Origin of the sequence: Eubacterium maltosivorans (genome assembly GCF_002441855.2) — a bacterium.
GTDB classification, from domain to species: domain Bacteria; phylum Bacillota; class Clostridia; order Eubacteriales; family Eubacteriaceae; genus Eubacterium; species Eubacterium maltosivorans.
In genome coordinates, this window is sequence record NZ_CP029487.1 from 3,682,072 (window position 1) to 4,143,444 (window position 461,373).

General features: G+C 48.0%; 424 protein-coding genes, 23 tRNA genes, 3 rRNA genes, 1 other RNA gene, 3 riboswitches and 1 other annotated feature (2 of these 455 cut by a window edge). Of the genes, 362 read left to right on the forward strand and 89 right to left on the reverse strand.

The features are described from left to right. The 39 genes from CPZ25_RS17010 to CPZ25_RS17200 form a co-directional block, all read left to right on the forward strand. A protein-coding gene (locus tag CPZ25_RS17010) for a [Fe-Fe] hydrogenase large subunit C-terminal domain-containing protein (RefSeq protein WP_058695696.1) crosses the window boundary here: on the forward strand, positions 1-1,187 show its 3' portion. The gene continues 172 nt to the left of window position 1, outside the view; 1,187 of the gene's 1,359 nt are visible here — the last part of the coding sequence; the start codon falls outside the window, past its left edge; the stop codon is at positions 1,185-1,187. Further along, the gene (locus tag CPZ25_RS17015; RefSeq protein WP_074617654.1) at positions 1,184-1,516 is read left to right on the forward strand and encodes a DRTGG domain-containing protein; all 333 of its coding nucleotides are present in this window, start codon (positions 1,184-1,186) and stop codon (positions 1,514-1,516) included. Before CPZ25_RS17010 ends, CPZ25_RS17015 begins: the two co-directional genes overlap by 4 nt. A 1-nt stretch (position 1,517) precedes the next feature. Beyond that, positions 1,518-2,240 carry a PHP domain-containing protein gene (locus tag CPZ25_RS17020; protein WP_096920094.1) on the forward strand — a complete coding sequence of 241 codons (723 nt, stop codon included), beginning with the start codon at positions 1,518-1,520 and terminating at the stop codon, positions 2,238-2,240. Positions 2,241-2,489: 249 nt separating this feature from the next. Next, positions 2,490-2,960, forward strand: coding sequence for an NADH-quinone oxidoreductase subunit NuoE (gene nuoE, locus CPZ25_RS17025; protein WP_058695693.1), 471 nt, complete (start codon positions 2,490-2,492; stop codon positions 2,958-2,960). A 13-nt stretch (positions 2,961-2,973) separates the two neighbouring features. Continuing rightward, positions 2,974-3,522 (forward strand): ATP-binding protein, encoded by a 549-nt coding sequence (locus tag CPZ25_RS17030; RefSeq protein ID WP_058695692.1) that lies wholly within the window; start codon positions 2,974-2,976, stop codon positions 3,520-3,522. A 1-nt stretch (position 3,523) separates the two neighbouring features. Beyond that, a complete protein-coding gene (locus CPZ25_RS17035) occupies positions 3,524-3,922 on the forward strand; it encodes a (2Fe-2S) ferredoxin domain-containing protein (protein ID WP_038352188.1) in 399 nt (132 codons plus the stop codon). Between the two features lie 12 nt (positions 3,923-3,934). Beyond that, positions 3,935-5,734 carry an NADH-ubiquinone oxidoreductase-F iron-sulfur binding region domain-containing protein gene (locus CPZ25_RS17040; RefSeq protein ID WP_074617656.1) on the forward strand — a complete coding sequence of 600 codons (1,800 nt, stop codon included), beginning with the start codon at positions 3,935-3,937 and terminating at the stop codon, positions 5,732-5,734. Positions 5,735-5,751: 17 nt separating this feature from the next. Next, positions 5,752-7,497: an NADH-dependent [FeFe] hydrogenase, group A6 gene (locus CPZ25_RS17045; protein WP_423245032.1), complete on the forward strand. Its 1,746-nt coding sequence runs from the start codon at positions 5,752-5,754 to the stop codon at positions 7,495-7,497. 190 nt (positions 7,498-7,687) lie between these two features. Further along, positions 7,688-8,386 carry an HAD family hydrolase gene (locus CPZ25_RS17050; RefSeq protein ID WP_096920092.1) on the forward strand — a complete coding sequence of 233 codons (699 nt, stop codon included), beginning with the start codon at positions 7,688-7,690 and terminating at the stop codon, positions 8,384-8,386. A gap of 20 nt (positions 8,387-8,406) precedes the next feature. Further along, the gene (locus tag CPZ25_RS17055) at positions 8,407-10,716 is read left to right on the forward strand and encodes a bifunctional metallophosphatase/5'-nucleotidase (RefSeq protein ID WP_096920091.1); all 2,310 of its coding nucleotides are present in this window, start codon (positions 8,407-8,409) and stop codon (positions 10,714-10,716) included. A gap of 221 nt (positions 10,717-10,937) precedes the next feature. Continuing rightward, positions 10,938-11,135: a sulfur carrier protein ThiS gene (gene thiS, locus CPZ25_RS17060; protein WP_096920090.1), complete on the forward strand. Its 198-nt coding sequence runs from the start codon at positions 10,938-10,940 to the stop codon at positions 11,133-11,135. Position 11,136: 1 nt separating this feature from the next. Beyond that, positions 11,137-11,946 (forward strand): sulfur carrier protein ThiS adenylyltransferase ThiF, encoded by an 810-nt coding sequence (gene thiF, locus CPZ25_RS17065; RefSeq protein WP_096920335.1) that lies wholly within the window; start codon positions 11,137-11,139, stop codon positions 11,944-11,946. Between the two features lie 14 nt (positions 11,947-11,960). Beyond that, positions 11,961-12,734, forward strand: coding sequence for a thiazole synthase (locus CPZ25_RS17070; protein ID WP_096920089.1), 774 nt, complete (start codon positions 11,961-11,963; stop codon positions 12,732-12,734). 9 nt (positions 12,735-12,743) lie between these two features. Beyond that, a complete protein-coding gene (gene thiH, locus CPZ25_RS17075) occupies positions 12,744-13,895 on the forward strand; it encodes a 2-iminoacetate synthase ThiH (protein WP_058695684.1) in 1,152 nt (383 codons plus the stop codon). After that, positions 13,888-14,493 carry a thiamine phosphate synthase gene (locus tag CPZ25_RS17080; RefSeq protein WP_096920088.1) on the forward strand — a complete coding sequence of 202 codons (606 nt, stop codon included), beginning with the start codon at positions 13,888-13,890 and terminating at the stop codon, positions 14,491-14,493. Before thiH ends, CPZ25_RS17080 begins: the two co-directional genes overlap by 8 nt. A gap of 93 nt (positions 14,494-14,586) precedes the next feature. Further along, a complete protein-coding gene (locus CPZ25_RS17085) occupies positions 14,587-15,969 on the forward strand; it encodes an MATE family efflux transporter (RefSeq protein ID WP_058695682.1) in 1,383 nt (460 codons plus the stop codon). Positions 15,970-16,055: 86 nt separating this feature from the next. Then, on the forward strand, positions 16,056-16,685 hold the full coding sequence (locus CPZ25_RS17090) for an HD domain-containing protein (protein WP_058695681.1): 630 nt from the start codon (positions 16,056-16,058) through the stop codon (positions 16,683-16,685). Between the two features lie 326 nt (positions 16,686-17,011). Beyond that, positions 17,012-18,523: an FGGY family carbohydrate kinase gene (locus CPZ25_RS17095; RefSeq protein ID WP_058695680.1), complete on the forward strand. Its 1,512-nt coding sequence runs from the start codon at positions 17,012-17,014 to the stop codon at positions 18,521-18,523. A 26-nt stretch (positions 18,524-18,549) separates the two neighbouring features. Further along, positions 18,550-20,313 (forward strand): FAD-dependent oxidoreductase, encoded by a 1,764-nt coding sequence (locus CPZ25_RS17100; RefSeq protein ID WP_096920087.1) that lies wholly within the window; start codon positions 18,550-18,552, stop codon positions 20,311-20,313. Continuing rightward, positions 20,310-21,557, forward strand: a complete 1,248-nt coding sequence (locus tag CPZ25_RS17105) for an NAD(P)/FAD-dependent oxidoreductase (protein WP_096920086.1) — start codon at positions 20,310-20,312, stop codon at positions 21,555-21,557. The genes CPZ25_RS17100 and CPZ25_RS17105 overlap by 4 nt, the downstream gene beginning before the upstream one ends. A gap of 2 nt (positions 21,558-21,559) precedes the next feature. Then, complete coding sequence (locus CPZ25_RS17110; protein WP_038352176.1) at positions 21,560-21,925, forward strand: DUF1667 domain-containing protein; 366 nt, start codon at positions 21,560-21,562, stop codon at positions 21,923-21,925. A gap of 3 nt (positions 21,926-21,928) precedes the next feature. Further along, the gene (locus CPZ25_RS17115; RefSeq protein WP_096920085.1) at positions 21,929-23,359 is read left to right on the forward strand and encodes an FAD-binding oxidoreductase; all 1,431 of its coding nucleotides are present in this window, start codon (positions 21,929-21,931) and stop codon (positions 23,357-23,359) included. A gap of 151 nt (positions 23,360-23,510) precedes the next feature. Then, positions 23,511-24,275, forward strand: coding sequence for an electron transfer flavoprotein subunit beta/FixA family protein (locus CPZ25_RS17120; RefSeq protein WP_133067086.1), 765 nt, complete (start codon positions 23,511-23,513; stop codon positions 24,273-24,275). Further along, entirely contained in the window at positions 24,272-25,237 is a 966-nt protein-coding gene (locus tag CPZ25_RS17125) for an electron transfer flavoprotein subunit alpha/FixB family protein (protein ID WP_096920083.1), read from the forward strand. Before CPZ25_RS17120 ends, CPZ25_RS17125 begins: the two co-directional genes overlap by 4 nt. Further along, on the forward strand, positions 25,227-26,663 hold the full coding sequence (locus CPZ25_RS17130) for an FAD-binding oxidoreductase (RefSeq protein ID WP_096920082.1): 1,437 nt from the start codon (positions 25,227-25,229) through the stop codon (positions 26,661-26,663). Before CPZ25_RS17125 ends, CPZ25_RS17130 begins: the two co-directional genes overlap by 11 nt. Continuing rightward, complete coding sequence (locus tag CPZ25_RS17135; protein WP_096920081.1) at positions 26,660-27,451, forward strand: electron transfer flavoprotein subunit beta/FixA family protein; 792 nt, start codon at positions 26,660-26,662, stop codon at positions 27,449-27,451. Before CPZ25_RS17130 ends, CPZ25_RS17135 begins: the two co-directional genes overlap by 4 nt. Continuing rightward, the gene (locus CPZ25_RS17140) at positions 27,448-28,404 is read left to right on the forward strand and encodes an electron transfer flavoprotein subunit alpha/FixB family protein (protein ID WP_096920080.1); all 957 of its coding nucleotides are present in this window, start codon (positions 27,448-27,450) and stop codon (positions 28,402-28,404) included. Before CPZ25_RS17135 ends, CPZ25_RS17140 begins: the two co-directional genes overlap by 4 nt. Positions 28,405-28,460: 56 nt before the next feature. Beyond that, on the forward strand, positions 28,461-29,390 hold the full coding sequence (locus CPZ25_RS17145) for a YhfZ family protein (protein ID WP_058695671.1): 930 nt from the start codon (positions 28,461-28,463) through the stop codon (positions 29,388-29,390). A 139-nt stretch (positions 29,391-29,529) separates the two neighbouring features. Then, a complete protein-coding gene (locus tag CPZ25_RS17150) occupies positions 29,530-29,853 on the forward strand; it encodes a PadR family transcriptional regulator (RefSeq protein WP_058695670.1) in 324 nt (107 codons plus the stop codon). Then, positions 29,843-30,415 (forward strand): DUF1700 domain-containing protein, encoded by a 573-nt coding sequence (locus tag CPZ25_RS17155; RefSeq protein ID WP_058695669.1) that lies wholly within the window; start codon positions 29,843-29,845, stop codon positions 30,413-30,415. Before CPZ25_RS17150 ends, CPZ25_RS17155 begins: the two co-directional genes overlap by 11 nt. Beyond that, positions 30,412-31,449 (forward strand): DUF4097 family beta strand repeat-containing protein, encoded by a 1,038-nt coding sequence (locus CPZ25_RS17160; RefSeq protein ID WP_167495263.1) that lies wholly within the window; start codon positions 30,412-30,414, stop codon positions 31,447-31,449. Before CPZ25_RS17155 ends, CPZ25_RS17160 begins: the two co-directional genes overlap by 4 nt. A 195-nt stretch (positions 31,450-31,644) precedes the next feature. Next, entirely contained in the window at positions 31,645-32,262 is a 618-nt protein-coding gene (locus CPZ25_RS17165) for a TatD family nuclease-associated radical SAM protein (protein ID WP_096920078.1), read from the forward strand. 125 nt (positions 32,263-32,387) lie between these two features. Continuing rightward, the gene (locus CPZ25_RS17170) at positions 32,388-33,908 is read left to right on the forward strand and encodes a histidine kinase (RefSeq protein WP_096920077.1); all 1,521 of its coding nucleotides are present in this window, start codon (positions 32,388-32,390) and stop codon (positions 33,906-33,908) included. Beyond that, complete coding sequence (locus CPZ25_RS17175; protein ID WP_058695665.1) at positions 33,901-34,590, forward strand: response regulator transcription factor; 690 nt, start codon at positions 33,901-33,903, stop codon at positions 34,588-34,590. The genes CPZ25_RS17170 and CPZ25_RS17175 overlap by 8 nt, the downstream gene beginning before the upstream one ends. Before the next feature lie 159 nt (positions 34,591-34,749). After that, complete coding sequence (locus CPZ25_RS17180; protein ID WP_058695664.1) at positions 34,750-36,006, forward strand: serine hydroxymethyltransferase; 1,257 nt, start codon at positions 34,750-34,752, stop codon at positions 36,004-36,006. Between the two features lie 72 nt (positions 36,007-36,078). Then, a complete protein-coding gene (locus CPZ25_RS17185) occupies positions 36,079-37,590 on the forward strand; it encodes an alanine/glycine:cation symporter family protein (protein WP_096920076.1) in 1,512 nt (503 codons plus the stop codon). Positions 37,591-37,896: 306 nt separating this feature from the next. Continuing rightward, positions 37,897-38,418: a hypothetical protein gene (locus CPZ25_RS17190; RefSeq protein ID WP_096920075.1), complete on the forward strand. Its 522-nt coding sequence runs from the start codon at positions 37,897-37,899 to the stop codon at positions 38,416-38,418. A 260-nt stretch (positions 38,419-38,678) separates the two neighbouring features. Next, positions 38,679-40,454, forward strand: coding sequence for a bifunctional diguanylate cyclase/phosphodiesterase (locus tag CPZ25_RS17195; protein ID WP_096920074.1), 1,776 nt, complete (start codon positions 38,679-38,681; stop codon positions 40,452-40,454). Positions 40,455-40,564: 110 nt separating this feature from the next. Beyond that, positions 40,565-41,227 carry a TetR/AcrR family transcriptional regulator gene (locus CPZ25_RS17200; protein ID WP_058695660.1) on the forward strand — a complete coding sequence of 221 codons (663 nt, stop codon included), beginning with the start codon at positions 40,565-40,567 and terminating at the stop codon, positions 41,225-41,227. 41 nt (positions 41,228-41,268) lie between these two features. Here CPZ25_RS17200 and CPZ25_RS17205 read toward each other — a convergent pair whose 3' ends face one another. Genes CPZ25_RS17205 through CPZ25_RS17210 form a run of 3 tightly spaced genes read right to left on the reverse strand, consistent with a single transcriptional unit; the run spans position 41,269 to position 43,977 of the window. Next, positions 41,269-42,642, reverse strand: a complete 1,374-nt coding sequence (locus CPZ25_RS17205; protein ID WP_096920073.1) for a uroporphyrinogen decarboxylase/cobalamine-independent methonine synthase family protein — start codon at positions 42,640-42,642, stop codon at positions 41,269-41,271. Between the two features lie 17 nt (positions 42,643-42,659). Beyond that, entirely contained in the window at positions 42,660-42,800 is a 141-nt protein-coding gene (locus CPZ25_RS20575) for a hypothetical protein (RefSeq protein ID WP_167495264.1), read from the reverse strand. A 16-nt stretch (positions 42,801-42,816) separates the two neighbouring features. Then, positions 42,817-43,977 carry a uroporphyrinogen decarboxylase family protein gene (locus tag CPZ25_RS17210; protein ID WP_096920072.1) on the reverse strand — a complete coding sequence of 387 codons (1,161 nt, stop codon included), beginning with the start codon at positions 43,975-43,977 and terminating at the stop codon, positions 42,817-42,819. A 305-nt stretch (positions 43,978-44,282) separates the two neighbouring features. Here CPZ25_RS17210 and CPZ25_RS17215 point away from each other — a divergent pair, with 305 nt between their 5' ends. The 10 genes from CPZ25_RS17215 (at position 44,283) to CPZ25_RS17260 (ending at position 51,513) form a co-directional block, all read left to right on the forward strand. Next, positions 44,283-45,482 carry an MFS transporter gene (locus CPZ25_RS17215; protein WP_058695657.1) on the forward strand — a complete coding sequence of 400 codons (1,200 nt, stop codon included), beginning with the start codon at positions 44,283-44,285 and terminating at the stop codon, positions 45,480-45,482. Positions 45,483-45,518: 36 nt separating this feature from the next. Further along, positions 45,519-46,991, forward strand: coding sequence for a sodium:solute symporter family protein (locus CPZ25_RS17220; RefSeq protein ID WP_096920071.1), 1,473 nt, complete (start codon positions 45,519-45,521; stop codon positions 46,989-46,991). 503 nt (positions 46,992-47,494) lie between these two features. Further along, positions 47,495-48,358 (forward strand): phage antirepressor KilAC domain-containing protein, encoded by an 864-nt coding sequence (locus CPZ25_RS17225; protein WP_096920069.1) that lies wholly within the window; start codon positions 47,495-47,497, stop codon positions 48,356-48,358. Next, positions 48,355-48,963 carry a restriction endonuclease subunit S gene (locus CPZ25_RS17230; protein WP_096920068.1) on the forward strand — a complete coding sequence of 203 codons (609 nt, stop codon included), beginning with the start codon at positions 48,355-48,357 and terminating at the stop codon, positions 48,961-48,963. The genes CPZ25_RS17225 and CPZ25_RS17230 overlap by 4 nt, the downstream gene beginning before the upstream one ends. Then, positions 48,960-49,157: a hypothetical protein gene (locus tag CPZ25_RS17235; protein ID WP_058695652.1), complete on the forward strand. Its 198-nt coding sequence runs from the start codon at positions 48,960-48,962 to the stop codon at positions 49,155-49,157. The genes CPZ25_RS17230 and CPZ25_RS17235 overlap by 4 nt, the downstream gene beginning before the upstream one ends. Before the next feature lie 14 nt (positions 49,158-49,171). Continuing rightward, positions 49,172-49,780, forward strand: coding sequence for an RNA polymerase sigma factor (locus CPZ25_RS17240; protein WP_096920067.1), 609 nt, complete (start codon positions 49,172-49,174; stop codon positions 49,778-49,780). A 76-nt stretch (positions 49,781-49,856) separates the two neighbouring features. Beyond that, positions 49,857-50,081 carry a DUF1659 domain-containing protein gene (locus CPZ25_RS17245; protein WP_038352148.1) on the forward strand — a complete coding sequence of 75 codons (225 nt, stop codon included), beginning with the start codon at positions 49,857-49,859 and terminating at the stop codon, positions 50,079-50,081. 32 nt (positions 50,082-50,113) lie between these two features. Continuing rightward, a complete protein-coding gene (locus tag CPZ25_RS17250; protein ID WP_058695649.1) occupies positions 50,114-50,350 on the forward strand; it encodes a DUF2922 domain-containing protein in 237 nt (78 codons plus the stop codon). A gap of 77 nt (positions 50,351-50,427) precedes the next feature. After that, complete coding sequence (locus tag CPZ25_RS17255) at positions 50,428-50,976, forward strand: YcbK family protein (RefSeq protein WP_096920066.1); 549 nt, start codon at positions 50,428-50,430, stop codon at positions 50,974-50,976. Positions 50,977-51,033: 57 nt separating this feature from the next. Further along, complete coding sequence (locus CPZ25_RS17260) at positions 51,034-51,513, forward strand: hypothetical protein (RefSeq protein WP_096920065.1); 480 nt, start codon at positions 51,034-51,036, stop codon at positions 51,511-51,513. Positions 51,514-51,579: 66 nt separating this feature from the next. Here CPZ25_RS17260 and CPZ25_RS17265 read toward each other — a convergent pair whose 3' ends face one another. The 4 genes from CPZ25_RS17265 to CPZ25_RS17280 form a co-directional block, all read right to left on the reverse strand. Next, positions 51,580-52,815 carry an S-methyl-5-thioribose kinase gene (locus tag CPZ25_RS17265; protein ID WP_096920064.1) on the reverse strand — a complete coding sequence of 412 codons (1,236 nt, stop codon included), beginning with the start codon at positions 52,813-52,815 and terminating at the stop codon, positions 51,580-51,582. 2 nt (positions 52,816-52,817) lie between these two features. Beyond that, positions 52,818-54,119 (reverse strand): S-methyl-5-thioribose kinase, encoded by a 1,302-nt coding sequence (locus tag CPZ25_RS17270; protein ID WP_058695645.1) that lies wholly within the window; start codon positions 54,117-54,119, stop codon positions 52,818-52,820. A gap of 76 nt (positions 54,120-54,195) precedes the next feature. Further along, positions 54,196-54,666: a EutP/PduV family microcompartment system protein gene (locus tag CPZ25_RS17275; RefSeq protein ID WP_074617682.1), complete on the reverse strand. Its 471-nt coding sequence runs from the start codon at positions 54,664-54,666 to the stop codon at positions 54,196-54,198. A gap of 3 nt (positions 54,667-54,669) precedes the next feature. After that, the gene (locus CPZ25_RS17280) at positions 54,670-55,023 is read right to left on the reverse strand and encodes a BMC domain-containing protein (protein ID WP_013379239.1); all 354 of its coding nucleotides are present in this window, start codon (positions 55,021-55,023) and stop codon (positions 54,670-54,672) included. A gap of 267 nt (positions 55,024-55,290) precedes the next feature. Here CPZ25_RS17280 and prmA point away from each other — a divergent pair, with 267 nt between their 5' ends. From prmA to CPZ25_RS17485, 41 genes are all read left to right on the forward strand, one after another. Beyond that, a complete protein-coding gene (gene prmA / locus CPZ25_RS17285) occupies positions 55,291-56,235 on the forward strand; it encodes a 50S ribosomal protein L11 methyltransferase (RefSeq protein WP_058695643.1) in 945 nt (314 codons plus the stop codon). A gap of 14 nt (positions 56,236-56,249) precedes the next feature. Further along, complete coding sequence (locus tag CPZ25_RS17290) at positions 56,250-56,987, forward strand: 16S rRNA (uracil(1498)-N(3))-methyltransferase (RefSeq protein ID WP_096920063.1); 738 nt, start codon at positions 56,250-56,252, stop codon at positions 56,985-56,987. A gap of 39 nt (positions 56,988-57,026) precedes the next feature. Next, positions 57,027-58,334 (forward strand): tRNA (N(6)-L-threonylcarbamoyladenosine(37)-C(2))-methylthiotransferase MtaB, encoded by a 1,308-nt coding sequence (gene mtaB, locus CPZ25_RS17295; protein ID WP_096920062.1) that lies wholly within the window; start codon positions 57,027-57,029, stop codon positions 58,332-58,334. Between the two features lie 14 nt (positions 58,335-58,348). Next, positions 58,349-58,693 (forward strand): histidine triad nucleotide-binding protein, encoded by a 345-nt coding sequence (locus CPZ25_RS17300; protein ID WP_058695641.1) that lies wholly within the window; start codon positions 58,349-58,351, stop codon positions 58,691-58,693. A gap of 233 nt (positions 58,694-58,926) precedes the next feature. Further along, complete coding sequence (locus CPZ25_RS17305; protein ID WP_058695640.1) at positions 58,927-59,475, forward strand: glutathione peroxidase; 549 nt, start codon at positions 58,927-58,929, stop codon at positions 59,473-59,475. Positions 59,476-59,656: 181 nt separating this feature from the next. After that, complete coding sequence (gene rpsU / locus CPZ25_RS17310) at positions 59,657-59,839, forward strand: 30S ribosomal protein S21 (RefSeq protein ID WP_013379247.1); 183 nt, start codon at positions 59,657-59,659, stop codon at positions 59,837-59,839. A gap of 13 nt (positions 59,840-59,852) precedes the next feature. Further along, positions 59,853-60,296, forward strand: a complete 444-nt coding sequence (locus CPZ25_RS17315; RefSeq protein ID WP_013379248.1) for a GatB/YqeY domain-containing protein — start codon at positions 59,853-59,855, stop codon at positions 60,294-60,296. Positions 60,297-60,422: 126 nt separating this feature from the next. Then, positions 60,423-62,810, forward strand: coding sequence for a cation-translocating P-type ATPase (locus CPZ25_RS17320; RefSeq protein WP_074617685.1), 2,388 nt, complete (start codon positions 60,423-60,425; stop codon positions 62,808-62,810). A 208-nt stretch (positions 62,811-63,018) separates the two neighbouring features. Then, positions 63,019-63,095, forward strand: a tRNA-Pro gene (locus tag CPZ25_RS17325). 23 nt (positions 63,096-63,118) lie between these two features. Further along, positions 63,119-63,195 (forward strand) — tRNA-Ile (locus CPZ25_RS17330). 18 nt (positions 63,196-63,213) lie between these two features. Further along, positions 63,214-63,289: transfer RNA gene (locus CPZ25_RS17335), tRNA-Phe, on the forward strand. Positions 63,290-63,444: 155 nt separating this feature from the next. Next, complete coding sequence (locus tag CPZ25_RS17340; RefSeq protein ID WP_058695638.1) at positions 63,445-64,116, forward strand: cobalamin B12-binding domain-containing protein; 672 nt, start codon at positions 63,445-63,447, stop codon at positions 64,114-64,116. Next, the gene (locus CPZ25_RS17345; protein WP_058695637.1) at positions 64,116-64,817 is read left to right on the forward strand and encodes a GntR family transcriptional regulator; all 702 of its coding nucleotides are present in this window, start codon (positions 64,116-64,118) and stop codon (positions 64,815-64,817) included. The genes CPZ25_RS17340 and CPZ25_RS17345 overlap by 1 nt, the downstream gene beginning before the upstream one ends. Beyond that, positions 64,817-65,503 (forward strand): GntR family transcriptional regulator, encoded by a 687-nt coding sequence (locus CPZ25_RS17350; protein WP_058695636.1) that lies wholly within the window; start codon positions 64,817-64,819, stop codon positions 65,501-65,503. Before CPZ25_RS17345 ends, CPZ25_RS17350 begins: the two co-directional genes overlap by 1 nt. A gap of 118 nt (positions 65,504-65,621) precedes the next feature. Beyond that, positions 65,622-66,629, forward strand: coding sequence for a DMT family transporter (locus CPZ25_RS17355; protein WP_058695635.1), 1,008 nt, complete (start codon positions 65,622-65,624; stop codon positions 66,627-66,629). Positions 66,630-66,640: 11 nt separating this feature from the next. Then, positions 66,641-66,925, forward strand: coding sequence for a hypothetical protein (locus CPZ25_RS17360; RefSeq protein WP_096920061.1), 285 nt, complete (start codon positions 66,641-66,643; stop codon positions 66,923-66,925). 10 nt (positions 66,926-66,935) lie between these two features. Continuing rightward, positions 66,936-68,345 (forward strand): trimethylamine methyltransferase family protein, encoded by a 1,410-nt coding sequence (locus CPZ25_RS17365; RefSeq protein WP_167495265.1) that lies wholly within the window; start codon positions 66,936-66,938, stop codon positions 68,343-68,345. 168 nt (positions 68,346-68,513) lie between these two features. Then, positions 68,514-70,112: a sensor domain-containing diguanylate cyclase gene (locus tag CPZ25_RS17370; protein WP_096920059.1), complete on the forward strand. Its 1,599-nt coding sequence runs from the start codon at positions 68,514-68,516 to the stop codon at positions 70,110-70,112. 143 nt (positions 70,113-70,255) lie between these two features. Beyond that, positions 70,256-71,209: a helix-turn-helix domain-containing protein gene (locus CPZ25_RS17375; RefSeq protein WP_083337128.1), complete on the forward strand. Its 954-nt coding sequence runs from the start codon at positions 70,256-70,258 to the stop codon at positions 71,207-71,209. Positions 71,210-71,314: 105 nt separating this feature from the next. Further along, the gene (locus CPZ25_RS17380) at positions 71,315-73,102 is read left to right on the forward strand and encodes an ABC transporter ATP-binding protein (RefSeq protein WP_207670830.1); all 1,788 of its coding nucleotides are present in this window, start codon (positions 71,315-71,317) and stop codon (positions 73,100-73,102) included. Next, positions 73,102-74,844, forward strand: a complete 1,743-nt coding sequence (locus CPZ25_RS17385) for an ABC transporter ATP-binding protein (protein ID WP_096920057.1) — start codon at positions 73,102-73,104, stop codon at positions 74,842-74,844. Before CPZ25_RS17380 ends, CPZ25_RS17385 begins: the two co-directional genes overlap by 1 nt. Before the next feature lie 445 nt (positions 74,845-75,289). Continuing rightward, on the forward strand, positions 75,290-77,947 hold the full coding sequence (gene polA, locus CPZ25_RS17390; RefSeq protein WP_096920056.1) for a DNA polymerase I: 2,658 nt from the start codon (positions 75,290-75,292) through the stop codon (positions 77,945-77,947). Positions 77,948-78,008: 61 nt separating this feature from the next. After that, on the forward strand, positions 78,009-78,623 hold the full coding sequence (coaE, locus tag CPZ25_RS17395; RefSeq protein WP_074618250.1) for a dephospho-CoA kinase: 615 nt from the start codon (positions 78,009-78,011) through the stop codon (positions 78,621-78,623). Between the two features lie 55 nt (positions 78,624-78,678). Further along, positions 78,679-78,768: transfer RNA gene (locus CPZ25_RS17400), tRNA-Leu, on the forward strand. Positions 78,769-79,031: 263 nt separating this feature from the next. After that, positions 79,032-81,137 carry a hypothetical protein gene (locus tag CPZ25_RS17405; protein WP_058695626.1) on the forward strand — a complete coding sequence of 702 codons (2,106 nt, stop codon included), beginning with the start codon at positions 79,032-79,034 and terminating at the stop codon, positions 81,135-81,137. A gap of 2 nt (positions 81,138-81,139) precedes the next feature. Next, on the forward strand, positions 81,140-81,823 hold the full coding sequence (locus CPZ25_RS17410) for a response regulator transcription factor (RefSeq protein ID WP_096920054.1): 684 nt from the start codon (positions 81,140-81,142) through the stop codon (positions 81,821-81,823). Continuing rightward, positions 81,810-83,153, forward strand: a complete 1,344-nt coding sequence (locus tag CPZ25_RS17415) for a sensor histidine kinase (protein WP_096920053.1) — start codon at positions 81,810-81,812, stop codon at positions 83,151-83,153. Before CPZ25_RS17410 ends, CPZ25_RS17415 begins: the two co-directional genes overlap by 14 nt. Beyond that, a complete protein-coding gene (locus CPZ25_RS17420) occupies positions 83,150-84,289 on the forward strand; it encodes an iron-containing alcohol dehydrogenase (RefSeq protein ID WP_096920052.1) in 1,140 nt (379 codons plus the stop codon). The genes CPZ25_RS17415 and CPZ25_RS17420 overlap by 4 nt, the downstream gene beginning before the upstream one ends. A 20-nt stretch (positions 84,290-84,309) precedes the next feature. After that, a complete protein-coding gene (gene pcrA / locus CPZ25_RS17425; protein WP_058695622.1) occupies positions 84,310-86,514 on the forward strand; it encodes a DNA helicase PcrA in 2,205 nt (734 codons plus the stop codon). A 30-nt stretch (positions 86,515-86,544) separates the two neighbouring features. Beyond that, positions 86,545-88,545: an NAD-dependent DNA ligase LigA gene (gene ligA / locus CPZ25_RS17430; RefSeq protein WP_096920051.1), complete on the forward strand. Its 2,001-nt coding sequence runs from the start codon at positions 86,545-86,547 to the stop codon at positions 88,543-88,545. A gap of 413 nt (positions 88,546-88,958) precedes the next feature. Next, entirely contained in the window at positions 88,959-89,246 is a 288-nt protein-coding gene (gene gatC, locus CPZ25_RS17435) for an Asp-tRNA(Asn)/Glu-tRNA(Gln) amidotransferase subunit GatC (RefSeq protein ID WP_013379276.1), read from the forward strand. A 10-nt stretch (positions 89,247-89,256) separates the two neighbouring features. Further along, a complete protein-coding gene (gatA, locus tag CPZ25_RS17440) occupies positions 89,257-90,720 on the forward strand; it encodes an Asp-tRNA(Asn)/Glu-tRNA(Gln) amidotransferase subunit GatA (protein ID WP_096920050.1) in 1,464 nt (487 codons plus the stop codon). Positions 90,721-90,737: 17 nt separating this feature from the next. After that, the gene (gatB, locus tag CPZ25_RS17445) at positions 90,738-92,177 is read left to right on the forward strand and encodes an Asp-tRNA(Asn)/Glu-tRNA(Gln) amidotransferase subunit GatB (RefSeq protein WP_096920049.1); all 1,440 of its coding nucleotides are present in this window, start codon (positions 90,738-90,740) and stop codon (positions 92,175-92,177) included. A 68-nt stretch (positions 92,178-92,245) separates the two neighbouring features. Then, positions 92,246-92,968 carry a ribonuclease PH gene (gene rph / locus CPZ25_RS17450; RefSeq protein WP_058695618.1) on the forward strand — a complete coding sequence of 241 codons (723 nt, stop codon included), beginning with the start codon at positions 92,246-92,248 and terminating at the stop codon, positions 92,966-92,968. A 20-nt stretch (positions 92,969-92,988) separates the two neighbouring features. After that, positions 92,989-93,588, forward strand: coding sequence for an XTP/dITP diphosphatase (locus CPZ25_RS17455; RefSeq protein WP_096920334.1), 600 nt, complete (start codon positions 92,989-92,991; stop codon positions 93,586-93,588). Positions 93,589-93,606: 18 nt separating this feature from the next. Further along, the gene (locus tag CPZ25_RS17460; RefSeq protein ID WP_058695616.1) at positions 93,607-94,092 is read left to right on the forward strand and encodes a metallophosphoesterase family protein; all 486 of its coding nucleotides are present in this window, start codon (positions 93,607-93,609) and stop codon (positions 94,090-94,092) included. Positions 94,093-94,262: 170 nt separating this feature from the next. Next, positions 94,263-94,336 (forward strand) — tRNA-Gly (locus CPZ25_RS17465). 13 nt (positions 94,337-94,349) lie between these two features. Beyond that, positions 94,350-94,426: transfer RNA gene (locus CPZ25_RS17470), tRNA-Arg, on the forward strand. Between the two features lie 20 nt (positions 94,427-94,446). Next, a tRNA-His gene (locus CPZ25_RS17475) sits at positions 94,447-94,522 on the forward strand. A gap of 9 nt (positions 94,523-94,531) precedes the next feature. Then, positions 94,532-94,607: transfer RNA gene (locus tag CPZ25_RS17480), tRNA-Gln, on the forward strand. Positions 94,608-94,653: 46 nt separating this feature from the next. Beyond that, positions 94,654-94,729: transfer RNA gene (locus CPZ25_RS17485), tRNA-Lys, on the forward strand. Positions 94,730-94,854: 125 nt separating this feature from the next. On the opposite strand, the gene CPZ25_RS17490 is transcribed toward CPZ25_RS17485, so the two are convergent. Further along, the gene (locus tag CPZ25_RS17490; protein WP_096920048.1) at positions 94,855-95,568 is read right to left on the reverse strand and encodes an ATP-binding protein; all 714 of its coding nucleotides are present in this window, start codon (positions 95,566-95,568) and stop codon (positions 94,855-94,857) included. 81 nt (positions 95,569-95,649) lie between these two features. After that, positions 95,650-96,249, reverse strand: a complete 600-nt coding sequence (locus CPZ25_RS17495; RefSeq protein WP_058695614.1) for a nitroreductase family protein — start codon at positions 96,247-96,249, stop codon at positions 95,650-95,652. Between the two features lie 169 nt (positions 96,250-96,418). Here CPZ25_RS17495 and CPZ25_RS17500 point away from each other — a divergent pair, with 169 nt between their 5' ends. Then, positions 96,419-96,859, forward strand: coding sequence for a hypothetical protein (locus CPZ25_RS17500; protein ID WP_058695613.1), 441 nt, complete (start codon positions 96,419-96,421; stop codon positions 96,857-96,859). A gap of 51 nt (positions 96,860-96,910) precedes the next feature. Here CPZ25_RS17500 and CPZ25_RS17505 read toward each other — a convergent pair whose 3' ends face one another. The 3 genes from CPZ25_RS17505 to CPZ25_RS17515 all read right to left on the reverse strand — a co-directional run bounded on the left by CPZ25_RS17505 (position 96,911) and on the right by CPZ25_RS17515 (position 99,404). Further along, the gene (locus CPZ25_RS17505) at positions 96,911-97,411 is read right to left on the reverse strand and encodes a hypothetical protein (protein ID WP_013379285.1); all 501 of its coding nucleotides are present in this window, start codon (positions 97,409-97,411) and stop codon (positions 96,911-96,913) included. A 166-nt stretch (positions 97,412-97,577) separates the two neighbouring features. Next, the gene (pyrE, locus tag CPZ25_RS17510; RefSeq protein ID WP_058695611.1) at positions 97,578-98,243 is read right to left on the reverse strand and encodes an orotate phosphoribosyltransferase; all 666 of its coding nucleotides are present in this window, start codon (positions 98,241-98,243) and stop codon (positions 97,578-97,580) included. A gap of 66 nt (positions 98,244-98,309) precedes the next feature. Then, the gene (locus CPZ25_RS17515) at positions 98,310-99,404 is read right to left on the reverse strand and encodes a putative NPN-dependent ornithine cyclodeaminase (RefSeq protein WP_058695610.1); all 1,095 of its coding nucleotides are present in this window, start codon (positions 99,402-99,404) and stop codon (positions 98,310-98,312) included. 335 nt (positions 99,405-99,739) lie between these two features. On the opposite strand from CPZ25_RS17515, the gene CPZ25_RS17520 reads away from it, so the two are divergent. The 8 genes from CPZ25_RS17520 to CPZ25_RS17555 all read left to right on the forward strand — a co-directional run bounded on the left by CPZ25_RS17520 (position 99,740) and on the right by CPZ25_RS17555 (position 106,357). Then, a complete protein-coding gene (locus CPZ25_RS17520; protein WP_058695609.1) occupies positions 99,740-100,774 on the forward strand; it encodes a methionine ABC transporter ATP-binding protein in 1,035 nt (344 codons plus the stop codon). Then, a complete protein-coding gene (locus CPZ25_RS17525) occupies positions 100,764-101,423 on the forward strand; it encodes a methionine ABC transporter permease (protein WP_058695608.1) in 660 nt (219 codons plus the stop codon). The genes CPZ25_RS17520 and CPZ25_RS17525 overlap by 11 nt, the downstream gene beginning before the upstream one ends. Positions 101,424-101,443: 20 nt before the next feature. Further along, complete coding sequence (locus CPZ25_RS17530) at positions 101,444-102,277, forward strand: MetQ/NlpA family ABC transporter substrate-binding protein (protein ID WP_058695607.1); 834 nt, start codon at positions 101,444-101,446, stop codon at positions 102,275-102,277. 167 nt (positions 102,278-102,444) lie between these two features. Further along, positions 102,445-103,299, forward strand: coding sequence for a shikimate dehydrogenase (locus CPZ25_RS17535; RefSeq protein WP_096920047.1), 855 nt, complete (start codon positions 102,445-102,447; stop codon positions 103,297-103,299). Between the two features lie 13 nt (positions 103,300-103,312). Further along, on the forward strand, positions 103,313-103,894 hold the full coding sequence (locus CPZ25_RS17540; RefSeq protein WP_058695605.1) for an HDIG domain-containing metalloprotein: 582 nt from the start codon (positions 103,313-103,315) through the stop codon (positions 103,892-103,894). A gap of 91 nt (positions 103,895-103,985) precedes the next feature. Further along, positions 103,986-105,038, forward strand: coding sequence for a nicotinate-nucleotide--dimethylbenzimidazole phosphoribosyltransferase (cobT, locus tag CPZ25_RS17545; RefSeq protein WP_096920046.1), 1,053 nt, complete (start codon positions 103,986-103,988; stop codon positions 105,036-105,038). Positions 105,039-105,068: 30 nt separating this feature from the next. After that, the gene (locus CPZ25_RS17550; protein WP_096920045.1) at positions 105,069-105,506 is read left to right on the forward strand and encodes an ACT domain-containing protein; all 438 of its coding nucleotides are present in this window, start codon (positions 105,069-105,071) and stop codon (positions 105,504-105,506) included. Between the two features lie 197 nt (positions 105,507-105,703). Further along, positions 105,704-106,357, forward strand: a complete 654-nt coding sequence (locus CPZ25_RS17555) for a TetR/AcrR family transcriptional regulator (RefSeq protein ID WP_058695602.1) — start codon at positions 105,704-105,706, stop codon at positions 106,355-106,357. 61 nt (positions 106,358-106,418) lie between these two features. On the opposite strand, the gene nudC is transcribed toward CPZ25_RS17555, so the two are convergent. From nudC to CPZ25_RS17575, 4 genes are all read right to left on the reverse strand, one after another. Further along, positions 106,419-107,246: an NAD(+) diphosphatase gene (gene nudC, locus CPZ25_RS17560; RefSeq protein WP_096920044.1), complete on the reverse strand. Its 828-nt coding sequence runs from the start codon at positions 107,244-107,246 to the stop codon at positions 106,419-106,421. Between the two features lie 217 nt (positions 107,247-107,463). Beyond that, positions 107,464-108,882, reverse strand: a complete 1,419-nt coding sequence (gad, locus tag CPZ25_RS17565; RefSeq protein WP_058695600.1) for a glutamate decarboxylase — start codon at positions 108,880-108,882, stop codon at positions 107,464-107,466. Between the two features lie 79 nt (positions 108,883-108,961). Next, positions 108,962-110,599, reverse strand: coding sequence for a glutamate/gamma-aminobutyrate antiporter (gene gadC, locus CPZ25_RS17570; protein ID WP_058695599.1), 1,638 nt, complete (start codon positions 110,597-110,599; stop codon positions 108,962-108,964). 192 nt (positions 110,600-110,791) lie between these two features. Continuing rightward, a complete protein-coding gene (locus CPZ25_RS17575) occupies positions 110,792-112,330 on the reverse strand; it encodes a sensor domain-containing diguanylate cyclase (protein WP_058695598.1) in 1,539 nt (512 codons plus the stop codon). 414 nt (positions 112,331-112,744) lie between these two features. Here CPZ25_RS17575 and CPZ25_RS17580 point away from each other — a divergent pair, with 414 nt between their 5' ends. The 16 genes from CPZ25_RS17580 (at position 112,745) to CPZ25_RS17655 (ending at position 121,148) form a co-directional block, all read left to right on the forward strand. Then, on the forward strand, positions 112,745-113,677 hold the full coding sequence (locus tag CPZ25_RS17580) for a magnesium transporter CorA family protein (RefSeq protein WP_058695597.1): 933 nt from the start codon (positions 112,745-112,747) through the stop codon (positions 113,675-113,677). A gap of 71 nt (positions 113,678-113,748) precedes the next feature. After that, positions 113,749-113,879, forward strand: a riboswitch (FMN riboswitch). 88 nt (positions 113,880-113,967) lie between these two features. After that, positions 113,968-114,531 (forward strand): ECF transporter S component, encoded by a 564-nt coding sequence (locus CPZ25_RS17585; RefSeq protein WP_096920043.1) that lies wholly within the window; start codon positions 113,968-113,970, stop codon positions 114,529-114,531. Positions 114,532-114,948: 417 nt separating this feature from the next. After that, positions 114,949-116,472, forward strand: a 16S ribosomal RNA gene (locus CPZ25_RS17590). 70 nt (positions 116,473-116,542) lie between these two features. Further along, positions 116,543-116,618, forward strand: a tRNA-Ala gene (locus CPZ25_RS17595). Positions 116,619-116,640: 22 nt separating this feature from the next. Then, positions 116,641-116,716: transfer RNA gene (locus tag CPZ25_RS17600), tRNA-Ala, on the forward strand. Positions 116,717-116,735: 19 nt separating this feature from the next. Continuing rightward, positions 116,736-116,812, forward strand: a tRNA-Ile gene (locus tag CPZ25_RS17605). Positions 116,813-116,976: 164 nt separating this feature from the next. Then, a 23S ribosomal RNA gene (locus CPZ25_RS17610) occupies positions 116,977-119,839 on the forward strand. A 212-nt stretch (positions 119,840-120,051) separates the two neighbouring features. Further along, positions 120,052-120,168: ribosomal RNA gene (rrf, locus tag CPZ25_RS17615) — 5S ribosomal RNA — on the forward strand. Together the 16S, 23S and 5S rRNA genes with 11 tRNA genes alongside form the textbook arrangement of a ribosomal RNA operon. Before the next feature lie 9 nt (positions 120,169-120,177). Continuing rightward, positions 120,178-120,252 (forward strand) — tRNA-Asn (locus tag CPZ25_RS17620). 67 nt (positions 120,253-120,319) lie between these two features. Beyond that, positions 120,320-120,394 (forward strand) — tRNA-Glu (locus CPZ25_RS17625). A gap of 36 nt (positions 120,395-120,430) precedes the next feature. Further along, a tRNA-Asp gene (locus CPZ25_RS17630) sits at positions 120,431-120,507 on the forward strand. A gap of 31 nt (positions 120,508-120,538) precedes the next feature. Continuing rightward, positions 120,539-120,614, forward strand: a tRNA-Thr gene (locus CPZ25_RS17635). A 10-nt stretch (positions 120,615-120,624) separates the two neighbouring features. After that, positions 120,625-120,709 (forward strand) — tRNA-Tyr (locus CPZ25_RS17640). A gap of 8 nt (positions 120,710-120,717) precedes the next feature. Beyond that, a tRNA-Lys gene (locus CPZ25_RS17645) sits at positions 120,718-120,793 on the forward strand. A gap of 184 nt (positions 120,794-120,977) precedes the next feature. Then, a tRNA-Thr gene (locus CPZ25_RS17650) sits at positions 120,978-121,053 on the forward strand. A gap of 10 nt (positions 121,054-121,063) precedes the next feature. After that, a tRNA-Tyr gene (locus CPZ25_RS17655) sits at positions 121,064-121,148 on the forward strand. A 113-nt stretch (positions 121,149-121,261) separates the two neighbouring features. On the opposite strand, the gene CPZ25_RS17660 is transcribed toward CPZ25_RS17655, so the two are convergent. Beyond that, positions 121,262-121,531: a hypothetical protein gene (locus CPZ25_RS17660; RefSeq protein ID WP_096919042.1), complete on the reverse strand. Its 270-nt coding sequence runs from the start codon at positions 121,529-121,531 to the stop codon at positions 121,262-121,264. A gap of 291 nt (positions 121,532-121,822) precedes the next feature. On the opposite strand from CPZ25_RS17660, the gene fdhF reads away from it, so the two are divergent. From fdhF to CPZ25_RS17685, 5 genes are all read left to right on the forward strand, one after another. Beyond that, complete coding sequence (fdhF, locus tag CPZ25_RS17665; RefSeq protein ID WP_096919041.1) at positions 121,823-124,510, forward strand: formate dehydrogenase subunit alpha; 2,688 nt, start codon at positions 121,823-121,825, stop codon at positions 124,508-124,510. 64 nt (positions 124,511-124,574) lie between these two features. Next, positions 124,575-125,240 (forward strand): molybdenum cofactor guanylyltransferase, encoded by a 666-nt coding sequence (locus CPZ25_RS17670; RefSeq protein ID WP_058695593.1) that lies wholly within the window; start codon positions 124,575-124,577, stop codon positions 125,238-125,240. Next, a complete protein-coding gene (gene fdhD / locus CPZ25_RS17675) occupies positions 125,179-125,946 on the forward strand; it encodes a formate dehydrogenase accessory sulfurtransferase FdhD (RefSeq protein ID WP_096919040.1) in 768 nt (255 codons plus the stop codon). The genes CPZ25_RS17670 and fdhD overlap by 62 nt, the downstream gene beginning before the upstream one ends. Before the next feature lie 117 nt (positions 125,947-126,063). Then, positions 126,064-126,148 (forward strand) — tRNA-Leu (locus CPZ25_RS17680). Positions 126,149-126,265: 117 nt separating this feature from the next. After that, positions 126,266-126,340 (forward strand) — tRNA-Gly (locus CPZ25_RS17685). Between the two features lie 67 nt (positions 126,341-126,407). Here the strand turns inward: CPZ25_RS17685 and CPZ25_RS17690 are convergent. The 3 genes from CPZ25_RS17690 to CPZ25_RS17700 form a co-directional block, all read right to left on the reverse strand. Further along, positions 126,408-127,259 (reverse strand): Mbeg1-like protein, encoded by an 852-nt coding sequence (locus tag CPZ25_RS17690; RefSeq protein WP_096919039.1) that lies wholly within the window; start codon positions 127,257-127,259, stop codon positions 126,408-126,410. Between the two features lie 46 nt (positions 127,260-127,305). Further along, the gene (locus CPZ25_RS17695) at positions 127,306-129,495 is read right to left on the reverse strand and encodes a DNA topoisomerase III (protein ID WP_096919038.1); all 2,190 of its coding nucleotides are present in this window, start codon (positions 129,493-129,495) and stop codon (positions 127,306-127,308) included. Positions 129,496-129,578: 83 nt separating this feature from the next. Next, positions 129,579-130,457, reverse strand: coding sequence for a putative ABC transporter permease (locus CPZ25_RS17700; protein WP_058695589.1), 879 nt, complete (start codon positions 130,455-130,457; stop codon positions 129,579-129,581). Positions 130,458-130,613: 156 nt separating this feature from the next. On the opposite strand from CPZ25_RS17700, the gene CPZ25_RS17705 reads away from it, so the two are divergent. After that, positions 130,614-131,507 carry a ribokinase gene (locus tag CPZ25_RS17705; protein ID WP_058695588.1) on the forward strand — a complete coding sequence of 298 codons (894 nt, stop codon included), beginning with the start codon at positions 130,614-130,616 and terminating at the stop codon, positions 131,505-131,507. A 52-nt stretch (positions 131,508-131,559) separates the two neighbouring features. On the opposite strand, the gene CPZ25_RS17710 is transcribed toward CPZ25_RS17705, so the two are convergent. The 3 genes from CPZ25_RS17710 to CPZ25_RS17720 are packed head-to-tail and all read right to left on the reverse strand — an operon-like array spanning position 131,560 to position 133,629. Continuing rightward, positions 131,560-131,838, reverse strand: a complete 279-nt coding sequence (locus tag CPZ25_RS17710; protein WP_058695587.1) for a hypothetical protein — start codon at positions 131,836-131,838, stop codon at positions 131,560-131,562. A gap of 17 nt (positions 131,839-131,855) precedes the next feature. Then, on the reverse strand, positions 131,856-132,944 hold the full coding sequence (locus CPZ25_RS17715; protein ID WP_096919037.1) for a 3'-5' exonuclease: 1,089 nt from the start codon (positions 132,942-132,944) through the stop codon (positions 131,856-131,858). Positions 132,945-132,978: 34 nt separating this feature from the next. Next, entirely contained in the window at positions 132,979-133,629 is a 651-nt protein-coding gene (locus tag CPZ25_RS17720; protein WP_096919036.1) for a TetR/AcrR family transcriptional regulator, read from the reverse strand. 196 nt (positions 133,630-133,825) lie between these two features. Here CPZ25_RS17720 and CPZ25_RS17725 point away from each other — a divergent pair, with 196 nt between their 5' ends. Genes CPZ25_RS17725 through CPZ25_RS20585 form a run of 5 tightly spaced genes read left to right on the forward strand, consistent with a single transcriptional unit; the run spans position 133,826 to position 137,887 of the window. After that, on the forward strand, positions 133,826-134,983 hold the full coding sequence (locus CPZ25_RS17725) for a uroporphyrinogen decarboxylase family protein (RefSeq protein WP_096919035.1): 1,158 nt from the start codon (positions 133,826-133,828) through the stop codon (positions 134,981-134,983). 10 nt (positions 134,984-134,993) lie between these two features. Continuing rightward, on the forward strand, positions 134,994-135,140 hold the full coding sequence (locus CPZ25_RS20580; protein ID WP_187368452.1) for a hypothetical protein: 147 nt from the start codon (positions 134,994-134,996) through the stop codon (positions 135,138-135,140). 31 nt (positions 135,141-135,171) lie between these two features. Beyond that, positions 135,172-136,548 (forward strand): MFS transporter, encoded by a 1,377-nt coding sequence (locus CPZ25_RS17730; protein ID WP_096919034.1) that lies wholly within the window; start codon positions 135,172-135,174, stop codon positions 136,546-136,548. Positions 136,549-136,573: 25 nt separating this feature from the next. Continuing rightward, a complete protein-coding gene (locus CPZ25_RS17735; RefSeq protein ID WP_096919033.1) occupies positions 136,574-137,731 on the forward strand; it encodes a uroporphyrinogen decarboxylase family protein in 1,158 nt (385 codons plus the stop codon). A 9-nt stretch (positions 137,732-137,740) separates the two neighbouring features. Continuing rightward, positions 137,741-137,887: a hypothetical protein gene (locus tag CPZ25_RS20585; protein WP_167495267.1), complete on the forward strand. Its 147-nt coding sequence runs from the start codon at positions 137,741-137,743 to the stop codon at positions 137,885-137,887. Between the two features lie 35 nt (positions 137,888-137,922). On the opposite strand, the gene CPZ25_RS17740 is transcribed toward CPZ25_RS20585, so the two are convergent. From CPZ25_RS17740 to CPZ25_RS17755, 4 genes are read right to left on the reverse strand one after another with little or no spacing between them, the layout of a single operon-like run. Continuing rightward, on the reverse strand, positions 137,923-138,537 hold the full coding sequence (locus CPZ25_RS17740) for a response regulator transcription factor (protein WP_096919032.1): 615 nt from the start codon (positions 138,535-138,537) through the stop codon (positions 137,923-137,925). Beyond that, the gene (locus tag CPZ25_RS17745; protein WP_096919031.1) at positions 138,515-140,077 is read right to left on the reverse strand and encodes a sensor histidine kinase; all 1,563 of its coding nucleotides are present in this window, start codon (positions 140,075-140,077) and stop codon (positions 138,515-138,517) included. Before CPZ25_RS17745 ends, CPZ25_RS17740 begins: the two co-directional genes overlap by 23 nt. A gap of 39 nt (positions 140,078-140,116) precedes the next feature. Next, positions 140,117-142,078 carry an ABC transporter permease gene (locus CPZ25_RS17750; RefSeq protein ID WP_096919030.1) on the reverse strand — a complete coding sequence of 654 codons (1,962 nt, stop codon included), beginning with the start codon at positions 142,076-142,078 and terminating at the stop codon, positions 140,117-140,119. A 9-nt stretch (positions 142,079-142,087) separates the two neighbouring features. Then, positions 142,088-142,831, reverse strand: a complete 744-nt coding sequence (locus CPZ25_RS17755) for an ABC transporter ATP-binding protein (RefSeq protein ID WP_096919029.1) — start codon at positions 142,829-142,831, stop codon at positions 142,088-142,090. A 180-nt stretch (positions 142,832-143,011) separates the two neighbouring features. On the opposite strand from CPZ25_RS17755, the gene proC reads away from it, so the two are divergent. From proC to CPZ25_RS17800, 9 genes are all read left to right on the forward strand, one after another. Then, positions 143,012-143,821, forward strand: a complete 810-nt coding sequence (gene proC, locus CPZ25_RS17760) for a pyrroline-5-carboxylate reductase (protein WP_058695577.1) — start codon at positions 143,012-143,014, stop codon at positions 143,819-143,821. Positions 143,822-143,840: 19 nt separating this feature from the next. Then, complete coding sequence (locus CPZ25_RS17765; protein ID WP_096919028.1) at positions 143,841-146,462, forward strand: glycoside hydrolase family 3 C-terminal domain-containing protein; 2,622 nt, start codon at positions 143,841-143,843, stop codon at positions 146,460-146,462. 83 nt (positions 146,463-146,545) lie between these two features. Beyond that, positions 146,546-146,932, forward strand: coding sequence for a MerR family transcriptional regulator (locus CPZ25_RS17770; protein WP_074616539.1), 387 nt, complete (start codon positions 146,546-146,548; stop codon positions 146,930-146,932). Between the two features lie 130 nt (positions 146,933-147,062). Next, on the forward strand, positions 147,063-147,755 hold the full coding sequence (tsaB, locus tag CPZ25_RS17775) for a tRNA (adenosine(37)-N6)-threonylcarbamoyltransferase complex dimerization subunit type 1 TsaB (protein WP_096919027.1): 693 nt from the start codon (positions 147,063-147,065) through the stop codon (positions 147,753-147,755). Further along, positions 147,756-148,199, forward strand: a complete 444-nt coding sequence (rimI, locus tag CPZ25_RS17780; RefSeq protein WP_096919026.1) for a ribosomal protein S18-alanine N-acetyltransferase — start codon at positions 147,756-147,758, stop codon at positions 148,197-148,199. It begins immediately after the preceding gene. Next, a complete protein-coding gene (locus CPZ25_RS17785; protein ID WP_167495268.1) occupies positions 148,192-148,899 on the forward strand; it encodes a TIGR01906 family membrane protein in 708 nt (235 codons plus the stop codon). Before rimI ends, CPZ25_RS17785 begins: the two co-directional genes overlap by 8 nt. Positions 148,900-148,911: 12 nt before the next feature. After that, positions 148,912-149,922, forward strand: coding sequence for a tRNA (adenosine(37)-N6)-threonylcarbamoyltransferase complex transferase subunit TsaD (tsaD, locus tag CPZ25_RS17790; protein ID WP_074616542.1), 1,011 nt, complete (start codon positions 148,912-148,914; stop codon positions 149,920-149,922). Positions 149,923-150,034: 112 nt separating this feature from the next. Continuing rightward, positions 150,035-151,294, forward strand: a complete 1,260-nt coding sequence (locus CPZ25_RS17795) for an Nramp family divalent metal transporter (RefSeq protein ID WP_096919024.1) — start codon at positions 150,035-150,037, stop codon at positions 151,292-151,294. A 162-nt stretch (positions 151,295-151,456) separates the two neighbouring features. Beyond that, positions 151,457-152,881, forward strand: a complete 1,425-nt coding sequence (locus CPZ25_RS17800; RefSeq protein ID WP_074616544.1) for a sigma-54 interaction domain-containing protein — start codon at positions 151,457-151,459, stop codon at positions 152,879-152,881. Between the two features lie 27 nt (positions 152,882-152,908). Here CPZ25_RS17800 and CPZ25_RS17805 read toward each other — a convergent pair whose 3' ends face one another. Both CPZ25_RS17805 and CPZ25_RS17810 read right to left on the reverse strand, forming a co-directional pair. Beyond that, complete coding sequence (locus CPZ25_RS17805; protein WP_096919023.1) at positions 152,909-154,150, reverse strand: MFS transporter; 1,242 nt, start codon at positions 154,148-154,150, stop codon at positions 152,909-152,911. A 59-nt stretch (positions 154,151-154,209) separates the two neighbouring features. Continuing rightward, complete coding sequence (locus CPZ25_RS17810) at positions 154,210-155,643, reverse strand: trimethylamine methyltransferase family protein (protein WP_058695567.1); 1,434 nt, start codon at positions 155,641-155,643, stop codon at positions 154,210-154,212. Between the two features lie 373 nt (positions 155,644-156,016). Between CPZ25_RS17810 and CPZ25_RS17815 the strand changes: the two genes are divergently transcribed. The 4 genes from CPZ25_RS17815 (at position 156,017) to CPZ25_RS17830 (ending at position 159,813) form a co-directional block, all read left to right on the forward strand. Then, positions 156,017-156,706 (forward strand): type 1 glutamine amidotransferase domain-containing protein, encoded by a 690-nt coding sequence (locus tag CPZ25_RS17815; RefSeq protein WP_058695566.1) that lies wholly within the window; start codon positions 156,017-156,019, stop codon positions 156,704-156,706. Positions 156,707-157,017: 311 nt separating this feature from the next. After that, positions 157,018-157,302, forward strand: a complete 285-nt coding sequence (gene groES, locus CPZ25_RS17820) for a co-chaperone GroES (protein ID WP_013379350.1) — start codon at positions 157,018-157,020, stop codon at positions 157,300-157,302. Positions 157,303-157,352: 50 nt separating this feature from the next. Continuing rightward, entirely contained in the window at positions 157,353-158,981 is a 1,629-nt protein-coding gene (gene groL, locus CPZ25_RS17825) for a chaperonin GroEL (protein WP_058695565.1), read from the forward strand. 142 nt (positions 158,982-159,123) lie between these two features. Further along, entirely contained in the window at positions 159,124-159,813 is a 690-nt protein-coding gene (locus tag CPZ25_RS17830) for a response regulator transcription factor (RefSeq protein WP_058695564.1), read from the forward strand. A gap of 24 nt (positions 159,814-159,837) precedes the next feature. Here CPZ25_RS17830 and CPZ25_RS17835 read toward each other — a convergent pair whose 3' ends face one another. Beyond that, positions 159,838-161,562, reverse strand: coding sequence for a hypothetical protein (locus CPZ25_RS17835; RefSeq protein ID WP_096919022.1), 1,725 nt, complete (start codon positions 161,560-161,562; stop codon positions 159,838-159,840). Positions 161,563-161,600: 38 nt separating this feature from the next. On the opposite strand from CPZ25_RS17835, the gene CPZ25_RS17840 reads away from it, so the two are divergent. From CPZ25_RS17840 to CPZ25_RS17855, 4 genes are all read left to right on the forward strand, one after another. Then, positions 161,601-163,613, forward strand: coding sequence for a sensor histidine kinase (locus tag CPZ25_RS17840; RefSeq protein WP_096919021.1), 2,013 nt, complete (start codon positions 161,601-161,603; stop codon positions 163,611-163,613). A 147-nt stretch (positions 163,614-163,760) separates the two neighbouring features. Next, positions 163,761-164,663: a hypothetical protein gene (locus CPZ25_RS17845; RefSeq protein ID WP_096919020.1), complete on the forward strand. Its 903-nt coding sequence runs from the start codon at positions 163,761-163,763 to the stop codon at positions 164,661-164,663. 162 nt (positions 164,664-164,825) lie between these two features. Beyond that, the gene (locus CPZ25_RS17850) at positions 164,826-166,076 is read left to right on the forward strand and encodes a Glu/Leu/Phe/Val family dehydrogenase (protein ID WP_058695560.1); all 1,251 of its coding nucleotides are present in this window, start codon (positions 164,826-164,828) and stop codon (positions 166,074-166,076) included. A 314-nt stretch (positions 166,077-166,390) separates the two neighbouring features. Next, entirely contained in the window at positions 166,391-166,678 is a 288-nt protein-coding gene (locus CPZ25_RS17855) for an arsenic metallochaperone ArsD family protein (protein WP_058695559.1), read from the forward strand. Between the two features lie 50 nt (positions 166,679-166,728). On the opposite strand, the gene CPZ25_RS17860 is transcribed toward CPZ25_RS17855, so the two are convergent. Further along, positions 166,729-166,959, reverse strand: coding sequence for a hypothetical protein (locus tag CPZ25_RS17860; protein WP_038354041.1), 231 nt, complete (start codon positions 166,957-166,959; stop codon positions 166,729-166,731). Positions 166,960-167,047: 88 nt separating this feature from the next. Then, positions 167,048-168,985 (reverse strand): ABC-F family ATP-binding cassette domain-containing protein, encoded by a 1,938-nt coding sequence (locus CPZ25_RS17865; RefSeq protein ID WP_096919018.1) that lies wholly within the window; start codon positions 168,983-168,985, stop codon positions 167,048-167,050. Positions 168,986-169,152: 167 nt separating this feature from the next. On the opposite strand from CPZ25_RS17865, the gene CPZ25_RS17870 reads away from it, so the two are divergent. The 5 genes from CPZ25_RS17870 to CPZ25_RS17890 all read left to right on the forward strand — a co-directional run bounded on the left by CPZ25_RS17870 (position 169,153) and on the right by CPZ25_RS17890 (position 174,157). Beyond that, positions 169,153-169,845 (forward strand): DUF1538 domain-containing protein, encoded by a 693-nt coding sequence (locus tag CPZ25_RS17870; protein WP_096919017.1) that lies wholly within the window; start codon positions 169,153-169,155, stop codon positions 169,843-169,845. Beyond that, positions 169,842-170,606: a DUF1538 domain-containing protein gene (locus tag CPZ25_RS17875; RefSeq protein WP_074616552.1), complete on the forward strand. Its 765-nt coding sequence runs from the start codon at positions 169,842-169,844 to the stop codon at positions 170,604-170,606. Before CPZ25_RS17870 ends, CPZ25_RS17875 begins: the two co-directional genes overlap by 4 nt. 67 nt (positions 170,607-170,673) lie before the next feature. After that, the gene (locus tag CPZ25_RS17880) at positions 170,674-171,024 is read left to right on the forward strand and encodes a P-II family nitrogen regulator (RefSeq protein WP_074616553.1); all 351 of its coding nucleotides are present in this window, start codon (positions 170,674-170,676) and stop codon (positions 171,022-171,024) included. A 159-nt stretch (positions 171,025-171,183) separates the two neighbouring features. Further along, positions 171,184-171,828 (forward strand): redox-sensing transcriptional repressor Rex, encoded by a 645-nt coding sequence (locus CPZ25_RS17885; protein WP_058695554.1) that lies wholly within the window; start codon positions 171,184-171,186, stop codon positions 171,826-171,828. A 98-nt stretch (positions 171,829-171,926) separates the two neighbouring features. Beyond that, positions 171,927-172,010: riboswitch (cyclic di-GMP riboswitch) on the forward strand. 23 nt (positions 172,011-172,033) lie between these two features. Continuing rightward, a complete protein-coding gene (locus tag CPZ25_RS17890; RefSeq protein WP_058695553.1) occupies positions 172,034-174,157 on the forward strand; it encodes a sensor domain-containing protein in 2,124 nt (707 codons plus the stop codon). A gap of 40 nt (positions 174,158-174,197) precedes the next feature. On the opposite strand, the gene CPZ25_RS17895 is transcribed toward CPZ25_RS17890, so the two are convergent. The 6 genes from CPZ25_RS17895 to CPZ25_RS17920 all read right to left on the reverse strand — a co-directional run bounded on the left by CPZ25_RS17895 (position 174,198) and on the right by CPZ25_RS17920 (position 181,206). Further along, positions 174,198-176,081, reverse strand: a complete 1,884-nt coding sequence (locus tag CPZ25_RS17895; RefSeq protein ID WP_096919016.1) for a carbohydrate-binding domain-containing protein — start codon at positions 176,079-176,081, stop codon at positions 174,198-174,200. Between the two features lie 10 nt (positions 176,082-176,091). Next, positions 176,092-176,769 (reverse strand): DUF4956 domain-containing protein, encoded by a 678-nt coding sequence (locus CPZ25_RS17900; protein ID WP_096919015.1) that lies wholly within the window; start codon positions 176,767-176,769, stop codon positions 176,092-176,094. Then, a complete protein-coding gene (locus CPZ25_RS17905; RefSeq protein ID WP_096919014.1) occupies positions 176,751-177,485 on the reverse strand; it encodes a polyphosphate polymerase domain-containing protein in 735 nt (244 codons plus the stop codon). Before CPZ25_RS17905 ends, CPZ25_RS17900 begins: the two co-directional genes overlap by 19 nt. A gap of 207 nt (positions 177,486-177,692) precedes the next feature. Continuing rightward, the gene (locus tag CPZ25_RS17910; RefSeq protein ID WP_074616558.1) at positions 177,693-178,667 is read right to left on the reverse strand and encodes an EamA family transporter; all 975 of its coding nucleotides are present in this window, start codon (positions 178,665-178,667) and stop codon (positions 177,693-177,695) included. 29 nt (positions 178,668-178,696) lie between these two features. After that, on the reverse strand, positions 178,697-179,722 hold the full coding sequence (locus CPZ25_RS17915) for an EamA family transporter (RefSeq protein WP_096919013.1): 1,026 nt from the start codon (positions 179,720-179,722) through the stop codon (positions 178,697-178,699). A gap of 74 nt (positions 179,723-179,796) precedes the next feature. Continuing rightward, positions 179,797-181,206 carry a trimethylamine methyltransferase family protein gene (locus CPZ25_RS17920; protein ID WP_096919012.1) on the reverse strand — a complete coding sequence of 470 codons (1,410 nt, stop codon included), beginning with the start codon at positions 181,204-181,206 and terminating at the stop codon, positions 179,797-179,799. A 282-nt stretch (positions 181,207-181,488) separates the two neighbouring features. Here CPZ25_RS17920 and CPZ25_RS17925 point away from each other — a divergent pair, with 282 nt between their 5' ends. The 4 genes from CPZ25_RS17925 (at position 181,489) to CPZ25_RS17940 (ending at position 184,628) form a co-directional block, all read left to right on the forward strand. After that, a complete protein-coding gene (locus CPZ25_RS17925) occupies positions 181,489-182,418 on the forward strand; it encodes an EamA family transporter (RefSeq protein ID WP_096919011.1) in 930 nt (309 codons plus the stop codon). A gap of 133 nt (positions 182,419-182,551) precedes the next feature. Next, complete coding sequence (locus CPZ25_RS17930) at positions 182,552-183,217, forward strand: cobalamin B12-binding domain-containing protein (protein WP_058695546.1); 666 nt, start codon at positions 182,552-182,554, stop codon at positions 183,215-183,217. Next, positions 183,214-183,918: a GntR family transcriptional regulator gene (locus CPZ25_RS17935; protein WP_058695545.1), complete on the forward strand. Its 705-nt coding sequence runs from the start codon at positions 183,214-183,216 to the stop codon at positions 183,916-183,918. Before CPZ25_RS17930 ends, CPZ25_RS17935 begins: the two co-directional genes overlap by 4 nt. 11 nt (positions 183,919-183,929) lie before the next feature. After that, on the forward strand, positions 183,930-184,628 hold the full coding sequence (locus tag CPZ25_RS17940) for a GntR family transcriptional regulator (RefSeq protein ID WP_058695544.1): 699 nt from the start codon (positions 183,930-183,932) through the stop codon (positions 184,626-184,628). A gap of 8 nt (positions 184,629-184,636) precedes the next feature. Here CPZ25_RS17940 and CPZ25_RS17945 read toward each other — a convergent pair whose 3' ends face one another. The 6 genes from CPZ25_RS17945 to CPZ25_RS17970 all read right to left on the reverse strand — a co-directional run bounded on the left by CPZ25_RS17945 (position 184,637) and on the right by CPZ25_RS17970 (position 192,992). After that, positions 184,637-186,169, reverse strand: a complete 1,533-nt coding sequence (locus CPZ25_RS17945) for a BCCT family transporter (protein ID WP_096919010.1) — start codon at positions 186,167-186,169, stop codon at positions 184,637-184,639. Positions 186,170-186,278: 109 nt separating this feature from the next. Then, positions 186,279-187,721, reverse strand: coding sequence for a trimethylamine methyltransferase family protein (locus CPZ25_RS17950; protein WP_096919009.1), 1,443 nt, complete (start codon positions 187,719-187,721; stop codon positions 186,279-186,281). Then, positions 187,718-189,007, reverse strand: a complete 1,290-nt coding sequence (locus CPZ25_RS17955; protein ID WP_096919008.1) for an MFS transporter — start codon at positions 189,005-189,007, stop codon at positions 187,718-187,720. The genes CPZ25_RS17950 and CPZ25_RS17955 overlap by 4 nt, the downstream gene beginning before the upstream one ends. A gap of 361 nt (positions 189,008-189,368) precedes the next feature. Then, complete coding sequence (locus CPZ25_RS17960; RefSeq protein ID WP_096919007.1) at positions 189,369-190,826, reverse strand: sigma-54 interaction domain-containing protein; 1,458 nt, start codon at positions 190,824-190,826, stop codon at positions 189,369-189,371. Between the two features lie 329 nt (positions 190,827-191,155). Beyond that, a complete protein-coding gene (locus tag CPZ25_RS17965; protein WP_096919006.1) occupies positions 191,156-191,884 on the reverse strand; it encodes a hypothetical protein in 729 nt (242 codons plus the stop codon). Further along, the gene (locus CPZ25_RS17970; protein WP_243129319.1) at positions 191,877-192,992 is read right to left on the reverse strand and encodes an ATP-binding protein; all 1,116 of its coding nucleotides are present in this window, start codon (positions 192,990-192,992) and stop codon (positions 191,877-191,879) included. The genes CPZ25_RS17965 and CPZ25_RS17970 overlap by 8 nt, the downstream gene beginning before the upstream one ends. Positions 192,993-193,344: 352 nt before the next feature. Between CPZ25_RS17970 and CPZ25_RS17975 the strand changes: the two genes are divergently transcribed. The 15 genes from CPZ25_RS17975 (at position 193,345) to CPZ25_RS18045 (ending at position 212,607) form a co-directional block, all read left to right on the forward strand. Further along, positions 193,345-194,580, forward strand: coding sequence for a tyrosine-type recombinase/integrase (locus CPZ25_RS17975; RefSeq protein WP_096919005.1), 1,236 nt, complete (start codon positions 193,345-193,347; stop codon positions 194,578-194,580). Between the two features lie 344 nt (positions 194,581-194,924). Next, the gene (locus CPZ25_RS17980) at positions 194,925-203,366 is read left to right on the forward strand and encodes an InlB B-repeat-containing protein (protein ID WP_096919004.1); all 8,442 of its coding nucleotides are present in this window, start codon (positions 194,925-194,927) and stop codon (positions 203,364-203,366) included. Positions 203,367-203,629: 263 nt separating this feature from the next. Continuing rightward, positions 203,630-204,499: a hypothetical protein gene (locus CPZ25_RS17985; protein WP_096919003.1), complete on the forward strand. Its 870-nt coding sequence runs from the start codon at positions 203,630-203,632 to the stop codon at positions 204,497-204,499. A 16-nt stretch (positions 204,500-204,515) separates the two neighbouring features. After that, a complete protein-coding gene (locus CPZ25_RS17990; RefSeq protein WP_096919002.1) occupies positions 204,516-204,782 on the forward strand; it encodes a PqqD family protein in 267 nt (88 codons plus the stop codon). After that, a complete protein-coding gene (locus CPZ25_RS17995; protein WP_096919001.1) occupies positions 204,775-205,251 on the forward strand; it encodes a S24/S26 family peptidase in 477 nt (158 codons plus the stop codon). The genes CPZ25_RS17990 and CPZ25_RS17995 overlap by 8 nt, the downstream gene beginning before the upstream one ends. A gap of 271 nt (positions 205,252-205,522) precedes the next feature. Continuing rightward, positions 205,523-207,247 (forward strand): ABC transporter ATP-binding protein, encoded by a 1,725-nt coding sequence (locus CPZ25_RS18000; RefSeq protein WP_096919000.1) that lies wholly within the window; start codon positions 205,523-205,525, stop codon positions 207,245-207,247. Next, complete coding sequence (locus CPZ25_RS18005; RefSeq protein WP_096918999.1) at positions 207,244-208,455, forward strand: nucleotidyltransferase domain-containing protein; 1,212 nt, start codon at positions 207,244-207,246, stop codon at positions 208,453-208,455. Before CPZ25_RS18000 ends, CPZ25_RS18005 begins: the two co-directional genes overlap by 4 nt. Beyond that, positions 208,433-208,618, forward strand: coding sequence for a hypothetical protein (locus CPZ25_RS18010; RefSeq protein WP_096918998.1), 186 nt, complete (start codon positions 208,433-208,435; stop codon positions 208,616-208,618). Before CPZ25_RS18005 ends, CPZ25_RS18010 begins: the two co-directional genes overlap by 23 nt. 112 nt (positions 208,619-208,730) lie before the next feature. Beyond that, the gene (locus tag CPZ25_RS18015; protein ID WP_096918997.1) at positions 208,731-209,285 is read left to right on the forward strand and encodes a hypothetical protein; all 555 of its coding nucleotides are present in this window, start codon (positions 208,731-208,733) and stop codon (positions 209,283-209,285) included. Between the two features lie 585 nt (positions 209,286-209,870). Beyond that, positions 209,871-210,638, forward strand: a complete 768-nt coding sequence (locus CPZ25_RS18020; RefSeq protein WP_074616572.1) for a phage antirepressor KilAC domain-containing protein — start codon at positions 209,871-209,873, stop codon at positions 210,636-210,638. 8 nt (positions 210,639-210,646) lie between these two features. Beyond that, the gene (locus CPZ25_RS18025; protein ID WP_096918995.1) at positions 210,647-211,051 is read left to right on the forward strand and encodes a hypothetical protein; all 405 of its coding nucleotides are present in this window, start codon (positions 210,647-210,649) and stop codon (positions 211,049-211,051) included. A 158-nt stretch (positions 211,052-211,209) separates the two neighbouring features. After that, complete coding sequence (locus tag CPZ25_RS18030; RefSeq protein ID WP_096918994.1) at positions 211,210-211,416, forward strand: hypothetical protein; 207 nt, start codon at positions 211,210-211,212, stop codon at positions 211,414-211,416. Further along, positions 211,413-212,033, forward strand: a complete 621-nt coding sequence (locus tag CPZ25_RS18035) for an RNA polymerase sigma factor (RefSeq protein ID WP_167495269.1) — start codon at positions 211,413-211,415, stop codon at positions 212,031-212,033. The genes CPZ25_RS18030 and CPZ25_RS18035 overlap by 4 nt, the downstream gene beginning before the upstream one ends. Before the next feature lie 96 nt (positions 212,034-212,129). Continuing rightward, positions 212,130-212,357 (forward strand): DUF1659 domain-containing protein, encoded by a 228-nt coding sequence (locus tag CPZ25_RS18040; RefSeq protein ID WP_058695529.1) that lies wholly within the window; start codon positions 212,130-212,132, stop codon positions 212,355-212,357. Between the two features lie 13 nt (positions 212,358-212,370). Beyond that, on the forward strand, positions 212,371-212,607 hold the full coding sequence (locus CPZ25_RS18045) for a DUF2922 domain-containing protein (protein WP_058695528.1): 237 nt from the start codon (positions 212,371-212,373) through the stop codon (positions 212,605-212,607). A gap of 231 nt (positions 212,608-212,838) precedes the next feature. Here CPZ25_RS18045 and CPZ25_RS18050 read toward each other — a convergent pair whose 3' ends face one another. Continuing rightward, entirely contained in the window at positions 212,839-213,711 is an 873-nt protein-coding gene (locus CPZ25_RS18050; protein ID WP_096918991.1) for a DMT family transporter, read from the reverse strand. 147 nt (positions 213,712-213,858) lie between these two features. Between CPZ25_RS18050 and CPZ25_RS18055 the strand changes: the two genes are divergently transcribed. From CPZ25_RS18055 to CPZ25_RS18070, 4 genes are all read left to right on the forward strand, one after another. Next, positions 213,859-214,422, forward strand: coding sequence for a YcbK family protein (locus CPZ25_RS18055; RefSeq protein ID WP_243129320.1), 564 nt, complete (start codon positions 213,859-213,861; stop codon positions 214,420-214,422). Positions 214,423-214,550: 128 nt separating this feature from the next. Further along, a complete protein-coding gene (locus CPZ25_RS20720; RefSeq protein ID WP_207670831.1) occupies positions 214,551-214,958 on the forward strand; it encodes a hypothetical protein in 408 nt (135 codons plus the stop codon). A gap of 131 nt (positions 214,959-215,089) precedes the next feature. Continuing rightward, complete coding sequence (locus CPZ25_RS18065) at positions 215,090-215,479, forward strand: winged helix-turn-helix domain-containing protein (RefSeq protein ID WP_096918990.1); 390 nt, start codon at positions 215,090-215,092, stop codon at positions 215,477-215,479. A gap of 79 nt (positions 215,480-215,558) precedes the next feature. Then, positions 215,559-218,834: a response regulator gene (locus CPZ25_RS18070; protein ID WP_096918989.1), complete on the forward strand. Its 3,276-nt coding sequence runs from the start codon at positions 215,559-215,561 to the stop codon at positions 218,832-218,834. Between the two features lie 39 nt (positions 218,835-218,873). Here the strand turns inward: CPZ25_RS18070 and CPZ25_RS18075 are convergent, their stop codons facing one another. Continuing rightward, the gene (locus tag CPZ25_RS18075; RefSeq protein ID WP_058695522.1) at positions 218,874-220,031 is read right to left on the reverse strand and encodes an MGDG synthase family glycosyltransferase; all 1,158 of its coding nucleotides are present in this window, start codon (positions 220,029-220,031) and stop codon (positions 218,874-218,876) included. Positions 220,032-220,163: 132 nt separating this feature from the next. Further along, a complete protein-coding gene (locus CPZ25_RS18080) occupies positions 220,164-220,940 on the reverse strand; it encodes a PP2C family protein-serine/threonine phosphatase (RefSeq protein ID WP_207741489.1) in 777 nt (258 codons plus the stop codon). A gap of 271 nt (positions 220,941-221,211) precedes the next feature. On the opposite strand from CPZ25_RS18080, the gene CPZ25_RS18085 reads away from it, so the two are divergent. The 13 genes from CPZ25_RS18085 to CPZ25_RS18145 all read left to right on the forward strand — a co-directional run bounded on the left by CPZ25_RS18085 (position 221,212) and on the right by CPZ25_RS18145 (position 238,796). After that, complete coding sequence (locus CPZ25_RS18085; protein WP_096918988.1) at positions 221,212-224,694, forward strand: S8 family serine peptidase; 3,483 nt, start codon at positions 221,212-221,214, stop codon at positions 224,692-224,694. Between the two features lie 271 nt (positions 224,695-224,965). After that, the gene (locus CPZ25_RS18090) at positions 224,966-225,376 is read left to right on the forward strand and encodes a hypothetical protein (RefSeq protein ID WP_013381967.1); all 411 of its coding nucleotides are present in this window, start codon (positions 224,966-224,968) and stop codon (positions 225,374-225,376) included. 82 nt (positions 225,377-225,458) lie between these two features. Continuing rightward, the gene (gene mnmL / locus CPZ25_RS18095; protein ID WP_096918987.1) at positions 225,459-226,427 is read left to right on the forward strand and encodes a tRNA modification radical SAM protein MnmL/YtqA; all 969 of its coding nucleotides are present in this window, start codon (positions 225,459-225,461) and stop codon (positions 226,425-226,427) included. A gap of 80 nt (positions 226,428-226,507) precedes the next feature. Then, positions 226,508-227,347 carry a GTP pyrophosphokinase gene (locus CPZ25_RS18100; protein ID WP_074616585.1) on the forward strand — a complete coding sequence of 280 codons (840 nt, stop codon included), beginning with the start codon at positions 226,508-226,510 and terminating at the stop codon, positions 227,345-227,347. 336 nt (positions 227,348-227,683) lie between these two features. Next, positions 227,684-228,223, forward strand: a complete 540-nt coding sequence (locus CPZ25_RS18105; protein ID WP_058695517.1) for a Uma2 family endonuclease — start codon at positions 227,684-227,686, stop codon at positions 228,221-228,223. Positions 228,224-228,339: 116 nt separating this feature from the next. Continuing rightward, entirely contained in the window at positions 228,340-229,353 is a 1,014-nt protein-coding gene (locus tag CPZ25_RS18110; protein WP_058695516.1) for a tetratricopeptide repeat protein, read from the forward strand. 146 nt (positions 229,354-229,499) lie between these two features. Continuing rightward, positions 229,500-229,946, forward strand: coding sequence for a hypothetical protein (locus tag CPZ25_RS18115; protein WP_058695515.1), 447 nt, complete (start codon positions 229,500-229,502; stop codon positions 229,944-229,946). Continuing rightward, complete coding sequence (locus tag CPZ25_RS18120) at positions 229,943-231,655, forward strand: bifunctional lysylphosphatidylglycerol flippase/synthetase MprF (RefSeq protein ID WP_096918986.1); 1,713 nt, start codon at positions 229,943-229,945, stop codon at positions 231,653-231,655. The genes CPZ25_RS18115 and CPZ25_RS18120 overlap by 4 nt, the downstream gene beginning before the upstream one ends. Further along, positions 231,645-232,367, forward strand: a complete 723-nt coding sequence (locus tag CPZ25_RS18125; RefSeq protein WP_096918985.1) for an alpha/beta fold hydrolase — start codon at positions 231,645-231,647, stop codon at positions 232,365-232,367. The genes CPZ25_RS18120 and CPZ25_RS18125 overlap by 11 nt, the downstream gene beginning before the upstream one ends. Before the next feature lie 19 nt (positions 232,368-232,386). Next, complete coding sequence (locus CPZ25_RS18130) at positions 232,387-233,451, forward strand: alpha/beta fold hydrolase (protein WP_242867546.1); 1,065 nt, start codon at positions 232,387-232,389, stop codon at positions 233,449-233,451. A gap of 288 nt (positions 233,452-233,739) precedes the next feature. Next, positions 233,740-236,199 carry a SpaA isopeptide-forming pilin-related protein gene (locus tag CPZ25_RS18135; protein ID WP_096918984.1) on the forward strand — a complete coding sequence of 820 codons (2,460 nt, stop codon included), beginning with the start codon at positions 233,740-233,742 and terminating at the stop codon, positions 236,197-236,199. Positions 236,200-236,275: 76 nt separating this feature from the next. Further along, on the forward strand, positions 236,276-237,907 hold the full coding sequence (locus CPZ25_RS18140) for a SpaH/EbpB family LPXTG-anchored major pilin (RefSeq protein ID WP_096918983.1): 1,632 nt from the start codon (positions 236,276-236,278) through the stop codon (positions 237,905-237,907). 73 nt (positions 237,908-237,980) lie between these two features. Continuing rightward, positions 237,981-238,796 (forward strand): class C sortase, encoded by an 816-nt coding sequence (locus tag CPZ25_RS18145; RefSeq protein WP_096919240.1) that lies wholly within the window; start codon positions 237,981-237,983, stop codon positions 238,794-238,796. Between the two features lie 52 nt (positions 238,797-238,848). On the opposite strand, the gene CPZ25_RS18150 is transcribed toward CPZ25_RS18145, so the two are convergent. The 4 genes from CPZ25_RS18150 to CPZ25_RS18165 all read right to left on the reverse strand — a co-directional run bounded on the left by CPZ25_RS18150 (position 238,849) and on the right by CPZ25_RS18165 (position 244,203). Further along, positions 238,849-240,294, reverse strand: a complete 1,446-nt coding sequence (locus CPZ25_RS18150) for a sigma-54 interaction domain-containing protein (protein WP_096918982.1) — start codon at positions 240,292-240,294, stop codon at positions 238,849-238,851. Between the two features lie 120 nt (positions 240,295-240,414). After that, positions 240,415-241,830: a trimethylamine methyltransferase family protein gene (locus CPZ25_RS18155; protein ID WP_096918981.1), complete on the reverse strand. Its 1,416-nt coding sequence runs from the start codon at positions 241,828-241,830 to the stop codon at positions 240,415-240,417. A gap of 27 nt (positions 241,831-241,857) precedes the next feature. Further along, positions 241,858-243,288, reverse strand: a complete 1,431-nt coding sequence (locus CPZ25_RS18160) for a trimethylamine methyltransferase family protein (protein ID WP_243129321.1) — start codon at positions 243,286-243,288, stop codon at positions 241,858-241,860. 135 nt (positions 243,289-243,423) lie between these two features. Next, positions 243,424-244,203 carry an aspartate/glutamate racemase family protein gene (locus CPZ25_RS18165; RefSeq protein ID WP_058695508.1) on the reverse strand — a complete coding sequence of 260 codons (780 nt, stop codon included), beginning with the start codon at positions 244,201-244,203 and terminating at the stop codon, positions 243,424-243,426. Between the two features lie 610 nt (positions 244,204-244,813). Between CPZ25_RS18165 and CPZ25_RS18170 the strand changes: the two genes are divergently transcribed. Then, complete coding sequence (locus CPZ25_RS18170; protein WP_096918979.1) at positions 244,814-246,463, forward strand: BCCT family transporter; 1,650 nt, start codon at positions 244,814-244,816, stop codon at positions 246,461-246,463. A 109-nt stretch (positions 246,464-246,572) separates the two neighbouring features. Here CPZ25_RS18170 and CPZ25_RS18175 read toward each other — a convergent pair whose 3' ends face one another. After that, a complete protein-coding gene (locus CPZ25_RS18175) occupies positions 246,573-248,027 on the reverse strand; it encodes a sigma-54 interaction domain-containing protein (RefSeq protein WP_074616593.1) in 1,455 nt (484 codons plus the stop codon). Positions 248,028-248,354: 327 nt separating this feature from the next. Here CPZ25_RS18175 and CPZ25_RS18180 point away from each other — a divergent pair, with 327 nt between their 5' ends. Both CPZ25_RS18180 and CPZ25_RS18185 read left to right on the forward strand, forming a co-directional pair. Then, positions 248,355-250,001 carry a BCCT family transporter gene (locus CPZ25_RS18180; RefSeq protein WP_058695505.1) on the forward strand — a complete coding sequence of 549 codons (1,647 nt, stop codon included), beginning with the start codon at positions 248,355-248,357 and terminating at the stop codon, positions 249,999-250,001. 17 nt (positions 250,002-250,018) lie between these two features. Beyond that, on the forward strand, positions 250,019-251,422 hold the full coding sequence (locus tag CPZ25_RS18185; protein ID WP_096918978.1) for a trimethylamine methyltransferase family protein: 1,404 nt from the start codon (positions 250,019-250,021) through the stop codon (positions 251,420-251,422). Between the two features lie 178 nt (positions 251,423-251,600). Here the strand turns inward: CPZ25_RS18185 and CPZ25_RS18190 are convergent, their stop codons facing one another. Further along, positions 251,601-251,996: a 4Fe-4S binding protein gene (locus CPZ25_RS18190; protein WP_013381949.1), complete on the reverse strand. Its 396-nt coding sequence runs from the start codon at positions 251,994-251,996 to the stop codon at positions 251,601-251,603. Between the two features lie 635 nt (positions 251,997-252,631). Between CPZ25_RS18190 and CPZ25_RS18195 the strand changes: the two genes are divergently transcribed. The 8 genes from CPZ25_RS18195 (at position 252,632) to CPZ25_RS18230 (ending at position 259,724) form a co-directional block, all read left to right on the forward strand. Further along, entirely contained in the window at positions 252,632-253,846 is a 1,215-nt protein-coding gene (locus CPZ25_RS18195) for an NAD/NADP octopine/nopaline dehydrogenase family protein (RefSeq protein WP_058696424.1), read from the forward strand. 169 nt (positions 253,847-254,015) lie between these two features. Further along, on the forward strand, positions 254,016-254,867 hold the full coding sequence (gene panB / locus CPZ25_RS18200) for a 3-methyl-2-oxobutanoate hydroxymethyltransferase (protein ID WP_038352949.1): 852 nt from the start codon (positions 254,016-254,018) through the stop codon (positions 254,865-254,867). A 38-nt stretch (positions 254,868-254,905) separates the two neighbouring features. Beyond that, positions 254,906-255,532 (forward strand): cobalamin B12-binding domain-containing protein, encoded by a 627-nt coding sequence (locus CPZ25_RS18205; protein ID WP_058695503.1) that lies wholly within the window; start codon positions 254,906-254,908, stop codon positions 255,530-255,532. 133 nt (positions 255,533-255,665) lie between these two features. Beyond that, entirely contained in the window at positions 255,666-256,958 is a 1,293-nt protein-coding gene (locus tag CPZ25_RS18210) for an aconitase X (protein WP_096919239.1), read from the forward strand. Continuing rightward, positions 256,943-257,371 carry an aconitase X swivel domain-containing protein gene (locus CPZ25_RS18215; protein ID WP_074616596.1) on the forward strand — a complete coding sequence of 143 codons (429 nt, stop codon included), beginning with the start codon at positions 256,943-256,945 and terminating at the stop codon, positions 257,369-257,371. The genes CPZ25_RS18210 and CPZ25_RS18215 overlap by 16 nt, the downstream gene beginning before the upstream one ends. Beyond that, a complete protein-coding gene (locus CPZ25_RS18220) occupies positions 257,364-258,152 on the forward strand; it encodes an aspartate/glutamate racemase family protein (RefSeq protein ID WP_058695500.1) in 789 nt (262 codons plus the stop codon). Before CPZ25_RS18215 ends, CPZ25_RS18220 begins: the two co-directional genes overlap by 8 nt. A gap of 20 nt (positions 258,153-258,172) precedes the next feature. After that, positions 258,173-259,057: a DMT family transporter gene (locus tag CPZ25_RS18225; protein ID WP_096918977.1), complete on the forward strand. Its 885-nt coding sequence runs from the start codon at positions 258,173-258,175 to the stop codon at positions 259,055-259,057. Positions 259,058-259,085: 28 nt separating this feature from the next. Beyond that, positions 259,086-259,724, forward strand: a complete 639-nt coding sequence (locus CPZ25_RS18230) for a 5-methyltetrahydrofolate--homocysteine methyltransferase (protein WP_058695498.1) — start codon at positions 259,086-259,088, stop codon at positions 259,722-259,724. A gap of 119 nt (positions 259,725-259,843) precedes the next feature. Here the strand turns inward: CPZ25_RS18230 and CPZ25_RS18235 are convergent, their stop codons facing one another. Continuing rightward, positions 259,844-260,461, reverse strand: coding sequence for a vWA domain-containing protein (locus CPZ25_RS18235; RefSeq protein WP_096918976.1), 618 nt, complete (start codon positions 260,459-260,461; stop codon positions 259,844-259,846). Positions 260,462-260,547: 86 nt separating this feature from the next. Between CPZ25_RS18235 and CPZ25_RS18240 the strand changes: the two genes are divergently transcribed. Next, positions 260,548-261,135, forward strand: coding sequence for a hypothetical protein (locus CPZ25_RS18240; protein WP_096918975.1), 588 nt, complete (start codon positions 260,548-260,550; stop codon positions 261,133-261,135). 12 nt (positions 261,136-261,147) lie between these two features. Here the strand turns inward: CPZ25_RS18240 and CPZ25_RS18245 are convergent, their stop codons facing one another. The 4 genes from CPZ25_RS18245 to CPZ25_RS18260 form a co-directional block, all read right to left on the reverse strand. Continuing rightward, positions 261,148-262,410, reverse strand: coding sequence for a helix-turn-helix domain-containing protein (locus CPZ25_RS18245; RefSeq protein ID WP_058695495.1), 1,263 nt, complete (start codon positions 262,408-262,410; stop codon positions 261,148-261,150). A 303-nt stretch (positions 262,411-262,713) separates the two neighbouring features. Then, complete coding sequence (gene mtpB / locus CPZ25_RS18250) at positions 262,714-264,171, reverse strand: proline betaine:corrinoid methyltransferase (protein ID WP_096918974.1); 1,458 nt, start codon at positions 264,169-264,171, stop codon at positions 262,714-262,716. Between the two features lie 156 nt (positions 264,172-264,327). Further along, positions 264,328-264,948: a corrinoid protein gene (locus CPZ25_RS18255; RefSeq protein WP_058695493.1), complete on the reverse strand. Its 621-nt coding sequence runs from the start codon at positions 264,946-264,948 to the stop codon at positions 264,328-264,330. A gap of 42 nt (positions 264,949-264,990) precedes the next feature. Next, positions 264,991-266,034 (reverse strand): ornithine cyclodeaminase family protein, encoded by a 1,044-nt coding sequence (locus CPZ25_RS18260; RefSeq protein WP_074616602.1) that lies wholly within the window; start codon positions 266,032-266,034, stop codon positions 264,991-264,993. 558 nt (positions 266,035-266,592) lie between these two features. Between CPZ25_RS18260 and CPZ25_RS18265 the strand changes: the two genes are divergently transcribed. The 30 genes from CPZ25_RS18265 (at position 266,593) to CPZ25_RS18405 (ending at position 299,882) form a co-directional block, all read left to right on the forward strand. Continuing rightward, positions 266,593-268,083 carry a trimethylamine methyltransferase family protein gene (locus CPZ25_RS18265; RefSeq protein ID WP_224168738.1) on the forward strand — a complete coding sequence of 497 codons (1,491 nt, stop codon included), beginning with the start codon at positions 266,593-266,595 and terminating at the stop codon, positions 268,081-268,083. 98 nt (positions 268,084-268,181) lie between these two features. Next, entirely contained in the window at positions 268,182-269,843 is a 1,662-nt protein-coding gene (locus CPZ25_RS18270; RefSeq protein WP_058695490.1) for a BCCT family transporter, read from the forward strand. Positions 269,844-269,949: 106 nt separating this feature from the next. Then, positions 269,950-271,707, forward strand: coding sequence for a sigma-54 interaction domain-containing protein (locus CPZ25_RS18275; RefSeq protein ID WP_096918973.1), 1,758 nt, complete (start codon positions 269,950-269,952; stop codon positions 271,705-271,707). Positions 271,708-271,745: 38 nt separating this feature from the next. Further along, positions 271,746-272,645 carry a DMT family transporter gene (locus CPZ25_RS18280; protein WP_074616604.1) on the forward strand — a complete coding sequence of 300 codons (900 nt, stop codon included), beginning with the start codon at positions 271,746-271,748 and terminating at the stop codon, positions 272,643-272,645. Then, complete coding sequence (locus CPZ25_RS18285) at positions 272,635-273,126, forward strand: prolyl-tRNA synthetase associated domain-containing protein (RefSeq protein ID WP_058695488.1); 492 nt, start codon at positions 272,635-272,637, stop codon at positions 273,124-273,126. The genes CPZ25_RS18280 and CPZ25_RS18285 overlap by 11 nt, the downstream gene beginning before the upstream one ends. A gap of 20 nt (positions 273,127-273,146) precedes the next feature. Further along, entirely contained in the window at positions 273,147-273,800 is a 654-nt protein-coding gene (locus CPZ25_RS18290; RefSeq protein ID WP_096918972.1) for a 5-methyltetrahydrofolate--homocysteine methyltransferase, read from the forward strand. Between the two features lie 240 nt (positions 273,801-274,040). Beyond that, positions 274,041-275,120, forward strand: a complete 1,080-nt coding sequence (locus CPZ25_RS18295; protein WP_096918971.1) for a GTP-binding protein — start codon at positions 274,041-274,043, stop codon at positions 275,118-275,120. Between the two features lie 198 nt (positions 275,121-275,318). Further along, entirely contained in the window at positions 275,319-276,668 is a 1,350-nt protein-coding gene (locus CPZ25_RS18300; RefSeq protein ID WP_096918970.1) for a uroporphyrinogen decarboxylase family protein, read from the forward strand. A 58-nt stretch (positions 276,669-276,726) separates the two neighbouring features. Then, positions 276,727-277,647, forward strand: a complete 921-nt coding sequence (locus CPZ25_RS18305) for a CobW family GTP-binding protein (protein WP_083337035.1) — start codon at positions 276,727-276,729, stop codon at positions 277,645-277,647. A 9-nt stretch (positions 277,648-277,656) separates the two neighbouring features. After that, positions 277,657-278,298, forward strand: coding sequence for an acetolactate decarboxylase (locus tag CPZ25_RS18310; protein WP_058695483.1), 642 nt, complete (start codon positions 277,657-277,659; stop codon positions 278,296-278,298). Positions 278,299-278,518: 220 nt separating this feature from the next. Beyond that, a complete protein-coding gene (locus tag CPZ25_RS18315) occupies positions 278,519-279,568 on the forward strand; it encodes a PTS sugar transporter subunit IIC (RefSeq protein WP_074616609.1) in 1,050 nt (349 codons plus the stop codon). 68 nt (positions 279,569-279,636) lie between these two features. Further along, positions 279,637-280,122, forward strand: a complete 486-nt coding sequence (locus tag CPZ25_RS18320) for a VanZ family protein (RefSeq protein ID WP_096918969.1) — start codon at positions 279,637-279,639, stop codon at positions 280,120-280,122. A gap of 10 nt (positions 280,123-280,132) precedes the next feature. Further along, positions 280,133-281,494, forward strand: coding sequence for a DNA repair protein RadA (gene radA, locus CPZ25_RS18325; RefSeq protein WP_096918968.1), 1,362 nt, complete (start codon positions 280,133-280,135; stop codon positions 281,492-281,494). 119 nt (positions 281,495-281,613) lie between these two features. After that, positions 281,614-281,792: non-coding RNA, 6S RNA (gene ssrS, locus CPZ25_RS18330), on the forward strand. Between the two features lie 103 nt (positions 281,793-281,895). Then, entirely contained in the window at positions 281,896-282,507 is a 612-nt protein-coding gene (gene ruvA, locus CPZ25_RS18335) for a Holliday junction branch migration protein RuvA (RefSeq protein ID WP_074616611.1), read from the forward strand. A gap of 10 nt (positions 282,508-282,517) precedes the next feature. Then, positions 282,518-283,555 (forward strand): Holliday junction branch migration DNA helicase RuvB, encoded by a 1,038-nt coding sequence (gene ruvB / locus CPZ25_RS18340; protein WP_058695478.1) that lies wholly within the window; start codon positions 282,518-282,520, stop codon positions 283,553-283,555. Positions 283,556-283,557: 2 nt separating this feature from the next. Further along, positions 283,558-284,592 (forward strand): tRNA preQ1(34) S-adenosylmethionine ribosyltransferase-isomerase QueA, encoded by a 1,035-nt coding sequence (gene queA, locus CPZ25_RS18345; protein WP_199678127.1) that lies wholly within the window; start codon positions 283,558-283,560, stop codon positions 284,590-284,592. A gap of 12 nt (positions 284,593-284,604) precedes the next feature. After that, on the forward strand, positions 284,605-285,714 hold the full coding sequence (gene tgt / locus CPZ25_RS18350; protein ID WP_058695476.1) for a tRNA guanosine(34) transglycosylase Tgt: 1,110 nt from the start codon (positions 284,605-284,607) through the stop codon (positions 285,712-285,714). 19 nt (positions 285,715-285,733) lie between these two features. Beyond that, positions 285,734-286,180, forward strand: coding sequence for a preprotein translocase subunit YajC (gene yajC / locus CPZ25_RS18355; RefSeq protein WP_058695475.1), 447 nt, complete (start codon positions 285,734-285,736; stop codon positions 286,178-286,180). Between the two features lie 26 nt (positions 286,181-286,206). Next, positions 286,207-286,347, forward strand: coding sequence for a six-cysteine ranthipeptide SCIFF (scfA, locus tag CPZ25_RS18360; RefSeq protein ID WP_013381915.1), 141 nt, complete (start codon positions 286,207-286,209; stop codon positions 286,345-286,347). 89 nt (positions 286,348-286,436) lie between these two features. Next, positions 286,437-287,786, forward strand: coding sequence for a thioether cross-link-forming SCIFF peptide maturase (gene scfB, locus CPZ25_RS18365; protein ID WP_096918967.1), 1,350 nt, complete (start codon positions 286,437-286,439; stop codon positions 287,784-287,786). Positions 287,787-288,014: 228 nt separating this feature from the next. Continuing rightward, positions 288,015-288,182, forward strand: a complete 168-nt coding sequence (locus tag CPZ25_RS20590; protein WP_158501375.1) for a hypothetical protein — start codon at positions 288,015-288,017, stop codon at positions 288,180-288,182. Positions 288,183-288,646: 464 nt separating this feature from the next. Next, complete coding sequence (gene hpf, locus CPZ25_RS18370) at positions 288,647-289,180, forward strand: ribosome hibernation-promoting factor, HPF/YfiA family (protein ID WP_013381912.1); 534 nt, start codon at positions 288,647-288,649, stop codon at positions 289,178-289,180. A gap of 148 nt (positions 289,181-289,328) precedes the next feature. After that, complete coding sequence (locus CPZ25_RS18375) at positions 289,329-291,044, forward strand: DUF5317 family protein (protein ID WP_096918966.1); 1,716 nt, start codon at positions 289,329-289,331, stop codon at positions 291,042-291,044. 147 nt (positions 291,045-291,191) lie between these two features. Beyond that, positions 291,192-293,747, forward strand: coding sequence for a preprotein translocase subunit SecA (gene secA / locus CPZ25_RS18380; RefSeq protein WP_058695472.1), 2,556 nt, complete (start codon positions 291,192-291,194; stop codon positions 293,745-293,747). Positions 293,748-293,765: 18 nt separating this feature from the next. Then, a protein-coding gene (gene prfB, locus CPZ25_RS18385) for a peptide chain release factor 2 (RefSeq protein WP_417089264.1) occupies positions 293,766-294,867 on the forward strand; the annotation gives its coding sequence in 2 pieces (ribosomal slippage) (positions 293,766-293,828 and positions 293,830-294,867; 1,101 coding nt in all). A gap of 186 nt (positions 294,868-295,053) precedes the next feature. Continuing rightward, positions 295,054-295,157: riboswitch (SAM riboswitch) on the forward strand. Between the two features lie 61 nt (positions 295,158-295,218). After that, a complete protein-coding gene (locus CPZ25_RS18390; protein WP_096918964.1) occupies positions 295,219-296,379 on the forward strand; it encodes a homocysteine biosynthesis protein in 1,161 nt (386 codons plus the stop codon). Then, positions 296,379-296,780: an NIL domain-containing protein gene (locus CPZ25_RS18395; RefSeq protein ID WP_096918963.1), complete on the forward strand. Its 402-nt coding sequence runs from the start codon at positions 296,379-296,381 to the stop codon at positions 296,778-296,780. The genes CPZ25_RS18390 and CPZ25_RS18395 overlap by 1 nt, the downstream gene beginning before the upstream one ends. Before the next feature lie 2 nt (positions 296,781-296,782). Then, complete coding sequence (locus tag CPZ25_RS18400; RefSeq protein ID WP_096918962.1) at positions 296,783-297,496, forward strand: UPF0280 family protein; 714 nt, start codon at positions 296,783-296,785, stop codon at positions 297,494-297,496. Positions 297,497-297,506: 10 nt separating this feature from the next. Further along, positions 297,507-299,882: a homocysteine S-methyltransferase family protein gene (locus CPZ25_RS18405; RefSeq protein ID WP_096918961.1), complete on the forward strand. Its 2,376-nt coding sequence runs from the start codon at positions 297,507-297,509 to the stop codon at positions 299,880-299,882. A gap of 322 nt (positions 299,883-300,204) precedes the next feature. Here the strand turns inward: CPZ25_RS18405 and CPZ25_RS18410 are convergent, their stop codons facing one another. The 5 genes from CPZ25_RS18410 to CPZ25_RS18430 form a co-directional block, all read right to left on the reverse strand. Next, entirely contained in the window at positions 300,205-300,576 is a 372-nt protein-coding gene (locus CPZ25_RS18410) for a helix-turn-helix domain-containing protein (protein WP_013381903.1), read from the reverse strand. A 140-nt stretch (positions 300,577-300,716) separates the two neighbouring features. Continuing rightward, positions 300,717-301,517 carry a hypothetical protein gene (locus CPZ25_RS18415; RefSeq protein ID WP_096918960.1) on the reverse strand — a complete coding sequence of 267 codons (801 nt, stop codon included), beginning with the start codon at positions 301,515-301,517 and terminating at the stop codon, positions 300,717-300,719. 104 nt (positions 301,518-301,621) lie between these two features. Further along, positions 301,622-303,244 (reverse strand): putative manganese-dependent inorganic diphosphatase, encoded by a 1,623-nt coding sequence (locus CPZ25_RS18420; protein WP_074616622.1) that lies wholly within the window; start codon positions 303,242-303,244, stop codon positions 301,622-301,624. A gap of 188 nt (positions 303,245-303,432) precedes the next feature. Continuing rightward, positions 303,433-304,608 (reverse strand): MalY/PatB family protein, encoded by a 1,176-nt coding sequence (locus CPZ25_RS18425; protein ID WP_096918959.1) that lies wholly within the window; start codon positions 304,606-304,608, stop codon positions 303,433-303,435. Positions 304,609-304,617: 9 nt separating this feature from the next. After that, entirely contained in the window at positions 304,618-305,751 is a 1,134-nt protein-coding gene (locus CPZ25_RS18430) for a trans-sulfuration enzyme family protein (protein ID WP_096918958.1), read from the reverse strand. Positions 305,752-305,977: 226 nt separating this feature from the next. On the opposite strand from CPZ25_RS18430, the gene cysK reads away from it, so the two are divergent. Next, entirely contained in the window at positions 305,978-306,910 is a 933-nt protein-coding gene (cysK, locus tag CPZ25_RS18435) for a cysteine synthase A (protein WP_096918957.1), read from the forward strand. Between the two features lie 45 nt (positions 306,911-306,955). Here cysK and nrdG read toward each other — a convergent pair whose 3' ends face one another. The 6 genes from nrdG to malQ form a co-directional block, all read right to left on the reverse strand. Continuing rightward, positions 306,956-307,420, reverse strand: a complete 465-nt coding sequence (nrdG, locus tag CPZ25_RS18440; protein WP_058695462.1) for an anaerobic ribonucleoside-triphosphate reductase activating protein — start codon at positions 307,418-307,420, stop codon at positions 306,956-306,958. Further along, positions 307,398-309,722: an anaerobic ribonucleoside triphosphate reductase gene (locus CPZ25_RS18445; protein ID WP_096918956.1), complete on the reverse strand. Its 2,325-nt coding sequence runs from the start codon at positions 309,720-309,722 to the stop codon at positions 307,398-307,400. The genes nrdG and CPZ25_RS18445 overlap by 23 nt, the downstream gene beginning before the upstream one ends. Before the next feature lie 319 nt (positions 309,723-310,041). Then, positions 310,042-311,673 carry a hypothetical protein gene (locus CPZ25_RS18450; protein ID WP_096918955.1) on the reverse strand — a complete coding sequence of 544 codons (1,632 nt, stop codon included), beginning with the start codon at positions 311,671-311,673 and terminating at the stop codon, positions 310,042-310,044. 180 nt (positions 311,674-311,853) lie between these two features. Continuing rightward, positions 311,854-313,128, reverse strand: coding sequence for a nickel-dependent lactate racemase (gene larA / locus CPZ25_RS18455; protein WP_096918954.1), 1,275 nt, complete (start codon positions 313,126-313,128; stop codon positions 311,854-311,856). Positions 313,129-313,355: 227 nt separating this feature from the next. Beyond that, positions 313,356-314,933, reverse strand: coding sequence for an ABC transporter substrate-binding protein (locus CPZ25_RS18460; protein WP_058695458.1), 1,578 nt, complete (start codon positions 314,931-314,933; stop codon positions 313,356-313,358). A 115-nt stretch (positions 314,934-315,048) separates the two neighbouring features. Then, entirely contained in the window at positions 315,049-316,572 is a 1,524-nt protein-coding gene (malQ, locus tag CPZ25_RS18465; RefSeq protein ID WP_096918953.1) for a 4-alpha-glucanotransferase, read from the reverse strand. A gap of 336 nt (positions 316,573-316,908) precedes the next feature. Here malQ and fsa point away from each other — a divergent pair, with 336 nt between their 5' ends. Continuing rightward, positions 316,909-317,562, forward strand: coding sequence for a fructose-6-phosphate aldolase (gene fsa / locus CPZ25_RS18470; protein WP_096918952.1), 654 nt, complete (start codon positions 316,909-316,911; stop codon positions 317,560-317,562). A gap of 88 nt (positions 317,563-317,650) precedes the next feature. On the opposite strand, the gene CPZ25_RS18475 is transcribed toward fsa, so the two are convergent. The 3 genes from CPZ25_RS18475 to CPZ25_RS18485 all read right to left on the reverse strand — a co-directional run bounded on the left by CPZ25_RS18475 (position 317,651) and on the right by CPZ25_RS18485 (position 319,860). Further along, positions 317,651-318,715, reverse strand: a complete 1,065-nt coding sequence (locus CPZ25_RS18475; protein WP_096918951.1) for a DUF2776 domain-containing protein — start codon at positions 318,713-318,715, stop codon at positions 317,651-317,653. A 92-nt stretch (positions 318,716-318,807) separates the two neighbouring features. Further along, on the reverse strand, positions 318,808-319,464 hold the full coding sequence (locus CPZ25_RS18480) for an HAD hydrolase-like protein (RefSeq protein ID WP_074616641.1): 657 nt from the start codon (positions 319,462-319,464) through the stop codon (positions 318,808-318,810). A gap of 141 nt (positions 319,465-319,605) precedes the next feature. After that, positions 319,606-319,860, reverse strand: a complete 255-nt coding sequence (locus CPZ25_RS18485) for a hypothetical protein (protein ID WP_013381885.1) — start codon at positions 319,858-319,860, stop codon at positions 319,606-319,608. 125 nt (positions 319,861-319,985) lie between these two features. On the opposite strand from CPZ25_RS18485, the gene uvrC reads away from it, so the two are divergent. The 8 genes from uvrC (at position 319,986) to CPZ25_RS18520 (ending at position 327,725) form a co-directional block, all read left to right on the forward strand. After that, positions 319,986-321,884, forward strand: coding sequence for an excinuclease ABC subunit UvrC (gene uvrC / locus CPZ25_RS18490; RefSeq protein ID WP_096918950.1), 1,899 nt, complete (start codon positions 319,986-319,988; stop codon positions 321,882-321,884). Next, positions 321,881-322,876, forward strand: coding sequence for an HPr(Ser) kinase/phosphatase (gene hprK, locus CPZ25_RS18495; protein ID WP_082669356.1), 996 nt, complete (start codon positions 321,881-321,883; stop codon positions 322,874-322,876). The genes uvrC and hprK overlap by 4 nt, the downstream gene beginning before the upstream one ends. Continuing rightward, complete coding sequence (locus CPZ25_RS18500) at positions 322,873-323,628, forward strand: phosphatase (protein WP_096918949.1); 756 nt, start codon at positions 322,873-322,875, stop codon at positions 323,626-323,628. The genes hprK and CPZ25_RS18500 overlap by 4 nt, the downstream gene beginning before the upstream one ends. Before the next feature lie 140 nt (positions 323,629-323,768). Beyond that, positions 323,769-324,629 carry a DegV family protein gene (locus tag CPZ25_RS18505; protein WP_096918948.1) on the forward strand — a complete coding sequence of 287 codons (861 nt, stop codon included), beginning with the start codon at positions 323,769-323,771 and terminating at the stop codon, positions 324,627-324,629. Between the two features lie 29 nt (positions 324,630-324,658). Then, positions 324,659-325,732: a peptide chain release factor 1 gene (prfA, locus tag CPZ25_RS18510; RefSeq protein ID WP_074616645.1), complete on the forward strand. Its 1,074-nt coding sequence runs from the start codon at positions 324,659-324,661 to the stop codon at positions 325,730-325,732. 67 nt (positions 325,733-325,799) lie between these two features. Beyond that, positions 325,800-327,017 (forward strand): peptidase T, encoded by a 1,218-nt coding sequence (pepT, locus tag CPZ25_RS18515; RefSeq protein WP_096918947.1) that lies wholly within the window; start codon positions 325,800-325,802, stop codon positions 327,015-327,017. A 200-nt stretch (positions 327,018-327,217) separates the two neighbouring features. Beyond that, positions 327,218-327,346, forward strand: a complete 129-nt coding sequence (locus CPZ25_RS20890) for a cation:dicarboxylate symporter family transporter (protein ID WP_243129323.1) — start codon at positions 327,218-327,220, stop codon at positions 327,344-327,346. Continuing rightward, entirely contained in the window at positions 327,330-327,725 is a 396-nt protein-coding gene (locus CPZ25_RS18520; protein ID WP_074616648.1) for a dicarboxylate/amino acid:cation symporter, read from the forward strand. The genes CPZ25_RS20890 and CPZ25_RS18520 overlap by 17 nt, the downstream gene beginning before the upstream one ends. A gap of 41 nt (positions 327,726-327,766) precedes the next feature. Here the strand turns inward: CPZ25_RS18520 and cls are convergent, their stop codons facing one another. After that, on the reverse strand, positions 327,767-329,245 hold the full coding sequence (gene cls, locus CPZ25_RS18525) for a cardiolipin synthase (protein ID WP_096918946.1): 1,479 nt from the start codon (positions 329,243-329,245) through the stop codon (positions 327,767-327,769). A gap of 351 nt (positions 329,246-329,596) precedes the next feature. Here cls and CPZ25_RS18530 point away from each other — a divergent pair, with 351 nt between their 5' ends. The 56 genes from CPZ25_RS18530 (at position 329,597) to CPZ25_RS18805 (ending at position 370,625) form a co-directional block, all read left to right on the forward strand. After that, complete coding sequence (locus CPZ25_RS18530) at positions 329,597-330,367, forward strand: ATP-binding protein (protein WP_058695447.1); 771 nt, start codon at positions 329,597-329,599, stop codon at positions 330,365-330,367. 127 nt (positions 330,368-330,494) lie between these two features. Beyond that, on the forward strand, positions 330,495-332,420 hold the full coding sequence (gene acsV / locus CPZ25_RS18535; RefSeq protein WP_058695446.1) for a corrinoid activation/regeneration protein AcsV: 1,926 nt from the start codon (positions 330,495-330,497) through the stop codon (positions 332,418-332,420). A 13-nt stretch (positions 332,421-332,433) separates the two neighbouring features. Continuing rightward, the gene (locus CPZ25_RS18540) at positions 332,434-333,081 is read left to right on the forward strand and encodes a DUF3786 domain-containing protein (RefSeq protein WP_058695445.1); all 648 of its coding nucleotides are present in this window, start codon (positions 332,434-332,436) and stop codon (positions 333,079-333,081) included. Between the two features lie 320 nt (positions 333,082-333,401). After that, positions 333,402-334,337, forward strand: coding sequence for an acetyl-CoA decarbonylase/synthase complex subunit delta (gene acsD / locus CPZ25_RS18545; RefSeq protein ID WP_013381871.1), 936 nt, complete (start codon positions 333,402-333,404; stop codon positions 334,335-334,337). 19 nt (positions 334,338-334,356) lie between these two features. Then, on the forward strand, positions 334,357-335,703 hold the full coding sequence (acsC, locus tag CPZ25_RS18550) for an acetyl-CoA decarbonylase/synthase complex subunit gamma (RefSeq protein WP_096918945.1): 1,347 nt from the start codon (positions 334,357-334,359) through the stop codon (positions 335,701-335,703). 122 nt (positions 335,704-335,825) lie between these two features. Continuing rightward, on the forward strand, positions 335,826-336,611 hold the full coding sequence (gene acsE / locus CPZ25_RS18555) for a carbon monoxide dehydrogenase/acetyl-CoA synthase methytransferase subunit (RefSeq protein WP_013381869.1): 786 nt from the start codon (positions 335,826-335,828) through the stop codon (positions 336,609-336,611). Positions 336,612-336,816: 205 nt separating this feature from the next. Beyond that, positions 336,817-338,712, forward strand: a complete 1,896-nt coding sequence (gene cooS, locus CPZ25_RS18560; RefSeq protein ID WP_058695443.1) for an anaerobic carbon-monoxide dehydrogenase catalytic subunit — start codon at positions 336,817-336,819, stop codon at positions 338,710-338,712. Positions 338,713-338,751: 39 nt separating this feature from the next. Then, positions 338,752-339,534 carry an ATP-binding protein gene (locus CPZ25_RS18565; RefSeq protein ID WP_013381867.1) on the forward strand — a complete coding sequence of 261 codons (783 nt, stop codon included), beginning with the start codon at positions 338,752-338,754 and terminating at the stop codon, positions 339,532-339,534. A gap of 63 nt (positions 339,535-339,597) precedes the next feature. After that, positions 339,598-341,745 (forward strand): acetyl-CoA decarbonylase/synthase complex subunit alpha/beta, encoded by a 2,148-nt coding sequence (acsB, locus tag CPZ25_RS18570; protein WP_058695441.1) that lies wholly within the window; start codon positions 339,598-339,600, stop codon positions 341,743-341,745. Between the two features lie 129 nt (positions 341,746-341,874). Further along, positions 341,875-342,264: a DUF8180 domain-containing protein gene (locus CPZ25_RS21060; RefSeq protein ID WP_263422102.1), complete on the forward strand. Its 390-nt coding sequence runs from the start codon at positions 341,875-341,877 to the stop codon at positions 342,262-342,264. 160 nt (positions 342,265-342,424) lie between these two features. Then, positions 342,425-342,625 (forward strand): CooT family nickel-binding protein, encoded by a 201-nt coding sequence (locus CPZ25_RS18580; RefSeq protein WP_013381863.1) that lies wholly within the window; start codon positions 342,425-342,427, stop codon positions 342,623-342,625. A 1-nt stretch (position 342,626) separates the two neighbouring features. Beyond that, the gene (locus tag CPZ25_RS18585) at positions 342,627-343,040 is read left to right on the forward strand and encodes a DUF3842 family protein (protein ID WP_013381862.1); all 414 of its coding nucleotides are present in this window, start codon (positions 342,627-342,629) and stop codon (positions 343,038-343,040) included. Positions 343,041-343,065: 25 nt separating this feature from the next. Further along, complete coding sequence (locus tag CPZ25_RS18590; RefSeq protein WP_058695440.1) at positions 343,066-343,284, forward strand: DUF8180 domain-containing protein; 219 nt, start codon at positions 343,066-343,068, stop codon at positions 343,282-343,284. Between the two features lie 179 nt (positions 343,285-343,463). Further along, positions 343,464-344,252, forward strand: coding sequence for a M15 family metallopeptidase (locus tag CPZ25_RS18595; RefSeq protein ID WP_096918944.1), 789 nt, complete (start codon positions 343,464-343,466; stop codon positions 344,250-344,252). A gap of 46 nt (positions 344,253-344,298) precedes the next feature. Then, the gene (locus tag CPZ25_RS18600) at positions 344,299-345,054 is read left to right on the forward strand and encodes an AIR synthase related protein (protein ID WP_096918943.1); all 756 of its coding nucleotides are present in this window, start codon (positions 344,299-344,301) and stop codon (positions 345,052-345,054) included. A gap of 52 nt (positions 345,055-345,106) precedes the next feature. Continuing rightward, positions 345,107-345,183, forward strand: a tRNA-Arg gene (locus CPZ25_RS18605). 82 nt (positions 345,184-345,265) lie between these two features. Beyond that, positions 345,266-346,126 carry an NAD(P)-dependent oxidoreductase gene (locus CPZ25_RS18610; protein WP_058695437.1) on the forward strand — a complete coding sequence of 287 codons (861 nt, stop codon included), beginning with the start codon at positions 345,266-345,268 and terminating at the stop codon, positions 346,124-346,126. 23 nt (positions 346,127-346,149) lie between these two features. After that, positions 346,150-346,695: a hypothetical protein gene (locus tag CPZ25_RS18615; RefSeq protein ID WP_096918942.1), complete on the forward strand. Its 546-nt coding sequence runs from the start codon at positions 346,150-346,152 to the stop codon at positions 346,693-346,695. A gap of 89 nt (positions 346,696-346,784) precedes the next feature. After that, the gene (locus CPZ25_RS18620) at positions 346,785-346,970 is read left to right on the forward strand and encodes a hypothetical protein (RefSeq protein ID WP_058695435.1); all 186 of its coding nucleotides are present in this window, start codon (positions 346,785-346,787) and stop codon (positions 346,968-346,970) included. A gap of 11 nt (positions 346,971-346,981) precedes the next feature. Next, complete coding sequence (locus CPZ25_RS18625) at positions 346,982-347,506, forward strand: GNAT family N-acetyltransferase (protein WP_058695434.1); 525 nt, start codon at positions 346,982-346,984, stop codon at positions 347,504-347,506. A gap of 203 nt (positions 347,507-347,709) precedes the next feature. Next, complete coding sequence (gene rpmG, locus CPZ25_RS18630) at positions 347,710-347,859, forward strand: 50S ribosomal protein L33 (protein WP_013381854.1); 150 nt, start codon at positions 347,710-347,712, stop codon at positions 347,857-347,859. A 22-nt stretch (positions 347,860-347,881) separates the two neighbouring features. Beyond that, positions 347,882-348,256: a preprotein translocase subunit SecE gene (gene secE / locus CPZ25_RS18635; RefSeq protein WP_013381853.1), complete on the forward strand. Its 375-nt coding sequence runs from the start codon at positions 347,882-347,884 to the stop codon at positions 348,254-348,256. 15 nt (positions 348,257-348,271) lie between these two features. Beyond that, the gene (nusG, locus tag CPZ25_RS18640) at positions 348,272-348,811 is read left to right on the forward strand and encodes a transcription termination/antitermination protein NusG (protein WP_058695433.1); all 540 of its coding nucleotides are present in this window, start codon (positions 348,272-348,274) and stop codon (positions 348,809-348,811) included. Between the two features lie 45 nt (positions 348,812-348,856). Continuing rightward, entirely contained in the window at positions 348,857-349,282 is a 426-nt protein-coding gene (gene rplK / locus CPZ25_RS18645; protein ID WP_038352880.1) for a 50S ribosomal protein L11, read from the forward strand. A 62-nt stretch (positions 349,283-349,344) separates the two neighbouring features. Continuing rightward, on the forward strand, positions 349,345-350,034 hold the full coding sequence (rplA, locus tag CPZ25_RS18650; protein ID WP_058695432.1) for a 50S ribosomal protein L1: 690 nt from the start codon (positions 349,345-349,347) through the stop codon (positions 350,032-350,034). 46 nt (positions 350,035-350,080) lie between these two features. Next, positions 350,081-350,217, forward strand: a sequence feature (ribosomal protein L10 leader region). Between the two features lie 32 nt (positions 350,218-350,249). After that, a complete protein-coding gene (gene rplJ / locus CPZ25_RS18655) occupies positions 350,250-350,777 on the forward strand; it encodes a 50S ribosomal protein L10 (protein WP_058695431.1) in 528 nt (175 codons plus the stop codon). Positions 350,778-350,836: 59 nt separating this feature from the next. Then, positions 350,837-351,217: a 50S ribosomal protein L7/L12 gene (gene rplL, locus CPZ25_RS18660; protein WP_013381848.1), complete on the forward strand. Its 381-nt coding sequence runs from the start codon at positions 350,837-350,839 to the stop codon at positions 351,215-351,217. Between the two features lie 136 nt (positions 351,218-351,353). After that, positions 351,354-352,805 (forward strand): proline--tRNA ligase, encoded by a 1,452-nt coding sequence (gene proS / locus CPZ25_RS18665; protein WP_058695430.1) that lies wholly within the window; start codon positions 351,354-351,356, stop codon positions 352,803-352,805. Position 352,806: 1 nt separating this feature from the next. After that, positions 352,807-353,391 (forward strand): hypothetical protein, encoded by a 585-nt coding sequence (locus CPZ25_RS18670; protein WP_058695429.1) that lies wholly within the window; start codon positions 352,807-352,809, stop codon positions 353,389-353,391. A 2-nt stretch (positions 353,392-353,393) separates the two neighbouring features. After that, positions 353,394-354,725 carry a condensation domain-containing protein gene (locus CPZ25_RS18675; protein WP_096918940.1) on the forward strand — a complete coding sequence of 444 codons (1,332 nt, stop codon included), beginning with the start codon at positions 353,394-353,396 and terminating at the stop codon, positions 354,723-354,725. Continuing rightward, positions 354,725-355,441 carry a zinc ribbon domain-containing protein gene (locus CPZ25_RS18680; RefSeq protein WP_058695427.1) on the forward strand — a complete coding sequence of 239 codons (717 nt, stop codon included), beginning with the start codon at positions 354,725-354,727 and terminating at the stop codon, positions 355,439-355,441. The genes CPZ25_RS18675 and CPZ25_RS18680 overlap by 1 nt, the downstream gene beginning before the upstream one ends. 12 nt (positions 355,442-355,453) lie before the next feature. After that, positions 355,454-355,993, forward strand: coding sequence for a DUF2284 domain-containing protein (locus CPZ25_RS18685; RefSeq protein ID WP_058695426.1), 540 nt, complete (start codon positions 355,454-355,456; stop codon positions 355,991-355,993). A 77-nt stretch (positions 355,994-356,070) separates the two neighbouring features. After that, the gene (locus tag CPZ25_RS18690) at positions 356,071-356,604 is read left to right on the forward strand and encodes a hypothetical protein (protein WP_096918939.1); all 534 of its coding nucleotides are present in this window, start codon (positions 356,071-356,073) and stop codon (positions 356,602-356,604) included. A 263-nt stretch (positions 356,605-356,867) separates the two neighbouring features. Continuing rightward, a complete protein-coding gene (locus tag CPZ25_RS18695) occupies positions 356,868-357,239 on the forward strand; it encodes a hypothetical protein (protein WP_096918938.1) in 372 nt (123 codons plus the stop codon). After that, positions 357,236-357,499, forward strand: a complete 264-nt coding sequence (locus CPZ25_RS18700; protein ID WP_096918937.1) for a hypothetical protein — start codon at positions 357,236-357,238, stop codon at positions 357,497-357,499. Before CPZ25_RS18695 ends, CPZ25_RS18700 begins: the two co-directional genes overlap by 4 nt. Positions 357,500-357,559: 60 nt before the next feature. Next, a complete protein-coding gene (locus CPZ25_RS18705; protein ID WP_058695422.1) occupies positions 357,560-357,805 on the forward strand; it encodes a hypothetical protein in 246 nt (81 codons plus the stop codon). A 38-nt stretch (positions 357,806-357,843) separates the two neighbouring features. Then, the gene (locus tag CPZ25_RS18710; protein WP_058695421.1) at positions 357,844-358,257 is read left to right on the forward strand and encodes a hypothetical protein; all 414 of its coding nucleotides are present in this window, start codon (positions 357,844-357,846) and stop codon (positions 358,255-358,257) included. 25 nt (positions 358,258-358,282) lie between these two features. Further along, entirely contained in the window at positions 358,283-358,801 is a 519-nt protein-coding gene (locus tag CPZ25_RS18715; protein ID WP_074616656.1) for a hypothetical protein, read from the forward strand. A 27-nt stretch (positions 358,802-358,828) separates the two neighbouring features. Next, positions 358,829-359,095, forward strand: coding sequence for a hypothetical protein (locus tag CPZ25_RS18720; RefSeq protein ID WP_096918936.1), 267 nt, complete (start codon positions 358,829-358,831; stop codon positions 359,093-359,095). Positions 359,096-359,384: 289 nt separating this feature from the next. Next, the gene (locus CPZ25_RS18725; protein WP_058695418.1) at positions 359,385-359,888 is read left to right on the forward strand and encodes a hypothetical protein; all 504 of its coding nucleotides are present in this window, start codon (positions 359,385-359,387) and stop codon (positions 359,886-359,888) included. 160 nt (positions 359,889-360,048) lie between these two features. After that, positions 360,049-360,765, forward strand: a complete 717-nt coding sequence (locus tag CPZ25_RS18730; RefSeq protein ID WP_096918934.1) for a LytR/AlgR family response regulator transcription factor — start codon at positions 360,049-360,051, stop codon at positions 360,763-360,765. Position 360,766: 1 nt separating this feature from the next. Next, on the forward strand, positions 360,767-362,074 hold the full coding sequence (locus CPZ25_RS18735) for a sensor histidine kinase (protein ID WP_096918933.1): 1,308 nt from the start codon (positions 360,767-360,769) through the stop codon (positions 362,072-362,074). 121 nt (positions 362,075-362,195) lie between these two features. Beyond that, positions 362,196-362,366, forward strand: coding sequence for a cyclic lactone autoinducer peptide (locus CPZ25_RS18740; protein ID WP_074616659.1), 171 nt, complete (start codon positions 362,196-362,198; stop codon positions 362,364-362,366). Positions 362,367-362,410: 44 nt separating this feature from the next. Beyond that, on the forward strand, positions 362,411-362,821 hold the full coding sequence (locus CPZ25_RS18745) for a hypothetical protein (RefSeq protein WP_074616660.1): 411 nt from the start codon (positions 362,411-362,413) through the stop codon (positions 362,819-362,821). 96 nt (positions 362,822-362,917) lie between these two features. Next, positions 362,918-363,736, forward strand: a complete 819-nt coding sequence (locus tag CPZ25_RS18750) for a hypothetical protein (RefSeq protein WP_074616661.1) — start codon at positions 362,918-362,920, stop codon at positions 363,734-363,736. 697 nt (positions 363,737-364,433) lie between these two features. Next, the gene (locus CPZ25_RS18755; RefSeq protein WP_133067059.1) at positions 364,434-365,048 is read left to right on the forward strand and encodes a hypothetical protein; all 615 of its coding nucleotides are present in this window, start codon (positions 364,434-364,436) and stop codon (positions 365,046-365,048) included. A gap of 12 nt (positions 365,049-365,060) precedes the next feature. Next, a complete protein-coding gene (locus tag CPZ25_RS18760) occupies positions 365,061-365,705 on the forward strand; it encodes an ATP-binding cassette domain-containing protein (RefSeq protein WP_074616664.1) in 645 nt (214 codons plus the stop codon). Positions 365,706-365,755: 50 nt separating this feature from the next. After that, positions 365,756-366,340 (forward strand): accessory gene regulator ArgB-like protein, encoded by a 585-nt coding sequence (locus CPZ25_RS18765; protein ID WP_167495270.1) that lies wholly within the window; start codon positions 365,756-365,758, stop codon positions 366,338-366,340. 107 nt (positions 366,341-366,447) lie between these two features. Further along, positions 366,448-366,792 carry a hypothetical protein gene (locus CPZ25_RS18770; protein WP_096918931.1) on the forward strand — a complete coding sequence of 115 codons (345 nt, stop codon included), beginning with the start codon at positions 366,448-366,450 and terminating at the stop codon, positions 366,790-366,792. A 210-nt stretch (positions 366,793-367,002) separates the two neighbouring features. Continuing rightward, the gene (locus CPZ25_RS18775) at positions 367,003-367,266 is read left to right on the forward strand and encodes a type II toxin-antitoxin system Phd/YefM family antitoxin (RefSeq protein WP_058695411.1); all 264 of its coding nucleotides are present in this window, start codon (positions 367,003-367,005) and stop codon (positions 367,264-367,266) included. Beyond that, positions 367,259-367,561 (forward strand): type II toxin-antitoxin system RelE/ParE family toxin, encoded by a 303-nt coding sequence (locus CPZ25_RS18780; RefSeq protein WP_096918930.1) that lies wholly within the window; start codon positions 367,259-367,261, stop codon positions 367,559-367,561. The genes CPZ25_RS18775 and CPZ25_RS18780 overlap by 8 nt, the downstream gene beginning before the upstream one ends. Before the next feature lie 368 nt (positions 367,562-367,929). Next, on the forward strand, positions 367,930-368,418 hold the full coding sequence (locus CPZ25_RS18785; protein ID WP_074616668.1) for a hypothetical protein: 489 nt from the start codon (positions 367,930-367,932) through the stop codon (positions 368,416-368,418). Further along, positions 368,411-368,941, forward strand: a complete 531-nt coding sequence (locus CPZ25_RS18790; RefSeq protein WP_096918929.1) for a hypothetical protein — start codon at positions 368,411-368,413, stop codon at positions 368,939-368,941. Before CPZ25_RS18785 ends, CPZ25_RS18790 begins: the two co-directional genes overlap by 8 nt. After that, the gene (locus tag CPZ25_RS18795) at positions 368,931-369,413 is read left to right on the forward strand and encodes a hypothetical protein (RefSeq protein WP_096918928.1); all 483 of its coding nucleotides are present in this window, start codon (positions 368,931-368,933) and stop codon (positions 369,411-369,413) included. The genes CPZ25_RS18790 and CPZ25_RS18795 overlap by 11 nt, the downstream gene beginning before the upstream one ends. Beyond that, positions 369,410-369,982, forward strand: a complete 573-nt coding sequence (locus tag CPZ25_RS18800) for a replicative helicase loader/inhibitor (RefSeq protein WP_058695406.1) — start codon at positions 369,410-369,412, stop codon at positions 369,980-369,982. The genes CPZ25_RS18795 and CPZ25_RS18800 overlap by 4 nt, the downstream gene beginning before the upstream one ends. Further along, a complete protein-coding gene (locus CPZ25_RS18805; RefSeq protein WP_096918927.1) occupies positions 369,966-370,625 on the forward strand; it encodes an RNA polymerase sigma factor in 660 nt (219 codons plus the stop codon). The genes CPZ25_RS18800 and CPZ25_RS18805 overlap by 17 nt, the downstream gene beginning before the upstream one ends. A gap of 12 nt (positions 370,626-370,637) precedes the next feature. Here the strand turns inward: CPZ25_RS18805 and CPZ25_RS18810 are convergent, their stop codons facing one another. Together CPZ25_RS18810 and CPZ25_RS18815 are read right to left on the reverse strand one after the other, a co-directional pair. After that, positions 370,638-371,531, reverse strand: coding sequence for a helix-turn-helix transcriptional regulator (locus CPZ25_RS18810; RefSeq protein WP_096918926.1), 894 nt, complete (start codon positions 371,529-371,531; stop codon positions 370,638-370,640). Positions 371,532-371,582: 51 nt separating this feature from the next. Further along, positions 371,583-372,551 (reverse strand): tyrosine-protein phosphatase, encoded by a 969-nt coding sequence (locus tag CPZ25_RS18815; protein WP_096918925.1) that lies wholly within the window; start codon positions 372,549-372,551, stop codon positions 371,583-371,585. A 119-nt stretch (positions 372,552-372,670) separates the two neighbouring features. Here CPZ25_RS18815 and hemW point away from each other — a divergent pair, with 119 nt between their 5' ends. The 6 genes from hemW to dhaS all read left to right on the forward strand — a co-directional run bounded on the left by hemW (position 372,671) and on the right by dhaS (position 379,700). Continuing rightward, positions 372,671-373,810 carry a radical SAM family heme chaperone HemW gene (gene hemW / locus CPZ25_RS18820; protein ID WP_096918924.1) on the forward strand — a complete coding sequence of 380 codons (1,140 nt, stop codon included), beginning with the start codon at positions 372,671-372,673 and terminating at the stop codon, positions 373,808-373,810. 289 nt (positions 373,811-374,099) lie between these two features. Then, on the forward strand, positions 374,100-375,134 hold the full coding sequence (gene hrcA, locus CPZ25_RS18825) for a heat-inducible transcriptional repressor HrcA (protein ID WP_058695401.1): 1,035 nt from the start codon (positions 374,100-374,102) through the stop codon (positions 375,132-375,134). Between the two features lie 8 nt (positions 375,135-375,142). Further along, positions 375,143-375,709: a nucleotide exchange factor GrpE gene (gene grpE, locus CPZ25_RS18830; RefSeq protein WP_058695400.1), complete on the forward strand. Its 567-nt coding sequence runs from the start codon at positions 375,143-375,145 to the stop codon at positions 375,707-375,709. A 225-nt stretch (positions 375,710-375,934) separates the two neighbouring features. Further along, positions 375,935-377,770: a molecular chaperone DnaK gene (gene dnaK / locus CPZ25_RS18835; protein WP_058695399.1), complete on the forward strand. Its 1,836-nt coding sequence runs from the start codon at positions 375,935-375,937 to the stop codon at positions 377,768-377,770. A 130-nt stretch (positions 377,771-377,900) separates the two neighbouring features. Further along, complete coding sequence (gene dnaJ / locus CPZ25_RS18840; protein WP_058695398.1) at positions 377,901-379,067, forward strand: molecular chaperone DnaJ; 1,167 nt, start codon at positions 377,901-377,903, stop codon at positions 379,065-379,067. Positions 379,068-379,133: 66 nt separating this feature from the next. Beyond that, positions 379,134-379,700, forward strand: a complete 567-nt coding sequence (gene dhaS / locus CPZ25_RS18845) for a dihydroxyacetone kinase transcriptional activator DhaS (RefSeq protein ID WP_058695397.1) — start codon at positions 379,134-379,136, stop codon at positions 379,698-379,700. Here the strand turns inward: dhaS and CPZ25_RS18850 are convergent. Next, positions 379,697-379,945 carry a hypothetical protein gene (locus CPZ25_RS18850; RefSeq protein ID WP_058695396.1) on the reverse strand — a complete coding sequence of 83 codons (249 nt, stop codon included), beginning with the start codon at positions 379,943-379,945 and terminating at the stop codon, positions 379,697-379,699. The two genes, dhaS and CPZ25_RS18850, sit on opposite strands and share 4 nt — an antisense overlap. A 247-nt stretch (positions 379,946-380,192) precedes the next feature. On the opposite strand from CPZ25_RS18850, the gene CPZ25_RS18855 reads away from it, so the two are divergent. The 36 genes from CPZ25_RS18855 (at position 380,193) to CPZ25_RS19030 (ending at position 418,208) form a co-directional block, all read left to right on the forward strand. After that, a complete protein-coding gene (locus CPZ25_RS18855; protein WP_096918923.1) occupies positions 380,193-382,703 on the forward strand; it encodes a YhgE/Pip domain-containing protein in 2,511 nt (836 codons plus the stop codon). A gap of 108 nt (positions 382,704-382,811) precedes the next feature. Next, a complete protein-coding gene (locus tag CPZ25_RS18860) occupies positions 382,812-383,282 on the forward strand; it encodes a MarR family winged helix-turn-helix transcriptional regulator (RefSeq protein WP_013381804.1) in 471 nt (156 codons plus the stop codon). Positions 383,283-383,422: 140 nt separating this feature from the next. Next, complete coding sequence (gene radC / locus CPZ25_RS18865; protein ID WP_096918922.1) at positions 383,423-384,127, forward strand: RadC family protein; 705 nt, start codon at positions 383,423-383,425, stop codon at positions 384,125-384,127. A 118-nt stretch (positions 384,128-384,245) separates the two neighbouring features. Then, a complete protein-coding gene (locus CPZ25_RS18870; RefSeq protein WP_058695392.1) occupies positions 384,246-385,160 on the forward strand; it encodes an RluA family pseudouridine synthase in 915 nt (304 codons plus the stop codon). A 15-nt stretch (positions 385,161-385,175) separates the two neighbouring features. Beyond that, the gene (locus CPZ25_RS18875; RefSeq protein ID WP_096918921.1) at positions 385,176-387,347 is read left to right on the forward strand and encodes a transglycosylase domain-containing protein; all 2,172 of its coding nucleotides are present in this window, start codon (positions 385,176-385,178) and stop codon (positions 387,345-387,347) included. 20 nt (positions 387,348-387,367) lie between these two features. Beyond that, on the forward strand, positions 387,368-387,730 hold the full coding sequence (locus tag CPZ25_RS18880; protein ID WP_243129324.1) for a cupin domain-containing protein: 363 nt from the start codon (positions 387,368-387,370) through the stop codon (positions 387,728-387,730). Continuing rightward, positions 387,723-388,364 (forward strand): endonuclease III, encoded by a 642-nt coding sequence (gene nth, locus CPZ25_RS18885; RefSeq protein ID WP_058695389.1) that lies wholly within the window; start codon positions 387,723-387,725, stop codon positions 388,362-388,364. Before CPZ25_RS18880 ends, nth begins: the two co-directional genes overlap by 8 nt. A 98-nt stretch (positions 388,365-388,462) precedes the next feature. After that, positions 388,463-389,629, forward strand: a complete 1,167-nt coding sequence (locus CPZ25_RS18890) for an ABC transporter substrate-binding protein (RefSeq protein ID WP_058695388.1) — start codon at positions 388,463-388,465, stop codon at positions 389,627-389,629. A gap of 109 nt (positions 389,630-389,738) precedes the next feature. Then, positions 389,739-390,614, forward strand: a complete 876-nt coding sequence (locus tag CPZ25_RS18895) for a branched-chain amino acid ABC transporter permease (RefSeq protein WP_038352836.1) — start codon at positions 389,739-389,741, stop codon at positions 390,612-390,614. 3 nt (positions 390,615-390,617) lie between these two features. Then, positions 390,618-391,625 carry a branched-chain amino acid ABC transporter permease gene (locus tag CPZ25_RS18900; RefSeq protein WP_058695387.1) on the forward strand — a complete coding sequence of 336 codons (1,008 nt, stop codon included), beginning with the start codon at positions 390,618-390,620 and terminating at the stop codon, positions 391,623-391,625. After that, positions 391,625-392,383, forward strand: coding sequence for an ABC transporter ATP-binding protein (locus CPZ25_RS18905; protein WP_058695386.1), 759 nt, complete (start codon positions 391,625-391,627; stop codon positions 392,381-392,383). The genes CPZ25_RS18900 and CPZ25_RS18905 overlap by 1 nt, the downstream gene beginning before the upstream one ends. A 10-nt stretch (positions 392,384-392,393) precedes the next feature. Beyond that, on the forward strand, positions 392,394-393,098 hold the full coding sequence (locus tag CPZ25_RS18910) for an ABC transporter ATP-binding protein (RefSeq protein ID WP_096918920.1): 705 nt from the start codon (positions 392,394-392,396) through the stop codon (positions 393,096-393,098). 257 nt (positions 393,099-393,355) lie between these two features. After that, on the forward strand, positions 393,356-394,642 hold the full coding sequence (gene tig / locus CPZ25_RS18915) for a trigger factor (protein ID WP_096918919.1): 1,287 nt from the start codon (positions 393,356-393,358) through the stop codon (positions 394,640-394,642). Between the two features lie 19 nt (positions 394,643-394,661). Beyond that, the gene (clpP, locus tag CPZ25_RS18920; RefSeq protein ID WP_058696418.1) at positions 394,662-395,243 is read left to right on the forward strand and encodes an ATP-dependent Clp endopeptidase proteolytic subunit ClpP; all 582 of its coding nucleotides are present in this window, start codon (positions 394,662-394,664) and stop codon (positions 395,241-395,243) included. Positions 395,244-395,254: 11 nt separating this feature from the next. After that, a complete protein-coding gene (gene clpX / locus CPZ25_RS18925; RefSeq protein ID WP_058695384.1) occupies positions 395,255-396,520 on the forward strand; it encodes an ATP-dependent Clp protease ATP-binding subunit ClpX in 1,266 nt (421 codons plus the stop codon). An 86-nt stretch (positions 396,521-396,606) separates the two neighbouring features. After that, on the forward strand, positions 396,607-398,991 hold the full coding sequence (gene lon / locus CPZ25_RS18930) for an endopeptidase La (RefSeq protein ID WP_207670833.1): 2,385 nt from the start codon (positions 396,607-396,609) through the stop codon (positions 398,989-398,991). Then, entirely contained in the window at positions 398,988-399,569 is a 582-nt protein-coding gene (yihA, locus tag CPZ25_RS18935; protein ID WP_074616682.1) for a ribosome biogenesis GTP-binding protein YihA/YsxC, read from the forward strand. Before lon ends, yihA begins: the two co-directional genes overlap by 4 nt. 66 nt (positions 399,570-399,635) lie before the next feature. After that, complete coding sequence (queG, locus tag CPZ25_RS18940; protein WP_074616683.1) at positions 399,636-400,583, forward strand: tRNA epoxyqueuosine(34) reductase QueG; 948 nt, start codon at positions 399,636-399,638, stop codon at positions 400,581-400,583. A 68-nt stretch (positions 400,584-400,651) separates the two neighbouring features. Then, positions 400,652-402,136, forward strand: a complete 1,485-nt coding sequence (gltX, locus tag CPZ25_RS18945; protein WP_096918918.1) for a glutamate--tRNA ligase — start codon at positions 400,652-400,654, stop codon at positions 402,134-402,136. 34 nt (positions 402,137-402,170) lie between these two features. Next, on the forward strand, positions 402,171-403,430 hold the full coding sequence (gene secD / locus CPZ25_RS18950) for a protein translocase subunit SecD (protein ID WP_058695380.1): 1,260 nt from the start codon (positions 402,171-402,173) through the stop codon (positions 403,428-403,430). A 14-nt stretch (positions 403,431-403,444) separates the two neighbouring features. Continuing rightward, positions 403,445-404,389 (forward strand): protein translocase subunit SecF, encoded by a 945-nt coding sequence (gene secF, locus CPZ25_RS18955; protein WP_058695379.1) that lies wholly within the window; start codon positions 403,445-403,447, stop codon positions 404,387-404,389. Positions 404,390-404,452: 63 nt separating this feature from the next. Then, positions 404,453-406,525 (forward strand): single-stranded-DNA-specific exonuclease RecJ, encoded by a 2,073-nt coding sequence (gene recJ / locus CPZ25_RS18960; protein ID WP_096918917.1) that lies wholly within the window; start codon positions 404,453-404,455, stop codon positions 406,523-406,525. Positions 406,526-406,551: 26 nt separating this feature from the next. Further along, positions 406,552-407,070 carry an adenine phosphoribosyltransferase gene (locus tag CPZ25_RS18965; RefSeq protein ID WP_058695377.1) on the forward strand — a complete coding sequence of 173 codons (519 nt, stop codon included), beginning with the start codon at positions 406,552-406,554 and terminating at the stop codon, positions 407,068-407,070. 84 nt (positions 407,071-407,154) lie between these two features. Continuing rightward, positions 407,155-409,332: a RelA/SpoT family protein gene (locus tag CPZ25_RS18970; protein ID WP_096918916.1), complete on the forward strand. Its 2,178-nt coding sequence runs from the start codon at positions 407,155-407,157 to the stop codon at positions 409,330-409,332. Positions 409,333-409,340: 8 nt separating this feature from the next. After that, positions 409,341-409,793, forward strand: a complete 453-nt coding sequence (gene dtd, locus CPZ25_RS18975) for a D-aminoacyl-tRNA deacylase (RefSeq protein WP_074616688.1) — start codon at positions 409,341-409,343, stop codon at positions 409,791-409,793. Positions 409,794-409,804: 11 nt separating this feature from the next. Further along, the gene (locus CPZ25_RS18980; protein ID WP_083337039.1) at positions 409,805-410,434 is read left to right on the forward strand and encodes an MBL fold metallo-hydrolase; all 630 of its coding nucleotides are present in this window, start codon (positions 409,805-409,807) and stop codon (positions 410,432-410,434) included. A gap of 3 nt (positions 410,435-410,437) precedes the next feature. Continuing rightward, positions 410,438-411,883: a coproporphyrinogen dehydrogenase HemZ gene (hemZ, locus tag CPZ25_RS18985; RefSeq protein WP_096918915.1), complete on the forward strand. Its 1,446-nt coding sequence runs from the start codon at positions 410,438-410,440 to the stop codon at positions 411,881-411,883. A gap of 26 nt (positions 411,884-411,909) precedes the next feature. Then, a complete protein-coding gene (locus tag CPZ25_RS18990; RefSeq protein WP_167495271.1) occupies positions 411,910-412,350 on the forward strand; it encodes a GNAT family N-acetyltransferase in 441 nt (146 codons plus the stop codon). A 124-nt stretch (positions 412,351-412,474) separates the two neighbouring features. Then, on the forward strand, positions 412,475-413,074 hold the full coding sequence (locus tag CPZ25_RS18995) for a TetR/AcrR family transcriptional regulator (protein WP_074616690.1): 600 nt from the start codon (positions 412,475-412,477) through the stop codon (positions 413,072-413,074). Beyond that, positions 413,071-413,916 carry an ABC transporter ATP-binding protein gene (locus tag CPZ25_RS19000; protein ID WP_096918913.1) on the forward strand — a complete coding sequence of 282 codons (846 nt, stop codon included), beginning with the start codon at positions 413,071-413,073 and terminating at the stop codon, positions 413,914-413,916. The genes CPZ25_RS18995 and CPZ25_RS19000 overlap by 4 nt, the downstream gene beginning before the upstream one ends. After that, positions 413,913-414,587, forward strand: a complete 675-nt coding sequence (locus CPZ25_RS19005) for an ABC transporter permease family protein (protein WP_096918912.1) — start codon at positions 413,913-413,915, stop codon at positions 414,585-414,587. Before CPZ25_RS19000 ends, CPZ25_RS19005 begins: the two co-directional genes overlap by 4 nt. Continuing rightward, positions 414,584-415,291 carry a hypothetical protein gene (locus CPZ25_RS19010; protein WP_096918911.1) on the forward strand — a complete coding sequence of 236 codons (708 nt, stop codon included), beginning with the start codon at positions 414,584-414,586 and terminating at the stop codon, positions 415,289-415,291. The genes CPZ25_RS19005 and CPZ25_RS19010 overlap by 4 nt, the downstream gene beginning before the upstream one ends. Before the next feature lie 100 nt (positions 415,292-415,391). After that, positions 415,392-416,210, forward strand: coding sequence for a nitroreductase family protein (locus tag CPZ25_RS19015; protein ID WP_096918910.1), 819 nt, complete (start codon positions 415,392-415,394; stop codon positions 416,208-416,210). 2 nt (positions 416,211-416,212) lie between these two features. Beyond that, a complete protein-coding gene (locus CPZ25_RS19020; RefSeq protein WP_096918909.1) occupies positions 416,213-416,464 on the forward strand; it encodes a TfoX/Sxy family protein in 252 nt (83 codons plus the stop codon). A 101-nt stretch (positions 416,465-416,565) separates the two neighbouring features. Continuing rightward, positions 416,566-417,246, forward strand: a complete 681-nt coding sequence (locus tag CPZ25_RS19025) for a helix-turn-helix domain-containing protein (protein WP_138721013.1) — start codon at positions 416,566-416,568, stop codon at positions 417,244-417,246. Then, the gene (locus CPZ25_RS19030) at positions 417,243-418,208 is read left to right on the forward strand and encodes an IS3 family transposase (protein WP_138721014.1); all 966 of its coding nucleotides are present in this window, start codon (positions 417,243-417,245) and stop codon (positions 418,206-418,208) included. Before CPZ25_RS19025 ends, CPZ25_RS19030 begins: the two co-directional genes overlap by 4 nt. 118 nt (positions 418,209-418,326) lie before the next feature. Here the strand turns inward: CPZ25_RS19030 and CPZ25_RS19035 are convergent, their stop codons facing one another. Continuing rightward, positions 418,327-419,706, reverse strand: coding sequence for a uroporphyrinogen decarboxylase family protein (locus CPZ25_RS19035; RefSeq protein ID WP_096920786.1), 1,380 nt, complete (start codon positions 419,704-419,706; stop codon positions 418,327-418,329). A gap of 157 nt (positions 419,707-419,863) precedes the next feature. Beyond that, positions 419,864-420,520 carry a Crp/Fnr family transcriptional regulator gene (locus CPZ25_RS19040; protein WP_013381770.1) on the reverse strand — a complete coding sequence of 219 codons (657 nt, stop codon included), beginning with the start codon at positions 420,518-420,520 and terminating at the stop codon, positions 419,864-419,866. Positions 420,521-420,728: 208 nt separating this feature from the next. On the opposite strand from CPZ25_RS19040, the gene aspS reads away from it, so the two are divergent. Together aspS and CPZ25_RS19050 are read left to right on the forward strand one after the other, a co-directional pair. Further along, positions 420,729-422,504, forward strand: a complete 1,776-nt coding sequence (gene aspS, locus CPZ25_RS19045) for an aspartate--tRNA ligase (RefSeq protein ID WP_013381769.1) — start codon at positions 420,729-420,731, stop codon at positions 422,502-422,504. A gap of 63 nt (positions 422,505-422,567) precedes the next feature. Next, a complete protein-coding gene (locus CPZ25_RS19050) occupies positions 422,568-423,017 on the forward strand; it encodes a SoxR reducing system RseC family protein (protein WP_096920785.1) in 450 nt (149 codons plus the stop codon). A 47-nt stretch (positions 423,018-423,064) separates the two neighbouring features. Here CPZ25_RS19050 and CPZ25_RS19055 read toward each other — a convergent pair whose 3' ends face one another. The 3 genes from CPZ25_RS19055 to CPZ25_RS19065 all read right to left on the reverse strand — a co-directional run bounded on the left by CPZ25_RS19055 (position 423,065) and on the right by CPZ25_RS19065 (position 426,130). Further along, positions 423,065-423,841: a class II glutamine amidotransferase gene (locus CPZ25_RS19055; RefSeq protein WP_096920784.1), complete on the reverse strand. Its 777-nt coding sequence runs from the start codon at positions 423,839-423,841 to the stop codon at positions 423,065-423,067. A gap of 127 nt (positions 423,842-423,968) precedes the next feature. Then, a complete protein-coding gene (locus tag CPZ25_RS19060) occupies positions 423,969-424,898 on the reverse strand; it encodes an alpha/beta hydrolase (protein WP_096920783.1) in 930 nt (309 codons plus the stop codon). Further along, entirely contained in the window at positions 424,895-426,130 is a 1,236-nt protein-coding gene (locus CPZ25_RS19065) for a patatin-like phospholipase family protein (RefSeq protein ID WP_096920782.1), read from the reverse strand. The genes CPZ25_RS19060 and CPZ25_RS19065 overlap by 4 nt, the downstream gene beginning before the upstream one ends. Before the next feature lie 146 nt (positions 426,131-426,276). Here CPZ25_RS19065 and CPZ25_RS19070 point away from each other — a divergent pair, with 146 nt between their 5' ends. From CPZ25_RS19070 to holA, 3 genes are read left to right on the forward strand one after another with little or no spacing between them, the layout of a single operon-like run. Further along, positions 426,277-426,987 (forward strand): MBL fold metallo-hydrolase, encoded by a 711-nt coding sequence (locus tag CPZ25_RS19070; protein ID WP_096920781.1) that lies wholly within the window; start codon positions 426,277-426,279, stop codon positions 426,985-426,987. Positions 426,988-427,033: 46 nt separating this feature from the next. Beyond that, the gene (locus CPZ25_RS19075; protein ID WP_096920780.1) at positions 427,034-429,349 is read left to right on the forward strand and encodes a DNA internalization-related competence protein ComEC/Rec2; all 2,316 of its coding nucleotides are present in this window, start codon (positions 427,034-427,036) and stop codon (positions 429,347-429,349) included. 21 nt (positions 429,350-429,370) lie between these two features. Next, entirely contained in the window at positions 429,371-430,384 is a 1,014-nt protein-coding gene (gene holA, locus CPZ25_RS19080) for a DNA polymerase III subunit delta (protein WP_096920779.1), read from the forward strand. Between the two features lie 133 nt (positions 430,385-430,517). On the opposite strand, the gene rpsT is transcribed toward holA, so the two are convergent. Further along, complete coding sequence (gene rpsT, locus CPZ25_RS19085; protein ID WP_013381760.1) at positions 430,518-430,784, reverse strand: 30S ribosomal protein S20; 267 nt, start codon at positions 430,782-430,784, stop codon at positions 430,518-430,520. A gap of 169 nt (positions 430,785-430,953) precedes the next feature. On the opposite strand from rpsT, the gene lepA reads away from it, so the two are divergent. From lepA to CPZ25_RS19145, 12 genes are all read left to right on the forward strand, one after another. Continuing rightward, the gene (lepA, locus tag CPZ25_RS19090) at positions 430,954-432,759 is read left to right on the forward strand and encodes a translation elongation factor 4 (protein ID WP_096920778.1); all 1,806 of its coding nucleotides are present in this window, start codon (positions 430,954-430,956) and stop codon (positions 432,757-432,759) included. A 182-nt stretch (positions 432,760-432,941) separates the two neighbouring features. Beyond that, positions 432,942-434,795, forward strand: a complete 1,854-nt coding sequence (rho, locus tag CPZ25_RS19095) for a transcription termination factor Rho (protein ID WP_013381758.1) — start codon at positions 432,942-432,944, stop codon at positions 434,793-434,795. Positions 434,796-434,899: 104 nt separating this feature from the next. Continuing rightward, complete coding sequence (gene rpmE, locus CPZ25_RS19100; RefSeq protein ID WP_013381757.1) at positions 434,900-435,106, forward strand: 50S ribosomal protein L31; 207 nt, start codon at positions 434,900-434,902, stop codon at positions 435,104-435,106. After that, positions 435,106-436,020 carry a peptide chain release factor N(5)-glutamine methyltransferase gene (gene prmC, locus CPZ25_RS19105; RefSeq protein ID WP_090413324.1) on the forward strand — a complete coding sequence of 305 codons (915 nt, stop codon included), beginning with the start codon at positions 435,106-435,108 and terminating at the stop codon, positions 436,018-436,020. The genes rpmE and prmC overlap by 1 nt, the downstream gene beginning before the upstream one ends. A 105-nt stretch (positions 436,021-436,125) precedes the next feature. Further along, positions 436,126-436,683 carry an elongation factor P gene (gene efp, locus CPZ25_RS19110; RefSeq protein WP_013381755.1) on the forward strand — a complete coding sequence of 186 codons (558 nt, stop codon included), beginning with the start codon at positions 436,126-436,128 and terminating at the stop codon, positions 436,681-436,683. Further along, entirely contained in the window at positions 436,683-437,144 is a 462-nt protein-coding gene (locus tag CPZ25_RS19115; protein WP_013381754.1) for a CD1247 N-terminal domain-containing protein, read from the forward strand. The genes efp and CPZ25_RS19115 overlap by 1 nt, the downstream gene beginning before the upstream one ends. Before the next feature lie 12 nt (positions 437,145-437,156). Continuing rightward, positions 437,157-437,501: an Asp23/Gls24 family envelope stress response protein gene (locus CPZ25_RS19120; RefSeq protein ID WP_013381753.1), complete on the forward strand. Its 345-nt coding sequence runs from the start codon at positions 437,157-437,159 to the stop codon at positions 437,499-437,501. A gap of 76 nt (positions 437,502-437,577) precedes the next feature. Beyond that, entirely contained in the window at positions 437,578-438,024 is a 447-nt protein-coding gene (nusB, locus tag CPZ25_RS19125) for a transcription antitermination factor NusB (RefSeq protein WP_167495272.1), read from the forward strand. 6 nt (positions 438,025-438,030) lie between these two features. Further along, complete coding sequence (locus CPZ25_RS19130) at positions 438,031-438,990, forward strand: Kae1-like domain-containing protein (protein WP_096920777.1); 960 nt, start codon at positions 438,031-438,033, stop codon at positions 438,988-438,990. An 11-nt stretch (positions 438,991-439,001) separates the two neighbouring features. After that, positions 439,002-440,222: an exodeoxyribonuclease VII large subunit gene (xseA, locus tag CPZ25_RS19135; RefSeq protein WP_096920776.1), complete on the forward strand. Its 1,221-nt coding sequence runs from the start codon at positions 439,002-439,004 to the stop codon at positions 440,220-440,222. Further along, on the forward strand, positions 440,204-440,425 hold the full coding sequence (gene xseB, locus CPZ25_RS19140; protein ID WP_013381749.1) for an exodeoxyribonuclease VII small subunit: 222 nt from the start codon (positions 440,204-440,206) through the stop codon (positions 440,423-440,425). Before xseA ends, xseB begins: the two co-directional genes overlap by 19 nt. Continuing rightward, positions 440,422-441,315: a polyprenyl synthetase family protein gene (locus CPZ25_RS19145; protein WP_013381748.1), complete on the forward strand. Its 894-nt coding sequence runs from the start codon at positions 440,422-440,424 to the stop codon at positions 441,313-441,315. Before xseB ends, CPZ25_RS19145 begins: the two co-directional genes overlap by 4 nt. A 44-nt stretch (positions 441,316-441,359) precedes the next feature. On the opposite strand, the gene CPZ25_RS19150 is transcribed toward CPZ25_RS19145, so the two are convergent. The 4 genes from CPZ25_RS19150 to CPZ25_RS19165 all read right to left on the reverse strand — a co-directional run bounded on the left by CPZ25_RS19150 (position 441,360) and on the right by CPZ25_RS19165 (position 445,932). After that, complete coding sequence (locus tag CPZ25_RS19150; RefSeq protein ID WP_167495273.1) at positions 441,360-443,375, reverse strand: FtsX-like permease family protein; 2,016 nt, start codon at positions 443,373-443,375, stop codon at positions 441,360-441,362. Continuing rightward, positions 443,365-444,141, reverse strand: a complete 777-nt coding sequence (locus tag CPZ25_RS19155) for an ABC transporter ATP-binding protein (RefSeq protein ID WP_013381746.1) — start codon at positions 444,139-444,141, stop codon at positions 443,365-443,367. The genes CPZ25_RS19150 and CPZ25_RS19155 overlap by 11 nt, the downstream gene beginning before the upstream one ends. A 108-nt stretch (positions 444,142-444,249) precedes the next feature. Then, positions 444,250-445,266: a sensor histidine kinase gene (locus CPZ25_RS19160; protein ID WP_013381745.1), complete on the reverse strand. Its 1,017-nt coding sequence runs from the start codon at positions 445,264-445,266 to the stop codon at positions 444,250-444,252. A gap of 3 nt (positions 445,267-445,269) precedes the next feature. Continuing rightward, complete coding sequence (locus CPZ25_RS19165) at positions 445,270-445,932, reverse strand: response regulator transcription factor (protein ID WP_090413338.1); 663 nt, start codon at positions 445,930-445,932, stop codon at positions 445,270-445,272. A gap of 253 nt (positions 445,933-446,185) precedes the next feature. On the opposite strand from CPZ25_RS19165, the gene CPZ25_RS19170 reads away from it, so the two are divergent. Continuing rightward, a complete protein-coding gene (locus CPZ25_RS19170) occupies positions 446,186-447,868 on the forward strand; it encodes an FAD-dependent oxidoreductase (protein ID WP_096920774.1) in 1,683 nt (560 codons plus the stop codon). Positions 447,869-447,908: 40 nt separating this feature from the next. Then, positions 447,909-448,187 carry a TfoX/Sxy family DNA transformation protein gene (locus CPZ25_RS19175; RefSeq protein ID WP_013381742.1) on the forward strand — a complete coding sequence of 93 codons (279 nt, stop codon included), beginning with the start codon at positions 447,909-447,911 and terminating at the stop codon, positions 448,185-448,187. Between the two features lie 40 nt (positions 448,188-448,227). Here CPZ25_RS19175 and CPZ25_RS19180 read toward each other — a convergent pair whose 3' ends face one another. Next, complete coding sequence (locus CPZ25_RS19180) at positions 448,228-449,613, reverse strand: glycine--tRNA ligase (RefSeq protein WP_013381741.1); 1,386 nt, start codon at positions 449,611-449,613, stop codon at positions 448,228-448,230. A 187-nt stretch (positions 449,614-449,800) separates the two neighbouring features. Here CPZ25_RS19180 and CPZ25_RS19185 point away from each other — a divergent pair, with 187 nt between their 5' ends. The 6 genes from CPZ25_RS19185 (at position 449,801) to CPZ25_RS19210 (ending at position 457,866) form a co-directional block, all read left to right on the forward strand. Further along, a complete protein-coding gene (locus tag CPZ25_RS19185; RefSeq protein WP_013381740.1) occupies positions 449,801-451,516 on the forward strand; it encodes a Na/Pi cotransporter family protein in 1,716 nt (571 codons plus the stop codon). Further along, entirely contained in the window at positions 451,516-452,448 is a 933-nt protein-coding gene (gene trxB, locus CPZ25_RS19190) for a thioredoxin-disulfide reductase (protein ID WP_013381739.1), read from the forward strand. The genes CPZ25_RS19185 and trxB overlap by 1 nt, the downstream gene beginning before the upstream one ends. After that, entirely contained in the window at positions 452,445-453,491 is a 1,047-nt protein-coding gene (locus tag CPZ25_RS19195; RefSeq protein ID WP_013381738.1) for a BMP family lipoprotein, read from the forward strand. The genes trxB and CPZ25_RS19195 overlap by 4 nt, the downstream gene beginning before the upstream one ends. A 119-nt stretch (positions 453,492-453,610) precedes the next feature. Continuing rightward, a complete protein-coding gene (locus CPZ25_RS19200) occupies positions 453,611-455,518 on the forward strand; it encodes a bifunctional metallophosphatase/5'-nucleotidase (RefSeq protein ID WP_096920773.1) in 1,908 nt (635 codons plus the stop codon). 188 nt (positions 455,519-455,706) lie between these two features. Then, a complete protein-coding gene (locus tag CPZ25_RS19205) occupies positions 455,707-456,801 on the forward strand; it encodes a glycerol dehydrogenase (protein ID WP_013381736.1) in 1,095 nt (364 codons plus the stop codon). A gap of 177 nt (positions 456,802-456,978) precedes the next feature. Beyond that, on the forward strand, positions 456,979-457,866 hold the full coding sequence (locus CPZ25_RS19210; RefSeq protein ID WP_096920772.1) for a fructose bisphosphate aldolase: 888 nt from the start codon (positions 456,979-456,981) through the stop codon (positions 457,864-457,866). A gap of 78 nt (positions 457,867-457,944) precedes the next feature. Here CPZ25_RS19210 and CPZ25_RS20595 read toward each other — a convergent pair whose 3' ends face one another. After that, positions 457,945-458,091 carry a hypothetical protein gene (locus CPZ25_RS20595; protein ID WP_167495274.1) on the reverse strand — a complete coding sequence of 49 codons (147 nt, stop codon included), beginning with the start codon at positions 458,089-458,091 and terminating at the stop codon, positions 457,945-457,947. A gap of 12 nt (positions 458,092-458,103) precedes the next feature. Then, positions 458,104-459,261 carry a uroporphyrinogen decarboxylase family protein gene (locus tag CPZ25_RS19215; protein ID WP_090413347.1) on the reverse strand — a complete coding sequence of 386 codons (1,158 nt, stop codon included), beginning with the start codon at positions 459,259-459,261 and terminating at the stop codon, positions 458,104-458,106. A 197-nt stretch (positions 459,262-459,458) separates the two neighbouring features. Here CPZ25_RS19215 and CPZ25_RS19220 point away from each other — a divergent pair, with 197 nt between their 5' ends. From CPZ25_RS19220 to CPZ25_RS19230, 3 genes are all read left to right on the forward strand, one after another. Then, positions 459,459-460,160: a TetR/AcrR family transcriptional regulator gene (locus tag CPZ25_RS19220; protein ID WP_096920771.1), complete on the forward strand. Its 702-nt coding sequence runs from the start codon at positions 459,459-459,461 to the stop codon at positions 460,158-460,160. Positions 460,161-460,413: 253 nt separating this feature from the next. Continuing rightward, positions 460,414-460,911: a MarR family winged helix-turn-helix transcriptional regulator gene (locus CPZ25_RS19225; RefSeq protein WP_013381731.1), complete on the forward strand. Its 498-nt coding sequence runs from the start codon at positions 460,414-460,416 to the stop codon at positions 460,909-460,911. 33 nt (positions 460,912-460,944) lie between these two features. After that, on the forward strand, positions 460,945-461,373 hold the beginning of the coding sequence (locus CPZ25_RS19230) for an ABC transporter ATP-binding protein (protein WP_096920770.1). Its footprint extends 1,809 nt past the window's final position; the window shows 429 of its 2,238 coding nt (coding positions 1-429); its start codon is at positions 460,945-460,947; the stop codon falls past the right edge of the window.

The following is a 461,373-nucleotide window of genomic DNA, read 5'->3' on the forward strand; positions in this document are numbered from 1 at the left end:
CGAAAATGGCAAAAACCGATCCGCTCTCCAAAATCAAGGACTATAAGTACACGGTCGCCATTCCGGCGCCGACGCTGCTGGGGCAGTTTAAGATGAAATACTCCATCGACCGCATTTTATCAGCGCTCAAATCACTGGGCTTTGACGAAATTGTGGAGGTGGCCTTTGGCGCCGAGATCATCGGCCGGGCCATCAAGTATGAGTTTACAGCCAAACACTATCCGAAGCCGATGATTTCATCGGCCTGTCCGGCGGTGGCGAAGCTGATTCAGGTGCGTTTTCCGGAGCTGACAGGCAACATTAACCGGCTGAAGGCGCCCATGGGGCTGACCGCGAGGATTACGCGAAAACGTTTGATTGAGAGTAAAAAACTCAGGAGTGAGGATATCGGGATATTCTTTATAACACCCTGCGCCGCCAAGGCCACAGAGGTGAGCAACCCGCTGCCAAGCGACGATTTGTTTTCAACCATTGACGGCGCCATTGCCATCAAGGATATTTACGCGCCGCTGATGGGCGCCATGAAAACTGTCGAGGTGGAGGATGGGATTCATAATTCATCGGCTGAGGGCTTCAGCTGGGCAGTGTCCGGCGGGGAGAGCAGCTATCTGAAAAACAAAAAAGTGCTGCATGTGGACGGAATTTCCAATGTCATCAAGGTCCTTGAGGAGATTGAAAATGGCAAGCTTGACAACATCGATTTTTTTGAGGGGCTCGCCTGTCTGGGCGGCTGCGTTGGCGGCTGTCTGACCGTAGAGAATAATTTTGTGGCCAAAATGTATATTGAGGAGAGAGCTAAGCTGGAGCGCATGGATTCCCATAAGCATCTGGAGGAGGCCTATATCAAAAACCTGTACAATACCGGCATGATGCATCAGAAGGAAAAGCTGATGCCGCGCGGCCCCAAGCCTCTGGATGAGGATATGGGAGAGGCCATCAAAAAAATGCATGCCATCGAGGAACTGGAAGCCAAACTTCCGGGGCTGGACTGCGGCTCCTGCGGCGCGCCGGGCTGCCGGGCGCTGGCCGAGGACATCGTTATGGGCAATGCCCGTGAGATTGACTGTGTCTTCGTTTTGAAGGACCGTGTTCTGGAGCTTTCAAAGCTCACAAGTGAACTGCTTCAAGTGGGGCATCCCATGAAGAATAAAAATGAAAATAATGAGGAAACCGAGGAGGAAAAATGAACGTAAAAGAACTGCTGGCGGACGAACGCTTTGTCTGCGCCAACGATACTGTATCCCTGGACCGTGAGATCGAGAGCGGCTACGTGGGCGACCTGCTGAGCTGGGTGATGGCCAATGCGGATAATAACTGCGCGTGGGTGACGATCCAGACGCACATGAATATCATCGCTGTGGCGACACTTTTAGAGATGGCCTGCATTATTATTCCTGAGGGCGCGGAAATTGAAGAAGACACCCTGGCCAAGGCTACGGAGGAAAATATTCCGATCATTACCACTGAAATGAACGCTTATCAGGTTTGTACCTTCCTGGGAGAAAAAGGCATCTGAAATGAGCACTGTCGCCATTGATCTGCACATGCACTCTGTCCTGTCACCTTGCGGCGATATGGGCATGACCCCTAACAACATCGTGGGCATGGCTCTGCTGAAGGAGGTTGACTACATTGCGCTGACCGATCATAATACCGCTAAAAACCTGCCCGCCCTTTTTGAAGTGGCAAAGGGCGAGGGCCTGTGCGTGCTGCCGGGCATCGAGGTAACCACCAAGGAGGAAGCCCATATTCTGGCATATTTTGATACCCTGGAGGGTGCGATGGCGCTGGATGCCATCTTGTATGAGCATCTGCCGGATATCCCCAATAAACCCGATTATTTTGGCCCACAGTACATTTTAGACGCTGAGGATGAGATTACCGGTGAAGTGGACAAGCTGCTGATCTCAGCGACGGATATTGGCATTGATGAGCTGGCCGAAATGGTTAAGCCGCTGGGCGGGATTATCGTACCAGCCCACATCGACAGGAAATCCTACAGTATTATGGTATCACTGGGGTTTATCCCGCCGGATCTGCCGGTAAAGACTGTGGAACTGTCCAAGGCAACGACTGTGGAAGAGGCAAAAAAGAAGTTTCGTTTTTTCAGGGAATACCAGTTTATTCACGGCTCCGACGCCCATCAGCTGGAGGACATGGCCGAACGTGAATATTTCATTGATCTGCCAGATTTAAGAAAATCCACTTTGATTGAATATTTAGGCGGAACAACAGAATAAAGGTAAAAAATTGCTATTTTGAAAGCGCCTGAAAAAAACAGTTCTGTTTTTTTAGGGTCAAAAATGGGAAAGAGTAATATTTTAACTTGTATATACTGGTATTTTCTTGTTCGAACGTGTTCTTAAGCTAATATTTAAGGTAAAAGATTACATTTAAAAATGTTAAGTAAATAACGAAGACTGTGCTATAATAGAATAGTAAAAATTGAGCAATAAATGAGGATTGCGAAAACAAGAGGAGGATTTAAGTTGGCTGAATTAGTACCTATTGACAATTTGGATGTTGTAAAGGAAATCGTTGCTGAACACCGTGACGTTCCAGGCTGTCTGATGCAGATTCTGCAGGAAACACAGGAAAAATACGGTTATCTGCCCATCGAGCTGCAGCAAACCATTGCAGATGAACTCGATATTCCTTTAACAGAAGTGTATGGGGTAGCAACATTTTACTCCCAGTTTACCTTAAAGCCAAAGGGCAAGTACAAAATTGGCGTCTGTTTGGGGACAGCGTGCTATGTAAAAGGCTCTCAGGCTATTCTGGACAAGGTTACCGATACCCTTGGTCTGGCTGTTGGCGACACCACAGAGGACGGCAAGTTCTCAGTCGACGCAACGCGTTGTGTAGGCGCCTGCGGTCTGGCTCCGGTTATGAGTATCAATGAAGATGTCTACGGACGCTTGAGTGTAAACGAAGTAAAAGACATTCTCGCAAAATACTGATTAGGGCTTAACCATGAAAGAGTTATCGCTGCATATACTGGACATTACACAGAATTCCATTCGGGCGGGCGCAAGTCTGGTAAAATTAACCATTAATGAAAACGTAGACGATAATCTGCTTGAGATTATCATTGAGGATAATGGTAAGGGAATACCAGCCGATAAGCTGCCAAATATTACCGATCCTTTTGTAACCACGCGGACCACAAGGCGTGTAGGCCTTGGTCTTTCGCTGTTTAAGGATGCGGCCGAAGGCTGTGACGGCCGGTTTGAGATCCAGTCAGAGGAAAATGTAGGAACGCGGGTTTACGCATCTTTCGCCTATGACCACATTGACCGGATGCCGCTGGGAAATATGCCCGACAGTGTTATCACCATGCTCATGTCCTTTGGGGAGGCTGAGCTTGTATATGTACAGAGGTATAACGAGCGTGAATTTGTATTTGACTCAAGAGAGATCAAGGAGATTCTCGGGGAAGACAGCCTCATGAATGATCCGGATGTTTTAAACTGGATCAGGGGCTATGTTGAAGAAGGACTCGAAGAAATTACGGAGGAGTAAAATGAAGAAATCCTTAGAAGAATTAAAAGCGATCAGAAGCAAGAAACTTGAAGAAATTAATCTGAGAAAAGGCAAAGATGGCTACCGTGTGGTTGTTGGGATGGCAACCTGTGGGATCGCCGCCGGTGCCAGACCTGTTATGGTCAAATTAATGGAAGAAGTGGAAACACAGGGCTTAAAGGACGTTACCGTTGCCCAGACTGGCTGTATTGGCGTTTGCCGTCTTGAACCCATTGTCGAAGTTTACAATCCGGAAGGTGAAAAGGTTACCTATGTCAAAATGACGCCGGAAAAAGTACAGCGCATTGTGGACGAACATCTGAAAAACGGCAAAGTAGTCGAAGAATACACCATGACCATCGTTGACGGAAAAGTCATCGAACCCGTCAAACAGGCATAAGGAGGAAGGTAAATGGCTTTTAAACGCTCGCAGATTCTGCTTTGTGGTGGGACTGGCTGTACATCTTCCGGCTCCCAGACACTGGTAAAAGAATTCAAAAAAGAACTGATCAAACATGAATTAATGGACGAAGTTGAACTTGTCATAACGGGTTGTTTTGGCCTGTGTGAGCTTGGTCCTGTTGTAATCGTATATCCTGAAGGCACTTTCTACAGCCGTGTCGAACCAAGTGATATTCCAGAACTGGTTGAAGAACATTTGGTAAAAGGCCGTCCGCTGGAAAGACTGATCTACTCCGAAAAGAAAGAAGGCGAACATCCGCTTTCAATCAATGAACTCGGTTTTTATAAAAAACAGAAACGTATTGCGCTTGCCAACTGCGGCGTTATCGACCCTGAAGACATTGAAGAATATATTGCTTTTGACGGTTATATGGCCCTCGAAAAGGTACTGTTCAAAATGACGCCTCAGGAAGTTATCGACGAAGTCAAGGCTTCCGGACTCCGCGGCCGTGGGGGCGGCGGTTTCCCAACTGGTTTAAAATGGCAGTTCGCTTACAACGCTGATTCACCGGACGGGGTAAAATTCGTAGCCTGTAACGCCGATGAAGGTGACCCTGGCGCGTTTATGGACCGTTCCGTTCTGGAAGGTGACCCGCACCGCCTTATTGAGGCCATGGCCATTGCCGCTTACGCTATCGGCGCGCAGAAAGGCTATGTCTATGTCCGTGCTGAGTACCCGATCGCTGTTAAGCGTCTCCAGATTGCCATCGACCAGGCAAAAGACTACGGCCTGCTAGGGGACAATGTCTTCGACACAGACTTCAGCTTTGATCTGGAAATCCGTCTGGGCGCCGGCGCTTTTGTCTGCGGTGAGGAAACCGCGCTCATGAACTCTGTCGAAGGTAAACGTGGCGAACCAAGACCAAGACCGCCGTTCCCGGCTAACAAGGGTCTTTTTGAACGTCCGACGGTTCTGAACAACGTTGAAACCTACGCGAATATTCCGACCATTATCTTAGAAGGTGCGGAATCCTTCGCTTCTGTTGGTACAGAAAAATCCAAAGGCACCAAGGTATTTGCCCTTGGCGGTAAAATTAACAACACCGGTCTTCTTGAAATCCCCATGGGGACAACACTCAGAGAAGTTATTTATGAAATCGGCGGCGGTATTCCCAACGGCAAGGCCTTCAAGGCAGCCCAGACAGGCGGCCCCTCCGGCGGGTGTATCCCAAGCTCCGAGCTGGATATCCCCATCGATTATGACAACCTCATCAGTATCGGCGCCATGATGGGCTCCGGCGGTCTCATCGTTATGGATGAAGACAACTGTATGGTTGACGTTGCCCGTTTCTTCCTCGATTTTACCCAGGACGAATCCTGTGGTAAGTGCCCGCCGTGCCGTATTGGTACAAAGCGTATGCTTGAAATCCTCGAACGTATCTGTGACGGCAAGGGTGAAGAAGGCGATATCGAACGTCTTGAAGAACTGGCAGAAGGTATCAAGGCTTCCGCGCTCTGCGGCCTGGGCCAGACAGCCCCGAACCCGGTATTATCCACCATCAAATATTTCAGAGATGAATATGAAGCCCACATCTACGAAAAGAGATGTCCGGCCGGCGTCTGCCGTAACCTGCTGAACTATGTCATCGACGAAGAAAAATGTAAAGGCTGCGGTATCTGTGCCAAGAAGTGTCCGGGCGACGCGATCACCGGCGAAAAGAAAAAACCGCATGTTATCGACGCAGCGAAGTGCGTGAAATGTGGCGCCTGTATTGAAGCCTGCCCGTTTAACGCGATTGCGAAAGCCTGATCGGAGGATAAATGACTATGAGCGATGTAACATTTAAAATAAATAATATGGAAATCACCGTTCCAGAAGGGATTACGGTTTTAGAAGCAGCCAGAAGACACAATATTGATATTCCGACTTTATGTAATTTAAAGGACGTTAATGAAATTGGTGCCTGCCGTATGTGCCTGGTAGAAGTGGTCGGCGCGAAAGCGCTCCAGGCGGCCTGTGTTTATCCGGTAGCGCCTGGAATCGAAGTGCTCACCAACACACCGAGAGCCAGAAAGGCAAGACGTGTGAACCTGGAGCTGATTTTATCCAACCACCACCGCGAATGTACCACCTGTATCCGCAGCGAAAACTGTGAACTGCAGAGCCTGGCGAAAGATCTGGGCATCAGCGACATTCCTTTTGAAGGCGAAAAATCCGGCCATCACATCGACGACCTGTCACCGTCCATCGTGCGTGACGAATCCAAATGCGTGCTGTGCAAGCGCTGTCTGGCCATCTGTAATAAAGTACAGAAAATCGGCGTTCTGGGCGCTGTAGGCCGCGGCTTTACCTCCCAGGTACAGCCAGTATTCAATAAATCCATCGCAGAAGTCGGCTGTATTAACTGCGGCCAGTGCATTGTCAACTGCCCGGTTGGCGCTCTGAAAGAAAAAAGCGACATCAACAGGGTATGGGACGCTCTGGGCGATCCGACCAAAACCGTTGTGGTTCAGTCTGCGCCGGCAGTAAGAGCTGCCCTCGGCGAAGAATTTGGCCTCCCCATGGGAACCAATGTTACCGGGAAACTGGCAGCAGCCCTGAGAAGACTGAATTTTGACGGTGTTTTCGACACCGATTTCGGCGCTGACGTCACCATCATGGAAGAAGGCACCGAGCTGATCAACCGTGTGAAAAACGGCGGTGTCCTGCCCATGATCACCTCCTGCTCACCAGGATGGATCAAGATGATCGAAACCTATTATCCGGAAATGATCCCGCATCTTTCCAGCTGTAAATCACCTCAGAATATGACTGGCGCGCTCTTAAAGAGCCACTATGCCGAAATGAACGGTATTGATCCCAAGGATCTGGTCGTCGTCTCAGTAATGCCGTGTACCGCGAAAAAATACGAGGTACAGCGCGACGAGCTGAGTGTGGATGGCAATCAGGATGTGGATATCTCCATCACCACCCGCGAGCTGGCCAGAATGATCAAGGAAGCCCGTCTGGATTTCCCGGCACTGCCTGACGAAGAATTTGACCCGTATTACGGTGATTACTCCGGCGCTGCTGTTATCTTCGGCGCAACCGGCGGCGTCATGGAAGCCGCGGTCCGTACAGTGGCCGACGTCTTAAATGACAAGGATATTCAGGAAATTGACTACGAAGCCGTCCGCGGCGTCGATGGTCTTAAGACCGCAGAAGTGGAAGTAACCCCTGATATGACCGTTAAAGTAGCGGTTGCCAGCGGGGGCTCCAATATCCGTAAGGTTATGGAAGGCATTAAGAGCGGTGAATTCAAGGATTATCATTTCATCGAGCTTATGGCCTGCCCAGGCGGTTGTGTCAACGGCGGCGGACAGCCCATTATCTCCGCAAAACGGAAAATGGAAGTGGATATCCGTGCCGAGAGAGCAAAGGCCCTTTACAGTGAGGATGCCGGCAAAAAATACCGGAAATCCCACCAGAACCCCTCCGTCATCCGGATTTATGACGAATTCCTTGGTGAACCGGGCGGTCACAAAGCGCACGAGCTGCTCCATACCACCTATTCGCAGAAAGCTAAAGTCTGACTGCGTCACTAACACAGGTCCCCCATTAATTTAAGATAAATAGATACAATCCTGCCGGATGCAATGTCTGACAGGTTGTATCTTTTTTTGTTTTCAAAGGGTATCGCTGCGATACCCTTTGTTTTTTGCTTTAAAGTACCGTTTGTTTGTGATAGAATAAGGCCATATTACATTAGAAAAGAGAGTGAGCATGATAAATAAAAAACCAGAGCTGGTTATTTTTGATATGGATGGCCTCATGTTTGACACGGAGCGGCTGAGCCACGAGGCATGGACCCGGACTGGGGAAGAAAATGGCTTTCGCTATACCATGGACATTACAAGGAAGAAGCTGGGACTGGGTAAAAAAGGCGTGCGTGCGCTTTTTTCCCAGTATTTTGGAGCCGGCGCGCCCATTGAGCAGTGGCACCGCCGCTCCCATGAGATCAAACGGGAGCTTGTCAACGAGCAGGGCGCCGGGATCATTAAGCCGGGGCTGGTCAGCCTGTTAAAATATTTGGCTGGGCAGGGAATTAAAACCGCCATCGCGTCCTCCAGTGACCGGGAGATGATCGACCACTACCTCAAGATCACCGAACTTCCACACCATTTTGACCACATTACATCCGGTGAGGAGGTGGAAAAGAGTAAGCCGGATCCAGAAATCTTTTTAAAAACCTGCGCGGCCCTGGGCATAGCGCCTGGGGTGGCCCTGGTGCTGGAGGACGCCTATTCCGGGTTTGCGGCGGCCCGGTCAGGCGGAATCCCGGTGTTTTTTGTGGAGGATCTTCGGGAACCGGATGCTCATATCTACGAGGGAGCTGACGGCGTTTTTAAGAATCTGAACGAAGTACAGCATTTTCTTGAAAACAGAAGGGCGCCTGAGTATAATAAAATCAAACATCTGTAAAAGCAGAGAGGAGAGGAAAAATGTTTAAGAGGAAAAGACATTGTCTGAGCCAAAGTATCACAGCCCTTGCGCTGGCGTTGATGCTTGTTATCGGAGCGATGCCCATAACGCCGGCTTTTGCTCAGGTGGCAGAAGCCACTGGAGCAGCTCAGGAAGGGACAGAAGCCCTGGAAGAAAACACAGCGCCGGCCGCGGCGGATATAGAAACGGTTATTCCCGCGGCGGAAAACGCGCCGAAAAACCTGACCGTTCTCCACACCAACGACATGCACGGCGCGCTGGTCAGCAGCGGCACCAGCACCATTGGGGCGGACGAGACCGCTGGTGTTCGGGAGGCCACCGAAAAAGCTGAAAATACCCTGCTGGTGGACGCCGGAGATGCAACTCAGGGCGGTACCCTGGCCGCGCTGAGCCAGGGCGCGGATGTCATTACTCTGATGAACGCGGCAAAATACGACGCCATGGTCCTTGGCAACCATGAATTTGATTACGGGCAGGACGTTCTGCTTGAAAATGTGAGAAACGCGGATTTTCCTGTGTTGTCCGCCAATACGGTTTATAAGGATACCGGCCGGCCTATCCTGGAGGGCATTCCCTACGCGGGCGGCACCCAGACCAACAACGGCCAGTATACCATCATTGAAAGAGACGGCGTAAAAATCGGGATTTTTGGCGTCACTACGCCTGAAACCGCCACCAAGACCAACCCGAAGGGAATTGAGGGCATTGCCTTTAACCCCGTAGAGCCTGTGGCCCGGGAGATGATTGCCACCCTGAAGGCCCAGGGCGCAGAGGTCATTATCTGTCTGGCCCATCTGGGCGTGGACCCGTCCACCAGCAAAGAAAACAGCAGCGTCGGCCTGGCCGAAGCCCTCGGCGCCGGCAGCGGGCTGGATATGATCATTGACGGCCACAGCCACACTGTCTATTCAGAAGTAGAACCCCAAAGTGGCATTTTGATCGAGCAGACTGGCAGCAGCTCCAAAAACATCGGTAAGATCAATGTGACAATGGACAACGGCACAAATACTGTTTCCGGTAAGCTCATCGACGCGGAGACCGCTTTTAAGGTTTATAATCCAGACCCTGCAGTGACTGCCCTGGCAGACCAGCTTGTGGCTGCCAATGAGGAAAAACTAAAGCCCGTCATTGGCAATACCCGCACCGCTCTGTGGGGAGGCTGGGTTGGCAGCAGTAACATCGCACGAGTCGGAGAGATCAATCTGGGCAGCCTCATCGCAGACGCTATGGCCCAGGAGGCAAGGGAGCTGCTGGCCAGCGACGCGTACAAGGACAGCCCCTATAAAAATCTGCCCATCGTAGCGCTGGAAAACGGCGGCGGTGTGCGGGCCACCATCAAGCGGGGCGCCATCACTGTGGGCGACAGTATCAACGTCCTGCCCTTTGGCAATACCCTGGCCTTTAAAGAGGTCACACCGGCCATTTTGTACGAAGCCATGGAAAACGGTGTGAGCAAGGTAGTCTCCCAGGACCCGGAAACCGGGCTGATATCCGGACAGGGAGGCTGTTTTCCCCAGATCAGCGGCATGTCCTTTACCTATGATCCCGGAAAGCCCCCGAGAGATACTCAGGCAGGCGAGGAAGGCAGCCGGGTGACCGCCATATATCTGGACGGCAGCAGTGAGCCGCTGAGCCGGGATGACACCACCACAAAAATCGTCCTCTGCTCCAACGATTACGAGATCGCCGGCGGCGACGGTTACAGTATGCTGGTGGGTCTGCCCAGTGTGGGTGAGGGCGGAAGCCTGGAGGAAGTGTTCCGCGATCACCTGACCAGGCTGACTGCAGAGGGCGGCGGCAGCTTCCTGGCACCTCCCTCACAGGGAAGAATCCAGACTGCAGGCGCTTACGAGCCCAAGCCTTACGCGGTTTCGATTAAAGTGACAGGCCCCGCCGAGATGGGCAGCCTGGCCGGAAAAACCGTCGAGTATCAGGTCGATGGCGGTGCTGTTCAGACCGGTGTTCTGGATGGAGACGGCGCGCTGGTATTTGACCTTCTTCCAGACGGCCCCCATGGCATCCGGATCGGAGATGCCGACGATGTGCTGGTCAATAATTACAGCGGCGACATTGCGGTGAATGCGGAGGTGAAGGAAAAACTGACCATCAACGAGACACCGCAGCCGCAGCCAAAACCGGAGCCAGAGCCTGTAAAGCCTGAAACGCAGGAGAAAGCAGAGGCGCTTAACCCGCATACCGGGACGGCAGCCAATGCACGTCAGGCCGGCGGCGCGGCCCTGGTCCTGGCGTTTGTGACCACTGCGGTGGCAGCCGGCGCGTGGAAACAGCGCAGACAAAAGGCCGGTTGATGCTGTGAGTCAAAATCCAACCCGTATCACGGCGATACGGGTTGGCGTTTTGGGAAGTAATAAAACGTTACGTCCCGGTTTGTATAAAACTTGACACTTAAAAAAAACTGTGCTATCTTATTAAGCAGAGTGAGCAGAAAAAGCCTCACGAAGGGGTACACCACCGCGGGTGTAGAACTTCGTGAGGCTTTTTTTGCTTTTTTAATTTAAGGAGGAAAAGGATGATCACAGTGAATGACAAAACCTGTCCCTGTACAGACGGTCTGTGCTTGAAGGCCTTTTTAGATCAGTCGGGCTATGAGCACAGCCGGGTGGCCGTAGAGCTGAACGGTGAAATTGTACCAAAGGATGCCTATGAGACCAGAACGTTAAAAGACGGAGACCGAATGGAGATCGTCTGCTTTGTGGGCGGTGGCTGAGATGTGGATAAGGCTGAATGGAAAGGGCTATGAAACAAAGGCGGAGAGCCTGTACGCGCTCTGCAGAGAGCTGGGGTTTACCAGTGAAAACCGGGTGGTGATCCTGAATGGCTACCAGAGCGGCGAAGATATCCCTTTACATAAGGGAGACGTGATAACCACCATCGAGAAAGGGAAACTGCCGCCAGAGGACTGCCTGGAGGAAATGCTCTGTGCCCGCCACACGCCTGGCGTGCATGAAAAGGTCAGGAAGGCCCGGGTGGCTGTGGCTGGCCTTGGCGGACTTGGCTCAAACATTGCCCTCGGTCTGGCGCGCACCGGTGTGGGAACCCTGCATCTGGTGGACTTTGACGTGGTGGAGCCCAGTAACCTGAACCGGCAGCAGTACCGGGTCAGCCATCTGGGTATGGCCAAGGCCGAGGCGCTGAAGCAGGAGATCGCCGAGGTCAATCCCTTTGTGCGGGTGGTGGCTGAGACACTGCGGGTAACCAGGGAGAACGCTCCAGCGCTTTTTAAAGAGGACCCCATTGTCTGCGAGGCCTTTGACAACCCCGAGGCCAAGGCAATGCTGGTGAATACCCTGCTTACGCAGTGCCCGGAAAAGGCCCTTGTGGCGGCGTCGGGCATGGCGGGATACGGGAGCGGCAACCAGATCAAAACGCGCCGTGTGATGGAAAACTTTTACCTTTGCGGGGATGGGGAAACCGCAGCCGAGCCAGGCTGCGGCCTAATGGCACCGAGGGTTGCCATCTGCGCCGGACATCAGGCCAATACAGTATTGAGATTAATTTTAGAATGCAAAACAGTATAAAGGAGACAAACAACATGGAAAACAAAGACCAGCTTATGATTGGCGGACACGCCTTTTCATCCCGTTTTATTCTGGGCTCGGGAAAATACTCCCTGGAGCTTGTAAGCGCCGCGGTGGAGAAAGCCGGGGCGGAGATCATCACTCTGGCGCTGCGCCGGGCCAATACAGGCGGAACCGACAATATCCTCGATTATATTCCGAAAGGGGTAACCCTGCTGCCCAACACCTCAGGGGCGAGAAACGCCGGAGAGGCGGTGCGGATCGCCCGGCTGGCGCGGGAGATGGGCTGCGGGGATTTTGTAAAAATTGAAGTTATCCATGACACCCGGTATCTGCTGCCAGATAATTATGAAACCGCCTGTGCCACAGAGGTCCTGGCAAAGGAAGGCTTTGTAGTTATGCCCTACATGTATCCAGACCTCAACGCCGCCCGGGATATGCAGAACGCCGGAGCCGCTGCCGTCATGCCCCTGGGTTCGCCCATCGGCTCCAATAAGGGCATCTGTACCCGCGAGTTTATTCAGATTCTCATCGACGAAATCGACCTGCCCGTTATCGTGGACGCAGGCATTGGCAGGCCCTCACAGGCCTGCGAGGCCATGGAGATGGGCGCAGCCGCCGTCATGGCCAACACAGCCATCGCCACCGCGGGCGATATTCCGGCCATGGCAGAGGCCTTTAAAAAGGCCATAGAAGCCGGCCGCGCCGCTTACCTTTCCGGCATGGGACGGGTATTGGAAACCGGCAGTGCTGCCTCATCACCCCTGACCGGATTTTTACAGGAATAGGAGGGCAAGATGAAGGAACGAATCGACCATATGACCTGCCTGCCTGGCATGGAGGATATTGGCTCTGAGCTCATGGACCAGGTGCTAGCCGCAGTGGACGCCTTTGATTATGAGGCCTTCACCGGGGAGGATGTCCGCCGGGCGCTGCAGAAGGCCACGCTGAAACCAGAGGATTTTGCGGCGCTGCTGTCACCGGCGGCCATGCCTTATTTGGAGGAAATGGCGCAGCGGGCACAGCTTGAGACCCGCAGGCACTTCGGCAATTCCATCAATCTGTTCACACCGCTTTACATTGCGAATTACTGCGAGAACTACTGCATTTATTGCGGCTTTAACTGCCATAATAAGATACACCGCGCCCGGTTGAACCCAGAAGAGATCGAGCGGGAGATGCAGACCATTGCAGCTACCGGACTGGAGGAAATCCTGCTGTTGACCGGTGAGAGCCCAAAGATGTCCAATGTGGAATACATTGGAGAGGCCTGCAGGATCGCGCGAAAATATTTTAAGGTGGTAGGTTTGGAGGTTTACCCAATGAACACAGAGGATTACAGGTATCTGCACGACTGCGGGGCAGATTTTGTCACCGTCTTTCAGGAAACCTACAACAGTGATAAATACGAGACACTGCACCTGGCGGGCCCAAAACGGATTTTTCCTTACCGGTTCAACACTCAGGAACGGGCTGTCCGCGGCGGTATCCGCGGCGTGGGATTCGCTGCCCTTCTGGGGCTTGACGACTTTCGGAAGGACGCCTTTGCCACCGGTATGCACGCCTATCTGCTCCAGCGCAGATACCCCCATGCGGAGATTGCTTTTTCCTGTCCGCGGCTCCGCCCCATCATTAACAATGACAAGATTAACCCAAAGGATGTGCATGAGCCCCAGCTTCTGCAGATCATTACCGCCTACCGCCTGTTCATGCCCTTTGCCAGTATTACCATCTCCAGCCGAGAGTGCGCCCGGTTCCGGGATAACATTATCAAAATCGCCGCGACCAAAATCTCCGCAGGGGTCGATGTGGGTATTGGCGGCCACTCTGGCGAGGCCCGGGGCGACGAACAGTTCGAAATCGACGACGGCCGGACTGTGGAGGAGATTTACAGCATGATTCTGTCTGAAAACCTTCAGCCGGTCATGAGCGAGTATATCTATGTTTGAGATTGTCGCTGTGACAAACCGGAGCTGCTGCCCGGCTGGCCGTGCGTTTGCCGCTCAGGTGGCGCGGATTGCGGCATCGGGGGTGAGCAAGGTTATACTGAGAGAAAAGGACCTGACGCCAGAAGCCTACAAAGGGCTGGCTGTGGCATTCCTGAGAGACTGCAAAGACTGCGGCGCTGAGCTTTTTCTCCACAGCTTCGCGGCAGTGGCCAGGGAGCTGAACCACGCCGAAATCCATCTTCCCCTGCCGGTTTTGGAGGCGCAGCCCAGCCTCCGGCAGGATTTTAAGACCATCGGCGTGTCCGTCCACTCCCTGGAGCAGGCCAGGATTGCGCTGCGCCTGGGCGCGGATTATCTGAGTGCCGGCCATGTGTTTGCCACGGACTGTAAAAAGGGCCTGGCGCCCAGAGGGCTGAGCTTTTTATCCGAAATCTGTGGTGAGGCGCCCGTTCCGGTTTATGCCATCGGCGGCATTTCGGCGGCAAATATCCAGAGCGTACGGGAGGCAGGCGCTGCCGGAGCCTGCGTGATGTCCGGGATTATGGAGAGCGAGTCACCAGAGGCGTACGTGGACGCGCTTCTTCAAAAAATCGGATAAACCAATAGACCTGCTGTTTATAGGAACGGCAGGTTTTTAATTTAGGCAAAGCGTTTTGGAAAATGGTATAATAGGGGAAGAAAAAACAGGGAGATGAAAAACGTGGAAGAGGACAACGCACAGCAGCAGAAATTTAAAAAGATGACAGAGACGCCTGTGGAGCCGCTGATCTGCCGGATGGCAGTTCCCACCATTATCAGTATGCTGATCACGTCGATTTATAATATGGCCGATACCTTTTTTGTGGGGCGCATTGGCACCAGTGCTACAGCGGCTGTGGGCATCGTGTTTTCACTGATGGCCATTATCCAGGCCATTGGTTTTTTCTTCGGACAGGGCTCCGGCAACTATATTTCCAGGAAGCTGGGGGCCCAGGAGGTAGAGGAGGCCTCGCGCATGGCGGCGACGGGTTTTTTCAGTGCGCTTTTGACAGGGGCGGCGGTCATGCTTCTGGGCTTCTGCTTTTCTGAGCCATTCTGCAGGCTGTTGGGAGCCACAGAGACCATTATGCCCTACGCCCAGGATTATATGCACCTGATCCTGATTGGGGCACCCTACATGACTGCGGCGCTGGTGCTTAACAATCAGCTCAGGCTTCAGGGCAACGCCTTTTATGCCATGATTGGTCTGGTCAGCGGCGGGCTTCTGAACATTGCGCTGGACCCGCTGTTTATCTTTGGCTTTGGGCTTGGTATCAGCGGGGCGGCCCTGGCAACCATTCTCAGCCAGCTCGTGAGCTTCTCGCTTCTTCTTTTGGGATGTAACCGAGCGGCGGGCAATCTTCCTATCCGCTTCCGGCATTTTTCGCCAAGCCTTGCCCGGTACCGCGCCATCGTAAACGGTGGCCTACCAAGCCTGTGCCGGCAGGGGCTCGCCAGTGTGGCGACTATCTGTCTGAACACCGCTGCCGGCCCCTTTGGCGACGCGGCCATTGCGGCCATGTCCATTGTCACGCGGCTGACCCAGTTTGCTGCCTCGGCAGTGCTGGGCTTTGGGCAGGGCTTTCAGCCTGTGTGCGGCTTTAACTATGGGGCCAGGCGTTATGACCGCGTGCGCCGGGGCTTCTGGTTCTGTGTGGTGGTGGCCTCGGTGGTGCTGGTGGTACTCTCCAGCCTTGGAGAAATTTTTGCCCCGGGCCTCATTTCACTGTTCAGGGCGGATGACGCCCAGGTCATTGCCATTGGCGCAGAGGCTCTGCGCCTGCAGTGTATTACCTTTCCGCTCCTGGGCTGGGTGACGCTGTGCAACATGCTGCTTCAGAACATTGGGAAGGTGACCCAGGCCAGTATCCTCTCAGTGGCGCGCCAGGGGGTGTTTTTTCTGCCGCTGATCCTGCTTCTGCCAATGGCGTTCGGACTGCTGGGCGTTCAGATATGCCAGCCCATTGCCGATGTTCTGACCTTTGCGATTGCCATTCCTCTGGTGCTTCCGACACTGCGTTTTCTGCGCCGGGGAGAGGCGGTAAAGGCTGAATAAAAAAGTTAAGATTTTTTAATATTTTCAGGGTATATTTAATTATAAAATATTTGTCAGGAGATCATTTAGGAAAGGAGATGAACCCCATGCTCGAAAGGCTGAAAACATTGCTTCTGTCCACTGAGGATTTTAGGGAAATTGAGTTTGATGGTGAGGATTTCAGGGAGCTGCTGGCCCTGCGGGGCATCGCACAGAATCCCAAATACCACCCTGAGGGAGACGCCTTTACTCATACCATTCTGGTAATGAACCAGGCAGCCAGGCTTCGGACGCAGGCGTGGAGCCCCTTTGCTTTTATGCTGGCAGCGCTCTGCCACGATTATGGAAAAGCGGTCTGCACAGCGAAAAAGGATGGAAAGATTGTGTCTTACGGTCATGAAAAAAGCGGAGTGCCTTTGGCACAGAGCTTTATGGAACGTTTTGGCGTCGACCAGGAGACTCGCCGTCTGGTGTTAAACCATGTGGAGTACCATATGCGCCCAAACGGCCTGTACCTGCAAAACTCATCGGAAAAGGCCACCCGACGGCTGTTTAAAAAGTCATTATGCCCGGAGGATTTGCTGCTGCTGGCAAAAGCGGACTCATCGGGACGTGGAATGGGCGGCCCAATGCGGAACTATGGGGACAACGAACAGTGGCTGAGGGAACGCCTGGAGGATTTTCACCGTTGGCAGAACGAAAATGAAATACAGAGAACGGACCAACCCGTATCGTGACGATACGGGTTGATTTTGGATGGAGACCGGCGCGCCAGAGATTTTTTGAGCAAAAGGGAAAAATTCAGGAAAAAATCTGGAGGAAAAAACGGCGTGAAATCAAGCGTTTTCAGTGAACGACAAAATTTTGGAATAAAAAAAGATTGACAACCGTAAAAAACGGGTCTATACTTAAAACCATCAAGAGTACAAAAAAATATACATTAACTCCGCTGGACTGACATAAGGGGTATGGCGTAAAATTGCGGAGAAGAGGGGAGGGTTCGTCAAATATACAAAAAAATGTACAATTGAATATCGTTGATTTATGGAGATTTGGAGAAAAAATGAACGAAATAAACTTGGGGGAAAATATGAAAAATTATATTTTGGTAATTGATGAGGGGACAACTGGGGTTCGCGCGCTGATTTACGACCGCGATATGCGCATGCTGGATTTTGTCTATGAAGCGTTGGAGCTGCTCTATCCCGGGCCGGATGAGGCTGAGGTAGACGCCAATGAGATTTACGACAAGACAGTGAAGGCCTGCCGGGCAGTGGTGGAAAAATGCGGCGTTGCGGCTGAGGACATTGCCGGTGTGGGTATTACGACTCAGCGTGCCTCCTGGACCATGTGGAACAAAGAGACAGGGGAGCCGCTGCACAACGTGGTGCTGTGGTTTGATAACCGGGGGCGGCACCAGAAACAGAAATATATGGACGACCCGGTTTTCAGCGGAAGTTTCCCCGGGCTGGCTGAGGCACTGCCGGGCTTTTACGTGCCGCTGGTTCTGGATAAAATCTGTGACGACTCGCCGGAATTTGCTGAGGAGATGGAAAAGGAGACGACCCTGTTCGGCAACATGGATACCTGGCTCATCTGGAAGCTCACAAACGGGGCAGTTCATGCCACCACGGGCAGCATGACCAGCGCCGGCATGATCTACGATAATGAGCGCTGTTGCTACAATCTGCCCTTTGTCGGCTATTTTGGCTTTCGTGAGGAGATGCTGCCGGAGGTATGTGAGGAGACAGGGTTCTTTGGCAATATGAGCGCAGATATACTGGGAGTGGAAATCCCCATCTGCGGGGCCTTTGCCGACCAGCAGTCTGCCATGTTCAGCCAGGGGTGCCTGAGTCCTAACACCATCAAGTGCACCATGGGTACCGGAACCTTTGTGGACATCAACGTGGGCAGCGAGATTAAGGCTGTGCCGGGGCTGAACAGCATGATCAGCTGGAATATCGGCGGCGAGCGGCTTTATCTGCTGGAGGGGCAGTCCTCAACAGCGGGAACCTGCCTGGAATGGGCAAAGAACAAGCTGAAATTCTTTGATGATTTTTCAGAGATGGACGCTCTGGCCGAGTCGGTGGAGGACAGCAACGGTGTTTATTTCATCCCCGCTCTGGCCGGTATGGCCTTTGCGCCCTACAATGACGAGACTGCCAAGGGCGCCTTTATGGGCATTGGGCCCGGCGCTGACAGACAGCATTTTGTGCGGGCCATGCTGGAGGGCATCGCCTTTGCAGGGGTGCTGTTTATGGAGGAGGCAGCCAAGGTGGGCGCAGGTATTGACGAGATTAAGGTGTCCGGCGGTGTGACCAAGAGCCGCTCTGTGCTCCAGACCATGGCGGACGTTACAGGGGCTAAGGTTATAAGGCCCAAATCGGTGGAAGCCACCGCTCTGGGAGCAGCTGAAGTCGCAGCCATCCAGCTGGGGTGGATGAAGCCAGCCGACGTGGAAAAATATTTGGAAATTGAACAGGTCGTCGTACCTGGTGAAAACAGTGAAAAGCTGAAAGAGACCTATCAGAACTGGAAAAAGGTTGTGGAACGGACCTTGAACTGGAACTGCTGACCGGTCGCAGCTGAAAGGAAGACAAAATGCAGGAGACAATCGAACAAGAAGTGAAAAAAGCCTTTCCGGATATCCCAGTGTCCCTGTCGGTGGACGCGCGTAAAATCGTCACCGTCACCGGCGAGTGTGACACCTGGGACCAGGTGGTGGACATCGGGCATCTGATCGCAAAGCAGGAGGGTGTTCGGAATGTGGTCAACGAGCTGAGCGTTAAGGGCATGGAGGTCCCGAAAAAGGACTATACCGCCTATCGCGAGCAGGGAGAAGCCATCGGCGTTATTGACGACGTGGATGTGCTGATCATCGGCGCGGGCATCAGTGGCTGCGGCATTGCCAGGGAGCTTTCCAAGTACCAGCTGAGTATACTGGTGGCCGAAATGTCTGATGACGTGGCTACGGGCGCGACCAAGGCCAATAACGGCAATATCCACCCCGGGCATGCGGCTAAACCGGGCAGCTTAAAAGCCAGGCTGAATGTGAAGGGAAACCGGATGTACACCAGGTGGGCAGAGGAGCTGGGCTTTGAGCTCCAGCGCTGCGGCTCCATGGGGGTTATTACAGAGGAAGTGCTGAGACCGGCGTTGAAGGCTGCCTACGATGTGGCGGTGCTCAATGGCGTAGACGGTGTGGAGCTGGTAGACGGCGCCCGTGCTCTCGAAATAGAGCCTAGGCTGGCGGACGCCGGTGTGACCGAGCCCCTTGAGGCGCTCTGGCTGCCGAGTATGGGGCTGGTGGAGCCCTATGAGGTGGCGGTCGCCCTGGCCGAAAACGCTGCGGACAACGGCGTGCGGTTCCTCTTTAACTGTACCGTGGCCGATATTCTTACCGAAAACGGCGAGACTAGAGGGGTGGTGAGCTCCAGAGGCATCATCCGTGCGCGTTACGTGATCAACTGTGCCGGGGTCTATGCGGATGAGATGTCTGCCATGGCCGGGGATAAATCCTATACCATCCACCCCAGAAAGGGCACCATCGCCATTCTGGATAAAAACAAGGCGCCCGAGTTTGACGTGATCACAGAGATTACGACCCTGGAGCGCATCCACCGCAAGAAGAACGCGGAATCCAAGGGCGGCGGCATGTGCCGGACACCGGAGTGGAATATCCTGCTGGGGCCCTCGGCCACCGAGACCCCGGACAAGGAGGATAACGCCACCACTGAAGCGGATCTGCGCTACGCCATGGGCATCAACCAGAACGAGCGCACCGGCTACGGTGATATTATCCGGATATTCGCGGGCACCCGTCCGGCGGATTATAAGGAAGATTTCGTCATTGAAATGTCCGATGTGACCCACGGCTTTATCAACGTGGGGGCCATCCAGTCACCAGGGCTGGCCTCGGCTCCGGCCATTGCGGAGCTGGTGGAAAACATCCTCCTTGAGGATATGGCCGCCTGCGGAAGCCCGGCGCAAAAAAACCAAAGGTATAACCCCAGCCATAAAAAGCGCCGGAACTTCCGCCATCTGAGCCGTGAGGAACAGGATGCCCTGATCCGTCAGGACCCGCGCTATGGCCGGATTATCTGCCGCTGTGAATCCATTACCGAGGGCGAGATTCTGGACGCCATCCACTCACCGGTCATTCCCCAGTCCATTGACGCTATCAAGCGCAGGACCCGAGCGGGAATGGGCCGCTGCCAGGGTGGCTTCTGCCAGCCAAGGGTATTGGAAATTTTAGCCAGAGAGCTGGGTCGGGAATGGATCCAGATCAATTTAAGAAACGAGGGGACCAATATTCTCGTTGACACAAGCCGTCCCGCCGCGCAGAAAGAGGGTGAAGCGTTATGAAAGAGATAAAAACAGATATTGCCGTTATCGGCGGCGGCCCCGCAGGTATGGCGGCGGCACTGGAGGCCAGGCGGCAGGGTGCCGGAAAGGTCATGATCATCGAGCGGGATATTGAGCAGGGGGGCATCCTCCAGCAGTGTATCCACGATGGCTTTGGCCTGCACCGGTTTAAGAAACGCCTGTCCGGCACCGATTACGCCCAGCGCTTTATTGACGAGGTGGAGGCCAGCGATATTGAGGTGTTTCTGGATACCATGGTGCTGGAAATCACAAAGGACAAGGTGGTTTACGCCTGTAACAACCGGGACGGTATGATGAAAATCCGCTGCGGCGCTGTGATCCTCGCCATGGGCTGCCGGGAACGGACAGCCAGCCAGGTACTGCTTTACGGCTACCGGCCAGCCGGCGTCATGACCGCCGGTTCAGTTCAGCGCTACATTAACATGGAGGGTTACCTGCCGGGCAAAGAGGCCGTTATCCTGGGCTCCGGCGACATCGGACTGATCATGGCAAGACGCATGACCCTTGAGCATATCAAGGTCAAGGGCGTTTACGAGGTAATGCAGGAGCCGGGCGGGCTGACCCGGAACATCGTCCAGTGCCTGGACGACTATGACATCCCGCTGCATCTTGCCACAACGGTCACCTGGATTCATGGAAAGGACCGCCTTGAGGGCGTGACTGTGGCAAAGGTGGACGAGAACCGGAAAGTGATCCCCGGGACAGAGGAAACCATATCCTGTGACCTGCTGGTGTTGGCCGTTGGCCTGATTCCGGAAAACGAGCTGTCCGTTAAAGCCGGCATCGAGATGGACCCCAGGACGCGGGGCCCGGTGTTGGACAACCACTTTATGACCAGTGTCCCCGGCATTTTTGCGGCGGGCAACGTGGCTGTGGTCTTTGATCTGGTAGATTATGTATCCGAATCTGGAGAGATCGCTGCGAGGGGAGCGGCCGCTTACCTGAATGGCACTCTGGACACTGAGGCTGAGGTGGTGGAAACCGTTCCGGGAGAGAATGTGAATTTCATTGTGCCCCAGCGCATGCGTGTGGGCAGCCGGGATGAAACCACCCTGTTTATGCGGGTGAAAAAGCCAGAAAAAAGCGTGCGGCTCACCTGCGAAAACGGCGGTGAGACACTGGTATCCAAAAAACTGAAAACCGTAGCGCCGCCGGAGATGGTGGCCTGCACAGTGACGCCAAAACACGACGAGCCGCTGGTGGTTGATGTAAAGGAGGCGTGAGCATGGTTAAAAAAGAATACATTTGTATTGTATGTCCGAACAGCTGCCGTCTGGAGGTCACCGATGATCATGGGAGACTGACCGTGGAGGGCGCGGGCTGTAAGCTGGGCGTTGCCCACGGTGAAAAGGAATATAAAAGTCCAGAGCGGATGCTGACCACAACAGTGAACATCGAAGGCGGCACGCACAGGCGACTGCCGGTCATCAGTGACCGCGAGCTGCCAAGGGATAAAATGGAGGACTGCCTGAAGGTGCTTTACAGCCGGACGCTTAAAGCGCCGGTGGCCTGCGGGCAGGTTATCGAACAAAATATCTGCGGGACAGGGGTCGATATCGTCGCCTCCCGATCAATGAAGGAGAGAGGTTAAATTATGAATAAAGAAGCACTTGTACAGGAACTGGGAAAAATTGTGGGAGAGGACAGAGTCTCAGACAGCGAGCAGGCTGTTCTGGACGCCGCTAAGGATTATATCGGCTACCGCCGCTATGAACGCGACGATAAAAAATACTGGGTGCCCCGCGCGGCCTGCGTGGTCCGCCCCCAGAGCACCGAACAGACCGCCGAGGTGCTGAAGTACCTGAACGATAAAAAAATCGACGTGGTGCCGAGAACCGGCGGCTCAAGCGTTACCCGCGGCATCGAGCCTCAGCAGGACGGCGTGATCCTGGACGGCTCAGACATGAATGAGATCATCGAGGTCAATGAGAAAGACATGTACGTGACTGCCAAATGCGGCACGCCTCTGGAGTACCTTGAGGGCTACCTGAATAAGATGGGCTACACCACCGGGCATTTCCCGCAGTCCCTGCCTCTGGCACAGGTGGGCGGCCTGCTGGCAACGCGCAGCATCGGCCAGTTTTCCACACTTTATGGCGGCATTGAGGATCTGGTTGTGGGCCTGGAGGCTGTGCTGGCCGACGGCAGTGTGGTCCGGATTAAAAATGTGCCGAGACGTTCAGTCGGGCCGGATCTGCGCCACCTGTTTATCGGCAGCGAGGGGCTTCTGGGCTTTATTACCGAGGCTTCTGTTAAAATCTTCAAATATATGCCTGAAAACCGCTGGATGAAGGCTTATGGCGTCAAGGGCATGAAAAACGGCCTGGCCCTGATCCGCGATATTATGGTGGCTGGCTATAAGCCTGCTGTTGTCAGACTGCACGACCCGCTGGAGGTCGCTGACCAGATGGGCGGCGTGGCGCCTGAGGGACACTGCATGCTGCTCCTGCTGGCTGAGGGCCCGGCGGGCGTCACCAAGGCTACCGGCGAGGGCATTGAGGCTCTGGCTGCAAAATATAGTCCTGTGGATATGGGCACCAAGCCTGTGGAAAACTGGCTCGTACACCGCAATGATGTCTGCGACGATATGGATAAGCCAAAATACTACGACATGGGTGTTGTGGCCGATACCTGTGAAATTTCCGGCAACTGGTCGGAGATTGGCAACATCTACGACGCAGTGCTTGAACGCCTGCCGCGGGAAATGGAAAATGTGGTTTTCCTGGGAGGCCATTCTTCCCACAGCTACATGCAGGGCACCAATATCTACTTCCAGTTCGCCTTTACCGCGGAAGGCGGGGCGGAGAGTGTGGAAAAGGATTATATGAACCTGATCCGCATCATTCTGGAGGAAACCCTGAAGCGCGGCGGCAGCATTGCCCACCATCATGGCTCCGGCAAGTACCGCACCCAGTTTATGCCTCAGGAGCACGGCTCATCCTATCAGCTCATGTACCGGCTCAAGGAAGCCATGGACCCCAACCATATTTTAAATAAAGGCGTGCTTTTAGTAGAGGAAAACTGAGCCGGAATTTGTTATAATTAAATAGAATGCATTCAGAACTGCACCCTCCTCCAACAGATGGCCAGAAAGACCCGGAGAGAGGGTGCGGTTTGATCTGGTTTTAGGGCAGGAGCCTGAAAGCAGGAATAATGACAACACCAAAGGGGACAAAATGAAAATTTGCGTATGCTTTAAAATTGTACCAGACCTCGATCAGGTTCTGGAGTCGGACTGGAAGGATATTTCCAGAGGACTGGACACCAGCTATGTAAAGAAGATGATCAATTGCTTTGATGAGACGGCACTGGAAATGGCCCTGCGGCTGAAAGAGATGGCGGCAGATACCGGTGCGGAGTGCACTGCCGTGACCGTTGGCGGGGGTCTGGCAAGCCTGATGAAGGGCCTGTACGCTGTGGGCTATGACAGGGTGGTTAATATTCCGCTTGAGCACAGAGAATTCTGCCCTGAGACTGTGGCGGCACTGCTGGCTGATTTTATAAAAAGCGGAAATTTCGACCTGGTGCTTTTCGGCAAACAGGCCGGTATGGCCGACAGCGGCATGGTGCCGCCGCTGTCGGCTGAGCTGCTGGGGCTTCCCTTTGTCGAAGACACCGTAGCGGCATTGCTTGAAAGCGGACAGCTTATGCTCGAACATGAGACCCCGGAAGGGCTGGAAGCCCTCAAGCTCAAATGTCCGGTAGCAGCTTCGGTGGGTGACGCAGAGTACGCTTACCTGAGGGTGGCGACGCTGCGGGAGAAAATGGCCGCGTCCAAGCGGGATATCGAGGAGTGGCCTGCCTTGAAGACAGAAGACACAATTCTGCCTGATTTCAGCCGCGAGAGCAGTGTGGAGGAATGTGTCATGATCGAGGGAGAGAGCGGCGCTGCAAAGGCCGGCGTGGTGTATGAAAAATGGATTGAGGGGATGATATCATGAAAGTAGTCTGTGTTTTTACAAGAGAAGATGATATCCTGAAAACAGCCGGACGCATAAATGCTTTTATCAGCGGTTTTGTGGCAAAAGGCGTTCAGAGAGAGGCCTGGTATCTGGGCGATGGGACAGAGGACGTGGCAGAGACGGCCTGCTGTGCGACGGGTATCAACCGCATGGTGCGTTGCCCGGTGGGCGGCGAGGCTCTGCCCGAAAATCTGTTGGACAGTCTGGAAGCCCTGTACCAGGAGCGAAAGCCTGAGCTCCTTTTCTTTACCGGGGAAGCTGGGGCGTTGGCAGTACGGTTGTCTCTCAGGATCGGTGGTGCTTGCCTGACCGGCTGCCGGGCCGTGGGCGAGGACGAGGATGGGTTCTGGGTCCGGCGCCAGGTTTACAATTCCCACGCCGACGCAGTTTGCCGGCCTCAGGGGCGGCCGCTTGTATTGTCGGTTTCCAAGGCCGGGCCGGTATCGGAGAGCCCTGTTGGAGAGACAGAACAAGCTGCCATTACAGAGGTGAGCCCTGTACTTAAGCACTACGGCTACTGCCTGGACCGGAAGCTCAAGGCCAGCAGGGAAAAGAACCCGCTGGAGGAGGCAAAGCTGGTGCTGGTGGGCGGCAGGGGACTTGGCTCCAGAGAAAACTATGAGCGGCTGAAGCAGCTGGCCCGGGCCTGGGGCGGCGCCTGCGGCTGCACCCGGGCAGCAGCCATCAACGGGTGGGCCGACGTGGCGGATATTATCGGCCAGTCCGGCCATGTGCTCAGGGCTGAGCTGTGCGTCACACTGGGCGTGTCGGGCGCGGCGCCCTTTATGGCAGGGGTCGAGAATGTAAAAGAACTGGTGGCGGTCAACAATGACCCTGACGCGCCGGTTTTTAAAGGCGCGAATTACGGAATTGTGGGCGATGCCCTGGAGGTTTTAGAGGCCTGGGAAAAGCAGGCAGAGGAGCAGAGACATGAAAATTGAGGCGATGACAGAAAAATATGAGCGGTGGCTGGGGGACGAATCCCGCATCCGCGGCAGAGCGGATGCGGTCTGCTTTCCCGGAAGCTTCGAGGAAGCCTGTGAGGCCGTAGACCATGCCCGGAGGAGCGGGCTGCGCGTTACGCCTCAGGGCGCCCGTACCGGGCTGACTGGGGGAGCCGTGCCAGAGGGCGGACTGATTGTGGACTGCCAGGGCCTGAAGGGACTGGAGCTGAGAGAAGGGCCGGCCTTGTATGCTGAGGCAGGCGTCACGCTGGAGCAGCTCCATGCCTTTTTAAGGAAAGAGCCTTGGGTATTCCCGCCGAATCCCACCGAGGAGAGCGCAGCGCTGGGCGGACTGTTCGGCTGTAACGCCATGGGAATCGACGGACAGAAGACAGCGCCCTGGGTCAGAAAGCTCTGGTGGCTCACAGCCGCAGGCGCGGTATGGGAAATCAGCCGCGGCAGCTATATCTTTGATGACAGTGGCTGTGCTCTGCCGGAGGGCGGCCGCCTGAGCTGTGAGACCTTTGAAAGCTCCGGCGTGCTGGGCGGACTGGTGGCTGTCAGACAGATGGATCTGATCGATTTTCTGGCAGGGAGCGAGGGGCAGCTGGGCATGGCTTTGGCCTTTGAGCTGGAGCTTGCGAAAAAACCGGACTGCGCCTGGGGCGTGCTGTATTTTCTAAGCACAGATCAGGCGGCTATGGCGCTCTGCCGGGCAGTAGCGCAGACGGAGAACAGCGGCAGCGTGACAGTGATGGAATACTATGACAGGGCGGCCCTCAGCCTGCTCTCCGCCGGTCGTCAGAGCACTGCGGCGCTGCAGGAGCTTCCGGAGTTCCCCCAGGGCGCCTGCGCTGCGGTCTATATCGAGCTGGCCGGGGACGACCCTGACGTCCTGGAGGGCGCGCTGTTTGAGCAGCTGGATATTTTTGAGGGGCTGGGCGGCAGTGAGGAACAGACCTGGGCGGCCAGCGAGCGCTATGAGATTGACCGCCTCAGGAAACTGCGGCACGTGGTGCCAGAGCTGGCCAATGGGAAGATCGATTCTCTGAGCCAGGCTGTGCCCGGGCTTACCCGCCTGTCCTCGGACCTGAAAGGGCCGGCCGAAAAGGCAGGGGAGTATCTGGAAATGTACCGCGGGGGCATTGCCCAAAGGGGGGGGCATGCTGTGATATACGGCACGGCCGCACAGAACCGTTTCCATGTCAATTTTCTGCCAGAGACACTGGAGGAAAGAGCGGAATGCGAGGCGTTGATGGCAGAATGGGCAGCCCGGGCAGCTGCGGACAGCGGCCAGATTGTCACCGAAAACGGCGCGGGCCTGCTGAAGCGGGAGCTGGCCCTGCGCTTTGTACCAGAGGCGGTAAAGCGACAGATAAAGACAGTGAAGGAAGCGCTTGACCCAGAGGGAGTTTTTAAATGAAAATAATCGTGTGTATCAAGCAGGTTCCAGCCCTCTCAGAGGCCAGCATGGACAGAGAGAAGGGGGTGCTGGTGCGGACTGGCGAGAATAAGATCAATCCCTACGACCTGCCGGCCATCGAGACAGCTCTGCGGCTGAGAGAAGCCCTGGGCGGAGAGGTGACAGCGCTGACCATGGGGCCAGAGTCCGCTGAGCAGGCGCTGCGCACCGCTCTGGCCATGACTGCGGATCACGCCTGTCTCATGAGTGACCGCGCCTTTGCGGGAGCTGATGTGCTCATGACAGCCCGGACGCTGGCCCAGGGGATTAAGGCCCTGGGCGGGGCAGACCTGATCATCTGCGGGCAGCAGACCACCGATGGCGACACGGCCCAGGTACCCTTTTCGCTGGCGGAGCAGCTGAATATCCCGGTCATTGGCTGGGTGCGCGAGATTGTGAGCGCTTCAGAGGATCGGCTGGAGGCCTGCCAGGAGCTGACCGGAAGGAGCTGCCAGGTGTCCGGTGGGCTGCCCCTGGTGCTGGCTGTCAACCCTACTATCTGTGAGGCGCGGATCCCAGGGCTGCGGGCTAAGCTGAAAGCAGGCAGGCAGGTGGTACAAAGGCTGGCTCTGAGCGATCTGGAACAGCAGGACAGTGAAACCTACGGCCTCTCAGGCTCACCCACCCGGGTGGTGCGCCTGTTTCAGCCGGAGACAACGGCCAAAAATCCGGTTCTGGAGCTGACATCCAGCCAGAGCGCAGCACTCTTGCTGGATGTGTGGAAAAGCGTGAAGGAGGCAGATGAGTGAGGACAGCACTAATCTATTTACAGGAGAGCCCCGGCGGACTGCACCCCGTATGCGCGGAGCTGGCGGCAAAGGGCTTAGAGCTGGCAGATGATACCGCTGGTGTGCTTATCTGCGGGGGATTGACGCCGGAGCTTACAGCAGCGCTGCGAAGCAGCGGCCTGGGCCGGGTTTACCTATATACGATTCCAGCAGCTGGTGTGTTTCTGCAGGAGGCGCACAAGGCAGCGGTGACAGACTGTGTGCGGCGGCTGGAGCCTGAAATCCTGCTGTTCGGCGCAACGCTTGAAGGGCGTTCCCTTGCCCCCATGATTGGGGCAGCCTTTAAGACAGGAGTGACGGCAGACTGCACAGAGCTCTCCCTCAACAGCGCGGGGCAGCTGGTTCAGACCCGTCCGGCCTTCGGCGGCCGAATCATGGCCAGTATTCTGACCAGAACCGCGCGCCCCCAGATCGCCACAGCACGCCAGGGCGTGTTCAAGGCACAGCCCAAAGCGGCCGGAGACTGTGAGATCATCCCCTGTGAGCTGCCCGGAGATATTCAGCCGCGGCTGCAGATTGAGGACGAGGGCGCCGCGCCGGCTGGGGAAAAGGGCAGGCGCCCAGTGGTGGTGGCTGTGGGCGGTGGCCTGAGGGACAAGGCTGACCTGGCGCTGTTTGAGAAGCTGGCCGAAAAGCTGGACGCGGATCTGATGTGCTCCCGGGTGCTGGTGGAGCGGGGCTTTCTGCCCCAGAGAAGACAGATCGGTCTCAGCGGCAACGCCATCTCGGCAGAACTGCTGCTGTGCTTTGGCATATCCGGCTCAGTCCAGTTTTTATCAGGCATTAAGGGCGTTAAGCGCCTCTGTGCGGTTAACGAGGACCGGGAAGCTGAGATCATGAAAAACGCGGATTATCCGCTGCTGGGCGACCTGTACGGTGTGGCCCGCGCCATGCTTGCGGCAGCGGGCGATTGACAAAAGCGGGATGCCGTGCTATTGTAAAATGATATTGAAAGCATGAGGAAAAACCAATGAAGCCAACCTTTTATAAAAAAACAGGACTCGCCACCATTAACATCGCGCGGGATTTTTACACCATGCAGCCCGGCGACCGGGTGCCGACCATCGCGGAGTACACCCAGCGCTTTGAGGTGTCCCGCGGTATTGTCCAGAAAGCCATTGCCACCCTGGAGGAAGACGCGTGTATCCAAACGCAGAAGAACGGTGTCAAGGGCACCTTCGTGACCGGAATTGACTATGAAAAGCTCTACCCTTATACCAACTGGGGATCGCTGACCGGCACCATGCCTGTGCCCATGACCATCTCCTTTTCAAGCCTGACCACAGCCATCTGTGAGGAGATGGAGAAGAGCCCCTTTCCTTTCTCCTTTGCCTATGTCACAGGCTCCGAAAAGCGTCTGGCAGCCCTTAAGGAGATGATCTATGACTTTATCATTGTGTCCAAGAGCTCGGCAGAGCGCTACCTGAGCGAAAATGATTTTCTGGAAAGGGCCATTGAGCTGACCGGCTGTATCTATTCCGAGCCATATATGCTGTACTTTCTGGATGACCAAAAAACAGAGATTGAGGACGGCATGCGCATGGCGGTGGATTGTAACAGCATTGACCAGTACACCATTTCCCAGAAGCTGTGTGAGGGAAAGGATGTGGTGTTTGTCCAGACGCCTTATACCAGTTTCAGCGAGCTGCTTGTCAAGAAAAATGTGGACTGCTTTATCTACCGGCGGGACGGCTGGTACAACAATTTTCAGCCTGACCTCAACCAGCGTGTTGTGGAGCTGCCCGGCTATCCCCTGGAGGAAGTGACCACCCCGGTTATCCTGATCAACCGGGAAAATTACGGCTTTAAAAAGCTCCTCTGCCAGTACATCACAGTGGAGAAGACCCATGAAATTCAGGAAAAAGTGATCTCCGGCGAATGTGCTGTCAAGTTTTTTTAGGAAGACCAAAAAAGAACCCGTATCGCGGCGATACGGGTTCTTTTGTTTTTTGTTTATTAAAAATTAAATAATATACTTTACAAAATGATATTATACGTTGTATAATATCATTAACGATATAAAGAAAGGAGATGCGAGGATGATTTTTCAATTAGGCTCCGCACTTCTGGACGCCTGTGTGCTGGCCGTTCTCTCAGAGGAGGACGCTTACGGCTACAGTCTGACACAGCGGGTCAAAAGTGTGCTGGATATTTCAGAATCCACCCTTTACCCGGTGCTCAGGCGTCTGCAAAAGGAAAAGTACCTGGCCACCTACGATAAGCCCTTTCAGGGACGGAATCGCCGTTATTACGCCATTACGGAAAGCGGAAGGGCCAAGCTGGCAGAATACCGTGAAGAGTGGGATATTTACAAGGAAAAAATAGATTCGCTTCTGATAGGAGGTGGCGTGAATGAATCGTGAAGAGTATATGGCAGCGCTGGAAAAGCACTTGAGAAAGCTGCCAAGGGATGAAAGGGAAAATGCCCTGGTGTATTACAATGAATATTTTGATGACGCCGGGCCGGAAAATGAGGACAGGGTTATCGGGGAGCTGGGCTCGCCGGCCAAGCTGGCCGCGCAGCTGCGCAGCGAGTACGCCCTGAAGGGAAATGAGCAAGAGAAAAAGAAAATGCCTGTGGTGTTAATTGTGATCTTATCCATCTTCGCGGCGCCCATCGCCCTGCCACTGGTCATTGTGGCCGCGGCTTTGGTATTTGTGCTGATGGTGGTGGTTTTCGCCTTCCTGTTCGCCTTTGTGGTGACAGCGGTGAGCCTAATCCTGGGCGGTTTCCTCTGGATGGTGATCGGGCTGATTTTGATCTTTCAGAGCCCGGCGGCTACGCTGTTTTACGTGGGCGGCGGGGCGCTCGCGTTGGGGCTGGGGATATTGCTGGGAGTGGGCATGTACCACCTGATCCCCTGGGTGATCAGCGGTTTTAAGCGGATGGCCGAAGCGATTTTGGAATGGAGGAAAAATGCATGAAATTTGAATCAAAAAAGCTCTTGAAAATTGGCGGGATTCTGGCAGCCGGCGGACTTCTGCTCGCCGGGGTCGGCATGCTGCTGGGCGGCATGACCTCCACCTATATTGACAGCAGGGGAATCCATGTGATGAAGTATGAGGAAAAAAGGCTGGAATACCAGAAGATACCCGGTAAAATAGAGAACCTTGATATTGATTTTTCACTGGCAGACCTGGAAATAATCCTGGCAGATGAAAACGCCATTGAGGCAGTCTACTATGAGGACTCGGCAAAGCCTGTGATCCATCAGGACGGGAACACCACTGCCATCACCAGCAGGAGCCAGGAGGAAAACCGCATGGTTCTTATGGGCGTCGGCAACATTTACGGCAACTCAAAGATCAAGGTCTACCTGGATAAAAAGGAAACGGGCCAGTCTCTGGACGCCAGGGTGGACAATGGCAAGATCCAGTTTAACGGCCCCAGGGCCTTTAAGGCGCTGTCGGTTCAGAACCATCTGGGCAGTATAAATATGACCTCCGTCAAAGCAGACAGCGTGTATATAAAGCTGGACAACGGCGATCTGGACGCGAGCGATGTTGAGACCAAGAGCTTTACAGTGGAGAACCATCTTGGAAAAATCAAGGCGGCCAATATCCGTGCCGATGAGGGAAGCATTAAAAACGACAATGGAAAGATCACCCTGACGGACAGCACCTATAACATGCTGACCGCCGAGGACCACCTGGGCGATATTGTCGGCGAGGGGTTAAGCATTAAGGGCGGACAGTTCAAAAACGACAATGGCAAGATTAACCTGAGCGGCGCCATAGAGGGAGAAATCAACGTGACAGCCCATCTGGGGGATGTGAACATCAAGACCAGTATTTCCCGGGAAACGGCCGGATACCAGCTGAGCACCAGCTTAGGCAAGGTGGTGGTTGACGGCGCCAAATATGAGGAAGTAGTCCGGGATGAAAACCAGAGCGCCACCAGCCGCTTTGTCATCAACAATAACAACGGCGATATCCGTCTGGATTTTGGAAAACAGTAAGCCGCTATATCAATTTAGTCAACCCGTATCGCCACGATACGGGTTGATTTTTGCGTTGTGTATAAAATTAAGGGTACATGCTATAGGGAGGGCCCCAAAATGTCAAAAATGATCCATATTCTGACATAATTGATCATAGGAACCTCAGCTGTAAAATGGTATAATCTTAACATCAAAGACAGGAGTGAAGCTTACATGGTCATTACCTATGAAACAGAGAGTACGGCCTATAAAGATAAAAATGCACTGTACGTCAATGCCACCAACCGCTGCAATAACCGCTGCGTGTTTTGCCACCGGTTTAACCGGGAGGAGGAGGCCAGCCGTATGGACGAGCTGTGGCTTGAGCGGGAGCCGGCAGTGGAGGAGATTTTAAACGATATCCGGGCGAGGGATATGGCGAAGTATGACGAAATCGTCTTTTGCGGCTACGGCGAGCCGACCTGCCGCCTGAAGGATATTCTGGAGATCGCGCGGGTGCTGAAGCAGGAATACGGCGTGGCAGTCCGGCTGAACACCAACGGCCTGGCCGACACCCTGTACGGTGAGGATGTCACCCCCTGGCTGGCCGGCCTGGTGGATGTGGTGTCCGTGAGCCTGAACGCGCCAGATGCAGAGGAATACGAGGCCCTGTGCCGCCCCCAGGCAGAGCACGCCTTTGAGCACATGCTCCGCTTCGCGGAAAACGCCGCGCGTTTTGCAAAGGTCTATATGACCATCATCGACACCATGAGCCCGGAGGGGCAGGCCGCCTGTCTTCGGATCGCAGAAGAATGCGGTGCAGCGCTTAAAGTACGCCACTACCTGCGGTGAGATGATGAGAAGATGAAAGAGGCTGCCTGCGGGCGGCTTTTTTTTGATTGGACAAATTTGTTAAGGAAAAGGACAAAAATAAGGGAGTTCAGGTATGGTATAATTTTAGCAGAGGAGGGATTGGTATGGCGGTTCAGGTAATGGAGTGGGGTTATATAGACTGGAAGCATGTCAAGACAGAAAATAACCCAAGACAGAATATGAATATTGGCATTGTGGTCATCGAGCCCGGCAGACATCTGGCAGAGCATGTGCATTACGGGCAGGAGCAGCTGTTGTATGTGCTGCAGGGCAGGGGCATTTACTACATTAACGGAGAGCGTGTCGAGCCTGAGCCAGGGCAGATCTTTTATATGGAGGCAGGAAGCTCCCATGAGGTCTATAACCCCACCGACGGGCAGATAAAAGAGCTGCTGGTCTCCAACCCGGTATACGGTGCGGAGGAGATTTCCATCGATACACTAATAAACCTGGAGGCACCGTCAGACGATATTCTTTATGCGGCTGTGGAGGGCGTGCGCCAGCAGTCCATCGACCCGCTCAAGCTGCCCCTGACCATCTACGACACTGCGGGCAAAACAGTGCTGCAGACAAACTGTTTTCCGGATTACTGCACAGAGCGCTGCAACCCGTTTGGCAGCAGCAGCTGTCCATGCCGGGGCATGGGACAGGCGAACCTGAGCGAGCCCTGGGATTACCGGCAGTTTGTCTGCCCCTACGGCCTGACCCTTTACCAGCAGCCCATCGTGCATGAAAACCGGTGCATCGGTGTGATTCAGGGCGGTTATATCCTGTTGTCCACCATGAAAAGCGAGGGCAAGACCAGCGACCGCACCGAGGAGCTGTACGATACGCCGGAGAGCACAGCCCTGAGCATCCGCATGCTGCTCAGGAGGATTGCCGAGCATATTGTGAGTTTCTGCGTGTTCAGCGACGCCCGCAGGGTGCTGGAAGCCAAGGAGAGGGACATCGACGACGCCCAGAAATACAGCAAGCGGCTGGAAAAAAACCTCAAGGCTGCCCAGAATATCGTGACCGACCTGCGCATCAACCACCATTTTCTGTTCAATACCCTGAACTGTATGGCCGGTATGGCTCTGGATAAGGATGCTTACGAGTTGTACGACGCCATCATCGACCTGTCCAAGATGTTCCGCTACACCACCAAGACCAAGGAGAACTTTGTGCCCTTCAGCCAGGAGGCCGCTTACCTTAAGACCTATCTGAAGCTCCAGAAGCTGCGCTACGAGGACAGCCTGCAGGTGGATATCAAGATTAATACTCAGCTTGACGACTGGCTGGTGCCCTTTAACTTTTTACAGCCCATCGCCGAGAACGCCTTTACCCATGGCTTTGACACCAACAACCTGAAAAAGCGGCTGTCTGTCACGGCTCAGCCAAGCGGCAGCAAGGTACTGATCTCCATCTACAATAATGGCGCGGTGATTGACTACGGCACCCTGAGCCGCATAAACGACAGCCTGCCCTCGGGCAGTGAGCATGGCCTGTCACTGATTTATGCCAAGCTGAAAATGCGCTTCGGCCCGGATTTTTCGATGAATGTGTACTCCGATGAGCGCATCGGCACATGGATTATTCTGGAATTGCCCTACTCATATCAAAAGGAAGTGGAGAACGATGATTAAAGTGGTTATCGCTGACGACGAAAAGGCCGTTTCCAAGATCATACAGCATTTTATCGCGCGCGAAAAGCTGCCGCTCCAGGTTGAGGGCGTTGCCCTGGACGGAGAGAGCGCCCTGCAGATGATCCGCCAAAAGAAGCCGGATCTGGTATTTCTGGACATCAAGATGCCCCTTATGGACGGCTTTGAGGTCATGGAAGCCCTGAAGGAGCAGGCGATTGATGTGAAGATTGTGATTATCACTGCCTACGAGTCCTTCGAGTACGCCCAGCGGGCCCTGCGCATGGGCGCCAGGGATATTATTCTCAAACCCATTGAGTATGAGCAGTTTACCCAGGCTCTGCTCCGGTCTGTGGGCTGGAATTTTACGGGTAATGACCTGGTTAACCAGGTGCTGGAGTACATTCACACCCATTTTACAGAGAAGATCGAACTCCAGCTGCTGTCGGAGCAGTTTCACGTCACAGCCAGCTACCTTTCCAAGCAGTTTAAGCGCTACGTGGACACCAACCTCATCGGCTATGTGAACAAAATCCGGATTGAGCACGCTGTCGATCTGCTGAAAAACGAACCCTACAGCATACAGGAGGTGGCTAAGCAGGTGGGCTATGAGAATGTGAATTATTTTTACAAAAAGTTCAAGGAGCAGACCGGACGTATGCCGTCAGATTATCTGAAGAAGTAAAATATATAAGCTGTCACGATATTATAGTGACAGCTATTTTTGTGTCAACTGGATAAAAATGATCATGAAATCGACAATTCTCTTCATAGATTGCGCTTTGTAATCGTGTTAGAATGAGATCATCGAAAACAAACACAGAAAACGAAGTGAGGTATTGAAATGTTAAAAACAACAAGGGTACTGGATCCGGAAGTCTATTCCATCGTAGAGGCAGAGCTTGACCGTCAGGAGCACAACATCGAAATGATCGCGTCTGAGAGCACTGCGCCCACGCCGGTCATGGAGCTGAGCGGCTGTGTATTCACCAATAAGACTGAGGAAGGGTTGCCGGGAAACCGCTTCCAGGCTGGCTCTGAACAGGCTGACGCCATTGAAAGCCTAGCCTGTCGCCGCGCGCTGGAGCTTTACGGCGCCGAGTATGTTAATTTACAGCCATACTCCGGGTCAACCGCAAACTACTGCGTGTTTAACGCGGTGCTGAACCCGGGAGATAAAATTCTGAGCATGCGTCTGGACCAGGGCGGCCATCTGACCCACGGCTCCCCGGTGAATTTCCTGAGAAAAGTTTATGAATATGACTTTTACGGGGTTGATAAGGAAACCGAGGTCATCGACTATGACGCTCTGGAGGATCAGGCCATGGCATATAAGCCAAAGCTTTTAATCACCGGCGCCAGCTCTTACCCGAGACTCATCGACTATGAGCGCATGGCCAAGATCGCCAAGAACTGCGGCGCGATTTTGATGAACGACATGGCTCACATCGCGGGCCTGGTCGGGGCCAAGGTCATCCCAAGCCCGATCCCGCACTGCGATTTTGTCTCCTCCTCCACCACCAAAACCTTCTGCGGCCCGCGCGCCGGTATGGTTTTCTGCAAGAAGGAATACGAAAAGGCTCTGAACAAATCCGTATTCCCGGGGACTCTGGGCTCCATCCATCTGAACACCATCGCCGCCAAGGCCTATTCCTTCAAATATATCGGCACACCAGAGTTCAGAGAAATCATGGAACGTGTTGTCCGCAACGCCAAAACCCTGGCTGAGGAGCTCCAGGGCTACGGCTTCCGCATCATCAGCGGAGGCACCGACAACCATATTGTCATGGTCGATTTAAGACCAAAGGGACTGACTGGAAAGAGCTTTGAACAGGCGTTGGAATATGTGGGCATTACAGTCAATAAGAATATGATCCCATTTGATATGGAAAGCCCCTTTGTGTGCAGCGGCGTAAGAATCGGCCTGACCTCTACTGCTCAGCGTGGGCTGGAGGAGGACGCCATCAGGGAAATCGCTGAGATCATGGACAAGGTCGCGAAGGACCCTGAAAATATGACGAATCTGGACGCCTGTAAGGCACAGGCCCGGGCGTTAATTTCCAGATACCCGCTGTACCCGGCCGGCTATTTTGAAGATTAATCAGTAGAGATGAGCTGTCAGCCGCTGTATAAAGAATTACAGCGGCTTTGCCAGTAAACGAGAGGGGAAATTATGTTAGAGAGTATTGTAACAAGTGTCAACGATGTGGTCTGGAGTATCCCGCTGATTATTCTGATTCTGGGCACCGGCGTCTATTTTTCGGTGCGGATGAAATTTCCGCAGCTGCGGCTCATCAAGGAGATGTTCCGGCTGCTGAACGATAACAAAGGCAAGGGTACAGATGAAGGGGTATCTGGTCTGCGTGCATTTATCATGACCGCCGCAGGGCGTGTGGGCGTCGGCAATATCGCCGGTATGGCCACGGCCATCGCTCTGGGGGGCCCGGGGGCAATCTTCTGGCTCTGGGTGGTAGCGCTGTTCGGAACAGCCATCGCCCTCATCGAGTCCACTCTGGCCCAGGCATATAAGATCACTGTCAACGGCGAGTTCAGAGGAGGTCCGGCCTACTATATCGAGCGGGGAATTGGTAAAAAATGGTATGCTAAGGCCTTTGCCCTGGTCACAATTCTGGCGCCCGGTATCCTGATGCCCGGGGTCCAGTCCTATAATATTACCTCAAGCCTGAACCAGGCCTTTGGCTGGAACACCCTCATCATTGCCATCGTGCTGGCCGCGGTGGTCGGAATCTGCATTTTCGGCGGCGTAAAGCGTATCTCAGCCGTGGCGGAAAAGGTTTCCCCCTTTATGGCCTGCGCCTATCTTCTGGTTTCCTTTATCATCATCGGAACCAACATCAGCAAGGTGCCCGGCGTGTTTATGATGATCATCCAGTCTGCTTTCAGTGTCCAGCCGGTTTTTGGCGCGCTGGCCGGCGCGGCTCTTTCCAAGGGCGTGATGCGCGGCGTGTTCGCCAATGAGGCAGGACAAGGAACCTCAGCCATCATGGCCGGCTCTGCCGATGTATCGCACCCGGTAAAGCAGGGGCTGGCCTCGTGCCTGAGCGTTTACGCAGGGACCATCCTGGTCTGTACGACCTCTGCTTTTATGATTTTGCTGACCGGCTGCTACAACGTGGTCGGACCAGCCGGCGGCTTCCTGTTCGAGGGCATGCCCGGAAAGGAATATGGCGTCGCCTATGTACATGGAGCCATCGACACCATCTTTCCCGGCTTCGGAGCGCCCTTTATCGCGGTTTCCATCCTGCTTTTCGCCTTTATTGCCCTCCTGGCTTATTACTACTATGCCGAGAGCAATCTGGTTTACGTTTTTCATGAGACAAAGGCGTGGATGAAGAGCAACAAGCCCTTCCTGTACGTGTTCCGCGGAATCTTTATTCTGGCCGCGTTCCAGGGCTGCCTGCAGGCTGTGTCTGTGGTGTGGACCATGGGCGACATTGGTTGTGGGCTGATGACCTGGCTTAACGTGATCGCAGTGCTGATTTTGAGCAACCAGGGTCTGGCAATCTTCAAGGATTACGAGCGCCAGAAAAAACTGGGGCTGGAACCCGTCTTTGATCCAGACCTTCTGGGAATCCAGAATGCTGGCAGCGTCTGGCGGGACCGTCTGGATGAGTATAAAGTCGCTCAAAAGGCCGAAGCGGAGGAAAAGGGACTTGCCGCATAAAAAAACAACCCGTATCGGGACGGTACGGGTTGTTTTTGCAGTTTGGCTAAAAGAAGAAAAGATAAATATTATTTTTATAAATAATCTTGTTGACAATACTTCGCTTATACGATATACTTGAAAAAATAGTAAAAAAATAATATTCTGCATTTTTGGTGAATAAAAAACCATTCATAAAACAAAAAACAGAAAAATCAGAAAATTTAATAGACATGCTGTCGAATGGGGAATTGCTGTCACCCACTGGAACAGAAGGCTTAAGTGCTTTCTGTTTTTTTTATTATCAAAATTTTAAGGAGAAAAATAATGAAGAAGACAAGTGAATCTGTTAACAAAGCTTTAAGAAGTAAAGATATACTCTTTATAGAGGCTGTCTACGATGATTACGGCAATAACAGCCGCGTTCATTACCTGGAGGATGGGAGAATGGTCAGCCGTCTGGCTGACGGTGTTGGTCCCCGGGATTACATCAGGAGAATGATGCGGTCGCGCTGTCTTAGCGAGGCCATATACCGCCAGTATATGGCAGCGTGGCTGGGCATGGAAAAAGATTATCCCTATCTGGCGGGGGCAGGAGCGTTGATGGTGTCGGTAAAAACACGCGTGAGCGTCAAGTTTATAAACAACCGACGAAATTATGACGACGCCTACAGTTTTTATAATTTCCATTTTTTTGATGAAGACATGGACTTGCAGACCGATAATGGCAGCATCTACCTTGCGGGTGGTTTTGTAATCGGAACATACCAGAGCGGCAGGCAGAACGAGCTGGGGTACGAACGGGCCAAAAGGGTACTTGCAGGAGTGCGGAAAATATGGGAGAGTTAGGTGGATATGGTAAAGCAACAGAATCAAAACCGCTGAGAGAGGCTGCGATTCAAGAACCCTCCAACCCGTATCACCGCAATACCCCTTGAATTGTGCAGACTTTTATTGCGAATCTTGATCACGTCTGATATAATGTATAAATGAAATTTATAAAAGTCAGGTGGGCTGGGTAATGGCCTGCGGGTGTTATATGGGAATGCCCGGCAGGCTTGGAAAACAGTTGCAGAGGCAGTACATTTTTTAGAGGGGATCAAATAATTATGGCACAGTCAGATGATTTTTTTAAAACATTTACGGTTGACCCTGCTCTTTTTTACAGCGCGATCATCAGGAGTACGGACGATTACGTCTATATTGTGGACATGAATACCGATATGGCTCTGGTTTCTCCAAACATGGAAAGGGATTTTGAACTGCCTGGCCGCCAGTTTAAGGGGCTGGTGCCCATGTGGGGAGAGCTGGTCCATGAAAAGGACCGTCCCCGTTACAACGAAAGCATTGATGAAATGCTGCGGGGTGATACGGATATTCATCATGTGGAATACCAGGTGCGCAACCGTAAGGGAGAGTATATATGGGTGCTCTGCCGGGGTGTTTTGCAAAAGGATAACCAAAACCAGCCAGCCATGTTTGCTGGGGTGGTGACTGATCTTGGAAAAATGGGCAAGATTGACTACACCACCGGCCTTTTTACCTACAGAGAATGTGAGAAGGAGATCAGCGAGCTGCTGGATAAGGAAACTGAAAAGCCCGGCGGCCTGATGCTGCTGGGACTGGATGATTTTGTGCGGATTAACGACCTTAACAGCCATCTTTTCGGCGACGGGGTGCTGCGCCAGTTTGCCCAGACAGTTCAGCAGCTGCTGCCAGCGGAAGCCAGTATGTACCGGTTTGACGGGGATGAGTTTGCTGTAGTGTGCCCCGGCGCGGGCGAGGATGAGCTGGCTGCTATTTATAAACGGCTGCACGTCTACAGCAACAGGGTACACAACCTGGACGGCCAGGAATATTTCTGCACAGTGTCTGCAGGTATCACCCTGCTGGGGCGGGACAGTCGGAACTATCCGGATCTGATTAAATGTGCGTCCAGCGCCCTTGAGGCCTCCAAGGCCAAGGGGAAAAATACTATGACAGCCTATACGCCAGCACTGATGCGTTCAAAGCTGCGGGCATTGGAGCTGACCAGCCGGCTGCAGCTGAGCGTGGTCAACGGCATGGAGGGGTTCCGGCTGGTTTATCAGCCCTTTGCCCACTCGAAGGATCTGGGCCTGGCTGGCGCCGAGGCCCTGCTGCGGTGGTCCGGTGAGCCCTTTGGCGAGGTGGCGCCGGCTGAGTTTATCCCGCTTTTGGAATCCAGCGGCCTCATTGTGCCTGTTGGCAAGCGGTGGTCCGGTGAGCCCTTTGGCGAGGTGGCGCCGGCTGAGTTTATCCCGCTTTTGGAATCCAGCGGCCTCATTGTGCCTGTTGGCAAGTGGGTGCTGGAGCAGGCAGTCAAAACCTGCAAAAAGTGGTCCGTCAGGGAATCGGATTTTATCATGAATGTCAATATCTCCTATCTCCAGATGCTGGATGAATCCTTTGCCGGGCATGTGGAAAAGACACTGGAGGAACACGGATTGGATTCCCGGCATATTGTGCTTGAACTCACAGAGAGCTGTTTTGTAACGGACATGGGCGGCCTCAAGGAAATTTTTAAGCATCTGCGTGGTATGCGCATCCAGATTGCCATGGATGATTTTGGCACAGGCTATTCCTCGCTGGGGATGCTGTCTCAGTCACCGGCAGATATTGTCAAGATCGACCGGCTGTTTATCGAGGCAATCGACAGAGATGAGAATATGTTTAATCGTTCCTTTATCGCATCGGTCATCAAGCTGTGCCATAGTGTGGGCATTACCGTATGTGTGGAGGGCGTCGAGGAGCAGGACGAGCTGAGAGCAGTCTGTGATCTGGACGCAGACAGTATTCAGGGCTATTATATTTCAAGACCCATCTCACCCGAGGCCTTTGAAGAAAAATACTGGGGCTCTGTCTAGCGGTCGGCCCGGCCCGTATCGTGACGATACGGGCCGAATTAAAAAACCCCTGCAAAATCAAAGCGGCTTATGCTAAAATAGAGTAAGAAACTGCAAAAGGGGAAAAATCTGTGGCGAATTATAAAACAGGCTTAGAGACAAAGGAAAAAATATATGCGACCGCCAGAAAGCTTTTTTATGAAAATGGCTTTGTGAAGACCACACTGGCGGAGATCGCCAGGGAATCCGGTGCTAACAAGGCCATGGTTTCCTACTATTTTGGCAACAAAAACAATCTGGCCCTTGAGGTCTATAATGAGTACATGGTGGCTATGAAGGTAAAAACTCAGAATATCATTGCCAGCCAGTTTCCGGACAGCGATCTGCTTTTGCGCACAGCCATCGAATACCGTCTCCAGAACAGGAACTGTAACCGCAATAAAGGACTTAACCGTTTTTACCATGAGCTGTGCGATTCCAACATTTTTATGAAAACAGAAAGCGCATCTGTGGGCTTTATTGAAAACATCAACAAAACTCACAAGCTGGGCTTGAGCAGGGTGGATGTCAAGGCCCTGGCCCTGGCAAACCTGTCAGTTGTGCACGGTCTGCATGTGGCCAGAAACGAGGGCTTTCTGGACTGCTCATCTGAGTATCTGGCGGAAACAGAAATCCGTCTGCTGCTCCAGAGCCTGAAGATCGACAATGAACTGATTGAGAACTATATCGAGCGGTCGCGGGAGATCGTGGACAAGATTGAAATTTCAGTCGGGAAAAATTTTAAAGTCCTGTAAACAAAAAAGCAGAGCGGCTGAAACCGTCTCTGCTTTTTTTATCAGCACATCATCATAAGCATGTGGAAGAGCATGTCTTCGTACTGCTGCATTTTCTGGCCGACCACATCGTCCAGATCGGCTCTGGGAGCGGGGTGGTCCTGTTTAAAGGTGTCATAGGGTGTGTAGTATTTGCTTTTGAACTCAGGTATGTCTGCCAGCACATGGTCGATGGTAGATTCTTTTGGCTTATCCCAGACCTGCTGCCCGGCGTTTTCGTAGGTGCCGTTATCGCGGACGTATTCCAGTACGGCTTTGTAGTTTTCCGGATTGATGGTATTCAGGGAGTAGGGACTTTTGTCAAAATTGAAGAAGTAGTTGCCGCCTGGCGCCAGAATGTCAATGAGCTCTTTGGCTTTGTCGATGCACTGCTCCTTGGTGGCTGTCTTAAGGTAAGTAATGGGGTAGAAGCCCGAGATAATATGTTTCTTGCCAAGCTTTTCCTTAACGAGCTTGGGATCGCCGTATTCAAAATAGAAGCGGGTGCCCTGGGGAAGCTCATAGAGGTAATCCAAGTAGCGCATCCAGTTGTCCTCGCAGAAGATGAGGCAGGTCTGTCCCTTTTCGGCCAGGCCGTGGACCAGCTTGTAGAAGGTGGGCCAGTAATATTTTTCAAAATCCTTGGTACGCAGGTAGGTAGCCATGTGCAGGGCGATGAAGTTGGCGCCAAGCGGAGACGGCTTGACGGGCGTGCCTTTTTTGATGGACAGGGGCAGAATGGCGTCGCAGGCTGCCAGGATTTTTTCGGGACAGCGTTTGATGTCCATGGTAATGCCTTTAAAGCCTCTGAGAATGTCGGACAGAAGGTCGAAGGGGGTGGTGCCGCCGCTGCCGGAGCCGGCAGGCGGTGCAAAAAAGCCGTATTTGTCAATGAGCTGTGCGTCGAGCCCTGCGTAAAAATCGGCGTATTCAAAATAGGCCTTTGTGGCTTTGGCAAGGGCCAGAGAGCGGCTGACCGGGTCAGTATCCAGCACAGGATAGATGCGCGGGAAGATTTTTTCCATCAGACAGTCGTAGGGGTTGGCGATAAAATCGTCATAATCTTCAGGCTGCATGGCAGAGACTTCGGGATGCTGGATAATGCCCTTGGAGCCCATCATAAAGGATCTGGAGCCCAGCAGGTGGTGGTGGGCCGGGTAGGTAGCAAAGCTGGAGGGGTAAGCGTCGCTGGCGGTCAGCTCAAAGGATTTTTCATAGATGCCGAGCATGTCCTCCCGGGTCCATTGGGTGCGGCCCAGATCCTTGCCAGCGTACTCGATCCGCAGCTCGAGGGGCAGGGCAGCGCTGATGGGAATCCTTTTGGGGATGGTGCCTGTGTATAAATCCGTAAACAGCTGGGTTCGTTCTTCCTGTAGTTTTTTCATTGCTTCACTCATGTTTATTTCTCCTTTTCTTAAATCAACAGGCCGATGATAAACTTGTACAGGCCTTCCTCGTAGGCCTGCATGATATCGGCGTGGTAGTTTTCGTTGGCGACTTCGGGATGTTCCTTGACGTAGTCCTCCCAGGTGGTGTAGTAAGCTTGTGATTCCATAATTTCCTCCTGATTTTTAGTAGGCGCCATGCTCACGGACGTATTCCTGCACGGCGATGAGGTTGTCAATGTTGGCGCTGCTCATGGACAGGATATCCTTGTCCAGGTCAAAGATAAAACCACCGCCAGGCGCGCAGATGTCCAGCAGCTCCTTGGCCTTATCAATACATTTTTCTTTGCTTTCGGTCTTTAAAAGGCCGATGGGGTAGAGGCCGGCGATGATGTGCCGGTCTCCGAGCTTTTCCTTAATTTGTTTGGGATCGCCGAATTCAAAGCGCATAACAATGCGACCGGGAAGCTCCCTCAGAAAGTCCAGATAGCGCATCCAGTCCTGCTCAACGAAGAGATCTACGCCCATGCCAGCATCGGTGAGGGCTTCGATTGTTTTCTTAAAGGTAGGCCAGTAGAATTTTTCAAACTGTTTCATATTCAGAAACGGCGCCATGTGCAGAGGCAGGAAGCAGCGGGCGTCAACGGTGCGCACTGGCCCCAGCCCCTGGTTGATCATAATGGGGGTAACGGCCTCGCAGGCTGCCAGGAGCTCTCTTGGGTGTCTTCGGATATCCTTGGAGGTACCACTGAAGGAGCGGATAAAATCTGCCATAAAATCATAGGGCGCTTCAGTAAAGCCGCCGGGAGGGGCAGTGGCAAAGCCGAATTCCTCATTGACCTGAGCGGCCTGGGCAATTCCCTGGGCGGCCTGGTCGTTGTGCATCTTATAGGCCTTGGCAAGGTTCAGCGCATTTTGCACTGGGGACTGGTTCAGGCCGTCGTACAGCCTGGGCAGAATGGTTTCCAGCATACATTTGTAAGGGTCCTCGATAAACTGAGGGTATTGTTCGGGTTCGAGACCGTGGATCTCGGGATGCTGCGCATAGCCCTCCGCGTTCATGACAATGGTCTTGCCGCCCAGCAGCTGATATTTGTAAGGATTGCGCAGGGTGTGGGGCCGTACTGGCGCCACATCGGCGGGAATCCGTTCGGCTGCGTAGCGCATCACGTCGATCATTTTTTCGGAGTGCCATTGCACCTCTTTGATATCCATGCCTGCATATTCGATGGCGGCCTCGGTGGTCAGTCCGCCCCGGATAGGGACGCGTTTGGGGATTTTTCCCCGGTACAGGTCTGCAAACAGCCCGGTACGCTCTTCCTGTAATTTCTTAATGGCTTCAGTCATATTTTCTCCTCACTTTCAAAAATTAAACGCGGTTGATTTATTAAAAAGTATAATCGCTTTTGAGGGGTTTGTCAACGGTTTTCAAAAAAATATTTTTTTATTTACGAAATAAAAGTTTTTAAAATGGCTAAAATTGGCAAAATTAAGTAAAATTATAAAAAATTTACTAAAGAAAAAGAAAATAAAAGTTGACAGATTTACGAAAACAATATATCATTAAAATAAATTTAAACGCGGTTATTATTAAACACGGATAATTAAAATCTATCCGGAAATTAAAAAGAAATGAATTGAGGAGACTTAAAATGAGTGAAAAAAATTATGGTGTCGGCGTACAAATAGCCGCCCTGTCTGTCGCCCTGCTGATGTACACCACCAGCATGACCACCCCGGCTCTGGCCGAGATTGCCAAAGCTTTTCCGACGGCCGCGCCGGAAACGGTCAAGCTGCTGTCCACCATACCGTCTTTAATGATGGTAATCTTTGCCCTGGTGGCCGGTAAACTGACTCAGGTGATGAGTATTAAGAAGATCATTACTATTTCCATGCTTCTGATTTTTGTGGGCGGGATTCCTTCTGCTTTTGTGGGCGATCTGAATTTTATGATTGCCATGCGTGTGGTCTTTGGCGCAGGCTATGGAATGGTATTTCCCATGGCCTCTGCGGTTATCACCGATCTATTTACGGGTACGCAGGCCAATAAGCTCATGGGCTTTAAGAGCGCTGTCGGCGCTGCCGCTGGAGTGGTGTTTCAGTCCCTCGGCGGGTTTTTGGCGGCTTACAACTGGCGTTTTTCCTTTTTCGGTTTTTTCCTGGTTATCCCCATCGCGGTTTTAATCTGGTTTAAGCTGCCGGATACGGGGGTTAAGAAAGCGGAGAAGGCGGCTGATGGTTCAACCGTCCGGGAAAAGAAGCTGACCACCATGACCTATATACTGGCACTGCTCTGTGCACTGCTGAATATTATGCAGTTCAGCTTTATGACCAATGTGGCTATGGTCATGAGCGCGGACAAACTCGGTGACGCCGGGCAGGCCTCCTTTGTGCTCAGCACCTTTACAGCAGGCTCCTTTGTCATCGGAATGCTTTATGGTTCCATGTCCAAATTCCTGAAGCAGTATGCCGCATCCTTTGGCGCACTGTGTGTGGGCATCGCCTTTGTGATCCTGATCATGGCGCCCAGCTACCCGGTAATGCTGGTGGCCGCGGTGATCTTCGGCATTGGCTTCGGAACCTTTAACCCAGCTGTTACCATGGCGGTTGCCGGATCGGCAGCCAGTCCCAAATACGCGGCCCTGGCCATTTCGGTTTATACCTGCGGCACAGGTATCGGCCAGTTCCTGTCACCCTATATCCTGAAGTTTATCCGCGGGATTTTCGGAATGACCTCGGCCCGGGCCGACTGGCAGATTGCGGCCGTCTGTCTGATTGCCGGCAGTATTATCTCAGCCATTGTTATTTTTGCCGCCAGCAAGAAGAAATCGGACGCACCGCAGCTTCAATAGAAGTGATTTATACGGCTCATATGCATAGAGGAGGGCATGATGAATATTTCCTTTGCGATCATTATCGTTTATATGGCCCTGCTGATTGGAATTTCCCTGCTGTCCGGCAGATTGTCGTCGGCCAGGGGTGGTTCCAGCAGCTTTCTGCTGGCAGGCAACCGCCTGCCAACCCTTTTGGTGGCTGCCATGGTGGCCGGTACCGCCATCGGCGGCACCGGTACCATCGGTATCGCCGAGAGCGCTTATACCAATGGCCTTTCAGCCGTCTGGTACAATATTGCCTGGACCATTGGAATTCTGGCTTTTGCCTTTCTCATGTGTAAAAAGCTGCGCCGCACTGGCGTCAGCACCACCAGTCAGATATTCATCCGCCTGTTCAACCGCTTTGACGGTATTGTATCCAGCGTCATTCAGGTGGTGGTAGCTTTTGGCATCAACGCCCTCCAGGCCATCGCAGGCGGCGCGATTCTGACGGCGCTGCTGCCCCAGTACTTTAATATGACGAACGGGGTCATCATCTCGGCCCTGGTATTTACAGCCATTGCCCTGTTTGGGGGCTATATGGGTGCAACGCTGACCAATGTTATCAATGTGGCCATGATTTATCTGGGAGTGATCGCAGGCTTTATTGCGGCCCTGAACAATGGCGGCGGCTGGGAGCATATTACCCTGAGCCTGCCCCAGGGCGGCCAGTGGTTCAGCATGTTTGAGGGCGTCGGCCCGGTGATTATCGTGGGATGGGTTGTTTCGATGGTTATCCAGTCCCCGCCTAACCAGGGCCTGATCCAGGCCACAGCAGCAGGCAGAAGTGAAAAGGCCGCCAGGTATGGAACCATCATCGCAGCTGTCCTGATCGTCCCCATTGGTTTCCTGTGCGCCTTTATCGGGATCATGGCTGCGGCTACACTCCCGGAGCTGGAAAGCGCAAGCCTTGCTTTTCCCATGCTCATGTCTAACCTGAACCCCTGGGTCGCGGGATTTACCCTTGCCGGCCTCTGGGCTGCTGATGTTTCCACAGCTACCTCCTGCATGATGGGGCTGGCGACCGTGGCGACTAAAGACATTATTGTACGCCAGATCAGGCCAAATATGGGCGACCGCACACAGCTGCTGATGTCCAAGGCCATCATTGTGGTCTTTGGCGTGCTGGGGGCCTTTGCGGCGTTGAATATCCGCTCTATTTTGGGCTTTATGATGCAGCTTATCGTGGTCTACACGCCGTACTGCTTTATTCTCCTGTCGGCCATCTACTGTCCGAGGCTCTTGAGAAAGAGTACCTGCACAGCCACTGTGGTAGTGAACCTGTTCATTATGGTGTTGTGGCTGTTGTTTCCGGCAGTACACATTGTACCAGATATGATTTACCTGTGCCTGCCCGCCACCCTGGCCACCATGGGCCTGTGCACAGCAGTTGACAAGCGTACTGTGGATGTGGATAAGCTGTTTGCCCCCGAAAAATTGCCCGAAGCCAGTATGACTGTCCCTGTCCCGGCACCGGAGGAGATATAGAGAAGAAGCTATAAAACCCAACCCGTATCGTAGCGATACGGGTTGGGTGGTGCGGGGTTCTTTGCTATGCTCCAGGAGATATAAACTGGTTTTTTGAAAAATTCTAAGCCCCTTGAGAAAAGGCGATGGTGCTGTAGTAAAAGAAAAAAGAAACAGTGAGGTGCCCCCCATTTCCGGGGCAAGATTAACCATACCAGTGCCACAGGGGTGGCATCCCTGTTCGGCCGATAATCCATACCCGGAAGCAATGACGCCCCAGAGGCGTTTTTTTGATGCTTTCAAATCCCTGCCGCATTTGTCCGCGATTCTGAAAAAGATTAAATTAAGCTCAAAATTTTTCATTCAGGGGCTTTTTTAGCTTTTTGGAAGTTTATTTTACTTAAAAAAGCCTGTTTTTGGCATTGTCTGGCTGTTTTGCAAAAAGCAGGAATTTTTCGAATGCGGTATCATAGGGTCAAGCTTAAAAAACAAATGAACACCGGTGTTCCGAAAGGAACTTTACAATGCAGAACACAAACAAAAATCAAACCGCCGAAAGCTGCCTGATACAGAAGGTCTTTGAGAGTGAAGAGTTTGCGAGCGTGCGTACCCTTGTCCGCCCGGGAGGCGAATTGGAGCCTTCACCCACCGTCTATTTTGTGGCGAAGGACGTCTGTGAAGCCATGGACTACCAGAACCACCGCCAGGCCGTCAAGCGCCATGTGGAGCCCGAAGATGTGCTGATCCAGGAGGTTCTCGATAAATACGGACGTCGACGCAGAACCCTGGTCATTAACGAGAGCGGCCTTTTTGCCCTCATTCTGGCAAGCCGTCAGGATAAAGCCCGCCGTTTCCGCCACTATGTGACCAGCGTGATCCTGCCCGCCATCCTCCACTACGGTGCCTACATCGACCCCGGGCAGCTGGAGAACCTGAAAAAGGATCCCCGGTGTATCGAAATTCTGTGCGGGAACCTTGAGCGTATGTTCCGCCGCTGCGACGTCATGGAACATCAGCTGAAAACAGCCCAGGCCGATTACCAGAGAATCCTGCCCGACGCCCTGTTTGGCCAGACCATCCAGGTGGCCGGGGACTGTATCAGCGTGGGAGCCATGGCCAAGCTCGTTTTTAGGGAAAACAAAAAGAGCATGGGGCAGAACCGCCTGTACGCCTGGCTGAGGGAGCAGGGCTACCTGTGCCGCCGCGCCTGCTTCTGGAATCAGCCAACCCAGAAGGCTGTGAATCTGGGCGTGCTCGTCCTGCGGGAAAACAGTGTCCGAGACAAATACGGGCGCTGGCATCTTTACCAGAAGCCCATGGTGACCCCGAAGGGACAGCGCTATTTCGCGGAGCGGCTTTGTCCGGATGCCGGGGAGAGCGGACGATGAACTACCTGACCGAGCTTCTGGCTTTTTACAGGTGGATGGCGGAGCATCCGCTCACCCCGATCCTTCAGGCTTACTGGCATCTGCTCATGTACTATAACAACAAGGCTGCCATTCTGGCAGAGGACGGCCGCTGGTACTGGCCTGTAACCTTCCGGGCGGCCAACTCGGTGGTAGGACAGGCCCTTGGCCTCAAGGACCGTTTCAAAATCAATCACCAGCGCAGACACCTGGTTAAGCGCGGCCGCATCGACTATACCCCGCACGCTGGGCAGGAGGCAGGAGATTACCGCCTGATCCCCTTTGATCCGGGACTTGCCCAGATATGGGTGACTGCTGAAAAGAGTGGAGCCCGCACCATGGTGTGGACGCAGACCCGCACCGATGACGCACCAGAGACTGCACCATTCATAAATACTATAAATCATAAAGCGTCTTCTCTATATGGTTCTACTCAGGGCGGCGGAGACAACATCATGGGCTTCAATCTTCTGCCCCCGCTGACCGATGCGGAGAAGGCCGCTGTCCGGGCAGAATACCCTGATAACGACGTGGCCCGCTTTAACGCAGAGTGGGCTCTGAGAGAAAAGAAAGGAGGTTTGATATGAACCGTTTAGGCAGCGGCAGGGCAATCCTGCGGCGAAAACGCCCTTACACCGTCCGGGCGGACTGCGACTTGGAGCTGGAGCTCTGGGCAAGAGACGAGGAGGAGGCAGAGGATCAGTTTAATGAATACTGTGAGGCAGTCCAGTATCATCATCCCGAGCTGGTGCTTACTTTGCGCGGCGTCCGTGAGGATTGAGAAAGGAGTTGTGATTGGAGGACCAAAATTACGAGCTGATTAACACCTGGGCCGCAGAGGCTCAAAAGGGAGACAAACGGGCCGCGGAGCTGCTGCTCCAGAGCTTCCGGCCCCTTATTCTGAAAATGGCTGGCAGTTGTTTGGAAGAGGGGAGTTTTGAGGACGCTTATCAGGACGGAACAGCCGCGTTTTTGGAAGCAGTGCGGCGCTATGACCCGGAGATCAACCACCTTTTCCCAGGCTATATCCGGAGCTGTCTTGATTTTTATTTCAGAAAACGGCGTGAGGGCCGCTTTGACCGGTCGGTGAGCCCGGCGGTATCGTTGGATTCCCCGGCCGCGGAGGATGGAAGCTCTTTGGGGCAGCTGGTGCCTGACCCCATACAGCCTATCCAGGCCTACCATGAGGAGCGTGAAAGAAAAAAGCGTCTGGAAAAGCTAGCGTGGGCCTTGGGGCAATTGCCCCAAGGCCAGCGCAGGGCTATCATAGCCTATTACCTGGAAGGCCAGAGCCAGAAGGACATCGCGGTGGAATGCCAGCTCAGCACGTCAGCGGTTAAAATGCGGATACACCGGGGGCTGCGGCGGCTTAAGGCGATAATGGAGGACGAAAAAATATTTTGAAGCGTATGTGACCCGCGACTCTTTTTCCGGATATATAAGCGTACCCCAAAAGCGGGACAGAAAGTGAGGTTAGCAAATGGCAGTTGTAAAGTACACAAAAGCAGTGGCGCTGAAGGTGGTCTCCAATTATGGAGAGCAAAAGGGAAAGATCGTGAAGAAGACAAAAACCTATGGCGACGTCAAACCCGCCGCCACGGATGAGGCGCTCTACGCGACCTACAAGCATATCAAGGGATTACAGGAACCCATCGGGGAGGGCTGTATGCGGGTTACCACCGATGATCTGGTAGAAAACGCTTAAGCATTTAATTCAGGAAAGAGAGGAAGAAACAGATGTCAGCAGAAACAAGTAAGGATTTAGTATTGTATTTTGAACGCAGCGACGGCAAAAGCTACAGTGTGAGCGTTCCGGATTACCTGGAAGGCATCACCGACGAGCAGATCAAGACAGGCGCTCAGGGCATTTTGGACGAGGGCGTTTTTGAGCCCGAAGGCTTTGCCTTGGTCAAGGCCACAAACGCCGTCAAGATCGAAACCACAAAAACTGATGTCCCTCTGGAGACAGAATAGCAAAGGGAACCCCAGGTATTTTGACGGGCAGGCAGGAGACAGCCTGCCCGTTTTTGATTGAGATAAAAGGAGAGAGAATGAAATATAAAAAGACTGCCCTCTGGATTTTTTTGGCCGCCGGGAGCGCCGGCCTGGTATTTATCTTCGGCGTGATGCCGGGAGAAAGTGTTTTGCCGCCGCAGTCAGAAATCGCCCAGCCGGGCCCACAGCAGACTGCGCAAGAGCCTGAGTCTCCAGCGCAGGAGCACGGAAGCCCTGGCGCCGAATCTCTACCGGAGGTGCCAGCGCCGGAAATGGCCAGCGCCCATTTCGAGATGGCAGAATACCGATGCGATTGTGCCGGCCTCTGTGACGGCTGGCCGGCCCGGATGAACCCTGCGCTGCTCGACAGAATCGAAGTCCTGCGCCAGTACTGCGGGCGTCCTGTCATCATCACCTCCGGCGTACGGTGTGAGGGCCGAAACACGGAGGTAGGTGGTGTGGCATGGTCCTTTCACAAGCGGGGCGACGCCGCGGACCTGTACTGCCCAGGTGTGGCTGTGGGCGATCTGGCCCAGACTGCTAAAGAGCTGGGTATGAACGTCCTGCCCTATTACGCCAGCGGCTATATTCATGTAGAGGTGTAAAAAGGCAGCATAAAGGAAATTGTGATAAAGTATTCGACAAAGATCGAGGAGCAAAAAATGAAAAATAAGATTTTAATCCGAGGGCTTATGGCTGCCACAGCCGCCGCTGCGGTTCTGTTTTTATTCGCCGGCTGCCAGGCAGAAGCGCCAGCGCCCAGCGCAGGATCATTCACCCACAGTGATGTGTTGGATCAAATTTATCACGCAGAATTTGAAGGCCAGGAGGGCATGAGCCGTAGCTGGACTGAAGACGCCAAGGGAAATGAGCAGCTCATCCTCAGGGAATCCACTGATGACGAGGGACGCCTGGTGCGCCTGATGCTGGTCTATGATCGGAAGTCTCAGAACGACGCCTGCGACCTGGCGGTTCTTGAGCAGGTTACCTACGAGCAAAGAGGGGAGGAGCGCCACGCGGTGGACACATCCATCCTCGATATGTACGCTGTGGTCCGGGATACCGGGGAGGTCATCGCCTCGGGCAAAAAAGACTGGGGCGATATTGGGAGCGAAGCCTATCAGGCTGCGACAGGAGAGTAGGCGCCCGGCGAATAATGAATGATTTATAAAAAAGCAACCCGTATCGCTGCGATACGGGTTGCTTTTTTATTGCTGTTCGATGCCTGCGCAGCAGCGCAGGAACGTGTTGAATTCGTCGATGCTGTGGAAGGTATCGGTCATGAGCAGCGTGTACTCCGCGATCTCAAGGGAGCGCTTCTGAATAAAGCCGAGTTCGCGCTTTTCAATACGCTTGAGATCACAGGTCAGGGCCATATCAGAGGAGATGCGGGTAATCAGGCTGATAACCGCGTACTGCAGGGCATCCTGAAAGATGCTGTCGCAGACATCCTGACAGCTCAGAACCTTCAGCCGGTAGCTGACCTCGCGGTTTTCAGACCAGAGCTTTTCCATGGTACGGTTAAAGCTCTGGTACATGTCCGATATAAAATCCAGATCATAGGCCTGCATGGCCAGGCGCTTGTCCTCAGATACGGCCTTATAGCCCAGCCAGGACACATAGTTGATGATCATGCTGCCGGTCAGGCGGCCGATGTCAATGGCCTTTGGCCCATAGCCGGAAAATTCTGTGTCAATAATCTTGACTTTGTCTGGCCCTACCATGATGTTGGAGCTGTGGAGATCGTTGTGGATCAGACATTCGTCATTATTCAGGTATTTATAACCCAGAGACCGGACGCGTGCCTGAATTTTTTCATTGGACAGGATACGCTTCCGGGTGTCCTCGGCCTCGGGCTCCAGAGGCTTTTCGGCGCTGAGCAGGACATTGTTCACAAACAGGATATCATACAGCCGTTTGGATTCATCGTTGTAAAAAAAGTGCTTCACACCCTCAAGCTTGCGGCCGGTCATCAAAAGGTCGGAGGTGTGGAAGAACAGCAGGGCCAGAAAAATACCCATTTTTTTGCCAACATCGGGGTAGGTGACACCCGCGGTCAGCTCGAAGCGCAGCAGCTCAAGATCCATGAGGTCTTCCATGACAATGACACCTGCGGCCTCGTCAAAAAGGTAGATGTCCGGGGCGATATCCTCATAGAGGGTTCCCATAAAGGTGAGCACTGCGATCTCGGTGCGCAGGCGTTCCATGAGCACCGGATGGTCGCCGCCATCGGCCTCCTTAAAGGCGCGGATGTAGGGCAGCAGCTGCTTGACCACAACGGAGCAGTTGCTGTTCAGGTCCCTGACCGCAAAGATCAGGTTGACATAGCCTTCAATATTCTGGATCTCCTCATGGAGGTCGATAACGTTGAGAAGCGCGTTTTCAGAAAAGATTTTTTTCTGGATCAGATAATCCTTGATGGTGTCTCGGTTCAGAGGTTCCATGGTTATGCCTCCTTAAAGGCTTCGGCCGGGTGCTTTCCTGCCATTCCCCGCAGGTAGTCGGTCAGGTCGGTGATTTTTCTGTAAGCGCCGCGGTTTAAAAACAGCTCAATGGTCATGAGCAGCACCAGCTGCTCAGGGTAAATGCGGTCTGGTGTTTTCAGCCGCTCGAGATCGTAGCAGATGCCGCGGTCGCCGATGCGGGAGGCGGCGTTGAGTGCGGTGTACAGCAGCGTATCCTGAAAATGGGACAGCAGGTAGGCATCCACGTCCAGGCTGCGGAGACGGTAGCTGTCGCTCCGGTTTTTGCTGCACAATGCCCGGAATTCTTCCTCAAAGCACTGGTACATGGTGTTGATGGCATCCAGCAGGTAAGCCCTGAAAACAGCCTTCTCGCCCTCGGTATGGTCATGGTCGCCGTACCAGGAGAAGAAATTGAGACAGAAACTGGCAATGAGCCGTCCCCAGTCTTGAGCGATTGGCCCGAAGCCCGCGAACTCAGTATCGATGATCTTCATGCTTTGGTCGTTAATCATAATATTGGAGGCGTGCAGATCGGTGTGGATCAGGCACTCTTTGTCGGTCAGGAACTGGTGGCGCATCTGGCGTATCATGCCCTGAATCTTTTCGTTTTCGATGATGGCCTTGCGCAGGGGCCAGGTGGCCTCGGGCATGTACCGGTTGTCGGATACGATGGTGCAGTCGGCAAACAAAAAGAAATCGAGAGCAGTGTATTCCGGATTCTCAAAAAACTTTTCGAGCTCCTGTTTTTTGTAGCGGGTCAGGTGCAGGTCTGAGGAGTAGAAAAGGTTCCGGGCCATAAAGCGGCCGATCTTTTCCGGAAATTCGGGGTGCTCCTTCATACGGCAATGCTCATAGCGCAGCAGGCTGTGGTCGGTCAGGTCTTCCATGACGATGATGCCGCGGGGCTCGTCGAAAAGGTAGATTTTGGGGCAGATGCCCGGGTACACCGAATCCCAGAAAATCAGAACTGAGATTTCGGAGCGGAGCCGCCCGATATCCAGACTCCAGTCATGCATGTATTTGCTGTTTTTGCTGCCGGCGGCTTCGTCCATCTTGCTCCTGGGCTCGCCCACAATCTGCTTGAGCACCATGGATTTGCCGTTTTGGTCATAAATATGGTATATAAGGTTTACATATCCGTCAATGCTTTCCTTGATAGCGTGGAGATCCTCCACCACGAGCTCGGCATCCTGCGGATAAAGGTCTTTATCTTTCAGATAGGCGGCTACCTGATCCTCGGTCAGATAGTCGTCGGTCCAGTAGGGGATTGCTTCCTGGGACATATCATCACTTCCTTTTATAGAGGTAATCGAATCAAAGGGTACCGCCACGATACCCTTTGAAAGATGTTTTTCTGTTTTATTTTTTACTCCGGTGCTTGTCCATATAGCTGTGAATGGCTTCCTCAAGCGCCTCAATGCCCTCGCCGGTAATGGCGCTGACCTCATAGATTTTCTTCTTGTTCACACCGGCAAAGTCCATAAAGCGGTAGCTTCTTTTCATATCAGCGTCCTCACGGTCAATCTTGGTGATGACGCCGATGGCCGGAATGTTAAAAGTAAAAACAAAATTGGGCGGAATGGTATTCTGGGTGTCGACGCTGGAGATTACCACAATGACCAGCCCGGCGTCGCAGGACACATTGATGGCCTGCCTGCAAAAGAAGGGCATCTCAATAAATTCACCGGGTGTATCAATAAAATCCTCGGTATAGGTGACCTGCTGGGTTTTGGCGTAGTGGATTTCCTGCTGGGTAAGGCGCTGCATCAGGGTTGTTTTGCCGCAGCCGATCTTGCCGACCAGCGCCACACGGTTTCGGTTACTCGCCATTTTTTAAGAATAGGTGATTTTGGGAATATCGAAGCCCAAAACGGAATGCAGGGTGTTTAAAATTTCCTGTACGGCGGCTTTGACATCACTGACACGCCCTGTGATGACAAGGGAACCGCTGAAACGGTCAAGGAAGCCGATCTCTACCGGAGCAGCCTTGGTGCCAGCGTCGGCCGAGATAATGGCAGCCTCGCTGGGAGTAATGGTTAAAATGCCGATGGCGTCGCAGTTTTCGTCATCGAGCCCTAATTTAATATAGACATCGCTTTTTGGTTTGGCGATAATATGCGCTAAAGTGACCTGTTTGCCAGGAACGTATTCCTGTATCGATCGGGGTGTTTTTTTCTCTTCTGACATGGTCGATCTCTCCTTCTGTTGGGTATAAATAGTAATCTTATTATAGCATTAATCTGAATACCGTTACAGGTTGAAACGATATTTTACTTACAACGGGCAAAATAGTGCGGGTTTTATTGAACAGCCAGGAGGGCCTTTTGCGCCATATTCTTAAATTTTTACTTCCATTCTAAAGGAAATTCGGTTAAAATAAAATCTTATGGTAGATTCTTTGGAGGAAGCATATTATAATAATTCTTAGATAAATAAGGACTTGGGAGGTAATACATGACTTGGTTAGAAGTTCAAATCACGACGACGCTGGAAGCAGAGGAGGCAATCGTCAACCTGTTTTATGAGGTCGGCGCTAAGGGTGTTGTCATCGAATCTGGTGAAAACCTGATGATGATCCAGGAAGACCCCACCATCAACTACATTGATGAGCGTATCCTGAACATGGACCCGGATGTGTCCATTGTGCGCGGCTACTTCAATGAAAAGCTGGACTGTGACGAATGCATCCACCAGCTGCTGACCGGCATTAAAAGACTGCCTGCCTGCGGTCTGAATCCTGGTGAGTGTGAGCTTTCCATCACCGAGGTGGAGGAGGACGACTGGGCCAACTCATGGAAGAAATATTACAAGCCCACCCGTGTCGGCAAGAGCATTATCATTAAGCCCACCTGGGAGGACTATACGCCCGAGGCGGACGAGATCGTCGTCAACATGGATCCGGGCATGGCCTTCGGCACCGGCACCCATGAGACTACCCAGCTCTGTGTGACCAAGCTTGAGGAATACATCAAGCCTGACGATATGGTGCTTGACATCGGCTGCGGTACAGGCATTCTCTCAATCATCGCCGGAGAACTGGGCTGTAAGCACGTTATTGGCGTGGATTTTGACCCCGTGGCGGTTAAGGTGGCCAGGGAAAATATCGCGCTTAATAATATGGAAGATAAAATTGAAATCCGCGAGGGCAATCTTCTGGACGTCATCGCAGAGGACGAAAAGGCAGAGATCATTGTGGCGAACATCCTGGCAGAGGCTATTATTGAGCTGGCCCAGATCATTAAGCCCTATTTAAAGGAAGCGGGTGTGTTTATCTCCTCCGGCATTATAGGCGACCGGCTGGAAGCGGTTTTAAAGACCCTGAACGACGAGGACTTCGAGATTTTGAACATTGAGCAGATGGGCGAGTGGAACAGTGTTGTCGCCCGGATTAAGGCATAAAGGAGTTTTGCGGTATGCATCGTTTTTTTGTATCCCCGGGGCAGATCGAAGACGGGCAGGTCACCATTGATGGGGAGGATTTCAAGCATATTACCAGGGTGCTGCGCCTGAGAGACGATGAGGCCATCGAGGTCTGCGACGGCCGCGGCACTGACCATATCGTGACGGTGGAGACTGTGGGAAAAGACAGCCTTACCGGGCGTATTCTGGAAAGCCGCCCATCCCGCGGCGAGACGGACGGCCTGCGGGTAACCCTGTTTCAGGGCGTGCCCAAGGGGCAGAAGATGGAGTCTGTCATTCAAAAATGTGTTGAGGCCGGGGCAGCCTCCATCGTACCCTTTACTTCGGTGCGCACCGTGGTAAAGCTGGGTGATAAGGAAGAAAAAAAGACCCGCCGCTGGCAGCGCGTTGCCTACGAGGCCGCCAAGCAGTCCAAACGCGGCGTCGTCCCCCATGTGGCGGAGGCAACCACCCTGTCCGCGGTGGCGGACACGCTGGATAATTATGACCTGGTGCTCATCGCTTACGAGGGCGAGGAAAAAAACAGCCTGAAGAGCGTGATCTCCTCACTGGAGTTTGATCCGGAAAGAATCGCGGTCATCGTCGGCCCTGAGGGCGGCTTTGCCCCCGAAGAGGTTGCCATGATCGAGGAGGCCGGCGGTTATTCCGTGAGCCTTGGACGCCGGATACTGCGCACCGAGACCGCGGGCGTGGTGCTTCTGGCGCAGCTGAACTTTTTTTACGAAGACTGAAAATCACAAGTTAGAATAACGACTGGAGCTTTAACATAGATGAACAACAAGACTGTCGCTTTCCATACCCTTGGCTGTAAGGTGAATTCCTACGACACTGAGGCCATGATGGAAATTTTTGAAAAGGCGGGCTACCGCATTGTCGGGTTCGCCGAGTATGCTGACGTGTATGTGGTCAACACCTGCACCGTCACCCATCTGGGTGACCGGAAGTCCCGCAATATGATGCGCAAGGCCAGACGCATGAACCCGGACGCGGTGATCGTTGCGGTGGGCTGCTATGTACAGGTAGCCCCCGATGAGGTTCAGGCCATCGAGGAGGTGGACCTGATCATCGGTACCAAAAACCGGGCCGATATCGTGGACGACATTGAGGCCTACCGAAAGGATAAGACACAGAACAATTTTGTTTCCGATATTATGCGGGAGCGCCACTATGAGGATTTGAACATCACTGAAACTAAAGGAAAGACCCGGGCCTTTTTAAAGGTTCAGGAGGGCTGTAACCAGTTCTGCACCTACTGCATTGTCCCATTTGCCAGGGGACCGGTTCGCAGCCGTCCGGTGGACGCTGTTCTGAATGAGGTGAAGCGGGTGGTGGCGCGCGGCTACGCGGAGATCGTGCTCACCGGTATCCACATTGCCTCCTACGGCGTGGACCTGGAGGACGGTGTGGACCTTCTGAGCCTGATCCGCGCCGTCAGTGAGATTGACGGGGTGAAACGTATCCGCCTCGGTTCCCTCGAACCCCTGCTGCTCACCGAAGACTTTGTGAGGGGGCTGGCTGAAATTAAGGCCTTCTGCCCCCATTTTCACCTGTCGCTGCAGAGCGGCTGTGATACGGTTTTAAGCCGTATGGGCCGAAAATACACCACCGCCCAGTACGCGCAGATTGTAGAGCGGGTGCGCCGCGTCTTCGATTATCCGGCCATCACCACCGATATTATGGTTGGTTTCCCCGGTGAAACGGAGGAGGAATTTGAGAGGACCCTCGCCTTTGTGGAGCAGATTCATTTTTACCAGGTGCATGTCTTTAAATATTCAAGGCGCAAAGGCACAAAGGCTGAGGCCTTCCCCGGCCAGGTGCCAGAGGATATCAAGACTGAGAGAAGCCACCGCCTGACCCAGAGGGCCAGGGCCTGCGAGCAGGACTTCCTCGCGGCCAACGCGGGCAGAACCGCTCCTGTGCTCTATGAGCGCACAAAAGGGGAAGGGGTCTATGAGGGCCACACCGACAACTATATTCCTGTGGTTCTTAAAACAATCGAAAAAATTAATGGCAAAATTATTGAAACTGAGTTATTATATAAAGAGTCAGAGTTCCATATGACGGGGCTCCTGAATTAGAAGGGAGAAAGATTATGTCTGAAGATTGTATCTTTTGTAAAATCATAAACGGCGAAATCCCATCGACGGTTGTGTATGAAGATGATCAGGTCCTTGCCTTTAACGACATCGACCCCCAGGCGCCAGTGCATGTGGTCATCATTCCCAAGGAACATTACGAATCCATTTTATCCGTTCCGGCGGGGGATGACATCATCAGCCACATCCATACCGTCGCCAACCGTTTGGTGCTCAAACTGGGAATCGCGGACAGCGGTTTCAGACTGGTGAATAACTGCGGTGCAGACGGCGGACAGACCGTGCCGCATCTGCATTACCATCTGCTGGGCGGCAGAAGCATGCAGTGGCCGCCAGGTTAATACGGCTGTCAACAAAGCCCGTATTGCTGCGGTGCAGTCCTGCGCGGATCTGTAATAAGCTCCCTCATCTGCTTGGCCTTGTGGTCTTTCTCTTAGGCCGCCACAGAGGGTGAATATGAATAACAGAAATCACTTAACAGAGCTTGTTTTTGGGACAGGCTCTTTTTTTATGCCCGTATTTGGGTATATAAACAGTAAATAAGAAATATTCAGATAAAAAGGAGTGATTTTTTATGAAAAATATATATGACTTTAGTGTTGAAAAAATGGATGGCGGAAAGCAGGAACTCAAGGATTACGAGGGCAAGGTGCTGTTAGTGGTCAATACCGCCAGCAAATGTGGCTTTACCCCGCAGTTTGACGGTCTCGAAGCCCTTTATGAAAAGTATAAGGACCAGGGACTTATGATCCTGGGCTTCCCCTGCACTCAGTTCGGCAACCAGGATCCGGGCAGTAATGAAGAGATCGAAAACTTCTGCCGCCTTACCTACGGCGTATCCTTCCCGATGATGGCAAAGATCGAGGTAAACGGCGACAACGCCGAGCCGCTTTTCGTTTTTCTTAAGGAACAGCAGGGCTTCAGAGGGTTTGACCTAAACACCGAAAAGGGCAAGGCCTTTGACGAACGCCTGTCCAAGGACGATCCGGATTACGCGCAGAAGAGTGATATTAAGTGGAACTTTACCAAGTTTCTCGTCGACCGAGACGGCAATGTGGTTGCCAGGTACGAATCGATGGTAGAGCCTGCAGCGCTTGAAAAGGACATCGAAAGGCTTTTATAAAGTTTTTTACTGCCACAGGACAGCCTGGCTTTTTCTTATGAAAAAATAGATACAAAAAACCCCGATTAATCCCCACTTTTGGATTGACAATTAAAAAGTTTTTAAATATAATATAAGTTAGCTCATACCATGTCAAAAAAAGTTCCGTAAATAAAGTTATGGATTAGAGGGGGGGTTAAGAATGTCTGAAGTAAAAATCAAAGAAAATGAAACACTTGAAAGCGCATTACGCAGATTCAAAAGAAAAACTGCAATGGCAGGTGTTATGTCTGAGATTCGCAAAAGAGAACACTATGAAAAACCAAGTGTAAAAAGAAAAAGAAAATCAGAAGCTGCCAGAAAAAGAAAAATGAAAAAAAGATAGGATGTGGCATTAGTTGGCATTAAAGGAACAACTGCTAGCTGACTTAAAGGCTTCCATGAAGGCCAAGGATACGGTTAAAAAATCAACGGTAACGATGATTCGTGCCGCTATTCTTCAGGTCGAAAAGGACAATAAAGTTGAGCTGGGCGATGCTGAGATTCAGGAAATCATCGCCAAGCAAATGAAACAGCGTCGGGATGCCTTAGACGAATTTAAAAAAGCCGAACGAGATGATCTAATCGCGCAAACAGAAGCAGAGATGCGAGTCATCGAAGCTTACCTTCCTAAACAATTAACTCAAGAAGAAATTGAAGCGATTGTTGACGAAACCATCAAAGAAACCGGAGCTGAAAGTGCAAAGGACATGGGCAAAATTATGGGTGCGTTAATGCCGAAGGTCAAAGGACTGGCCGACGGAAAATTGGTTAATCAGATCGTCCGGGAAAAATTACAATAATAAAATACCGCTCAGCCTGCGAGACAGGCTCAGCGGTTTTTTATTTGCACTGGCGCTCTATAAACTGTCTTTCTTTTAAGAAAAGGGTGTTACTATTAACTTAATACAAAACAAGAGAGGTTCGCAATGGAAATGAACGCCTTTAACCCATCGTCAGCTACCGGTCTCACCGAACAGCAGGTAGCTGAGCTTCGAGAAAAGGGTCTCAATAATCAGCAGCCTGAATCCCAGACAAAAACCGTGGGCCAGATCGTAAAGGACAATACGCTGACCCTTTTTAATTTACTCAATATTGTGCTGGCGGTTCTTGTAATTGCGGTTGGGTCCTATAAAAATGCGCTGTTTATCAATATTGTGATCATCAATACCGTCATCGGTATTATCCAGGAGGTCAAGGCTAAACGCACGATTGACAAGCTCTCGCTCATTTCCCAGCCCCATGTCCGGGTACTGCGGGAGGGGAAGGAGAAGGAGATCACAGTGGAGGAGATTGTCCTCGGGGATATTCTTATCCTGAGCTCCGGAAAACAGATTCCATCGGATTCTACAGTGCTGAGCGGTGAAATTGAGGTCAATGAATCCCTGCTGACAGGCGAATCCGACGCCATTGTCAAAAAGGCGGGCGATACCCTTCTGTCCGGCAGCTTTGTGGTGGCCGGGCAGGCCTATGTGCAGGTGGATAAGGTGGGCGAAGATAACTATGCCACCAAAATTGCCGCCCAGGCCAAACAGATGCGCAAGCCCAATTCAGAAATCATGCGTGCGCTAAATCTGATCATGAAAGTTATCGGTATCACCATTGTGCCCATCGGTGTGCTGCTTCTGCTACGGCAGATTTTCGGCCTGAACTTGGGCATTAATCATGCCATTGTCACCACTGTGGCCGCCCTGATCGGTATGATTCCCGAGGGGCTTGTGCTTCTGACAAGTGTGGCCCTGGCAGTGGGCGTTATCCGCCTCGGGCATTACAAGACCTTGGTTCAGGAGCTGTACTGCATCGAGACTCTGGCCCGTGTCGATGTGCTCTGTCTGGATAAAACCGGCACCATCACCGAGGGGAGCATGGAAGTTAAATCCATCGACCTGGTCAATAACGCTAAAGACCCGGCCAAGGCCTTGCGCGCCATGGTGGCCACTTTGACCGACGATAACTCTACCTTTCAGGCCCTGAAGGACAGCTTTAACGGCGAAGCCCCCAAATGGCGCGCAGTGAAGACCGTCCCCTTTTCCTCGGCCCGCAAGTGGAGCGGCGTCAGCTTTGAGGGCCAGGGCACCTATGTTATCGGCGCCCCGGAATTTGTACTGAAAGATGGTTACAATGCCTATCGCGACAAGGTTGAGGGCTATGCCGCGGAGGGAAACCGTGTGCTGGTGCTCGTCCATTCCGAAAGCCCTTTTACAGGTGACAGCGGCCTGCCCGGTAATGTGCAGGTCATCGCGTTCCTGCTGCTCGGAGACAAAATCCGGAAGGAAGCCAAAAAAACTCTGGAATATTTTGCGGGACAGGGTGTTGCCATCAAGGTAATCTCTGGGGATAACCCCCTCACCGTGTCGGAGGTCGCCTGCCGGGCTGGCCTGATGGACGCCAAGAACTGTGTGGATGCCACCACCCTCGAGACGGACGAGGCGGTGGCGGAGGCCGCCCTCAAGTATACGGTTTTCGGGCGCGTTACCCCTGGTCAGAAGCGTGTGCTTGTCAATGCGTTAAAGGCCGCGGGGCATACAGTGGCCATGACCGGTGACGGTGTCAATGATGTGCTGGCCCTGCGCGATGCGGATTGCAGCATTGCCATGGCCGCGGGGAGCGACGCTGCCCGCCAGGTATCACAGCTGGTTTTGCTGGATTCCAATTTCTCCAGCCTGACCAAGGTGCTCATGGAAGGCCGGCGTGTCATCAACAATATCAGCCGCGCGGCATCATTGTTCCTGGTTAAGACCATTTACTCCTTCCTGCTGGCCATCGTTGTGATTGTGGCCAGTGAGGCTTATCCTTTTATTCCCATCCAGCTCACCCTTATCAGCACAGTAACCATAGGGGTCCCGTCCTTCTTCCTGGCCCTTGAGCCCAATAAAAACCGGCTCTCCGGCAATTTTCTGGAGACTGTACTCAGAAAGGCTCTGCCGGGTGCGCTGACCATCGTGGTGAATATTGTCGTGGTTATGATTATCGGGAATATACTGGATTTCAGCGTCAGCGAACTGTCCACCATGGCCTGCCTGCTGACTGGCGTCACCGGGCTCATTATCCTTTACGGTGTCTGCCAGCCCCTCAATGTCCAGCGGACCATCCTGTTTTGGGCAATGACCATCGCCTATGTGGGCGCTGTGCTGTTCTTCCCGACTTTCTTTGCAGTAATACCGTTCTACCCGACCAACTGGCAGGTGGTGCTGGTATTGCTGCCCATGCTGTTCCTTATTTATCCCATTATGCTGCTGCTCAAGACGGCCATCAATAAAACCGAACGGTGGCTTGTGGCGCATAAGCTGCTGGATTTAAAACAGACATCCCTATAGATATTTTAAGACCCGTATCGTGGCGATACGGGTCGGATTTTTTATTTTAAATTTTTGTTAAAAAAATGCTTGACGAAGGCTTAAGAATTGTGCTAGAATAAGCAAGTCGTCAAGTGAGACAGCTGCAGGCAGCACGGCTTAAAAAAACAAATTTTAAAAAGTGCTTGACATTAAGAGTTAAAGATAATATAATATAAGAGTTCTGTTTCGAGGTGTAGCGCAGTTTGGTAGCGCACATGGTTTGGGACCATGGGGCCGGAGGTTCGAATCCTCTCACCTCGACCATTTTTTTATCTGAACGATTATACGGGCCTTTAGCTCAGTTGGTCAGAGCATCCGGCTCATAACCGGCAGGTCCAGGGTTCAAGTCCCTGAGGGCCCACCAGTTTTCTTTTTAAAATAAGCCCAGATAGCTCAGTCGGTAGAGCAGAGGACTGAAAATCCTCGTGTCGGTGGTTCGATTCCGCCTCTGGGCACCACTTTTGAAATCCGGATACAAGCATGTCAGACAGCAGGTCTGGCTTTTTTTATTTTTTGAAAGAAATATTGAAGGGATGCCGCATGATGGTAAAATGGCGTTCAGAGTTGTGTTTTTAAGGACGATCAGTTATACTAGGCGTAAAGGTGATTTAAAATGAATACAGACATTTCCAGAGAAAAAATTAAAACAAACATCATAAAAAGTGTGACGGACCTGAACGAAAAAAAAACACTGCGCCTGGTGGAAAAAGCCCTCAATGCGGGGGTAACCATGGGCGATATTGCGGAATATCTTCAGCAGGGAATGGACAACGTGGGAGAGCTGTTTGAAAAAGAGGAGTACTTTATCGGCGATCTGATCATGGCCGGTATTATCTTCAAAGAGGTTATGAAGCTTGACAAACGCAGCGTGGCAGACCAAAAGGAAGCTCCCGGCAGCCGGGGAACTATCCTGATCGGCACCATCCATGGGGATCTGCATGATATCGGAAAGGATATTTTTATTGGTCTGGCCTGTGTCAATGGCTTTAACGTCATTGATCTGGGGGTGGACGTCCTCCCCGAGGTCTTTATTGAAAAAATCAGGGAGGCCCGCCCGGAAATCTTAGGCTTCAGCGGCCTGCTGACAACCGCCACAGCGGAGGTCAAAAAAACATTGAAGATGATTAATGACGCGGGCCTGCGCGATGGGCTGAAGATCATTGTCGGCGGTGGACTGATGCAGAAAGATCAGGAGACAGCCGAGGCCTACGCCGACGCTTATGTCAAAAACTCAGGAAGAGGGCTGGAATACTGCCTCGAGTGGGCGGAGAATGGTTACAGATAATGGATATACCGATTTATGAGAAAATTGCAAATGATCTAAAGGAAAAGATCAATCTGGAGCTTTTGAAGCCCAATGACCTTATTCCCTCAGAAGCGGCTCTGTGCGAAGCCTACAATGTCAGCCGCCTGACCGTCAGGAAATCACTGGAAATGCTGGTGCGCGACGGCCTGGTTTACCTGGTTCAGGGAAAGGGGCACTTTGTAAAAAAAACAAACGGCAGCAACTATACCCTGACGTTTAACGAAGTCAGCTTTAAGACCACAGATATTGACCAGATACACATTGTGGATGTCGATGTGATCGAATCGACCAAGGAGCTGGTTTATCTATTGAAAATTCATCCTAACACGCGCGTGCTCAGAATTAGGCGTGTGCTTTATGAAAAAAAGCAGCCCATTGGTTATGACATCAAGTACATTCCTTACTATCCCGGCTTCCCGCTGATTGAGGAGGAGCTGGAGGCCAGAGATTTTGTTGAGATTCTGGCAGACCGCATCTCGCCTTATTCGGTTCAGATCGATTTAAAGATTACACCGCAGAGGGCCAGGAGTGAAACGGCAGAGCAGCTTGGAATCGACGAGGGCAGCGGAATACTGACGGTGTCCCAGCTTTTAACAGATGTCGAGCTTGGCGTTGTGGGGTATTGCGAAACCTTTTATAACGCAGAATATGTAAAACTCACCGCAGAATGGAGCAGGTAATGGAAGCAAAGCTTTATAAGGGAGTACAAAACGATCTTAAAAAGAAAATTGAACGGGGAATCTATCCAGAAGGGTATAAGCTGGAAAGCGAGAACAGTCTCTGCGCCCAGTATAATGTCAGCAAGGTAACCTTGCGTAAGGCGCTCTCAAACCTTATTGAAGAAAATTATATTGAATCCAGACCACGGGTAGGGTATTTTGTAAAAGCGGCGGAACGCGGAATATATCATCTTAGCTACAGCCTGTCCAATGTGCTGAATACCTACATATCTGACGAGGAAATCTTGTCGGCGGATTTTGGCGGGAGAGAGAATGTCAATGCGTTTGAGATGTCCAAGCGTTATGCCAACGATGACGACGAGTGGATCGCCCTTGAGCGGATCCGGATTGTTTTCAGGCACACTCTGCCCGGTCAAAAAAATACGGAAAAGACGCGTGATTATTATAAAAGGCATACCGAGGATATCCTGTCCCTTGCTGAGACAAAAAAGATGACCTTGGAAGTGTCCTTTGGCGACGAGGCTGTCTGCAATGCTCTGGAAATTTTTTCGAATGAGGCATTGCTAACAATCTGTGAAGAATACTATGATGAATATGGAAAACAGTTTGCAGAAGTGAGGGCATATGTGCCGTCGGATTTTGCAGAGGTGAGGGCATCTAACAAAAGAAAGGAATCTGGTTTTTAAGGATTTTCTTTTTTGTTGACAATCTAATATTATCATGATAATATTAGATCAATCATTTGATATTATCACGATAATATCAAATTGGGAAAGCGCTTTTCAAAATAACAGGAGGAGAAAAATGGACGTTAAAGAAAAATTATATCAAAAAAACCTTTCCATTGCAAAACGGGGGCTGCTCTGGGGGCTTATGGGAGGGCTTCTGTATGGTATCAGCCCGATGTTTCAAACACTGGGGATGGGCACCGAACCTTTGAGCAGCGGCGCTGTTCTGGGCCTGTGCGCCATACCCATGATCGTGGGATGTCTTCAGGACTTTTCATCCGGGATATGGGTTTTAATTCCGAACCTGAAAAATGGGAAGGGAAAGGAGTATGTCCGCTCCGTAAAAACTAAACCCGGCCGTTTCATTCTGCTGGCCTCACTCTTCGGAGGGCTCATTGCCATGGCGGGCTTTACGCTCGGCGTTTACTTTGCAGGGCCAGTGTATCCGGTAGCCATCAGCGCGACCTTTCCTGCCATCGGAGCGGTATTATCACGGATATTTTTAAAGGAAAAAATTTCGGGCCGCGGCTGGTGCGGAATTCTGCTGTGTGTGGCCGGTGCCATCACAGTCAGCTGGGCGCCGCCGTCAGGGGACGCTTATCCGAATTTCTATCTTGGAATCGCCTGCGCAGTGCTGGCTTCTGTGGGCTGGTCCCTCGAGGGGATTATCTCCTGTGCTGGAATGGATTTTGTGGATCCTGAGATCGCCCTTGGCATCCGCCAGTTTGCATCGGGAACCATGTTCCTGTTTGTGCTGCCCTTTGTGGCCAGCGGTGTCAATCTGAAAGCCTTTGGCCTGTTGTTTTCAACACTGCCCAGCATGGCCTTTGTGTTTATCGCCATCGCGGGATTTGGAGCAGGTATCGGATATTTTTACTATTATAAGTGTAACAATGTCTGTGGCGCGTCAAGGGGGATGTCGCTGAATATTATTTATACGCTGGTTTCTGCGGTCTTATCGGTTGTTTTCCTCGGAAGCACCATCACAGCGACCTTTATCATTGGAATTATTGTTTTACTCTCCGGAGCGCTTATGGTGGTGGGAAAACCGTCAGAGCTGCTCTCGTTAAGAGATATCAGTTAGGAGGAAATAAAATGGCAGCGACAATGCCCATGCGCTTTAATATTATCAAGCAGATTATCGACAGCCCTGATGGGCTGAACCCACAGCAGGTATATGAGCGGATTTCACCTTATTACAAAGGCGAAAAACAGTGCAGCGAAAAGGAGATTGACGCTCAGCTGATGTCCCTTAAGGGGACTGGCCTGGTGGAGATTACAAATACAATAGAACGTTCCGATGGTTTTCTGGAATCGACCTATGTCATTACGGCTTATGGCAGGGAGCGCTCCCAAAAATACATTGGTGAATACTTATAAGGAGTTGAAAATGAGCCATATTCTCAAAAAAAAGGATTTAGAAACAATATATGACAAAGTTGTTGAAATATTAGAACAAATCGGCATTACCTTTGGAACTAAAAAAGCCCTGGAACTGCTTGCGAAAAACGGTGCGAAAATCGAAGGCGACAAGGCCTTTATTCCAAAGGCGCTCCTGGAAAGATGTCTGGAAAGCCTTCCCAAATATGATTATGAAAACCAAGGGCCAAAAAGAATCACAGCGACTTCTCCCTTTGGTATGGTGCCCACCATTCTGGATGATGAGACCGGCGTGTACCGGAGCGGCACAGTGGAGGATGTTGTGAAAATGTATAAACTCACCCAAACCTCAGACCTTTATGAGTGCGCCAGCCCCTGCGTTATCGACCCTGTGGACAACGACGCGGACGATCTGTACGTCGGCCAGATTGCCATGCTCCTTCGCTACAGCGATAAATGGCCTTCGGTTGGGATAAGGGCAACAGCCCAGAACTCAAAGGACGGAAACCTGTACCAGAGCGCGCGTAAATCCATCCGGCTTATCCGTGAGTTTTACGACGTGTGGGACGAACCTGTAATGGGGCAGTCTATCTGCCCCATGTCCCCCCTTGCCTACGACTGGGAATGCCTTGATAATTTAACCGCCGCCATTGAGGAAAAACAGAACATCATTCTCTGCCCCTGCAGTCTGACTGGGCTGACCGGGCCGGCGAGCCTGCTGGGGCTGGTGATCCACGATATTGCCATCTCCCTGGCCGGAATCGTTTATGCTCAGCTGCTTTCTCCAGGGATTGACGTCTCCATCTGCTCCTGCTCGGGCGCGACAGATATGCGCAGCATTCAGCCAGCCTATGGAACCGTGGAATGTGTCTATATTGAGGGGATGCTTTACGAATTCGCGAAGTATATGCAGATCGGCTGCACAATCTGCGGAGCACTGTCCGATTCCGCAAAGGTGGATTACCAGGCAGGGGCGGAGAGCATGCTGACAACACTGATGCCGTATTACGCCTCTGAAATCAATGAGGTCTGGTGCTATCCCGGCCTTATGTCTGCCTGGTACTGCGGCAGCTTTGAAAAGCTCATTCTGGATGAGGAAATGATGCGCAACGTCAATCGGGCTCTTAAAGGTGTGAATTTGAAGCTGGACCCTAAGCTGATGACGAGTTTGACAGAAGCCCAGGAAAAGAACACCTTCCTTCAGGGAAAAACGCCTTCAGCATATAGAAAAGACCATTATTTGACTAAAATTTTCAGCAAATATGGCGTTTCCCAGGATATCAGTCCAGAAAAAAACGACGTCAGATTAAAGGTGAAAATGGAGATCGAAAACCGGATTAATCAATATCAGGCGCCGGAAATTACGGAAGACCAGAAAAAGCTTTTACAGCCTTACCTTCCTTCAAAATGTTCGTTTTAAAACTTGGGAACCCGTATCGTCACGATACGGGTTCTTTTGTCATGTGTACTTAAACACAAAAAATTCAGCTTTTAAGAATATAACCTATTGTTGAATGGTATGATTTCATATATAATATAAATATATATGGATCAAGATGCCCGTCGGGACATTTGAGGAGAGGGAGCAATGGGGGAGAAAATCAGGAAAAGAAAAGCAGTTATTTTTGTGGTAACGTTTTTAGCGGTTAATCTAATAGCCCTGTCGATTATCACAGTTTGGGAGTCGGTTTCGGTCAACCAGCGGCTGACAGCTCACGCAGAGGAGATCGGGGCTGGATTTGATGAGGTCATGGACAGCTATGAGCGGTCCTTTATGATCTTTGCGCAGATGATGGGGCGGGAGATTCAGAACAATCCAAATCCGGATATTTTGTGGGATTACCTGAAAAGCATTGATGCGCCCCTGCTGGCCATTGAGGGCGAAACCTTTGACGGCTTGTATATGTACTACCAGGGGCGGTATCTCTACAGCTGGGACAAGCCCTATTCGGCCTACGAGGAGACAGGCTATGTGGCCACTGAGCGTCCCTGGTACAAGGACGCGGTAGCGGGTAAGGGAGAGATTGTTTTTACACCGCCTTATATGAGCTACGCCAACCACTATATTCTGACAACTATTTCACAGCTGCAGCCAGACGGCGAGACCGTTTTTGCCTATGACATTAAAATGGGCGACATTCAGAAGCTCGTTTCGTCCACGCTTCAATATGACAACGAGCAGATTATGATCTTTGATCAGAATGGAACAGTCATTGGAAGCACCAATACCGATTATCTGGGCGGCAGCTTCGACGCCAGTCTGGAGGACACTGCCCAGGCGTTATCACTGGCGCAGAGGGAAAAAGAAGCCCTTGACGCCACGGATGAGGCAGAGCTGGCCAAGGCTGAGGAAAAGATTCAGTCGGCCGCTGCCTTTTACAGCTTCAGGCAGGAGATAAACGACAGTTTGACCCAGGTGATGGAGACAGATCAGGAAACCATTACTGTCAAGCTGGGTGGCAGCCGCTATTACGCTTACCTGAACAGGAAAGACGGATATAGCAGCCTGGTGCTTGTTCCGGTGACGTCAATGCTGAAGGGCACCCTTGAGGTCTGGCTGGTTCCCCTGCTGATCGTGGAAATACTGCTGATCTATTTGCTGGGGCGCATTAGCAAGGAGCAGAGAAACCGCGAGCTTAGAAATGCCTATATCGAGCTGGGCCAGACCCAGCGGCGGCTCGAGATCGCCCTGTCGGCCGCCAAGAAGGCCGCGGCCATCGACGAGCTGACTGGCATGATGAACGACCGATCCTTCCAGAAGGAGGTAACCAGAACGCTGGACAGTATGGAGCCGGATGAAACCGGTATTCTGATCATGATGGATGGTGACCATTTTAAAGAGATTAACGATAATTACGGCCACAATATGGGAGATGAGGTCATAAAGCTTTCGGCCAAGATGATCATCGGCCGTATCCGGGTTGTGGATCTGGCTTCGCGGCTGCATGGCGATGAGTTTGCAATCTTCGTGTCGAATACTGAGGATTATGCAGTCGCCAGGCGGATCGTGGCCGATATAAACAACACCATCGCGCGAGAAGCCAGAAAAATGAATATTCCGTCTATCACCCTGTCGGGCGGCGCAGTTATTGCCAGACACGGTGATACCTATGTCGAGCTTTCAAAGGCTGCGGACAAGGCTTTATATAAGGCCAAGGAAAGCCACGACGGCGGTTTTTCCTGCTGAACAGGGTCTGTCGCATGAGCAAATATAAAAAACCAGGCATTTTTGCCTGGTTTTTTGCTGCTTTTTATTAACTTGCCATAAAAGCATCTGAGTGCTATAATGTATACCAATAAAGTTAGATAAACTTAACTAAGGCGGGTGATATGATGAAGCTTGAGTGCGAACAGCCATACTGTAATTATATTGAAGTCCTCCACCGGGATGATGAAAAAACCATTTACCGCATGAACTGCGGTGATGGCGACGGAATTATGGTCTGTTATCCGGTTTTTGACGGAGTGGAGCTTTATTACAATGATTTTCAGGCCTTTCGTTGCAGCGAGCCCGGCAATCGTCCTGGCACCAATTTCCTCGAAATAAACCACTGCCGTAAGGGTCGCTACGAATGCCGTTTTAAGAATCACTTTGCCTACCTCAGCGAAGGGGATTTAGCCATCATAGGCTGGGATTTTCCCTGTGACGCTTCCCGCTTCCCCCTCGGCTATTATAACGGCATTGAAATTCTTATCGACATTGCCCATGCCCAGGAGCACCTTTCCTGTGTGCTTGAGGGGATCGAAATTGACCTGGACAGGCTGAGACAAAAGCTCTCAGGCAACGGGGGGTGCTTTGTACTGCGGGCCACCAAGGAGATCGAGCACATCTTTGACGAGCTCTACCATGTGGACCCGCGGATACAAAAGGGCTATTTCAGAATCAAGGTGTTGGAGCTGCTGCTCTTTCTGAGTATTACTCCTTTTGACAGCGAAAGGGGCCGGCGGCGGTACCTTTCGGCCCGCCAGGCGCGTGTGGTGGAGCAGATACACGATGTCCTCACCCAAAATCTGGACCAGAACATCACCCTTGAGGATCTGTCAAAGCGCTTTGACATTGGCATGACCACCATGAAGAACTGCTTCCGGGCCGTGTATGGAAAACCCATCAATACCTGGCGCAGAGAGTACCGCCTGCATGTGGCGGCCCGGATGCTCAGAGAGACAGGCAAGAGCGTCCTGGAAATCGCCAACAGTGTGGGCTATGAGAATCCCAGTAAATTCTCCGACGCCTTCAGAAAACAGATGGGCGTCCTGCCCCTTGAGTACCGGAAAAATAATTGACCACATGGAGCATTCCGCCCGTCCGGGGTAGAGACAGAGACCGGTTAGGAGTAAACTGTTTCCTGTAGTTAGATATATCTAACTAAAAAGAGAAACAGAGGTGATATGATGCAACCACAAAAAGAGGCCCGGCGGGGGCTGTTTTCGTACGCGGGAAAGTATAAAGCCCTGTCCGTCTGTGCCTGTATTTTATCCGGGGTCAGCGCGGTTCTGGTCCTCATGCCCTTTATCTGCATCTGGCAGGTGGTGAGGGAAATTTTCGCGGTGCTGCCCAACGTGGGGCAGGCTCAGAATCTGAGTTACTATGGCTGGCTGGCCGTGGCCTTTGCCCTGGCAGGAATCATTACTTATTTTGCAGCCCTGATGTGTTCGCACCTGGCAGCTTTCAGAACAGCGCGCAATATGCGCAGCGAGGCGCTGCACCACATTGTCAGGCTGCCGCTGGGCTATTTTAACCAGAACAGCAGCGGCAGGCTCCGCCGTATCATAGACGAGAGCGCAGGGCAGACCGAGGCCTTTCTGGCCCACATGCTGCCCGATCTGGCGGGGGCCATTGTGACACCCTTTGCCATGCTGGCTATTCTGCTCATCTTTGACTGGCGGCTGGGCCTGGTGAGTCTGGTGCCCATGATCATTGGCTTTATTATCCTGTCACGGATGATGGGGACCAGCATGAACACATCCATGCAGCAGTACCAGAACGCCCTTGAGGACATGAACTCAGAGGCTGTGGAGTATGTGCGGGGTATTCCGGTGGTCAAGACCTTCCAGCAGAGCGTTTATTCCTTTAAGAATTTTCACGCAGCCATCAAGCGCTATAGCTCCTGGGCAGTGGATTACACCCTTAAATGCCGTTTGCCCATGTGCGGCTTTACCGTGTCGGTCAACGGCGTTTTCGCCTTTCTGATCCCGGCGGGAATCCTGCTGATTGCCAGTGCGGTGGACCACAAAACCTTTTTGCTGAATTTTATTTTCTATGTCCTGTTTACACCGGTCGTCACAGTCATGATGACAAGGATCATGTTCTCGGGGGAAAATGCCCTGATGGCCCGCGACGCGGCAAGGCGTATCGAAACGATACTCCTTGAAAAGCCTCTTGAAGAACCGGCAGTGCCTGTCAAGCCAGAGGGGGCGGGCATCGTGTTTGATCAGGTGCGCTTCACCTATTCAGGAAGCGATACCCCAGCCATCGACGGCGTCAGCTTTGAAATTCCAGAAGGCGCCACTGTGGCCATGGTCGGCCCCTCCGGCGGCGGCAAGACGACAGCGGCCAGCCTGATTCCCCGTTTCTGGGATGTGCAGGAGGGACGTGTCTGCGTCGGCGGTGTGGATGTTCGCCAGATCGCTACCAGCGATCTCATGGACCAGGTATCCTTTGTATTCCAGAACACAAGGCTTCAGAAGGCCAGCCTGCTCGAAAATATCCGCAGTGCCCGGCCCGACGCGCCGGCAGAGGCTGTGCTGGCAGCTGCCCGTGCCGCCAGATGTGAGGATATTTTTGAAAAGCTGCCCCAGGGTATCGACACCGTTGTGGGGACCAAAGGTCTTTATTTGTCTGGCGGCGAAGCCCAGCGGATCGCTCTGGCGCGCGCCATTCTGAAAGACGCGCCCATCGTGCTTCTGGATGAGGCCACTGCTTTTGCCGATCCCGAGAATGAATACCAGATCCAGAAAGCTTTTGAGGAGCTGACAAGAGGGAAAACCGTTCTGATGATCGCCCACAGGCTGACCACCGTCCGGCATGCCGACTGCATTCTGGTCATGGCAAACGGTAGGATCACAGAACAGGGAACCCATGAAGCGCTGCTTGAAAAGGGCGGTGCCTACGCCGCCATGTGGAAGGACTACCAGAGCACAGAAGCCTGGAAGATAAAAGGAAAGGAGGCAGCCTGATGACTGCTTATTTTCAGAAAAAGTTTGCCCTGAGCGAGCAGGGCGCAAGGGATCTGGTCAAGGCGGTTTTTGCCTGCACCCTGACCGATGTGATCCTCATGCTGCCCATTGGCCTTTTATACTTAGTCGCGACAGAGCTGGTTTCGCCCCTCATCGGGGGGAATGCTCCGGCGCCAAGCCTGTGGTTTTATATTGTCGGCTCGGTGATTGTCCTGGCACTGATCTTTATTTTTGAGTACATCCAGTACAACAAGACCTTTCTGGCATCCTACGCCGAGAGCGCGAACATGCGTATCCGGCTGGCAGAAAAGCTGCGGCGCCTGCCGTTATCCTTTTTCGGCAAGCGTGATCTGTCCGACTTAACCACCACCATCATGGCCGACTGCGCCGCTATGGAGACAGCTTTTTCCCATTATATCCCTGAGTTTATCGGGGCAGTAGCATCAGTCATTCTGGCCGGTGCCGGGCTGTTCGTCATGGACTGGCGCATGGCACTGGCGCTATTGTGGGTGCTGCCTGTGGTGCTTCTCATCATGGCGCTGAGCCGGGCACAGCAGAACAAGGTGGGCCGGCAGCACAACAAGGTAAAGCTGGACTGTGCCGACAATATACAGGAATGTATCGAAACTGTAAGGGAGATCAAGGCGAACAATCAGGAAAGCCGTTATCTGAAAAAACTTGACGACCTGCTGGGCAGAAATGAGAAAATCCAGATCAAGGCTGAGCTCAATACTGCCATGTTCGTAGTGACCTCCCAGATGCTGCTGCGTGTGGGCATTGCCACCGTGGTGCTTGTGGGATCAGTACTTCTGGTCAGCGGCCAGACCGACTTTCTGACCTTTCTGGTATTTTTGATTGCGGCGACCCGTGTCTTTGACCCCTTATCCGGCGCACTGGTTAACCTGGCGGCCATCTACGCGACCATGCTCACAGTGGAACGCATGAAGGAGATCGAGGAACAGCCAGTCCAGGAGGGCAGCGAGCAGGCAGACTACCAGGGCTATGACATTGTCTTTGATCAGGTGGGCTTTGCCTACAACAGTGGGAAAACCGTGCTCGAGGATGTATCCTTCACAGCTTGCCAGGGTCAGGTAACTGCTCTGGTGGGGCCTTCCGGCGGAGGTAAGAGCACCGCGGCCAAGCTGGCCGCCCGTTTCTGGGATATTCAGAAAGGGCGGATTACCGTGGGCGGTACAGACATCAGCACTGTAGAGCCTGAAACGCTGCTGAAAAATTTTTCCATTGTTTTTCAGGATGTGGTACTCTTTAACAACACCGTACTCGAAAATATCCGTATTGGACGGAGGAACGCCACCGACGAGGAAGTGCTGGCCGCGGCACGCGCCGCTCAGTGCGACGCTTTCGTCATGAAGATGCCCGACGGCTATCAGACCAAAATCGGTGAGAATGGATCGGTTCTTTCCGGCGGAGAGCGCCAGCGCATCTCCATTGCCCGGGCGCTGCTCAAGGACGCGCCGGTCATCCTCCTGGATGAGGCCACCGCCTCGCTGGATGTCGAAAATGAGTCCCAGATCCAGCGGGCCATCTCCAACCTGGTTAAAAACAAAACCGTGCTCATCATTGCCCACCGCATGCGCACCGTGGCCGGGGCTGACAAAGTTGTCGTCCTGGAAAACGGCCGGGTCGCACAGCAGGGAACGCCGGAAGCCCTCATGGAACAGGGCGGCCTGTACCGCCATATGGTCGAGCTCCAGCAGCAAAGCGAGGACTGGGCCATCTGAATATCAAAAAGAAAAGTCCATTCGACAAAGAATGGACTTTTTTAGTCCCCAATCCCTGTACATTTAAGCCGCTTTTGGTATAATGAAGCTGAGTCCAAATTTCCAAGGGAAATTTGGCAGGGCAAAGGAGCGTAAGCGGTTGCCCGGCAACGAAGCGAACGCAGAGGACGAGGAAATTTTCCTGAAGGGAAAAAAGAATTTCTGAGGAGTCTGTGCTCCAAAAAATGAGTCCAAATTTCCAAGGGAAATTTGGCAGGGCAAAGGAGCGTAAGCGGTTGCCCGGCAACGAAGCGAACGCAGAGGACGAGGAAATTTTCCTGAAGGGAAAAAAGAATTACCGAGGAATCTGTGCTCCTTGAAAAGAGTCCAAGCTTCGTCCTGCCCCTCAACCCGTATCGCCGCGATACGGGCTTATCGACCAAAAATAAATCCATGGAGGATTCACGTGAATAAAAAAAGTATCTTAATTGACGGAAACAGTCTGGTTTACCGTATGTTTTACGGCGTGCGCGAAATGTCCAATTCCAAAGGCATTCCCACAAACGCCATCTACGGCTTTGTCAACGTCTTAGTAAAAATCCAGAATGAGTACAAGCCGGATTATCTGGCAGTGGCCTTTGACCTGAGCGCCCCGACCTTCAGGCATAAGGAGTACGAGGACTATAAGGGCGGCCGTGACAAAATGCCCGAGGATCTGCAGGTGCAGATGGACCTGCTCAAGGAGCTGCTTGGCAAAATGGGGATTCCCATGATCACAAAGGAGGGCTACGAGGCCGACGATATTATCGGCACGCTCTCTAAGCAGGGAGAAGCCAGAGAGACGAAGACCCAGATTATCACAGGGGATAAGGATTCCTTCCAACTGGTGGACGACTATGTCAACGTGCTTTATACGGCAACCCGCAGCGGCACCCAGTTTGCCACTGTGGATGACGCCTACATCATGGAACGCTACGGTGTGACGCCCAAGGAGCTCATCGACGTTAAAGCCCTTATGGGTGACCCGTCCGACAATATTCCCGGTGTGGCTGGCATAGGCGAAAAGACTGCCATCAAGCTCATCAAGGAGTACCACAATATCGACACGCTGTACGAGCACATCGACGACCTCAAGGGAAAACAGAAGGAAAAGCTGGAAACCGGTAAGGAATCCGCCTTTGCCAGCCGCTTTCTGGGCACCATCTGCCTGGATGTGCCACTGGACCTGAGCCTTGAGGATCTGGCTTTCAAGCCGATCTTTACCGAGGAGAGCATCGAAATGCTCAGGGACCTGGAATTCAAGTCCATCCTCAATAAAATCCTGCCCGATGACGGCGAGGGGGACGCGCCAGTGGCGGCCAGCGATATCCAGTACACCACCATCGGCACCACCACCGAGATGATCACGGTCATGAACCGCCTGGCCAGGGAGCTGAAGCTGACGGTTTACGCCTACCGCGAGGACGACCGCGTCTGGGTGGCGGCGTACATCGGCGGTGTGTACTACTTTGTGGAAAAGCCCGCCATGGTTTCAGCCTTTTTCAGCGGCCTCGGTGAAATTCCAGAGGCCGACAGCCTGCAGACCGTCGGGCATGACCTAAAAAATCTGACACATATTTACCACAGCCAGTGCTCAGTCATCGTCAACTACACCTTTGACACCTACATCGGCGCCTATCTGTTGAATCCGTCCGACCAGCGCTATGATCTCCAGACCATTGCCATGAAATACCTTGGCGACACCATCCAGAGCGAGGAAGACTTCTTCGGCAAGGGCAAGACCCTGGTGAGCGCAGCGGACATGGACAGCGCCAGACTGGCTGCCTTTATGGTCAAAAACTGCGAGGTCATCCACCGTCTCGAAAAGCCCCTGTCAGAAAAGATCGAAGCTGACGGTATGACTGGCCTGTTCCAGAACATTGAGCTGCCCCTGCTCAAAATCATGGCTTCCATGGAGGAGCTGGGCTTTAAGGTCGATATCCACCAGCTTGAGGAGCTGTCTGTAGAATTTGAGAAAAAGATCGAGACCCTGACCTCGGAAATTTACGAGCTGGCCGAGGAGGATGATTTTAATATCAATTCCACCAAGCAGCTGGGCGCCATCCTCTTTGATAAGCTCAAGCTGCCAGTGGTCAAAAAGACCAAGACGGGTTATTCCACCAACGCTGAGGTGCTGGACCAGCTGGTGCTGTTCCACCCCATTATCCAGAAAATCATTGACTACCGCATGATCTCTAAGCTGGATTCCACCTATGGCAAGGGCCTGATAAAGCTGGTAGACCCAAAAACCCACAAGATCTACTCCACCTTTAACCAGACGGTTACAGCTACCGGGCGTCTGAGCTCCTCCGACCCTAACCTTCAGAATATTCCTGTCAAAACGGAGATGGGCCGGGAAATTCGAAAGGTATTTGTGCCATCAGCCGAGGACCGGGTACTGGTTGATGCCGACTACTCCCAGATTGAGCTGCGTGTGCTGGCCCACCTGTCTGAGGATGAAAACTTGATCGACACTTTTGTGAAAAACCAGGACATCCACACCCGCACCGCCTCCGAAATTTTTAACGTGCCCATGGACGCGGTGAGCAGAGAGCAGAGGAGCCACGCCAAGGCCATCAACTTCGGCTTGATCTATGGCAAGCAGGCCTTCAGCCTGGGCAAGGACCTTGGCATCACCCGGGGCGAAGCCCAGTCCTATATCGATCTGTATTTCTCCAGATACCCCAAGGTGCTGGAATACATGGAGAACATCAAGGCCGAGGCCAAGGAAAAGGGTTATGTGACCACCATCTGGGGGCGCAGACGCTATATCACCGAGATCAATTCCAGAAACCGGATGCTGGTGCAGGCCGGTGAGCGCATGGCGCTGAATACCCCGATCCAGGGCTCCGCCGCCGACATCATCAAAATCGCCATGATCAAGGTTTACGACCGTCTTGAACGCGAGGGGCTGAAATCCCAGCTGATCCTCCAGGTGCACGATGAGCTCATCATCGACACCCTCAAGACCGAGCAGGAAACCGTCATGAAGCTGCTGGTAGAGGAAATGGAAAATGCTGTGGATCTCAAGGTGCCTCTGACTGTGGATGCCCACGCCGGGGATTCCTGGTACGCGGTCAAATAGAAGCGGTTGCGCGAACCCGTATCGCCGCGATACGGGTCCGCTTTCTAAAAGGAGCAAGTCAATGAAAGTTATCGGATTAACCGGAGGCATCGCCTCGGGAAAATCGACAGTTTCCGCCATTTTCAGGGAGGAGTATAAGCTGCCGGTCATCGACGCCGATCTGCTTTCCAGAGAAGCTGTGCTGCCGGGCAGCCCCGGCATGCGCCAGATCGAGACCGCCTTTGGCCGTGAGGTTCTCCTGCCCGACGGCAGCCTGAACCGCAGCCGTATGGGGGAGCTCATCTGCGACGACAGCGCGGTGAGGGACCGGCTGAACGCTATCCTGCACCCGGCCATCAAGGATCTGTACTACGCGAATCTGGAAATGCTGAAACGGGACGGGAAGCCGCTTGTCATTTACGACTGTCCGCTGCTCATCGAGGCTGGCCAGCGCGATGAGGTGGACGAGGTCCTGCTGGTGGTGACCGATGCCCAGACAAGGCTTAAGCGCATTATGGAGCGGGACGGTGTGGACGAAAGCCTGGCAAAAAAGAAAATCGAGATACAGATGCCGGATGAAAAAAAGATCGAGCTGGCAGACACCATTATCTATAATAACGGTACGCTGGCCGACCTCAAAAACAGCCTTGATTTTTATATGAAAGAAAAATTAAAAAATGCTTGCATTATGAGCTAAGACCGTTTATAATAAATAAGGTCACGGACCGGTGATACAATCGGTCCGCATTTATGCGAGGATGGCGGAATTGGCAGACGCGCAGGTTTGAGGGGCCTGTTGGAACTTATCTCCAGTGAGGGTTCAAGTCCCTTTCCTCGCACCATTTTTAAAAAACAAAACCATGGAAGAACATTCCATGGTTTTTTTATTTCTGACCCGTATCGCGGCGATACCTTTTGAAAATAATTTTTCCTACCAGAGAGTGTGTTTCTCTGGTTTTTTGTGCTTTGGCCAAATCTTCCCCGCTTTTTATCTACATTATTTAAGGGTTTTATGATAAACTATAATGAATTATGCAAAGTGTTAGATGTGGATGAAGGATTTTTATAAATAGATCTATTTTATATCGAAAGGAAGGGTGTTTTAATGAAGAATTGTTGTGAAAAATGCGGAAAAGAACTGGGGTTTTTTGAGCGTTCTTTAAAAATAAACAATTCGCGGATTAACATACAATACGATGCGCTCTGCAGCGAATGCCACAAAACCATCAAGGAGGGCATCAGCCAGATCGACGAAATGTACCAGCGTGTCATGGGAAACCTCAAGGAAAATTACCGCGCCACCAACATGGCAGCCGTGGATATTGACACCTTGATCTTTCTGGCAGTCGAAGCGCTGCTGGTCATCGAACCGAATTATTTTTCTGACAAGACCAGCCTGAACCAGACCATTATCAACCGGACCGACCGGATCATTAACAAACAGAACGACATGGCCAAGATTGTCTACAAGGTGCTGCTCTATGGCTTCTTTGACAATCTTGAAAACAACGGGCTGGACAAGAGCAAGAACTTTGTCAGCTACATGATGCAGAATACTCTTTACATGGAACAGCTGTCCATGAACTGCAGCGAGGAAGTGCCGCGGACCTACGTTAACGCCTTTTTCTCCCGCAAGGGTTTTATCATGGAGCGCATTGAAAAGAAAACCCTGCTTTATGTCATGATCAAGGACGAAACCGTCATTGACTACGAAATGAAGCAGACCGAGGATTATTACCTGATCGACTTTAAAAATCTTTTCTATACCGGCGATCCGGGAAAAAATGTCCAGTGTTATGTGAACGGTGTGGAGAACGCAAAGACCATCACCAAAACCATCGATAATTTTAATACAAAGACTACCAAAAAAGAGGAGCGCCGCATACGCGACACCCTGAACATCATTAACGAGAAAGTTGTGAGAGATCTGAAGTCTCTGAAGCCTGATGAAGCCATCGACACCATTCATCTGGACTGCGTGCTGCTCTGTATCGCGAAAAATATAAGAAATGACCCCGAGGGACGTAAATCGCCCATTCAGGCCCCAGACGGCCTGACAGTGGATCTGCTCTGGAAAAAGTACACGGCCAATCTGGCGCTCATGGGCATCGACAGCAAAGAAAAGGCCGCCGAGTATATTGCCAAGAACTGCCTGTATGCAGACGGCTTCCATGTAAAATACGGCAAAAAAGATCCGGAAACAGGCTGGGCTTTCTTTACGACCAAAGGCTATATCGTCGCCTTTGACCAGAGCAAGCGGTTGTTTTTCATGTATACCGACGACTATCCCAACGACCTGTACTTCCCTTGTAACGAGATGATGTATAACGGCCGCCAGTACCTCCAGCTGCCAATGGAGGACGAGGTGCCAAACGACGACGAGCTGGACGGCATCCTGTTCTTCAGCCGTGACGTTAAGCTGATTATGGGCATTGGCCATTATTTTGAGCGCAACAATATGTTTTACCAGATGGAAAACTTCATCGAGGTTGAGGAAGCCGTCTACGGCGATCCTGAGCAGCTCATGGAGGTGAAGCGGGTGTCCGACCACCTGTTCAGGGATTTTGGCTACATGCCCTTCTGCCTGTATGACGAGTGGTATGTGATCCAGAAGGAGCTGCGGCAGGATGATATTCTCCTGAACCGGCTGATTCCCGAAAAGAGCGGCCTGCGCAAACGCTACGCCACCGGAGATGTCATCTACGCGCCCAAGATTCTCGATGCCTTTAAAAATGGAGCCAGAGAGCTCCAGGACAATCTGGAGATCATGGGTGAGAGCATAGCAAAGGGGCTGCTGTGGTGCTATTTCAAGGCCTCTCTTATCGATACACTGTCCAAGGAGTGGGTCCGCATCGGCGGCGATATCCTGGCAGCCGGTGACGACCTGGTGACCGCCTTTTTCAAATATTCCAGCCTCAAGACCATCGAACCGGAAAAGACCTACTATATCGGCTTGTTTATCTACTATCTGATGGATAAAAACATTCTGCCGGATACCGATTTTCTGGACAATTATGAGCGGGCAGTGCAGACCTTCCTCGAATGTAAACGGGAGGTAGACCGCACTCTGGCCGAGCAGCCGGCAGAGCCCATAACCCAGGAAATAAATACCGAGCCTGAAACGCCCCGGCCGCAGGCGGCACCGGCAGACGCGGCCCCCGAGCCCGAATTCAAGCCCCTGAACTGGGAAGATGACAAGCGGGGTGAATAAACATGCGCGTTTTACTGGTAGAGGACGAGGTATCCCTGGCAACCGCCCTTGGGAAAATCCTCGAAAAAAATAAAATCCTGGTTGATGTGGTCCACGACGGCATCGAGGGAAAGCTGCTCAGCGAGAACGATGTCTATGATGTTATTGTCCTTGACATTATGCTGCCAGGCATGAGCGGGCTGGACATTCTCAAATCCATCCGCGACCGCGGTAAGAACGTGCCTGTGCTGCTCCTGACCGCAAAAGACAGCACTGCTGATAAGGTAAAAGGCCTGGATATGGGCGCTGACGATTACCTCGTCAAGCCCTTTGTCACCGAAGAACTGCTGGCCCGTATCCGCGCTCTGGGCAGGCGTCCCTGGGAGGTCTACCAGGACAATGCCATTACCTTTTCCGATTTATCGCTGAATATCAACAGCGGAGAGCTGCTCATAGACGGCGCGCCCATCAAGCTGACCTCTAAGGAGGCCCAGCTGCTGGAAATGTTTATCAGAAACCCGGGTATGACGATCTCAAAGGAACAGATACTTGACCGGATCTGGGGGATTGAAAGTATGGCCATGGAGAATTCTGTCGAGATTTATGTTCATTATCTGCGGAAAAAACTGAAGAAATCCCGGACTGTTATCAAGACGATCCGTGGTCTGGGCTATGTGCTGAAGGAAGAGGACAATGCTCAGCCTTAATAAATTAAGATTGAATCTGACACTGATGAATACCGCGGTCCTGATTGGATTGTCGGTATTTGTCGCTGTTTCGCTCTATTTAACCATCAATATGGATATGGAGTCCGGCGTCAGCAATAACCTTGAGATCTACTGCTCTCAGCTGGCCAACAACGTCGAGCAGCTCCAGACACAACAGGAGGGCGGCGCGGTTGCGCCAGAGACCCAGAAGGGCTATCAGGAGTTTAAAGACACTCTGGTGCACAACAGCATCGCTTTTACGATCTGGGACGATGCGTTTAACGTGGTGGACAAGTCTGAGTCCCAGCCCTTGAATCAGGACCAGCTTTTCCGGCTTATTAACCGCTATTTCAGCGGCAACCGGGACAAGTATTTGATCAGTGACTACGAGACCGACGACAACAATCTTAAAATCTGTACCTATGTTACCGTCAGTAAGGATGGTGAAATGCGGGTGGTGCAGGCCATGAAAAATATGGATACGGAGCGTGGCGTGTTAAAGAATGCGGTCCGGATGATCCTTATCGTGGTGCTGGCCGGCGCGACCCTTTCCTTACTGTGCGGTTATTTTCTGTCCGGCAGGGCGCTGGTGCCAGTGCGAAAGAGCATGGACCAGCAGCGGGAATTCCTCGCGGATGCGTCCCATGAGCTCAGGACGCCCATTGCTGTTATCCAGACCAATCTGGAGGTGGTGAAGGCCAGCGGCGACGAAACCGTTGAAAGCCAGGCCACCTGGCTGGATAACGCCTATGACGAAACCAAGCGCATGCACCACATCGTGGAGGATTTGATGTTCCTGGCCAGAGCCGATTCCGGCGACGTGCACTTTGAGCCCATGCCGGTGGATATGAGCTACCTGATCATGGAGGTTACCGAGCGGTTTATCCCCATGGCCGCACAGAAATCCATCACGATCCTCAGCAAAGTTCCTATGGAAGAACTGAACGTGATGGGGGATGAAAAGCAGCTGACCCAGCTCATGGTTATCCTCATCGACAACGCCATCAAATACACCGAGCCGGGGGCTGACGAGCGGAATAAAACCATCGTCGTCCAGGCTGAGCGGATCGAGGAAGGTATTGAGATCTGTGTGGCCGATAAGGGCATTGGTATTTCAAAAGAGGAGCAGGAAAAAATCTTCCAGCGCTTCTACCGTGTGGATAAGGTGCGCTCCCGGGCAGAGGGCGGCACAGGCCTGGGCCTGTCCATTGCCTACTGGATCGTCCAGAAGCACAAGGGCATGATCAGGGTGGAAAGTGAAGAAAACCTGGGAACCAAAATGATGATTGTGTTCCCGGCTTATGAAGGACCAAAGGAGGCAAATGAATGAAAGAATTAAAGTTTAACGGCAGTAAGCTGGTTACAGGACCAGGCGCCATTGATTATATTAAGAATCTGGATGGACAGCGGATCTTTGTGGTTACTGGGAAGTCCGCGATGTTTAAAAACGGAACCATCGACCATATCAGAGCGGTTTTCGCGGAGCAGGGAAAAACCTGTGAAGTGTACAGCGGGATTGGCGGCAATCCGACCACAGGCGAGGTGCTCTCTGGCCTCGCGGCCATGAAGGCCTTTGATCCGGACACCGTCATGGCAGTGGGCGGCGGCTCCGCCATCGACGCTACCAAGGTCATGACCCTGATGTGCGAATATCCAGAGCTTACACTGGAGGATATCCGCGGCGGAAAAGCGCCGTCAGAGCGCAGGAAGCTTCAGTTTATCGCCGCACCGTCCACCTCTGGCACTGCCAGCGAGGTCACCCGCGCAGCGGTTATTACCTTTACAGAGGAAAACATCAAGGTGGGCCTGAAGACCACGGCGTTTATCCCCGACATCGCCATCCTCGACGGCAACCTGACCCTGTCCATGCCAAAACACGTTATGGTGGAAACCGGTATGGACGCCCTGACCCATGCGGTTGAGAGCTATATCAACAAGAACAATGACGATTTCTGCAAGTTCATGTCCAAGGGCGCGGTGGAAGGACTGTGTGCGTACCTGCCGCTTTCCTATGAAAAGGGTGACGTTGAGAACCGGCAGAAAGTACACAACTTCCAGTGCCTGGCGGGTATGGCCTTCCAGAACTCCGGCCTGGGGATGGATCACGGCATTGCCCATGCCTTTGGCGGACGCTTTGGCACCAGCCACGGCCTGCTCAACGCAGTGGCCCTGCCCTATGTGCTCAAATACAACGCCCGGGATGAGGCGGTAAGGGCAGATCTGGATGAGCTGTCAAGAGTGATCGGTGCCGATATTATCGATACCATCGAGGGCTTTAACGCCCGGTTTGGCGTCCCCAAAACCTTCAGGGAGATGGGGATCAGCGAGGAAGACTTTAACAGCCATTATGAGAGCCTTCTGGACAATTCCATGAAAGGCTCGACCGCCCGTAATCCGGTGCCGATGACCCGTGAGGAAATGGACAAGGTCTTAAAAAGCATCTACTACGGCGATATTTTGTTTTAGAGAGAACAAGCGGAGGAACAATGAGTTTATTAGACGGACTGAATGAACAGCAGAGGGAAGCGGCAGCAACGACCGAGGGGCCGGTTTTGATTCTGGCCGGTGCCGGTTCCGGGAAAACCCGGACCATTATCCACAGAATCGCATATATTATCGAGAGTAAAAAGGCCTGGCCCTCACAGATACTGGCCATCACCTTTACCAATAAAGCGGCGGGCGAAATGCGTGAGCGTATCGCGGCCATGAACGTGGAGGAAAGCGACCGTATCTGGATGTATACTTTCCATGCCATGTGCGCCCGCATCATGCGTATCCACAGCCAGTGGCTGGGCTACAGCGATAATTTTGTCATCTATGATACCGACGACCAGAAGCGCCTTTACAAAACCCTGATCAAGGAGCTGGACTTTAATGATAAAATGTTTCCGTTCCAGTATGTATCGAGTCAGATATCAACAGCCAAAAATAATTTCTGGACGCCGGAGGATTACCTGAAGAATAATCCGGGCGAGTTCAGGGCAGAGAAGGTGGCGCAGTACTACCGCCTATACCAGGACACCCTGAAAAAGAACAACGCCATGGATTTCGATGACCTCATCTATAACACCCTGGTGCTGTTTAAAGGCTTTCCCGAAATTTTGGAGCAATACCAGAACCGGTTTAAGTACATCCTGGTCGATGAATACCAGGATACGAACCACAGCCAGTACGAGCTGGTCAACCTGCTGGCAGCAGGACACCGCAACCTGTGCGTGTGCGGTGACGACGACCAGAGTATTTATATGTGGCGAGGAGCAGATATCAACAATATCCTCGACTTTGAAAAGGACTATCCTGACGCCAAGGTGGTCAAGCTGGAGGAAAATTACCGTTCCACCAGTGTGATTCTGGACTGTGCCAACAAGGTGATCGCCAACAATACTGGCCGTAAGGATAAAAACCTCTGGACCAGAAATCCCGGGGATGATAAAATCGTTGTCTCATCCTTTAACCAGGGCTATGACGAGGCCCGCTTTGTAGCCCAGGAAATCGAGAACCTCCGGGCCGATAAGGGTTATACCTATGGTGATTTTGCAGTGCTCTACCGCACCAATGCCCAGTCCCGTCTCTTTGAAGAGGCCTTCATGCGTGAGGGCATGCCTTACCAGCTCATCGGGGGTACAGGCTTCTACTCACGTATGGAAATCAAGGACATTATTTCCTATCTTCATGTACTCATCAACCCACTGGACAACATCGGCTTCATGCGCATCGTGAACGTGCCCAAGCGCGGGATCGGCACAGCCACCCTGGAAAAAATCAGGGAATTTGCCGAGTTTAAGGGCTGGAGCCTCATGGAGACCTTCTATCACTGTGAGGAAGTGCCGGAGCTCAGCTCCAGTGTGCGCAACAAGGTCCGCGAGTTTGCCATGGTTATGGAGGAGCTGCGGGACCGCTGCGAAACCGATTCAGTCAGTGAGCTCATCGACCATGTCATCAAGGATACCGGCTATCTTGAGATGCTGGAGCTTGGAAAGCTGGACCACAGCGAGAGCCGTATCGAAAACCTCGAGGAGCTGATCTCCTCCGCTGTGGAATTTGAAAAGAACAGCGATGACAAGAGCCTGACCGCCTATCTGGAAACAGTCGCCCTGACTGCCGAGACCGACAAGTATGACAGCGAGGAAGGGAAGATCCTGCTTATGACCCTGCACAATGCCAAGGGACTCGAGTTTCCTGTGGTCTTCCTGCCAGGCGTGGAGGAGGGCATCTTCCCCCACGGCCGCTCCATGGACAATCCAGAGGAAATGGAAGAGGAACGCCGTATCTGTTATGTGGGCATCACCCGCGCCAAGGAGCGGTTGTATATGTCATGGGCGGCAGAACGCACCGTTTACGGACGCCGCCAGCCCCAGATACAGTCCCGCTTCCTGAAGGAGCTGCCTCCGGAATGCCTGGAGCTGAATGTCCAGAAATACGAGCGCAACGAGATTGTCGAGGAAGCCTCGGTTGAGAAAAAGACATACAGTTTTTCCGACCATTTGCAGCATAAACCCAATGTTTATAAATCCGCAGCGCCTAAAAAGGCCAAGGAGGAAAGCTCCGGTGCCTTTAATCTCAGCGATAAGGTCAAGCATAAAAAATTCGGCATCGGCACCATTGTCGAGGTAAAACCGAACCAGGTGTCAATCGCATTCCCGGGAGTGGGTATAAAGAAACTGGACCCGTCTTATGTAACAAAAGCCTAGGTCTAAATTTTGCGTTGAGGACAATGACTTATGAATGAAGAATTAAAACAGGCTGAAGCCAAAATCAGCCAGCTTAAAAAACAAATTGAGGAAAACAACGTCCGTTATTATGATAAGGACGCGCCCGTCATTCCAGACTACGAGTACGACCGCATGATGCGGGAGCTCATCAGTCTGGAGACTGCCTATCCGCAGTTTTTGACACCTGATTCGCCGAGCCAGCGTGTGGGCGGCGCGCCGTCAGAGGCCTTTGAGAAAGTGAACTACACCACGCCTAAGCTCAGCCTCAGCAACGCTTTTAACGCCGGGGACCTGAGGGACTTTGATACCCGTATCCGCAAGGTCTACCCCGATGTGGAGTACTGTGTCGAGCATAAATTCGATGGCCTGACCGTTGTGTTAGACTACGAAAACGGACTGCTGGCCCGCGGCTCTACCCGCGGCGACGGCGTGACCGGCGAAAATGTCACCCAGAATCTGAAGACGGTCAAGACCATTCCCCTGCGCCTCACAGAGCCGGTGACCCTGGAGGTCCGGGGGGAGGTGCTGATCTATAAGGAGGACTTTGAGCAGCTGAACGCTGCGCGGGAGGAACAGGGCGAGCCCCTGTTCGCCAATCCCAGAAACGCCGCCGCAGGCTCTATCCGCCAGCTTGACCCTAAACTGGCGGCCGAAAGGCCTCTGGACATCTTTGTATTTAACCTGGAATACTGCGAGAACCGGACCTTCGAGACCCATAAGGAAAGCTTTGATTTCCTCACACACTGCGGTTTTAAAACCAGTGAGGTGAAGCTTTACAGCAGCATGGAGGACATTATCACCTACATTGAGGAGATGGAACATGGCGGAAGAGAGGCCCTGCCCTATGAGATTGACGGCATGGTCATCAAGGTCAATAATCTGGCAGAGCGGGAGCGGCTGGGGGACACCTCCAAATCACCCCGCTGGGCCATTGCTTACAAGTTCTCGCCCGAGCAGACCGTGACCACTGTGCGGGACATCACGGTGCAGGTGGGCCGTACCGGCGCTCTGACGCCTGTGGCGGAGCTTGAGCCTGTCCTGCTGGCAGGCTCCATGATCTCCCGGGCGACCCTCCATAACGAGGACTACATCATCGACAAGGATATCCGGATTGGCGACAAGGTTGTAATCCAGAAGGCCGGGGATGTTATCCCCGAAGTCGATCATTCCATTCCAGAGGAGCGCACCGGCGCCGAGGTCATTTTTACCATGCCCACCCATTGCCCGGTCTGCGGCTCCAAAACCTACCGGGTGCCCGGTGAGGCAGTAACTAAGTGCCTGAACATGGACTGTCCGGCCCAGGTATTTCGCAAGATTGTTCATTTCGCCTCCAGAGATGCCATGAATATCGACGGCATGGGTCCGGCGGTGGTAAGACAGTTGCTGGATAACGAATTGATCCACACCATTGTGGATATCTACCATGTTTCTAACCGTCGGGAAGACCTGACCGGGCTCGAAAAAATGGGCGAAAAATCTGTGGATAACCTCATAAACGCCATAGAGGATTCCAAAAGCAGGCCGCTCTCCAAGGTGGTTTTTGCCCTGGGAATTCCGCTGGTAGGAGCCAATGGGGCCAAAATACTGGCCTCCCACTTTGGCAGCATGGACGCCCTTATGGAGGCTTCCGAAGAGGAGCTGACAGAAATTTATGACATCGGCGGCAAAATGGCTGTGGAAATTGTGGATTTTTTCAAGACCGATGCAAACCGACGTATTGTGGACGGCCTGCGGGAGGCTGGTGTCAACATGACGGAAAATACCGCCAGGGCCACTGCAGAACTCGCAGGGAAAACCTTTGTCCTGACCGGCACACTGCCCACCATGGGACGCCGTGAGGCCAAGGAGATCCTGGAGAGCCACGGCGCCAAGGTGTCCGGCTCGGTCAGCAAAAAAACTGATTATGTGCTGGCCGGAGAAAACCCCGGCTCCAAGGCCGAGAAAGCCATGAGCCTGGACGTGCCCGTTATTGACGAGGAAGCCTTTAAAAAAATGGTCGGCCTGGAATAAAAATAAAACCAAGGGGTATCGTGGCGATACCCTTTCAGGGTGTAGATAAACTTTATCATGAAGATTTGAAGCGTTAAAGAGAGGCGGTTCTTGCCAATGTCCGGCTATTCTTATTATGCGGCACGATTCCTGGCCGTTATCCGCAGCGCCTGGACCTTTTTGGTTATCTGGATAAAAGGCGCAGTCTTGGGCTGCGCCACTTTTTGACAGCCTGATGCGGCAGAATACCGCATTTTCAATCCGGTCATGAACCTTCCACTTTCAACGTTCCACCGTCCACCTTTGTTCAGCCCGTATCGCCGCGATACGGGCTGAATTTCTGCGGGTTGAATTTTACTGAAAATAATTTACATTTAAAGGGTTTTGAATTATAATGATATAATGAGAAAAATTTACCCGAAAGGAATGAAATCATGAGTATTACCAGAGAAGAAGTTACCTATGTTGCGGATCTGGCCCGCCTTGAATTCACCGAAACGGAAACGGACCGTCTGGCGGATGAGCTGGGCGCAGTCCTTGATTATGCGGCGACTTTGAATAAATTAGATACATCAGACGTAAAACCCACAGAACATATTCTGCCGGTTCAGAACGTTTTTAGAAAAGATGAAGTGAAGCCTTCACTGCCAATTGAAAAAGTCCTGGCCAACGCGCCGGAATCAGAAGCCGGCTGCTTTAAAGTGCCGAGAGTTCTGGAATAGGAGGATCGAATTGGAATTATCACAATTGACTGTCCATGAGATCAATGGGCTTATTGAAAAGAAAGAAGTTTCCGTCAAAGAGGTCACCCAGGCAGCGGTCGATCGTATCGACGCAGTAGAGGATAAAATTGACGGCTATCTCTGCCTGACAACCGAGACAGCCATGAAAGAGGCTGAGGAGCTGGACGCGCTTATCGCAGAAGAAGGAAAGAAGGATGTGCTCGAGGGCATTCCCTACGCCTTAAAGGACAATATGTGTACCGACGGTATCCAGACCACCTGTGCGTCCAAAATTCTGGACGATTTTGTGCCGCCCTACAACGCAGAGGTCTATGACCGCCTGCTGGCCCAGAAGGGGATTTTGCTCGGAAAGGCCAATATGGATGAGTTTGCCATGGGCTCCTCCACAGAAAATTCCGCCTTCAAGGTAACCAAAAACCCCTGGGATCTCACACGCGTGCCCGGCGGCTCCAGCGGCGGCTCTGCAGTGGTGGTGGCCTCCGATATGGCTTACTACTCACTGGGCTCCGATACCGGTGGTTCGATCCGCCAGCCAGCGGCCTTCTGCGGCGTGGTTGGCATGAAACCGACCTACGGCCTGGTTTCCCGCTATGGCCTGGTGGCTTTCGCGTCTTCCTTAGACCAGATCGGTCCCTTTACCAAGGATGTTGAGGACTGCGCCATCGTGTTAAGTGCCATTGCAGGCCATGACCCCAAGGATTCAACCTCCCTTAAGGTTGATAAAAAGGACTATACACAGAACCTGAAGAATGGCGCCAAAGGCATGAAGATTGGCGTGGCACAGGCATTTATGGGCGAAGGCCTTCAGCCAGAGGTGCGCACAGCCATCGAAAGCGCCATTGACACCTACCGTGCCATGGGCGCAGAAATCGTGGATGTCTCCTTTGAGTATCTGGATTACGCTCTGTCCGCCTATTACCTGATCTCCTCCGCGGAAGCCAGCTCCAATCTGGCCCGCTACGACGGTATCCGTTATGGTGTCCGCGCCGAGGAATACGCAGACCTGGTAGACATGTACCGCAAAACCAGAACCCAGGGCTTTGGCGATGAGGTCAAACGCCGCATCATGCTGGGAACCTACGCCTTAAGCTCCGGTTATTACGACGCTTATTATAAAAAAGCCATGCAGGTTCGTACCCTGATCATGGATGACTTCAAAAATGTTTTTGATTCCTGTGATGTCCTGCTGACGCCAACCACGGCCAAGACCGCCTTTGGCATCGGCGAAAAGACCGGTAATCCGCTGGAAATGTACCTGACCGATATTTATACCGTTCCGGTGAACATCGCCGGAATTCCGGGAATTTCAATCCCCTGCGGCTTTGACAGTGACGGCATGCCTATCGGTATGCAGCTGCTGGGACCGGTACTGAGCGAAGAAAAGATTCTGCAGACAGCTTACGCCTTTGAACGTGAAACCGCGTTTAAAGACCAGAAGCCAAAGCTTGTATAGGCAAAGGAGGAATAAAGATGGAATATGATATTGTCATCGGGATGGAAATCCATGCTGAGTTAGCAACAAAATCTAAAATTTTCTGCTCCTGCTCTACCAAGTTCGGTGCAGATGAAAATACACATGCCTGCCCGGTGTGCCTTGGGATGCCCGGCGTACTGCCGGTACTCAATGAAAAGGTCGTTGAGTATGCCACGAGAGCCGGACTGGCCCTGAACTGCCATATTGCGAATTTCAGCAAAATGGACCGTAAAAATTACTTTTACCCTGACCTGCCAAAGGCCTATCAGACCTCTCAGTTTGATCTGCCCATCTGTACCGGCGGGGTTGTGGATATTGAAGTGGAAGGCGAAAAAAAGGAAATCGGCATTACCCGTATCCATATCGAGGAGGACGCCGGTAAGCTGCTCCATGAATCCGCAGATGGCACCCTGGTCGATGTTAACCGCTGTGGCGTGCCGCTCATCGAGATTGTTACTGAGCCGGATATCCGCGGTGCCGAGGAAGCTCGGGTTTTTGCGGAAAAAATCCGTAATATTTTGGAATATGTGGGCGTTTCCGACTGTAAAATGGAAGAAGGCTCCATTCGTTTCGACGTTAACCTTTCTGTCAAGGAAAAGGGCAGTGATGTGCTGGGAACCCGTACAGAGATGAAGAATCTGAACTCTTTCAGGGCTTTAGTGCGCGCAGTCCAGTACGAGAGCAAACGCCAGATTATCGAGCTTAAAAAAGGACACCGCATTATCCAGGAAACCCGCAAGTGGGACGACGTCAAGGGCGTCAGCTCCTCCATGAGAAGCAAGGAAGAAGCCCACGACTACCGCTATTTCCCGGAACCAGACCTGGTGCCCATTGTTATTACCGATGAGACCATTGAGCAGATCAAGTCTGAGCTGCCAGAGCTGCCGGAAGCCAAACGTGCCCGCTATGTGGCAGAGTACAAGCTGCCGGACTACGACGCCGGTGTCCTGACTGCCTCCAAGGTGACTGCGAAATTTTTTGAGGAAACCGTTGCGCTGTACGACGAACCCAAGCAGATTTCCAACTGGCTGATGGTGGATATTCCAGCTATGCTCAAGGAAAAAGAGCTGTCGATGGAAAACATTCCCTTTACCCCGGCACAGCTGGCTGAGTTGTTAAAGCTCATCAAGGACGGTACCATCAGCGGTACTATCGGCAAAAAGGTTCTGGTGAAGATGTTTGAAGAAGACAAAAACCCCAAGGCCATTGTGGAAGAAAATAACTGGGCTCAGATGAGTGATACCAGCGAGCTGGAAAGCATTATCGCCCAGATTATCGAAGACAACCCGAAATCCATCGAGGATATCGGAGCCGGGAATCAGAAGGCCTACGGATTCCTGACCGGCCAGGTCATGAAGGCAACCAAGGGACAAGCAAACCCACAGGTCGCCAACAAGATTATCCGCGAGCTGGTCGCCAGGAAACTGGAAAGCTGAATAATATGACAGAATACAACGGGCGGTCCTCAGATCGTCCGTTGTTGCGATTAACAAAGGAGAGAATTTTGAATCGAATTGACGGAAGAAGTAACGACGGCCTGAGGCCGGTGAGCATCACCCGGCATTTTACCAGAAACGCCCAGGGCGCGGTACTCATCGAGGTGGGAAATACCAAGGTTATCTGTACTGCCATGGTGGAGGATAAGGTACCGCCCTTTTTAAGAGGTGAAAAAAAAGGATGGGTCACCGCCGAATATGAAATGCTCCCAAGCTCCACAGGTTCTCGTAAGGGAAGAGACCGCAGCCGCGGCAAAATTGACGGCAGAACCGTTGAAATCCAGCGCTTAATTGGCAGAAGCCTGCGTTCTGTGATTGATATGGAGAAGCTTGGGGAACGGACAATATGGATTGATTGTGATGTGATCCAGGCCGACGGCGGCACCCGTACCGCGTCCATTACCGGTGCCTTTGTGGCTCTGTATGACGCAGTCACATGGCTCATGGAGGAAGAGGTCATTGATGAGTGGCCAATTAACGGATATGTGGCCGCCACCAGTGTCGGTATCAACCAGAACGAGCCCATTATGGATCTCTGCTATGAGGAGGATTCTACTGCAGAGGTCGATATGAACATTGTCATGACTGATAAAGGCGAGATCGTGGAGATCCAGGGAACTGGGGAGGAACGCCCCTTTACCCGGGATGAATTCCAGAAGCTCATGGCATTGGGAGAAGACGGCGTGTATAAACTGATTAACATTCAAAAAGAGGCGCTGGGAACACTTTAAGCGCCCGGAAAGGGACTATGATGAAAACCATCGTGCTTGCAACCGGAAATAAAGACAAGGCCCGGGAAATCAAGGCCATGCTGGATCATAAATTTGAAGTAAAGACCATGAAGGACATGGGCATTGACATTGAGATCATTGAGGACGGCGACACCTTTGAGGACAATGCCCTGATTAAGGTGAGGGCTATTCAGCCTTTTGTGAAGGATTCTGAAATGATCATTATGGGGGATGACTCTGGTCTGTCGGTGGACGCATTGGACGGCGCACCAGGAATCTATTCCGCCCGCTACGCAGGGGAGGATGTGACCTACCGCGATAACAATGAAAAGCTTTTAAAGGCCATGAAGGATGTGCCTGAGGAAAAACGCGGTGCCGAATTTGTCAGTGCGATCGCCATGATTTTACCGGACGGCCAGGAGCTGACCGTCAGAGGGACCGTTAGAGGCAGGATCGCCTTTGATTTTATGGGTGAAGAGGGCTTTGGTTACGACCCGCTTTTTATCGTGGAAGAGACAGGCAAAAGCTACGCGCAGATGGCACCAGAGGAAAAGAATGATATCAGCCACCGTGCCAGAGCTGTGGCGCGCGCAAAACAGATTTTAGAGAAATACCAGTAGCAGAAAGGAGAAGGGAACATGCGGATCGGATTAGTCAGTGACAGCCACGGCAATCTGGGCGACCTGGAACGCGCGGTCAGCCAGATGGGCAAGGTGGAGGCGATTTTTCATATGGGCGATTATGTGGACGACGCCCTGCAGATCAAACATTGGACATCGGTGCCGGTGTTTGCAGCCAAGGGCAATATGGATGTCTATTCCCAGAAGGGACATCTTTTTATCAAGACCGAGCTGGGCGGCAAGGTGATCCTGGCCTGTCACGGCCACACGCTCCATGTCAAAAATGAGTACAGCACCCTGCGCTATAAAGCACTGGAGGAAAACGCGGATATTGTGCTTTTCGGCCACACACATATCCCGATGATCGACCAGGACGACTGCCTTTTAATGATAAATCCCGGCAGTGTAGCCCTTCCTCATTTTGGCGGAGAAAAAACCTTTGGTATTTTGACCATTGAAGATGGAGGTGCAGACGGCGAGATTATTCCACTTATGCCAGAGTGAAATAGAGCGCTGTAAAAAATCATATGTTTTCATGCATTTTTGTGAAAAAAGTGTTGACATTCGTCTTTTTTTGCAGTATACTAACACTTGTCCTCAGCGAGAAAGTGCTGTGAGCAAGGCGATATCAACACTTTTTAACCAATGCGGACAACAATAAATTTTAGCAGTATGCGGGTGTAGCTCAGTGGTAGAGCCCTGGCCTTCCAAGCCAGTCGCGAGGGTCCGATTCCCTTCACCCGCTCCATTTATGCAAAATTGCGCCAATAGCTCAGTTGGATAGAGCAACGGCCTTCTAAGCCGTGTGCCCGGGGTTCGAATCCCTGTTGGCGCGCCATATCTTTTCCTTTAAACTTGGTGGACGTAGTTCAGTTGGTAGAGCGCCAGATTGTGGTTCTGGTTGTCGAGGGTTCGAGTCCCTTCGTCCACCCCATTTTTTTACAGGGGTATAGCCAAGTCGGTAAGGCACCAGACTTTGACTCTGGCATGCGTAGGTTCGAGTCCTGCTACCCCTGCCACTTTGTTATAGCAAGATGGAAAAGCCGTTAATGAAGGATAATACATGACCCATTAGCTCAGTTGGTAGAGCATCTGACTTTTAATCAGGGTGTCGGGCGTTCAAGTCGCCCATGGGTCACCATTTTAGAAAGTATAGCAGCTGTGAAACAGTTGCTTTTTTTATTTAAAGAACAAGCCAGGCGGCTTGAACGTTAAGAATGAAATCTGGCCCGTATCGTAGCGATACGGGCCAGATTATTTTTTATGTTAAATATTTAAAATTTTACCATCGGTCGATACCGTTGTGACCGACCAGGGAATAATCTTCCCGCTGCTTTTTAAAGCGGCTTTAACAGCATTGACAATGCCTCCGCAGCAGGGCACTTCCATTCTTACAACTGTCAGCGAACGGATATCGTTATTCGCCAGAATATCGGTCAGCTTATCTGCATAGTCCACATCGTCAAGCTTTGGACAGCCGATAAGGGTGATCCGGTTTTTAATGAATTCATTGTGAAAATCACCATAGGCGTAGGCTGTGCAGTCGGCAGCGATGAGCAGATCTGCATTGTCAAAATATGGAGCCTTTGGTGGCGCCAGCTTAATTTGCACAGGCCACTGGTTTAAGCGGGACTGGGCAGGGGTGGTACTGTGGTTTCCAGGCTCTGATTTTGCGTGGCGATCAATTTTACGCGAGGTCGTTCCCGGACAGCCGCAGGCCAGCGTTTTGGGCTGGACCTTTTCAGTTTCCATTTTAGCCTGTACAGCAGCTTCATCATAAGCGACCGCCTCCCGCTCCTCAAAGTGGATAGCGTCCTCAGGACACACTGGCAGGCAATCTCCTAGACCGTCGCAGTAATCGTCCCTTAACAGCGTGGCGACACCGTCGACCAGACCGATGGCCCCTTCGTGACAGGCGTCGACACACAGACCGCAGCCGTTACATTTTTCTTTATCAATTTTAATGATTTTACGTATCACAGTTATTCCTCCAGTTCAGGTGTTGACTATAGTATAGCATATTCACCGGAGGAATTCTGTTGCATCAGCAACAAATGTGATTTAATAGAAAACTTTTAAGCGTTCAGACAGAGGTTGGAAGTCCTTATCGCCAGGCATGGCAGTGGGTTCGCCAAAAGGCATCTGTGCTCTTAAACGCCAGGCGTCCGGAAGCTTCCATTCTTTTTTGACAGCTTCGTCGATGAGCGGATTATAGTGCTGAAGGTTTGCGCCGAGGCCTTCAATTTCCAGGGAATTCCATACTGAGAACTGAAGCATGCCGTTGGCCTGTTCTGCCCATACTGGGAAGTTATCTGCATATAGTGGGAATTGTTCGACCAGGCTGTCTGTAACGGTATCGTCAATAAAGTACAGGACGGTTCCGTGGCCGGCTTTAAAGCTGTTTACCTTGTCTTCGGTCGGCTGGAATTTGTTTGCCGGCACCTTCTTGCGCAGTGTCTCCATTACGATATCCCAGAGTTTGTCATGTTGCTCGCCAAAGAGTAAAACGACCTTTGAGCTCTGGCTGTTAAAAGCAGAGGGGGTATGCTTGATGGCATGGCCGATCACTTCCTCGATTTTATTGTCGGAGATGGGGCTTTTTTTGCTGATGGCATAGAAACTGCGGCGGTTTAAAATCGCGCTGTAAAAATCTTTTGACATAATATACGCTCCTTTTAATTTAAATTTATATACAAAATAATATTTTAGAATAATTATTATTTAAAAATATACCCGGTTTATAAAAAAAATAACATTTGGAGGAAAAAATATAATGTGATTTTAAAAAAATTGTGCTACAATTGGTCAGGAAAAATATGGAGGTGCAGCTATGGAAGCAGCAGGAAGAAAAGTTTTAAAGGTCGGCGGGATTTTAATGGCCATTATAGGCGTTTTTGGCGCTGTTATTGCCGTTTCCGGTATTATTGGCTACAATAATATGGATCCGTCCATGGCAGCGGATATGGAGAAAATCATGGGCGTTAGCATCAGAGACCTTTCGGTAAACCTGATGGTGAGTACAGTCGTCTGTGTTTTTGAGCTTGTGGTTGGAATTTTGGGCGTTGCTTTTTCTAAAAAAGCAGAAAAAGGTGCATTGTGCTTTATTCTCGGCATCATCATTATTATATTCCAGGTAGGCTCTGTCATTTACGGCAGCCTGCGAACCGGATTTACAGCGGATATGATCCTTACCCTGATAGCGGGGCTGATCATTCCTGGAGTTTATACCTTTGGTGCCTGGAAAAATATGCGGTCAGCACAGCAGGCATAAAAAAACGTCCCCAAAGGGACGTTTTTTTAAATAGAAATTGAACGGCTTGGTCTATGCCAGGTATTCTTCTTCCTGGTTATTGCGCATGGAGAACAGGAAGAACGGCTGAGTAATCGCAAAAATAATGCTGAGCACCAGGAATAAAACAGCGTTTTCTGGTTTATACATGCGGTACAGACGGTATAATGCGCCGTAATAATAAACGGCATAGGCGATCGGGAAGAGCCATCCAATGAATGGAATCATGGAAAGCAGCCCGCTCGCAAATGGCAGAAGCGGCAGGAACACATGGGCGTATGGAATCACCCATGAGCCAAAGGCGACCTTTTCGTTGATGATTTTACCCATCAGGTAAGTCTTAGCAATGGGAATCCATGCCAGCCAGGGGCTGTCGATACCACGGTTTTTAGCCATCTGGTATAAGCTGAGTGAATTGAAAACATAGCAGACGATACCAATGACTAAAATAATAACAAAGTAAGCAGCCAGAAAAGATAAAATAATAGCGGCAACACCCGCGTCTGTTGAAGAGTAATAAATACTGTCGGACATGTTGTCTCTCCTTTCATATATTTTAGAATACATCTAATTAAGTCCATTGTAGCACCTTATGTGAATGAAAGCAATATGATTTTAAAAAGAGTGACTCCTCTGGGATTTAACGTGACTTTAATGAACGGTATAATAAAAGCTCCGGAGGTTTCCGGAGCTTTTATTGTTAAATACCGTTTTTATCAAGATGATCTTCCATGCGTCTTTTCATTTCGTCATCAATCACGATTTTTCCGTCAATTTCGTAGTTGTAAAGATGAGCGATAATATCGCGTACAGTTACAATGGGGTAAGTGGTGATACCAAACGCTTCCTTGACTTCCTGGATTGCGCTCTTGTCATTGTTGCCCTTTTCCATCCGGTCAACGGAAATGATGAGCGCGGTTATGTCGACATCGGCAAGGCCCTTGAGCAGCGGTACACTCTCGCGGACTGAGGAGCCGGCAGTGATGACATCCTCGATGATGATGGCCTTATCGCCGTCCTGGGGCTTGTAGCCGATAATGCTGCCGCCTTCGCCGTGGTCCTTGGCTTCCTTGCGGTTAAAGCAGTAGGGAATGTTGACGCCGTGGTCTCTGTAAAGGGAAACGGCGGAAGTAATGACGAGCGGAATACCCTTGTAGGCAGGACCGTACATAAAATCCATTTCCCCGATGTTTTCCCCGATGCAGGCCGCGTAGTATTCGCCCAGCTTTGAAATCTGTTCAGCTGTTTTATAGTTGCCGGTATTGATGAAATAAGGTGTTTTACGGCCGCTTTTGGTCACGAAATCGCCAAAGGTCAAGACGCCGGAGCGCACCATAAAATCGATAAAGTCTTCTTTGTAACCCATAGTATCCTCCAGATAATTGTTTTCTAAATAAAATTATATACGATATCCGCTCAGGTGGCAAACAGTTTATCCGTTGCCAAGCAGATGACGTTCCAGATTCACGACAAAATCCTGGATATTGGTAATAAAGGATTCGCTGCTCAGGCTGCCGCGGTCCTTAAGCTTGTTCACGACAAATTCAGAGATGTCAACCGTGTAGAAGTAGACGGGCCGGACCACGCCGCCCACCAGCTGGTAGGAAGGGGTCATATTACCGGTTGCGATGGTGTGAAGCTGGGTCGCGAGGCAGATGACAGTGGTCGCTCTGCGCGTGTAGGCACGCATGGCGTCCTGAGCCTGATAGACGTCGGAATAGACGCCCGGCAGAGGGCCATCGTCGCGGATCGAGCCAGCCAGCACCATGGGAACGTCTTTTTTCAGACAAGCTTGGACAATGCCGTCGCGGATATTATAGTCACGGACCAGATTTTTAAGCGAGCCGGAGGAGCGGGCACGGTTAATGGTTTCGATATGATGGTAATGGCCATTTTTACAGCTGCATTTTGAATAAATATCCTGCCCCAGGGCTGTATGGAAAAAGCTTGCCTCCAGATCATGGGTTGCCAGGGCATTGCCGGCAAAAAGAGCGTCGACATAGCCGGATTTTATGAGTGACGACATGGCGTTGCGGGAATCGTAGTCGAAGGCAGCTGCCGGTCCCAGCACCCAGACCACGTAGCCATGGTCCTTTTCATAGCGAAGCAGGTCGTAAAGCCGGTCATAATCGCTGGAAAAGGCTGTTTCTCTGGAATTGTTCATTCGAAAGGCAAAGTTGTCTGTATTGTCCTGGAAGTTCCGGTTAAAAGCGTTTTGGTGAACATAAACGCCAGTTTCGCCGTTGTCGCTGCGGCCGATGACAACCGCGTCGCCTTTTTTGACGTTGCGGAATTCGACCGCGTGGGGAAGGCCGTCCTCGATGACGACAACACAGTCCATCCGGCTTTCACGGATCAGAATCCAGTGACCGTCGATCTTAAAATATTCAGGAAAAATGGAGGTTGCGTAAAAATTTTCAGGGACGACGCCGTCCTTGGGGGCTGGTTCGGTATGAACGTCTGGAGAGCCGGCGAAATGCTCAGTGTGAAAGTCAGGTGGGATATACTCAGGTAATTTAAACATAATTCTAATTCACTCCTAATTGATAGCCATAAAATAGTTTTCCTTTTAAAATCCATTATAGCACTTTAAAATCAGGGATTCAACGCAGGACAAAAGGCGCGGGCGAATATTTTTTGAAAAGTGTTGACAAAAGTAGAGAGGTACTTTATAATATAAAAGCATATAAAACATATATGAATAAATAAAAAATGAATTTTACAGGTTTTGCAGTTGAACGCTGTATACCTTGACAAAGGCTTTAAATCTAGAATATAATTGTAAAAGTGTATCCTTTCAATACCATATGAAAGAGTACGGAATTATATTTGAGAAATCAAGCTTTTTGAGAGGAGGTAGAAATGGAAACACCAATAAACGAACAGGCGCAGCCCATCATTGAGATCCGGTCTTTGGGAAAAACCTTCCATACAAAAAGTGGCGATGTGAAGGCTCTGGATGATATTAATATCACCATTCATAAAGGCGATATTTTTGGAATCATCGGTATGAGCGGCGCTGGAAAAAGCACGCTTGTGCGCTGTATGAACCTGCTGGAAAAACCAACGGAGGGCAGCGTTTTAGTCGACGGTGAGGATATTTCGGAAATATCGGAAAAGGATCTTCGGAAAGTACGTTATTCCATGGGGATGATCTTTCAGCAGTTCAACCTTTTGGAACAGCGGACTGCCGAAAAAAATATTTTATTTGCGCTTGAAATCGCGGGGTATGACAAGTCCAAGGCCAAAGGGCGCGCGGCGGAGCTTTTAGAGCTCGTCGGCCTCAGCGACCGGGCGCAGTCCTATCCTTCCCAGCTGTCTGGCGGGCAGAAGCAGCGTGTCGCTATCGCGCGTGCGCTGGCCAACAACCCGAAGGTACTGCTGTGTGACGAAGCCACCTCAGCCCTTGATCCCACCACCACACGGTCGATTCTTACGCTTCTAAAGGATATCAACAAACGTCTGGGCATTACCATTGTGGTGATCACCCATGAGATGAGCGTGGTGGAGGAAATATGCAGCCATGTGGCCATTATTGATAAGAGCCATATTGCTGAACAGGGAAGTGTGGAGGAGATTTTCACCAATCCCAAAACAGCCATTGCGAGAAGAATGATCTTTCCGGATGGCGAAAACCTCACTGGCCACGTCGGTCAAAATTGCTGCCGTATTGTTTTTGACGGAAGCTCCTCCTACGACCCGGTAGTGGCTAGGATGATTCTGGAATGTAAGGCGCTGGTCAACATTATGTATGCGGATATGAAAAATATCGACGGCATTGCCCGCGGGCAGATGGTCATTCAGCTGCCTGAGGACAGCACAACTGCCAGCAAGGTGCTAAACTATCTGAGATCCAATGGATTGACTGTGGAGGAGGTGCCGGACTATGTGGGATAGCACAATGATCAGTATGATCTGGTGGGGGCTGCTTCAGACCCTGTATATGACCCTGGCGTCAACCTTGATTTCTTATGTGCTGGGAATCCCGATGGGGGTTATTCTGGTGGCCTGTGACAAGGACGGTGTCAAGCCGCTGCCCATTGTTCATAAAATTTTAGACATTATCGTTAATATTACCCGTTCCATTCCGTTTTTAATCCTGCTGATCGCGGTTATCCCGATCACGCGCTTTATTACCGGTACCACCATCGGCTCCAACGCGACCATTGTGCCGCTGGTTATGGCGGCCGCGCCGTTTATCGCGCGTATGGTGGAATCCTCACTCCGTGAGGTGGATAAGGGATTGATTGAGGCATCGCTTTCGATGGGAGCCAGCCCCTTTCAGGTGATCTGCAAAGTGCTTCTGCCGGAAGCCAAGCCTTCGCTGATTGTGGGCGCGGCTATTTCAACCACCACCATTCTGGGCTACTCAGCCATGGCTGGTATTGTGGGCGGCGGCGGCCTCGGTGATATCGCCATTCGTTACGGGTATTACCGCTACGAAAACGGCGTGATGATTGTGACTGTTGTACTGCTGGTTCTGGTGGTTCAGGTATTCCAGGAAATTGGAATGAAGATCGCTGAAAAGCAGGATAAGAGAAAATAATTTCCAGGAGGAAAAGAAGGATGAAATTAAAAAAAGTATTATCTGTACTGGTAGCGTTAGGCCTTGTGACGGTTATGGCCGCAGGCTGCAGTTCTTCCGGCGGAGGATCAGCCTCTGGCTCGGATGATAAAACCATCGTGGTGGGCGCATCGCCGACCCCTCATGCTGAAATTTTAAAAGCAGCTGAAAATGTTCTGAAGGAAAAGGGCTATACCCTTGAAATCAAGGAATTTACCGATTACGTACAACCGAATATGACCCTTGAAAATAAAGAGCTGGATGCCAATTACTTCCAGCACAAGCCGTATCTGGATGATTTTAATCAGAAAAACAACACAAAGCTGGTATCAGCAGGAGCCATTCATTATGAACCATTGGGATTATATGCAGGCAAAACCAAAGCGCTTGCAGACCTGAAAGATGGTGCCACCATTGCAGTTCCAAATGATACAACCAATGAAGCGCGTGCTTTATTGCTGCTTGAAACCAATGGGTTAATCAAATTGAACCCGGATGCCGGCTTAGCCGCCACGCCAAAAGACATCACTGAAAATCCGAAGAACCTGAACATTCAGGAACTCGAAGCCGCACAGTTGGGCCGCTCCTTACAGGATGTCGATATGGCTGTCATCAACGGTAACTATGCATTGCAGGCAGATCTGAAGGTCTCTGATGCGCTGGCAAAAGAAGAAAAAGATTCTGTTGCCGCCCAGACCTACGCCAATGTTGTGGCAGTCCGCGAAGGCGATGAAAACTCTGACAAAACCAAAGCCTTAATGGAAGCCTTAAAGAGCGACGATGTGAAAAAATTCATCGAAGATACTTACCAGGGTTCTGTTGTATCAATTTTTTAAAGACCGAATCGAAACAGGAGACACGCCAAGTGCGGTCTCCTGTTTTTTATACGTTTTATTCAAAGAGTATCGCCGCGATACCCTTTGAACTTTATATAGTCCATCCTGTTTAGAAAATTTGTGCTATAATAGCAATAACGATTTTATAAAAGTGAGGAATAAGCGTGATGATAGAGATTACAGGAACAACACAATTGATTTGTCTGCTGGGAAGCCCTGTGGCCCACAGCGTGTCGCCGGCAATGCACAATATGGCCTTTTCACTTTTGGGGTTGGATTATGCCTACCTTGCCTTTGAGGCTGGCGAGACGCAGCTGGCAGAAGCTGTAAAGGGGCTGAAGCTTCTAAAAGCAAGGGGCTGGAACCTGACCATGCCAAACAAGACAAAAATGTGTGAGCTGGTCGATGAGCTCTCGCCGGCTTCACAGCTCATGGAGGCTGTAAACACTGTCGTCAACGACGAGGGCGTTTTAAAAGGCTATACAACCGACGGCAGTGGCTATATGCGGATGCTGCGTGAATATGATGTGGATGTTATCCATAAAAAGATGGTGCTCGCCGGAGCCGGCGGCGCGGCCCGGGCCATTGCCATACAGGCGGCGCTGGACGGTGTGGCAGAAATTGTGATCTTCAACCGAAGTCTGGATAAGGCAGTTAAAATTGCTGATGATATCAACAGTCATACAGACTGTTCGGCCTCGGCCTACAGTATTGCCGATACAGCCCAGCTTAGCAGAGCGCTAGAGGACGCCGCCTTATTTACCAATGCTACCCAGATTGGCATGGAGCCAAATCCTGGCCAGTCGGTAATTGAGGACAAAGGCCTGCTGCGCCCTGGTCTTGTGGTATCAGACATTGTTTACAACCCGAGAAAAACAAAGCTTTTAAAAATGGCTGAGGAACAGGGCTGTAAGACGGTTGGAGGCCTGGGTATGCTGCTCTGGCAGGGAGCAGATGCCTTTAAACTGTGGACCGGTCACGAAATGCCGGTATATGACGTCCAAAATAAATATTTTAAATAACAGGAGGCAGAAAATGTCAAAATCTTTAACCCGCGATGAAGCCCTGGAGCTTCTGAAGGAATACAATGAGAGCGATGCTCTGGTAAAGCATGGCCTGGCTGTGGAAGGTGTTATGCGTCATTTCGCCCGTAAATACGGTGAGGACGAAGAAAAATGGGGAATCGTTGGACTCCTGCATGACCTGGATTATGAAAAGTATCCGGATCAGCACTGTGTAAAGGTTCAGGAAATTATGCAGGAGCGCGACATCGACCCTGAAATCATCCGTGCAGTGGCCAGCCATGGTTATGGGATCTGTGTGGATATTGAGCCCCAGTCCCAGATGGAGAAGGTTCTCTACACCATTGATGAGCTGACGGGTCTGGTCAATGCTACCGCCATTATGCGGCCATCTAAAAGCGTGCTGGATCTGGAGACCAAGTCAGTTAAAAAGAAATTTAAGAGCAAAGGATTTGCCGCTGGTGTAGACCGTGAGATCATTAAAAAGGGCTGCGAACGCCTGGAGATGGATTTGGGAGATGTCATTGAGGAAGTTATCCTTGGGATGCGTGAGGTCTGCGATGCCATTGATCTCAGAGGCGATGTCGAAATTTAACCCGAATTTGCATGAAATCATCTTTTATCGCACAAGCGGTAATGCTATAATATTATAGTAGAAAAAGAAATTAACTTGAGAGGGAAATAAAATGAGTTTATTACAGGAAACCTTGGATAAAATCCAGAAAATTGATGAAACGGCCAAAAAGAAGTCAAGAGAACGCATCGACATTCTTTTAAAACCAGTGGGAAGTCTGGGTGTGCTGGAAAATATTGCTGAACAGCTCTCTGCCATTACCGGAGAAGTAATCCCGGATATTGAGAAAAAGGCAGTACTCTGCTTTGCAGGCGACCATGGCGTGTGTGACGAAGGTGTGTCGGCCGCTCCGCAGGTGTTTACAGAACTGATGACCCCGATGATCGCGGCTTACAGAACAGGCGTCGGCGTGCTCAGCCGCCTGGCGGGTGCCGATGTTTTTGTCTATGATGTCGGCATGATTCCAGACCTTCCGGCAGACTGTGATGCTGTGGATAAGAAAATCCGCCGCGGCACCGCCAACATGCGCAAGGAACCCGCAATGACCCGTGAAGAAGCGGTTAAGGCGCTGGAAATTGGTATTGAGGCCGCTAATGAAGCCATCGAAAAAGGCTATAAGGTCCTGGGAACAGGCGAAATGGGCATTGGAAACACAACTCCAAGCACCGCGATTTTTGCTGTTTTAGGCGATGTTGATCCAGAGAAAATTACCGGTGTCGGCGCTAACCTTTCAGAAGACCTGACAAAGAACAAAGCACAGGTTATCCGCGACGCCATCGCTTTAAACCAACCGGACAAAAACGACCCTGTCGATATCTTATCAAAGGTCGGCGGCCTGGAAATCGCGGCCATGACAGGCGTCATGCTCGCAGGCGCAGCCAATCATGTGCCGGTTGTGGTCGACGGCTATATTTCGACTGCATCCGCAGCCATCGCTATTGCTCTGAAACCAGAGGTCAAGGATTATCTGATCTGTTCACACGCTTCTGATGAAAAAGGCGCAAAATTTGGTTCGGAGTTATTGAATTTCGCACCGTTTTTACATATGGATATGCGCTTGGGCGAAGGCAGTGGGGCTGCGCTGGCCTTTTATCTGTTGGATGCCGCAGTTGCCATGAACCGTGATATGGCCACCTATGCAGATGTCAATATGGACGTTGTTTGAAAAGAAGAACAGAGACACAGGAGGTAGAATATGATCAGACAGGTATCTGTATTTATACAAAACAGAGAAGGCCGCCTGAGCGAAATGCTCAAGGTATTAAAGGCAGAAGATGTAAATATCCGTTCCTTAACCATAGCGGAAACCGCCGATTACGGCGTTGTCCGCCTAATTTTACAGAATACGGATAAAGGGTTGGACGCACTTAGAGAAGCGCATATTATGGCGAATGAAACAAATGTTATGGCGGTTGAGATTCCAGACCGTCCAGGCGGAATGAGCGATATGGTCGAGCTGCTGACAGAATGCGGCATTAATATCGAATATGCTTATTCCTTCCTGCCGCAGAACACCTCTAACGCCATCATTATTTTTAAAATTGATGAGGATGACGTTGAAAAGGTACGGGAAGCCTTTGACAGGGAACTCCATGCCAATCTTTTGGAGAGCGATGAACTGCTCATGAAATAAAAATAAAAACAGTGTTGCCTTCTTGGAGTCAACACTGTTTTTTATTAAGATAAAATCTCGTAAAATCAAAGCTTTCTTATTTTTTTATGGACTTTTTTTCAAAAAATAGATATAATAAAACCAATATCCAATTTTAATAGTGAATAAATAATTTTTACAGTAAACTCCACCCCAAATTAAAGAGAAAGGAACTGTTAATGGTAGCTAAATCAAAAAAAGGGACGCTCACCAAACAGAACATTATTAATGCAGCCAAGCAGCTTTTTTATGAAAATGGCTATAATAAAACAGGTATCCAGGATATAGCGGATTACGCTAATGTAAAGCTGGGAACAATCACATATTACTTTAAGAAAAAAGATGATATGATTTCTGATATTTACAATACCTTTTTTATGGCGCTCTATGATTATGTTTCTGAAGCGTCAGAAAAGGACTTGAACCTTTACACCAAGTATTGCTTTACACTGGTGCTGTATTACAATGCGATTCTATCCGACCCCCACAATACTTTGCTGTATTACGAGGTGCTGGTTAAAAACGTGGATAATGGCGGACGCCTGTCCATCACAAAAACGCTTAACCGCTCATGCCTTGATTTTTTAAACAAATCCTATACAGACGAGGACCTGGATGTTATTGCAATGGCTGAGTTTGGTTCCCGTAAAGAACTGTTCATCAATTACTATGAACGTGAGATTGAATTTGGAAAAGACCAGATGTGTTTTTATTTTGTAAAAACACTTTTCAGACTGATGGATCTGGACGGAGATATGATCCAGAACACCATCAATCAGGCCTTTGAGTTTCTAAGAAGTAAAAATCCGGAGCACATCCGGTTTCTGGTGTAAACAAAAACCAACCCGTATCGCTACGATACGGGTTGGTTTTTTATGATGACGGGCCGAGACTCTAGTAAAGGCCGTTTTTAAACTGGATCATCATTTCATTGGTGAGGCTGAAGCCATCAGCCTCGACCGGCATTGCATCACGCGTAAACCATTCGGCAACAGCCAGTTCGTTTTCATCCAAGGTGATGGTGTCGTCACCATCCAGGTCTGCAAAAAAGCCGAAAAGAAGAGAATCTGAAAAGGGCCATGGCTGGCTTTTGTAATAACGGAGGTTCTTCACCCTAAGGCCGACCTCCTCCATGACTTCGCGTTTGACGGTTTCCTCAATGGTCTCGCCAATCTCGGCAAAGCCGGCGAGCAGTGCGTATTTTTTAAAAGCCCGCCCGGCGTATTTGGACATGAGGATGCGGTCGCCGTTGGTCACCGCGACGATGACCGCAGGAGAAATTTTGGGGTATTCCAGATTGCCGCATTCCGGACAGTAGAGCATGCGCTCGTTGGCGGCGGGCTTCATGGGTTTGCCGCAGCGGCCGCAGAAACGGCGGTTTCGATACCAGTTATACAGCTGGTAGCCCACCAGCCCGGCATAGGTGAGGTAACGCGGGCGTGTGCGGCGCAGAGTCTGCATGTTTTCAAGGTAAAAATCCTCGTTAAAAGCGGCTTCAGGCGCTTCTGAAAGGTAGAAGGTATCTTCGCCGACAGAAAAAAGATAGGCATAGCGCCCGGCCATGTCCGGTGAAATATCCGAAAAGCGGGGAAAGGAAATGGCCTCACTGCTGTGCCTGAGAAGGATGTAATCATCCTTATACCATAAAATATAAGCATCCCCTTCCGGCGGGGCTGGTTCGTATTCATTTGCCAGCCGGTAAGGTTCAATGTCCTGTATCATGATCTTACTCCTTTGATGCTGTAAAATGGCGTAGGGCTGAGCCGCTGCGTCTGCTACTAACTATACCATAACAGCGCATGAACAACAATGCAGAAAGCCATTAAAAAACAACCCGTATCGTTACGATACGGGTTGCTGTGGATTACAGAAGTGGATAGGAGACACTTCTGTGCTATTGGTTAGGAGAGAAAAACATCAACAGATTTTGATGTTCTTATTAATGGGTAAAACCATATACACCCTTGTTGTTAACCTGGTCGCCGCCGTGTGGAAGAATGTGTGCTTCGTCCAGTTCCTTGATCGCGCGGTTCATGTCTTCCATGAGCAGAACGCCAAGCTGTTCGCTTAAGTCAGCACGGACAACGACTCTCTGGATAATATCGTCCTGTAAGTTTTCCGGCAGTGGATAAGCAGGTACCTGCCAGCCCTTCATACGGATACGGTCAGCAAGGTCATATAAGTTCCATTCTTTATTCGCGTCTTTTTTCATCTTCCAGCAGACGATTGGCAAGTTGGAGCCATCATTGTAGATTTCAAACAAACCGGTTTTTTCCAGTTCCTTAGAGATATACATGGCAACATCTCTGGTTCTTTCATGAATTTTCTTGTAGCCTTCATAGCCGTAGCGTAAGAAGTTGTAATACTGTCCAATGATCTGGCTTGCGGAACGTGAGAAGTTAATGGCCATTGTCGGCAGGCTGCCGCCTAAGTAGCTGACGCTGAAGATCAGTTCCTTCGGTAACCATTTTTCATCTCTCCATAATACCCAGCCAATACCAGGATATACCAAGCCGTATTTATGGCCGGAAGTATTGATGGAAACAACATTTTTGAGGCGGAAATCCCATTCCAGGTCTGGTTCAATAAATGGTGCAAACATGCCGCCGGAAGCACCATCGACATGGATGTAGATTGGGAATTTAGGGTTTTTCTGGTTGTAGTCTTCGACTAAAGCATCCAGAGCCTTGATATCGTCAAATTTACCAGTGTAGGTAATGCCCATGATACCGACGATACCAATGGTGTATTCATCAACAAAGTCCATAACAGTATCCATGTTCATACTCATATGCTGTTCATCCAGTGGTACGAGACGCATTTCAATGTCCCAGTACACACAGAATTTTTCCCAGCATACCTGATAACCAGAGGAGATAACCAAGTTTGGTTTTTTGGCTTTTACATCTAAGCCTTGCTTAATCGCGTTATTGCGCCATCTGAATTTCATCGCCATACCACCGAGCATACAAGCTTCGGAAGAACCTACGGTAGAGGTGCCTAAGAATTTTTCATCATCCGGTGCATGCCACAGATCAGCGATCATATTGACACAACGGTTTTCAAGTTCAGTTGTCTGAGGGTATTCAGATTTATCAATCGCATTTTTTTCAAGGGTTTCAGCCATGATCTTTGTAGCTTCTGGTTCCATGTAGGTCTGGCAGAAAGTAGAAAGGTTCAGCCTGGCACTTCCTTCGTCAAGTAAGTCATCTTTAATTAAGCGATATGCAACTTCCGGTTCAACAGGATCCTTGCGAAGTTTGTATTTTGGTAAGGGTTCATCACTTGCTTCTGTACCAAAAATTGGGGTTAAGTAACGGTCCTTTAATTTGTCCTGATCATCTTTTGAATATAACATTTTGATTACCTCCTAAAATGTTTGAATTAAATTTATTTATGTCAAGCCAATGATAATTGACGACACAGCGTGAAATAAGTTATTTTTTAGTGGACAGCTTGTCCGGTTTGTTTGTGTGATCGGTTTGCGCTGCGGCTGCGGCCTCCTGAGCTGGATCTGCAACGGGCGCCGTATCCTGATTCATGTAGTCTTCGGGATCAGGATTAATATGATGTTCACCACGGCCTCTCAAGCTGATAAAATTGAAGTGGCCTGGACGGTCTGCCATGGTAACATGCTGTGGTTCTTTAATCTTCTTACCCTTCTTATCATGCAGTGCGTAAATGATGAATGGAACAATAACAGCCAAGATGAAGCTGATCATCAGAACCGTTTCATATTTTCCATCGTTTGTCGCTGCAAGCTGAGATGGTGGGAAGAAAGAAATAATAAATGTAGCAACAGACATAATCAAGCCGATGCCTGCCAGAATGGTTTTACCGACTGTGCCGCCAGGTACCTGGTAAGCACGTTTAAGATCTTTGTGTTTGTAGACCAGAACGAAGTAGCCGATAAAGAAGAGAATATAACCAACCAGATAAAGCACAACGGTCAGTGAGATTGCAGTTAAGAATGAAATGTTTGCACCGCCGCCGCCAAAGGTCAGCACTGCTGCCCAGATTGTAACGATGGCACCTTGTACCATAATCAGTGGGACGGGAACATTGTGTTTGTTGACTTTTTTGAAAACACCAGGTAAGATACCCTTTTGTGCGGTTGTGTAGAGCCCTCTTGAGGGGCCGACGACCCAGGCGCTTACTTCGCCCATAACACCGACAGCGATCATGCAGGCAATAATTTTGACCAGCCATCCAAGATGTGGATTAACATGATTCATCAAAGCGGCGAAGGCTTGGACAACACCGGAGTTCATGCTTAATTCGCTTGCCGGAACAGAAGCTGCAACAGCCATACCACCGATGGTGTTTAATATAATGGCCATAATAACCAGCATAAACATGGCCAACGGATAGTTCTTGTTGGCATTTTGGAGCTCATTGACATGTGAAGCGGAGGCTTCAACACCCATAAAGGCCAGAACGAAAGAAGCGAAAATTACCAGCGTATTGATCTTAGAAAAATCAGGAATAAATGCTTTTGCGCTGATTTCGACATTCAGCGGACCGCCGGTTGTAAAATAAGCAATCGCCAGACCGAAGAGAATAATGGCCGGAATAATGATCCCGACAATCAGGCCGACTTTAGAAATAATCGCGGTGTACTTGGTCCCGCCGAGCTGAGAGAAGGTCAAAGCCCAGAAGACGACTAACACGCCAATAAACTGTATGGTTGGATTACTGCTGAGTGCAGGGAAGTCAAACACATACGAAAATGCGCCGAGGATGAAATAAATCATGGTGACAAAACCGACGGTTATTTGGAACCATTGAAAAAAGATTGCGGCAAAACCCCATCGTTCACCAAGTGTATTTCCGACCCAGGCAAAAATACCACCGTCCTGCCAGCCGTCGACCGTCGCCATTTCAGCGGCGCAGAGAGCAACAGGAATGAACCATAAAAATCCACCAAGTAATAAGAAAAATACAAGTTGGAAACCAGATGATGCAAAGGTTGGATATTCATAGACCGTCATAACCATTGAAGCAGTGATGGCAAAGAAGCCAAACAAGGTTAAGGTCTTTTTAGGTCCAGTGCTTTGCGAATTTGGTTTATTCATGTGAGAAACACCTCCTAAAAAATGTTCTTTTGGTTTACGGTTAATTACTTACCCGGCAAAATTTTGATTTAAACAAAAAAGAAGAAAAAAGTAAAAATAAAAATTTTTGTTTTAAGAATGACTGAAAAACGACAAAGATCCTTAAAAATCGCATTCAAGGCGATTTTTAAGGATCTTTTTGGGTAATTCGTCTCAATCTTCATGAAACAAATCAGATTCTTTTTCATAGATGGCATAAGCGGAGGTCTCATCATGCTTGGCGTCATACATGGCCTCGTCTGCCTGACGTATCCATTGGCTTCGGTTGATAGTATCGTCCTTGAGAAAGGTGATCCCCAAACTGGCAGAGAGGTTGACAGGGTGTTCCCTCAGATTTTTAATATTTTCAATATTGCGGAGAATGCTTTCCGCTAAATCCACAACGTCCTTTGGATTCGAATAGTTATTGATAAATACCAGAAATTCATCACCGCCCAGACGGGCTGGGAAAACATTATCGCTGGCAATGCCCTTTAAAATCTTGGCGACAGCATTGAGCGCGGCGTCGCCCATATGATGTCCAAAGGTATCGTTAATGGTTTTAAAACCATTGAGGTCAAAAAGAAAAAGAGCCTGATTATTGTATTTTCTAAAAAGTGTATCCATTGTGTGATAAATCGATTTGCGGTTCGGAATGTTGGTCAGTCCGTCAATATAGGCCGATTTCTTTAAAAGCTCATTAGTTTTTACCAGCTCATGCTTGCTGATTTCAAGAGTTTCAGTCATCTGATTAATATTGTCGGCTAACTCATGGAATTCATCGTCCCCTGGAATTTCACAGCGTACAGAAAAGTTTTCATGCTGAATCTGCTTAATCTTTTCATTCAGATAGGTAAGAGGGTTCGTAATGGTTTTTGCAAGCTGAACGCCAATAAACAGAGCGACCAGCGTGATTGTCAGCGTTGTGAGCAGCAACATGGTCTGTAGGGTATTAGCTTCTTTAAACACTTCCGTTTGTGTCATGCAGACAACGACAACCCAGCCTGAGGTAGGAATCTTTTCGTAATTGGCAATAACAGGAGTGCCGTCATAGTTATAGGTGAAAAATCCTGTGTTGCTCTTTAAGCGGTTGTTTTCAACATCGGAGATGAACTTCTTCAGGTCAGCGTCATTGTTAAGGGCGTTTTTCTGGCTGTCCTCAGAGGAGAGACCTTCTTCCATAATCGTAGAAAGCTGCTTTGCCTTGGAGTCCAGAATATAGACATAGCCGCTGTCACCCACCTTGCGTTGGCTGATCTGCTGGTTAATACTCCCAATACTGACATTGCGGTTTAAAATCCCGATGGGTCTTTGAGAAGCATCATAAATTTTTATCGCCAATGAAAGGCATTTGTTGCCATTCGATGGCGTGTCCACAACTTCGTTGTAAGAATCCTTGTTTTGTTCAATCAATGTCTTGAACATGTTAGAATCCCTTACGTTTGTCCCTTGATAGTTAGGGTCCGATGAAGCAATAACATTCCCGGTCAGGTCGATGATTGAATTACGATTGACAACGCTGTTGGTTTTGGTACTGATGTTTAGGAGCTGCTGCGCCGGCTCCAGGAGCTCAGGATCTGAAGGGTTACTCAAACTCTGGGCGAAAGCAGGGATCTGCGCTGTGAACGCCAGATCATCCATTTGTGTTTTGTAAAACTCTTCCAGATAGTTGGCGATGGATTCAGAAACATCCGACAGGGCTTGCTTTCGCATTTCCAAAGAACTTCTTGACATATAAATGCTTATAATGGAAGATAATATTAAAAGCGGTATCACCACTAACAGAATCATTAAAAGGGGGAGCTTTCTCTTTACTTTCAAAATATGTGTCACCTCCAGGAGATTTCTACCCAACTCTACTTTATTTTAACACAAGTTTAATGATAGTAAAAATAAAAAAAGATTGACATTATTCTCCCAAACACGTATAGTAGGTAGAGAGCACAATCCTAAAGAGTACCTTCATGCTTTATATGGAGGTTTTTTCTTTGCGATAAACCCTTAAGATATAAAAAGGAGTGATATTATGGACGCGGACCCTGGAGAGAAGCGCTTATTAAAATTGAATAATCAAGCGGTCATAATATCAATACATATTTTGGCCGCTTTCTAACGAAGGAGGTCAAAATGATCAATATTTACAAAACGATTGATGGAAAAATTGTAGAAATTGATGAAATTGAAAAGCATGCCTGGATTAACATGGTAAATCCCACAGAGGAAGAGCTTTTGTCAATTTCAGATCAATTAAATGTAGAAGAAGATTTTCTTCGTGCCGCACTGGATGAAGAAGAAATCTCACGTGTCGAGCTTGATGAAGATATGAATCAGGCTTTAATAACCATCGATGTACCCATAGTGGATAAAACTTCGCAGATGGTTTTATACAGCACTATACCAGTTGGGATTATCGAAACCCATGAGAACATCATAACAGTCTGCCTGCAAAGCAATACCATTATTGACGATTTTGCAAAAGGCAGAGTGAAGCACGTCTTTACAAATTTGAAAACCCGGTTTATTTTTCAGATGCTTTACCGTGTTGCAACCCGATTCCTGGTTTACCTGAGACATATTAATCGTATGAGTACCGAAATCGAGAAGGAACTGCACCGTTCAATGAAAAATAAAGAGCTTATTCAGCTATTGGATCTGGAAAAGAGTCTGGTATTTTTCTCCACTTCTTTAAAAGCGAACCAGTCTGTACTTGAAAAGCTTCAGAGAGGACGAGTCATTAAGCTTTATGAAGATGACCGTGAGCTGTTAGAGGATGTTCTTATTGAAGTAGAGCAGGCCATCGAGATGTCCAACATTTATAGTAATATTTTAAGTGGCACGATGGATGCCTTTGCGTCAATCATTTCAAATAACTTGAATATTGTAATGAAGGTTCTTACCTCTATTACTATATTGATGGCAATACCAACAATGGTTTCAAGCTTTTACGGAATGAATGTTTCAGGCCTGCCGTTTGCTAATTTTGGAGCAGTTGTGATCATCGTTGTGATACTGACCGCTTTGGTAGCAATAATATTATTCAGAAAAAACATGTTTTCATAGCAATAAATTGTTCAAGTAGCTTGACAATATAGGTGAATGGCGCTATAATGTATACAGAAAATTAAATGATATGTCTGTTTCAGGGCGAGGTGTAATTCCTCACTGGTAGTGATGTGCGTTAAAGCAACAAGTCTACGAGCCGAAAGGCCGATCTGGTTAGAATCCAGAACCAACGGTATAGTCCGGATGAAAGAAATTAGCACAGTTGATGCGCTTAGTGTTGAGCCCTTAGGTACACAGACCTAAGGGCTTTTTTAATGCAACCTGACAGACCCACAGGAGGTATCATCATGAACGTCAAAACGAAGACGATCACCCAAATGGCGGTATTGGCAGCGATGTCCATACTATTGGTCTACTTAATTCACTTTCCAGTTTTCCCGGCAGCTCCCTTTTTAGAGTATGATCCGGCGGATATCCCCATTTTGATTGGTACATTTATGTTTGGGCCGTTAGGTGGCCTGGTTTTAACTGCCGTTGTTTCTATTTTACAGGGACTGACAGTAAGCTCAGCCAGCGGCATTATTGGCATTATGATGCATTTCTTCGCGACGGGAAGCTTTGTTCTGGTGGCTGGCAATATTTATAAGAAGCATCGTACACGGAAGGGTGCGGTTGTTGGATTGTTCTTTGGAGCCTTGGCAATGACGATCACAATGGTTATCTGGAATCTGATTTTCACACCGCTGTTTATGGGAACGCCGATCGAAGCAGTTATAGCAATGCTCATTCCAGTCATTATACCATTTAATTTAATAAAAACAGGTGTCAATGCGCTCATTACATTTATTGTCTACAAGTCAGTATCAAAGGTGTTAGGCATGGAAATCAAAGAAACAAAGCTGGCTGAATAAGCCTGAATAAGCCATTAAGAAGCGAAATCTTCACGGATTTCGCTTTTTTTATAAAAAATTTCAAATAAGCTATTGACAGTTCATAAAAAAGCTGATAAACTATGTCAAGTCGTCAGCGATAAGGCGTGGCTGATTTTGAATAAAAATCTTTAAAAAAGATTTTGAAAAAAGTTAAAAAGCGCTTGACAACAACTCGCAAGATGTTGTATCATATATAAGCTGTCAACGACGGCAGATGAATCTCTTCATTAAATATAGATAAAGAGGTTCGGGTCATAGAAAAGAGAATAGTACCATAAAACCTGAAATTCCAGCTGATGAAAATCAGCAAAGGATAAAAAACGCAAGTGCGATGAACACTTCAAAAAATCATCACATGAACCAGATCAAGAAGCCGAAAGGCAAAACGATAAACTAATTATTGAGAGTTTGATCCTGGCTCAGGACGAACGCTGGCGGTATGCTTAACACATGCAAGTCGAACGAGAAGATCAGTTAAGAACCTTCGGGGGAATAAGTGATTGGAAAGTGGCGAACGGGTGAGTAACGCGTGGGTAACCTGCCCTATGGAAAGGAATAGCCTCGGGAAACTGGGAGTAAAGCCTTATATTATGATTGTGTCGCATGGCATGATCATGAAAACTCCGGTGCCATAGGATGGACCCGCGTCCCATTAGCTAGTTGGTGAGATAACAGCCCACCAAGGCGACGATGGGTAACCGGTCTGAGAGGGCGAACGGTCACACTGGAACTGAGACACGGTCCAGACTCCTACGGGAGGCAGCAGTGGGGAATATTGCGCAATGGGGGCAACCCTGACGCAGCAATACCGCGTGAGTGAAGAAGGTTTTCGGATCGTAAAGCTCTGTTATTGGGGAAGAAAACATGACGGTACCCAATGAGGAAGTCCCGGCTAACTACGTGCCAGCAGCCGCGGTAATACGTAGGGGACAAGCGTTGTCCGGAATGACTGGGCGTAAAGGGCGCGTAGGCGGTCTGATAAGTCAGATGTGAAAGGTACCGGCTCAACCGGTGACGTGCATTTGAAACTGTCAGACTTGAGTATTGGAGAGGCAAGTGGAATTCCTAGTGTAGCGGTGAAATGCGTAGATATTAGGAGGAACACCAGTGGCGAAGGCGGCTTGCTGGACAAATACTGACGCTGAGGTGCGAAAGCGTGGGGAGCGAACAGGATTAGATACCCTGGTAGTCCACGCCGTAAACGATGAATGCTAGGTGTTGGGGAAACTCAGTGCCGCAGTTAACACAATAAGCATTCCGCCTGGGGAGTACGACCGCAAGGTTGAAACTCAAAGGAATTGACGGGGACCCGCACAAGCAGCGGAGCATGTGGTTTAATTCGAAGCAACGCGAAGAACCTTACCAGGTCTTGACATCCTCTGACAATCCCAGAGATGGGACGTTTCCTTCGGGAACAGAGAGACAGGTGGTGCATGGTTGTCGTCAGCTCGTGTCGTGAGATGTTGGGTTAAGTCCCGCAACGAGCGCAACCCCTGCCTTTAGTTGCCAGCATTGAGTTGGGCACTCTAGAGGGACTGCCGTAGACAATACGGAGGAAGGTGGGGATGACGTCAAATCATCATGCCCCTTATGACCTGGGCTACACACGTGCTACAATGGTCTGAACAGAGGGCCGCGAAACCGCGAGGTGAAGCAAATCCCTTAAAACAGATCCCAGTTCGGATTGCAGGCTGCAACTCGCCTGCATGAAGTTGGAGTTGCTAGTAATCGCGGATCAGAATGCCGCGGTGAATGCGTTCCCGGGTCTTGTACACACCGCCCGTCACACCACGAGAGTTGGCAACACCCGAAGCCCGTGAGAGAACCGTAAGGACTCAGCGGTCGAAGGTGGGGCTAGTAATTGGGGTGAAGTCGTAACAAGGTAGCCGTATCGGAAGGTGCGGCTGGATCACCTCCTTTCTAGGGAACAGGAAGTCATGGTACTATTTTCTTTTGTATGACCCAAAGTCATACAGCACAATGATGATACGGGGGTGTAGCTCAGTTGGGAGAGCACCTGCCTTGCAAGCAGGGGGTCAGGAGTTCGAATCTCCTCATCTCCACCATATTATCATCAAAACCAATTGCGGGGGCGTGGCTCAGTTGGGAGAGCGTCTGCTTCGCATGCAGAAGGTCAGGAGTTCGAGTCTCCTCGTCTCCACCATATTTAAAAAAATAAATATGGGCTTGTAGCTCAGGTGGTTAGAGCGCACGCCTGATAAGCGTGAGGTCGGAGGTTCAAGTCCTCCCAAGCCCACCATGATAAAACATCATATTGGTCATTGAAAACAACATAAAGAAAAAAGAGTAAAGAGCAAATATTAAACAAAGTAAAACTTCTTAATAAATGCAATTTCAAAAACAACATTCTTTTGAGCTCAGAAAGAGAACAAAAGAAAAACGAAATGCGAAAGCATTCGTGGAGATCAAGAAACAAAGAGCACAGGGCGAATGCCTTGGCACTGGGAGCCGAAGAAGGACGCGACAAGCTGCGAAAAGCCACGTTTAGGAGCACATATCCGACGAGACGTGGATGTCCGAATGGGGAAACCCGGCGGTTAGAAGAACCGTCACCGTTAAGTGAATCCATAGCATAACGGAGGGAACCCGGGGAACTGAAACATCTTAGTACCCGGAGGAAAAGAAAGAAACATCGATTCCTTAAGTAGCGGCGAGCGAACGAGGAAAAGCCCAGAATCCAACAATCATTTCCGTTTAGCAGAAGGGCATGGGAAGGCCCCGCAAAGAGCGTAAGACGCGCGTAAGCGAAAAGCCGAAATGAGGAGATTCAACGAGTACCACGGGACACGTGAAACCCTGTGGGAAGATGGGGGGCCCACCCCCCAAGGCTAAATACTACCCAGTGACCGATAGCGGAAAGTACCGTGAGGGAAAGGTGAAAAGAACCCCGGGAGGGGAGTGAAATAGAAACTGAAACCCTGTGCTTACAAGCAGCTGGAGCGCAAGTGACAGTGTGCTTTTTGTAGAACGGGCCAACGAGTTACGGTATGTAGCGAGGTTAAGCACTTCAGGTGCGGAGCCGAAGCGAAAGCGAGTCTTAAGAGGGCGACGAGTTGCATGCTGTAGACCCGAAACCGTGTGATCTATCCATGACCAGGGTGAAGCTTGGGTAAAACCAAGTGGAGGCCCGAACCAGTGTCTGTTGAAAAAGGCTTGGATGAGTTGTGGATAGGGGTGAAATTCCAATCGAACACGGAGATAGCTGGTTCTCCCCGAAATAGCTTTAGGGCTAGCGTTCTGTGATGAATGACGGAGGTAGAGCACTGAATTGGGTAGGGGGCGTCAAGCTTACCGAACCATATCAAACTCCGAATGCCGTCCATTTTAACAGGGCAGTCAGACAGTGGGAGATAAGTTTCATTGTCAAAAGGGAAACAGCCCAGACCATCCGCTAAGGTCCCCAAGTACTGATTAAGTGGGAAAGGATGTGTCACTGCACAAACAACCAGGATGTTGGCTTAGAAGCAGCCATACATTTAAAGAGTGCGTAATAGCTCACTGGTCGAGTGGTGGTGCGCCGAAAATGAACGGGGCTAAAATCAGGCACCGAAGCGATGGATTGTGCCGTAAGGTACAGTGGTAGGGGAGCAATCTCTTAGGGGCGAAGCTTAATCGAAAGGTTCAGTGGACTTAAGAGAAGAGAGAATGTTGGCATGAGTAGCGAAAGTGAAGTGAGAATCTTCACCATCGAAAGCCCAAGGTTTCCTGAGGAAGGCTCGTCCGCTCAGGGTTAGTCGGGGCCTAAGCCGAGGTCGAACGACGTAGGCGATGGACAACTGGTTGAAATTCCAGTACTACCTCAATGCGTTTGAGAGATGGAGTGACACAGAAGGATAAGCGAACCCGGCCATTGGAAGAGCCGGGGCAAGCAGTGAGACTGGAAAGAGAGGCAAATCCCTTTTTCCCCAAGGTCAAGCTGTGATGCGGAACGAAAAATAAGTAGGGAAGTCGCCGATTTCACGCTGTCAAGAAAAGCTTCTATCGAGCAAAGAGGTACCCGTACCGTAAACCGACACAGGTAGGCGAGGAGAGAATCCTAAGATGAGCGGGAGAAGTGTTGTTAAGGAACTCGGCAAAATGACTCCGTAACTTCGGGAGAAGGAGTGCCCCCTCGGGGGCCGCAGAGAAGAGGCTCAAGCGACTGTTTAGCAAAAACACAGGTCTCTGCTAAATCGAAAGATGACGTATAGGGGCTGACGCCTGCCCGGTGCTGGAAGGTTAAGGGGAGTGCTTAGCGCAAGCGAAGGTGCGAACTTAAGCCCCAGTAAACGGCGGCCGTAACTATAACGGTCCTAAGGTAGCGAAATTCCTTGTCAGGTAAGTTCTGACCCGCACGAAAGGCGTAACGATTTGAGCGCTGTCTCGACAACACACCCGGTGAAATTGTAGTACTCGTGAAGATGCGAGTTACCCGCGACAGGACGGAAAGACCCCGTAGAGCTTTACTGTAGTCTGGCATTGAGTTTTGATATAACATGTACAGGATAGGTGGGAGGCAGAGAAGCATGCACGCCAGTGTGTGCCGAGCCATTGTTGGGATACCACTCTTGTTATATTGGAATTCTAACGCGTTGCCGTCAACCGGCAAGCGGACAGTGTCAGATGGGCAGTTTGACTGGGGCGGTCGCCTCCTAAAAAGTATCGGAGGCGCCCAAAGTTACCCTCAGGATGGTTGGAAACCATCTGTAAGAGTGCAAAGGCAGAAGGGTGATTGACTGCGAGAGAGACATCTCGAGCAGAGACGAAAGTCGGGCTTAGTGATCCGGTGGTTCCGAGTGGAAGGGCCATCGCTCAACGGATAAAAGCTACCTCGGGGATAACAGGCTTATCTCCCCCAAGAGTCCACATCGACGGGGAGGTTTGGCACCTCGATGTCGGCTCGTCTCATCCTGGGGCTGAAGCAGGTCCCAAGGGTTGGGCTGTTCGCCCATTAAAGAGGCACGCGAGCTGGGTTCAGAACGTCGTGAGACAGTTCGGTCCCTATCCGTCGTGGGCGTAAGATATTTGAAAGGAGCTGTTCCTAGTACGAGAGGACCGGAATGGACAAACCGCTGGTGCACCAGTTGTTCCGCCAGGAGCATCGCTGGGTAGCTAAGTTTGGAAGGGATAAGTGCTGAAGGCATCTAAGCACGAAGCCCCCCTTAAGATAAGATATCTCATTCGAAAGAAGTAAGGCCTCTGGAAGACGACCAGGTAGATAGGCTGGAGGTGGAAGTGCAGCAATGTATGGAGCTGACCAGTACTAATCGGCCGAGGTCTTGATCCCATCAAGACATTTTGAAAAACTCTTTTCCTTTATGTTGTTTTGAGTGACCAACACTTTTGTCCAAAGCATGAAAGGCTTTGGTATGCAGCTGAGCGCAAGCGAAGCAAAGGTACAAAAGCGAACGCATTTTTCAAAGAAAAGCATCTTGAACAGATAGGAAGCTTTGCTTTGAAAAATACGATCCTTATAATTGAATAAAAACACAAGATTGATCTCGTGATGATGGCGAAGGGGAAACACCTGTTAACATACCGAACACAGAAGTAAAGTCCTTCAGCGCTGAAAGTACTTGGTGGGCAACTGCCTGGGAGGATAGGACATCGCGGGGTCTTAAATAATCCTCAGTAGCTCAACGGTGGAGCACTCGGCTGTTAACCGATAGGCTGTAGGTTCGAATCCTACCTGGGGAGCCATTTGAAGACAAACGGATATGGAGAAGCAGGAATTTTCCATATCCGTCTTTTTAAGCCAAAGCAATTTGGCCCCTTGGTCAAGCGGTTAAGACACCGCCCTTTCACGGCGGTTACGGGGGTTCGAATCCCCCAGGGGTCACCATTTTTAGTTTTAAAGTTCCTATTTTTAACACCATGCGGCCTGGTAGTTCAGTTGGTTAGAATGCCAGCCTGTCACGCTGGAGGTCGAGAGTTCGAGTCTCTTCCAGGTCGCCATTTTTTTATCTTAATATTTGATATTATTTAAGCTGATGTGGCTCAATTGGCAGAGCAGCTGATTTGTAATCAGCAGGTTGTAGGTTCAAGTCCTATCATCAGCTCCATTTTTATTTTGGGGAGATGCCCGAGTGGCTAAAGGGGGCGGACTGTAAATCCGTTGACTGAGTCTACGATGGTTCGAATCCATCTCTCCCCACCATTTTTTATGACCCATTAGCTCAGTTGGTAGAGCATCTGACTTTTAATCAGGGTGTCGGGCGTTCAAGTCGCCCATGGGTCACCATTTTTTTATTTGTTTTAAAGTTTTATTAATTCAAACTGAAGTTAAATATATAATTTTTAAGCTGATGTGGTTCAATTGGCATAAGCAGAGAACCCAAATCTTTGATTTGGTGTGAATCGCTTAGTTAGGCAGATGGGAAAGGGCCGCAGAAGTCCGAAATAAAGTTAAATATGTAATTATTTAAGCTGATGTGGCTCAATTGGCAGAGCAGCTGATTTGTAATCAGCAGGTTGTAGGTTCAAGTCCTATCATCAGCTCCATTTTTATTTTGGGGAGATGCCCGAGTGGCTAAAGGGGGCGGACTGTAAATCCGTTGACTGAGTCTACGATGGTTCGAATCCATCTCTCCCCACCATTATGACGATCACAGGATCGTTTTTTTATTGCAAAAATCAACCCGTATCGCCATGATACGGGTTGATTATAAAAAGACCTCTCAATTGAGAGAGGCCAAAGCTCAAAATTTAATTATTTGCCTCCGCAGGCTGTCCGGTTTGGATGTCTTGTAACAAAACCATTAATATCTTCTTTTGGATTGTAAACGGAAAGAATCATCGTTCCTTCGTTCAGGTCTAATTTGTGTTCAGAATAATCGGGTAATTTTTCGATTTCCAAAACAGCCGCTTTTGCTTCATCAACATTTGTAAATTCTTCTAATGAAATGGTAGCGATGCCATCATCTGAATAATTTGCAGATTCCATTTTTTTCAGTAAAGTTTTTGAAATATCATTTAACATAGTAACCACCTTTAATCCTTTCATCGATTACATGACCTATTTTGATTATACGATAACTTTAAGGTCTTGTCCACAAGATGTCAAAAATTTACTATTAATCAAAATAGGTGGCTTAAATAAAGCCTATACTTTATCTTTATATGAAATTATACCCGAAGATTTAAGAAAATAACAAAATCTAGGAAATACAAGTAAATTTCCCCTCGGGTGATTGACAAAAATGTGAAAAATGAGATACTATAATAAGGATTACAACGTAATTTTGGTAGATTATTTTAGGAGATGTTTGAAATGGTAAATTTAACAATTGACAATCAGAAAGTGAGCGTTCCCGAGGGCACGACAATCCTCAACGCCGCTAAAGAAGCAGGGATTGATATCCCGACTTTGTGCTATTTTAAAGGCTTTGATCCTGAAGGAAGCTGTAGGATGTGCCTTGTTGAAGTAGTGGGAGCCAGAAGACTGGAAACAGCTTGTTCAACACCGGTAGGCGAAGGGATGGTCGTCTATACGAATAATGCGGTCGTCCGTAAAGCGCGCCGTTTTGTCTTGAAAATGCTTTTTTCAGATCATACATTTGATTGCTTTACCTGTTACAAATTTGGCACCTGCCGTTTTGTTGAGTTGAATGGGAATTGTATCGAGTATGATGAAATAAAAAGTTTTGGTCAATCTTTGGAAAAGGGCAAACCAATCGATGATTCAAGTCCTTTTTATACATACGATCCCAATAAATGTATTTTGTGTAATCGTTGTGTCAAAGTCTGCGAACACCTTCAGTGCAATCATGTACTGGCAAAATGTGACCGCGGTTACGAGACAAATATTAATCCAGTTTTCAATATGCTGCGCGGCGATAAAAACTCAAACTGTGTAAACTGTGGGAATTGTATTGCTGAATGCCCCACGGGAGCACTAGCACCGAAAAAGTTTATGCCGCTTCCGTATACTGAAACGGTCGAAACAATTTGTCCTTATTGTGGCGTGGGCTGTACTTTGAAATTAAAGGTTCGGGATAACAAAATTACAGATGTGATGAGTGTTCCGGGCAATGTTAATAATAACCTTCTCTGTGTCAAAGGACGTTTTGCTCATGATTTTGTATCCAGTGAAGACCGCCTGAAAACACCGCTTATTCGAAAAAATGGCGTTTTGGAAGAAGCGACATGGGATGAAGCCTATGATCTGATTATTCAGAAGCTTAAAGAAGCTGTTGCGGAAGGCCCGCAGGCTGTCGCAGGCTTTTCGTCGGCCCGGTGTACTAATGAAGAAAACTATTTATTCCAGAAATTTATCCGATCGGTAGGTAAGACCAATAACGTTGACCATTGTGCGCGTCTTTGTCATGCTTCTACTGTTGCAGGTCTGGCTAAATCTTTTGGCAGCGGTGCTATGACAAACAGCATCGAAGAAGTCGACGTGATGGATGTTATTCTCGTCAGCGGGTCAAACACCACTGAGACACATCCGGTCATTGGCGCTAAGATCAAGCAGCGAGTGCAAAAAGGCGCAGCGTTGATCGTGGCAGAACCGCGAAAAATTGAGCTGGCAAAATATGCCGATGTTTACCTTCAGATCAAGCCAGGCACCAATGTTGCCCTGTTTAATGGCCTGATGAAAGCAATTTTAGATGAACACCTGGAGGACCGTGATTTTATTAACGAGCGGACAGAAAATTTTGATGCGTTTGAAGCGTACTTAAATACAATTACAGTGGAAGAATGTGCTGAAATATGTGGTGTAGATCCAGAAGATATGCGCAAGGCAGCTCGTTTATATGCAACCAGGGATAAAGGCGGCATCTTCTATTCAATGGGCGTGACTCAGCACGCTACCGGAACCGATGGTGTTATGAGCACCGCTAATCTGGCAATGATGACGGGCAAAATCGGTCGTGAAGGCTGTGGGGTCAATCCGCTTCGTGGTCAGAATAATGTCCAGGGAGCCTGCGATATGGGGGCTCTTCCAGGCGATTTCACAGGTTATCAGAAGACAAATAACCCAGATGTTCTTGCCAAATTTGAGCAGGCCTGGGGAACAGAGCTGCCGACCAATGCAGGTCACACCATTACGGAAATTGTTGATGATGTCGATAAAAACATCGTGAAGTTTTTATATATCATGGGCGAGAACCCACTGGTTTCTGATCCAAATACAAACCATGTGAAGGAGGCCTTTGAGAAGGCAAACTTTATTGTACTCCAGGATATTTTCCTGACAGAAACATCAGAATATGCGGATGTTGTTCTGCCGGCAATGGTCTATGCCGAAAAAGACGGCACATTTACCAATACCGAACGTCGTGTACAGCTGCTTAGAAAAGCGGTAAAGGCGCCTGGCGTTGCCAAAGAGGACTGGAGGATTATCTGTGAACTTGCGCAGCGTATGGGTGCTGAGGGCTTTAATTTTAACAGCTCTGCCGAAATTATGGATGAAATCGCGTCGGTTACCCCGAGCTATGCAGGCGTGTCGCATGAGCGCCTGGAACGCGGCGACCGTATCCAGTGGCCATGCCCTGACAAGGAATCAGAAGGTACGAAATTCCTGCATAAAGGACAGTTTACGCGTGGAAAGGGAATGTTCAATGTTGCGCACTACATTGCGCCGGAAGATCAGCCAGATGATACCTATCCGATGATTTTGATGACTGGGCGTATTCTGCAGCATTATCACACCCGTACAATGACGAAAAGAACCGCAGGTATCCAGCAGATTGTAGGAGATCCTTTCTTTGAAATTAATCCCAAAACAGCGGAAGAGCATGGTTTCTCAGAAGGAGAGCTTATTCAGGTAACATCGCCGAGAGGCTCTGTAACCGCCAAAGCTGTCTATAATCAAGGCATCCAGGAAAACACCCTGTTTATGCCGTTCCATTATGGGGACAAAGGCGCCAATTGTCTGACAGGCGGTAAAGTTGACCCGATCGCTAAGATTCCGCCATTCAAAGTTTGTAAAGTCTTTTTAGAAGAAGCAAAATAAATGTGTACTCCCTTCATCATGGTTGGTGGTGGAGGGAGCGTTTTCATATCCTGGGAGAAAGACAATGAAAAAGTATAAGACAGCTGCCATTCTGGTTGGCGGGAAGAGCACCAGAATGGGAAAGGATAAAAAAAATCTGGTTATTTCAGGTAAGGCGCTGCTGCAATCCATTGTAGACCAGCTGGCCGTCTTGTTTGATGAAATAATCATTGTCGGCTGTAGTGAAGAGGAGATTGTTGGTATCCACGGAATTGCAGGTGTATATCCGGATATTTTAAATATTTCGGCCTCCTTGACAGGAATTTATACCGCTTTGCTATACGGCCAGTCAGAATATGTTTATGTCACAGCCTGTGATATGCCCAATTATGACCTGACGTTTATCCGGTATATGATGACACTTTTAGAAAAAAATCCTGATAAGACAGGCTGTGTCACACGTTATAAAGAATGGATTGAGCCTTTCAATGCCTTCTATTCAAGGGAATTGCTGCCATCGGCAAAGCGTTTTTTAAAAAGCGGGAGGAAGAGCGTTTTCCATTATTTAAGCCGGGAAAATATTTTTTATATAGCAGAGAAGGATGCCCGGATTTACACGCCGGATTGGCATCTTTTTTGTAATTTAAACACCCCTGGAGATTTAACAAAGCACTTAAAAGGAGTCGGCGATGTCAGTGAAATTGGAAGAAATTGTGAGAATTACACCAAAAGGCGCCAAAAGGGTTTTTGACCCAATGGTTGAGGAGTACCCTGTTGCGTTATACCTTAACGGAAAAAAAATGATCTCATTGATGAGTACCCCACAGAATCTAAAAGAGCTGGGCGTTGGTTTTTTTTATCTGAAAGGTCTTATAAAAGATATCCGGCAGGTATATAATGTAGAAATTAAGCAAAGCGGCGCAGAGACAGGTGCGGTTGTCTATATTGACAGTCATGAGAGGACAGCAAAATTAAAAGATTTTTTTGAATTGTCTGAGGAGAGTATTCTCTCAAGGAATGAAGAAAAACAAGCCTGCCCTTTTAAATCGGATTTTCAAACAGTATTGAAACGATACGGGTTGACAGAGAAAGGCCTTTTTGAAATGATGGAAGGCTTCAGCAAAAAATCGGAGCTTTTTGTAAAAACTGGCGGTGTGCACAGTATAGGGCTCTACGAAAAGGGTGAGGCTGTGCTGTTTTACGATGACGTCAGCCGTTATAATACTTATAACAAGCTGTTTGGCGGTATTTTGCTGAAGCGAATCACTCCTGAAAACAAAATGCTTTTAACAACCGGCAGGATTCCAAGCGAGGTAATGACCTGGATCATCCAAAATGGTATCCGCTGCGTTTTATCCATTTCTGCGCCCACAAACGGAAGCGTTCAGCTGGCCCGAAAACATGGAGTGACATTGATGGGATTTGTAAGAGGAGAGCGTCTGAACTTATACGCGTGAAAGTAAAAAAACAGGAGAAAAAGGTTAAAAAAATCTTGACACCAATGGCGTCATTTGTTATTATAATTGAGCACGTTACATACAGATGCTTTGCTCGTCTGAGTAACGCTGCATTGTGCGGATGTGGCGGAATTGGCAGACGCGCTAGACTTAGGATCTAGTATCGAATGATGTGGGGGTTCGACTCCCTTCATCCGCACCACTTCTCATATAAACAAACACATTTATTACAAAAAAGTTTAAAAAATGCTTGACAAAATAAAGGGAAGCGATTATAATAATATATGTTCGCTGATGAAAATTATTCAAGCGAAGCTAAGCGGAAGTGGCTCAGTGGTAGAGCATCGCCTTGCCAAGGCGAGGGTCGCGAGTTCAAATCTCGTCTTCCGCTCCATTTTATTTTTTGAAACTTTTAACAGCTTCGGCTGTTTTTTTTATTAGGGCAATAAAAAAATCCTGCTTTACACAGGATTTTTTTTGTTTTTACGCTTTAAAGTTCTTTTGGCCTGAAATATGGCAAAGGTCATGGCAACAGTCATGTTTTGAATGCTGCTGTAGAGGGGATGCCGCTTTCCTGGAAGGCCGATATGTCCAAGCGCATCGAGGATATGATTAGGCTTGTGATTGTTTTTAGGCGTTTTTGAGCCGGTTTCAATGACCAGCCGCTTTCCGGCAATGCTGGTCAGCAATATATTGACGATATCATAAGCGCCTTCGTAGGCGGTGATTTTATCCCTGTTTTTCTGGATTTGAAGATAGTATTTACCGATAAAATCAGCTGAAAAACCAGGGCTGTTAAAACTGACACACTGATTAATGTGTTCGCCGCATAGAATGGTAATATACTGTGCGTCATTGCCGCCTTTAGAATGGCCTGCTAAATCAAAATTTGAAAAACTGAATTGCTCCCTGCAGCGTTCATAGAAGCGCAGAGCATTTTTCTGCTGCTCTGTTTCCGCGGAAAAAGCGCCTTTATAGTTATCGATCCATCCTCCGAGGCCAACCGTCCCCCTAAAGGTGATAATGCCTGTTTCGGGCGAATCTGAGCTGAAACAGAGACCATAAAGCCCATTTCGTGGTTCATCTGTCTGGCTGAGAATCTGAAGCGACATTAAAGCGTCATCCTCCTGAATAAGCTCCAGAGAATGGCGCCATTCTTTAGAGGTCATGGCCGCGTCACCGGCCAGTTTTGGATAGTGACGGCGGTGAACGGCCACCATTTCGGAAACGGGGAGGGGCAGATCCTTGGGATGGACTGGCAAGGGAAGGGCTGTTATCTGGCTTAACAGATTTAACTGGCTGTGACAAAGCATTGGAGGAGCCTCCTTTCTGATAAACGTGCTCTGGGAAGCTCAGAAACTATTCCGATTCCTTAAGCTTTGCCAAGGCTTCTGCAAAAGGATTGTTGACAGCTTCCTGATTTTCCTTTTTTATTTTGCGCATATAATTTTGAGCTTCGCGTTTACTGTTTTTTCGATTGCCGTCAAAATGTTTTTTGTTAAAGCTGGAGACCTTTTCTCTGAATCCACAGCGTTTGCAGAAATAAATAGCACCGTCGCCTTTACCGCGTATTTCCAGTTTAACATGACATTCGGGACAGCGGACATTCGTATTTTTACTGACATTTTCACGATAACCGCAGGCCCTGTCCTGACACACGAGCATCATACCGTATTTCCCCTTGACTTCAAGCAGGTTTTTTCCACATTCCGGACATTTTTGTCCGCTTTTATTGTCATGAACAAATTTTTCATTGCTGTTTTTAACATCATTGACCAGCTCGGTGGTGTAGGTTTTAATGTCTGAGATAAAAGACTCGGGATCACTCTTTCCTTTGCTGATCAATTCCAGCTGCCGTTCCCATTTGGCGGTCATGAGCGGCGATTTTAAATCAGGAGGAACCAGATCAATGAGCTGTTTTCCTTTTGAGGTAGGGTAGAGGGAATTCCCCTTTTTCTCAATAACAAACATTTTATAGAGCTTTTCAATGATGTCTGCTCTTGTGGCCACTGTTCCGATCCCGCCGGTCTCACCAAGTGTTTTGGCGGCTTTCGCATCTACCTTTACTACTTTTTGAGGATTTTCCATGGCAGACAGCAGTGTGGCTTCTGTAAAACGTGCCGGTGGTTTTGTTTCGAGCTCTTTTAGAGAAATCTGAGAGGCGGGAAGAGAGTCTCCCTTTTTCAGTGACGGCAATTTCTGGTCTTCGGTGTCCTCATCACCCTCTTCTTCGATTTGATTTTCATAGACTTTTTTATAGCCAAGTGTTACAATTTCACGCCCTTTTGCGGTCAGAGTTTCGCCAGCAATATCGGCTGTAACAGTTGTCTGCAGATATTCATAGGGGGGCAGAAAAACGCTGAGAAAGCGCTTGATGACCAGGTCATAAATTTTTCGTTCATCAGTACTGAGGTTTGTCAGTATAACGCGCTGTTCCGTGGGAATAATCGCATGGTGATCGGAGACTTTGCTGTCATCGACAAAGCTTTTGTTTGCATGGATGCCGAGCTTTAAAATCTCACTGACAGCCGATTTATAAGGCCCGATGGAAATGGTTTTGAGCCGTTCTGGCAGCGTTGGCACAATATCCTGTGTCAGGTATTTTGAATCGGTGCGGGGATAGGTTAAAATTTTATGGTTTTCATATAAGCGCTGCATGATATTCAGGGTTTCTTTGGGGCTCAATCCAAAAAGACGGTTGGCATCTCTCTGAAGCTCTGTCAAATCATAGAGCCCTGGGGAATAGCTTTTCTTTGGCTTTTTGCTGATATCCTTGATAACGGCAGATTTGCCTTTCATTTTTTGAAGAATTTTTTCTGCGGTTTCTTTTGAGCTGATGTTTTTTCCATGCGGCCCCTGCCAGGTGAGCACAAATTGCGGCGTCTTTACCTGAAGGTTGTAATAGGGCCTGGGCTTGAAGTTTTTGATTGTTTCTTCGCGTTCGACGATCATGTTAAGCGTTGCGGACTGAACACGGCCGGCAGAGAGCTGGGCGTTGTATTTGACCGTCAGCGCTCTTGTGATATTAAGCCCGACCAGCCAGTCCCCCTCAGCACGGCATTGTGCAGCACGATAGAGGTTGTTGAATTCGGTGCCCGGTTTTAAATGTTTAAAGCCCTCTGAGATGGCTTTGTCCGTTACAGAGGATATCCAGAGGCGCTTAATTGGCTTTCGGCAGTGTGCTTTATCCAGAATCCATCGGGCGACAAGCTCGCCTTCTCGTCCGGCATCTGTTGCGATGACGATGTCCTTTACGTCGGGACGGCCAAGAAGGGAGGAAACGATTTTGTATTGCTTTCCGCTGCCTTTTAGAACCGTTAATTTCATGTGATCAGGCAGCATGGGGAGTGACTCCATATTCCAGTTTTGATATTTTTCACCGTAAGCCTCAGGATCAGCCAGGGATACCAGATGGCCAAGCGCCCAGGTGACAATGTAGCGTTCGTTTTCGAGATAACCGTTTTGTCCATTTTTGCATTTCAGGACGCGTGCAATATCTTTTCCAACAGAAGGTTTTTCTGCAAGAACAAGGGTTTTATTTTGTGACATAAAAAGTCCTTTCTGTATTAATAAGTGTGTAAAATGATAAAAACGGACCGAACAGGTCCGCTTTTATTATAGCATTGTTCAAATTATTTTTCCTGAGACTTTTTAGCCTGCTTTTTCGCTTTTTTGTGCAGTTTGCGGATTTTTTTCGTGTGGAGCATTGCTTCGCGGTATAGATTCAGGGAATCGGGATCATCCTTGGAAATCATATTTGGGAAAGCATTGATGATACGGCTGTGCGAATAGCGGCGGAAGGCGGCCTTTTCAGATAGACGGCCGGTAAACTCTTCAACATGCTTCTGAACATCGTCTTTGGCTGTTTCGAGAAGCTCATGCTGCGCAGACCGGACATCTGCAATCTTTTGGGTGAGCTGTCCCTTTGTTTCCACGCCCTTTTCCTTAAGGTCGTCGGTCACACTGGTCGCCAGCTCAGATACGCGGTTAAGCTTGTTCTTGAAGTTGAGGGTTTCCAGCGTAGAGCTAACCAGATCCGCAATCATAAGTACCGCGAGAGAGGTAGCCACGACTTCAAGCCAAAAGGGAGAAAAGCGCGATATGATACGCTCCACAAATGGGTGGACAAGGTACATCAGGGCAAGCGCCATAACACCGAATAGCAGTGAATTCCTGAGACAGACGCGGCCATTGATATTAAACTTGCGATTTGAGTAGTCCCACCATTTGGCATGGAAAAGCTTTTCCATCGCCCAGCTCGTAATGTATTCCAGCACAGAGGTCGAGACGACACCCACGAAAAATACGCTGACAGGGTCGTTGATATAGGGGCCTAAAATAGAAACGATGATGATTGCGCCAACCCCGTATATAGGGCAGTACGGACCGTTTAAAAAACCTCTGTTAATAAACTTTTTCTTTGGGATAGAGCAGAATACGACTTCACAGCACCATCCGATAACAGCATAAAGAAAAAAGTATGTAAAAAGCAGGCATAAATTATAGTACATTCGGTTTTCCTTTCTATAAAAGTTTTTCCCTAGTATTATACCATAATTTTATAATTGCTAACACCAGCAGTTTTTCAAGATTTACTCAAGAATAAAATACTGGGAATTTTAAGTGAGACCAGCTATAATGAAGAAAAGGAAAAGGAGATGAAAAAGATGATCGTAAATTTTGGCTCTTTAAATATTGACTATGTCTATTCGATGGAAAAAATTGTAAGCCCGGGTGAGACGCTATCCTCAAAGGAACGCTCGGTTTTTCCAGGAGGAAAGGGGCTTAACCAGTCTGTCGCTTTGTCCCGCGCCGGCGCTGAAGTACGGCATGCCGGATTCGCCGGGACCGAGGATGCCCAGTTTCTGGTCGATATTATGGAATCGAGCGGTGTAGAGATCGGGTTACTTCAGAGAGTTCCAGAGACAAACGGACACGCGGTTATTCAGGTGGATGAGCATGGCGAGAACTGCATTATCCTGTACCGGGGAACCAACGGTATGCCGGACAGCGTTTATGTGGAAAAGGTCGGAAAAACACTTCACGAAGGCGATCTGGTCCTCTTTCAAAACGAGACAAGTGCCATTGCGGAAATGATGCGAGCCGCTAAAGAGAAGGGAGCCAGAATTGTCTTGAATCCGTCTCCGATGGATAATAACTGCCTGAATTTGCCCCTTGGGCTGGTAGATATTTTTCTGCTCAATGAGATTGAGGGAGCGGCGCTGACGGGAGAAGAGGACCCGGATAAAATCCTCATGGGGCTTTGCAAGCGCTTTCCAAAAGCAAAAATTGTTTTAACGCTGGGAAGTGAAGGAGCGATGTTTGCCGATGCAGATAAAAATTTTTTCCAGCCTGTGGTAGCGTGCGAAAAAGTAGTGGATACTACCGGCGCGGGAGATACGTTTACTGGCTATTATCTGGCCGGCATCGAAGCGGGATTGAGTGATGAAGAAGCAATTTACAGAGCAGCGACAGCCTCATCCATTTGTATTGCCCGGATGGGTGCGGCACCGTCAATCCCTTTAAAAGAAGAAGTCGATGCAAAAGCAGGTATACGCTGAAACGACGTATACCGATTATAAGCTAACAAAAAGACCCCTGATGGGGTCTTTTTTAGGCTTCAATAATTTCAATCCACAGCCCCTTCTGATCAGGGGTCAGATTCAGGTTTTCCAAGGTGGTGGGTTCAGGAAGTGGCTTTTCCAGGATAAAACACTCGTTTATCCATCTTCCAAGAACCTCAGCTGCAATATCGAAAGCCCTTGGGAGGTCGGCCGCTTTTATGGGAATATCCTCAACGCCGAGATCTGGAAAACCAAAGGTAATATTATCTTCACTTTTAAGTGTAAAAACGGCGGGGTAGGCATAGGTCAGCTTTTCTGTGTTATCCATGAATCGATTCCTTTCTTTCAGGTAGTGGCGGCAAGCGGCTCTGAGCGCGGGATAAAAATCGTGTTGCTGCTGTTGTCGGCAGACGTGCGCTGTTTGAATCCGGCAGACTTATTGTCAATCATTTCGATATCTTTTCTGAGCACATCCAGCACGAGTTTGCAGTCATCCAGAGCGCGATGGTTCTGCATATCACAGTCTGCGGCCCTTTGGAGGGCAATCTGATTGATATCCTCCACCAGCCCCATATGAATTTTCTGTGCACAGCAGAATTTGCAGTCCAGATCGATACCTGTGGAGTCAATAGACTTTTTCAGCAATACAGAATCATAGTCAATGCCCCAGGACATAAGTGTTTTTCCGGCGATCAAATCGCGCAGGTCACCCATGACCTGATGAATAGAGGGCTTGTCCATCACCATCTGATTGGTAATGCCGGTAAGTGAGCTGATGCGCCAGTTGATTTTATGGCTGGGTTTTACCAGACTGTTATATACAGTGCGCCCCTTACAGTCGATGACGGCGATCTCGATAAGCTCATCCGGGCACTGAACCGCTTCTGTATCAAAAATAAAATACTCGGAAGGCCCTTTCAGATCTTCGCGGATACGTTTGAGATGGGTCCTGGCATAGCGCTTGTTTTCTGCAATACGGCGCCTGCGCATTTCCTCATGCATTCGCTGGCGTTCTTCATAGGCCAGAATAATGGGGGTCAGTTCATTTTTGCTGGCATTTAACTCTTTCGCGATGGCTTCGTTGCTGAGGCCTTGGCGTCTGAGCGTGTTGTACCATTTTTTCAGGAAGGAATTAAGCTTGTCATAGGGATAATGCATTTCTTTTGCGATTTGCTTATTCGAATATTTTCTTTGGCGGAGCTCCTTGTACTTTAAAAGCTCAAGCTCCTGTTTTTCCTGACGTTTTCTTTTGATTTCGGCATCGCGCCTTTTTTTGAGCTCTTTAAAAACCGGATGAACGGGAGTGATGTTTCCCTGATTAATCCACATTTCAAAAAGTTCAAAAAGCTTTTTTTCACTGATGTTCATGACTTTGAGAATATGAGGAAGAGGTTTTGTCTGAACTTTTTTAAATTGGCATAGCATAGATTTCATGATAAATGTCCTTAAATATCAATTAGCAGTCTTTTTAGATTAAAAAGCAGATATCAGAGGTATCGATAAGATTGAGAAGTCTGTCCGCTTTTTTTAAATTCTTTTCAATAATATTTGTGTCAACACCTGCGAGCCGTACGGTTATGGTGGCCAGGAAATTGATAAAATCCTTTGATTTTACAGGGTCCAGCGTTTCAAAGCAGTCCTTCAGAAGATATTTTCTTGCACCGTACTCAGCGATCATCAGTTTTTGGAAAACTTCTTTCTGGATGTGCAGGTCAAACTCTGAAATAACAGCCATCATGGATTCACGCACAAACTGGTGTGTTTTTTTTAAAACCAGATCCTTATTGAGAAGGAGCTCATAGAGGCTTTTATTGGCTGGATCTTCAAAAATTTTGATATAAAAAATATGATTGAATAAAATATGCTTTTGGAGATGGTTTTCCAGCTGCTCTGAAAGCTGCTCCTCAAGCATTTCATTGATCGCGAGGATAAATTCATGGTAAATACTGCCGACCAAAGCCTCTTTTTTATAATAATAATTAACCAGTCCAACTGGAATTTCTGCTTTTTCCGCGATCATCGCGATAGTCGTCTGCCGGTAACCGTGTTTATAAAAAAGCCCCTTTGCAGTCTGTAAAATTTTTTTCTTTGTTTCAATACCATTTTTATATTGTGCCATAATATCCTCGATTTTAAACTATTTTAATTATTATAACATAATTGTTTACAAACCGCACGATTTAAAGGATGAAAATGTTATTTTGTAAAAAAAATAAATTTAAGATAAAATGCTTGACAAAATGAAGGATGCGAGATATTATATTGAATATAAAATTGAATATATTATTTTATATTCAAAAATATGGAGGGGAATTATGAGTGATGCGAACGTTATGAAGCTGTATGAAGAAAGAGAAAAACGCTATATTCAGGCAGTGAAGCTTGAGCAGCCAGACAGGGTGCCCCATGAGACAAGGTTCGGGGAATACTGGGCCATTGACTATGCTGGTTACCCGATTAAGGGCTCGACGGTTGATCCGAAAATCATGGGTGAAGCCATGGAAAAGCTGGCCCGGGATTTTGCCACAGATACTGCGCCTTTTTTGTTTTCAAGAAATCCTTTATTTTACAAATCATTACAATCACAGAGCTTTAATGAAGGGAAAACAGGCATTATGCAGCATCCGGAGGTATGCTGTATGAAAACGGAGGAATACGACGAATTGATTGCCAATCCTTTTAAATGTATTGTCGATAAAATACTGCCAAGAGTTTACAAGGCCTTAGATCCAGAAAAAGGCAGCAGCGGCATTTCACTGGTGCGGGCCATGAATATACAGAATGATATGAATACGCCGATTTTGATGGAGGCAGCCCGGGTGAGCCAGAAATATGGCCTGCCCCTGACAGGCGGAGGACTTGTTGAGGCGCCCATGGATTATATTGCCGATATGATCCGAGGTTTTTCTGCCATCACCATGGATATCCGGAGATACCCTGAAAAGGTGGCAGCGGCTGCGGACGCAGTGATGCCTTTGATGGACCGTCTGGCAGCCCAGCTCCCGGCGGCACCGGGCAAGCTGGTGAGCATGCCGCTCCATATGCCAGTATTTATGCGGGAAAAGGATTTTGCGAAGCTGTGGTGGCCAAGCTTTAAGGAGCTGGTGGAACGAATGGCGGCAAGAGGGCAGTATATGCGCATTTATTTTGAAGGGGACTGGACGCGCTACTACGACTATCTGCAGGATTTGCCAAAGGGGCGTATTCTCGGTGTATTTGAATACATGGACCATCAGCTGGCCAAGGACAAGCTTGGAAAGGTAATGTGTATTACCGGCGGTTACGATGTATCGCTTTTGCAGTATGGAACAAAGCAGGCAGTTATCGACGAGGCCAAAAAGCAGATGGATATCCTGGCCCCGGGCGGAGGTTATATTTTTACGGTTTCCAAGGGTATCACCTACCCCAATGACGGAACCCCTGAAAATGTTAAGGCATTGTACGAATTTGTGGAAGAATACGGAAAATATTAGGAGGTAAATGATGAATCAGGAAGTAAATTATCTGGCGAGCTGGGAAGCGTACTGTGAAGCCAACGGTCTGAATTATGAGGAAAACGCTTATCTGGAGCCATACTGGCAGGCGGCGCAGGAAAAACTGTTTGGTTTTATCATCAAGCTTTTGATATGAAAAGATATGAGAGAGAGGGAGAGAAAAAATAATGAATGGTACAAGAGGAAAACTGGGTAATTTTGTAAAATTTTCCTATGGCTTTGCAGATGTTGGATTCCAGATGATGGTAACCCTGTCAAATTCCTATCTGCTGATCTTTTTTACGGATGTAGCGGGGATCTCGGCAGTAACGGCAGGGATTATTATGACTGTAGGGCGGATTATCGATACCATCAGTGTGCCGATTCTGGGACCATTTATCGAAAAAAGTCATTTGCCCTGGGGAAAATACCGGTCGTGGCTGTTTATCGGCGCGATTTGTATATTTATCACCAACGCGATTTTATTTGTCAACCTGAGCTTCTTGCCACAGGTGGCGCTGATTGCAGTAGGAGCCATTGTTTATGCTGTCTTCTGTATTTCAACGAATGTGGCTTACATTGGCTATACCTCCATGAATTCATCCTTAACCGATGATCCCAAGGAAAAGGTACAGCTTTCTACCTTCCGCGGCCAGGGCGCTGCCATCGGAAAAATTATTGCTGGCTGGACACTGATTCCGATGATTTATTTCTTCGGCGGCGCAGACGCCTATACAGAGCAGGGCTTTCTGCTGACTGCTGTTTTAGTGGGGTTGATGATTGTCTTTACCTATCTGACTCTTTTCTTTGCAACCAAGGACCGCAGGGTAATGAGCAGTAAGGAAGAAATTAAGGACGCCCAAAACAATGGGCCTTCCGTAAAGGATATGCTCAGACAGATTGTGACAACGCGGCCGCTGCTGCTGCTTTTCCTGACGGACGTTACCCGGATTCTGGCCAGCCTTCTGGTCTTTTCAATGTTTCCGTATTTCTTTAAATATGTGGTCAATGATCCGGCCAAGGTTGCTGTATTTTTTGGTTCTGTGAATATTCTTTTGTTCATCGGGGCAACGCTGGTTCCATTTATTACCAAAAAGCTCAGCAAGAGAACGACCTATATGTGCGGCAACGCTGTGATGGCAGTATGTTTTGTATTGATGTTTTTAAACAGTGGGAACCCAACGCTGGTGACGGTTCTGGCATCCATCGGATACCTTGGATATTCTCTTGGAAATGTTGTGAATACAGCTATGTATGCAGATATTGTTGACTTTGGCGAATACAGAACCGGTAAGAATGCCAGAGCGGCAATTTTTAGTGTATTCCAGCTTTCCATTAAGGTTGCGGCTGTCTTTTCAACCAGTATCGCGGCTTTTGGGCTGGCGTCAACCGGATTTCAGGCCGGGGTTGAACCAACGGCTCAGGTCGTGAGCGGTATTAACATGATCTCCATGCTGCTGCCGGCAGGTCTGCTCCTCATTGGATTTGCGCTTTTGTTTTTCTACAATATCGATGAAAAAGAACTGCCAGAAATGCGTGAAGCGGTCATGAACCGGAAAAACTAAGCTGGGATGGAACAGAGGGAGACAAATGGAGAATAATTTACAGAAAATGACAGAAGAACGAAATCAACTTTACATAGATGTGCGCGCGGGCAAAATACCAAAGCGTGTGCCCGTCAATCTGAATATGGACGGCGCGGCGGCCTTGGAATACGCTGGTTATGATCTTAAGACACAACAGTATGATATAAAATATCTGATCAGCGCCATGGAAAAAACAGCGCAGGATTTTGAGAGTGATAACCTCGGCGTAACAGCAGTCCGATTTGCTCATTTTTACAAAATATTAGGTGCAAAGCATTTTGTTATGGGGACAGATGGTTTTTTGCAGCACCCAGAGATTGCAGCGATGGAACCCATAGAATACGATACGCTGATCGCTGAGCCCTATAAATTTTTGTGGGACAGTGTCATCCCAAGACTTTATACTGAGCTGGACAGGCCATGGCCTTTGTCTTCGGCAGCGCTGGCAAAGGGTTTTCATACCTTTTACAGCACCATGGGGCAGGTTGGCGCGGCAAAAAATGAGCTGTGTCTGAAATATGGAAAATCAAATCTGGGAGGCGCCTTTGCCCAGACCGACGCCCCCTTTGACTTTATCGCCGATCTGCTGAGATCTTTTACGGGTATGATGATGGATATCCGGCGTGTGCCGGACAAGGTGGAGGCGGCCTGCGAAGCGATTCTGCCATTGATGGTTAAGGCCGGCGCCAAGAGTACGCCGGAAAAGGCGGGCGGCTGTATGATTCCGCTGCACATGGCGCCCTATATGAAGGAAAAGGATTTTGAACGCTTTTACTGGCCGACCTTTAAAAGGCTTGTGGAAGAACTGGTAAGGACAAATACAAATGTCTCGATTTTCCTCGAGTATGATTTTACGCGCTTTCTGGATTATATTCGTGAGCTGCCCGCAGGGTGCCAGCTGATGGCTGAATTCGGAGATCCCAAGGTCTTTAAGGAAAAGCTTGGAGACAAGTTCATATTGACGGGCTTCTATCCGCTGGCAATGCTGAAAACAGGAACGCTGGATGAAATTCAGGATAAGGCGAAAGAAATCATTGACGTTCTGGCGCCAGGCGGGCGTTATATCTTCAGTCTGGACAAGTCCATTCTCAGAGTCAGCGATGTGGAAATTGGAAAATATCAGGCGCTGCTGCGTTTTGTGAAAGAATACGCGGTTTATTAGGAGGCAGGAATGGATATTAAATCAGAGTATTATAATCATTTAGACGAAAATATGGAAAAATATGGCATTGCGGCAGAGGATGTTCCCATGGCTGAGGATACCTTTCAGGGTTTGGAAGAGCAGATGTTCAGCTTTGCAATGTTTATGCTGATGTAGAATGAAAATAAGCCTGACCCCATTGTGGGCCGGGCTTATTTTTTATGGTAGGAAGGGCGGATGTAGCCTAATTTTATGCTCTTTGTCACGGCCTCAAGCGAGGAGGAGACATCCAGCTTGTCAAAAATATGCTGGATATGGTTCGAAATAGTGCGTTCACTGGAAGAAAGCATTTGAGCGATGGCTTTGCGCTTGTATCCCTCTGATAAAAGCTGTAGGATTTTTGCTTCTGTTTCGGTGAGCTCTTCGATGGTTTCATCTGCCCTGGAAAAAAGAGGGATGCCTCTGTTAATCTGAATCAGGCTTTCGAGCAGTTTTCCGGGATCAAGATTTTTATTTAGAAAACCACAAGCCCCCAGCTTTTCAGCGGCATGGCGGTAAACGGGAAGGTCATAGCCGGTTAAAAATACAAGCTTCAGTCTGGGAAATTCTTTCTTAAGCCTGGAGGCAAGCGCGATGCCGTCCTCGTCACTGATGGTGTCGAGGTTGATGTCGAGAAGAAGAATATCCGGATGAAGCAGGCGGATCTGTGGGGCAGCCTCTGATGGGTTCTGGAGTGTGGTGAAGCGGTCGATTTCGGGGGCGTCCTCCAAAACAATTTCCAGACTTTTGGCAAAAAGGGCATGGTCATCGATCAATAAAATGTTCATAAGAATGATCTCCTTTCACGGGAAGAGTGGCAAAGGCGCAGAGACCGGACGGGCGATTGGGTCGGATATCCAGCCTGCCGCCAGCCGCTGTAAGAGTTTCTGAAACAGAAGCAAGGCCTTTGTGCTTGAAAAGATCGGAGGGCAGAGCCGTGAGGCCGGTTCCGTTGTCAAGGACAGACAGGTGAAGATAATGCTTTTCCACAGACAGTCGGACTGTGATTTCTGACGCATCGGAATGCTTAAAGGCATTGTTCACCAGCTCTTTTATTAAGCGGAAAACAATGCGGTTATAGGGCTCGATGAGGAAAAGATCCTCGGAGCAGTCCAGACAAAGCCGCACTTTTCTTAAAGGATAGGTCTCCGCAACGCTTTCAAGCAGCTTTTTTAAATTTTCCTTCAGCGTTATTGAACTTAGAAGCGCTGGCGAATACGCCTGCATTTCATTGCGGATCGAGTCGTTCAGCTCATTTAAAGTGCTGATGATCAGGGCTTTGATCTCAGGCTGGTCTGCTTTGGCAGCCAGGTTTTTGACGGAGAGAAGATCCTGCAGAACCGCATCGTGCAGGTAGTCTGAAAACTCTTTTTTCAGGACTTCCTCACGGTTAAGCCAGGTGAGTGGGTCCATATAATGGGCAGTGCCTTTGTTGACCGAAGGCCGAAGCGCCTGATACGCGGCACCGAAATAGTAAAGCAGGATAAACCAGAGCGCTGTGTGCAACAAAATAAAAACCGCAATGACAGGCAGGGAAAGGAACCAGCCAAGCGTAGATAAGACCACTACCCCGAAAAAGGTGATCGGCGATAAAAGGAAAGAGGGCGCTGGCTGGCTGTTTTCAGAAGCGCTTTGCCGGCTGTTCTTTAAGACGCTGTGAACACTGATAAGCGGCAGGCCGATAAGAATATAGAGACCAGTGTTGGACAGAAAGACAGGGCTGTACCGGAAGGCAAAGCTGTAGAGAACAGCAGGAAGGAGAATCAGCAGCAGAGAAACCAGCAGGCTGCGACCCTCCTGTCTGAAAAAGTACTGGCTTCTTTTCTTATTCGCCAGGAGAATGACGCCAAAAAATACAATGCTTACCAGCCACTGAACTGCCAGAAGCAGATTAAACAGGCTGGGATTTGGAAAGCTCACCAGCGTCAGCAGCGTGAGGATCACCTGAAGGAACAAAATCGGTTTTTTGCCTGAGTAGACAGAAGCCTGAAAAATAAAACTCAGGAAAAAATGAAAGAGAACCAGGGGCAGGAGGGCATAGAGCAGGAGGCCGAGACCTGAGAAAACCGGGAGCTCCAGTCTCAGGAGGAGCATGCACCAGGACACAAAGACCAGCACCAGGGCGTAATGTCTTAAAAAAGGATTGGAATGGTAATTTTGAAGCTGAATGTAGACTGCTCCAAAGTCTGTCAGTAAAATGACAGCCAGGGACATCACCGCTTCGGCGCCGAAATCCAGATGGAGGTAAAACTCGCAGCACAAAAAGGCAGTCAGTAACAATTGATGAATGATTAGCAGCAGCTGCGCGTGAAGATATTGGCTTTTCATGGCGTTCTCCTTTTTGGTATTGGTTTTATTATAGCACAATCAGGCGTTGTCGGCGATTCGGCAGCAGGCGTGCTGTGTGATAATGTAGTACAGCGCAAAAACGGCCAGATATAGGGCATAGGACAGCATAAAAGGCGGCAGGAGAGCGGCGCTGCTGATGATTTGAGGCATGAGGGCGTTATAGCATTGTAGAGCGAAGAAGCTGTGTAAGCCGCCCAGAACGCATGGAATGCTGAAAAGAATCAGGTTTTGTTTTCCGACAATGCGGTGCAGGACTTTATTCTGGTAGCCCAGTTTTTTTAGAATCTCAAAATCTTTTATGTCATAGCAGGTATCAGAGAGGCTTTTAAAATAGAGGATACAGCCCATGGCAATAAAAAATATGAGTGTGCCGAAGGCTGTCAAAAGCAGATTTGGACTGCTGGCCACCATAAATTCATCTCTTTTTAGGCAGGCGCTGGCAAAACGGTAGTCACCCTCGAAAAGGGGCGAGAGCGCTTTGGCTGTGGCAGCGTCCTCTGACAGGCTGTCCCCAAAAATACTGACGACAGAGGTGGTTTCGAGGCCTGATTGGGCTAAAGCAGTGTACAGATTGTCAGAAACAACCAGCGTGCCGACGCCTTCGTTGGCAAAGCCGGTAGCGTTATCCAGAGTCGTTTCCGTGATATGGACACGCTGACATGTTCCGTCTGGCAATGCGAGGTCGCAGGCGTCCCCGGCGGACTGGCTGCTGCCGCTCATATAACGCGTGAGGATAGCTTCATTTTGTGTGAGGGACGGTGCGGCCGCCTTTTTCATGTCTGACATCCGTTTGTTGTAATCGGTCAGGCTGATAATAGCAAAATGCGGACCATTGTTTTTTTTGGCGTACTCAAATTCTGGAAGCCCGGGCGAATCGGAGACCGCGATCAGCAGACAGCTTTCAATGATCTGATAATCCTCGGCGGGGTGATGTCGCCGGATAAGGCTGAGGGCCTCCTTTGTTTTTTCTGAATCGTCGCCTGGAAATTCAAGGGCGGCGGGCGTGATTCTGGAAAGTCCCTGCGCTGAAAAGGAATAGGTGCAGAGTGTAGAACCGAGGATCCCAAGGGTGGCGGTAGAGAGGAGCGTGAGCAGGATAAGCATCCGCGCGTTGCTGCGGATGCGGTGGACAAACTTTGGCAGAACCACGATAGTATCGGGTCTGTAAAACAGTTTTTTACGTCTGCAGATCATCTGGATACCAGAAGGCAAAAAGGAGCGGATAAAGAAAACTGTTCCAGCAGTTACCAAAAGAAAGGTCAGCCCGGCCATGGGCAGAAATCCGATGGTGACCCAGAGAGATCGGATGCCGGCGGTGATGTTAAAAGCAAGGCAGTAGCCTGAAGCCAGTAAAGCCAGCCCCAGAACAGCCAAAACAGGGCGCAGTCTCAGGGGTTTTTCACTTTTCTTTTGAAGCCTTACCATGGATAAAACGCTTAATTTTTTTAAAAAGACACCATTGAACAGGAAAAGCAGAATCAGAGCGGCAGCGACAAACAGGATGGTTTGAAACAGGGCGTCCGGATTAAAAAGTGGAACCTCGGAGAGATTAACTTTTAAATCCAGAAGAACAGTCAGCAGGAGGACTACGCTTTTATGAAAAAAGCTGCCGACGATCAGGCCTGAAAGCAGGGCAGCGGAAATGATCAGGAGGTTTTCGAAAAAGAGAAGTCCCATAATTTTTGTTTTTTGAAAGCCCAGCAGGGCGTAAATGCCCAGTTCGCCCATACGCCGTTTTGTAAAAAAGCTGTTGGAGTAGGCCATATAGAACAGGACAAAGGCCATGAGGATCACAGATACCACACCGGTCATTGCCTCGACCCGTCCGTCCTCCGATATTTTTTTCATGATTAAAGTATTCATGGAAAATGCCTTAAAGCAGCTGTAAATTGCGAGAACGAGGGTGACAGAAAGAAAATACAGCAGATAGAAACGGTAATTTTTCTTAAGATTCTTGTAAGCCAGGTCAATGAGTTTCATAAATGCCTCCTATTGGTCTAGGCTTGAGACAGCGCTGAGAATCTGACTATAAAAATGGGAAGGAGACTGCCCTTCCCGGTGTAGGGCTTTTATAATGCGTCCATCCTTAAAGATGAGGATACGGCTTGCAAAGCTTGCGGCATAGGCGTCGTGGGTTACCATGAGGATGGTGGTTTTCAGCTCTGCGTTGATCTCGCTGAGTTTTTTCAGAAGGGCTGTACCAGCGGCGGAATCCAGGGCGCCGGTAGGCTCGTCGGCAAAGAGGATGGACGGATTTTTCGCTAAGGCTCTTGCCGCAGCGGTTCTCTGGCGCTGCCCGCCGGAAAGCTGCGCAGGGTATTTGTCTAAAAAAGAAGCGATGCCAAAGCGCTCTGCCAGTTTTGTAACCATTGTGTCAATTTTGTAAACCGGGGCGCCGATGAGCGTAAGCGGCACGGCGATGTTCTCCTGCACCGTCAGGCTGTCGAGCAGGAAATATTCCTGAAAGATAAAGCCAAGACGGTCACGCCGGAAATCCGCAGCGGCGTTGTCATTGAGACCTTGTATATCGATCCCGCCAAGGGTGATGCGCCCTTCGGTGGGCGTATCAATCGTGGACAGGACATTGAGCAGGGTGGTTTTTCCAGAGCCGGACGCGCCCATAATGCCTACAAATTCGCCGGAAGCGACTTTGAACGAGACGCTCTCCAGAGCCGGCCGCTGGTTTTTATCATAATATTTGGTCAGATTTTGCACATTCAGTAAAAGGGACATGATTTTGTTCTCCTTGTTTTTATTAAGCTTGTCTTTAGTATACAGAAAGACGGAAAATAATGAATGAGTAAAAAGCGCATAATTTTTATTTGTATAAAGGGCCAAAGAGGTTTAAAATAAAGGTGTAATTGAGTTTTTTGGTTTACAATCTAGAAATAATTAAACTGACGGAGGGTTAGAATGAAAGATACAATTGGTTTTATTGGATGCGGCAATATGGCTCAGGCTATGATTGGCGGTGTGGTAAACAGCGGACTCTTTACCGGAGAGCATATTATCGCTTACGATCCATCGGATGCACAGCGCCGGAAGGTGACTGAAAAATTTGGAATCCGGACTGCCGAATCAAACACCGGCGTTGCCGCTGAAGCGGATTACCTGGTGCTGGCGGTTAAGCCCTTTGTCTACGCCGATGTTCTGCGCGAGATTGCCGGCCACACAAAAGAAGATGCGATTGTGATTGTCATCGCGGTGGGCGTGGAATTCAGTGATGTTAAGGATATTTTGGGTAAGGATACTAAGGTGATCCGGACTCAGCCAAGCACGCCTGCCTTTGTCGGTGAATCGGACTCGACGATTTGTCCGGATGAGCTGATGACAGAGCAGGATATTGAAGAGGTTATGAGCATTTTCAAAAGCTTTGGCCGGGTTGAGATCATAAACGAAAAGCTGATGAACGTTGTACCTTCCATCGCGAGCTCAGCACCAGCCTACACCATGCTTTTAATTGAAGCCATGGCTGATGGCGGTGTGCTGCACGGCTTCCCCAGAGATCAGGCCTACCGTCTGGCAGCCCAGTCGGTATACGGTGCGGCAAAGCTGGTACTGGAAACAGGGGAGCATCCGGCGGTTTTAAAGGATCAGATCTGCACGCCTGGCGGTACGACCATCGAGGCAGTGCGGGCACTGGAGGCCTCGGGCTTCCGTGACGCAGTGATCTCAGCCGTTGACGCGTGCGCGCTTAAATCCATCAGCTTACTGAAGAAATAAACGAAAAGAGGTTTTGAGCATGGATTCTTCTTTAATTACCAAATTGAGAAGAAAACTGAATCTGGAGCAGATGGCATCCCTCTGTTCCGGCGAAAATAACTGGGAGACCAAGTCCTACGACGAGCTTGGAATTCCCAAGGTAGTGATGTCAGACGGCCCTCACGGCCTGCGGGTTGAGGCGAAAAAAGAGGAAGGGAAAATCGGCGTGGGCGGCAGCCTTCCCGCGACCTGTTTTCCTCCGGCAACTCTTGCGGCCTGCAGTTTTGACGAAAGGCTGGTCCGGGAGATGGCCGCCGCCATCGCCAGAGAAGCCCACGCGGCCGGTGTGGATCTGATTCTGGGGCCAGGGCTGAATATCAAGCGTTCGCCTTTGTGCGGCCGGAATTTTGAATATTATTCCGAGGACCCGTACCTGTCCGGCCATCTGGCGAAGGCCTTTGTCGAGGGCGCCCAGGGGGAACACACCGGAGCGACCTTAAAGCATTTCCTGGGGAATAATCAGGAAACACACCGAATGACAGTCAATGCGCTCATTGATGAACGCGCCTTACGCGAAATCTATTTAAAGGGCTTTGAAATCGCGGTAAAGGAGGCTGGGCCAATGGCGGTTATGTGCTCCTACAACAGTATAAACGGTGAGTTTTTATCTCAGAATAAGCGATTCCTGACAGAAATTTTGAGAAATGAGTGGGGCTTCGACGGTGTTGTGATGACCGACTGGGGCGCTGTTTATGACCGCGTAAAGGGTGTGAAGGCCGGACTTGACCTGGAGATGCCGGGAAGCGGCGGCGTCAATGACCGCAAAATATTTGACGCCATCAGAGAAGGAAAGCTTAAAAAGACAAAGCTCAATGAGATGGCGGAGCGGCTCATCGCATTTGCCCTTGAGGCAGAGGAGAACCGCCAGGCAGCGGGGACGCCAGAGCCGGTTGATATTAACAAGCAGCACCTGCTGGCGCGGCGCATTGCGGCTGAGAGCATGGTTCTGCTCAAAAATAAAGACAGTCTGCTGCCCCTTGACAAAGAAAAACTGGAGAGCATTGCCGTGATCGGAAAAATGGCATTTGATCCCAGGTATCAGGGCTCAGGGAGCTCGAAGATTAATCCTTACCGGATCGAGGCCCCTTATGAAGCCATTGCAGATGAAACTGGGGACAAGGTAAGGCTGCTGACAGCTCAGGGCTATTCGGACAGCTCTGAGGAAAAGCACAGAAGGATTGTGGCAGAGGCGGCGGAGACAGCTGGAAAAGCCGATGTGGCAGTAGTGTTCGCCGGATTACCGGATAAACTGGAGTCCGAGGGTTATGACCGCACCTCTCTTAAGCTGCCTGAAAACCAGCTTGAAATGATCCAGCGTGTGTGTGAAGAACAGCCCGATACCATTGTCGTATTATTTAATGGCGGCGTGGTTGATCTGGCATTTGAAGACCAGCCGAAAGCTGTCCTGGAAGCCTGGCTTGGCGGCCAGGCCGTAGGTGCTGCGGTTTCGGATATTTTGTTTGGCTGTGTCAACCCATCTGGGCGGCTGGCGGAGACGATTCCCATGCGTCTGGAGGATACGCCTGCTTATATCAATTTTCCTGGAACAGAGGATAGTGTCAATTATGGTGAGAGTATTTTTGTAGGATACCGCTATTATGACTATGTGAATCGGCCAGTGCGTTATCCCTTTGGTTTTGGCCTCAGCTATACCACCTTTGAATACAGCAATATAAAGGTTTCAGCGGCCGATGACGGCACCGTGATGGCCAGCTGCTGTGTCAAAAATACTGGAAAACGCGCGGGAAAAGAAGTGGTTCAGCTGTATACTGGAAAGCCGGACGGAAAGGTCCAGCGGCCAATCCGGGAGCTGAGAGGCTTTACAAAAATTGATCTGGAACCCGGAGAGGAAAAGGTGGTTGCTTTTGAACTCTCTAAAGATGACTTCACTTATTTTAATCCGACTGTTGGCGCCTGGACCCAGGAGGAAGGACCACACCGGGTTTCCATTGGCGCGTCGAGCCGTGATATTCGTCTTGAAGCCGAGGTTGCGCTGCCTGCCCCGCCGCTTCCAAAGCTTACGCGATACTCCTATATGGATGATTTCATGGCAAATCCGAGGGGGCGTCAGGTGATCGAGGTGATCATGTCCCAGTTCCAGAGCGTAACAGGGCAGACCATTGACACCGAGGATGCTTTTTTCATGACAATGCTGCACGGCACCCCGGTTTCAAAAATTGTGACCTTTACCAACGGGCTGCTGAGCGATAAAAGTGTGGATCGGATTCTGGAATTTGTCAACGGTGAGGATGACAGCGAAAACTTTGACATCCGCTGCCTTTTTGAGGATAAGGAAGAAAAGAAGAACTGGTTCCAATCCATGTTGGAGGGCGTTTTTGGTAAAAAAGAGGACAATGCTTTTTATACCGTCGACTGTCCGGTCCGCGACCTGATGGCGAATCCTGAAACAAGAGCTGTGCTGGCGAAATACTGCCCGGACGAGTACATGAACGGCGAAATTATGGATATGATCATCAGCATGGGGGTCACCATGCGCAAGGTACAGAAGCTGATCCCGGATGAGTACTATCCCTACAGCCTGCTCACCACCATTGATGAAGAGTTGAGGCAGATCGAAAAAGATAAAAAAGAAGAAATATAAATTTTGCTTGACTTGAAGTGGACTCCAGGTGTTATGCTGTACAAAAAGAAGCAAAAGGGATTTTAGTTTGGAGGGAGAAAGGCATGACCATTTCGGAAGTGGCAAAAAAATACAATCTTTCTGCGGATACAATCCGCTATTATGAACGGATCGGGCTGATCCCCAGAGTAAACCGGAACGCCAGCGGGATTCGTGATTTTACAGAAAATGACTGCGGCTGGGTGGAGTTTATCAAATGTATGCGCGGGGCAGGGCTGCCCATTGAGGCTCTGATCGACTATGTCGCCCTTTTTCAGCAGGGGGACATAACCGTCCAGGCCCGCAAATCCATTTTGGTTGAACAGCGGGACGTGCTGGTAGAGCGCATGAAAGAAATGCAGAGTACGCTGGAGCGTCTGAACCAGAAGATTGAGCATTATGAGGAGGGGCTCCATGTCGCAGAGAAGCGCCTTCAAAAAAGAGAAGCCTAGTGCAGAGTAAGTTAAGACAGGCGTGTGCCAAAGGGCATGCGCCTGTTTTTGCAGTTTAGGCTTTTTTTGTTTTATTTTCAGATCATTTGGGCTATAATAAAAGGTAAAAGAAAGATAAAGAAGGTTAACCATGAAAGTTTTGACAGTTGATACTGCCACGATCGTCGCCACCGCGGCGGTGGTGGACGAAAATAAATTGATTTGCGAGACCATCGTCAATTTTCAGAAAAAGCATTCTGAAAAGCTGATGCCTGCCATCGACCATATGCTGAAGGACGCCGGCCTGACCATTCAGGATATGGACGCCTTTGGCATTGTTAACGGTCCAGGCTCCTTTACGGGACTGCGCATTGGCATGGCGACCGTCAAGGGCTTCGCCCAGGCGCTCGATAAGCCGGTGATCCCTGTTTCTACCCTGGAAGCACTGGCTTATAACCTGTCCTATGCAGACGGCGTAGTCTGCCCGATTCTTGATGCCCAACGTTCACAGGTCTATACGGGCCTGTTTCGCTTTAACGAGGAGGAAGGTCTGGTAGCCGAGCTTGAGGATTCCGTCATGGATATCGAAGCTCTTATCGGAATTTTGCAGAATTATGCCGATGGCCCGATTTATCTGCTGGGAGACGGCGTTCCGCGTTTTTATGAAACGATGGCAGAGGCCCTGCCGGGGATCATTAAGGTGAAGCAGCATTTATCCATGAACCGCGCTTCATCGGCGGGTACGCTGGCGGTTGAGCGCGCGCTCAAAAAGCAGTGGCAGGATTATAAAAGCGTCGAGCCGGTTTATATTCGTCCTTCCTATGCCGAAGAGCAGAAAAAGTAGATGACAGCGAAAATACGTGAGATGCAGGAGCAGGACGCTCCCCGCTTATATGAAATTGGACAGGCATGCGGCTTGGGTTCATGGTCGCTCGAGTCCTACATCAATGAATACAACAATCCCATTGCCAGATATCTGGTAGTGGAGGCTGAGGGCCTGGCAGTTGGTTTTGCGGGTATCTGGTGTGTGGTGGATGAGGCGCAGGTTATGAATGTTGGAATTTTAGGGAGATACCGGCAAAAGGGCCTAGGTACCCTGCTTATGGAGGCTTTGATCAATACCGCCAGAGCCCAGGGGTGCAGCTCTATGACTCTGGAGGTCAAGGAAACCAACACGGCCGCGATTTGCCTTTATAAAAAAATGGGTTTCTCGGCCACCAGTATTCGTGAGAACTATTACCCAGACCACGTGAACGGCCTTATGATGAGGAGGGGTGATCTTGGATAAAAAATCTTTAGCAACAGCGATCATTGTGGGGATTGTTTTCCCTGTTTTTGTGCTTATAACTTCGATGGAGTTTGCGGTGTTTAACCGCGGCTTTTTTCTGGATCAGCTAGATAAAAATAACGTATCTCAGACAACAGGCATTGCGCCCAAAGAGCTGCCGGCTGTGACAGACCAGATCTTTGCTTTCCTGAAGGGGGAGCGGGAGGATTTTAATATTTATGCCGAGAAGGAAAATGATCTGTACGTGCCGCTTTTTAATCAGGAGGAGCTGATCCACATGGAGGATGTGCGCGGCCTTTTAAAGGCGGCAGTCATTGTTCAGACCGTGTGCGGCGTTCTGCTTCTGGCAGGGCTTATTCTGCTTTTTTTCTGGGATCGGACGGCGATTGCGAAAGCTGTTTTTGGTGGCGCTGTTTTCGGACTGATACTGCTTCTGGCATCCGGCCTTGCAGCTGTCTTTGACTTCACATCTGTTTTTCAGGCGGCGCACCGGCTGGTTTTCACCAATGATTACTGGTATCTGGACCCGAGTGAGAGTGTTTTGATCAACATTGTGCCTGAGCCATATTTTATTGCTCTTGGCCTGAGAATCGTCACGATTGCAGCAGTGGTCTGCCTGATCTGCGCAGTGGGCGGCGGTTTTTTGAGCCGGCGTCTTGCCAGACGAAAGTTTATGAAAAATTCAAAAAGAAAATTTTAGAAAGTGAGTTCTATGAAGATATTAAGTATTGAGACATCCTGTGATGAAACCTCGGTCGCAGTGGTTGAGGACGGAAGAAAAGTTCTGACCAACCGGATTTACTCACAGATCGATATTCATAAAAAATATGGTGGTGTGGTACCTGAGATCGCATCCAGAAATCATGTGATGAAGCTGCCCTATATTATTGAGGAGGCCCTTGAGGAAAGTGGGCTCGGGTTTTCAGACCTCGACGCTATTGCGGTGACAAACGGCCCGGGGCTGGTAGGCGCGCTTTTGATCGGCGTTTCCGAGGCTAAGGCTCTAGCTTACAGTCTGGGGCTGCCTTTAATCGGCGTCAATCACATTGAAGGGCATATCGCTGCGAATTTTCTCCAGTATCCGGACCTGGAACCGCCATTTTTAACCTTGGTGGTATCCGGCGGCCACAGCCATCTGGTGATGGTGCGTGATTACCAGACTTTTGAGATCATCGGGAAAACAAGAGATGACGCGGCCGGAGAAGCCTACGATAAGATTTCAAGGGTCTTAGGCCTGGGATACCCCGGAGGTCCTGCCATCGACAGATCGGCCAGGAAGGGAAATCCTCATGCGGTTGAGTTTCCAAGAGTATTTTTGGAAAAGGAGAGCTATGATTTCAGCTTTAGTGGCTTAAAATCCGCAGTGTTGAATTATCTTAACGGCAAAAAGATGAAGGAAGAAGCCATTGTCGTGGAAGACGTGGCAGCTTCTTTTCAGCTGGCAGTCATTGAGGTGCTGGTTGAAAAGACCATTCACTGCGCCCTTGCCCAAAAGGCAGATAAAATCTGTATGGCCGGCGGCGTTTCAGCCAACAGCCTGCTGCGGGGAATGATGCAGGAAAAGGCAGAGGAAAACGGCCTTGAGCTTTATTATCCAGCACCCATATTGTGTACAGACAATGCGGCGATGATCGGCTCCATGGCTTATTACAACTATATTAATGATGTGAAAAGCGACTTGTATTTAAACGCTGTGCCGGGGCTGAAGATCGGCAGCAGATAAACACTATGTAGATCTTTGTATGGGTTTTATCAAAAAAACTACAATATATAGCGGTATACGTCAAAACAGCGTATACCGGTTTTTAATATAACTGAAAAGAGGTGCGTTCGATTTGAATCGAATCAGGCAATGGCTTCAGGGCGGTTCTCATAGTGAGCACAAAGGCGGCCTTGAAATATTAAAATACATTGGTCCGGGATTGCTGGTGACCGTGGGCTTTATCGACCCAGGCAACTGGGCTTCTAATGTAGCGGCCGGCGCGGAATATGGCTATTCGCTGTTGTGGATGGTAACGCTATCGACCATTATGCTCATTATTTTACAGCATAACGCTGCCCATCTGGGCATTGCGACCGGCTACTGTATGTCGGAGGCGGCCAGCCAGTATCTGCCTAAATGGCTCAGTGTGCCTGTTCTGTCGACCGCGGTTTTGGCCACCATTGCCACTGTCATGGCAGAGGTGCTGGGAGGTGCCATTGCGTTGGAAATGCTTTTTTCGATCCCCATAAAAATCGGCTCGATCCTGGTAACGGCTCTGGCGCTCTTTTTGCTTTTAAGCAATTCCTATAAAAAACTGGAACGCTGGATTATCGGTTTTGTGTCGCTGATCGGTGTTTCTTTCTTAATCGAAATACTTATGGTTCATGTCGACTGGGGCGCTGCCGCTGTTTCCTGGGTTAAGCCCTCAACGCCGCCGGGTTCCATGCTGGTCATCATGAGTGTGCTGGGCGCGGTGGTAATGCCGCATAACCTCTTTCTGCACTCTGAAATTATCCAGAGCCGTCAGTGGAATACGAAGGAAGAATCCGTTATTAAAAATCAGCTGAAGTTTGAGTTTACGGATACGCTGGTTTCCATGATTATCGGATGGGCGATCAACAGCGCCATGATCTTGATGGCCGCAGCCACCTTTTATAAAGCGGGATTCCAGGTCACAGAGCTCTCTCAGGCCGCGGACATGCTCAAGCCGCTGGTGGGCCCGGGTGCATCGCTCCTCTTTGCTTTCGCCCTTCTGCTGGCAGGAATCAGCTCGTCCGTCACCGCGGGAATGGCGGGGGGCACTATTGTTGCGGGGATGTTCAAGGAGCCTTACGATATTCATGACCGTCACAGCCAGCTTGGGATCATTGGCATCTTTCTGGCATCGCTGATTATTATCTTCTTTGTAACCGACCCGTTTATGGGTCTGGTCTACAGCCAGATGCTTCTGTCCATCCAGCTGCCCATCACGATTTTCCTGCAGATTTACCTGACCACCTCCAGGAAAATTATGGGGAAATTTGCCAATGGCAGGATTGACTTTACGATTCTGCTGGTCGTCGGACTGCTGGTAACAGCGCTTAACATCATGCTGCTGGTGAGCAGCTTTTAGTGGGATATGAACTTTTTAATATAATAAACCACAATATATAGCGGTATACGTCGTTTCGACGTATACCGTTTTTTGAAATGAGATTAAAATAAGTACGTAAAAACAGGATTTTATGGTATACTATTTTTGGTTGAAAACCATTAACTTTTGAGAGGTATTAATATGAAGGATGCTATAAACATTAGCCTTGACGAGCTGTCACAGATAGAAGATTATTGCCTGTCCGCTGTTAATCGTTGTGGAGAGTTTGTCTGTTATTCGAAAGGCTGTGAATTAATTGAAGGTTATGACCATGGGGAGGTTCTTGGTAAAAAACCAAATGATTTGTACCATAAAGCGAAGACGCGAAAAGAGGAAAAGTCGAAATCGCTTATTATGGAAACACTGAGAACAGGAAAATCGCTTAAAAATGTAATCAATGTTTATGAGACGAATCATCATCAGAAAATAACGTCGGTTTGCAGCACCTATCCTTTATTTGACCAAGAGCAAAAACTTCGTCTGGTGTTGTGTGTGTACAGGGAAATTTCTGATTATTTAAACATGGTTTCCGTCATAAACAAACAAAAGATTGAGCTGAAAAGCAGTGAAGATTTTGAATATCACAATGGTACAAAATATGTTTTTGAAAGTATTGTTGGAGAAAGCCCAAAAATAAAAAAGTGTATCGAACAGGCAAAAATTGCGTCGAAAACACTGGAGCCTATTCTGATATATGGTGAAACCGGGACTGGAAAAGAGCTGTTTGCGCAGAGTATTCATAACGCCAGTGTGTATTACAAGAAAAATTTTGTAGCAGTAAACTGTGCCGCCATTCCGGAAAATTTACTGGAGTCCACTCTTTTTGGCACGCGTAAAGGCTCTTTTACAGGGGCTTTGGACACAAAGGGCCTCTTGTATGAAGCGGAAGGCAGCACCTTGTTCTTAGATGAGCTCAACTCGATGGATATACGAATGCAGTCTAAACTTTTGCGTGTTCTGGAAACGGGTAAATACCGGAGAGTCGGCGAAACAGAGGAGAGAAGCTGCAGCGTGCGAATTATCAGCGCAGTCAACAGGGAGCCGCAAAAATTAATTCAGGAGGGTAAATTAAGAGCGGATTTATACTATCGCTTGGCAGTCTTTGATATTAATCTTCCAGCTTTAAGAGAACGAGTTCAGGATATAAAAATACTAACGGCCTTTTTTCTGGAAACACTGGGACCAGTGTTGGGTAAAAAGGTGACAAGCATTTCACCAGAAGTGGGAAAAAAGTTTTCAGAGTACTCCTGGCCGGGTAATGTAAGAGAACTCAGACACGTGCTGCATCAGAGTATTTGTATGATGAAAAACAATGATCTGGTTTTGGATGAGGAACATTTGCCTGAATATATACAATCGTTTGAAAGTAGTTACCATTTTTCTGAAAAAATGGTTATACATGAAAATATGGACTTGAAAAATACATTGGATCAATATGAAAAAGATTTGATCGAAGCGGCATTAGAAAAAAATAACTTCAATATTACAAGAACGGCAGAGACGCTTAATATAACCAGGCAGTCACTGCATCATAAAATCAACAAATATGAACTAAAGGCTCTCTAGATTTTTTAGAGAGCCTTTTTGTAATGCTCACCTGTTTTTTCTTCCTTTTCGATAAATAATAAAGGCAAATACAGCGGCAATAATGGACCAGGCAACCATCCATATAAATATTTTGTTAAAGCCGCTGACTGGGTCGGCGTCAATCCAGGAGCCCATGAGCGAAGTCATGAATGCGTCAGGAATAAACGCAATAAAGGATATAATGCCTGTTGCGATGCCGGTTAATTCCAGTGGAATCCCACCTTCACCCATAACTGAAAAGTATATGGATTTTACACTATAGTATAAAAAGGCTAATATCATTGAGACGGCAATAGAAAGTATTGCCACAGATGTCAGGAAAGGACTGATTCCAGAGCAGATTACGATTCCACAGAGCAGGTAAATAATAAAAATCAATTTTGATTTTGCTTTATCGGCTAAAATACCGCCAAGTATACCGGCCAGCACCACGACAATATAGTTTCTGAAAATAGCGAGTCCTGCCGAAAGTTCCTCAGAAATTCCTAAAATTTGGGTGGCATATGTTCCCAGATAGTTTACACCAGACATGATGACACAATAGCAGCTGAACATGAAAATGGAAAGCAGCCAGGTTCCAGGAAGTTTGAGCACTCTGCTGATTTTACAGAGTATACCGGATTCCTTCGCAGCGTCCTCAGTATCCGTTGACAATTCGTTCTGCTTTTTTTCGGTTTTTGGAAGAAAGATGATGCTTAAAACACCGAAAAGGCCATAGATAACGCCAAATGACAGCAAAATCATACGCATACCTGAGATTTGGCTGGTAAAAAGGCTCAGCAGTCCCAGAAAGATAAAGCCGGCAATGGCGCTGATAATGCCGCGTAAAGCCTCGCTTGTTCCAAAGATTTTACCCTGTTCGTTCTCATTTCCGAGGCTTCGCAGCAGTTTAATATAAGCGGCCCACATGGTACCGGCGTTAAAAACTGCAAAGAGTGCGCTGATAATGACCAGGGAAGTATAATCAGGAAATGAAGCTTCCCAGAAAGTCAGAGCCATACTGGCAAAGAAGGAAGCCGCCAGCATTACACGAGAGCTGAATTTATCAGCCAGGACGCCGCCGACCGGGTAACAGAAAAGTGAAACCAGCCCATAGATTGATCCTAAATTACCAAACTCAAAGTTTGTCAGCTGAAAAGCAGCGACAAACTGATCATAAAAAGAAAAGCGAATATAGGGAATAAAATAGATTAGCCCGACCATTATACTGATTAATCCGACTAAAAAGTTACGTTTTATCTTAGACATGATAAACTCCTTAGTGCAGCCACAGAGAACAGCCGTCAGTCTCTGCGGCAAAATATATTTTATAACCCATTACGATATTCGATCGGAATATATTGATTTAACAGTTTTTCCTGTTCTTTTGTGACAGGCGCAGGTTTGAAGGAATCAATACGTTTTTTCACTTCTCCCTGCATTTTTTCTTTCAGAGAAAGTGAGCCGTGATTTTGCCATTCATTAGGATCGAGTTTGTTCAGATATTTTGTAACGTAGAATTCTTCACGAAACATTTTGGGGGTGCGCCCGGTAAGAAAATTGCCGCGAGGCCCTGTTTTTTCGACAATGTCCATACAGAATTTTTCTTCTGAGGCATCGATACCAGAATTGAGACGTTCAGTGAAATTATAAATTTCCTCGTCCAGAATAAATTTTTCAAAGCAAGTAACATTGTATGTCCCCATTGTGCCCAAAGCGTGAAAAACCATATCTGGTTTTACCTCAGAAGTTGTCCGAATGGATAACATGGCTTCCATACCTGCCTGATAATCCAGTTCCTTTGCGTCGCTGAACGCGCCTCCGGTTCTGAAAGGGATACCATAATAGTCCGCGATGCCGGCAGTGGCGTAAAAAATAAGCGCAGCCTCGGGATTTCCCATACAAAGCTGTACAGAACGCAAATCCGTTGAACCTGAAACATTGGCATATATAATGGGTGTGCCAGGCTGAATTAATTGAGATAAAACAATACCAGCGAGAAGCTCGGCATTGGCCACGGTCAGCAGACTGATGACAGAAAATGGGGCGGTGAGCACAGGCATCGCGCAGGTGGCAAACCAAACGCCCTGTCTTTCCTCACAGACTGCAAACATCCTTTCAAGCGGATCATGGTCATAGCACAGAGGTGTAATAGGGTTAAAACCGTGTGAGCCGACAACCTTGTCGTAAATACCTTCATAATCCTGAACAAGGCGGATTCCTCTTCTGTAGGCCTCGCGGAGCCGGCCTTTTGCAGCCGTCGCGGTATTTGGGTTTGCAAAAGGGACTGGCTTATTGGCATATTTTAAAAGTAAAGCCAAAAACCCAAGCTCAGTCTCATTTTGTGTGAATTTTTTGGAGGTAAAACAGGGATTCGTCATCACACAATCCAGAACAGGACTGGTATCCGAAAGCTTAACCCAGTCAATAATATCTTTGTTTGTAAAAGCTCTTATTCGGCTGCCATCCTGTAAATAAGCAGAACCGGACACCGGAAGCTTTACATAACTGTGGCCGCCGATGTGAACGTTGCCCTTTGACGAATAGATTGTAAACTTCTTTGGCACGGTTTCTAAAGCTTCCTCAAGCATTTTTTCTTCGATATAAACCTTATCGCCTTCAATTCTTGCTCCATGCGCTTTAAAAACAGATAAAGCCTCTTCGTGTTCAAATTTTACGCCTACCTTTTTTAAAATAGTGAGCGTATGCGCGTGTATTTTTTCAATATCTGCCTTAGAAATATATTTTTCGTATGCTTTCATCGATATTCTCCTCAATAATTTTGTATGGCGCCATTTACTTTATGGTTATATAAAGCAAGGAATATGCCAAAAATAATATGAAAATTTGGATTATTTGGTCTGTTTTAAAGCGTTCCCAGGCGTAAAAAGAATAAAAAGCGTAAAGGTAATTGTCAGTGACAAAAAAATATACAGTTTATGTCTTCCAGATAAGCCATGTTTTGAAGAAAAGTGTAAAATAATTTGTCTATTTTGCGTAAAAAAGAAAATATTACTAAATCTAAAAAGTGATCTGGTGGTCTGCAGGCGGATGGATTAATGGTTAGATTTTATCTGAAACGGTATATAAGTTATAGTGATCAATTAGAACTTTTGATATGAAATGGAGATAAAAATGAAAAAAATATTAGTGGTTTTGACCAATACTGCGAAATATGGAACGAAAAATGAGGCGACAGGTCTCTGGCTGTCAGAAGCGACTGAGTTTGTGAAAGAATTGATACAGGCTGGTTATGAAATTGATTATGTCAGCCCGAGGGGCGGCTATGTGCCAATCGACCCTCGCAGTCTGAAAAACGCTTATGTCAATGAGAACGTGTTTGCTTTTTATAACTCAGAGGATTTCCAGAACAGAGCATTGGCAGACTCCCTTAAACCATCGGATATCAATGCTTCCGATTATTTGGCAATCTATTATACAGGCGGCCACGGCGTGGTCTGGGATTTTCCGGACAATAAAGATTTGCAGGCAATCAGCCGAGAGATTTATGAGCAGGGAGGTTATGTGACATCGGTCTGCCACGGATTAGCAGGGCTTTTGAATATAAAAACATCAGATGGAAGCTATCTTATATCTGGTAAAACACTCACAGGCTTTACAGAAACAGAAGAAATTCTAAGCGGAAAAAACCGCTTAGTGCCCTTTGGTACTGAGAAAGAAGCCAGGAAGCGGGGAGCGAAATTTGTGAAAAAACGCGCTTTTAGTTCTTTTGCAGTACAGGATGGGCATTTGATAACAGGGCAGAATCCCATGTCTGGACAGGCCGTGGCAAAATGCTTGCTGAAAAACTTAAGCAGTTATTAAAGACAAAAGGCGGATTGTGAAAAAAAGCGGCGTATGCAGCTAAATTTGCTTGTTGGGTAAAAATAAGAAAATACCGCTTGCAGAAACAGGTAATATAAAAAATAACGAAGCCTGAAAGGCGCATAACCGGAGAGCTTTCACAAAAAATATTAAGCAATCCTGAAATCCTGAAAAAAGTCATTAAATTTATTAAAAAGGTCTTGCAAATTTTGAGAGAATGGTTTAATATAATGTTAGCACTCGGAGGTAATGAGTGCTAACAAGAAGAAAATAATAAAAATCATAAATCATTAAAAATGGAGGAATCAAAAATGAGTTTAAAACCATTGGGAGACAAGGTTGTAATCAAAGTTAAAGAAGAAGAAGTAACGACTTCTAGCGGTATCGTATTACCGGGTTCTGCACAGGAAAAACCACAGCAGGGAACCGTTGTCGCTGTTGGCTCCGGCGAAATTGTTGATGGTAAAAAAGTGCCGCTGGATGTAAAGGAAGGCGATGAAGTTATCTATTCTAAATACGCTGGCTCCGAAGTAAAAGTTGGCGAAGAAGAATTCTTGATTTTGAAACAGTCTGACATCTTAGCAATTGTTGAATAATTCAGAAAACCACATTTAATAGATTATAAATTTTCAGGAGGAAGATTAAAATGGCAAAAGATATTAAATTCAGTGCAGACGCCAGAGAATCACTGATTGCTGGCGTAGATAAATTGGCAGACGCTGTCAAAGTAACCTTAGGACCAAAAGGAAGAAACGTTATCTTAGCAAAGAGCTACGGTGCTCCAACCATTACAAACGATGGTGTTACCATTGCTAAAGAAATTGAACTGGAAGACGCTTTTGAAAACATGGGCGCTCAGCTGGTCAAAGAAGTTGCTACCAAAACAAACGATGTAGCTGGTGATGGTACTACTACCGCTACCTTATTAGCTCAGGCTATTGTAAGAGAAGGTAACAGAAACGTTGTAGCCGGTGCGAATCCGATGGTTCTGAAAAAAGGGATCGAAAAGGCTGTGGAAGTTGTTGTTGACGAACTGAAAGCTAACAGCAAACCAGTAGAAACCAGAGAAGCAAAAGCTCAGGTAGCTTCCATTTCCGCCGCTGATACCGAAATTGGTGATTTAATTGCAGAAGCCATGACTAAAGTCGGCGACGACGGTGTTATCACTGTTGAAGAAGGCAAGGGCATGGGTACAGAACTGGAATTTACCGAAGGTATGCAGTTTGACAGAGGATATTTATCTGGTTACATGGTAACCGATACTGAAAAAATGGTTGCAGAATTAGACAACCCATATATCTTAATCACAGACAAGAAAATCACAAATATCCAGGAATTACTTCCAGTGCTGGAACAGATTGTACAGCAGGGCGCTAAGCTCTTAATCATTGCTGAAGATGTTGAAGGCGAAGCTTTAACAACCTTAGTACTGAACAAATTAAGAGGAACCTTCAACTGTGTCGCTGTTAAAGCTCCTGGCTTCGGTGACAGAAGAAAAGCCATGTTACAGGATATCGCTGCTTTAACAGGTGGTCAGGTAATCTCTGAAGAAGTTGGTCTGGAACTGAAAAACGCCGATATGTCTATGTTAGGACGCGCGCGTCAGGTTAAGGTTGACAAGGACAACACCATCATCGTTGATGGACAGGGAGACCGTGCGATCGTTGAAGAAAGAGTCGCTCAGATCAAGGCTCAGATTCCTGAAACCACATCGGATTATGACAAAGAAAAATTACAGGAACGTCTGGCTAAACTGGCTGGCGGCGTAGCAGTTATCCAGGTTGGTGCCGCTACCGAAGTTGAATTGAAAGAACGCAAATACCGCATCGAAGACGCATTGAACGCGACAAGAGCTGGTGTCGAAGAAGGTATGGTACCTGGTGGTGGATCTGCGTTCATCGAAACCTTAGACAAGGTAGATGCTTTAATCGATACCTTGGAAGGCGATGAAAAAATCGGCGCTGCTATCATCCGCCGCGCGATTGAAGAACCCGTTCGTCAGATTGCTGAAAATGCTGGTCTTGAAGGCTCTGTCATTGTCAACGAACTGCGCAAGAAAGAAAACGGCATCGGCTTCAACGCTGCTACCGGCGAATTTGTCAACATGATTGAAGCAGGTATCATCGACCCGACCAAGGTAACCCGTACAGCTATCCAGAACGCTGCAAGCATCTGCGCGATGTTCTTAACCACCGAAGTTGCCGTTGCTGATTTACCAGAAGAAGCAGCTCCTGCAATGCCTCCAATGGGTGGCGGCGGAATGCCAATGATGTAATAAAAGCTAATATAAATAAAATGATATGATTTTATAACAGGCAGGATATTAAGTGAAAGCTTAATATCCTGCTTTTTTAGTTTTCAAAAGAAGCATTTTTATGTATAATGATTTCATTGGAGCTTAGGTAGGAGAGAGCAAAATGTATAATTTATTGATTGTAGACGACGATGCTTCGATACTGGAAGTAACGCGGATTTATTTTACAGGCCGCGGTTATAAGGTTTACACGGCCCAGAACGGAAAGGAATGCCTCAAAACAGCGGCCCATATGCCTCTGGACTGCATTGTGCTGGATGTGGCGCTGCCGGATATGGACGGCTTTGAGGTTTGTGAAGCGGTTAAAAAGAATAACAATGTCCCCATTCTTTTTGTGTCAAATTACGCTGAGGAGGACAAGCGGATCAATGGTTTTGTTTCAGGCGGCGATGACTATGTTATCAAGCCTTTTAGTCTGCGAGAGCTTGAACTGCGCATCTGCGCGCGCATACGTCAGCAGGAAGGAAAGGCCAGCCGTGGCGAGGCGCTGAACTTTGGAAGGCTGAGTATCAATGAAGCAGCAAGAAGTGTCGCTTATGAAGATAAGACCATATCCTTAACTGCGGCAGAATTTGATATTCTGTTTTTTTTGGCGAACCATGAAAATCAGGTATTTTCCCAGAAGGATATTTTTGAAAGGGTGTGGAAGCTGCCGGATTTGGGTAACGCGCATACGGTTCAGGTACACGTGGCGCAGATCAGGAGAAAGCTCAATTCTTTTTCTGAGGAACATCAGTATATCCAGACGGTTTGGGGAAAAGGCTATAAATTTGTTGCGGATCAAAAAAGCTGAGGCATCTACGCCTCAGCTTTAAAGCTATTTTTTGAAAAAACGGGAGCGGAGGGCCGGATTCAGCCAGAGGACCGCGCCGGCAAAAAACAGGAAAATGAACAGCAGACCTAAGGCAGGCCAGATGGTGTGAGCCGCGGCACCCGACGGGGGAGTGTCTTGTCCTTCGTGAGAATCGCCTGCGCCACCCTCAGAGGAGGGCGTGTTTTTTTGAAGCTTGTCAGCGGCATTTTTGGCGAGCGGAGAGTCATTTTTATTGTCCAGGGCCAGAAAAAATTCCGCCGCATTAACGGCAGGGTTATTGAACGGAAGATATCCGAGCATATTCTCAAAGATATTGCCGCCGGGATCCCGGCTCACTTCATTTCTTCCGCCGCCACCCCGGCTGCCGTCAATATCCTCATATTTCTCGCCGGTGAGGGGCAGAGATTCAAAGGAGCTGGCGACTGTGTTGGAGTAGCCCGCGTAAGCAGAGCCTGTAATCTTTAACCGATACAGGGCTGTGCCAGACTCTTTCAGGATATCCTCGTAAACGGCATTACCCGCGTCATTCAGGCTGTAGGCCTTGGTGATATCCTGGCTGATCCAGCTGCTGCCGCCATCAACCGACTTTTGCAGCTTTACAGAGGAGGCGCCAGCGGGCGGGGTAAAGCTAAAGGTGAGCCTGCACATCTTGACATCGGGCGTGTCAGTGACACTCAGGTCGTCGATGGGCGTGGCTGTTTTAAAGGAAATGGCCGCTGCAGGCGTCGGGGCGCCGTCGGTGAGGATATCCCCACGGACTTCCAAGGTGCCGGTGAGCGTAAAGGGCTCGTTTTTTTCAAGACCAGCGTCGTAGGCGGCTCGATCCCAGGTGACAGCCAGCGAGACATAGCAGGTATCGTCTGGATCCTTACTGTTCGCGATATTTACGGTCATGTAGTCCGGCAGCCCGCTCTCCTCATAGTCAGTGAAGGGCGGAAGAACAAAATGCAGCTCGTCGATTCCGGTGATGATCCATTGAGTCTCGTCGTACGAAAACTGAGGCGCCTCAGGAGTGAGCCGGCACAGTGTTCCCGTAACCCTGCCATTTTGTGAAGTGACAGAAACGGCGCCTGAGCCTTTGGCTGTGACCCTGCAATTCGTCATGGAAATATCCGAAACCGACGAAATACCAATGCTGTGGGCACCGTCAGCGGTGATGAACAGGTTGACCAATTCCAGTGGATCGGGCTGTTCGCAGACAATGCCGCGCGCGTTTTCGCCGTAAGCGGCAATGGTGGCCGGTGCACTCAGCGTGCCGCCGATATTAATGGACCAGCTTGTGGGATCACCGCCCTCATAAAAGAGCGCGGTGCCACTTTCGGCTGTAATGCTGCACGCTTCAAGGATGAGGACGCCCATGGGCGATGTGCGGATCAGTCCTTCTGCGCCGCCCTCTCCTGTAATGGTGATATTGGAGCCGATGAGCTCAAGCAGAGCGGTATCCTTAACGTAAATGTGGTAGGGTCCGGCGTCGATGGCGATGGGCGCCCCGGGCCTATAGATGCTCAGGGAGCGCGTAATGACAAGATCTTCTGTCAGGATATAAGTACCGCCGGTATCCTGGTTTTCATCCACCCATACCTGGAAAGCTTCGCAGCTGGGCGATTCCTCCGCGGGCGCTGTGGCAGGGCCTGTGATCATTGCGCTGGCCCTGGCCGGCATGGCTGCTGAAACCAGAAGAAGGATCATAAACAAAAATAAGTATTTTATTGAACAAATCGCTGACATACGGTTCTCCTTACAAATAATCGAAATGGAATGATGAAATGGAAAAGAAGATAAGTGCTATTACAATTGGGCTGGTTATTTTAATCCTTTTCGCTGCGCTGTGTCTGGCGCTGATACAGTGGCTTTACCAGGTGGATAATAAATATACCCAGACAGCGCCGCAGGCGGAAAATGGCATTCTGACACTGACAGCAGATGCTTTTTCTAAAGATAAGCTTTTCTGCCTGGTGGACGGATGGGCCTTTTACAAGGGAAAACACCTGAATCCAGAGGACTTTGCCGGTGATGGGTCTGATGAGCCTGAGCCGTCGGAATACGTTTATATTGGGCAGCATCCTGATTTTTCCATGGGTGTACGTGGGAGCTCTCCTTATGGAACCTGTGCCTACCGCCTGAAAATAATAAATGAGGGCGAACCTGTTATTTTGAGTATGGCCCTTCAGGAGATCTTTTCGAGTGCGGATATCTGGGTGAATGGCGAGAAGGTAGAAGCCCTGGGAAATACAGATCCCCAGCAGTATGAGCCCTATATTAAAAACACAGTTATCAGCTTTGAGGCAGGGGCAGAGACCGACATTCTCATCAACACTGCCAATTTCAGCCATTATTACAGTGGAATCTACTATCCGCCAGTATTGGGAGAGGCGCCGGAAATCAGCCATCTGATTTTTGTGAATCAGCTGTTCTATGCGCTTTTGTGTATTGCCAGCCTGGTCATCGCCATTTTTACACTGGTGGTCTGGATGTCTCCGGGAAAGGACAGGATTTTTTTCTACTATGGTCTTATGACGCTGTCCTTTGGACTGCATATGGCCTATCAGCCGCTGCGCTGGCTGGGGATTCCCTTGACCGAATCGCTTTATGCGCTGGAGGACTGCACCAGTTATATCATGCTTTTATGCGTCATTGCTATCAGCAGTATTATATCACAGGTGAACCAGAAAAGCATCTATCGGGCGTTCATTTTGCCGCTGGCTGCCACGATGTGCGTGGTTTCGGTGGTGGTGCCGCTTCTGGTGCTGCCGGGTGCGCCCTGGCTCATCCATGCCTATGGCGGCTTCCTGGATTTTTATCAGCTTCTGGCTTTTGTTTACCTGATGACTGCTGCGGTTCTGGCGCTTAAAAGGAGAGAGGTCAAGGCTTATTTTCTCATGGCCGCCAATGCGGTGTTTGGCATCAGCCTGCTGGTACAGGTTACCAGCAGCAATGCCTTTGAGCCCATTTACACTGGCTGGCAGAGCGAGTACTGCAGCTTTATCCTGGTGTTGATCTTCGGCGGAATGATGGTGTTTTATTACCGGCAGGTTTTAAGTGAAAACAAACGGCTCACGGCGCATCTTGAGGAGGAGGTGGCCGTGCGTACCAGGGAGCTGACAACTCTGATGAACGAGCGTAAAAAATTTCTCTCTGATCTGGCCCACGATCTCAAAGCTCCGATAACGGCCATTCAGGGTTTCATTGAGCTGGTGAAGTATGGCAATGTGCAGGTGGACGACGAGGTCCAGCGCTATCTGGAGATCATTAATCAAAAATCAAACGAGGTACAGACAAAGGTGCGAAGTCTTCAGGAGTTTACCAGCCAGGACGAGGCGGTTATGAAAAAGGAGAAAATGGATCTTGGCAGACTGCTGGATGATTTTTATGAAAACAACCGGCCAGACGCAGAGGCAAGCGGCATAAGCTTCAGCATGATTAAGCCTGGAAAGCCCATTGAAATAATGGGAAACCCAGAGCTTATCTACCGTGTGTTTGAGAACCTGTTCTACAACGCAATGGGCTTCACGCCCATAAATGGCAGGATCGTGGTCGAGGTCAAACAGGAGGCAGATTGGGTGGTGATCCGGTTTTCCGATAACGGCGCAGGTATACCGCCGGATGTTCTGCCAAAAATCTTCGACCGGTTTTACACCACACGCGGCGGGAACAGCGATTCACAGGGGCTTGGGCTTTTCATCGTCCGCTATACCATCAAGGCCCACGGCGGCACCATCGACGCTGCGTCAGAGATGGGGGCAGGAACTGTTTTTACGATCCGGCTTAAAACCCTTTAAACATGAGTGTGCTCATAAAATGTGTCAGTAAGACCGAAAATGTTAAAAAATATGTGAAACAGGGGAGAGTCTTAAACGACTTTTCAAAAAAACAGGCTTGTGGTATAATGACTAAGAATTTTAAAAAGGAAAAAGATAGGAGGAGCAATGAACAGTATTAAGAAGATGTTATTTGTCTTGACTGGCTTACTGGTATTCGTTTGCCTCCCTGTTTTGGCAGAAGAGACGACGCCAAAGCAAACGACCTTGACAACAGAGCCGTCGACGACGGTTGAATCTCAGACGACACCCTCTGCAAAGGAACCGCTGGCAACGCCGGACGAGGCCGTGACAGTGAGCCCGGAGACAGAGGTGCAGGAGGAAAATACCGAAGCGGTGACACCTGAGCAGGCAGAGGATGAAACGCCAGCGCCAGAAACCACGCCACGGCAGCCAGAGGGCGAAGCAGCAGACCCGGAAATACCAGAAAATCTGGCGGAAGTCTTTGTGGATTCCAACGCCCTGAACAGCACTATCAGCATTGAGCTGGACGGTGAGATTGTCAGCGGCCCTGGCAATAAGGTGCTGGCAGTGATACCGGCAGGCGCGCGCTTCCGCGTGATCACAGAGCCAGCAGAGGGCAGCGAGCGTATGGCAGTCAACATGATGGTCAAAACCAAGGATGGCACGGTAGCGCCCATCGAACCTTTAAACGATGAGGACAACGCCCAGGACTACCAGATGCCCGAGAACGCTGAAGGCGTTTCAGGCGCTGTTTTCTTTGGCAACAGCGAAGAAAACACCAGCGATGAGGCCCAGAGCTTTACCGCGTCGGCCGCATCCGATAATGTCAACAAGCAGACCATTGTAAACAGTGAGGAAAAGCTGGAAACTGCGGCAGATACCGCTCAGACAGCGGATAATGAGACCGGAGAAGCACAGCCGGAGATCTCGGAGATTTCTGAAGCACCGTCCACCGGCATCGAGGATCATATTGATTTCATCCCGCTGTTTTTATGCACATTGATGATTGCAGGCGTGACCCTGTGGTCCAGAAGTGCTTTAAATTAAAAATTCTTAAGGCCGAATCCATCCGGGATTCGGCCTTTTGCTTTAGTGTATTAAAAAAAAACCAAGGATTATCAAAAAAATATTGTCTAATGTATACATTAATATTATAATATTTACCAAGGAAGCAACAACTTAATATAATACGTAGGAGGAACACGTAAAATGATGAGTGAATTTGAAATGTACCGACAGCAGTTGCGCAACGCGATTGATGAAATGGAACTGGATAATAAGGAAGCCGTATACGATCTTTTGAGCGAGGTTAACCGCTTTTATGAAGTATCTTTCCCAGTCCAGATGGACGATGGGACCAAGAAAGTTTTCAAGGGCTACCGTTCACAGCATAATTCCGCACTTGGACCAACAAAAGGTGGCTTAAGATTCCATCCAGGCGTGGACGAAGGCGAAGTAAAGGCATTATCTGCATGGATGTCAATGAAGTGTGCTGTAGCCGGTATCCCTTATGGCGGCGGTAAAGGCGGTATCACCGTTGATCCTAAAAAGCTCTCTGAACGTGAGCTCGAAAACCTGACAAGAGGCTTTGTGAAAGCGATGCATCCGGCATTTGGTGAAAAGTTTGATATTCCGGCTCCGGACGTTAACACAAACGGCCAGATCATGTCCTGGATGATTGATGAATACAACGCCATTACCAGAAGCCAGAACATCGGCGTATTCACTGGCAAACCACTGGAGCTGGGCGGCTCTCTGGGCAGAACTGAAGCCACCGGCTACGGCGTAGGCTTTACCGTACGTGAGGCGGCTGCTAAAATTGGTCTGGACCTGAAAGGTGCGCGTGTTGTGCTTCAGGGCTTTGGCAATGTCGGAAGCTTTGCGGCAGAATGGCTTTATAAACAAGGATGCAAGATCATCGCCATTGCCAATAGCCGTAATGGTCTTTACGACGCAGAAGGCATGAACATTCCGGCCTTAATGAAATACTATGAAGAAAATGGCAATGACCTGGCCGGATATCCGGATGCAAAGCCATTTGATAAAGACGAAATTTTCTCAATCGAATGTGATATCCTCTTGCCATGTGGTCTGGGCGGAGCCATCACCAAAGACAACGCAAATAAAATCAACACAAAGATCATCAGCGAAGGCGCCAACGGACCGTTAACACCAGAAGCCGATGAGATTTTAATTAAAAAAGGCGTATTTATTGTGCCAGATATCCTGGCAAACAGCGGCGGGGTTACCGTATCTTACTTTGAATGGGTTCAGAACCTTCAGGGCTATTACTGGAGCAAGGAAGAAGTTTTTGAAAAAGAAGAAGACTTGATCGTTAAAGCCTTTAACGGCGTATACGATGTGTTTGTCAATGAAAAAGCCTCCAATATGCGTACAGCAGCGTTCAATTACGCGATAAAGAAGATTGCAAAGGCTATGAAGCTTAAGGGCTGGTACTAATTCTGGCGTCAAAAACGCCCGGACTGCTGTGTTGCCGTGTATTCTGAGCTCGGTCACATATTAGAAATATGTTCCCTCGCGCAGAACGCACAGCGCCTTGCATTTCGGGCGTTTTTTTAGCCAGAACGGAAAGATACTATATGTAGTGCCTGAACACTAAAAAAATGGAATAAAACAACAAGACAATGTGGTATACGCCGTTTCGGCGTATACCGTTTTTTCTATTTTTTTCTATTGAAGGACAGATATTGCCATTAACTGGAGTGAACGGACTGTGGTATAATAATAAAAACGAGAGAAAGCAGGTTTTGGGGATGGCAGAAATTAATATTTATGAAACGACACTCAATCATAACGGTGAGCAGGGAATCATTGATTTTGATGTGCTTCTGAAGGCTTTCCAAAATGCCGGGATCACCATTAATGTGTTTAATATCTGGGATAATCCGAGCTTGATGACAGAAATCCGTCCGGTGGAGCAGGTACTGCTGCAGGAGGGCGTTGAGGCAATGCCCATTACCGTCGTTGGCGGCGAGATCTGGAAAAAGGGCGCCTATCCGGATTATAATGAGCTCATGATGTGGAGCGCTAAAACAGAGTAATAAAAAAGCTGTATGACCTGTGTTTAAGAGGCCATGCAGCTTTTTCTTTTCTAAACCTCGTAGGGAATGCCAGCGAATACCTCCTGCATTTCCTCGGGTTCTGCGTTATAGATTTTTAGGATGAGCCCGTTGACCAGTGTGATGATTTCCTGAGAATCCACAGTGCCGTCGTTGGCAGGCTTGGCGGCGTAAAGCGCGCAGAGCATCTCGTTTCGGGTCGTTCCTGTAATGCCGCTGAACAGACTGTTCAGGACTCTTTTTTCCTGTTCGTTTAATTTCATATTTTTATCCCCTTGATTTCTGGTTTTAGACTATTATAACAATTATCCCGCGACAATCAAGAGATTATCTGGCGGGATAAGAAGAATATTATTGCGCCTCCCACTCCTCGGTTTCGAGCAGCAGCTCCTCCCAGCGGTTCGTCAGGCTGGCCACAGCTTCTTTGGCGGTGTTATAGGCGGCTGTGACCGTGTTTACATTGTCCAGGTCGTCATAAAAATCGTTCTGGCACATCTGTGCTTCGTAATCTGCGATTTCGTTTTCCAGGCGCTCGATATCCGTTTCCACGGTTTTCAGCTCCTTCTTTTTACCGCGGAATGCGGCCTCCTGCTCCTTCTGTCTTTTGCGGTCTGCCTTCTGCTTTGTCTTGGTGACCACGGTCCGGTTTTTTTCTGCCTCCAGGGCTTCCAGCAGGGCGGCCTCATCCTTGTAATGGAGATAGTCGTCATAATTGCCAAGGGTGACCTCAATACCCGTGGGGGTGAAGTTATAGATTTTGGTCGCCACCCGGTTGAGGAAATAACGGTCGTGGGAGATGAACAAGAGCGTCCCCTGATAGGCGATCAGGGCGTTTTCGAGGATCTCCTTTGTGCGCATATCAATGTGGTTGGTGGGCTCGTCCATAAGCAGGAAGTTGGACTGGGACAGCATGAGGCGCGCCAGAAGAAGCCGGGCCTTTTCGCCGCCGGAGAGAGAGCTCACAGCCTTGAACACATCATCGCCAGTAAACAGGAAAGCGGCCAGAATACTCCGCAGCTCGCCCTCGGTAAAGTGCATGTCGATATCCCAGAGGGCCTCCAGAAGGTTTTCGTCATAAAACTGCTTTAAGTCGTTATTTTCCTGGTCATAATAGCCGACATGAACCTTATGGCCGTATTCGATGACGCCGCTGTCCCGCGACACCTTATCCTGGATGATGCGGAACAGGGTGGTTTTGCCGATACCGTTGGCCCCGATGATGCCCACCTTGTCGCCGCGGTGGATATCAAAGGAAATATTCTCGAAAAGGGGCTGTCCGTCAAAGGATTTTGATACGTCGCGGACAGTCAGGACATCCTTGCCGCTCTGGATGCGGGGCTTGAAGTTAAAATGGGCGTCGGATTCGGTCTGCACCTTTTCGACCACCTCCATTTTTGCCAGAGCCTTTTCACGGCTGGCAGCGCGCTTGGAGCTGTGGACAGAGTTATAACGGCGGAACCGGGCAATCATTTCCTGCTGGCGCTTGATTTCGCGCATCTGCTGGGCATACTGATGGTCCAGATCCATGAGCAGCTTTTCTTTCTTTTCCACATAGGTGGTATAGTTGCCGGTGTAGCTGTCCAGGGAGTGGCGTGAGACTTCCAGAATACGGCCGCAGACTTTGTCGAGAAAGTAGCGGTCATGGGAGATGATGACAAAGGCGCCGTCGTAGGCCTTCAGAAACTGCTCCAGCCATTGGAGGGAGTCGATATCCAGGTAGTTGGTGGGCTCATCGAGGAGCAGAAGCTCTGGTTCCTGAAGCAGGTTGCGCCCCAGGGCCGCCCGTGTTTTTTCGCCGCCTGACAAAACGCCAAAGGGCTTTGCCATATCCTCGTCGGTAAAGCCAAGGCCCCTGGCAATGCCGCGGATGCGGCTGGGGTATTCATAGCCCTTTTGCTCTGCAAAGAGGTCCTGAAGCTCGCCGTAGGTTTTCATGAGCTTTTCCTGCTCTGCACCGTCGGTTTCACCAATCTGGTGCTCCAGCTCTCGCAGCCGCTCCTCCATTTTGATGAGCGCGTCAAAGACAGAGAGAAAAAGGGTGTCTAGCGTGGTGTCCGCTTTAAAATCAGCTTCCTGGGCCAGATAGCCAATGGTAAGGTTGGATTTTTTGCTGATGACGCCGCTGTCGGGGGTAAGTCTGCCGGCCAGCAGCTTGAGAAAGGTGGACTTGCCTGAGCCGTTGCGCCCCACCAAGCCGATCATTTCCTTTTCCTGTATGGAGAGGCTCAGTTTGTTAAAAATTTCATTGATGCCGTAACTAAAACTAAGATTTTCAATATTTATAAGCATAGGGTTTTCTGCCTGTTCTTTCCATAGTATTCCTTATATATGATACCAAAAAAGAGGGGGTGTGTCGACTGCGGACAGAGTCAGGGAAAAGAAATTTGCGAAATGATGAATATTTTGCATCTAAATGGGTATAAAAAGAATGTATTCCAAAATGAGGAGGAGGTTTGATGAGAAAACTGCTTAATAGCTTTAAAGAAGTCCTTGTATCAATTTTACCGATGACGGTTTTGATTTTGATCATCAGTGGTATCTGGGCGCCCTTCACGCCTGAGATGCTCGCGTCCTTTATTGGCGGAGCCATCATGATGATGATCGGCATGGCGCTTTTTTTGTTTGGCGCGGACATCTCCATGATGGAGGTTGGTGAGCGTGTGGGAAATTTTCTGGTTTCCCGGAGAAGCTTGAAAATTCTGATTATCGCCGGCTTTTTTGTGGGCATGTTTGTGACCATTGCCGAGCCGGATGTGCAGGTGCTGGCTGGCCAGGTGGCAGCAGTCTCGGAGGGGAGCATCAACCGGACGATGCTCATCGCTGTGGTCGGCGTTGGGGTCGGTATTTTTCTGGTTATCGCGCTGCTGCGCTTTGTTTTTCAGATGAAGCTGTACCATATCCTGATCATTGGGTATATCGCTGTTTTTGCCCTGTCCTTTTTTACGAACCCTGAGATGGCGCCAGTAGCCTTTGATTCCGGCGGCGTCACTACTGGTCCCATCACAGTGCCCTTTATACTGAGTCTGGGCAGCGGGATCACCAGCGGCGTAAGAACCAGCAGGGAAGGAACAGACAGCTTTGGGATGGTTGCCCTGTCCTCGCTGGGACCGGTGCTGGCCGTCATGATTTTGGGGGTGATCTTCAGATGAGCCTGATCAGTCATTTATTTCACGGTATGCCGGAGGTGGCATGGGAGGTTTTTCTGGCCATCCTGCCCATTGTTTTGATTTTTCTGTTTTTGAACGCCATTGCGCTGCGGCTGCGGGCTCCTATTATCAAGCGGATTATAGGCGGCTTTGTGGTGACTTACCTGGGGCTGGTGCTGTTTCTCCAGGGCGTAAACATTGCCTTTGTACCGGCCGGCGAATTTTTGGGCACAGCCCTTGCAGAGCTTGAGTACAGCTGGATTCTCATTCCGCTGGGCTTTGCCATCGGTTTTCTGGTCGCCTTTGCCGAGCCAGCCGTCCAGGTCATGGTAAAGCAGGTTGAGGAAATGACCAGCGGCGCCATCAAAGCACGCGTTATGCTGCTTGCGATCTCGCTGGGCGTGGCGTTAGCGGTTATGACGGCCATGATCCGGCTGCTGGCCGGTATTTCGCTCTGGTGGATTTTGATTCCGGGCTATATACTGGCCTTTATTCTCGGCCGCTTTGTGGAGCCGAATTTTCTGGCTATGGCCTTTGATAACGGCGGCGTAGCCACTGGCCCCATGTGCTCGACCTTTATTCTGTCTCTTTCAGTGGCTGTGGCGGGCGCGACGCCAGGACGAAATCCGCTGCTGGACGGCTTTGGCGTGGTAGCGCTGATTGCCCTTGCGCCGATTCTGACAACCCTGCTTCTGGGCTTCTTTTATAAGCAGAAGGAGGCCTACAGGAAAAGGCAGTGTGAAAAGCAGCCGCGTGATTCTTAACCGGTATTGACAGAAGATTTTAATCATATATAATATGTAGATTACTTAGCGAATGATGGAGGAAAAAATGGAAGACAGAAATAAGATTAAGACCGAACTGATTGTGGTGATTGTGGAAAAGGATATGTCCGGCGAGGTCATTGACGCGGCCAAACAGGGCGGCGCTGACGGAGCGACCGTTATGTATGGCCGTGGATCCGGCATCCATGAGAACGCCCGGTTTTTCGGCATCACCATTGAGCCTGAAAAGGAGATCGTTCTGATTCTGGTGGACGCGTCCATAAGGAACGCGGTGCTCTGCTCGATCCAGAAGAAAATCGAAATCGACAGGCCGGGCATGGGCATTGCTTTTGTGCTGGATGTGGCCAAGGTGATTGGCAGCCCGCACCTTAACCTGATGTCGGACATCACCGATTAATTGCTTTTAAAGACACCCCGAAGGCGCTTGTTTGCCCGGTTTCTGAAGGAATTAAAAAACTTTGACACTTTTTTAATTAATTCGACCATAAAAATTGACGTTTTTTTAACAACTTGATATAATAAAAAGGATAAGTACGACGCAGGAGGGGAGTGCAGAATGCAAACTTTTTCAAAAAGGGTATCGATGACAGTTGTTAAGCGTCTGCCCAAGTATTACCAGTATTTAACCGATTTACAGGATCAACATATTGAAAAAATCTCGTCTAAGGAGCTGGCGGCTATGATGGGGCTGACCGCCTCGCAGATCCGGCAGGACCTGAATTCCTTTGGCGCTTACGGACAGCAGGGCTACGGCTACAAGGTAAAAGAGCTGAAGGAGGCCATTCGCAAAATTCTGGGGCTTGATCTCCAGTATAACTGCATTATCATCGGTTCTGGGAACCTGGGACATGCCATTGTCAATTACGAGCGCTTTAAGGAAGAGGGCATTCACTTCAAGGCCATGTTCGACGTGGATCCGGATCAGATTGGCAAAAAGGTCGGAGACGTGACTGTGTACCACATGGACGATCTCGACGCCTTTGTGGCGCACCATAAGATTGATATCTGTATCCTGAGTGTACCGCAGAAGGTCGGGCAGGAAACCACAGACCGTGTCGTAGAGCTCGGGATCAAAGCGATCCTGAACTTCGTGCCTCTGGACCTGACGGTGCCGGACGACGTGGTGGTAGAGAGTGTGAACATCACCGACAGTCTGTTTACCTTAACCTACCTGATTAACGAAGAGGAAGAGAACGAATAACCAGAAATACCAGCAGGCTTAAGCCTGCTTTTTTGGTGGAAAATAGGAGTTGTGTTTCAAAAAAATCTATTATATAATAGAGTAAAATATAAACGAGATTAATACTAGGGCAAATCTGCTGAAAGACAGAGACGCAAAGCTACAGGGCCTAAACATACATTGTAGGGTAGCCAGCTGCAGTTAAACCCATAACAGGAGCTGTAAAATGGCAGGAAAAAAGACAAACGAAACCATTGAAAATAATGTTTATAACGTAGCTTTGCGTAATATTTACGACGAGCTCTATGAACTGAACATTACCAAAAATCATTATCGGATCATCTACCATGTAGAGGGTAAATATGTGACGCCGCCAGAAGACGGCGCTTTGACAGACGGTATTGCCGATGTGGCAGCGCACATGATTCACCCGGAGGATTCGAGACGTTTTTTGGATTTTTTTGATATTGATAAAATACACGCGGCACTGGCTTCCGGAAAGACCAGCGTCATTGGAGAGTTCCGTAAGCTTTGGGAGGACGGCGCCTATCACTGGGCCTCGCTGACCGTTTTTCCAGCGGATATTGAAGGCGAGGAGGATGAGATCCTGCTCTGCTTTATCATGGATATTGATTATAAAAAACAGCTGGAAGCCGTTGAGAAGGAAAACCAAAGCCTTCAGAAAAAGCAGATGGATGACGAGCGTTACCGTCTGGTGATTGGGCAGACAAACACCCTGGTATTTGAGTGGAACCCAGAGACCGGAGAGCGCTATTATGCGCCCCGGTTTTCGGAAAATTTTATGGGCAGCTATGACGGCCGGGACATCAAGGAAATCTGGCTTGACGATGGGGTCGTCCACCCCGGCGATATTGAAATATTAAAGCAGAAAATGAGCATGGACGCCATCAGCAACGGGCAGGTAGAGCTGGAAATCCGGCTCTGCAATAAGAAAGGCCGCTATATCTGGTGTAAAATTGTATTTAATGTGCTTTACAATGAGGATGGCGGCATCAGCCGGGTGATCGGTACCCTGAACGACATCGACGAATCCAAGCGCGCGCACGAAACCCTGAAATACCGGGCAGAGTTTGATATGTTAACCGGTATCTATAACATCAATACCTTTTATTCCCGGGCAGAAAAGCTGCTCAGGGAGCATCCGGAGCAGAAATATGCCGTGGTGCGCCTGGATGTCAACCGCTTTAAGTTTATCAATGATCTGTATGGACGGGAGGAGGGAAACCGGCTGCTCCGCTTTATGGCAACTGTTATTTCGGGCCATATGGGGCCGATGGACGCTTTTGGGCGCATGAACAGCGATGTGTTCTGTCTCTGTATGTCCTATGGTTCGGGTGAGCCACTGCTCAGGCGTATTCAGAAAATACTGGCGGAGATTAACCAGTATTCAGAAACCTACCAGGTTATGCCCTCCTGCGGTATCTGCATTGTGAGGGACCGGAATGTCCAGATCAGTATCCTATGCGACTGGGCAAACCTGGCCCAGAAGACCATTAAAGGGAGCCTCATCAAGCAGTGGGCCTTTTACGATAAAAAGCTGAGAGCCAAACAGATTGAGGAGCAGCGGATCGAAAACGAGATGGACGACGCGCTGAAAAAGCACCAGTTCAAGGTGTATCTCCAGCCCAAGCACAATGTGCAGACAGGCAGCGTGATCGGCGCGGAGGCGCTGGTGCGCTGGGATCATCCTGAAAGAGGGTTCCTGACGCCCTACCGTTTCATCCCGCTTTTTGAGCGCAACGGCTTCATCATCAAGCTGGACGAATACGTCTGGGAGGAAACCTGCCGGATCATTAAATCCTGGCTGGACAGGGGGATGGAAGCAGTTCCGGTGTCGGTTAATGTGTCCAGAGTGCAGGTATATAACCCGAATTTTTATAAAAAGCTGCTGCATATTATAAGACGCTACGATATTCCCAAGGCGCTTTTAGAAGTCGAGCTGACTGAGAGCAGCTTTGTAGAGAACACGGTGGATTTGTACCGCGGCATGGAGCGGTTGAGAGAGGAAGGAATCTCCTTTTCAATGGACGATTTTGGATCAGGCTATTCCTCGCTCAATATGCTCAAAAATGTACCGGTCAACACCATTAAGCTGGACCGTGAGTTCTTTAACGAGAGCGTGGCGACCCAGAAAGGTAAAACCATCATTGAGCATACCATCGGCATGATCAACGACCTGGAGCTTCAGGTCATTGCCGAGGGCGTAGAAACGGGCGATCAGGCAGGCTTCCTGAATGCCTGCGGCTGCCAGGCTGCCCAGGGCTACTATTATTCCAGACCCATGCCGGTCGAGGAGTTTGAGAAACGGTTTTTAAAAGAGAGTATTTAAAAAAAGAGCTGCGCGCCAGGTGCAGCTCTTTTTTTAATCCTTATTGTCCCGGCCCGCCCTGCATATCCTGCGGAGTGCTGCTGCCGGGCCGGTTCCCGCCTGGGCCGCCCATGTTGCCGGGACCACCGCCCATACCGCCGCTGTGGGTGCTTCCGTCCTCGCCAATGCTTGTGACGGAGGAAGAAGGGGTGACAGTGGTCAGGTCTGCGCCGCCCTTTGTCAGTGTGTAGGTGACGCCGGTCCGGATATCCGGCGTGCTGATGATAATATTCTGGAATGTCTTAGACGGGGTGTAGCCTGCGATTTCCTCCCCGTTCGCGTCCTTCAGGCTGATGGTGGTGCCGGCCGCCTGAGAAGCGTTAAAGGTCAGAGAGATGCTGTTCTGGGCAGAGTCTGACGACGGCGTCTGGAGCATACCGGAGCTGCCCGCCGCGATCAGAGTGCCGCCGGCCAGGTTATAGGCGCCGTCGTAGTCCAGAGCGCCGTTGCCGCCATCGGTGGGCCCATCGATGGTAACCGTGCCGCTGGTCTGGTTGATGGAGGCGTTGGAATCGAGCCCGTCGCCGCCGGCGTTGATATACCATTCGCCGCCGTTAATGTTCAGCACAATGGAACCGTCGTCCACACTGGCGCTTTCCATGGGGTTCTGCCCAGGCCGGCCGTTTTGTGAGGAGCCGTCGCCGCCCGCGGCGTTGATGCCGTCGTCGCTTGACACAATACTGCCCTTGCCGCCGTTCAGCGTGATGCTCATGCTCTCCAGGCCTTCATAGGACTTGGTAATGTCAAAGATACCACCGTCGATGGTCAGGGAGGTGTCGGCATGGATGCCGTCATCGCCGGAGCTCAGGGTAAAGGTGCCGTCTTTAATGTCGATGGTGCCATTAGAGTGAATTGAGTCGTCAGACGAGTCAATGTGATAGGTACCGGCGTTGATGACAATGGCGTTTCCGGCCTTCAGCGCCTTGGCGCTCTGGGCCATGTCGTTGGCGTCATCGGAGGCAGTCTGGGGCGTCGGCTGCCAGCTTCCCCAGGTGCTGCCGGGGGTTCCTGCCTTATCGCTGTTGTTGGCGCTTCCGCCGCCTGTGACCAGGCTGAAGGTGCCGCCGCCCACCGTAAGAGTGTTTTCGGCCTGGATGCCGTCAGCTCCTGCGGTAATGTCAAAGGTACCGCCGTCGATCTGGATGGTGCCCTTGGCAGTATCCTCATCATTGGTGGCCTTGATGCCGTCGCCGGCAGCGTTGATGGTGATGGCGCCGCCCGCGATTTTGGTGGCGTCGCGTCCCACAATGCCGTCATCCGCCGAGGAGGGAATGGTGATGGTGCCAGACATGATTTTCAGGTCGTCCTTTGAGGTAATGGCGTCGTTGTAGCTGCCAGTCACCGACAATGCGCCGTCGCCGTTGATGGTCAGGTCATCCTGCACATAGAGCGCCGCGCTTGGAGCATCTGTGTCCGCACTGTCCCGTGACGCGCTGTCGGTCAGGCTGTTCTGGGTGCCGGCCTCCAGGGTAACGAGGGTTTTGCCGGCCTGCCTGCTGTAGATGGCCGCGCCACTGCCCGAGGTGATATGGGCGTCCTTGAGCACAAGGCGGACCGTGGCGTTTTTGTCAGTGTCTATGACAATGCTGCCGTCATTCAGGGTACCGGAGAGCACATAAGCGCCGGCCCCTGTGATGGTGAGGGTGCTGCTGTTTACGGTGGCGCCGTCGCCGGAAAAATCAATGCTGTTTTCCTTCAGCGTAACGCTCTGGGGATTTTCATCACTATAGTCTGTGTCATAGTCCTCCGCGTCATAACCGGCCGCTGTGGCCGTGGTGTCTGCGCCGGAGGAGGTTCCGGCCTTTGCGCTGCAGCCGGCTGTGAGAACCGGCAGGAGGATAAAGAGCGGAATAAAGGCTAAAAATAAAAGGCTTGTTTTTTTCATGTTTTTTCTCCTAAAGGGCCTCAGAAACCGTCTGGGGCCGGCCGCAGATCACCGTGAGGTTGCCGTTGCGGCAGCGAATGGCGTCGATGAGGGCTTTCTCATCCTCATCCCGCTTCAGGACAATGTGGTATGAGAGTTCATACATGCTGCCGAGGTTGGTGGTTTTAACGCGTTCCAGAGACACCTTTTTTGTGTAGGTACTGAAAATATCATCAAAAATTTCAGAATAGTCCAGGTTTTCGGGAATGGTGACGCGCAGCTCCTTGTCAAGCGGCTTGCGCTCGCCAAAGGGAGAGCGGCAGAGAATGAGCATGACCAGGCTGATAACAATGGTGATGACTGCGGCGAACACCACGTAGCCAGTGCCGGTGGCCAGCCCCACCGCCATGGAAAAGAAGATGCTGCTGATCTCCCGGGAGCTGCCCGGAACCGAGCGGAAGCGGATTAGGCTGAAGGCGCCGAGCACGGCCACGCTGGTGCCAAGATTGCCATTGACCAGCATGATGACAATCTGCACCATGGCAGGCAGAAGAGCCAGCGTGATGACAAAATTTTTGGAATAGGTACCGTGCGCCATGTAAACCACTGCGATGACAAGCCCCAGAATAAGGGATACAAAGGTACAGATCAGTGCAGTGCTGATGGTCATCTGGCCGGTGGTGGCTGTGTCTATGATTGTTGTGAACAAGCGGGGTTCCTCCCTTCTGTTATAAGCTTGCGCTTGTAGACGCTGCCGTATTTGGAAAAGGACATAGGGTAGATCTCGAGCTCTGAGAGCATGCCGCTCAGCCAGAGGGGCATGGCGTCGGGAATCTTGATCTCCATGAGAACCGCCTTCGAGTCGAGCAGTGCTGTGCCGCTATCCCCGCGGGCAAGGCTCATGTTTGATTCCCGGCTGCGGATATTGGCGTCAAAGGTAATGCGGATATTGTTGTTTTCAATACCGTAGCAGGCAATGCGGTCATAGGCCAGAAAAAGCTTGGGAACCGGCCTGTAAAAAGACAGAAAATAGTCGATCTCCCGGAGAATCTGATTGTCGAGGTCCGGGCGCAGGCCGCGGTTGAGCCAGGCCTCGGCCTGGTTCAGGGATATGGCGGCCCGGCGCTTGTAAACAGTGCGTTGCCATTTTTTCTTGATCTCAATATAGACGGTGTCCTGGGGCCCGGGTACGCCGTAGCTGCGCAGGCGCAGCTTCTCCTTGTAGGGCGGCTTCTCGATGGAATGCCGGATCAGGTCGTAGTGGGGGGTGTCGTAGTAAATATTACAGATGGTGTGGCGCCCGTATTCGTCCATCTGCATATAGGGCTTTAGAGCCTGTATGAGCGGCCAGTACTTTTCGCCGGACAGATGATATTTTTTCTCGATCCTTTGAAAAACATTGTTGCTCTGAGTGGGTGTGTTCATAAGTATTTCCTTTCATTTCAAACTTTACAAAAATTTTACATGACGAATGTGATGAATTTATGATGTTTTTAAGAATTCTGGGTGAAGAAAGGAAAGAACCGCGACCGGTATAGACGTTTTTGAGAAGCTTTATAAAAAAAGTAAAAAAATGGCAGCCTGTACCCCAATCGGTACGGCTGCCATTTTTTCTTTTCATTTCCAGATTTATCACTCGTTTTGAACCACTTTTTTCTTTTCATTCTCTTTTGCCTGAACCTCATCCGCCTTGTCGCCGGTATACTGCATATAAACAATGGCAGCCACAGCAATGATCATCCCGACAATTTGGAGGGAGCCGAGATGCTGGCTCAGGACCATAAAGCCCAGAAGCGCGGCCGTGGTGGGTTCAAGGACAAAGGTCAGGGAAGCCGTCGAAGCTTCGATATAATTGTAGGAAACGGCGATGGTTCCATAGGAGATAACCAGAACGGCAAAGTAGCCGAGCAGCATGAGCCACATGGTCAGGCCGCCTGAAGGGGCAGCGGCCGCAAATTCCCGGAACACCTCGGCAGGCGTGGTTTTAAAGGAAAAAACAATGAGCCCCATGGCGTTGGAATAGACCAGGTACGCCAGATAGGAAACGCCGTTTGAAATATGATAATAATCAAAAAGGTAGGCGAAAGCTAAGCTGAAACAGTTGGCCAGCCCCCAGAAAATACCAATGGTTGTAATATCGCTGACATGCGTGTTAAAAAGATTAAGCACCAGCACCATGCCGAAAACAGCGATGACACAGGCGATAAGCTTTTCCTTGGTGATCTTTGATTTAAAAAAGATGCGCATCAGAAAAACCAGAACAATGGCGTTTGAGAAATCCAACAGCGAGGCGACAGCGATGGGCAGTGAGTTGAAAGACCGGATCGAAGTATAGATGTAAATAGGCGACGCGATCATTCCGCTGCACACAATGAGGGTAAAGTAGAACAGCTTCCTGGGCAGCTTGAGAACCTTTGGCTGTGTGATCAGGGTATAGATCAGGTAAAAGGCAAGGACAGCTAACGGCGTAAAAGTCGACATGGCGTTTTCGGAAATGCCAAGGCTGTCAAAATAGTTCAGAAACACGCCAAAGGTACCGGTAGCCACCGCGGAGGAAGCAGCCAGCAGGACGCCGTAGGCAGCGCCCTTATGTCTGAGAAAAGGCATTATCTTTCACACTCCTTTGGGCATAAAGGCTATTCGACGTCAACTTCAGGATTTGCATTTGCAGAATCCTGGGTGAGATCGGATGACTTGGCCTGGGCGGCAAGCTCAGCCTTTTCGCGTTTGCCTTCGGAGTATTGCATATAGACAATGGCGCAAACCGCAATGGCGATCCCCAGCATCTGGAGCGGCGTCAGGGTTTCGTGCAGGATGATAAAGCCAAGAATGGCTGCGACACTGGGCTCCAGAACAAAGGTGAGCGCGCCGTAGGAGGCATCGATATAATTGTAGCAGGCCGTAATGGAATAGTAAGACCACATGAGCACCGCGCAGTAGATAAGCGCCACTACAATGACGATAGCACCGTTTGCGGAAACAGATTCCATGATGTTCTGGCCGACCGCCGCCGGGTTAGAGGTGAGCAGCAGAATGATGGAGCTACACAGGCAGGCATAAATCTGAGTGGTGATAACCGGCACATCATGGCTGATGTGAAAATAGTCGATTGAGTACACAAAAGCCAGAGCGCAGGCAACCGCAACACCCCAGAAAATCCCCATGCTGGTGATCGGGACACTGTCGTCCGGAGCCACCGCGCCAAAGGTGATAATCTGAAGTACCAGCATGATGCCCACAATGGCCAGCACACAGCAGATGAGCTTTTCTTTGGTGATCTTCTGCTTAAACAAAATCCGCATCAGAAATACCAGAACGATGGAATTTGAAAAGTGAAACAGCGATGCGATGGCCATGGGCAGGTTTGCGAATACGCGGACATAGGTAAAATTATAAAGCGGATAAAGCACAAAACCGCTGACTGCGATCATTGTAAAATAATAGAGCTTTTTCGGTGCGAGGAGCAGTCTGCGGTCCTTAATCAGCGCGATGAGTAAAAAAGCAAAAAACATGAATACCGGGCCGATCAGCGTGACGGTGTCGTCGCTGAGTCCAAAGGCAGCCAGGTAATGCAGAAAAATACCGAAGGTACCGGTAGCGACAGCGGAGCTGCAGGCCAGAAAGATACCAAACCCTACACCTCTTTTTTTCGTTGCGTCCATTTTTCTCTCCTTAATATAGAATTCATTTAATCAGGCAGGGAAGGGAGTCCTGTGCACAGAACCCCCGAAAATCATTAATGCAGGTATTTGTCAAAGATTTCTTTCATCTTGACTTTTTTGTCTTCCGGAATTTCAGGCGCAACGTAGGCGTCCATCCGTTTTTTCAGCTGATCGTCGATGCGCTGTGTGATATCCTTGTTTTCGATAACGTATTCTTCGTAGGTGCTGCGGACACCGAAATCCGGGAAGCTGTGTTCCTTGCGGTAGTTGCGCAGGGTGTTTTTATGTTTGACATAGGTGCCGTGCTGCCCAACCTCGGTGATCAGGTCAACCGTTTTGTCAATATTCATATCCTTGGCCGGCTTGATATAGGCCTGAACATGCTTGATGATTTCTTCATCCAGAATGAATTTACGGTAGTTGGCGCTGTTGAAGCTGTCGAGGCTGCCCAGCATAAACATGGCGATATCCAGCTTGGCGGCAAAGGCGTTCATGATGGCAGCTGTCGATTCGAGCGCAGCCTGTACGTCGCAGTTTTTGGCGTCAGTGCTGCCGGACGGCATATCAAAGGGCACTTCATAGTAGCCGGCCATCTGGCGTGCCATGGCGCACATTTTAATGCTTTCAGAAGCGCCGGTGCAGAGCTGAAGGGTACGCATGTCTGTGATGCAGGTATAGGTGGAGTAAACCACTGGCAGGCCTGGATTAATGAGCTGGATCAGTGTGAACATGGCCACGTTTTCCGCGTTGGTCAGGACCACGTTGTCAATGCCGGTGATCGGGCCGGTCAGGCCGGCTGCGGAACAGGGAGTAACCTCCATGACCTGATTCTTTTCAGCCGCGTAGAACAGGCCATCCAGCAGCTCTTCGTCAAAGCGGAGCGGCGAAATCGGAGACAGAGACGCGAACAGGGGATAACCGCCTTCCTTTTCTGTGAGCAGGTGCATGATTTCCATGGTCATGTCGATGGTGTTGCGGTCGACAGAGCACAGATTCATGGGCTTGTCCATGTGCAGGAAGTATTCATAGATGGCGGTGATAACACCCTCCTTGTAGGTACAGTTGTCTGTTGGGAATACGATCAGCTGCCCGCCAATATCGACACAGTTGCTGCTCTGAGACAGCTTGAAGAAATTGCGCATGTCATCAAAATTAACCTTGCGGCGTTTGAACTCTTCATCGATGATAAAGGGGGAGGTAGCATTCGGAGCGATGAGAGGACGGTCGGTCGCGCCGATGTTGACAGAGCGGTCCGGGTTGGCCGCGTCCAGTATGAAGGATCTCGGAGCAAGCTTCATACAGTCTTCGACAACCTTTGGTGGAATCTTGATAATATTGCCTTCAACCGTGGCGCCGTGTTTTTTAAAAATTTCATGGGCGCGTTCGTCGCACATTTCAACGCCGCATTTTTCCAGTACATCCAGGGTAGCCTGATGGACATCTTCGATCTGTTTTTTAGTCAGGGGTTCATAAGTAAAGTTCATTTTTCTTTCCTCCTAATTTTGTGCATATTGTGTTATACACTGTACCTGTATTCTAATACGTTCCGGTACCTTTGTCAAGAAAAATCTTAAAAAAAATCTATTTACAAATAAAAACCTTAGAAAACCTTTAAATTATGCGGTTTAAACCTGAAAAAAACTTTTTGTTGTGGTATGAACTAAAAACGTGTTATAATAAACAAAATTTGAAAAAGCAGAATTTACAAAAAATACATTTTGAACATATAATATTATGCACAGAAGCGGTGCGGATAAGGTGAGCAAATGGAGCTTTTTAAAAACAGAAAACCGATGGCAGGGATTCTCTTAGGCTGCGCCGGCGCGGTTACGACCGGCATCTTTGGAATCTTCTTTAATTATTTTGATTTCATTGGTCTGAGTGAAAGCGGCCGGACAATTTTAACGCCCTTCTTTGTTTTTATATGCTTTTTCTCAGTGGCGCTGATCAAAAATCCTAAAAGCCTGATCTTAAAAAATAAGCTTTTGTACCTGACCACCATCTTTGTGAGCGGGGGCATCCTGTACGCCACCTACAATTATACTTATGTAAGGGCAATCGAGAGCCTGCCTCTGGCCATCACCTCACTGTTTAATTTCTCCAACGCCGTCGTGCTGGTGCTTCTGATGCGTTTGTTTTTTAACGAAAAAATTACAGTTAAAAAGGTAGTCTGCTGCCTGATCAGCCTGGTCGGAATCCTCTTTGTCCTGGAAATATTCTCAGGCGGAGACGGCGATGTCACGGCAGCCGGCATTTTCTGGGGCGTCTCAGTAACTGTAAGCCTGGCCTTTGCCTATACCATCGACTATTTTCATATACAAAAAGAGATCCCCTTTTATGTGATCCAGACCTACACCTGTCTGGGCGCCATGATCGTTTACTCCTTTAATTATTCGATTCCGGATCTTTTTAGGGAGCTGGGGAGTATGACCGTCCAGCACGGCGCTGCACTGTGGCTTGTGCTGCTGCTGTACTTTATCAATGTCGCCATTTCATACGGCGCCACCACGGCGGCTTATAACTTTATCGACGCATCCTACACCTCCATGACCTATGTCCTGGAGCCGACTGTCGCGGCGGCCGCGGGGTTCTTTCTCTATGGACAGAGGCTCTCCGCCGTTCAGATCATCGGGATGGTCATATCCGTCAGCGCCATTGTCTATATGCAGTATATCGAGAGCAAAGGCAAAGGGTAAAAATGGAAAATGACAAAGCAGAGGTGGCAGAAAAGGCTTTGCGGTGTCAATGAATTCTAAATTATGATATAATCAGTAAAAATAAAGAACAAATTTGAGCATATAAATAATATGATATACAGGAGGCAAGCGAATGAACTTAGCAGCATTGACCGAAAAAGTCGTAGAGCTGGAAGATGAAATGGTGACCCGCATTGTGGAGCGGGCGCTGGATCTCGGGGCTGCCCCTATGGAAATTGTCAACGCCGTCAATGACGGCCTGGACAAAGTGGGACTGCTTTACGAACGCGGGGAATACAGCATCTCGGACCTGATGATGGCCGGCGTTATTTTTGAGGATATTTTAAACATGGAGGGAATGCAGTTTCCGGCAAACCAGCAGGAGGAGGTTTTTGCCGACACCATCCTGCTGGGAACCATCGAAGGCGATATCCATGATATCGGAAAAACGATCTTCCACTCCCTGGCCGTTTCAGTCGGTTTTAACGTCATCGACCTGGGGGTAGATGTGCCGGCCGGGCGTTTTGTGGAGGAGGCAAAACGCTGCCATCCCAGCATTATCGGCATCAGCGCAGTACTGACCAACACCGTTGGCGCCATTCAGCGGGCCATCGATTTGCTCAAGGGCGACCCCGAGACAAAGGACATCACCACCATTATCGGCGGCGCCATGGTCAATATCGACATCGCGGCCATCTCCGGCGCCGACGCCTTTGCCAAGACCGCCAAGGATGGCGTGACCGAGTGTATCCGCCTGAAAAAGCTGTTTAACGAAAAAAGACAGGGTAAGAAGCAATGAGCAATTCTAAATTTAAGTACGAAGAAATCATTGAGAGCATCAAGCATAAAATATCCACCAATGTTTACAAGGATAACGACCCGCTGCCCTCAGAGACTGCCCTCTGCGCCGAGTATGGCGCCAGCCGGATAACCGTCCGAAAGGCGATTTCAGTCTTACTCTCGGAAGGGCATCTTTACTCCATTCAGGGGAAGGGCAACTACATCAAAAATGTTAAGAAAAATAAGTTTTCCATGCGCTACAGCTGTAAAACCATTTTCAACAATGGCTATGACGAGGCCAAGCTGATCTCCTCAAGTCTTGTAACGCCAGACGTTTACATGGTCTATAACCTGAATATCGCCCCCAATGAAAGAGTCGTAGCCTTGAAGTGGCTGATCTATGAGGATGGGCTGCCCATCGCCTATGATGAAAAATATCTGCCCTACTTTGCAGGGATCAATATTTCAGAAAAAAGTCTGAAATATAAGGATTTTTCAGATCTGGTTAAGAACAAGATTTCTGTCTATGAGATGTACCAGGACCTGAGGATTAAAGGTGTCAACGCCGACGCAGATGTGGCCGAAAAACTGCGCATTCCAGTGGGCAGTATCCTGATGCTTGTCGAGCTTAACGTCTACGACCAGAGCGGTCTGCCCTTTGGATGGGGCAAGCTTTATATCCTGCCGGATAAAACACGGTTTTTTGCCAGGACAGAGTAGGAGGGACCCTTGTGAAAGAGTACGAAAACATCGTAGAGGACATAAAAAACAAGATCATCAATAACAATCTGGTGGCAGGAGATAAGCTGCCCTCCATCAAGGAAATGACCAAAATATACAACGTGAGCAGCATCACCGTGCGCAACAGCCTGTCGATCCTGTCCAACGAAGGCTATATCGAAACCCGGGAGCGCTCCGGCTGCTATGTGAAGGAAAGCGAAAACGACCTGTTTCATATGTTTTTTAACGAGATCACCAATATTAAGGAAACCATTCTGGACACCAAGATCCTGAGTATTTCCCAGATTTTTGATTTTAACGGCCTGGAGGAATTTGACAGCCAGAGCAGCGAGCAGATCCAGACCATTAAAATCCGCCGGACCTTCAATTCTTATCTCGACGCGCCGGTGTCCTATGATATTAAATATCTCCTGCATCACTTCAGCGGTGACACCAAGAAAATGTTTTATTACGACAACCTGCGCCGGATCGACTATTTTCTGGAAAAGGAAATCAACAAAACCCTCGAGATCCGCATGATCCGCCCAACCCAGGACATTATCAACGCCCTGAGTATCTCAGAGAGCACACCCGTGTTCTATTTCAAGCAAAAATATTATGATAAATACGACCAGCTGGTGGCCGTTGGCCAGACTTACACCATTGCCGACAGCATACAGGTGGTGGCTACTAGCCGGAATGGGGTGTGAGGAAAGGCTTAATCATGGTCAATATGGTTATATTTTTGGGGAGAGAGGGCGATTCTAACAGCACAGATAATGACCAGAATAATTAAAAACATTGCAGGAAGACCGCCGATATTTGAAAGCATTTTTATACCAGTGATCCCCTCGCTGACCGACATCATAATCCACGTTACAATACCGACAACAGCCACCCATATTATAATAAGAAACTTAGGCGGTTCAGGTGATTCTGGGGAAATACCCTTACTGCAGAGACTGGAGATGGCAAGAGTCGTAGAGTCCGACGCTGTGACAAGAGAGATAAGAACAGCAATCAGATAGAGAGGAACAAGAAAGGACTCAAGCTGCAAATTGTTAAAAAGTTGATAAATCACATTCTCGTAACCAGTGTTAAAGGCTTCGATCAGTCCAGAGGAGGGATTGTTCATCAAGCTGTTAATCGTAGCGCCTGAGATAATTGTAAACCATATAATGCCAAAGAAAGAAGTGACAAGAAGATTCATGAGAATAATTTCTTTTACCTTTCGGCCATAGCAGATTCGTCCTAAAAAAACAGCGGTAATGGGCGTCCAGGCCATCCAATTAGCGAAATAGTAAATGGTCCAGCTTTTTGACCATGGGTCGTTTGCCGCCGCGCCTGTAAATAAAGAGCCTTTAAAAAATGTGGTGATAAAATCTCCAAGGCTTTCAGTTGCAAAGCTAAAAATAAAGGTGCTCCCTCCAAAAAGTAAAATAAGCGCTAAGATAATAAAAAAGATATAAACGTTAATATTTGAAAGATATTTAATGCCTTTATTAATCCCGGAAACGGCACTTGCGAGCGTTATACAGCTGATAACAGTGATAATAATTCCCCAGATAAAGATATTCGAATCGATCCCGAAAATTTTACTGATCCCGCCATTGATACTCAAAACGGCAGCATACAGGGATGCGGCTAAGCCGGACACTAAAGAAAATACACAGATAAAATCAATGATATTCCCGGCTGATTTCTGATGCTTTTCTGGAACAATCGGTGAGATAACCGATCCTAAAGAGAATGGCTTTTTCATATTATAATAAACAAAGGCAAAGACAACCGTCATAAGAGTATAGAGTCCATATGGAAGCAGTGTCCAGTGGCGAAAAATCGCAGACATCGCAAAGACTGCTGAATCAGGGGACAGTGCTTCAATACCAGAAGACGCCGGAGGATAGAGCATGTGCTGAACAGGCTCGGCAGCACCCCAAAACACTATGCCGGAGCCGACCGTGGTGCATAGCGTGATTGAAAACCAGTTCCAAATCGAAAGGGTGGGTTTTGCCGCTTTACCACCGATGACGATATGACCAAGCGGCGAAAAATACAGAGCAATGCACATAATGAATACGGCCAAAGTTGTTAAGATAAATAACCAGCCAAATTGATCGAGAATCCAGGCGTAAAAGCTGCTGGTTAACATAACAAAAACATCATTGTTAGAAAAAGCTAAAAAAATACAACTGCAAAACAACATTATTGCCGGCAGAAAAACGATTAAATTTATTTTTTTATTTTTCATTTTGGCCTCGCTTAATACTTAATAATAGAATATTAAAGATTACCTCCTGCAGCTAAAATCCGCATGATCTGATTTACAGGAGGTAATATAATGAATTAATCGAATTTAATTAAATACTATCCCGATACTGCGGAGGCAGATACGGCATAAGGAGTTTATTTTGTTCTTCAGTAATACCGGGGGCTTCATAAGCCGAAATTCTATGTTTAACCTCCTTTCGGGCGGTTTCCAGAACCGAAACAGAACCTTCATTCTGCCAGGTGCTGACATCCTCCTTGTTAAGATATTTTGCCATATAAAATTCTTCCCGGTACATCTTTGGCGTTCGCCCTTTTAAGAAAGACCCTCTTGGACCCGTTTCGTGTAAGATATCCATACATAATTTTTCATCAGAGCAATCAATGCCATCGACCATTCTTCGTGCAAAGGCGACCGCTTCTTCATCTAAAATAAATTTTTCATAGCTGAACAGATTCATGCTTCCCATCATACCGGTCGCATGGAAAATTAAATCAGTACCCGCCTCCATTGTTGACTGTATCATAAACATTGACTCGAGGCCTGCCTGATAATCGACATCTTTAGCGTCCGCTTGTCCGCCGCCGGTTCGACAGGGGATGTTATAATAATCAGCCATCGCGTTTGAAGCGTAGATCATCAGCATGGTTTCAGGAGCGCCGAAAGTTAAAAGTAAAGTTTTCAGGTTCGTGCCGGTGGAGGTGTTGCCGTAAATGCAGGGAAGACCAGGCTGTATGAGCTGAGCAAGAACAATACCGGCAAGAATCTCGGCATTCGCGAGGATCATCGTGGAGATAACGCTGTAAGGCGCGGTCAATACAGGCATGGCACAGGGTGAAAACCATAGCGGCTGATTCGATTCCGCATAAGCAAAAACGCGTTCTAACGGGTCGTGGTCATAGCATAAAGGTGAGAGTGAGTTTACACAAAAGGTATTAATATATTTAGTTTTGTCCGTTATGCCTTCATAACGCCGAATGATCTCAATATCATCTAACGTGTGCTGATAGATTTCATTTTTGCCAAGGTTAAAAGTATTGACAAGCATAAAAGAGGTAAGCGTACTGTATTTTAAACTCATAGCAGTATGATAGTGAATGAGTTGTTTCTTATCCAGCCCCTTTGTATCCGGCAGATACTCCAGTCTGTTGTATTTTAATTCATTGCTGGTGCAGCAGATTTTAAAAATGTTGATGATATCCTCATTGGTCGTTTTCCGCACCCTGCCTTGATCGGAAATATAAACAGGACCGCCGCCGGGCATGGTAATTCGGCTGGCGTCGCCGATTCTGAGATTTCCCTTACTTGAAGTTAATTCAAAGCTTTCGGGCAGCTGCCGTAATAGCGGCTCGATTTTTTTTCGGTCAAAGAAAACTTTTTCACCTTCAATTCGAAAGCCGTTTTGGCGGAACAGAGCAAGCGCACGTTCATTTTCGAACAGAACGCCGACTTCTTCTAACAAAATCAAAGAATTTTCGTGAATTTTCTCAACGGTTTCCTGCGATACGTAGTGACTGTATTTTTTAGTATTCATAAGATATCTCCTTGCTTTTGTAAGACATTTTCAGATTTTAACGCTCTGTTTTTGCCGCGTTTATAGATTATAATGGCAAAAACAATCGCAACAATTGCCCAAATGACCATCCAACCAAATATCATATTAAAGCCCATAACAGGGTCTTTATCAAGCCAGGAGCCCATAATGGTCGTCATAAAAGCATCCGGCGACAGCGCAATAAACGAGATAATGCCAGAAGCCATTCCGGTCAGAGCCATTGGGATACCGGCGTCGCCTAAAACTGAGAAATAGACAGACTTAATACCATAATAGAATAACGGAAGAACCATACTGATTAACAGACAAAGTGTGACCATTCCACTTGACAGAGGCGTCGCGACAGCAAGAATGATAACGCCGATTAAAAGATAAACAATGAAAAGGAGCCTCGATTTTGCTTTATCGGCTAAGACGCCGCCAAGCAGCCCGGCGATAACGAGAATACCATAATTACGGACAATCCCGAGACCGCTTGAAATTTCAGCTGAAATCCCTAAAATTTGAGTTGTATAGGTTCCTAAGTAATTAACGCCAGCCATAAAAGTGCAGTAGCAGGCAAACATAAAGATTGATAAAATCCAAGTTTCCGGCAGCCGGATCGTTGCGATAAAATTTTTCCAGGTAGAAGGTTTGTCTTTACCCTTTTCAGAGGCATTCTTTTTTTCGGCCGGGCTTGTTTTTGGCAGAAAAATAAGGCTCAGAACAGCAAAAACAATATACGACACACCAAGTGTAATAATAATTGTCTGCACACCAACTTTGATTTCTGTGAACTGAACGACCAGCGCTAACAGGCCAAGGCCCGCGCCGCAGCCGAGAACACCTCTCAGCGCTTCGCTCGTTCCATACAAGCGGCTCTGTTCATCATCATTTCCAAGGCCGCGTAAAAATTTGATATAGGCAGGCCACATCGTAGCAGAATTAAAGAAAGCAAACAAAGAATAAATAAGAATCAACGAAGTGTAAGAGGGATACATCGCCTCCCAGAAAGCAAGTCCGGCACAGACCGTAAAAGAAAGCGTCATCAGGCTTCGGATACTAAAGCGGTCAGCGAAAAAACCTCCGATAAAATAACTGAACAACGCGACCAGCCCATAGATAGACCCAAGATTTCCGAGTTGAAGGTTCGTCAGCTCATATGCGGCGACATATTGGTCGTAAAAATAAAACCGTATATAAGGAACAATATAGATTAATTGACACATAATACTGATTAAAAAAACTAAAAAGTTTCTTTTTCCTTTTGACATCGAAGTCGTCATTTTAGTTCTCCTTTTTCTTATATTTTTTCGATATATTTTTGCGGTACATTTCTTCGTCAGTAAGAAATTTTTTGAAGCTTACAATGTTAAAGCTTCCAATAATACCACAGGCATGGATATAAGCCTCCTTAGTTGTTATTCAATGCGCAAAGAATATATGATTATCAAATGCAAGTTGTATGCCAAAAATAAAACATAAAAAAAGGATTATTAACGAAAAAAAGCCGGATTCGACAACTTTTTTAAGGAATTCTGTCAAAAAAACCGACACTGTCAGCTTTTTTGACAGGATAAATAGAAGGTTAAGAGAAGAAATAACGTGAAATAGTCAGAATATTTTACAATATGCGGACAGAAAGAACTAATTATTCGAAAATTCTGCATTTTTCGTAACGATTAAATGTTTTTTTATTTTTCCATGGAGGGATTGACGCGTAATATTTAAGTATTCAGCCGTTTTTGTGATATTATAATCATTTTTTTCAAGCGCCTGCCGGATCAAATTTTTTTCATAAGCGTTAATATTTTTGGTTAAATCGCTCTCAGATAAAGATGAAACAGAAATAAGGGAATCTCCTTTTACAGGATGAGACAGGATGTTTTCAAAAGAATGATTTTGTAAATGTTTAGGTTCTATGAGCCGATCGTTTTCTTTGGCCGAATAAATACTTTGCAAAATAACGTGTTTAAGCTCCCGCACATTTCCCTGCCATGCGTAATTTTCAAATAATTTCGACGTTTTTTGAGAGAGTCCCGATATTTTCTTGCCTGACGGCGGCGCAAGTGTTTTTATAAAATAATTAGATAAAAAGAGAATATCCTCTTTGCGCTCTCTTAGCGGGGGAATCGATAAGGAAAAAACAGCAATGCGGTAATAAAGATCAAGACGGATCTTCTTGTCAGAGATCGCCTTCTGTGGAGACTGGTTCATGGCGCAGATAAAGCGGATATCACAGCTCTGTTCCTGGTTACTCCCGACTTTTCGGTATCGCTTAGTTTCCAGGACACGAAGCAGTTTTGCCTGAAGGCCAATGTCCATAGAATTTATTTCATCAAGAAACAGCGTGCTGCCATTGGCCTCCTCCAGCAGTCCCTTTTGGTTGAGCGCGCCTGTAAAGGCGCCCTTGCAAGTGCCAAACAGAGTGCTTTCCATAAGATTTTCGGGCAGAGCGCTGCAGTTAAGGGCGATAAAACGATGGTCATTCCGCTTGCTGGCATTGTGAATGCTTTGAGCAAAAAGCTCCTTGCCAGTTCCGGTTTCCCCCACGATTAAAACAGATTCATCACTATTGGCAATGCGTTTTGCCTGTTCGATAACATCTAAAAAATTGGGGCTGGCGCCGATAAGATGGTCAAACGTATATTGCGTATCATTGTTCAAATTTGGGTTTTGTAAGTTTAGTTCAGCATTGAGGCGGTTGACCAGGCTAATAAGGTTTAAGTAATCAGAAATATCCCTGAAAACGCAGATAACCGATTTAATATGATCATTGTTATCATAAAGTAGATAAGTATCACAGAGAACATTGATGATTCGATCACTATTCTTTGTAGTGTAAGAAACAAAAACATCCTTCTGCGGCGTTTCCGTTTCAAAAGTATCGACAATAACAGAACGACTTGAATTGCTCTTTAATTCCGGCCTTTGGTTATAAAGCGAATTCATATCTTTCCCAAGAACATCTTTCCTTTTATAACCTTCAATTAACTCACAACCCTTTGAATAGCAGATAACCTTGCGATGGATATCGACTATTTGAATGCCCATAGTAGTAACTTCTTCTAGTTCGCGGTAAAGCAAAGAATTATTTTTAGACATAATCGAGTTCCTCCAGCGATTTTGGAAACAGCATATTGAATGAAAATCCTTTGATATATTATATCAAAGCGACAGAAACAGGGCAATACGACAAAAATATAGGGATAGTGGATAGAGGGCGCGCGCCGGAATGAGGCGTGAGAGATACTATATATAGAAAATAAATATGAAAAAATTAATAAAAGCATAAGATATAGCGGTATACGCCAAAACAGCGTATACCGCTTTTTTTATTGATGACCAGAGTTAAATAAGAAACAATAAGAACACTTAATTCAATGATAAAGAACGATTAAACAGTTTGGCCGCGTTAGGGTGCGGTAAATAAATTAAAGGATTAGTTTTGGATTGTATTCAGGAATAAAAAAAGAGCATGTATTAAGAACGGCAACTTTTTGCTCATTCAGAATGGTCGATAATTGAGCAGCCAGTATTTCCATTTGAGAAGGAAGGCTGTTCGAGTGTTCAGTGCAGCGGATAAGCTGCCATGCTTTATCCAAGTTTTGTGTAATCACTGTGTTACATTCAGCCTTGTCAGTAGCGAATTTTCGATAATCATGATTTCGATTTTCCCGATTTACACGCGCTTTATATTTTCCGGCCAGTAATTCATCGAGTGTTGCAAAATAAAAATTATAATCAGGATCCGGAATATCAGCCATATGATAGAAAGATTCGATCATGGGGTAATTGATGTACAACTTTCCCATATCAGATGATTCCACAAAGTATTTGGCCATCTGCTCTATTTTTTCTGGAGAAAACAAAGCATCTTGAGGATCGAGGTCGAAAATTAAAAGAATATCTGAATAAGCAATATTGAACAAGCTTCTTATAGATGGATTGCTTTCCCGTGATTTCAGCAGCTGGAGCAAATCCATTTCTTCAGGATCGTTGTTTTCAAACATTTCGTGATAGAGCGTGTAAATATTTGTACAATAAGATACAATCTCATAGTGAATATCCATTTGATAAATCGATATTAAATGTTTCATTAGTACAACATCCGTTTTAGCACCCTCAACCAATAGAAGAATCTTTTGCTTATCCTCACCCATTGAACTCACCGCTCATATACAGTTTTTCGAGATTATGGCCTTCACGCAGTTCGCGGTTAGTGGCGTTGGCAAATGAAGTGAGTTTTTCGCCAGTTAAAATAAAATAACAATCTGGACGCATGATACGGTTCGAGAGCAGGTTCGTATTATGAGAAGTAAAGATTGCCTGAAAACCAGGCATGTGCTCCAGAAGCTCAACGATTGTTTCAGCTAGCTCATAGTGGTAAAACGCATCGAATTCATCAATAAACATCAAAGAAACATCAGACGCAGTCTTGTACCAGTAAAAAAAGGTGTACAGCGCCTTTGTACCGCTGGACGCCACCTTGAAAAATGGCAAGGGTCTTTTGGCGTCAAAATACAAACGGTTTATGCCGTCAGCATCCCTTATGGTAATCAGACTTTCCGGAATCCCAGCCTTATGTAAAAAAGACTCAAACTCATCGAGCATATTTTCTTCAAAGATAAAATCATAGTAATCCTTGCTGTTTGCCTTGTAGCCAATATAACGGTTTTCATCCAAACTGCGAAACCACAGCATATGAGACACAAAGCGCTGCATCTGGTAAAGGGGGTGGTCATCTGAAAGCGCAGAGTTCGCAATCGCGTATTTCAGGATCGAGTCATCTCCCCGAAAAGAAAGATTCAGCGTTGTAGTCAATGCTTCAAGGCCAGATAAATCCCCGGCATTGCGGATATAATCGTAAGAAAAAAGAAGGTCTCCATTAATGGAAACAGTTTCGCAGACAAGTGACTGCTTGTCATTTTTACGATACCAATAGTCGACCTCATCATGATTAAAAACAAACACATAATGAAATTCTGCATAATCGTTAGTGTTATCGACATTCAGATAATAATCATATAATCCGGGCGTCACATTATTTGTGGTTAAATGAGAAACAATGTCAAAAAATGCAAGGCCAAGATTCGATTTTCCGACAGAATTTTTCCCATAAACAATGATTTTGCCGAGCAGGCCATCCGTAATACAGGAATGATTAAATTTGTAGTCACGTACGTCAGAAAAATCAATCCCTATTTTATTTTTAAAATTCTTAAAACCTGTAACTTCAAACAATTTTAGCATCGCGCCACCTTCTTTCACAATCATTATACCCATGATAAAAAATCAAGTCAACATCTCCCGTAAAAAAATTACGGAAACAATCATTGTTGTTTGATAATAACGCTTCATTTTCAAGGTAAAAACTTGTGCAAAAAAGAAAAAACTCGTGAAATAGTACCATTTCACGAGTGCAATATATTCCAAATTTTGATAAAAAAACTATTAAAATAACTAGATGGGGATATTATATCATCTTTGAAAAATAAATGCACGCACTTTTTTACGCGCAAAATAAAAAAAATACCATATAAATCCATTTCTTACCCTTTATTTTAGATATAATTGACCATAGTATGGTCAAAAAGATGGTCGTACAAGGGAGGAAAACAGTATGAAGAGCTACCGTAAAAATGTAAGAAAAAGAGCGGACGGGCGTTATGAAGCGCGGTGTATTGTGGGCTATAAAAATATTTATGGTAAGGCGGTCTATCGGTATTTGTATGCGAAAACTTATCAAAAGGTAGTTGAAAAATTAGAATGTTGCGAAAAAGAAAATTTTGAAGAAGTTGAACTGCAAAGGGTCTTAAGAAAAAACAGAAAGCGTAAAAATTCCGGCGGTGTCATCACTGAAAAATTCAAAGAAAAGGAAATTATAAACGTTGAGGAGCATTCTTTGTTTTTGCGGGAATGGCTGGTAGAGTGGCTCGAAGTTGGCAAGAAACCAGAAATTAAAAAATCCTCTTATGCACAATATGACAGTGTTATAAAGAACCATCTGATTCCCGCAATGGGGGATTACAGGCTGCACGAATTGACGAATGAAGTCATTCAGGATTATGTCAAAACCAAATTAAATCAACACCGAATGACACTGTCGAGCGCAACGGTCAGGCGCCATATCTCGATATTATCCTCTGCACTCAAACAGGCTGTGAAATCAGGGATGATCACAGCCAATCCCTGTAAGGAGGTAAGTATTCCCGCGACAAGAAAAAGAAAAACGGATGTTTTTAACAAGGATGAATATCTGAAGCTTGAGAAAGCTCTGTTCTATGATCAGGATAAGGTAAAGGCGACGGCTGTTCTGCTGACGTTAAAAACAGGAATACGGCTTGGAGAACTGGCCGCGCTTCGGTGGTGCGATCTTGATTTTGAGGAAAAAACACTGATGGTGCGCGACGCGGTGCATCGCGTTAACGCCTCTGGAGAGAACGGCAGGAAAACAGAAATGGTTTTTGAAGGGACAAAATCCTATTGCTCTGAGAGGACCATACCGATGAATCAAGAGATTTATTCTTTGCTGAAGGACTATGAGAGCAACCTTTCTGTGAAGGGAGAGTTTGTTTTTTCGAGTAAAAAAGGATCTTTTATTGATCCAAGAGTTTATCAAGCTTATTTTGCAGGTATCTTAAAAAATGCGGGCATCAAAAAAAGAAATTTTCATATTTTAAGACACACCTTTGCCACAAGGGCCGCCAGTAAAAACATGCAGCTGTCTGTGCTGAGCAGACTGCTGGGGCACTCCAATATTGCGATTACACTAAAACGCTATATCCATCCTCTGACAGAACAAGACCGTATCGAAATGAATAAAATATCAGAAAATCCAATAGATAAAGAAAAATAAAAGTGGTCAAAAAAATGGTCGGAATCTATCAGAATGGTTTAGATAAGGGACTTAGCGCTTGAAACTCGTGAAATGGTACTATTTCACGAGTAAGTTCACGACTTCTTAGCTTACGCAGCATAACACTTTTATTCTGGTATTCAGAGATGGCAACTCTAGAATATATTTATAACTTTTTGTAATCGCGGAGGAACGCCTATTCCTCCGCCCATTTCTTAGCCCAAATCGTACATAGTGTACGATATTAAAATTAAATTTACGTTAAGATAAAGAAAGAGGTGAAGCCTGCAACAAAAATGTGTGAAAGTATATGGGATTAAGGATTCAAACAGGAGGTAAAGAAAGTGAGAAAGTCTAAATTAAAACGGACCATGTCAATGCTGCTCACAGTATTGATGGTATTCATGTCCATGAATTTCTCAGTGTTTGCGGAAGAACTAACCGCTCCGGCCGGCGAGACGACAAATGTCGTCGAAGCCCCGGCAGAACAGTCCGCAGACGAACCAGAACCGGCCGTCGTGGCGCCGACACCGGTGGATGAGGAAACAGGGACGACAGAAGAAAATGCGACAGACAATTCGTTAAGGCAGGAGTGGCCGGCGTTATTGCAGGCGCCAGTACCGAATGGAACAGGGATTGCAAAAATTGATGATCAGGAATATACGGATCAAGCAACATTTCTGACAGTTTTTAACGCAATGACGGGATCGCATACGGTTCAGCTGCTGGAGGATATTGATCTGGGCAACATTGCGACAAATAATGCCGCAGGCCACGCCACAGCCAATGATATTTTTACAGTGCAAAAAGATGCCGACATTACCCTTGACTTAAATGGGCATAAGATCACCGGTGCGCTGAAAAGCAATGGCTCCAATTATGGGCAGGAATACATTATTGGTAATTTCGGAACCCTGACCATTCAGGACGCCAGCTCGGCTAAAACCGGCGTTATCGAAAATACAACCAATACCCAGGAATGCCTCGCAACATTAAGAAACCAGTATGATGCCAATTTGACTATTGAAGGCGGTACTATTAAAGCGACGATTGGAAATGCCATCAGTAATTATGGGAAAGCGATTGTTTATAGTGGCACGATTCAAACAACTGCTGAGAAGGCCGGTGGTTGGGAAAATGGTTCTGCTGCAATACATAATCGTGGGAGTCTGACAATTGCCAAAAAAGATAGCTTACCAGAACCTATTGTGTCAACAAGTAATGGTATTCCAGTATGGGTGAGCAGTACCTCAGATGGAAGAAGTATAGGTAACGCAAAAATTTCGGCGGGCACATATACAACGAAAACAAGTGATGTTGACGTAAAAATTGAGAGCGGTGCAGCTGACGCATCCATTGTTATAGAGGGTGGAATCTGGGATAAAGATCCATCTGCTTATGTTGGTGCACCTTATGTGGTAGAAAAAAAGGATAGTAAGTATAGCGTTCGTTATGGTTATGACGGAGAAAAAAATGTATCGAGCTATAGTGAACTGGAAAATGCTTTAAAATCAGTGGGCAGTAACTGGGTTGATATTAAATTGAGTGAAAATATTACAGTTACTGGCGATATAACTATTCCTGAAAAAGCAAAGGTAATAATCCCAGAAGGTAAAAAACTAATTCTTTCTAAGGATAGAAAACTTGAACTTAAGGGAAAACTTGAAAACAATGGTATATTAGACATTAGCCAGATTGGTAATGGATGGGTCAACGATATCAGCCATTTATTTGGCAGTGGTACGATTGAAGGTTTACCAGTAAGCGAAGCAGGTGTCTATAAAATTTCAACTATAAATCAGTTTCAGTTTATGCATTATGTTTTAATGAATGGTAAGGGGAGTTTTACAGGTACAATTGAACTGCAAAAGGATATCGACGCAGCAAATTACAATTTTGTTGCCTTAGGTGATTATACTAACAACTTTGCAGGAAACTTTAATGGAAACAATAAAGTACTTAAAAACCTGACTATCAATAGCGTAAGCGGAAATGGTTCTATTTTTAACGGAGTGGAAAACGCCAGCTTTTTAAATTTAAACATCGAGAACTGCAATATCCAGACAACGAATGGGATGCTTGGTCTTTTGGCGGCAGCGACAGAAGGAAATATTATCGTTAAGGACGTGATAATTTCAGGTAGTATGAGAAATGCGACATCATATTATTCTGGAGGTCTTATTGGTACACTGGGCAATGGTACGTATACCTTTGAAAACTGTAATCTTAGATTATCGATCAATGGTTTTCAAAATGTTGGTACTTTTTGGGGATCTGCTCAAAATAGAACAGCCACGGTTAATATTATTAACTGCAGTAATAGTGGAGATATATCATCTACAGGCTCTTACGGGACAATCGGTGGATTTGGATATGGGCCTGTAACCGTAAATGTTTTTGGTTATAACTATACAGGAGTAATCACAGTAAAGGGTCAAAAAATAGATACCCCGAAATTATGCACCAAAAGTGAGAGTGATCAGTTTATCATTGCAGCAGCAAGAGAAAAAACGGAAGATAAACAATATAAATATTACGAGACCATCGAAGAAGCTGTTGCAAATGCAGCCGACAATGCTGTCATTGAAATTGCGCCGGGTACCTACAATCTGTCCTCAACGCTGCGCGTTAACAAACCGTTGACCTTAAAAGGTTTGGGGGACGTCATCATCACCCGCGGCGATGCGTGGACCCCTGAAGATGAGCAGGCGACGGACAGCGAGACAGGATCGCTGATTTTAATCGAAAAAACAAACGACGTGACCTTAGAAAACTTAACCGTTCAGGGTGCAAGAAAAATAACAGGAAGTGTCACTGCCAACGGACACGGCATCAACATCGTCCAGTCCACCGGTGTGGCTTTAAACAACGTCACCTCCAAAGACAACGCTGCGGCAGGCATCGTGGTCAACGGCTCTACCGTAACCGCAGGCGGCCTGTACACCAGCGGCAATGGCTGGTACGGCGTGAACGTGGACCAGGGAAGCGGTATCACCAATGATACAAGCTTCACACTGGATACTGCACAGCCGTACAAGCTGAGTGAAAGGCTGCAGATTGTTTCAGACAAATTCGCAACCAGTGAAAACATCTATGTTAATGCCGATGGCTTTGCCCAGCGAAGCTACATGGATGGTGAACATGAGGTTGTATACTGGGTCGATGAAGCAAGCCTGATTAAGAATACAACAAAAAATATAACCTATACAACCATTAAGGAAGCCATCGACGGCGCGACCAGAGGAAACACCATTGAAATCCCTGCCGGCACCTACAGCGATACCTTAGACATTAACAAGAGTGGCTTAACCCTGAAAAAGGCAGCAGGCGATGGCGACTGCGTGCTGGATGGCGCGATCACCATCAGCAGTAAAAATGTTAACATTCAAGACATTAAGGCAGGCGATAACGCCAAGGTTGCAGTCAAAAAAGATGCAAGCCTGATCTTAAAGAACGCCACAGGCTTCGACACCGATAAAAAAATCACCGTCGAAAAGCTCTTTGGGGAAGCGTATGACACAGGCATGGTCAAGCTGGACGGCACCGACGTTGCAAAAGACAAGCTGGACTTCACCTATCTGGGCGAAGAAATCAAATCAGATATCAACCTTTTCAAAGCAAACGAAGTATCTTATACAGTTAAAACGCCAGCCCAGTTCTATTGGCTGTCACAGCAGATTAACGAAGGGAAAATCAATACTTCAAATGTGACCATCAAATTGGGGAACGATTTAGATTTCCACAATGACGAGTGGATGCCTGTAGGTGTAGCCAACCATGATTATATCGGTAAGTTTGATGGACAAAGTCATAAAATTTCTAATTTATTGGTTAATATGCCTGGAAAAAAATATATCGGATTATTTGGAAAGGCATGGGGCGCTAAAGAATTAGGAAATGTTGATTTCGAAAATGTGAATATTATTGGAGGGCAATACGCTGGAACACTGGCTGGTCAATTAGGATCAGCAACAGTAAAAAATGTTAATGTTAATAATTTTGTATTCAAAACAGGGAAATTCACAGGCGGTATTGTAGGCTCCGGGTACTCGAATATCTCAAACTGTAAAGTTCAAAGTGGATCGATTGCTACAGAAGATCAAAATGTCGGTGGTATTCTGGGATTTTTAGGAGAAGGGAATTTTACAATCCAAAATTGTCATAGCGATCAAATAACTATTTCAGAGCCTTCTTGGGATGCAGGAGGTTTAATTGGCGCAACGGTTTATGGCAATGTAAAAGTCTATAATTGTAGTGTTAAAAACAGCACGGTTACCATTACAGCTTCAGGATGGTTTGAGAGCTATGATTCATATCGCGGGGAACTCATTGGGGAAATGCGCGGAAGCAAAACATATGAGGCTAACCTGTATCTCTACAACTGCAATTCCGTAGATACCACAGCCATTAATAAAAATGTACCTGGAGATCAGAGTCAGCTTGTCGGTGGTAATCAAGATTATATCAAGACACTTACCGTTTACAATGTGAATAACCAGACACCATACGCGACGATCAGCGAAGCAGTTGAAAAAGCCACAGCCGGCGATACCATCACCATCGGTGCAGGCACCTATGACGAAACCGTAACGCTGGACAAGGCCGTGAATCTGGTTGGGCCGTACGCAAAAACTGATATTAAAGCAGCAGATGTGACCGCAGAAAACAGGCCAGAAGCAACAGAAGCCGTGATCACCGGCGGTATCAACATTACGCGTACAACGAAGGATGCTAACGGCATCAGTATTAAAGGCCTGAAATTTACAAAAAGCGGAATCTATTCAGTTGGTTGGGGGAATGACCCTAATTTAGATAGTATCACGATTGAAAACAATGTGTTTGAAAATATTGCGAACGAGTTAAACAATAAAGAAAAAAGTGTATCAGCTATTCACTTTAATTTAGCAGATAGCCAGCCAGTTCAAAATTGCACCATCAAAAACAATCGTATTTCCGGTGTTGCCAATGGAGACTCCAGCGGGATTAATGTTTTCGTCGTCAGTGGTGAAACAGAAATTACTGGCAACTATATCGAAAATACCAATCATAGCGCACTGCAGATCCCAGGGACAGCCAAAGGAAATGTCACGATTACAGGTAACACCTTTAAAAACTGGGATCAGGATATAGCGAACGGCGGACGCGCCATGCGCTTTGGAGACTTCTCCGGTGTTGAATCGTTGACTGTAACAGGCAACAAGATGGTACGCGATTCCAGTTTAGCAGCTGGTAAACACAAAGAACAGATGGTAGCTTTTACAAAGGTTCCAGATGCTTCCAAAACCCTTGACCTTTCGCTCAACTACTGGAACGGCAAGCTGCCCGTGACCACCTATGGAACGGCAGCAGAGGATACCGTTATCTGGGCAGAAGAAGGCACAGCGAAAATCAACGCCGTACCATACTATACCGATGAAGCCATGACAACCATACGCGTCCCGGCAACCGTCTACGACACTGACGGCACGACCGTAAAAGGCCAGTACCTGACCATTCAGGAAGCCGTTAATGCGGCCGGAGCTGGCGAAACTGTTCAGCTGGCTGATGGCGTGTATACCGAAACAGTAACGCTTAAAGATCAAGTTACATTAAAAGGTGCGGATTCCGGTAATACCGTGATTCAATGTACCATTGAACCTAAAACATCACCAAACGGAAATGGGGAGAATGCAGCAGTATTGTTGATTCAAAATGATATTACAGCTAAAGTAGAAAATGTAGCATTTGACATCACTAAGACCGGACAATCTCCAATTAGCTTTAATACCACAGGAAGCTTGACAATTGAAGGCTGTCGCTTTACGGGGAGAGAAAGTGCTGAATATGGTACAAATGCTATCTATGGCGGCGGTAATAAAGATGCGACAGTTATCTTTAAGAATAATACATTTGAAGTTCCTTATCGAATGGCGATCACCTCGATTGGCAAAAACAGTGAGGTTACTGGTAATACTTTCAATATCGGAACAGATAAAGTTGGTGAAAATCAACGAACCAGTGTCCTAACGGTTGTCGCACAAGAAGGTACTGTTAATATCAGCAATAACATCTTTGCTGGAGCAAACCGTGCCATTGGCGTAGATCACTCGAGCTTAAGCGCAGATAAACTGACCATCAAAAACAACCAGTTTATCGACGTCCGCTACGGCTTCGAACTGGGATCTGAAAAAAATAAAACTTGCGGTACCTATGATTTAAGCAAAAACTATTACGCCCAAACGGATGCAGAAGGCACAGAAACCGTCAGCGCAATGCTGGTTGAAGATGCCGATAAATCAGGAAGTCATTTTGACGATTCGTCGCTTTATACAGGTAATCAGGTTAAAGTATATCCGTATTATATTGATAGAGAGATGACAAAAATCTATGCTCCGGTAGAAGTACAGCATAAAGGAACAGCTACAGCAAGCGAATACTTCGGCACCATTGCAGACGCCTATGCGGCAGAGACGACCCTTGAAGGTGATACCATCATCGTCAGTCAAAATGCAGACGGTACCCCGGTAACAATCACGGAAGATATTGATATGGGATTAAAAAATGTAAATCTGGAGCTTGTAGGTGACACAACCTTTAACGGAAGTTTTGCAGGCTCAACCCGTGCAAATTTGGTAGTACAAAACGGTTCTGCCATTACCTTTACAAAGGCAGAAAAAGAAGCGATTCAGTATTATACCACCGTTGACGTCAAGAACTTTGACGCGACCAACCCGACAACCATTGTGGCTCCGGCAGCCAGTACCTCACAGAACTCCTTCATCGCCAAAGGCGGCTTGATGGCGTTCAGTACAGATGGCACAACTAACACATGGATTTATGGCAGCCCAAGCGACCGTTTTAACGGCGGCGACGGCACAGCCGAAAAACCATGGCAGATTAATACACCAGAACAGCTGAAACTATTACAGACACCAGCGTTTGAAACAAAAGGTAAATACTTCAAGCTAACCAACGACATCACCGTCGACAACTGGACAGCCTTAGCTAGCTTTGCAGGTAACTTCGACGGCAATGGCTACACCATCACCGGCAATAACGTTAATTTTATTAAAGAATTAGCCGAAGGTGCAAAAGTCGGAAAACTCCGCTTCGAAGGCTTTAGCAATCTGGTAAACACCAATAACGGCACAGTTGAAAACTGCTGGACCGTTGGCGAAAAGACAACCGCCATTGTCAATACTATGGGCAACGCAGGCAAGCTCACCGACAGCTTTACCGCTGGAACGGTGGCTGTACAAACCAATGAAGCACAAGGCACAGTATTACGTGTTTACCGCTGTGGCGAAGCAGGCGGCATCGGTAAAGCCATGACCAAAGCCGATATGCAGAAAGCACGCTTTGCCAATAGCTTAAACGGTGAAAAAGAAGGAATCTGGGATTACAACGCAGATATTGAAGCGCCATCGGCTTATCCGTTTGTGATGAAGGATGGCAAGACAACAACCATCCAGAAATTAGGTGAAGTTAATGTTAATTGTGATGCAAGTATTGGAAAAGTATCAATCGTACAACCAGACGATGGAATCTACGCAAAAGATACAATAACCTTAAAAGCTGAAATCACAAATTCAGATTATGATTTCTTGTCTTGGACAAATGCAAGCGGCGAAATTATTGGAACAAATAGGACCTGTGATTATACGGTGCGCACAAAAGATGATGTTGGGACAATAACAGCAAACTTTACGCGTAAACCAACAATTACAGTAAGTGCATTGAATTTCAATGCAAGTGCAGGCAGTATTAGCGTAAATGGCACCGAAAATTCAAATGCTGTGAATGCTGAGATCAATGTTGGTACTATGGCAATATTAAAGGCAACACCAAAAGCTGGCTATAAATTTGTTAAATGGACGACTCTCCAGGACATGAACACTGCGGTTTCAGTGGAAGATACGTTCACGATTTATACCGGAACCAGCAATTTACAGTATCTTGCCCATTTTGAAGAAATTCAGGCTGATAAAGTAACTGTAAGTTTTAAAAATTCTGTAACCGGCACGATCATTGGACAGCCCCAGACCATTGATAAAAATGGTGAAGTGACTGTACCAGAAGCACCAGTTTATTTGGATAGAGAATTTGACGGTTGGTATGACGGTAATGTAAAAGCAAGCATTGTTGATGGCAAGATTCAAAATATAAAGAAAGACACAACCTATGAAGCCCGTTATACACAGAAAAAAATACAGTATACTGTAACAGTTATCAATGGAAATATCGATGGTGAAACAGAAACAAGCGTGAAAAAAGATGCTAACAGCCGCGTAACTGTTATTGCAAATACGCCGGAACAAGGCAAACAATTTGCAGGATGGAAATACACAAATGGTGATTCCATTATCAGTTACGACGCAACCTATACTTTTACGTTAAAAGCAGATACATCAATCGAAGCGACATATTCAGAACTTCCGGTAGAAAAACAGCCGACTGTTTCTATTGATCCGAATCCTGTTCAAATTGATCAGAGTGAAGGCCTGTATAAGCTACGCTTTATTGTAAGGTCAGAAGTTCCAGATGATGGTGGTTATACGCCGATTAAATGTGGGATTGTGGCAAAAAAAGCAGATGTAACAAACCCAGAAGAATTAGCCTTAGGTGCAGCTGATGTAATCACAGGTGGAAAAACAAATATCGGAAATCAATATACCTACACAGTAAACTTGGGAAATTTGGCGGTTAGTACGACTGTTTCCGCGAGAGGATACCTGACTTATATGAAAAATGGTGAAACATATACTATCTACACCGACATGGTCAAGGGAACTGTAGTAGCGAATTAAAACATGAACGCCATGGCAGAGGGCTTCATACTCTGCTATAAAAAACTTAAGTGGAGGTGAAAAATTTGAAAGACTATCTAAAACCGGGATTCGATATTCAGGAATTTGAAGTAGAAGATATTATGTTGGATAGCAGTGGTGAGGAAGATTTAACAACCTAGTGAATACTATATGGATTCTTCACTGAGCAACAAGTAAATTTGAATAGGAAACTTTATCGTAGAATAGAGTTTCCTATGTCAATATTTAAGGTAAGTAAAATAATGAATAGATACATAATAGCTGAACTTAATATCAAAATGGCAATTTTTGGAAAAATACTGAAAGATCAGTCCAGAGCATATCAATCATTGATTAGTCCAGAGAAATATAAGTTTGAATTTAGAAGTGATCAAGATAACATACGGATCGAAGGAAATATTATTCAAAAAACTAAAGAAAAAATTATCTCAGAAACCATTGATAAATGGATATTTTATCGCAAAGAGGACAGTATCCTGAAAACAGAAAAAATCTATTTTAAAAACAATAATAATGCTGAATTCTATTACCAGGAACCTTTAAAAAAATATCCACTTCCCAGTCTCGACAACTACGAATACATCGAAACCGGCTTTGCCTTCTCAAGAGCACTGCTCGATTACAACGGCTTTTGTCTCCACTCCTCAGCGGTAGCGTTGGATAATAAAGCCGTTTTATTTTCTGCGCCCTGCGGTACTGGAAAATCAACCCATACCGGATTGTGGCGAAAGTACTTTGGGGAAGATAAAGCCATCATCATCAATGACGATAAGCCGGCTATCCGCTTGATGGGCGATACCTTTTATGTGTATGGTACGCCGTGGAGTGGTAAATCGGACTTAAACACCAATGTTAAAGTGCCGTTGCAGGCCATTGTGTTTTTGGAGCAGGCACCAGAAAACCGTATCGAACGGTTGAATAATAAAGAGGCCGTCAGATGGCTATATTATCAGAGCTTGCGACCGACAGGCCCTCGAAGTGAAGAAAAAACAAGTAACTTACTTAATCTTTTGGATAAAATAGTATGCCAGATACCCATCTATAAAATGGGATGTACCATCAGCGAGGAAGCCGTAGAGCTCTCATATAATACAACAATACTTGGCAAATAGGATAGGAGAATCTTTTATGAAAATAAAAAATGGATATATATTGCGAGAAGTTGCCGGAGAGGCTGTTGTCGTACCTTCGGGTGAAGTTTCCCTCAATTTTCAGGGCATCATCTCCCTCAACGAAACCGGCGCTCTTTTGTGGAAACAGCTGGAACAAGGTTGTGAGCAGAAAGATTTGGTTCAAGCGCTTTTAGAGGAGTATGAGGTTGACGCCGAAACAGCCGAAAAGGATGTGGAAGAGTTTCTCAAGCTGGCAGGCGATGCTGGCCTGATTGATGGCTGATATAGGCAGTCGTCGGGTTGATCTGGAACAGATGCACCCCCTCATCACCGAAAAACTAACTGCTGGGGGCGAAGTCATCTTCACCTCCGCCGGTACCAGCATGCTGCCCACACTGCGTGACCGCAGGGATCAGGTCTGCATTGTGGCGCCGCCCGCGCGGCTGAAAAAGCATGACCTGCCCTTTTACCAGAGAGACAGCGGCCAATATGTGCTGCACCGGATTGTAAAAGTAAATTCAGACGGCACCTATACTCTGAGGGGAGATCATCAGTTTGTGAACGAGCGCGGCATCCGCCCCGACCAGATCATCGGCATCGTCAAAGGCTTCTGGCGCGGCGGCCGCTACATCTCCTGCGATAGCCCGCTGTACCGTCTGTACTGCCGGGTCTGGTGGCTTTTGTACCCGGCGCGGTACGTGGTGCTGCGGGGGCGCGGGGCGGTTTCCCGGCTGCTGCGCGCCTTTCATTAACAGCCCCGGCCCTGTGCGCCCACACCGTCCCGATCCTGATGATTCCGTTCTTTCAGGGATGGCGAGGGTGTACAGGATTGGGGCTTAAATGGGTTCGTCAAGGTCGTTCGTGGGATGTGAAAGGGAAGGATTGAGGCAAATAAATGGAGAATGTCGGAACGCTTTCGCCGGGCTCAAGCGACGATTCCTTTCAATACGCGTCTGCGTTTTGTTCTTCTAATTCTCCATTCTCAATTTTCCATTTGCAATTAAATTTACGAAAGGGTTTACCATGTCAACAAAAGGAGCACCGGCGCAGCCCAGGCGTACCTACACCGATAAAGAAGTTTTTTCCTGGCTCTACCAGAATGCCAGAGGGCAGATTCTGGCCTGTGTGCTGCTGGTTTTTGCCAATATTGGGCTGGCCTGCATGGGGGTGGCCTTCGCGCTGGCGTCTAAGAGCGTCATCGACGGGGCCACGGCAGGGGGCATGGAGGCGCTTGTCTGGCGCAGCGCGGTTTTTTTAGGCATTATCGCGCTTCAGGCGCTTCTGCAGGCCACCTGCCGCCATGCCCAGGCCAGCATACAGGGCCGGCTGGAAATGGGCTTTAAATCCCGTTTTCTGTCGGCTGTTTTAAAAAAAGATTACCAGGCCGTCATGGCCTACCACAGCGGCGACCTGCTCAACCGCCTCACCAGCGACGTGCAGGCAATCGCCACTGGCGTCACCTCGCTGCTGCCCACCTTTTCCGGGCTTGTCACCAAGATCGTTTCGGCCTTCTGGGTGCTCTGCGTGCTGGACTGGCGATTCTCGCTCATCTTTGCCCTGGCCGGGGCGGCCATGTTTGTGGTCGCCCGCTTTTTCAGAAAGCGGCTCAAGGCTCTGCACAAGCGGGTTCAGGAGACGGACGGGCGGGTGCGCGCCTTTTTGCAGGAGCTGCTCGCAAGCTTTCTGGTCATCCGCACCTTTCAGGTGGAGGGGGCCATGGAGGACAAGGGCAGGCGGCTTCAGCAGGACAATTACAGAGAGAAAATCCGCAAGAACACCATCAGCGTGGCGGCCAACACGGGCATCAGCTTTATTTTTAACCTGGGCTACCTGTACGCCCTGGTGTGGAGCTGCCGCGGGCTGATCGCGGGCACGGTGAGCTTCGGGACGCTGACGGCGGTGCTGCAGCTGGTCAATCAGGTGCAGGCGCCCTTTGTCGGCCTGTCGGGCATGCTGCCCCAATACTATGGCGTCCTGGCCTCGGCTGAGCGGATGATGGATATCGAGGCTCTTCCCGACGAGCCGGCAGTGGACGGCACGCCCCATGACGCCGGCGCGCTGTACGCCCATATGCTGGGCATTGAGCTGCGACAGGTGAGCTTTCACTATGACCGGGACCCGGTGCTTAACCAGGCGGATCTGTACCTTGAAAAGGGCAGCTTTGCGGTGATTTCGGGATTGTCGGGCATTGGCAAGAGCACCCTGCTCAAGCTGCTGCTGGGTGTTTTCACGCCGGATTCAGGGCATATCGGGCTGAGAATGGACGACGGATTCCGCATCGCGGCGGACCGGCAGACCCGGGGGCTTTTTGCCTATGTGCCCCAGGGCAATTTTCTGCTCTCGGGCACCATCCGGGAGAACATTGCCTTTATCCGGCCGGAAGCCACGGAGGAAGAGATCACGCAGGCGGCTGAGCTCAGCTGCGCCATGGATTTTATCGACGCTCTGCCAATGGGCATGGATACCCTTATTGGCGAAAAGGGGATGGGCCTGTCCGAGGGGCAGGTTCAGCGTCTGGCCATTGCCCGGGCGGTGCTGGGCGGCGCGCCGGTGCTGCTGCTGGACGAGGTGACCTCGGCCCTGGACGCCCAGACCGAAAAGCGGGTGCTTGAGAACATCCAGGGCCTCAGAAACCGCACCTGTCTCATCGTTACCCACAAGGCGGCTGCTCTTACGGTCTGCGATGTGGTGCTGCGGATTGTGGATGGAAAAATACTCATAGAAAAAAGATTGAGAGAAGCAAAATGATAAAAGACGAAAAAGATTATGTGGTGGAGCTGCTGGCAGCCGTCTTAAAGGACCAGCGGCCCGAGCCGCCAGCGCCCGGCTGCGACTGGGGCGCGGTGTACAAAACAGCCCGGCGGCATTCGGTGGCGGGGATGGCCGACTACGGGTTGGAAAGGCTTGCGGAGGAGGAGCAGCCTCCCCAGGAAGTAAGACAGGCCTTCAGACAGGCCAGGCTTACGGGCATCGCCAAGGAGGCCACCCAGCACGTTACCGTGACTGAGCTGTTGAAAACCCTTGACGGGCGGGGCATCCGCGCCCTGCCCTTGAAGGGCTTTGTGCTCAAATACGCCTATCCGCGGCCGGATATGCGGCTCATGGCCGATGTGGATATTCTGGTGGACGACGCGAACACAAGGGCGGTGGGGAAAATTCTGACAGACAGGGGCTTTTCCTGCGAGCACACGGGTGGCAATCACGACGTCTACCACCGCAGGCCCTACATGAATCTTGAGATACACCGTAATATCCTGCCGGAGCAATACGCCTTCGGGGGCTATTTTGACCATATCTTTGACCGGGCGGTTTTAAAGGAGGGAACCCAGTGTATTTATGCCATGACTCCGGAGGATTTCTACCTCTACATGGTGGCGCACCTGACCAAGCACTATGCCCAGGGCGGCACTGGTATCCGCTCCATCATGGACCTGTGGGTGTTCCGGCGCTTTTACCAGGACACAGCGGACTGGGCGGCCATCGGCGCGGGGCTTGAGGCCATGGGCCTGAAGGCCTTTGGGGATAACCTCATGCGCCTGGCCGGGGTCTGGTTTGACGGGCGGCCGGGCGATGAGCTCACCGATGAGATGGGCCGCTTTATTCTGGGCAACGGCACCTATGGCACCACGCAGAATATGGAGCTTTCCGCCTTTTCAAAGGTCTACGACGCCCAGGAGGATTTCACCTCTGTCCAGCGCCGCTATCTGTGGCGCACGCTGTTCCCGGCCATGGACCACATGCGCCAGGTCTTTCCCTGGGTGGAAGGCAGGCCTGCGCTGCTGCCAGCCGCCTGGGTGATGCGGGGCGTGCGCGCCATGGTCAAAAGGCCAAAGCGCACCCTGCACCGTGTGCGGGCAGTGCAAAACACCTCTGAGGAGGAAGTAGCCAGGGCCAGAGGCTTTTACGAGCGGTCTGGGCTACAGGAGCTTGAACATGAGAAAAAAAGTCATTTATAAAGAGGACGCGGCTGTCGAGGAGCTGATCGAGGCGCTGGAGAGCGTGCAGGCCGTCAAAAATAAATTGTATGAGCACGAGGCGCAGATAAAAGAAAGCCGGTTTTCAGACCCTGTCCGAAAATCGGCCCGCATCGAGCTTTTTATGGAAGAGACAGCTGAATAGAGGGGCCTGTGTCCCCCGACAGGATTAATTGCACTGACACCTGAAGAACAGTAGGGCTATTTTCTGCCCTGCTGTTCTTTTTTGTGTAAATTTTTTTAGAAGGAGTAGTAAGATGAAAAAGTTTATGGCGCTCATCGAAGAAGAGCGCGCTGAGGTGATGGATTTAGAGGCTTTTGACAGGGCGCTGACCGATTATGTGGTGTCTTTTATGAATCCCCTTTATCAGGAGGAGTACGGTGATGTGACGGCAGTGGCCTTTTTAGGGCGCGACCCCGCCATGGTGCCCGCTTCCTACCGGGATGTGGTGCTTCCGGCCTATCTGGCCCATTTCTGCATGACCCGGGAGCTGGCTGTGGAAAAGACAAAAAAGCTTTTGTGCCTTGAGAAGGGCGGGCACCTTCCCTTTTATGTCCAGGCAACAGAGGATGTGATGGTCGAGACCAAATGCCGGACCGATAAGGTGGGCCGGGACACCGCCTACGGCTGCTACAACGCTACCCTGTACGAGAAGTGCAGCGGCGTGCAGAATGACGAGGGACTGGAGTACTGCGGCTTTTTCTTCCCCAAAAAGCGGGACAGCCACCCCGAGCGCTTTAAAAAGCTCATGAGTCTCAGTAAAAAGCTTTTCGAAAAGGCGAAAGCACATTTCTGGTATAAAAAGGATTAAATGAAAGATAAAAATACAAGATATAGCGGTATACGCCAAAACAGCGTATACCGCCTGAGCGGTAGATAAAGAATGCCAGCAAGAGATGAAGGGTTAAAAAGAGGATTTTTAAGTTGAGAGTTGAAAGTTGAAAGTTGAAAGTTCAGGAGCAAATCAGCCCTTGGCCGATTTGATTGAATGCGGCCTGCGGCCGCTGTTCCAGTCGTTTTTGCGTCAGCGAAAACGTTCCATAACTATCCACTATCCACTATCAACTATCAATTTTCAACTCAAACGGCTTCAAGCTTTTTCTTTGCATCCCTCGACCGATTTTATCAACACACCATAGCGGTATACGCCAAAACAGCGTATACCGCTTTTGATGCTGAAAGGGTTTTTAAAATCTCAGGTAAGAATGGCGGAAAAACTTTTAAAAGTCCTGTTTTTACAGGAAATCACGATAAAAAAGCGTGAAAACCGGGCGCAGCCACGGGCTTAAAGGCAGTAAAACGCCATTTTTGCGTCTGCAAAAGAGCGTAAGATGCTCTATACTAGGAATCACTTAAGTACAGAAGCGCGCTTCGAAATTTATTTTTGGAGGAAACAATGAATACACAATTACAGGAATTTATGAGTGATGAATTTGGCATGATCCGCCTGATCGACGAGAAGGGGCGCGTGCTCGTAAGCGGCAGCGACGCGGCCAGCGCTCTGGGCTATGCCCGGCCCGCCGAGGCGGTGCGCCGCCACTGCCGCCACGCCCACAAGCGGCTGGTCGTCCACCCCCAGAGTCCCAACCGGCTGCTGGAAATGCTCTTTATTCCCGAGGGCGATCTCTACCGCCTGGTGGCGTCCAGCAAGCTTCCAGCCGCCAGACGCTTCGAGGCCTGGATCTACGACGAGCTGCTGCCCGCCGTGCGCGTGAACAGCGCCGGACAGCTGCGTGAAAACCGGCTGATCGAGGCCCTCATACTCCAGACCCAGAACTTCGTCGCGCTGCAGAAAACCCTGGACGGGCAGAACGATCTGGCCCGGTTCGCCCAGGGCATCATGGTGTCCGGGGACAGCATCTCCATGAAAAAGCTTACCACACTGGTCCAGAATATAAGTCTGAAGGACGGAAAAAAGATTAGGACAGGGCGGAACCGGCTCATGGGCTGGCTGCGGAAAAACGGCTACCTGTGCTACAGCGACCGGGAGAGCAATATCCCCACCCAGCGGGCCATGGAGATGGGCCTGTTCGAGGTGCGGGAGAGCAGCTTTGAGGCCGGGCCGGGGCAGGTGTTTTTAGACCACACCACCTATGTGACGCCAAAGGGCCAGGCGTATTTTGTCCGCCTCTTTGCAGAAAAAGGTCTTGAAGAAATCCGGTAGGCGGGCCAGTGGATTACTTTAAGGAGCTGGACGCCTGGCTCGAGTGGCTCATGGATCACAGGCTAAGCCAGGGGGCAAGGAACCTGTGGCAGTTTCTGCTGTACCGGTGCAGCCGCTGCGCCTATCTGGCCGCCAACGGCGAGTGGCTCTGGCGCGTCCAGTTTTTTGTGCGGCCAGAGCTTTTGGAAAGACAGCTGGACAACACCTACCGCAACATCGCCCGCCACCGCAGGGAGCTGGAGGACGCGGGCCTTATCCGCTATCAGAAAGCTGTAAAGGGCAAGTCCCAGGGGCTTTACACCCTCATCCCCTTTGCAGACAACGTGGCTCCGGCAGTCCGCACCACGGTGGCGGGCCAGTCTCTGGAGGTCTATGTGATTGTCGACAGGGTTGTGGATAATGGCTGTGGATAATGTGGATAACTGTGGATAATTTTTCGTGCCGGACAGGGCAGACACCTAAAACGCCAAAAAGGCTAAAATGGGTGCGCCCTGGCTGTCACAGATGTCCACCATAAATACTTTATTAACAATACCTATATTATTCTTTTATAAATCAGGAGGACACATCAATGCAAAATCGATATGGTACGGGACGGCCTGTGCGCCGACGAAAAATGCGCTACATTCTCGAGGGAACCTGTGATTTTGAGGCAGAGGTCTGGGCAGGCAGCCGCGAGGAGGCAGAAGATTACTTTAACGATCATTTTAAAAGCGTTCTGGAATGCTTTCCGGAGATCGCTGTGGACTGCAGGGGCATACGAGAGGTGTGGATGTGAATGAAAGCGACGGGCAGTACGCCCTCATCAATGCTCTGGTGCTGTCGGCCAGGGCGGGTGTCGCCGAGGCCCAGACCCAGCTGCTCATCGCCTATACGCCGTTAGTCAAGAGCATGGTGAAGCGTTATGTCTACGATACCGGCAGCTATGAGGACGCCCTGCAGGAGGGGTTTCTGGTGCTTTTGACCGCCATCCGCGACTACGCGCCGGAAAGAGGCGTTTACTTTTCGGCCTATATAAAGCGCCAGCTCTTTTACCATTTTGTGCAGAAGCCCAAAATGGTCGAAAAGCAGCCCGAGCGAAACGCCCTGCGGCTGGACGAGGAGGCCGGCGGCGAGGCTTTGCCCCTGGGTGAGCTGCTGGCAGCGCCAGAAAGCGCGGTGGAGGAAGTGATCGAGCGCCGGGAAGCCGCGGACACCCGCGCCCGCCAGGCCGCCGGTCTCGGACAAATGGTTAAAAAGCTGGCGCCACGCCAGCAGGCTGCCATCCGCGCCCACTACCTTGAGGGCCGCCGGGTCAGGGATATGGCGGCAGAATGGGAGATGAGCGAGAACGCCGTGAGCCAGCTGATTCACCGCGGGCTTCGGCGTCTGGCCAGCCTTATAAAGGAAATTTAAAAAAACGCCAAAACCGCCGTAAGATTTCGCGCAGGCTGCCATTATACAACCATGAGCCGCAGAGAGCGGTCAAAAAAATAAAGGAGGCCAGCGAATATGGCAATTGAAAAAACAGTACGGGCGGTGGATATGAAAACCATCCTGAACTTTGGAGAGGAAGGCGGAAAAATTGTGAAGAAAACCAAGACCTATGGTGATCTGAGGACAGACGTCACCGACGAGGCCTTTGTGTCAACCGCGGAGGCCATCGCCAAGCTGCAGGAGCCCATCATGGAGAAAAAGGAAAAAGTTGTCGCCGAAGAGCTGACACGCACACAGGAATAAGGAGGAGTAGAAAATGGCAGAAAAAACCAGTAAAGAATTAGTAGTAAGCTATGAACGCACAGACGGCAAGAATTTTAATCTCACCATTCCGGATTTGAGAGAGGGCATCACCGACGCCGAAATCAACACCGGCGCCAAGGCGATTCTGGCGCAGGATGCCTTTGCGCCGGAGGGCATCGGCCTGGCGGCAGTGACCAGCGCCAAAAAGGTCGAGACCAAAACCACCGATGTCGCCATCGAGGGAGCTTAGAAAAAAAGAAAAGAGCGGGAAACCGCTCTTTTTTGGTTGTCGGAAAACTTGACAGTAAGCGGTAAAGCGTTAAAAAGATGCTTTTTAAGTTGAAAATAGTGGAAGGTGGAAAGCTCAGGTGCAAATCTGCCACAGGCAGATTTGATTGGATTCGGCCTATGGATGCTGTCTCTCAGCAGTTTGGCAACCTCGAAAAAATCGTTTCCCTCAGCACCTTTTTTCACTTCTTCCTTAATACTTCGCATTACGCATGCCCACCAGCTCGTTTATCAGGGTTGCGCCCAATATGAGCACAGCCCCTGCGGACTGCACCAGGGTCATGGGCTCGGCGAGGAAGAGGCTTGACAGCAAAATGGCGGAGATGGGGTCGATATAGCTAAAGGTAGCGATGGTGCGGTTATCCAGCCGGGGCAGGGAGGAAAAGTACAGAAGGTAGCTGAAGCCTGTGTGCACCACGCCCACCAGAAACAGCAGCAGGACGCCGCCTGCCGAAGCCCCGGCGAGGGAGACGCCATCTGTCAGCAGAACATAGGGCAGAAGGGCCAGAGCTGCGACAAACAGCTGAGTAAAGGCGCTTTCAAAATCGGATATATCCTTTAAAAACTTGTTGGTCAGGACAATGGCCGCGTAAAAGACAGCACCGCCAAAGCCATAGGCGATGCCGATCAGGTTCTGGCGGTCGAGTGCGCCGCCCGCGCCGGATATGCAGACCATACCGGCCATAGCTGCGAAGATACAGAGGACGTTGGTACGGGTCAGGGGTTCCTTAAAAACCACGGGCGTCAGCAGCATGACAATGACCGGCGCACAGTAATAGCTGACCGTAGCGTTGGCGATGCTGGTGTATCGGTAGGCCTGGAAGAGCAGGATCCAGTTGAAGCCGAGCATGATCCCCAGCGGGAGCAGAACCTTCAGGTTGTTTCGGATACGCCTGAGCGAGAGCCCCTTTTTAAGGATGAAGCTGGACACAAAAAGAAAAGCGCTCCCGATAAGCCCCCGGGCCAGGGCGATCTGGCTTGAGGTAAAGGGCAGGGTGCGGACAAAGAGGCCGATGCTCCCAAAAATAAGCATGGCCAGGGCAAAGAGCAGCTTTTGTTTGTTCATGGGGCCTCCTCTGGTATCTGGCAGGAAATTAACGGGTCGTTCTGACCATTGTATCGGCGGCCCGCGCTTTTGTCAATCCCAAACCGTAAGAAAACGCTCTTCGTGCCACTATAAAGACGTAGTGAGTCATAAAAGGAGGTTTACAGAATGCAGAAATTTTACAGGCGGATTTTGATTGTTATGGGGCTGACCGCATGCCTGCTCGTCGGGGCTGCCGCGGTTCAGGTGCGCTGTCTGGAGGGGCCTGCGGCAGACGCCCGGGAGGAGACCGAAGCGAGGGTGGCAAAGCCAGCACTGACCGGTGAGCCGGCAGTACCAGAGCCAGAGGAGACGCTCCAGGAGGAGGCTGTAACGGCGGAGCCAGAGACGCCCATGGCCTCAGAGCACTTTGGACTGTGGGAGTATGCCTGCGACTGCGCGGGCTACTGTTCCGGCTTTCCGGTGATGCCTGATCCTGAGCTTACCGTCCGGGTGGAGGCCCTGCGCTGCGCCTGTGGGCGGCCGGTGATCCTGACCTCGGGGGTGCGCTGCGGGCCCAGGAATGAGGAGGTCGGCGGGGTTTCATGGTCCTTTCACAAGCGCGGCCGGGCCGCGGACCTTTACTGTCCCGGTGTGGGTGTCGGCGATCTGGCCGCCCTGGCCAAGGGAGTGGGGCTTAACGTGCTGCCCTACTACAGCAGTGGCTACGTGCACGTGGAGCTGGTGGAATAAAGCGCCGGGGATGCAAAATACTGCGTCCCCGGTTTTTTATGGAATTTCTGGTATAATAGGCATAACGATTACAAGGCAGGGAGTGCGAATTCTGCGAATATGTGCGGTCCTGCAGCGGCGAGGCGTGCATGGCCTCCTACCAGCAGGCCTGCCAGGAGGCGCTGCTCTGCGCCGAGACCATGCAGCTTGGCTTAAAGCACCTGAAGCCGCAGCTCCAGGCCGGTGATGTGGCCACTCTGGGCAAGATTGTCATCGGTACTGTAGAAGGCGATCCGCACGACATCGGCTATGAGAAAACCGTTGTCCTGAACTATCAGGCCATGGTGGGCGCGGTAACGACCCTGCCCTTCCTGTTCCTGTATCCGGTAGCTCTGGGTGACCTGATAAACCCGGAGGTTGTCATGAACCTGGTGATCCTCGGCGGCGTGATCATCATCGCGTCGGTTCTCATCCTTAATCAGGATCAGAAAAATCTGGATTCGGGCGCCGGCGAAATGCGGGTAGAGACAGATTTGAAGGAAGTGGACGTGGAATAAAACATAAAGCTTCTGACACACTGAAAATTTCAGTGTGTCTTTTTTTGTGATAAATCCCAAGCTTTTGACAAAAATGCACAAAATCATGATATAATAAAAGAATAAACCTTTTTATCATTGGAGGATAAGGAATGAATCGGGAAGTACAATCAGCGGGTTGGGAGGCGCAGGAGTTTGACGCCGCGCTGCATCCGGCGCTTAAGCTCAGGCTGGCCAGAGAACGGATTTTCTTTGGGCCGGGGCCGGCAGAGCTGCTCGTGCAGATCAGGCGGACAGATTCGGTCAGGATGGCCTGCGAGCAGATGGGCATCTCCTACAGTAAGGGCTGGAAAATGATCAACACCATGGAGGAGGAACTCGGCTACAAGGTGACAAAACGCCAGCAGGGTGGAAGAAACGGCGGCAGCGCTTGCCTGACGCCAGAGGGCGAAACGCTTCTGGCAAAGTATCAGGAGCTCGAACGCCGGAGCCGGGAGGCTGTGGAGCATATTTTTGAGGAGCTTTTTGGATCTCAGAATTAATCGATAAAATGGATTGAGGAATCAGGAAAAACGGGCAGTCTGCCGGTATGAGCGGTCTGCCGTAAGGAGAGGGAACCCTGTGACAACAGAAGAAAAAAGAGAAATTACCGCCTTTGCCGATAAAATACTCAGGCGTTATTTCTGTGAGTGTGACGTTGAGTTTTTAATATCCACCTTTGCGCCCAATATCGTATGGCTGGGCGGCGGTGAGATGCAGAAGGCAGAGGGGGCTGAGGCTGTGGCCGCCTGCTTCAGGGAGGGGCAGGGTGACCTGATCCCCTGCACCATGACAGAAGAGGAATATGTGGTGGAACAGATCTCAGAGGACTGCTACATCTGCGAGGGCGTCAGCCGGATCGAGACTGTGGAGGGCTCAGAGACCAGCATGCGGGAGCAGCAGCGCTGTACCTTTGTGTTCAAGCGTATAGATGGCGAGCTGAAGTGTATGCATATCCACAACTCTATACCGTTCTCGGCCATAGAGGATGATGAGCTGTTCCCGGTCAGGGCCGCCAGAGAGGCCTATGAAAATTTACAGGAGCTTTTGCAGGAAAAGAACCAGCAGATTGAGCTCATGATGTCCCAACTGCCGGGCGGCATGGCCATCTGCCATCTGAACGAGGGCTACAGTATCAAGTGGATCAGCGAGGGACTGTGTGAGCTCTATGGCTATGAAAGCGAAACGGAGATGATTGAAGCCATCGGCGGAAAGACGATGGCTCCGGTTGACGCCGCTGAGTACAGGCGTGTCTATGATGATATTAAGAGCTGTGTCGACCAGAATGAGACCTATTCGGTCGAGTACCCGATCAGTCGTCCGGATGGCAGCGTTATCTGGGTGCTGGATATTGGAAAGGGTGTGATCGACCGTGACGGCGAAAAGGTAATCTACTGTCTGGTGACAGATATCACACATCGCAAAAAACAGGATATGCTGATCCAGCAGGCCAGCATTGAAAATAAACGCCAGACCGATTTTCTGACCCAGCTGTACAATACAGTGCCCTGCGGCATCATCCAGTTCACCACCAGCCCTGAGCATAGAATTATCAACGCCAACCGCCGGGCATGGGAGATCTACGGCTACAGTGAGGAGGAATACTGGAAACAGGTGAGAGACCCCTTTACCGCTGTGCTCGCCAGGGAGCAGGATAAGTTCCGGCAGATTGTCAGCAGCATTTCACAGTACGGCGGCAGGGTCTCCTACGAGCGTGAGGGACGGCGTAAAAACGGCGAGCAGTGCTTTGTGAGCGTGTCCATGGAGCGGCTGAACAACTCCGACGGTGACGAGGTCATCCAGGCAGTTTTCAACGACATTACCGAGACACGCGTGCTCCAGATGGAGCGGGAGCAGGAACAGCTTATTGAGAACCGTTCGCTGCGGGCAGCGATTTGCACCGCTTATCCCTTAATTATGAGCATTAACCTGTCGCAGAACAGTTACGAATGCTTTATTCAGGAAAAAAACATTGTCAAATATGACGAAAAGGGCCGTTACGACGAGATGATGGAGCTCACCATGCGCAGAGCGTACCCCTCCTACCAGGAGGATTTTGGCCGGCAGTTCTCAAGAAAAGCGCTGATGCAGCGGTACGAGGAGGGTGAGCGCGAGCTTTATATGGAAATACAGATGCTGGGGGACGATGGTGGATACCACTGGATTTCACTCTATGTGATCCGGGTTGATAATCCTTACAGCGATGATATGCTTGCCATCGGCCTTATGAAAGTGCTGGATGAGCAGCGGGCCGAAAAGGCAAGGCAGGAAAAGCTGCTGAGGGACGCGCTGGCCTCGGCCGAAGCGGCCAACAAGGCCAAATCAGAGTTTTTATCCCGCATGAGCCACGATATCCGTACCCCCATGAACGCCATCATTGGTATGAGCACCATTGGTCAGCTCAAGGCTGGTACGCCAGGCCGTGTGCGGGATTGCTTTGAAAAGATTGATTCCTCCTCACGCTACCTCCTGACCCTGATCAATGATATTCTGGATATGTCGAAGATCGAGAGCGGAAAGATTGTTCTGGCAAAGCGGAAGTTTGATTTCACAGAGTTTATCAATGAGATTAACACCATCATCTATCCCCAGACCAGAGAACGGGACATCGATTTTGTGGTTCACCACCGCGAGCCTATGGAGCGCTTTTACATCGGCGACGAGCTCCGCCTGAACCAGATCATGATGAACCTGCTCTCCAACGCAGTGAAGTTCACGCCGCCCGGCGGCAGAATCACAGTGGATTTACAGGAACAGAAGCGTGAGAACGGGCTGGCTTACCTGAGTATTCGTGTCAGCGATACAGGGGTTGGAATGTCTGAGGAATTTATGAAAAAGATTTACCAGCCCTTTGAGCAGGAGAACCCCGGAACAGCCCGCAACCAGATCGGCACTGGCCTGGGGCTGTCCATTGTCTACAATATTGTCCAGCTCATGGGCGGCGCCATCGCGGTAACCAGCGAAAAAAACCGGGGCACTACCTTTGAACTGAGCCTGCCCCTGGAGCCAGTTTACGACACCGAGGAGGAAAAAAGGCGGCGCATGACCGAGGACGCGCTAAAGGATATCCGCGTGCTGGTCGTGGACGACGACGCCATGATCGGCGAGCAGACAGCAGCCATCATGTCGAACATCGGCATCTCGCCGGTCTGGGTCGATTCCGGCGCCCGTGCCCTCGAGGAGGTGCAGAAAATGAAAACGGCTGGCTTCACCTACGACGTGGCGCTCATCGATTGGCTGATGCCAGATATGGACGGCGTTGAAACCACCCGACAGATTCGGAAGATCGTGGGGCCGGATACGACCATTATCATCATCTCGGCCTATGACTGGAGTGATATTGAGGAGGAAGCGCGCCGGGCAGGCGCCAATAATTTTATCTCCAAACCCCTGTTCCAGTCGGTGATCTACGAGACTCTGATGCACCTCAATATCGAGCCCTATGAGCGCAGGCAGCAAAGACAGGCGGTTTCCAGCCTGGAAGGTCTTCAGGTGCTTCTGGTGGAGGATAATGAGCTGAACCTTGAAATCGCCAAAACCCTGATGGAAATGCAGGGGATGTGTGTGGATACTGCGGAGAACGGCCGGGAGGCAGTCGATAAATTTACAAGCCGGCCGATTAATTATTATTATGCTGTTTTAATGGATATTCGGATGCCGGTAATGGACGGGCTGGAGGCCACCAGGGCTATCCGGGAGCTGGACCGGAGCGACGCCAAAACCATACCGGTTATCGCCATGACGGCCAACGCCTTTGAGGAGGACCGTCGCCAGGCCATAAACGCCGGTATGAACAGCTATCTGGTCAAGCCCATTGACATCAGCAAGCTTTTTGAGGAGCTCAAAAGATTTTCATAAAAAAACGGAAGGCTGGAGCACGCTCCAGACCTTCCGTTTTTAGTTTTCTTTTAAAAGGAAAAGCGAGGTTTCCTCAAAGGGCAGCACCGGTTCGGAGAACGGCAGCTGCTCCAGAATATCACTGACAATGCGCTCGGCTGAGTGGCCGTAATACATTTTGCGCAGGGCGCTCTTCATGGCGTACTGCTTGACCTCATTGTCCTTCAGGGCCTCGATGGCCACCAGCAGCTCGGTGGTGGTGTGGGTAATGATGGCCGCACCGCATTTTTTAAACCATTCGGCGTTTTCGCCTTCCTGGCCCGGCACCGGGTTGTGCAGGATCAGCGGCATGCGGGTGGTCACCGCTTCGCTCAGGGTGATGCCGCCAGGCTTGGTCATCATAAAATCGCCGCAGCAGTAGAGCTCGTGGATGTCCGAGACAAAGCCAAAAATCTGTGTATTTTTAAAGGACACTGCGGACAACTCCCTGTAAAGCGATTTGTTTTTGCCGCAGACCACAATGGTCTGAAGGTTATGCAGGCTGTCTGCCTTTTCGCAGATGGTTTTCAGGTTTTTGACCACACCGTAGGTGCCGGCGCAGATGATCAGGGTGCGTTTGTCTGGGTCCAGATGATATTTTTCCTGGAGGTGGTGACGGTCGTAGTGGCCGTAAAAGGCCTCCCGGATCGGAATCCCGGTCTTCAGAATGCGCTCTGGGGGAATGCCGTAGGCCATCAGATGGTTTTCCACATTCTGGCAGGCAACATAAAATTTATCGGTGTCCTCATGCTGCCAGGCAGCCGGTATGCAGAAGTCTGTAACCACTGTGTAAACCGGGATGTCCGGATAATGGGCCTGCTTCAGGATGGAGGATACCGTATAAGGGTAGGTGTTAACAATGCAGTCAGGATGGATCTCGTCCACCATGTCCAACAGGGTTTTTTCGGTCAGTGTCCAGAGTCTGTATATAAATTTGCTGTGGGCGTCCTTTTCCATATCGTAGTACATTTTCTTATAGAAGCTGCTGCCAATATTATAGGAAAGAAGATAGGATTTTTCGATAATGGTATTGACAAGTCGGTTGGTCTCATTGAACAGATCACGAACAACAGCAGTGTAGCCTTTCTGTTCAAAGGCATCCTTCAGGGCTGCGGACACCATCTTGTGGCCTGATCCGTGGGAACAGGTCAGGATTAAAACTTTTTTGCTTCGATTCATCTGATTCCGCCTCCTTCTTCATAGTCTTACGTTTCGGTTAAGTCTATTCTAGCTGGCTTTTATTAGAGTTCCATTAGAAACAGCGAATCGTCATAAATTGTTAATATTTGTTCAGAATTTTGTCATAAATGCTCAGTCGTCATACTCGATGCCCAGCAGGCAGACATCGTCCATATCGTCGGTGCCCTCGGTAAACAGGTTGTACTCCCTCAGGATTTCCTGGCAGATGGTGTTGATGGGCTGGGTTCTGTGTTTTTCTACAATGCCAGTCAGACGCTCCATGGAGAAAAGCTCGTTGCTGGTATTCTGCGCGTCGATGAGGCCATCGGTAAAGATGATAAACTTATCACCGTTTTTAAATGGAACCGTAATGTCCTGATAGTTAATGCTCGACATGAGCTGGTGCAGCCCCACAAGGGGCAGGCTTGGCTTGAGCAGTGTGATGCCGTCGCCTGCCAGAATAGCCGAGGGATGGCCGGCATTTGCGTACCGCAGCGTGCCTGCGCCGGGGTCCAGAACCAGCGCGAAGGCGCTGAAATAGGTGGATGTCAGCTGCTTTTCAATGTCGCGCTCCATGCGTTCCAGGAGCATGCTGGGGTGCTCGCGCACCAGCTCGTTTTCCATAGCGTAGGAATAAATCAGCTTGACCATGCTGGTAATCATGGCCGCGTCGATGCCGTGTCCGGTAGCGTCGGCCAGAATCAGGCTGATCTTGTCATCATCCAGATTATGGAAATCGTAAAAATCGCCGCCGACTTTGCGGAAGGGCTTGAGCATCGCGTAAAGGTGATACGTATCCGATACAAATTCGCTGGGCTGCGGGATAATTTTCTTTTGGATGTTCTGGGCAAATTGCAGTTGTTTATCGAAAAGGCTCACTAGTTCACTGTACTCTTTAATGGATTCCAAATTTCTGACCTCACTTTTTATACTTCTAGATGGATTATAGCATACTTTATGAACCTTTAAAACAAAATTAACGATAAATATCCTTTGCAAAACAGAATTTCAGATTTTTAGAAATCAAAATTTATAATCGACAGGCAGCCATTCAATATTCAGAATATTTTTTAAAAAAAGTGACGAACGGTCAAAATCCGTGACGAACGGTTATAGATTGGGGCGGCCGGTGTGGTATAATAGAGCTAGATTTTTAAAATAAAAATATGAGGAGTAAAAAATGAAAAAGCTATCTGCACTTTTACTGTGCTGCCTTTTGGTTTTCACCGCCCTGCCGTCCGCGGCGCTGGCAGAAAACAGCGGCACTGCGGAGCCTCTCTCGGGAGACTATATTGAGGGCGAAGCCATCGTGTGTATGGAAACGTCTGCGGCCGGCATGCGGAGCCGGAGCGCCGTTCCGGAGCTTCTGGCAAACGCCGAAGTACTGATGACCGTGGACAGCGGCGACACAGACGAAGCCCAGCCGCAGACCTTTGGCCTGCGCAGCGCCTCCTCCCAGAGTCAGGTGCTGGCCCTGGTTAAAGGGGAAGGCAGAACCACGGCCGAGCTGATCGCCGAGCTTGAGAACTACGATCAGGTCGTCTTTGCCGAGCCCAATTACCGGGTGGAGGAATACACCGACGACGCGGCCCTGACAGAGGGTCTCGAAGAGGCTTTTTCGGCCATGGATGAAAACACTGCGCTGGAGAAAGCTCCGGAAGCCGCCGTGGCAGACCAGAGCCAGAAGGCTGAGGACGCCGCCCAGACGGCGGACGAGCCTCAAAAGCCCGCAGCCGATGAGAATACAGCCGAAGCCAAAGTAGATGAAGCCGCAGCCGAAGCACCGGCTAAGGTGATCACGAAAGATATGGTAAGCAAAGACGTCTCTAAAATGACAGACTACCAGTGGGGCTTTGACAACAGCGGCCAGTTTGGCGGCAAGAAAGACTTTGACATGAACTATGACGCCTGGAAGGCCCAGAACACCGCCGCCTCCGGTACCGATCCTGTAGTAGTGGCCGTGTTTGACAGCGGCGTGGACGCCGAAAACCCAGACCTGGCAGGCAAAATGTGGACCAAGCCCGCAGACGTAAATCTGCCCGGCGGCCCTCACGGCTACAACCCGGCAGAGGACAACGGTGATATCAACGACGATGACAACGGCCACGGCACCCACTGCGCGGGCATTATCGGCGCCGAGTGGAACGATATCGGCGTGTCCGGCATTGGCAGAGACACCCAGATCATGGCCGTCAAGCGTCCTAATGACACGGCGGGCATTTTAAAGGGCTACGACTATATGGTACAGGCCTGCGGCGCGGGCGTAAACCTGCGCGTTGTCAGCAATTCCTGGGGCATTGCCGGACAGTCACAGTCTCTGAGCCGGGCCGTGGAAACCCTGGGCACAGCAGGCGCCATCTCGGTTTTTGCTTCGGGCAACAGTGATCTGGACATTGACAACACCAGCTTTATGGCCGCCGCCCTCAAGGACAACCCCTACGCGGTGACCGTGAACGCCACCGATTATCAGGGACGCCGCTCAGGCTTCAGCTGCTACGGGCAGCGCGTGACCGACGTCATGGCCCCCGGTTCCCGGATTCTCTCCACCTTTCACCAGAACCAGAGTACCGAAACAGGCAAGGTGAGCGCCGAACAGTATTATGCCGAGTTTGACGCCAACCGTCTTTACTATGAAAACTTTGAAGACAAGGCTAATTACTGGCAGTTTGACGGCGCACAGCTTGTCGGCAACTCCGGCAGCTATTACGACGGGCAGGGCGTCCTGAAAACCGATGTGACGATGGAAACCAAGTGGATTTCGAGCGAGCCGCTGGATCTCTCCCAATTGGTGAAGGCCGATGCGTCCGGGCAGCGCTATTTCAGCGCCCGGGCGGCAGTGCTCGACAATGAAGATGTGGATATAGTGGCAATGGCGGTCAAAGTCCGCACCATCGGGGAGGACGGAACCGTACAGATGACCGCCATCGGTGATCAGGCGTCTGGCGTTAACGGCGGATGGGCCGCTTTTTCCGGAGAGCTGCCCGCCAATACAGATTACGACCATTTTACGGTTGAAATTGGCCTGAAAACAGGTAAGGTCAACGCCCATCACGGTTCTATGCAGCTCACCCTTGCCGCGGGCACCGTGGTTCTGGACAGCTTTGGCATCGGGAGCGACGCCCAGCCTTACACTTATATGGACGGCACCTCCATGGCCTGTCCGGCAGCCGCCGGAGCGGCCGCAGTCATGGCCAGCCAATATCCGGATCAGAACGCCGCAAACCTGGCGGCCCGCCTTGTGGGCAGCGTAAAACGGGACGACGCCTTTACAGCGCTCTGCGTTTCCGGCGGACAGGTAGATCTGTCCAAGGCCGGCGATCCCTACCCGGTCATCAACCGCGCCATCGAGGACGGCAACGCGGTCACCGTTGAGGGCTACTTCTTTGGCGGTACGCCTGCGGTAACCCTGGGCGGCAGCGATGCGGTAGTTAAGGAGACAAAGACGACAGCCGACAACAAGACCACTCTGACGGTCGAAAAGCCTGAGGGCTTTGCGGGCGGTATGACCCAGATCGTGGTCAAAAACGGCGATAAAACCGGACAGGGTTCCTTTGAGCTGGGCGCACGGACCGATCGTGTCTACTACGACCAGACAAACCTGCCCCTGCCCCAGGACGAAGCCTTCTACAATATGGACGGCGGCCAGCTGGTGGGCTATGACGGCAGCCTGTACTACCTGCCTGCCAGCAATGTCATAAGCAATACCACAACCGATGTGATCTGGCGGTATGATCCTGAAAAGCAGAGCTGGAGCACGGTGGCGCTGCCCGCCCCTGTCACCAACATGGTCGGAACCACCTGGAACGGCAGGCTGCTGGTGTATGGGACGGATTTGACCAGCAACAAAATTTACTTTGCACTCTACGACGGCAGCAACTGGCAGATGCTGGAATATGGTGAAGATCAGACCGCTGCGCTGAGTAAGGTTTTGCTTCCCGGCATAATTAACGACGGCAGCCGCGTGCTGCTGTTCGGCGGATATGATGGGAGTGACGCTACCTCCGTTTACGAATTTAACGTGGAAACCGGCGCGCTGAGCGAAACCGGAATCACGCTGAAAACAGGGCGGATCAGCCCTCAGGTAGCTTACCAGAACGGTGAGTACCTGGTCAGCGGCGGCTTTGCCTTGGGCTGGAACTTGGGCGCAGTGCAGGATGTTGAGCTGGTGACAGAAGACGGCAGCACCCATATCATCGAGCAGCCAGGCGTCACCCAGGAACAGCAGTATGGCTTTACCGGCGCTGCGGTTAAGGGAGGATACCAGCTGGCAGGCGGCGTCAATACACTGAACAATGCCGACACCTACACCCTGGCCTCTGGCGGCAACACTCTCGAGGTTTACGGTAAACGGGCGGCCGACAGCGCTCTGATTACGCCGGCTTCCACGGCCTACCGCGGCCACTTCTATGTGCTGGCTGGCTCCAACACAAATGAGGCGCACCGCGTGTTTGCCGCCACAGCGGCAGACACCCTGGATCAGCCCGGCGATAAAACCGGCGGCAGTGTCATCACACCGCCAGCGGACGAAAGCAGTACGACGGCCAAGGCGGGCAGCGTGAACACAGGCGTCATCGTCCAGCCGCAGTACGCCGCGCTTTTGAGCCTGGCGCTTCTGGCCCTGATTATTGGCGGCTGCGCAGTTTACAGAAAACGCGTGAATTAAAAACGGCTTTATAAAAAGCCGAGGCCCTGCAGAGTCTTCGAATTTTGCAGGGCATTTTAAATATAAGGCTTGACAGAAGAAAAAGTTTTCGGTATTATAAACATTTGCAAGCTCAGATTAAGATTAATGTGAGAAAATTAAAGTGGAGATGTGGTAAAATATTTTCTCTTATTTGTGAAAATAATATAATTAAAATATGGCGAAAAGGGATTGTATTTTATCGTTTTCACCTGTATAATGTTAATAACAACATAGAAAGTAGGTGTCTTAAATGATTGAATTTGTATATGGAGCAAAGGGAAGCGGAAAGACTAAAAAAATGATCGATATGGCCAACGCAGAGGTTGGTTCTGCAAAGGGCGATATCCTGTTCATCAACGACAGAGACAAATACAGAGTGACTGTTGATACCAAAATTCGTTTTATTAATTCCGAGGATTTTGAAATTAAAGGGGAAGATGAGCTTTACGGTTTTATCAGTGGAGTAATCGCCGGAAATTATGACGTCGATGTTGTTTATATCGATAATTTACTGAGAATTCTTGATGCAGATGGTCCGGAAGACATTTCCGGAATCCTTGAAAAACTGGATAAAATCCAGAAAAAACAGGATATCAAATTTGTGCTCAGCCTGAGCTGCGAAGAGAGCACAGTTCCAGATTGCGTGAAAAATTATCTGTAAGAAATGAAGAGGCGCTCCCAGAATTTGCTGGTAAGACTGCGGGCGTCTTTTTTTTATTTTGTCAAAAATTGGAGGAACGATCATGGAAGAGCACCCGCTTTACAGGGTTTATTCACAATGGCTCAAAGAGCGTTACGGCAGTAAGGTTTATAAGCTTCCGGTTAACGTGCCGGTTTCCTGCCCGAACCGCGACGGCGCCGCGGGAGAGGGCGGCTGTATCTACTGCGGCGCCAAGGGCGGCGGCAACGAGACCCTGTCCGACGCTTTGAGCGTAGCCGAACAGGTGAAAAAAAACCGGGCCTACATTGCAAAACGCTATAAGGCAAAATTATTCATTCCCTACTTTCAAAGCTTTACCAACACCTACTGCAGCGCACCGCAGCTTGAACGCTGGGTGCGTGAGGCAGTGGGCAGCGGCGAGGGCATTGCCGGTGTGGCCATCTCCACCAGACCGGACTGCATAAGCGATGAGCAGCTGGATTTTTTAAGCCGCTTCCAGCAGGAAAAACAGCTGGACGTGTCCATTGAGCTGGGCCTGCAGACCGCCAACTACAAGACCCTTAAAATATTGAACCGCAGGCACAGCCTGGCCGACTATATCGAGGCGGCCGCGGCGGTCAAGGGCCATGGGCTTCAGCTCTGTACCCATGTGATCCTCGACCTGCCATGGGACGACCGGGACGACGTGGTGGAAACCGCCGGCGTGGTCTCGGCGGCGGGGTCGGATTTTGTCAAATGCCACGCCCTGTATGTGGAGCGGAGCACGGCCCTTGCGGACATGTATTTAAAAGGCGAAATCAGCCTTTTTCCCAAGGAAGAATACATTGAGCGCTGTATTTTATTTCTGACGCATTTAAACCCGGATATGGTCGTTCAGCGCATTATTGGCCGGGCGCCGGAGGCGGACAGCATCATCACCAACTGGAACACCAGCTGGTGGAAGATCAAAGAAAGTCTGGAGGAGCGTATGCGCTGTGAGGGCGTGTGGCAGGGTAAAAATTTTCATGAAAAACAGGAAATAATACGTGCAAAATGGCGCCCGTTATTGTAAAATAGATTAGATAACAGACTGCCGGGAAATCCGTTTTTCCGGCAGTCTGTTATGAAGTAGTGAAACCAGAGGTGATTGTATTGAGTACACAATACTGGCAGGAGTTTCTCATTCCCTACCGGCAGGCGGTGGATGAGCTGGTCCTGAAATTTAACAGCCTGAAAAACCAATCGATGACGCTGGGAGAGAATTCACCCATTGAGTCGGTTCGAGGTAGGGTGAAAACCGTTTCAAGTATTCTTGAAAAAATCAATAAATACGGCTTTGACGTCGAAGATCTCGAGACAAATATTAAAGATATTGCCGGCATCCGCATTATCTGCCAGTTTGTGGAGGACATTTATGAGGTGGTCGATATTATCCATGAGCGCGACGGGAAGGATATGCACATTGTGGATGTCAAAAACTATATGGAGGGTGAGGACCAGTCCAGTCTGAAATCGGGCAGGGGAACGCCCAAGGAGAGCGGCTACCAGAGCTATCACCTGATCATCCGCTATCCGGTTTTCTGTGCCCTGGGTTACAGAGAAATCTATGCTGAGATTCAGGTTCGCACTCTGGCCATGAATTTCTGGTCCATCATCGAGCACTCCCTCAGCTATAAGTACAAGGAAAAACTGCCGGAAGCCCTGAAGACCCGGCTTCACAATACTGCTGATTCTGTCATCGGGCTGGATCAGGAGATGTCTGCTATCCGCGACGAGATTCAGCAGGCCCAGAAGCTGTTCAAGATGAAGTCAAGCACAGTTAACAGCATTCTCGACAATATCGACAATTTATACAAACTCGACCAGGCCGACAAGGCCGTTGCCTATGAGCGCGATTTCGAGGAGCTCTCCGAGCAGGAAGATCTGATCCAGCTCATCCTGTTGAAAAAAGAACTGGAATCCGAAATCAGCCGGATTAAGGAGGAAGCCTGAAAAATAGTTTATAATTGATAGTTGACAGTTGATAGTTTATGAACGCTTTTGCTAACGTAAAAGCGATTAGAAATCAAATCTGCCAGTGGCAGATTTGTACCATAACTATCCACTATGCACTATCAACTTTCAACTTAACAGGCCTCTTCTTAACGCTTTGTCCCTTCACGATAACATTTGTCTTCCACCTGATTGTCAGAGACAATCAGCAGATCTGTAGCATTTAATGTTAAAACCATCCATAATTTGGTATAATAGTTTGATAGAAAATGCTATAATGAATAAACCGAAATGATAATAATTCAGCAAGGTATCAATACTAAGGAGCGAATCAATATGACAAGACTATTAAGATTGGAAAAAGGTAATGAGGATGCCCTGAAGGGTGAAAACTCTGAGATCATTAACGGCGTGGCCTATGAAAAACCAGAGCTTGATGAAGCGCATAAGGATATCGTACGCTATCTGCACGCCGCTTCCAGCAGGTATGTGCTGACCCACAGGCCGCTGGACAAGCTGGCTATGCCCCACGACCCGCTCGTGATCGACGCGGAAGTGCTGCCGAACACTATTTTAAGGCCGGAGATCGCCATGCAGATTAAGGATGAGAGCTTTCCAGCTTGGGTGGTAGAGATCGCGTCCAAAGAAAACATGGAAGTCGCTTATCTTGAAAAAATGAACATTTATATGGCTGCCGGTGTAAAAGAATACTGGGTGATCGACCCGGTTAAGCAGGTGATCCTTTCCTATAATTTTGTGAAAAACCCGTGGATTCCGGTCATCTATGACAGCCCTCAGCGGATTAAGGTGACCGTTTATAAGGATTATTTTATTTCTTATTCGGAAATATTTAAGGATCGTTCCGAGGAAGAATAAAGGGCTGCTAATTCATTAATTTTTATTAAGTTTCCTGAAAACAGTATCCGTTTTTCAGAAAAATTGATATAATATAAAATAATGCGTACAGTATGGATAAATTAAGGAGTTTGCAAATGGCGGCTGAAGAAAAAAAGGATGCACTGGTCACTTATACGATGGATGAATGGGTCGAAATCTACAGTGAAGCAGTCATAGGATTATATAAAAGATTACTGGATTATGCCTGTGTGGTCTATGATCCGGAAAGTAAAAGCTACAGCTATTTCTGGCGGTTAGTCAATTCTGCCTACTATCTTGATGGTCAGGTCATCGGCCATAACCTGGATGAGATGATTGGATGCCAGTGGGACAATGAAAAAATTCTGGAGACCTTGGAAAATGACTACAAGACACTCTGCGTTATCTTTAAGGATCGTTATGTCGATGTGCTCAGAGCAAGCTTTCAGAATGAACTAAATGCAGAAGCCATTCACTATAATACCCTGCCGGACCCCAAAGACCGGGAGGGCTTTGAGAAGCTGCTTTTCAGCCATGGCGCAAAGGTGTTTAAAAATGTATCGGATTTGGCCGCGAGCGGCGATATCTCTGCCCAGGTGCTGCTTGGAAAAATGTACTTTCTGGGCTGGGGCACAAAGGTGGGTGCAGAAGAAGGCCTGTATTGGTTCAAAAAGGCGACGGAATCTGGAAACGGCGCGGCGTTCTTTTATGCCGGCATGGCCCATGAGTATATGACCTGTTCGGAAACCGGCGTCAACCTCAACGCCGAGTCCTGCGAGCTTTACCACGAAGCCATGAATGCTGGGTTTACCGAGGCCGCCTATGCGCTTTACCGTTATTACGGCCGTTATGTCAGCGGAAAAACAGGTATGTTCCGCGCCAAAAAATGGTTAAATAAGGGCATTGAGCTGGGCAGTGTTTACTGCCAGTACGAAATCTGCCAGGCGCCCGAGGATCGTTTTGCCACCAATAATGTAAAGACCGTGGTGGACTGGGTGAAGGCCGCGGCGCATTTTGGCGTTCCGGACGCCCTTGAGCTGTTGGGCGATCTCTATCTTCAGGGGCATGCGGGACTGAAGGTCGACTTTGAAAAGGCTGAATCCCTCATGGAAAAGGCTGTCAGCCAGTGATTGCAAGATATAGGGAAAATAAAATATAGTCAGTAAAAAAACACAATATATAGAGGTGTACGTCGTTTTAGCGTATACCTCTTTTTCGTAGAAAAATGGGTATAAGTATAAGCGCAGCAGAAATTTTATTTAACAGGAGTTGGAAAATGACAAAACAGAGAAGAATCAACTTTCAGAAGGTTAGCTCAGTGCTGGTGATCCTGTTTGGCGTCGTGATGGTTCTGGCAGCTTTTCTTGAGTTTGGCGGGTTTACCATCATGCGGATGGCAGTGAACGATGTGGAGCTTGGCGCGCGTCAGATTTCTGAGCTTCTGGCGACCATGGGGGTTTTCAGCCTTGTTCTGGCTGTTGCCAGTATTGTTGCCGGTATCATGGGCTTTCGAAATGCGGCCCTTGGGAAGGAGAAGTTGAGACGCTGCGGGAGGATCGGGTTTGGAATCCTTGTAGTGCTGGTCATGTATTACGCCTTTTTATTTGTGGTGGATACCTTGGACGCCTCTGATTTTGTGGTGGCTGCTCTTCCGGTGCTTTATACGATCAGTGTTGTCTTAAATGAGAAGGAGACGATCCAGGAAGGAGAAACACGGGCATGAGCATGACCTTTAATAACCGGAACCAGATGATCAATGTCGCTGTGGGTATTACCTTTGCTCTGTCACTGGTGCTGCTGGTATTCAGTTTTATCCCGAACCCGGCCCTCGAGCAGGTTGTCAGCAATGTGATCAACAGCCGCAAGCTGGTCCAGAGAGTCCTGGCTGTGGTGCTTCTGGTAACCACCTACAACCTGTACAAGAGAAAGCGGGTGGCATGGATCGTGACTGTTGCCCTGCTCGGCATTAACATGGCAGGCCACCTTTTCCGGGCACACCATGCGGTGGGGGTTCTCATCATTTTCCTTGAGGCGCTGGTGCTGGTGGTGCTGCTGATTTTTGCCAGAGATTTTAACCGGGCGTCGGACAAAAAGGCGCTGGGGGTTGGCATTATTTTCGTTCTTATGGGGCTGTACGCTATCTTTTTAAGCGCGTCCTCCATCTATTTTGACGATACCAATATCTTTGACCCGTCAGGCGGCCTGAGCTTTGGACAGTGCCTGCTCCAGACCTTTCAGGTAATCTTTGTTGCAGGCAGCGTGAAGGACGCCGGTGTGGCTACGCACCCGGAATTTAACACTTTTGTTTTCTGGTTCAGCTGGGTGTGTATCATTGTCGCGCTTGGCTTTGCGGTTAAGCCCTTTCTGGAAAAAAGAGGAACTACCAGCAGTGGGCTTGAGCACGCCAGACGGCTGGTTCAGAAGTATGGACAGAATCCGCTTTCATACCTGACGCTGGAGGATGACAAGACCCTGTATTTCGGGAAGAATGTAGACGGTGTTGTGGCCTACGGCGTTGTGGACGATGTGGTGGTCGTGGGCGGCGACCCCATCTGTGCCGACGCCGACTTTCCTGCGCTGCTTGAGGAGTTCAGAGACTTCTGTAAAAACAGTGCTTTCAGCCTGGTTTTTATGGGCATCACCGACTGCTATCTTGAGGACTATAAAAGGCTCGGCTTCGGTGCCATCAAATGCGGTGAGGAGGCTCGGTTCGACCTGACCGAATTTACCATGCAGGGCGGAAAAATTGCCAAGGTGCGGGCCAATGTGAACAAGGCCACCAAGGCAGGCGTGACCGTGCACGAGTACAGGCCCCTCGAAAAAAGGGACGAGGCCATCGAGCAGGCCATCGACGCTGTTTCGAATGACTGGCTCAAAGGCAAAAACAGCGGGGAGCTGTCCTTTACTCTGGGCGGCGTGGGCCTGGATAACCCCATGGACAAGCGCTATTTTTACGCCGAGAATGCCGAGGGAAAGCTGGTCGGCTTTATCGTTTTTGTACCCTTTGCGGGCATGGACGGCTATTACGCAGACGTCACGAGAAGGACAGAGGACGCGCCCCGGGGCGTCAATGAGATCATTATGGTCGAGGCCTTTCAGAAATTTAAGGACGAGGGAATTCACTGGGCGACCATGGGCCTGGCGCCCCTGGCCAACCTGTCCGAGGAGGGAAAGCCAGACAGCACCACCACCAGGCTGCTGGAATTTGTCTACGAAAACCTCAACGAGGTCTATGGATTCAAGGAGCTTTACCGGGCAAAGGTCAAGTACAATCCCTTCTGGGTGCCAGGCTATTTTGCCTTTATGCCCAGAATCATGACGCCTAAGATGGCCTACGCCATCATAAAAATCCAGAATCCCCAGGGCGTTATCGACTATGCCCGGTCCTTTGTCCAGGGAAAGATGAAAAAAGATAAGCCAAATGAAGGATAACAGAGGCCAGGTGTGGAACCGGGGCGCAGGCATCCATTACGAGACCGTGGGGGACGGGATGCCGCTTATCATGCTCCACGGCAACGGCGGCGACAAGGAGGATTTCAGAGGATTGATTGACTATTTTCTGCCACGTTATCAGATCGTTCTGATCGACAGCCGGGGCCACGGCCGTTCCGACACCGGCCCCTTAAGGCTGACCACGGGCCTGATGGCAGAGGATGTGCTGGCTGTGATGGATCGGCTGTGCCTGCCCTCTGCCGTTGTCCTCGGCTTCAGCGACGGTGCCAATATCGCTCTGGAGCTGGCTGTCCAGTCGCCGCACCGGGTGCGGGCTGTCATTGCAGTCAGCGGAAATGTCCATCCAAGGGGAATGCGCGCCCTGCCTTACCTGTTCATCAGGCTTCAGTACCGACTCTGGAGCTTCCTTGAAAAGCTGGGCATCCCGGTGGGGAGCCGCACGCAGCGGTACGGACTCATGGGCTGGTCACCGCGGCTTTCTGAGGAGGAGCTGAGCCGGATCGACAGCCCTGTGCTTCTGCTGGCGGGAACAAAGGACCTTATCCGCACCGGCCATACCCAGCAGATGGCAGCGTGGATTCCCGGCGCCAGTCTGGTGCTTTTTGAGGGCGCGCACCACCGTTCGCTGTTTAAGAAAACGGACAGCTACATCCGGCAGATACGCAGCTTTTTAAAGGAATATGACCTGTGAGAAGGGTGTTTTGCAGAAAATGGAAAAAAAGCGTAAAATTTTAAAAATTGTCCAGTTTACAGCGGTGGCGCTTGCCCTGCTGGCCACAGTGCTTTTGATCAGCCGCGCGATCGCCATGCGGGCGGTTTATGACCGTGCGGTTAAGAACAACGCGGTCAGCCGGCTAGAGACACTGGAACTGGACGGTGAAGAGCAGAGCGTGCTCGTCGAGGGAAAAAGGGAGGACCTGCCGGTACTCATCATGCTGCACGGCGGTCCTCAGTCCCCCATTATTTACGGCACTGGCTACCGGGGCGACACACCAGAGCTCACAGAGCACTTTCTGGTCGTGTACTGGGACTGCTGGGGCTGCGGGAAAAATTTTACAGACGATACAGAGTCGGTGACACTTGAGCGCCAGGTCGCCATGACCTGCGACCTGGTGAGGGCCATGAAAGCACAGTATCCCGGCCGCAAAATTTATCTGTTCGGCTACTCCAACGGAACGATTTTGACGGTTTCTGCCGCCCAGACCGTAGGCGGCGACCTGGCGGGAATCATTAATCTTGGGCCCATCACCAGTCTGAAGGACGCGCAGGAGATGGCTTTTCAGGCGCTAAAAACAGAGGATATGTCTTATTGGGACAGAAGAGTGCTCGAGGAGAGCTATGAACGCAACGATCTCGAGGGCTTTTCAAAGCTTGAGGAGATGGTGACCCTCAAAACCAGCCGGATGTTTTACTGGAAGGATCTGTCTGCCAACACACGGCTCATGGGCTACTTTGTACGCGTGTTCTACAGCCCGGATTTCAGCCTGGCAGATATCTACCACGCTTATTACGCGTCCATCTTCGGGGGCTCCCGCTTCACAACGCTCCGACAGCAGATCTACGAGGCCGATGAAAAGCAGGCCATGGAAAACCTGGAGGTACCCATGTTGATTTTGCAGGCCGAGGGCGATATCTACGGTCCAGCGGATTTTTTCAGACATCTGGCCGCCCAAAAGGATAACGTCACCTTCATCCAGATACCGGAAAGCGCCCACCTGCCCACCAATGCAGGATTCGAGACTGTAAACTGCGCGGTGGTCGATTTCGCGAAATAAATTTAAAACAAAATATTTATGCTGTGCGCATGGCCCAACAGGCCCAGCCCCTGTCTTTTTTATAAAGGCAGGGGCTTTTTTGATCGGAATATAAGACACATTTGTGTCACATTTTGTCCGTGAAAATGAACTTAGAGTACTTTTTCGAAAGAAACAATATCTGTATAATAATGATTACAATAAAGTCTTACGACAATGATTTAGCATAAAAAGATACTGATATTGTGATAAAAAATATCAAAAAGCATTGGCGGATCGTTGTTAAACTTTTGAAGGAGGTGATAAAGTATGGGGAATTCCCGAAAAATACCAGATGGACGGAAGAAGAATGGGGACAGAGCGGCTGGCCGTATCGCGCTCCTCACGGTTCTGATCCTGCTGGCCTTTCTGATTGCACAGACGATGTCCTTTTCCAAGGCAGCCCGCGCTGAAAGTCCTCTGAATCCCCAAAATACGTTTCAGGATACTGCATCTCCGGCTGCATCAGGCACAGAGGTTGGCATCGGCGGGCTGATGTACCGGCTGGACAGCGGCGCTCATAAGGCCGTTCTTCTTGGAAATATAAGCCTTGAAGGCGTTATAACCATTCCGGAGGAGGTGAATTACGGGGGAGACACCTACAGTGTCACCGAGATTGCCGGCAATGCTTTTTCAGATAATAACGCGGCCAATCAGAAAATCACAGGCTTTGTCTTTGAAGGTAAAAAGAATTTATTGGAAACCATCGGCGCTTCCGCTTTTTATGGGCGCAAGAACTATACAGGAGCGCTGGATGTGCCCCATTCCGTTAAAACCATTGGTATGGAGGCTTACCGGGGCGCCAGCTTTAGCAGCCTGACCCATAAAAAGGTTGCGGGCCTGCAGGATGGGATCAGTTTTCCGTCTCTCGCAGGCGCGCGCCCGGAGCTGAGGGACGAGGCGGCGTTGAGAGAGGAGGGCTATGAAAGCATCGTGGACAGCAGTGAGGGAAATATCGCGCTGCGGAAATCTGCAAAATGGACCGATGCGCACCTGACAGAGGCCGAGATTCTCATCGAATATGGTGAAAATGAGCAGATGGTCTCAAATCTTGACTTTATCTTTGTGATGGACTACAGCACTTCCATGCTCACGCCGGCAGCAGCCACAGGAATCAGCGACGGGCAGCCGTATTCCTACCCGAGATCTTTTTATATGGAAGACCTGGTGCGGGATACGGCAAGGGCGATTCTGGGAGATACAGAAACTAAGGGCAGCAACCGGGTCGGGCTGGTGGCCTTTGGCGGGGTGAACGGCGGGGCCCATGACATGGGTTCCCTTCTGTGGACCACGGGTTTTACCCATAGCCTTCAGGACATCGACAGTGCCCTGACAGCCCATCCTCTCATCGACGACAATGTCACAGATTACACCGCGGGAATGAAGGGGGCTGCCCAACTGATTGAGGAGAGAGAGCAGCAGGCCGGATCAGAGTATAAGAACAGAAAGACCGTTATATTCTTTTTGAGTGACGGAATGCCTCTGCCGGAAAGCGCCAATGGCGCTGCCGAGGCCAATCAGCTGAAGGGAATGGGTGTTGAGATTTTACCCATCGCCATGTACACATCCCAAAACAGATACCTGCAGGCACTGTCCAGCAGCGGCGTCGTCTACGAGGCCGCGGACACCGCCAAATTTGAGGAAGCAGTCAGTCAGGCCCTGTTAGAGGCCGCGGAAAATGCAGTTATCGCCAATACCGGGCTTGTGGACGTGCTCTCTGAGCATTTTGTTTTCCAGACAGGCGCCGATACCGACGCACTCGTGTCCGAAGGAGGCGGAAGTGCGGCCGTTTTATCAGACCAGGCGGTCTGGAATTTGAGCGGGTGCAGTACAGGCGCCGTACACACTCTGACGCTGAAGGTCAGGCTGGCTGACGGAACCGAGATGGATAAGTCAGGCGTACTGCCCACCAACAAAAGCCTGGGAGCAGCGGGTGGGATTGTAACAGATGCCCAGCCAGAGCTGGAGCGTTATCTGGTCAACTATCGCTTTATCAATGGCGACGACCCGCAGGCACAGCTTCCGGAGGAAGTCATGTCCCTGCTGCCGCCGACAGAAGGGGGCTGCCGGGATGGCGCGTCAGTGTCTCCCCAGGCAGTTGCCGAAAAACAGGTGGCCGCTGAAAACGGCGAAGTTTGGGTCTTTGGCGGCTGGGATCAGGATGAGGTGACGATTGATAAGGGAAATGTGCTGTATACAGGAAAGTGGACCCGGCCACAGCTCAGCTTTGAGTTTATCAAGGTGGATGGCAGCAGCGGCGGAACGCCGCTGGGCGGAGCAGGCTTTACACTTTATGAATGCAGATTTAAAAAGGATCCGGGCCACACGCACACAGAACTGGCCACAGGAGACGCCAGCGGCTGCTGGCAGGAAAAGCTGACGGACGTCAGCGATGCCGATACCGGGAGCGTCCGCTTCGACAGCCTTGACGCCGGGCAGTATTTGCTGGCGGAGACAAAGGCGGCCGAGGGCTATATGCTGCCCCACGGGCAGTGGCTGGTCACCGCGGAGGCAGACGGCACATTTGCGATTGAAGGAAAAGGAAACTCCCTGCCGCCGGCCTTTGCGCTCACATCTGATGATCAGGGGCGTACGGTCTACAAACTGCCAAACTATAAAAAAGGAGACGTCCCGCTCACAGGCGGCTTTGGCGCTGTATTGTTTACAGCGGCTGGAATTATCGTGATCGGCCTTGCCGCCGCGCAGCTGATCATGGCCCGAAGGAAATAGGATTCAGGACAGATGATGGATAACAGCGGGAACCCGCTGTTATTCAGACTATTTTAAAAGAAAGGAACAAGAACTCATGAAAAAGAAGTTTAGTTCAATTGTAGCAAGCATAGCGATCGTAACAGTGATGATGGCGTCCTTATTTGCGCCGTTTGCAAACGCCGCGCCCATGACAGGGACGCTGCATATCTTAAAGTATTCCATGGACGATGCCAGCCAGGCTGGCGAGAGCACAGAGGGGCTTCAGGAAACCGGGCAGCTGCCGGCAAACGCCGTGCCGCTCGCCGGTGTTATCTTTGAGGTGTCCGAAATGACGCCAGCGGATGGTAAAGCCTGGGACGACAGCGACCTGGTCTTCCCGAAAACCGGGCAGGAGGCAATCGACGCCGCCAATGCGGGACTGATAAAGCTCGCTCCGCTGACCACCGGCGCGAACGGAACCAACCGGTATCAAACCAACCAGAACGGACAGATTGATATCCCAGACTTAAACGGCTACTATCTGGTGCGCGAGGTGTCGAGCGTCCAGGGTGTTAAGACAGCGGTTGAGCCCTTTGTGGTTTCTGTGCCCATGATCGACCCCACCGATAATACAACCTGGCTTGAGGATGTCTATGTATACCCGAAAAACGAATTGTCCAGTGTGAAGAAAACCGTCGACGGCGGCCTGCTCTCACACGGAGAGAACCCAAACACCTGGAAAATAACCACCCATGTGCCGAATACAATCGGCCAGGCAGCCCAGAACGCGGATGCGGGCAAAGGATATTTCCATATCGTCGACCAGTTACACCCCAACTTTGTGCATGAGAGCGGCTCTGTAAAGGTCACAGGCGATAAATCCGGCGAATTGACAAGAGATTATCACTATGAGGTGATCGAGCCCTCTGTCGATAACAATAATACCATGACGGTTAAGCTTAAAAAGGAAGGGATGGAACAGCTGGCCAACGGCGACGGCGCCGGTCAGGATTCCGTGCTGTCCGTCGAATTCAGATCCAGTATGGCGGACGATTACGACCATAACACGTCCATTCACAATAACGCGCTGGTCTTCTACTCCTTTGAGGGAGACCCGGATAACCCAGATCCGCCGACAGAACCGACGGATAAGCCCTTTATCTTCGACGGTATGGTTGGATTTATGAAAGTCGCGGCCGATGAGGATGAGGCGGTCCCGGCAGGAAGTACGAATAAAAAGCCGCTGGAAGGCGCGTATTTCCAGATCGCGACAAGCGAAGCCAACGCGCTGAATGGGAATTACATTACACGCAACGGCAATGTGGTCAGGGAACAGTCCGACGCCAGCGGGGTGGTCCGGTTTAAAGGCCTGGAGCTTACGCCAGAATTTGATGTGAGCGGCAACTTTACAGGCTTTGTGCAGGACAGCTTCTGGGCCGTCGAAGTCCAGGCGCCGGATGGCTACAATCTGATAGACGGGCCGGTCAAAATTACCATTGACGCGTCCGCCTTCGGAAATAAAATCGACGATCAGGGCAGGCCGATTCCAAACACTGTTGAGCTGAAAGATGGCAAGGAATTTGCCAATGTCGAGCTGACCGTAGTCAATACACCGAGTAACTCAAGATTAGTGCTGCCGAAGACAGGGGGAATGGGAACCCTGATGTTCACAGCCGGCGGGATTGCCTTGATTGGCGTGGCAGTAGTGCTGTTAGTCGTATACCGTAAAAAGACAAGACAGAATTAAGTGAAAAATGTTGTCAAAGGGTAAAGCCGCCAGTGCTTTACCCTTTTTATGATAAGGAGATGACACTGTGAAAATGACAATCGGAATTGCGCTGACCTTTTTGGTGGGTATCTTCCTGTTCAGCTACCCCTATCTGGCCAGCTATTTAGCTGAGGTCAACGGCTCCTACACTGTAGAAAGCTACAGAGAGGCTGTTGAACAGACCGGCAGCGCCCAGATAGAGGCGGCCTGGCAGGAAGCTGTAAAGTATAATGACAGTCTCTCCGGAAGCCCCGTGCGCGATCCCTTTGTGGCGGGGAGCGGTATGGTCATGCAGGATAATTACAATGAGGTGCTGAACCTCTATGACAGCATGGGATACATTCAAATACCTAAAATCGGGGTTGAACTGCCTATCTACCACGGAACATCAGAGGCAGTGCTGCAAAAGGGCAGCGGGCATCTGGAGGGCTCCTCGCTGCCCATCGGCGGGGAGGGCACACATTCAGTGCTGACAGGACATTCGGGGCTGGTACATGCCAGAATTTTTACCGACCTGTCCGAGATGGCAGTGGGAGATATGTTCTTCATACACGTGCTGGACCGGGCTGCCGCCTACGAGGTGGATCGGATACAGGTGGTCGAGCCCAGCGATACACAGAATTTAAAAAGGACGCCCGGCGAGGACTACTGTACACTGATCACCTGTACCCCCTATGGCATCAACAGCCACAGGCTCCTCGTAAGGGGAACCCGGGTTGAGTGTGTGCCGCAGGCAGAGACAGAAGACCAAGCGCCGCCCGGGCTGACCTCTGAACAGAGACTGCTGCTGGCGGCCGCGGCCATCACAAGCGTCGTTGTTCTTACCGCCATGGCTGTAGCAGTAAGAAAAGCTAAGAAAAAGAAATAAGAGGTATACGCCGAAACAACGTATACCTCTGTTTTTAGAATAAAGACTGTTTTCAGCCGTTTTGTTTGATCTGATAGACTTTTAGCTTATACTGCAGGTTCTGCCTCGAAATGCCCAGTTCCTTGGCGCTTTTGCTGATATTAAAGTCATTGTTTGTCAGCACTTCGTTTAAAATCTGCTTTTCGATGCGGTTGAGGGTTGACTTCAGGTCGGTATCATTCTCGCGGTCGGCCAGAAATTTGTCATGCAGCTTTTTTTCGGTATGATTTTTCTTAATGTAGGACGGCAGCAGGTCGGCGGTCAGCACAGTGTCCTGATGCTGGGCCATGTAGATGGCGTGGGTGACGGTATGCTTGAGCTCGCGGATGTTTCCGGGCCAGTCGTGGCCGAGAAGCATATCGGCAGCTTCGTCGGAAACCTGGTACAGGCTCTTGCCCATGGCCACCGCCTCGGAGGAGAGAAAGGACTGCACCAGCTCCATAATATCGGAGCGCCGTTCGGTCAGGCTGGGGAGGGTGATGGAAAAAACAGCAAGGCGGTAATAAAGGTCAGAGCGAAGCCTCCCTTCATCCACGGCCTCCAGCGGGTCCTGGTTCAGGGCGCTGAGCACCCGGACGTCCATCTCCAGCTCCTTGTTGCCGCCGACCTTGCGGTAGCGTTTCGTTTCCAGTACGCGCAGCAGCTTGGACTGAAGGGTCATGTTCATGGAGTTGATTTCATCCAAGAACAGCGTGCCGCCCTTGGCGGTTTCCAGCAGGCCCTTAGCGTCCACCGCGCCGGTAAAGGAGCCCTTGACAGTCCCGAAGAGGGTGCTTTCCAGCAGATTCTCAGGAATGGCAGAGCAGTTGATCGCCACAAAAGGATTGTGGGCACGGCTGCTGTCATTGTGAATGCTTTGCGCGAAGACTTCCTTACCGGTGCCGGTGGGACCAGCAAGCAGGATAGGGGCGTTGGTCTGGGCGGCGATTTTACCCTGCCGCACGCATTCCAGCGTCGCCACGCTGGAGCCGACCACGTCCTTAAAGGTAAATTGGGTGCCGTTGTCTTTAAGCTGCTGGTTTTTTAAGTCGTTCTGCAGCTTGTCGATGGTTTTTGCCATGTGCATATAGTCCGAGATATCCCGGTAAATGCAGATGGCAGCCTCCACATTTTTCTGGCCATCGGTTGAAAATACCGGATAGGTGCTGCTGATCACATCGGCCAGCTTGCCAGAGGGAGACTCATATTTGACATGAACATCCTGAACCTTTTTTCCAGTTTTTAACACATAATCCTGCATGGACTCGTTTTCAACATAGTTATAGAGCGTATGGGTGTCCTTCCCGATAACATCCTCATGCTTCATGTTCTCGATCTTTTCACAGCCCTTGGAATAGCAGACGATTTTGCCTGTATTGTCAACGACGTGGATGCAGACATCCTCGATGCGTTCGATTGCCTTTACGGGAAGACTCTCTCGCTCCAATGCCTCTTCAATCGTGTCTTTCTTAGTTTTCAAACGCGCTTACCTCCAACGATTAACTGTTCTGTATTAAGCATAGCACACATTACAAAAAATGGGTAGAGGGCAGCCCAAAATGAGACTGCCCAAAATTCAAACATATTATTAATAAGGGGATTAGATGTATTTCTTTTCGATTTCTTCGATCTGTTTTAAGACATCTGGTTCCAGAGCGGGTACTTCATGTGTTGCCAGAATGTTGTCGATTTTTTCAGTAACCTGACTCATGATTTCAGATTCATCGGGGTTAACCATCTTGCGGTCATAGAATTCAGGATACCATACGCTTCTGAAATTTGAGAGGGTGTGCATTTCGTTGAGGTAATGTCCGCCGTGGCCGACCTGTTTGATGACGTCCATGGCCAGTGTTTCATCGTTGACTTCAACCCCCTTCGAGTAAGCGCTGAGCTGATTGATCATTTCATTGGCCAGAACCACCATTGCGGGCGCGACGCTGTTGCAGTGATCCAGAACACCGATATCGTGAACGATATTGGCTTTGCTCAGGATGGTAGAGAAGAGTTCCATCTGGATTTCAGAGACAGACTGTGGGTCAACGGTTTTAGCGTCAGAGCAGCCGGCAGTGCCGAAGAAGGGCAGCTGATAGTAGTCTGCCAGTTCGGAGGCAGCAGCGACGGACAGGTGGAATTCCGGAGCCCCATAGGAGCCGACCGTGGTTTTCATGTCAAAGACTGTGGGCATGGAGCCGTAAATCATCGGTGCGCCTTCGTTGACAGCCTGTGTGATGACAACGCCAGCAAGGATTTCAGCATTGTTCTGTGTCAGGGCGCCAGCGATGGTGATGGGGGCAGTACCGCCCATCATGCAGTAAGGCATGTAGACAACCGGAATCTTGTTGGTTGCGCTGATAAAGAGTTTTTCAGTACTTTCGATGGGGTGGGTCATGGGTGGGATGGGTTCACAATAGTTGAAGATAAATGGTTTTTCAGCCAGTTCCTTGTGACCGCCAGCGACAACAGCTGCGATATCAATGATTTCCTGTAAGGATTCGATGTCATTGGTTGAGAAGTTGATGGTTTTGTCAAAGTTTTTAACGGTTTCGATGAAAGTGACCTGGGACTGAACCGCCGGGTCAACGTCGCCGCTCATCCCAACAGACAGGACAAAGCTGATGTTTTCCAGCGCGCTGGCAAGCGTACACATGGTTTTGGTATCAGCCTTCATGAAAGTGCGGGCTTTGTTGGTCTTGTAGTCCAGGTATTCAAGCTGGTCAGAGTGTGTACCGAAATAAACGTTGTTCTTGCTGTTGATGACCATGCTCGGGCTTCCGTCGCGGTTGTATAAGGTTAATTCTTTAGGAATGGTGTTCAGTGCTTTTTCAACCACTGCTTTTGGGAATTTAACCATATTGCCGTCTACTTCACAGCCGTATGCTTTTAAGGCATCCAGGGTGCGGTCGCCAGCGACGCGCATACCGAAATCTGCGAGAAGCTCCAGGCTCTTTTCATGGATGGTCTCAATCTTTTCTTTATTTAAAACGCCAAAGTCAATATTTCTTTTTGTGGTTTCCATTTTATTCTCCTCCTGTAAAACGAAAGTTTAGATGTGATCTCTGTATTTTTCAGGGATATACGGGTTAAGCATATCTTCCTGTTCCTTGGTAATTTCCGGTGGGCAGTAGGATTCAAGACGTTCGTTAACCGCCTGTGTAAGCGTGTCGACAACCGGCTTGTTGCCATTCTGCTGCCACTGGTTCGGGTCTTCTTTATTGAAGTATTTTGGTGTGAAAAATTCTTTGCGGAACATCTTTGGTGTACGGCCCTGGAGGTAGTTGCCCCTTGGACCAACCTTTTTAATGGTGTCGAAGCAGAGTGTGTCCTCATTGACTTCAATGCCAGAAAGCAGACGTCTGTTCATACGGTAGACATCTTCGTCCATTAAGAATTTTTCAAAGCTGGTGATGTTGAAGCTGCCGAGAATACCGCAGGAATGCAGCACCAGGTCAGGGCCAGCATCTAAGGTAGAACGGATCATCATGTCGGATTCGTAGCCAGTCTGGGCGTCGAAATCCTTGGCGTCACTCAGGCCGCCGCCAGTACGGAAAGGTACATTGTAGAAATCCGCCAAGCCAGCAGTCGCGTAGGAAATCAGAGCGGTTTCCGGCGCGCCGATGGAGAGCTGGATTTCTCTTAAGTTGGTGGAGGCAGAGGTCTGTCCATAGACCACAGGAATGCCAGGGCGGGCCAGCTGTGCCATGACCATGCCAGCAACGACTTCAGCGTTGGACATTGCCAGAAGTCCGGCCACAGACGGTGGTCCGGTGAGCACTGGCATCGCGCACGGCGAGAACCACAGCGGCTGGTTCATTTCAGCCCCAACCAGGAATTTTACAAGTGGATCGTGGTCAAAACAAAGGGGGGACAAAGAATTGACATGCACGATATTATTGTAAACATCCGCGCGGCCTTCAAAGCGGTTGATCAGTTCAAGCCCTTTTTTGAAAGGCTCGCGGATATCGCCCTGGATTGGGAAAGTGTTCGGCATCAGGTGAAGCCCGGTTTTATGGGAATATTTTAAAACCATGGCAACGGGACTGTAGATCCGTTCTTCCATGGACAGCTGCTTATCTTCCAGGAAAACATTGAAGTAGTTACAGTCAATGACATCACTGGTATCGGAAATTTTAAAGAGATCAACGGTTTCATCGTTGGTCATCTTGTGGATTTTACCAGATTCCAGGCGGTAGATGCTGCCCACAGCCGGCATGAGCACGCGCGCGCCGCCGCCAAAGGTGTGGCTGCCCTTGGAATTCTCAACAGTAAAGGATGCAGGTGCGGTGGACAGGGCGTCCGTCACCAGCTTTTCATCCATATAAACGGTGTTGCCGTCCACACGGGCGCCGTGACGTTTAAACAGTTCAATAATTTCCGGATGTTCAAAGATCACACCAACTTCAGCCAGTACTTTTAACGAAGTCTCGTGAATTTTCTGAACATCATCTTTTGAAATATATTTTTCATAAGATTTCATATGTTTTCCTCTTTTCATAGCAATTAATGGTTTAAATCCGTTTAACAGAAGGCCGTAAAGACAGCAATTAATCAGATTGTGGGGAGCCCGTAGAGAACTCCCGCACAAACCATTAATTGCTGACATATATTTTAATTAAATATGTCCGTAGTAATCGCGGTGGGCAACGCAGGACCATGCATAGTCAAGCAGCGTACCCCAGGAGAATACCGGCAGGTCTACTTCGCGCTGGATCGCTCTTGCGAATGGCTGCATACCCGTGCATTCTAACATAATGGCCTTAATATCCGGGTGTTTTGCGATGAATTCCTTGGCAATGCGGATCATGTCCTTTTCGGATTCATCATAGTAGCTTTCCGGAACAGCCGGGCGTTTTTCGTGATCCCAGAGGGTATCGAACTGAGGACAGCCATATTCGTCCTGAGCGCCAGCGATGTGGAAATTACTGTTCAAGTCAATGCCGACCTTTTCGAGGTGGGTATCGGTTAAGAAACGCTTCTGGGCACAGATGATGCCAACCGCGTTTTTCGGCCCGATCAGCTGCTGGATAAACGGCACCTGAAGCAGGCTGGACATAAAGACCGGAATGTCAACCGCAGCAGCGACATCCTGCTGGAAATATGCGAAGTATCCGCATTCAGCGGCGACAGCGCGGCAGCCCATTCTTTCCAGGTTCTTGGCAGCCTGCACAATCGGTTCGCGGCAGGGGGTCTTATCCTGTTCCCATACGAGTGTGTAGTTGTCAACACCCTTGGCAATCTCATACTGAATGGGGAAACCCCAGGCGCTTGCGTTGCGGACATCCCCCGGGAATCCTGGATAAGCGTCGTCCAGTACCATAATACCAATCCCCATACCATAGCAGGTATGATTTTTCCGTGTCGTCATGTAATTGATGGCTAAATCTCTTTGCATTTTTTATTCCTCCCTGAATTTAAATGTTGATGTTTGCCTGTTTACTTGTTGCTGTTATTTAATGCAAGCTTTGTGCCAAATTTGTCTGCATTCATCATGAATTTAAAAAAGATTTTTATGCCTGTTTACGCGAAAGAACTTGCTTATTAAAAGGAAGAAATAAAAAAAATAAAAAATTTCCAGAAAAATTTAAAGTTTTTGAAGAAAAAAACGGTTCCAAAAACGCAAAAAAAGATTACACGCAAAAAATGATGACAATATTGTTCAAAACTCTTTTAAACAGAGGGTTTGAAAAGCATTGCAAAACGATGGTGCATAAAAATTTGCACTGCAGAAAGAAGCCGTTTTCACGAAAAACCCTTTAATTTAGCTTAAATAGGAGAAAAAAATAGATTTACGAATTGGCACGAACCTTGCAATATATAATTGCATAGTCATTCGCTAAATGATAGGCTTTTCCCAAAACCAGCTTATTCCCATAGTATAGGGTGCAAAACACTCGATTGTCAATGGAAGTTTAAAAGGTTACCATCAAAATAATATGGGTAATAGGCTGGTTAAAGGGTAAGGCTTGTCATATTCGAAAATCTAAAAAAGAGGGAGAAGTATTATGTTTAAGAAAGTCCGACTGATAACTGTAGGTATTCCTATTGTTTTAATGGGCGCTGTTTTGATCCTGGGTGCGACGGATCCGAACTTTACAGACACGATGACTGCATTTTTCTTGGAGCTCATGCACAGCGGTGGCTGGCTGGTAGCTCTTGGTATCCTGTTATTTTTAGGATTCTTGTTTTTCTTGTTTGTGCATCCAATTGGCAGCACGAAGTTTGGGGGACCGAATGCCAAGCCAAAATACAGCACATGGAACTGGTGGGCGATCTCACTTTGTGCCGGTATCGGTACCGGGATCGTATTCTGGGGGGCTGTTGAACCTCTGACCATTTCCTTTACACCGCCGGCATCTGCTGGTGTTGAACCGGGAAGCTATGCAGCCATTATCTGGTCTCTGGCAAAATGTTTCCAGCACTGGGCATTCCAGCCATACTCCATCTATGCAGTAGCAGCCATCTGCTGTGGCTATGCTTACTGGAACATGGGTAAAAGCTATGCCTCCAGCGCAGGTCTTGTTTACTGGAAAAACGGTAAGGACCTGAGTGACAAAGCTAATGATATTTTAGATGGGATCGTATTATTCGCCATCGTCGGTGGTGTTGCCGGCTCTTTGGGATATGGTCTGCTACAGATCGGCGCAGGTCTGGATTTTGTATTCGGCATCACACCTGGTCCAATGATCTGGACTGCCATCGCAGTTGTCATTATTGTTTCTTATACGATTTCAAGCGCCACAGGTCTCGATAAAGGGATCCAGTGGTTGTCTGACAAAAATGCGTGGATTTTTATCGCGCTGATGATTTTCATGTTTTTCTGTGGACCGGTACAGTACATCTGTAATCTTACAGTAGAATCCTTTGGTTACTACATTAACAATATCATCGCGTTAACCTCTTATACAGAACCAGTTGTAACAGCTGTCGCTGATTCTGAAATGTGGCCACAGTGGTGGGATTTATACTGGATGACTGACTGGCTGTCCTTTGGACCGATTGTTGGTTTATTCTTGGTAAAAATGTCTTATGGCCGTACGATCCGTCAGTTTATCGTCGTTAATGTTGTTTTGCCATCTATTTTTGGCGTTATCTGGTTTGGTATTTTTGGCGGATTCGCTATCAATATCCAGTTAACTGGCGTTTATGACTTAATGGAATTCTACAATGCCAGCGGTGCTGAAGCATTCATGATGAAATTATTCGAATTTGTTCCAGGTACAATGATCATACGTGTGATCATGCTTGTTCTGGTGGCCCTGTCGTTTATAACGCTGGCCGACTCCATGACATCGACCATTTCGCAGATGTCCTTGAGACAGCAGACCTCTGATATTAAAGAAGCGCCGCTTCCGATCAAGGTTTTCTGGGGTGTCTTAATCGGTGCAGTATCCATTCTGTTCGTCGTTACCGGCGGCATCAATGGCATAAAAATTGTTAAGACCATTGCGGGCTATCCGATGCTCTTTGTGGAAATAGCCATGATCATCGGTTTCCTGAGGTATTTCCTGTCTGGTAAAAACAAACAAGATGAAATTACCTACGCGGCCGATCTTGACCGTCAGATTAAAGCAGCTGAGGCGGAAGCCGCAGAAGAGGCAGAGGCCAAAAAGAATAAGAAAAAAAGATTTGGCAAAGCATCTGCTTCAGAATAACTAATTATATTTGGTAATAACCGGTGACATGACCACGCCGGAAATTACATACATCGAAAAACTTCCAAAGCAAAAATAAAACAGCCGAAAGGCTGTTTTATTTTTATGCTTATGATTTAGGATCGGCGTGGTGATAGCGGTTGTTCTGGATGCCAAGGGTCCGCATTTTGTATTGAAGGCTTTGCCGTACCATGCCAAGTGCCTCGGCACTTTTGGTGATATTATAATTGTAGGTATTTAAAACCTGCAGGATCACCTTCCGTTCAAAATCATCCGTCAGGTTTTTGAGCGAAGCGTGGCTTTTGGCAGACCATGTTTCATTGTCCAAAAGCGTGCGCCCGGTGGTGCTTTTCTTCAACTCTGCCGGCAGCTGCTCAGATGTGATAATATTGCTGTTGTAAGGAGCCAGCAGAATGGCGCGGACAATAATGTGCTTGAGCTCCCGGACATTGCCGGGCCAGTCGTAATTATAGAGTAGTGTTCTGGTTTCTTCTGAAAAATCATAGAGCTTTTTTCCCATAGAGGCAGACTCAGTACTCAGAAAAGAGAGCGCCAGCGGAATGATATCCTCGCGCCGTTCTCTGAGCGGGGGCAGGGCAATGGTGAGGGTCGCCAGCCGGTAGTACAGGTCAGAGCGGATGCGTCCCCTTTCAATGGCAGCATGCGGGTGCTCGTTCATAGCGCTGATGATCTGCGCGTTGGTGGTGAGCTCCTTTGTGCTTCCAACGCGCCTGTAGGTGCCGGTTTCCAGAATGCGTAAAATTTTGGACTGAAGCATTAAGTCCATGGAATTAATCTCATCCAGAAAAACAGTTCCGTTCTCCGCTGCTTCAAAAAGACCCTTAGTGTCGCCGGCGCCCGTGTAAGCGCCCTTCACGGTACCAAAGAGTGTGCTTTCAAGCAGCGTCTCAGGGATGGCAGAACAGTTGATAGCCACAAAAGGGGCGTTGCTCCTGCTGCTGGCATTGTGGATGCTCTGGGCAAAAACCTCTTTTCCAGTGCCCGTTTCGCCATAAATCAGCACTGGCGCTGAAATCTTGGCAGCCAGCTCGGCTTGCTGTGTGCAGTCGCGGATGCTTTCCGATACACCGGAAATATCCGAGATCTGGTAACGGGTGCCGTTGTTGTTTTTCTCCTGCTTTTTGAGTTTTGCCTCAAGTTGTTCAATTTTTTTGGAGAGGTAGATATAATCGGATTTATCTCTGTAAATGCACATGGAGCCGATAATCTCCCTTCCGGCCTTATCGAAGATAGGGTAAACACAGCTGATCGCATCGACAGTCATCCCCTTGGCATTCATATAACGGATGTTAAAGTCTTTTAAGGGTTCGCCATTTTTTAACACTCTCAATGCGGGAGAAACCTCACCATCATAAAACTGGTAGACCTCCAGCACATGCTTCCCGATAACATCCTCCCGCTTCATGCCATCCAACAGCTCGCTGCCCTGGGAAAAACAGACAAAGCGGCCGCCGTCATCAATAATATTGATGGCAATATCTTCTACCAACTCAAAAACCTTAATGGTTTCCGGGTCGAGAAAAAATTTTTTGTTTTTTTTCATAAAATCACTCCAATCATCTTCCTATATTTAATGCAATATTCATACCAAATCAAAGCAATTCGCAAAATAATTATGCTGGCAAAATTATTTTGCAGCTCTGATTTCTTTACAGATTAAGGGACTTTTAAGATATTAAAATCAAAAGAAATGCATAAAAATTATGCGTTGCGTCTGAATAAACCCTTAAAAACGGCTGTTTTAAGCCATTTTTGTTTTGGCATTGATCTTGCTTTATATAGAATTGCGATTCATTTTGCTGGAGTTTACTGCTGAAGGGGGGACACGAAGCAGTAACGCAGATGAAAATTTTGTAAGAGGAGAGAAAAAATGAACGAAAAGAAAAAAGTGAGTTGGCTGAAGCAGATTGACTGGTGGGTCGCCCTTCCAGCACTTTCCATTCTGGCAGCTCTGATGGCTTGGGCATTGATTGATCCAACAGGAATGGGCGATGCGATTAATGTTATTTTTAATTTCTTAACAGACGGTTTTGGCTGGGTTTACCTGATGCTGGGACTGCTGTTCCTGGGCTTCTGCCTCTGGCTGGCCTTTGGACCTTACCGGAATGTAAAGATTGGGAAAGATGATGAAAAACCACAGCATTCTTTCTTCTCATGGTTTGCCATGATCATTGCCTGCGGCTACGGCGTCGGCCTGGTCTTCTGGGGAGCCGCAGAACCGTTGAGCTTCTTGCAGACACCGCCGATGGGTATGGAGCCTTACACAGCAGAATCCGCTGTAAGAGCGCTGGCACAGGCGTTTTTCCACTGGGGCTGGGTTCCATGGGCCATTTACATGGTTGTTGGGGTTACCATGGGCTACTTTATGTTTAGAAAAGGAATGCCGCCGTTTTTCAGCCGTGTGCTGGAACCCATCTTTGGTGATAAGGTTAAATCAAAAGGATTCCGTATTCTTGACGGTTTTCTGGTGTACGGGGTTGTCGGTGGTGTCACCACAGCCACAGGGCTTGGTATCCTTCAGCTGGCGTCGGGGCTGTTCTCGCTTTTCGGGATTCCGGAAAACAATCTGACCTATATTATCATCGCCGTTGCATGGGCCGCGCTGTTTACCACAAGCGCTGTCAGCGGGATTGACAAGGGAATCAAGATTCTCAGTAATCTGAATATTCCGCTCTGCATTATCGTTTGTGTAGTCGTCTTTATTGTTGGTCCGACTGCTTTTATTTTAAATACCATGAGCAGCTCGCTGGGTGATATGCTTGGAAACTTCTTCCCGATGGCTTTATGGACTGACAGCATTGATAAGACTGGCTTTGCTCAGGGCTGGACTATTTTCTACTGGGCGTGGTGGATCGCTTCCGCACCGTCAACCGGCCTCTTTGTAGCGGACATCTCACGCGGGCGCACATTAAAGGAAATCGTGCTGGTTCATCTGGGCGCTGCCCCAATCGCTACCTGGCTGTGGTTTGCAACCTTTGGCGGAACAGCCATCTTCCAGGAAATGTTCCAGAACTTAGGTCTGGTTGCCTCCATGAATGACATGGGCACACAGTCTGTTGTATTTACCATGCTGTCGCATCTGCCGCTTGGCCAGATTTTGGCAGTGCTGTTCCTGATTTTAATCTTCCTGTTCCTGGCAACAACCGTAGACTCTTTCTCATATGTCTGCGCTCAGGTATCAACCAAGGAAGACCAGAATCCAACCATGCCTTCTAAACCGTTAAGAGCTGTCTGGGCGATCTCGATCGCTGCGCTGGCGATCACCATGATTCTTGTCGGAAAAGGACAGATTCAGAGCCTGCAGCTGTCCTCGGTTGTCGCCTCTATTGTCATCATGTTTGTCATGGTTCTGATGATTATTTCAATGGTTAAGTCGCTGAAGCAGGAAGAAATGGAAGGAACCATCGATTTACAAAAGATTAACAGCAGAAGATACATTATGGAAGAAAAAGCAAGCACGCTGGAAGCTAAAAAAGCAAAGCGTGCCGCTAAGAAAGAAAAAGCAGAAAATATTTGACAAGTTGGAGTGAGAAAATGAGATTAAGATTCAATTTTGCAGAAAAAGAAGAGCTCGACAAAATTCATGAGGCGACGCTGGAGGTTTTAAAAAACGTCGGTGTGAATTTTCATGAAGAAGAGGCCCTTCAGATTTTTAAAGAACATGGGGCCAGAGTCAGCGGCAACACGGTTTTTATAGAAGCCGATATGGTTGAAAAAGCCTTGTCAAGCGCGCCATCCCAGTTCGAATGGAGAGGACGTGAGAAAAGCGTTGTTATTGGCGATGGGGGCAGCGTGTCTGTTCCATGCTATGGCCCGATCTACCGCCTGAAAAATGGAAAAATTGAGGACATAGTCCCCCAGGATTTGGTGGATGTAACCAAGCTGCACGAGAGCAGCGCAGTGCTTGACGCCGGGAACCCCAATGTCATGGAGCCGGTTGCCGTACCAAGGGAAATCCGGCGCGGCTATCAGATGGCGACCGCCCTTAAATATCATACCAAGCCGGTCATGGGCATGGTTGATGGAAAAGAAGCAGCTGAGATGAGTATCCGGATGGCTCAGGATTTTTATGATATCCATGACCAGACGCCAGTGGTTGCAGGCCTGATCAATGTAATGTCGCCCTTAGGGATCAGCACCGCCATGTGTGAGGCGTTAATTGTCTATGCGAGAGCCGGACAGCCTGTGGTGGTTGCGGAAGGCGGCTTCCCGGGTGTTACCCTGCCGCCGAGTATAGCAGGAACGCTGGTATCCAACAATGCCGGTATACTGGCAGGCATTACCCTGGCACAGCTCGTGAATCCAGGAACGCCGGTTGTCTACGGTCTCCCTGCCGTAAGCGGCGATTTGAAGGTAATCTCCATGGCAATCGGGGGCGCCGAGACGCCGTTGTTTGTATACTATGCCAAGGAAATCGCCAATTACTATCATCTGCCGGTACGGGCAGGCGGCGGGCTCACAGACGCCAAGGCTGTCGATTACCAGGCTGGTAAGGAAACCGCATTAAATCTCTTTGCAACCTATGGCGCAGGCATCGATTTTATCATTCACGCCTGCGGTATCCTGGATACCTACAATACCATCAGCTTTGAAAAACTGGTATTGGATGAAGAAACCGCGTTGAGTGTTAAGCGCCAGTTTAAAGGTTTTGCAGTGGATGACAAGCATATGATGGTTGAAGAGATTGCCAAGGCCGGCCCAGGCGGAAGCTACATTAACAAACGGACACCAAAGATTTATCGAGAAGAATTTATGCTTCCTAAACTGGCGAACCGCGAAACGACACAAAACTGGCTGAAAGACGGCGCGAAAAGTGTAGAGTCTCTGGCAGCTGATATGGTAGAAGAACGAATCGGTAATTATAAACTCCCTGAATTAGCCGATTTCCAGAAAAAATTATTAGAAAAATACATTCCACAGGAGTGGAATGCCGACTAAAAAATACTTGTTTGCCTGAATGATGCTAGAAATTGCTTACTCCCTCAATTTGCTAGTATTTAAAGAAGACCGTCCCCCGCGGTCTTCTTTTTTTAGATGCCTTCATATAAAAAACGCTGCTTCAAGTAAAAGAAAACAGCGTTTTAATTGATCGAATTTGAATTTTTAGATAAAGCGCTTAGCTTTCGACAATTTCAAGGATGTCCATTGGGCATGCTTTTGCACAGATACCACAGGCGATACATTTGGATGGGCTGTCCTTGTCTTCTGCTTTGACAATCAGGCCGAATGGACAAACTTCAACGCATTTACCGCAGTTTGTACAAAGCTTTTTGTTGATCATGTAAACGCCCTTAGGATTCTGGGAGATTGCGCCGGCTTCGCAGTTTTTAGCGCATTTGCCGCACTGCACACAGACCTTGGTTTTCAAGTCGCCGTTGTCTTTTACGTCAACTTTAATACAGGATAAATCATGACCATAAGCTCTGTCTTTATAGAAAGCAGTTGAACAAGCCCATTCACAGGCAAGACAATTCATACAGAGTGACTGATCGGTTACTTTAAGTTTTTTCATAATGATGATACTCCTTCTCTCGGACCTTTGAGATTGCAGCCTACAAAGAATCCGTTCCCCAATATTTATTCTACCTTAATTCTAACGAGAATGATTTCGATTGTCAACAACAAATCATTCCATATTTTGGAGTATTTTTTTGAGGAATCGGGCAGGTGGGTCTCAAAAAGAGAGCTAAATTTTACTCTATTAAATAAAACAGAATGAAAAAACAGGAGGTCTCCGGGGTTTTTAATAAAAACAGCGCCGTTTTTAGTGCCTTTTATCGAAGAATAAGGCGCTGTTTTTTGGTCAAATTCTAAAAGATAACAGAGGGTGCAAAAAAATATGCATGTGCAAAAACCGATTACACATTTTTAAAAAGGGCTTAAAATCGCCATAGAATAACGGTTTTTTTAGAAAATAAGCGTGATTCCCTCAAAAAGAGCAAAAAAATTTGCGGTTTGAATTTTTGGTAAAAATCCTTTTGGATGATAATGAACTCCAGAAAATGGCTTAAACAGGCTTTTTACAAAAAAAGTAAGAATCTTTTCAGGCCGTTTTAAATTTGGCACGCATATTGCGTTATATAATGGCATCACACAAATTAAAAAAGTAAAAGAAAATCCAAAGGAACAAAAAGGAGAATGAAAACAATGGCAGATATGAGTTATTTAAAAGACAAACCAATCGCGGTATTGGGCGCAGGCGGTGTTGGTAAAGCAATCGCAGGGGACTGTGCTTTAGGCGGCGCAAAAGTAAGAATTTGCGACATGGAACCCTTCGCACAGAAAACATTAATGAATGTTGACAAAGTCGGGATCAAATTCTACGGCGAACAGTGTAACCTGTACGGCTTCGAACGTGAAGGCTTTGCTAAAATGGACAAGGTTACAACCGATGTAGCAGAAGCTGTTAAGGGCGCAGGTATCATCGTTGTGGCAACACCGACCTTTGGTCACAAACCTTTCTTTGAAAAATTAATCCCATGTCTGGAAGACGGACAGGTTATCCACATCTTCCCAGATAACTATGGTTCTTTAATCTTACGCAAAATGATGCGTGAAGCTGGCTGCACCGCAAAAGTTATCATCGGCGGCTGGTCTTCTTCTACATACGGCAGCCGTGTTGATATGCCGGGTGGTGTTATCACTCACAAGATCAGAGTATACTACCGTGCAATCACCCTGCGTGGCGCTGCAATGCCAGCGACCGATACAGAAGCTTTCATCGAAAGCTCCAAGTATTTACCATCTATGGACGCTGTAACCAATGGCGACGGCGCAGTAGCAGGCGACACAGTATTAGATACTGGTTTCTCAAATGTTAACCCTGTACTTCACTGCCCAGGCGCAATCCTTGGCGTATCCACAATGGAAAACTTCGGAACCATCTTTGGTGAAGACAAATATAAATTCTCAATCTACTCTCACGCATACTGCCCATCCATTTCTCAGGTACAGTACACCTTCTATGAAGAAGAATGCAGCTTAGCTGAAAAACTGGGCGTTGGCATCCAGCCATACGAAAAAGAACACTTCTTCTCACGTGAAAATGTTCTTGGCCAGGAATACATGGGACTGGATTACTTAATTCCATTCGACAAACAGGATCCAATCCAGTACGGTACCGGCCCCTTCGACATGAACAACCGTTACATCACTGAAGATATCCCGGTTGGCTGCTATGTATACCAGCAGTTAGGCGATGTTTTAGGCGTAGAAACACCTGTTGTTGACTCTATGATCAACCTGGCTAACGCAATCCACGGCAGAGACCTGACAGAAAACGGCTATACTTTAGAATACCTGGGTATTGACGGCATGTCGGTTGAAGAATTAAACACCTACTTAAGAACAGGCGAAAAATAAATTTCCGCATTATTTTTACATCATCAATAAACCTTATTTAGAATACCGGACAGCCTCGGCTGTCCGGCCCCCTCTTGTTTTTGAAATAAATAAAAAGAAATGTTATATACCGGAAAATTTTGAGAGCTTTGGGAAAGTTGTGAAACTCAAAAAGTAAAAGGAGACTATCGTGAAAAGAAGTATTATCGATTTTAGAAGAATGGCCGCTGAAGGCGAAAAAATCGTTTATCTGACAGGCTATGATTATCTGACCGCTAAATATGAAGAACGCGCAGGCGTTGACATGATTTTGGTAGGAGACTCCCTGGGGATGGTTACCCTGGGCCACGAAACCACCTACCCCGTAACCATGGATGACATGATCGCACACTGCTCAGCTGTAAGACGCGGTGCGCCGAATACCTTTATTGTTGGGGATATGCCTTACATGTCCTACCAGATTTCAGATGAAGAAGCTGTTTTCAATGCCGGCCGCTTCACCAAGGAATCACTGGTCGACGCCATCAAATTAGAAGGCGGCACCGACTCCGTCTGTGAAAGAATCAAAGCGATTGCCGACGTGGGTATTTTAGTCATGGGCCACATTGGTCTGACCCCTCAGTTCGCAGCTCAGATGGGCGGCTACAAAGCCCAGGGCAAGAGCGCAGACGCAGCCATCGAACTGGTAAAACAGGCAATGAAGATCGAAGAAGCAGGCGCAGCCTTTATCTTAGTCGAAGGTGTTCCGGCAGTTGTTGGGAAAGCCATCACCGAAAAACTAAGCATTCCAGTCCTGGGCATCGGCGCAGGTTCCTACACAGACGGCCAGCTGTTGATTTACGCAGACATGGTAGGCTACTATGATGACTTTACACCAAAATTCGTTAAGAAATACGCCGATGTAGGCGGCGAATTGTTAAAAGGCTTTACAGCATACTGCGAAGAAGTCAGAAGCGGCGCATTCCCGGACGACTCCAAACACGCCTATGTGATCGCAGATGAAGAAGCAGCTGAGCTCGAAAAATTATTAAAAGAAATCTAAATCATTGGGAAATTGATTAAGAAAAATAGGAGAAAATTATGAGTACTTTAGCAAATCTTGGGGAACTGGTTGTAGCCGGTAACGAAAGCGGCGTTGTAGAAGCAGTCAACGCCATGGTTGCTGACAAAGCAGATCCAGTTGCGATTATCAACGAAGGATTATTAAGCGGCATGAACGTTGTCGGCGAAAAATTCAAAAACGGCGAAATGTTTGTCCCAGAAGTATTAATGGCAGCACGCGCCATGAACGCTGGTATGGCCATTGTTAAACCACTGATCGCAGATACCGATCTTCCGACACTTGGAACCATTGTTATCGGAACCGTTAAGGGCGACCTCCATGACATTGGCAAAAACCTGGTTGTTATGATGTTAGAAAGCGCTGGCTTCAAAATCGTCGACCTTGGCGTCGATGCCAAACCAGACGATTTCATCGCTGCTGCAAAAGAAAACAACGCAGATATCGTCGCAATGTCCGCCATGTTAACCACCACCATGACCGTTATGGAAGAAATCATCAACGGCTGCAAGGATGCCGGCGTTGATGCCTGCTACCTGGTAGGCGGCGCTCCGTTAACCCCTGTATTCAGCGAAAAAATCGGTGCAACCTATGCTGCCGAAGCTTCCCAGGCTGTAGAAACCGCTAAACAGATGGTTACCGCTTAAAGAAAAACTGATTCGTTATATACCCTTCTAAAAATATATAGTAGCCCTTTGGATCGTTGGTCACAATCCAAGGGGCTTTTTAATAAGTAAAATAGGAAAGGCATTCTGTCATAGAATGAGGGATGGAAAAGGAATGGTCAAGCTGACCGAATATGAACAGGAAATGCTCTCGGGTGTCCACGGAGCGCTCAAGCAGCAGGCGATGAAAAAGGTCGTGGAATACGCAGGGGTACTGGGCGCGGAGGAACTGTGCGAAGTGACAATGGCCCATGTTTTCTGCGGCGCGCACGAGTATTTAAACGCTGCTGGAAGTGACGATATTGAAGAAACCGTCGCCCAGATGCAGTTTTGTACGGATGAGAAGATGCCAAAGGATGATTATGTGTGTTACTGCCAGTCCGACTGTGGACCAATGGACAGCACTCGTTATGCCGAAATGGGCGTGAGCGGTGCGGAAGGAAAAAAGAACCAGGAATATTTGGACTATTATAGAGACCGCGGCGTTAACATGGTTGGGACGTGTGTCCCGTATATGTGCGGTTTTATCCCGCTTCGGGGAGAGCACTATGTCAGCAGTGAATCCCACGCGGTAACGCTGATGAATTCATTGTGGAGCGCCTGCGGCAATTCTGACGGCCTCGAGGCAGGATTTTGGGCGGCGGCCTGTGGGCGTACGCCAAAATGGGGAAACCATATAATGGAAAACCGCAAAGGCACCCATCTTTTTAATGTGAAATGCCGGATAAAATCAAGCATGGATTGGGACCTTTTGGGCTATTCCATTGGCAGAAAGCTTCCGACACACGCGGTTCCTGTCGTTAACGGACTTCAGGACCGTCCGAATATTTTTAACATAAAATACTTTTTTGCGGCTATGGCGACCACAGCAGGCCCTGAAATGTGTCATCTTGTGGGAATTTCACCGGAAGCCGTAACGCTGGACATGGCTTTGGGCGAGAATGAACCGCAGGCAGTGATCGAAATTACCAGCGAAGATTTGAAAGAATCCTGGGCGATTTTGAATGGGTATAAAACAGGAAAGCAACCCATTGACTATATCAGTCTGGGATGCCCGCACTACAGCATCGAGGAGCTTCGCAAGATCGCAGGACTTTTAGAAAATCGGAAAATTGCGGACAATACCGTTCTGCATGTCTGGACGGCCCCGCCGATTAAGGAGACAGCTGACCGGTGCGGCTACACAAAAATCATTGAAGAATCCGGCGCCATTATGCTGACCAGCAGCTGTCCGCTGACCAGTGGAAAAATGCCTGAAGGAGCCAGAAATATCGGGTTTGACTCGGCTAAACAGGCGCACTATATTGCGCCGGGCACCGAAGCGGATGTCTTTTACGGAAGTCTTGAGGACTGTCTTGAGAGTGCAGTCAGCGGATACTGGGAGGTCAGGGAATGGGAAGAAAAATAAAAGGGCGCGGTGCTGTTGGCGGAATTACCAAAGGGTTTGCCATGGTAAGCGAGGAGACGATTCAGGGCTGGTCAGGCATTGATGAAGAAACTGGCCTGATTATGGAAATTGGACATCCCTTTGAAGGCAAAAGCATCATCGGTTCGATTTTAATCATATCTGGAGGAAAAGGTTCGAATGGCTGGTCCTGCCATTTCCATGCTGCCAAAATGAGCGGAAAGGCGCCGGCGGGAATGGTTTTTCCCAAGATTGATTCCCGCACCGGTGTGGCCGCAGTGGTTACCGGTGTACCTACTGTAACCGATCTGGAGGAAAATGTCTTTGAGCTGGTAAAAACAGGCGATTATGTATTGGTAAACGGTGATGAAGGCTACATTGAGATTTTAGAATCAGGAGAAGAAGCGAATGGATGAAATTGTACGCAATTATGGTTATCTGGGCGATAAGGAAGATCTGGATCAGCATTTTTATGTGACGAAGGGACAATGGGTTGCAGGGTATACGGTTGGAATCATGCTGCTGGATGTTCATTATCCCCTGCTTCCCGGAAATGTGGTCAACGCAAGTACCTACAGCTATCCGGTACGCCATGCGTGGGTACCGGGCGCTGACCAGAACAGAATGCACAGCGGTGATGAAAGCCTTCTGCCAGAGCTGATTAAGACAGCCAGACAGCTGGAGCTGGAAGGCTGCCGCGCCATCTGCGGCGCATGCGGCTATTTTGGGCATTTCCAGAAAAAGGTGGCCGAGGCATTGGACATTCCAGTTTACTTATCCAGTGTGATCCAGGCGTCATGGATTGCGGCAGGGCTTAAAAGCAGCCAGAAAATCGGCGTTTTATGCGCAGATGGCAAGAATCTGACAAAAGAATTATTTGCAGAATGCAATGTTTCAGAGGAAGTCTTTAAGCGGTGTGTGATTAAATCCGCAGGAAAGCTTCCAGAGTTCTCGGCCTTTATGGAACGTCGAGGCAATTTTGACAATGCTGCTGTTCGTGAAGAACTCAAAGGACTGGTCCGGGAAATTTTAGATGAAAATGAAGATGTGGGTGCCATTCTTTTGGAATGCAGCGATATGCCGCCTTATTCCGCAGCGATTCAGGCGGAGTTTAATCTGCCAGTGTTTGATTTTATCACGATGATCAATTTTGTTCATAATGCAGTTGCCCAAAGGCCTTATTACGGCTTTATGTAAAAAATGGAAGTGATATTGATATGTCTTTAGGAATAATCGCCTCGATTGCCGCGGCATTTAGCTGCGGCGGGATTCTGGTGCTGACAAAATGGATGATGAACACAGGCATGACCTCTGTGGAGGTGCTGTTTTACCGTTTTTTATTCGTATTTATCATTACAGGAATATGGTTTATCATAAAAAAACAGAATTGCCGGATTACCCTCAGACAGCTGGTGACGCTGGTGCTGCTGACCGTGGCGGGCTATGGCGGATCGACCTTTTTGCTGGCCACCTCCTTTAATTTTTTGCCCATGGGGCTGGCGACCATGCTTTATTTTACCTATCCTCTGTTTGTGCTGGTCATCATGACCATACTTTTTAAAGAAAAACTGACTAGAGTAAAGGCTGTCTCTTTGTCGCTGGCCATTCTCGGAATCTTTTGCCTGATGAATTTTAGTCTGGAGCTTTTTAATTTGGGCAGTATGCTGGCCATAGGGTCGGGTCTGGCCTACGCCATCTATCTGGTGGGGATACAGAAAAGCAGCGTCAAATCGCTGGATAATCTGGTCATTGTCTTTTACCTCTCAGGCTTCAGCTGTGTTTTCTTTTTTATACAGGGACTTCTGGCGGGCACGCCGCAGTTTCTGGCAGTTGATGTTCCGCAGCTTTTAATGGGAACCTGCATCGGGGCAGTAACGGTTTTTGTGCTGGGGGCAGTCGCTTACTCGATCAAATGTATCGGGTCGACGAAAACCTCGTTGATTATTTCCTTTGAGGCTGTAGTGTCCTTAATTCTGGGGATTTTGATTTTTGGCGATCCCTACAATATGAATACCTGGATTGGCTCAATCCTGATGACGCTGTCTGTGATTTTTATTACCCGTGAAAACACAGAAGAGGCATTGGTCGCAGCGGAAAAATGAGTTATAATAGAGAGCAGGAGGTGTGAAAATGGAAAAGGTTTATCATATTCCGATCCGCATGGAACGGGATATTGTGTTCAAACGGATGCATATTGATGAAACGCAGTCAAACTACGACGAGTTTTTAACCGCTTATAACGAGCTCGCGGAGGAGATCCCAAAACTGGTTGACGCCAGAGGAATTTATGTCCTGAAAAAGGCCGATGGCCGTGAGCCCATGCACAAGGGGCTCTGCGAAGTCAGTCACTTTGTGTATGCGATGGTCACCCTGGGTGCGGAAATCAGTGATCGCTGCACCGCCTATTTTGCCGAAAAGGATTACCTGAAGGGTCTGATGATTGACTCCATTGCGGACCAGCTGCTCTTTAATTTGTCGGATGATTTTTATCCTGTTATCCGTGAGGATGTTTTTGAGAAGCAGGGCTATGCGCTGACGGTTCGTTATCAGCCCGACGACTATATTATTCCCATTCAAAATCAGAAGGTTATTCTGGAGGAAGCAGGCGGCAGCGAACGCTTAAACGTTTCTGTCACAGAGGGTTTTATGTACAATCCTCTGAAAACCATGGGCTATGTATATGGCGCCGATAAAAATATACAGATCGCGGAAAAGGATCATGACTGCAGTCTGTGCTCAAACTACAGTTGTGAATTCCGGTCTGTTTGAAGGCCAAAGACAGCCAGTAAAGCAAAAACGGTATACGCTGTTTCAGCGTATACCGATAAAACGAATGAGAAGCCCGGAGTTCGGGCTTTTTTAATTTGGCCGAAAATTTTTGTTTGAAATCACGAATTGCTCTCAGCGTCATTTTTGCAGGATAGAGCTTCTCGGAGGGTCGAAACCATATCGCAGGCGCATGCCATCATTTTGCAGACACCTGCACTGTCGGCTTCATAGGAAAAAGCCCTGTCAGCCTGCACGCCAATGGTTTGTGCGACATTTTCCACATCGATGTTTGCGCCGAAGAACAAAAATTCCCAGCTGTATTTTTCCTGCTGCTGCCGGATCATATTTTGAATTTGTTGATGCGTGTAGGCTTTACTGGCGTTTTCGCAGCCGTCGGTGGTAATAACGACAATCACCTTGGAGGGCCGTTCGGGCTCAGGCGTTTCGGCAAGGCGCCGCCCGGTGTGGATCACAGCCTGGCCCACGGCGTCATAGAGGGCTGTACAGCCCCGGACAAAATACTGGCGCTCTGTGAGCACAGCGTTTTCGGGACAAATGCTCTGGTACAGACACTCGTATTCATGATCAAAAAGAACCGTGGTGACACGAAGCTCACCGGACTTTTGGGACTGGGTCTTTAAAAACTGGTTATAGCCGCCAATGGTGTCAGCCTCCAGCCCTGCCATTGAGCCGCTGCGGTCCAGTATAAAAATGATTTCTGTCAAATTTGGATTCATGATGACGTCTCCTTTCTTTTTATGATATGATAATAACATCTTTAAAAGAAAAAATGGTCGCCTGCAAGGCGACATCGGAGGTTATAATGCTGTCACAAAATTTTTTATCCGGGCTCAGAAAATTTGTAGAGACAAAGCAGAGGCAAGCTGTCGATGAAGCAGCCAGAAAAAAACAAAAAAGCTTCGCGGCAGTGTGTGCGCGCAGCTTGAAAGCAAAGCTGATGGATATTCCAGAAAACAATCAGGACAATATGGAAGGCGAAGGGCTCAGTACCTGCCATTCTGAGGCTTCAGCAGCCAGCCTGGACAGCTATATTGAGCGCCATAAAGGGCCGGGATTTCCCAAAAGGCTTTTCGCGATGATCGATGAAAAAGGCGTCTCAGACAGTGCGGTTTACCATCGGGCAGGTATAGACCGGCGTCTTTTTTCGAAAATTCGCAGTGCCCCGGAATATCATCCGTCAAAGGCTACGGTCATCGCTCTGGGAATTGCGCTGGAAGCCGATCTGGCCGAGCTGGAGGCCCTCTTGTCCGAGGCCGGCTATGCCCTTTCCGGCAGCGAGACCTTTGATTTGATCATCCGCTACTGTGTGGAGCAGCGCGTCTTTGACCTGGACGAAATCAATGAGGCGCTGGACAACTTTCAATTAAAGCCACTCGGAGGAGTGGCTTAGGCGTTTCCTGTTTTATTTTTTTCCTGACCGGTATTTCTTTGGCGTAATACCGGTAATTTTTTTAAAAACTTTTGTAAAATAGCTCTGATCCTCATAGCCGACAAAAAGCGCCACCTCGACGATGCTCATTTTGGTGTTCTGCAGGAGCTCCTTGCTCCGGTTGATCCGAATTTCGTTGAGATACTGCGTGAAGCTGATGCCCGTTTCTTCCTTAAACAGCTTGGACAGGTAGGAGTCTGAGACATGCAGGTAGTCTGCCAGCTTTTGAAGCGTGATTTTGTTCATATAATTAGCTCTTGTGTGCTCGATGGCCTGGTTGATCAGATAAGAGTCCCCAGAATAAATATTATTAAAAATATTTTTGGTGAAATGGTCAATAATTTTAACGGTCCATGAGCTGAGAACCTGAATGCTGTCAATTTTATTGAGCTCAGTGATCAGATCAAGATTCAGTCCGAAAATCTTTTCAAGAGAGGCGCCGCCCTCTACCGAAGCGCGGGAGAGAATGGTGACAAGCTCTAAAATCCTGGCTTTGATAACCTCAAGGTTGCCGCCCTCAATCAGCAAAATTTCATTGACTAAAAATTTGAGGGTGACCTGAGCGCCCTCGTGGTCGCCCTCCTTCACCTGCCGCACCAGCTCCTGTTCCTTCTCATAGGGATAAACCAGCGGAATGTTGTTCTTTTTATGCTCGTGAATGCGTTCCCCAATTTCGGATTGATCGTGGTATTCAGAGCTTAGCTTCTCGTAGGCTTCTGTGTTGGGGTACAGGCTCAGGATCGCCGCGTTTAAAAGCCTGGCAAGATGATTTACCTGGGAAGGGGTAAAAATTTTCATATTCCGAATAAAGAGGGTCGTGTTGTAGAGTACCTCGGGCGAGGCTTGGTGGATGGTGAACATATCGCGGATGGTGCTCTCCTCAATGGTTCCCATGGCAATGGGGCCGGCAATGACGGAGCCAGCAAACTGCTGGTCGTCCAGGATAGCGATGGCAATATTGACAAAGCCTGAAGGACAGACGAAAATATAAGGCTCTCCAAGCCGGTGCGCCCAGGTGGCGGCAAAGTGCAGTGCGTTTGGACAGAGGCTGGATTCGGTCTCGGACTGATTAAAGTACCGGCAGATTTTTTTATCCTCAAAGTAGGTGCCCAACGGCTGGGTGCTCTGGTCATACAAAGTTACCGGAACATCTGTCGCGTAATAAAATGAGGTGAGAATTTCTTCAATGGCCTCGAGGTTCAACTGGTGGTCTTCTTTAAAAATAGTTGCTTTCATAGAATTATCAGCCTTCCTGTCCTTTCTGTCTTTATTATTTACTATTATATCATATTTTGAAAATATCTACAAAAGTTTTGTTGAAAAATACCATAAAAATCCTTTAAAACACCCAAATATATCAAAAAATTTATAAAAGCAAAAAAATAATTTTATATTTATTACAAAATTGTAAACGAATTGAAAATAGAATAATTGTATCAAACTTATAAATATATTTCATAGAAATCAATAACAAAAATAAAACCGGTATGCTTTCTGGGGCGGCATACCGGTTTTGAAAAGAGGGATTTTTCTGAGGTTTTAGAATTTTTCAGATTCAGGTAAAAATTTGTTTAAAATTTGTTTCTGTGTTTGCGTTAGATCGGGCAGCGTGTAGCCTGCAACCCGTTCGTCAATTTCTTTTACCGCGCGTTCCCGAAGCTCGCCGATATTTTCGAAGATGGCGTTTGGTTCGCCGGCGGCGCGGTTAAAAAGCTTGGTCAGGTAGTGTTCCTGACGGTATTCCTTCGGGGTTCTGCCAGACAGATAGTTGCCAAGAGGACCTGCTTTTTTAATCTGTTCAAAAACTTTTTCTGCTTTAGTGTCAGAAATGTCAATGCCTTTGTTCAAGCGGAGCATAATCCGGTTGACTTCCTCATCCAGTACGAATTTTTCATAGCTGCCAAGGGCATAGGACTGAAGAATGCCTGCATGGTGCAGAATAAAGTCCGCTTTGCCGAGATAAGTAGTCATCAGGTTCATAAAGGTTTCGACACCGGCCTGGTAGTCTGGTTTCATGGCGTCGGTTCCCGCTACGCCAACGCGGACAGGAATCTGGTAATAACGTGCCAGCGCCAGAGAAGACATCTGGATCAGTTGTGCTTCGGGCGCGCCGATGGCAAGAGCCACCTCACGCATATCCGTAGCGCTCGAGACCGAGCCGTAGATAACAGGCACGCCTGGATTGATGAGCTGGGTCAAGACGATACCAGCCAGAATGGTGGCGTTGTTCTGGATCACCGTTCCGAGCAGCGCTGCTGGGGCAGTCATGTTTGTCATGGAACAGGTGATAATGGTTACAGGCTGGCCTTCTTCGCATAAGCCGATAATATTATCCAGCACCTCGTAGGAGTAACCAAGGGGCGAGAGGGCACACGCGTTGGTCAGGAGGACTGGCTTATCCCAGATATCGTAAAACTCTTTGTATAGATTTGCAATGCCGCGGGCTGCTTCTTTCAGGCTTTTGCCGCGAGTGTTCAGGCTGTTGGCCACATTGCCGTAGGTTGGTTTTTTAGAATACTTCAGGCACATGGCGACCTGAGGCAGGTAGAAATCATCCTGGCTTTTGTCCAGGTCTGGCGTATCGAAAGCCGCGTTGTTGACAAAATCAGTCACATCGCTGGTGTCCATGAGCTTCAGGAATTTAATCATGTCCGCCATCTGGGCGACACGGTAGGTATCATCCTCAAATAGAAATTTGGACGGACCGTAGCAGCCGACTGTTTTGGGGCGGAAAGGTTCACCGATTGGGGTTTCACCGCTGCATGTGTGAATGGTGAAGGTTTTGGGAACCGTTTCCAGCGCTGCGTTTAATAAGGATTCATCGAATTTAACAATGCTTCCTTCAACCGTTGCGCCGTGGTTTTTGAAAATATCCAATGCTTCTTCGCAATTGAAGGAGACACCCACTTCTTTTAAAACTTTCAGGGTGTATTCATGCAGAAGTTCAACATCGCGGGTAGAGATATAATTTTCATAAAATTTTCGATTAATATACATTTGTGGATTCCTCCAGTGTTTTTGAATTCTCGGATGCAACGGTATCCTAACGGCAGCCGCATCAATGGGCCCACCCTGTTTAGAAAGAGGAAGACAAGCAGAGTGGGCAGGATTTTTTAGTTTAAGGATTTGTCAAAATGGTATGATTTTCAGCTTTTAAACCAGTGCTTTTGCTTTTTCGGCCGCAGTTGACGCATCGGCAGTGTAGATTGCGCTGATTTTTTCAGCGTAGGCTGGCGTTACCGGCGCGCCGCCGATCATATATTTAGCGTCGATGCCTGCGTCTTTACAGGTTTTGATAATTTCGTCCATGTAGGTCATGGTGGTTGTCAGCATGGCGGACATGGCCACAATATCTGCGTCGTTTTCTTTGGCAGCTTCAACAAAGGCTTCTTTTTTAGCGTCAACACCAAGATTGACAACTTTGAAACCAGCGCTTTCAAGCATCATAACAACCAGGTTTTTGCCGATGTCGTGGAGGTCGCCTTTAACAGTGCCAATGACAACAGTGCCCAGTGATGTAACGTCGCCTTCGGCCAGAAGCGGTTTGACAATGTCCATGCCGGCGTTCATGGCGCGGGCTGCCATTAAAACCTCAGGAACAAACATTTCGCCGTTCGCAAACTTTTCACCGACAACATTCATGCCAGTCAGCAGGCCTTCATTGATAATTTCAAGAGGTGCTGCATTGCCAGATAGGGCGGCATTAACTTCATTGACAACGCCGTTTTCATTTCCATTTACAACATAATCGCTGATCATTGCATAGTTACTCATAATTTTATCCTCACTTTTTCTAAATTTTATAAAAGAATGTTTTTACAGGGCAAGCTTCTGGCCAATTCCCTTTTCAAGAGCGATATCGAAGATTGCGCGGGCAACCGTCATATCACAGACAGACATCCCGATATTGCTGCAGACAATCAATTCATCCTTGGAGGTACGGCCTTCGCTTAGGCCGGCGAGAATCTCGCCTGTCTGGCAGTAAACCTTTGGAAGACCTTTATCAGCCGGGAAGTAACCCATCTCTGCAAACAGCTCATGCTCGTCGATGCTGTCGACAATGTATTTGTCTGCCCGGTACTGCGTTTTAAGGTCAAAGAAGGTGTTCATATCGCAGGGAACAATGGTCTGTCCGGCTGAGATCCACTCGTCCTTAACAACACATAAGGGATCCTTCAGGATGATAGTGGCTGAACTCATGACTTCACATTTTTCAGCAATTTCCTGAGGCGAAGCGGCCTTGACGATTTCAACATCGATTTCAGGCTGAACAATTTTAATCAGGTTATCTGCAGCTGCTTCCACGACATCATATACATAAATTTTTTTCAGTTTTTTAAGTGTTCTGGTGACATAGCGCACATGCTCAATCCCCTGTACACCACAGCCGAACATACCAAAGCTTTCAGCGTCTGGATGAAGGGCAGCGGCGGCCAGGACTGTAACGGCCGGTGTACGCATGGCGGTAATCCAGGCACAGTCCATCACTGCAACAGGAACGCCGGAAAGCACATCGTTCAATACCAAAAGGCCAGTCGTCTGTGGAAGATTATACTTTTTGGGATTGTTTGGGTAGCATTCGATCCATTTGCATCCAATGGCTCTTTGTTCTGGCACATAGGCTGGCATTGCATGGAAAAAGACTTCTGTCCAGGGATGGACGCCGATTTTTGCAGGCATCTCAAATTCTTTTTTTCCGTGGGAAATCAGCGTTTTCTTAGTGATATCCAGAATATCATCGCGGGTGAGGCCGATATTTTCACATTCTGGTTTTGTCAGATAAATGATTTCTTTGCCAATATCCAGTTTCTTTGCAATGTTTTCTCTGTCTTGTTCAAAATAAGCGTGATCAAAATTCATATATATTCCCTCCAAAAGTTGATAGATTAAAAAAGTTTATGTTTGCTGGCTAAGAGACGCAATACTCGTGCCAACCTTTTTGCTTTTCGTAAAAAGAAAAGGTCTTAAACTTTGATTACCTAATAAATAACAACGAAAAAGTATTTTCAGAAAAGTGTTAAGAAAAAAATCAAAGAGAACGCTGAACCAAAAATGCGTATCAAAACCGGACATTTTTTTGACAAATAATAACAATTTTTACATTTTTTGACAAAACTAAAAAGATTACCACCGTTTTTTTGTTATTTTTTTAACGTTTTTGGCGAGTGTAAAAAATGTCAAAATAATTTTTACATTTTTTGACAAAGCTGACGTTTTTTATTCAAATAATTTAATACGTTTTCAATCGAAAATCTTTCTTAATAAACTGGAATAAAATTTTGTGGCAGGCAGGAAGCTTTTGTATATAAAGGTTAGAAAATCATTAATCCCGGATAAGACTACTGCTTTTTCAAAAAATTTTACGAATATGGCACGGGTCTTGCATTAACATCACTCCAAAAGGTTTATGTTAAAACGATCGCATTTGTTGATCAAAAGAAAAAGGAGAAAACGATGGATAACTTATGCAACTACACAAGTAGACAACAATTAGGTATTGAAGTTTTTAACGATGATCAATGCGCAATGATTCATCAGGCAATTTTAGAGGTGTTAAAGGAAGTCGGGGTTGATGTTTATAATGACAAGGCGCTGGAAATTCTAAAAAAAGCAGGAGCCTTCGTTGATGGCAGACGCGTTCGATTCCCTGCTGCAATGGTTGAGAGTGCTATAAAATCCGCGCCTTCTCAGGTAACTCTTTATTCCCAGGATATGGAATCCAAGATGATCCTTGGCGGCAAGCGTTTTTATTACGGACCTGGACCAACCGTTATCAATACGCTGGACCCATATACCGGAGAAAGAAAAATTCCTCATTATGAAGATACCTGCAAGGCTGTGAAGGTAATGGATGCCCTTCCGAATATTGACTATCTGATGGACTTTGGAACCATTGATGGTGTTGAAACCAGCGTTTTAGATGTCTATTGCTTTAAGGCGATGTTTGAAAACTCTCCGAAGCCAATCTTACACTGGGCATATAACCGAGACAATGTTCAGGCAATGATCGATATGGGCGCAAAAGTTCGCGGCAGTTATGAAGAGCTTGAAAAGTATCCATTCTTCTCTGTTTATTCCGAACCGATCACTCCGCTGATTCACGAAAACGAAGGCCTGGATGTTATGATGACCATGGCAGAGCACGGGCTGCCAGCTGTTTACACCTCCGCTGCTCAGGCAGGCATGACTGCACCGGTTACACTGGCGGGAACGATGGTAGTCGAGCTGGCGGAATCCCTGTCCGGTCTGGTAATCAATCAGCTGATCAAAGAAGGTGCGCCTTATATTATGGGCGGCGTCTGTACTTGTGTGGATATGTCCTCAATGCAGATTACCTACAGCTCACCAGAATTTAACCTGCTGCAGGGTGGTCTGAGCAAGATGTCTCAGTTTTATAACCTTCCGGTATTCACAACGGCCGGCTGTTCAGATTCCAAATGTCTCGACCAGCAGCATGGTATTGATCAGGCAACCAGTATCCTCATGTCTGCGCTTTACGGCGGTAATTTAATCCACGATGTCGGATATATGGAATCTGGCCTGTTAACCTCTATGGAAGCCCTTGTCATCGCGGATGAGATCATTGGACAGACCAAGCAGATCATCCGCGGTATCGAAGTGACAGACGAGTCTTTGGCTGTCAATATTATCAAGAATGTCGGACCAGGCGGAAACTTCTTAGCTGAACGCCAGACTTTTGAAAAGTTTAAAACCGAATGGTGGCTGCCACAGTTATTTAACCGAAAAGTGTACACCAACTGGGAAGCAGATGGAAAGCCAGAGCTTAAAGACCTCGCCAATGCGAAAGTCAGAGATATTCTTGAAAATCATCAGCCTAAAACAATCCCGTCAGATGTCAGCAAGGACTGCGACGATATCCTGAAAGCTTTAATCGCTAAATACAATTAAGAAGGTGTGTATCTCGAATTAAGGCAGATGACAATCTGCCTTAATTCCTCTATAATGTTCCTTGTGGCATAAAATGAATTATGAAAGTGAGGGGAAAAATGGATAAGCAGCAAACAACAGAAAAGAAGGGATTCTTTGATATTGTAAATAAATGGGTATTCTTTTCATCAGGAATCGCCCTTGTTATTTTTGTGGCTTTTGGCTGCATTGCACCGCAGACCTTTGCCAATGGTGCCAATGCGGCATTGAATTTTGTTCTGAAATATTTTTCGTGGTTTATTACACCGGCCGCTTTCTTTATGGTTATCTTCTGCCTGTGGGCCGGCTTCAGTAAATTTGGTAAAATCAAGCTGGGGGGGCCTGATGCAAAGCCCAAAATGAGCAAACCGGTTTGGTTTGCCATCGCTTTAACCTCTGGGATTGCTGTCGGCATCAATTATTATGGCGTTTATGAACCCATCAGCTTTGTTTACAATCCTCCGGCATTCCTGGGTGTAGAACCCCTGTCCTCCGGTGCGATTCTGAACGCTTTAAAATATACCTTTCTGCATTGGTGTCTGCATCCCTATGCCATCTACACGACCGCGGGACTTTGCGTGGTATTTTTAATCTACAATGCGAAAAAGCGTTACCGCGTCTGCACATCCCTGTATCCGCTTTTGGGTGAAAAAACCTATGGCGGCATCGGCAATTTTATCGATGCTGTTGCTATTTTTGCAATTATCGGCGGGATCGCCACATCTCTGGGCTTCGCGACTCTGCAGATCGCCCGCGGGCTGGATACGATTATCGGCTTTGAGAGCAATATGGTCAATTGGCTGATTATTATCGCCATCATGACGGTGTTTTACACAGCTTCCAGTATTTCTGGACTGCACAAAGGGATTACCTATATCAGTAATCTGAACACTGTTTTATACTTCTTCGTTTTAATCTTTTCATTCATTGTAGTTGATCCCATTGGCGTTACGGAGTTAACCATTACCGCCATTGGCCAGTACTTTAATGAATTTATTAATCTTTCTCTGTTTCTAGACCCAATTGCCAGAACCGGCTGGGTAGGAGCAAACAATGTATTCTTCAATACCTGGTGGATGGTCTTTGCGCCGCTGATTGGTTTATTCCTGGTCAAACTGGCTTATGGCCGGACAATTCGGGAATTTGTCACAGTTAATCTGATTGCGCCAGTGGTATTCTCCTTTGTATGGTTCGGCGTGTTTGGCGGCGGCAGCATTATTCTTGAAAAATTTTTCGGAACAAGCATTGGACAAATCGTTGAACAGGTAGGCTCAGATATGGCTCTCTACGCGTTCTTTAACCAGCTGCCCTGGAGCAAATTTATGAACGTTATTGCCCTGCTCATTGTTATCCTGTCATTTGTTACCCTTGCCGAATCAATGACTATGTCTATTTCGGCCATGACGCTTAAGGAATTTGAAGATGAAACCGGTGAAGCAAGTCCTCCGAGAATCGTCAGTATTTTCTGGGGCGCTATCATGGCTCTGGCGGCATACACCCTGCTGATTTCCGGCGGAACAGACGCTTTGCAGACTTCCGTTATTGTCTGTGGGCTGCCGCTATGTGTGATTATGGTCTTTATGATGGCGTCATTTTTCAAATCGATGAAACGGCTTGACGAATATGATATTTACAGTAAAGGCGACCTTTCTGTTTATGATACGGCTGAGAAGGAGCGGCTGGAAAGGATCGCCGCAGCTGAAGCAGAGGCCAGTGGAAATAGTGTTGAGAAAATTGAGTGATGGAATAAAGGGGTGGATTCGTTCGCCCCTTTTATCCAATTTTTAAAATTGTTATAATGATTGCAGCGACTTAGTTTTCAAACGGTTTCTAAAGGAGGTATTGATAATGACAAAAATAGACAAAAAAGTAAACGATACAATTCAGGAATTCATCGATTTTATTGATTTAAGATACAAGGGTCTGGTTATAACAGACCAGTTTAGTAAAATTGTCAAATTCAATGACCGCTTTTTAGAAATTTTTCATTTAAATGTTAGCGATACTCTGGAAATTCATCTTGAGGAGCTGTTTTTGAAGTATGGAATTGATGAGGACTCTGAATACTTCTATGATCTTGATAAAAACCAGGTGAATGTCCGGTTTAAGAGCATGAATTTTGGAGAAGAAACGAAGCTGAATATCTGGATTTTTGAGGTGGTAGGTTTGGAGAATGCCCGAATCAGCCTTTTGGAAACCATTGTGCAGTTCAGTAAGGATGGGATTCACGCCGTTAATCAGGATGGTAAGATAATCGTTTATAATGAGGCTCAGGGAAAAATCGATAACTATGAGCCTTCACAAGTTATCGGCAGGCACGCCATGGATATCTACGCGCTGGATTATGAATCCAGTCTGCTTTTAAGAGTGCTGAAAACACAAAAGCCAATCGAAAATGTGAGACAAGGCTACTATACCAAGGCAGGGACCTTCGTGGATTGTGTGACCTCAGTGATTCCGCTTTATTATCATGGAAAGATATTCGGCTCAGCTGCTATTGTCCGTGACTACAATGGGATTCTTCAGACGCTGGATGAAGAGAAAAAACAAACCAGCAAAGAGCGGATCAAAACGATCACCACTCAGCCAAACTATGAGTCAAAACAGACACGCTATACCTTCGACAGTATTATCACAGTGAATCCGGAGCTGGCGAAAAGCATCCAGTCCGCCAAACAGGCCGCCCAGACCGATTCCAATATCCTGATCATTGGCGAAACCGGGACAGGGAAGGAAATGTTTGCCCAGAGTATCCACGCCTACAGTACAAGGAGAGACAAGCCGTTTCTGGCCATTAACTGCGCGGCCATACCAGAATCGCTGCTGGAAGGCCTGCTGTTCGGGACGACAAAAGGTTCCTTTACCGGCGCGACCGACAAGCCGGGACTTTTTGAGGAAGCGGACGGCGGAACTATTTTTCTGGATGAAATCAATTCCATGTCCCTGTTTCTTCAGTCAAAGCTTTTAAGAGTTTTGGAGGAACGGACCGTCACACGCCTTGGATCAAACAAAATGATCCATGTAAGTGCGCGGATCATTTCAAGCTGTAATGAAAATCCTGCACAGGCGATTCAGGATAATAATTTCAGAAGCGACCTTTTTTACCGGCTGGCTGTTGTCTATATTGTAATCCCGTCACTGAGGATGCGCTTGGATGATGTAAGCCTGCTGACGAAATATTTTATCGAGATGTATAATAAACAGTTCGATAAAAAAATCATTGGAGTCGATTCAGAAGTTAAACAGCTTTTCGATCATTACAGCTGGCCTGGAAATGTCAGACAGCTCCGCCATCTTTTGGAATCCGCCATGAACGTTATCGATCCGGATGAGACCTATATTGGTATAAGGCATCTGCCCAAATACATTTTGGGTGAGGATAAAATCGGAAATTACGAAGGGCAGCCGGAACAGCCTGGCGAGATACGGACATCAGTCTCGATTGACAAAGGACAGAATATTTTTGAGGAATTGAAGGAAAAAGAGAAAGAGTTTATAATCGAAAGCCTGACCAAAAATGGCGGGAATATCGCGAAAACCGCCAAGCAGATGGGCATGAGCCGACAGAAGCTATACTATAAGCTTAAAAAATATAATTTAAAATAAGACTGCGGAGGTATGTTTGGAAAAGTAAGGGGAGAAAAATGTTTAAGGGAATCATTATTGCTGTGATCGGCGCTATGGCCTATGGCTTTATTTCACTTTTCACTAAGAATCTGGTCAATCTGTCAGTAACCAGCGATACCATACTGGTCAGCCGGTTTTTGATTATTTTTCTGGTGATCGGCGCTTATCTGTCAGTCAGGAAAAAGCTTGTAAAGCCCACAAAGAGTCAGGTTAAGGATTTGCTGATATACGGCGTTATCGGTTATGGTGGAGCGATTTTTCTGCTGGCCGAATCCTATATCTTCATGCCTATGAGTCAGGCCACCATGATTCACTTTTCATATCCGTTGTTTGTCGCGCTTTTTATGGTTGTTTTTTATAAGGAGAAAATGACCGGCGTAAAGGCTATTGCTCTGGTTCTGACCTGTCTGGGGATTGCATTTCTCATGGAATTTAATTTTACAGTAAACCCTGTGGGAATGCTCATCGCACTTTTATCCGGTGCGGCCTTTGGTCTTTATATGGTCAGTGTCAGTGAAAGCAGTATCAAAGAGCTGGACCCGCTTAACTTGCTTTTTTATCTGGCGCTGGTGGTGGTACTTGTGTTTGGTGCCTGGGGCATGATAAAAGGAGAACTTCACCTTGTCAGTCTCGAGTCCGCTGCTTATCTGTCAATGCTGGGGGTGGCCGTTTTGTCGATTATCGGTATTGGCTTTTCGACGGTTGCCATTCGTGCCATTGGTCCGACCTATGCGGCGATGATCTGTGTGCTTGAGCCTGTAGTGGCGCTTTTGTGCGGTGTTGTCATTTTCAGGGAGCCTCTGACAGCCTACAGTTTTCTGGGGAGCCTGATGATGTTTGCGGTTATTCTGCTTATCGCCTTTGAAGGGTATTTTAGAAAGAAAAAATCAGAAAGAGGGAATAATAATGGAAACTGAAGCGAAAAAGGTATATGATTTTTTGGACGGGCTTGGTGTAGAGTATCAGGTAATTGAGCATCCGCCTGTGTACACCTGTGATGAACTGGAGCAATATATGGATGGCGTGAAAGGGGCGCACTGTAAAAACCTTTTACTGCGCAACAAAAAAGGGAACCGGCACATCCTGGTGATTCTGGAAGAGTCAAAACAGATGAATATCAAGGAATTTGGCAAACAGATTGGAATCAGCAATCTGAGCTTTGCTTCTGAGGAACGGCTTCTCAAATATCTGGGCGTCACCACCGGAGCCGTCTCTGTTTTTGGTATTATTAATGATCAGGAGCATGAGGTAGAGGTTTATATTGACCAGGACGTCGTGGATCAGGACTTTGTGAACTTTCACCCCAATGTCAATACAGCCACAGTTCACTTTAGTGTAGAAGGTCTGAAAAAGTTTTTGGGGGCCTGCGGTAATCCGGTGCAGATTGTTCATGTTTGAAAAGAAATTGAGAGGAAAAGATGGGATGCTATAGAGGAATACCTGTACGCCTAGATCGGGAAAAGCTGTTTGAACAAATGCATATTCGCAGGGATCTCTGGAATTTTAATGAGTATGAAAAGGCATATGATGAGCTTTCAGAAGAGCTGCCGAGGCTTATCGAGACGCGTGGAATTTATAAGCTTGTTTCTAATGAAATAGGGACGCTGATCCATAAAGACCTTGCAGGCCTCAGCCATCTGGTATGCAGCATGGTTACGCTTGGGCCAGGGATCAGTGAACGCTGCACCGCTTATTTTATGGAAAAGGATTATCTGAAGGGGTTGATGATTGACAGCATCGCCGACCAGGTTCTATTTGATCTGTCAAATGATTTTTATCAGATTATCAGAGAAGATGTCTGTACACGCAGAGGATTTGGACTGACGGTCCGTTTTGCTCCAGATGATCAGCTGATCCCGATCCATTTTCAGAAGGAAATTTTAGAGATTGTGGATGGACGGCGTCAGCTGGCGGTGGATATTACAGAGGGTTATATGTACAATCCCATAAAGACCCTGGGATATGTATACGGCGCTGACCATGAAATTTGTACGGCTGAGGTGGATCACGACTGCCGCCTTTGTTCAAATACTGGCTGTGAGTTTCGAAAAACAGAAAGGCCATCGGCATAATTCGGTATACGCCAAAACGACGTATACCTCTAAAAACACTTAAAAAGCCCATTATTTGGGCTTTTTTTGTTTTTAGTAAAGATTCACAGAATATTGGGATAGACGATTTTATCAAAAATCTACCTAAATAAAGTAATAATTTACAATTCATTTTCTGAAAAAGGTTATATAATTGAATAAAACATTTAGTGTACTTAATCTAATAAATGTTCTAATCTGACAGAGGAGTAAGTGATCGATATGACAAAGCTAATGGTAATTGGTGGATTTTTAGGCGCCGGAAAGACAACGGCAATGATTGAAGTGGCTAAAACACTTAAAACACTTGGTAATACAGTCGGTCTTATTACAAATGATCAGACCGATTATCTGGTGGATACTCAGTATGTTGAGAATCACGATCTGGAGGTCACAGAGCTGACAGGAAGCTGCTTCTGCTGTAACTATCCAGGCTTCGCAGAGCGCGTGGATGAGATGCGCCAGGAGGATTTTATTCTGGCAGAGCCAGTTGGGAGCTGCACAGACCTGGTTTCAACGATCATGAAACCCTCTAAAGAGGGAAAAGCCGGCGAACTTTATGTCCTGCCCCTTTCTGTTTTGGTGGAACCCGGACGCCTGAAGGATTTTATGGAAAATAATACCGAAGCCTTCTCAGAAGGTGTGTATTACATTATGGATAAGCAGATGGAGGAAGCCGATTTTATTGTTTTAAACAAAGTCGACACACTCGACGATGGCGACAAAGAAAAACTGGTCGGCTATTTAAATGAAAAATACCCGGCGAGCCGAGTAATGGAAATTTCTGCGCGAGAAGGCAAGGGTGTTGAAACCTGGCTCTTGGCAGTCCTGTCAGCGGATATTGCCGCTTCAAACGCAAAAAAAATGGAGGTTGTCTATGAGACCTACGGCAACGCAGAGGCCGAAATGGGCTGGCTGAATGCCAAGGCTGAAATAAATGCCAAAGACACCGTAAATGGCGATGCTCTGATGAGCGCGCTCGGCGAGGCTCTGAAAGAAGCTGTAGCGAAGGAAGGCGGCGAAATCGGCCACCTTAAACTTTATTTAGATACGGACAAGGGAGCATCAAAGCTGAGCTGTGTGGGTGTCCGGCAGCCGGTGGAACTGGACCAGACCCTGGGGCAGGAAATGAAAAAAGGGCAGCTGACCATTAATCTGAGAGCAGCTGTCGATCCTGTACTGCTTGAAAAATATACCCATGAAAAGGTGAATGCGCTGGGTGAAAGCCTTGGGTTCAACGCTGAGAATCTTGTTATCGAGGCGTTTCGCCCAGGATTCCCGAATCCCACTTACCGGATGTAAAGCCTTTACAAAAAAACAAGGAAAATTTACCAAAAAAACAGGCTGATTTCGTATACATATGCGGCTTCAGTCTCTTTTTCGTGGAGATTTTTCCAAAAATACCAAGGCACCTACAATCATTTTTTTCTTCTAAGCGATATACTTAACACAAGCTAAAACAAATGAACCACTGTGAATAAAACAATTTTGGAGGAAAAAATGGGTAAAGAACTTTTATTAAAAACATTGAGACATGAACAGACAGACGGTGTGCCGTTCGTGCCGTTCAGCGGTGTGCACGCAGGTTCCTTAAAAGGCTATACAGCCAGAGAAGTGCTGACGGACGGCGATAAGTTATATGAATCATTGATGGAGGTTCATAAATTATACACACCAGATGGTATGCCGGTCATTTTCGATTTACAGATCGAAGCTGAAATTTTAGGCTGCGAGCTGCTCTGGGCAGAAGATAATCCGCCTTCTGTCATGAGCCATCCCTTTGCAGGTGATCCTAAAGTGCCGTGCAAATGCAAAATTCCAAAGAAAACCGACGGACGTATTCCAATGGTTCTGGATGTTATGCGCCGTGTAAAGGAATCTGTAGGCGACGATACCGCTTTATATGGCCTGATCTGTGGCCCGGTTACCCTGGCTTCACATATCCGTGGCAGCGAATTCTTTATGGATATTATCATGTATCCAGATTATGTTAAAGAGCTGGTCGCTTTCTGCACAGAAGTCTGTAACGCCATGACGGATTATTATGTAGAGGCAGGAATGGATGTCATTGCTCTGGTCGACCCGATTATCAGCCAGATTTCACCAAAATCCATTGAGGATCTGTTTATGGATCAGTTCAAAGCTGCTTTTGACTATATCCGCAGTAAGGGCGCTCTCGGCTGCTTCTTTGTCTGCGGCGATGCGACTATTCAGATGGATGTTATGTGCCGGACATATCCAGACGGCGTTTCTATCGATGAAAATGTTAATATTTATGAAGCCAAGAAAGTTACAGACCAGTACAATATTACAATCGGCGGGAATATCCCTCTGACAACAACTATGCTTTTCGGGACACAGCAGGACAATATGAAATATGTTGTCGATATGTTAGACAACATCGACCATCATAACCTGATCGTGAGCCCTGGTTGCGATATGCCATACAATGTGCCTATGGAAAACACCATCGCATGTGTGCAGGCTGTTAAGCACACCGATGAAGTACGCGAAATGGTTAAAAATTACGAAGCGGTCGATACCCTTGGCGACGTAGAGCTGCCGGACTATGAAAATCTGGATAAACCTTTTATCGAAGTCTTTACCCTCGATCCGGTTCAGTGCGCTGCCTGTACATATATGGAAAAAGCAGCGATGCTGGCCAGAGAAGAATTTGGCGACGCTGTCGATATTGCCGTTTATAAATACTGCATTAAAGAAGATATTGCGCGTACACAGAAAATGGGCGTACAGCATCTGCCGTCCATCTATATCAACGGACAGCTGGTGTGGTCTTCCATCATTCCAAGCCGCCAGGAAATTGTGAACGAAGTGAAAAAATATTTATAAAAAATAACACCAGGGTGGGTGCCTCAGGTTACCCACCCTGTTTTCAGTGGAGGGAAAAATGAAGCTGGTACTTTTGACTGGTTTTTTGGGATCTGGCAAAACAACTTTTTTAACAAATCTGTTAAAAAGCTTTAACGACGTAAAAATTGGGGTTTTAATGAATGAGTTTGGCGAAAAAAGTATTGATGGCGAACTCATTAAAGGCGATGATTTTGATTTGCTTGAGCTGACAGGCGGTTCCGTTTTCTGCGCCTGTTTAAAGGAAAATTATATTAAAGGACTGGCAGGCTTTCTGGATTACGATTTAGAATATGTTTTTGTGGAGTCCTCCGGTGTAGCCGATCCCTCAAACATGGGAACCATTTTAGAGACAGTGTCCTCAATCAGCGGAAAAGCCTACGATTATCTTGGGGCTATCTGTATTGTGGACGGCCTGTATTTTCTGGAGCAGTATGATCTGATTCCGGCGCTCCATAAACAGCTAATCTACAGCAACGCAGTGATTATCAATAAAACGGATTTACAGAGCGAAGAGCGGTTAAATCAAATTGAGGAAAAGATAAGGGAAGTAAACAGCAGAACGCAGATATACAGAGCCGCTTTCTGCGAGGTTTCCATGGAAGAAATCCTTGAAAAAATGAACGGTGAGCAGCCCGCTCCGGTTGAGACCACCAATACATGGGAATCGCGGCCTAAAACAAGTGTTCTGCGCTCAGATGAGCCTTTGGATTATCAGAAGTTTGGGGCCTTTCTGCATGATATCAAAAAACATGCCTACCGGATTAAGGGCTTTGTAAAAACCAATGCCGGTGATTTTGAGGTCAGCTGCGTCAATGAATTTGCAGTCATGAATCCATGGAAAACAGCGCTTGATAAAACAGAAGTTGTTATTATTTCTTCGGTAGGCATTAAAATTATCAGTGAGGTGCTCGCTGCCTGGAAAAAATTTTTAGGTGATGTGCCCATGGAATTCAGATAGGGATGAAAAATGAGTACGATTTATCAGTTTTCGACTTTTGAGACTTTTAAAAATCGTGGCTTTGACGGCTGCGGCACCGTTGAGGAGCTCCTTGAATATGGCGATATCGGCTTTGGGACCTACCATGCCCTGAATGGAGAAATGATCGTCCTGGATGGTGTGCCCTACAGGGCTGACGGCGACTGCCGCATATTGAGGGCGGACGAAAATGACAGGACACCCTTTGCCACAGTCTCAGACTTCACCCCGGACACTTATTTTGAAATGGGTGAATTTACTGGTATGGATGATCTGTGCAGACAGTTGGATGAGCAGCTGAAATCCCAAATTCATGAGCGCTGCTTGATCGGGCGTCTGGACGGGTGGTTTAAAGAAATTGAGATTCACAGCGTCTGGCCCGTTGAAAATCCCTATGAGGCGCTGGATGAAATTGTCGCGCGGCAGAAATGTGTGACGCTTAAAGCGATTAACGGAACGCTTGTCGGCGTCCGCTGCCCTGAGTGGGCAGACAAGAAAAATTTTGTCGGATGGCATTTTCATTTTTTATCAAAGGATCATGAATGGGGCGGCCATGTGAATCAGGTAAGTGGAGAGCAGCTCGCTGGAAGCTTGAAAATCTGCCATCAAATCGAGTGTATTGATCATCACTGAGCGGCTTGCAATTCTCCTCTAATTATGGTATAATAAAAAAACATAAAAAGTTTTAAATTATAAGGATACAATAATGTATTTTAGTTTATTGCTTAAAAATAAAAATATCGGGTTTCGCTCGGTATTTTTATTTTTTGTCACAGCAGACAGAATACAGATTGTATCCTTTTATTTTGTCTGTGTGAAGATAGATAAAACATAAAAATAAGTTGGAGGAAAAATGAAAAAAGAACCTAAGTATGAAAATGTGCGGGACTTTCTTAAGAAAAAGGATATTGAGTTTTCCGTCCAGCGCTATTTGATCGACGCGCTGAAGTACATGGCTTTTGGTTTGTTTGGCACACTGCTGATGGGCAGTATCCTGAACCAGGTCGGAATATTATTTCATATTCCCTTTTTAAACGAGACGCTGTGGCCCGCTGCGCAGGCGATGACAGGGCCAGCCATTGCAGTCGCTGTTGCCTTTGGCCTTAATGCGCCGCCGCTTGTCTTATTTTCCATTACAGTGGCGGGCTTTCTCGGCAACGCCCAGGGCGGGCCGGCCGGCGCTCTGATCGCTGCGGTTATCGGGGCGGAGTTTGGCAAGGCCGTTTCGGGAGAGACAAAGGTGGATATTTTAGTAACCCCCTTTGTGACCATGCTCATCGGCTCACTCGTTGCTGTGGTGGTTGGCCCGCCCATCGGTGCTTTTATGACAGCCTTGGGAAATGTGATCATGTGGGCTACAGAACAGCAGCCAGTCATCATGGGCATTGTTATCTCGGTAGTCGTAGGGGTGGTGCTCACGCTGCCGATTTCCAGCGCGGCGCTTTGCATTATGCTGAACCTTTCGGGAATAGCCGCCGGAGCGGCGACAGTGGGCTGCTGCTGCCAGATGGTCGGCTTTGCGGTTCAGAGTTATAAGGAAAACGGTATCGGCGGATTGGCGGCCCAGGGGCTGGGAACTTCCATGATTCAGGTGCCCAATATTATTAAAAACTGGCGGATATGGATACCGCCAACGGCGGCGTCGGCGGTCTTGGGGCCTCTGGCAACCACTGTTTTTCAGATGCAGAATACGCCGGTCGCCGCAGGGATGGGAACCTGTGGACTTGTCGGGCAGATTGGCACAGTTATGGCCATGACAGAGGCTGGGCAGCCAATGGTGCAGATTGTGCTTGGCATCGGCCTGCTCCAGATTATTCTGCCGGCAGTTGTGACGATGATTTTTTATAAGCTCTGCGCCAGAGTGGGCTGGATTAAAGCCGGCGATATGAAATTGGACTTATAAACCACTGGCATCATTAAGGTTTTAGGGGTATAATGAGATCCGTTAAAGACTAAGAATGGAGCGGCATAATGACAAAAGATGCGCGAAAGCGTTTTTTACTGAGGGTTGTGTTTGTGTTCTACATTGGTTTTCTGGCAATGGTCACGCTGCTGCCCACATCAAACATTGCGTACGAATCCAGCTACAACCTGCTTCCGCTTACCAATATTGATAATTATATTTATGATATTGTGCACAGCGGGATTATAAATTGGGAGTTTCTGGCCACCAAGCCGACAGATGCGGTGAGTATTCTGTACAATACCTTTACCTATTCCTTTCGGAATCTGGCGGGAAACATAGTGCTTTTTATTCCTTTGGGGCTATTGTACCCGCTTTGCAGAAAGAAACGGGTGAGTTTTCCCCATATATTGATTGTGACAGTCGGCACCACAGCCTTGATTGAATTGCTGCAATTTGCCTTTCTGTCGAGCCGCAGCGCGGATGTGGATGATCTGATACTGAATTTTATTGGCGGTATGATCGGTTACCTGATCTATAAATGGATCGAATGACGGAGGGTTTATGGCGAAAATAAAAAAGAAGTTTGTATGCCAGAACTGTGGGTACAGCACCCCTAAATGGATGGGGCGCTGTACAGAATGCGGCGAATGGAATTCCTTTGTGGAGGAGCTGGACATGCCCACCGATCAGGGAAAGAAAAATACCCTTGAACGGGCGGTATACACAAAACCGAAGCGTATTGAGGAAATCATTCCTCAGAAAGAGGATCGTTTTAAAACGAAAAACAAGGAACTCGACCGTGTCCTCGGCGGTGGTATCGTGCCCGGAGGCGTTATCCTCCTGGGCGGTGACCCTGGAATTGGAAAGTCGACGATCCTGTTGCAGACGACGGAGAATCTTGGAAGCCAAGGGCTTAAAATCTTGTATATTTCGGGTGAAGAATCTGAGCAGCAGCTCAAAATGCGGGCAGTCCGGATGAATGTAAAATCCCAGAATATCTTTTTTCTGTCTGAGATTAACGTACCCTATATCGTGGATACTATTTTGAATGAGAAACCTGATCTTGTCATTATTGACTCGATACAGACAATGTACAGTCCTACGATTACCTCGGCTCCCGGAAGCGTCAGCCAGATAAGGGAGAACGCCAACGCGTTGATGCAGATTGCCAAAAAAGATAATATTTCGATGATTCTGGTCGGGCATGTGACCAAGGAAGGCAATATTGCTGGTCCACGTGTGTTAGAACACATGGTTGATACGGTTTTATATTTTGAGGGTGAAAAGTACCATACCTACCGGATACTCAGAGGGGTCAAAAACCGTTTTGGCTCAACCAACGAGATCGGTATTTTCGAGATGGCGCAGGATGGCCTGCACGAGGTGGCAAATCCCTCTGAAATGATGTTGTCAAGCCGGCCGAAAAATACCTGCGGCTCAGTGGTAGTGCCCTGCATGGAGGGAACGCGTCCGCTTTTAATCGAGCTTCAGGGGCTCGTATCTCAGACAAGCTTCGGTAACCCAAGGCGTATGGCCACCGGAATGGACTATAACCGTATGGTGCTGCTCCTGGCTATTATGGAAAAACGGCTGGGATTACAGCTTCAGAATCTCGATGCTTATATCAATGTGGTCGGAGGTATGAAAATAGACGAACCGGCTCTCGATCTGGCCGTTGTGTCTGTGCTGTACTCAAGCTTCAGAAATTTTGAGATTCCAGAGGATATGATGATTATCGGCGAGGTTGGCCTGACTGGTGAGGTCAGAAATATACAGCACATTGAAAAGCGTCTTAAAGAGGGCGCAAAGCTTGGTTTCAAGCGTTGCATCATGCCAAAGGGCAATGCCCGGGGCCTGGAGAATACAGGGCTTGAGCTGCTGCCGGTAGACAACATCTCCAAGGCTTTAAATATATTGAAGTAAGAATGTAACAAAACAGAATGCGGATTTTGGATAATGTCAAATAGTTTTTGTAGTCTTTTTTAGCAATCCCTTAACAAAAATTTATCCTTTTCAATTCTAATAATTACAGATATAATGAAATTATCCTGAGATGTTCGTTACAACCTTATTTTTGAACCTACACTTATTTATAGGGAGTCCGGATGTTCTCTATGCAATGTTAAGCCTCCTTTGAGTGGAAAACAGACCCTTAGAGACAGGGCACCCACCTAGCATCCGCTAGGCGTCAAAAATGGTGGACGGCATATTCGGGATTTAGCACCTTCGGGTGCTTTTTTCATGTTCTGAACAAATAAAGGTTCTTGAATTCACAGGGCTGAATTGATACAATTAACCAATACGAAAAAAACAGGAGGCTTGACGTGTTTGAATATATAAAAGGCAATTATGAAGAGCAGGCGTCAGACTACATCGTTGTAGACCATCAGGGGATGGGGTACCGGATCAATGTTTCCGCAAACACGATGTCTGAGCTTCCCAAATTACACAAGGAAGTAAAGGTCTATATCCATCCGGCGTTTAAGGAAGATGATGTAACGCTCTACGGCTTTTCATCAAAAGAGGAGCGTGAGATATTCAGAACCATTATCACCATTTCCGGTATCGGGCCAAAAGCAGCGATGGGGCTGCTGTCACAGTTTACCAGGGACGAGCTGATTCGCTACATTGTCAATGAGGACGCCAAAGCGATTGCGCGCGCGCCGGGAATCGGGCAAAAGACAGCCAATCGAATTATTCTGGAGCTTAAGGACAAATATAAGAATTTTGCTTTTGCGGATTCGGCAGAGCCGGGCGCCATCGAAAATCTCAGAGAGGCAGACAATCTCTTTAACGAAGCAGTTAACGGGCTGCTGGGATTAGGCTATGGCTATGCTGAAGCATCAGATCTGGTTGAAAAAATTATTCAGCCTGGAATGAGCATTGAGGATATTCTGAAGAATGCGCTGATGTCCGCAAATCCTCTTGGACGGTAGGTGAATAAAAATGAAGGATCGTATAGTGACAAGCGGTTTTACCGAAACCGATATTGATATTGAGAGAAGCCTGAGGCCGCAGCGCCTGGAGGACTATATTGGACAGGACCGCGTTAAACGCCAGATGACCATCTTTATTCAGGCAGCCCAGAAGCGCGGTGAGCCGCTGGACCATGTTCTCCTTTATGGACCGCCAGGGCTTGGAAAGACCACTTTAGCCAATATTATTGCCCAGGAAATGGGAACGAATATAAAGACGACCTCTGGACCGGCCATTGAAAAGCCTGGAGATCTGGCCGCCATTTTAACCAGCCTTAAGGAGGGAGACGTCCTGTTTATCGACGAAATCCACAGGCTGCAGCGAAGTGTGGAGGAGGTGCTGTACCCGGCAATGGAAGACTTTGTTCTGGATATCATCCTTGGCAAGGGACCGAGCGCAAAATCCATTCGTCTGGATCTGCCCAAATTTACGTTGGTCGGCGCCACGACACGGGCTGGCCTGCTGACGGCGCCGCTGCGGGACCGTTTTGGTGTGGTTCAGCGGCTGGAGCTTTACAACCAGAGCGAGCTGGCAACTATTATCAGCCGGTCGGCGGAGATATTGTCTGTCAATCTGGATGAAAAGGGCGCGGAGGAGCTGTCGGTGCGTTCACGCGGAACGCCGCGTATTGCCAACCGTTTATTGAAAAGGGTGCGCGATTTTGCCGAAATCGAGGGAAAAGGCATTATTGATCTGGAGACAGCCAGAACAGCTTTAGAACTCTTTGAAGTGGATGCCAAAGGATTAGATGAAATTGACAGGATTATGCTGACGACCATCGTTGAAAAATTTGACGGCGGTCCTGTAGGGATCGACACACTGGCGGCTGCCATCGGCGAGGAGCGAAATACCATCGAAGAGGTTTATGAGCCTTACCTGATTCAGCTCGGTTATCTGGCCAGAACGCCAAGGGGACGCGTGATCACATCAGGCGGCTATAGGCATCTGGGCCTTGAACCGGCAGCCATGCAGGAACAGGTGAAATTGGATTTAGAAATAGAGGAATAAATTTGGAAACACTAACGACAAAGGATTTTTATTATGACCTGCCGGAAGAGCTTATTGCCCAGACGCCGGAAAAGAAAAGGGACGCGTCGAGGCTGATGGTGCTCAACCGTATGGAGGGAACCGTCCAGGACCGTCATTTTCACGATATTATTGATTATTTAACCGAGGGTGACCTGCTGGTTATGAATAATACAAAAGTACTTCCAGCGCGGATTTTTGGCAAAAAAGAGGAAACCGGGGGCAAGGTTGAGCTGCTGCTGCTCAAACGGCTGGATGATAAAACCTGGGAAACCATGGTAAAGCCGGGAAAGAAAGCAATGCCTGGCACACGTCTGGTCTTTGGAGATAAGCTCAGGGGTGAGATTAAGGATAAGGTAGAGGGCGGTCTCAGAACCATTGAATTTGAATATGACGGCATTTTTGAGGAGATTATCGGGGAGCTGGGTACCATGCCTCTGCCGCCATATATTCATGAGGTTTTAGAAGACCAGGATCGGTATCAGACGGTTTACGCCAAGTATACGGGTTCTGCCGCTGCCCCGACCGCCGGTCTGCATTTTACGGAGGAGCTGCTTAATGCGCTCCGCCAAAAGGGCGTCAGAACTGCTGAGGTTACACTGCATGTGGGCATCGGAACCTTTCGTCCGGTAAAATGTGATAATATACTGGATCATCACATGCATGAGGAAACCTATCAGGTGCCCGAAGAAACCGCAAAGCTCATCGAGGAAACCCGGAAAAAGGGTGGCAGAGTGATTGCTGTTGGCACGACGTCTGTCAGAACGCTGGAGAGCGCTGCCGCCCGCTTTGATGGTGAGGTTCAGGCGTGCGAGGGATCCACGGATATTTTTATCTATCCCGGCTACAAATGGCAGGTGGTTGATGCGCTGATCACGAATTTTCATCTGCCTGAGTCTACATTGCTGATGTTGGTCTCATCTTTTTATAATCGTGAAGCTGTTCTGGAGGCTTATCAGCACGCTATTGACGCGCGTTACCGTTTTTTCAGCTTTGGTGACGCCATGTTTATTTATTAGGAGAAAAACTGAATGTTCAGATACGAATTAATCAAAGAAGATAAGCATACCGGGGCGCGCCTTGGTAAAATTCACACCAACCATGGTGTTATCAACACACCGATTTTTATGCCGGTTGGGACACAGGCGACGGTTAAGTCCATGACCAGTGAGGATTTGAAGGAGATGGATGCCAATATTATTCTCGGTAATACCTACCACCTTTACCTGCGGCCTGGACAGGAAATTATGGAGAAGGCGGGAGGGCTTCATAAATTTATGAACTGGGACCGGCCAATCCTCACAGACAGCGGTGGATTCCAGGTTTTTTCCTTAAATGATTTAAGAAAAATTACAGAAGAAGGTGTGGAGTTTTGTTCACATTTAGATGGCTCCCGTCACTTTATGTCTCCGGAAAAATCCATCGATATGCAGAATACGATCGGCGCTGATATTATCATGTGTTTTGATGAGTGTGCTCCGGCAGATGCGGATTACGAGTACACCAAAAAATCCATGGAAATGACGACGCGCTGGGCGAAGCGTTGTAAAGACGCTCATAAGCGCCCAGACGATCAGGCACTTTTTGGCATCGTGCAGGGAGGTATGTATGAGGACCTCCGGGCAGAGAGCGTGAGAGGGCTGACTGAAATTGATTTTCCGGGCTATTCTATCGGCGGTTTGAGCGTTGGGGAGTCCAAAGATACCATGTACCGGATTCTGGACGCGACGGTCCCGCTTCTGCCGAAAGACAAGCCCCGTTACCTTATGGGGGTCGGCTCGGTGGATGCACTTTTAGAAGGCGTAATACGTGGTGTGGATATGTTTGACTGTGTGCTCCAGACCCGTATCGCGCGCAACGGAACAGCCATGACCAGCCAGGGAAAGGTGGTCGTGCGCAATGCGACCTATAAGGAAGATTTTACGCCCTTAGATCCAGAATGCGATTGTTTCGTTTGTCGAAATTATACAAGAGCTTACTTACGTCATTTGGTAAAATGCAATGAAATTTTGGGTGCAAGGTTATTGACATATCACAATTTATACTTTACACTTAAGCTTATGGAAAAAGTACGGAATGCTATTATGGAAGACAGCCTTTTAGCATTCAAGGAAAGTTTTTTTCAAAAATACGGAATATAATATTAAGGAGAATTAAAAAATGCAAGGTGGTTTAATGACATTTCTCCCGCTGATCCTGCTCGTTGTTTTCTTTTATTTCTTTATTATGCGTCCACAGAACAAGCAGAAAAAAGAAATACAGGCCATGCGGGACAACATGAAGCCAGGGGATGAAATTTTGACAATTGGTGGTTTTTATGGGATAATTTATGCAATCGATGATGAAAACATCGTCCTCGAGATGCTTCCGGATTTCCATAAGGCAATGATCGTTAAAAGTGCTGTTTCAAAGGTAATCAAACGTGAAGAAACGGAAGATGATACCGAGGAAGAAACAACCGAATCTGTTTCAGAACCTGAAACCATTGAAGAAGAATCCCAGGAAACTCAGGATTACAATGACAGCCCCGTAGAGGACGCTGAATTTGAAGATGTGACAGATGAAAATGTCGAAGTCGGCGAAGAAGTCGACGAAGACAAAAAATAAAAACTGCATAAAGGAGCGTGAATGAGATGAAACACATCACAATCGTTAAAAAAGGTACTCTAGCGGATGTTAAAAACAAAGGCTGCGGTGAATGCCAGACTTCCTGCCAGTCTGCATGCAAAACTTCCTGCACAGTAGGAAACCAGCAGTGTAAACAATCTAAATAATAATGAGTTTGCGAAAAAGCAGTAACAGTGTTTACTGCTTTTTCTTTGCATAAAATTTGTAGAAAAGAAAGATAAGAAAGAAGATAATCATGATACATAAGTTTTATTTGAATGGTCTCTATATTGTTTTGGATGTCAATAGCGGCACCGTACTGACAGTGGATGAGATGACCTATGAGGTTCTGGACCATTATAAGAAAATAAGCCGGGACCAGATCGTTGAAAAGCTGAAGCATAAATATCCAGAGGAGGAGCTGCTGGAGGTTATTCTGGAGCTTGAAATGCTCGAAGAACAGAAAATGCTTTTTACTGAAAGCGACTATGACCCGAATGTCTACAAGAACCATGATCTGATCAAAGCCCTCTGTCTCCATGTCGCCCATGACTGCAATCTGAAATGCAACTACTGCTTTGCTTCTCAGGGAGATTTTAACGGCGAAAAGCTGTTGATGCCCCTGGAAGTCGGAAAGAAAGCCATTGATTTTATTGTCGAACAGTCAAAAGACCGCCAGAACCTGGAAGTCGATTTCTTTGGCGGGGAGCCGCTCATGAATTTTGATGTGGTTAAAGAGCTGGTGGACTATGCAAGAAGCAAGGAAGAAAGCCATCACAAGAAATTTAAATTTACAATCACAACCAACGGTGTGCTTTTAGACGAAGAAAATATGGCTTATATCGACGAAAATATGGATAATGTAGTTTTAAGCCTTGATGGAAGAAAATGCGTGAATGACAATATGCGGAGAACCGTCAATGATAAGGGCTCCTTCGATATTATTATTGATAAAATTAAGAAAATGGCAGCTATGCGCGAGGGTAAGAAGGACTACTATGTCCGCGGTACCTATACCAAGCATAATCTGGACTTCGGTGAGGATGTGAATTTTCTGGCTGAGGAAGGCTTTAAGAGCATTTCTGTAGAGCCTGTCGTTGCAGAGGAGGAACACGATTATGCGATTTTGAGAGAAGATGTAGACCAGATTCTGGCAGAGTACGATAAGCTGGCTCTGGATTATCTGAACCGCCATGAAAAAGGCTTAGATTACAATTTTTTCCATTTCAATATTGACCTAAGCAACGGCCCGTGTGTCTATAAACGCCTGTCAGGCTGCGGCGCCGGCCGCGACTATGTCGCGGTAACACCTGAAGGCGATATTTATCCCTGCCATCAGTTTGTGGGCAATGAGGAATTTAAGATGGGAACAGTGGATGAAGGCATCCAGCATCCTGAAATCAAGGACGAATTCGGCAAAGCGAATCTCCTGCAAAAAGAAAAATGCCAAAACTGCTGGTGTAAGTATTTCTGCGGCGGAGGCTGCCACGCAAACGCCTATAATTTCAACCACACAGTGATGGAACCCTATGATGTTGCCTGCGAGATTGAACGCCGTCGGGTAGAAAACGCCATTATGATCAACATTCTGGAAGGAAATGTCTGACAATAAAATAGTTGAGTAACAAAAAACCTCCATTCCATTTAATGGAGGTTTTTTTATGAAGCAAGATAATATTGATGGAGAAAACTTAAGAATTCTATTTTTGAAAGCGTTAAACACTTGAAAAATAATCGGGGATGGATATAATGTGTTTCGTAAATAGGAATTGCCAATTCAATCGCTGTGGAAAAGCAGACGAAATACGAGCGAAAGCTGAAAGGAGATAATCAGATGTTGTACCGAACTGTAGTTGACCACACCATGCCTGGTATGGGAAATGATAGCGAAGCCGATGTTCGCTTGAAAATTGCGAGCACCATGATTGATCGTGATTATCCGGTTGCAGAGATAGCGAAGATCACAGGTCTGTCCATCGATGACGTTGAAGAACTGAAGTAAAAATTTTAGATAGGTTATTAAAACAGGTGCAACTTAAGCGTGCCTGTTTCTTTATTTTTTGGACGCTTGACAGTCCTTAAAGGTTTCTTTATAATGAAGTGGTCCCGTGTCTGTGGTTGAAAGTCGATGCCAGTCGCAGGCGAAGCGATCCACGTAAGGCTTTCTAAAAGCGGAAAGCTGATCATAGTGCGGCCTAGATGTAAGACCAGCCGGCGTAAAGCCGAGAGGAGGAGTTGTGATATAAACCTTGAGCTAAACTTCCAGCTGGCGAGTGTGGGGGAAAAAACCAGGTCAGACGGGAAAACGGGGAGACCTTTGGCCTCCCTGTTACATTATTGTAACAATTTGTATGTGCATTTTCGTGTGAGTTATGGTATAATATTGCCATCACCAGTACAGGATGGCGATTTTTGTTAATCGTTTTAATGTGCTGGTACAGTGACCTTTTGAAAGGAGTTATCATTATGAAATTCACAATTTACGGAAAAAACATGCATGTATCAGAAGGTTTAAAAGAAGCACTCAGGAAAAAGTTCGAAAAGTTTGATCGCTACTTTGGGCAGGAGACAGAAGTGTATGCGACATTCAGCAAGGAAAAAAATTTCCAGATGCTGGAAATAACCATACCGATGGGTAAAACAATTTTACGAGCCGAAGAAAAAAGCGAAGATATGGCTGGTTCCATTGAAGCTGTCGTCGACAAGCTGGAAGGCCAGTTAAGAAAACATAAAACAAAACTGCAAAAACGTTACGCTGAAGAAGCATTGAAATATAACCTGGACGGTCTTGAACCAATGGAAGATTACGAAGAGCATCCGCCAAAGGTCGTGCGCACAAAGAAATTTGCCGTTAAGCCGATGTCAGTCGATGAAGCAACCATGCAGATGGAGCTTTTAGGACATGATTTCTTTGTATTTTTAAATGCGGAAACCGAGGATGTTAACGTTGTTTACATGAGAAAAGACGGAAACTATGGTCTGATCGAGCCGATTTTCTAGTAAAATAACCCTTGACACCCGTTAAGAAGTAGTATTTAACGGGTGTTTTTGTTTGACATAATAAATCTTTTGATTTAAAATAGACGTAATATAATGTCATTAGAATACGTGTTTACTTTTCAGAATAAATACAGAGGGTAGGGAAGTTATGTTTGTACTAATAGCAATTATACTAGGACTAATCATTGGCTTTATCAGAGGCGGAAGCTTTAAAGGCTTCAAAGCGAAGAAAATCTCCTTGCTGCCTTTGGGAATTATCGGAATTATTTTGCAGTTTGGACTCCATCTGTATTATTATACTGGCGGTATCGAAGCGGTTGATGCATTCTTACCAGTGGTCAATTTTATCAGCTACATTTTGATTTTGGTCATGCTGGTCTTTAATCTGGATGATTTCTGGACCATTATGATGGCGGTTGGGATCACGGCGAATTTTATTGTCACTTTTATCAACGGCGGCAAGATGCCTGTGGCGTCAAAAATTGTTGAGTCGCTTCCAGCGACATCAGCGTTCGCTACGAGTATTAACGAAGGAACAAATGCGGTATATGCGGTTATGCAGCAGAGCGGACTCTGGGTGCTGGGGATTAATGTTCCCATCCCGTTTGTCGGCGGTTTTATGCAGTATATCGGCAGTATCGGCGGTTTCAGTATTGGCAGCGCAGTTGTATTTATAGGCCTTATCGGCTGGATTCAGTACGCGATGAACCGTGCTCCCGCAGATTCCGTTTTTAACAAAGACGAACCGATTGGTGAAGAAGACTATATTTTGCCGCCAGATGAAGATGACGAGGATGATTTCTTTGATGATTACGATGATGAAAACGACGATTACTACCCGGAAGAAGATTTTGAGGAAGATCCAATTGAAAACCTCGAAGGCTCTTTTGAGAGTATGACCGATGTTATTCCAAAGCTGACACCAGAGGCCATCGCTGAAATTCAGAATAATGGCGACGGAAGCATGGGGAAATCAATCCTGGACGAGTATGATCCGAGTCAGGATACAAAGGTATTCACAGCGATTAAGGATATCGGAACCTATGAGCCCGCAGAGGCGAAAGAAGATTTTTCAGAGGAAGATACGGGACCGGTTTCCGGTTTCTTTACCCAATCATTTTATGCTGAAAAGGAAAAGGGCAAGCTGGCCTTTGAAAAGGAACAGGAAGAAATTAAAACTGAAGAAAAACCGGAGGAAAAAATCCCTGAACAGCGCGTTGTTATCCAGGAGCCAGTGATCAATATCGAGCCGGTTCCCCAGCCGCAGCCAGTGGTTGTAGAGGAAAAGACGCCGTTTGTTGTTGAGGACGATAAAATTGTCAGTAATCCGGAGTATGGAGCAACTATGATTAATACAGAAAAAGAAGAACGCACAGAAGATGATATGCTCAGCATCTGGCAGCAGGTTAATCAGGAACAGGAACGTATCCGTGCCCGTAAACGCCGCCGCACCAGATATGTCGATGTAAAGGAACCCTTTAAGGCAGAACGTGAAAAGGTCGCGGCAGAAAAGGCTGTGGCGCGCGCCGCGGCTGTCGCCAAGGCTCAGGCAGTAACAGAAGCCCAGCCTGTTCACCGTCAGATTACACCGGAAGAGCTTCAGGCCCAGACCATTGCGGCCCAGCAGGCGGCTGCAGCAGTTCAAAAGCCGGCTGAACCGGTCATTACACCACCGATCGAAGAACCGACGGCGCCTGTTAATGCGGCGGCCGTTCCCCAGCAGACAGCCGTTCACAACAGCAGCGTTGAAGTGAAGGCGAGCTCATCAGATCCGGATGAAGAACGCGAAAGAGCCGGATATGAACGCGTCAAGCTGAACGTTGATGGCAAGGACGTTGTATTCTGGCGTAAGAAAAAAGATTAAAATAATCAAGACGAAGGGATTGAAGTTAAAAAATTTCAATCCCTTTTAAGTTTTTTTGGTATAATGGATAAAATATGTTATACTGTTCTGTAAGTGTGCTTAATATCGAATTAAATAATTTTTATATAACTGTAAGGAGTGAATACTTTGGGGTTTTTAGATGGAATATTTGATGTCAATAAAAAAGAGATCAAAAGATTGCAAAAAAAAGTAGATAAAATCCTGGCGTTGGATGATCAATACAGCGCCATGTCAGATGAAGAATTGAAAAATCAGACCGCTTTATTAAAGGAGCGTCTGGCAAACGGGGAGACCCTGGACGATATCCTGGTCGACGCTTTTGCCACGGTTCGTGAAGCGGCTTACCGTTCAATTGGAATGAAGCATTTCCCAGTCCAGCTGCTTGGCGGTATGGTCCTCCATGAAGGAAACATCGCGGAAATGAAAACGGGTGAAGGGAAAACCCTTGTATCCACTTTGCCGGCTTATCTGAACGCCCTTGAGGGAAAAGGCGTTTATATTGTAACTGTCAACGACTATCTGGCCAAACGTGACAGCGAGTGGATGGGGAAGGTGCATGAGTTTTTAGGCTTAAAAGTCGGACTAGTTGTCCATGGTCTGAGCTTTGATGAAAAAATTGAGGCTTACAATGCGGACATCACCTACGGGACCAATAATGAGTTTGGCTTTGACTACCTGCGTGACAATATGGCCTCACAGAAAGCGCAGCAGGTACAGCGTGTTCTCAATTACGCCATTATCGATGAAGTTGACTCCGTTCTTATTGACGAAGCCAGAACGCCATTGATTATTTCAGGCAGCGGTGACAAAAGCACCAAGCTGTATGAACAGGCGGATATGTTTGTCAAGCGCCTCAAGGAAGACACCTGGGACGGAGATGAAAAGGACGACGACCGCCCCATTGATGAAAAGGGCGACTACACCAAGGATGAAAAGGCAAAATCCGTTATGCTGACAGAAAAAGGTGTGGAAAAGGCTGAAAAATATTTTGGACTGGATAACCTGGCTGACGTGGACAATATGGAAATTTCCCACAATATCAATCAGGCACTGCACGCCAATGCCCTGATGTTTAAGGACCGCGACTATGTCGTCAAGGATGGCGAAATCATTATTGTCGATGAGTTTACAGGCCGTTTGATGCCGGGCCGCCGTTACTCTAATGGTCTGCACCAGGCCATTGAAGCCAAAGAACACGTAAAGGTTAATCGTGAATCTAAAACATTGGCGACCATTACCTTCCAGAACTATTTCCGAATGTTTAACAAGCTTTCCGGGATGACCGGTACGGCAAAGACTGAGGAAGAAGAATTCAACACCATTTATAATCTGAATGTTGTGACGATCCCGACCAATAAGCCAATGGTTCGTAACGATATGAACGACCTCGTCTACAAAAGTGAAGAGGGAAAATTCAAAGCGGTAGCCGAAGAGGTTAAGCAGCGCCATGCCACCGGGCAGCCGATTCTGATCGGGACAATTTCGATTGAAAAGTCAGAACTTTTAAGTAAATATCTTAAAAGAGAAGGCATTAAGCACAATGTTCTGAACGCAAAATATCTGGAACGTGAAGCCGAGATTGTCTCTAATGCCGGTCAGATGGACGCCGTCACCATTTCCACCAATATGGCGGGCCGTGGTACGGATATCGTCCTTGGAGAAGGGGTTCAGGAGCTGGGCGGGCTCCATATTATCGGTACAGAGCGCCACGAGAGCCGCCGTATCGACAATCAGCTGCGAGGACGTTCCGGCCGTCAGGGCGACCCGGGATCCTCTCAGTTTTTCGTTTCACTGGAAGATGACCTGATGCGTATTTTTGGTTCTGAAAAAATTCAGAGCATGGTTGAAAGCATTGGTCTTGATGAGGATACGCCCATCGAAAATAAAATGCTGACCAGGGGGATTGAAAGCGCACAGAAGCGTGTGGAAGCCCGCAACTTTGATATCCGTAAAAATGTTCTCCAGTATGATAATGTCATGAACCGCCAGAGAGAAATCATCTACGACCAGCGCCAGCAGGTTATCGACGGACAGAACATGCATGAGCAGATCTGGAAAATGACCGAGGATATGGTTGACAGCTATGTGGAAATGTACACCAACGGCGGCGACTATTACGATGACTGGGATCTTGAAGGTCTGAACAATTACTTTGAAAAGACGCTGGTGGCTGAAGGGGCAACCTTGAATCTGCCAAAAGAGCCAGAAAGCCGGGATGCGCTCAAAGAAGCGATTCTTCAGTATTGCCGGAATAACTACGAAGAAAAAGAAAAGACATTGGGCGATGCTAACATGCAGGAGCTTGAGCGCGCAATTCTTTTAAGAAGCGTCGACGCAGCGTGGATGGAACACATCGACAATATGGAACAGCTGAAACAGGGGATCGGCCTGCGCGCTTATGGACAGAACGACCCGGTTAAGGAATATACCAAAGAAGGTTTTGCCATGTTCGAGGATATGATTTTGAGAATCCAGGAGGACACAGTAAAATACCTTTATAATATTAAAATCCAGAGGGCGCCCCAGCAACAGCGGAACGTCAATATGGATGATGTTAAAACCAACGAAAGTGAAATTGAAGGCCGGCCCACAGCAGCCAGAAATAAGAAGGTTGGCCGGAATGATCCCTGCCCGTGCGGCAGTGGTAAAAAGTATAAAAAGTGCTGTGGCGCAAATTTATAAAAGTAAGGATGTGATGTCGTGATTGATCTCTATGAATGCAGACAGAGTGTCAATGAAAAGGAAAAAGAACTGACGGATTTGAGGGATTCACTTTGACTTACCAGCCGTCAGCGAAAGAATAGAAGTACTGAACACCCAGACCGAATCGCCAGATTTCTGGAGCGATCAGCAAAAGGCCCAAAAAGTTTTAAAAGAGCTGAAAATCTTACGCCAGAAAAAAGGCGAGTACGATAAGCTCAAGGATAATCTTGACGATATTCTTGTCATGTTTGAGCTGGTCGATGAGGGAGAAGAAATGGACGAGCTCCCAGATACCATTGAGGCTTTTGGGAAAGAGCTTGAGAAATTCAAGCTGGAAACCCTTCTGTCCGGTGAGTATGACAGCAATAACGCCATTATCTCACTGCACCCGGGGGCCGGCGGGACCGAGTCCCAGGACTGGGCGGAAATGCTGCTCAGAATGTATACCCGCTGGGCAGAGCGTAAGGGCTTTAAGGTTAAATCGCTCGATTTACAGCCCGGTGACGTTGCCGGTATCAAAAGCGCGACACTTCTTATCGAGGGCATTAACGCCTATGGCTATCTTAAAACAGAGAGAGGCGTCCACCGCCTGGTCCGTATCTCACCCTTTGACTCCTCAGGGCGCCGCCACACCTCTTTCGCGTCTCTGGATGTTACACCAGAGGTCGACGACAGTGTGGAAATTGAAATTAACCCGGATGATATCCGTGTGGATACTTACCGCGCAAGCGGTGCGGGCGGTCAGCACGTCAATAAAACCTCGTCGGCGATCCGGATCACCCATATCCCGACCGGTGTTGTTGTGCAGTGCCAGAATGAGCGTTCCCAGCACCAGAATAAAGAAGTGGCGATGAACATGCTCAAGGGTAAGCTGGTTGAAATCATGGAGCAGGAGCAGAAAGAAAAGCTGGATGACGTCGTAGGCGATTATAGCCAGATTGCCTGGGGATCGCAGATTCGTTCTTACGTGTTTCACCCTTATAATATGGTTAAGGATCACCGCACCAATGTGGAAGTCGGCAATATTCAGTCGGTTATGGATGGTGATTTAGACCAGTTTATGAATGCCTATCTCCAGCAGACCGCTGCACAGCAGTAAAACAACATATGGATAAAATGGAATAAAAAAAGAAATAAAACACTATATATTGCGGTATACGCCGAAACGGCGTATACCTGTATTTGTTTAAAAGGCTGTTTAAATACTGAAAAATGAATTGTAAATCGTGATTGCATTTAAATTTGTTTTTTGCTATACTAGTATACAGCGTACAATTGAATAATCGAATTATCAAGAGTGGTAGAGGGAACTGGCCCCATGAAGCCCGGCAACCTGCGAAAGTGTGGTGCCAAATCCAGCATTTCTTTTCATGAAATGAAAGATAATCTAAAGCAGACTCATTTTCATTTGGTGAAAATGAGTTTTTTTATAGAAAGAGAAGGAGTAAATATGGCAAAAACCTATCAGGAAATTAATGAGAAAATCGCCAGAGGCGAGGCCGTCATTGTCACAGCCGAAGAAGTTATTGATATTGTTAAGGAACGCGGAACAAAAGAAGCGGCAGAGTATGTGGATGTCGTCACGACAGCTACCTTTGGGCCAATGTGCTCGTCCGGCGCCTTTTTGAATTTCGGCCACGCTGATCCGCCAATCCGTATGGCAGAGATTGAGCTGAACAACGTTGAAGCTTACGGCGGGCTCGCGGCTGTTGATACCTACATTGGAGCGACACAGCCATCCTCAGATAAAGGCGCAGAATATGGCGGCGCGCATGTTATCTGTGATTTGATTGACGGCAAAGAAGTACATCTCCACGCCACCTCGCCGGGGACAGACTGTTATCCGAGAAAGGAAATTGACACCTGGGTAGGGCTGAAGGATATGAACGAAGCTTACCTATATAATCCGAGAAACTGTTATCAGAATTATAATGCGGCCATCAACACCTCAAAGAAACGTATTTACACCTATATGGGGATCTTACACCCCAATATGGGAAATATCACCTACAGCACGGCCGGAGCGCTCAGCCCGTTATTAAACGATCCGCTGTATAAAACCATTGGCATGGGCACGCGCATTTTCCTGGCCGGCGCTCAGGGGTATGTCTCGTGGATGGGCACTCAGTTTAATTCAGGCTGTGCCCGAGATGAAAAAGGCTATCCGCTCGGCGGAGCCGGAACGCTGGCCGTCATGGGTGAAATGCGTGAGATGAGCACAAAATACATCCAGCCGGCAGTCTTTGAACGCTATGGGGTATCCATGTTTGTGGGGATCGGGATTCCAATTCCAATTTTAGATGAAGAAATGATGGCCTTTGTCTCAGTAACCGACGCAGAGCTCCATACGAATATCATGGACTACAGCGATAAGGACCGTCCGGTTATTAAAAAAGTCAGCTATGCGGAGCTGCGCAGTGGATCTGTCGAAATTGACGGTAAAAAAATCCGGACCTCGCCGCTCTCCAGCCTCACAAAAGCAAGAGCTATTGCGGATGAGCTGACAGGATGGATAAAAAAAGGCGCGTTTTTCCTTCAGGAACCTGTCATGAAATTCCCGGCGGACAACACGCTTAACAGTCTGAAAATAAAAGAAGGGGGCAGCAAATAATGGTAAAGAAAATTGTTCTAAACTTCCCAAAAGAAGCAACCGGCAAACCGATCGCAAGCCAACTGATTCGGGATTACGATTTACAGCTGAACATTTTAAAGGCCTTTGTCGATGATGACGTGAACGGTACCCTGCTTTTTGAAGTTTCTGGCACAGAAGATAACATTGAGAAAGGGATCACCTTTATTAAAAAGAGCGGCGTTGACGTTAAGGATGTCGTTTCTGTCATTGAGGTAGATAAGGAGCGCTGTGTGGACTGTGGCGCCTGTACCGCAGCCTGTGTCGTCGGCGCTTTGGAAATGGATGAGAACTGGATCCTGACCTACCATCCGGAAAAATGTCTGGAGTGCGCACTCTGTATTAAAGCCTGCCCGGTCCGCGCAATCCATACCCTTATCTGACAATGTATGAAAAGCGTGTTTATCGGGATAAAATGCAGGCCGACGGCCTGGTCTATTACCGCGTTGTGGAATATGAAACAGATCTTCTGATTGCGTCTGAGACAGACCAGACTGATCTGATGCGGCGTCAGGTGCATGAAACCCGTAAAATACTGGAGAATTATGGAGAGGCCGTTCCGGAATTTTTCACTGCGCTTGAACCAATACCTGTTTTGCAGCGTGATCCGACAATGATCAAACGCATGAAAACAGCCGCTGCCGCCGTAGGCGTCGGCCCGATGGCGGCTGTGGCGGGAGCTGTCTCCGCCAGTGTCGGAGGGGCGCTTTTAAAACAGAGCAAAGAAGTCATCGTCGAAAACGGCGGCGATTTGTTTATAAAGACAGATAAAATTCGGCGCGTCGCCATTGAAGCGGGCCGTTCTGCTTTTAAAGATCTGGCGTTAAAAATAAAACCGGCGGCTCATCCTATAGGAATCTGCACCTCCTCAGGCACCGTTGGACATTCTCTCAGCTTTGGAAGGGCAGATGCCGCCACTGTCATCAGTGAGGATGTCTATCTGGCCGACGCTGCGGCCACAGCCCTTGGAAACCGGGTCAGGACACATGAAGATATGGCCGGCGCCATTGAGTGGATTAAAGGTATCGCCGGTATTAAAGGAGTTCTGATCATTGTCGATAACCGGATGGGCGCGTGGGGAGAAATTGAACTGGACTAAAGTGAGGACTATGAAATTTACAGAAGCATTAAAAACAAAACGACTTTACCTTGACGGTGCCATGGGCAGCCTGCTTCAGGAAAAGCTTCAAAATATCGGCCCTGTGCCGGAGGCTCTGACGTTAACACACCCTGAGATCATTCAGGATATCTACAGAGCCTATATTGAAGCAGGGTCCGATATTATCACGACCTGCACCTTCGGAGCAAACGGCTATAAGCTGAAGGATACGGAGTATGATCAGAAAAAGATCATTACAGCGGCAGTGAAGCTGGCGAAAGAACTGAAGCCTGGCTACGTCGCCCTGGATATCGGTCCTCTGGGCGCTTTGATCGGTTCGCTTGGGGAGATCAGCTTTGACGAAGCTTATCATTATTTTGCGCAGATGGTCGAAATCGGGGCCGAGGCAGGGGCAGATGTGCTGCTGATCGAAACTGTGACCGATATCTATGAAATGAAGGCGGCTGTTCTGGCTGCAAAAGAGCACAGTGATCTGCCGGTAATCGCTTTAATGACCTTTGAGGAAAACGGACGTACGCTCACAGGCTCCGATCCTTTGACGGTTGTAACCATACTTGAGGCATTAGGAGTAGACGCCATCGGGATTAACTGCTCTACTGGTCCTGATAAAATGATGCCGGTCATCCAGACGCTGCTCAAGTACGCGTCGGTTCCTGTGGTTATTCAGCCCAATGCGGGCCTTCCCCGGGTGGCAGATGGAAAAACCTTCTATGATATAACGTCGGACGAATTTGCCGCTTATATGGCGGAAATTGCGCAAAAAGGAGCGTCTGTGCTGGGCGGGTGCTGTGGAACCACCCCGGAATACATCCAAAAAACCATCGAGGCTACAAAGGACTCACCGTTGCCCGATTTCAGTGTTTTATCCCCCGAGCAGCAACTGACACTGGTGGCGACAGGGACCAGAACCCTTGCGCTTGGGCAGGATATCCGCATTATCGGAGAATGTATTAATCCAACGACAAACGCGGCCTTGAAGGAAGAACTGCGCCGGGGAGAGCTTTCTTTGGTTAAAAAACTGGCGATGGAACAGAAAAAAAAAGGAGCCCATGTCCTGGATATCAATCTCGGTCTGCCAGATATTGACGAAAAGGAAATGATGCTGAGAGCCGTCGAGACTGTCAGCAATCTGGTCGATCTGCCGCTGCAGATTGATTCTTCAGATCCTGAGGTCATCGAGGCAGTGCTGCGGCAGTATAATGGAAAGCCGATTATTAATTCTGTCAATGGGGAACAAGGCTCAATGGAGCGGATACTGCCCATTGCCCGAAAATATGGCGCCTGCGTTCTCGGACTGACGATGGATGAAAAGGGAATTCCCGAAAAAGCTGAGGAACGTCTTGCCATCGGGAGAGGGATCGTCCATAAAGCAGAGTCTATGGGAATCCCCAAAAAAAATCTGCTCCTTGACTGCCTGGTTCTAACCGCGTCGGCCCAGCAGGAAATGGTGAAGGAAACCATCAAATCGCTGGAGTTGATTCATTCAGAGCTGCAGCTTCCAACTGTGCTGGGAGTCAGCAATATTTCTTTTGGACTGCCAAACCGTGAGCTGATGAACCGCACCTTCCTGACCATGGCCTTTACCGCCGGCCTGAATACTCCGATCATGAACCCTTCTGATCAGGGAATGATGGATGCTGTCGCTTCATTCAGAGGGCTTTGGGGCTATGATGAAAGCTGTATCCAATATGTCACAAAATATAACAGTAAAGCGTCAGCGCCGTTAAAAAAAGATGAGTGTAAAGTGCTGCCTGATCTCAAGACAATGGTCGTTGAGGGCATGAAGGAGGAGGCCGCCGAGGCAACGGAAGCGCTATTGAAGACGTTGGATCCGATGACCGTGGTTAACGACTATCTGATACCCGGGCTTGATATTGTGGGCGAGGCGTTCGAGACAGGGGAGGCCTTTTTGCCCAACCTTATTTTCGCCGCCGAGGCCGTGCAGAAATCCTTTGAGATCATCAAAAGCCATCTTAGCGCTGAGCAGCAGATCACAAAAGGGCGGATTGTATTGGCGACCGTTTCAGGAGATGTCCATGATATCGGGAAAAATATACTGAAGGTTATCCTGGAAAATTATGGATATGAAATACTGGATCTCGGTAAGGACGTCGAGACGGCAAGGATTCTTGAGACCGTCAAAAAAGAAAAGATCCGGCTGGTCGGCCTGAGCGCTCTGATGACAACAACCGTTAAAAATATGGCAGCGACAGTGAGCCTTCTCCATGAACACTGTCCCGAAACGGCTGTGATGGTGGGCGGCGCTGTGCTCAACGCTGAATATGCGGCCGATATCGGAGCAGACTATTACGGCAAGGATGCAAAAGCCGGCGTTAACATTGCCCAGAGTATTTTTGAGAAATAGATTTGTAAAGATTGTAACAATTCGGGATTAAAATGATACAAGCGATTTCATTATGTTTACTTAATTCATAAAATTTTTAGCTTCATGGTTGTAGGCTTGATACATGTGTCGGGTATAATAGCATTAAGTTAAAAATCAGAGAAAGACAGGTGACCGTAATGAAATATGACAAATTGTTGGGTATCGGAATGATTAGCTTCTTAGGCATATTTATTTCGTTACTGGTATAAATGAATATAAAAAACCCCGCTGTGTTCACAGCGGGGTTTTTAATTAACCTTTTACTGATGACCTGGAAAGTGAGAGGTTCCCAAGCTTTGAATTATTGTTGTTTAAAACGAATATAGTCTAAAACTTCCTTTTTCAAGTCGTCTGGGAAAGAAAAATAAGCTGCAAAAGCTTCGGTTTCTTCTTCAGAGAAAACATAAGAGCTTAAAAATTCTTCACCGCTCATTGGTTTTGGATTGCTTGGCAATAATTTTTGCTGGGATGTTCTACATAACAAATAATCAACAGATACATCAAAAAAGTCAGCGATTTTAATTAATAATTGATTTTCTGGCAAATTTTTATCTTTTTCATATTTAGAAATTGAACTTTTATTAAGATAAAAAATATTTGCGAATTTCTCCTGAGTTAGATTTTTAGACAGTCTTAAAGCCTTAAGACGTGAACCAAATGTATTATTCTCCATTTTTCCACCTTCTCTAATAAATATGTTAGTTTTTGACGCAGCGATCATAACCAGTTTATTCAAGTATATATGTTTGTTGCATTTTTGTCAAGTCAAAAAGGAATTATGCCAAACCATTGGGATTTTACATTTATTCTTTTTTATACCGAACCGAAAAGCATCCTCTGATTGGCGATAATCTGAAGCAATTCATTGTATTTAGCGGCTTCCAGCGGGGTGTTGACCGGGTCGACAGTCACCGGAGCCAATGTCTGTTTTTGCATTGTTTCCTTTGTCAGCGACGCAAAATACTGCTTCATCAGCACATTTGAGGATTTAAGATTATTGTCTTTGTATTCATCATAAACTACCTGAGTGATGGCGTCATTATCAAAGGTTATCGAAAGCTTGCCTTTGTATCCCAAGGCATCCTCAGCCGGACTTTCGGCCGTATAGGTCCAGATAAAATCATTGATAACCTTAGGTGTGGTATCACCGGTTTTACAGTCGTCAAAGACAGAAGCAGCCAGGCTTTTAAAGTTTTCGGTGGTCTGAGTTGCACCGGTAACCGAGTCAACTGAAGGGTTTTGCTTTTCAATAAAACTTGTGTAAAGTTTTGAATAAATGGCGCTCAGACTCAGGTCTGTTTCAGTCCAGCCATCTTTGGGGGAAGGGACAGACAGGCGGTTAGTCCCCTGAGCGTTGGTTTCCTCATAAGTGACCTTTGTGATAATGCCTTTGTGCACGGAGGCAGTTATTTTTTGGCCATAGCCTCTGGGATCATAATACTTGGACGTGGCGGTATAGGTGCCGTCAATCAGTGCTTCAGACTTTTCTGAATCGAGAATTTCTCCGGTAATACTGTTATTGACAAGTTCCTTTTTACTGCATCCTGAAAGCAGAAGCAGACATGCAAAAATAAGAATCAGGGTAAAAATCATATTTTGTTTAATTCGTTGCATGCAGGTCTCCTTTCATCTTAATTCTTTATACCATTATAGAGTAAATATAAACAAAAGAAAAGAGAAAGAATGAAACTCCTTCTCTTTTGTTAAGGTTTATTAAATTATAACGCTGAAGCATTCATGAGCGGCGGCACCACCTGTTTTTTTCTGGAGTAAACGCCAGGAAAAAATTTACTGATGTCATCCTCTCCGATACCAAAAGCTGCCTCGGCAAGCTTTCTGGATTTGCCAGCGACCAGTATTTCACTGCCGCCCATAATAATATCCGTTACCATCAGGACAGCCAGGTCAAAACCCTCTTCGGCGCACGCTTTTTCCATTTCAGATAATACAGGTCTGAGCTGCTTGAACATACCCTTAAAGTCACCAGTGTTGATTTGAGAAACCATGACTTTATAATTACCCATGGTAAAGCGCTTGCGGTCTGCGGATAAGATTTCCCTGGGAGACATGTCCGCCAGGTTGCTGCCGGCTACCAGCATGTTTTCGCCATAGGCTTTCAGATCAACACCTGCGATATCCGCAAGCTCTTCTGCGATTTTCCGGTCAGTCTCGGTACAGGTAGGAGAATGGAAAAGCAGAGTGTCTGAAATAATGGCTGAGAGCATCAAGCCAGCAATGGGACGCGGAATTGGAATATTCCGTTCGTGGTACATCTTTGACACAATGGTACAGGTGCAGCCTACGGGCTCAATCCGCAGATACAGCGGTGTAGACGTCTGTATTTCAGCTACGCGGTGATGGTCGATAACCTCAATAATTTCAGCTTCTTCTACGCCTCGGATGGACTGCCCGCGTTCGTTGTGGTCAACGAGAATAACCTGCTTGCGGTTATAGTCCAGCAAATTACTTTTGGTAATGGAGGCGAGAACCATACCGTCTTCGGAGACAACTGGAAACCGCGTATGATTAGAGGTGAGCATATTTTCCTTGACGTCGTCGATCGTTTCGTAGGTGACAAAGTACTCCAGATTTTCTCGCTTTACGAAGTTGGTAATTGGGATTACCTGGGTTAAAAGGCGGATGACCTCAAAGGGAGAATGATTAGAGAGGAATATGAGTCCCTTATAATTTTCAGGAACCGGCGGTGTTGTACCAATCGGTGTATTGGAGATAATGATGTTTTCTGCGCCGACCTTAAAGGCCTTTTCAAGTGAGCCGTCATTAAGGGCTGTGACGACAAAATCTTCAGCGCTGAGCTTCTGGCCGGCTGTCAGCTCGGTGTTAGTGTAAAGGTTGCCGGTAACGCAGTCATATGGAATCTCCCCGATAATACGGGCGTCCAGAATTTCAATGATATTTTTATAAGGTGTTTTGGTGTCCTTAAGGATGGATTCAACATAAGGGTCTGTGTAGGCCTGTATGATATCTGGAAGCGAGATGATACCGAGAAGCTTTTTATCGGCGTCAACAACGGGCAGGGAACGGCCGGGGTTTGAAATAATTTGATTCATGGTTTTTAATACCGAATCCTGTTCTGTCGCCATAGAAAAATTATTGAAATGAAGGTCGGAAACCTGGGGCTTAACGCTTTTGATCAGCTTAGGCGGCTCCACGTTAAAATAATCCAGTACATATTTTGTTTCTTTATTGATATTACCAAGACGGCATGCCACAACGTTTTCGTTTCCGAGAGCCTGTTTCAGGTAGGCGTAGGAAAGAGAGGCGCAAATGGAATCCGTATCGGGATTTTGATGTCCAAAAACATAAATAGCTTGAGCCATATTTCGAATTCTCTCCTTTTTTTGTAATACTATCATAATAAGAAAAAAAAATCCATTAATAATCTCTGTAAAGGGTATCAGATTATAAGACGCAGGAAATTAAGCTTCTGGTAAAGTGGTTGGAATAAAAGGAATATTTAAGCTTGGCAATAAAAAACGGCAGAAGCTTCTGCTTCCACCGTTTGAGATTAAATAGTGTCAATGGCAGTCTTGAGTTGGGAAAAGGCTCTCTCCAATGTCGCTTTTGGACAGGCAATATTAAATCGTTCAAAGCCCTCGCCCTCGGGACCGAACATGGCGCCGCGGTCCAGCCAGAGTTTGGCGTTATTGACAATCATATCCTCCAGAGCATCCTCGGACAAGCCCAGTTCCCTGAAATCCAGCCATACAAGATAGGTTCCTTCTGGCTCGACAAGTTTTACCTGTGGTAAGTTTTTTTTCAGAAAATCACGGACAAAGGATAAATTGGAGGCAAGATACTGCTTTAATGCTTCCAGCCACTCTTCGCCGTGGGCATAGGCAGCCTGACAGGCAACAAGCCCCATGAGGCCAACCTGGCTGAAACCGGAACGCTCCATTTCCGCTTTAAATGTGTGGCGGAGCGTCCGGTTGGGGATAAAGATATTGGAAGCCTGAAGTCCGGCAAGATTAAAGGTTTTGCTGGGAGCAGTACAGGTAAGGCTGATGTCCGCAAAGTCTGGTTTTATGCTGGCAAAAATGGTATGAGTCTGCCCTTCATATACAAAATCAGCATGGATTTCATCTGATACAATTGTCACATTGTGGGCAAGGCAGATATCGCCCATCCGCGTCAGTTCATCTTTTGTCCAGACGCGGCCAACAGGGTTATGCGGACTGCAGAGAATAAACAACTTGACGTTATTATCGACAATTTTCTGCTCAAAATCATCAAAATCAATGGTATATCGGCCGTCTTGATAGAGCAATGGATTGTTTACCAGCTGGCGTTCGTTAACCTCAATGCAGCGTGTGAAGGGGTAATAAACCGGCCGCTGAATCAGTACAGCGTCTCCTTTTTCAGTCAGGCCCCGCACTGCTGTGGCAATGGCATAGACGACACCAGGCGTTTTGACGAGCCAGGAGGCCTCTGGCTCCCAGTTGAAGCGCCGGCTGTACCATGCTTGCAGCGTGTCGAAATAATCGTATTTTACATCTGAGTAACCATAGATACCGTGTGCGCTGGTTTTTACAAGGGCGTCGATGACGTGCTGTGGCGTCTTAAAGTCCATATCGGCTACCCAGAGGGGAAGGATATCTTCAGGCATCCCTCGTTCTGCAGCAAAATCATACTTAATGGAACCAGTATTTTTCCGGTCCACTATTTCATCAAAATTGTAAGACATAAATTCCTCCTATTTCAGTGACTGATCGAGATCGGCAATGAGATCATTAATATCCTCCAGCCCTACAGACAAACGCAGCAGACAGTCGTCAATACCGAGAGATTCCCTTATGCTTTCAGGCACATCGGCGTGAGTCTGAAGCATTGGATAGGTGATGAGGGACTCAACCCCGCCAAGACTTTCGGCGTAAAGTATAAGGGAAACACGCTCAAGCACGTTTACCGCCGTCTGAGGGCAGTCAACCTTGAATGAGATCATTGCGCCGGAGCCTCTGGCCTGTTTTTGGGAAAGCGCGTAGTCAGGATGATCTGGAAGACCAACATAAAAGACCTGTTTAATTCGAGTGTGCTGTGACAGCCACTTAGATAATTCTAACGCATTTTGCTGCTGTCTGTCCATACGTATGGCTAAAGTTTTTATACCCCGGAGAACCAGCCAGCTGTCAAATGGGGAGAGACAGGCGCCGGTGGTTCCGTAAATAAAGCGGAGACGCTCGGATAAAGCCTCGTTTTTGGTAACAAGAAAACCGGCAAGTGTGTCGTTGTGCCCGGATAAATACTTTGTGCCGCTGTGGACCACCACATCTGCACCGAGATCCAGAGGGTTTAAATAGTAAGGTGTTAAAAAAGTATTATCCACCAGCAGCAAAAGATCATGGGCCTTTGCAATTTCGGCTATTGCTTTTATATCGGTAACCTTCATCATAGGGTTGGTCGGTGTTTCGATAAAAATAGCTTTGGTGGAAGACGTGACAGCCTCCCTGACCGCCGCTGTATCTGAGGTGTTGACTGCTGTGAAATGCAGCCCATGATTGGAGGAAATAGTGTTAAACAACCGGTGTGAGCCTCCGTAAAGATCATCAGAGGTGATAATATGGTCGCCGCCTTTAAACAGCTCAAAAAGAGCGGTAACGGCCGCCATGCCAGAGGAGAAGGCCAGCGCATCGTTTCCGTGTTCCAGTCTGGCGATGGTTTCCTCGAGGTGCTCCCGGGTCGGGTTCTGAATACGCGAATAATCATAGCCTGTGCTCTGACCCACACCGGGGTGGGCAAAGGTAGCATTTTGAAAAATAGGAACAGAAATGGCTCCGGTGTCATTGCGATAAACGTTAGAACCGTGAATGCAGAGGGTATTAATGTTCATAGGAAAGTCTCCTTTTTAAATGATATAAGACATAGTCAATAGATATGTTTTTATAATCATAGTACGAAAAATACCGGAAGTCAACAATTTTTTTAAAACATATATGAAAAATATGGATTATTTTTCAAAAGAGCTTGACAGAATTGGCTCATCGGCATATAATAAAAATCATACTAATCATATATGAAAACCAAAGAATATAATATTTTGAACGGAGGAAAACAAAATGGCAAAAATTTATAAGAGTTTAACAGAATTAATTGGAAAAACACCGCTTTTGGAGCTGAGCAATTATGAAAAGAAAAATGCATTAGATGCTGCAGTGCTGGCAAAGCTTGAGTACTTTAATCCAGCGGGGAGCGTTAAGGATCGTATTGCGAAAGCCATGATTGATGACGCAGAGGCAAAGGGGCTGCTGAAGAAAGGCTCTGTTATTATTGAACCGACGAGTGGTAATACCGGCATTGGTCTGGCGAGTGTTGCTGCTGCCAGAGGCTACCGCGTGATTCTGACAATGCCTGAGACCATGAGTGTGGAACGCAGAAAGCTATTAAAGGCCTATGGGGCAGAGCTGGTTCTGACCGATGGCGCTGCTGGTATGAAGGGTGCTATCGCTAAGGCAGAGGAGCTGGCCAAGGAAACACCGAACTCATTTATTCCAGGGCAGTTTGTCAATCCTGCAAACCCGGCTGTGCACAGAGCCACAACGGGTCCGGAAATCTGGGAAGATACAGATGGAAAAGTAGATTACTTTGTAGCTGGTATTGGTACAGGCGGCACGATTACCGGCGTAGGCGAGTACCTGAAATCTAAAAATCCAGATTTAAAAGTGATTGCCGTTGAACCGACGGGTTCTCCGGTGCTGTCAGAAGGAAAAGCAGGTCCGCATAAAATTCAGGGCATTGGCGCTGGTTTTGTACCGGATACGTTGAACACCGGTGTGTACGATGAGATCATTAAAGTTGATAATGAAGACGCTTTTGCGGCAGGCCGGGAGGTTGCAAAAGAGGAAGGCCTGCTGGTCGGCATTTCTTCAGGCGCGGCGCTATGGGCGGCAACGCAGCTTGCAAAGCGTCCTGAAAATAAAGGGAAAAATATTGTGGTGCTGTTACCCGATACCGGAGAACGCTATTTATCAACTGCCTTGTTTGAGGAATAAATTAAAAAAAGGGTGTGTACGAATATCGTGTACACACCCGTTTTTTTAGTGTCGTAATTCAATAACACGTTGGTTACTGCTTCCACGAAAGGGGAGGGTCAGATCACGCTTTTCAAACTGGAATGGCCCGTCAATGAGCAGATCGGTTTCCTGAAGCAGAGCCTTGACGCCGTTATCATTCAGGGCTTTCAGTCTTTCCAGCGTGTAGCCAGTGTAGGTAACCACATCCAAACCCTTTGCATGAAGTTTATGAGCCAGGCCGGCCAAGGCGGCTGGCTGCAGAAAGGGCTCGCCGCCGCTGAATGTAACGCCTTGAAGAAGAGGATTTTCCATTATTCGAGCGAAAAGCATCTCTGTTTCCACAAAAGTGCCGCCTGTTCGCTGATGTGTCTGAGGATTATGGCAGCCGGGGCAATTGTGGGGGCAGCCCTGGGTAAAGATGACAAAGCGAAGCCCAGGGCCGTCAACTATGGATTCTTCGATACAATTATTGATTTGCAGAAACGCCATGCTTTACCCTCGCTTTCTCTTCCGCGCGCTTTGCGTTGTTCCAGCGGTCAATGGTACCTACCAGATAGCCAGTAATACGGCGGATGCGCTCAAAATCAGGGTTTCCATCACCCTCATGTCTGTGACAGTTTGGACATTCTTCACCGATAATACCGTTGTAGCCACAGACTGGGTCTCTGTCGACGGGATGGTTGATGGAACCGTAGCCGATACCGGCTTCCTTCATGCAGCGGACAATTTTTTCAAAGGCTGCGAGGTTGGCGCTGGCATTTCCGTCCAGCTCGACATAGCTGATGTGCCCCGCGTTGGTATACGCATGGTAAGGCGCTTCCAACTGAATCTTTTTATAGGCCTGTATGGGGTAGTAGACCGGAACATGGAAGGAATTCGTATAGAACTCGCGGTCGGTAACGCCGGGGACAGTCCCGAATTTTTCGCGGTCGATGGAGACAAAACGGCCGCTGAGCCCTTCAGCCGGTGTAGCGAGCAGGGTAAAGTTTAAGCCTGTCTTTTCAGATTCAGCGTCCATCAGGCGCCGCAGATGCCCAACGATCTGAAGACCCAGAGTCTGACTTTCCGCGCTTTCTCCATGGTGCTTGCCCGTAAGCGCCTTGAGAGTCTCAGCAAGCCCGATAAAGCCGACGCTGAGGGTTCCGTGCTTTAAAACGTCCTCGATCCGGTCGTCCCGGCCAAGGCCTTCCGAATCGATCCAGACGCCCTGTCCCATCAGGAAAGGATAATTACGCCCCCGTTTAGCGGCCTGGATTTTGAAACGGTGAAGCAGCTGGGTCACAACCAGAGAGACACGCTCATCCAAAAGCTTGTAAAAAGTATCAAGACTTCCCTCGGATTCAAGAGCGATCCTGGGTAAATTGATGGAAGTAAAGCTTAAATTGCCGCGCCCGCAGGTCGTTTCATTTTCAGGGTCATAATGATTGCCCATAACCCGGGTCCGGCAGCCCATGTAGGCTACTTCTGTATTATAATCGCCCTTTTTGTAATACTGTAAATTAAAAGGGGCGTCCAGAAAGCTGAAGTTCGGGAAAAGGCGTTTGGAGGAAGTTTTGATGGCCAGTTTAAAAAGATCGTAGTTGGGATCGGCCTTGTCATAGTTAATCCCCTCTTTTACCTTGAAAATCTGAACCGGAAAAATGGGCGTCTCGCCGTTGCCAAGTCCGGCCATTGTGGCTTTCAGCAGGTTTTTGATGACCATTCGTCCTTCGGCGGAGGTATCCGTACCATAGTTTACAGAGGAAAAAGGAACCTGGGCACCGGCCCGGGAGTTCATGGTATTCAGGTTATGAATAAAGGCTTCCATCGCCTGATAGGTGGCTTCCTCGGATTCGCGCAGTGCGGTCTGGCAGGCCAGCTCATGGTTTTTTTTAATCATCTGGGTATCAAAAGAAGACCCTTTAAAAAATGCGGCCAGCTTCTGACCGAAGGTTTCCTGTGTATCCATAGTAACTGGGACATTAATTTTTTCACAGGCAGAGACAACCATCTCGGTGATTGTTTCGCGTTCCTTTCCGGAACAGACACAGAGATCATTGATTAGCGCTTTGCGGTATAGCTTGCTGAAAGTCTTGACAATACCGGGCGCCATGGCATAATCAAAGTTTGGAATACTCTGGCCTCCGTGCATTTCATTTTGATTTGCCTGAATGGCGATGCAGGCAAGAGCGGAGTAGCTGCGGATGTCGTTGGGCTCACGCAGGTAGCCATGTCCTGTTGAGAAGCCGCCCTTAAAGAGTTTAAGCAGGTCAATCTGGCAACAGGTTTCAGTCAGCATATAAAAATCTTTATCGTGAATATGGATATCACCGGAGATATGTGCATCAGCAATTTCGCGCGGAAGAATGTAATTATCGATAAAATATTTTGATCCTTCAGAACCGTATTTCAGCATGGTTCCCATTGCTGTATCTGAGTCGATATTGGCGTTTTCACGTTTAAGGTCTGCGTCTTCAGCGTAACGGAAAGTGAGATCTTTATAAATTTCCATCAAATCGCTCTCAGCCTGACGTGTTTTAGCGTGCTCGGCACGGTATAGAATATAGGCTTTTGCTGTTTTGGCGTAGTCAGCTTTGATCAGCGTTTCTTCCACAATATCCTGTATCTGCTCCACCGTTGGACGGCCTAAAGGCTCAGCCGCTGAGGTGACCACATTGGTCAGAAACTCAATGTGCTTTTCTGTCATAGACTCGCCGCTCACAGAGATATTCGCCTTGTAAATGGCATTGCTGATTTTACGGGCATCAAATGGCGCTACAGTTCCGTTCCGTTTAATAATATTGTCGATCATTACATCATTCCTCCGGATGCTTAGTTATTGTCGGTTACTTCGAAAATCATACTATATATTGTGCTCTCTGTCAATTTGTGGACAACATTTTGTGAAAATGATTAAAATGAGCGTATGAGAGGGCTGAGGCCTGTGGATAAAAAATGTGCACAAAAATTTTTATTAAATAAGCGTGAAAGAGGACAATTTTTTACAGATGAAAACAGCTGACCAATATAAAAAAGCGGTGTACGCTGTTTTAACGTATACCGCTACATTTAGATAAAAATTTGTTTTTGCCAAGTATAACATACAATATATGGTTTTAGCGTCATCGCTGCTAATCGTCTTTTACATCGGATGTTTCGCTGCGGACGAGCAGCATGGTCACGGCGCAGAGTAAGGTCAGACTGAGTGCTGCCGCTGCAGGCAGTCCACCTTTTACATTATTTTTTATAACGCCTGTAATCCCAGTGTTCACATTCTCGGACACGGAGGTGGTACCGTTCAGGTAGCTGGATACTGTTTTTAAGGCATTGCCCATTTCCTGGAGATAAAGGGTCGATTCGGATTTCAGGCTTTCTCTGGTACCCGTTTTGACATTTTCACCAGGGCTTGAAACAGCAAGTGATGAGGATTCTTTTTCGACGGAGACTTTGGGGACTGCCGTGGGCACTACTTTTGTTTCGTTACTGCCGTGGTTCCTATCGCTCTGTGTAACAGTGGGGTTTCCCTCCTGATCAAGGGTAATACGGATGGCGTTGGAATCACCGCTTATGCTGCCGTTCTTAGCTTCGAGCTGGAAAACATAGCTGTGGCCGGCTTCCAGGCCGGTCAGACTGTATTGGTTGGCTGCTGTGGCTGTGAGCTTTTCAGCCGGCCAGGCCTGCCATGTGCTGCTGTCATCCTTTTCCACCCAAAGTGTTGGTGTGCCAAAGCTTTGGATTGGCTGGTGGAAACGGAGAAGCATACTGTAGCTGCCGATGCTTTCAGTCACAGGCGCGTCGTAATAAATAAATGGTTTTTTAGGATCAATGACGACGAGCCGTTGATTTTGACTTTTCAGCAAAGCAGCAGCACCGGCCGGCGTAAAAGTATCGGGGCAGAGTTCATAACTGAGCGAATAAATCCCAGCTTTTGTAATATCTGCGGTGTCTGTATTCCAGCAGACTGGCAGCGACGGGCTGTAACGGATATCGCCGGTATCCTTGTCGGTAATTTTAAAGACCATACTGCCGGGCAGACTGCCCGGGGTATTCAGTTCTGTATAGTGGTATCCTGCATTTTTGGGAACTGCAGTGGTATCTGCAATAACTGCGTTTTCTACCTCTGGAGAGACAACGCTTGTATTCAGAAGCACCTCGCCTGCGTCAACAGCAGTGGCGCCAGTTCCATCAGCGGTAATTTCACTGAAATAGGCATCAAGACTGCCCTTTGTCTGAATGGCGGTGCTGCTGCTGCCAGTGGTATGGACAGAGGTGGTATCCAAGGACAGATAGGCTGTGCCGACGGCGCTGATACCACAGGTGTTGGTACCGGCCACTTCAATTTTTGAAGCCTTTGCTGACAGGCAGCTGTTTCCGCTGATTTTAATAGCTGTGCTGTTTTCGGCTTCAGCTGTCAGAGTGGAATGGTCAAGCTGAAGGTCAGCATTGTTCTCCAGCGTGAGCAAGGTTTTCTGGCCGGTAATGGTTATGTTCTTAAAGGAAAAGCTGTTTTGGATATAGAGCGTATTTCTGCCAAGATCCAGGGTGATGCTGCTGTCCGGCTCAAAGCCTCCGATACTGCTGTCTCTTCCTAAAACAATGTCTTTTGTAACATGAATGGTACCTCCGGTTTCGTTAAGCGCACTGACTGCGGAGATTAAGGTTTCGGCGCTGTCGGCCGTATTTTCAGGTGCCTGGGCACATACCGGCATACCGGTAAAGAGCAGACACAATATTATCAATAATAAGGTTTTCCGGGTCTTCATAAGCCCTCCTTGAGCATTCGAATATTGTCAAATTGCCAATCGCATTTATTATAACACAAAATTGCCCGGGAGTGAACTGTTTATCAATGAAAAGCACCTTGTTTATTGATAAATACACGAAAAAAGCACCCTGGTGGGCGCCCTTTTCATATATTTATTTAGAGAGGTAGATAATGAGCTTTATTGTTCGACGATAACGGCAATTCCGTTTGGAATAACGGTAAAGCTGGCGTTTTCACCTTTAATTTCTTTTGCCATTTTGACAGCAGTGTCAAGATCAGGCGCGTAGGTCATTTTCATTTCTGTTACGATATCTTTCATTTCCGGACGTGTAACATATAAAACCGTATGCTTTGAGAGAATCCGCGCAAGAATCTGGTATTCCCATTGGTCGGGCTGTGTCTGATTCTGTGGGATGGTCATAATGTTTTCAAAAAGCGCTCTCGCAGATTCGCAGTCCCGCATCGCGCGGTAAAAACCGTCTCCGCCAGTACCATCCAGGCATTCTGCGCAGAGAATAATGACGCCGTCGTCTCCGGCGGATGCTTCGGCAGCGGTCATGCTCTTAACGCACTGGTACATGTTTTGGTCAAGAGGCGCTCCGCCGTTACCAGTAATGACAATATCGGCCGGAACAGCCTTGACGCGGCAGTATTGCTTTAAAAATTCGCAGCCTGCCTCATGCGCAATGAAGGGATCGCCGGCAAAGGCCATGACAACACGCTTTTCCTCGTCGATGATCACATTGACGATATATTGGAGGCCCGCCTGTTTCGCGGCAGATTTCATATCGGTGTGGATCGGGTTGTTTTCTAAAATGCCAGTGCGCGCATAAGGACTTGCGATGAATTTGCTGCAGTGATTACCTAAGACAGTCACGCGGTCAGAAACGCCTGGCAGCACACTTTTCCGTCCGCCTGAAAAGCCTGCAAAGAAATGAGGTTCAATGAATCCCTCAGAGACAAGAAGATCGGCTTCGGCGGCAAGCCGGTTTATGATCAGATCAGCGCCAGAGGGAAGGACACCGATTTTTACGTTTTCGTCAGCATTGGAAGAATCGTGTACGGCAATTTTTTCTTCATCAACAATTTTCTGTCCCAGCTTTGAAACCAGCTCGTCCGGTGTCGTACCGCGGTGAAAACCTGTGGCGACCAGCAATGTGATATCGATATCCGGGTTTCCTTCGCGCATTTCTTCAAGCATAAATGGAATAATGTGTTTGCTTGGGACGGGACGCGTATGGTCGCTGATAATAATGACCGCTGTTTTTTTATCCTTTGCCAGCTCCTTTAAGGAAGCGCTACCCAAATGTTTTGCCATTGCAGCTTTGACAATGTCATCCTCGGTCTGGTCGTTCTGCAGGTTACCGATATTGGAATTTAAAACGCCTGAGACCTGTTCATCAGGTAGCTCCAGGGTCAGTTCTGTGTTGCCATAGGGAATTTTTGAAATCATAATGATCCTCCAGTTTAAATGATTTAGCATGATGTGAGTATAAATTCGGTCGAAATTATTGGTAAGTGGTCTTACCAGTTATGTTCTTATTGTAGTACGCTTTTCAAAGAAAGTCAAGGATAAAAAAACCGTTTTCAAAAAGAATTTTTTAAATTGGAGATTTGGACAGCAAAAGTAGAACATCCAAAATAAAAAAGCTCCGCGGCCGCGGAGCTTTCTGAGCATTATTATTGAAGTTCGGCATCATAAAAATGGTAGCGGTAGATGCTGGTAACTTCGAAGTTTTTAACATTGTCGCCTAACAGGTAGAACATGGTGTCATTATACAGTGGAATAGCACCATAATCTTTGTGTGTCAGGATTTCATCGGCTTTTTCATACAATTCCTGGCGTTTGCTTTCGTCCTTTGTCTGACGCGCCTGGTTGATAAGATCGTTGAATTCCGGATTGTTGTATTTGTTGGATACCTGCTGGGTAGTTGTGGCAGACATACGCTGGTAGATCATACCATCTGGATCGACATAGTCGGTATACCAGTTGCTGACTGTCAGATTGAGGGAACCGCTCTTGTTCATATCGTTGTAGCCTGCGTGGTCAACCTGAGACAGTTCGATATTGATACCGGCTGCTTTTGCCTGATCCTGAATTGCAGTGGCCACCTTGATCAGTGTCTGGTAATTGGTTGAACCAACTACAGGAATGGTAATACCGTCTGGGTAACCGGCTTCTGCCAGTAATTTTTTTGCTTTTTCTGGATTGTATTCATATGCTGGAAGGGAGTCATTGTATCCGAGCAGGCCCTTAGGGATAAAGCTTTTGGCCGGGGTAGCGGCGCCGGATAACAATTCGTCGCACAGAGCTTCGCGGTCTACCGCGTAGGACAGTGCTTCTTTAATTCTTGAATCGGTATAAATTTCATTGTTCGGGCTTAAATAAACAAGGCCGACTGGGTTGAAGCTGTGCATTTTGTCTTTGACAGCATCGTTGCTTGTAACGGTTTCGTATTGTCCGGTATCCAGCATGACAAAATCACAGTTGCCCTTCTGGAATTCCATAACCTGAGTGTTCAGGTCGTTTACGAACTTAAAGCTGACACCGTCAAGCTTTGTTTTATCGCCGTGGTAATCGTCAAAGCGTTCCATTTCAATGCCCTGGCCTGCAGTATAGGAGGTCATTTTGAACGGACCGGTACCGTACAGGACAGTACGTCCCCAGTCTCCGCCAGCTTCTTCACAGGCTTTTTCAGGGAAGATTACAGCATATGGAGCGGATAAGGCGGCTTCGAAAGGTGCGTAGGGTTGCTGAAGAACGATATCGAAGTGCGTATCATCTTTGATTTTAAAGCCTTCAAGAGAATCGGCTGTGCCGTCTTCAAGGGCTTTAAAGCCAACGACCTGGTCAAACAGTGAGCCCATGAGACCTTTTGTGATTAAGCGTTCATAGGAATACTTAACATCAGAAGACTTCAGGGTTTCGCCGTTATGGAATTTAACACCGTCTTTAAGCTCAAAGCTGTAAGTCAGGCCGTCGTCGGAAACGGTCGGCATCTGCTTAAGCAGCTGTGGGTCCAGGGTTGTGTCGTTGTTCAGGCCGATGAGTGTTTCGCAAGCCTGGTCTGATACCATAATCAGGTACGCCTGAGTACCCATGTTGGTGTCGATTGGAACATTTGGGTCCTGCATGACAACACGCAGGGTATTGCCGCTACTGCTGCTGCTTGAAGCACCTTTGTCGCCGCAGCCAGCTACGGTAAAGACAAGCGCTAAAACCAACAGTAAAGCAGCCAGTTTTTTCATACTTTTCATATTCTCTCTCCTCTATAAAATATTGAAAACTGTTTACAGAAGGTGAAAATGCTCAATTCACACCCTGTATGATAACGATTTTACCATAAAATCTGCTCTTTGTCGAGAGAGCGAATCAGGGAATGCGTTTGTAAATTTCATTCATAGAGCGTATCCAGGAGATATCAATGGTATCCAGAGCGTCGTGGGTAATCCGGAAGCTCCAGTTGCCGTCGGCACAGCCAGGGCAGTTCATTTTTGTGTCGCCGCCAAAACCGCAGAGGTCCTGAATGGGCAGAACGGCAAGGCTGGCGCAGCTTTGCCACAGGCAGCGGATGAAATGGTGGCAGGATGGGCTTTCGGGGCCCCCTTCCTGCCATTCGTTACCGCCGCAGGGATAATTGATATATTTTAAAGCATAGTCACGTTTGTAAGGGGGGAGTTCCCACAAAAAGCCAAGCAGTGTGTTGTTGTCATGGGTTCCTGTGTAGGCAATGCTGTTTTCCACATAATTATGCGGCAGATGCTGGTTGTTGCCGTCCTCGATAAAGCCAAACTGCAGTACACGCATACCGGGGAAGCCGGTTTCCTGAAGAAGATTAAAAACGCCCTCATCCATTACGCCCAGGTCTTCGGCGATAATGCGTGGCTCCTTAAAATCGAAAGCGTTGAAAACCGCGTTGAAGAAGTCCATGCCCGGACCCTCCAGCCATTTACCGTTTCGCGCGGTTTTAGCAGTGCCGGCAACGGCCCAATAGGCGGAAAACCCTCTGAAGTGGTCGATTCTGACCGCATCATAGATCTCAAGGGAGCGGCCAATACGGTCGATCCACCATTTATAGGCCGAAGTTTTCATGGCAGTCCAGTTGTACAGGGGATTGCCCCACAGCTGTCCGTCGCAGCAGAAATAATCCGGCGGCACCCCGGCGATATGGTTTGGCCGGCCCTCTGGATCGAGATCAAAGAGATCCCGGTGCGCCCAGACATCGGAGCTTTCCAGGGAGACATAAATGGGCATATCCCCGATAATCTGGATACCGTTGTCGTTGGCGCAGCACTTTACAGCATTCCACTGCTTAGTGAACTCGTACTGAAGAAACTCATGAAACAGAATCTCTTCAGCGTAGGTCTCCCGGGCTTCCCTCAGGGCCTCGGTGTGGTGGTCTCGGAGACCGATGTCTTCCCAAAGGTACCAGTCTTTCCCGCCAAATTGTTTTTTCAGTGTCATGTAAAGAGCGTAATCTGGAAGCCAGTGTCGTTCCTTATCCTCAAATGCTTTAATGTCAGATTTTATCTGGTCATTGATGCGGCTGAAAGCTTTTCGAAAAAGACTGGGGCGGGTTTCATCCAGCCATTCATAGGCGGCGCTGTAGGGGTGGCTGTACTCACTGGCCCTCAGTTCGTCCTGAGTCAGGAGGCCTTCTTCGGCCAGTATTTCGAGGTCGATAAAAAAGGGATTACCCGCAAAGGCGGAAGGGCTTTTATATGGCGAATGGCACTCGTCTACCGGGCACAACGGCAGGGTTTGCCAGTAGGTAAAGCCCATTTTTTTTAAAAGATTGATGAAAGAGCAGGCCTCTTTGCCAAAGGTTCCGATACCGTATTTACCAGGAAGTGATGAAATGTGCATTAAGATACCGCTTGATCGTTTAAAGCTCATGATAAATCCTCTCGTTATAAAGTTATATATGTATTTAAGACTTTAATAGTTTATCATACCAGTCAACACTTGTAAATGTTTGCACACCTGTGGTATTTATCCGGAAATATAATTTTTATTTCATTATATTTACAAAAGTAAAAGTAATTTGAAAAGTGAGCGAAAATGCTTAAAGCCCTTGACATTGGTATTACATCGTTATATACTGTATGTGTAAACAGAAATGATTTCTTGTAAGTTGCGAAATATTTTTAAAAATGTAAAAATAATTTGTTTATTTAAGAAATTGTGTAGGAATCTGTTATTTTGAAATTCAAGTAAAAATGGAGGCTGAAAATGAAATTTTTCCTGGATACTGCTAATGTAGAAGATATTAAAAATGCAAATGACATGGGTGTTATCTGCGGTGTTACAACCAATCCTTCCTTAATTGCAAAAGAAGGCCGTGATTTTAATGAAGTAATCGCAGAGATTGCTTCGATTGTTGACGGACCGATCAGCGGCGAGGTGAAGGCGACTACTACCGACGCTGAGGGAATGATCACAGAGGGCCGGGAAATTGCTAAAATTCATAAAAATATGGTTGTCAAAATTCCAATGACTGCAGAAGGTCTGAAGGCTACCAAGGTATTGTCCGCCGAAGGAATCAAGGTTAATGTCACATTGATTTTTACCGCTGCGCAGGCATTATTGGCCGCGAGAGCCGGCGCGGCTTATGTTTCGCCGTTCCTTGGACGTCTGGACGATATCTCCACACCTGGCGTGGAGCTTATTGAGACCATCGCGGAAATTTTCGAGGTTCAGGGAATTGAGACTGAAATTATCTCTGCCAGCGTCCGTAACCCGATCCACGTGATCGACTGTGCGAGAGCCGGGGCAGATATTGCGACTGTGCCGTTTGGTGTTATTATGCAGATGACCAAACACCCCTTAACCGATCAGGGAATTGAAAAATTCCAGGCAGACTATAAAGCTGTCTTCGGAGAATAGTAAATTGCGACCCCATTTTAAATTTTAATATTAAACCTCATAATAAGAAAACCCCAGCTGAATATTTAGCTGGGGTTTTCTTATTATATCACTCGCTGGAACCGGAGGTGCCAGATTCCAAAATGGAAACAATCGAGTAAAGCGTAAAGCAGACGGCGCCGAGGCCGACCATCACGCGGGCCGGAACAAAGAAGGCAGAATTGAAGAGCTCTGCTTCAAACAGGAAGGCGGCCGTAAAGAGGCAGAAAAGGGTGGTTATGATCGGGATCAGCGGAATACGCTTGGCGAGGGAGAAGGTCTGACGCCAGACGGAAGCGAGGAGAATAACCTTGCTTGAAATGCTGTAGCAGATAAAACCAAGACCGATCAATACCCAGCCTGGAGCGATCCACGCCGGTGTTTTTTGAACCAGCAGTATGCCAATGCCCAGAACAACGTTGATGGAGCCTAAAATTAAAACGAAAATCGTCCATTTCCAGCGCTCTCTGTCTGTAAAAGTATTTTGTATCTGACGGACCACCGAGGCTACCAGTGCGATCAGACTGGCACAGACAAGGGAGGTGCCAAAAAGAACGTGGCCGGCCACAAAGTATTCAGAGCTCAGTCCAGCCGATATCAGTACAATGCTCCGGATCAACCCCACGAGGGCGCAGAAAGCCGGAATGGCAATGAGAATTTTGGCTGTGTTTTCACTAAAGGCGCCCTGGGGCTTGTCGCTGGGCTGTAACTTATTGGAATTGGCCGGGATAAAAAGAAAGCGGGTAGAGGATGTGGCCACAGTGGTGACACAGCATGCAATCAGGCCTACACCAAAGATAATGTTGCCAGAAACAAAGTAAGCAGTGTTGATGGTATGAAGATTCCAGTAGTAGATGCCCATGCCGACAGTAAAAAGACTGACAGCATAGCCGAGAACAGGCAGAAACCATTTAAAAAAGCTGCTGTACCGGTTGATGAGCTGGCGGATAATGGTAGCGGCTGTACAGTACAGTGCGATACAGATCGCGGTCAGTGAGATCAGCACATGGCCGGCCACCAGATAGCTGGAACCCAGAGCAGTTCCGAGGGTAGTGACATAGATGCCGTAGCTAAAACAGATTGCCCCCATTAAAAGGGGGATGAGCCTGAAAAAGATACTCATAAAATAATTCATAATAAAAACCTCCAAAGGATAAAGTTGAATGACGGTAATTTATATACCCTTTAGAGGAGCTGAGTATCTTTTTTTGGAAAAACCTTAAAGTCCTAACAATGGTCGAAAAACTGGATCAGATCATCGACAAAATAGGCGATAAAAACAGGGTTGTAGGCCTCAATTTCCTGAGCGTTTTTAAAACCAAAGCCATACTCAACGCCGATAAAATCTACACCGCTCTGCCCCGCGCCGATGGCGTCATAGGCGCTGTCACCGATCAGAACAGCCTCTTCTGGTTTGACACCGAGGTCCTCGAGAACCAGATTGACGATATCAGATTTGGTCAGAGATTCAGCCATGTCAATGCCTCTGACAGAGTCAAAACAGGAAAGCATACTGGCCGCGGCCAGTGTTGCCTCAGTAATATCCTGACGTTTGAGGGTAGCGACCCCCAGTTTATGACCGGATTCCCTCAGCATTGCGAGTAAATCAGGCATACCGTCATACGGGCGGGCTTCCTTTACGCCTTGCTCACTCTGGTATTTTCGATGGTGGACAACAGCCTTTTTGGCGGTATCATCGTCGATGTCGTAGTGCTTTTTATAAGAGAAAAGAGTGGGCGGTCCAACATACTCCGGAAGGGTGGCATCGTCGACTGGTGTAAAGTGCATCCGTTTTTCAGTGAAACGGACAGCATTGTAGATACCCTCAGAAGTATCGAGCAGCGTACCGTCCAAATCGAAAATAATCGCAGTGTATTCTTTCATAAATGAACTCCTTATCTTATGGGATGCTTAATTATACCATAGTAAAATGAACAGGCGCAATGATAATAAAAGACCGATACACCTGAGTGCAGCGGCCTGTGACGTTTTCAGATTTTAAAATTTAACCCTGTCGGGTATTGTTTAAATGGTTTGTATGTTATAATTGTTAAAGTCTACGGAATCATAGCTCTGCTTTAAAAGGGCTTTGGCTTCCCGGATGATTTCTTTTTCAGAGAGCGGCAGACGGATATCCCGAATTTCGATGATATCAAGCGGGTCATCCTTGACTGTTTTGGTTAAGGTGTAGCCGCCGTATATTTTAGGAATGATCTTAACTTCGAAGCTGCCGTTTGACAAAATGGTGTTTTGACCATCAATTATAACTGTTTCAAACATAGGAACACATCCTTTCGTGTATAAGTAACTGCATTATTTATAGATAGATTATACCAAATGGAATGGAAAATAAAAGTATTTCTTGGCAAAAAGTAGAAAAATCTTAAAAAATTTCAGGAATAGACATGTACGATCGCAATAAACTAAAAGATATACCACAAAATCCCGGCGTTTATCTGATGAAAAATGCCGCGGGGGATATAATATATGTCGGAAAGGCTATCAATCTGAGAAACCGTCTCCGGCAGTATTTCCAAAACTCTAAGAACCTGACGCCGAAGACGGTCACTCTGGTATCTCATATCTGCGATATTGAGACCATCGTGGTGGACAGTGAGCTGGAAGCGCTGATTCTGGAGTGTAACCTGATCAAGGAGCACCGGCCAAAATATAATATTCTGCTAAAGGATGATAAAAGCTATCCCTACGTCAAGGTTACACTGGAGGATGAGTACCCCAAGGTCATTATGACCAGAGAACACAAAAAGGATGGCGGCAAGTATTTCGGCCCCTTTACCAGCAGTTTTGCGGTAAAGAAAACCATCGAAGCCATTGGAAAGCTGTACCCTCTTCGGCGCTGTAACCGCAAGGTAGCCTTTGGGGAAAAGAACGGACGGCCCTGTCTCAATTATTATATCGGGCAGTGCTGCGCGCCCTGTCAGGGCGATGTGCCAAAGGAAGAATATATGGCTTACATCAGCGATATCCTGTCCATCCTCAATGGAAAGGATAAAGAGCTGGTTTCAACTCTTGAGGAAAAGATGAGTGAGGCGGCCCAAAATATGGATTATGAGCTGGCCACTAAGCTGAGAGACCAGATTTACGGCATCCAGCATATTGTAGAAAAACAGAAAATTATCGTAAGCAACCAGCAGGACCAGGACATTATCGCGTTTGCAAAGGACGAAGACCTGGCCTGTGTTCAGGTCTTTAACGTTCGTGACGGAAAAATGCTGGGCAGGGACCATACTTTCCTCGAGGGGGTGGAGGAATCCACGCCGGAGGATATTATGACAACCTTTGTCAAGCAGTATTATTCCTCAAAACCGTTTATTCCCAGGGAAATTATTCTGGGTGCGCCGCTGCTCAAGGACGAAGAAGAGACCATCGCTGAGTGGCTGGCTGAGCTGCGCGGCGCAAAGGTGGTTCTCACACGGCCTCAGAAGGGCCAGAAGTCCAAAATGACACGGATGGTGGAGGAAAATGCAGAGCTTACCCTCAAGCAGTACGAGCTTGAAAAACGTCAGAAGGAGGAAAAGAAAAAAAGCCGCCTGGACGCTTTCAAGGACCTGCTCAGAATGGACCACACGCCTGAGAAAATTGAAGCCTATGATATCTCAAATATCAGCGGTACCGACAATGTAGGCGGTATGGTTGTCTTTCAGGGGGGGAAGCCAGACAAAAAAGCTTACCGCCGGTTTAAAATAAAATCAGTGGATGGGCAGAATGACTATGCCAGTATGCAGGAAATGATTTTCAGGCGTATCGAGCGCGGCATAAAGGAACAGAATGAGGGGAAAGACCCTAAAAAAAGCAGCTTTCTGCCCTTTCCGGATGTGTTTTGCATCGATGGCGGAAAGACCCATGTCGACGCAGTCCGGAGCATTTTACAGATGTACCCGGACGTTCATATTGAGGTCTGTGGTATGGTAAAGGACGATCACCACAGGATTCGCGGGATTATCTATAAGGATGAGGAGTATCCTCTGAAAAAATCCACACCGCTATGCACCTTTTTGAGTGATATCTCGGAGGAGGTTCACCGCTACGCCCTGGGCTACCACCAGACGCTGCGGAAAAAAGGAATGCTGGAATCCCGGCTGGAAGAAATCCCGGGAATTGGAAAGAAGCGCCGTGAGCTGCTTATGCGGCACTATGGCAGCCTTAATAATTTGAAGAAGACAACATTGGATGAGCTTAAAACCCTGCCAGGCATGAGTGATAAGACCGCTCAGGCAGTTTTTGACTATTTCAATGATGATGAGCATAAAACAAAATCTGAAGAAAAGAGAGAGAATAAATGAACGAAGAATCTTTAGGATGTATGAATCTTGCGGAATTTTGTAAAGACCTGAATCTTGAGGAAATTTACAGTCCAGTCGACGAGTTTGATCTTTATGACAGCGGTCTGAACCGCCCGGGACTTCAGCTTCATGGCTATTATGAATATTTTGACGCCAAGCGTATCCAGATTATCGGGAAGGTTGAGACCTCCTATCTGCTGAGCCTCGACCCCAAGCTGCGTGAAAAACGAATTGATGACTTTTTCTCCTATGATTTTCCGTGTGTGATTATCTGCTGGGATCTGCCGGAGGCAGAGATTTTTGAGGCGGCAGCTGAAAAGCATGGGCGTATTCTGTTGAGAAGCAAAGAAAAGACATCCATTTTCTTTTACCATTTAATTGACTATATCGACCGTAAAACCGCACCGATGATCAGTATGCACGGCGTGCTGGTAGAGGTCCACGGCGTGGGCGTTCTGATTACAGGCCCAAGCGGCATTGGTAAGAGTGAGACAGCCCTGGAGCTTATTAAGCGGGGGAGCACCCTCATTGCCGACGACGTGGTAGAGGTCAGCAATCATCAGGACCGTGTGCTGAGCGGTACAGCACCTGAAATGCTGCGGTATTATATGGAAGTCCGCGGAATTGGTATTATCGACGTGAGAACCCTGTATGGCGCAAAAGCTGTTAAGCAGTCCGTGGAGGTGGATATGGTCATAAAGCTTGAAAACTGGGATGAAACCTCTCCCTATGACCGGCTTGGCCTGGATGAGGAGACACAGGATATTCTTGGAATCGAGGTGCCGCTGGTAACCATTCCGGTTTCAGGAGGACGGAACCTGGCGGTAATTATAGAGACAGCCGCGATCAACAACCGTATGAAGGCGTTGGGGTTCCGCTCAGCCCAGATCTTCTGCGACAAGGTCGCAAAGCACAACGAAGAGGTTGCGGAAGCGCGTAAAAAACAGGAAGAAAAAGAAAAGCAGAAAGCGCTTAAGGAGGAACAGAAGTGAGAAATTACGTACTGGACGGACACACACATACACTGGCCTGCGGCCATGCCTACTGCACATTGATGGAGCTGGTTGAAGCCGCGTCCAGAAGGGGGCTTGAGCTGTTCTGTCTGACAGAGCACGGTCCTGAAATTCCAGGATCTCCGGGTGAAATGTTTTTTGCCAACTACCGGATTATTCCGCCGGTGATCAATAACGTGAAGGTGCTGAAAGGCATAGAGTCTAACATCATGGATAAGGACGGCGCCATCGATGTGCCCGAGCGGATTGCGGGACGCCTTGAGATCGTCTCCGCGTCCCTGCACGAGCCCTGCATCAGGCCGGGTTCAAAGGCAGATAATACCTCCGCGGTTCTGGGCGCTATTAACAATCCGCTGGTCGATTTTATCTGTCATCTGGGCAACCCGACCTATGAGCTTGACTACGAGGCTATTCTGCAGGAAGCGAAGCGGAAGGATACCCTCATCGAGATCAATAACGGTTCCTTTTTTATAAGACATGGCTCTAAGCCAAACTGTGTGGCCATCGCAAAGCGCTGTAAGGAGCTGGATATTCCGGTTATTCTGGGAACCGACACGCATTTCTGCACCGATATCGGCTATTTCCCTTACGCTGACAGGGCGCTGGATGAGGTGGGATTTCCCGATGAGCTGATCATTAATCTGGACACCAGACGCCTGACTGATTATCTGGAGGCCAAGGGACGAAAGCTTTTTACTGATCCGAGAAAAGAAGCTGAAGAATTGTTTTAACAAAACGCTGCTTTTATGTTACAATAATAAACTGAGAAAATAATGAAAACCTGCCGCTGTCCGCAGATTAAGCACGCTGTGTCTCAAACATGTGGGCAGCGTTGGCAGTTACAGTGGAAAATAATGCAGAGAGGAAAGCAATGAGTATAAAAATATTAACCGATTCTGCCTGCGATATGCCGGCGGAAGAGCTGGAAAAGTATGATGTCGAGCTGATGCCTCTATACGTCATTGAGGGTGAAAAAACTTATCTGGACGGGATTGAGATTACCCCTGAGGTGCTTTACAGCAAAATGCGCCGGGGGGTCCATTACAAGACGTCGCAGATCCCCTATGCCGATTTTGTGAAGCGGTTTACCGAGCTGGCCGAGGCGTCAGTACCCTTTATGTACCTCAGCTTTTCGAGCGGTCTGTCAGGAACCTATCAGGCGGCCATGCTGGCCAAGCGGGACGTGCTTGAAAAATACCCCGACGCGAATATCGAAGTACTTGACACCAAAGCTGTGACGGGCGGCCTCGGCCTGATTGTGCGCGAGGTAGCCGAAGCGGCCCAGAACGGCGCCAGTATGGAAGAGCTGGTAAAGCTGAGCTGCTATTATGCTGCCCATATCCGCCACGTGTTCACCGTAACAGATCTGGAGTACCTGTACCGGGGTGGACGTCTGAATAAGGGAACGGCCATTGTCGGAAATATGCTTAAGATCAGCCCTTTGCTGGATGTAGACGAAAACGGCGAGCTCAGGCAAGTGGACAAGGCACGCGGGGAGAAAAAGCTGCTGAAAAAAATGGTGGAATACATTGAGGAAAAAGGCGATAAGCTGTGTGAACAGACCATTTATATCACCCATGCGGACAATATGCCCCTGGCTGAAAGCTTTGTGAAGATTGCCAGCAAGCATTTTAAGACAGACAACTTTAAAATCATGCCGCTTGCACCCATTATCGGCACCCACTCGGGGCCGGGAACACTGGCGGTATTTTTCTTCGATGAAGTGAAATAAGTGTAATAGAGGAGAAACAAAAGAATAGAATGTTAGAAAAGTTAGATTTTTTATCAAGTAAATATCAGGAACTCAATGAAAAAATAGCAGATCCCGATATTATTGCCGATCAGGCACAGTGGCAGAAGCTCATGAAGGAGCATGCCCATATCGAACCGATTATCAACCGTTATAACGAATATAAAAAGACCCTCGAGGGGATTGATGAAAGCAAGGAAATGCTGTCTGACAAAGGCATTGACAAGGATTTTGAAGAAATGTGCAAGGCTGAGCTGGAAGAACTGACCCAAAGAAAAGCAGCCCTTGAGGATGAACTGAAGGTTCTGCTGCTGCCGAAGGACCCTAACGACGACAAAAACGTAATTGTTGAGATCCGTGCGGGCGCAGGCGGAAGTGAGGCCGCTCTTTTTGCAGGTGATCTCTTCAGAATGTTCACCCGTTATGCGGAACGACAGGGCTGGAAATCAGAGATCATGAACTCCAATATTCCGGATATCGGTGGGATTAAGGAAATCACCTTTTCCATCGAAGGTCGCGGAGCCTACAGCCGCCTGAAATATGAAAGCGGGGTTCACCGCGTTCAGCGTATCCCGAGTACAGAATCCGGCGGACGAATTCATACATCTACCGCAACGGTTGCTGTGCTGCCGGAAGCAGAGGATGTGGAAATTGACATCAATCCGAATGATCTGAGAATCGACGTTTACCGTTCCTCCGGAAACGGCGGCCAGTGCGTAAACACCACCGACTCCGCGGTTCGGATTACTCACGAGCCCACAGGAATGGTCGTAACCTGCCAGGATGAAAAATCTCAGCTGAAAAATAAAGAAAAGGCCATGAAGGTTCTGAAGGCCCGCCTTTTTGAAATTGAAATGCAGAAACAGCAGAGTGAAATTGCTGAGAACCGTAAAAGCCAGGTGGGTACCGGTGACCGAAGTGAGCGTATCCGTACCTATAACTTTCCGCAGGGCCGTGTGACCGACCACCGTATCGGAATGACGGTTTATCAGCTGGAGGCTTTTCTGGACGGCGAAATTGACGAAATGGTCGACGCCCTGATTACCAGCGACCAGGCAGAAAAGCTGAAGCAGCAGGGAGAATAAAGACGGCGGAACACAGGCATCTCTATATGATGCCTTTTTTATTTATCATTTGTATACAGGAGGAAAAATGAAAACAGTAGTAGACCGATTTTTAAGATATGTCCAGGTGGATACAGAGTCTGTGCCAGAAGCAGACTGCTTTCCGAGCAGCGAAAAGCAGAAGAATCTGGCCGCCATACTGGTTGAGGAGCTTAAGGGAATGGGCGTGGAGGATGCGCGTATGGATGGTTATGGCTATGTTTACGCAACCATCCCGGCAACAACCGATAAGGAGCTGCCGGTCATCGGACTGATCGCCCATATGGATACCTCCAGTGCAGTGAGCGGAAAAGATGTTACCCCCCGCATTGTCGAAAATTATGACGGAGGCGATATCTTATTGAATGAAACACAAAATATCGTCCTTAAGACAGAGGATTACCCAGAAATTTTGAATTACAAAGGCCAGGATATTATTGTGACAGACGGCACCACCCTTTTGGGGGCGGATGATAAGGCCGGCGTGGCGGAGATTATGACCCTGTGTGATTACCTTATGCACAACCCGGTAGACCACGGAACCATAAAAATAGCTTTTACACCGGACGAGGAGGTCGGACGGGGCGTTAACTATTTTGATGTGGAAGGCTTTGGTGCAGAATTTGCCTACACTGTGGACGGCGGCGAGCTGGGTGAGCTGGAATATGAGAATTTTAACGCAGCCAGTTTAAAATTAACTGTCAACGGCGTCAGCACGCATCCGGGAACAGCCAAAAACAAAATGAAAAATGCCCTGCTTATGGGAATGGAATTCCAGAGGATGCTGCCAGCCTGTGAAACGCCCGAGCACACAGAGGGCTATGAAGGCTTCTATCACCTGGATCAGTTTGAGGGGACAGTGGAGAAAGCTGAGATGATCTATATTATACGTGACCACGACCGGGCGAAATTTGAAAAACGCAAGGAACGGGCAGTAAAAATCTGCGATTATCTCAATGAGCTGTACGGTGTGGGGAGTTTTGAGTATGTCCTCTCAGATTCCTATTATAATATGAAAGAAAAAATTGAGCCGCATATTCATCTTGTCCGCAATGTTGAAAAAGCCATGAAGGACGTTGGCATAGAACCGAAGGTAACGGCCATAAGAGGCGGTACCGACGGCGCGCGCCTGTCCTATATGGGGCTGCCATGTCCGAATATCTGTACCGGCGGACATAATTTTCATGGGCGTTTTGAGTATATTCCGATTCAGTCTATGGAAAAGGTGGTTGCGCTTTTAAAACGACTGGTAGAAATCTACAGTTAAGCAAAAAAGGTATACACAGATACTTAATCCGGAGGGCTATGCTCTCCGGGTTCTCTTGTTTTTTGAGCAGCAGCTGTGTTATAGTTAAGAAACAAAAAATATAAAAAGCGATAAGGAGCTGTGGCAATGTTAGAATCAGGTCATTGTTTTTGCACTGCTTATTGGGATCATTCTGGCTAAGCTTGGAGAAAAAGCAGATATTGTCTCCAATTTTTTCCCAGTTTAACGATATAATGATGGAAATGACAACAATGGTCATGAAGGTAGCGCCGATTGGCGTTTTCTGCCTGATTGCCAAAACCTTTGCGGGAAATGGGGGTATCACGTAAAATTTCATCCTTTACCATTCCGCTGGGAGCGACCATAAACATGGACGGTACAGCCATTATGCAGGGTGTAGCTGTTGTTTTCGCGGCCCAGGCCTTTGGGATTCCTCTGGGCATACCGGATTATGTGACTGTTATTGCGACAGCTACGCTTGCTTCTATCGGTACAGCAGGCGTGCCCGGGGTCGGACTGATAACCCTGTCCATGGTCTTTAATTCGGTTGGGCTTCCCATTGAGGGAATTGCCCTGATTATGGGGATCGATCGTATTCTGGATATGGCCAGAACCGCTGTTAATATCACAGGCGACGCGGTTTGCACGACCATTGTCGCGTCCCAAGACAAGGCGGTAAACCGCCAGGTGTTTTACCGCGAAAAATAAAAAGCAGGATGTACCAAACCAAACGGTACATCCTGCTTTTTTTAAAGCAGCGGCGCAAAAAGGCGCGAGATGGATTCCTTGACTTTAATGGCACGGCTGCGCTTTTCGTAAGCCATTGTGTCGTAGTAAATGGATTTTTCAATATCTCTGTAAAAGATATCGCGTAGCTTTACAGCGATTTCTGGGTCGTAGATAAAAGCATTGGTTTCAAAATTGAGGCTGAAGCTCCGGATGTCAAAATTACAGGAGCCGACAGCGGCGATCTGGTCGTCCACGACCAGCACCTTGGCGTGGAGAAAGCCATTGTCATAAATGTAAACCCTGGCCCCATATTTTATGAGTTCCCCGACATAGGAGAGGGTGGCCCAGTAAATAAAAATATGGTCGGGCTTGTTGGGAATCATGATCCGCACGTCGATACCGGACAGCAGCGCGATTTTAAGAGCCTCCATAATACTCTCGTCTGTGACAAAATAAGGGCTCTGGATTAAAATGTATTTTTCGGCATTGGTGATCATGCGGATAAAGCCCTGTTTGATAACCTGGTTGGGATCATCTGGACCGCTTGAGACGATCTGAATACCTGAGCCCTCACAGTTTTCCATATAAGGAAAATAGCGGTGAATGTTCTCGGAATTAATATTGAGCTTAGCCTTGTTGCCGCTGGTACGCCAGTCAAGAAAAAAGCGCATCTGGAGCTCGTAGGCAGCATAGCCTTCAATTTTCAGATGAGTATCCCGCCAATAGCCCATTTTTTTCTTAAGCCCCAGGTATTCGTCGCCGACGTTAAACCCGCCCACAAAACCGGTTTTACCATCGATGACGACAATTTTCCGGTGATCGCGGTAGTTCAGGCGGAGGTTGATAAAACGAAGCCGGGAGGGGAAGAAAATGCCATACTGCCCGCCGGCGGATTCCAGCTCCTTTAAAGCGCTCCTGGGAATATAGCGCCCCCCCATTTCATCGAAAAGAAGCCGCACTTCGATACCTTCGCGGGCTTTTTTAGTGAGAAGCTCCATAAATTTCTGCCCGAGGGTGTCGTATTTGATAATGTAATATTCAATATGAATGGTGGAACGGGCATTTTCAATGGCTTCAAACAGGGCGTCGAATTTTTCGTGTCCGTCGGTAAAAATATCAATACTGTTATTGTCGGTGTAGAGGGCGTGGCTGACATTGAGGTGATACTCAATATTGTAATGGTATTTTTTGGCAATGGTTTTGTTTTTGGCGATCTGCTGGCGGTCTACCAGCGCCTTTTTCTGGCGGCGAAGAAGAAGCTGATACTGCTCATTTTCGGGTGTGTTATAGCGGTAGATTTTCCGCTTAGTCAGATTTTGGGAAAAGAAGAGGTAAAAGACAAATCCCAAAACTGGAATGATCCAAAGAAACAACAGCCAGGCATAGGTGCTCTGCGGCGTTTTGCGCTCCAGAAAAATGATCGTGAAGCTGAACAGAATATTAACAATAAACACAAAAACCGAGAAAGGGCTGGCAAGGGTAAAAAAAGAAAAAGTCATATGATTCTCCCGATGGCTGTAATGATACTGAAAGTATACCATACACAGCGGTTTTTACAAGGTGTTAAAAGACGATAATAAAAGTATTTTAAATCAGGCGCTTTCATTGAGAAATGCAGGTGTTAATTTGTTCTTTTTACGGGACACCTACAGCCTTAAGCCCGGCTTTACAGGACAAAATATTACATTGTGTTATGGTTCTCAATATGTTATGATAGGCATGTTAATACCTATATATACAAGTTGAAGATTTTTTGCTTGTTAAAAAAATAACAATCCATCAGTTCACGCTTTAAAAAGCCTGTGGAACAGGCTGAGTGAAATTGAAATTTCAATAAGGAGGAGCGTATTATGGCTTTTAATATTGCAGTTGCCGGTAAGGGTGGTGTTGGAAAAACAACCTTTACGGGTATGCTGGTTTCATATCTGGTAGAACAGGGCAAGGGGCCAATTCTGGCAGTGGATGCTGATTCAAATGCAAACCTGAACGAGGTTTTGGGTGAAGAGGTTGAGCTGACCATCGGACATATCAAGGAAGAGGTCAACCATGCAGAGATGGACGGTAATCAGCTGCCGCCGGGAATGACCAAGGGTGATTTCCTGACCCTGCGTTTAAACCAGGCTGTTTCCGAAGGAAAAGGCTATGATCTTCTGGTCATGGGCCGCAGCCAGGGCGAAGGTTGCTATTGCTTTGTCAACGGCCTGTTAAAGACTCAGGTTGGCCGTTTATCTGAAAATTATAACTATGTCATCATGGATAACGAGGCAGGGATGGAGCACATTAGCCGCGGTACCATGGGAAGAATGGATATTTTACTTTTAGTCAGCGACTGCTCACGCCGTGGAATTCAGGCTGTCGCCCGAATCCGTGATCTGGCAGAGGAACTCAATTTGAGAATTCCGGTCATTAAGCTGATTGTCAACCGCGCGCCAAACGGGGAACTCAACGAGGGCACAGCGGAAGAAATTGAAAAACAGGGTCTGGACCTTCTGGGAGTTATCCCGATGGACCAGCAGGTATTCGAATATGACGCATACGGCAAGCCGCTTGTTACCCTTCCAGAGGATTCAGCAGCGCGTAAGGCTGTTCGTGAAATTATTGACAAGCTGGAAATCAAGTAGTTCTGGTTTCCTGGGTAAGTGTAAGTGCACTGGCAGAAGCCGCCAAAGAGGAGTGGCGGTTTCTGCTTTGAAAATAAAATCATGCATATGATTATTTTGCAAAGGTTAACAGAACAAGGAGGCGTGTATGCATAAAGTAGTGTTTGTCGTTAAGGGAAAACGGCAGGTAGAGTTTTTAGCGGGACAAAGAGAAAATCTCCTGGAAGCGGCGCGGAAAGCCGGAATTATGATCGACACACCGTGCAATGGTAATGGCACCTGCGGAAAATGCAAGGTTCAGATTACAAAGGGCAAGGTGGACGCCTTGTCGCTCACCCGGCTGACGGAGGAGGAAATTGCCGAAGGATGGGTGCTGGCCTGCAGCTCGGAAATCGTTGAGGATATTGAGGTGAATGTGCCTGATCTGGCCTCTGCATTCCAGAATGAAATGCAGATTACCGACCTGTCTGAAAATGAAAACAAAAATATCCGCTATGTGCGGAAAAAAATGCTGAAGATGGGAATGACAGATTCCAATCGTCTGTGCTGTGAGATCATTCAGCTGCCAGAGCCTACCAATGACGATAACCTCGCAGATGAGGATCGGTTAAAACGTTATTTCCGCCAGACACTGGGCTACTCGGACATTCAGGTAAGCCTGGATGTTCTCAGAAAATTCCCGGACGCGTTCAGGGAAAATAACTTTAAAATTAAGGTTGTCTATCTGAAGCGCGGCGACATTGCCGAAATCATGGATGTGCGTTCCTGCCTGGAATGCGCCTGTGCCCTTTATGGGGTAGCTTTGGATATTGGTACAACGTCTGTTTCTGCCTGCCTGGTGAATATGGATACCAATGAAATTGTTTCTAAGGCTTCCATGGGGAATGCTCAGGTTAAATACGGCGGCGATGTTATCAACCGTATCGTTTATACAGAAAAGCCAGGCGGTCTTAAAAAGCTGCGGGACGCGATTATAGAGGAAACCATCAATCCGCTGATCGGTCAGATGGTTCAGTCGGCAGGTATTACCACTGATGATATTTATGAAATGTGCGCGGCGGGAAATACGACCATGACCCATCTGCTGCTTGGGATCAACCCCGATCACCTGAGACGTGAGCCTTTTATACCAGGCGTCAACACGATTCCAGAAATGAAGAGCACCGAGATCGGTATCCGTATTAATCCAGAGGGCCGTGTCTATCTGGCGCCTTCGGTGGCCAGCTATGTCGGCGGCGATATCACTGCTGGCGTATTTGCTGTTCCGGTTTGGCTGCAGGAAGAGTTTACCATGCTGGTAGACCTGGGAACAAACGGCGAGATCGTTTTTGGCAACAAGGACTTTATGATGACCTGCGCCTGCTCTGCAGGACCAGCCTTTGAGGGCGGAGAAATCAGCTGCGGAACCCGAGCGGTTCCAGGCGCCATTGAAGAGGTTAAGATTGACGACGCGACGTTAAAAGCAAGCTTCTCAACCATTGGCGGAGAGATACCGGTAGGTGTCTGCGGTTCCGGAATCATTGACCTGATCTGCGAGATGAAACGGACAGGCATTATTGACGGCAAGGGCCGTATCAGCAAAGATATCGATAATCCGAGGATTGCCTTTGACGAATACGATATTGGGCGTTACTTTGTCTGTTCAAAGGAGCTGGACAGTACCGCCAAGGATATCTACATTACAGAAATCGACATCGACAGCTTCATCAAGGCAAAGGGCGCGGTGTTCTCAGCCATTCACACCCTGATGGAAAGCATGGATATGCCCATTGAAGTGCTTGAAAATGTGTATGTGGCCGGAGGAATCGGCAGCAACCTTGGCATTGAAAACGCCATTGCCCTCGGTATGCTCCCGGATATACCGGTTGATAAGTATTATTATATTGGAAACAGCTCGATGCAGGGGTGCTATCTGGCCCTTACACTGGCTGAGGGAAAAGAAAAAATCGCAGAAATCGGACAGAATATGACTTATATGGAACTTAGCGTTCATCCGTCTTATATGGATGCCTTCATATCAGCCTGCTTTATTCCGCACACGGATATGAGCCTGTTCCCGAGCCTGCAAAAATAGACAGAGGTAACCAATGCTAAATTCTGAAATAGAAGCAGCCATTGAAGAGAAGAGAAAAGACAAGCTGCCCTATGATCATTATAAAAATTTGATAAAGGATAAGGATCCTCTGGAGATGGCAGAGAAATCCACCTGTCCTTATGACTTGGAAACGCAGCTGTTCACAGTAACGCTGATGGGTGAGGAATACAAGGTAAAATACCCCGAGGGCGACGTGCTTTTAAAGGACGGAACTGCCTTTGACGATTATAAGCCCATGACCATGATCCTGCGTTATCTGCTTAACGCCCAGGGCGTGCCGCCCATGGGCACAACCATCGCATACCGGGATATCTCGGGGGGAAACCATTATTTTAAGAGCTTTGAGGGCCGCTGCCTGAAGCGCTTTGCCTTTACCTTCAACTATGATGTTGAAGGGCTGAAGCGCGCTATGGAAAAGCTGAGCGCAGAACCTAAAAAACACGGTGATCTGTCCTACCGTTTTGAGTTTATCAACAACATGTATCTGACTGTAATCCTCTGGCTGGGGGACGATGAGTTCCCGCCGGAATCACAGATTCTTTTCGACAGTAATATTACCTCAGGCTTTGATGCGGAGGATCTCGCCGTAATGGGAGATATTTTTATCCCCGCGCTGAAGCGGCTGGCAAAAGCAGACTGACACCTGTAAAATATAGTAATATTTTGCTTATTTACGGGGTCGTTTTCATGGGTTTCATGAAATCATTTAAACCTACTGAATAACTGCGAATTAAAAGCTTTAGAAAGACGGGTAAATTTTTGTTTTTGGTCGAAAAATGTTTGACAAACTTATAACAAGATAGTAGTATATGTGTATACTTATATATACAAGTCTGTGTACACCGGTTTATTTTCAATTGAAATTTTAAAGCAACCGGAATTTGTCATGTTCATAAAACGATTCCGGGCTTTGAAATATAAAAAAATACTAACAAGAACGAGTTAGGAGGTAACGAGGAAATGCCATTCAAAAAAGCAGAACAAAAGTTTAGTGGCAAGATCAATGAGTGTGTAATTGGTGTTGGAGATGCAGCAGTTACTCTCGGAGGAGAAAAAGGATTACCATTTTTAAGTGGTGAAGGAAACGCACCGGTTGTTGGTGTCGAAATTTTAGACAGTTACCCAGAAGACTGGGAAAAATGTCTGGTTGACGCTTATGGTGACGTCGTAAAGGATCCTGCAGCATGGGCAAAATATGTACAGGACAATACAGACGCACAGTTTATCGCATTAAAATTAATCAGTGCCGATCCTAACGGTGCTAACAAATCATCTGAAGAATGTGTTGAAATCGCTAAAGCTGTCGAAGCGGCAATCGATCTTCCACTGGTTGTTGCAGGCTGCAACAACGCTGAAAAAGACGGTGATTTACTGGTTAAGGTTTCTCAGGCATTGTCTGGCAAAAACGCTGTTTTATTCTCAGCTGTTGAAGATAACTACAAATCTGTCGGTGTAGCAGGTAATGCTGACGGCCACAAGGTATCTGGCCAGTCTGCTGTTGATATCAACCTTGCAAAACAGTTAAATATCCTGTTGACACAGTTAGGTGTTGACGGTGGAAACATCATCATGGATGTTGGAACCGCTGCTGTTGGCTATGGTTTCGAATATGTTGCTTCTACAATGGACCGTATCCGTTTAGCTGCTTTAGGCCAGAACGATACAGACCTTCAGATGCCAATCATGACCAATGTTGGCGACGAAGCATGGGGCGTAAAAGAAGCTGTTTTCACAGAAGAAGAAGCTCCTGAATGGGGAAATCAGGAAGAACGTGGTATCGCTATGGAAGTTTCCACTGCAGCTTCTTGCTTAATCGGCGGCTCAAACGCTGTTATTGTTAAACATCCGGAATCAGCTAAAGTGATTAAAAACTTTATCAAAGAGTTAGTAGGTTAGGAAAGGTAGGCGCAAAAAAATGGCAGTAAAAGGTTTAGATATTTTTAAACTGACTCCTAAGAAAAACTGTAAGGAATGTGGATTCCCTACATGTATGGCATTCTCAATGAAAGTAGCCGCTGGCGCTGCAGAAATTGATAAATGCCCGTATATTACAGACGAAGCTAAAGCTCAGTTATCTGAAGCTACCGCCCCTCCGATGAAAACAATCAAAATCGGAACTGGCGACACAGAATGTGCCCTGGGCGGCGAAACCGTATTATTCAGACATGAAAAAACTTATGTCAACAAAGCTTTATTCGCAGTTGAATTCTCAGACGCAGATTCTGACGATGAAATTGCTAAGAAGGTCGCTCATTTAGAAGCTGTTAAATATGACCGTATCGGCGAATTAATGTGTGTAGAAGTTGCTTCCGTACGTTATGCTGCTGACAAAGCTAAATTCTTAGACCTGATCGCTAAAGTGATCGAACTGGGCCGTGTGCCAATGGCTGTTGTTGAAGATGTTGAAGTCGCTAAGGAAGCTGCTGAAGCAATCAAAGCTGCTAAAGGTATCTTGATGGGCGCTACACCTGCAAATGCTGACGCGATGGTAGAAGTTGCCAAAGCTGCTGACGTTGTGCTGGGTGTCTCCGCTGGCTCTATCGAAGAATTACATGACACAGTTGAAAAAATCGAAGCTTCTGGTTACAAGAACCTGGTGCTGAACGTTGGCGACAGCTCTGTCAAAGAAGCTTACAATAACGCTGTAACCATCCGTACCAACACTCTGAAGGGCGATGACAGAACTTTCGGTTATCCTTCAGTTGTATTTGTTAACAAGCTTGCTTGCTGCGAACAGATGGAAGTTGCCTTAGCTTCTGCTTTTGTTCTGCGCTATGGCTCCATCATCGTAATGAGCGATATGGATTTCAAACAGGCTCTGCCATTGTTCGGTTTAAGACAAAACATCTTTACCGATCCTCAGAAGCCAATGCGTGTCGAACCGACCATCTACGAATTCAATAAAGCTGACGATAACGCACCTGTGCTGGTTACCGTTGACTTCGCTCTGTCTTACTTCGTAGTTTCCGGCGAAATCGAACGTTCTAAAGTTCCTGCTTACCTGGCTATTCCAGATGCTGGCGGTTACTCCGTTCTTACAGCATGGGCTGCCGGTAAATTCGGTGCTTCCGTTATCTCTGATTTCATCAAGGAAAGCGGCATTGCTGACAAAACTAAATGCAGAAAGCTTATCTTACCAGGTAAAGTTGCTGTATTACAAGGTGATGTTGCTGAAGCGCTTCCAGATTGGGAAGTTATTGTCGGACCGACAGAAGCTATGCAGATCCCGAAATTCTTACGTGATTTAATGGGTATTGCCTAAGCTCTGCGCTTTGCGGCGAACATCTGTAATTCATACGAATTAAAACTTTTCCGCAGCAGGAGGCGGGGGCTTCCGGCTGCGGTTTATCCAAAAATATTTTATAATCCGAAAGGGGAAACATTATGGCAAAATTTATGGTTATCGGTGAAAGAATTCACTGTATTTCTCCAGCAATGCGTGAAGCATTTGAAACTCGTAATCCTGAACCAATCCTGCAGAGAGCAAAAGAACAGTTAGATGCTGGTGCAGATTATTTGGATTTGAATATCGGACCTGCTGAAAAAGACGGTGAAGAATTAATGCAATGGGGCGTTAAATTGTTACAGGAAAACTTTGACAATGTTCCACTGGCACTTGACACCGCTAACATGAAGGCGATTGAAGCTGGTATTCAGGTTTATAACCGTGAAAAAGGCAAACCACTCGTTAACTCCGCTGACGCCGGCGACCGTATCGGTTACCTGGATTTAGCTGCTGCCAACGATGCTGCCTGCATCTGCTTATGTTCTAAAGAAGGTGTACCTTCTGACAATGACGAACGTATCGCTTACTGTTCTGAACTCCTTGAAAGAGGGATGGAACATGGCATGGAACCAACCGATATGCTGTTTGACCCATTAGCGCTTGTTATCAAGGGTATGCAGGACAAACAGGAAGAAATGCTTGAAGCCGTTAAGATGATCACAGACATGGGCCTGCTGACTACTTGTGGTTTAAGTAATGTTTCCAACGGTGCTCCAAAACACATCAGACCATTACTTGACAGCGCGATGATGGCAATGGCAATGTGCTGTGGCTTATCCAGCGCAATCATTAACCCTTGCGACAAACGCTTGATGGAAACTGTAGTGGCCTGCGATATTATCAAAAATAATATCTTATACGCAGACTCCGTTCTGGAATTCTAAGAGAAGTTAATAAAAAATAAGCCCCTAAAGTAACGCTCATTTCGAGACCCGGAAGGGAACGTTGCTTTAGGAGCCCATATTGAATAAATGACTGATTTGCGTTGCCGCTTTTATTATTCTACAATAATAAAGTGTTTTTGTAAAGTGGAAATTTTTACAAAGTTGCTGCAATGTGAGTAAATTATTAGGAGAGGTAAATTAAATTATGAGCAATGAATTGTTAGAATTTGATGTTATAGCTGAAGCTTTAATCGAAAAAGCTCAAAAAGATGGCGCTGAAACCATGTGGGACAGAAAAGCTGCCTTAAAAACCCAGTGTGGTTTTGGTGAAGGCGGTATCTGCTGCCGTATCTGTGTTATGGGACCTTGCCGTGTAAGCCCATCACCGGATAAAGGCGCTCAGAGAGGTATCTGTGGTGCTGACAGAGACACCATCGTCGCCAGAAACTTTGCGAGAATGTGCTGTGGCGGTACATCCGCCCACTCTGACCATGCGCGTGATATCGTACATGCAATGTATCATTCTTCTGAAGATGGTCCTTTCAAAATCAGAGAAGAAGGCAAGCTGAGAAGAATCGCTGCTGAATGGGGTCTGGAAGATACTGATACCAAAGAAACCTACGCTCTGGCTCACGAACTGGCCGAAAAAGCATTGATGGAATTTGGTAAACCTTTCGGAACACAGAATTTCTTAAAGAGAGCTCCTAAAACCCGTCAGGAAATCTGGGAAAGAGAAAACATTGCGCCTAGAGCCATTGACCAGGAAGTTGTTACCTTAATGCACTCCACACATATGGGCTGTGCAAGTGATCCTGAATCTATCTTAAGACGTTCTTTAAGAACAAGTATGTCTGACGGCTGGGGCGGCTCCATGATCGGTACCGAATTCTCCGACATCATGTACGGTATTCCAAAGGAAAGAGCTTCTGAATCAAACTTAGGTGTTATCGATCCTGAACAGGTAAACATCATGCTCCACGGACATGATCCGAACTTAGCTGAAATGATCGCAGTCGCATCCAAAAATCCTGAATTGATCGAACTGGCAAAAGAACAGGGCGCTAAGGGGATTAACGTTGTCGGTATGTGCTGTACCGGTAATGAAATGACCATGCGTCACGGTATCAAGATCGCCGGTAACTTCTACCAGCAGGAAATGGCCATTATCACTGGTGCTGTTGAAGTTGCTGTTGTAGACGTTCAGTGTATCTTCCCTGCACTGCCCAAATTAGCTAAGAGCTACCATACACGTTTTATCAGTACATCTCCAAAAGCTAAAATTGCCGGCGACATGTACATTGAATTTAATGAAGAAGATCCATTAAGCTGTGCTGAAGAAGTAATCAAAACAGCTGTTATGAACTTCAAAAACAGAGACGCTTCCAAGGTTGATGTACCAGAACTGAAAGCTGAAACCATTGTTGGTTACTCTGTAGAAACAACCATCGGCGCTTTAGACCGTGTTGTTAACTCTCAGACCGACGTAACAGGCACAGTTAAACCTTTAGGCGACTTAGTCTGGGCTGGCGTTTTAAGAGGCGCTGCCGGTATTGTTGGTTGTAACAATCCAAAAGTCGAACATGACTATGCCCACATCACATTAATGAAAGAATTAATTAAAAACGACGTTATCTGCGTTGTTACTGGTTGTGCAGCTCAGGCTGCTGCTAAAGCTGGTCTTTTAAAACTGGAAGCAAAAGAACTTTGCGGACGTGGTTTGAAAGAAGCCTGCGAAAGAGCGAATATTCCTCCAGTATTACATATGGGTTCCTGTGTTGATATCAGCCGTATTCTCCACCTGGTTACTTTAGTAGCTAACGAAAGAGGCGTTGATATTGCAGAACTTCCAGTTGTAGGTGCCGCACCTGAATACATGTCTGAAAAGGCTGTTGCCATCGCGTCTTACGTAGTATCAAGTGGTTTAAATACTTATCTTGGCGTTATGCCTTATGTTTCCGGAAGTGAAAACTTCATGAAACTGATGACCGAAGGTGTTAAAGAATGGACTGGGGCTGCCTATGTCTTTGAATCAGATCCAATCAAGGCTGCTGAATTAATCATGGCAGATATTGAAGACAAGAGAACAAAACTGGGAATTTAATTATACTGAATAATTATTTAAGAATGGACAGGTGATAAAATGAAAATAGCATTAACTGGAAAAGGTGGCGTTGGGAAAACGACAATTACAGCCTGCCTCAGCCGTTACTACGCCGATAAAGGTTTTAATGTATTGGCCGTTGATGCTGACCCCGATGCAAATTTAGGTCTGGCACTGGGTATGAGCGAAGAAATGATTGACAGCATCACACCTATTTCTGAAATGAAAGACTTGGCCGAAGAGAGAACAAACGCAAAAAAAGGAACCTACGGCGCCTTTTTCACAATGAATCCGGAAGTTGCGGATATTCCTGAAAAATTTTGCCGCGAGTTTAACGGTGTTAAGCTCTTAACAATGGGAACAGTCGATACTGGCGGAGGCGGATGCGTTTGCCCGGAACACGTACTGTTAAAAATGCTGACGACACATTTGGTTTTATACCAAAAGGATATTGTCATCATGGATATGGAAGCAGGGATTGAACATCTTGGTCGCGGAACTGCATCGGCGGTCGACGCGTTTATCGTTGTTGTGGAACCGGGTATCCGAAGCATCCAGACCTTTAAACGAATCAGCAAGCTGGCTGGCGACATCGGTGTCAAACACGTTTATGCCATTGGTAATAAAATCCGCAAACCGGAAGACATCGACTTCTTAAATGAACGGATCGGAGCAGAAAATATTTTTGGTTTCTTAGATTACAGCGATCAGATTTCCGGTTCAGACAGAAATAACAAGTCACCGTACGATGTTCCTGAAACCAGAGAAAAAATTGCAGCTCTCGGGGAAAAAATTGAAGCGACTGTAAAAAGTAATAAATAGTCCAATTCACCTAAAACATTCATAACTTTATATTGAAATATAAATACGGAGGAAGAAAATCACATGGAACGTAAGACTTATAATCTTTTTGATATAATTTACAGTGGTACTGCTAAATATCTTGAACGTGCTGAAAAAGATGTTGCAAAGGCCATTGAAGAAAAAGGCAGAGATGCAGAAGCTAAACTGCCGGATACCGCTTATGGTTTAGCTACAATTTACGCAATCACAGGCGAAAAATTATTAACAGTGGGCGATCTGGAACGCGGTATTGAAATGGCAAAAGAACACATCAACCGCACAAACATGCTGGCTGACGCTTTAGAAGCCGGTGTAGCCGCTGCAATGTTATGTGAAATCATCCAGGCCTGCAAATACTTAGACGGCAACCCACATCCGGAATGGGTAGACGGCGCATTGACCGATGCGGTTGTCCGTTCCTTTGGTGTTGCTCTGGTTACCCAGGATATCCCTGGTGTTGCTGTTATTATCGGTGAACACAAGGATCCTGAACAGTTAGCAAAAACAATCAAATCTTATCAGAATAAAGGTCTTCAAACTTATCTGGTTGGTAAATGTATCGATCAGGCAAGAGACCAGAAAATCAAAATGGGCGTTGATCTTCGCGTTATCCCATGCGGTTACGAAATCGAAGATGTTATCAACGTTGTATCTGTTGCTGTTCGTGCTTCTATCATGTTCGGTAACACACCAGCCGGCGAATGGGAAAAACACAGAATTTACACAAGAGACCGTGTATTCGCATTTGTTAATGTATTTGGCGACTGGGATGACAAGATCATCGCTGCTGGCGCCTGCGCAATCGACATGGGCTTCCCGGCAATCACAGAAACGTACATCAACGAAGTTCCTACCCTGTTATTAAACCAGCCAGACCTGTCAAAAACAGACGCTACCTCTCTTGAAGCCCGTGGCATCAAGATCAAGGTTACTGAAATTGACTGTCCTGTATCCGTATCCTCCGCTTTCGAAGGCGAACGTGTCCGTAAAGACAACATGAAAGCTGAATTTGGCGGAAACAGAACAAAAGCCTGGGAATTGGTTCACACAGTAGAATTGGGCGATATCGAAGATCACAAGATCACTGTTGTCGGCCCGGATATCGACGATCCGCAGTTTGACGGTGTTGACGTTGTCCGTATTCCATTTGGCCTGGAAATCAAGGTTGCTGGTAAAGCAATGCAGTCCGACTTTGAATCTGTACTTGAAAGAAGATTACACTACTTCTTAAACTACATTGAAGGTTCAATGCACGTTGGACAGAGAAATATCTGCTGGGTTCGTTTAACCAAAGAAGCATTTGACGCTGGCTTCAGACTGCGCCACTTCGGCGAAGTAGTTTACGCTAAGATGTTAGACGAATTTGGTAAGGTAGTTGATAAAGTTGAAGTTACCATCTACACCAAAGAAGAAGATGTTGTACGTCTTGAAGAAGAACTGGTTAAACCAATCTACAACGTACGTGACGACAGACTGAACTCACTGACAGATGAAAGTGTCGATGTATTCTACACCTGTACACTGTGCCAGTCCTTCGCGCCTTCTCACGTTTGTGTTGTAACACCTGAACGTTTAGGTCTTTGCGGTGCTGTTTCCTGGTTAGACTCCAAAGCAACCAAAGAACTTGACCCGACAGGTCCTGCACAGCCAATCGAAAAGAACGGTGTTATCGACGAACGCTTAGGCGCATGGGAAGAAGTCAATGACGTTGTTGCTAAGTGCTCTCAGGGCGCAGTTGAAAAAGTTACGCTATACTCTATCCTCGAAGATCCAATGACCTCCTGCGGCTGCTTCGAATGTATCTGTGGTATTATGCCGGAAGCCAATGGTGTTGTTATTGTTAACCGTGAATTCGGCGGCATGACACCTACTGGTATGACTTTTGGTGAATTAGCTTCCATGACAGGTGGCGGGGTTCAGACTCCTGGCTTCATGGGCCACGGACGTCACTTTATCAGCTCCAAGAAATTCATGGCTGCTGAAGGTGGTATCGAAAGAATCGTATGGATGCCTAAGGAACTGAAAGACGACGTTGCTGAAAGATTAAACAAATCTGTACAGGAATTATACGGAATTGAAAACTTCACAGACATGGTCTGTGATGAAACAATCGCTGTTGACTCCGAAGCAGTATTAGAATTTTTAACAGAAAAAGGCCATCCAGCACTGGAAATGGATCCAATTATGTAATAAATACTTGCTTGAAAGCAGGACGTTGCCGTCCTGCTTTCTTTTTCTAAATAAGAATATTTCTAAAAGAGCAAGACAAATTTAAGGAAAAAGGTTATAATTATATTATAAAAGCATGGAGGGATTATAATGAGCGAACACAGCCACGAACACATACATACACACAGCCATCCGCACGACGGAAGCCACGATCATGAACATGGACACAGCCATGACGGAGTGCATGACCACGAGCATACACACACACATACACATCCTCATGACCACGAGCATGGACATGACCACGACCATGCCCATTCCCACGGGGGAGAAGGCAAGGATATCGAAATTTTAGGCCTCCTGCTGGACCATTGGGCAGACCATAACCAGGAGCACGCTAAAGAATATAAAAACTGGGTGGACAAAATGAACGCAGTGGGCAAGACCGAAGTGTCAAAGGCCATTGAAGAAGCCATCGCCCTGATCGGCCAGGCCGACGAACATTTAATGGAAGCTAAAAAGGCTTTAGTTAAATCGTAAAGTTTATGCCCCCTATTGCCATAAAATGGGTTGATAAATCGGGCTGAACATTATATACTAAGATTGTAAAAGATGATTAACTCCGGTATCCGGGGCTCTTGTTATCCATCCGGATACCAGAACGAAAATCTAATTTTCAAATTGAAAGGAGATGTTTGTTATGTGCGAATCTTCAGCATATTTAGTGAATAAAAAAGGCGAAGAAGAAAAAATTATGGACTATGTCATCGACATTGTGCCTAACAATGACGGAAGCCTGACACTTTCAGACCTTTTAGGAGGCACTAAAATTGTCAACGGACGTTTAAAAGAAGTAAAATTATTAAACCACAAGATTCTGATTGAGGACGCAGCGGTATAAGATGAATATTGTTGTGTTGGACGGAATGGGCGGCGGCATCGGGTCCCGGATTGTTGGCATCCTGAAAGAAGAGATCCCACCTTATATTGAAGTGTACGGTTTGGGAACAAATGCCCTGGCAACAGCGGCGATGCTCAAAAAAGGTGCCAACAAAGGGGCGACCGGTGAAAATGCTATTGTGGTAAATGCGGGAAAAGCAGATGTGATTATCGGCTCGATTGCCATGACAATGCCCAATGAGATGATGGGCGAGGTGACAATGCGGATGGTGGAGGCAATAAACGCCAGCGAAGCCATTAAAATTTATATTCCGATTTTACCGGAAAATAACTATATTGTTTCCCTTGAGGAAAAACCACTGTTATTGCAGATCCGTGAAGCCGTTGCATTGATTAAAAAAGAGCTGAATCTTTAATACAGATACTTAGAAGGTGACTGAAATGGAAAAATTATCCGAAAAGGACGCTGAAGTTTTTCAGGTATTACTGGTACATTGGATTAATCACAACGGTGAGCATGTGGAGGGCTATCGCGAATGGTCCGAAAAAATGGCGGGCGTCAGACCCGAGGTGGCTGGTGAGATAGACAAGGCGATTGACTATATGCAGAAAGCTGCCAGAAAGCTGATGGAAGCCAAAATTAAATTTCAGGAAAGCTGAGAGCAGACAATAAAATAAATTGAAAAATATTTGCTTGAAGGCAAGGTTTATTAACCATGTCTTTTTTTATTTGTTTGCCGGATAAGACCGCCTTATTTTAAGCGGTCTTATTTTTTTCTTTTGATAATTAAAGAGTAATCGGTTATAATAGAGATATCTTGAAACAGGAGGCTGAAGGAATGTCGCTAAAAATTAAAAATCCAAAAAGATTTTTAATCTCATTGATCGTTACCCTGCTTTTATTGCTTTTTGTCATCGTCGGCTTTTTTACAGTGATGGGAAAAATCATTGGTTTGTTTACCAAAAAAGATGAACCGCAGGCTACGCCTGAGCCGACAGCAACCGCTCAGGCGGCAACGCCGGCCCCTTCAGCGCCACCGACGCCCGCGGCGCCGACTGTTGACCCTTCCAATCTGGGCGATATTCAGGTTCTGGTCAATAAAACCCATGAGCTGCCCTCAGATTACGAGCCTTCAGATTTAGTGACAGTCCCCCTGAGGGGAAGCCGGGAGACACAGCTCCGCCAGCAGGCCTCAGATGCGCTGGTCAAGCTTTTTGAGGCCGCGGACAGCGACGGTGTGACCCTTTACTGCGCCTCTGGGTACCGCTCCTACAGCATGCAGGAGGATCTGTTTGCAGAGAACGTCGCTGCTTACGGCGAAGAACAGGCTAACCTTGTAAGTGCAAAGCCAGGCCAGAGTGAGCATCAGACCGGTCTCTGCATGGATCTGACCTGCGAGGCGATGGGGATGGACCTTCAGGAAAGCTTTGCCGATACAGCCGAAGGCCAGTGGATTGCCAATAATGCCCAGAATTATGGCTTTATTATCCGTTTTCCGGAGGGGAAGACTGATATCACCGGTTATTCCTATGAGCCATGGCATATCCGCTATGTGGGTGTGGACGCGGCAAAAGAGATACACAGCAAAAATGAAACCTTTGAGGAATATTTAGGACAGACAAACTGAGGATGTGCCGAAACGCACATCCTCGTTTCGATTTCGGGAGGAAAGAATGCGCGTAGAAAAAATCAGAGACTGTACCCTGATTTACAGAGACACAGAGGAAGCCATTGTCATCACCTGTGATTCCATTGGCGCTATTGGTGATAAGGAGATGGATGTGGTCAGGGTAACACCCGAGCTGACAGCCTATGAAACGGTCAAGGTGGCCCTGGGCGAGCTGCTGGCCCTCGGGGCGGCGCCCATTGCGATTTCGGACGGACTGGCTGTGGAGACCGAACCCACAGGAAAACGGATGATCAGCGGTATTAAGAAAGCCATTGCAGAATTGCCGGATTATGAAATTGCCCTGACTGGAAGCTGTGAGGACAATATGCCCACAGTCCAGACTGGAGCGGGCATTACCGTGATCGGCCTTATACAGGCAAAGCAGATAAAATACCAGATTACAAGGCCGGGCGACAGGGCTGTTCTTTTCGGAAGGCCGCTGTACGGAGAAAATTTTTCAAAGCAGCTGCACTTGGCGCTGCAGCTGCCGGATTTTACAGCGATCCGAAAAATTTCTGGGCTTTTGGAGATGGTGCCCGTGGGCTCAAAGGGGATTGCCTACGAGGTTTTAAAAATCGCGGAGGACAATGGGCTGGGATTTGAATGGGAGAACCAGCTGCCCTTTGACGTGAAACAGTCTGGCGGCCCTGCTTCCTGCTGCGTGGGAACCATCCCAGAAGCGGAGATCGCTCAGCTCGAAAAATATACAGGAAAGCAGATTACAGAGCTGGGAAGATTTATAAAAAACAATCTTCGTTAAATTAAATCTTGCTTTTTTCATAGAAGATTATTATAATAGTATAGAAAAATGCGTCCCTATAGCTCAGTAGGATAGAGCAGCGGTTTCCTAAACCGCGTGCCGGAGGTTCGAATCCTCTTAGGGACGCCAGTTCATTTTGTTGAAACAGCCCCGAAAGCAGAGCTTGTCGGGGTTTTTATATCGGCAATTGCTTTAATAAGGAGAGATAAAAATGAAGATCGGATTTATCGGAATCGGCGTAATGGGGCAGTCCATGGTCAGAAACCTGATGAAAAAGGGCTATGACGTTTCGGTTTATAACCGCACAAAGGCAAAGGCGGACGCCGTGGTGCAGGAAGGGGCCCATTGGTGCGGCAGCGCAGCGGACTGCGCGGCAGATAAGGATGTGGTCATAACCATTGTGGGCTATCCAAAGGATGTGGAGGAAGTTTATTTCGGCAGTACAGGTGTTATTGAGAACGCCAGAGAGGGCGCAGTGCTGATCGATATGACCACAACCAGCCCCAAGCTTTCCAAGCGCATCTATGAAGCGGCCGCCAAGCGCGGCATCGCAGCGCTGGACGCCCCGGTATCCGGCGGAGATGTGGGTGCAGAAAAGGGAACCCTGTCCATTATGGTCGGTGGCGACGAAGACGTGTTTAAAACCTGTCTGCCAGTTTTTGAGGCCATGGGGACCAATATTATCTATGAAGGCGGCCCGGGAGCAGGCCAGCACACCAAAATGGCCAACCAGATCGCCATTGCAGGTGCTGTATCCGGTGTTTGTGAGGCTTTAGCCTATGCGAAGGCCGTTGGGCTGGATGAACAGACCATGCTTGACAGTATCAGCGCAGGAGCGGCCGGGAGCTTCCAGATGAGTAATACTGCGCCGAGAATCCTGAAAGACGATTTTGCGCCCGGCTTTTTTGTGAAGCATTATATCAAGGATATGAAAATTGCCAGAGAGGAAGCCGAGGAGGCCTCTGCGCATTTAGAGGTGCTGGGCAAGGTGCTGGAAATGTACGAAAGCCTTGAAAAAGAGGGCTATGGCGATCTGGGGACTCAGGCACTGATTAAATATTACGAGCAGTAAAGCCATAGAATTTGAGGTAAAACATGAGAATCAGGGATGAGAAGCTGAAGAACGAGACCAAGCAGTTGGAGCGGACCTATAAGATCTGCAAACAGGAAATTGAAAAGATCAACCAGGCCATGTCTGGAAGCCCGGACGCGGTAGAGCTGGCGGATCTGAATTATCAGAGAGGATTTCTGGAAGGGCGGCTCCAAAGCGCCGGCGCCATGCTGAATTTTTTTCAGGATTACAGCGCACATCCTCTGGAGCTTTCGTATGAGCTGAGCCCGGAGGCGAAAATGGATGAGGTGCAGGCCGACCTTATTTTGCAGCTTCTGAACCATCACCTGTCAGCCTACGCCTTTGAGCTGGCCCAGGAGCAAAAGGGCGCCGCGGTCCACGGCGAAAATATCCGAAGCGCTGTTCAGGTGATCAATGTCCTGATCAGTGTGCTGGAAATCCTGAATCCGGGTTATGTGTATAAATTTTTCGACGGCCGCAGCGGCAGCTGGACAGGGGTTTACTGCTTTGAAAAGGGAAAAGAGGACGAAGGCTTTCAAATCGTGCTAAAGCAGGATATACCGCGCTGAAAGCATACAAAATTATAACAATTTCTGCATTGCGGGCAAAGATGGATTGTGCTAAAATAAGTCGACTTACAGTAAAGGGGTGAAAGCTTGTGGATGAATTTAAAAAATATATCATCATTGCCATACTGGCGCTTATAGCTGTTTTGGTGGCGCCGGTGATCATCGCTCTGCTGGGGATTGTCCTGTCACCTGTGATTACGACAATCGGATTTATCGTGATCCTGTTTGCCGTGACAGTTTTTATTGCCTATAAAAATAAAATCGGAAGAAAATAGGAGAATTGTTATTGACAAGAACGTTGGAAACGGCCGAAAAGCGCATCACGGTGCGTCTGGCAAAGGAGAAGGATTATCAGAGAATACTGGATATTCTGAATGCGGCCATTCTGGAAAGGCGTGTCACAGCGCTTTTGACTCCGGTTACCATGGAAAGCCGCAGAGGCTGGTTCAAGGAGCACAGCGACGGTGTACACCCCATTTACGTGGCCGAGAAGGACGGTATCGTAGCCGGGTGGATGGCAGTGACCGCTTACCGCTGTGGCAGGGAGGGCTTCAAACACGCCTGCGAAATCAGCTATTATATCGCGCCGGAGTTTCGGGGCAGCGGCATTGGTTCAAGCCTGATGGAGCATGTGATTTGCGAGAGCAGGAAAAGGGGACTCAAAAACCTGATGGCGGTTATTTTTGCTGATAATCTGGGTTCGCAGCGCCTGGCCTTTAAATATGGTTTTAAAATCTGGGGTACTTTTCCAGAGATTGTCGAGATCGACGGCAGAACCACAGACTGCTATCAAATGGGCCTGAAACTTTGAGAATTATCGCTTGATTATTCCTGGCAATTCTGCTATAATAGCTTGTAGTGTTTTGATGTGAAAGGCGTTACGCCTTTTTTTATTGTTTTATTGACATGGGGCACCGTTTTATGCTATTCTATACTGGTGACCATGAAAATAGGAAACGTGTGTCTATATGATGTTATTCGTGTATATAATAAAGGATGTAGGAGGTGCTGTAATTGAGAGTTAAAGTAACTTTGGCATGTACGGAATGTAAACAAAGAAACTACGATACAATGAAAAATAAAAAGAACAATCCGGATCGTTTAGAAGAAAAAAAATATTGCAAGTTCTGTAAAAAGCATACACTGCATAAAGAAACGAAATAGGATTGGCTAAGAGGAATTAATCATGGCAGCTAAGACGAAAAAAAAGTCTAAAAATGCAAAAAACACAAACACTAAAAATGATAATATCCAAAAGACACAGGTAGCTGAATCAAAAAAGACGAGTGTTGCCAAGGATGACAAAAAGAGCACTGACAGTAAAGATAAAAAGAATACCAAGAAATCTGACAAAAAGAAAAAGCCAAATATCTTTGTCCGCATGCTTGACTTTGTTAAGGGAGTTTTCTCTGAGCTTAAAAAGGTCAACTGGCTGACAAAAGAAGAATTGGCAAAGAGCTCTGGCTTTGTGGCCGGCTTTGTCGCAATCTTCACATTTTTGATTTGGATTATTGATTCAGGTCTTGGTGCATTGGCCGCTCTACTTATTGGACTTAAATAGTACTGAGGGATAATCATGGAATATGAAAACAGTGGCCAGGCAGAATGGTACGTTGCCCACACCTACTCAGGATATGAGAACAAGGTAAAGGCGAGTATTGAAGCAACGGTCGAAAACAGACATATGGAGGATCAGATCCTCGAAGTACAGGTTCCTGTACAGGAAGTTGTCGAAACAAAGGACGGCAAGCGCGTCGTAAGAGAGAAAAAGCTCTTTCCGGGATACGTTATGGTCAAGATGTTTATGACCGATGATTCCTGGTACGTTGTACGTAACACGCGTGGTGTAACCGGCTTTGTCGGCCCGGCCTCCAAGCCCGTTCCATTAACCAAAGCCGAACTCAAAAATATGGGCATCAAGCAGCAGGCCATTCAGATCGACCTTGAGGTCGGTGATGAAGTCAATGTTGTGGATGGACCATTTGAAGGTTTTGCCGGAGTTATCGAAGAGATAAATCTGGAAAAATCAAAAGTTAAGGTCAATATTTCCATGTTTGGACGGGAAACCCCGACTGAACTGGAATTTGAACAAATACAAAAAATTAAGAACACTTAAGGGAAAACTATTCTTCAATTATGAAAAAATGAAGGAGGTGTTAGCATGGCAAAAAAAGTAATTGGTCTCATCAAGTTACAGATTCCTGCAGGTAAAGCTACTCCAGCTCCACCGGTTGGTCCGGCTCTGGGTCAGCATGGTGTAAATATCATGGGTTTCTGTAAAGAATTTAACGCTAAAACAGCAAATGAAGCAGGTATGATTATCCCGGTAGTAATTACCGTATATCAGGATCATTCCTTCACATTTATCACAAAAACTCCACCGGCAGCCGTTTTACTCAAAAAGGCAGCAGGGATTGATAAAGCTTCCGGCGTACCAAACAAAACAAAAGTTGCAAAAATTTCTCAGGACCAGGTCCGCGAAATCGCAACCTTAAAAATGCCTGACCTTAATGCAGCCAATGTTGAATCAGCTATGAGAATGATCGCTGGTACAGCACGCAGCATGGGTATCACTGTAGAAGAATAAGAATTCAGAAGGTAGAAACACCTTAAGTGGGAGGGAAACCGCTAAAACCACAAGGAGGAAATATGAAACGAGGAAAGAAATATCAGGACAATTTAAAAAGTTTTGATAAAGCTGAATTATTTGACCTTGACGCCGCAGTGGCGCAGGTTAAAAAAATGGCTACCGCTAACTTTGATGAAAGTATTGAAATGCACATCAAGCTCGGCGTTGACTCCCGTCATGCGGACCAGCAGGTTCGTGGCGCCATTGTACTGCCGAATGGTACTGGTAATACCGTAAAAGTTTTAGTTGTCGCCAAAGGTGACAAACTGAAAGAAGCGGAAGAAGCCGGTGCAGATTTCTTTGGCGAAGATGAAATTATTGATAAAATCCAAAAAGAAAATTGGTTTGATTTTGATGTTATGATTGCTACACCAGATATGATGGGCAAGGTTGGTCGTTTGGGTCGTGTTTTAGGTCCAAAGGGCTTAATGCCAAACCCGAAATCCGGTACAGTAACCATGGATATCGCAAAAGCTGTCCAGGATACCAAAGCTGGTAAGGTTGAATACCGTCTGGATAAGACAAATATTATCCACGTAATCATCGGTAAGGCTTCTTTCACAGAAGAACAGCTCATGCAGAACATGACAACCCTTCTGGAAACCATCAAAAAAGCAAAACCAGCTGCTGCAAAAGGTCAGTACTTCAGAAGTGTTACCATTGCAAGCACAATGAGTCCTGGTGTAAAAATTAATACAGCAAAAATCTGACTTGACATAAAAACAGACTAATGATACAATATTCGATGTTGTAAAAAAGTTATAAAACGTTCATCCATAGACAGCAGGGACTGCGGTTTAAACATCCTGCCGAGGCTGAAGAGACACGAGCATTATATACATGATGATATAGGCTCTCTTCACCTGCGTGGAGAGAGCTTTTTATATGACTAAATTTCACATCGTAAGGAGGTGCAGAAAAGAATATGCCAAATATTGAAGCAAAACAAGCTATCGTGCAGGAAATTGCCGATAAAATGAAAAATGCACAGGGTACAGTCGTTGTTGACTATCGTGGCTTAAACGTAGAAGAAGTGACCGAATTAAGAAAAAAAGCCAGAGAAAACAACATCGATTATAAAGTTTATAAAAACTCTATGATGCGTTTTGCAGCGAAAGAAGCAGGCGTAGAAGGCTTACTGGATGTTTTGGTTGGACCAACAGCCATCGCATTCTGTGAAGACGATCCAGTCGCTCCAGCTAAACTGATCAACGACTTTGCGGCAGCACACAAAGCTTTGGAAATTAAAGCAGGCGTTGTCGAAGGTAAGGTTTTAGATGTAGCTGGCGTTAAGGAATTAGCCGAATTACCGCCACGCGAAGTATTGGTTGCAAAAGTCCTTGGCGGCTTAAACGCACCAATCTCTGGTTTCGCAAACGTATTGAACGCAAACCTGAAGGGTTTAGTTGTCGCTTTAAACGCGATCGCAGAACAGAAAGGCGCAGAGGCATAAGCCTAGGCACCGTGATTTAAAAAATTAAAAATAATTACACAATTTTGGAGGATATTACAATGAGTGAAAAAGTAACACAGTTAATTGAAGACGTAAAAGGTTTAACCGTATTAGAATTATCTGAATTAGTAAAAGCTTTAGAAGAAGAATTTGGCGTTAGCGCTGCTGCTCCTGTAGCTGTAGCTGCTGCTCCTGCTGCTGGTGGCGCTGCTCCTGCTGCTGAAGAAAAAACTGAATTCGACGTTGTTTTAGCTGCTGCTGGCGACCAGAAAATCAAAGTTATCAAAGTTGTTCGTGAATTAACAGGCTTAGGCTTAAAAGAAGCTAAAGCAGTTGTTGACGAAGCTCCAAAGCCGCTTAAAGAAGGCGTTACCAAAGAAGAAGCTGACGAAATCAAAGCTAAAATTGAAGAAGTTGGCGGTAGCGTAGAAGTTAAATAATTTAACTTTTATAAAACACAGAAAACAAAGTGCTATGGGCCTGTTCCATGGCACTTTTTTTAATTTCTGCATTTTTAAGCCACGCCAATTGTGTTATAATAGTTTCATGTGAGTTTGAATACGAAAGGATTTTACAATGGGTAAAAAACAAAATAATCAGGTTAAAGAAATTACACCAATGGAAGTTGACTTTCCACAGTGGTATACAGACGTTATCTCTAAAACAGAGCTGGTCGATTACTCCCCGGTCAAGGGCTTTATGGTTATCCGTCCTTATGGCTATGCCATCTGGGAGAACATTCAGAAGGCCTATGACGAACGCTTTAAAGCGACTGGCCACCAGAATATGTACTTCCCGCTGCTGATTCCAGAAAGCCTGCTGAAAAAAGAAGCAGAACACGTCGAGGGTTTTGCGCCCGAGGTTGCCTGGGTCACTAAGGGCGGCGACAAAGAGCTGGCGGAGCCCCTCTGTGTGCGCCCAACCTCCGAAACCATCATTTGCAGCATGTACGCAAAATGGCTGCACTCCTACAGGCAGCTGCCGTTTTTATACAACCAGTGGTGCTCTGTTGTGCGCTGGGAAAAAACCACAAGACCTTTCCTGAGAACTTCTGAGTTCCTGTGGCAGGAAGGTCATACCCTGCACGAAACCCCAGAGGAAGCCCAGGAAGAAACCATGCAGATGTTAAACATCTACCGTGAAGTGGCAGAGGACATTATGGCCATTCCAGTTGTCGTAGGCCAGAAAAGCGAAAAAGAAAAATTTGCCGGCGCTGCCGCAACCTATACCATGGAAGCCCTGATGCACGATGGGCAGGCTCTGCAGTCAGGCACCTCCCATAACCTCGGACAGCACTTCACCAAAGCCTTTGACATTACCTATCTGGACAGAAATAATGAACAGGCCTATCCATACCACACCTCCTGGGGTGTATCCACCCGCCTGATCGGTGGTATTATCATGGTGCACGGCGACGACAACGGGCTGGTTCTTCCGCCGCGCATCGCGCCGACCCAGCTCGTCATTATCCCCGTTGCCCAGCACAAGGAAGGCGTCCTTGACAAAGCCTATGAGCTCAAAGATATTTTGGGCACAGAATTCCGCGTGGAGCTGGACGACAGCGACAGCAATTCCCCAGGCTGGAAGTTTAACCAGTGGGAAATGAAAGGTGTGCCGATCCGACTGGAAATCGGACCGCGTGATATTGAAAACGGACAGTGCGTCCTGGCCCGCCGCGACACCGGCGAAAAAGTGCAGGCAGCGCTGGAGGGGATCGCAGAAGCTGTCCGCACCCTGCTGGACGAAATTCAGCAGAACCTGTTCGACCGCGCCCTCAAGATGCGCGAGGAAAAAACATCGACCGCAGTGGATATGGACGAGTTTAAGAAAAACCTTAAGGAAAACCCAGGCTTTATCAAAGCCATGTGGTGTGAGGACCGCGCCTGCGAAGACAAAATCAAGGACGAAACCGGCGCCAGTGTCCGATGCGTTCCATTCGACGATGAGCAGGAAGTAATCGGCGAGGGCAAATGCGTCTGCTGCGGCAAGCCCGCCAAGAAAATGGCTTATTTCGCCCGCGCTTACTAAAATGAATAAAGCAAGAGTATTAAAAGATATCCCCTTTGAACTCGACGTCGACGCCTTTTTCACGCATATCCGCATGGAGAAGGAGTCGAAGCGTTCAAAGCGGATATTCGAGATCATCGAAACCGCAAGCCCCTACATCCGCCCTGTGGCCATGTATAAACGGGCTGAGATCCAGATGGTGGACAGCGAGGTATTTACCATTGACGGACTGGCCTTTAAGAGCGGGGAGATTGTGGAGCTTCTGAAGCGGGAAAACTTTGTTTTCCCCAACATTGTATCCTGCGGGCCAGAGATTGAAGCTTTCTGCGTTGACCGCAAAAAGGTACTGGACCAGTACATTACCATGGAGCTCTGCAACTTTAGCTGTGCCGCCGCCAGAGAAGCCATGTTTAACGCCATCAGAGAAGAATTTAAAATGGAAGAGAGCACCGAGCTGTTTCCAGGCGAAAAGGGCTGGGATCTGCAGCAGGGTATCCAGATCTTTAAAATATTCTCAAAGGAAACCGAAGGGGCAGGGCTCAGCATATCAGAGGCGGGCGTTCCAAAGCCCAGCCGCAGCGCCTACGGCCTGATCGTCGGCAGTTGACAATGGCAGACAGACAACCCAGAAAGGGATGGTACAAGCTGGACAATGCGGGAACGCTGTATTCCTCCATTGCGTCCTCCAGGGTATCGACCGTGTTTCGGATGACACTGGGGCTCACCGAGGAGGTGGACCCCGAGGCCCTGCAAAAAGCTCTGGACAACGTGATGGTGCGCTTTCCGTACTTTAACGTCACGCTGCGCCGGGGCTTTTTCTGGTATTACTACGATCATTCCGAAAATCGCCCCCTGGTTGAAAAAGAGTCCCACTATCCCTGCAAAACCATTCGTCAGCGAAAGGGCGTATTTCCCTTCCGGATTCTGTACTATGGCCGTTATATCCATTTGGAAATGAGCCACTCCATCTGCGACGGCTATGGCGGTTTAGCTTTTTTAAAGCCGCTTGTATTAGAATATTTTAAAGTAAAGGACGGCATTGTCTGTAAGAATCTGGGCGACATCATTGACATTAACAGTCCGGTAGACCCCGAGGAATATGAGGATGCCTTTAAAAAATATTATGAGCGAAAGGTCCCGCCGCCGCAAAAGGGAGAGAAGGCTTACCATTTCCCCTTTGGCCTGCTGGACAAGGGGCAGTACCTGCTGCTGACCGGCATCGTACCAGTAAAAGAGGTGCTGGCGCAGTCAAGGGCCCATAAATGTACCCTCACACAGTTTGTCACAGCCCTTTACTTTGAGAGCATCCAGGAGTATATCCTGGGCCTTGAGAAAAAGAAACGCGCCCGGTCCGGCCATACCAAGGCCAATATCGCCATCAATGTGCCGGTGGACCTGCGAGCCTTTTTTCCGTCCAAAACCCTGCGGAATTTCTTCATCAGCCTGAACCCGGCCATTGATATGCAGCTGGGGGTTTACAGCCTAGAAGAGATTATCGACCAGATCAAGGGTTATATGGGCCTGTATATTAACCGGAAAAATATCAACCGCTATGTTTCCAGAAATGTGCGCAACGAGGAGCTTATGGTATTGCGCGTGATTCCCCTGTGGGTAAAACGCGTGATTATGCCCATTGTGTATAAGCGCTACGGCGAAAGGAGCTATACCAGCTCCGTCAGCAATCTGGGAAGCATCTGGATGCCCGAAGAAGTCCGGGACCGGATTACCGGGTTCGAGATATTCCCGCCGCCCAGCGCCGGAAACCAGCTGAAAATCGTCATGGCAAGCTATGGCGATAAGCTGTATATCTCCTTTGGAAAGACCACCGGAGAAAAGGACATCGAGCGGATTTTTTTCAGAAAGCTGCAAAAGCTGGGAATCCCGGTCAGAATTGAGGGGAACCAGATTAATTATTACGAAGTCGAAAGGGAGGATGCCTAATGGCCTATTGTCCAAAATGCGGCGTTGAGGTCGATAACAACGTCAAAAACTGCCCGCTGTGCGATTTTCCAATCCCCGATATCGGCGAGGAGCCAAAAGGTGAAAAGCGTTATCCCCTGGCGGTCAACACCTATCCTGAGGACCATCTGGAAAAGAAAAACCAGATTTTTTACGCGTTGGAAATTATTGTGGCGGCAGTATTTTTAATTAATATGGTGTTATACTGGTTTATCCCTTTTAACCCGACCATTACTCAGATTATTATGATTTCGTCCGTTTCGCTGGCGCTGTACCTGATGTTTTGCTTTAATTATCTGCCGGCGCTGGTGAATCTTCTGGGCTGCTATTTTACCACGCTGCTTCTGGGTTCCATTATTTATACGATTGTGGGCGGCTCGGGAGACTGGTTTGTAAATTACGCCATGCCGATCGTGACGATTCTTTTTATCGACCTTTTGGTTTTTGGCATCATCTATAAAAAGAACCGCCACCGGAATCAGTTCATTTATGTTCCAGTGTTTTTGATTGCTTTCAGCGTTATGCTGTGCCTGGGGATAGACGGCGTGATTGCCTATAACCTGCTGGGGCATCTGCGCTTTACCTGGTCTCTGATCGTCGCTGTGTCTGGTATCTGTATTATCGCCCTGCTCATGGGCATTTACCACGGGGTGCCCGACCGGACCAAGGCATACCTGAAGAAAAAACTACATGTATAGAGGAGGCGGAAAGTGACCAGACAAGAAAAAATTGAGGCGCGGCTGTTGGAAATGCCCCTTTACGACTATGCCTTTTTTCCGGTAAAGGACATTATTTTTACTCAGGATGTGCGCACCATCTGCGAAATGAACGACTGTGGTATGTACGGAAGGCGCTGGGTATGCCCGCCGGTGATCGGCAGCATTGAGACGTGCATTGCCCAGTGCCAGGCTTATGAGCACGCCTTTCTCTTCTCAACCGTTACCGAGGTTGCGGATTCCTTCGACCTCAAGGCCTGCGTTGAGGCCAGAGGCGACCATGAGGCCATTACCTACGAGATCGCCCAGATATTCCGGCAGGAAACCGAAAATCCGCTCATTTTGTCGACCGGCTGTATCCCCTGTGAGCGCTGCACCTATCCAGACGCGCCCTGCCGCCACCCTGAGCGGGCCTTTAAAACCATAGAAAGTCACGGCATCATGATTATGCAGATGGCAGCCCAGCAGGGAATGGATTACGACTGCGGACAGAACATTGTGACCTACTTTTCACTGGTTTTGTACAACCTTTAGTAAGGAGCGTTGAGTGGCTTGAGAAATGGGTAAAACCATTGTATAATAGAAATAGTTCTAATCAAGGAGGAGCCGATATGCAGCCACAGGAAAAAGCAGTTTATCAGGACATGCTGCAATGCATTTTTGCCAGATATCTGGAAGATTACTCGGAAAACACGTATTCAGAATTATTAAAAAAATACACGGATCTCTCAGTCATCGAAACCGGCGAAGTCAGGGAAGCCTCCTATGAGACGGTTCTTAGGCTTCTGAAGCAGAGAACCAGACGCTATACTGGCCTGGGATGCAGGGCGGAGGGCGATGCCCGGGAAGAAAATATTCTGTATCCTGCAGCCTTCGAGACCCAGGGCGCCGATCCAGAGATCGCCCGGGAGACCGACTACGGCACAGCCTGGGACGGTTTTGACAATATGTTGCTGGAGCTGCCTGAGGAAAAACAGGTCGAATGTAAGATGGCCTTAAACAGTTTGGAAAGCATTGTCCACGATCCGTCCATGACCAAGCCGCAGAAGCAGCTGCTGTCAAGCATACTGCTGGACTGGATCGCCCGTGAGCCCGAGGATGTGGGCATCCTGTTTGTGCCCATGCTGCTGCAGATTTATGAATAGAGGACAGGTCCAAAACCGCCGTCCGGTTATCTTTAAAACCGGCGGCGGTTTTTTAATACAAAAATTTGCATTTTTTACTTATATCTTTTCAAAGATAAAGGTGATATAATGGAGTTAAATTAAATAACGGTTGCGCTATTGTTGATTTTAAACGTGTTCATTCAATGTTGCCTTTATACTGCTTTCAGTTGCTCTCAAAAAACAAACATAGAAACTGAAAAAAGAATTTTTATAAAGCCTGAAAAGGTAGAAAGGAAGCCGAAATGAAAGCCGATCTTGTGCGCATTGCGCTGATTCCGTATTTTGTCCTGCTCCTTATTATCTGCAACTGGAATGTGAAGCTGTACGCAGCCGTAACACTGAACAGCTTTTACTTTCTGGAATACATTCTTTTTATTTTCTGCGGTCTGGCGACCGCCCGCCTGATGGATATTTCCCCGGGCACCTATGCTCAGAAAAGCGCGCGAATCATCATTATTGTCAATCTGGTTGTTCTGCTGGGGCTCTTTCTGCTGGGCTTCCTCCAGATTTTTGTTTTCTTTGACGTCCGATATTTTTATCAGATTTCTTTTTTGCTCTTTGGTTACTATCTGTATTTACTTGTTGTAAGCTTGAGAAAGGGTGAGACGCTGTGAAAAAATATGTGCGAAACAGCATGGTGATCTGCGCGCTGTCGCCGCGGATCGCCTATTATTTACATTTTATGGTTGGCACAGTCATCAGTTTTGTTTTTACATCCTTGTCCTACATCTTAAATAACCCCACGATTGCGTATCTGGGATACAACGGAGGTTTGGAAATGGTGCCAGCCTGGACCCTTGCCATCAATGTGACGGTACTCATCTATCTGTTTTACCGGTGGGACCTCAAAAAGGAGCGGTCCGAAGAACCATGAGCCATGGGTAAAATACCGCCCCCTTAAAAAGTGTTTTTAAATATGAAAGGAGATGCTCCTATGCAGTACCAGAAATTATCCAAACCGGCAAAAGCTTACGCGGAAGAATTTTTTTCAGAATACCGGGAACGGCTGAGAGAAAATATCCCTGATGAAGTGGCTGCCGTCATTTATTTTAACCCCGATGTAAATACCCTCCCTTATATTTATGAGCTGCAAAAATTCTTTCATTTTAAGGTAGGTCAGAATCAGCTCATTATCAACCACTTTTTTGTGGACCAGATGACGTGTTTTTATAAGTGGTAGGGAAGTGGGAACCGTGCTTTAGACTGGAGGAGAGCGTTATGAAAAATAAAATATGCTTCGTCTACCTGGCGGCAGTGCCGTATATCATTTTAACACTGGTAACTGTGCACTGGTATGAGTATTACAGGCCAAGCGCCACCACGCTGGCCTATGGAAATTTTCTTTTTATTTTTACCCTGTTGCTGTACCCAGTTATTGGAATCCTGCTGGCAGGCCTGCATACCATTCCCCGAGATATATATGGCACAAAGTGGGCAAAAGGAATATTGGCGGTCAATTTCGTGGTTCCCATTGTATTTTGGACAGTCTATTACACTGGCTTGGGCGGACTGGGTGTGAAGCTGCTGTTTTTTGTCCGGGTGCCGTCATTTACGATCATATCCCTTTTGGTGATGGGCTATTACCTGTTTCTTCTAGCAGAAAGCTTTCGAAAGAAAGCCAAAGCCCTGTAGAGGTTAAAGCGATGAGAGGTAAAAAATGAAAAAGAAATTATTAGCAGCGCTTGTATTGTTGTCTGTCTGCTGTTTATCCCTTTTGGGCTGCTCGGCAGAGGAGGATAAGGGCGAGGAAATCCCCCTGTCCGAAAGAAGCATTGAGGAGCAGGTTCAGAATAACAGAAGCGTCATATTTAAAGAATACGATAATATCAAAGCCTTCAGAGCCGTATATCAGAATGACCTGAGAAGCATGAACGGCCTTGTGGACCCAAAGAAGTATGACATTGTGCTGATAAATCTTGAGTACGAGTATCCGCAGATACATGCGCGGGAGTCCTCGAAAGTAACAGCAACCTACAAAAAGATCGATAAAGACAAATATGTGCTGAAGTATTACGACTCTTTTGAAGCATACGGCGCGTTAAAAGAAAGCGACCTGGCAGCCCTGAACGAGAGCGTCAGAGATCAGGGCGCCACCTATAAGCCAACCATCGCAGAGCTTGTCCCAGAGCAGGAAAATATCCGGGCTTACTATGAAAAAGTGGATGGAGAAATTTAAAGGGTTAAGCCCAGGGGGTGTTATACGATGCACGATAAAGCAAAAAAGAGGATCAGCTGGATTGTTTACAGCGTTATCATCGTGGCGGATATTATAATAAACTACCGGCTGTTTCACTGGCTCAGGAAGCCCCTTTATCAAATTAACGAGATGCTTTTTGGCCCTGCCGAGATGGGACTGAAAGGCCAGCCCGGTTTAGTGGTGTTTTTCCAGTTTTTTATTCCCGTTATCCTGTTTTTTGTCATTGTGATGGCCGGGCATTTTCTTTGTAGGAGGATTGAGGAAAAGCGGTAAGGGAAAGGAGCTGTTTTCTTTTCGGTTATTTTAATTTCGGTGTGTATACAAGTTGTTTATATAATGAAAAAGTATCATTCTTAGGAGGTGGATGAGCAAAGACAAAGCCGTTTAAAAAAATAATTCCGGTCAATATTGCAAGATAGACGGTTAATTTTGCGAAGGGGGTTTTACAGCAGGTACAAAGATGTTATATTTGATTAAAATAAAGCGAGAGGTCTCATCTAAAAAAGTAAGCTTTGGAATGCCCGAGATTTTTAGGGATAAAGCCCGAAGGAAGGGAGAAAAAATGAAAAAGAAATTGTTCGCAGCAATGCTGGCATTGCTTATTTTGTCTTTGCCGTTGTCAGGATGCACGCCGGATAAAAAAGACGTACAGAAAGAAGACAAAGCGGAAAAAACCATGGAAGAACAGGTAGAGAACAATCAGAGTGCGATTTTTAAACAGTACGAAAACATCAAGGCGTTCCGGTCAGAATACCAAAAGGATCTGGAGACAATGAATGCGCTTGTGGACCCGAATAAAGCGGAATTTGTTCTGAGCGATATCAGCTATACAGCAGGCGTGCCCAGCTCCGATTCAAGGGTCGACGCCACCTACAGGCGAATTAATAAGGAAACCTACGTTCTAAAATACTATGAATCCTGGGATGTGTATAATGAACAGGTAAAAAACGATTTGTCAGCCCTCAATGAATCGGTTAAGGACCAGGGAATCGAATATCGTATAGACCGCGCGGAGCTGGTGCCCGATGAAAACAGAGTCCGGGCTTATTTTGAGAAAGTGACATAAACGCTTTTATAAATAATGAGTAAATTACAGAAAAGGCAGGAAGCACAGGCTTTCTGTCTTTTTCTATATGTTTAAAAAATATATCGATATCTTTTATAAGTTGGAAATGTTATAATAGAATAAAGCGTAAATCAATAGATGGTGAGAGGAGGTTTTAAAAATGTTTCGTATTGGTGTGTGTGATGATGAAGCCTATTTCAGACAGGATATAGAAAAGAGGCTGGAAGCTTATTTTAATGGGAAGCCATTTGAGCCGGAAATACATATTTTTGAAAAAGGCCAGGCGCTTCTGGAGGAGGCAGAGAAAAAACCTTTTGATCTGGTCTTTCTGGATATTGAGATGCCGGATATGGACGGAATTACCCTCGGAGCCCGTTTAAAAACAATGTTTGAAGCAACCCTGTTAATCTATGTGACCTCTTATGATGCCTATGTTTCCCATGCGTTTCGGTTAGATGCTTTTCAATATCTGAAAAAGCCTTTAGATGATTCTCTTTTTCAGGAGGAAATAGACAGGGCGCTGGCGCAGTATGTTCTAAAAAAACAAAAATATAATTTTGAGTATAACAGTGTCAGAATGAGTGTTCCAATAACAGCGCTCATTTATTTAGAATCCCAAAGCTGGAGTGTGATTATCCATACAAAGGATAAAGATTATAAAATTGTCGGAAAGCTGAATGAAGAAGAAGAGCGGCTCGCCGTCCATGGATTTATCCGTATCCATCAGAGCTATCTCATTAATATGCAGTATATTAATAAGTTCCTCAGTGATAAGGTGTTTTTAAAAGATCGGGAAGAACCGTTGCCGGTCAGCAGAAAATATAAAAATGAAGCAAAAAAAGCCCATTTAGACTATCAAAGCAAAGTAGGCATTTGATATGAAGGAGATATGGGTACAAATCTTTGCGGCCGTGTTTGAGGCGGTTTTGATTTATTATTGGGTACGTGCCTTTTCACGGGAGAAAAAGATTAAACGGCGCTGGATTGTACTTGAAGTCATGCTGGTAAGCCTTTGGGTTTTAATTTCCCTTGTCTTTGTGAAAAATCCACTGCTGTTGATTTCATTCACTGCAGCGGCCTGCCTTTTAATGTTTAGGGTTTATCATGTTCCGGTAAAAATTAGCTTGGTTGCAACACTTATTTTTTGCGCGGTCATGGCTCTGTGTGATGTGTTATCTACCTATCTTATCATGCTGTTCAGCAGTGAAAGTATTGAGAGCATTCGATTCGAGCCTAAATACATGTTAATCTCAAATATTGTAACAAAGTTTCTTTTGCTCGTCTTTGTGAGCTTTGTGTATGTTCGGGGGAAAGTCAGCATCGACCGTTTGTCTTTGAGGCGGGTTATTTATCTTTTGATTTTGCCTTTAGCCAGCATTGCAGTATTATATCAAATGCTTAATTTTAGCGATATGGAAAAGCCTTTTAGTGTTTTAATGTGTTTAATTGGCGTGGGGGGACTTTTTGTCGGAAATATCTATTCCTTTACCTTTTTTGAAAAGGAAGAGAAGCTAGAAAAACAGCGGCTCAAACAGCTTTTTCTCGAACAGCAGATTGAGGGCCAGCGGATTTATTATAAAAACCTTGAAGCCTCCGGTGAGGAAGTGCGGAAAATGCGCCATGATTTGAAAAATGCTTTTGCCGCTCTTTCCGGTTATTTAGATAAAGGTGATTTAGAAACTGCTAGAAAGTTTCTGGAGAAAAAAACTGAAAATTTAGGAAGGCTAACCCACAGCACAGGGCATCCCGCTTTAGACGCTGTGATTGATGCCAAAAGGACAAAAGCTTTTGAAAATCACATTCAATTTGAGCTTAAAGTTGCCCTGCCCCAGGAGCTGCTCATGGATGAGATGGATTTATGTATTATCTTAGGCAACGCCCTGGACAACGCATTGGAGGCCTGTGAAAAAATGCCGCGGGAACAGGCGCAGATCATCACGGACCTCCACAAATCCGGAGAAATGCTTTTTATAGAAATCAAGAATACCTTCAAAGAGGAACCGGTCAGTGGTTCGGATGGACTAGTGACCACCAAAAGGGATCAGAAAAATCACGGCTTTGGTTTAAAGACAATGGTTCAGCTCACTAAAAAATATGATGGGTTCATCGACTACGAGACAAAACAAGGCTGGTTTTGCCTGTCCATCAATTTAAACCTTAAAGACCCTGTCAATTTTGCGAGATAAACCGTCAATTCTGCGAACCCCCTTTAAAAGTAAACGTAAACATGCTATCTTTAGATTATCCAAAAGGATGATTTAAAGATAGCTTTTTTAATCCATAAAAGCTGAAAGTGGGGTAAAGAAAATGAAAGAAAAAATGAAAAAATTACTCATTCGGTTTGGCCCGATGCTTACAGTAATCGCTTTGCAGATGGGAATTTTTACGACGAATGCTTCTGCTTGTTTTTGGCAGTATCAGCCTAAAGAGCCGGAGAAAATGAGAAAATTTAAGAGGGGGGAGTTTCCATTGATTTAGAAAACAAATAAAATAATAATAATTTGAAAGGAGTTAAAAATCAAATGAAAAAAATAGGGGTTTTTACAATTATTTTGTCGTTAATGCTGATGTTAGGTAGCGGAGTATTTGCTAATGAAATCGAAATTCCTGAACCCTATGGAAGCACCGTGCCTTTTGATTTTTCTGTTTCTGGAACTGTAGGTAAAGATACGTCTTCAAAAATAAAGACAGTAACTAATGGTCCATATCGAGTTTATTTTCAGAATTCAGATGCACCAAATCAAATACGTTTAAATACAGTAATGCACGATATGAGTCATAATGTGCGTGGGCAGGGAAAAGTTTTACAGTATACTGATGCATTAATAGGCAGTAATGGCGAAGCTGGCAATTTTTATCATGGTAATTTATGGCGTGAATATGAATGGGATCCCGCAGTAGAAGTGTGGGGAACTTTTTCTCCTGATGCATAAAAATATTGCTTATCACCTCATAATGTAAAACTATTTTACATTATGAGGTGATAAATTAAAATGTGATATTAGTTAATGTCAATTAGAGGGCATATTATGAGAAAAGAAATTCAAAAATATAGACTTTTTCACAGATATAGAATTTTAATTTTAATGATTTTTTTTATAGGTTTATGGATTAGTTGGTTTTTTATGGGAAATATACATGCGATACTAACACAAAATCCAATTGGGATAGAGAACATAGAAGAAGGAAGAGCAATGTTGCTAAAACAGGCATTTACAATTGACATATTTGCATCTTCAACCTTTCGTTATACGATGATTTTAATGCCTGTTTTGGTTTGTTCAATGTCATTATTGTTTATTTGGGAAAAAAAGGGTTTGTTTAATTTTTCTTTTATTCGAAAAGAAAAGCCACGAAAAGTAATTATAAAATCGCTAGGTATACATGCTTTTGTAACAGGATGTGCATTTTATCTTATTTTTATTTTTTTCCTTACTATTGGATTATTATTTAATGAGTCAACAATGACGATACCACGTAAATCGTTTGATTTTATTGTAGGATACAATTATTCACAAAATAATGCTTATTTATATTACGTTTTAGATGGATTTATTAAATTTTTTGCATTTGGTTTTGTTTATAGTCTGTTTTCAGATTCTGTATCTTTATTAACTTCTAAAGACTATCTTTGTATTATAATCCCTGTTTTATACTATTTTGGAATGTCAGTTATATTTTCTTCTGGCTTACAAGTATTCGCTTTGGCACCTGTTTATACACAGGGATTTACTTCATTTGAAAATATGCCTTTATGGATGGCTTTTACGCCTCTTTTCGTTCCATTGGCCTTTTCAGTATTTGCTATAATTTATTCTTTAAGGAGACATGAAAAATATGTTAGTTAATAAGATAATTGGTTCATTCTTCTTATTTATTATTTACGCATATTACAGTCCATTTATTAATCCAGAGGGATTAATAGCGGATAAAGCATCAGGGATGTTGATTGTATACTTTTGCTATTTTTTTATTGGATTAAGTTTACCTTACACAAGGATTAATACTATGTCGATAATACGTTTTAAACAGAAAAAAGTATGTTATATTTGGTACCTAAAAAAAAGTTTTATATATAGCTTTTTATATGTAACATGTGTGTTGGTAACTTATTTTATATTAATAAGGATTTTTAAATATGAAATTAGATATACAGGGATAGAAATTATAAGATATTTTCTTTTTAGTATTATAAATTTAATAATTTTAAATTTTATAGTATTTTTAATTCGTATACAGAAAAATGTAATTTTGGGAATGACTTTTAATGCACTCATAATAACCGCATCTTACATTATGAGTGGGCCGATGATGCAACCATATAATTTTAATTTTATTGCATCAGCGTACTCAGATTTTGGACAAATTTTTACTATATATCAAGGATTGTTAATTTTTGTTGGTTATCTTTTTATTATTGGTGTTATGTTACTGTTGATTTCAAAAGGTGAAAAAATAGATTTAAGGACTTAAATAATGTCGAGAAAATACTATTTATATTTTTTTATGATTATAATAGTGATAAATATCAGCGTTTGGAAAGCTATGAAAGAAATTATTTTTTTAAACCAAAATGATTTTATTACACTTTTAAAAATATGTTTTTTAGCAGAGGAAGCTAATAATAATATAAGTATTATTTTATTATACATATTGCTGTTTTTATTGATATTGTTATATCTTATTACAAAAATATATGATATTTCAAATAAATATCGTAGTATGATTTTGGCAAGATTTGGTAATAGAAAAAGTTTTATTTGTTTTTACCAAATTCAAGGATTAAAAAATAGCTTTTTTATTGTTATTATGGTTTTTATTCTATTTTTTCTTTTTTATTTTATAAAAAAGAAAAGTTTCTATATAGATTATGAACAAATAGTTAATATTTCTATTTTAGTAATTAATTACTTTTTATTTTTAAATTTTTGTATAAGCTTAAATATTTTTTTGTCTTTTCTATGGAATGAAACATTAGCGCCATTTTTAGTAATTGTCATGAGCTTAGGATTTATACTTTTGGATATTGCATTAGCAGACACTAGTTTTATTACTTACATTGAAAATAAAAATTTTAGTGGTAGTATCGTTTTATTTTTATTGTTGGTTAGTATAAATACTTTAACTTACTTTGGAATTCAAAAAAGAGATATATTATAAGTAGGTGTATAAATGAATAAATTGATATGTATTGAACATGCAACAAAATGTTTTAAAGATAAAGTTGTTTTTAATGATGTTAATATTGAAATTTTCAAAGGAGATTGTGTAGGTATTACTGGTTATAATGGATGTGGTAAAAGTGTCCTAATGAAATGCATTTGTGGTTTTTCAAAATTAACGCAGGGAGAAGTTAAGATTAATGGAAAAAAAATAGGAAAGGATATTGACTTTATTGAAAATGCAGGGGTTATTATTGAATCACCCGAATTTATCAATGATTTATCTGGATATAAAAATTTAAAAATAATTGCAGAAATTCAAAAAAAAATTGACGAAGATAGAATCTTAAGAATAATGTCTTTAGTAGGATTAAAAAATGAAGAAAATAAAAAAGTCAGAAAATATTCTTTAGGAATGAAACAGAAACTTCGCATTGCTCAGGCTATTATGGAGTACCCTGAAATACTTATTCTTGATGAGCCAACAAACGGCCTTGATAAGCAAAGCGTAGAAAATATACGAAAAATTTTAAAGAGTTTTTTGAGCAAAGGAGGTACAATACTTCTAGCGAGTCATAATAAGGGAGATATAGAGACTTTATGTAATACTGTTTATGAGTATAATAATTCTGATTGCAAATTCATAAAAATATAAGAATAATAATGAATTTTTTAAATTTACAAGATTTTATAAGGAGGCCCCCCATGATCCACAACCTATCGCAAAAACTAACCACCACCTTCATCCACCACCGCATCATTGACGCTGAGGACCGGGAGGTCTATATTTACAGCTTTGAGCTCCTGCTGTCCGCGGTCATCAATCTGGCGGTGGTGGTGCTTTTGATTGGCCTCACCGGGCAGGTGGCCGGGGGCATGGGCTTTGTCCTCACCTTTTTGGTGCTCCGGCAGTCCGCGGGAGGGTACCACGCGTCCTCGCATTTTTTCTGTATCCTGAGCTTTACGGTCATTTTTTCGGTGTTTCTGGCAGTGATCACCTTTCTGCCGCCGCTTTACTACCTGCCGGTTATTCTGGGGGCGCTCGTTTTAGGCGTGCCGGTTATTGTGCTCACAGCGCCGGTGGCCCATGTGAACAAGCCGTTGACCGGGGCGGAGCGCGTGCGCCTGAGCCGTCTGGCAAAGCTGACCGTGGTGGTTTTAACGGCCCTGATCATGACGGGCTGGTACCTGGCGCCCGGGAGCGCGGCACCTGCCGGAGCGGCTTTGGGGCTTCTGACAGTTGCGCTGTCGTCGCTGGCGGCGCTGTATCAAAAGAGAAAGCGGGCTTAAGCCCGCCCTAACGAAATATTGAAACTGGGATAATGCTTGACACCCGCCAACAGAGAGCTTCTGCTTTCTGTTATTTTTTTGCTCAAAAAAAGAGAGAAGGAGTTATTATGAATAAAAAAGATTTGTACGCAGTGCTTCAGGAAAAGACCCGGATTGCCTGGGTGGAGGTTTTTACAGACCCGGAAGCAGGCAACGGCCTGCGGGTATGGTTTGAGGACTGGCGGGGGCTGGAATTCTACTGGAGTAAGGCAGCCTTTATAAAATGGCTGGAGGAGTGGGACATCGTGAGCACAGCGGCGGCGGAAAAGGCAGCCCGGGCGCTTCTGCCGGGCAGCCAGCTTCTGCCCATATACCGCGGCCCGGGATGCACCTTTATCCAGATTAAGACCAAATCGACCAAAGCCGGGGAGAAGTATGCCTACAGCTGGGTAAATTTGGATTTAATTAATTAATGGCCAGGGGCCTGTAAAGGAGGCAAAATGCCTGGAGCTTAAAAACGGCATGATTGCGCGCCATCTGCACCGGGATGCCACCATAAGGCGCAAGATAGAGGAGGGAAAGAGGCTGGCGGCTGCGCTTGAGAAAAGATGAAAAAGCAAGTTATCGTTGTAAAATGTACGTAAAAATGATATAATAATGTACAAAAGAAAGGGGTGGTGTCAATGCCAAAAATCAGACCGATTACAGACCTTCGAAATACGAATGAGATTTCGGATATGTGCCATGCTGAAAACGAGCCAGTCTTTATCACGAAAAACGGTTATGGAGACTTAGTGGTAATGAGTATTGAGACATATGAAGCGATGCTTGAAGAAAATGCGTTAGACAGAGAAATTGCGCAGGCTGAAGCAGAGTACTGTGAAAACGGCAAATTGTACGATGCGCGGGAAGCGCTTGGAGCGTTACGGAGAAGGCATTTTGGATAAGTATGGTGTAAAACTGCTCTCGGCCGCTTACCGCAGCTTAGAAGATATCTACACCTATATCGCCGAGGAGCTGCATGAAAAGCAGACAGCCCTAAAATTTATTGATAAACTGGAAGAAGCCATTTTTTCTTTGGAAATAATGCCATACCGGGGTGCGAAACGCTGTGTCGGGGCTTATGCGAAAAAAGGATATCGTCAAATTTTCGTTAAAAATTTCACGGTTGTCTACCGAATTGATGAATCTCAGAAACAGGTAATCATTGTTACGGTCCGGTACTCGGGAAGTGAATTCTGAATAAAGGGTCAGAGGATACTATGGAAAAAGCGCTTTACAATATATAAAAATATAATCATATCATAAAAAAGATACAAAAGAACCAATTTATTCCATCAGACAACGAGACCACATCTGGAAAGCGTTGTGGTTAAAGGACAGAAAGCTTTGGCTTTCTGTTTTTTATTTTTTGTTTTTAAGGGGTTGGTGCGTTTTTATGGGATAAGTGCAAAATAATACCCGAAAAGTGCCGCTCAAAAGCCATATTTTACTCTTTTTGGACGAATTATCCGGCCAACCCGCGGTTTGCGGCATTGGCCAGCGCCCGGTATAATACACCTACAAGCTTGAAAAACAAAGAACACCGGTGTTCCGAAAGGAACAATCAAATGAACGATCAAATAAACAGAATTTTTGTCAGACCCGAGGAGCTGAAAGATCAGCCGGTTATTACCACGCTGGACCAGCTGTTCTGTATGGAGCTCATCGATTTACAGATGAACCGGGAGGAATTATTAAGGTCATATTATAACCGCACGCTGTTTCTGGGCAAGTCGCCGGAGGAGCCCATGACGGTGGTGTATGGCACGGGCGCTGCTCCTTATTTTAATATCCGGGAGGTGGCGGCACTTATGGGAAAACGGGAAGATATCGACGCTTTTATCGCAGAGCACTACGATGCGCTGGGCGTGACCATGCGCATCGCGGCAGCGCCCGACAAGCTGGAGCTGATCGAATTTCTGCCCACGACGGATATTGCGGGGGTTCATCGCCTGGCAGAGCTGCTGGACAAAGAGGCAGATCCGGAGGGCGTGCGCACCATGTTTGAGCAGCTGGAGGAAAAGGCTGTGGCCTGGGGGAGACAGTGCTATGCATAAATTCACCATTACAGACACCATCTGCTATGATGATATCTGGCTGCCGGATCTTGGGGCAATACCCGCGGTCATTGAGCCGCCCATGTATTACGGCGGAGAGCCGGAGGTATGGATGGCGCTGAGCCCGATCCTGCCCCTGCTGGGCCAGACCTCGGCCAGCAAGCTGGCCATGCTGGTGGCTCCGGGGGACAAATGCAAGCGCCGGGTGTACTACAGAGGAAGGCACCGCCACATGTGGATGGTGAACCTGAGCAGCCTGCAGGCGCTGCTGCCGCTCATGAAGGACAAGAAAAAAATGGAATGGGCCTCGGGGCTGTTTAAGCGCAAGGTTTGCGCTCTGGAAATGCTTTATAAAGGGGACGCAAAGACCTCTGTCCTTTACCACTATGACATGGGAAACGCGCCGGTTCCTGCCGAGGAATACGGCTGTGAGGCCGGGACGCTGGCCCGCGCGTATATTGGCCTGCACCGCCGCTGCAAAAAGCTTGAGGAGATGCTGGAGCAGGTGGAGAATGGGGCTTAACTACATGGCAGAGCTTAACGCCATGCGGGATTATCTGCTGCTGAGGCCTCTGGCCTCCGGGCAGATATCCCTGTGGCACGGGCTCATGATGATCAATAACCTCTGTGGCTGGAAAAGCTGGTTTACAGCGCCGAATATGACGCTGCGAGCTTTTTCGGGGCTGTCGGACAGTGGAATTTATAAGGCCCGGAAAGTACTTAAGGAGAGGGAGCTCATCGACTACCTGCCCGGTTCGTCAGGCGTGATACCGGCAAAATACCACATTTACCCGGTATCGCTGCGCGTCCGGGAGGCGCGCGGCAGTAAGGGCAGCAGTACAGGCAGCGGTACAGGCGGCAGTACAGGCGGCAGTACAGGCAGTAGTACAGGCGGCAGTACCGCATTCTATAAACAAAACAAACCAGACAAAAAGAGACAAAAGGAAACTTCCAATCCTTTTTTAAAAATGTTAAACGATGAGGAGGAAACGTGAACCGAAATGAGACCTTAAAAATTTTGGCAGTCATTAAGGCTGCCTACCCCTACTATTACAATAACCAGTCCGAGGAGGATCTGAAAACCGTGGTCAGTCTCTGGCAGGGGATGTTTGAGGAATATGAGTATCCCCTGGTATCCGGCGCGGTGCGGGCCTTTATCGCCAGTGATAAAAAGGGCTTCCCGCCCTCTGTGGGCATGGTGTTTGACAAGTTGAGGCTTCTGAGTGAGCCGCAGGAGCTCTCGGAGATGGAAGCTTGGAGCCAGCTGTCAAAGGCAGTTAAAAACTCGGCATGGTACGCCGAGGAGGAGTTTGCCAAGCTGCCGGAGGATATCCGCGGCATTGTGGGCTCGCCAGCCAGCCTTCGGGAATGGGCTCTGATGGAGGCTGGCACCTTCCATTCGGTTATCCAGTCCAATTTCATGCGCAGCTACCGGGCCTGCCGGGGCCGGAAACGCGCCCTTGAGGAGCTGCCGGAAAATGTGCGCGGCCTGATCGGGGAGCTGGCGGGGCAGAAAGCCCTGCCGCCCGACAGAGGGAGGGACAGCGATGCGGGCAGTGAATGACCGGGATAACCAGGCCGAAATCCTCCGCTTTATTGAAATGGCCAAACAGGGCGACAAGGCCATGAAGCTGGCAGTGGTCAATCTTTTTAAGCCCATGGCTTACAGCATGGTTTACCGGTCCTTCTATCATAAGGAGGAGCGGGAGGAAATGTACCAGGAGGCCTGCCTGCAGATTCTGGAGGCCATTGAGGACTTTGATACAGAAAAGTACCGGCACGTCTATTTCAGGTATTACCTTAAGAACCGTCTGCGTTTTATGATTTTAAACCGGATTTGGCGGATTGGGCTTGAGAAAAAGCGGTTTGCCTGTTCGCTGGATGAAAAGGTGGCCGGGGAAGACGGAGAGGAGGACTGTTGGAAAATCGACTGGTTCCCGGCCGCCTGCAATACAGAGGAGCAGGCCATCAGGGGCTGTATGGCCCAAAAGGTGCTGGAGGTGATGCGAAAACGGATGGTTCAGGAAACCTATGAGGCGGTCTGCCGGCATTTTATGGAGGGGATCAGTTACGCCGAGATCGCTTTGGAAAGAGGGCAGAACCGCTCCACTGTCCAGTACCAGTGCAGGCGCGGGCTGGAACTGGTGAAGCGGGAGCTGCTCGGGGAGAAGGCTTATCTGAGGCAGGTATTGGGAGAGGATTTTTAGACGGCGTCAAAATCAGGCGTAATGGGCCAGGGCTTTTTCAAGCTCCTCCCTGAGGGAGGCGCGCAGCGGCTCCGGCGAATGGAGGATCAGGTCGCCGCCAAAGGAAAGGAGGTAACCCACAAGCCAGTTGTCCACCGGCAGGCAGGTGCGCACATCAAAATTGCCGCCGGGCAGCGGGGTGACCTGCGCTCCGGCGAACTCGTCGTAGACCCGGTAGGCCCGGCTTTTAAGAATGGTGAAGTGAAGCGGGGTCATGACGACTTTGGCGTTTTCTCTAAAAGGGACAGCGGGATAAGGATCAAAGGTGTCCTCCAGCACCTGCAGGTCCTGGATGCGGAACAGCTTGAACACGCGGTAATCCTGCCGCGTATGGCAGTAGGCCTGGAGGTACCAGTTGTGCCCCTTAAACAGCAGCTTAATGGGATCGGCGCTGCGCTCGCTTTTCTTACCGTCTCCGCCCCAGTAGGAAAAATGGATGGTGTGCCGGGTGAGAATGGCGTTTTTGAGCTCATCTGAGCGCTCCCGGTCCTGTATGGAGCCGCCCCAGCCCGTAAAGTCCACCTCGATCCAGCTCTGCTGGTTCTTTTTGAAAAAGGTCCCCAGCTTGGTGAGCAGGCCGTCAGGGTCTGGATACTCGACGGCTTTAAGGCTTTGAAGGGCCATGAGGATTTCGTTCTGCTCGGCGTCGCTCAGGATGGATTTATCCAGGGTGTAGCCGTCCATAAGGGCGATGCCGCCGTTTTTTCCCACGTTGGTGTAAATGGGAACGCCGCTGATGCTCAGGCGGTCAATGTCCCGGTAAATGGTGCGGACAGAGACTTCAAAATGGTTTGCCAGCTCGCTGGCGGTCATTTGGCCCTTGTCCAGAAGCAGGTAGATGATTTCGAACAGGCGATGGGTCTGCATGATATTTCTCCAATTAAAATGGACGGCAGATCTGCCGTCCGTTTTGTTTTTTTATACGCTTGGCGCTTCCAGCATGTTTTCGCGGATTTTGTCCAGATCTTCTTTTGTCAGATCGGTTTTATCAAGCAGGTAAGCGTCGACATTCTCGTAGTTTTCCTTGATGTAGTTTAGCTGGATTTTCAGCCATTCGGGCTTGACACCAAAGAAATCCTTGAGCTGATCCTTGGAAACACCCTTGGCCTCATTCATTTCATCGGCCATAATGGTGCCCAGAACCTCGAAGGCTTCGTCGAAGGTGAGGTTGGTCAGGGAGTAATCCGAGATAATGGTTTCCTCCGGCACGCCGCAGATCAGCAGGATGAGGGCTGTCATGAAGCCGGTGCGGTCCTTGCCGTTGGTGCAGTGGTACAGGATGGGGTATTCGCCGGGGTCGGTCATGACCTTGAGGATCTCTGCGTAGAGCGGCGCGGCGTTTTCGACCTGGTAGCGGTAGATTTTGCGCATAAACTGATCGATGCCGTCAGGCGCTGTAAAATTGATCTCGTTGTGGCTGAAGGGGATGTTTTTGAGTACCGGAATGTTTTTATAATCTGCGGTGGAGGGCAGCTTGTCCGGCATGGCTTTGGCCTTGGGGGCGTCCCTGAAGTCAAAGACATGCTTGAGGCCAAGCTCTTCGAAGTATTCCACATCCTTATCGGAAAGGTGGGCCAGCTCCTCGCTGCGGATCACCTTGCGCCATTTTGTCTTGCGTCCGTCCAGACCGGTATAGCCGCCGATGTCGCGGATATTGATGGAATTTTCCAGCTGGATCAGCCGTTTGCCCAGGTTGGACTCGTCGCAGAAAATCAGGTGGTCTTCGTCCTTGAAATCAGTTTCCAAAGGATTTTTCTCTGGAAGCGGAAGGCTGTCGCCCTGGTTGAAATCTTCTGCCTGAAGCTTTTTCTGGCGTTTTTTATGAATCAGATATGGGACTGCGGCAGCCGCGGCAATAAGCGCCCCAATGCCTACAAATTTTTTCATATGTTCACTCCTTTGACTCTTTATACTTTATTATATAGAATATATTGTAACATAAAGACTTAAATTTGTCCCGATGACAATTTGTTTTTTCATCATATTTTATAAAAAGGAGCGTTTTAATGGAAAATGTCGGAATTTATGTGCATGTTCCCTTCTGCCAGCAGAAGTGCCGCTACTGTGATTTTCCCTCATGGGCGGGGCTTAGCGAGGCGGATGCCCGGCGTTATTTTGAGGCGGTCTGCCTTGAGATAAGGGCCTTCGCGGCTGAGCAGGGCAGGCTGTCCGCGCGCACGGTTTATTTTGGGGGAGGCACGCCCTCTTACGTGGCGGCTGATCATATCGGCCAGGTTATGGACTGTATCCAGGAGTGCTTTGAGCTGCCTGAGGGGGCCGTTGAGGCGACCATTGAGGCGAACCCCGGAACCCTGACCGGCGAAAAATGCCGGGCTTACCGCAGCATGGGCCTCAACCGCGTGAGCCTGGGTCTCCAGACCACGAGCGATGAAGGGCTTAAAGCCCTGGGGCGTATCCACACCTACGCGGATTTTGAGTCGTCGCTGGAGCTGCTGGGAAGCGCGGGGTTTGAGAATATCTCGGCGGATTTAATGTTTGGCCTGCCGGGACAGACCCTGGAGGATGTGCGCCGGGACCTTGCGAGACTGACGGCCCTTGAGCCCGTTAAGCATATCTCCTGCTACAGCCTGAAAATCGAGGAGGGAACTGCCTTTGACACGCTGTACCGCCAGGGAAAACTGGCGCTGCCGGACGAGGCGCTGGAACGCCAGATGCAGCACGCTGTCATCGACGGCCTGGCAGAGAAGGGCTTTGAGCAGTATGAGATATCGAACTTTGCAAGAAAAGGCTGGGAAAGCCGCCACAACAGCCTGTACTGGGTGATGAAGCCCTATGTGGGCTTTGGGCTGGGGGCGGCCTCCTATTATAAGGAAGAGCGCCGCACCAACGTGATGGCAATGGGGGACTACTGTACTCTGGCTGAACAGGGGAAAGCCCCGGTGCTCGAGGCGCACACGCTGGATGTGCAGGAGAAAAAGGGCGATTTTATGTTTCTGGGTCTGCGGCGCATGTGCGGCGTAAACGACGCGGATTACCGAAGGCAGTTTGGCAGCAGCTTTTTTGAAGATTTTGAGGAGATTGGAAACCTTGTGGCGGCGGGGCTTCTCACGCGTGAGGGGCCGGTGATCCGCCTTACCACAAAGGGCCAGGATCTGGCGAATCAGGTGTTTGTGGCATTTGTATAAGTGAGATGAGTGTAGCGGAGGACCGCCGTTGGATTTTGCGGGATCGCCGCGAGCAAGGCGCGCGGCAAAATGGAAAAATCCTTTGACGGTTTTCGCTGCACGCCCTCTCTTTTTCAGCTTTTCACTTGGATAATATACCAAAAGGTTTCCTTGCTTAAATAATGTTTAAATCTTAAAAACTTGACATTTATCTTATAGAAATCTATTGACAAAGTAAGAACCCGGTGGTATATTATAGTCAAGATATTAGCACTCACAAGTAACGAGTGCTAATAAAGAGGTGAACAAAATGGACTTGAAAGAGAGAAAGAAGAAGATATTGGAGGTAATCATTAAGGATTACATCAATACCGCCGAACCGGTAGGGTCCCGGACTTTGTCAAAGCGTTATAATCTTGGCATCAGCCCTGCGACCATCCGGAACGAAATGGCTGATCTCGAAGACCTGGGCTTTTTAATGCAGCCGCACACCTCATCTGGAAGAATTCCGACTCAGCTGGCATATCGCTATTATGTCGATGAGATCATGCAAATTCAAAAATTAGCTAAGGTTGTGAGAAATGACATCCATAATGGGTATCTTAAAATAACAAGGGAGCTGGATAACACCATGAACCACACGGCGAAGGTGCTGTCACAGCTGACCAATTACACCTCTGTGGTGCTGTCGCCGCGGGTTTCCTGCTTTAACTGCAAGCACGTACAGATTGTTCCTTTGATCAAGGAACGGGTTTTACTCATTGTGGTCACCTATGAAGGGATGGCAAAGAACATTGAAATGACCCTTTCACAGGAAATTGACACCACTTTGGCCCTGAAACTGAGTAATGTCTTAAACAGCTTCCTTAAGAATATTTCCTTCCAGGAAATTAATATGGAACTGGTGGATCAGATTCAGGAATTGTCCCCGGATGAAAGCAGTTTACTCCGGGAAATTCTTCCGGTATTAAGGGATACTTTGATGGAAGAGGCTTCAGACATCCACTCCATGGGTCTGACGAATCTTTTCAACTATCCCGAATTCAGTGATGTGGAAAAAATCCGTCACCTGGTCAATGTGATCGAGGAAAAACCGCTGCTGGCGGGGATCCTGTCAAATGATGACGCCAGTCAGGTGATTAACATCAGCATCGGGGATGAAAATGATAATGAGAATCTGAAGGAATTCAGTATTATTACGACAACCTACGAGCTGGAAGGAAAGACCGTAGGCGCTTTTGGGGTCATAGGACCGACGAGGATGAATTATGACAATGTCTCCTCGGTTCTTGATTATATAAGAAATGAACTGAACACAAACTTAACAAAATTATTAATGAAATAGGTGGTTAAATGGCTAAGGAAGAAAAGATGGAACAAAACGTAGACGAAACCATTAAGGAAGAAGCTACGGAGGAACAGGCAGCAGAGGAACAGAAAACAGAAGAACAGGAAACTGTAGAGGATGTTGAAAAATCGGTAAATGAAGCGGCCAAGGCAGAGGAAGCGGCTATGGAGCGTCTTATGCGCCTTCAGGCGGATTTTGAAAACTATAAAAAAAGAACGCAGAAGGAAAAGACCGACATTTACCAGTTTGCTCTTGAGGGCTTTGTCACAAAGCTTTTACCAGTGCTTGACAACCTGGACCGCGCCGAAGCGGCGGCGGATGATGACAATGCGGACAAATACCGCGAAGGCGTCCAGATGGTTTTCAAGCAGCTGATCGGTGTTCTGAACGAGGAGGGCCTGCAGGAAATTGACTGTGTGGGTACAGCCTTTGATCCGAACTTCCACCACGGCGTTGCCGTTGGAGCAGATCCTGAAAAAGACGACCAGGTTGTTCTGGAGGTTTTCCAGAAGGGTTACACTTTTAAGGATAAGGTCATACGGCCAGCGATGGTTAAGGTTAACCAGAAGTAAAAAAGCAATTGACAATGGGGAATTGAGAATGGAGAATTAAAAGAACAAATTTGCTTTAGCAAATTTGAGAAAGCGGTCAACGGCCGCATAAAGATCAAAATGCGTAGCGTTTTGTACCGGAATTTTCCATTTTCCATTCTCAATTCTCCATTAAACAACAAGTTGCTTTTTTGAAGAATAATAAAAATTAGAAATTTATACTAAAAACTTAGGAGGACATATATTATGGGTAAAGAAAAAATTATTGGTATTGACTTAGGTACTACAAACTCTTGCGTTGCTGTTTTGGAAGGCGGCGAACCGGTTGTTATCCCAAATGCAGAAGGGAACCGCACAACCCCGTCTGTTGTTGCGTTTACTAAAGACGGTGAAAGACTGGTCGGCCAGGTGGCAAAACGCCAGGCTGTCACCAATCCAGACCGTACAGTCGCGTCCATCAAGAGACACATGGGTACCGACTATAAAGTAACCATCGATGATAAGAGCTACACACCGCAGGAAATCTCTGCGATGATCCTGCAGAAATTAAAATCAGACGCAGAAGCCTATCTTGGCGAAACAGTTACCAAGGCTGTTATCACTGTACCGGCTTACTTCAGCGACGCTCAGAGACAGGCAACCAAGGACGCTGGTAAGATCGCCGGTTTAGATGTACTGCGTATCATCAACGAACCAACCGCAGCTTCACTGGCCTATGGTCTTGACAAGGCAGACAACCAGAAAATCATGGTTTATGACCTTGGCGGCGGTACCTTCGACGTATCCATCCTGGAATTAGGCGACGGCGTTTTCGAAGTTAAGGCAACCAACGGGAACAACAACCTGGGCGGCGATGACTTTGACAACAAGGTGATCGACTGGATGGCAGATGAATTCAAAAAATCCCACGGCATCGACCTGAAATCTGATAAAATGGCGTTACAGCGTTTGAAAGAAGCTGCTGAAAAAGCTAAAATCGAACTCTCAAGCGTTATGAAATCGGACATTAACCTGCCGTTCATCACTGCGACCGCAGAAGGACCGCAGCATCTCGAACTCTCCCTGACAAGAGCGAAATTCGACGAATTGACTTCTGGTCTTGTAAGAGAAACCGAAGGACCGGTTTCCAAAGCCATGAGCGACGCAGGCCTGGGCAAAAACGAATTGAACAAGGTTATCCTGGTTGGTGGTTCCACAAGAATCCCGGCAGTACAGGATGCTGTTAAGAACTTAACCGGTGAAGAAGCCTACAAGGGCATTAACCCTGACGAATGTGTTGCCATCGGTGCCGCTATCCAGGGTGGCGTATTAGCCGGTGAAGTCAATGACGTACTGTTACTCGACGTTACCCCGCTTTCCTTAGGGATCGAAACCTTGGGCGGTGTATTCACAAAACTGATCGAACGCAACACCACCATCCCGACCAAGAAGAGCCAGGTATTCTCTACCGCTGCTGATAATCAGACTGCTGTAGACATCCATGTATTACAGGGTGAACGTGAAATGGCCTCTGGCAATAAGACTCTGGGCCGTTTCCAGTTAACCGGTATCCCGGCTGCAAGACGTGGTATTCCACAGATCGAAGTAACCTTTGATATTGACGCCAACGGTATCGTTAACGTATCAGCCAAGGACTTAGGCACTGGCAAATCTCAGAATGTTGTGATCAAATCGACCACCAACATGAGCGAAGAAGATATCGACAAGGCTGTAAAAGAAGCTGAACAGCACGCAGCCGAAGATAAGAAAGCAAAAGACCTCATCGAAGCCAAGAACAATGCAGACTCCACTGCTTATCAGGCAGAACAGTCTCTGAAGGACATGGAAGGCAAGATTACCGACGATGAAAAGAGCAAGGTAACCGCTGCTATCGATAAGGTAAAAGCCGCCGGTGAAGGCGAAGACGTTGAGGCAATCAATAAAGCCATCGAAGAATTAAACGAAGCTTTATATCCGATCGCTCAGAAAATGTATGAACAGACCGCTCAGGAACAGACCGCAGAACAGCAGTCTGCTGACCAGAAGGGCGACGATGACGTCGTAGAAGCTGAATACGAAGAAGTCAGCGACGACGATAAATAAGCCGTCCACTGTGAGCCCGACAATAAGATAGACTTTAGGAGATGGCAGCTGTAATGGCTGCCATCTTTAATAATGATTCTTTACAGGCTGGGCCTTTTAGGTTACAATATGAGGCGAGGTGAATAGAAGCATGAGTGAAAAAAGAGATTACTACGAGGTGCTGGGCGTTGAAAAAAGCGCCAGCGCAGATGAAATAAAAAAGGCCTATCGCAAGATGGCTATGAAATATCACCCGGACAAAAACCCGGGCGATAAAGAGGCTGAAGAAAAATTCAAGGAAGCCAACGAAGCCTACGAGGTCTTAAGTGACGAAACCAAGCGTGCGACCTATGACCAGTACGGTCATGCGGGCATGGAAGGCGGCTTTGGCGGAGGCGGAAGCTCCTACGGCGGTTTTGGCGGAGGCGGCTTTGAAGATATTTTCAGCGATATTTTCAGCTCCTTCGGCGGAGGCGGCGGTTTTGGCGGCTTCGGCGGTTTTGGCGGAGGCGGCGGTGGACGCCGTGGGCCAAGCCGCGGCTCGGATATGAAGATTAATATCAATCTTTCATTTAAAGAAGCTGTTTTTGGAACCGAAAAGAAGATTAAGATTAAACGTCAGGAAGAATGTCCGACCTGCCACGGCTCCGGAGCGGAACCGGGCAGTGAAGCCCACACCTGTGACAAGTGCGGCGGCTCCGGGCAGATTTATATCCGTCAGCAGACCCCTTTTGGCACCATCCAGCAGACTACGGTCTGTGATAAGTGCCACGGCGAGGGCGAAATCATCGACGACCCGTGTCATACCTGCCATGGCTCCGGCATCCAGGAAAAGGAACGGACCATCAATATCAAGATCCCGGCTGGTGTGGACAACGGCTCCATCCTGCCGCTTCGCGGCGAGGGCAACACCGGCGCGCGTGGCGGTGGAAAGGGCGACCTCTTCGTTTATATCAGCGTGAAGGAAGACCCGATCTTCAAGCGTGAGGAAGATGACGTTTACCTGGAAATCCCTGTGACCTTTGCGCAGGCAGCCCTGGGCGCAGAGCTGGTCGTACCGACTGTGGACGGCAAGGTTAAGCTGAAGGTTCCAGAAGGCACCCAAACCGGCAAGGTCTTCAGACTTAAGGGAAAGGGTGTGCCGAACGTCAACGGACGCGGACGCGGCGACCAGTACATTACTGTCAGAGTCGAGGTACCGCGCAAGCTGAATAAGAAGCAAAAAGAATTATTGAGAGCTTTTGACAAAGAAACAGGCAATGACAATCACCAGGAAGGTAAAAAATTCTGGTCTAAGGTAAAAAATGCCTTTCAATAGGATTTTTAAATAACCGGTGCATGCTTTTGCAGCACCGGTTTTTTCAGCATAACGGAGGAGAAAATCATGTCGGAATCATTGATAACTAAGCAGGCCATCGCGGACGGTTTTAAGGGATTAATGCGCGTTAAAAGCTTTGATAAGATCACCATTTCAGATATTGCCAAAAGCTGCGGGCTGAACAGACAGACCTTCTACTACCACTTCCAGGACAAGTACGAGCTGCTGGACTGGATTTATTACAATGAGGCGATTTCTGTCATGACAGAGGGACTGACCTTTGAGAACTGGAGCGCCCGTATTTACAGGATGCTGACGCAGATGAAGAAGGAGGATTATTTTTATATCAATGCCTTTAAAGCCTCAGGGCAGAAGGAATTTGAGGCTTACCTCTTTTCTGTGGCCAAAGAGCTGTTTAAGGAGATTATCGGGAATCTCAGCGGCGAGAAAGAAATCAAACCTGAGGATATGGAGTTTATCGCTTCGTTTTTTTCTTACGGGACAGTGGGGATCATTGTCGCATGGGCGCAGGAGGGAATGCGTGAAAGCCCGGAATTTTTGAAGGAGCGTTTTGAAAATCTGGTGTTGGACAGTAAAAATCTGGCGGTTAAGCGGTTTTTAAACACGCTTTAGTCAGGGTTAAAATGCCTGAAAAAATTCTTTTTGGTTCCTTCGATATCCGAGGAGGCGCACAGCTTTAAAAACTCGTTGTAGAGCAGCCTGTATTCGATGCGGGTCAGTTCTTTTGGGGAAATGCTTTTTCCGAGGTCGACCAGGCTGCGGGCGCATCGCTCCGGTGATTTGGCAATACCTCTCAGGATATGGTCGAGCTTTACGTCCAGCACAGCGGTTTTTAATCGGATTTCCAGGGATTTCATGGCCTGCTCCTTTCATTTTTCTACTGATTTTATATTTAATTTAAGCATATCAGCCGCAAGGCTGGTTGAATATAGACAAAAGACCGAATCTGTCAGACTACCTGACAGATTTTTTGTTTTGTATGAAAACAGGACAATGTCTGAGGTTTGTCGGGTTACAGTGGGTATAACTTTTGGTATACTTTCACATTATGTAAAGAACCCCTCTCCATTAACCAATAACGCAGTAGAAAGGAAGCAATAAAAAATGGACAAACTAAGGTCAGAAAAATCGTTTTTTAAAAAGTGGCTGCCCTGGATCGTGGTCCTCGGCGTAATCATTATTCCTCTTATGTACAGTTTCTTCTATCTGGACGCCTTCTGGGACCCGTATTCGAGGCTAGATACCCTGCCAGTGGCTGTGGTCAACCAGGACAAGGGCGCGACCATTGACGGCAAGTCCCGGAATCTTGGAAGGGAAATGTGGGATGAGCTGGAAAAGGACGGCACCCTCAAATTTGTGTTGACCGATGAGGACGACGCCATTAAGGGAACTGAGGGCAGCCAGTATTACGCCCTGATCCGTATCCCGGAAGACTTCTCCGCCGATATTGCCTCTGCCAGTACTCAGAACAAGCGTGAAGCGGAAATCTATTATTCACCCAATGAAAAACGGAACTATCTGGCCAGCCAGATTCTCAGCAAGGCAGTGCTGGAGGTTGAAAAGTCAACAAGGGCCAGTGTGGACAAGGAGCTGGTGGCACAACTCAGCGGCAAGCTCTATGAGGTTCCCGGACAGCTGGAAACCCTGCAGGATGGGCTTGGACAGCTGGGGGACGGCGCGAACGCCCTGGCAGACGGTACAGGAACCTTGTCCGATGGCACTGGCACCCTTTTAAGCGGCGCGTCCTCCCTGAACGACGGCGCGGATGCCCTGGCTGGCGGCGCTTCTGCGCTGGCGGACGGCACCCGCAGCCTGGCCCAGGGCGCCCAGACCCTGCAGGACGGCGCAGCAACGCTTGCGAATGGCACGGCAGCCCTGAAAAACGGCACCTCTGACCTGGCGGACGGCGCTTCCGCGCTGGCAAGTGGTACAGGCACCCTGAATCAGGGCGCAGGAGACCTGGCAGCCGGAACCGGTGCGTTCAGCACAAAGGTCAGAGAATACCAGCAGGGCGAGCAGAAAGCCAAATCCGGCGCCGACCAGGTCGCAGCGGGCGCGGCTTCACTGAGCGATGGGATCACCCAGCTTTCCGGCGGCCTGAACCTGCTGAGCCAGAAGGTGAACAGCAGCATGACCGCTCTTGACAGCGGTGTGGGGCAGCTTCAAACTGGCTTTGAGGGCTATCAGGACGGTGTGGATCAGCTGATCTCAGGCTCCAGCCAGTTGGTCGGCGGCATTGTGGCAGCAGCTCAAAATGCCCCGGAACTGTTAAATAATCCTTATTTTAAGGCGCTTTATGATCAGGCAGCAGCGGCAGACCCGGATCAGATCGCTGCCTTACAGGCAGGCGGCAAGGCAGTGGGCGACGGCCTCGATACCCTTTCTGCCGAGATTAAAGAGGGACAGGCAGCCCTTAACGATCCACAGCAGGGAATTCCTGCTCTCATTGCCGGGGCCCAGACAGCCCAGGCAGGTTCACAGGATCTGGCAGCAGGCAGCAGCAGCCTGAAGCAGGGAATGGACGGTCTTGACGCCGCGACCGGACAGCTGGTTGGCGGCGCGGACACATTAAACAGCGGGGCGAACAAAGTGGCCGCCGGGGCCAGCCAGGCTGACAGCGGGGCCCAGAGCCTTGACGCCGGCGCCGGACAGGTCAATGCGGCGGCCGGTCAGGTCAGTGACGGCGCTGGAGCGCTGGCGGACGGCACAGCCCAGGCCAGCGACGGTGTCAGTCAGGTGAATGCAGGAGCCCAGGCACTGGATTCAGGCGCATCTGCGCTGAGTGATGGCACAACCACCCTTCTGGGCGGCGCCCAGGAATTCGGGTCCGGCGTTATCAAGCTGCGGGATGGCTCTGTTCAGCTCAAGGACGGCCTGCAAACCGCCAAAACAGGCGTGGACGATAATCTGACCGATGTCCGTGATCAGCTGAAGCCCCTGAGTGGCCTGGACAGTTACGCGGCAGATCCGGTCAATGTCAATACCAACGCCATCGATCCGGTACCCAACTACGGAACAGCCTTTGCGCCTTACTTCCTCTCCTTATCCTTATGGGTCGGGGCGCTGATCATTTTCTTCGGTATTTATCTGGACGCGGACGAAAAATTCCGGCTCCTGTCCAGACGCTCGGACAGGCGCGTTATCCGGAGCTTCTCCTACCTTGTGATCGGACTTCTGCAGGCGCTGCTCCTGGCCCTTGTGCTTCAGTTTGGCCTGGGGCTTCAGATCAACCATCCGCTGGCCTTCTATCTGGCGTGCTGCCTGGTATCCATGGTCTTTATCGCCATTGTTCAGCTTCTGATCGTCTTTTTAAAGGACGTGGGGAAATTTCTGGCCATTGCGCTGCTGATTCTTCAGCTGACCTCCTGCGGAGGGACATTCCCCATGGAGACGGTGCCGAAGTTCTTCAATATTCTGTATCCGTTTATGCCCATGACCTATTCGGTTGGGCTGTTTAAAGACACGATCAGCGGAACAGGGGCCATGGGGCTTGACAGGAACAGTCTGGTGCTTATAGGCATCCTGGTCGTGACCATGGCGCTTACAGTTTTGTTTACCTGGCTTCAGAATAAGGGACAGGCGCGCAGAGCCGCAGAGATAACCCATCAGCCATAAAATTAAGGCCACAGCTGAAATTTGCTGTGGCTTTTGTATTTTCATTGACATTTATATACTTTTAACATAAAATGAACTGATAAAGATACAATATTTAAGAGGTAAATCATGAATGATGAACAAAGAGATACTTTGAACACCTTTTTTGTCGATACCTTCAATAAAATCCTATCGTTGGAAGAACAGACCCTTTTAAAAAGCAGCATTGAAAATCTTTCTGTCAAGGAATTACATATTATAGAAGCAGTCAGTATTTTACAGAGAGACAAAAAAAACACGATGACGGAAATAGCCGCACAGGTTGGGATTACAGTCGGCGCCCTGACCACAGCGGTGAATGTGTTGGTCAAAAAAGAGTATCTGTCCCGCAGGCGTTCCGAAAAGGACCGCAGAGTGGTACGGATCTATTTAACTGAAAAAGGCATGCGCGCCGAGATGCACCACCGGATATTCCACGAGAATATGGTCTCAAATGTCGGCGAGGTCCTGACAGAGGAGGGGCTGGAAAACTTAATAATTGCTTTAAAACAGCTCACTTCCTTTTTTAACGGACAGCTGGAGGATTTGAAAGAAAAATAAGCGGAAAAGCCCCATTTGGGGCTTTTCTTAATGTTTTGTTCATTATTCAGTTACAAAACATTACAGAATGTTAGGAATTTATTTAGGAAAGGGAATTTAAAATCTGTTAGAATAAAGAGAACCGTGCGAGGAGGTGACCTATGGCCGAAAAGAGTGACCATATGGCAATCCGGGAGATGCCCAGAGATGAGCGTCCCCGTGAAAAGCTGATAAAACACGGTGTCCACAGTCTCAGTAATGCAGAGCTGATCGGCATTATCATTCAGACAGGATGCCAGGATGCAACTGCGGTGGAACTTGGCCAGCGCGTTTTGAGGGCCTTTGATAACGACCTCTCAGCCTTTTTTGGTATGAGTATCGAGGAGCTTGAGCGCAACGAGCGGCTCAAGGGGATCGGCCCGGCAAAGGCCTGCCAGATCAAGGCGGCCATTGAGCTTGGACGACGAGTGAATACCCACCCGCCCGAACAGCCGAAAATCGGTTCGCCGGGGGATGTGGCTGCGCTGCTGACAGATGAGCTGCGTTACCTGAAGCAGGAGCACTTTATGATTCTGCTGCTGGACAACAAAAACAAAGTCATTAAGACAGAAACCATCTCCATAGGGACCATCAACGCGTCTTTGGTGCATCCGCGAGAGGTGTTTGTAAAGGCCATCCGGCAGCATGCCGCTGCGGTGATTCTGGCCCATAACCATCCCTCAGGCGATCCCAGGCCCAGCGCTGAGGACAGGGCCATTACCAAACGGCTGCTGGAATCCGGCGAGCTGCTCGGGATTCCGGTTCTCGACCATGTGGTGATTGGCGGGGCAGACTATGTCAGCTTTAAAGAATCCGGGTATATCTAAGGTTCTTTTATGTTTTTTGGCATTATTTATGAATTTGTGTTAAAATTAGATTGATTATTTTCTTGTTTTACAATAAAATAAATAGTTGAGATTGTGAATGCTTGGAAGAGGTGATGTAATGATTATGCCCGAAGAGGGACAGTTTGTATATCATTATATAGTAGGAGATGTAAAAAGTGGTTCTTTGAAGGATATGCTGACCAATCATTATGATTATTCCAGCCGGCTGCTCAGGCAGCTCAAGCGGGAGGGCAGCATTACTTTAAACGGCAGGGACTGTTGGCTGACCGATCCGGTGCGCAAGGGTGACCAGGTGGTCATTGCCTTTCCGGAGGAGCGGTTCGACATTGAGGCCGTTAAGGGACCTTTAGATATTGTTTATGAGGACGACGAGGTGCTTGTGGTCAACAAGGATGCCAATTGCGTAACGCATCCTACCAAAAGCCACCAGCTGGATACCCTGGCCAATCATGTGGCCTGGTACTGGGAGGAGAGAGGCACCCCCGGGAAAATCCGTTTTGTTAACAGGCTGGACCGGGACACCACCGGGCTTGTCGTTATCGCGAAGAATAAATATGTGCATCATTATATCCAATCCAGAATGAAGACCAATGCGGTTAAAAAGACCTATATCGCTTTTGTGAACAATGTTCCAAAGGAGAAGGAGGGCTGTATCCGCGTACCCATTGGCCGCCCATCTGAGGACAGCCTGGAGAGAATTGTCATGGAAGATGGCAAGGAATCCATCACACACTTCAGAATACTGGAAAGCTACGGGAAAGCTGCGATGGTGGAGCTGGTGCTGGAAACCGGACGCACCCACCAGATCAGAGTCCATTTAAAATATATTGGCTGCCCCATCATTGGCGACAGCCTGTACAATCACGATGGGAATCCGAGCTACGGCATGGCCAGACAGGCTCTGCACGCTGCAAAGTTGAACTTAACCTTACCCAAAAGCGGTGAGTTGGAACTTTCCGCAGGATTAACGGAAGATTTAGTAGCACTTCGAGAAACATTGAGGAAAGAATAAAAAGAAGGTGGAACTATGAGTAAAGAAGAAGCAAAGAAAGTTGCTCCAAAGGCGCCCAGAAAAGGGCTGCCAAAGAAGAAAAAGAAAAGAATGGCAACCTGGAAAATCGTCCTGATTGTACTGGCGGTTTTAATCGTTGCCGGCGTCGTGACAGGCTTTTCAGTCTATGCGGCCAATCGACAGGATATTTCAGATTTTACTTACCAGCAAAAGGAAAAAACACAGATTTTCTCCTCGGATAACCAGGTTATCGCCGAGATGGCAGCTGAGAACAGGACCTACGTCTCTCTGGATCAGATTCCAAAAGACCTGCAGAATGGCCTGATCGCAACAGAGGACTCCCGTTTCTATTCGCACCACGGGGTAGATTATTACGGAATCATGCGTTCACTGGTCTCCAATCTGTTCAGTGGCAACAGTACAGGCCAGGGGGCCAGTACCATTACCCAGCAGCTTGCCAGAGTACTCTTTGACCTGGACGTTGCTGAACCCGGCTTTATGGATTCTGTCAACCGTAAGATGAAAGAAATCTCTATTTCAAGACAGCTGGAGGAAAAATATACCAAGGATCAGATCCTTGAAATGTATCTGAATGAATACTACTTTGGTTCTGCCTCTTACGGTGTGCAGGCAGCCGCCCAGACCTATTTTGGTAAAAATGTCTCCGACCTGAATCTGGCCGAGTCCGCTATGCTGGCAGGTCTGCCCCAAGCGCCTTCTGCCTATGCCCCGAACGCCAACTTTGAGGCGGCTAAGAACCGTCAGGCCCAGGTGCTTGCCCGTATGGTAAAAGAGGGCTATATCACCCAGGAACAGGCCGATCAGGCTTCCGCCACTGAAATCACCATTATGCCCTGGTCTGAAGAACAGACCAACGATGATATTAAAGATGGATATGGTGCGTTTATCAATGCGGCGCTCCAGGAATACGCCGAGGCCCTTGCCCCGAGTGTCATGAAGCAAAAGGGTGTGGATGAGGACGAAGCCGTCAAGCAGATCCGCGAAAATATCGCCAACGGCGGCTACCGCGTCTATACAACCATTAACACCGGCTATCAGGACGCAGCCATTTCCGCCATGGAAAACGGGCTGGACAACGCCGGCTTCAGCCAGGAAAACGGCGATACCGGCGCCATTGTCACGGTAGATAAGGACGGCGCAGTACTGGGCTACTATGCAGGAAATACCGAAATCGACATGGCAGACTCAGCGAGACAGCCTGGCTCCAATATCAAACCGCTTTACTACAGCGGCGCCATTGAAAAGGGTGTGTTCTCACCGTCTTCAACCATTAAGGATGAACCCATCAACATTGGCGGTTACTCACCGAAAAACTACGGCGGCGGCTACAGCGGTACTGTCACCATTACCCAGGCCCTTGTCAATTCTCTGAATATTCCGGCGGTTAAGGTCTTTAATACCTTTGGGATTGAAAATGCCATTGACTGGATGAAAACACTGGGAATCACCACCTTTGTCAATCCTGGCGACCGGGAAGACGGGGCGGATGACTACAATCTGGCGACTGCGCTTGGCGGTATGACAAATGGGATCAAGCCTCTTGAAATGGCAGCAGCTTTCAACTGCTTTAACGACGGCGGTGTTTACAACGAGCCTTACAAGATTGTCAAGGTTGAGCAGACCAACGGCAAGCAGGTCTTTGACAAGAGCCAGCTTGGCCTGACCTCCAGAAAGGTTATGTCTGAAGACACAGCCAGCTCCATGTGGGGTATTCTGCAGCAGGTTGTTACCAGCGGTACCGGCGGACGTGCGGCCCAGGCCTATCCGACAGCTGGTAAGACAGGGACAACGGACAACGAGGAAGATTTATGGTTCACTGGTATGACCGGGAACATTACGACCTCAGTGTGGGTCGGTAACCTTGAACATGAGCCGGTCGGGACAGGGAGTTATATCCCGGCAGGTATTTACGGCTCTTATGTCCGGTCGCTGATCAACAATGACCTGGTCTCTGAGTTTGCCACGCCGGCCGAATCCCAAGATACAACGCCCATAACCACGCCAACCCCGGCAGCCACACCAACCCCGACGCCGGAAGCGACAGCAGCTCCGACAGCGGCACCGACCGTAGTGCCTGAAACAACGCCGGAACCAGAGCCAGAGCCGAGCTCAACACCATCAACAAGCGTTGACGACACTACCAACAATGAGGAACAGGAAGATTAGATAATAATCGAGGGAACAAAATGCTGATCAAAAATGAAGAACATACCATTGATGATAAGTTTGAAATGCGCGGAGGCAGCGGAACGATCCACATCAAGCATGTTGTGGACCAGGACGTTCTCTGTGACAAGGGAAGATTATATGCCCAGATTACCGTGGAGCCAGGGTGCTCCATCGGTAGTCACGAGCATGTGAACGAGAAAGAAATATTTTACATCCTGAGCGGTCAGGCGCAGGTGACGGACAACGGCGTAAAGCGGATGTTAAATCCCGGGGACGTTCTGGTAACAGGACACGAGAGCTCCCACGCAGTTGAAAACACCGGAGATGAGAATCTTGAGATGATGGCGCTGATCCTTTACGGAGATGAAAAGCATGAATAAAGAAAATCGAAAAAAGGTGCTGGAGGAGCTTGAAAAGCTCTACGGCGGAGAAAAATGCGGGCTGGATTTTACCAGCCCTTTTGAATTGCTGATCGCAACCATGCTGTCTGCCCAGTGTACAGACGTGCGCGTCAATATTGTAACCGGAGAGCTGTTTAAGGAGTATAATACTCCAGAGGCGCTGCTGACCTTAAATGAAGGGGAGCTCAGGGAAAAAATCAAATCCTGTGGCTTATCCAACACCAAGGCGAAGAACATTCTGCTGACCTGTCATATGCTCCTCGAAGAGCACAATGGCATCGTGCCCGAAACCATGGAGGAGCTCACAAAGCTTCCGGGTGTCGGCCGGAAAACCGCCAATGTGGTTATGAGCAACGCTTTTGACGTGCCGGCCATCGCGGTGGATACGCACGTGTTCAGGGTATCCCGGCGTATTGGCCTGGCAAAAGGGAACAACGTTCTCCAGGTCGAGAAAGAGCTGATGAAGAATATTCCCAGGGACTACTGGTCCCGGGCGCACCACTGGCTGATCTGGCATGGAAGGCGGCTTTGTACGGCCAGAAACCCCAAGTGTGAGAGCTGCGCGATCAATCCTTACTGTGACGATTATAAAAAGCGAAACAAGAAAAAATAAAAAATTGTATACAAAACCCAGATATTCCTTGATATTTTCTCTGGGATATATTAAAATGAGTAAAAGTTTAAATTTATTTTTCACAGGAGGAAGAGAAAATGAAGAGAAAAATCATTAGTGCTCTAATGGTTGGTGTTATGTGTGTATCCGTTTTCGCCTTTGCTGGCTGCAGCTCATCCGGAAGCGGAAGCAGTGGAGATACCATTAAAATCGGTGCTTTAGGTCCTTATACCGGCGATACCGCAATGTACGGTGTGGCAGCTAAAAACGGGATTGAGCTGGCCGCAGAACAGATCAATGAAAACGGCGGCATCGACGGCAAAAAGGTCGAAGTCGTTTCTTACGATACCAAGGGTGACTCTACTGAAGCAGTCAACGCATACAATCGTCTGCGTGATCAGGACGGTGTTGTCGCAATTGTCGGCTCTGTACTGACCGGCGAAAGCATGGCGATTAAGGATTTAGCAAAATCCGACAATATGCCAATCTTAACCCCGACTTCAACCGCAGCAGACGTTACCGAAGGCGCTCCAAACAGCTTCCGTGTATGCTATCTGGACGAATATCAGGGCAACGCCGGTGCAAACTTTGCAGTGAGCACTGAAAACGGTGGCTTAGGCGCTAAAACAGCCGCAATGCTGGTAAACTCAGGCAGTGCTTACTCTCAGGGTCTGGCGGACGCTTTCAAGGCTACCTTTGAAGCTAAGGGCGGCAAGGTTGTCGGCAGTGAATCCTACGCAGATAAAGACAAAGACTTCAGCGCTCAGCTGACCAAAATCAAAGAGCTGAACCCAGAAGTTGTCTATATTCCAGATTATTATAATGTAGCTGGTCCGATCATGCAGAAAGCTAAAGAAATGGGCATTACTTCCAAATTCGTCGGCGGCGACGGCTGGGACAGTGTCCAGGTAGACTACGCTGACGCCGCACAGGGCCAGTATTTTGCAAACCACTATGCTGCAGATTCTCCGAAGGAAGCTGTGCAGAACTTTATCAAATCCTACAAAGACAAATACAGTGAAGCAGCCAACTCTTTCGCAGCTTTAGGCTACGATGGCATGAACGTTATGGCTGAAGCAATCAAAAATGCCGGCAGCACAGACTCACAGGCGATTGTCGACGCACTGCAGAAGATTGATTTTGACGGTGTAACCGGTCATTTCACATTTGACGAAGAAGGTAATCCAAAGGGTAAAGACATTACAATCATTCAGGTTGATAATGGCGAATTGAAATTTGTGACCACTGTACAGGGTGACAACTAAATCATAATCACAAATGGATTAAAATAACAGATATAGAAGAGCCTCGGCTCTTCTATATCTGTTTATACAATATGGTGAATTAAAATATTTGAAAGGGAGGTAACTGTTTGTGGTCTTTTTGCAGCAGTTCATTAACGGACTGAATTCAGGCAGTATTTATGCATTGATTGCTATCGGTTATACGTTGGTATACGGTATCCTCAAACTCATCAACTTCGCTCACGGCGAGATCATGATGTTTGGCGCCTATTTTGCATTTATTGCCGCAACGACATTGAACTGGCCCTTCTGGGCGGTTATTGCATTTTCAATGATTTTAACCGCAGTGATGGGTGTAGTGATCGAATTCATCGCCTACCGGCCATTGAGAAACGCGCCGAGATTATCCGCGCTTATCACAGCCATTGGCGTGAGTATGTTTTTACAGAACCTGGCACTTATGATCTTTGGAGCTGATCCAAAGGTTATGCCGAAGATTTTCCCTCAGGTGGTATTCCATGTGGGAGGTCTGGAAATTAATTCTATTACATTAATTACTATTGGTCTTTCTGTGCTTTTTATGATCTTATTGGAATTATTTATACAGAAGACGAAACAGGGCCGTGCCATGCGCGCCGTTTCAGAAAATCAGAATGCCGCTATTTTAATGGGAATTAATGTGAATAGAACTATTTCACTGACATTTTTAATCGGCTCTGCTCTGGGTGCGTTAGGCGGGATTTTATACAGCACCGCCTACCTGAACATCGCGCCGACCATGGGGACAATGCCGGGTCTTAAAGCCTTTGTAGCCGCGGTACTCGGCGGTATCGGCAGTGTGCCGGGCGCGATGCTGGGCGGCTTTATCATTGGGATGATTGAAACCATGACCAAGGCTTATATCTCCTCAACCTGGGCAGACGCCATTGTGTTTTTAGTACTGATCGTTGTGCTTCTGTTTAAGCCGACAGGTATCCTCGGCAAGAATACGAGAGAGAAGGTGTAAGACATGACAAAGGAACTCAAAAAATCATATATTGTCAACGCAATCTCAATGATCGTAATCTTTGCAGTGATCTACTCATTGGTGACCTTTAAGATTGTTACAAATTATTTTGGCGGTATTGTCATTCTGACCTGTATCATGATCATTATGGCAACAAGCTTAAATATTGTAGCGGGCTTCCTTGGTGAAATGGCCCTTGGCCACGCGGGCTTTATGGCCATTGGGGCCTATACGGCGGCCAGCGTATCCATAGCCATCACTAACGGAAATGATTCGCTGCCTGCGCTTCTGGTGCTGATCATTGCATCTCTGGCCGGCGGGGTTGCCGCAGGGCTTGTCGGGATTGTGATCGGGACACCGAGCTTGCGTCTCCGCGGGGATTACCTCGGAATTGTTACCATCGGTTTTGCTGAAATCATCCGTATTTTCTTTGTAAACTTCCAGCCTACCGGCGGCGCGCAGGGCCTGAAGGGGATTCCGCGTATTGCGACTCTGGGCTATGTTTACTGGATCATGATCGTTGTTATTTTACTGATCTTTACACTGGGACGCTCCAAGTTCGGACGGGCCATCATGTCGATCCGCGAGGATGAGATCGCCTCTGAGGCAGCTGGGATTCCGACCACCAAATATAAGGTTATGGCCTTTACCATCTCCTCGTTCTTTGCAGGTGTCGGCGGCTCACTGTATGCCCATTATCAGGGCTATCTGGACCCGAATAAATTCCAGTTCATGTTTTCAATTGAAATATTTGTCATTGTCGTACTTGGCGGTCTGGGCAGTGTAACTGGCTCCATTCTTTCAGCTATTGTGCTGACCGTTCTGCCGGAGCTTCTAAGACAGTTCTCTGAATACCGCCTGCTGGTCTACTCTCTGGCGCTGGTAATTATGATGATTTTCAGACCGCAGGGTATGCTGGGACGTTACGAGTTCTCACTCACGCGTTTCTTTGAAAATCTGAAAAACCGTAAGAATACAACAAAGAATTCAGTGGACGGAGGTGACGCGTAATGCCAATTCTTGAAGCAAAGGATGTAACCATGCGTTTTGGCGGCCTGACCGCTGTCGATAAGTTCAATCTCACTCTGGGTTCCAATGAGCTGGTAGGCCTGATCGGTCCGAACGGCGCTGGTAAAACCACGATTTTTAACACGCTGACCGGTGTCTATGTCCCAACAGAAGGGAATGTAAGCATTGAAGGCAAGAGCATTGTGGGCAAATCGCCCCATGAGGTGGTTAAAATGGGTGCGGCGCGTACCTTCCAGAATATCCGTCTGTTTAAGGATTTAACCGCCATTGAAAATGTCGAAATCGCCTATCATAATTTTGTGAATTACAATCTGGCCCAGGGTCTCTTCCGCACCAGAAAGTTCTGGAAGGAAGAGCAGAAGGCCTACGAAGAATGTAAAAAGCTTCTCGAAATTTTTGATATGGGTGAATACGAGCAGACCAAGGCAAAAAATCTGCCCTACGGCCAGCAGCGTAAGCTTGAGATCGCAAGGGCTCTCGCGTCAGACCCCAAGGTTCTGATGCTGGATGAACCGGCTGCAGGGATGAACCCCAACGAGACCGAAGAGCTGATGGAGACGATCCATTTTATCCGGAACAAGTTTAATATCACTGTTTTATTGATCGAGCATGATATGAAGCTGGTTATGGGGATCTGCGAACGGATTGTGGTTGTTGACTACGGCCGTACCATTGCAGAGGGAACACCGGATGAAATTAAGAACAATCCTGATGTAATCCGGGCATATCTCGGAGATTAGGAGGGGTTTGATGTTAAAAGTAAAAGATCTTAATGTATATTATGGAAAAATCCATGCCATCAAGGGCATTACCTTTGAGGTGAATGACGGTGAAATTGTTACCCTGATCGGCGCCAACGGCGCGGGTAAAACCACGACCCTCCAGACCGTTTCAGGACTTTTGAGGGCCGAAAAGGGGATTATCTCCTTTCAGGGAGAAGACATCAGCAAGGTAAAACCTTACCAGATCCCGGATCTCGGCATTGCCCATGTGCCAGAAGGACGGCAGGTGTTTGCTGAAATGACCGTGTACGAGAATCTTGTAATGGGGGCCTTTATCAGAAAAGATAAGCGGGAAATTGCGCAGGATATGGAAATGGTCTTTAACTATTTTCCGCGCCTGAAGGAGCGGTCCAAGCAGATCGCTGGCACCCTGAGCGGCGGCGAGCAGCAGATGCTGGCCATAGGACGTGCGCTGATGACCAGGCCGAAGCTTCTGCTTCTGGATGAGCCATCCATGGGCCTTGCGCCGATTCTGGTCGATGAGATTTTCAGTATGATTCAGACCATCAACGGTGCCGGAACCACCATTCTGCTGGTCGAACAGAACGCCAACAAAGCCCTGCGGATCGCAAACCGCGGCTACGTGCTGGAAACCGGCAAAATCAAGCTGCACGGCACGTCAGAGGAACTGCTTACCAATGATGAGGTGCGTACAGCTTATCTGGGAGGCTGATACAGCCTGAATAAAATAGTAATTCACCATAGAACCCCGGGATTTCCTGATCCCGGGTTTTTATATGACAGGCAAAACCGGTAACTTGGACCTGATTTTTTGCAATTCGGCCCTAAATTTTTGAAGTTTACCTTAAAAATGAGCTGCAAAGCCGAAAATTTTTAAAACAAAGTGTTTCTACGCTTGATATGGCATAATTCCTATGTTATACTTAGGAAATTGAGAATGTTTATAATTAGAGCTATGTGGAGGATAATATGAGCGCAAAAGAATTAAGTAATGAAAAAAATATAGTATCAGTTGAGATTACAGTATCAGCTGAAGACTTTCAAAAAGCAATTAAACAGTCTTACAACAAAAATAAAAAACATTTTACAATTCAGGGCTTCAGAAAGGGCAAAGCGCCCAGAAAACTCATTGAAGCGCATTATGGTAAAGGTGTGTTCTATGAAGACGCCATTGATTTCGCGTTCCCGGGCGCTTACAAAGATGCTTTGGAAGAATTGAAAATTGAGCCTGTAACCCGTCCGGAATTACAGGAAGTAAAAGAAGCCAGCGAAGACGGTGCGGTATTTATTGTAAATATTGGCCTGAAACCAGCTGCGACTCTCGGCGAATACAAGGGTGCAGAAATTGAGTCTCTTGAAGCGGTTATTACCGATGAAGACATCGACGCGGAAATCACCCGTATGGCGGGTATGAACGCGCGTATTATCACTGACGAAAACGCTGAAGCCAAAAAAGGCGATACAGTGATCATTGATTTCGTGGGAAGCATTGATGGTGTGCCTTTTGACGGCGGCGCAGGCAGAGACTATACACTGGAGCTTGGCAGCAACGTCTTTGTCCCGGGCTTTGAGGACCAGCTTGTAGGTGCAAAAGCCGGCGAAGAAATTGATGTAAAGGTCACTTTCCCGGAAGATTACCATCAGGAAGATGTTGCCGGTAAGGATGCTGTATTCAAGACAACCATTAAAGAAGTACAGGTTAAGGAACTGCCGGAAATCGACGACGAATTTGCGAAAGACGTCAGTGAATTTGATACCCTTGACGAGCTGAAAGTCAGCGTTGCTGAAAAATTAAAAGAACAGAAAACAACTGAACTGCGCAGAAGCGCGGAAAACAAGGTCATTGACTTTGCGGTTCAGAATGCAGAAATCGAAATTCCTTATCTGATGGTAGAAGAAGAGCTGGATCGTACCCTGGATACCTATGACCGCCAGTTAAGCAGCCAAGGCCTGAGCCTGAATGACTATTTGGGCTACATGGGTTCAAATGTCGAACAGTTCAGAGAAGGAATGAAAGCAGATGTTGAGCGCAATATTAAAGCAGATTTTGTTTTAACCGAAATTGCCGAAACTGAAAAGCTGGAACCAACAGAAGAAGAACTGGAAGAAGAAATCAAAAGATATGCCGCATCCATGCAGCAGGATTTTGAAGAATTTAAAAAGACAGTGAACGAAACGATGGAAAGCTATATGAAGACTGATATCAAACGCAGAAAAGCCATCGATTTCTTAGTCGACGCCGCTCAGGTTAAATAATAGGGGTATAACAATGAATATGAATCTTGTCCCTATGGTTATTGAACAGACGGGACGGGGGGAACGTTCTTTTGACATTTATTCACGTTTGCTGAAAGAGCGGATTATTTTCCTTGACGGGGAAATAAATGATACAACATCCAGTCTGATCGTAGCACAGTTAATCTTTTTAGAAGCGGATAATCCAGACAAAGATATTGAAATGTATATTAACAGTCCGGGTGGGTCAATTACCTCCGGGTTTGCCATTTACGATACCATGAATTTTATCAAATGTGATGTCTCCACCATGTGTGTCGGCATGGCGGCATCCATGGGTGCCTTTTTGCTGACAGCCGGTGCCAAGGGTAAGCGCAAGGCGCTTCCGAACAGTGAGATTATGATTCACCAGCCTCTGGGCGGTGCCCAGGGCCAGAGTGTCGATGTGGAAATATATGCCAAACGTTTGATTAAAACGCGTGAAAAGCTCAATGAAATCCTCAGTGAAAAAACAGGACAGCCCATTGACGTTATCGCAAGGGATACGGACCGCGACAATTTTATGTCTGCTGAGGAAGCGTTAGAATATGGCCTGATTGATCAAATCGTCAGTTCCAGATAAGAGGAATTAATATGTCAAACGAAAAAGATGGAATCAAACAGGTTTGCTGTTCTTTCTGCGGAAAGAGCCAGTCTCAGGTAAAGCGGATGGTTGCAGGACCAGGCGTCTACATTTGTGATGAATGTGTGGCCCTGTGTGAAGAAATCATTGCCAACGACTATGTGCCAAAGGAAATTGATTTTGAAAATGTGCCAACGCCCCGTGAGATTAAAGCAAAACTTGACGAATATGTTATCTCCCAGCACCGCGCAAAACGAGCGCTGGCAGTAGCGGTATATAATCACTACAAGCGTATTAACGCAATGCTGGATACCGATGATGACGTTGAATTACAGAAAAGCAATATTATTTTAATCGGACCTACAGGCTCTGGTAAGACCCTTCTGGCCCAGACGCTGGCGCGGGTACTGGACGTACCCTTTGCCATTGCGGACGCCACCTCTTTGACAGAAGCCGGTTATGTAGGCGAAGATGTTGAAAATATCCTGCTGAAGCTGCTTCAGGCAGCGGATATGGACGTTGAGCGCGCCCAGAAGGGGATTATTTATATCGATGAAATTGATAAGATCTCCAGAAAAAGCGACAATCCGTCTATTACCCGCGACGTCAGCGGTGAGGGCGTACAGCAGGCCCTGCTGAAAATTCTCGAAGGAACCGTTGCCAATGTTCCGCCGCAGGGCGGCAGAAAGCACCCGCATCAGGAATTTATTCAGCTCGATACCTCCAATATTCTCTTCATCTGCGGCGGTGCCTTTGACGGCATGGATGGCGTAATTGAGCGGAGAATGGAAAAGGGCTCTATGGGCTTCAGCGCAACAATCAAAACTTCTGACGAAAAGGCCAAGGAAGAGCTTCTCGATAACATCGAGCCTCAGGATCTGCTGAAATACGGTCTTATTCCTGAGTTTATCGGTCGTATTCCGGTCATTGCAACCCTTCAGAATTTAGATGAAGAAGCATTGATTAATATTCTGACCGAGCCCAAAAACGCCCTGGTTAAACAGTATAAAAAAATGTTCGAAATCGAGGGTGTAGCGCTGGAATTTGAAAAAGACGCGTTAAAGGCCATTGCCGAGAAGGCGTTACAGAATGGTACTGGCGCGAGAGGACTCCGCGGTATTATTGAAAATATCATGACAGACATTATGTTTGATATTCCTTCAGAGGAAGGCGTATCAAAGGTTATTATCACTAAAGATGTTGTCGAACAGCTGGAAGCGCCCGTTGTGGAAACACAGCCGAAAGCCAGCGAAGAAAAGACAACCAGTGTATCTTAGAATACCTGTAAAAAAGCAATCTTATGGGATTGCTTTTTTTATAACTGAAAGACATCCCCTTTTATTTCTTAGAAAGGAGCAATAAAATGAACATTGAGAATGATGAAATGACTTTAAATAATCATATCCAGAACCCTGTAGGCATGTCCGAAGAGATCAAGGATGAGCAGAAGGGCCTGCCCATGATTCCCATGCGCGGTATGAGCGTGTTTCCGGGAATGGTGGTTCATTTCGACATCGGCAGGGATAAATCCATTCAGGCTCTTGAAACGGCCATGACAAGGGATCAGATTGTATTTCTGACCGAACAGAAGGATATAAAAATCGAAGACCCGGAACCGGAAGACATCTACAGTGTTGGCTGTGTAGCTAAGGTTAAGCAGATGCTAAAAATGCCAGATAACCTGGCCAGAATTCTCGTAGAGGTTCAGGAGCGGGCGAAAATTATCGAGTACCTTCAATACGAGCCTTTTTTTGAAGTGCTCTATGAGCCAGTCCAGAGTATTTATTACGATACCAAGGAAAATCAGGCGCTTATCCGCATGATCCGTTCGGCCTTTGCGACCTATATGACCATGACCCGTAAAATGGCGACAGACCTGCTGGCCTCATTGGACCTTGTGGACAATCCGGATAATCTTATTGACCTGATCTGCGCCAACCTGGTGCTGGAAAGCAAGGATGCTCAGCGAATTCTTCAGGAGACTGATGTGGAAAAACGCCTGATGATTACCTATGAGGTGCTGGTCAGCGAGCTGGAAATGCTGCGCATTGAACAGAATATTGACGCTAAGGTGAAATCAGAGCTGGATAAAAACCAGCGTGAATATGTTCTCAGAGAACAGATCAAGGTTATTCAGGAAGAGCTTGGCGAGGGCGACGTCATCGACGAGATTGAGGATTACCGTGAGCGCCTGGAAGCCCTTGAAGTCAGTGATGAGGTCCGGGAGAAAGTTACCAATGAGATTAACCGCCTGAATAAAATCCCGGCAGGGTCTTCAGAGGCCGGCGTGATTGAAAGCTATATCGAGTGGGTTCTCGACCTGCCCTGGAACATTATGACAGAGGAAACCCTCAACGTTGTGGAAGCGAGAAAGATCCTTGATCATGATCATTACGCATTGGAAAAGGTCAAGGAACGTATTTTGGAATACATTTCTGTACTCCAGCTGTCAAAATCTCTGAAATCACCGATTTTATGCCTTGTGGGACCGCCGGGGGTTGGTAAAACCTCCATTGCCAAGTCCATTGCGCGGGCATTGAACCGCCCTTATGTGCGGATGTCCTTAGGCGGGATGCGCGACGAGGCAGAGATTCGGGGACACCGAAGAACTTATGTGGGCGCGATTCCAGGCCGCATTATCTACCATCTGAAACAGGCAGAAGCCATGAATCCACTGTTCCTGCTGGATGAAATTGACAAGCTCAGCCAGGATTTTCGGGGGGACCCGGCGTCCGCCCTCCTGGAGGTGTTGGACCCGGAACAGAATAGTACCTTTACAGATAATTATCTGGAGCTTCCCTTTGATCTGTCCCATGTTATGTTCCTGACCACAGCCAACTCTCTTTCCACTATTCCGAGACCGCTGCTTGACCGCATGGAGATCATCGAGGTCAACGGTTATGTGGAAACAGAAAAACTGGAAATTGCCAAACGCTATCTGATTCCAAAGCAGCTGGAAATCCATGGATTAAGGGCCAGCAGCTGTAAGATCAGCCAGAAGGCACTGCAGAATATTATCAGCTACTATACCCGCGAGTCCGGTGTCCGTGAGCTGGAACGCCAGATTGCCCGTGTGTGCCGTGTGGCAGCCAAGGAAATTGTGGAAAACGGCAAGCAGAGCGTTTCCGTTACCCAGAAGAATCTGGATAAATTCCTGGGCATGGAACGTTACTCCTTTGACACTATGAACAATGTCAAAGAGGTAGGCCTGGTCAACGGACTCGCCTGGACCTCTGTGGGCGGCGAAACCCTTCAGATTGAAGTGGTTGTTGTCAAGGGAACTGGCAAGATCGTCATTACCGGCCAGCTTGGCGATGTTATGCAGGAATCCGCAAAGGCAGCCATCAGCTATATCCGTTCCAAGATATCTGAGCTGGGTATTGCCGAGGATTTCTATGAAAAGAACGATATCCATCTGCATGTGCCTGAGGGCGCAGTGCCGAAAGACGGCCCGTCAGCGGGTATTACGATGACCACGGCACTCATATCCGCTCTTACAGGTAGGCCAGTGCCTCAGAATCTGGCTATGACAGGTGAAATCACGCTAAGAGGCCGCGTGCTGCCTATCGGTGGACTGCGCGAAAAGCTGACCGCGGCTCACCGTGCAGGCATTAAGGAGATTATCCTGCCAAAGGAAAACCAGAAGGATCTCGAGGAAGTACCGGATATGGTACTGGAAGCCCTCAATATCCATCCAGTCAGCAAAATGGAAGAAGTTACAAAAATTGTATTTGAGGAGCTCAAATGAAAGTAACCCAAGCCGAGATCGTCATCAGCGCGGTCCAGCAATCCCAATATCCTGAGGATAAACTGCCGGAAATCGTCCTGCTGGGGCGCTCTAATGTCGGTAAATCCTCTTTTATCAACACACTGATCCAGAGAAAGGGGCTGGCCCGTACCAGCTCCCAGCCTGGAAAAACACAGACCATGAACTTTTACAAGATCAATGATGCTTTCTATTTTGTGGACATGCCAGGCTATGGCTATGCCAAAGTTTCTAAAAAGGAACGTGAAAAATGGGGCGTTATGATTGAGGAATATCTTCAGAAGCGTGAGAACATGGTGCTGGTTTTTCTGCTGGTAGACAGCCGACACGAACCCACTGAGGATGACCGGCTTATGTACGACTGGCTGACCTATTACGGCCTCGATCCGGTGATCATTGCGACAAAGGCCGATAAGATTTCAAAGGTACGGCAGAAAAAGGCGGTCGATAACATTTTCAATACGCTGCGGCCAAGAAAGCGGAGTGACGTTATTCTGTTTTCAGCAGCCACTAAGATGGGAAAAGACGAAGCCTGGGAAGTAATTGAAGAACGGCTGTAAATTTTCAAATAAAGCAGGCTTGCAGATAATAAGCCTGCTTTTTATTTTAGCAGCCAGAGGAAAAAAATGCTCAAGGAAAAAAACATCAGAGAAGCCGCCAGAGCGGCTGGAATAAAGATGATTGGCTTTGCAGAGCCACACCCTTTGACAGAGTGGCTGGAGCCACTGGAAAAACGCAGGAAGCAGGGCAGAGTCACGAGCTTTGAGCGCACGCCGCCGGCCAGGCGTATTGACTACGCTCAGGCTTTTCCAGAAGTAAAGGGGATCATCGTTATCGGTGTGCCTTACTCTGCGGAGCTGCCAGAGCCAGAGGATGACGCCGACCGAGGAAAAATCGCGTCGGTAGCCTGGGGACAGGACTATCATGAGGTGGTTACAGAAAAAATGGACAGCCTTATGGCGCTGTTGAAAGAAGCGGAGCCGTCCCTCGCATGCCGGACCTATGTGGACAACAGCCGCCTTCTGGACAGGGCCACAGCCTGGCGGGCTGGTTTGGGCTTTTTCGGCAAAAACAATACCCTCATCCATCCAGAATATGGCAGTTTCTTTTTTATCGGCCAGATACTGATAAATCGTTCCATTAATTTCGACCCTGTCAAGCCGCTTAAAAGCCGCTGTGGCGCCTGCCAACGCTGTCTTATGGCCTGCCCAAACCAGGCCCTGGGAGAGGGATATACGCTGGAGCCGGAAAAATGTGTTTCCTATCTGACCCAGAAGAAGAAGCTGACAGCAGAGGAAGAAAGGCTCCTGGGCGACGTTTACCTATACGGCTGTGACGACTGCCAGCGGGCCTGTCCCTGGAATAAAAGGAGCTTAGAGTGCAGGGTGGACTGGCCGGGTGTAGAACCGGAAAGCGTTTATCCAGGGCTGGATGAAACCGAAGCGATCAGCGAACCGGATTTTGAAAAAAAGTTTGGAAAAACAGCTGCCGCCTGGCGCGGGAAAGACGTCCTTTCCCGAAACGCAAGAATTATTAAAAATAACCTAAAAAATCATGCTAAAGACAAGAATTAATGCTATAATAGTTAGCGTGTAATAATTATAGAACCATGATTATCGATATCAGTTAGAAGGAGAATTGAATGATTAGAGATCGTTTTGCTCCAAGCCCCACTGGCAACGTGCATGTGGGCAGCTTGCGAACCGCCTTATACAATTATTTGTTTGCCAAAAAGAATAACGGACAGTTTTTGCTGCGTCTTGAAGATACGGACCGCACCCGCTACGAAGAAGGCGCGGTGGAGAATCTGCTTAATGCCCTGATGGTAACCGGGGTGGTACCGGATGAAGGCCTTTTTGAGGAAGATGGTAAAATTGTCCAGAGAGGCGACTGCGGCCCTTATATCCAGTCTGAGCGTCTGGATATTTATAAAAAGTACATCGATCAGCTTCTGGAAAACGGGCAGGCCTATTACTGCTTCTGTACAAAGGAGCGTCTGGACGAGGTGCGTGAGAAGCAGAAGGCAGCTGGTGAAACACCGCGCTATGACGGACATTGCCGCAATCTGCCAAAAGAGGAAGTGGAGGCACGTGTCGCAGCGGGCGAACCCTATGTTATCCGCCTGAAGCTGCCGGAAGACCACGTCGTCGCCTTTGACGATGCAGTCCGCGGCAGGATTGAGATCAACACCAACGATCTGGATGATCAGGTGCTAATTAAAACCGACGGTTTTCCGACCTACCATTTTGCCGTTGTCATCGACGACCACCTTATGGGTATTACCCATGTTATCCGAGGCGAGGAATGGCTGCCCTCCACACCCAAGCATGTGTATCTGTATGAATGCTTTGGCTGGGAACAGCCTCAGTACGTTCACTTATCTAATATCCTGAATGACGACCATAAAAAACTCAGCAAACGCCAGGGCGATGTGTCCGTCGGTGATTTTCTGAAAAAGGGTTATCTTCCGGAAGCTCTGATCAACTTTCTGGCTCTTTTAGGCTGGAGTCCTGAAAACGAGCAGGAAATCTTTTCAATGGACGAGCTGATTGAAGTCTTTGACCTGTCCAGAATCAATAAATCCGGCGCAGTGTTTGACCGGGCAAAGCTGGATTGGATGAATGCTCACTACATCAAGGAGCTGCCCATCGAGGAGCTGACAGCGCGTATGATCCCATATCTGCTGAATGCGGGCTATATCACAGAGTCGGATGTGGAAAAACGCATGCCGTGGCTTGAAAAGGTTGGTGAGCTTATGCGTGAGCGTCTCAACTACTTTGCGCAGGTTCCAGAAGAAACCAAAATGCTTTTCGACCGTAATTTTGAGATTACAGATTCGGAAAGCCTCGACATTCTAAAGGAAGAAACGGTTCCGGTGCTCTTTAATGCATTAGTCGAAAAGATTACCGAGAGCGACGTGGTGGATACCGAACGCGCCAAGGCGATTCTAAAGGAAATACAGAAGGAACACAAAGCAGAAAAAATTAAAGGAAAAATGCTTTACATGCCTACCCGCATCATGTTGACCGGTGAGATGCACGGACCGGATCTAACACTGATTATGGATGTACTTGGCAAGGAAGAGCTGTTACTGCGTCTTGACAGAATGCGCAGCATGATCCATTAGAAGTGTCTAATGGTTAAGTAGAGGAGGAAAGTGTGTGAAAGAAAAGGTTAATACAAAAAAGACCATCACACTGGTTATTTTTATTGCGATTCTTGCGTTTTGTGGCTACACTCTGTTTCATGGCCTCAGCGTGGGAATTTATGATATTGGAAAAATCGGGGACCATGTGCACTATGGGCTGGACCTGACCGGTGGGGTAAATGTTGTACTTCAGGCTGAAGCGACAGACGACAGCGGTATTACGTCTGAAAAAATGGACAGTACCGTAGCTGCCATAAAAAAACGTGTGGACTCTATGGGCGTCAGCGAAGCCCAGGTTTCGAAACAGGGTGAAGACCGTATACGTGTGTCCATCCCGTCGGTACAGGACCAGCAGCAGGCTCTGGATATGATCGGTAAAACCGCCCAGCTGGAATTTGTGGGCCCGGACGGCGAGGTCATTCTGACCGGTAAGGACGTTGTGGATTCCAAAGCAGTCCAGCAGAAATCGAGCAGCGGCTTGGAAGAAGCTGTTGTTACCCTGAAATTTAACGACGAAGGCACTCAGCTTTTTGCCGACGCGACACAAAAATACCTGAACCAGCAGATATCTATCAAGCTTGATGAGGAAGTTATCAGCAGTCCAAAGGTTAACGTGGCGATTACCAATGGCGAGGCCGTTATCGAGGGGATGGCAGATATGGAAGAGGCCGGAAATCTGGCTGAGCTCATCCGCGGCGGCGCGCTGCCAGTTAAGCTGAGCCCAATCGAAGTAACAACCATCGGGCCGACCCTTGGCCAGGATTCCCTGAATCAGAGTCTGATCGCCGGCGCCATTGGTATTGCGGCTGTTCTGCTGTTTATGCTTGTTATGTACAGAGGGCTTGGCTTTATTGCAGACCTGGCTCTGATTATCTATATTATGCTTGATTTGATTTTGATGGTTTTTGCCAATGTTACACTGACCCTGCCGGGGATTGCCGGTATTATTCTTTCCGTGGGGATGGCTGTCGATGCCAATGTCATTATTTTTGAACGTATTAAAGACGAGTCACGCTCAGGAAAATCCATCAATGCCGCCATTGACGCTGGCTTTAAACGGGCCATGGGCACGATTATCGACTCCAACGTCACGACACTGATTGCGGGATTTGTACTGTTCTTTATGGGCAGCGGCAGCGTTCAGGGCTTTGCCGTAACGCTGATTCTCGGTATTATTGTGAGCTTACTGACAGCCGTTATTATTACCAAGCATCTGACCAAGCTGGTCATTGGTACACATCTGTTCGGTAGCGGCAAGTTCTACGGGATCTAGGAGGGAGCAGAAGGATGAAGACATTAAAACTAGTTGAAAAAAGTAAAATCTGGTTCAGCATCGCAATCGTTCTGGTTCTTATCAGCGTAGGTTCCCTGCTTGTAAGAGGTTTGAATTTTGGGATCGATTTTGTAGGCGGTACCATTGTCACCATTGATCTGCATACACAGTTCAATACCGATGACGCACGTCAGATTACAGACCAGTATGACAAGAGTGCCGAAATAACATACGCAGGTGACGAACAGGACCGTATTGTTATCAGTACCAAGGAAAGCCTTGACACTGATCAGCGCAAGGAGCTGTTTAATCAGTTTAAAGATAAATACAGCCTTCAGGATAGTGACCTGATCTCAGTTGATACGGTCACAGCCACAGTTGGCTCTGAGACAGCGCGCAATGCAGTCATCGCATCGGCTGTAGCGGTTCTGCTTATGCTGATCTATATTACCTTCCGGTTCGAGTTCTATTTCGGACTCTCAGCCATCATTGCGCTGCTTTACGATATTACCATTGTTATCGGGGTTTACGCTCTGTTCCAGATTCAGGTTAACGCGCCCTTTATTGCGGCCATTCTGACCATTTTGGGGTACTCCATCAATGATACCATCGTTGTGTTTGACCGTATCCGTGAAAATGAAACGCGTATTGGCATGCGCGACATTAACGAGCTGGTTAACGTGAGTGTCTCACAGACCCTGAAGCGAAGCATCAACACTGTTGTGACAACACTTCTGGCTATTCTGGCCCTGTATATCTTTGGTGTTGAGGCCATCAGAAGTTTTGCCCTGCCGTTGATTGTCGGGATCGTCAGCGGCTGCTACTCATCAATATTTGTAGCCAGTCCATTGTGGGTACAGTTTCAGAAACGATTCCCCAACTCCAAAAGCAATAAAAAGAATAAGAAAAGAGCGGTTTCAAATACCAACAAGGGTAGAAATAAACAGCCGCAGGTATAAGCGTAAGAAACCAGAAGCCGGCTGCACGGTTGAGCAGCCGGTTTCTTTATATAGAGGAAACATATGGTAAACACAATTTGGAAAGAACGAAAAAGTAAAACAGAAGCCAGTCCTGAGGCAGTCGGGGAGCTGATGGAGGAATGTGGCCTAACGCCTCTGTCAGCCAGACTGCTGGTTAAGCGGGGATATGACACTGCGGATAAGGCCATGGCCTATCTGGACCCGGACTTCTCGGATTTTTATGATCCCTTTGGACTGCCAGACATGCAGAAGGCTGTGCACCGGCTGCTTGCGGCCAGAGAGCATGGGGAAAAAGTCTGCATTTACGGTGATTATGATGCGGACGGTACCACGGCTGTCGCTATTCTGATGCGCTATTTTAAAGCCATTGGAATCGAAGCCTTTTACCGGATACCGAACCGTCTGAAGGAGGGATATGGCATGAATATCCCTGCGCTTGAGGCAGTCATAGAGGCAGGCGCCAGCCTGATCGTAAGTGTGGACAATGGCATTGCCGCCCATGAGCAGGTGGAGTTCTGTAATGAACAGGGGATTGATGTGATTGTCACGGACCACCACGAGTGTCAGGGAGAAGTCCCCAGGGCACTGGCGGTTGTGGACGCGAAGCGGGAGGACTCAGATTATCCCTTTTCAGAGCTCTGCGGCGCAGGTATTGCGCTGAAGATGGTGATGGCTTTGGACTGCGTATTGGAACTGGACACGGACTTGCAGGAATATATCGAGTGTGCCGCTATTGCCACTGTGGCCGATATTGTTCCTTTGAAAAGTGAGAACCGTATCATCGCCTCTCTAGGCATTGATTATCTGAACACCAGTCCAGCCAATTTGGGGATTCAGGCCCTGATAGAGGTCAGTGAGCTTAAGCGGGTAAATGCCGGAAATATTGGATTTGTCATAGCGCCGAAGATCAATGCAGCAGGCCGTCTGGGTGAGGCTGGTAAGGTGGTCGAGCTCTATCTGACAGAGGAGGAAGCCCAGGCTTCAGAAATCGCGGCATACCTGAGCATGGAAAACCGAAAACGACAGGACATTGAGCAGGAAATTCTAGAGCTGGCCAAAGCGCAGGTAGAACAGCAGCGTCTTGACGAGCAGGGCATTATGGTAGTGGCTGGGGACGGCTGGCATCCCGGTGTTATCGGTATTGTAGCCAGCAAGCTTCAGGAAATCTGGTACCACCCTGTTGTTGTTATCGGTATTGATGAAAAGGGAATGGGCAAGGGCTCCTGCCGGAGTGTGGAGGGCTTTAATATTTTTGAGGCACTCCAGAGCTGCTCAGAGTTTTTTACAACTTTTGGGGGACATGAGCAGGCGGCAGGACTGAGTATTCTGGAAGAAGACATTTCCGCATTTGCTGAAAAGGTCAATGTCTATGCGGCAGAGAAAGGAATCGACCGTCTTTTGACCAAGACAATGTATTATGACAGTGTTATGGGAATAGGCGATGTGAGTGAGGCCCTGGTCGAGGAGCTGGATCAGTTTGAACCCTACGGCGTGGGAAATCCTGGACCGGTATTTTTAATGGAGGGGTTGAAGCCGCAGGATGCCAGGAAAATGGGAAGTGATAAAACACATCTCATGTTTTCGGTACCGCCCTACCGCTGCGTGGGCTTTGGAATGGGCTCAGCTCTCGACGATGGAATGGATGGTCAATTTTCTATCCTATGTAAACCAGAAATTAATTGCTTTCGAGACAAAAAAAGCGTACAATTATTATTAAAAGATATTAAACGGTCGCCTTTTTACCACAATCAGTCTGCTTACGATCTGGTTGAGCAGATTAAAAAAGCGCCGGCGGCAGAACTGCCGGAGCTTGGATTGACAGCCCTTGACCGTGAAGCCATGAACCTCACACGGGAGGATATGAAGCTGATCTATACCCTGATGCGCCAGGTGCAATTAAAAGGAGCAGCAGTTGATCAGATCGTTCGGAAATTTGAGACACTCAATGTCTTTAAGCTGTTGGCAGGCCTGAATATTCTTCAGGAGTCAGAGCTTATCCGCTTCCGCCTTAAAAAGGGTGTGGTTTTTTGTGAAATTCTTGCGTCAAATGGAAAAAAAGATATTCAAAAGGCGCCGTTAATGGTAAAATTAAGAACATATCTTGATCATGAATGATTAATAAGAAAAGAGAAGGATACGAAATGGATATTAAAAGCAAAATCGATATTTTTGAGGGTTTTCCAAAGGAAGGAATCAGTTTTAAGGATATTAACAGCCTGATCCGCGATCCGGAGGCATTTAGATTTGTTATTGACGAATTTTATAAAATTGCCAAGGCGCTGGACGTTAATCTGGTTTGTATTCCAGAGGCAAGAGGCTACATTTTCGGCACGCCGCTGGCCTATCTCCTGAACGTGGGACTGGTTCCGGTGCGCAAGCCCGGAAAGCTGCCAGGCGAGGTGGTGGCAGAGGAATATGACCTTGAATACGGCACCAACACCGTTGAAATTCAGAAAAACGCCATCAAGCCAGGGGACCGTGTGGTTATTATTGACGACCTGCTGGCAACAGGCGGAACCATGAAGGCAGCGATCGACCTGGTAGAAAAGCTCGGCGGCGAAGTCTGCGGCGCATTGTTTTTAATAGAACTGACTGAGCTGAAGGGTCGGGAAAATCTCAAAGATTATTTTGTATCCAGCTTAGTACAGTATCCGGTATAAAACGCTGAGAATGACCGGGGCTTTTTAGCTTCGGTCATTCTTTATCCAGTGTAGGCACTTATAGAAATAAAGGTGGGCAGAACTATGGCGAACGAAGCAATAGAACATAAAATTGATAGCTTAATCGAACTTGTGAAAAAGAACAATCCGGATGCAGAGACTGAAATGATTTTAAAGGCGTACCACTTGGCGGACGGGGCCCATAAGGACCAGAAGCGTCTGTCAGGCGAGGCCTATATCATCCATCCTGTTTCGGTTGCGTATATTTTAGCAGAGTATAAGATGGATACGGAAACCATAGTTGCTGCCATTTTGCACGATGTGATCGAGGACACCTCGTATACTTACGATGATATTAAGGAGATGTTCAACGAGCAGGTAGCTGACTTGGTTGAGGGCGTTACAAAAATCGGTAAGATTGAGTATCAGTCAAAGGAAGAAAGCCAGGCTGAGAACCTCCGCAAAATGGTTCTCGCAATGTCCAAGGACATACGCGTTATTCTGATCAAGCTTGTGGACCGTCTGCACAACATGCGGACTCTGGAGTATATGAAAGAGTCCAAGCAGATTGAAAAATCCAGAGAAACGCTGGATATATATGCACCCATTGCCAACCGTCTGGGGATACAGACCATCAAGGCAGAGCTTGAAGACCTTGCCCTGAAATATCTGGACCCTGACGGCTACTACGACCTTGTAAAAAAGGTCAAGATGAAAAAGCAGTCGCGCGAGGAATATATCAATAAGGTCATTAAGATTTTGGAGAAAAAAATTGATGAAGTAGGCATCGAAGCAAAAATTTATGGCCGCTCTAAGCATTTTTACTCCATCTACAGGAAAATGAAGGCTCAGAACCGTAACTTTGACGAGATCTATGACCTTATCGCCGTGCGTGTAATTGTGGATAGCGTAAAGGACTGCTACGGTGTTTTGGGGATTGTCCATACTCAGTGGAAGCCTATTCCCGGACGCTTTAAGGACTATATTGCAATGCCGAAACCCAATATGTACCAGTCGATTCATACAACGGTTATCGGGCCAAACGGCGATCCTTTCGAGATCCAGATCCGGACCAAGGAAATGCATGAAACAGCAGAGTATGGGATTGCTGCGCACTGGAAATACAAAGAAGGTATCACCGACAGCAGCAACAAGGAGCTTCGGTATGAAAATAAGATGTCTTGGCTCCGCCAGATTCTTGAGTGGCAGAAGGAGCTGGATAACGCCAACGACCTGGTGGAAACCATCAAGGTAGACCTGCTCAATGAGGAGGTCTATGTATTTACGCCGCAGGGCAAGGTGGTTGAGCTGCCAATGGGCTCCTGTCCGCTGGATTTCGCCTATCGCATCCACAGCGACGTGGGGAATTCCTGCGTCGGCGCCAAGGTTAACGGTAAAATTGTCCCCCTTAATTATACACTGAACAATGGGGACATTGTGGAGATTATGACCTCCAAAAATTCAAACGGTCCAAGCCGTGACTGGCTCAACTTTACCAAGAGTGCCCATGCCCGCAATAAAATACGGCAGTATTTTAAAAAAGAAGAAAAAGAAGAAAATATTGCCAAGGGTAAGACCATGCTGGAGCGTGAAATCAAGCGCGAAGGCCTTCAGGACACAAAGCTTCTGAACACAAGTGAGCTGGAAGTGGTCAGCGATAAAATGGGTTATAAGACCCTCAGCGATTTTTATGCTGCCATTGGCTACAGCGGTGTGAAAATAGGCACCGTTTTGCAGAAAATGCGGATGCTTTTCCCCAGGGAGTTCCCAGAGCCCGAGGAAGAAGTGGTTATTAAAAAGACTGCTAAGCTCAAGAAATCTAACAGCAGCGTTATCGTGGCAGGACACAACGAAATCGACGTGCGTTTTTCCAAATGCTGTAACCCTGTGCCGGGAGACAAAATTGTGGGGTATATAACAGTTGGCAGAGGGATCTCAGTGCACCGGACCGATTGCCCTAACGTGCTGGGAATGACAGATCCCAGCCGTATTGTCGATGTTGAGTGGAACAAGTTTGGCATTGGCGGCAGCTTTACGGCTGAAATTCAGATTAAGGCCCGCGAAAAACAGGGTCTGCTTATTGAAATCTCTAAGATTTTCCTTGAGATGAATATCCCGCTGACAGCCTTAACCGCCAGAAATGAGAAGGGCGAGTTCGACTATTTCTCCGCGACCTTTGAGGTAAAGACAAGGAGAGAACTTAATCTCCTCATTAAAAATCTAAATAAAATACCGGAAATTATCAGTATTCACCGTGTATAGGAGCGAATATGAGAGCAGTTATTCAACGTGTAAAAGCATCTGAAGTCAAGGTGGGTGACCAGGTGATCGGCTCCATTGGCCGTGGCTTTAACCTCTTGTTGGGTATAAAGGAAGACGACACAGAAAAGGATATGGACTATATTATCCAGAAGACCGTAAACCTGCGCGTATTTGAGGATGATGAGGGAAAGATGAACCTCTCGCTTATGGACGTGGGGGGCGAGCTGCTGGTTGTCTCGCAGTTTACCCTTTATGGCGACTGCCGCAAAGGGCGCAGGCCGAGCTTTTCCAAAAGCGGTCCTGTGGACGCGGCAAAGGCCAAGTATGAGCTCTTTCTGGAAAAGCTGAGGAAGGAACCAGTCGCCAAAATAGAGACTGGAGAGTTTCAGGCAGAAATGGAGGTATCCATTGTCAACGACGGTCCGGTAACCCTTTTGCTGGACAGCGAAAAACAGTTTTAGGAGAATTAATTATGATGAAAATAGTAAAATTAGTGGTAGGTCCAATGGCCTCCAACTGCTATATCGCCTGGGATGAGGACACAAAGGACGCGGTTATTATCGATCCGGGCTTTGAGGATGACCGCATTATGGAAACCGTGGAAAAACATGGTTTAACGGTTGATAAAATTCTGTTGACTCACGGTCATTTTGACCATATAGGCGGCCTGGAAAAAACCAAAGCTCAGACTGGAGCAAAGGTCTATATTTATGCGGATGATGCAGATGCGTTGACGTCGGCAGGTAAAAATTTGTCTACTATGGTAGGGCAGCCTATGAATCCCGGGCCGGCAGATGTATTGCTTCATGACGGGGATGAAGTGGAAATCGGCCCGAATATTAAGCTGACCACTATTCATACACCGGGGCACACTGTAGGGAGCTGTTGCTTTGTGGGCGAGGATGTGATCTTTTCAGGAGATACTCTGTTTGAAGGCTCTATTGGAAGAACCGATTTTCCAGGCGGAAGCTATGAAGATATGATGAAGTCATTAACCCGCCTCATGACCTACGATGACGATATGACCGTACTGCCAGGTCATGGAGAAAATACAGATATCGCCTACGAGAGAGCGCGGAATCCTTTTATCGCCAGAGGTTAACCCTTGGAGAAACTAAGTTTTACACTGGCAGACCGCCTTTATGAATATCCCTGCTTTGAGCTGTACCAGCAGTTCAGGCCCGAGATTCCTGTTGTTTTTAACGAGGTGCTCGAGAACCGTATCGACGTAGATTTTAGCGGAGAGGCACTGGTGCTCACAGCGGTGGAAAAAGGCGAAGTGGTTCTGCAAAAAGAATATGACTATCAAAAGAAACCCCTGGATAAACAATCCTTCAAAGGGTTTCTTTATCTATTTCTGTGTGAATTATTCGGGCATACTCTGGACTGGGGAACAATGACTGGCATCAAGCCGGTCAAAATGGCCCATAACTTGTTAAAAGAAGGGTTGTCACCCATACAGGTAAAACAGAACCTGATGGAAAAATACCAGGCCTCAGAAGGTAAAATTGAGCTGATAACTGGCATCGCTCAGAGAGAGATGGGGATTATTTATCCTCTGAGCCGTAAGAAGGTGAGCGTATATGTAGGAATTCCTCTGTGCATTGCCAAATGTGCCTACTGCTCCTTTATCTCAACCGTTGCGGATAAAAAACGGACTATTGTGGCAGAGTACCTGGAAAATCTGCTGTATGAGGTGCGTCTGACCGGGCATTATCTTAAAGAAAAAGGCATTGTGGCCGATACCCTGTATATCGGCGGCGGAACGCCCTCTATTTTGGATGAGACACAGCTGGAAACATTGTTGACAGCTCTTGATGAGGCGTTAGATCTGCGCTGTCTCAGAGAATACACCTTTGAAGCCGGACGGCCCGAAACCACAAACCGCCGGAAACTGGAAATACTCAAAGCACACGGTGTAGATCGAGTCTGTCTTAATCCTCAGACCATGAATGCAGATACACTGACGGCGGTAAACCGAAATTATCCGCCTCAGGCTATTTTAGAGGCATATGACACTATCCGCCATGTGGGTTTTGAGAGTGTAAATATGGATTTGATTTTAGGCCTGAACCGCGAAAGTGAAGAGACCTTTATGAGCTCATTGGATCAGGTCATCGCTTTGCGACCTGAAAATATCACAATACATTGTCTGGCTGTCAAAAAAGGCTCCGCCATAAAAACAGCCACTGGCCGACAGGTAGAAAATCCTTATTCAAAGGTTTTCTGTGCCGATATTCAAAAGGAACTGGGACGCAAAGGGTATCGGCCTTATTATCTGTACCGTCAGAAATACACACAGGGAAATGGTGAAAATATTGGCTACTGTCTGGAGGGAAAAGAAGGCATTTACAATATCCTCATGATGGCCGAAAAGCAGTCCATTATCGGTATTGGAGCGGGTTCTTCCGGTAAGCTTTACGTACCGGAGACCGATCGTTTTGACCGTATTTTTACTGTAAAAGACGTTAAGACCTACAACGAGCGCACAGAAAATATCATGGGAAAAAAGATGGCGCAGTATGAAGCTTTTTTCAATGATAGGGTATAAAACAAATAAAAATGGAAGTGATAAATATGATTTTTATTGAAATGACAGAAAAACACTTGAAGGAAGCCTCAAAGCTTTTTTCCCAGGCCTTTAATACACCACCCTGGAAGGACTGCTGGACGCCTGAGCGCGCGGAAAAACGCCTGGAGCTTATGCTTTCCAACAACAGTGCCAGTGCCATGGTAGCTCTCGATGACCATGAGTACATCGTCGGAATGATTTTGGGTGACTATGAGTACGAGGATACTAAAATGGCCTTCCAAATTAAGGAGTTCTGTGTAGATGTCAAGCATAAGGGAAAGGGCATTGGTACCCGCCTTCTGGATGAAATGACCGAGCATGTAAAAAAGAACGGTGTGGAGGAAATTATTCTAATGACCCTGAGAGCACCAGAAACCCACGAGTTTTATAAAAGCCTTGGCTATTCTGATGTAGATGAGTGGCTGATGACGCATAAAGAGCTGTAAATATTATACGATCTGCCCCAGGTAAAAGCGGCAGGTCTTTTTTATTCTCTTGACACAGGCGAGTATAAGTGGTACTATTTGACTAATAAAATAAAAATAGTCAAATAGAAAAAGAGGGTTAAAAATGCCAAGGCCTTATTCAGATCAGGAGCGGGCTTATATCCGCAAAAGGCTTCATGAGGAAGCTGTTTTATGCATTAAGCAGTATGGAATGCGCAAGACATCAGTCGATGAGCTAGTGCAACGGGTCAACATTCCCAAAGGTACCTTTTATTTGTTTTATCCTTCTAAGGAAATGCTTTTCTTTGAGGTTATAATGGACTTTCACGATACTGTACAGGCAGAGGTTCTAAAAGCAGCTGGAGCATTGAAGGGCGATATGACTCCAGACGCATTGACAGATCTGCTTTTTCGGTTTTGTAAAATGGCGGACGACAGTGTCCTTGTGCCAATGATTGTGAGTGGCGATCTGGAACTGCTCATGCGCAGGCTGCCCGACGAAGTGGTAGCAGCGCACCAGGCCCAGGATGATTTCAGCGTCCAACAGCTGGCAGCTATGCTGCCAGAAGCGGAGGGAAAAAATCTCGAGCTGTTTAGTGCCGCTTTAAGAGCAGTATTTTTACTGCTGCTGCATAAAAGAGAGATTGGCGCCCCAATGTTTGACGATGTGCTGAAAATGCTGCTGCGCGGTGTGTCAATTCAGCTTTTTGAGGAGAAAAAATGATTAAAGCAGAAAATCTAAGCTTTAGCTATACGCAGGTCCCCTTTATCAGGTCAATCAGCTTTGAGGTGGATAGAGGCGAGATTTTTGGTTTTTTAGGGCCGTCCGGCGCAGGGAAAAGCACACTGCAGAAAATCCTGACTGGTATTCTGCCCGGCTATAGCGGCAGCGCCGTGGTCAGCGGGAAAGAGGTTCGGAATCACGGCAACAGCTTTTATGAGCAGATCGGGGTGGATTTTGAGTTTCCAAGTTTTTATGAAAAAATGACCGCACGTGAGAACCTTGCCTTTTTTGGCTCTCTTTATAGAGGTCCGCTGCTGCCGATTGAGAAGCTTTTAGAAAGTGTTGGGCTGGAAAAGGACGGGGATAAAAAAGTATCGGCTTTTTCAAAAGGGATGAAGTCACGCCTGAATTTCGTCAAAGCTATCCGTCATAATCCAGATATTCTGTTTTTAGATGAACCTACAAGCGGCCTCGACCCGGTGAGCAGCAACCGTATGAAGAATCTGATCAGAGAGCAGCGTAGTCAGGGAAAAGCGATTATACTGACGACCCACAATATGGAGGATGCCACAGAGCTTTGCGACCGAGTCGCATTTATCGTCGATGGCGAGATGAAAGCAGTGGATACGCCGCACCGTCTGATTATGTCAAAAGGCGCTGCGAGAGTTACCTATTCTTATATGGACGGTGGGGAGAAAAGTGTATCCTGCCCTCTCGAGGCACTGTCCGAGGATATTTTGCTTGCCTGGCTGATCAGCAACAACCGCCTGCTGTCTATACACAGCAGTGAGCCGACTCTCAACGATATTTTTATTGAAATGACAGGGAGGGCGCTGCAATGAGAATCGCAGGTCTTTTAAAAGGTGACATCTGCCAGCAATGGAAATACGGCTTTTATGGATTATACCTGATTCTGACTGTGATCTATGCGGGCGTGTTGTCTATAATGCCTCCGGATTGGAAGGTGCCTGGCACTGCATTAATTATTTTTTCTGACCCTGCGGCGCTGGGGCTGTTCTTTATGGGTGCGGTCATTCTTCTGGAAAGGAGCCAGCGTGTGCTGGAATCCCTGGCTGTTTCACCGGTTCGCTCAGAGGAGTATATTGTTTCAAAGGCATTATCGCTGTCACTGATCGGCACCTTGGCCGCGGCTGTGCTGGGTGTGGTAGGCGGCAGCCCGAGCCTGCCTCTTCTATGTATCGGCACATTTACAGGCGCGATGCTTTTCAGTATGGTGGGCCTGACGGCAGGCGCCAGAATTTCTACGCTTAATCAGTTTATACTGGTAACGGTTCCTGTTGAGCTGCTGATTTTTGGCCCTGCGATTTTATGGGTAGCTGGTTACCAGCCCTGGCTGCTCGGTCTGCACCCTGGTGTGGCGGTTTATCAGCTCATAAGCGGCAGTGTTCACTGGACGGCTCTCAGCCTGCTTTTGTGGCTGGCAATGGCATTTTTTGCGGCGCGAACCGCTTATATAAAGATGACCAGACATCTTGGAGGTGTGACGTTATGAGAGCACTGAACCGTTCGTTTTGTTACTTTATTCGCCAGATCGCAGCGGACAAGATGCTGGTTATGGTTTGCGCAGCCCCGCTGCTCTGCGGAGCTTTTTTCCAGTTTGGGATTCCGGCGATGGAGCCATTGTTTATAAAATGGTTTGGCTTTGGTCTTGGGCCCTATTATTTATTGCTGGATCTGTTCCTTTCCGGGATCACTCCTTACATGCTTTGCTTTGTATCGGCTATGGTTATTCTGACCGAAGCTGACAGTCATATGAGTGTCTATCTCTGCGTTACACCAATCGGTAAAAAAGGATATCTGGCGTCACGGCTGTTTTTTCCCGCTGTGCTTTCCGGGCTGGTATCTTTTTGCGTTCTAACGGCTTTCAGGCTCTCGGTTGATTCAGCCCTTATAACGGCCGGTCTGTCCCTGCAGTCTGCAGTTTTGGGAATGCTGACAGCCATGCTCATTATCAGTCTCGCCTCCAACAAAGTGGAGGGTATGGCAATCAGCAAGCTTTCGGGTCTGATACTGTTTGGTATGGTAATCCCTTTTGTGCTCAAAGGAAGCGGGAAATATGTTTTTGGCTTATTGCCATCTTTCTGGATTGCTCAGTGGGCCATAACGCCAGGCTTTGGTGCTATTCTTCTGTTTTCAGGGACATCTGTCCTCTGGTTTTTTGTGTTGTGGCGCCGTTTTTCATTAAAGCTGACCTAGAACAGGAGCCCAAAAACTTGAAATTTTCCCTGTTTGGTGGTATCCTAAGAGCAATACTTGGCATCACAGATAAGATGAATACCAGGGAGAGGTGGTAAGGATGAAAAAATCGGTAATTGAGGCAATGAAAGCCCGCCGTTCAATACGCAGCTATAGCAAGCGTCCCATGCACCACGCAGCAGAAGGGCAGCTTCAGGACTATCTGCGGCACATAGAGCATCCCTTTGATGCACGAATAAGAGTAGAATTAATTAAAAGCGGTGAATACCCCGGTAACCACCGACTTGGTACCTATGGGGTCATTAAAAACGCGCAGGCATTTTTTGCTGTATGCTGTGACCGGAGTGATTTTGCGGAGGAAGCCGTTGGATATGCCTTTGAAAAAGTTGTGCTTAAAAGCACGCAGCTGGGATTGGGAACCTGCTGGATCGGCGGAACCTTTAACAAAGGTGCCTTTGCCGATGCAGTTCAGCTGAAGGCAGACGAAATGCTGCCCATTGTATCGCCGGTCGGTCAGGCGTCTGCCAAACCGTCCATGGTTTCCAAAACCATGAGCAGGGTAACCAAGCAGCGCTCCAGGAAGCCGTTTGAGACTATCTTTTTTACAGACAACTGGAATATTCCGCTCACCTTAAAAAGCGCAGGTGAATTTGGCATTCCCCTTGAAATGGTGCGTCTGGCCCCATCCTCAAGAAACTGCCAGCCGTGGCGGGTGCTCATTGCACCTGAGGGCGCGCACTTTTACCGTATGGCGCCGCGCAGCATGAACCGTATTGATCTTGGTATTGCCCTGTGCCATTTTGATCTGGCCTGTCAGGAGCTTGGTATTGCCGGAGAGCTGAAAGTCATGCCGGACGCCGTTGTACATACACCTGAAAATGGATTCTATACCATGTCTTGGATGAGAAAGGAAGTGTAACGATGTCACAATTGGAAAAGCTGCCGAATATTGGAAAAGTGGTTGCTGGAGAACTGGAGGCAGTCGGAATTGATACCCCGGAAAAGCTACGGGCAGCGGGAACGAAGGAAGCTTTTTTAAGATTAAAGCAGAATGATCCCAACTCCTGTCTGCATAAGCTTATGGGACTGGAAGGCGCGATTCAGGGCGTTCGGAAGTATGATTTGCCCGATGAGGTAAAACAGGAGCTTAAGGATTGGTTTAACAGCCTTTAGGGTATCTGTTTAAAATATAAAAATAAGAGCCGCGGGACTTTTGATATGATCCCCCTTAAGTAGACAAGGTAAATAACCAAAATCTACTTAGGGGGGATTTTATGTATAGAAAATATACATCTGAAGAAAAATTGAATATTGTGGAGGGATATCTGAATGGGCTTTTTTCCTTGGAAGAAAAAGCCCATGAGTTAGGATATAAGTCAGCACCGGGGTGCTTTAAACGATGGGTACGGCAGTATCAAGAGCAAGGAGCAGAGGGACTCTTGTGTTCGGCAGGTAATAAATCTTATACAGCAGAATTCAAAACAATGGTGGTTGAAGAGTATCTTTCTGGAAAAGGCTCCGCAGTTGAACTTGCCGCAAAACACAAAATTAGTACAGCAGATGTTTTGTTGCATTGGGTTTCGTTGTATAATGCCAATAGAAAGCTTAAGGATTATAATCCTAAGAGGGAGGTCTATATGGCAGAAGCACGGAGAAAAACAACTTTGGAAGAACGAGAAGCAATTGTTAAATACTGCATTGTCCATGATAGAGATTACAAAGAAACCGCTTCTTTGTTTGATGTTTCATACAGCCAGGTTTACTCCTGGGTGAAAAAATATGATGCTAATGGTGAAACTGGTTTGGTTGATCGGCGCGGGCACCATAAAGCAGATGACGAAGTGGATGAACTGGAACGGCTGCGCCGAGAAAATATACGGCTCAAAAGCCAGCTTGAAGAAAAGGATATGGCAGTGGAACTGTTAAAAAAAGCGAAAGAATTCGAAAGGATGTGAGATTTGGAAAACAACGCTTCGAATCGAAATATATGGCGATTCAATATTTTATTGAAAAAAAACAATGGAGCATCAACTGGATGTGCAGACAGTTGGAAATTTCACGCGCAGCTTATTACAAATGGCTGCACCGCTCAGTTCCTGAACGGGAGGCAGAGAATTTAAAGCTGGCAGAATTGATAAAAGAGTACGATGAACGTTTTTGCCGCATCTTAGGCTACCGGAGAATGACAAGTTGGATAAACCATTTCAATCATACGAACTATAGCAAGAACCGGATTCATAGGATTATGAAGAAACTTGGAATACATTCTGTTATTAGAAAAAAGAAGAAAACATACCATTCTTCCAAGCCGGAAGCTACTGCTGAAAATAAGCTCAAAAGAGATTTCAATGCAGGAAAACCTAATGAAAAATGGGCTAGGGATATAACAGAATTTAAAATTCCCGAAACCGGAAAGAAGTTGTATCTCAGCGCCATATTTGACCTTTATGACCGTTATCCAGTAGCTTATGTTATCAGCTGGAGAAATGACAACAAGCTTGTATTTGATACATATGACAAAGCAGTGGAACAGAATCCGGAAGCCAGACCACTCTTTCACAGCGACAGAGGCTATCAGTATACGAGCAAGGTATTCCAGACAAAGCTTCAAGAACAGGGAATGGCTCAATCCATGTCACGTGTCGGACACTGTATTGATAATGGACCCACAGAAGGCTTGTGGGGAATTATCAAGTCTGAAATGTACTGTATGTATAAGATCACCGACGAAGGCTCCCTGTATTCTGCCATCCATGGATATATGAAATTTTATGCCAATGAAAGACCACAGGACAGATTTCATTGTAAAACACCATCTGAGGTAAGGCGGGAGGCACTGGCTTCAGAAGCAGCTATTCAGTACCCGATTTCTGAAAACAAACGGCTAGAAGCCTACAAAGCCAAATGGTGTGCATAACATAAATATCCGCCATATCTGTGTTCTGATATGGCGGATACCTATCGTCTTATTTTAGATATTTTACTTGTCTACTTGACAAGGGGCTGATCACTTCGTCTCGCGGCTCCTTCTCGTCTTAGACGAGAAGGTACATAAAAAAATTGATCAGCTCGCTGTTGAGCTGTGCCAGGTTTCCTTTAGCAATTTCAGGAACCAGTGGGTTTTCAGTTTTAAAAGCCTCCCAGGTAGTCAGATATCTAGACTCGATTGGTCTGAATTTACCTGGGTCAAAGACAAAGCCTTCTGCATTCAGCGGTGTGCCGCAGGATTCTCCGGCATTTTTGTAGACACCGTATTTCGCGACTGTTTCGGATAAGGCAGTCCAGTTATCAATGTTGACTTCGTTCAGAAGGAATGGGTTTTTATCAAAGTGGAAATAATAGCCGCCGCTTGGCATCATAATGTCGAGCAGCTCCCTGGCTTTGCTTACGACTTCCTCTTTGGTGCCGCGAAGGGCAGAAACAGGGAAAAGTCCCTGGATAATCATCTTGTCGCCCAGTTTATCCTTAATCAGCTGAGGATCGCCGAATTCAAACCACATCTGTGTTCCGGCAGGGAAATCCTGCAATACGTCCAGGTAGCGTGTCCAGTCATCCTCACAGAAAATATTGCAGCGTACGCCAAGAGCTGCGTACTGCTCGATCATGGTTTTAAAGGTTGGCAGCCACAGATCAAGAAAATCCTTTTCGCGCATGAAGGTTGGCATATGAAGTGGAATAAAGACAGAGCCTTCTGCGTTTGGAACCGGAGGACGTCCCCATTCAAACAGTACAGGCAGCAGGGCTTCGCAGGCTTCCTTAAGCTCGCTGCGGTGGCGGCGTATGTCCATACTCACACCGCTGAAGCTTCTGAGCTGGTCGGCAATAAAATCAAAGGGGGCTTCTGTCATGCCGGAAGAGCCGGCGGGAGCGCCGGGATAGTGTCCGCCCTGTTCTGTGATTTCCATGAACCAGGGCAGTGAAGCGTTGATTGATTTATCCAGGCTGGACTGAGCCTTCATAATCGTTGTGGCGGTTTTAAATCCGTCACAGGGATCAAGATTTTTATACTGGCGTGGGATAACAGTCTCCATTAAAAAGGTAAAGGGATCGTCAATCAAGGCACGGTACTCGTCAGACTGCATACCGACAACCTCAGGGTGCTGGACGACTCCGTTCTTTCCCATTACAAAAGACTGAGAGCCCAGGATCTGGTAAAATTCTGCCGGACGGTTAAGCACCTGGCTGCACGGAAGAATAGGAGTCACATCTGAGATAATTCGTTTATCCAGTGCTAGCGCAGGCTCGCGCAGACGTCCGTAATCGTACTGATAGTCAAAAAGATTCTGTCCGCCGTATTCTGCTACCAGATAGTGAGAGATCATATAGCCGGTAGGCACATGATCTGGAATCCGGTTGTTATAAAAATCATGGAAATTTTTGATCCTATTTTCCTGTAGTTTCTTGTTATCACTCATTGAAAAACACCTCACTTATATTCGTTTGAAAAACAGGCCTGTAACGTTTTCAAATATGTACCAATTATAGCACAATAAAAAAGACTGTATATCTTTTAAAAGACATAACAGCCAAAAAAACATTAAAATAATATATTTTTAAGGAAAAATAAAAGGTTTAGCCGATGTATTGGCTGTAGTCCTGTAGCTTTTTGGCGTTTTTTACGATGATCCGGTTTCTGGCTGTTTCAATAATTTCCTCCTCGCGCAGCTGCTTCAGATATTTAGCCACATTGGCCCGGTTCATGCCCACAAAGTTGGCCAGATCGTCCTGAGATATCAGGACCACAGGATTGCCGCTGTTGGTGACAGCGCTGTACAGGAAATGCGAAATTTTTTCAAGTCCTGTTGAAAAAAGCTGATTGATGTTATCCTCAATAAGCAGCACCACCAGCCGCATATAGGCATCGTACATGGCCTGATTAAGCGCGGGATTTTCATTAAGATAGCGCCCCAGAAGTTTTCGGTCAAAGGCCAAAGCCTTAAGATCTGTGGCGGCGGTAAAGATAAGAGAGCTTTCGATCTTATAGTCACCGGGATAGTAGAGGGGCGCGAATGTATAAGGTCCGTAAAAAGCAAAAGCCTTGATATGACCGCTTTCATGTATAAAGGAGGTTCGGATCATGCCCTCCAGAACATAATACTCTTTGTCCAGCGGCGCGCCCACACCGCTGAGCGGCGTGTCCTTTGTACATTCAAAAACCGTGTGCTCTATGGACAAAAGATAGTCTTCAAATTGTTTGAAGTCATCGCCAAAATAATATTGCAGATGCATTGAAAGTTCCTCTCGAATCTTGATTTAAATTAGTATAGCATGCCTTTATTCATAATTGCTTAATATCACTCTTTTATCCCGCTGTGTAAAGATATTGGATAAAGCCCAGAAAAACTCCCCAGACACTTGACATAAAGGGGACGCCTTTTATATAATAATAAGATATGAAAAAGTTAAAATACGCATAGATAACATAACAGGAGGAAAGATGAAAACCACCTATAGAAACGCCCTCTGCGGCGAACTGAATACGGAATTTGTAGGACAGACCGTCAAATTATGCGGCTGGACAGACACCAGAAGAAATCTTGGAGGGGTTCTTTTCATTGATTTAAGAGACCGCAGCGGCAAGGTACAGCTGGTCGTCAATGAAGAAGTCAGCGCAAATGCCTTTGCAGAAGCCGAAAAGGTACGTAATGAATATGTGCTTTGTATTGAAGGGGAAGTTGTTAACCGCGACGCAGAAAACGTCAACCCCAAAATGGCAACTGGTGAAATTGAGGTTATGGTTAAAAGCCTGACCATTCTCGATACTGCCGATACTCCGCCAATTTATGTGGAGGACGATGATAAGAGCAACGAGGCGGTCCGGCTGAAATACCGCTATTTAGACCTTCGTAAGCCTAAAAACCAGAAAATGTTGAAAACCAGAGCCCAGGTGGCCAGTATTGCCCGTAACTTTTTAAACGACGAAGGTTTTCTGGAAATTGAAACACCAATTTTAGGTAAACCGACTCCAGAAGGCGCCCGTGACTTTCTGGTACCCTCCCGCGTTCAGAAGGGAAAATTTTTCGGACTGCCCCAGAGTCCGCAGCTCTTTAAGCAGATCCTGATGATTTCGGGTGTAGACCGTTACTATCAGGTTGCAAAATGCTTCCGTGACGAGGACCTCCGTCAGGACCGTCAGCCAGAGTTCACCCAGATCGACATGGAAATGTCCTTTATCACAAAAGACGATATTCTCCCCATCATGGAAAACATGATTGCTAAAATTTTCAGAGAAGTCCGAGGTATTGAACTGGAAACTCCGTTTATCCGAATGACTTATCAGGAAGCAATGGACCGTTTCGGTTCAGATAAGCCGGATACGCGCTTTGGCATGGAGCTCACAAATATTTCTGATATTGTTGAAAACAGCGAATTTAAAGTATTTTCAGGCGCCGTTAAAAAGGGTGGCTCTGTCCGTGCCATTAACGCGAAGGATGCCCAGGGCAGACTTAGCAAAAAGACCATTAAAAACCTTGAAAAATTTGCAGCTATTTATAAGGCAAAGGGGCTGGCCTGGATCGACGTATCCGATGGAGAAATGAAATCGCCGATTCTCAAGTTTATTTCTGAAGAAGAAAAAAATGCGATCTTTGAACGTATGGACGCAGAGCCTGGCGATATGATCTTCATTGTGGCTGATACGGATGAGATTGTCTGTACTGCCCTTGGCCAGCTGCGTTTGGAACTGGCTAAGAAGCTTGAGTTTGACCTGAGCGGTAAGTTCAATTTCCTCTGGGTTATTGATTTTCCGCTGCTCGAGTACGATGCGGAGGCAGGGCGTTATGTAGCCAAGCACCATCCGTTTACCGCGCCGCTGGATAAAGATCTGCCGCTTCTGGAAACCGATCCGTCGCAGGTACACGCTGATGCATACGACATGGTCGTAAACGGCGTTGAACTGGGAGGTGGTTCTATCCGTATCCATAATCAGGATGTACAGGAAAAAATGTTCAAGGCCCTTGGGTTTACCATGGAGGACGCCTGGAAGCAGTTCGGGTTCCTGCTGGAAGCACTGAAGTATGGCACACCACCGCACGGAGGACTGGCTTTTGGTCTAGACCGCCTCATCATGATGCTCATGGATATCGATAATATCCGTGACGTTATTGCGTTCCCGAAAACACAAAACCACAGCTGCCTGATGACCGATGCGCCGGCCGAAGCGCAGCTTGACCAGCTCATCGATCTGGGCATCAGCATCGACGAAATACTGTAAGTTTTAAGAATGCCGGACAGGGTATAAAAGGGAAAAAGCAACCATATAAGGAAGTGATATACGATGAAAGAAATTGGAATCGTTGAAGAACTAAAGGGAAAGAATGCAAAGGTACTGATTAAGCGCCATGCCGCCTGCGGCGATTGCGGAGCCTGCCAGGTCGGTAAAGAAAAAATGACCATGGAAGCTACGGCCAGAAATGCAGCTGGCGCTCAGGTGGGCGACACTGTATCTGTGGAAATGGAGTTTGCCAATGTTATCAAGGCGACCTCAATTATGTACGGTATCCCTCTTATCGCCTTTGTTGTGGGCTGTGCGGCCGGCTATTTTGCCGCTGTTGCCCTGACTCTGGATTTGGTACTCGTTCCCTTTTTTACCGGTATACTGCTGACGGTTATCTCTTATCTGGTCATCCGTGTTTTCGATAAAAAAGGAAAGTTTAACTCCAAATATGAGCCGGTGATCACAGAGATCGAAGCCGAAGCACAGGAATTGCCGCCGGAAAGTAAATAGACGATAAAAATACAAAAGCCTGCCGAATTTTAAGTTCGGCAGGCTTTTTAAATTACAAAGCTTCCCCGATCATTTTCTGGAAGTTTTGCAGGCTTAAACACGTGGCCGTGGCTTTGTCCGGAGTAGATAAGCTGATTTCCCTTATAGGCAAAGAGGCGGGCCATGGGTACCTTTTTCCAGCAGTAACCCTCTTGAGAAAGAGGGTGGGTGGAAAAACAGATATGACTGGATTTTTTAGCGGAGTACAGAGTGTCAATAATATTTGTATGTATGTAATAAACCTCACCGTCGTAGACGAGCAGGTTAAGCTTGTTGCGTTTAGCGATGGCGGTAATCTTCTCATCGAGCAGAGCTGCCCGCTGAACCGCGTCCAGAGGACAGCCCGCGTCGTTGAAGGCTTTGCTCATGGCGTCGGTCAGGTAGAGCAGCACGCGTTCACTGTCGGTTTCACCGGCCTGAGTATCCAGATAAGGAAGCAGTTCCATGCCAGAGTAAATATTGCCATTGTGAGCCAGCGTCCACTCCCGTCCGCTGCTGTCCCGGGCGGTAAAAGGGTGACTGTTGCTTTTGGCAATGGACCCGATGGTTGCAAATCGAATATGGGCAATGAGCACAGAGGTTCTGATATCATGGTTGAGCAGTCCTGGAAGCAGCAGACTGTCGTGCGCGCCAACGGCTTCTTTACACATGGAAACAGCGCCGTCTTTGTTAAAATAACGCATACCCCATCCGTGGGGATGCTTATGGCTGTGGGTGTAAAATTCTTTAAGCATGTCGTTGGCACGTACTGGGATGTCCCCGGTAATTCCATAAAGTTCGCACATGATGTTATCCTTTCTGAATCTATATTAAATTTACAAAACAAGTATGATTAATATGTATTTTAGTATGAATGAATGAAAATGTCAAGCTGGTTTGCCTGAAGACCAATAAAAAAGAGGCCGAAGCCTCTTAAAAATGCTTTTGTATAAAGCTCAGGATATCCTGATAAACCTCACGCCGATTAGTCTCGTTCAGGACTTCGTGCCGTTTGCCGGGATACAGCGTTATGGAAACATCTTTCATATCCGCTTTTTTAAAACGCTGGTATAGTGCACGGACCTCCTTACCCATATTGCTGACAGGGTCGCTGCCGCCAGAAATCAGATAAATAGGAAGATCGGCGGGCATTCTGAAAATATTGCGAGGATCATTGGCGTAGTCCAGACCGGTAAAAAGGTCATAGAAAAAAGCTGAGGTGCAGGTAAAGCCGCACAGCGGATCTTTTAAGTAAGTGTCTACATTCAGCGCATTGACGGAGAGCCAGTCGTACTCGGTACGGTTAGGGGCAAATTTTTTATTATAACTGCCAAAGGACATTTGTGTCAGCCGCTCAGAGGGATGAGTAGGGCCGTATTTGGCGATTTCTGCCTTGGCGATAGCCTTGCCCAACGACCGAACAGCCTTGCTCACCCCCATGGTGGTTCCGACAATAACACCACCCTGAAACAGGCCGCCAAAATCAATCAGGCAGGTGCGTGTAACGACAGAGCCCATACTGTGACCAAGAATGAACAAGGGCAAATCCGGGTTTTCCTCACGGACACGTTCGGTAAGCTCGTTGATATCTTCGACAATGCGCTGCCAGCCGTCTACATCGTCAAAATAGCCCAGGGTGCCGTCGAAGGTTCCAGTCATACCGTGTCCACGTTGGTCGATGGCGTAGACGATAACGCCTCGCCGGTAAAGAAAATCAGCGAATTCGGTATAGCGGATGGCATGCTCTGCCATTCCGTGGACAATTATAAGGACGGCTTTGGTATCTAAATTGCGTGGAGTGCTGTAATAGTATATCCGGGCGCCGTCGGAGGCTTCAAAATTTTGGGGATCGAGTCTTATCATTGGTTTCTCCTTCTGTTTTTGATGACTTTTAGGAACATGGCTGCAATGACCACATCGGGTACTGCCAGAATAAGCGCTGGCAGCAGCGCTGTAATTGCCGGATGATTTTCGGCCAGAGCCACCGCTGCGTATTCCCTGCGGATGAACTCTGTCTGCCCTGTGAAAATGACCTCTCCCAGGGAGGCATGGTCATGCTTCTGGAAGCTGTCAGAGGCTTTTATAAAATCCGTACTGTCGAGTATTTGCTTGATGAGCTCATACAGTGTAAGGGCGTTGTACCTTGGAATGGCTAAAAGCTCACCTGTAAGCTCGGCACAGGCTGTAAAAAGCTCATTCCAGGTCATTGTGTAATTAGATTTCCAGTACCGGGTCAGGGTGAGATGGATAAGCAGCCGTCTTAAGGTCATACTGCCATTTAAAATGGAACGGGCTGTTCTGTCCTGTACCAGTGGACGGATATCCCTTTTATTAAAAGCCCGGGCCAGGGGGACGGAACGGTAGTTTTTAGGAATAAGGTAATAATAACCACCCTCATACTGGCTCAGGGCCCGCAGCGCATCGTAGTAGCCCATGTCGTAGTTTTGCCTGATGACAACCGGGTCCACGCTCAAAAAATGGCCGAGGTCGGCAGAGTGGGTAATACGAAGCTCCACGAGATTTTCGTATTTTATACGGTCCGATGCACTTATGGGATTGATATCAATCATGATTGTGATCATGTCATGGCAGCCTGCGTCGTAAAGCATTTTGCGCGGCAGCGGGTCGTAGACACCGCCGTCGAGGTAACGCTTATTGTCGATAACCACTCTCTTAAAAATGGGGACATTGGAGCTGGCCATAATAAAGTCAACCAGCTTGCCCTGTGGAATATCCTCAATAAAAAGGTATTCCATTTTCATATCACTTAAATTGTAGGTGGTGAGCCCGTAACGGATGGGGGAGTGTCTTACGGCGTCTTCGTCGATGGTTTCATTTAGAAGTGTGTGCAGGGGCTCTACATCCATCAGCAACCCTCTGGTTTCGGCGAAAACGGTATGGTAGTCAATATGCTCCCAGACATCGCAGGCGAGATCAAGATCGCCCTGGGCAATATAGGCCCCGTTTATGGCTCCGATGGAGGTACCCACAACGGCGCAGATCTCGATGCCGTTATCTCTCAATGCCCGGTAAGCCCCGATTTGATAGGAGCCGCGGCTTCCGCCGCCAGACAAAACCAAGCCCGGTTTATTCATGTTGAACCTCCTTTTGATGTCAATGTATTTAAAAAGATTGGATTATCGTGGGATAATCTGTAAATATAGTGTATAATAACTATATTACTATATCATTTAACCATTAAAATGAACTTTAATCAACGAAAAAATGGAGGTTTTTAAAAATGAAATTGACCGTATTAGGCAATACAGGACCCTACCCAAAAGCAGGCGGTGCCTGCTCGGGCTACTTACTTGAAAACGGAGACGCCAAGGTAGTGCTTGACATGGGCAACGGTACACTGGCAAACCTTCGAACCATTTGTGACATCGAGGATATTACTGCGGTAATCTGTTCCCATCTTCACCCAGACCACGTTTCGGATTTGTTTGTGCTGCGCTATGCCCTTGAGATGCGGGGAATGACGATTCCCCTTTATGCCCCAGACAGCCCTGATAAGGAATTTGACCGTCTGGCCTATAAAAACGTTTTTGATATTATGCCGATCACTGAAGATCTGAGGCTGGAAATTGGCGGTATGACCTTCAGCTTTATGGAAATGCGCCATCCGCTTAAAGATTTTGCGATCAAGGCTTATGATGGGAGATCTACTTTTATGTATACTGGCGATACGGCTATGTGTCAGGCGCTGGAGGAATTTACAAAAGGCGTGGACGTGCTGCTGTGTGACTCTGCTTTTCTGGATGATGCGGATTCTGCGATTCACCTGTCAATGGAGAAAGCGATTCAGAACGCTAATAACGCAGGAGTCCGCCGGCTTATCCTCACACATTTTAGTCCTGAGATTTCACCACAGCGTTACTACGAGATTGGAAATGGACGCTTTAACGGACGTTTGTCCAAGGCTGAAATCATGGCGAACTTTACGATTTGATCACTTGCTGAGAGCGGAAAAATAAATAAACTGATAAGGGGGCCCAATGAAACGACCACTGATTTATGCATTCGCAGCACTGTGCTGCGCAATCCTGCTGGCCGGATTTGGGGCGCCCTTTTTTCTTTATGTCCTTTTGCCGGTGGCTTTGCTGCCTTTACCGCTGATCTTTAAAAAAGTAAGACCTGTAAGCGTAGTGCTGGTGTTGGCAGTTTACATACTGGGGTGTGCCGCCGCTATTCCAGTATTTGGAAACGAAAATCCTTTTGAGGATTTTTGGGACCACTTGGTAGCGCTTTCGGGCATGGTGGACAGTGTCCCCTCACATGAAGGGGAAAAGACCCGGTTTGTACTGAAGCTTCAGGAAATTAATCACATGCCTGTTTCAGGAAAGGTGATGGTTACAGTAGCGGAGAATAGTGTAAACTACACGCCGGGAGCTGCTTTAAGCTTTGACGGTGAAATCAGTGAGCCGGCCGGAAGGCGGAATCCGGGCGGTTTTGACTATGCGCTTTATTTAAAGGCAAAGGGGATCGGCGGACAGGTTTATCTGAAAAACAGAGAGGCTGTCACAGTGAAGCCGGGCTCATCCAGCCCCATATACGCTGTTTATAGGATGAGACAGCATTTATCAGAAGTTTGCGACCAGTTTTTCACGCCGCCCCAGAGTGGCTTAATTAAGGGAATCCTGCTGGGCGATAGTACTATGGATGACGAGGTAAAGGCATCCTTTCGGGAGGCGGGAGTTTCCCATGTGCTGGCTATATCCGGCCTGCATGTGGGCTATGTGTACGTTCTGGTGCTTTGGATTCTGGCTCTCCTCGGTGTGCGGCGCCGTTACCACTTACCTGTTTTGGCGGCCTGCCTGCTGTTTTATATTACACTGACAGGCTTCAGCCCGTCGGTCATCCGGGCTGCGCTGATGTGCCTGGCACTGGTTGGCGGCAGGGGAATGGCGGAAACCTATGATGCGCTAAACGGATTGTGTCTGGCCGGTATTGTTATACTCTTATTTCAGCCGGTTCAGCTCTTTATGGCAGGCTTTCAGCTTTCCTTTTCTGCTGTGCTGGCGATTATTTTATTTTACAAACCATTGTTGTATGAATATGAGCGGCACATTAAAGCACCGGGAGCGATGGCATCCAATCTGCTTTTGACCTTTTGTGCCACCCTGGGTACCATGCCAGCCAGCCTTTACCATTTTCATACCCTGAATCTGGTAGCGCTGGTTTCTAATTTGCTGATCATCCCTCTTGTGGGTGTTTTGCTGGTTTTTGCTTTAATTACAGTGCCACTTACGGCTTTTATTCCGGCAGCAGGCGGGCTTTTTTGCCTGCCGACAGCCTTTATAGCGGATTGTGTTCTATTCTTAACAAATTTTTTTTCAAAATTTAGCTGGCTGGTTCTGCATCGAGGCGCCATGACTCTGGCAGAACTTCTGATACTGGTTCTTGCTGCCCTTCTGCTCGCCGGGTATTTTAATTTGAACAAAAAATCTGCCCGGTATTTTGTTGGGATATCTTTTCCACTGCTGCTTCTGGTCATTTTTGGCACATCGCTGGTTCGTCAGCCTTTGAAGGTAACATTTTTAGATGTGGGACAGGGCGACAGTGCACTCGTTGAGACACCATCTGGAGGTGTGTACCTTATTGATGGCGGGGGATACGAAAACTATGGCAATGCCCCCCGGAAGGAGCGTGTACCTATCTCTGAAAGTGTTCTGCTGCCTGCGCTGTACGCCAAAAGCATCCAGCGGATTGACGGGGTTTTTATCTCACATAATCATGCGGACCATGCACAGGGGATTGAGGAGCTTCTCACCGAAATTCCTGTGGGGCGGATTTATGTTTCCAGTAAATATAATAATGAAGCGCTATTAAGCCAGAATAAAATACCCGTAGAGGTTCTCGCAAAAGGCAGCACACTGGAAAGCGGCGATGGCTTATCTTTTGAGGTGTTGTGGCCGGAAAGTAAAAGAGAAGCGCTGGCAGACGAGGAGCAAAATGACGTGTCCATGCTGCTGCGTTTATGCTATGGAAGCCGATCCTTCCTCTTTACAGGTGACGCCGGTTTCCAGGCTGAGGAAGCCATTGTTCGCGGCCTGCATGAAACGGACGTCCTGAAAGTAGGCCATCACGGCAGCCGGTTTTCCACGTCGCCGGAGTTTTTAAAAAAGCTTAATCCATCCCTTGCTGTAATCTCGGTTGGCCGTTATAATAGTTTTGGACATCCGACCAACGAGGTGCTTGAAAATATTGAGGTATCCGGCGCAGTCTGTAAAAGAACGGATAAAAACGGCGCAGTGGAAGTATGGACAGATGGAAAAAATTTAAGCGTACGAAGCTATATCGATAAAGATTAAAATAACGGATAAGAGGTTAACATGAAATATCAGGAACTAATGAAGGCCATCAAGCAGAAGGAGGTGCGACCAGTGTATCTTTTTGCGGGGCCGGAGCAGTACATCGGGAATATGGTTGAGCACACTCTTGTAGAAACGGTGATCGCGCCTGGCTTGGAGCAGTTGAATCTGGCGGTGTTTGAGGACAAAAATCCAGATATATCAGAGATATTGTCTGTGTGCGAGACGCTGCCGCTTATGAGTGAAAAAAGGGTGGTTATTGTGCGCGAAAGCGCAGGCCTGACGAAGACAAGCGATAAGAAAACCGTGGAAGCTCTGAACAAATACATTGAAAGACCATCTGGCAGTACGGTGCTTATTCTCTGTGACAGCAGTCCGGACAAGCGTAAGAAGGTATATAAAACCCTTAAGGAACAGGGAGCCATTGTGGATTATGACAAGCTGAATAAAATTGATCTGGAAAAATGGATTGGCCGCCGGCTTAAGCTGGCAGGCAAACGGACAAGCCAGAGGGTAGTGGAGCAGTTTGTCATGGATACTCTGTATCTTGAAAATGATAATAAAAATATGGAAATGGTTGATAACGAGCTGAATAAAATCATTGACTATGTAGGGGAACGTGACGCCATTACCCTGGAGGATATAGAGACGGTCATGCCCAAATCGGTTGAGGATAATGTGTTTAAGATGGTCGATTATGCCATGGGCGGCAATAAGGGCGCGGCGCTTAAAATGCTTAATCAGTTTTATCTTGAGGGAGAAGGCCCCTTTGGCGTTTTTGGACTCCTGCTGAGGCAAATTCGTATGATGCTGATGGTCAAGCTGCTCTCTGAGAAACGCATGTCTTCGGACACCATTGCCAAGGAGGCAAAGCTGGCGCCTTTCGTGGTTAAGAAGGTATTACAGAATGGCCGGCGCTACCGGGTGGCAGGCCTTAAGCGTACCATGATCGAGGCGGCAGAGCTGGATCTTAAAATGAAAACAGGACAGATTGACCCTGAGTTTGGTCTGGAATGGTTTGTACTCAAGCTTTAATGCGCTGGGGAGAAGATACGGCGTTCTGCCGCATCTTCCACTTTAGCTCTCAAAAAATAGAAAAAGCGCACTAACAACTGTGCGCCCACCCTTGAGACACGGGTTTTAATTTGGGAATATATAAACAATGAGGTTATTCGGTCATTCCGTTTAAGGCTCTTGCTAAAGTACTTTTCTTTCTGGAAGCAGCATTTTTGTGGATGACATGTTTAGTAACGGCCATATCCAGTTTTTTAACTGCTAAGCGAAAAGCTTCTTCTGCTTTGGCCTGATCGCCTTCTGCAACTGCAGCATCAAATTTTTTGATGGTTGTCTTTAAATTTGTTTTTACCGCTTTGTTGCGCAATCTTGCCTTTTCGTTTGTTTTAGCTCTCTTAATAGCTGATTTAATGTTAGCCATGGAGTACCTCCTCATTTATTTATAACGTATTGATTGTAACACATTGAAAATAAATTTACAACAAAAAACGTGACAAAAAAATTTTTTCTTGATAGAATAATCTGTAGCATAAAAATAATGGACACATAGCGTGTTTTATCGAATAGACTTACACATTGGAGGAATTACTTTGTTAACAAAACAGGAAAGAACCCGAAACTTTTCGATTATTGCCCATATCGATCATGGCAAATCGACACTGGCTGACCGTTTGATTGAAGAAACGGGACTTTTGAGCAAAAGAGATATGGAAGACCAGATTCTCGATAACATGGATATTGAGAGAGAACGCGGGATCACCATCAAGCTGCAGGCAGTACGGCTTATTTACAATGCCAAGGATGGCGAGGAGTATATCTTAAATCTCATTGACACACCGGGTCATGTGGATTTCAACTATGAGGTATCCCGAAGCCTGGCAGCCTGTGAGGGGGCTATTCTGGTGGTGGACGCGTCCCAGGGGATTGAAGCCCAGACGATTGCGAATGTGTACCTGGCACTGGATAACGATTTAGAAGTGGTGCCTGTTATCAATAAAATTGACCTGGCAAGTGCCCGTCCTGATGAGGTGAAGGCAGAAATTGAAAATGTAATTGGACTGGACGCAGAGAATGCGCCGCTTATTTCTGCAAAGGCGGGAATCAATATTCAGGATGTGCTGGAGGCCGTTGTCAGCGATGTTCCAGCGCCAGGCGGGGATTCGGACGCACCGCTCCAGGCATTGATTTTTGACTCTTACTATGACCAGTACCGCGGGGTTATCGCTTCAGTGCGCGTGGTTCAGGGAAAGATCAAGGCTGGCATGAAGATCCGAATGATGGCCATTGGCAAGGATTTTGAGGTGGATGAGGTCGGGATTTTTGCCAAGGGACTGCTGCCAGTGGACGAGCTGTCCGCGGGTGATGTCGGGTATGTGAACGCCGGGATTAAAAATGTGCGTGATACCCGCGTCGGGGATACTATTACTGCAGCAGACCGCCCTGCGGCTGAGCCACTTCCAGGCTATAAAAAAGTAACGTCAATGGTATTCTGCGGGATATATCCTGCGGATGGTGCCCGTTACGAGGACTTGAAGGAAGCTTTAGCCAAGCTGCAGCTCAATGACGCATCGCTGCTTTATGAGCCGGAAACCTCCATTGCCCTTGGTTTTGGATTCCGGTGCGGCTTCCTGGGGCTTTTGCACATGGAGATTATTCAGGAGCGGCTGGAGCGTGAATTTAACCTGGATCTGGTTACCACTGCGCCAAGTGTTATCTACAAGGTTATCAAAACAGACGGTACAGAGCTTTGGGTGGACAATCCCACCAATCTTCCGGACCCAGTTGAAATTGACACCATGGAAGAGCCAATTGTGGACGCGACAATCATGGTCCCGTCTGAGTATCTGGGCGCTGTGATGGAGCTTTGCCAGGAACGGCGGGGCACCTATATCAATATGGATTATATCGAGGAAACACGTGTGTCCCTGCATTATGAGCTGCCGCTCAATGAAATTATCTATGATTTTTTCGACGCCCTTAAATCAAGAACCCGCGGCTATGCTTCTCTGGATTATGAGATCAAGGAATACCGCCCGGCGAAGCTGGTGAAACTGGATATTCTGTTAAACGGCGAGCTGGTGGACGCCTTATCCTTTATCGTCCATGAAGAAAAGGCCGTGGGCCGTGGACGGGCTATTACCAAAAAACTTAAGGAATCCATCCCAAGACAAATGTTTGAAATTCCAATTCAGGCCGCCATCGGCAATAAAATTATTGCCCGGGAAACTCTAAGCGCGCTGCGCAAGGACGTTTTAGCCAAATGTTATGGTGGGGATATCAGCCGTAAGCGCAAGCTTTTGGAAAAGCAGAAGGAAGGGAAAAAACGTATGCGTCAGGTGGGCAGCGTAGAGGTACCGCAGGAGGCCTTTATGGCAGTACTGAAACTGGATTCATAGGCGAAAAAGCAATGATTATACCGCTATGGCAAAGCCGATTTTCACGGCTTTTCCGGCGGTTTTTATTTTTATTGTATTTTTCTGACAGATATGCTAAAATTAGTAATCATAACTATCTATCTTTACTTTTAAATCTACATTTATAAGTTTTGCAATCAAATTTCACATTCTGGAGGAATCTATTGGATACGACAAATCTTGAAAAGCTGACTGTGGCCGATCTGCGCAAAGAGGCGGAGCGTTTAGGCTTTACCGGACTGAGCAAAAAGAAAAAGCAGGAGCTTATCGATATGATTACAGCAGCCAGTCAAAAATCAGAAACGGTTAAAAGGACAGAGGAGCCATCCCCAAAAGAAGCGGCTCAAAAGAAGAATGAAACGGAAAAGGCCGAAAAACAAGCGCCTAAAAACAGCGATAAAAAGGCGGATGAACGGAAATCTGCCGATAAAAAAAATGAAGGAAAAACGGCTGTTAAGGAAAAGAATGAGACAAAAGCGAATGACCGGGCTCTGGTAGATAAGTCTAAACAGGAGCGCAGTGCGCTGCCCCAGCCGATGGAAAAACAGCATCATAACAACCATAACAATTACAATAATCACCGCTATGCAAAAATCAAAGACAATATTGAAGACAGTATTGAAATGGCCGGCCCTCTGGAAGTACTGCCGGAGGGGTTTGGTTTTATAAAGACTCCGGAAATGAAATCCCAGCAGGAATGGGTCTATGTTTCAGGCTCGCAGATCCAGAAGTTTAAGCTGGAAACGGGCGATATTGTCGGGGGAAAGGTGCGGAAGGCAAAACCGGGCGAGAAATACGCGGCCATGCTCTTTTTAGAGATGGTTAACGGAACACAGACCTCAGACATCATCAATAAAATCAACAGTATGCTCTATGCTGATGATAAAAAAAATCTTGACCGTTTTAAGAACTCGCAGGAAGGGATTTTAGACTTAAATTCCGATGGTTTTGGTTTTTTGAGAATGAACAACTACACCTCCGGTGACAATGATATCTATGTCGCGCCTAACCAGATCCGCCGTTTTAATCTGCGGACCGGCGATAAAATCGTGGGTAAAATCCGTATGCCCAACGAAGGGGAAAAGTTTGATGCGCTGCTGTATGTCGAAACAGTCAACGGTGATATTCCTGAAAAGATCGCAAGCCGTCCCCGGTTTGAACGCCTGACGCCAGTATTTCCCGAAGAACGAATTACCCTTGAAACAGACAGAGACATTGTATCAACGCGTATCATCGATATCTTTTCACCTATGGGAAAAGGGCAGAGGGGGATGATCGTGGCGCCGCCGAAGGCTGGTAAAACAACGCTGCTTAAAGAAATTGCCCAGGGAATCCGTTCCAACCACCCGGAAATTGAGCTGATTATTTTACTGGTGGATGAACGCCCTGAGGAAGTAACCGACATGAAGCGTTCCATCGACGCAGATATTGCCTACTCTACCTTTGACCAGCCGCCCGAAAATCATATCCGTGTGGCGGAAATTGTGCTGGAGCGGGGAAAAAGGCTTGTTGAACAGGGAAAGGACGTTGTTGTGCTGGTGGACAGTCTGACGCGCTTGACCCGCGGCAATAATCTGGTTGTCGAGCCGTCAGGGAGGACCCTGACCGGTGGACTTGACCCGGAATCGCTGTACTTTCCTAAAAAGTTTTTTGGCTCTGCCAGAAATATTGAAGGCGGCGGCAGCCTGACCATACTGGCAACTGCGCTGGTGGATACAGGGAGCCGGATGGACGACATTATTTTTGAAGAGTTCAAGGGCACAGGCAATATGGAACTGCACCTTGAACGTGAGCTGGCTGAACGCCGGATATTCCCGGCTATCAACCTGAACAAATCCGGTACGCGCCGTGAAGAAAAGCTGCTGACACCCGATGAGCTGAAAGTCAGTTACCAGATCCGTAAACTGTACGCAGGCAACAGCCCTGTGCAGCTGACAGACAAAATTATCAATACCCTTGAACGCACAACCGATAATGAGGATTTTCTTAAAAAGATCCTTCAAAAATCTAAATCCTGAGAAAATAAACTTGCATTTTTACAGAGAATCTGTTATACTAACTTAGTTGAAAAAAATATATGTATCAATATATATAAATACGAGAACGAAATGAGGTGAATTCGATGAAAAAAGGTATCCACCCAGAATACGGTAAATCCGTTGTTAAATGCGCATGTGGTAATACATTTGAAACAGGTTCTGTTAAACCGGAACTGAAGGTTGAAATCTGTTCAGCTTGCCATCCTTTCTTTACTGGTAAACAGAAATTAGTAGATACAGGTGGTCGTGTAGAACGATTCAACAGAAAATACGGCAAAAAAGGCGAATAATGAATGAAAGTCGGTTCCTGGTAACCGGCTTTTTTATTGTGAAAAACAGGATGAATACTATTAAAGAACTCATAGAAGCGGGGAGTACAAGGCTTGCGCAGTGCGGGTCTGTAAGCCCAAGGCTGGATGCCGAGGTGCTTTTGGCATCAGTGCTGAACTGTGCGCGTATCACTTTTTACAGTGACCCTCAAAAGGCGGTAAGTTTTGAAGACGCCGAGGAGTACCGCAGCCGCATTGACCGTCGGGCGCTCCTTGAACCAGTGGCTTACATCACCGGTGAAAAAGAATTTATGGGATTGGTTTTTCATGTTTCGCCAGATGTGCTTATTCCGAGGCCGGATACGGAATCACTGGTAGAGGCGATTCTCGAAAGGGTAATTCCACAGATCAAGCAGGATACCGGAAAGCCGCGTGTGCTTGATTTGTGTACGGGAAGCGGTGCGATCGGCCTCTCACTGAAATTTTTTGACCCAAGTGCGGTGGTTACCCTCACGGATATTTCGGGCAGAGCGCTGAAGGTGGCAGCAGAAAACGCCCGGAATTTAGGCTTTTCAAACATTACGATGGTAGAGAGCGATCTTTTTAAAGGCCTTTCGAAAACAGAGCCTTTTGACCTGATTGTATCCAATCCGCCTTATATTCCTGATGGCATTATCCCAACGCTGCAAAGAGATATTGTGGATTATGAGCCAATGCTGGCGCTTTCAGGCGGTGTGACAGGATATGATCTCTATGAGCGTATTGCGGGGGAAGCGGGCCCTTACTTAAGAAAAGGCGGCGCGATTGTTCTTGAGGTTGGCAATGCCCAGGAGGTAAGAGTCGCGGAGCTTCTTGAAGCACAGGGCTTTGGCGCCATAACGATGGTCCCTGACCTGACAGGAGCGGTGCGCGGAGTTGTCGCTTGGAAAGAATAAAAACAAAAAATTGAAGTTGAATTTGAAGTTCAAAAACTTTTATGATAGAATAAAAGAAGCTATATGACTAAGAAACAGGATTTAATATTTGGAGGTATTTTATAGATGATATCAGCAGGTGAATTTAAAAAAGGCGTGACCTTTGAAATGGATGGAAGTGTTTTCATGATTGTGGAATTCCAGCATGTAAAACCAGGAAAGGGTGCCGCTTTCGTTCGTACTAAAATCAGAAATGTTCTGACTGGAGCAGTTGTAGAAAAAACATTCAGCCCAACTGAAAAATTCCCGAAAGCCCATATTGACACAAAAGAAATGCAGTATCTGTACGCAGATGGCGATCTGTACTATTTTATGGATCTTGAAACCTATGAACAGATTCCGCTGAACTACGATCAGGTTGAAGATGCGCTGAAGTTCTTAAAAGAAAACGACAACGCAACCATCCGTTTCTTCAAAGGAGAAGCTTTCTCAGTAGCGGCTCCAAACTTTGTTGAACTGCTCATTACCAAAACCGAACCGGGCTTCAAGGGCGATACCGCTACTGGCGCCAATAAACCGGCAACTTTGGAAACGGGTGCGGTTATTACCGTTCCTTTATTTGTAGAAGAAGGAGATACGATTCGTGTAGACACCAGAACGGGTGAATACATGGAACGTGTATAATGCATATGAAATATATCCGTGAAAAGGTAGCCTTTATTGAAGGCCTGGTAGAAGGCCTTGAGTTAGACCTTACGACAAAGGAAGGTAAGGTGCTTGACCGGATTATCGACGTATTGGGCGATATGACCGATGCGCTGGAGGGTCTGGCAGAGGCTCAGGATGAGCTGGAAGATTACGCGGAAATGATTGATGACGACCTGACCGAGCTTGAGGAATTCATTCTGGATGAAGACTGGGATGAGGAATACGATGATTTTGATGATGTAGATTTTGACGATGACGACGATTATTATGAAGTTGTATGTCCAAAATGCGGAACAGTCTATATTACCGATTTCGAAGCCTTTGACGATGATGAAGTGTTTTGCCCTGAATGTGGCGAACAGTTTCATCTGGAAGAAAAAGTCGTTGAAGAATTAACCCATGGCGAAGGGTGTCAGTGCGGACATCATCACGAATAGGTGGTGTATAAAATGGATGAAAACCAAAAATTAAACCCTCAGGAAATCTCTAACGAAATGGTCTGTTCGATTGCGAATCTGGCTGCGCTGGGGGTGGACGGCATCGACAAAATGTTTATGCGTATGTCTGATGAAATATTGGATATGATTTATCCTTCTGCTGTTTCTAAGGGCGTAAAGGTTGTGCGCCAGGAAGATGGCTATCATATCGACGTGCATGTGATTACAGAGCTGGGAATTGACATTCCCCAGATTGCCAGAAAAACCCAGATTAAGGTCAAAGAATCTGTTGAGATTATGACCGGCAATCAGGTGGCGCAGGTTAATGTTCACGTGGAAGGCAGCGGAAAATATTAAAAAAGCATTCAAAAGGCTGTGAGAGTATTCTTGCGGCCTTTTATACTGTGAGATAGAGGTAACTATGAGTCGAAAAATGAATCGAAAAGAAGAGAGAGAACTGGCTCTGCGCGGGATTTTCCAGATTGATTTTCACGCGGAGGATGCAGAGCTGGATACCAGCCTCAAAAATTTTTTTGAGCTGGCGGGGCAGGGTGACCCTGAAGATGAAGTGTCAGGTATGACAGGCGGCTATGCGAAGAAGGTCATCGATGCTGCTCTTGAAAATCAAGGGGCTATTGATGCGCTGATCGCCAGCCATTTAAAGGAAACCTGGGATTTCAGCCGTGTGCCGAAAATGGAAAAGGCCATCCTGCGTCTGGGCGTTACCGAGCTTTTATACACCAAGGTGCCAAAAGAGGTAGCGATTAACGAGGCAGTAGAGCTGGCCAAAAAATACGCCTCAGAAGAAAGCAAAACCTATATCAATGGTATTCTCAATAGAGTGGCGGTCGAGCACGCAGACGAGCTTTCAAAGGATTGATGGAACATGGATGGTCTATCTCTGGGAATTGACACCAGTAATTACACAACCTCCATTGCCGTCGCTGATGCTGATGGCGAAGTGGTTTATGAAAAAGGGCTTCTGCTTCAGGTAAAGCCCGGCGGACGCGGGCTGCGCCAGTCAGAAGCCCTGTATCAGCATGTTAAAAACCTGCCGGTGCTTTTTGAGAGCATTCCTGAAAATTTGAAAATGCGGGAGCGGTTGCAGGTGGTGTGTTACTCGGACCGGCCGCGTCCTCTGGAGGATTCGTACATGCCGGTTTTTCGCGCAGGCATTGGATGGGGAAAAACCATTGGCAGTCTGTTTGGGATTCCTGCCTTTGCGGTGAGCCATCAGGAGAATCATATCCGCAGCGCCATTTACGGCAGCGGAATGAAACCGGAAGAACTCCATTTTCCACTTTTGGCAACGCATTTTTCTGGAGGCACCTCTGAGATACTGTTGGTAAACTCAAGGAAAAGCGGGTATGATTGTAAAATAGCGGGGGCGACCCTGGACCTGAATGCCGGACAGCTCATCGACCGGGTGGGTGTACGCCTGGGTTACGCTTTTCCTGCCGGCAAGGCGCTGGAGCAGCTGGCGCTGCAAGCAGTAGAGCGCAGCTGTGTGATACCGTCAAACGTTGATAAAATGAACTTTCACTTTTCGGGGCAGGAAAACAAAGCGGCAGCACTTCTGGACTCGGGGACAGCGCCGGAGGAGGTAGCCTATGGGCTCCACCGCTGTATCGCCAAGACATTATCGAAGGCCATAGCGCTGGCGGCTGCCACTTATGGTGTACGGGATGTTCTGTTTTCAGGCGGTGTTATGTCAAATCAGATCATCCGGGGACTTATCGAGAAAGAGCTGAGCCGCAGGCATCTGCGCCTGCACTTTACGAAACCCTGCTACGCGACCGACAATGCCGCCGGAAACGCGTTGCTGGGGATTGAAACCATGACATAAAGGGGGTTCCTATGATTACCCGGGCGCTTAGCGTTACAGAAGTCAATCATTTTATTAAAACCATGCTGGATGGAAACAGTGTGTTGAAAAACCTTATGGTAGAGGGAGAAATTTCCAATCTGAAGTTTCATTCCTCAGGCCATGTATATTTTTCTTTAAAAGACAGTCAAAGCCGTATTGCCTGCGTTATGTTCCGCAATAATGTGCAGAATCTGAAATTCCGGCCAGAGGAAGGGATGAAGATCACAATCAAGGGTGGCATTTCGGTTTTTGAACGCAACGGCCAGTACCAGATTTACGTGCGCTCTATGGAGCCCCAGGGAGTTGGCGCGCTTTACAAGGCCTTTGAGCAGCTGAAGGAAAAATATCAGGCATTGGGGTGGCTGGACACAGAGCAGAAAAAGCCCCTGCCAGAGTATATCCGCAGAGTGGGGATTGTTACCTCGCCTACTGGGGCGGCGATCCGCGATATGATCTCAGTCATCCGGCGGAGAAACCCTCGGATTCATATTGTCATCTACGGGGCCCTTGTGCAGGGAGACGGCGCGGCAGAAGAGATTGCGAGAGGGATCGAAACCTTTAACCGTCTTGGCAACGCAGATGTGATTATTATCGGACGTGGCGGCGGGTCCATGGAAGACTTGTGGGCCTTTAATGAGGAAATTGTGAGCGAAGCGATCCATGCCTCGCAGCTCCCCGTTATTTCAGCAGTAGGGCACGAAACGGATTTTACCATTGCGGATTTTGTGGCGGACATGCGTGCGCCAACACCGTCTGTAGCTGGTGAACTGGTAGCTGAGAACCTGTTAGAATGGGCAGGGACGTTAACCCAGCTGAAATCCCGTCTGCTCAAAGCGATGAACCGCCATATTGAAAAAAACCGTATGGCACTGACACAGGCTGCTGCCCGGCTTTTGAGAAGCGGGCCGGAAAATCAGGTGGCGGATATGCGCTTATACCTGGACGCGCTCCAGGACCGTATGCTGAGAGGCATGCGGTTTGAAATTGAGCGGCAGCGCAGCAGGGTGGAGTCAGTATCCAGGAGGCTGGATGCTCTGAATCCGCTGGGAGTGCTGAAACGTGGTTATGTTCTGGCTGAGGATAAATCCGGCGGTCTTGTACGCTCAGCTGCTGAGGCTGAGGCCGCGGGAACCATGAAATTAAAATTCCACGATGGCGAGGTCATCGTTTCTGTGATAAAGGAGGGGGCTGAATGGCAACCAAAAAATTAAAAACAAAAATTACCCGGCTCGAGACCATTGCAGAGGCTTTAGAGCAGAATGATCTGGATCTTGAAAAGTCACTGGCCCTTTTTGAAGAGGGCATGAAGCTGGTAAAGGAGTGCGGCAGTGATTTGGACGGCGTTGAAGAAAAGGTCACGATCTTGACAGCCGATAATCAGGAAATGCCTTATGAAGGAGAAACAGAGGAATGAAACCATTTAAAGAAACCCTATTGGAAAAAGTAAAGGAAACAGATCATGAGCTGCTGGCGTGCTTCGACCGGAAGTTTGATACGCCGGATATTATTGTCAGTGCCATGAAGTACAGTCTTTTTGCGGGTGGGAAGCGTTTGAGACCGATTTTGATGAAAGAAACCTGCCGCTGTCTGGGGGGCGATTCTGCAGATGTCAAACCGCTGGCCTGTGCCATTGAGATGATTCATACCTACTCGTTGATACATGATGACCTGCCAGCCATGGATAACGATGATCTGCGCCGCGGGAAGCCGACTAACCATAAGGTATACGGTGAAAATATGGCTATTCTGGCAGGAGACGCGCTTTTGAACTATGCGATGGAAACAGCCATTGCCGGCATCCCGGTAGATCCGTCAAAGACTTTCCATTATACCCGGGCGCTCAGCTACCTGGCACATTCGTCTGGCGTAAATGGTATGATCGGAGGCCAGACAGGCGACATTCTCAGTGAGAACGAGGCAATCAATGAGGAAAAAATGTATTACATTCACGCTCATAAGACAGGTGCTCTGCTGAAAGCAGCAGTGCTGTGCGGCGGGTTCGTGGCAAAGGTGACAGGTGAGGAACGCGACGCCCTGGAGACCTACAGCGAAAAAATTGGCCTGGCTTTCCAGATTGTCGATGATATTCTGGATGTAACCGGAGATGAAAAAACGCTGGGTAAGCCGGTCGGCAGCGATGAAAAGAACCACAAATCAACCTTTGTTTCCCTTTACGGGATGGCTTCCTCACAGGAAAAAATCCGAGAGCTGGAAAACGGTGCGCTGGACGCATTGGCAACCATTGACCATGACACTTCGTTTTTAGAGGATATGGCAAAATATATTTGCCAGAGAGAAAACTAAGAAAAAGAGATGATGCGGCGTTATGCCGTATCATCTCTTTTTGGTTATGCCTTGATCATATTTTTGCTGCCAAAATAGGTGGCGAGGAAGTAGCCGCCGTAAATGAGTACAAGAATCAGCGCGGTGACACCCGTGTTTCCCGCGACATTCACATGACCAAAGAAAGCAATAAAATCATTGGCGACTTTGAGCCCTACAATGGAGTGAATGACAGCGAGCGCCAGGGGCATCAGGAAATAGATGGCAATCTGAACAAAAAGAGCGTGGCGGATCATTTTGTCCTCTGCGCCGATCTTACGGAGCAAGGCGTAGCGTTCAGTGTTGTCCGACGCCTCGGAGAGCTGCTGGAGCGCCAGTATGGCAGCGCTGGCAATGAGGAAGATAATACCCACGTAAATCCCTACATAGGAGGTGGTGATTTTCATGGCGGTACCCTGCGCATACATTTCTTCCCGGGTGATGGTTAAGAAGCCGTTTTGTGGTGTCAGAAGGCCGGCATACTGGTTTAAAATTTCGCTTGAAGCCTCTGCAGGCGCTTTGTAATTGATATTGAGTTGCGCGCTGTCAAAAGGGAGATTTTGTGCCAGGGCATCGGACACAATGAGTGTACCGCTGTTGCTAAATGAAAAGTTTGTGCCAATGGTACAGTTAATGGCCGGTCCTGCGCTTTCAAGCGTGGCTCCGTTTAAGGTAACCTTTCCGTTGTTTTCGAGGAAGGTATCCACAGATGGGGTGATCTGGGGCATATCATAAAAGATACGGAATTGTCCCTCGCTTAGTGTAATGGTGTCTTTTCCGAGCGCTCTCATTTGGGCGTTAAAATCAGAAAGAGAAACAACCTGCATTGGGTTTTTTTTGAAACGCTCGAAGGCTTCACCGGTCAGCATGTTTTTTACGCCCTCTGTAGAATACTCAAATAAAACCGCGTTTGGCACATCGCTGAGATGGTAGGTGATCTGGCTTGTTTCTCCGGCAAAACGGTTCAAGTCGACCCCCTGAGCAGCCAGTTCGGCGGCGATATCCGCATAAATCGGCTGGTCATCCAGGTAAGGGTTTTCCGGGCCGCTGGTAATGGTCGCGTCAAAGGGAGTGGTCTTCTCGGCTGAGCTTGTAAGCACATCGGCCAGGCTGATTCCGCTTGACAGGGTGCCGATGGTGAACAGCAGCATGATGCAGATAACCGTCATTGAAATAAAGGTGGTATTGATCTTGCTGTTGAGCTGGCGGAGAACGAACATATTAAGCCCTTTAAGGTACAGCTTTTTATTGGACTGGACAAGGCGGAGCAGGAAACCAGATAAGGACATGAAGAACAGCAGTGTCCCCACAGAGCCACAGGCCAGGGCGGCTGCAAACTGAGGGCCTATGTCCATAAGGCCATTGTCAATGATCAGGTAGTAGGCGACACTGATAAAAATGACAGCGGCGGTAAAAATAACGACAGAATGCCAGAGCTTTTTGACCTTAAAGGTTTCATTTTTCTTATCTGCGCTCAGCAGGTCGATGAGCTTGTATTTTGAAATGGACAGTGTATTAAACAGCATGACCATGATAAAAATCAGACTGAAATAAAGAATGGTCTTTCCGCAGGCAGCGGGTGAAAAGACAAATTTAAACTCCGTAAAGGCCGCTTCAAACATTTTGGCCGTTACGACGGCCAGAACTTCGGAAAGGAAGAATCCCAGAATCAGCCCGACTGTCAGTGAGACAATGCCGATCAGAAGGGTCTCAAGCATTAAAATCCAGGACATTTTACTTTTGTCCATGCCCAAGGTCATGTAGATGCCAAGCTCTTTTTTACGCCGTTTGATCAGGAATTTATTGGCGTAAAGGATCAGAAATCCGAGAATAATCGAGATGAACACCGAGACATAGCCCATGATCATTGTCAGGCTCTGGAGAGCCTGCTCGTCGCTTGAGCTGATGCTCATCATGGCCTGCTGGGACTCGATGGAGTTAAAGACATAAAAGACACAGACGCCAAAGGTCAGAGTCAGAAAATAGATGGTATAATCCCGGACGCTGCGCCGTACATTGCGGAAGGCAAGCTTAGAGTACATCGCTGTTCCCTCCTCCCAAAAGGCTGACAACATCAATAATGCGTTTAAAGAAAACCTTGCGGCTGTCATCGCCCCGAATCAGTTCGTTAAAGATTTTGCCGTCCTTTATAAAGAGGATGCGTTTGCAGTAGCTGGCAGTGAAGGCATCATGGGTAACCATAAGGATGGTGGCGTGAAGCTGTTCGTTGAGGGTGTCAAAGGCCTCGAGCAGCATCCGGGCAGATTTGGAATCCAGCGCCCCGGTGGGCTCATCGGCCAAAATGAGCGCAGGCTTGGTGATGATGGCTCTTGCGCTGGCAACACGCTGCTTCTGGCCGCCGGAGATCTGATAGGGGTACTTTTCTAGAATATCGGTAATCTGCAGGCGCTTGGCCACACTGCGCACCCGCTTGTCGATGGTCGCTGCCGGTACCCTGAGAATTGTCAGCGCAAGGGCAATATTTTCGTAGGCGGTCAGGGTGTCTAAAAGATTGAAATCCTGGAAAATAAAGCCAAGCTGTTCCCGCCGAAACTGTGAAAGCTGACGCGAGCGCAGCTCGGTGATGTCCCGGTCCTGGATCAGAATATGGCCTGCGGTCACGGAGTCGATGGTAGACACGCAGTTCAGCAGTGTGGTTTTACCGCTTCCTGAGGCGCCCATGATACCAATGTATTCGCCCTTGTTTACATTAAAGCTGATGTCGTCAACAGCTTTTGTGATATTTCCGTTATTTCCATAATATTTTTCGATATGCTGTACAGACAGTATCGGTGTTGTTTTTTCCATAAGTAACCTCCTTAAAGCACTTTGGTTGTATTATCTTTTATGGTCATAGTATACCGCTGTGCCGCCTGACAAACCATCGAAGTTGCTTACGGAAAGCTTACATTTTTGTCACATTTGCTCCAGGACAGGGAAATGAATGGTGGCGGTTGTTCCGCGTCCGGACACGGATTCGACACTCAGGCCAAGTCCCAGTTTCTGGCAGAGCTTTTTGCAGAGATAGAGGCCAATGCCCGTCGCCTTGGCGCTGCCCCGGCGGCCGTTGCTGCCTGTAAAGCCCTTATCAAAGATCCGGTCAATGTCCTCTGGCGGGATACCGATCCCGTTGTCAGCAATGGAGAGAAGAATCTCAGCGCCATTACAGGCGCCGGAAACAGTGATCTCGGCCGGGGTGGACGAGCTGTAGTCCAGGTATTTCAGCGAATTGTCCAAAAGCTGGCCAAGGATAAAATCCGTCCATTTGGGATCGGTAAATACTTCATGTTCCAGCCCATTGGTGGAAAGTTTGATTTTTTGACGGATGAAAGTTTTAGCGGTTTTTCGTATGACAGGGTTTACCAGGTTCTGAAGACACGTTTTTTTGATAACATAGTCCTTTTCGACGCCGCTGCTGCGCGAATAAAAAAGAGCCTGATTCACATAGCGCTCAATCTGGTCGATTTCTTCACCGAGTGAGAGTGTTACAGGTGTCTGATGATTTTCGATGATAAGCTCGGCTGAAGCAATGGGGGTCTTGACCTCGTGAACCCAGGTTTCAATGTACTCCCGGTATTCATTGGAGCTGCGCCGGTAGACGGCAATTTCATCGTTCATGCTCTTGCTAGCGGTTTTCAGCACCTCGTACAGAATGCGGCATTCATTGAGCGAAGGCCGGTTGATGAGCTCAGATAGAAGATATTTTTTGTCAAGCCGGCTGAGTTTTTTACAGACGTCATTATAAAAGTGGGCTTTCATAAAAAACTCAACCCAGAAGACAAGAGACAAAGCAAAGAAAAGCACGAGCAGGAGGTAAAGGCGGGAGCCTTTATCGACGTGCAGGAGCTCCAGGCTAAAGCCCATAAAAACCAGCAGAACTGTTGAAACCGACAAGAACAGAAGCTTATCTTTTACGTAATCCAGAAACCGCATGCGTTACACCATATAGCCCTGGCCACGTTTGGTGACGAGGTAATCCTTCAGGCCGATTTCGCTGATTTTGCGGCGCAGGCGGTTGATATTGACGGTGAGGGTATTGTCGTCCACAAATGCATCGGACTGCCAGAGGGCATTCATGATGGCCTCGCGGGAGACGATTTCGTTTTTATGGGACAGCAGAAGGCGGAGAATACCAACTTCATTTTTGGTCAGTTCGGTCTCCCCTCTGGCGGACTGAATTACGCTTCGGGATAAGTCAAGGGTCAGTCCGTTATGAGACATGGTAGTGGAACCGGAAGAGGGATTGGCCCGTTTGAGCACAGAAGCGATCCGCGCCAGAAGGATCTGAGTATTGTAGGGTTTCGTAATATAATCATCTGCGCCAAGGTTCATGCTCATCAGTTCGTCAAATTCACTGTCCCGGCTGGTGACAATAATAATAGGAACATCCGATTGTTTTCGGATTTCCCGGCAGATATAATACCCGTCATAAACCGGCAGGTTAATATCCAGAAGAATGAGGTCCGGCGGATTGGCCAGAATGGATGTGGTAATGTGTTTAAAGCTGTCTGGGAAAACGGGATCATAGCCGTAGCGGTTCAGAAATTCACTGAGCTCCTGACGGATTTTGGGATCATCTTCGATGATCATTATTCTCATGGAGAGCCTCCTTATAATCATTGATACTTTTATATTAACATGAACACCAAAGGGTTTTCATTAACTTTTTTAAATTACTTTGGAAAAGCGACTGCTCACATTGACAGATGTTTCTTTTAAACGTATAATGGGCATATTATGAAAAAATAGCAACTTGTTTTTATTTGCAGTAAAGTTGGGTATAAAAGTGTCATAAGTTCAATAACCATGTCAAAATCTCGACATGGGAGCGCACTTCTGAGGAGGAAGTTAGATGAAGAAAATACTGATCGTCGGCGGTGTAACCGGCGGTGCGTCGGCTGCGGCAAGGCTGAGGCGTTTGAACGAGGAAGATGAGATCATTTTGTTTGAACGCAGTGAGCATACCGGCTGCGCCGGCTGTGGTCTTCCGTATTATATTGGAGGCGTCATAGAGGAACGCCGGAAGCTGCTTCAAACGGTTTCTGGACTGGCAAAGCGCTATCGTCTGGATATCCGCTGCGGCAGTGAGGTGCTGTCCATCAACCGCGACGACAAAAGCATTACGGTCAGAGAAAAAGAGACGGGCGAAACCTACGAAGAAAGCTATGACAAGCTGGTTCTCTCGCCAGGGTCCAGACCTACTGTGCCGGATTTGCCGGGAATGGATGAAGCTGAAAATGCCTTTACACTAAAAGACGTTCAGGATGCTGATGTTCTTAAAAAAGCGCTTATGACCCTTACTCCCAAGCATGCTGTCGTGGTCGGTGGTGGTTTTGGCGGCCTTGCGATGGCTGAAAATCTGCAGAGGCTGGGGCTGACGGTTACCATTGTCGAAAAAAAGCGGCAGGTTGTGGGAGCCTTTGATTTTGAAATGGCCCAGATTCTTCATCGTGAGCTCAATGTGCATGGCGTAGGCCTTGTCCTGGATGACGGTGTCAGCCGTTTTGAGAATAAAGGAAAAACGCTGGTTTTAGAGTCGGGACGTACGCTGGACTGTGATCTGTCGATCCTGACAATGGGCGTGAAGCCAGAAAGTGGGCTGGCACAAAGGGCAGGACTGCGGGTAAGCGAAGCGGGGTATGTTGTTACAACCCAGACCTACGCTGCGCTGGATGCGGATCTGCTGACCCCGGTGGACGGTATATATGCCATTGGAGACGTGGTTCAGGTACAAAATTTTGTTGACAAGCAGCCGGATGCGGCAGGGCTTGCGGGACCAGCCACAAGGCAAGGGCGTGTGCTCGCAGATCATCTGGCGGGTTTACCGACTGTTAACAACGGTCTCCAGAGAACTTCTATCCTCAAAATATTCGGTAAAACAGCTGCGACGACTGGAAATAATGTTGTCCGTCTTAAAAAAATGGGTATTTCTTATCAGGAGGTACACGCACACCGGCTGTGCCACGCAGACAATTATCCCGGAGCTTCGCTTATTGATCTGAAGCTTATCTATGATCCCAAAACCCTTAAAATTCTTGGTGCACAGGCAGTGGGGAAGGAAGGGGTAGACAAACGGATCGATGTAATCTCAACGGCTATGCGCCTGGGGGCTACTATAAGGAATCTTGCCTGTCTGGAGCTCTGTTACGCACCACCTTATTCTACGGTCAAGGACCCTGTTAATATTCTCGGCACCATTGCGGGGAATATTAGTGAAGGGGTTTATAAAACCATTCCCTGGGATGAGATAGAGGGGGTTGTAACAGATGGCGGATTTCTGCTTGATGTCATGCCACCGGAAGAATTTGATAAAGGTCATATCAGCGGTGCGGTTAATATTGAGTTAGACTGTCTTCGCGAGCGGCTGGATGAGCTGCCTCAGGAGAGAGGGCTGCCGCTTTATATCTGCAGCGGTACCGGCCAGAGGGCCTATACGGCGGTCCGCCTTTTGCGGGGATGCGGATATAATAACCTTTATCTTTTATCAGGCGGATACGCCACCTATTGCGATGGCACCTATCAGCCGAACGCATAATGAAATTTGAATAATCGATGATATAAATGGAGGAACAAAAATGAACGAACTGGATCAGATTAAAGAATTGCACGACATGTTAAACATAGGTCTTGGGTTTGAAAAGGACCTGAAAAAGGTTGGGATCAACACCCCGGACGAACTGCGCAAGGTTGGCAGCAAAGAGGCCTTTCTCCGGCTTAAACGAGGCGGTGTCCAGAATCTGAATCTTAACAAGCTGGCCGCTCTCGAGGGTGCAATACGGAACGTTAAAAAATATGCTCTGGACGAATCGACCAGAGAGGACATGGAAGAGTTTTACATGACTTACGAGCTTTAAAAAAGAAGATACGGCGTCTTGCCGTATCTTCTTTTTTATTCTAGAAGTCCATTTTCTTTTCAATATAGCCGACCACTTCATCAATGGGCAGGCGGACCTGTTCCATGGTATCACGGTCACGCAGGGTGACGGCATTGTCTTCCTGAGTATCGAAATCTACCGTTATACAAATTGGTGTGCCAATTTCATCCTGACGGCGGTAACGCTTGCCGATACTGCCAGCTTCATCATAATCGACCATGAAGTGCTTAGCGAGCTGGGCATATACTTCCGTTGCTTTTTCGCTGAGCTTTTTAGACAGCGGGAGAACAGCGGCTTTATAGGCAGAAAGCGCGGGGTGTATCTTCATTACATTTCGTTCTTCGCCGTTTTCAAGGGTTTCCTTTTCCATGGCGTTACACAGGAATGCCAAAAACATACGGTCAGCCCCAAGAGATGGTTCAATGACATAGGGAAGATATTTTTCGTTGGTTACCGGATCCTGGTACTGCATATCCTTGCCCGAAACATTCTGATGCTGTGTGAGGTCAAAGTCGGTACGGTCCGCGATGCCCCAGAGCTCACCCCAGCCAAAGGGAAACAGGAACTCAACATCGGTAGTGGCATTGGAGTAGTGGGACAGTTCCTCTTTTTCGTGATCTCTGAAACGGACATTTTCCTCTTTCATGCCAAGGGAGAACAGCCAGTTGCGGCAGAAGTCCTTCCAGTAGGTAAACCATTCGAGATCAGTACCGGGCTCGCAGAAAAATTCAAGCTCCATCTGTTCAAATTCACGTGTTCTGAAAATAAAGTTACCCGGCGTGATTTCGTTACGGAAGGATTTACCAATCTGTCCAATACCAAAAGGAATTTTTTTACGGGTCGTGCGCTGTACGTTTTTAAAATTGACGAAAATCCCCTGGGCGGTTTCAGGTCTCAGATAAATTTCGGATGAGCTGTCCTCTGTGACACCCTGGAAGGTTTTAAACATCAGGTTAAACTGGCGGATATCGGTGAAGTCTTCAGCGCCGCATTCGGGGCACTTGATGTGGTTTTCGCGGATAAAATCCATCATTTTTTCATTGGACCAGCCGTCAACAACCGCTTCCTCACCCTTTGCGTGAAAATAGTCTTCGATCAGCTTATCGGCGCGAAAACGTGTTTTACAGGACTTGCAGTCCATGAGCGGATCATTAAAGCCGCCGACATGGCCGGAAGCAACCCAGGTTTTCGGATTCATCAGAATCGCAGCGTCAAGGCCGACATTATAAGGTGATTCCTGGACGAATTTCTTCCACCAGGCTCTTTTTACATTATTCTTCATTTCGACCCCGATCGGGCCGTAGTCCCAGCTGTTGGCGAGACCATCATAAATTTCAGATCCTGGAAAAACGATTCCTCTCATTTTTGCCAGGCTGACAATTTCATTCATCGTGAATGCAGACATAGTATCCTCCTACAAATTTCGTTTATCCTACTATTTTACCACAGTTTCTATCAAAAAACAGTGCCTAAAAATAATTTATAAAAAAGTAAATTTGTTGTTAAAAAACAGAGCGATTAGTGTTAAAATACCTATAAGTGTGTTTAAGAAAAAGTACAGAAAACGAGATTATGCTTATGTGGAGGAAAGTATGACATTATCGATGTTTATTGGTCTTTTTGGGGGCCTGGGGATGTTTATCTATGGGATGCATCTGATGAGTGAGGGCTTAAAGATTGTTGCCGGTAATAAGATGAAGCATCTTTTGGAGATTTTGACAAACAATCGCTTTAAAGCTGTGCTGTGTGGGATCATTGTCACCATTATGGTTCAGAGCTCCAGCACCACGACGGTTATGGTGGTTGGTTTTGTTAATGCATCACTGATGACGCTTACCCAGGCGGCTGGGATTATTCTGGGAGCCAATATTGGGACCACCGTAATGGCACAGCTCATTGCCTTCAACGTCACAGCGGTCGCACCCTTTTTTATCGGTGTGGGTACCTTTATGGCTCTTTTTGCCAAAAAGAAAAGCGCGCGGGATCTGGGGAGTATTCTGCTGGGCTTTGGGATTTTGTTCTTCGGCGTCAATCTGATGTCTTCAACCATGGAGCCATTAAATGACAGCCCGGAGTTTATACATCTGCTAACGACCTATGGCAAAAACCCGATTTTCGGTCTGCTGCTGGGCACAATCATCACGGGCATTATGCAGAGCTCCGGCGCGACACTCGGTCTGCTTCAGGCTCTGGCTATTTCCGGCGTTTTCGCTGGCGTCGGCGGAACAGACGCGATCCAGATCTGTATTCCGATTATGATCGGTACAAACATCGGGACCTGTGTCACCGCGCTCTTATCCAGCATCGGAACATCCACCGCGGCCAGAAACGCGGCCTTCATCCACCTTTTTGTGAATATTTTCGGAGCGGTATGGGTAATGATAGTACTGGGTATTATTGATGCAGTTGCGGTTGTCAATCCGATTTATGAGTTGATTGTCAATATTTCAGGAACGACGATCACAGAGACGGGTCAGGTACTGCCCAATGTCGCGCGCCAGATCGCCATGTCACATACCTTCTTTAATGTGGCCAATACCATTGTGCTGCTGCCGATTATTGACCGGTTTGTAACGCTGCTGGAAAAAATGTTTCCCACAGCCGAAGAGGAAAAGGGGCTGCAGCTGGACGAACGTCTTCTCAATAACCCGTCGGTTGCCCTTGGCCAGGTTGGCAAGGAGGTCATCCGCCTGAGCAAAATGGCAAAGAAAAACTTTAAAACTGCCTGTGACGCAGTCATGACAGGTGATGAAAAACTGATTGAAAAGATTATTGAGCGTGAAGAACGCATTGACGAATTTGAGCATGGTATTATGGACTTTACGGTCAGGCTTTCAAATATGAATGTATCGGAACAGGAAAATGACCGTCTGGCCTTTTATCTGAAGGGAAGCCATGACCTGGAACGTATCGGGGATCATGCTGAAAATATCAGTGAGCTGGCTGAAATGAAAAATCGTGAAAAAATCGCTCTGAGTGATGTTGCGACAACCGATCTGGAAAATCTCATTGAGTTTACAAACAGAACATTGAACGATGTGAGCCAGATGATTGAGACAGAGGACAGAAGCCTCTGCGAACGTGTCTTAAACGAAGAAGACCAGATTGACGCGCTGACCGATAAGCTCAAAAATGAACATATCCGCCGCCTGAATAAAGGACAGTGTAACGCCTACGCGGGTGTTGTATATCTTGATCTGCTGGCGAACATTGAGCGTGTCGGCGACCATGCGTCCAATATTGCCAATGACATATTGGAGCTTAAGGAGCAGCGCGGCGTCAACAAAATTGAGGAGGTAATTTACTAATGCATTATGATATTATCATTATCGGGAGTGGCCCTGCCGGGCTGGCGGCGGGTTTATATGCCGCCAGAGGGCAGATGCGCACACTCATTCTTGAAAAGGGCGGCTTTGGCGGTCAGATCGCTACCAGCTGGGAGGTCGAAAATTATCCCGGAGCGCCGGCAGATACCACTGGCCCTTCTCTTACTGAGAGAATGAGGGAACAGTGTGTGGATTTTGGCGTTGAATTTCAAACGGAAGAGTTTAAATATTTTGAAAAAACCGGACAGACCTTTGAGGTAACCACAAGCAGTACGGTATATCAGACAAAGGCGATTATCGTAGCAACGGGCGCCCAGCCAAAACTGCTTGGCTGCCCGGGAGAGCTTGAGTTTCGTGGACTGGGCGTCTCCTACTGCGCTACCTGCGACGCCAATTTTTTCAGGAACCTTGAAATTGCGGTTGTCGGTGGCGGCGACACGGCCATTGAGGAAGCCATTTATCTGACCAAATTTGCGTCTAAAGTAACGGTTATCCACCGCAGAGACAAGCTGCGTGCCGCTAAGGTTCTTCAGGAGCGCGCCATGGAAAATGAAAAAATCCGCTTTGTATGGGACAGCGTGGTTGAGGAGATTAAAGGCGATGGGCTGGTTCAGAGCATTGTGGTTAAAAATGTTAAGGACGGCGCTCTGACAGAGATCCCGGTACAGGGGGTATTTGTCTATGTCGGCCAGATCCCGCACACTCAGTACTTTGTTGGCACTTTAGAAAAGGATGCACGGGACTACCTGATCACCGATGAAGATATGTGCACCAACATTCCAGGCGTCTTTGCTGCTGGCGATGTGCGCCGTAAATCTCTGCGGCAGGTGGTGACAGCGGCGGGAGACGGAGCGATTGCGGCTGTCAGCGCCATCAAATATATTGAGGATTACTCGGAAGTGGCAGAATCATGAAACGGCTGGCAGCGGTTATCCTCATACTGCTGACTGCCCTCAGTTTTGGTGGATGTCAGACAAAGGACAGTGAAAAGGCTTATGAGGAACCCGTTATCATGTTCGCGGCCGGTGTCGGAGGCGTTGAGGATGGTTCTTTTAACAGCAGTATCATCAACGGCCTGCGAAAGGGCGCCCGTGAGCTGAAGTACGACCTGAAAATTCTTCAGAGTGAGACGGATGATCAATACAATGAGAATCTTAAGGCTGCGATTCAGGCAAAACCGGCGATGATCATCAGTGTGACAGGCCACAGTGATCAGCTGCTGGCAGCGGCGGCCCAAAATCCAGATATCCATTTTGCGTTGATTGACGGAACCACCCCAAAAAACGCGGGAGCTGACTTGCCGGCAAATTTTGTTTCGATGAATTTTGACAATGCCCAAGGTGCTTTTCTGATGGGCGTTCTGGCGGCATCGGCCAATGACACTTCAGGGGTTCAGGGGTTCATCGGTGGTATGGATATTCCTGTAGTAAAGAGCGCGGAGATTGGCTACCGCGCCGGCATTAAAGCCGTTTCTCCGGAAAATGTTGTGGTGAGCAGCAATATCGGCAGCTTTAATGATGCCGAAAAGGCGGGGCAGGTGGCCGGAGAACAGCACAATCAGGGAGCCGGCGTTATTTTCGGCTTTGCGGGCGGCTCGAATATCGGCGTCATAGAGAACGCCGCGTCTGGCGGTTACTGGTTTATCGGCGTTGATCAGGACCAGGCGGTTGTCTATCCGCAGTTTGCGCCGACGATCCTGTGCTCAATGGTCAAAAATGTTGACAACGCAGCTTACGACGCTGTAAAAATGCAGATGGACGGCAGTTTTAAGGGCGGCATTTACGAGTATGGTGTGGGAAACGGGGGCATTACCCTTGGCAGCGCCGGCGGCAATATTACACCGGAGCTTCAGTCCATATATGATACATGGCAGAAGGCGATTTCTGACGGAAGCGTCAGGGTACCTGAAACCCAGGCTGAGCTGGACGCCTTCAATGGCCATACCGAAGAAGAATAATACGGAAAGATGATGCGGCAGAACGCCGTATCATCTTTTTTAAATTTATTTTAATGGGAAAACATGATATAATACCTTGATAGATTAGAATAAAGCACCCGAATGATGAGGAGATTATAATGTATAAAAAAATATTAGCCATTACTATGGCGGCCCTACTGTTTCTGGCTGGCGTGAACCCCGCCTTTGCCCAGGATGGTAACGATAATCCGCCAGATGGAACCATCGCGCTGACCATTGTGCACACCAACGATACGCATGGACAATATAAAAACAGCGCCAGTACGGTTGGCTTTGAAAAGGTCAAGGCCATTGCCGATAAGGAGAATGCAGATTTGATACTGGATGCGGGGGATGCATTCCACGGCCTGCCTTTTGCGACGATTGAACAGGGGAAAAGCACTGCGGAGCTGCTCCGTGCAGTTGGATATGATGCGGTATGTCCTGGGAATCATGATTTTAATTACGGCGCGGCAGCGTTGAAGGCGCTGGGAACGGAAGAACCAGCTGTTAAAACGGAGGATTCAGAGGGCAGGGCCGATAAGGCGCAAAAGAATTTTAAGCTGCTTAACGCCAATGTCGTTAATGCCTCCGATGGTCAGAATTATTTTCAGCCTTACATGACAAAAACCGTAACGCGTGGTGAGGAGGTCTCGGTAAAGGTTGGTGTTTTCGGACTGATCAGCCCGGATATTTACAGCTCAACCGCGCCGGAAAATGTAAAGGATGTCCGATTTGACGATGCTGTGGAAGCGGCGAAAAAGACCGTTAGTAAATTGAAAAACGATGAAAAATGTGATGTTATTATCGCGCTTACCCATATTGGAATGACTGAAAAGGAAGGGATGCTGAGCAGCCGGGACATTGCGAAGGCAGTGCCGGAAATCAATGTCATCATTGACGGCCATACGCATGCGCAGTATGACGAAGTGGTGGGAAACACACTGATTGCCCAGACCGGCGCCTATTTCAGCAACGCCGGTATTGTGAAAATTTTTTACGAGCCTGATAGCAGGAAAATCGTCAACACAGTCGGCCGCGTTATTTCGCCAGCGGATGCTGAGGCGTATGAATCAAACTGGGAAGTTTCAAAAACCATTGAAGACATTGAAGCGCGGCAGAAGCCTGTTTTAAACCAGGTTGTTGGGAAAACTGACGTACCGCTGGAGGGCAGCGCGATTAAAACCTATACTGGAGAAACAAACCTGGGGAGGGTGATCACCTCAGCTTATCTGGAGACGACGGGAGCCGATATTGCCTTTGAGAACTGCGGAGGGATTCGAGCGTCCATTGCAGCAGGAGATATCACCAAGGGCAGCGTTATTGGCGTTTCTCCCTTTGGCAATTATCTGGTGACCAAAAAAATTACCGGGGCTGATCTGAAAAGCATTCTGGAAAAGTCTCTTGAAATGGGGGCGAATAACCTAAAGGCTTATCAGGAAGGAAAACACGAATGGCCTGCAAACGGCGGCGGTTCCTATCTGCAGATTGGCGGTATGAAGGTGGCCTATGACCCAGCCAGGTCTTTGGACAACCGGCTGGTATCCGTAGATATCGGCGGCGCTCCCCTTGATCTTGACAGTACCTATACCGTGGTGACCAACCAGTTTGTGGCTTCAAACGCCTCCAAATACCCTGAGCTGGCGGTCAAGCCAGAGCTTAACCAATACGGTGCTTCTGAGGAGGCGGTGATGCGCTATATCACAAACCATTCGGGCAAGGAGGAGTGGGTAGCCTTGATGAGTGAAAAAAATCTGAAAGCCGTGGGGGGCAGCGGGGATACCGGAACACAGCCCGGAAATGAAGCGGTTGAGAATCAGAATCCCATGACGGATCCCTCTGAGGAGGACCCAAAACAAACGTCAGGTACCCAGAATATAACCGGAACAGGTGAGAATGCCCCAACCGGAGTCTTTGACAACAAGGCTGGAGCGGCTATTTTTGCCGCGGCAGCCCTGGCTGTGCTGATACTGGGAGCGGCGGTGTTTAAACATGAGAGTGACTACCGTCAGCAGAAGGAAAAATAGAACAATGACCTTTTTTACAGGTTGTACTTTTATTTACCTGTAAAAATTAGAGGATAAATAGTAAAAAAAGGTTATTGAGAGAAACAGCATGGAAGTATTAAGAAAAATCTTTTATAATATTAAGTAAAGAATGGCTGGTGCTAATAAGACAGCTCGTTCTCTAATTTTACAAACATGAGGAGGTAATTATGGCTCAGATTTTAATTTCACCAAGCAAATATGTTCAGGGGTCCGGTGAATTGTACCGTTTAGGAGAGTATGTTTCTGCATTGGGGAAAAAGGCACTCTGCCTGATTACAGACAGCGGCCTGAAACGAAATCAGGCTGTGCTCGACAAAAGCTTTGAGGGAAGCGGCGTATCCGTTGATTATGAAGCTTTTAACCGGGAATGCTGTAAGAAAGAAATCGACCGGATCGGCGCGGTCTGTAAGGAAAAAGGGATTGATGTTGTGATTGGTGTAGGGGGCGGAAAGACCTTTGATACCATCAAGGCCGTAGGCTATTATCACGACCTGCCGGTTGTGATTGTCCCGACCATTGCCTCCACCGATGCGCCGTGCAGCGCCCTGTCGGTTATTTACACCGAAGACGGCGTGTTTGAAAGCTATTTGTTCTTAAAACAAAACCCAAATCTTGTTCTGGTTGATACCGACATTATCGCGAAATCACCGTCGCGTCTGGTTGTTGCCGGAATGGGCGACGCACTGGCGACCTATTTTGAAGCGCGCGCCTGCGAAGCCAGCAACGCCTCTACCTGCGCGGCTGGCACCACGACAATGGCGGCACAGAATCTGGCAGAGCTTTGCTATGACACGCTGATTGAAGAGGGCTTTATGGCCAAGCTGGCAGCTGATAATAACTGCTGTACCAAGTCGCTTGAAAAAATTATCGAAGCCAACACACTGCTCAGCGGTATCGGGTTTGAAAGCGGCGGCCTGGCAGGCGCCCACGCGATCCACAACGGCTTTACCGTATTGCCGGAATGCCACCATATGTATCATGGCGAAAAAGTAGCCTTTGGCACACTGGTTCAGCTTGTTCTGGAAGACGCGCCAGTAGAAGAAATCGAGGAAGTATTGGAATTCTGCCTGTCAGTAGGACTGCCGGTAACGCTCAAGGAACTTGGCGTTGAAGAAGTCACAGAAGAAAAGATCCGTGCAGTGGCTGAAGCTTCTACTGTCCCGGACGAATCCATTCACAATATGCCATTTGAGGTAACCGCTGATTCTGTTTACGCGGCGATTATGGTCGCGGACAGCCTCGGTAAGGAATACTTGGGATAAAAACAGGAATGACAAAAAGCTCCAGTGTAATGCTGGAGCTTTTTTGACCCATAGGGATTAAAAACAACACTTGATATTTAATGAGAAAAGGTATACACTAAAGAGAGTGGGAGCGCATCGCTCCCGATCTTAAACTTAAACAGGACCGGCAAAACGATCCGATCAGGAGGTTATACAATGAAGAAAGAGCAACTGGAAAGAATGGCGAATGGCAAAGGCTTTATTGCAGCCCTGGACCAGAGCGGCGGCAGCACGCCAAAGGCACTGAGATTGTACGGCATCGCTGAGGACAGCTATCAGGGCGATGATGAGATGTTTGATTTGGTTCACGCCATGCGGGCGCGGATCATCAAAAGCCCAGCCTTTACATCGGAATATATTCTGGGGGCGATTCTTTTTGAAAAGACCATGGACCGTACCATTGACGATGTTTACACAGCCGATTACCTCTGGGAGAAAAAGGGAATACTGCCGATTTTAAAGGTCGATAAGGGTTTGGCCGAGGAAAAGGACGGCGTTCAGCTCATGAAGCCGATCCCGGATCTGGACGGCTTGCTCAAGCGGGCGGCAGACCGCCATATCTTTGGTACAAAAATGCGCTCAGTCGTTCAATCTGCCAATGCGGCTGGCATTAAACAGATTGTTGACCAGCAGTTTGAAGTGGGCCTGCAAATTGCGGCAGCCGGCTTTGTGCCAATACTGGAACCGGAAGTCAATATCAAAAGCGCTGATAAAGCAGAATGCGAAAAAATACTGAAAACGGAAATTTTAGACCGCCTGAATACCCTGGACGACAATGTCCGCCTGATGTTTAAGCTCAGCCTTCCATCTGAAAACGGATTCTTCAGCGACATTATCGCCGATAAGCATGTGGTGCGCGTGGTCGCGCTGTCCGGCGGCTATACCCGTGAGGAATCAAACGCCCTCCTGGCACAGAATCCGGGCCTTATCGCCAGCTTTTCCAGAGCGCTGTCCGAAGGGCTGAACGCGAGCCAGAGCGACGCGGAATTTAACGCCATGCTGGCAGAGTCGATCAAGAGCATCTATGATGCCTCAATTAAATAGCATTCAACGCAAAAGACCGTATCTGTACGATTCAGATACGGTCTTTTTTTATTTCAGATATTGTTTACTGCTCATCACTCAGGAGATCAGGTAGATCATAAACCCAAAGAGAAGTTCCTCGACCGATTGCAGGCTTTCGGCCGCAAAAGGAGCGGCTTCCTCGGGAATATCATATTTATTCATGGTTTCTTCAAAATCAGTGTAATATTCGGATTTTACAGTCATTGGTGCCTCCTGTTAATAGATTCCGTATTCATGTACGAAATTGAATACTGCTTTTAAGTTCGCTGGATTAATGTCATTGAGGCGGAGAATGGCTTTGTCAAAGCCAAAAATGTATCCGCCGTCCGGGGCGAAGATGTCGATTAATTCTTTTGCCTTGTCGATACATGCCTGCTCAGTGCCCGATTTTAAGAGACCGATGGGGTAAAGGCCGCTGACGATATGCCGGCTGCCTACCTTTGCTTTTATTTCCTTAGGGTCGCCATATTCAAAAACCATTAAAGTATTTTCAGGCAGCTCATTTAAATAGTCCAGGTAGCGGGACCAGTCTTCTTCCACAAAAAGATTGGCGCCGGCTCCCGCGGCGTTCAGCCCTTCGACATAAGCTTTAAAGGTTGGCCAGTAGAATTTCAGGAAGTCCTTTTCGCGCATGTACGGCGCCATGTGGAGCGGGATAAAGGTTCGGTTATAGCGGCTTGAAGCAGGATTTACACCAGCCTTCAGGCAGACCGGCAGTAATGCCTCACAGGCGGCGATGACTTTGTCCGGACAGCGGCGGATATCCTTGCTGATGCCTGAGAAAGAGCGCAGCTGGTCGGAAAGCGTATCCAGCGGCTCGGCTGAAGCGGCTGAGGCCATGGTATAGGTGCTCCGTCCATATTTTTCGGCAATTTTCTGATAGCCCTCACCCAGTGCGGCCATACTGCTCGCAAAGGTAAAGAAGGCCTTGGCCAGAACCTTCTGCCCCTCAAATCCGGGGCGGTTGAGTTCTTCATAAATTCTTGGAAGAATGGTTTGCCAGAGTGTTTTTACCGGATCGGCAATAAAGGCGTCGTAATCCTCAACCTCCATACCGCGGACCTCCGGATGCTGTAAAAATCCATCGGCGCCCATTTTAAAGTTTTTTGCGCCTAGAATTTTATAAAGCTGTGGAAGACGGATGGTAATGCCGAGAACCGTGTCCCCGTCAAAATCGCGGGTGGTGACGTCAATGGCTTCCAGGGTTTTTTCGATACTGTACTGTTCTTTTTTGAGGCTATAGCCGGCATACTCAAGACAGAAAGCATTGTCAATATTTGTGAGAATTGGAACGCGTGAGGGCATTTTTCCATCAAAAACAGCCTCAAAAACTTTATTTACCGCATGGGTTTTTTCATTTAAAGATGTATTCATACTACCTCCCAGTAATAACTGATCGCGAACAGGTTTTAACGTTGACTTAAGAATAACAGGTTTCAAATTCAAAGTCAAGTAAAAACTATTCGCGAACAGGAAAAAAACTGTTCGCGAATAGTTTTTCTTAAGGATTGCTTGAAATATCTTTTTTTTTGTGGTTAAATAGTACAAAAGACAGCGATGGGAGAAAAAACGTGAAAGAGAAATTGGATAAAAAAAAGGCGAAGCAGATTATTTATGAAACAGCAAAGCGTTTATTCTTTGAAAAAGGGTATGAGGTCGGAAGCCGCCAGATCGCAAAGGAGGCAGGTGTCAGCCAGGCGCTCATTACCTATCATTTTGGCAGCAAGCGAAACATAGGTATTCAGGTCCTTAAGGAGGATTATCGGGTGCAGGCCTCATACCTGAAGTATTTTGTCGATCCGAAGGAGGAACCCCTGTTTTTTATTATCAATTTCCAAAATATGACCATGCGCATCCGTGAGCACGACCCGCGAATGGCTTCTTTTATTACAGGTGTGATGAAGGAGGACTTACTGGAGGAATCCATTTACGAAGGCAATCAGGCTGAAATTTTTGAAGCTCTTGTCCGTGAGATGCCGGCCAATGGTTATAGCTTTGAAAAAAATTATAAGCTTGCACTGGGGACAATTTTCGGCATACAGCGTTCGCTGCAATGGAAAATTAATCAGGGCTTTGATCTGACCTACGCAGAATGCTTTGATTATGTTGTGCGCAGCTTTAATTTTGCTCTCAACCTGAATTTTACCGAGGCGGAGATTCAGGACATGATTGAGCGGTCAAATCGGATGGTCGATCAGCTTTTCGAGCGTTATCCGCAGCTGTTAGATACCGACCAGTACCTTGTAGTACAAAATATGGGATCAGATTCCTGAATCTGGTCTTTTTTTATTTTAAGAAAGGTTACAGGTTTTTAAATCCGCTTAAAAAGCCTGTTTTGAACAAAAAGATCATGAAAATCGTTTGCGGATTTTACTTTTCTCTTGAAGTCTTTCAAAAAAGGTCTATAATAATATTTAAGTTACTTAACTATTATGTTGGGTAATAATTAAGATAGCAAAAGAAAAATGGAGACCGCGATTCCGTTGGCTTCGGAAGGTCTGGTTCCCAAAAGGGAAGGAGTTTATCATGGATCATGAGAAAAGCCTTGGGGAAACGTTTCTGGCCAGTTTAAACAAGGTAAAAAAGAATCTGTTTCACACCATGAGCAAGCAGCGCATTGACGGCCTGCGCCAAAGTGAATTTTTTATGCTGATGCGTATTGCCAATCACTGTAAGGAGCAGGAAAATGAGCATTTGAAAAATGGAACAGCACCACTACCCGGGGTGCGTATCTCAACGCTGAGCAAGGCGACAAACAGCTCGATGCCCGGTGTTTCTCAGATGATTAACGTCCTCGAGAACGCTGGATACGTGGAGCGTATCACCACCAAGAAAGACCGCCGTGTTGTTTATGTCAATTTGACCGAGGCCGGAAGGGTCATGCTGAAAACAGCACCAAGACCCATGCTCAACCTGCTGACTCGCACAACTGAGGAAATGGGAGAAGAAAAAACCAGGCAGTTTATCGCTTTGATGGATGAGTTTTCCGAGACCATCGAGCGGCTGAACCGCGAAAGCAACTAAAACGGAGTAAGACATTAAAGAAAGGAAGCAAATATGACAAAATTAGCAAAGTATCTCAAACCCTATATCGGTTCGATTTTGCTGGCTTTTATTCTGCTGTTTGTCCAGGCAATGTCGGATTTGAATCTGCCAAATTTCATGTCCGATATTGTCAATGTGGGGATTCAGCAGAATGGGATCGAGCATGCCGCGCCAGACGCCATCAGCGAGCAGGGATATGATTTTATCACCAGCTTTATGACCGATGAGCAGAAAAAAAACGTATCAGAGGCCTATGAGGAAGTAACGCCCTCGGCAGCGACCGATAAACAGATTAAAAAATATCCTGAAATGAAGAATGAGCGTGCTTATGTGCTCAGGAACACAGATGAGGATACCTACACGAAGCTGGATGCCATCTTTGGTGAGGCCGACTGGACTTTTATTAATTTCGTAGAGGATATGGCCGAACAGAAGGGAAGC

Excerpts from the sequence above, each read along its gene's own strand:
- CPZ25_RS17015 (WP_074617654.1), top strand. The coding sequence starts at position 1,184 with ATGAACGTAAAAGAACTGCTGGCGGACGAACGCTTTGTCTGCGCCAAC.
- CPZ25_RS17020 (WP_096920094.1), top strand. The coding sequence starts at position 1,518 with ATGAGCACTGTCGCCATTGATCTGCACATGCACTCTGTCCTGTCACCT.
- CPZ25_RS17030 (WP_058695692.1), top strand. The coding sequence starts at position 2,974 with ATGAAAGAGTTATCGCTGCATATACTGGACATTACACAGAATTCCATT.
- CPZ25_RS17035 (WP_038352188.1), top strand. The coding sequence starts at position 3,524 with ATGAAGAAATCCTTAGAAGAATTAAAAGCGATCAGAAGCAAGAAACTT.
- CPZ25_RS17040 (WP_074617656.1), top strand. The coding sequence starts at position 3,935 with ATGGCTTTTAAACGCTCGCAGATTCTGCTTTGTGGTGGGACTGGCTGT.
- CPZ25_RS17045 (WP_423245032.1), top strand. The coding sequence starts at position 5,752 with ATGAGCGATGTAACATTTAAAATAAATAATATGGAAATCACCGTTCCA.
- CPZ25_RS17050 (WP_096920092.1), top strand. The coding sequence starts at position 7,688 with ATGATAAATAAAAAACCAGAGCTGGTTATTTTTGATATGGATGGCCTC.
- CPZ25_RS17055 (WP_096920091.1), top strand. The coding sequence starts at position 8,407 with ATGTTTAAGAGGAAAAGACATTGTCTGAGCCAAAGTATCACAGCCCTT.
- thiS (WP_096920090.1), top strand. The coding sequence starts at position 10,938 with ATGATCACAGTGAATGACAAAACCTGTCCCTGTACAGACGGTCTGTGC.
- thiF (WP_096920335.1), top strand. The coding sequence starts at position 11,137 with ATGTGGATAAGGCTGAATGGAAAGGGCTATGAAACAAAGGCGGAGAGC.
- CPZ25_RS17070 (WP_096920089.1), top strand. The coding sequence starts at position 11,961 with ATGGAAAACAAAGACCAGCTTATGATTGGCGGACACGCCTTTTCATCC.
- thiH (WP_058695684.1), top strand. The coding sequence starts at position 12,744 with ATGAAGGAACGAATCGACCATATGACCTGCCTGCCTGGCATGGAGGAT.
- CPZ25_RS17080 (WP_096920088.1), top strand. The coding sequence starts at position 13,888 with ATGTTTGAGATTGTCGCTGTGACAAACCGGAGCTGCTGCCCGGCTGGC.
- CPZ25_RS17085 (WP_058695682.1), top strand. The coding sequence starts at position 14,587 with ATGAAAAACGTGGAAGAGGACAACGCACAGCAGCAGAAATTTAAAAAG.
- CPZ25_RS17090 (WP_058695681.1), top strand. The coding sequence starts at position 16,056 with ATGCTCGAAAGGCTGAAAACATTGCTTCTGTCCACTGAGGATTTTAGG.
- CPZ25_RS17095 (WP_058695680.1), top strand. The coding sequence starts at position 17,012 with ATGAACGAAATAAACTTGGGGGAAAATATGAAAAATTATATTTTGGTA.
- CPZ25_RS17100 (WP_096920087.1), top strand. The coding sequence starts at position 18,550 with ATGCAGGAGACAATCGAACAAGAAGTGAAAAAAGCCTTTCCGGATATC.
- CPZ25_RS17105 (WP_096920086.1), top strand. The coding sequence starts at position 20,310 with ATGAAAGAGATAAAAACAGATATTGCCGTTATCGGCGGCGGCCCCGCA.
- CPZ25_RS17110 (WP_038352176.1), top strand. The coding sequence starts at position 21,560 with ATGGTTAAAAAAGAATACATTTGTATTGTATGTCCGAACAGCTGCCGT.
- CPZ25_RS17115 (WP_096920085.1), top strand. The coding sequence starts at position 21,929 with ATGAATAAAGAAGCACTTGTACAGGAACTGGGAAAAATTGTGGGAGAG.
- CPZ25_RS17120 (WP_133067086.1), top strand. The coding sequence starts at position 23,511 with ATGAAAATTTGCGTATGCTTTAAAATTGTACCAGACCTCGATCAGGTT.
- CPZ25_RS17125 (WP_096920083.1), top strand. The coding sequence starts at position 24,272 with ATGAAAGTAGTCTGTGTTTTTACAAGAGAAGATGATATCCTGAAAACA.
- CPZ25_RS17130 (WP_096920082.1), top strand. The coding sequence starts at position 25,227 with ATGAAAATTGAGGCGATGACAGAAAAATATGAGCGGTGGCTGGGGGAC.
- CPZ25_RS17135 (WP_096920081.1), top strand. The coding sequence starts at position 26,660 with ATGAAAATAATCGTGTGTATCAAGCAGGTTCCAGCCCTCTCAGAGGCC.
- CPZ25_RS17145 (WP_058695671.1), top strand. The coding sequence starts at position 28,461 with ATGAAGCCAACCTTTTATAAAAAAACAGGACTCGCCACCATTAACATC.
- CPZ25_RS17150 (WP_058695670.1), top strand. The coding sequence starts at position 29,530 with ATGATTTTTCAATTAGGCTCCGCACTTCTGGACGCCTGTGTGCTGGCC.
- CPZ25_RS17155 (WP_058695669.1), top strand. The coding sequence starts at position 29,843 with ATGAATCGTGAAGAGTATATGGCAGCGCTGGAAAAGCACTTGAGAAAG.
- CPZ25_RS17160 (WP_167495263.1), top strand. The coding sequence starts at position 30,412 with ATGAAATTTGAATCAAAAAAGCTCTTGAAAATTGGCGGGATTCTGGCA.
- CPZ25_RS17165 (WP_096920078.1), top strand. The coding sequence starts at position 31,645 with ATGGTCATTACCTATGAAACAGAGAGTACGGCCTATAAAGATAAAAAT.
- CPZ25_RS17170 (WP_096920077.1), top strand. The coding sequence starts at position 32,388 with ATGGCGGTTCAGGTAATGGAGTGGGGTTATATAGACTGGAAGCATGTC.
- CPZ25_RS17175 (WP_058695665.1), top strand. The coding sequence starts at position 33,901 with ATGATTAAAGTGGTTATCGCTGACGACGAAAAGGCCGTTTCCAAGATC.
- CPZ25_RS17180 (WP_058695664.1), top strand. The coding sequence starts at position 34,750 with ATGTTAAAAACAACAAGGGTACTGGATCCGGAAGTCTATTCCATCGTA.
- CPZ25_RS17185 (WP_096920076.1), top strand. The coding sequence starts at position 36,079 with ATGTTAGAGAGTATTGTAACAAGTGTCAACGATGTGGTCTGGAGTATC.
- CPZ25_RS17190 (WP_096920075.1), top strand. The coding sequence starts at position 37,897 with ATGAAGAAGACAAGTGAATCTGTTAACAAAGCTTTAAGAAGTAAAGAT.
- CPZ25_RS17195 (WP_096920074.1), top strand. The coding sequence starts at position 38,679 with ATGGCACAGTCAGATGATTTTTTTAAAACATTTACGGTTGACCCTGCT.
- CPZ25_RS17205 (WP_096920073.1), bottom strand. The coding sequence starts at position 42,642 with ATGAGTGAAGCAATGAAAAAACTACAGGAAGAACGAACCCAGCTGTTT.
- CPZ25_RS20575 (WP_167495264.1), bottom strand. The coding sequence starts at position 42,800 with ATGGAATCACAAGCTTACTACACCACCTGGGAGGACTACGTCAAGGAA.
- CPZ25_RS17210 (WP_096920072.1), bottom strand. The coding sequence starts at position 43,977 with ATGACTGAAGCCATTAAGAAATTACAGGAAGAGCGTACCGGGCTGTTT.
- CPZ25_RS17215 (WP_058695657.1), top strand. The coding sequence starts at position 44,283 with ATGAGTGAAAAAAATTATGGTGTCGGCGTACAAATAGCCGCCCTGTCT.
- CPZ25_RS17220 (WP_096920071.1), top strand. The coding sequence starts at position 45,519 with ATGATGAATATTTCCTTTGCGATCATTATCGTTTATATGGCCCTGCTG.
- CPZ25_RS17225 (WP_096920069.1), top strand. The coding sequence starts at position 47,495 with ATGCAGAACACAAACAAAAATCAAACCGCCGAAAGCTGCCTGATACAG.
- CPZ25_RS17230 (WP_096920068.1), top strand. The coding sequence starts at position 48,355 with ATGAACTACCTGACCGAGCTTCTGGCTTTTTACAGGTGGATGGCGGAG.
- CPZ25_RS17235 (WP_058695652.1), top strand. The coding sequence starts at position 48,960 with ATGAACCGTTTAGGCAGCGGCAGGGCAATCCTGCGGCGAAAACGCCCT.
- CPZ25_RS17245 (WP_038352148.1), top strand. The coding sequence starts at position 49,857 with ATGGCAGTTGTAAAGTACACAAAAGCAGTGGCGCTGAAGGTGGTCTCC.
- CPZ25_RS17250 (WP_058695649.1), top strand. The coding sequence starts at position 50,114 with ATGTCAGCAGAAACAAGTAAGGATTTAGTATTGTATTTTGAACGCAGC.
- CPZ25_RS17255 (WP_096920066.1), top strand. The coding sequence starts at position 50,428 with ATGAAATATAAAAAGACTGCCCTCTGGATTTTTTTGGCCGCCGGGAGC.
- CPZ25_RS17260 (WP_096920065.1), top strand. The coding sequence starts at position 51,034 with ATGAAAAATAAGATTTTAATCCGAGGGCTTATGGCTGCCACAGCCGCC.
- CPZ25_RS17265 (WP_096920064.1), bottom strand. The coding sequence starts at position 52,815 with ATGGAACCTCTGAACCGAGACACCATCAAGGATTATCTGATCCAGAAA.
- CPZ25_RS17270 (WP_058695645.1), bottom strand. The coding sequence starts at position 54,119 with ATGTCCCAGGAAGCAATCCCCTACTGGACCGACGACTATCTGACCGAG.
- CPZ25_RS17275 (WP_074617682.1), bottom strand. The coding sequence starts at position 54,666 with ATGGCGAGTAACCGAAACCGTGTGGCGCTGGTCGGCAAGATCGGCTGC.
- CPZ25_RS17280 (WP_013379239.1), bottom strand. The coding sequence starts at position 55,023 with ATGTCAGAAGAGAAAAAAACACCCCGATCGATACAGGAATACGTTCCT.
- prmA (WP_058695643.1), top strand. The coding sequence starts at position 55,291 with ATGACTTGGTTAGAAGTTCAAATCACGACGACGCTGGAAGCAGAGGAG.
- CPZ25_RS17290 (WP_096920063.1), top strand. The coding sequence starts at position 56,250 with ATGCATCGTTTTTTTGTATCCCCGGGGCAGATCGAAGACGGGCAGGTC.
- mtaB (WP_096920062.1), top strand. The coding sequence starts at position 57,027 with ATGAACAACAAGACTGTCGCTTTCCATACCCTTGGCTGTAAGGTGAAT.
- CPZ25_RS17300 (WP_058695641.1), top strand. The coding sequence starts at position 58,349 with ATGTCTGAAGATTGTATCTTTTGTAAAATCATAAACGGCGAAATCCCA.
- CPZ25_RS17305 (WP_058695640.1), top strand. The coding sequence starts at position 58,927 with ATGAAAAATATATATGACTTTAGTGTTGAAAAAATGGATGGCGGAAAG.
- rpsU (WP_013379247.1), top strand. The coding sequence starts at position 59,657 with ATGTCTGAAGTAAAAATCAAAGAAAATGAAACACTTGAAAGCGCATTA.
- CPZ25_RS17320 (WP_074617685.1), top strand. The coding sequence starts at position 60,423 with ATGGAAATGAACGCCTTTAACCCATCGTCAGCTACCGGTCTCACCGAA.
- CPZ25_RS17340 (WP_058695638.1), top strand. The coding sequence starts at position 63,445 with ATGAATACAGACATTTCCAGAGAAAAAATTAAAACAAACATCATAAAA.
- CPZ25_RS17345 (WP_058695637.1), top strand. The coding sequence starts at position 64,116 with ATGGATATACCGATTTATGAGAAAATTGCAAATGATCTAAAGGAAAAG.
- CPZ25_RS17350 (WP_058695636.1), top strand. The coding sequence starts at position 64,817 with ATGGAAGCAAAGCTTTATAAGGGAGTACAAAACGATCTTAAAAAGAAA.
- CPZ25_RS17355 (WP_058695635.1), top strand. The coding sequence starts at position 65,622 with ATGGACGTTAAAGAAAAATTATATCAAAAAAACCTTTCCATTGCAAAA.
- CPZ25_RS17360 (WP_096920061.1), top strand. The coding sequence starts at position 66,641 with ATGGCAGCGACAATGCCCATGCGCTTTAATATTATCAAGCAGATTATC.
- CPZ25_RS17365 (WP_167495265.1), top strand. The coding sequence starts at position 66,936 with ATGAGCCATATTCTCAAAAAAAAGGATTTAGAAACAATATATGACAAA.
- CPZ25_RS17370 (WP_096920059.1), top strand. The coding sequence starts at position 68,514 with ATGGGGGAGAAAATCAGGAAAAGAAAAGCAGTTATTTTTGTGGTAACG.
- CPZ25_RS17375 (WP_083337128.1), top strand. The coding sequence starts at position 70,256 with ATGATGAAGCTTGAGTGCGAACAGCCATACTGTAATTATATTGAAGTC.
- CPZ25_RS17380 (WP_207670830.1), top strand. The coding sequence starts at position 71,315 with ATGATGCAACCACAAAAAGAGGCCCGGCGGGGGCTGTTTTCGTACGCG.
- CPZ25_RS17385 (WP_096920057.1), top strand. The coding sequence starts at position 73,102 with ATGACTGCTTATTTTCAGAAAAAGTTTGCCCTGAGCGAGCAGGGCGCA.
- coaE (WP_074618250.1), top strand. The coding sequence starts at position 78,009 with ATGAAAGTTATCGGATTAACCGGAGGCATCGCCTCGGGAAAATCGACA.
- CPZ25_RS17405 (WP_058695626.1), top strand. The coding sequence starts at position 79,032 with ATGAAGAATTGTTGTGAAAAATGCGGAAAAGAACTGGGGTTTTTTGAG.
- CPZ25_RS17410 (WP_096920054.1), top strand. The coding sequence starts at position 81,140 with ATGCGCGTTTTACTGGTAGAGGACGAGGTATCCCTGGCAACCGCCCTT.
- CPZ25_RS17415 (WP_096920053.1), top strand. The coding sequence starts at position 81,810 with ATGCTCAGCCTTAATAAATTAAGATTGAATCTGACACTGATGAATACC.
- CPZ25_RS17420 (WP_096920052.1), top strand. The coding sequence starts at position 83,150 with ATGAAAGAATTAAAGTTTAACGGCAGTAAGCTGGTTACAGGACCAGGC.
- pcrA (WP_058695622.1), top strand. The coding sequence starts at position 84,310 with ATGAGTTTATTAGACGGACTGAATGAACAGCAGAGGGAAGCGGCAGCA.
- ligA (WP_096920051.1), top strand. The coding sequence starts at position 86,545 with ATGAATGAAGAATTAAAACAGGCTGAAGCCAAAATCAGCCAGCTTAAA.
- gatC (WP_013379276.1), top strand. The coding sequence starts at position 88,959 with ATGAGTATTACCAGAGAAGAAGTTACCTATGTTGCGGATCTGGCCCGC.
- gatB (WP_096920049.1), top strand. The coding sequence starts at position 90,738 with ATGGAATATGATATTGTCATCGGGATGGAAATCCATGCTGAGTTAGCA.
- CPZ25_RS17455 (WP_096920334.1), top strand. The coding sequence starts at position 92,989 with ATGAAAACCATCGTGCTTGCAACCGGAAATAAAGACAAGGCCCGGGAA.
- CPZ25_RS17460 (WP_058695616.1), top strand. The coding sequence starts at position 93,607 with ATGCGGATCGGATTAGTCAGTGACAGCCACGGCAATCTGGGCGACCTG.
- CPZ25_RS17495 (WP_058695614.1), bottom strand. The coding sequence starts at position 96,249 with ATGTCAAAAGATTTTTACAGCGCGATTTTAAACCGCCGCAGTTTCTAT.
- CPZ25_RS17500 (WP_058695613.1), top strand. The coding sequence starts at position 96,419 with ATGGAAGCAGCAGGAAGAAAAGTTTTAAAGGTCGGCGGGATTTTAATG.
- CPZ25_RS17505 (WP_013379285.1), bottom strand. The coding sequence starts at position 97,411 with ATGTCCGACAGTATTTATTACTCTTCAACAGACGCGGGTGTTGCCGCT.
- pyrE (WP_058695611.1), bottom strand. The coding sequence starts at position 98,243 with ATGGGTTACAAAGAAGACTTTATCGATTTTATGGTGCGCTCCGGCGTC.
- CPZ25_RS17520 (WP_058695609.1), top strand. The coding sequence starts at position 99,740 with ATGGAAACACCAATAAACGAACAGGCGCAGCCCATCATTGAGATCCGG.
- CPZ25_RS17525 (WP_058695608.1), top strand. The coding sequence starts at position 100,764 with ATGTGGGATAGCACAATGATCAGTATGATCTGGTGGGGGCTGCTTCAG.
- CPZ25_RS17530 (WP_058695607.1), top strand. The coding sequence starts at position 101,444 with ATGAAATTAAAAAAAGTATTATCTGTACTGGTAGCGTTAGGCCTTGTG.
- CPZ25_RS17535 (WP_096920047.1), top strand. The coding sequence starts at position 102,445 with ATGATAGAGATTACAGGAACAACACAATTGATTTGTCTGCTGGGAAGC.
- CPZ25_RS17540 (WP_058695605.1), top strand. The coding sequence starts at position 103,313 with ATGTCAAAATCTTTAACCCGCGATGAAGCCCTGGAGCTTCTGAAGGAA.
- cobT (WP_096920046.1), top strand. The coding sequence starts at position 103,986 with ATGAGTTTATTACAGGAAACCTTGGATAAAATCCAGAAAATTGATGAA.
- CPZ25_RS17550 (WP_096920045.1), top strand. The coding sequence starts at position 105,069 with ATGATCAGACAGGTATCTGTATTTATACAAAACAGAGAAGGCCGCCTG.
- CPZ25_RS17555 (WP_058695602.1), top strand. The coding sequence starts at position 105,704 with ATGGTAGCTAAATCAAAAAAAGGGACGCTCACCAAACAGAACATTATT.
- nudC (WP_096920044.1), bottom strand. The coding sequence starts at position 107,246 with ATGATACAGGACATTGAACCTTACCGGCTGGCAAATGAATACGAACCA.
- gad (WP_058695600.1), bottom strand. The coding sequence starts at position 108,882 with ATGTTATATTCAAAAGATGATCAGGACAAATTAAAGGACCGTTACTTA.
- gadC (WP_058695599.1), bottom strand. The coding sequence starts at position 110,599 with ATGAATAAACCAAATTCGCAAAGCACTGGACCTAAAAAGACCTTAACC.
- CPZ25_RS17575 (WP_058695598.1), bottom strand. The coding sequence starts at position 112,330 with ATGCGAAAGCAAGCCCTGTCGGATGTTTCTGAATCCATCGCCAACTAT.
- CPZ25_RS17580 (WP_058695597.1), top strand. The coding sequence starts at position 112,745 with ATGATCAATATTTACAAAACGATTGATGGAAAAATTGTAGAAATTGAT.
- CPZ25_RS17585 (WP_096920043.1), top strand. The coding sequence starts at position 113,968 with ATGAACGTCAAAACGAAGACGATCACCCAAATGGCGGTATTGGCAGCG.
- CPZ25_RS17660 (WP_096919042.1), bottom strand. The coding sequence starts at position 121,531 with ATGTTAAATGATATTTCAAAAACTTTACTGAAAAAAATGGAATCTGCA.
- fdhF (WP_096919041.1), top strand. The coding sequence starts at position 121,823 with ATGGTAAATTTAACAATTGACAATCAGAAAGTGAGCGTTCCCGAGGGC.
- CPZ25_RS17670 (WP_058695593.1), top strand. The coding sequence starts at position 124,575 with ATGAAAAAGTATAAGACAGCTGCCATTCTGGTTGGCGGGAAGAGCACC.
- fdhD (WP_096919040.1), top strand. The coding sequence starts at position 125,179 with ATGTCAGTGAAATTGGAAGAAATTGTGAGAATTACACCAAAAGGCGCC.
- CPZ25_RS17690 (WP_096919039.1), bottom strand. The coding sequence starts at position 127,259 with ATGCTTTGTCACAGCCAGTTAAATCTGTTAAGCCAGATAACAGCCCTT.
- CPZ25_RS17695 (WP_096919038.1), bottom strand. The coding sequence starts at position 129,495 with ATGTCACAAAATAAAACCCTTGTTCTTGCAGAAAAACCTTCTGTTGGA.
- CPZ25_RS17700 (WP_058695589.1), bottom strand. The coding sequence starts at position 130,457 with ATGTACTATAATTTATGCCTGCTTTTTACATACTTTTTTCTTTATGCT.
- CPZ25_RS17705 (WP_058695588.1), top strand. The coding sequence starts at position 130,614 with ATGATCGTAAATTTTGGCTCTTTAAATATTGACTATGTCTATTCGATG.
- CPZ25_RS17710 (WP_058695587.1), bottom strand. The coding sequence starts at position 131,838 with ATGGATAACACAGAAAAGCTGACCTATGCCTACCCCGCCGTTTTTACA.
- CPZ25_RS17715 (WP_096919037.1), bottom strand. The coding sequence starts at position 132,944 with ATGAAATCTATGCTATGCCAATTTAAAAAAGTTCAGACAAAACCTCTT.
- CPZ25_RS17720 (WP_096919036.1), bottom strand. The coding sequence starts at position 133,629 with ATGGCACAATATAAAAATGGTATTGAAACAAAGAAAAAAATTTTACAG.
- CPZ25_RS17725 (WP_096919035.1), top strand. The coding sequence starts at position 133,826 with ATGAGTGATGCGAACGTTATGAAGCTGTATGAAGAAAGAGAAAAACGC.
- CPZ25_RS20580 (WP_187368452.1), top strand. The coding sequence starts at position 134,994 with ATGAATCAGGAAGTAAATTATCTGGCGAGCTGGGAAGCGTACTGTGAA.
- CPZ25_RS17730 (WP_096919034.1), top strand. The coding sequence starts at position 135,172 with ATGAATGGTACAAGAGGAAAACTGGGTAATTTTGTAAAATTTTCCTAT.
- CPZ25_RS17735 (WP_096919033.1), top strand. The coding sequence starts at position 136,574 with ATGGAGAATAATTTACAGAAAATGACAGAAGAACGAAATCAACTTTAC.
- CPZ25_RS20585 (WP_167495267.1), top strand. The coding sequence starts at position 137,741 with ATGGATATTAAATCAGAGTATTATAATCATTTAGACGAAAATATGGAA.
- CPZ25_RS17740 (WP_096919032.1), bottom strand. The coding sequence starts at position 138,537 with ATGAACATTTTATTGATCGATGACCATGCCCTTTTTGCCAAAAGTCTG.
- CPZ25_RS17745 (WP_096919031.1), bottom strand. The coding sequence starts at position 140,077 with ATGAAAAGCCAATATCTTCACGCGCAGCTGCTGCTAATCATTCATCAA.
- CPZ25_RS17750 (WP_096919030.1), bottom strand. The coding sequence starts at position 142,078 with ATGAAACTCATTGACCTGGCTTACAAGAATCTTAAGAAAAATTACCGT.
- CPZ25_RS17755 (WP_096919029.1), bottom strand. The coding sequence starts at position 142,831 with ATGTCCCTTTTACTGAATGTGCAAAATCTGACCAAATATTATGATAAA.
- proC (WP_058695577.1), top strand. The coding sequence starts at position 143,012 with ATGAAAGATACAATTGGTTTTATTGGATGCGGCAATATGGCTCAGGCT.
- CPZ25_RS17765 (WP_096919028.1), top strand. The coding sequence starts at position 143,841 with ATGGATTCTTCTTTAATTACCAAATTGAGAAGAAAACTGAATCTGGAG.
- CPZ25_RS17770 (WP_074616539.1), top strand. The coding sequence starts at position 146,546 with ATGACCATTTCGGAAGTGGCAAAAAAATACAATCTTTCTGCGGATACA.
- tsaB (WP_096919027.1), top strand. The coding sequence starts at position 147,063 with ATGAAAGTTTTGACAGTTGATACTGCCACGATCGTCGCCACCGCGGCG.
- rimI (WP_096919026.1), top strand. The coding sequence starts at position 147,756 with ATGACAGCGAAAATACGTGAGATGCAGGAGCAGGACGCTCCCCGCTTA.
- tsaD (WP_074616542.1), top strand. The coding sequence starts at position 148,912 with ATGAAGATATTAAGTATTGAGACATCCTGTGATGAAACCTCGGTCGCA.
- CPZ25_RS17800 (WP_074616544.1), top strand. The coding sequence starts at position 151,457 with ATGAAGGATGCTATAAACATTAGCCTTGACGAGCTGTCACAGATAGAA.
- CPZ25_RS17805 (WP_096919023.1), bottom strand. The coding sequence starts at position 154,150 with ATGTCTAAGATAAAACGTAACTTTTTAGTCGGATTAATCAGTATAATG.
- CPZ25_RS17810 (WP_058695567.1), bottom strand. The coding sequence starts at position 155,643 with ATGAAAGCATACGAAAAATATATTTCTAAGGCAGATATTGAAAAAATA.
- CPZ25_RS17815 (WP_058695566.1), top strand. The coding sequence starts at position 156,017 with ATGAAAAAAATATTAGTGGTTTTGACCAATACTGCGAAATATGGAACG.
- groES (WP_013379350.1), top strand. The coding sequence starts at position 157,018 with ATGAGTTTAAAACCATTGGGAGACAAGGTTGTAATCAAAGTTAAAGAA.
- groL (WP_058695565.1), top strand. The coding sequence starts at position 157,353 with ATGGCAAAAGATATTAAATTCAGTGCAGACGCCAGAGAATCACTGATT.
- CPZ25_RS17830 (WP_058695564.1), top strand. The coding sequence starts at position 159,124 with ATGTATAATTTATTGATTGTAGACGACGATGCTTCGATACTGGAAGTA.
- CPZ25_RS17835 (WP_096919022.1), bottom strand. The coding sequence starts at position 161,562 with ATGTCAGCGATTTGTTCAATAAAATACTTATTTTTGTTTATGATCCTT.
- CPZ25_RS17840 (WP_096919021.1), top strand. The coding sequence starts at position 161,601 with ATGGAAAAGAAGATAAGTGCTATTACAATTGGGCTGGTTATTTTAATC.
- CPZ25_RS17845 (WP_096919020.1), top strand. The coding sequence starts at position 163,761 with ATGAACAGTATTAAGAAGATGTTATTTGTCTTGACTGGCTTACTGGTA.
- CPZ25_RS17850 (WP_058695560.1), top strand. The coding sequence starts at position 164,826 with ATGATGAGTGAATTTGAAATGTACCGACAGCAGTTGCGCAACGCGATT.
- CPZ25_RS17855 (WP_058695559.1), top strand. The coding sequence starts at position 166,391 with ATGGCAGAAATTAATATTTATGAAACGACACTCAATCATAACGGTGAG.
- CPZ25_RS17860 (WP_038354041.1), bottom strand. The coding sequence starts at position 166,959 with ATGAAATTAAACGAACAGGAAAAAAGAGTCCTGAACAGTCTGTTCAGC.
- CPZ25_RS17865 (WP_096919018.1), bottom strand. The coding sequence starts at position 168,985 with ATGCTTATAAATATTGAAAATCTTAGTTTTAGTTACGGCATCAATGAA.
- CPZ25_RS17870 (WP_096919017.1), top strand. The coding sequence starts at position 169,153 with ATGAGAAAACTGCTTAATAGCTTTAAAGAAGTCCTTGTATCAATTTTA.
- CPZ25_RS17875 (WP_074616552.1), top strand. The coding sequence starts at position 169,842 with ATGAGCCTGATCAGTCATTTATTTCACGGTATGCCGGAGGTGGCATGG.
- CPZ25_RS17880 (WP_074616553.1), top strand. The coding sequence starts at position 170,674 with ATGGAAGACAGAAATAAGATTAAGACCGAACTGATTGTGGTGATTGTG.
- CPZ25_RS17885 (WP_058695554.1), top strand. The coding sequence starts at position 171,184 with ATGCAAACTTTTTCAAAAAGGGTATCGATGACAGTTGTTAAGCGTCTG.
- CPZ25_RS17890 (WP_058695553.1), top strand. The coding sequence starts at position 172,034 with ATGGCAGGAAAAAAGACAAACGAAACCATTGAAAATAATGTTTATAAC.
- CPZ25_RS17895 (WP_096919016.1), bottom strand. The coding sequence starts at position 176,081 with ATGAAAAAAACAAGCCTTTTATTTTTAGCCTTTATTCCGCTCTTTATC.
- CPZ25_RS17905 (WP_096919014.1), bottom strand. The coding sequence starts at position 177,485 with ATGAACACACCCACTCAGAGCAACAATGTTTTTCAAAGGATCGAGAAA.
- CPZ25_RS17910 (WP_074616558.1), bottom strand. The coding sequence starts at position 178,667 with ATGCCTTTTCTCAGACATAAGGGCGCTGCCTACGGCGTCCTGCTGGCT.
- CPZ25_RS17915 (WP_096919013.1), bottom strand. The coding sequence starts at position 179,722 with ATGGACGCAACGAAAAAAAGAGGTGTAGGGTTTGGTATCTTTCTGGCC.
- CPZ25_RS17920 (WP_096919012.1), bottom strand. The coding sequence starts at position 181,206 with ATGAACTTTACTTATGAACCCCTGACTAAAAAACAGATCGAAGATGTC.
- CPZ25_RS17925 (WP_096919011.1), top strand. The coding sequence starts at position 181,489 with ATGGAGCTTTTTAAAAACAGAAAACCGATGGCAGGGATTCTCTTAGGC.
- CPZ25_RS17930 (WP_058695546.1), top strand. The coding sequence starts at position 182,552 with ATGAACTTAGCAGCATTGACCGAAAAAGTCGTAGAGCTGGAAGATGAA.
- CPZ25_RS17935 (WP_058695545.1), top strand. The coding sequence starts at position 183,214 with ATGAGCAATTCTAAATTTAAGTACGAAGAAATCATTGAGAGCATCAAG.
- CPZ25_RS17945 (WP_096919010.1), bottom strand. The coding sequence starts at position 186,169 with ATGAAAAATAAAAAAATAAATTTAATCGTTTTTCTGCCGGCAATAATG.
- CPZ25_RS17950 (WP_096919009.1), bottom strand. The coding sequence starts at position 187,721 with ATGAATACTAAAAAATACAGTCACTACGTATCGCAGGAAACCGTTGAG.
- CPZ25_RS17955 (WP_096919008.1), bottom strand. The coding sequence starts at position 189,007 with ATGACGACTTCGATGTCAAAAGGAAAAAGAAACTTTTTAGTTTTTTTA.
- CPZ25_RS17960 (WP_096919007.1), bottom strand. The coding sequence starts at position 190,826 with ATGTCTAAAAATAATTCTTTGCTTTACCGCGAACTAGAAGAAGTTACT.
- CPZ25_RS17965 (WP_096919006.1), bottom strand. The coding sequence starts at position 191,884 with ATGGGTGAGGATAAGCAAAAGATTCTTCTATTGGTTGAGGGTGCTAAA.
- CPZ25_RS17975 (WP_096919005.1), top strand. The coding sequence starts at position 193,345 with ATGAAGAGCTACCGTAAAAATGTAAGAAAAAGAGCGGACGGGCGTTAT.
- CPZ25_RS17985 (WP_096919003.1), top strand. The coding sequence starts at position 203,630 with ATGAATAGATACATAATAGCTGAACTTAATATCAAAATGGCAATTTTT.
- CPZ25_RS17990 (WP_096919002.1), top strand. The coding sequence starts at position 204,516 with ATGAAAATAAAAAATGGATATATATTGCGAGAAGTTGCCGGAGAGGCT.
- CPZ25_RS17995 (WP_096919001.1), top strand. The coding sequence starts at position 204,775 with ATGGCTGATATAGGCAGTCGTCGGGTTGATCTGGAACAGATGCACCCC.
- CPZ25_RS18000 (WP_096919000.1), top strand. The coding sequence starts at position 205,523 with ATGTCAACAAAAGGAGCACCGGCGCAGCCCAGGCGTACCTACACCGAT.
- CPZ25_RS18005 (WP_096918999.1), top strand. The coding sequence starts at position 207,244 with ATGATAAAAGACGAAAAAGATTATGTGGTGGAGCTGCTGGCAGCCGTC.
- CPZ25_RS18010 (WP_096918998.1), top strand. The coding sequence starts at position 208,433 with ATGAGAAAAAAAGTCATTTATAAAGAGGACGCGGCTGTCGAGGAGCTG.
- CPZ25_RS18015 (WP_096918997.1), top strand. The coding sequence starts at position 208,731 with ATGAAAAAGTTTATGGCGCTCATCGAAGAAGAGCGCGCTGAGGTGATG.
- CPZ25_RS18020 (WP_074616572.1), top strand. The coding sequence starts at position 209,871 with ATGAATACACAATTACAGGAATTTATGAGTGATGAATTTGGCATGATC.
- CPZ25_RS18030 (WP_096918994.1), top strand. The coding sequence starts at position 211,210 with ATGCAAAATCGATATGGTACGGGACGGCCTGTGCGCCGACGAAAAATG.
- CPZ25_RS18040 (WP_058695529.1), top strand. The coding sequence starts at position 212,130 with ATGGCAATTGAAAAAACAGTACGGGCGGTGGATATGAAAACCATCCTG.
- CPZ25_RS18045 (WP_058695528.1), top strand. The coding sequence starts at position 212,371 with ATGGCAGAAAAAACCAGTAAAGAATTAGTAGTAAGCTATGAACGCACA.
- CPZ25_RS18050 (WP_096918991.1), bottom strand. The coding sequence starts at position 213,711 with ATGAACAAACAAAAGCTGCTCTTTGCCCTGGCCATGCTTATTTTTGGG.
- CPZ25_RS18055 (WP_243129320.1), top strand. The coding sequence starts at position 213,859 with ATGCAGAAATTTTACAGGCGGATTTTGATTGTTATGGGGCTGACCGCA.
- CPZ25_RS20720 (WP_207670831.1), top strand. The coding sequence starts at position 214,551 with ATGGCCTCCTACCAGCAGGCCTGCCAGGAGGCGCTGCTCTGCGCCGAG.
- CPZ25_RS18065 (WP_096918990.1), top strand. The coding sequence starts at position 215,090 with ATGAATCGGGAAGTACAATCAGCGGGTTGGGAGGCGCAGGAGTTTGAC.
- CPZ25_RS18075 (WP_058695522.1), bottom strand. The coding sequence starts at position 220,031 with ATGAATCGAAGCAAAAAAGTTTTAATCCTGACCTGTTCCCACGGATCA.
- CPZ25_RS18085 (WP_096918988.1), top strand. The coding sequence starts at position 221,212 with ATGAAAAAGCTATCTGCACTTTTACTGTGCTGCCTTTTGGTTTTCACC.
- CPZ25_RS18090 (WP_013381967.1), top strand. The coding sequence starts at position 224,966 with ATGATTGAATTTGTATATGGAGCAAAGGGAAGCGGAAAGACTAAAAAA.
- mnmL (WP_096918987.1), top strand. The coding sequence starts at position 225,459 with ATGGAAGAGCACCCGCTTTACAGGGTTTATTCACAATGGCTCAAAGAG.
- CPZ25_RS18105 (WP_058695517.1), top strand. The coding sequence starts at position 227,684 with ATGACAAGACTATTAAGATTGGAAAAAGGTAATGAGGATGCCCTGAAG.
- CPZ25_RS18110 (WP_058695516.1), top strand. The coding sequence starts at position 228,340 with ATGGCGGCTGAAGAAAAAAAGGATGCACTGGTCACTTATACGATGGAT.
- CPZ25_RS18115 (WP_058695515.1), top strand. The coding sequence starts at position 229,500 with ATGACAAAACAGAGAAGAATCAACTTTCAGAAGGTTAGCTCAGTGCTG.
- CPZ25_RS18120 (WP_096918986.1), top strand. The coding sequence starts at position 229,943 with ATGAGCATGACCTTTAATAACCGGAACCAGATGATCAATGTCGCTGTG.
- CPZ25_RS18125 (WP_096918985.1), top strand. The coding sequence starts at position 231,645 with ATGAAGGATAACAGAGGCCAGGTGTGGAACCGGGGCGCAGGCATCCAT.
- CPZ25_RS18130 (WP_242867546.1), top strand. The coding sequence starts at position 232,387 with ATGGAAAAAAAGCGTAAAATTTTAAAAATTGTCCAGTTTACAGCGGTG.
- CPZ25_RS18135 (WP_096918984.1), top strand. The coding sequence starts at position 233,740 with ATGGGGAATTCCCGAAAAATACCAGATGGACGGAAGAAGAATGGGGAC.
- CPZ25_RS18140 (WP_096918983.1), top strand. The coding sequence starts at position 236,276 with ATGAAAAAGAAGTTTAGTTCAATTGTAGCAAGCATAGCGATCGTAACA.
- CPZ25_RS18145 (WP_096919240.1), top strand. The coding sequence starts at position 237,981 with ATGACAATCGGAATTGCGCTGACCTTTTTGGTGGGTATCTTCCTGTTC.
- CPZ25_RS18155 (WP_096918981.1), bottom strand. The coding sequence starts at position 241,830 with ATGGAAACCACAAAAAGAAATATTGACTTTGGCGTTTTAAATAAAGAA.
- CPZ25_RS18160 (WP_243129321.1), bottom strand. The coding sequence starts at position 243,288 with ATGAAATCTTATGAAAAATATATTTCAAAAGATGATGTTCAGAAAATT.
- CPZ25_RS18165 (WP_058695508.1), bottom strand. The coding sequence starts at position 244,203 with ATGCAAAGAGATTTAGCCATCAATTACATGACGACACGGAAAAATCAT.
- CPZ25_RS18170 (WP_096918979.1), top strand. The coding sequence starts at position 244,814 with ATGTTTAAGAAAGTCCGACTGATAACTGTAGGTATTCCTATTGTTTTA.
- CPZ25_RS18175 (WP_074616593.1), bottom strand. The coding sequence starts at position 248,027 with ATGAAAAAAAACAAAAAATTTTTTCTCGACCCGGAAACCATTAAGGTT.
- CPZ25_RS18180 (WP_058695505.1), top strand. The coding sequence starts at position 248,355 with ATGAACGAAAAGAAAAAAGTGAGTTGGCTGAAGCAGATTGACTGGTGG.
- CPZ25_RS18185 (WP_096918978.1), top strand. The coding sequence starts at position 250,019 with ATGAGATTAAGATTCAATTTTGCAGAAAAAGAAGAGCTCGACAAAATT.
- CPZ25_RS18190 (WP_013381949.1), bottom strand. The coding sequence starts at position 251,996 with ATGAAAAAACTTAAAGTAACCGATCAGTCACTCTGTATGAATTGTCTT.
- CPZ25_RS18195 (WP_058696424.1), top strand. The coding sequence starts at position 252,632 with ATGGCAGATATGAGTTATTTAAAAGACAAACCAATCGCGGTATTGGGC.
- CPZ25_RS18205 (WP_058695503.1), top strand. The coding sequence starts at position 254,906 with ATGAGTACTTTAGCAAATCTTGGGGAACTGGTTGTAGCCGGTAACGAA.
- CPZ25_RS18210 (WP_096919239.1), top strand. The coding sequence starts at position 255,666 with ATGGTCAAGCTGACCGAATATGAACAGGAAATGCTCTCGGGTGTCCAC.
- CPZ25_RS18215 (WP_074616596.1), top strand. The coding sequence starts at position 256,943 with ATGGGAAGAAAAATAAAAGGGCGCGGTGCTGTTGGCGGAATTACCAAA.
- CPZ25_RS18220 (WP_058695500.1), top strand. The coding sequence starts at position 257,364 with ATGGATGAAATTGTACGCAATTATGGTTATCTGGGCGATAAGGAAGAT.
- CPZ25_RS18225 (WP_096918977.1), top strand. The coding sequence starts at position 258,173 with ATGTCTTTAGGAATAATCGCCTCGATTGCCGCGGCATTTAGCTGCGGC.
- CPZ25_RS18230 (WP_058695498.1), top strand. The coding sequence starts at position 259,086 with ATGGAAAAGGTTTATCATATTCCGATCCGCATGGAACGGGATATTGTG.
- CPZ25_RS18235 (WP_096918976.1), bottom strand. The coding sequence starts at position 260,461 with ATGAATCCAAATTTGACAGAAATCATTTTTATACTGGACCGCAGCGGC.
- CPZ25_RS18240 (WP_096918975.1), top strand. The coding sequence starts at position 260,548 with ATGCTGTCACAAAATTTTTTATCCGGGCTCAGAAAATTTGTAGAGACA.
- CPZ25_RS18245 (WP_058695495.1), bottom strand. The coding sequence starts at position 262,410 with ATGAAAGCAACTATTTTTAAAGAAGACCACCAGTTGAACCTCGAGGCC.
- mtpB (WP_096918974.1), bottom strand. The coding sequence starts at position 264,171 with ATGTATATTAATCGAAAATTTTATGAAAATTATATCTCTACCCGCGAT.
- CPZ25_RS18255 (WP_058695493.1), bottom strand. The coding sequence starts at position 264,948 with ATGAGTAACTATGCAATGATCAGCGATTATGTTGTAAATGGAAATGAA.
- CPZ25_RS18260 (WP_074616602.1), bottom strand. The coding sequence starts at position 266,034 with ATGAATTTTGATCACGCTTATTTTGAACAAGACAGAGAAAACATTGCA.
- CPZ25_RS18270 (WP_058695490.1), top strand. The coding sequence starts at position 268,182 with ATGGATAAGCAGCAAACAACAGAAAAGAAGGGATTCTTTGATATTGTA.
- CPZ25_RS18275 (WP_096918973.1), top strand. The coding sequence starts at position 269,950 with ATGACAAAAATAGACAAAAAAGTAAACGATACAATTCAGGAATTCATC.
- CPZ25_RS18280 (WP_074616604.1), top strand. The coding sequence starts at position 271,746 with ATGTTTAAGGGAATCATTATTGCTGTGATCGGCGCTATGGCCTATGGC.
- CPZ25_RS18285 (WP_058695488.1), top strand. The coding sequence starts at position 272,635 with ATGGAAACTGAAGCGAAAAAGGTATATGATTTTTTGGACGGGCTTGGT.
- CPZ25_RS18290 (WP_096918972.1), top strand. The coding sequence starts at position 273,147 with ATGGGATGCTATAGAGGAATACCTGTACGCCTAGATCGGGAAAAGCTG.
- CPZ25_RS18295 (WP_096918971.1), top strand. The coding sequence starts at position 274,041 with ATGACAAAGCTAATGGTAATTGGTGGATTTTTAGGCGCCGGAAAGACA.
- CPZ25_RS18300 (WP_096918970.1), top strand. The coding sequence starts at position 275,319 with ATGGGTAAAGAACTTTTATTAAAAACATTGAGACATGAACAGACAGAC.
- CPZ25_RS18305 (WP_083337035.1), top strand. The coding sequence starts at position 276,727 with ATGAAGCTGGTACTTTTGACTGGTTTTTTGGGATCTGGCAAAACAACT.
- CPZ25_RS18310 (WP_058695483.1), top strand. The coding sequence starts at position 277,657 with ATGAGTACGATTTATCAGTTTTCGACTTTTGAGACTTTTAAAAATCGT.
- CPZ25_RS18315 (WP_074616609.1), top strand. The coding sequence starts at position 278,519 with ATGAAAAAAGAACCTAAGTATGAAAATGTGCGGGACTTTCTTAAGAAA.
- CPZ25_RS18320 (WP_096918969.1), top strand. The coding sequence starts at position 279,637 with ATGACAAAAGATGCGCGAAAGCGTTTTTTACTGAGGGTTGTGTTTGTG.
- radA (WP_096918968.1), top strand. The coding sequence starts at position 280,133 with ATGGCGAAAATAAAAAAGAAGTTTGTATGCCAGAACTGTGGGTACAGC.
- ruvB (WP_058695478.1), top strand. The coding sequence starts at position 282,518 with ATGAAGGATCGTATAGTGACAAGCGGTTTTACCGAAACCGATATTGAT.
- tgt (WP_058695476.1), top strand. The coding sequence starts at position 284,605 with ATGTTCAGATACGAATTAATCAAAGAAGATAAGCATACCGGGGCGCGC.
- yajC (WP_058695475.1), top strand. The coding sequence starts at position 285,734 with ATGCAAGGTGGTTTAATGACATTTCTCCCGCTGATCCTGCTCGTTGTT.
- scfA (WP_013381915.1), top strand. The coding sequence starts at position 286,207 with ATGAAACACATCACAATCGTTAAAAAAGGTACTCTAGCGGATGTTAAA.
- scfB (WP_096918967.1), top strand. The coding sequence starts at position 286,437 with ATGATACATAAGTTTTATTTGAATGGTCTCTATATTGTTTTGGATGTC.
- CPZ25_RS20590 (WP_158501375.1), top strand. The coding sequence starts at position 288,015 with ATGTTGTACCGAACTGTAGTTGACCACACCATGCCTGGTATGGGAAAT.
- hpf (WP_013381912.1), top strand. The coding sequence starts at position 288,647 with ATGAAATTCACAATTTACGGAAAAAACATGCATGTATCAGAAGGTTTA.
- CPZ25_RS18375 (WP_096918966.1), top strand. The coding sequence starts at position 289,329 with ATGTTTGTACTAATAGCAATTATACTAGGACTAATCATTGGCTTTATC.
- CPZ25_RS18390 (WP_096918964.1), top strand. The coding sequence starts at position 295,219 with ATGGCAAAAACCTATCAGGAAATTAATGAGAAAATCGCCAGAGGCGAG.
- CPZ25_RS18395 (WP_096918963.1), top strand. The coding sequence starts at position 296,379 with ATGGTAAAGAAAATTGTTCTAAACTTCCCAAAAGAAGCAACCGGCAAA.
- CPZ25_RS18400 (WP_096918962.1), top strand. The coding sequence starts at position 296,783 with ATGTATGAAAAGCGTGTTTATCGGGATAAAATGCAGGCCGACGGCCTG.
- CPZ25_RS18405 (WP_096918961.1), top strand. The coding sequence starts at position 297,507 with ATGAAATTTACAGAAGCATTAAAAACAAAACGACTTTACCTTGACGGT.
- CPZ25_RS18410 (WP_013381903.1), bottom strand. The coding sequence starts at position 300,576 with ATGGAGAATAATACATTTGGTTCACGTCTTAAGGCTTTAAGACTGTCT.
- CPZ25_RS18415 (WP_096918960.1), bottom strand. The coding sequence starts at position 301,517 with ATGCAACGAATTAAACAAAATATGATTTTTACCCTGATTCTTATTTTT.
- CPZ25_RS18420 (WP_074616622.1), bottom strand. The coding sequence starts at position 303,244 with ATGGCTCAAGCTATTTATGTTTTTGGACATCAAAATCCCGATACGGAT.
- CPZ25_RS18425 (WP_096918959.1), bottom strand. The coding sequence starts at position 304,608 with ATGTCTTACAATTTTGATGAAATAGTGGACCGGAAAAATACTGGTTCC.
- CPZ25_RS18430 (WP_096918958.1), bottom strand. The coding sequence starts at position 305,751 with ATGAACATTAATACCCTCTGCATTCACGGTTCTAACGTTTATCGCAAT.
- cysK (WP_096918957.1), top strand. The coding sequence starts at position 305,978 with ATGGCAAAAATTTATAAGAGTTTAACAGAATTAATTGGAAAAACACCG.
- nrdG (WP_058695462.1), bottom strand. The coding sequence starts at position 307,420 with ATGGCGTTTCTGCAAATCAATAATTGTATCGAAGAATCCATAGTTGAC.
- CPZ25_RS18445 (WP_096918956.1), bottom strand. The coding sequence starts at position 309,722 with ATGATCGACAATATTATTAAACGGAACGGAACTGTAGCGCCATTTGAT.
- CPZ25_RS18450 (WP_096918955.1), bottom strand. The coding sequence starts at position 311,673 with ATGAAGACCCGGAAAACCTTATTATTGATAATATTGTGTCTGCTCTTT.
- larA (WP_096918954.1), bottom strand. The coding sequence starts at position 313,128 with ATGATTTCAAAAATTCCCTATGGCAACACAGAACTGACCCTGGAGCTA.
- CPZ25_RS18460 (WP_058695458.1), bottom strand. The coding sequence starts at position 314,933 with ATGAAAAGTATGAAAAAACTGGCTGCTTTACTGTTGGTTTTAGCGCTT.
- malQ (WP_096918953.1), bottom strand. The coding sequence starts at position 316,572 with ATGAGCTTTAAACGATCAAGCGGTATCTTAATGCACATTTCATCACTT.
- fsa (WP_096918952.1), top strand. The coding sequence starts at position 316,909 with ATGAAATTTTTCCTGGATACTGCTAATGTAGAAGATATTAAAAATGCA.
- CPZ25_RS18475 (WP_096918951.1), bottom strand. The coding sequence starts at position 318,715 with ATGAATTATTTTATGAGTATCTTTTTCAGGCTCATCCCCCTTTTAATG.
- CPZ25_RS18480 (WP_074616641.1), bottom strand. The coding sequence starts at position 319,464 with ATGAAAGAATACACTGCGATTATTTTCGATTTGGACGGTACGCTGCTC.
- CPZ25_RS18485 (WP_013381885.1), bottom strand. The coding sequence starts at position 319,860 with ATGTTTGAAACAGTTATAATTGATGGTCAAAACACCATTTTGTCAAAC.
- uvrC (WP_096918950.1), top strand. The coding sequence starts at position 319,986 with ATGTACGATCGCAATAAACTAAAAGATATACCACAAAATCCCGGCGTT.
- hprK (WP_082669356.1), top strand. The coding sequence starts at position 321,881 with ATGAACGAAGAATCTTTAGGATGTATGAATCTTGCGGAATTTTGTAAA.
- CPZ25_RS18505 (WP_096918948.1), top strand. The coding sequence starts at position 323,769 with ATGAGTATAAAAATATTAACCGATTCTGCCTGCGATATGCCGGCGGAA.
- prfA (WP_074616645.1), top strand. The coding sequence starts at position 324,659 with ATGTTAGAAAAGTTAGATTTTTTATCAAGTAAATATCAGGAACTCAAT.
- pepT (WP_096918947.1), top strand. The coding sequence starts at position 325,800 with ATGAAAACAGTAGTAGACCGATTTTTAAGATATGTCCAGGTGGATACA.
- CPZ25_RS18520 (WP_074616648.1), top strand. The coding sequence starts at position 327,330 with ATGGGGGTATCACGTAAAATTTCATCCTTTACCATTCCGCTGGGAGCG.
- cls (WP_096918946.1), bottom strand. The coding sequence starts at position 329,245 with ATGACTTTTTCTTTTTTTACCCTTGCCAGCCCTTTCTCGGTTTTTGTG.
- CPZ25_RS18530 (WP_058695447.1), top strand. The coding sequence starts at position 329,597 with ATGGCTTTTAATATTGCAGTTGCCGGTAAGGGTGGTGTTGGAAAAACA.
- acsV (WP_058695446.1), top strand. The coding sequence starts at position 330,495 with ATGCATAAAGTAGTGTTTGTCGTTAAGGGAAAACGGCAGGTAGAGTTT.
- CPZ25_RS18540 (WP_058695445.1), top strand. The coding sequence starts at position 332,434 with ATGCTAAATTCTGAAATAGAAGCAGCCATTGAAGAGAAGAGAAAAGAC.
- acsD (WP_013381871.1), top strand. The coding sequence starts at position 333,402 with ATGCCATTCAAAAAAGCAGAACAAAAGTTTAGTGGCAAGATCAATGAG.
- acsC (WP_096918945.1), top strand. The coding sequence starts at position 334,357 with ATGGCAGTAAAAGGTTTAGATATTTTTAAACTGACTCCTAAGAAAAAC.
- acsE (WP_013381869.1), top strand. The coding sequence starts at position 335,826 with ATGGCAAAATTTATGGTTATCGGTGAAAGAATTCACTGTATTTCTCCA.
- cooS (WP_058695443.1), top strand. The coding sequence starts at position 336,817 with ATGAGCAATGAATTGTTAGAATTTGATGTTATAGCTGAAGCTTTAATC.
- CPZ25_RS18565 (WP_013381867.1), top strand. The coding sequence starts at position 338,752 with ATGAAAATAGCATTAACTGGAAAAGGTGGCGTTGGGAAAACGACAATT.
- acsB (WP_058695441.1), top strand. The coding sequence starts at position 339,598 with ATGGAACGTAAGACTTATAATCTTTTTGATATAATTTACAGTGGTACT.
- CPZ25_RS21060 (WP_263422102.1), top strand. The coding sequence starts at position 341,875 with ATGAGCGAACACAGCCACGAACACATACATACACACAGCCATCCGCAC.
- CPZ25_RS18580 (WP_013381863.1), top strand. The coding sequence starts at position 342,425 with ATGTGCGAATCTTCAGCATATTTAGTGAATAAAAAAGGCGAAGAAGAA.
- CPZ25_RS18585 (WP_013381862.1), top strand. The coding sequence starts at position 342,627 with ATGAATATTGTTGTGTTGGACGGAATGGGCGGCGGCATCGGGTCCCGG.
- CPZ25_RS18590 (WP_058695440.1), top strand. The coding sequence starts at position 343,066 with ATGGAAAAATTATCCGAAAAGGACGCTGAAGTTTTTCAGGTATTACTG.
- CPZ25_RS18595 (WP_096918944.1), top strand. The coding sequence starts at position 343,464 with ATGTCGCTAAAAATTAAAAATCCAAAAAGATTTTTAATCTCATTGATC.
- CPZ25_RS18600 (WP_096918943.1), top strand. The coding sequence starts at position 344,299 with ATGCGCGTAGAAAAAATCAGAGACTGTACCCTGATTTACAGAGACACA.
- CPZ25_RS18610 (WP_058695437.1), top strand. The coding sequence starts at position 345,266 with ATGAAGATCGGATTTATCGGAATCGGCGTAATGGGGCAGTCCATGGTC.
- CPZ25_RS18615 (WP_096918942.1), top strand. The coding sequence starts at position 346,150 with ATGAGAATCAGGGATGAGAAGCTGAAGAACGAGACCAAGCAGTTGGAG.
- secE (WP_013381853.1), top strand. The coding sequence starts at position 347,882 with ATGGCAGCTAAGACGAAAAAAAAGTCTAAAAATGCAAAAAACACAAAC.
- nusG (WP_058695433.1), top strand. The coding sequence starts at position 348,272 with ATGGAATATGAAAACAGTGGCCAGGCAGAATGGTACGTTGCCCACACC.
- rplK (WP_038352880.1), top strand. The coding sequence starts at position 348,857 with ATGGCAAAAAAAGTAATTGGTCTCATCAAGTTACAGATTCCTGCAGGT.
- rplA (WP_058695432.1), top strand. The coding sequence starts at position 349,345 with ATGAAACGAGGAAAGAAATATCAGGACAATTTAAAAAGTTTTGATAAA.
- rplJ (WP_058695431.1), top strand. The coding sequence starts at position 350,250 with ATGCCAAATATTGAAGCAAAACAAGCTATCGTGCAGGAAATTGCCGAT.
- rplL (WP_013381848.1), top strand. The coding sequence starts at position 350,837 with ATGAGTGAAAAAGTAACACAGTTAATTGAAGACGTAAAAGGTTTAACC.
- proS (WP_058695430.1), top strand. The coding sequence starts at position 351,354 with ATGGGTAAAAAACAAAATAATCAGGTTAAAGAAATTACACCAATGGAA.
- CPZ25_RS18670 (WP_058695429.1), top strand. The coding sequence starts at position 352,807 with ATGAATAAAGCAAGAGTATTAAAAGATATCCCCTTTGAACTCGACGTC.
- CPZ25_RS18675 (WP_096918940.1), top strand. The coding sequence starts at position 353,394 with ATGGCAGACAGACAACCCAGAAAGGGATGGTACAAGCTGGACAATGCG.
- CPZ25_RS18680 (WP_058695427.1), top strand. The coding sequence starts at position 354,725 with ATGGCCTATTGTCCAAAATGCGGCGTTGAGGTCGATAACAACGTCAAA.
- CPZ25_RS18690 (WP_096918939.1), top strand. The coding sequence starts at position 356,071 with ATGCAGCCACAGGAAAAAGCAGTTTATCAGGACATGCTGCAATGCATT.
- CPZ25_RS18695 (WP_096918938.1), top strand. The coding sequence starts at position 356,868 with ATGAAAGCCGATCTTGTGCGCATTGCGCTGATTCCGTATTTTGTCCTG.
- CPZ25_RS18705 (WP_058695422.1), top strand. The coding sequence starts at position 357,560 with ATGCAGTACCAGAAATTATCCAAACCGGCAAAAGCTTACGCGGAAGAA.
- CPZ25_RS18710 (WP_058695421.1), top strand. The coding sequence starts at position 357,844 with ATGAAAAATAAAATATGCTTCGTCTACCTGGCGGCAGTGCCGTATATC.
- CPZ25_RS18715 (WP_074616656.1), top strand. The coding sequence starts at position 358,283 with ATGAAAAAGAAATTATTAGCAGCGCTTGTATTGTTGTCTGTCTGCTGT.
- CPZ25_RS18720 (WP_096918936.1), top strand. The coding sequence starts at position 358,829 with ATGCACGATAAAGCAAAAAAGAGGATCAGCTGGATTGTTTACAGCGTT.
- CPZ25_RS18725 (WP_058695418.1), top strand. The coding sequence starts at position 359,385 with ATGAAAAAGAAATTGTTCGCAGCAATGCTGGCATTGCTTATTTTGTCT.
- CPZ25_RS18730 (WP_096918934.1), top strand. The coding sequence starts at position 360,049 with ATGTTTCGTATTGGTGTGTGTGATGATGAAGCCTATTTCAGACAGGAT.
- CPZ25_RS18735 (WP_096918933.1), top strand. The coding sequence starts at position 360,767 with ATGAAGGAGATATGGGTACAAATCTTTGCGGCCGTGTTTGAGGCGGTT.
- CPZ25_RS18740 (WP_074616659.1), top strand. The coding sequence starts at position 362,196 with ATGAAAGAAAAAATGAAAAAATTACTCATTCGGTTTGGCCCGATGCTT.
- CPZ25_RS18745 (WP_074616660.1), top strand. The coding sequence starts at position 362,411 with ATGAAAAAAATAGGGGTTTTTACAATTATTTTGTCGTTAATGCTGATG.
- CPZ25_RS18750 (WP_074616661.1), top strand. The coding sequence starts at position 362,918 with ATGAGAAAAGAAATTCAAAAATATAGACTTTTTCACAGATATAGAATT.
- CPZ25_RS18755 (WP_133067059.1), top strand. The coding sequence starts at position 364,434 with ATGAAAGAAATTATTTTTTTAAACCAAAATGATTTTATTACACTTTTA.
- CPZ25_RS18760 (WP_074616664.1), top strand. The coding sequence starts at position 365,061 with ATGAATAAATTGATATGTATTGAACATGCAACAAAATGTTTTAAAGAT.
- CPZ25_RS18765 (WP_167495270.1), top strand. The coding sequence starts at position 365,756 with ATGATCCACAACCTATCGCAAAAACTAACCACCACCTTCATCCACCAC.
- CPZ25_RS18770 (WP_096918931.1), top strand. The coding sequence starts at position 366,448 with ATGAATAAAAAAGATTTGTACGCAGTGCTTCAGGAAAAGACCCGGATT.
- CPZ25_RS18775 (WP_058695411.1), top strand. The coding sequence starts at position 367,003 with ATGCCAAAAATCAGACCGATTACAGACCTTCGAAATACGAATGAGATT.
- CPZ25_RS18785 (WP_074616668.1), top strand. The coding sequence starts at position 367,930 with ATGAACGATCAAATAAACAGAATTTTTGTCAGACCCGAGGAGCTGAAA.
- CPZ25_RS18790 (WP_096918929.1), top strand. The coding sequence starts at position 368,411 with ATGCATAAATTCACCATTACAGACACCATCTGCTATGATGATATCTGG.
- CPZ25_RS18795 (WP_096918928.1), top strand. The coding sequence starts at position 368,931 with ATGGGGCTTAACTACATGGCAGAGCTTAACGCCATGCGGGATTATCTG.
- CPZ25_RS18805 (WP_096918927.1), top strand. The coding sequence starts at position 369,966 with ATGCGGGCAGTGAATGACCGGGATAACCAGGCCGAAATCCTCCGCTTT.
- CPZ25_RS18810 (WP_096918926.1), bottom strand. The coding sequence starts at position 371,531 with ATGCAGACCCATCGCCTGTTCGAAATCATCTACCTGCTTCTGGACAAG.
- CPZ25_RS18815 (WP_096918925.1), bottom strand. The coding sequence starts at position 372,551 with ATGAAAAAATTTGTAGGCATTGGGGCGCTTATTGCCGCGGCTGCCGCA.
- hemW (WP_096918924.1), top strand. The coding sequence starts at position 372,671 with ATGGAAAATGTCGGAATTTATGTGCATGTTCCCTTCTGCCAGCAGAAG.
- hrcA (WP_058695401.1), top strand. The coding sequence starts at position 374,100 with ATGGACTTGAAAGAGAGAAAGAAGAAGATATTGGAGGTAATCATTAAG.
- grpE (WP_058695400.1), top strand. The coding sequence starts at position 375,143 with ATGGCTAAGGAAGAAAAGATGGAACAAAACGTAGACGAAACCATTAAG.
- dnaK (WP_058695399.1), top strand. The coding sequence starts at position 375,935 with ATGGGTAAAGAAAAAATTATTGGTATTGACTTAGGTACTACAAACTCT.
- dnaJ (WP_058695398.1), top strand. The coding sequence starts at position 377,901 with ATGAGTGAAAAAAGAGATTACTACGAGGTGCTGGGCGTTGAAAAAAGC.
- dhaS (WP_058695397.1), top strand. The coding sequence starts at position 379,134 with ATGTCGGAATCATTGATAACTAAGCAGGCCATCGCGGACGGTTTTAAG.
- CPZ25_RS18850 (WP_058695396.1), bottom strand. The coding sequence starts at position 379,945 with ATGAAATCCCTGGAAATCCGATTAAAAACCGCTGTGCTGGACGTAAAG.
- CPZ25_RS18855 (WP_096918923.1), top strand. The coding sequence starts at position 380,193 with ATGGACAAACTAAGGTCAGAAAAATCGTTTTTTAAAAAGTGGCTGCCC.
- CPZ25_RS18860 (WP_013381804.1), top strand. The coding sequence starts at position 382,812 with ATGAATGATGAACAAAGAGATACTTTGAACACCTTTTTTGTCGATACC.
- radC (WP_096918922.1), top strand. The coding sequence starts at position 383,423 with ATGGCCGAAAAGAGTGACCATATGGCAATCCGGGAGATGCCCAGAGAT.
- CPZ25_RS18870 (WP_058695392.1), top strand. The coding sequence starts at position 384,246 with ATGATTATGCCCGAAGAGGGACAGTTTGTATATCATTATATAGTAGGA.
- CPZ25_RS18875 (WP_096918921.1), top strand. The coding sequence starts at position 385,176 with ATGAGTAAAGAAGAAGCAAAGAAAGTTGCTCCAAAGGCGCCCAGAAAA.
- CPZ25_RS18880 (WP_243129324.1), top strand. The coding sequence starts at position 387,368 with ATGCTGATCAAAAATGAAGAACATACCATTGATGATAAGTTTGAAATG.
- nth (WP_058695389.1), top strand. The coding sequence starts at position 387,723 with ATGAATAAAGAAAATCGAAAAAAGGTGCTGGAGGAGCTTGAAAAGCTC.
- CPZ25_RS18890 (WP_058695388.1), top strand. The coding sequence starts at position 388,463 with ATGAAGAGAAAAATCATTAGTGCTCTAATGGTTGGTGTTATGTGTGTA.
- CPZ25_RS18900 (WP_058695387.1), top strand. The coding sequence starts at position 390,618 with ATGACAAAGGAACTCAAAAAATCATATATTGTCAACGCAATCTCAATG.
- CPZ25_RS18905 (WP_058695386.1), top strand. The coding sequence starts at position 391,625 with ATGCCAATTCTTGAAGCAAAGGATGTAACCATGCGTTTTGGCGGCCTG.
- CPZ25_RS18910 (WP_096918920.1), top strand. The coding sequence starts at position 392,394 with ATGTTAAAAGTAAAAGATCTTAATGTATATTATGGAAAAATCCATGCC.
- tig (WP_096918919.1), top strand. The coding sequence starts at position 393,356 with ATGAGCGCAAAAGAATTAAGTAATGAAAAAAATATAGTATCAGTTGAG.
- clpP (WP_058696418.1), top strand. The coding sequence starts at position 394,662 with ATGAATCTTGTCCCTATGGTTATTGAACAGACGGGACGGGGGGAACGT.
- clpX (WP_058695384.1), top strand. The coding sequence starts at position 395,255 with ATGTCAAACGAAAAAGATGGAATCAAACAGGTTTGCTGTTCTTTCTGC.
- lon (WP_207670833.1), top strand. The coding sequence starts at position 396,607 with ATGAACATTGAGAATGATGAAATGACTTTAAATAATCATATCCAGAAC.
- yihA (WP_074616682.1), top strand. The coding sequence starts at position 398,988 with ATGAAAGTAACCCAAGCCGAGATCGTCATCAGCGCGGTCCAGCAATCC.
- queG (WP_074616683.1), top strand. The coding sequence starts at position 399,636 with ATGCTCAAGGAAAAAAACATCAGAGAAGCCGCCAGAGCGGCTGGAATA.
- gltX (WP_096918918.1), top strand. The coding sequence starts at position 400,652 with ATGATTAGAGATCGTTTTGCTCCAAGCCCCACTGGCAACGTGCATGTG.
- secF (WP_058695379.1), top strand. The coding sequence starts at position 403,445 with ATGAAGACATTAAAACTAGTTGAAAAAAGTAAAATCTGGTTCAGCATC.
- recJ (WP_096918917.1), top strand. The coding sequence starts at position 404,453 with ATGGTAAACACAATTTGGAAAGAACGAAAAAGTAAAACAGAAGCCAGT.
- CPZ25_RS18965 (WP_058695377.1), top strand. The coding sequence starts at position 406,552 with ATGGATATTAAAAGCAAAATCGATATTTTTGAGGGTTTTCCAAAGGAA.
- CPZ25_RS18970 (WP_096918916.1), top strand. The coding sequence starts at position 407,155 with ATGGCGAACGAAGCAATAGAACATAAAATTGATAGCTTAATCGAACTT.
- dtd (WP_074616688.1), top strand. The coding sequence starts at position 409,341 with ATGAGAGCAGTTATTCAACGTGTAAAAGCATCTGAAGTCAAGGTGGGT.
- CPZ25_RS18980 (WP_083337039.1), top strand. The coding sequence starts at position 409,805 with ATGATGAAAATAGTAAAATTAGTGGTAGGTCCAATGGCCTCCAACTGC.
- CPZ25_RS18990 (WP_167495271.1), top strand. The coding sequence starts at position 411,910 with ATGATTTTTATTGAAATGACAGAAAAACACTTGAAGGAAGCCTCAAAG.
- CPZ25_RS18995 (WP_074616690.1), top strand. The coding sequence starts at position 412,475 with ATGCCAAGGCCTTATTCAGATCAGGAGCGGGCTTATATCCGCAAAAGG.
- CPZ25_RS19000 (WP_096918913.1), top strand. The coding sequence starts at position 413,071 with ATGATTAAAGCAGAAAATCTAAGCTTTAGCTATACGCAGGTCCCCTTT.
- CPZ25_RS19005 (WP_096918912.1), top strand. The coding sequence starts at position 413,913 with ATGAGAATCGCAGGTCTTTTAAAAGGTGACATCTGCCAGCAATGGAAA.
- CPZ25_RS19010 (WP_096918911.1), top strand. The coding sequence starts at position 414,584 with ATGAGAGCACTGAACCGTTCGTTTTGTTACTTTATTCGCCAGATCGCA.
- CPZ25_RS19015 (WP_096918910.1), top strand. The coding sequence starts at position 415,392 with ATGAAAAAATCGGTAATTGAGGCAATGAAAGCCCGCCGTTCAATACGC.
- CPZ25_RS19020 (WP_096918909.1), top strand. The coding sequence starts at position 416,213 with ATGTCACAATTGGAAAAGCTGCCGAATATTGGAAAAGTGGTTGCTGGA.
- CPZ25_RS19025 (WP_138721013.1), top strand. The coding sequence starts at position 416,566 with ATGTATAGAAAATATACATCTGAAGAAAAATTGAATATTGTGGAGGGA.
- CPZ25_RS19035 (WP_096920786.1), bottom strand. The coding sequence starts at position 419,706 with ATGAGTGATAACAAGAAACTACAGGAAAATAGGATCAAAAATTTCCAT.
- CPZ25_RS19040 (WP_013381770.1), bottom strand. The coding sequence starts at position 420,520 with ATGCATCTGCAATATTATTTTGGCGATGACTTCAAACAATTTGAAGAC.
- aspS (WP_013381769.1), top strand. The coding sequence starts at position 420,729 with ATGAAAACCACCTATAGAAACGCCCTCTGCGGCGAACTGAATACGGAA.
- CPZ25_RS19050 (WP_096920785.1), top strand. The coding sequence starts at position 422,568 with ATGAAAGAAATTGGAATCGTTGAAGAACTAAAGGGAAAGAATGCAAAG.
- CPZ25_RS19055 (WP_096920784.1), bottom strand. The coding sequence starts at position 423,841 with ATGTGCGAACTTTATGGAATTACCGGGGACATCCCAGTACGTGCCAAC.
- CPZ25_RS19060 (WP_096920783.1), bottom strand. The coding sequence starts at position 424,898 with ATGATAAGACTCGATCCCCAAAATTTTGAAGCCTCCGACGGCGCCCGG.
- CPZ25_RS19065 (WP_096920782.1), bottom strand. The coding sequence starts at position 426,130 with ATGAATAAACCGGGCTTGGTTTTGTCTGGCGGCGGAAGCCGCGGCTCC.
- CPZ25_RS19070 (WP_096920781.1), top strand. The coding sequence starts at position 426,277 with ATGAAATTGACCGTATTAGGCAATACAGGACCCTACCCAAAAGCAGGC.
- CPZ25_RS19075 (WP_096920780.1), top strand. The coding sequence starts at position 427,034 with ATGAAACGACCACTGATTTATGCATTCGCAGCACTGTGCTGCGCAATC.
- holA (WP_096920779.1), top strand. The coding sequence starts at position 429,371 with ATGAAATATCAGGAACTAATGAAGGCCATCAAGCAGAAGGAGGTGCGA.
- rpsT (WP_013381760.1), bottom strand. The coding sequence starts at position 430,784 with ATGGCTAACATTAAATCAGCTATTAAGAGAGCTAAAACAAACGAAAAG.
- rpmE (WP_013381757.1), top strand. The coding sequence starts at position 434,900 with ATGAAAAAAGGTATCCACCCAGAATACGGTAAATCCGTTGTTAAATGC.
- prmC (WP_090413324.1), top strand. The coding sequence starts at position 435,106 with ATGAATGAAAGTCGGTTCCTGGTAACCGGCTTTTTTATTGTGAAAAAC.
- efp (WP_013381755.1), top strand. The coding sequence starts at position 436,126 with ATGATATCAGCAGGTGAATTTAAAAAAGGCGTGACCTTTGAAATGGAT.
- CPZ25_RS19115 (WP_013381754.1), top strand. The coding sequence starts at position 436,683 with ATGCATATGAAATATATCCGTGAAAAGGTAGCCTTTATTGAAGGCCTG.
- CPZ25_RS19120 (WP_013381753.1), top strand. The coding sequence starts at position 437,157 with ATGGATGAAAACCAAAAATTAAACCCTCAGGAAATCTCTAACGAAATG.
- nusB (WP_167495272.1), top strand. The coding sequence starts at position 437,578 with ATGAATCGAAAAGAAGAGAGAGAACTGGCTCTGCGCGGGATTTTCCAG.
- CPZ25_RS19130 (WP_096920777.1), top strand. The coding sequence starts at position 438,031 with ATGGATGGTCTATCTCTGGGAATTGACACCAGTAATTACACAACCTCC.
- xseA (WP_096920776.1), top strand. The coding sequence starts at position 439,002 with ATGATTACCCGGGCGCTTAGCGTTACAGAAGTCAATCATTTTATTAAA.
- xseB (WP_013381749.1), top strand. The coding sequence starts at position 440,204 with ATGGCAACCAAAAAATTAAAAACAAAAATTACCCGGCTCGAGACCATT.
- CPZ25_RS19145 (WP_013381748.1), top strand. The coding sequence starts at position 440,422 with ATGAAACCATTTAAAGAAACCCTATTGGAAAAAGTAAAGGAAACAGAT.
- CPZ25_RS19150 (WP_167495273.1), bottom strand. The coding sequence starts at position 443,375 with ATGTACTCTAAGCTTGCCTTCCGCAATGTACGGCGCAGCGTCCGGGAT.
- CPZ25_RS19155 (WP_013381746.1), bottom strand. The coding sequence starts at position 444,141 with ATGGAAAAAACAACACCGATACTGTCTGTACAGCATATCGAAAAATAT.
- CPZ25_RS19160 (WP_013381745.1), bottom strand. The coding sequence starts at position 445,266 with ATGCGGTTTCTGGATTACGTAAAAGATAAGCTTCTGTTCTTGTCGGTT.
- CPZ25_RS19165 (WP_090413338.1), bottom strand. The coding sequence starts at position 445,932 with ATGAGAATAATGATCATCGAAGATGATCCCAAAATCCGTCAGGAGCTC.
- CPZ25_RS19170 (WP_096920774.1), top strand. The coding sequence starts at position 446,186 with ATGAAGAAAATACTGATCGTCGGCGGTGTAACCGGCGGTGCGTCGGCT.
- CPZ25_RS19175 (WP_013381742.1), top strand. The coding sequence starts at position 447,909 with ATGAACGAACTGGATCAGATTAAAGAATTGCACGACATGTTAAACATA.
- CPZ25_RS19180 (WP_013381741.1), bottom strand. The coding sequence starts at position 449,613 with ATGTCTGCATTCACGATGAATGAAATTGTCAGCCTGGCAAAAATGAGA.
- CPZ25_RS19185 (WP_013381740.1), top strand. The coding sequence starts at position 449,801 with ATGACATTATCGATGTTTATTGGTCTTTTTGGGGGCCTGGGGATGTTT.
- trxB (WP_013381739.1), top strand. The coding sequence starts at position 451,516 with ATGCATTATGATATTATCATTATCGGGAGTGGCCCTGCCGGGCTGGCG.
- CPZ25_RS19195 (WP_013381738.1), top strand. The coding sequence starts at position 452,445 with ATGAAACGGCTGGCAGCGGTTATCCTCATACTGCTGACTGCCCTCAGT.
- CPZ25_RS19200 (WP_096920773.1), top strand. The coding sequence starts at position 453,611 with ATGTATAAAAAAATATTAGCCATTACTATGGCGGCCCTACTGTTTCTG.
- CPZ25_RS19205 (WP_013381736.1), top strand. The coding sequence starts at position 455,707 with ATGGCTCAGATTTTAATTTCACCAAGCAAATATGTTCAGGGGTCCGGT.
- CPZ25_RS19210 (WP_096920772.1), top strand. The coding sequence starts at position 456,979 with ATGAAGAAAGAGCAACTGGAAAGAATGGCGAATGGCAAAGGCTTTATT.
- CPZ25_RS20595 (WP_167495274.1), bottom strand. The coding sequence starts at position 458,091 with ATGACTGTAAAATCCGAATATTACACTGATTTTGAAGAAACCATGAAT.
- CPZ25_RS19215 (WP_090413347.1), bottom strand. The coding sequence starts at position 459,261 with ATGAATACATCTTTAAATGAAAAAACCCATGCGGTAAATAAAGTTTTT.
- CPZ25_RS19225 (WP_013381731.1), top strand. The coding sequence starts at position 460,414 with ATGGATCATGAGAAAAGCCTTGGGGAAACGTTTCTGGCCAGTTTAAAC.